At 37.8% G+C, this 426,391-nt stretch carries 427 protein-coding genes, 1 other RNA gene, 3 pseudogenes and 3 riboswitches (1 of these 434 running past the window's edge); of the genes and pseudogenes, 102 read left to right on the forward strand and 329 right to left on the reverse strand.

Features of this window, described 5'->3' with window-relative positions; translation table 11 throughout:
• The 4 genes from AC1D0Y_RS12435 to AC1D0Y_RS12450 form a co-directional block, all read right to left on the reverse strand.
• Positions 1-534, reverse strand: the 5' portion of a protein-coding gene (locus AC1D0Y_RS12435; protein WP_098525099.1) for a helix-turn-helix domain-containing protein. Its footprint begins 183 nt before the window's first position; 534 of the gene's 717 nt are visible here — the first part of the coding sequence; it begins with the start codon at positions 532-534; its stop codon lies beyond the left edge, outside the window.
• Positions 535-561: 27 nt separating this feature from the next.
• A complete protein-coding gene (locus AC1D0Y_RS12440; RefSeq protein WP_477707619.1) occupies positions 562-1,191 on the reverse strand; it encodes an alpha/beta family hydrolase in 630 nt (209 codons plus the stop codon).
• A 60-nt stretch (positions 1,192-1,251) separates the two neighbouring features.
• The gene (locus tag AC1D0Y_RS12445) at positions 1,252-2,262 is read right to left on the reverse strand and encodes an LLM class flavin-dependent oxidoreductase (protein ID WP_477707620.1); all 1,011 of its coding nucleotides are present in this window, start codon (positions 2,260-2,262) and stop codon (positions 1,252-1,254) included.
• 132 nt (positions 2,263-2,394) lie between these two features.
• Positions 2,395-3,612: an MFS transporter gene (locus tag AC1D0Y_RS12450; RefSeq protein ID WP_477707621.1), complete on the reverse strand. Its 1,218-nt coding sequence runs from the start codon at positions 3,610-3,612 to the stop codon at positions 2,395-2,397.
• A 141-nt stretch (positions 3,613-3,753) separates the two neighbouring features.
• Between AC1D0Y_RS12450 and AC1D0Y_RS12455 the strand changes: the two genes are divergently transcribed.
• Together AC1D0Y_RS12455 and AC1D0Y_RS12460 are read left to right on the forward strand one after the other, a co-directional pair.
• Positions 3,754-4,035: an acylphosphatase gene (locus tag AC1D0Y_RS12455; RefSeq protein WP_477707622.1), complete on the forward strand. Its 282-nt coding sequence runs from the start codon at positions 3,754-3,756 to the stop codon at positions 4,033-4,035.
• 83 nt (positions 4,036-4,118) lie between these two features.
• A complete protein-coding gene (locus AC1D0Y_RS12460) occupies positions 4,119-4,895 on the forward strand; it encodes a 3-hydroxybutyrate dehydrogenase (protein WP_025752250.1) in 777 nt (258 codons plus the stop codon).
• 37 nt (positions 4,896-4,932) lie between these two features.
• Here AC1D0Y_RS12460 and AC1D0Y_RS12465 read toward each other — a convergent pair whose 3' ends face one another.
• Complete coding sequence (locus AC1D0Y_RS12465; RefSeq protein ID WP_098432730.1) at positions 4,933-7,344, reverse strand: S8 family serine peptidase; 2,412 nt, start codon at positions 7,342-7,344, stop codon at positions 4,933-4,935.
• A gap of 741 nt (positions 7,345-8,085) precedes the next feature.
• Complete coding sequence (locus tag AC1D0Y_RS12470; RefSeq protein ID WP_013056909.1) at positions 8,086-8,523, reverse strand: S1 domain-containing RNA-binding protein; 438 nt, start codon at positions 8,521-8,523, stop codon at positions 8,086-8,088.
• A 568-nt stretch (positions 8,524-9,091) separates the two neighbouring features.
• On the opposite strand from AC1D0Y_RS12470, the gene AC1D0Y_RS12475 reads away from it, so the two are divergent.
• Positions 9,092-9,919: a helix-turn-helix domain-containing protein gene (locus tag AC1D0Y_RS12475; protein ID WP_477707623.1), complete on the forward strand. Its 828-nt coding sequence runs from the start codon at positions 9,092-9,094 to the stop codon at positions 9,917-9,919.
• Here the strand turns inward: AC1D0Y_RS12475 and AC1D0Y_RS12480 are convergent.
• The 3 genes from AC1D0Y_RS12480 to AC1D0Y_RS12490 are packed head-to-tail and all read right to left on the reverse strand — an operon-like array spanning position 9,905 to position 11,929.
• A complete protein-coding gene (locus tag AC1D0Y_RS12480; protein WP_477707624.1) occupies positions 9,905-10,522 on the reverse strand; it encodes a replication-relaxation family protein in 618 nt (205 codons plus the stop codon). The two genes, AC1D0Y_RS12475 and AC1D0Y_RS12480, sit on opposite strands and share 15 nt — an antisense overlap.
• Positions 10,515-11,723, reverse strand: coding sequence for an FtsK/SpoIIIE domain-containing protein (locus AC1D0Y_RS12485; protein ID WP_477707625.1), 1,209 nt, complete (start codon positions 11,721-11,723; stop codon positions 10,515-10,517). The genes AC1D0Y_RS12480 and AC1D0Y_RS12485 overlap by 8 nt, the downstream gene beginning before the upstream one ends.
• Positions 11,723-11,929, reverse strand: coding sequence for a hypothetical protein (locus AC1D0Y_RS12490; RefSeq protein ID WP_477707626.1), 207 nt, complete (start codon positions 11,927-11,929; stop codon positions 11,723-11,725). The genes AC1D0Y_RS12485 and AC1D0Y_RS12490 overlap by 1 nt, the downstream gene beginning before the upstream one ends.
• 354 nt (positions 11,930-12,283) lie before the next feature.
• Between AC1D0Y_RS12490 and AC1D0Y_RS12495 the strand changes: the two genes are divergently transcribed.
• From AC1D0Y_RS12495 to AC1D0Y_RS12505, 3 genes are all read left to right on the forward strand, one after another.
• Entirely contained in the window at positions 12,284-12,499 is a 216-nt protein-coding gene (locus tag AC1D0Y_RS12495) for a helix-turn-helix domain-containing protein (protein WP_477707627.1), read from the forward strand.
• Between the two features lie 17 nt (positions 12,500-12,516).
• Positions 12,517-12,786, forward strand: coding sequence for a group-specific protein (locus tag AC1D0Y_RS12500; protein WP_477707628.1), 270 nt, complete (start codon positions 12,517-12,519; stop codon positions 12,784-12,786).
• Positions 12,787-12,950: 164 nt separating this feature from the next.
• Positions 12,951-13,412 carry a hypothetical protein gene (locus AC1D0Y_RS12505; protein ID WP_477707629.1) on the forward strand — a complete coding sequence of 154 codons (462 nt, stop codon included), beginning with the start codon at positions 12,951-12,953 and terminating at the stop codon, positions 13,410-13,412.
• Positions 13,413-13,460: 48 nt separating this feature from the next.
• Here AC1D0Y_RS12505 and AC1D0Y_RS12510 read toward each other — a convergent pair whose 3' ends face one another.
• From AC1D0Y_RS12510 to AC1D0Y_RS12695, 38 genes are all read right to left on the reverse strand, one after another.
• A complete protein-coding gene (locus AC1D0Y_RS12510; protein WP_477707630.1) occupies positions 13,461-14,480 on the reverse strand; it encodes a peptidoglycan-binding protein in 1,020 nt (339 codons plus the stop codon).
• A 47-nt stretch (positions 14,481-14,527) separates the two neighbouring features.
• Complete coding sequence (locus tag AC1D0Y_RS12515; protein ID WP_477707631.1) at positions 14,528-15,043, reverse strand: phage holin family protein; 516 nt, start codon at positions 15,041-15,043, stop codon at positions 14,528-14,530.
• 34 nt (positions 15,044-15,077) lie between these two features.
• Positions 15,078-15,659, reverse strand: a complete 582-nt coding sequence (locus AC1D0Y_RS12520) for a hypothetical protein (protein WP_477707632.1) — start codon at positions 15,657-15,659, stop codon at positions 15,078-15,080.
• Positions 15,660-15,680: 21 nt separating this feature from the next.
• Positions 15,681-18,335, reverse strand: coding sequence for a hypothetical protein (locus tag AC1D0Y_RS12525; RefSeq protein WP_477707633.1), 2,655 nt, complete (start codon positions 18,333-18,335; stop codon positions 15,681-15,683).
• 74 nt (positions 18,336-18,409) lie between these two features.
• Positions 18,410-19,495: a hypothetical protein gene (locus AC1D0Y_RS12530; protein WP_477707634.1), complete on the reverse strand. Its 1,086-nt coding sequence runs from the start codon at positions 19,493-19,495 to the stop codon at positions 18,410-18,412.
• A gap of 25 nt (positions 19,496-19,520) precedes the next feature.
• A complete protein-coding gene (locus AC1D0Y_RS12535; RefSeq protein ID WP_477707635.1) occupies positions 19,521-21,014 on the reverse strand; it encodes a phage tail spike protein in 1,494 nt (497 codons plus the stop codon).
• Positions 21,015-21,020: 6 nt separating this feature from the next.
• On the reverse strand, positions 21,021-22,478 hold the full coding sequence (locus tag AC1D0Y_RS12540; RefSeq protein ID WP_477707636.1) for a distal tail protein Dit: 1,458 nt from the start codon (positions 22,476-22,478) through the stop codon (positions 21,021-21,023).
• Positions 22,471-27,327, reverse strand: coding sequence for a transglycosylase SLT domain-containing protein (locus tag AC1D0Y_RS12545; RefSeq protein ID WP_477707637.1), 4,857 nt, complete (start codon positions 27,325-27,327; stop codon positions 22,471-22,473). Before AC1D0Y_RS12545 ends, AC1D0Y_RS12540 begins: the two co-directional genes overlap by 8 nt.
• A 14-nt stretch (positions 27,328-27,341) precedes the next feature.
• Entirely contained in the window at positions 27,342-27,557 is a 216-nt protein-coding gene (locus AC1D0Y_RS12550) for a hypothetical protein (RefSeq protein ID WP_155404472.1), read from the reverse strand.
• Positions 27,511-27,873, reverse strand: coding sequence for a phage tail assembly chaperone G (gene gpG, locus AC1D0Y_RS12555; RefSeq protein WP_340141749.1), 363 nt, complete (start codon positions 27,871-27,873; stop codon positions 27,511-27,513). Before gpG ends, AC1D0Y_RS12550 begins: the two co-directional genes overlap by 47 nt.
• Before the next feature lie 66 nt (positions 27,874-27,939).
• Positions 27,940-28,527: a major tail protein gene (locus AC1D0Y_RS12560; protein ID WP_048020532.1), complete on the reverse strand. Its 588-nt coding sequence runs from the start codon at positions 28,525-28,527 to the stop codon at positions 27,940-27,942.
• Between the two features lie 15 nt (positions 28,528-28,542).
• Positions 28,543-28,887: a hypothetical protein gene (locus tag AC1D0Y_RS12565; RefSeq protein ID WP_477707638.1), complete on the reverse strand. Its 345-nt coding sequence runs from the start codon at positions 28,885-28,887 to the stop codon at positions 28,543-28,545.
• Positions 28,884-29,258, reverse strand: coding sequence for an HK97-gp10 family putative phage morphogenesis protein (locus tag AC1D0Y_RS12570; RefSeq protein WP_205663847.1), 375 nt, complete (start codon positions 29,256-29,258; stop codon positions 28,884-28,886). Before AC1D0Y_RS12570 ends, AC1D0Y_RS12565 begins: the two co-directional genes overlap by 4 nt.
• Positions 29,258-29,578 carry a phage head closure protein gene (locus AC1D0Y_RS12575; protein ID WP_205663846.1) on the reverse strand — a complete coding sequence of 107 codons (321 nt, stop codon included), beginning with the start codon at positions 29,576-29,578 and terminating at the stop codon, positions 29,258-29,260. Before AC1D0Y_RS12575 ends, AC1D0Y_RS12570 begins: the two co-directional genes overlap by 1 nt.
• Positions 29,565-29,858: a hypothetical protein gene (locus tag AC1D0Y_RS12580; protein ID WP_477707639.1), complete on the reverse strand. Its 294-nt coding sequence runs from the start codon at positions 29,856-29,858 to the stop codon at positions 29,565-29,567. The genes AC1D0Y_RS12575 and AC1D0Y_RS12580 overlap by 14 nt, the downstream gene beginning before the upstream one ends.
• Positions 29,851-30,027, reverse strand: a complete 177-nt coding sequence (locus AC1D0Y_RS12585; protein WP_477707640.1) for a hypothetical protein — start codon at positions 30,025-30,027, stop codon at positions 29,851-29,853. The genes AC1D0Y_RS12580 and AC1D0Y_RS12585 overlap by 8 nt, the downstream gene beginning before the upstream one ends.
• Before the next feature lie 23 nt (positions 30,028-30,050).
• Positions 30,051-31,220 carry a phage major capsid protein gene (locus AC1D0Y_RS12590; RefSeq protein WP_477707641.1) on the reverse strand — a complete coding sequence of 390 codons (1,170 nt, stop codon included), beginning with the start codon at positions 31,218-31,220 and terminating at the stop codon, positions 30,051-30,053.
• A complete protein-coding gene (locus AC1D0Y_RS12595; protein ID WP_477707642.1) occupies positions 31,213-31,785 on the reverse strand; it encodes an HK97 family phage prohead protease in 573 nt (190 codons plus the stop codon). The genes AC1D0Y_RS12590 and AC1D0Y_RS12595 overlap by 8 nt, the downstream gene beginning before the upstream one ends.
• Positions 31,786-32,886 carry a phage portal protein gene (locus tag AC1D0Y_RS12600; protein WP_477707643.1) on the reverse strand — a complete coding sequence of 367 codons (1,101 nt, stop codon included), beginning with the start codon at positions 32,884-32,886 and terminating at the stop codon, positions 31,786-31,788. It abuts the gene before it with no gap.
• A 78-nt stretch (positions 32,887-32,964) separates the two neighbouring features.
• A complete protein-coding gene (locus AC1D0Y_RS12605) occupies positions 32,965-34,683 on the reverse strand; it encodes a terminase large subunit (RefSeq protein WP_477707644.1) in 1,719 nt (572 codons plus the stop codon).
• On the reverse strand, positions 34,680-35,054 hold the full coding sequence (locus AC1D0Y_RS12610; protein WP_477707645.1) for a P27 family phage terminase small subunit: 375 nt from the start codon (positions 35,052-35,054) through the stop codon (positions 34,680-34,682). Before AC1D0Y_RS12610 ends, AC1D0Y_RS12605 begins: the two co-directional genes overlap by 4 nt.
• An 81-nt stretch (positions 35,055-35,135) precedes the next feature.
• On the reverse strand, positions 35,136-35,426 hold the full coding sequence (locus AC1D0Y_RS12615) for an HNH endonuclease (protein ID WP_477707646.1): 291 nt from the start codon (positions 35,424-35,426) through the stop codon (positions 35,136-35,138).
• Positions 35,427-36,600: 1,174 nt separating this feature from the next.
• Entirely contained in the window at positions 36,601-36,837 is a 237-nt protein-coding gene (locus AC1D0Y_RS12620; protein WP_477707647.1) for a hypothetical protein, read from the reverse strand.
• Between the two features lie 244 nt (positions 36,838-37,081).
• A complete protein-coding gene (locus AC1D0Y_RS12625; RefSeq protein WP_477707648.1) occupies positions 37,082-37,675 on the reverse strand; it encodes a hypothetical protein in 594 nt (197 codons plus the stop codon).
• Between the two features lie 34 nt (positions 37,676-37,709).
• The gene (locus tag AC1D0Y_RS12630; RefSeq protein ID WP_477707649.1) at positions 37,710-37,889 is read right to left on the reverse strand and encodes a hypothetical protein; all 180 of its coding nucleotides are present in this window, start codon (positions 37,887-37,889) and stop codon (positions 37,710-37,712) included.
• Positions 37,890-38,386: 497 nt separating this feature from the next.
• Positions 38,387-38,824: an ArpU family phage packaging/lysis transcriptional regulator gene (locus AC1D0Y_RS12635; protein WP_095379642.1), complete on the reverse strand. Its 438-nt coding sequence runs from the start codon at positions 38,822-38,824 to the stop codon at positions 38,387-38,389.
• A gap of 577 nt (positions 38,825-39,401) precedes the next feature.
• Positions 39,402-39,848 (reverse strand): hypothetical protein, encoded by a 447-nt coding sequence (locus tag AC1D0Y_RS12640; protein WP_477707650.1) that lies wholly within the window; start codon positions 39,846-39,848, stop codon positions 39,402-39,404.
• 19 nt (positions 39,849-39,867) lie between these two features.
• The gene (locus tag AC1D0Y_RS12645; protein ID WP_477707651.1) at positions 39,868-40,035 is read right to left on the reverse strand and encodes a Fur-regulated basic protein FbpA; all 168 of its coding nucleotides are present in this window, start codon (positions 40,033-40,035) and stop codon (positions 39,868-39,870) included.
• Positions 40,032-40,571, reverse strand: coding sequence for an ERCC4 domain-containing protein (locus AC1D0Y_RS12650; RefSeq protein WP_477707652.1), 540 nt, complete (start codon positions 40,569-40,571; stop codon positions 40,032-40,034). Before AC1D0Y_RS12650 ends, AC1D0Y_RS12645 begins: the two co-directional genes overlap by 4 nt.
• 3 nt (positions 40,572-40,574) lie before the next feature.
• Positions 40,575-41,009: a hypothetical protein gene (locus AC1D0Y_RS12655; RefSeq protein ID WP_477707653.1), complete on the reverse strand. Its 435-nt coding sequence runs from the start codon at positions 41,007-41,009 to the stop codon at positions 40,575-40,577.
• Between the two features lie 280 nt (positions 41,010-41,289).
• Positions 41,290-43,716 carry a phage/plasmid primase, P4 family gene (locus AC1D0Y_RS12660; protein ID WP_477707654.1) on the reverse strand — a complete coding sequence of 809 codons (2,427 nt, stop codon included), beginning with the start codon at positions 43,714-43,716 and terminating at the stop codon, positions 41,290-41,292.
• 70 nt (positions 43,717-43,786) lie between these two features.
• Positions 43,787-44,221: a DUF669 domain-containing protein gene (locus AC1D0Y_RS12665; RefSeq protein WP_477707655.1), complete on the reverse strand. Its 435-nt coding sequence runs from the start codon at positions 44,219-44,221 to the stop codon at positions 43,787-43,789.
• Positions 44,221-45,153: an AAA family ATPase gene (locus AC1D0Y_RS12670; RefSeq protein WP_477707656.1), complete on the reverse strand. Its 933-nt coding sequence runs from the start codon at positions 45,151-45,153 to the stop codon at positions 44,221-44,223. Before AC1D0Y_RS12670 ends, AC1D0Y_RS12665 begins: the two co-directional genes overlap by 1 nt.
• A gap of 3 nt (positions 45,154-45,156) precedes the next feature.
• A complete protein-coding gene (locus AC1D0Y_RS12675) occupies positions 45,157-45,708 on the reverse strand; it encodes a host-nuclease inhibitor Gam family protein (protein ID WP_477707657.1) in 552 nt (183 codons plus the stop codon).
• Between the two features lie 95 nt (positions 45,709-45,803).
• Positions 45,804-46,175, reverse strand: a complete 372-nt coding sequence (locus AC1D0Y_RS12680) for a hypothetical protein (RefSeq protein WP_477707658.1) — start codon at positions 46,173-46,175, stop codon at positions 45,804-45,806.
• 17 nt (positions 46,176-46,192) lie between these two features.
• Positions 46,193-46,465: a DUF771 domain-containing protein gene (locus AC1D0Y_RS12685; RefSeq protein WP_043982248.1), complete on the reverse strand. Its 273-nt coding sequence runs from the start codon at positions 46,463-46,465 to the stop codon at positions 46,193-46,195.
• Between the two features lie 15 nt (positions 46,466-46,480).
• Positions 46,481-47,260 (reverse strand): phage antirepressor KilAC domain-containing protein, encoded by a 780-nt coding sequence (locus AC1D0Y_RS12690; RefSeq protein ID WP_477707659.1) that lies wholly within the window; start codon positions 47,258-47,260, stop codon positions 46,481-46,483.
• Positions 47,261-47,374: 114 nt separating this feature from the next.
• A complete protein-coding gene (locus AC1D0Y_RS12695; RefSeq protein ID WP_477707660.1) occupies positions 47,375-47,608 on the reverse strand; it encodes a helix-turn-helix transcriptional regulator in 234 nt (77 codons plus the stop codon).
• Positions 47,609-47,729: 121 nt separating this feature from the next.
• Between AC1D0Y_RS12695 and AC1D0Y_RS12700 the strand changes: the two genes are divergently transcribed.
• From AC1D0Y_RS12700 to AC1D0Y_RS12710, 3 genes are read left to right on the forward strand one after another with little or no spacing between them, the layout of a single operon-like run.
• A complete protein-coding gene (locus tag AC1D0Y_RS12700; protein WP_477707661.1) occupies positions 47,730-48,101 on the forward strand; it encodes a helix-turn-helix domain-containing protein in 372 nt (123 codons plus the stop codon).
• Positions 48,091-49,191, forward strand: coding sequence for an ImmA/IrrE family metallo-endopeptidase (locus tag AC1D0Y_RS12705; RefSeq protein ID WP_477707662.1), 1,101 nt, complete (start codon positions 48,091-48,093; stop codon positions 49,189-49,191). Before AC1D0Y_RS12700 ends, AC1D0Y_RS12705 begins: the two co-directional genes overlap by 11 nt.
• A 36-nt stretch (positions 49,192-49,227) precedes the next feature.
• Positions 49,228-50,343, forward strand: coding sequence for a tyrosine-type recombinase/integrase (locus tag AC1D0Y_RS12710; protein ID WP_477707663.1), 1,116 nt, complete (start codon positions 49,228-49,230; stop codon positions 50,341-50,343).
• A 57-nt stretch (positions 50,344-50,400) separates the two neighbouring features.
• On the opposite strand, the gene nadE is transcribed toward AC1D0Y_RS12710, so the two are convergent.
• From nadE to AC1D0Y_RS12740, 6 genes are all read right to left on the reverse strand, one after another.
• Positions 50,401-51,237 (reverse strand): ammonia-dependent NAD(+) synthetase, encoded by an 837-nt coding sequence (gene nadE, locus AC1D0Y_RS12715; RefSeq protein ID WP_477707664.1) that lies wholly within the window; start codon positions 51,235-51,237, stop codon positions 50,401-50,403.
• A gap of 34 nt (positions 51,238-51,271) precedes the next feature.
• Complete coding sequence (gene nadD, locus AC1D0Y_RS12720; RefSeq protein WP_477707665.1) at positions 51,272-51,952, reverse strand: nicotinate (nicotinamide) nucleotide adenylyltransferase; 681 nt, start codon at positions 51,950-51,952, stop codon at positions 51,272-51,274.
• Between the two features lie 15 nt (positions 51,953-51,967).
• On the reverse strand, positions 51,968-53,437 hold the full coding sequence (locus tag AC1D0Y_RS12725) for a nicotinate phosphoribosyltransferase (protein ID WP_477707666.1): 1,470 nt from the start codon (positions 53,435-53,437) through the stop codon (positions 51,968-51,970).
• A gap of 23 nt (positions 53,438-53,460) precedes the next feature.
• The gene (locus AC1D0Y_RS12730) at positions 53,461-54,009 is read right to left on the reverse strand and encodes a cysteine hydrolase family protein (protein ID WP_477707667.1); all 549 of its coding nucleotides are present in this window, start codon (positions 54,007-54,009) and stop codon (positions 53,461-53,463) included.
• A 71-nt stretch (positions 54,010-54,080) separates the two neighbouring features.
• Positions 54,081-54,857 carry an NUDIX domain-containing protein gene (locus AC1D0Y_RS12735; protein WP_060745728.1) on the reverse strand — a complete coding sequence of 259 codons (777 nt, stop codon included), beginning with the start codon at positions 54,855-54,857 and terminating at the stop codon, positions 54,081-54,083.
• Positions 54,858-55,078: 221 nt separating this feature from the next.
• On the reverse strand, positions 55,079-55,474 hold the full coding sequence (locus tag AC1D0Y_RS12740; protein WP_253352789.1) for a CDI toxin immunity protein: 396 nt from the start codon (positions 55,472-55,474) through the stop codon (positions 55,079-55,081).
• 331 nt (positions 55,475-55,805) lie between these two features.
• On the opposite strand from AC1D0Y_RS12740, the gene AC1D0Y_RS12745 reads away from it, so the two are divergent.
• A complete protein-coding gene (locus AC1D0Y_RS12745; RefSeq protein ID WP_028408653.1) occupies positions 55,806-56,894 on the forward strand; it encodes an FAD-dependent monooxygenase in 1,089 nt (362 codons plus the stop codon).
• Between the two features lie 89 nt (positions 56,895-56,983).
• Here AC1D0Y_RS12745 and AC1D0Y_RS12750 read toward each other — a convergent pair whose 3' ends face one another.
• Entirely contained in the window at positions 56,984-57,319 is a 336-nt protein-coding gene (locus AC1D0Y_RS12750; protein ID WP_013056901.1) for a helix-turn-helix domain-containing protein, read from the reverse strand.
• A gap of 203 nt (positions 57,320-57,522) precedes the next feature.
• Positions 57,523-57,648 carry an anti-repressor SinI family protein gene (locus AC1D0Y_RS12755; RefSeq protein ID WP_013083022.1) on the reverse strand — a complete coding sequence of 42 codons (126 nt, stop codon included), beginning with the start codon at positions 57,646-57,648 and terminating at the stop codon, positions 57,523-57,525.
• 232 nt (positions 57,649-57,880) lie between these two features.
• Between AC1D0Y_RS12755 and AC1D0Y_RS12760 the strand changes: the two genes are divergently transcribed.
• Positions 57,881-59,434, forward strand: coding sequence for an alpha/beta fold hydrolase (locus AC1D0Y_RS12760; RefSeq protein ID WP_477707668.1), 1,554 nt, complete (start codon positions 57,881-57,883; stop codon positions 59,432-59,434).
• 248 nt (positions 59,435-59,682) lie between these two features.
• On the forward strand, positions 59,683-60,468 hold the full coding sequence (locus tag AC1D0Y_RS12765) for a nucleotidyltransferase domain-containing protein (protein WP_028408654.1): 786 nt from the start codon (positions 59,683-59,685) through the stop codon (positions 60,466-60,468).
• A gap of 67 nt (positions 60,469-60,535) precedes the next feature.
• Here AC1D0Y_RS12765 and AC1D0Y_RS12770 read toward each other — a convergent pair whose 3' ends face one another.
• Positions 60,536-60,733 (reverse strand): hypothetical protein, encoded by a 198-nt coding sequence (locus AC1D0Y_RS12770; RefSeq protein WP_028408655.1) that lies wholly within the window; start codon positions 60,731-60,733, stop codon positions 60,536-60,538.
• Between the two features lie 337 nt (positions 60,734-61,070).
• Between AC1D0Y_RS12770 and AC1D0Y_RS12775 the strand changes: the two are divergent.
• Positions 61,071-61,515: pseudogene (locus AC1D0Y_RS12775) on the forward strand (hypothetical protein); the annotation flags it as partial.
• 70 nt (positions 61,516-61,585) lie between these two features.
• Here AC1D0Y_RS12775 and AC1D0Y_RS12780 read toward each other — a convergent pair.
• The 4 genes from AC1D0Y_RS12780 to AC1D0Y_RS12795 form a co-directional block, all read right to left on the reverse strand.
• Complete coding sequence (locus AC1D0Y_RS12780) at positions 61,586-62,428, reverse strand: hypothetical protein (protein WP_098333248.1); 843 nt, start codon at positions 62,426-62,428, stop codon at positions 61,586-61,588.
• 468 nt (positions 62,429-62,896) lie between these two features.
• Positions 62,897-63,100, reverse strand: coding sequence for a hypothetical protein (locus tag AC1D0Y_RS12785; RefSeq protein WP_098249809.1), 204 nt, complete (start codon positions 63,098-63,100; stop codon positions 62,897-62,899).
• 115 nt (positions 63,101-63,215) lie between these two features.
• Positions 63,216-63,644, reverse strand: coding sequence for a metallothiol transferase FosB (fosB, locus tag AC1D0Y_RS12790; RefSeq protein WP_477707669.1), 429 nt, complete (start codon positions 63,642-63,644; stop codon positions 63,216-63,218).
• Between the two features lie 57 nt (positions 63,645-63,701).
• Positions 63,702-64,313 carry a LysE/ArgO family amino acid transporter gene (locus AC1D0Y_RS12795; protein WP_477707670.1) on the reverse strand — a complete coding sequence of 204 codons (612 nt, stop codon included), beginning with the start codon at positions 64,311-64,313 and terminating at the stop codon, positions 63,702-63,704.
• Between the two features lie 103 nt (positions 64,314-64,416).
• Between AC1D0Y_RS12795 and AC1D0Y_RS12800 the strand changes: the two genes are divergently transcribed.
• Positions 64,417-65,859, forward strand: coding sequence for an aminotransferase-like domain-containing protein (locus AC1D0Y_RS12800; RefSeq protein ID WP_477707671.1), 1,443 nt, complete (start codon positions 64,417-64,419; stop codon positions 65,857-65,859).
• Here the strand turns inward: AC1D0Y_RS12800 and AC1D0Y_RS12805 are convergent.
• From AC1D0Y_RS12805 to AC1D0Y_RS12825, 5 genes and pseudogenes are all read right to left on the reverse strand, one after another.
• Positions 65,850-66,926, reverse strand: a complete 1,077-nt coding sequence (locus AC1D0Y_RS12805; protein WP_328240655.1) for a HAMP domain-containing sensor histidine kinase — start codon at positions 66,924-66,926, stop codon at positions 65,850-65,852. The genes AC1D0Y_RS12800 and AC1D0Y_RS12805 overlap by 10 nt on opposite strands.
• Positions 66,923-67,603, reverse strand: coding sequence for a response regulator transcription factor (locus tag AC1D0Y_RS12810; RefSeq protein ID WP_060745737.1), 681 nt, complete (start codon positions 67,601-67,603; stop codon positions 66,923-66,925). The genes AC1D0Y_RS12805 and AC1D0Y_RS12810 overlap by 4 nt, the downstream gene beginning before the upstream one ends.
• A gap of 11 nt (positions 67,604-67,614) precedes the next feature.
• Positions 67,615-68,178 carry a class I SAM-dependent methyltransferase gene (locus tag AC1D0Y_RS12815; protein ID WP_060745738.1) on the reverse strand — a complete coding sequence of 188 codons (564 nt, stop codon included), beginning with the start codon at positions 68,176-68,178 and terminating at the stop codon, positions 67,615-67,617.
• Between the two features lie 127 nt (positions 68,179-68,305).
• Positions 68,306-68,485 carry a hypothetical protein gene (locus tag AC1D0Y_RS12820; RefSeq protein WP_081085237.1) on the reverse strand — a complete coding sequence of 60 codons (180 nt, stop codon included), beginning with the start codon at positions 68,483-68,485 and terminating at the stop codon, positions 68,306-68,308.
• A gap of 131 nt (positions 68,486-68,616) precedes the next feature.
• Positions 68,617-69,336: pseudogene (locus AC1D0Y_RS12825) on the reverse strand (SDR family NAD(P)-dependent oxidoreductase).
• 197 nt (positions 69,337-69,533) lie between these two features.
• On the opposite strand from AC1D0Y_RS12825, the gene AC1D0Y_RS12830 reads away from it, so the two are divergent.
• Both AC1D0Y_RS12830 and AC1D0Y_RS12835 read left to right on the forward strand, forming a co-directional pair.
• A complete protein-coding gene (locus AC1D0Y_RS12830; RefSeq protein ID WP_050688737.1) occupies positions 69,534-70,160 on the forward strand; it encodes an FMN-dependent NADH-azoreductase in 627 nt (208 codons plus the stop codon).
• Between the two features lie 59 nt (positions 70,161-70,219).
• On the forward strand, positions 70,220-70,432 hold the full coding sequence (locus tag AC1D0Y_RS12835) for a hypothetical protein (protein WP_477707729.1): 213 nt from the start codon (positions 70,220-70,222) through the stop codon (positions 70,430-70,432).
• An 80-nt stretch (positions 70,433-70,512) separates the two neighbouring features.
• Here AC1D0Y_RS12835 and AC1D0Y_RS12840 read toward each other — a convergent pair whose 3' ends face one another.
• The gene (locus AC1D0Y_RS12840; RefSeq protein ID WP_477707672.1) at positions 70,513-71,280 is read right to left on the reverse strand and encodes a TrmB family transcriptional regulator; all 768 of its coding nucleotides are present in this window, start codon (positions 71,278-71,280) and stop codon (positions 70,513-70,515) included.
• Between the two features lie 122 nt (positions 71,281-71,402).
• Between AC1D0Y_RS12840 and AC1D0Y_RS12845 the strand changes: the two genes are divergently transcribed.
• From AC1D0Y_RS12845 to AC1D0Y_RS12855, 3 genes are all read left to right on the forward strand, one after another.
• Positions 71,403-72,176, forward strand: coding sequence for a sulfite exporter TauE/SafE family protein (locus AC1D0Y_RS12845; RefSeq protein WP_013056888.1), 774 nt, complete (start codon positions 71,403-71,405; stop codon positions 72,174-72,176).
• Between the two features lie 164 nt (positions 72,177-72,340).
• Entirely contained in the window at positions 72,341-73,006 is a 666-nt protein-coding gene (locus tag AC1D0Y_RS12850; protein WP_477707673.1) for a hypothetical protein, read from the forward strand.
• Positions 73,007-73,146: 140 nt separating this feature from the next.
• Entirely contained in the window at positions 73,147-74,037 is an 891-nt protein-coding gene (locus AC1D0Y_RS12855) for a PhzF family phenazine biosynthesis isomerase (RefSeq protein WP_028408668.1), read from the forward strand.
• A 40-nt stretch (positions 74,038-74,077) separates the two neighbouring features.
• On the opposite strand, the gene AC1D0Y_RS12860 is transcribed toward AC1D0Y_RS12855, so the two are convergent.
• From AC1D0Y_RS12860 to AC1D0Y_RS12870, 3 genes are all read right to left on the reverse strand, one after another.
• Entirely contained in the window at positions 74,078-74,356 is a 279-nt protein-coding gene (locus AC1D0Y_RS12860; protein ID WP_223268911.1) for a hypothetical protein, read from the reverse strand.
• Between the two features lie 113 nt (positions 74,357-74,469).
• Positions 74,470-75,972 carry an NAD(P)H-hydrate dehydratase gene (locus AC1D0Y_RS12865; protein ID WP_477707674.1) on the reverse strand — a complete coding sequence of 501 codons (1,503 nt, stop codon included), beginning with the start codon at positions 75,970-75,972 and terminating at the stop codon, positions 74,470-74,472.
• Between the two features lie 11 nt (positions 75,973-75,983).
• On the reverse strand, positions 75,984-77,024 hold the full coding sequence (locus tag AC1D0Y_RS12870; RefSeq protein ID WP_477707675.1) for a C45 family autoproteolytic acyltransferase/hydolase: 1,041 nt from the start codon (positions 77,022-77,024) through the stop codon (positions 75,984-75,986).
• 142 nt (positions 77,025-77,166) lie between these two features.
• Between AC1D0Y_RS12870 and AC1D0Y_RS12875 the strand changes: the two genes are divergently transcribed.
• The 3 genes from AC1D0Y_RS12875 to AC1D0Y_RS12885 all read left to right on the forward strand — a co-directional run bounded on the left by AC1D0Y_RS12875 (position 77,167) and on the right by AC1D0Y_RS12885 (position 80,214).
• Positions 77,167-79,044 carry a terpene cyclase/mutase family protein gene (locus AC1D0Y_RS12875; protein ID WP_477707676.1) on the forward strand — a complete coding sequence of 626 codons (1,878 nt, stop codon included), beginning with the start codon at positions 77,167-77,169 and terminating at the stop codon, positions 79,042-79,044.
• Between the two features lie 331 nt (positions 79,045-79,375).
• Positions 79,376-79,918, forward strand: a complete 543-nt coding sequence (locus AC1D0Y_RS12880) for a GNAT family N-acetyltransferase (RefSeq protein WP_477707677.1) — start codon at positions 79,376-79,378, stop codon at positions 79,916-79,918.
• A 101-nt stretch (positions 79,919-80,019) separates the two neighbouring features.
• Positions 80,020-80,214, forward strand: coding sequence for a hypothetical protein (locus AC1D0Y_RS12885; RefSeq protein ID WP_176584742.1), 195 nt, complete (start codon positions 80,020-80,022; stop codon positions 80,212-80,214).
• 1 nt (position 80,215) lies between these two features.
• Here the strand turns inward: AC1D0Y_RS12885 and AC1D0Y_RS12890 are convergent, their stop codons facing one another.
• The 4 genes from AC1D0Y_RS12890 to AC1D0Y_RS12905 all read right to left on the reverse strand — a co-directional run bounded on the left by AC1D0Y_RS12890 (position 80,216) and on the right by AC1D0Y_RS12905 (position 83,108).
• A complete protein-coding gene (locus tag AC1D0Y_RS12890) occupies positions 80,216-81,007 on the reverse strand; it encodes an ABC transporter ATP-binding protein (protein ID WP_217598811.1) in 792 nt (263 codons plus the stop codon).
• Positions 81,008-81,025: 18 nt separating this feature from the next.
• Positions 81,026-81,508: a GNAT family N-acetyltransferase gene (locus AC1D0Y_RS12895; protein WP_098432718.1), complete on the reverse strand. Its 483-nt coding sequence runs from the start codon at positions 81,506-81,508 to the stop codon at positions 81,026-81,028.
• A gap of 158 nt (positions 81,509-81,666) precedes the next feature.
• On the reverse strand, positions 81,667-82,143 hold the full coding sequence (locus AC1D0Y_RS12900; protein WP_028408675.1) for a site-2 protease family protein: 477 nt from the start codon (positions 82,141-82,143) through the stop codon (positions 81,667-81,669).
• A gap of 146 nt (positions 82,144-82,289) precedes the next feature.
• A complete protein-coding gene (locus AC1D0Y_RS12905) occupies positions 82,290-83,108 on the reverse strand; it encodes an AraC family transcriptional regulator (RefSeq protein ID WP_251626299.1) in 819 nt (272 codons plus the stop codon).
• Positions 83,109-83,246: 138 nt separating this feature from the next.
• Here AC1D0Y_RS12905 and lacZ point away from each other — a divergent pair, with 138 nt between their 5' ends.
• A complete protein-coding gene (lacZ, locus tag AC1D0Y_RS12910; protein WP_477707678.1) occupies positions 83,247-86,351 on the forward strand; it encodes a beta-galactosidase, LacZ type in 3,105 nt (1,034 codons plus the stop codon).
• A 36-nt stretch (positions 86,352-86,387) separates the two neighbouring features.
• Here lacZ and AC1D0Y_RS12915 read toward each other — a convergent pair whose 3' ends face one another.
• From AC1D0Y_RS12915 to AC1D0Y_RS12930, 4 genes are all read right to left on the reverse strand, one after another.
• Positions 86,388-87,299 (reverse strand): EamA family transporter, encoded by a 912-nt coding sequence (locus AC1D0Y_RS12915; protein ID WP_060745747.1) that lies wholly within the window; start codon positions 87,297-87,299, stop codon positions 86,388-86,390.
• A gap of 98 nt (positions 87,300-87,397) precedes the next feature.
• On the reverse strand, positions 87,398-89,314 hold the full coding sequence (locus AC1D0Y_RS12920; protein WP_060745748.1) for a vWA domain-containing protein: 1,917 nt from the start codon (positions 89,312-89,314) through the stop codon (positions 87,398-87,400).
• 11 nt (positions 89,315-89,325) lie between these two features.
• A complete protein-coding gene (locus AC1D0Y_RS12925; RefSeq protein ID WP_043982189.1) occupies positions 89,326-90,240 on the reverse strand; it encodes an AAA family ATPase in 915 nt (304 codons plus the stop codon).
• 131 nt (positions 90,241-90,371) lie between these two features.
• A complete protein-coding gene (locus AC1D0Y_RS12930; RefSeq protein WP_013056869.1) occupies positions 90,372-90,602 on the reverse strand; it encodes a YkvS family protein in 231 nt (76 codons plus the stop codon).
• Positions 90,603-91,023: 421 nt separating this feature from the next.
• On the opposite strand from AC1D0Y_RS12930, the gene AC1D0Y_RS12935 reads away from it, so the two are divergent.
• Together AC1D0Y_RS12935 and AC1D0Y_RS12940 are read left to right on the forward strand one after the other, a co-directional pair.
• Entirely contained in the window at positions 91,024-91,518 is a 495-nt protein-coding gene (locus tag AC1D0Y_RS12935) for an RNA polymerase sigma factor (RefSeq protein WP_016763958.1), read from the forward strand.
• Positions 91,515-92,705 carry an anti-sigma factor gene (locus AC1D0Y_RS12940; protein WP_060745750.1) on the forward strand — a complete coding sequence of 397 codons (1,191 nt, stop codon included), beginning with the start codon at positions 91,515-91,517 and terminating at the stop codon, positions 92,703-92,705. Before AC1D0Y_RS12935 ends, AC1D0Y_RS12940 begins: the two co-directional genes overlap by 4 nt.
• A gap of 149 nt (positions 92,706-92,854) precedes the next feature.
• Here AC1D0Y_RS12940 and AC1D0Y_RS12945 read toward each other — a convergent pair whose 3' ends face one another.
• The gene (locus AC1D0Y_RS12945) at positions 92,855-93,307 is read right to left on the reverse strand and encodes a helix-turn-helix transcriptional regulator (protein ID WP_028408681.1); all 453 of its coding nucleotides are present in this window, start codon (positions 93,305-93,307) and stop codon (positions 92,855-92,857) included.
• Between the two features lie 153 nt (positions 93,308-93,460).
• Here AC1D0Y_RS12945 and AC1D0Y_RS12950 point away from each other — a divergent pair, with 153 nt between their 5' ends.
• From AC1D0Y_RS12950 to AC1D0Y_RS12960, 3 genes are all read left to right on the forward strand, one after another.
• Positions 93,461-94,081 carry a hypothetical protein gene (locus AC1D0Y_RS12950; RefSeq protein ID WP_028408682.1) on the forward strand — a complete coding sequence of 207 codons (621 nt, stop codon included), beginning with the start codon at positions 93,461-93,463 and terminating at the stop codon, positions 94,079-94,081.
• A 109-nt stretch (positions 94,082-94,190) separates the two neighbouring features.
• A non-coding RNA gene (ssrS, locus tag AC1D0Y_RS12955) (6S RNA) lies at positions 94,191-94,368 on the forward strand.
• Between the two features lie 147 nt (positions 94,369-94,515).
• Complete coding sequence (locus AC1D0Y_RS12960; RefSeq protein WP_013082985.1) at positions 94,516-94,944, forward strand: pyridoxamine 5'-phosphate oxidase family protein; 429 nt, start codon at positions 94,516-94,518, stop codon at positions 94,942-94,944.
• 28 nt (positions 94,945-94,972) lie between these two features.
• On the opposite strand, the gene thiE is transcribed toward AC1D0Y_RS12960, so the two are convergent.
• From thiE to AC1D0Y_RS12985, 5 genes are all read right to left on the reverse strand, one after another.
• The gene (thiE, locus tag AC1D0Y_RS12965) at positions 94,973-95,617 is read right to left on the reverse strand and encodes a thiamine phosphate synthase (RefSeq protein ID WP_060745751.1); all 645 of its coding nucleotides are present in this window, start codon (positions 95,615-95,617) and stop codon (positions 94,973-94,975) included.
• 13 nt (positions 95,618-95,630) lie between these two features.
• Entirely contained in the window at positions 95,631-96,437 is an 807-nt protein-coding gene (thiM, locus tag AC1D0Y_RS12970; RefSeq protein WP_060745752.1) for a hydroxyethylthiazole kinase, read from the reverse strand.
• Between the two features lie 73 nt (positions 96,438-96,510).
• Positions 96,511-96,619: riboswitch (TPP riboswitch) on the reverse strand.
• Positions 96,620-96,810: 191 nt separating this feature from the next.
• The gene (locus AC1D0Y_RS12975; protein WP_477707679.1) at positions 96,811-98,028 is read right to left on the reverse strand and encodes an MFS transporter; all 1,218 of its coding nucleotides are present in this window, start codon (positions 98,026-98,028) and stop codon (positions 96,811-96,813) included.
• A 96-nt stretch (positions 98,029-98,124) separates the two neighbouring features.
• Positions 98,125-98,724 (reverse strand): TetR/AcrR family transcriptional regulator, encoded by a 600-nt coding sequence (locus AC1D0Y_RS12980; protein WP_028408685.1) that lies wholly within the window; start codon positions 98,722-98,724, stop codon positions 98,125-98,127.
• 318 nt (positions 98,725-99,042) lie between these two features.
• On the reverse strand, positions 99,043-99,507 hold the full coding sequence (locus tag AC1D0Y_RS12985) for a GNAT family N-acetyltransferase (RefSeq protein WP_477707680.1): 465 nt from the start codon (positions 99,505-99,507) through the stop codon (positions 99,043-99,045).
• Between the two features lie 169 nt (positions 99,508-99,676).
• On the opposite strand from AC1D0Y_RS12985, the gene AC1D0Y_RS12990 reads away from it, so the two are divergent.
• Entirely contained in the window at positions 99,677-100,183 is a 507-nt protein-coding gene (locus tag AC1D0Y_RS12990) for a hypothetical protein (RefSeq protein ID WP_098249829.1), read from the forward strand.
• Positions 100,184-100,280: 97 nt separating this feature from the next.
• Here the strand turns inward: AC1D0Y_RS12990 and AC1D0Y_RS12995 are convergent, their stop codons facing one another.
• Both AC1D0Y_RS12995 and AC1D0Y_RS13000 read right to left on the reverse strand, forming a co-directional pair.
• Complete coding sequence (locus AC1D0Y_RS12995; protein WP_477707681.1) at positions 100,281-101,780, reverse strand: UDP-N-acetylmuramoyl-L-alanyl-D-glutamate--2,6-diaminopimelate ligase; 1,500 nt, start codon at positions 101,778-101,780, stop codon at positions 100,281-100,283.
• 215 nt (positions 101,781-101,995) lie between these two features.
• Entirely contained in the window at positions 101,996-102,265 is a 270-nt protein-coding gene (locus AC1D0Y_RS13000) for a hypothetical protein (RefSeq protein WP_098967283.1), read from the reverse strand.
• Between AC1D0Y_RS13000 and AC1D0Y_RS13005 the strand changes: the two genes are divergently transcribed.
• On the forward strand, positions 102,243-102,851 hold the full coding sequence (locus AC1D0Y_RS13005) for a DNA-3-methyladenine glycosylase (RefSeq protein WP_477707682.1): 609 nt from the start codon (positions 102,243-102,245) through the stop codon (positions 102,849-102,851). The genes AC1D0Y_RS13000 and AC1D0Y_RS13005 overlap by 23 nt on opposite strands.
• 68 nt (positions 102,852-102,919) lie before the next feature.
• On the opposite strand, the gene AC1D0Y_RS13010 is transcribed toward AC1D0Y_RS13005, so the two are convergent.
• The 5 genes from AC1D0Y_RS13010 to AC1D0Y_RS13030 form a co-directional block, all read right to left on the reverse strand.
• The gene (locus tag AC1D0Y_RS13010) at positions 102,920-103,888 is read right to left on the reverse strand and encodes a sugar phosphate isomerase/epimerase family protein (RefSeq protein WP_028408689.1); all 969 of its coding nucleotides are present in this window, start codon (positions 103,886-103,888) and stop codon (positions 102,920-102,922) included.
• A 1-nt stretch (position 103,889) separates the two neighbouring features.
• Positions 103,890-104,894, reverse strand: coding sequence for a Gfo/Idh/MocA family protein (locus tag AC1D0Y_RS13015; RefSeq protein WP_034275886.1), 1,005 nt, complete (start codon positions 104,892-104,894; stop codon positions 103,890-103,892).
• A 12-nt stretch (positions 104,895-104,906) separates the two neighbouring features.
• Positions 104,907-105,932, reverse strand: a complete 1,026-nt coding sequence (locus tag AC1D0Y_RS13020) for a Gfo/Idh/MocA family protein (RefSeq protein WP_098249833.1) — start codon at positions 105,930-105,932, stop codon at positions 104,907-104,909.
• Positions 105,933-105,964: 32 nt separating this feature from the next.
• Positions 105,965-106,690 (reverse strand): ThuA domain-containing protein, encoded by a 726-nt coding sequence (locus tag AC1D0Y_RS13025; RefSeq protein ID WP_060745759.1) that lies wholly within the window; start codon positions 106,688-106,690, stop codon positions 105,965-105,967.
• Between the two features lie 89 nt (positions 106,691-106,779).
• Complete coding sequence (locus tag AC1D0Y_RS13030; RefSeq protein ID WP_060745760.1) at positions 106,780-107,811, reverse strand: LacI family DNA-binding transcriptional regulator; 1,032 nt, start codon at positions 107,809-107,811, stop codon at positions 106,780-106,782.
• 250 nt (positions 107,812-108,061) lie between these two features.
• Here AC1D0Y_RS13030 and AC1D0Y_RS13035 point away from each other — a divergent pair, with 250 nt between their 5' ends.
• On the forward strand, positions 108,062-108,637 hold the full coding sequence (locus AC1D0Y_RS13035; RefSeq protein ID WP_477707683.1) for a cell wall hydrolase: 576 nt from the start codon (positions 108,062-108,064) through the stop codon (positions 108,635-108,637).
• 31 nt (positions 108,638-108,668) lie between these two features.
• On the opposite strand, the gene AC1D0Y_RS13040 is transcribed toward AC1D0Y_RS13035, so the two are convergent.
• The 3 genes from AC1D0Y_RS13040 to AC1D0Y_RS13050 all read right to left on the reverse strand — a co-directional run bounded on the left by AC1D0Y_RS13040 (position 108,669) and on the right by AC1D0Y_RS13050 (position 111,411).
• Positions 108,669-110,003, reverse strand: a complete 1,335-nt coding sequence (locus tag AC1D0Y_RS13040) for a sodium-dependent transporter (RefSeq protein WP_098249835.1) — start codon at positions 110,001-110,003, stop codon at positions 108,669-108,671.
• Positions 110,004-110,179: 176 nt separating this feature from the next.
• On the reverse strand, positions 110,180-110,362 hold the full coding sequence (locus AC1D0Y_RS13045) for a hypothetical protein (RefSeq protein ID WP_013056847.1): 183 nt from the start codon (positions 110,360-110,362) through the stop codon (positions 110,180-110,182).
• Between the two features lie 302 nt (positions 110,363-110,664).
• Positions 110,665-111,411, reverse strand: a complete 747-nt coding sequence (locus AC1D0Y_RS13050) for a TspO/MBR family protein (protein WP_060745764.1) — start codon at positions 111,409-111,411, stop codon at positions 110,665-110,667.
• Between the two features lie 226 nt (positions 111,412-111,637).
• A riboswitch (TPP riboswitch) is annotated at positions 111,638-111,735 on the forward strand.
• A 95-nt stretch (positions 111,736-111,830) separates the two neighbouring features.
• On the opposite strand from AC1D0Y_RS13050, the gene tenA reads away from it, so the two are divergent.
• Positions 111,831-112,520, forward strand: coding sequence for a thiaminase II (gene tenA / locus AC1D0Y_RS13055; RefSeq protein ID WP_013056845.1), 690 nt, complete (start codon positions 111,831-111,833; stop codon positions 112,518-112,520).
• A 28-nt stretch (positions 112,521-112,548) separates the two neighbouring features.
• On the opposite strand, the gene AC1D0Y_RS13060 is transcribed toward tenA, so the two are convergent.
• Genes AC1D0Y_RS13060 through AC1D0Y_RS13070 form a run of 3 tightly spaced genes read right to left on the reverse strand, consistent with a single transcriptional unit; the run spans position 112,549 to position 115,057 of the window.
• The gene (locus AC1D0Y_RS13060) at positions 112,549-113,949 is read right to left on the reverse strand and encodes an aldehyde dehydrogenase (protein WP_098249837.1); all 1,401 of its coding nucleotides are present in this window, start codon (positions 113,947-113,949) and stop codon (positions 112,549-112,551) included.
• A 13-nt stretch (positions 113,950-113,962) separates the two neighbouring features.
• Positions 113,963-114,265, reverse strand: a complete 303-nt coding sequence (locus tag AC1D0Y_RS13065) for an ArsR/SmtB family transcription factor (protein WP_477707684.1) — start codon at positions 114,263-114,265, stop codon at positions 113,963-113,965.
• A gap of 12 nt (positions 114,266-114,277) precedes the next feature.
• Positions 114,278-115,057, reverse strand: coding sequence for an SDR family NAD(P)-dependent oxidoreductase (locus tag AC1D0Y_RS13070; RefSeq protein ID WP_028408699.1), 780 nt, complete (start codon positions 115,055-115,057; stop codon positions 114,278-114,280).
• 308 nt (positions 115,058-115,365) lie between these two features.
• Between AC1D0Y_RS13070 and AC1D0Y_RS13075 the strand changes: the two genes are divergently transcribed.
• Complete coding sequence (locus AC1D0Y_RS13075; RefSeq protein WP_477707685.1) at positions 115,366-116,598, forward strand: helix-turn-helix domain-containing protein; 1,233 nt, start codon at positions 115,366-115,368, stop codon at positions 116,596-116,598.
• A gap of 74 nt (positions 116,599-116,672) precedes the next feature.
• Here AC1D0Y_RS13075 and AC1D0Y_RS13080 read toward each other — a convergent pair whose 3' ends face one another.
• The 9 genes from AC1D0Y_RS13080 to AC1D0Y_RS13120 all read right to left on the reverse strand — a co-directional run bounded on the left by AC1D0Y_RS13080 (position 116,673) and on the right by AC1D0Y_RS13120 (position 125,781).
• A complete protein-coding gene (locus AC1D0Y_RS13080) occupies positions 116,673-118,160 on the reverse strand; it encodes an FAD-dependent oxidoreductase (RefSeq protein ID WP_217598797.1) in 1,488 nt (495 codons plus the stop codon).
• Between the two features lie 116 nt (positions 118,161-118,276).
• Positions 118,277-118,867 (reverse strand): superoxide dismutase family protein, encoded by a 591-nt coding sequence (locus tag AC1D0Y_RS13085; RefSeq protein ID WP_477707686.1) that lies wholly within the window; start codon positions 118,865-118,867, stop codon positions 118,277-118,279.
• A gap of 188 nt (positions 118,868-119,055) precedes the next feature.
• Positions 119,056-119,541: a YusW family protein gene (locus AC1D0Y_RS13090; protein WP_016763933.1), complete on the reverse strand. Its 486-nt coding sequence runs from the start codon at positions 119,539-119,541 to the stop codon at positions 119,056-119,058.
• 116 nt (positions 119,542-119,657) lie between these two features.
• Positions 119,658-121,040 (reverse strand): aspartate kinase, encoded by a 1,383-nt coding sequence (locus AC1D0Y_RS13095; protein ID WP_477707687.1) that lies wholly within the window; start codon positions 121,038-121,040, stop codon positions 119,658-119,660.
• A gap of 195 nt (positions 121,041-121,235) precedes the next feature.
• Entirely contained in the window at positions 121,236-123,107 is a 1,872-nt protein-coding gene (locus tag AC1D0Y_RS13100; RefSeq protein WP_013056836.1) for a PTS fructose transporter subunit IIABC, read from the reverse strand.
• 12 nt (positions 123,108-123,119) lie between these two features.
• The gene (gene pfkB / locus AC1D0Y_RS13105) at positions 123,120-124,034 is read right to left on the reverse strand and encodes a 1-phosphofructokinase (protein ID WP_025752144.1); all 915 of its coding nucleotides are present in this window, start codon (positions 124,032-124,034) and stop codon (positions 123,120-123,122) included.
• The gene (locus AC1D0Y_RS13110; protein WP_013056834.1) at positions 124,031-124,783 is read right to left on the reverse strand and encodes a DeoR/GlpR family DNA-binding transcription regulator; all 753 of its coding nucleotides are present in this window, start codon (positions 124,781-124,783) and stop codon (positions 124,031-124,033) included. The genes pfkB and AC1D0Y_RS13110 overlap by 4 nt, the downstream gene beginning before the upstream one ends.
• Positions 124,784-125,164: 381 nt before the next feature.
• Positions 125,165-125,305 (reverse strand): hypothetical protein, encoded by a 141-nt coding sequence (locus AC1D0Y_RS13115; protein ID WP_013056833.1) that lies wholly within the window; start codon positions 125,303-125,305, stop codon positions 125,165-125,167.
• 122 nt (positions 125,306-125,427) lie between these two features.
• The gene (locus tag AC1D0Y_RS13120) at positions 125,428-125,781 is read right to left on the reverse strand and encodes a YolD-like family protein (protein ID WP_028408701.1); all 354 of its coding nucleotides are present in this window, start codon (positions 125,779-125,781) and stop codon (positions 125,428-125,430) included.
• A 248-nt stretch (positions 125,782-126,029) separates the two neighbouring features.
• Here AC1D0Y_RS13120 and AC1D0Y_RS13125 point away from each other — a divergent pair, with 248 nt between their 5' ends.
• Complete coding sequence (locus AC1D0Y_RS13125; protein WP_028408702.1) at positions 126,030-126,869, forward strand: YitT family protein; 840 nt, start codon at positions 126,030-126,032, stop codon at positions 126,867-126,869.
• Positions 126,870-127,018: 149 nt separating this feature from the next.
• On the opposite strand, the gene AC1D0Y_RS13130 is transcribed toward AC1D0Y_RS13125, so the two are convergent.
• The 13 genes from AC1D0Y_RS13130 to AC1D0Y_RS13190 all read right to left on the reverse strand — a co-directional run bounded on the left by AC1D0Y_RS13130 (position 127,019) and on the right by AC1D0Y_RS13190 (position 140,079).
• Positions 127,019-128,014 (reverse strand): beta-ketoacyl-ACP synthase 3, encoded by a 996-nt coding sequence (locus AC1D0Y_RS13130; RefSeq protein ID WP_477707688.1) that lies wholly within the window; start codon positions 128,012-128,014, stop codon positions 127,019-127,021.
• A 108-nt stretch (positions 128,015-128,122) separates the two neighbouring features.
• A complete protein-coding gene (locus tag AC1D0Y_RS13135; protein ID WP_028408704.1) occupies positions 128,123-129,196 on the reverse strand; it encodes a sulfate/molybdate ABC transporter ATP-binding protein in 1,074 nt (357 codons plus the stop codon).
• Between the two features lie 23 nt (positions 129,197-129,219).
• On the reverse strand, positions 129,220-130,086 hold the full coding sequence (gene cysW / locus AC1D0Y_RS13140) for a sulfate ABC transporter permease subunit CysW (protein ID WP_028408705.1): 867 nt from the start codon (positions 130,084-130,086) through the stop codon (positions 129,220-129,222).
• A 12-nt stretch (positions 130,087-130,098) separates the two neighbouring features.
• Positions 130,099-130,935, reverse strand: a complete 837-nt coding sequence (cysT, locus tag AC1D0Y_RS13145; RefSeq protein ID WP_013082952.1) for a sulfate ABC transporter permease subunit CysT — start codon at positions 130,933-130,935, stop codon at positions 130,099-130,101.
• 93 nt (positions 130,936-131,028) lie between these two features.
• The gene (locus AC1D0Y_RS13150; RefSeq protein WP_025752130.1) at positions 131,029-132,093 is read right to left on the reverse strand and encodes a sulfate ABC transporter substrate-binding protein; all 1,065 of its coding nucleotides are present in this window, start codon (positions 132,091-132,093) and stop codon (positions 131,029-131,031) included.
• Positions 132,094-132,344: 251 nt separating this feature from the next.
• A complete protein-coding gene (locus AC1D0Y_RS13155) occupies positions 132,345-132,497 on the reverse strand; it encodes a Fur-regulated basic protein FbpA (RefSeq protein WP_034275894.1) in 153 nt (50 codons plus the stop codon).
• Positions 132,498-132,841: 344 nt separating this feature from the next.
• Positions 132,842-133,006, reverse strand: a complete 165-nt coding sequence (locus AC1D0Y_RS13160; protein WP_013056824.1) for a YezD family protein — start codon at positions 133,004-133,006, stop codon at positions 132,842-132,844.
• A gap of 372 nt (positions 133,007-133,378) precedes the next feature.
• Positions 133,379-134,758, reverse strand: a complete 1,380-nt coding sequence (locus AC1D0Y_RS13165; RefSeq protein WP_217598796.1) for a sensor histidine kinase — start codon at positions 134,756-134,758, stop codon at positions 133,379-133,381.
• Between the two features lies 1 nt (position 134,759).
• On the reverse strand, positions 134,760-135,434 hold the full coding sequence (locus tag AC1D0Y_RS13170) for a response regulator transcription factor (protein ID WP_028408707.1): 675 nt from the start codon (positions 135,432-135,434) through the stop codon (positions 134,760-134,762).
• A 141-nt stretch (positions 135,435-135,575) separates the two neighbouring features.
• Complete coding sequence (galU, locus tag AC1D0Y_RS13175; RefSeq protein ID WP_217598795.1) at positions 135,576-136,466, reverse strand: UTP--glucose-1-phosphate uridylyltransferase GalU; 891 nt, start codon at positions 136,464-136,466, stop codon at positions 135,576-135,578.
• Positions 136,463-136,867: a GtrA family protein gene (locus AC1D0Y_RS13180; protein ID WP_043982148.1), complete on the reverse strand. Its 405-nt coding sequence runs from the start codon at positions 136,865-136,867 to the stop codon at positions 136,463-136,465. The genes galU and AC1D0Y_RS13180 overlap by 4 nt, the downstream gene beginning before the upstream one ends.
• Complete coding sequence (locus AC1D0Y_RS13185) at positions 136,860-137,825, reverse strand: glycosyltransferase family 2 protein (protein WP_028408710.1); 966 nt, start codon at positions 137,823-137,825, stop codon at positions 136,860-136,862. The genes AC1D0Y_RS13180 and AC1D0Y_RS13185 overlap by 8 nt, the downstream gene beginning before the upstream one ends.
• A 13-nt stretch (positions 137,826-137,838) precedes the next feature.
• Positions 137,839-140,079, reverse strand: a complete 2,241-nt coding sequence (locus AC1D0Y_RS13190) for a glycosyltransferase family 39 protein (protein ID WP_217598794.1) — start codon at positions 140,077-140,079, stop codon at positions 137,839-137,841.
• Positions 140,080-140,319: 240 nt separating this feature from the next.
• Here AC1D0Y_RS13190 and AC1D0Y_RS13195 point away from each other — a divergent pair, with 240 nt between their 5' ends.
• Both AC1D0Y_RS13195 and AC1D0Y_RS13200 read left to right on the forward strand, forming a co-directional pair.
• Positions 140,320-140,892: a GNAT family N-acetyltransferase gene (locus AC1D0Y_RS13195; protein ID WP_014460341.1), complete on the forward strand. Its 573-nt coding sequence runs from the start codon at positions 140,320-140,322 to the stop codon at positions 140,890-140,892.
• 68 nt (positions 140,893-140,960) lie between these two features.
• Positions 140,961-141,437: a hypothetical protein gene (locus tag AC1D0Y_RS13200; RefSeq protein WP_060746230.1), complete on the forward strand. Its 477-nt coding sequence runs from the start codon at positions 140,961-140,963 to the stop codon at positions 141,435-141,437.
• 135 nt (positions 141,438-141,572) lie between these two features.
• On the opposite strand, the gene AC1D0Y_RS13205 is transcribed toward AC1D0Y_RS13200, so the two are convergent.
• From AC1D0Y_RS13205 to AC1D0Y_RS13215, 3 genes are all read right to left on the reverse strand, one after another.
• Positions 141,573-142,445, reverse strand: coding sequence for an STAS domain-containing protein (locus AC1D0Y_RS13205; RefSeq protein WP_028408714.1), 873 nt, complete (start codon positions 142,443-142,445; stop codon positions 141,573-141,575).
• A 263-nt stretch (positions 142,446-142,708) separates the two neighbouring features.
• A complete protein-coding gene (locus AC1D0Y_RS13210) occupies positions 142,709-143,401 on the reverse strand; it encodes an LrgB family protein (protein WP_028408715.1) in 693 nt (230 codons plus the stop codon).
• Entirely contained in the window at positions 143,371-143,775 is a 405-nt protein-coding gene (locus AC1D0Y_RS13215; protein ID WP_060747352.1) for a CidA/LrgA family protein, read from the reverse strand. The genes AC1D0Y_RS13210 and AC1D0Y_RS13215 overlap by 31 nt, the downstream gene beginning before the upstream one ends.
• A 193-nt stretch (positions 143,776-143,968) precedes the next feature.
• Between AC1D0Y_RS13215 and AC1D0Y_RS13220 the strand changes: the two genes are divergently transcribed.
• Complete coding sequence (locus tag AC1D0Y_RS13220; protein WP_477707689.1) at positions 143,969-144,400, forward strand: MarR family winged helix-turn-helix transcriptional regulator; 432 nt, start codon at positions 143,969-143,971, stop codon at positions 144,398-144,400.
• Positions 144,401-144,505: 105 nt separating this feature from the next.
• A complete protein-coding gene (locus AC1D0Y_RS13225) occupies positions 144,506-144,787 on the forward strand; it encodes a hypothetical protein (protein WP_081085336.1) in 282 nt (93 codons plus the stop codon).
• A 36-nt stretch (positions 144,788-144,823) separates the two neighbouring features.
• Here the strand turns inward: AC1D0Y_RS13225 and AC1D0Y_RS13230 are convergent, their stop codons facing one another.
• Complete coding sequence (locus AC1D0Y_RS13230; protein WP_060747513.1) at positions 144,824-145,336, reverse strand: GNAT family N-acetyltransferase; 513 nt, start codon at positions 145,334-145,336, stop codon at positions 144,824-144,826.
• A gap of 190 nt (positions 145,337-145,526) precedes the next feature.
• The gene (locus AC1D0Y_RS13235) at positions 145,527-146,951 is read right to left on the reverse strand and encodes a phospholipase D-like domain-containing protein (protein WP_060747514.1); all 1,425 of its coding nucleotides are present in this window, start codon (positions 146,949-146,951) and stop codon (positions 145,527-145,529) included.
• Positions 146,952-147,123: 172 nt separating this feature from the next.
• Here AC1D0Y_RS13235 and AC1D0Y_RS13240 point away from each other — a divergent pair, with 172 nt between their 5' ends.
• Positions 147,124-147,390 carry a hypothetical protein gene (locus tag AC1D0Y_RS13240; protein ID WP_028408720.1) on the forward strand — a complete coding sequence of 89 codons (267 nt, stop codon included), beginning with the start codon at positions 147,124-147,126 and terminating at the stop codon, positions 147,388-147,390.
• Positions 147,391-147,392: 2 nt separating this feature from the next.
• On the opposite strand, the gene AC1D0Y_RS13245 is transcribed toward AC1D0Y_RS13240, so the two are convergent.
• The 3 genes from AC1D0Y_RS13245 to AC1D0Y_RS13255 form a co-directional block, all read right to left on the reverse strand.
• A complete protein-coding gene (locus AC1D0Y_RS13245) occupies positions 147,393-147,992 on the reverse strand; it encodes a DUF3298 and DUF4163 domain-containing protein (protein ID WP_050689955.1) in 600 nt (199 codons plus the stop codon).
• A gap of 344 nt (positions 147,993-148,336) precedes the next feature.
• The gene (gene folD, locus AC1D0Y_RS13250; protein ID WP_060747354.1) at positions 148,337-149,191 is read right to left on the reverse strand and encodes a bifunctional methylenetetrahydrofolate dehydrogenase/methenyltetrahydrofolate cyclohydrolase FolD; all 855 of its coding nucleotides are present in this window, start codon (positions 149,189-149,191) and stop codon (positions 148,337-148,339) included.
• Positions 149,192-149,439: 248 nt separating this feature from the next.
• The gene (locus tag AC1D0Y_RS13255) at positions 149,440-150,840 is read right to left on the reverse strand and encodes a tannase/feruloyl esterase family alpha/beta hydrolase (protein ID WP_098249851.1); all 1,401 of its coding nucleotides are present in this window, start codon (positions 150,838-150,840) and stop codon (positions 149,440-149,442) included.
• 201 nt (positions 150,841-151,041) lie between these two features.
• Here AC1D0Y_RS13255 and AC1D0Y_RS13260 point away from each other — a divergent pair, with 201 nt between their 5' ends.
• Positions 151,042-151,512, forward strand: coding sequence for a staygreen family protein (locus AC1D0Y_RS13260; RefSeq protein ID WP_028408724.1), 471 nt, complete (start codon positions 151,042-151,044; stop codon positions 151,510-151,512).
• Positions 151,513-151,564: 52 nt separating this feature from the next.
• Entirely contained in the window at positions 151,565-152,044 is a 480-nt protein-coding gene (locus AC1D0Y_RS13265) for a hypothetical protein (protein ID WP_430247786.1), read from the forward strand.
• Between the two features lie 33 nt (positions 152,045-152,077).
• Here the strand turns inward: AC1D0Y_RS13265 and gltD are convergent, their stop codons facing one another.
• The gene (gene gltD / locus AC1D0Y_RS13270) at positions 152,078-153,559 is read right to left on the reverse strand and encodes a glutamate synthase small subunit (protein WP_013082931.1); all 1,482 of its coding nucleotides are present in this window, start codon (positions 153,557-153,559) and stop codon (positions 152,078-152,080) included.
• A gap of 16 nt (positions 153,560-153,575) precedes the next feature.
• Entirely contained in the window at positions 153,576-158,129 is a 4,554-nt protein-coding gene (gltB, locus tag AC1D0Y_RS13275; RefSeq protein WP_028408725.1) for a glutamate synthase large subunit, read from the reverse strand.
• 134 nt (positions 158,130-158,263) lie between these two features.
• On the opposite strand from gltB, the gene gltC reads away from it, so the two are divergent.
• Together gltC and AC1D0Y_RS13285 are read left to right on the forward strand one after the other, a co-directional pair.
• Complete coding sequence (gltC, locus tag AC1D0Y_RS13280) at positions 158,264-159,166, forward strand: glutamate biosynthesis transcriptional regulator GltC (RefSeq protein ID WP_013056801.1); 903 nt, start codon at positions 158,264-158,266, stop codon at positions 159,164-159,166.
• A 160-nt stretch (positions 159,167-159,326) separates the two neighbouring features.
• Complete coding sequence (locus tag AC1D0Y_RS13285) at positions 159,327-160,397, forward strand: DUF3900 domain-containing protein (RefSeq protein WP_025752107.1); 1,071 nt, start codon at positions 159,327-159,329, stop codon at positions 160,395-160,397.
• 71 nt (positions 160,398-160,468) lie between these two features.
• Here AC1D0Y_RS13285 and AC1D0Y_RS13290 read toward each other — a convergent pair whose 3' ends face one another.
• Both AC1D0Y_RS13290 and AC1D0Y_RS13295 read right to left on the reverse strand, forming a co-directional pair.
• A complete protein-coding gene (locus AC1D0Y_RS13290; protein WP_013056799.1) occupies positions 160,469-160,648 on the reverse strand; it encodes an H-type small acid-soluble spore protein in 180 nt (59 codons plus the stop codon).
• Positions 160,649-160,725: 77 nt separating this feature from the next.
• Positions 160,726-161,085 carry a hypothetical protein gene (locus AC1D0Y_RS13295; RefSeq protein ID WP_028408726.1) on the reverse strand — a complete coding sequence of 120 codons (360 nt, stop codon included), beginning with the start codon at positions 161,083-161,085 and terminating at the stop codon, positions 160,726-160,728.
• Between the two features lie 220 nt (positions 161,086-161,305).
• Between AC1D0Y_RS13295 and AC1D0Y_RS13300 the strand changes: the two genes are divergently transcribed.
• The 3 genes from AC1D0Y_RS13300 (at position 161,306) to AC1D0Y_RS13310 (ending at position 162,244) form a co-directional block, all read left to right on the forward strand.
• On the forward strand, positions 161,306-161,614 hold the full coding sequence (locus AC1D0Y_RS13300; RefSeq protein ID WP_477707690.1) for a hypothetical protein: 309 nt from the start codon (positions 161,306-161,308) through the stop codon (positions 161,612-161,614).
• A 141-nt stretch (positions 161,615-161,755) separates the two neighbouring features.
• On the forward strand, positions 161,756-161,902 hold the full coding sequence (locus AC1D0Y_RS13305) for a hypothetical protein (RefSeq protein WP_013056796.1): 147 nt from the start codon (positions 161,756-161,758) through the stop codon (positions 161,900-161,902).
• Positions 161,903-162,031: 129 nt separating this feature from the next.
• Positions 162,032-162,244, forward strand: a complete 213-nt coding sequence (locus tag AC1D0Y_RS13310) for a hypothetical protein (protein WP_013056795.1) — start codon at positions 162,032-162,034, stop codon at positions 162,242-162,244.
• A 60-nt stretch (positions 162,245-162,304) separates the two neighbouring features.
• Here the strand turns inward: AC1D0Y_RS13310 and AC1D0Y_RS13315 are convergent, their stop codons facing one another.
• The 4 genes from AC1D0Y_RS13315 to AC1D0Y_RS13330 all read right to left on the reverse strand — a co-directional run bounded on the left by AC1D0Y_RS13315 (position 162,305) and on the right by AC1D0Y_RS13330 (position 164,818).
• Positions 162,305-162,739 carry a MerR family transcriptional regulator gene (locus tag AC1D0Y_RS13315; RefSeq protein ID WP_013056794.1) on the reverse strand — a complete coding sequence of 145 codons (435 nt, stop codon included), beginning with the start codon at positions 162,737-162,739 and terminating at the stop codon, positions 162,305-162,307.
• Positions 162,740-163,262: 523 nt separating this feature from the next.
• A complete protein-coding gene (locus AC1D0Y_RS13320) occupies positions 163,263-163,871 on the reverse strand; it encodes a class I SAM-dependent methyltransferase (protein WP_098333280.1) in 609 nt (202 codons plus the stop codon).
• Between the two features lie 60 nt (positions 163,872-163,931).
• Positions 163,932-164,108: a hypothetical protein gene (locus AC1D0Y_RS13325; protein WP_169305171.1), complete on the reverse strand. Its 177-nt coding sequence runs from the start codon at positions 164,106-164,108 to the stop codon at positions 163,932-163,934.
• Positions 164,109-164,203: 95 nt separating this feature from the next.
• Positions 164,204-164,818: a poly-gamma-glutamate hydrolase family protein gene (locus tag AC1D0Y_RS13330; RefSeq protein WP_028408728.1), complete on the reverse strand. Its 615-nt coding sequence runs from the start codon at positions 164,816-164,818 to the stop codon at positions 164,204-164,206.
• A 391-nt stretch (positions 164,819-165,209) separates the two neighbouring features.
• Here AC1D0Y_RS13330 and cyoE point away from each other — a divergent pair, with 391 nt between their 5' ends.
• Complete coding sequence (gene cyoE / locus AC1D0Y_RS13335) at positions 165,210-166,127, forward strand: heme o synthase (protein WP_013056789.1); 918 nt, start codon at positions 165,210-165,212, stop codon at positions 166,125-166,127.
• A 24-nt stretch (positions 166,128-166,151) separates the two neighbouring features.
• On the opposite strand, the gene AC1D0Y_RS13340 is transcribed toward cyoE, so the two are convergent.
• Together AC1D0Y_RS13340 and AC1D0Y_RS13345 are read right to left on the reverse strand one after the other, a co-directional pair.
• A complete protein-coding gene (locus AC1D0Y_RS13340) occupies positions 166,152-167,090 on the reverse strand; it encodes a carbohydrate kinase family protein (protein ID WP_098249856.1) in 939 nt (312 codons plus the stop codon).
• 1 nt (position 167,091) lies between these two features.
• Positions 167,092-167,301 carry a cysteine-rich CWC family protein gene (locus tag AC1D0Y_RS13345; RefSeq protein ID WP_028408730.1) on the reverse strand — a complete coding sequence of 70 codons (210 nt, stop codon included), beginning with the start codon at positions 167,299-167,301 and terminating at the stop codon, positions 167,092-167,094.
• 162 nt (positions 167,302-167,463) lie between these two features.
• On the opposite strand from AC1D0Y_RS13345, the gene AC1D0Y_RS13350 reads away from it, so the two are divergent.
• Positions 167,464-168,822, forward strand: coding sequence for a D-serine ammonia-lyase (locus AC1D0Y_RS13350; protein WP_136789394.1), 1,359 nt, complete (start codon positions 167,464-167,466; stop codon positions 168,820-168,822).
• A 31-nt stretch (positions 168,823-168,853) separates the two neighbouring features.
• Here AC1D0Y_RS13350 and AC1D0Y_RS13355 read toward each other — a convergent pair whose 3' ends face one another.
• The 3 genes from AC1D0Y_RS13355 to AC1D0Y_RS13365 all read right to left on the reverse strand — a co-directional run bounded on the left by AC1D0Y_RS13355 (position 168,854) and on the right by AC1D0Y_RS13365 (position 172,185).
• Positions 168,854-170,236, reverse strand: a complete 1,383-nt coding sequence (locus AC1D0Y_RS13355; RefSeq protein WP_328240196.1) for a PH domain-containing protein — start codon at positions 170,234-170,236, stop codon at positions 168,854-168,856.
• Positions 170,229-170,711 carry a PH domain-containing protein gene (locus tag AC1D0Y_RS13360; protein WP_477707691.1) on the reverse strand — a complete coding sequence of 161 codons (483 nt, stop codon included), beginning with the start codon at positions 170,709-170,711 and terminating at the stop codon, positions 170,229-170,231. The genes AC1D0Y_RS13355 and AC1D0Y_RS13360 overlap by 8 nt, the downstream gene beginning before the upstream one ends.
• A gap of 142 nt (positions 170,712-170,853) precedes the next feature.
• Positions 170,854-172,185, reverse strand: a complete 1,332-nt coding sequence (locus tag AC1D0Y_RS13365) for an NAD-dependent malic enzyme (RefSeq protein ID WP_014460373.1) — start codon at positions 172,183-172,185, stop codon at positions 170,854-170,856.
• Between the two features lie 309 nt (positions 172,186-172,494).
• On the opposite strand from AC1D0Y_RS13365, the gene AC1D0Y_RS13370 reads away from it, so the two are divergent.
• On the forward strand, positions 172,495-173,073 hold the full coding sequence (locus AC1D0Y_RS13370; RefSeq protein WP_098579570.1) for an LOG family protein: 579 nt from the start codon (positions 172,495-172,497) through the stop codon (positions 173,071-173,073).
• A 33-nt stretch (positions 173,074-173,106) separates the two neighbouring features.
• Here the strand turns inward: AC1D0Y_RS13370 and AC1D0Y_RS13375 are convergent, their stop codons facing one another.
• Positions 173,107-174,318: a cytochrome P450 gene (locus AC1D0Y_RS13375; RefSeq protein ID WP_477707692.1), complete on the reverse strand. Its 1,212-nt coding sequence runs from the start codon at positions 174,316-174,318 to the stop codon at positions 173,107-173,109.
• A gap of 285 nt (positions 174,319-174,603) precedes the next feature.
• On the opposite strand from AC1D0Y_RS13375, the gene AC1D0Y_RS13380 reads away from it, so the two are divergent.
• The gene (locus AC1D0Y_RS13380) at positions 174,604-175,335 is read left to right on the forward strand and encodes a ZIP family metal transporter (protein ID WP_028408736.1); all 732 of its coding nucleotides are present in this window, start codon (positions 174,604-174,606) and stop codon (positions 175,333-175,335) included.
• Positions 175,336-175,418: 83 nt separating this feature from the next.
• The gene (locus AC1D0Y_RS13385) at positions 175,419-175,967 is read left to right on the forward strand and encodes a DUF4825 domain-containing protein (protein ID WP_098249860.1); all 549 of its coding nucleotides are present in this window, start codon (positions 175,419-175,421) and stop codon (positions 175,965-175,967) included.
• A 20-nt stretch (positions 175,968-175,987) separates the two neighbouring features.
• Here the strand turns inward: AC1D0Y_RS13385 and AC1D0Y_RS13390 are convergent, their stop codons facing one another.
• From AC1D0Y_RS13390 to AC1D0Y_RS13440, 11 genes are all read right to left on the reverse strand, one after another.
• A complete protein-coding gene (locus tag AC1D0Y_RS13390) occupies positions 175,988-176,890 on the reverse strand; it encodes a GNAT family N-acetyltransferase (RefSeq protein ID WP_477707693.1) in 903 nt (300 codons plus the stop codon).
• 149 nt (positions 176,891-177,039) lie between these two features.
• The gene (fucP, locus tag AC1D0Y_RS13395) at positions 177,040-178,389 is read right to left on the reverse strand and encodes an L-fucose:H+ symporter permease (protein WP_102813157.1); all 1,350 of its coding nucleotides are present in this window, start codon (positions 178,387-178,389) and stop codon (positions 177,040-177,042) included.
• Between the two features lie 88 nt (positions 178,390-178,477).
• Positions 178,478-179,203 (reverse strand): glucosamine-6-phosphate deaminase, encoded by a 726-nt coding sequence (gene nagB / locus AC1D0Y_RS13400; protein WP_098525212.1) that lies wholly within the window; start codon positions 179,201-179,203, stop codon positions 178,478-178,480.
• 108 nt (positions 179,204-179,311) lie between these two features.
• Positions 179,312-180,271: a shikimate dehydrogenase family protein gene (locus tag AC1D0Y_RS13405; RefSeq protein ID WP_098525134.1), complete on the reverse strand. Its 960-nt coding sequence runs from the start codon at positions 180,269-180,271 to the stop codon at positions 179,312-179,314.
• A gap of 19 nt (positions 180,272-180,290) precedes the next feature.
• Positions 180,291-181,244 carry a phosphotriesterase family protein gene (locus AC1D0Y_RS13410; protein ID WP_477707694.1) on the reverse strand — a complete coding sequence of 318 codons (954 nt, stop codon included), beginning with the start codon at positions 181,242-181,244 and terminating at the stop codon, positions 180,291-180,293.
• Positions 181,244-181,906, reverse strand: coding sequence for a bifunctional 4-hydroxy-2-oxoglutarate aldolase/2-dehydro-3-deoxy-phosphogluconate aldolase (locus AC1D0Y_RS13415; protein WP_060747370.1), 663 nt, complete (start codon positions 181,904-181,906; stop codon positions 181,244-181,246). Before AC1D0Y_RS13415 ends, AC1D0Y_RS13410 begins: the two co-directional genes overlap by 1 nt.
• The gene (locus AC1D0Y_RS13420; protein WP_060747371.1) at positions 181,890-182,855 is read right to left on the reverse strand and encodes a phosphoglycerate dehydrogenase; all 966 of its coding nucleotides are present in this window, start codon (positions 182,853-182,855) and stop codon (positions 181,890-181,892) included. The genes AC1D0Y_RS13415 and AC1D0Y_RS13420 overlap by 17 nt, the downstream gene beginning before the upstream one ends.
• A 19-nt stretch (positions 182,856-182,874) precedes the next feature.
• A complete protein-coding gene (locus AC1D0Y_RS13425) occupies positions 182,875-183,459 on the reverse strand; it encodes a glucose-6-phosphate isomerase family protein (protein ID WP_060747372.1) in 585 nt (194 codons plus the stop codon).
• 22 nt (positions 183,460-183,481) lie between these two features.
• On the reverse strand, positions 183,482-184,990 hold the full coding sequence (gene xylB / locus AC1D0Y_RS13430) for a xylulokinase (protein WP_342839524.1): 1,509 nt from the start codon (positions 184,988-184,990) through the stop codon (positions 183,482-183,484).
• Positions 184,991-185,097: 107 nt separating this feature from the next.
• Complete coding sequence (locus AC1D0Y_RS13435; RefSeq protein ID WP_060747374.1) at positions 185,098-185,856, reverse strand: GntR family transcriptional regulator; 759 nt, start codon at positions 185,854-185,856, stop codon at positions 185,098-185,100.
• Between the two features lie 240 nt (positions 185,857-186,096).
• The gene (locus AC1D0Y_RS13440; RefSeq protein ID WP_477707695.1) at positions 186,097-187,956 is read right to left on the reverse strand and encodes an N-acetylmuramoyl-L-alanine amidase; all 1,860 of its coding nucleotides are present in this window, start codon (positions 187,954-187,956) and stop codon (positions 186,097-186,099) included.
• 472 nt (positions 187,957-188,428) lie between these two features.
• Here AC1D0Y_RS13440 and AC1D0Y_RS13445 point away from each other — a divergent pair, with 472 nt between their 5' ends.
• Positions 188,429-188,809 carry a plasmid mobilization protein gene (locus tag AC1D0Y_RS13445; RefSeq protein WP_028408740.1) on the forward strand — a complete coding sequence of 127 codons (381 nt, stop codon included), beginning with the start codon at positions 188,429-188,431 and terminating at the stop codon, positions 188,807-188,809.
• A 56-nt stretch (positions 188,810-188,865) separates the two neighbouring features.
• On the opposite strand, the gene AC1D0Y_RS13450 is transcribed toward AC1D0Y_RS13445, so the two are convergent.
• From AC1D0Y_RS13450 to AC1D0Y_RS13505, 12 genes are all read right to left on the reverse strand, one after another.
• On the reverse strand, positions 188,866-189,045 hold the full coding sequence (locus AC1D0Y_RS13450; RefSeq protein ID WP_025752091.1) for a DUF8096 family protein: 180 nt from the start codon (positions 189,043-189,045) through the stop codon (positions 188,866-188,868).
• Positions 189,046-189,144: 99 nt separating this feature from the next.
• A complete protein-coding gene (locus AC1D0Y_RS13455) occupies positions 189,145-190,143 on the reverse strand; it encodes an N-acetylmuramoyl-L-alanine amidase family protein (protein WP_217598787.1) in 999 nt (332 codons plus the stop codon).
• Positions 190,144-190,239: 96 nt separating this feature from the next.
• The gene (locus tag AC1D0Y_RS13460; RefSeq protein WP_217598786.1) at positions 190,240-190,776 is read right to left on the reverse strand and encodes a hypothetical protein; all 537 of its coding nucleotides are present in this window, start codon (positions 190,774-190,776) and stop codon (positions 190,240-190,242) included.
• Positions 190,777-190,910: 134 nt separating this feature from the next.
• A complete protein-coding gene (locus AC1D0Y_RS13465) occupies positions 190,911-192,233 on the reverse strand; it encodes an LLM class flavin-dependent oxidoreductase (RefSeq protein ID WP_098249864.1) in 1,323 nt (440 codons plus the stop codon).
• 1 nt (position 192,234) lies between these two features.
• Complete coding sequence (locus AC1D0Y_RS13470; protein WP_034275907.1) at positions 192,235-192,957, reverse strand: riboflavin kinase; 723 nt, start codon at positions 192,955-192,957, stop codon at positions 192,235-192,237.
• 165 nt (positions 192,958-193,122) lie between these two features.
• Positions 193,123-193,896, reverse strand: coding sequence for an amino acid ABC transporter ATP-binding protein (locus tag AC1D0Y_RS13475; RefSeq protein ID WP_025752086.1), 774 nt, complete (start codon positions 193,894-193,896; stop codon positions 193,123-193,125).
• Positions 193,893-194,603: an amino acid ABC transporter permease gene (locus AC1D0Y_RS13480; RefSeq protein ID WP_028408745.1), complete on the reverse strand. Its 711-nt coding sequence runs from the start codon at positions 194,601-194,603 to the stop codon at positions 193,893-193,895. Before AC1D0Y_RS13480 ends, AC1D0Y_RS13475 begins: the two co-directional genes overlap by 4 nt.
• 27 nt (positions 194,604-194,630) lie before the next feature.
• Positions 194,631-195,329, reverse strand: coding sequence for an amino acid ABC transporter permease (locus tag AC1D0Y_RS13485; protein ID WP_028408746.1), 699 nt, complete (start codon positions 195,327-195,329; stop codon positions 194,631-194,633).
• Positions 195,330-195,403: 74 nt separating this feature from the next.
• Positions 195,404-196,225: an amino acid ABC transporter substrate-binding protein gene (locus AC1D0Y_RS13490; RefSeq protein ID WP_028408747.1), complete on the reverse strand. Its 822-nt coding sequence runs from the start codon at positions 196,223-196,225 to the stop codon at positions 195,404-195,406.
• 69 nt (positions 196,226-196,294) lie between these two features.
• Positions 196,295-196,561, reverse strand: a complete 267-nt coding sequence (locus AC1D0Y_RS13495; RefSeq protein WP_217598785.1) for a glutaredoxin family protein — start codon at positions 196,559-196,561, stop codon at positions 196,295-196,297.
• A 26-nt stretch (positions 196,562-196,587) separates the two neighbouring features.
• Positions 196,588-197,112, reverse strand: a complete 525-nt coding sequence (locus AC1D0Y_RS13500; RefSeq protein WP_217598784.1) for a GNAT family N-acetyltransferase — start codon at positions 197,110-197,112, stop codon at positions 196,588-196,590.
• A gap of 10 nt (positions 197,113-197,122) precedes the next feature.
• On the reverse strand, positions 197,123-197,653 hold the full coding sequence (locus AC1D0Y_RS13505) for a hypothetical protein (RefSeq protein ID WP_028408749.1): 531 nt from the start codon (positions 197,651-197,653) through the stop codon (positions 197,123-197,125).
• 327 nt (positions 197,654-197,980) lie between these two features.
• Between AC1D0Y_RS13505 and AC1D0Y_RS13510 the strand changes: the two genes are divergently transcribed.
• Together AC1D0Y_RS13510 and AC1D0Y_RS13515 are read left to right on the forward strand one after the other, a co-directional pair.
• Positions 197,981-199,006: an LLM class flavin-dependent oxidoreductase gene (locus AC1D0Y_RS13510; RefSeq protein ID WP_477707696.1), complete on the forward strand. Its 1,026-nt coding sequence runs from the start codon at positions 197,981-197,983 to the stop codon at positions 199,004-199,006.
• Positions 199,007-199,404: 398 nt separating this feature from the next.
• Complete coding sequence (locus AC1D0Y_RS13515) at positions 199,405-200,226, forward strand: Cof-type HAD-IIB family hydrolase (RefSeq protein ID WP_217598782.1); 822 nt, start codon at positions 199,405-199,407, stop codon at positions 200,224-200,226.
• Between the two features lie 47 nt (positions 200,227-200,273).
• On the opposite strand, the gene AC1D0Y_RS13520 is transcribed toward AC1D0Y_RS13515, so the two are convergent.
• Positions 200,274-201,617, reverse strand: coding sequence for a 2-hydroxycarboxylate transporter family protein (locus tag AC1D0Y_RS13520; RefSeq protein WP_013082898.1), 1,344 nt, complete (start codon positions 201,615-201,617; stop codon positions 200,274-200,276).
• Positions 201,618-201,760: 143 nt separating this feature from the next.
• The gene (locus AC1D0Y_RS13525) at positions 201,761-203,470 is read right to left on the reverse strand and encodes an NAD-dependent malic enzyme (RefSeq protein ID WP_253352751.1); all 1,710 of its coding nucleotides are present in this window, start codon (positions 203,468-203,470) and stop codon (positions 201,761-201,763) included.
• A gap of 496 nt (positions 203,471-203,966) precedes the next feature.
• Between AC1D0Y_RS13525 and AC1D0Y_RS13530 the strand changes: the two genes are divergently transcribed.
• Positions 203,967-204,371 carry a hypothetical protein gene (locus AC1D0Y_RS13530; RefSeq protein ID WP_217598780.1) on the forward strand — a complete coding sequence of 135 codons (405 nt, stop codon included), beginning with the start codon at positions 203,967-203,969 and terminating at the stop codon, positions 204,369-204,371.
• A 27-nt stretch (positions 204,372-204,398) separates the two neighbouring features.
• Here the strand turns inward: AC1D0Y_RS13530 and AC1D0Y_RS13535 are convergent, their stop codons facing one another.
• The 7 genes from AC1D0Y_RS13535 to AC1D0Y_RS13565 form a co-directional block, all read right to left on the reverse strand.
• A complete protein-coding gene (locus AC1D0Y_RS13535) occupies positions 204,399-205,889 on the reverse strand; it encodes a peptide MFS transporter (RefSeq protein WP_028413598.1) in 1,491 nt (496 codons plus the stop codon).
• Positions 205,890-206,417: 528 nt separating this feature from the next.
• Positions 206,418-207,782 carry an allantoinase gene (locus tag AC1D0Y_RS13540; RefSeq protein WP_217598779.1) on the reverse strand — a complete coding sequence of 455 codons (1,365 nt, stop codon included), beginning with the start codon at positions 207,780-207,782 and terminating at the stop codon, positions 206,418-206,420.
• A gap of 523 nt (positions 207,783-208,305) precedes the next feature.
• Complete coding sequence (locus tag AC1D0Y_RS13545) at positions 208,306-209,733, reverse strand: sensor histidine kinase (RefSeq protein WP_060747387.1); 1,428 nt, start codon at positions 209,731-209,733, stop codon at positions 208,306-208,308.
• A complete protein-coding gene (locus AC1D0Y_RS13550) occupies positions 209,723-210,397 on the reverse strand; it encodes a response regulator transcription factor (protein ID WP_028413601.1) in 675 nt (224 codons plus the stop codon). The genes AC1D0Y_RS13545 and AC1D0Y_RS13550 overlap by 11 nt, the downstream gene beginning before the upstream one ends.
• A 318-nt stretch (positions 210,398-210,715) precedes the next feature.
• On the reverse strand, positions 210,716-211,591 hold the full coding sequence (locus AC1D0Y_RS13555; RefSeq protein ID WP_098249873.1) for a peptidylprolyl isomerase: 876 nt from the start codon (positions 211,589-211,591) through the stop codon (positions 210,716-210,718).
• A gap of 25 nt (positions 211,592-211,616) precedes the next feature.
• Complete coding sequence (locus tag AC1D0Y_RS13560) at positions 211,617-212,618, reverse strand: acyltransferase family protein (protein WP_477707697.1); 1,002 nt, start codon at positions 212,616-212,618, stop codon at positions 211,617-211,619.
• 296 nt (positions 212,619-212,914) lie between these two features.
• Positions 212,915-214,327 carry an amino acid permease gene (locus AC1D0Y_RS13565; RefSeq protein WP_025752074.1) on the reverse strand — a complete coding sequence of 471 codons (1,413 nt, stop codon included), beginning with the start codon at positions 214,325-214,327 and terminating at the stop codon, positions 212,915-212,917.
• 362 nt (positions 214,328-214,689) lie between these two features.
• On the opposite strand from AC1D0Y_RS13565, the gene AC1D0Y_RS13570 reads away from it, so the two are divergent.
• Positions 214,690-215,343 (forward strand): GntR family transcriptional regulator, encoded by a 654-nt coding sequence (locus AC1D0Y_RS13570; RefSeq protein WP_034275912.1) that lies wholly within the window; start codon positions 214,690-214,692, stop codon positions 215,341-215,343.
• Positions 215,344-215,522: 179 nt separating this feature from the next.
• Here AC1D0Y_RS13570 and nhaC read toward each other — a convergent pair whose 3' ends face one another.
• Positions 215,523-216,929 (reverse strand): Na+/H+ antiporter NhaC, encoded by a 1,407-nt coding sequence (gene nhaC / locus AC1D0Y_RS13575; RefSeq protein WP_098967245.1) that lies wholly within the window; start codon positions 216,927-216,929, stop codon positions 215,523-215,525.
• Positions 216,930-217,257: 328 nt separating this feature from the next.
• Here nhaC and msrA point away from each other — a divergent pair, with 328 nt between their 5' ends.
• Complete coding sequence (msrA, locus tag AC1D0Y_RS13580) at positions 217,258-218,163, forward strand: peptide-methionine (S)-S-oxide reductase MsrA (RefSeq protein WP_477707698.1); 906 nt, start codon at positions 217,258-217,260, stop codon at positions 218,161-218,163.
• A 3-nt stretch (positions 218,164-218,166) separates the two neighbouring features.
• On the opposite strand, the gene AC1D0Y_RS13585 is transcribed toward msrA, so the two are convergent.
• Together AC1D0Y_RS13585 and AC1D0Y_RS13590 are read right to left on the reverse strand one after the other, a co-directional pair.
• A complete protein-coding gene (locus AC1D0Y_RS13585; RefSeq protein WP_136789405.1) occupies positions 218,167-218,862 on the reverse strand; it encodes a YqjF family protein in 696 nt (231 codons plus the stop codon).
• Positions 218,863-218,881: 19 nt separating this feature from the next.
• Positions 218,882-219,835: an NAD(P)/FAD-dependent oxidoreductase gene (locus AC1D0Y_RS13590; RefSeq protein ID WP_217598776.1), complete on the reverse strand. Its 954-nt coding sequence runs from the start codon at positions 219,833-219,835 to the stop codon at positions 218,882-218,884.
• A 199-nt stretch (positions 219,836-220,034) separates the two neighbouring features.
• Here AC1D0Y_RS13590 and AC1D0Y_RS13595 point away from each other — a divergent pair, with 199 nt between their 5' ends.
• A complete protein-coding gene (locus AC1D0Y_RS13595) occupies positions 220,035-220,367 on the forward strand; it encodes a hypothetical protein (protein WP_013056747.1) in 333 nt (110 codons plus the stop codon).
• A gap of 35 nt (positions 220,368-220,402) precedes the next feature.
• Here the strand turns inward: AC1D0Y_RS13595 and AC1D0Y_RS13600 are convergent, their stop codons facing one another.
• The 3 genes from AC1D0Y_RS13600 to AC1D0Y_RS13610 form a co-directional block, all read right to left on the reverse strand.
• Complete coding sequence (locus AC1D0Y_RS13600) at positions 220,403-221,236, reverse strand: flagellar motor protein MotB (RefSeq protein ID WP_028408764.1); 834 nt, start codon at positions 221,234-221,236, stop codon at positions 220,403-220,405.
• Positions 221,229-222,023: a flagellar motor stator protein MotA gene (motA, locus tag AC1D0Y_RS13605; RefSeq protein ID WP_013056745.1), complete on the reverse strand. Its 795-nt coding sequence runs from the start codon at positions 222,021-222,023 to the stop codon at positions 221,229-221,231. The genes AC1D0Y_RS13600 and motA overlap by 8 nt, the downstream gene beginning before the upstream one ends.
• A gap of 129 nt (positions 222,024-222,152) precedes the next feature.
• The gene (locus tag AC1D0Y_RS13610; RefSeq protein WP_014460421.1) at positions 222,153-222,296 is read right to left on the reverse strand and encodes a hypothetical protein; all 144 of its coding nucleotides are present in this window, start codon (positions 222,294-222,296) and stop codon (positions 222,153-222,155) included.
• Positions 222,297-222,436: 140 nt separating this feature from the next.
• Here AC1D0Y_RS13610 and AC1D0Y_RS13615 point away from each other — a divergent pair, with 140 nt between their 5' ends.
• A complete protein-coding gene (locus tag AC1D0Y_RS13615) occupies positions 222,437-222,715 on the forward strand; it encodes a hypothetical protein (protein WP_014460422.1) in 279 nt (92 codons plus the stop codon).
• A gap of 13 nt (positions 222,716-222,728) precedes the next feature.
• Here AC1D0Y_RS13615 and AC1D0Y_RS13620 read toward each other — a convergent pair whose 3' ends face one another.
• The 7 genes from AC1D0Y_RS13620 to AC1D0Y_RS13650 form a co-directional block, all read right to left on the reverse strand.
• Entirely contained in the window at positions 222,729-223,388 is a 660-nt protein-coding gene (locus AC1D0Y_RS13620; protein ID WP_060747395.1) for a serine/threonine-protein kinase, read from the reverse strand.
• A 119-nt stretch (positions 223,389-223,507) separates the two neighbouring features.
• Positions 223,508-224,794 (reverse strand): cytochrome P450, encoded by a 1,287-nt coding sequence (locus AC1D0Y_RS13625; protein WP_081085344.1) that lies wholly within the window; start codon positions 224,792-224,794, stop codon positions 223,508-223,510.
• Positions 224,795-224,901: 107 nt separating this feature from the next.
• Entirely contained in the window at positions 224,902-226,395 is a 1,494-nt protein-coding gene (locus AC1D0Y_RS13630; RefSeq protein WP_013082880.1) for an aldehyde dehydrogenase family protein, read from the reverse strand.
• Between the two features lie 128 nt (positions 226,396-226,523).
• The gene (gene pulA, locus AC1D0Y_RS13635; protein WP_102813139.1) at positions 226,524-229,505 is read right to left on the reverse strand and encodes a type I pullulanase; all 2,982 of its coding nucleotides are present in this window, start codon (positions 229,503-229,505) and stop codon (positions 226,524-226,526) included.
• A 79-nt stretch (positions 229,506-229,584) separates the two neighbouring features.
• Positions 229,585-230,979, reverse strand: a complete 1,395-nt coding sequence (locus AC1D0Y_RS13640) for an L-cystine transporter (protein WP_025752064.1) — start codon at positions 230,977-230,979, stop codon at positions 229,585-229,587.
• Positions 230,980-231,234: 255 nt separating this feature from the next.
• A complete protein-coding gene (locus AC1D0Y_RS13645; RefSeq protein WP_013082877.1) occupies positions 231,235-231,603 on the reverse strand; it encodes a hypothetical protein in 369 nt (122 codons plus the stop codon).
• A 104-nt stretch (positions 231,604-231,707) separates the two neighbouring features.
• Entirely contained in the window at positions 231,708-232,991 is a 1,284-nt protein-coding gene (locus tag AC1D0Y_RS13650) for an ATP-binding protein (RefSeq protein ID WP_098331608.1), read from the reverse strand.
• A 325-nt stretch (positions 232,992-233,316) separates the two neighbouring features.
• On the opposite strand from AC1D0Y_RS13650, the gene AC1D0Y_RS13655 reads away from it, so the two are divergent.
• Both AC1D0Y_RS13655 and AC1D0Y_RS13660 read left to right on the forward strand, forming a co-directional pair.
• A complete protein-coding gene (locus AC1D0Y_RS13655; RefSeq protein WP_098525157.1) occupies positions 233,317-234,693 on the forward strand; it encodes a M28 family peptidase in 1,377 nt (458 codons plus the stop codon).
• Positions 234,694-234,858: 165 nt separating this feature from the next.
• Complete coding sequence (locus tag AC1D0Y_RS13660; protein WP_328249677.1) at positions 234,859-236,337, forward strand: potassium/proton antiporter; 1,479 nt, start codon at positions 234,859-234,861, stop codon at positions 236,335-236,337.
• A 39-nt stretch (positions 236,338-236,376) separates the two neighbouring features.
• Here AC1D0Y_RS13660 and AC1D0Y_RS13665 read toward each other — a convergent pair whose 3' ends face one another.
• Positions 236,377-237,144 carry a polysaccharide deacetylase family protein gene (locus AC1D0Y_RS13665; RefSeq protein ID WP_025752060.1) on the reverse strand — a complete coding sequence of 256 codons (768 nt, stop codon included), beginning with the start codon at positions 237,142-237,144 and terminating at the stop codon, positions 236,377-236,379.
• Entirely contained in the window at positions 237,145-237,288 is a 144-nt protein-coding gene (locus AC1D0Y_RS13670) for a hypothetical protein (RefSeq protein ID WP_013056734.1), read from the reverse strand.
• Positions 237,289-237,427: 139 nt separating this feature from the next.
• Here AC1D0Y_RS13670 and AC1D0Y_RS13675 point away from each other — a divergent pair, with 139 nt between their 5' ends.
• On the forward strand, positions 237,428-237,937 hold the full coding sequence (locus AC1D0Y_RS13675; RefSeq protein ID WP_098249885.1) for a hypothetical protein: 510 nt from the start codon (positions 237,428-237,430) through the stop codon (positions 237,935-237,937).
• Between the two features lie 21 nt (positions 237,938-237,958).
• Positions 237,959-238,534: a hypothetical protein gene (locus AC1D0Y_RS13680; RefSeq protein WP_328249676.1), complete on the forward strand. Its 576-nt coding sequence runs from the start codon at positions 237,959-237,961 to the stop codon at positions 238,532-238,534.
• A gap of 44 nt (positions 238,535-238,578) precedes the next feature.
• Here the strand turns inward: AC1D0Y_RS13680 and AC1D0Y_RS13685 are convergent, their stop codons facing one another.
• The 3 genes from AC1D0Y_RS13685 to ltaS form a co-directional block, all read right to left on the reverse strand.
• Positions 238,579-239,724: a toxic anion resistance protein gene (locus AC1D0Y_RS13685; protein WP_013056731.1), complete on the reverse strand. Its 1,146-nt coding sequence runs from the start codon at positions 239,722-239,724 to the stop codon at positions 238,579-238,581.
• 24 nt (positions 239,725-239,748) lie between these two features.
• Positions 239,749-240,393 (reverse strand): 5-bromo-4-chloroindolyl phosphate hydrolysis family protein, encoded by a 645-nt coding sequence (locus tag AC1D0Y_RS13690; protein WP_028408775.1) that lies wholly within the window; start codon positions 240,391-240,393, stop codon positions 239,749-239,751.
• A gap of 166 nt (positions 240,394-240,559) precedes the next feature.
• Positions 240,560-242,497 carry a lipoteichoic acid synthase gene (gene ltaS, locus AC1D0Y_RS13695; protein WP_221840413.1) on the reverse strand — a complete coding sequence of 646 codons (1,938 nt, stop codon included), beginning with the start codon at positions 242,495-242,497 and terminating at the stop codon, positions 240,560-240,562.
• A gap of 669 nt (positions 242,498-243,166) precedes the next feature.
• Here ltaS and AC1D0Y_RS13700 point away from each other — a divergent pair.
• Positions 243,167-243,619, forward strand: a complete 453-nt coding sequence (locus AC1D0Y_RS13700; protein WP_028408776.1) for a hypothetical protein — start codon at positions 243,167-243,169, stop codon at positions 243,617-243,619.
• Between the two features lie 2 nt (positions 243,620-243,621).
• On the opposite strand, the gene AC1D0Y_RS13705 is transcribed toward AC1D0Y_RS13700, so the two are convergent.
• Positions 243,622-244,134 carry a glycosyl-4,4'-diaponeurosporenoate acyltransferase CrtO family protein gene (locus tag AC1D0Y_RS13705; protein ID WP_225049700.1) on the reverse strand — a complete coding sequence of 171 codons (513 nt, stop codon included), beginning with the start codon at positions 244,132-244,134 and terminating at the stop codon, positions 243,622-243,624.
• Positions 244,077-245,180: a glycosyltransferase family 2 protein gene (locus tag AC1D0Y_RS13710; RefSeq protein ID WP_098333298.1), complete on the reverse strand. Its 1,104-nt coding sequence runs from the start codon at positions 245,178-245,180 to the stop codon at positions 244,077-244,079. Before AC1D0Y_RS13710 ends, AC1D0Y_RS13705 begins: the two co-directional genes overlap by 58 nt.
• Positions 245,181-245,316: 136 nt before the next feature.
• Here AC1D0Y_RS13710 and AC1D0Y_RS13715 point away from each other — a divergent pair, with 136 nt between their 5' ends.
• Complete coding sequence (locus tag AC1D0Y_RS13715; RefSeq protein ID WP_477707699.1) at positions 245,317-246,828, forward strand: phytoene desaturase family protein; 1,512 nt, start codon at positions 245,317-245,319, stop codon at positions 246,826-246,828.
• Between the two features lie 31 nt (positions 246,829-246,859).
• On the opposite strand, the gene AC1D0Y_RS13720 is transcribed toward AC1D0Y_RS13715, so the two are convergent.
• Positions 246,860-247,612: an SDR family NAD(P)-dependent oxidoreductase gene (locus tag AC1D0Y_RS13720; protein WP_028408780.1), complete on the reverse strand. Its 753-nt coding sequence runs from the start codon at positions 247,610-247,612 to the stop codon at positions 246,860-246,862.
• A gap of 220 nt (positions 247,613-247,832) precedes the next feature.
• Between AC1D0Y_RS13720 and AC1D0Y_RS13725 the strand changes: the two genes are divergently transcribed.
• On the forward strand, positions 247,833-249,206 hold the full coding sequence (locus AC1D0Y_RS13725) for an MATE family efflux transporter (protein WP_098432682.1): 1,374 nt from the start codon (positions 247,833-247,835) through the stop codon (positions 249,204-249,206).
• A gap of 86 nt (positions 249,207-249,292) precedes the next feature.
• Here AC1D0Y_RS13725 and AC1D0Y_RS13730 read toward each other — a convergent pair whose 3' ends face one another.
• Both AC1D0Y_RS13730 and AC1D0Y_RS13735 read right to left on the reverse strand, forming a co-directional pair.
• Positions 249,293-249,571, reverse strand: a complete 279-nt coding sequence (locus AC1D0Y_RS13730; RefSeq protein ID WP_025752053.1) for an AbrB/MazE/SpoVT family DNA-binding domain-containing protein — start codon at positions 249,569-249,571, stop codon at positions 249,293-249,295.
• Positions 249,572-249,945: 374 nt separating this feature from the next.
• Positions 249,946-250,326: a replication termination protein gene (locus tag AC1D0Y_RS13735; protein ID WP_013056721.1), complete on the reverse strand. Its 381-nt coding sequence runs from the start codon at positions 250,324-250,326 to the stop codon at positions 249,946-249,948.
• 229 nt (positions 250,327-250,555) lie between these two features.
• On the opposite strand from AC1D0Y_RS13735, the gene AC1D0Y_RS13740 reads away from it, so the two are divergent.
• Positions 250,556-250,990, forward strand: coding sequence for an Hsp20/alpha crystallin family protein (locus tag AC1D0Y_RS13740; protein WP_013082862.1), 435 nt, complete (start codon positions 250,556-250,558; stop codon positions 250,988-250,990).
• 42 nt (positions 250,991-251,032) lie between these two features.
• Here the strand turns inward: AC1D0Y_RS13740 and AC1D0Y_RS13745 are convergent, their stop codons facing one another.
• Entirely contained in the window at positions 251,033-251,794 is a 762-nt protein-coding gene (locus AC1D0Y_RS13745; RefSeq protein ID WP_028408782.1) for an anti-sigma factor, read from the reverse strand.
• Entirely contained in the window at positions 251,791-252,357 is a 567-nt protein-coding gene (locus AC1D0Y_RS13750) for an RNA polymerase sigma factor (protein ID WP_060747410.1), read from the reverse strand. Before AC1D0Y_RS13750 ends, AC1D0Y_RS13745 begins: the two co-directional genes overlap by 4 nt.
• 149 nt (positions 252,358-252,506) lie before the next feature.
• On the opposite strand from AC1D0Y_RS13750, the gene AC1D0Y_RS13755 reads away from it, so the two are divergent.
• Positions 252,507-252,905 carry a thiol-disulfide oxidoreductase DCC family protein gene (locus tag AC1D0Y_RS13755; protein WP_028408783.1) on the forward strand — a complete coding sequence of 133 codons (399 nt, stop codon included), beginning with the start codon at positions 252,507-252,509 and terminating at the stop codon, positions 252,903-252,905.
• A 154-nt stretch (positions 252,906-253,059) separates the two neighbouring features.
• Here the strand turns inward: AC1D0Y_RS13755 and proC are convergent, their stop codons facing one another.
• From proC to AC1D0Y_RS13775, 4 genes are read right to left on the reverse strand one after another with little or no spacing between them, the layout of a single operon-like run.
• Entirely contained in the window at positions 253,060-253,863 is an 804-nt protein-coding gene (proC, locus tag AC1D0Y_RS13760) for a pyrroline-5-carboxylate reductase (protein ID WP_477707700.1), read from the reverse strand.
• 3 nt (positions 253,864-253,866) lie between these two features.
• Positions 253,867-254,529, reverse strand: a complete 663-nt coding sequence (gene bshB2, locus AC1D0Y_RS13765) for a bacillithiol biosynthesis deacetylase BshB2 (RefSeq protein ID WP_028408785.1) — start codon at positions 254,527-254,529, stop codon at positions 253,867-253,869.
• A 23-nt stretch (positions 254,530-254,552) separates the two neighbouring features.
• A complete protein-coding gene (locus tag AC1D0Y_RS13770; RefSeq protein WP_013056714.1) occupies positions 254,553-254,900 on the reverse strand; it encodes a YojF family protein in 348 nt (115 codons plus the stop codon).
• Positions 254,901-254,946: 46 nt separating this feature from the next.
• Positions 254,947-255,834, reverse strand: a complete 888-nt coding sequence (locus AC1D0Y_RS13775; RefSeq protein WP_028408786.1) for a 5'-3' exonuclease — start codon at positions 255,832-255,834, stop codon at positions 254,947-254,949.
• A 243-nt stretch (positions 255,835-256,077) separates the two neighbouring features.
• Between AC1D0Y_RS13775 and AC1D0Y_RS13780 the strand changes: the two genes are divergently transcribed.
• Positions 256,078-256,389, forward strand: coding sequence for a hypothetical protein (locus AC1D0Y_RS13780; protein ID WP_016763842.1), 312 nt, complete (start codon positions 256,078-256,080; stop codon positions 256,387-256,389).
• 50 nt (positions 256,390-256,439) lie between these two features.
• On the opposite strand, the gene AC1D0Y_RS13785 is transcribed toward AC1D0Y_RS13780, so the two are convergent.
• A complete protein-coding gene (locus tag AC1D0Y_RS13785; protein WP_477707701.1) occupies positions 256,440-257,240 on the reverse strand; it encodes a GIY-YIG nuclease family protein in 801 nt (266 codons plus the stop codon).
• The gene (gene panE, locus AC1D0Y_RS13790) at positions 257,240-258,169 is read right to left on the reverse strand and encodes a 2-dehydropantoate 2-reductase (RefSeq protein WP_098432679.1); all 930 of its coding nucleotides are present in this window, start codon (positions 258,167-258,169) and stop codon (positions 257,240-257,242) included. The genes AC1D0Y_RS13785 and panE overlap by 1 nt, the downstream gene beginning before the upstream one ends.
• Positions 258,170-258,423: 254 nt before the next feature.
• Here panE and AC1D0Y_RS13795 point away from each other — a divergent pair, with 254 nt between their 5' ends.
• Entirely contained in the window at positions 258,424-259,344 is a 921-nt protein-coding gene (locus AC1D0Y_RS13795; RefSeq protein WP_098249895.1) for a CobW family GTP-binding protein, read from the forward strand.
• A gap of 32 nt (positions 259,345-259,376) precedes the next feature.
• Here the strand turns inward: AC1D0Y_RS13795 and AC1D0Y_RS13800 are convergent, their stop codons facing one another.
• A complete protein-coding gene (locus tag AC1D0Y_RS13800) occupies positions 259,377-259,535 on the reverse strand; it encodes a hypothetical protein (RefSeq protein WP_013056708.1) in 159 nt (52 codons plus the stop codon).
• 297 nt (positions 259,536-259,832) lie between these two features.
• Here AC1D0Y_RS13800 and AC1D0Y_RS13805 point away from each other — a divergent pair, with 297 nt between their 5' ends.
• Positions 259,833-260,159, forward strand: a complete 327-nt coding sequence (locus tag AC1D0Y_RS13805) for a MerR family transcriptional regulator (RefSeq protein ID WP_013082852.1) — start codon at positions 259,833-259,835, stop codon at positions 260,157-260,159.
• Positions 260,160-260,250: 91 nt separating this feature from the next.
• Here AC1D0Y_RS13805 and rarD read toward each other — a convergent pair whose 3' ends face one another.
• The 14 genes from rarD to AC1D0Y_RS13875 all read right to left on the reverse strand — a co-directional run bounded on the left by rarD (position 260,251) and on the right by AC1D0Y_RS13875 (position 271,177).
• Positions 260,251-261,177: an EamA family transporter RarD gene (gene rarD, locus AC1D0Y_RS13810; protein ID WP_013056706.1), complete on the reverse strand. Its 927-nt coding sequence runs from the start codon at positions 261,175-261,177 to the stop codon at positions 260,251-260,253.
• A gap of 137 nt (positions 261,178-261,314) precedes the next feature.
• On the reverse strand, positions 261,315-261,884 hold the full coding sequence (locus AC1D0Y_RS13815; protein ID WP_028408791.1) for a cob(I)yrinic acid a,c-diamide adenosyltransferase: 570 nt from the start codon (positions 261,882-261,884) through the stop codon (positions 261,315-261,317).
• The gene (locus AC1D0Y_RS13820) at positions 261,881-262,306 is read right to left on the reverse strand and encodes a bifunctional adenosylcobinamide kinase/adenosylcobinamide-phosphate guanylyltransferase (protein ID WP_286128195.1); all 426 of its coding nucleotides are present in this window, start codon (positions 262,304-262,306) and stop codon (positions 261,881-261,883) included. The genes AC1D0Y_RS13815 and AC1D0Y_RS13820 overlap by 4 nt, the downstream gene beginning before the upstream one ends.
• Entirely contained in the window at positions 262,258-262,872 is a 615-nt protein-coding gene (locus AC1D0Y_RS13825) for a histidine phosphatase family protein (RefSeq protein WP_013082848.1), read from the reverse strand. The genes AC1D0Y_RS13820 and AC1D0Y_RS13825 overlap by 49 nt, the downstream gene beginning before the upstream one ends.
• Positions 262,830-263,603, reverse strand: a complete 774-nt coding sequence (cobS, locus tag AC1D0Y_RS13830; protein ID WP_136789414.1) for an adenosylcobinamide-GDP ribazoletransferase — start codon at positions 263,601-263,603, stop codon at positions 262,830-262,832. Before cobS ends, AC1D0Y_RS13825 begins: the two co-directional genes overlap by 43 nt.
• Positions 263,600-264,160 (reverse strand): bifunctional adenosylcobinamide kinase/adenosylcobinamide-phosphate guanylyltransferase, encoded by a 561-nt coding sequence (locus tag AC1D0Y_RS13835; protein ID WP_272801465.1) that lies wholly within the window; start codon positions 264,158-264,160, stop codon positions 263,600-263,602. The genes cobS and AC1D0Y_RS13835 overlap by 4 nt, the downstream gene beginning before the upstream one ends.
• Positions 264,157-265,236, reverse strand: a complete 1,080-nt coding sequence (gene cobD, locus AC1D0Y_RS13840; RefSeq protein WP_272801466.1) for a threonine-phosphate decarboxylase CobD — start codon at positions 265,234-265,236, stop codon at positions 264,157-264,159. Before cobD ends, AC1D0Y_RS13835 begins: the two co-directional genes overlap by 4 nt.
• Positions 265,211-266,197: an adenosylcobinamide-phosphate synthase CbiB gene (gene cbiB, locus AC1D0Y_RS13845; RefSeq protein ID WP_028408797.1), complete on the reverse strand. Its 987-nt coding sequence runs from the start codon at positions 266,195-266,197 to the stop codon at positions 265,211-265,213. Before cbiB ends, cobD begins: the two co-directional genes overlap by 26 nt.
• 4 nt (positions 266,198-266,201) lie before the next feature.
• Positions 266,202-266,810, reverse strand: coding sequence for an adenosylcobinamide amidohydrolase (locus AC1D0Y_RS13850; protein WP_028408798.1), 609 nt, complete (start codon positions 266,808-266,810; stop codon positions 266,202-266,204).
• An 88-nt stretch (positions 266,811-266,898) separates the two neighbouring features.
• A complete protein-coding gene (locus AC1D0Y_RS13855; protein WP_028408799.1) occupies positions 266,899-267,858 on the reverse strand; it encodes an ABC transporter substrate-binding protein in 960 nt (319 codons plus the stop codon).
• A 258-nt stretch (positions 267,859-268,116) separates the two neighbouring features.
• Positions 268,117-268,249: riboswitch (cobalamin riboswitch) on the reverse strand.
• A 90-nt stretch (positions 268,250-268,339) separates the two neighbouring features.
• Positions 268,340-268,654 carry a thioredoxin family protein gene (locus tag AC1D0Y_RS13860; protein ID WP_013056696.1) on the reverse strand — a complete coding sequence of 105 codons (315 nt, stop codon included), beginning with the start codon at positions 268,652-268,654 and terminating at the stop codon, positions 268,340-268,342.
• 188 nt (positions 268,655-268,842) lie between these two features.
• Positions 268,843-269,445, reverse strand: coding sequence for a YpjP family protein (locus AC1D0Y_RS13865; RefSeq protein WP_028408800.1), 603 nt, complete (start codon positions 269,443-269,445; stop codon positions 268,843-268,845).
• A 383-nt stretch (positions 269,446-269,828) separates the two neighbouring features.
• Entirely contained in the window at positions 269,829-270,605 is a 777-nt protein-coding gene (locus tag AC1D0Y_RS13870) for a class I SAM-dependent methyltransferase (protein WP_028408801.1), read from the reverse strand.
• Between the two features lie 134 nt (positions 270,606-270,739).
• Positions 270,740-271,177: a BrxA/BrxB family bacilliredoxin gene (locus AC1D0Y_RS13875; RefSeq protein WP_013056693.1), complete on the reverse strand. Its 438-nt coding sequence runs from the start codon at positions 271,175-271,177 to the stop codon at positions 270,740-270,742.
• 241 nt (positions 271,178-271,418) lie between these two features.
• Here AC1D0Y_RS13875 and AC1D0Y_RS13880 point away from each other — a divergent pair, with 241 nt between their 5' ends.
• Complete coding sequence (locus tag AC1D0Y_RS13880) at positions 271,419-272,303, forward strand: polysaccharide deacetylase family protein (RefSeq protein ID WP_098333307.1); 885 nt, start codon at positions 271,419-271,421, stop codon at positions 272,301-272,303.
• Between the two features lie 33 nt (positions 272,304-272,336).
• Here the strand turns inward: AC1D0Y_RS13880 and AC1D0Y_RS13885 are convergent, their stop codons facing one another.
• The 6 genes from AC1D0Y_RS13885 to AC1D0Y_RS13910 all read right to left on the reverse strand — a co-directional run bounded on the left by AC1D0Y_RS13885 (position 272,337) and on the right by AC1D0Y_RS13910 (position 279,205).
• Positions 272,337-273,461 (reverse strand): conserved virulence factor C family protein, encoded by a 1,125-nt coding sequence (locus AC1D0Y_RS13885; protein ID WP_098658472.1) that lies wholly within the window; start codon positions 273,459-273,461, stop codon positions 272,337-272,339.
• 63 nt (positions 273,462-273,524) lie between these two features.
• A complete protein-coding gene (locus tag AC1D0Y_RS13890) occupies positions 273,525-275,423 on the reverse strand; it encodes an ABC-F family ATP-binding cassette domain-containing protein (protein ID WP_098249904.1) in 1,899 nt (632 codons plus the stop codon).
• On the reverse strand, positions 275,404-276,057 hold the full coding sequence (locus AC1D0Y_RS13895) for an HD domain-containing protein (protein ID WP_217598766.1): 654 nt from the start codon (positions 276,055-276,057) through the stop codon (positions 275,404-275,406). The genes AC1D0Y_RS13890 and AC1D0Y_RS13895 overlap by 20 nt, the downstream gene beginning before the upstream one ends.
• Before the next feature lie 124 nt (positions 276,058-276,181).
• Positions 276,182-276,658 (reverse strand): glutathione peroxidase, encoded by a 477-nt coding sequence (locus AC1D0Y_RS13900; protein ID WP_025752029.1) that lies wholly within the window; start codon positions 276,656-276,658, stop codon positions 276,182-276,184.
• 61 nt (positions 276,659-276,719) lie between these two features.
• A complete protein-coding gene (locus tag AC1D0Y_RS13905; RefSeq protein ID WP_028408806.1) occupies positions 276,720-277,238 on the reverse strand; it encodes a hypothetical protein in 519 nt (172 codons plus the stop codon).
• A 278-nt stretch (positions 277,239-277,516) separates the two neighbouring features.
• Positions 277,517-279,205 (reverse strand): formate--tetrahydrofolate ligase, encoded by a 1,689-nt coding sequence (locus tag AC1D0Y_RS13910; RefSeq protein WP_014460474.1) that lies wholly within the window; start codon positions 279,203-279,205, stop codon positions 277,517-277,519.
• 353 nt (positions 279,206-279,558) lie between these two features.
• On the opposite strand from AC1D0Y_RS13910, the gene metA reads away from it, so the two are divergent.
• Positions 279,559-280,470, forward strand: coding sequence for a homoserine O-acetyltransferase MetA (gene metA, locus AC1D0Y_RS13915; protein ID WP_028408808.1), 912 nt, complete (start codon positions 279,559-279,561; stop codon positions 280,468-280,470).
• 214 nt (positions 280,471-280,684) lie between these two features.
• On the opposite strand, the gene AC1D0Y_RS13920 is transcribed toward metA, so the two are convergent.
• A complete protein-coding gene (locus AC1D0Y_RS13920; RefSeq protein ID WP_098331593.1) occupies positions 280,685-281,413 on the reverse strand; it encodes a hypothetical protein in 729 nt (242 codons plus the stop codon).
• A 103-nt stretch (positions 281,414-281,516) separates the two neighbouring features.
• On the opposite strand from AC1D0Y_RS13920, the gene AC1D0Y_RS13925 reads away from it, so the two are divergent.
• Complete coding sequence (locus AC1D0Y_RS13925; RefSeq protein WP_028408810.1) at positions 281,517-281,762, forward strand: hypothetical protein; 246 nt, start codon at positions 281,517-281,519, stop codon at positions 281,760-281,762.
• A 10-nt stretch (positions 281,763-281,772) separates the two neighbouring features.
• On the opposite strand, the gene AC1D0Y_RS13930 is transcribed toward AC1D0Y_RS13925, so the two are convergent.
• From AC1D0Y_RS13930 to AC1D0Y_RS13950, 5 genes are all read right to left on the reverse strand, one after another.
• Complete coding sequence (locus AC1D0Y_RS13930) at positions 281,773-281,970, reverse strand: hypothetical protein (RefSeq protein WP_028408811.1); 198 nt, start codon at positions 281,968-281,970, stop codon at positions 281,773-281,775.
• A 345-nt stretch (positions 281,971-282,315) separates the two neighbouring features.
• On the reverse strand, positions 282,316-282,567 hold the full coding sequence (locus AC1D0Y_RS13935; protein WP_034275938.1) for a hypothetical protein: 252 nt from the start codon (positions 282,565-282,567) through the stop codon (positions 282,316-282,318).
• Positions 282,568-282,588: 21 nt separating this feature from the next.
• Positions 282,589-282,789, reverse strand: coding sequence for a hypothetical protein (locus AC1D0Y_RS13940; protein WP_225049698.1), 201 nt, complete (start codon positions 282,787-282,789; stop codon positions 282,589-282,591).
• 646 nt (positions 282,790-283,435) lie between these two features.
• Positions 283,436-283,624, reverse strand: a complete 189-nt coding sequence (locus AC1D0Y_RS13945; protein WP_014460480.1) for a hypothetical protein — start codon at positions 283,622-283,624, stop codon at positions 283,436-283,438.
• An 84-nt stretch (positions 283,625-283,708) separates the two neighbouring features.
• Positions 283,709-284,119: a hypothetical protein gene (locus tag AC1D0Y_RS13950; protein WP_028408813.1), complete on the reverse strand. Its 411-nt coding sequence runs from the start codon at positions 284,117-284,119 to the stop codon at positions 283,709-283,711.
• Positions 284,120-284,279: 160 nt separating this feature from the next.
• On the opposite strand from AC1D0Y_RS13950, the gene AC1D0Y_RS13955 reads away from it, so the two are divergent.
• A complete protein-coding gene (locus AC1D0Y_RS13955; protein WP_060747427.1) occupies positions 284,280-285,011 on the forward strand; it encodes a polysaccharide deacetylase family protein in 732 nt (243 codons plus the stop codon).
• Positions 285,012-285,474: 463 nt separating this feature from the next.
• A complete protein-coding gene (locus tag AC1D0Y_RS13960; RefSeq protein ID WP_013056680.1) occupies positions 285,475-285,639 on the forward strand; it encodes a hypothetical protein in 165 nt (54 codons plus the stop codon).
• A 122-nt stretch (positions 285,640-285,761) separates the two neighbouring features.
• Here AC1D0Y_RS13960 and AC1D0Y_RS13965 read toward each other — a convergent pair whose 3' ends face one another.
• Both AC1D0Y_RS13965 and AC1D0Y_RS13970 read right to left on the reverse strand, forming a co-directional pair.
• Positions 285,762-286,457 (reverse strand): peptidoglycan-binding protein, encoded by a 696-nt coding sequence (locus AC1D0Y_RS13965; protein WP_060747428.1) that lies wholly within the window; start codon positions 286,455-286,457, stop codon positions 285,762-285,764.
• A 121-nt stretch (positions 286,458-286,578) separates the two neighbouring features.
• Positions 286,579-287,328, reverse strand: coding sequence for a Cof-type HAD-IIB family hydrolase (locus tag AC1D0Y_RS13970; RefSeq protein ID WP_028408816.1), 750 nt, complete (start codon positions 287,326-287,328; stop codon positions 286,579-286,581).
• 245 nt (positions 287,329-287,573) lie between these two features.
• On the opposite strand from AC1D0Y_RS13970, the gene AC1D0Y_RS13975 reads away from it, so the two are divergent.
• Positions 287,574-288,416 carry a sulfurtransferase gene (locus tag AC1D0Y_RS13975; RefSeq protein WP_028408817.1) on the forward strand — a complete coding sequence of 281 codons (843 nt, stop codon included), beginning with the start codon at positions 287,574-287,576 and terminating at the stop codon, positions 288,414-288,416.
• Positions 288,417-288,491: 75 nt separating this feature from the next.
• On the opposite strand, the gene AC1D0Y_RS13980 is transcribed toward AC1D0Y_RS13975, so the two are convergent.
• The 4 genes from AC1D0Y_RS13980 to AC1D0Y_RS13995 form a co-directional block, all read right to left on the reverse strand.
• A complete protein-coding gene (locus tag AC1D0Y_RS13980) occupies positions 288,492-289,136 on the reverse strand; it encodes a FusB/FusC family EF-G-binding protein (protein ID WP_060747431.1) in 645 nt (214 codons plus the stop codon).
• Between the two features lie 135 nt (positions 289,137-289,271).
• The gene (locus tag AC1D0Y_RS13985; protein ID WP_028408819.1) at positions 289,272-289,541 is read right to left on the reverse strand and encodes a CD3324 family protein; all 270 of its coding nucleotides are present in this window, start codon (positions 289,539-289,541) and stop codon (positions 289,272-289,274) included.
• A 376-nt stretch (positions 289,542-289,917) separates the two neighbouring features.
• Positions 289,918-290,046 (reverse strand): YuzL family protein, encoded by a 129-nt coding sequence (locus tag AC1D0Y_RS13990; RefSeq protein ID WP_013056674.1) that lies wholly within the window; start codon positions 290,044-290,046, stop codon positions 289,918-289,920.
• Positions 290,047-290,111: 65 nt separating this feature from the next.
• On the reverse strand, positions 290,112-290,792 hold the full coding sequence (locus AC1D0Y_RS13995) for a class I SAM-dependent methyltransferase (RefSeq protein ID WP_028408820.1): 681 nt from the start codon (positions 290,790-290,792) through the stop codon (positions 290,112-290,114).
• Between the two features lie 104 nt (positions 290,793-290,896).
• Here AC1D0Y_RS13995 and AC1D0Y_RS14000 point away from each other — a divergent pair, with 104 nt between their 5' ends.
• Together AC1D0Y_RS14000 and AC1D0Y_RS14005 are read left to right on the forward strand one after the other, a co-directional pair.
• The gene (locus AC1D0Y_RS14000; RefSeq protein WP_013056672.1) at positions 290,897-291,121 is read left to right on the forward strand and encodes a DUF3892 domain-containing protein; all 225 of its coding nucleotides are present in this window, start codon (positions 290,897-290,899) and stop codon (positions 291,119-291,121) included.
• A 12-nt stretch (positions 291,122-291,133) separates the two neighbouring features.
• Positions 291,134-291,280: a hypothetical protein gene (locus tag AC1D0Y_RS14005; RefSeq protein ID WP_013056671.1), complete on the forward strand. Its 147-nt coding sequence runs from the start codon at positions 291,134-291,136 to the stop codon at positions 291,278-291,280.
• A gap of 305 nt (positions 291,281-291,585) precedes the next feature.
• Here the strand turns inward: AC1D0Y_RS14005 and AC1D0Y_RS14010 are convergent, their stop codons facing one another.
• From AC1D0Y_RS14010 to AC1D0Y_RS14020, 3 genes are all read right to left on the reverse strand, one after another.
• Positions 291,586-292,461 (reverse strand): helix-turn-helix domain-containing protein, encoded by an 876-nt coding sequence (locus AC1D0Y_RS14010; RefSeq protein WP_014460489.1) that lies wholly within the window; start codon positions 292,459-292,461, stop codon positions 291,586-291,588.
• Positions 292,462-292,898: 437 nt separating this feature from the next.
• Entirely contained in the window at positions 292,899-293,990 is a 1,092-nt protein-coding gene (ribD, locus tag AC1D0Y_RS14015) for a bifunctional diaminohydroxyphosphoribosylaminopyrimidine deaminase/5-amino-6-(5-phosphoribosylamino)uracil reductase RibD (RefSeq protein WP_253352717.1), read from the reverse strand.
• Positions 293,987-294,736, reverse strand: coding sequence for a GTP cyclohydrolase II (locus tag AC1D0Y_RS14020; RefSeq protein ID WP_028408822.1), 750 nt, complete (start codon positions 294,734-294,736; stop codon positions 293,987-293,989). Before AC1D0Y_RS14020 ends, ribD begins: the two co-directional genes overlap by 4 nt.
• A gap of 356 nt (positions 294,737-295,092) precedes the next feature.
• Here AC1D0Y_RS14020 and AC1D0Y_RS14025 point away from each other — a divergent pair, with 356 nt between their 5' ends.
• Positions 295,093-295,416, forward strand: a complete 324-nt coding sequence (locus tag AC1D0Y_RS14025; RefSeq protein WP_028408823.1) for a winged helix-turn-helix transcriptional regulator — start codon at positions 295,093-295,095, stop codon at positions 295,414-295,416.
• Positions 295,417-295,534: 118 nt separating this feature from the next.
• Here AC1D0Y_RS14025 and AC1D0Y_RS14030 read toward each other — a convergent pair whose 3' ends face one another.
• The 4 genes from AC1D0Y_RS14030 to AC1D0Y_RS14045 form a co-directional block, all read right to left on the reverse strand.
• The gene (locus AC1D0Y_RS14030; RefSeq protein ID WP_060747434.1) at positions 295,535-296,743 is read right to left on the reverse strand and encodes an MFS transporter; all 1,209 of its coding nucleotides are present in this window, start codon (positions 296,741-296,743) and stop codon (positions 295,535-295,537) included.
• A 336-nt stretch (positions 296,744-297,079) separates the two neighbouring features.
• A complete protein-coding gene (locus tag AC1D0Y_RS14035) occupies positions 297,080-298,135 on the reverse strand; it encodes a tartrate dehydrogenase (protein ID WP_060747435.1) in 1,056 nt (351 codons plus the stop codon).
• 148 nt (positions 298,136-298,283) lie between these two features.
• The gene (gene zwf / locus AC1D0Y_RS14040; protein WP_477707702.1) at positions 298,284-299,783 is read right to left on the reverse strand and encodes a glucose-6-phosphate dehydrogenase; all 1,500 of its coding nucleotides are present in this window, start codon (positions 299,781-299,783) and stop codon (positions 298,284-298,286) included.
• A 125-nt stretch (positions 299,784-299,908) separates the two neighbouring features.
• Positions 299,909-300,820: an AEC family transporter gene (locus AC1D0Y_RS14045; protein ID WP_286128190.1), complete on the reverse strand. Its 912-nt coding sequence runs from the start codon at positions 300,818-300,820 to the stop codon at positions 299,909-299,911.
• Between the two features lie 256 nt (positions 300,821-301,076).
• On the opposite strand from AC1D0Y_RS14045, the gene AC1D0Y_RS14050 reads away from it, so the two are divergent.
• Positions 301,077-302,594, forward strand: coding sequence for an alpha/beta hydrolase (locus AC1D0Y_RS14050; protein ID WP_477707703.1), 1,518 nt, complete (start codon positions 301,077-301,079; stop codon positions 302,592-302,594).
• A gap of 321 nt (positions 302,595-302,915) precedes the next feature.
• Here the strand turns inward: AC1D0Y_RS14050 and AC1D0Y_RS14055 are convergent, their stop codons facing one another.
• Positions 302,916-303,605, reverse strand: coding sequence for a DUF421 domain-containing protein (locus AC1D0Y_RS14055; RefSeq protein WP_225049775.1), 690 nt, complete (start codon positions 303,603-303,605; stop codon positions 302,916-302,918).
• A 135-nt stretch (positions 303,606-303,740) separates the two neighbouring features.
• On the opposite strand from AC1D0Y_RS14055, the gene AC1D0Y_RS14060 reads away from it, so the two are divergent.
• Positions 303,741-304,370 (forward strand): NUDIX hydrolase, encoded by a 630-nt coding sequence (locus AC1D0Y_RS14060; RefSeq protein ID WP_060747439.1) that lies wholly within the window; start codon positions 303,741-303,743, stop codon positions 304,368-304,370.
• Between the two features lie 4 nt (positions 304,371-304,374).
• Here AC1D0Y_RS14060 and AC1D0Y_RS14065 read toward each other — a convergent pair whose 3' ends face one another.
• The 4 genes from AC1D0Y_RS14065 to AC1D0Y_RS14080 form a co-directional block, all read right to left on the reverse strand.
• Positions 304,375-304,773 carry a PaaI family thioesterase gene (locus AC1D0Y_RS14065; RefSeq protein ID WP_477707704.1) on the reverse strand — a complete coding sequence of 133 codons (399 nt, stop codon included), beginning with the start codon at positions 304,771-304,773 and terminating at the stop codon, positions 304,375-304,377.
• Between the two features lie 113 nt (positions 304,774-304,886).
• Positions 304,887-307,040 (reverse strand): DNA topoisomerase III, encoded by a 2,154-nt coding sequence (locus AC1D0Y_RS14070; RefSeq protein WP_060747441.1) that lies wholly within the window; start codon positions 307,038-307,040, stop codon positions 304,887-304,889.
• Positions 307,041-307,304: 264 nt separating this feature from the next.
• Positions 307,305-308,603, reverse strand: a complete 1,299-nt coding sequence (locus tag AC1D0Y_RS14075) for an arsenical efflux pump membrane protein ArsB (protein WP_060747442.1) — start codon at positions 308,601-308,603, stop codon at positions 307,305-307,307.
• Positions 308,604-308,618: 15 nt separating this feature from the next.
• Positions 308,619-308,969, reverse strand: a complete 351-nt coding sequence (locus AC1D0Y_RS14080; protein WP_013056623.1) for an ArsR/SmtB family transcription factor — start codon at positions 308,967-308,969, stop codon at positions 308,619-308,621.
• A gap of 292 nt (positions 308,970-309,261) precedes the next feature.
• Between AC1D0Y_RS14080 and AC1D0Y_RS14085 the strand changes: the two genes are divergently transcribed.
• Both AC1D0Y_RS14085 and AC1D0Y_RS14090 read left to right on the forward strand, forming a co-directional pair.
• A complete protein-coding gene (locus AC1D0Y_RS14085; protein WP_235593644.1) occupies positions 309,262-309,948 on the forward strand; it encodes a hypothetical protein in 687 nt (228 codons plus the stop codon).
• Positions 309,949-310,020: 72 nt separating this feature from the next.
• Entirely contained in the window at positions 310,021-310,722 is a 702-nt protein-coding gene (locus tag AC1D0Y_RS14090) for a hypothetical protein (RefSeq protein ID WP_060747443.1), read from the forward strand.
• A gap of 144 nt (positions 310,723-310,866) precedes the next feature.
• On the opposite strand, the gene AC1D0Y_RS14095 is transcribed toward AC1D0Y_RS14090, so the two are convergent.
• Positions 310,867-311,643 (reverse strand): YibE/F family protein, encoded by a 777-nt coding sequence (locus AC1D0Y_RS14095; protein WP_060747444.1) that lies wholly within the window; start codon positions 311,641-311,643, stop codon positions 310,867-310,869.
• Positions 311,640-312,632 carry a YibE/F family protein gene (locus tag AC1D0Y_RS14100; protein WP_060747445.1) on the reverse strand — a complete coding sequence of 331 codons (993 nt, stop codon included), beginning with the start codon at positions 312,630-312,632 and terminating at the stop codon, positions 311,640-311,642. The genes AC1D0Y_RS14095 and AC1D0Y_RS14100 overlap by 4 nt, the downstream gene beginning before the upstream one ends.
• A 551-nt stretch (positions 312,633-313,183) precedes the next feature.
• Between AC1D0Y_RS14100 and AC1D0Y_RS14105 the strand changes: the two genes are divergently transcribed.
• Positions 313,184-313,750 (forward strand): peptidoglycan-binding domain-containing protein, encoded by a 567-nt coding sequence (locus AC1D0Y_RS14105; protein WP_477707705.1) that lies wholly within the window; start codon positions 313,184-313,186, stop codon positions 313,748-313,750.
• 236 nt (positions 313,751-313,986) lie between these two features.
• On the opposite strand, the gene AC1D0Y_RS14110 is transcribed toward AC1D0Y_RS14105, so the two are convergent.
• From AC1D0Y_RS14110 to AC1D0Y_RS14125, 4 genes are all read right to left on the reverse strand, one after another.
• Entirely contained in the window at positions 313,987-314,307 is a 321-nt protein-coding gene (locus AC1D0Y_RS14110; protein ID WP_028408845.1) for a 2Fe-2S iron-sulfur cluster-binding protein, read from the reverse strand.
• A 77-nt stretch (positions 314,308-314,384) separates the two neighbouring features.
• Positions 314,385-314,564 carry a hypothetical protein gene (locus tag AC1D0Y_RS14115; protein WP_013082801.1) on the reverse strand — a complete coding sequence of 60 codons (180 nt, stop codon included), beginning with the start codon at positions 314,562-314,564 and terminating at the stop codon, positions 314,385-314,387.
• A 273-nt stretch (positions 314,565-314,837) separates the two neighbouring features.
• On the reverse strand, positions 314,838-316,145 hold the full coding sequence (locus AC1D0Y_RS14120) for an MFS transporter (protein WP_477707706.1): 1,308 nt from the start codon (positions 316,143-316,145) through the stop codon (positions 314,838-314,840).
• Between the two features lie 324 nt (positions 316,146-316,469).
• Positions 316,470-317,027 (reverse strand): YdhK family protein, encoded by a 558-nt coding sequence (locus tag AC1D0Y_RS14125; RefSeq protein WP_060747447.1) that lies wholly within the window; start codon positions 317,025-317,027, stop codon positions 316,470-316,472.
• 228 nt (positions 317,028-317,255) lie between these two features.
• Here AC1D0Y_RS14125 and AC1D0Y_RS14130 point away from each other — a divergent pair, with 228 nt between their 5' ends.
• On the forward strand, positions 317,256-317,684 hold the full coding sequence (locus AC1D0Y_RS14130; protein WP_060747448.1) for a hypothetical protein: 429 nt from the start codon (positions 317,256-317,258) through the stop codon (positions 317,682-317,684).
• A gap of 138 nt (positions 317,685-317,822) precedes the next feature.
• On the opposite strand, the gene AC1D0Y_RS14135 is transcribed toward AC1D0Y_RS14130, so the two are convergent.
• The 18 genes from AC1D0Y_RS14135 to uxaC all read right to left on the reverse strand — a co-directional run bounded on the left by AC1D0Y_RS14135 (position 317,823) and on the right by uxaC (position 339,311).
• Entirely contained in the window at positions 317,823-320,240 is a 2,418-nt protein-coding gene (locus tag AC1D0Y_RS14135; protein WP_060747449.1) for a heavy metal translocating P-type ATPase, read from the reverse strand.
• An 85-nt stretch (positions 320,241-320,325) separates the two neighbouring features.
• Positions 320,326-320,532: a copper chaperone CopZ gene (gene copZ / locus AC1D0Y_RS14140; protein ID WP_013082796.1), complete on the reverse strand. Its 207-nt coding sequence runs from the start codon at positions 320,530-320,532 to the stop codon at positions 320,326-320,328.
• A 14-nt stretch (positions 320,533-320,546) separates the two neighbouring features.
• Positions 320,547-320,879: a metal-sensitive transcriptional regulator gene (locus AC1D0Y_RS14145; protein ID WP_013056612.1), complete on the reverse strand. Its 333-nt coding sequence runs from the start codon at positions 320,877-320,879 to the stop codon at positions 320,547-320,549.
• A 113-nt stretch (positions 320,880-320,992) separates the two neighbouring features.
• Entirely contained in the window at positions 320,993-321,673 is a 681-nt protein-coding gene (locus AC1D0Y_RS14150) for a response regulator transcription factor (RefSeq protein ID WP_477707707.1), read from the reverse strand.
• 1 nt (position 321,674) lies between these two features.
• Positions 321,675-323,051 carry a sensor histidine kinase gene (locus AC1D0Y_RS14155; protein ID WP_477707708.1) on the reverse strand — a complete coding sequence of 459 codons (1,377 nt, stop codon included), beginning with the start codon at positions 323,049-323,051 and terminating at the stop codon, positions 321,675-321,677.
• Positions 323,052-323,428: 377 nt separating this feature from the next.
• Positions 323,429-323,848: a universal stress protein gene (locus tag AC1D0Y_RS14160; protein ID WP_060747452.1), complete on the reverse strand. Its 420-nt coding sequence runs from the start codon at positions 323,846-323,848 to the stop codon at positions 323,429-323,431.
• 226 nt (positions 323,849-324,074) lie between these two features.
• Positions 324,075-324,272, reverse strand: coding sequence for an IDEAL domain-containing protein (locus tag AC1D0Y_RS14165; RefSeq protein ID WP_013056608.1), 198 nt, complete (start codon positions 324,270-324,272; stop codon positions 324,075-324,077).
• Positions 324,273-324,391: 119 nt separating this feature from the next.
• The gene (locus AC1D0Y_RS14170) at positions 324,392-324,550 is read right to left on the reverse strand and encodes a hypothetical protein (protein ID WP_176526438.1); all 159 of its coding nucleotides are present in this window, start codon (positions 324,548-324,550) and stop codon (positions 324,392-324,394) included.
• A 142-nt stretch (positions 324,551-324,692) separates the two neighbouring features.
• A complete protein-coding gene (locus AC1D0Y_RS14175) occupies positions 324,693-326,189 on the reverse strand; it encodes a CoA transferase (RefSeq protein WP_477707709.1) in 1,497 nt (498 codons plus the stop codon).
• A gap of 243 nt (positions 326,190-326,432) precedes the next feature.
• Positions 326,433-326,678 (reverse strand): DUF2164 domain-containing protein, encoded by a 246-nt coding sequence (locus AC1D0Y_RS14180; RefSeq protein ID WP_013082790.1) that lies wholly within the window; start codon positions 326,676-326,678, stop codon positions 326,433-326,435.
• A 117-nt stretch (positions 326,679-326,795) separates the two neighbouring features.
• Positions 326,796-328,160, reverse strand: coding sequence for a glycoside-pentoside-hexuronide (GPH):cation symporter (locus tag AC1D0Y_RS14185; RefSeq protein ID WP_477707710.1), 1,365 nt, complete (start codon positions 328,158-328,160; stop codon positions 326,796-326,798).
• 95 nt (positions 328,161-328,255) lie between these two features.
• Positions 328,256-330,205, reverse strand: a complete 1,950-nt coding sequence (locus tag AC1D0Y_RS14190; protein ID WP_477707711.1) for a beta-galactosidase — start codon at positions 330,203-330,205, stop codon at positions 328,256-328,258.
• A gap of 608 nt (positions 330,206-330,813) precedes the next feature.
• Positions 330,814-332,211, reverse strand: coding sequence for a glycoside hydrolase family 28 protein (locus tag AC1D0Y_RS14195; protein ID WP_477707712.1), 1,398 nt, complete (start codon positions 332,209-332,211; stop codon positions 330,814-330,816).
• Positions 332,212-332,253: 42 nt separating this feature from the next.
• Positions 332,254-333,744, reverse strand: a complete 1,491-nt coding sequence (locus tag AC1D0Y_RS14200; protein WP_477707713.1) for a UxaA family hydrolase — start codon at positions 333,742-333,744, stop codon at positions 332,254-332,256.
• A 12-nt stretch (positions 333,745-333,756) separates the two neighbouring features.
• Positions 333,757-335,220, reverse strand: a complete 1,464-nt coding sequence (locus AC1D0Y_RS14205) for a tagaturonate reductase (protein ID WP_253352691.1) — start codon at positions 335,218-335,220, stop codon at positions 333,757-333,759.
• Positions 335,221-335,337: 117 nt separating this feature from the next.
• Complete coding sequence (locus AC1D0Y_RS14210; protein WP_098579528.1) at positions 335,338-336,357, reverse strand: LacI family DNA-binding transcriptional regulator; 1,020 nt, start codon at positions 336,355-336,357, stop codon at positions 335,338-335,340.
• Between the two features lie 102 nt (positions 336,358-336,459).
• Complete coding sequence (locus tag AC1D0Y_RS14215; protein WP_477707714.1) at positions 336,460-337,842, reverse strand: glycoside-pentoside-hexuronide (GPH):cation symporter; 1,383 nt, start codon at positions 337,840-337,842, stop codon at positions 336,460-336,462.
• A gap of 47 nt (positions 337,843-337,889) precedes the next feature.
• Entirely contained in the window at positions 337,890-339,311 is a 1,422-nt protein-coding gene (gene uxaC, locus AC1D0Y_RS14220; protein WP_098967154.1) for a glucuronate isomerase, read from the reverse strand.
• 505 nt (positions 339,312-339,816) lie between these two features.
• Between uxaC and AC1D0Y_RS14225 the strand changes: the two genes are divergently transcribed.
• Both AC1D0Y_RS14225 and AC1D0Y_RS14230 read left to right on the forward strand, forming a co-directional pair.
• Positions 339,817-340,011, forward strand: coding sequence for a twin-arginine translocase TatA/TatE family subunit (locus tag AC1D0Y_RS14225; RefSeq protein WP_033578725.1), 195 nt, complete (start codon positions 339,817-339,819; stop codon positions 340,009-340,011).
• Between the two features lie 109 nt (positions 340,012-340,120).
• Positions 340,121-341,212: an AI-2E family transporter gene (locus tag AC1D0Y_RS14230; RefSeq protein WP_016763781.1), complete on the forward strand. Its 1,092-nt coding sequence runs from the start codon at positions 340,121-340,123 to the stop codon at positions 341,210-341,212.
• A 340-nt stretch (positions 341,213-341,552) separates the two neighbouring features.
• On the opposite strand, the gene AC1D0Y_RS14235 is transcribed toward AC1D0Y_RS14230, so the two are convergent.
• On the reverse strand, positions 341,553-341,903 hold the full coding sequence (locus AC1D0Y_RS14235; RefSeq protein WP_013056601.1) for a VOC family protein: 351 nt from the start codon (positions 341,901-341,903) through the stop codon (positions 341,553-341,555).
• A gap of 376 nt (positions 341,904-342,279) precedes the next feature.
• Here AC1D0Y_RS14235 and AC1D0Y_RS14240 point away from each other — a divergent pair, with 376 nt between their 5' ends.
• Together AC1D0Y_RS14240 and AC1D0Y_RS14245 are read left to right on the forward strand one after the other, a co-directional pair.
• The gene (locus AC1D0Y_RS14240; protein ID WP_014460532.1) at positions 342,280-343,710 is read left to right on the forward strand and encodes a hypothetical protein; all 1,431 of its coding nucleotides are present in this window, start codon (positions 342,280-342,282) and stop codon (positions 343,708-343,710) included.
• 899 nt (positions 343,711-344,609) lie between these two features.
• Positions 344,610-345,749 carry a hypothetical protein gene (locus AC1D0Y_RS14245; protein WP_060747457.1) on the forward strand — a complete coding sequence of 380 codons (1,140 nt, stop codon included), beginning with the start codon at positions 344,610-344,612 and terminating at the stop codon, positions 345,747-345,749.
• Positions 345,750-346,382: 633 nt separating this feature from the next.
• Here AC1D0Y_RS14245 and AC1D0Y_RS14250 read toward each other — a convergent pair.
• The 12 genes from AC1D0Y_RS14250 to AC1D0Y_RS14305 form a co-directional block, all read right to left on the reverse strand.
• Positions 346,383-347,417 (reverse strand): DUF3231 family protein, encoded by a 1,035-nt coding sequence (locus tag AC1D0Y_RS14250; protein WP_264388007.1) that lies wholly within the window; start codon positions 347,415-347,417, stop codon positions 346,383-346,385.
• 107 nt (positions 347,418-347,524) lie between these two features.
• On the reverse strand, positions 347,525-348,685 hold the full coding sequence (locus AC1D0Y_RS14255) for a Ger(x)C family spore germination protein (protein ID WP_477707715.1): 1,161 nt from the start codon (positions 348,683-348,685) through the stop codon (positions 347,525-347,527).
• Positions 348,685-350,208 carry a spore germination protein gene (locus AC1D0Y_RS14260; protein ID WP_098331574.1) on the reverse strand — a complete coding sequence of 508 codons (1,524 nt, stop codon included), beginning with the start codon at positions 350,206-350,208 and terminating at the stop codon, positions 348,685-348,687. Before AC1D0Y_RS14260 ends, AC1D0Y_RS14255 begins: the two co-directional genes overlap by 1 nt.
• Entirely contained in the window at positions 350,195-351,292 is a 1,098-nt protein-coding gene (locus tag AC1D0Y_RS14265) for an endospore germination permease (protein ID WP_028408867.1), read from the reverse strand. The genes AC1D0Y_RS14260 and AC1D0Y_RS14265 overlap by 14 nt, the downstream gene beginning before the upstream one ends.
• Positions 351,293-351,448: 156 nt before the next feature.
• Positions 351,449-352,027 carry an HTH-type transcriptional regulator Hpr gene (locus AC1D0Y_RS14270; RefSeq protein WP_060747461.1) on the reverse strand — a complete coding sequence of 193 codons (579 nt, stop codon included), beginning with the start codon at positions 352,025-352,027 and terminating at the stop codon, positions 351,449-351,451.
• Positions 352,028-352,259: 232 nt separating this feature from the next.
• Positions 352,260-353,474, reverse strand: a complete 1,215-nt coding sequence (locus AC1D0Y_RS14275; protein ID WP_477707716.1) for a cystathionine gamma-synthase family protein — start codon at positions 353,472-353,474, stop codon at positions 352,260-352,262.
• A gap of 379 nt (positions 353,475-353,853) precedes the next feature.
• Positions 353,854-354,903 (reverse strand): 2,3-butanediol dehydrogenase, encoded by a 1,050-nt coding sequence (locus AC1D0Y_RS14280; protein WP_060747463.1) that lies wholly within the window; start codon positions 354,901-354,903, stop codon positions 353,854-353,856.
• A 54-nt stretch (positions 354,904-354,957) separates the two neighbouring features.
• A complete protein-coding gene (locus AC1D0Y_RS14285; protein ID WP_477707717.1) occupies positions 354,958-356,835 on the reverse strand; it encodes a sigma-54-dependent Fis family transcriptional regulator in 1,878 nt (625 codons plus the stop codon).
• A 264-nt stretch (positions 356,836-357,099) separates the two neighbouring features.
• Positions 357,100-358,479: a dihydrolipoyl dehydrogenase gene (gene lpdA / locus AC1D0Y_RS14290; RefSeq protein WP_028408872.1), complete on the reverse strand. Its 1,380-nt coding sequence runs from the start codon at positions 358,477-358,479 to the stop codon at positions 357,100-357,102.
• Positions 358,480-358,494: 15 nt separating this feature from the next.
• Positions 358,495-359,724, reverse strand: coding sequence for a dihydrolipoamide acetyltransferase family protein (locus AC1D0Y_RS14295; RefSeq protein WP_060747466.1), 1,230 nt, complete (start codon positions 359,722-359,724; stop codon positions 358,495-358,497).
• A 24-nt stretch (positions 359,725-359,748) separates the two neighbouring features.
• Positions 359,749-360,783, reverse strand: a complete 1,035-nt coding sequence (locus AC1D0Y_RS14300; protein ID WP_477707718.1) for an alpha-ketoacid dehydrogenase subunit beta — start codon at positions 360,781-360,783, stop codon at positions 359,749-359,751.
• Between the two features lie 18 nt (positions 360,784-360,801).
• Complete coding sequence (locus tag AC1D0Y_RS14305; protein ID WP_416367083.1) at positions 360,802-361,794, reverse strand: thiamine pyrophosphate-dependent dehydrogenase E1 component subunit alpha; 993 nt, start codon at positions 361,792-361,794, stop codon at positions 360,802-360,804.
• A 474-nt stretch (positions 361,795-362,268) separates the two neighbouring features.
• Between AC1D0Y_RS14305 and AC1D0Y_RS14310 the strand changes: the two genes are divergently transcribed.
• Positions 362,269-363,603, forward strand: a complete 1,335-nt coding sequence (locus AC1D0Y_RS14310; RefSeq protein WP_014460545.1) for an ArsB/NhaD family transporter — start codon at positions 362,269-362,271, stop codon at positions 363,601-363,603.
• An 81-nt stretch (positions 363,604-363,684) separates the two neighbouring features.
• Here the strand turns inward: AC1D0Y_RS14310 and AC1D0Y_RS14315 are convergent, their stop codons facing one another.
• The 3 genes from AC1D0Y_RS14315 to AC1D0Y_RS14325 form a co-directional block, all read right to left on the reverse strand.
• Positions 363,685-365,061, reverse strand: coding sequence for an NCS2 family permease (locus AC1D0Y_RS14315; protein ID WP_098331571.1), 1,377 nt, complete (start codon positions 365,059-365,061; stop codon positions 363,685-363,687).
• 256 nt (positions 365,062-365,317) lie between these two features.
• Positions 365,318-365,644 (reverse strand): Na-translocating system protein MpsC family protein, encoded by a 327-nt coding sequence (locus tag AC1D0Y_RS14320; protein ID WP_028408878.1) that lies wholly within the window; start codon positions 365,642-365,644, stop codon positions 365,318-365,320.
• Between the two features lie 37 nt (positions 365,645-365,681).
• The gene (locus tag AC1D0Y_RS14325; protein WP_477707719.1) at positions 365,682-367,118 is read right to left on the reverse strand and encodes an NAD(P)-binding domain-containing protein; all 1,437 of its coding nucleotides are present in this window, start codon (positions 367,116-367,118) and stop codon (positions 365,682-365,684) included.
• A gap of 392 nt (positions 367,119-367,510) precedes the next feature.
• Between AC1D0Y_RS14325 and AC1D0Y_RS14330 the strand changes: the two genes are divergently transcribed.
• Positions 367,511-368,413 (forward strand): COX15/CtaA family protein, encoded by a 903-nt coding sequence (locus AC1D0Y_RS14330; RefSeq protein ID WP_477707720.1) that lies wholly within the window; start codon positions 367,511-367,513, stop codon positions 368,411-368,413.
• 61 nt (positions 368,414-368,474) lie between these two features.
• Here AC1D0Y_RS14330 and AC1D0Y_RS14335 read toward each other — a convergent pair whose 3' ends face one another.
• The 9 genes from AC1D0Y_RS14335 to xylA all read right to left on the reverse strand — a co-directional run bounded on the left by AC1D0Y_RS14335 (position 368,475) and on the right by xylA (position 379,532).
• The gene (locus AC1D0Y_RS14335) at positions 368,475-369,359 is read right to left on the reverse strand and encodes an SDR family oxidoreductase (protein ID WP_013056577.1); all 885 of its coding nucleotides are present in this window, start codon (positions 369,357-369,359) and stop codon (positions 368,475-368,477) included.
• 351 nt (positions 369,360-369,710) lie between these two features.
• Positions 369,711-370,205: a universal stress protein gene (locus AC1D0Y_RS14340; RefSeq protein WP_028408882.1), complete on the reverse strand. Its 495-nt coding sequence runs from the start codon at positions 370,203-370,205 to the stop codon at positions 369,711-369,713.
• A gap of 148 nt (positions 370,206-370,353) precedes the next feature.
• Positions 370,354-370,650: a cytochrome o ubiquinol oxidase subunit IV gene (gene cyoD / locus AC1D0Y_RS14345; protein WP_043981923.1), complete on the reverse strand. Its 297-nt coding sequence runs from the start codon at positions 370,648-370,650 to the stop codon at positions 370,354-370,356.
• Positions 370,651-371,250: a cytochrome o ubiquinol oxidase subunit III gene (cyoC, locus tag AC1D0Y_RS14350; protein WP_043981922.1), complete on the reverse strand. Its 600-nt coding sequence runs from the start codon at positions 371,248-371,250 to the stop codon at positions 370,651-370,653.
• Between the two features lies 1 nt (position 371,251).
• Complete coding sequence (gene qoxB / locus AC1D0Y_RS14355; RefSeq protein ID WP_336091852.1) at positions 371,252-373,219, reverse strand: cytochrome aa3 quinol oxidase subunit I; 1,968 nt, start codon at positions 373,217-373,219, stop codon at positions 371,252-371,254.
• A 1-nt stretch (position 373,220) separates the two neighbouring features.
• Positions 373,221-374,159, reverse strand: coding sequence for a ubiquinol oxidase subunit II (locus AC1D0Y_RS14360; RefSeq protein WP_217599467.1), 939 nt, complete (start codon positions 374,157-374,159; stop codon positions 373,221-373,223).
• A gap of 746 nt (positions 374,160-374,905) precedes the next feature.
• Entirely contained in the window at positions 374,906-376,327 is a 1,422-nt protein-coding gene (xylE, locus tag AC1D0Y_RS14365; protein ID WP_043981920.1) for a D-xylose transporter XylE, read from the reverse strand.
• A gap of 307 nt (positions 376,328-376,634) precedes the next feature.
• Positions 376,635-378,137, reverse strand: coding sequence for a xylulokinase (gene xylB, locus AC1D0Y_RS14370; protein WP_330533369.1), 1,503 nt, complete (start codon positions 378,135-378,137; stop codon positions 376,635-376,637).
• Between the two features lie 57 nt (positions 378,138-378,194).
• Entirely contained in the window at positions 378,195-379,532 is a 1,338-nt protein-coding gene (gene xylA, locus AC1D0Y_RS14375) for a xylose isomerase (protein WP_028408894.1), read from the reverse strand.
• Positions 379,533-379,766: 234 nt separating this feature from the next.
• On the opposite strand from xylA, the gene xylR reads away from it, so the two are divergent.
• The gene (xylR, locus tag AC1D0Y_RS14380; protein WP_477707728.1) at positions 379,767-380,924 is read left to right on the forward strand and encodes a transcriptional repressor XylR; all 1,158 of its coding nucleotides are present in this window, start codon (positions 379,767-379,769) and stop codon (positions 380,922-380,924) included.
• A gap of 264 nt (positions 380,925-381,188) precedes the next feature.
• Here the strand turns inward: xylR and AC1D0Y_RS14385 are convergent, their stop codons facing one another.
• Positions 381,189-382,085, reverse strand: a complete 897-nt coding sequence (locus AC1D0Y_RS14385; RefSeq protein ID WP_060747477.1) for a TetR/AcrR family transcriptional regulator — start codon at positions 382,083-382,085, stop codon at positions 381,189-381,191.
• A 269-nt stretch (positions 382,086-382,354) separates the two neighbouring features.
• Between AC1D0Y_RS14385 and AC1D0Y_RS14390 the strand changes: the two genes are divergently transcribed.
• Positions 382,355-383,587 (forward strand): cytochrome P450, encoded by a 1,233-nt coding sequence (locus AC1D0Y_RS14390; protein ID WP_477707721.1) that lies wholly within the window; start codon positions 382,355-382,357, stop codon positions 383,585-383,587.
• A gap of 168 nt (positions 383,588-383,755) precedes the next feature.
• Here AC1D0Y_RS14390 and AC1D0Y_RS14395 read toward each other — a convergent pair whose 3' ends face one another.
• Positions 383,756-384,220, reverse strand: a complete 465-nt coding sequence (locus tag AC1D0Y_RS14395; RefSeq protein ID WP_028408898.1) for a hypothetical protein — start codon at positions 384,218-384,220, stop codon at positions 383,756-383,758.
• A 216-nt stretch (positions 384,221-384,436) separates the two neighbouring features.
• On the opposite strand from AC1D0Y_RS14395, the gene AC1D0Y_RS14400 reads away from it, so the two are divergent.
• The gene (locus AC1D0Y_RS14400) at positions 384,437-384,859 is read left to right on the forward strand and encodes a CBS domain-containing protein (protein ID WP_013056563.1); all 423 of its coding nucleotides are present in this window, start codon (positions 384,437-384,439) and stop codon (positions 384,857-384,859) included.
• A 65-nt stretch (positions 384,860-384,924) separates the two neighbouring features.
• Positions 384,925-385,050, forward strand: coding sequence for a hypothetical protein (locus tag AC1D0Y_RS14405; protein ID WP_013056562.1), 126 nt, complete (start codon positions 384,925-384,927; stop codon positions 385,048-385,050).
• Between the two features lie 62 nt (positions 385,051-385,112).
• Here the strand turns inward: AC1D0Y_RS14405 and AC1D0Y_RS14410 are convergent, their stop codons facing one another.
• Both AC1D0Y_RS14410 and AC1D0Y_RS14415 read right to left on the reverse strand, forming a co-directional pair.
• The gene (locus tag AC1D0Y_RS14410) at positions 385,113-386,168 is read right to left on the reverse strand and encodes an aldose epimerase family protein (protein WP_253352680.1); all 1,056 of its coding nucleotides are present in this window, start codon (positions 386,166-386,168) and stop codon (positions 385,113-385,115) included.
• Between the two features lie 189 nt (positions 386,169-386,357).
• Positions 386,358-386,882, reverse strand: a complete 525-nt coding sequence (locus tag AC1D0Y_RS14415) for a DinB family protein (RefSeq protein ID WP_028408900.1) — start codon at positions 386,880-386,882, stop codon at positions 386,358-386,360.
• A 300-nt stretch (positions 386,883-387,182) separates the two neighbouring features.
• Here AC1D0Y_RS14415 and AC1D0Y_RS14420 point away from each other — a divergent pair, with 300 nt between their 5' ends.
• Positions 387,183-388,076: a hypothetical protein gene (locus AC1D0Y_RS14420; RefSeq protein WP_028408901.1), complete on the forward strand. Its 894-nt coding sequence runs from the start codon at positions 387,183-387,185 to the stop codon at positions 388,074-388,076.
• Between the two features lie 63 nt (positions 388,077-388,139).
• Here the strand turns inward: AC1D0Y_RS14420 and fsa are convergent, their stop codons facing one another.
• The 11 genes from fsa to AC1D0Y_RS14475 form a co-directional block, all read right to left on the reverse strand.
• Positions 388,140-388,808 (reverse strand): fructose-6-phosphate aldolase, encoded by a 669-nt coding sequence (gene fsa / locus AC1D0Y_RS14425; protein WP_477707722.1) that lies wholly within the window; start codon positions 388,806-388,808, stop codon positions 388,140-388,142.
• A gap of 60 nt (positions 388,809-388,868) precedes the next feature.
• Positions 388,869-389,378, reverse strand: a complete 510-nt coding sequence (locus AC1D0Y_RS14430) for a hypothetical protein (protein ID WP_025749002.1) — start codon at positions 389,376-389,378, stop codon at positions 388,869-388,871.
• 254 nt (positions 389,379-389,632) lie between these two features.
• Positions 389,633-390,535 (reverse strand): AEC family transporter, encoded by a 903-nt coding sequence (locus tag AC1D0Y_RS14435; RefSeq protein ID WP_253352679.1) that lies wholly within the window; start codon positions 390,533-390,535, stop codon positions 389,633-389,635.
• Between the two features lie 80 nt (positions 390,536-390,615).
• Positions 390,616-391,362, reverse strand: coding sequence for an SDR family NAD(P)-dependent oxidoreductase (locus AC1D0Y_RS14440; RefSeq protein WP_098249951.1), 747 nt, complete (start codon positions 391,360-391,362; stop codon positions 390,616-390,618).
• 29 nt (positions 391,363-391,391) lie between these two features.
• Positions 391,392-392,585, reverse strand: coding sequence for a sialidase family protein (locus AC1D0Y_RS14445; RefSeq protein ID WP_098249952.1), 1,194 nt, complete (start codon positions 392,583-392,585; stop codon positions 391,392-391,394).
• A 45-nt stretch (positions 392,586-392,630) separates the two neighbouring features.
• Positions 392,631-394,055: a sodium:solute symporter family protein gene (locus tag AC1D0Y_RS14450; RefSeq protein WP_102813350.1), complete on the reverse strand. Its 1,425-nt coding sequence runs from the start codon at positions 394,053-394,055 to the stop codon at positions 392,631-392,633.
• Positions 394,056-394,381: 326 nt separating this feature from the next.
• Positions 394,382-395,395 (reverse strand): 4-hydroxythreonine-4-phosphate dehydrogenase PdxA, encoded by a 1,014-nt coding sequence (pdxA, locus tag AC1D0Y_RS14455; RefSeq protein WP_098579509.1) that lies wholly within the window; start codon positions 395,393-395,395, stop codon positions 394,382-394,384.
• 44 nt (positions 395,396-395,439) lie between these two features.
• Positions 395,440-396,753 carry a four-carbon acid sugar kinase family protein gene (locus AC1D0Y_RS14460; RefSeq protein ID WP_098658497.1) on the reverse strand — a complete coding sequence of 438 codons (1,314 nt, stop codon included), beginning with the start codon at positions 396,751-396,753 and terminating at the stop codon, positions 395,440-395,442.
• Between the two features lie 17 nt (positions 396,754-396,770).
• A complete protein-coding gene (locus AC1D0Y_RS14465; RefSeq protein ID WP_253352946.1) occupies positions 396,771-397,937 on the reverse strand; it encodes an iron-containing alcohol dehydrogenase in 1,167 nt (388 codons plus the stop codon).
• A gap of 34 nt (positions 397,938-397,971) precedes the next feature.
• Positions 397,972-398,862 (reverse strand): 4-hydroxy-tetrahydrodipicolinate synthase, encoded by an 891-nt coding sequence (gene dapA / locus AC1D0Y_RS14470; RefSeq protein ID WP_477707723.1) that lies wholly within the window; start codon positions 398,860-398,862, stop codon positions 397,972-397,974.
• A 256-nt stretch (positions 398,863-399,118) separates the two neighbouring features.
• The gene (locus tag AC1D0Y_RS14475) at positions 399,119-400,813 is read right to left on the reverse strand and encodes a PrpR N-terminal domain-containing protein (RefSeq protein WP_477707724.1); all 1,695 of its coding nucleotides are present in this window, start codon (positions 400,811-400,813) and stop codon (positions 399,119-399,121) included.
• 434 nt (positions 400,814-401,247) lie between these two features.
• On the opposite strand from AC1D0Y_RS14475, the gene AC1D0Y_RS14480 reads away from it, so the two are divergent.
• Positions 401,248-401,544 (forward strand): hypothetical protein, encoded by a 297-nt coding sequence (locus AC1D0Y_RS14480; RefSeq protein WP_013082749.1) that lies wholly within the window; start codon positions 401,248-401,250, stop codon positions 401,542-401,544.
• Between the two features lie 106 nt (positions 401,545-401,650).
• Here AC1D0Y_RS14480 and AC1D0Y_RS14485 read toward each other — a convergent pair whose 3' ends face one another.
• A complete protein-coding gene (locus AC1D0Y_RS14485) occupies positions 401,651-403,102 on the reverse strand; it encodes an NADP-dependent glyceraldehyde-3-phosphate dehydrogenase (protein WP_336091651.1) in 1,452 nt (483 codons plus the stop codon).
• Positions 403,103-403,616: 514 nt separating this feature from the next.
• Here AC1D0Y_RS14485 and AC1D0Y_RS14490 point away from each other — a divergent pair.
• Entirely contained in the window at positions 403,617-403,757 is a 141-nt protein-coding gene (locus tag AC1D0Y_RS14490) for a hypothetical protein (protein WP_169305173.1), read from the forward strand.
• Between the two features lie 491 nt (positions 403,758-404,248).
• Complete coding sequence (locus tag AC1D0Y_RS14495; RefSeq protein WP_016763750.1) at positions 404,249-404,404, forward strand: aspartyl-phosphate phosphatase Spo0E family protein; 156 nt, start codon at positions 404,249-404,251, stop codon at positions 404,402-404,404.
• A gap of 136 nt (positions 404,405-404,540) precedes the next feature.
• Here AC1D0Y_RS14495 and AC1D0Y_RS14500 read toward each other — a convergent pair whose 3' ends face one another.
• The 9 genes from AC1D0Y_RS14500 to AC1D0Y_RS14540 all read right to left on the reverse strand — a co-directional run bounded on the left by AC1D0Y_RS14500 (position 404,541) and on the right by AC1D0Y_RS14540 (position 414,629).
• Positions 404,541-405,509: an extracellular catalytic domain type 1 short-chain-length polyhydroxyalkanoate depolymerase gene (locus AC1D0Y_RS14500; RefSeq protein WP_060747486.1), complete on the reverse strand. Its 969-nt coding sequence runs from the start codon at positions 405,507-405,509 to the stop codon at positions 404,541-404,543.
• Positions 405,510-405,978: 469 nt separating this feature from the next.
• Complete coding sequence (locus AC1D0Y_RS14505; RefSeq protein ID WP_060747487.1) at positions 405,979-407,325, reverse strand: MFS transporter; 1,347 nt, start codon at positions 407,323-407,325, stop codon at positions 405,979-405,981.
• A 655-nt stretch (positions 407,326-407,980) separates the two neighbouring features.
• Positions 407,981-408,265 (reverse strand): DUF5316 family protein, encoded by a 285-nt coding sequence (locus AC1D0Y_RS14510; RefSeq protein ID WP_060747488.1) that lies wholly within the window; start codon positions 408,263-408,265, stop codon positions 407,981-407,983.
• Between the two features lie 175 nt (positions 408,266-408,440).
• Complete coding sequence (gene ybaK, locus AC1D0Y_RS14515) at positions 408,441-408,923, reverse strand: Cys-tRNA(Pro) deacylase (RefSeq protein WP_060747489.1); 483 nt, start codon at positions 408,921-408,923, stop codon at positions 408,441-408,443.
• Between the two features lie 258 nt (positions 408,924-409,181).
• On the reverse strand, positions 409,182-410,171 hold the full coding sequence (locus AC1D0Y_RS14520; protein WP_060747490.1) for an ABC transporter ATP-binding protein: 990 nt from the start codon (positions 410,169-410,171) through the stop codon (positions 409,182-409,184).
• Positions 410,164-411,162, reverse strand: a complete 999-nt coding sequence (locus AC1D0Y_RS14525; RefSeq protein ID WP_060747491.1) for an ABC transporter ATP-binding protein — start codon at positions 411,160-411,162, stop codon at positions 410,164-410,166. The genes AC1D0Y_RS14520 and AC1D0Y_RS14525 overlap by 8 nt, the downstream gene beginning before the upstream one ends.
• On the reverse strand, positions 411,159-412,067 hold the full coding sequence (locus AC1D0Y_RS14530) for an ABC transporter permease (RefSeq protein ID WP_050691646.1): 909 nt from the start codon (positions 412,065-412,067) through the stop codon (positions 411,159-411,161). The genes AC1D0Y_RS14525 and AC1D0Y_RS14530 overlap by 4 nt, the downstream gene beginning before the upstream one ends.
• Before the next feature lie 9 nt (positions 412,068-412,076).
• Entirely contained in the window at positions 412,077-413,030 is a 954-nt protein-coding gene (locus AC1D0Y_RS14535; RefSeq protein ID WP_050691645.1) for an ABC transporter permease, read from the reverse strand.
• 60 nt (positions 413,031-413,090) lie between these two features.
• Positions 413,091-414,629 carry an ABC transporter substrate-binding protein gene (locus AC1D0Y_RS14540; RefSeq protein WP_060747492.1) on the reverse strand — a complete coding sequence of 513 codons (1,539 nt, stop codon included), beginning with the start codon at positions 414,627-414,629 and terminating at the stop codon, positions 413,091-413,093.
• Between the two features lie 291 nt (positions 414,630-414,920).
• Here AC1D0Y_RS14540 and AC1D0Y_RS14545 point away from each other — a divergent pair, with 291 nt between their 5' ends.
• Positions 414,921-415,667 (forward strand): gamma-glutamyl-gamma-aminobutyrate hydrolase family protein, encoded by a 747-nt coding sequence (locus tag AC1D0Y_RS14545; RefSeq protein ID WP_060747493.1) that lies wholly within the window; start codon positions 414,921-414,923, stop codon positions 415,665-415,667.
• Positions 415,668-415,815: 148 nt separating this feature from the next.
• Here the strand turns inward: AC1D0Y_RS14545 and ppsA are convergent, their stop codons facing one another.
• The 7 genes and pseudogenes from ppsA to AC1D0Y_RS14580 form a co-directional block, all read right to left on the reverse strand.
• Positions 415,816-418,422 carry a phosphoenolpyruvate synthase gene (ppsA, locus tag AC1D0Y_RS14550; protein WP_477707725.1) on the reverse strand — a complete coding sequence of 869 codons (2,607 nt, stop codon included), beginning with the start codon at positions 418,420-418,422 and terminating at the stop codon, positions 415,816-415,818.
• A gap of 346 nt (positions 418,423-418,768) precedes the next feature.
• On the reverse strand, positions 418,769-419,152 hold the full coding sequence (locus AC1D0Y_RS14555; protein WP_253352663.1) for a hypothetical protein: 384 nt from the start codon (positions 419,150-419,152) through the stop codon (positions 418,769-418,771).
• A gap of 247 nt (positions 419,153-419,399) precedes the next feature.
• Positions 419,400-420,621: pseudogene (gene hmpA, locus AC1D0Y_RS14560) on the reverse strand (NO-inducible flavohemoprotein).
• A 543-nt stretch (positions 420,622-421,164) separates the two neighbouring features.
• Entirely contained in the window at positions 421,165-421,542 is a 378-nt protein-coding gene (locus AC1D0Y_RS14565) for an SMI1/KNR4 family protein (protein WP_253352659.1), read from the reverse strand.
• Between the two features lie 13 nt (positions 421,543-421,555).
• Positions 421,556-422,071 (reverse strand): SMI1/KNR4 family protein, encoded by a 516-nt coding sequence (locus tag AC1D0Y_RS14570; RefSeq protein WP_060747497.1) that lies wholly within the window; start codon positions 422,069-422,071, stop codon positions 421,556-421,558.
• A 121-nt stretch (positions 422,072-422,192) separates the two neighbouring features.
• Positions 422,193-422,477: a YolD-like family protein gene (locus AC1D0Y_RS14575; RefSeq protein WP_081085343.1), complete on the reverse strand. Its 285-nt coding sequence runs from the start codon at positions 422,475-422,477 to the stop codon at positions 422,193-422,195.
• 14 nt (positions 422,478-422,491) lie between these two features.
• Positions 422,492-423,757, reverse strand: a complete 1,266-nt coding sequence (locus tag AC1D0Y_RS14580) for a Y-family DNA polymerase (RefSeq protein ID WP_477707726.1) — start codon at positions 423,755-423,757, stop codon at positions 422,492-422,494.
• A 1,088-nt stretch (positions 423,758-424,845) separates the two neighbouring features.
• On the opposite strand from AC1D0Y_RS14580, the gene brnQ reads away from it, so the two are divergent.
• The gene (gene brnQ / locus AC1D0Y_RS14585; RefSeq protein WP_060747500.1) at positions 424,846-426,198 is read left to right on the forward strand and encodes a branched-chain amino acid transport system II carrier protein; all 1,353 of its coding nucleotides are present in this window, start codon (positions 424,846-424,848) and stop codon (positions 426,196-426,198) included.
• The last annotated feature ends 193 nt before the right edge of the window (positions 426,199-426,391 follow it).

Raw genomic sequence — 426,391 nt, forward strand, 5'->3', positions numbered from 1 at the left:
TTGAGGCGAATAGCCCGTTTTTTGTTTAAACCAAGCGGAAAAATAGGCAGGATGGTAATTTTCCATCTTAGCAAGGCTTTCTATGTTTAGCTCTTGATTAAAGTTAGCATGAAGATAATCAATGGATTTAAACGTTTGGTTCTTTGGTAAATAATGCTGAACGTAACGGACTAAATCTTCAAGCGCCCCTCTGTCAGTGCTTTTTTGAAGCCCATCAAGTAAAAGGTAGCGAATTGCTTTCCACGTTGAATCCCATTGAATAAAAGCGGCTTGTTGAGAAAGATGCGCACTTTCTGTAAATTTCAACGGAATATCAACAACTAAACATTCATTTGCGTTTTTAGCTTGATACGTATGAAGCTGACGAGGCGGAATGTAAAAGCATCCTTCTTGCAGCGTTAAGTGCTGCTCACTTGCTTGAATATCAAGAGCACCTGCTAGCGGAAACAAAAGCTGACTGTAGTTATGATCATGAGTATGAGGTGAATAGCTGTAGGCTCTTTTTTCGCAAATAATTTCACGTAGCGTATCCATTTTTTCCTCCTTTCCTTACTTCCTATCTCAAAGAAGCTTTTCTATGCCATTCAAAACGTTTTCTAGCGCCTTTAACGATTCCGTGGGAGTATACAAAACGTCCAATGAATGATCGGCATTTTCAATCACTTCAATATTCATTGTGTTTGTTTTTAATTGATACACTTCTTCAGTATAATAGTGATCGCGAGCTCCTATTACAAGAAGACCTTTATGAGTGTTTTCTAGTAAACTTTCAAACAGTTCTGTTCTTGTTAAAAGCGGCGTCAGTAAAAGCATCACTGCATCTTTGTAGACTTCATCTTTCATAACTCGCTGAATCAGCGGAATGGTGCCAATTGATTTTCCTGCAAATATGATATTTTTATAGTCACTGTGAGATAAAACGTCCTGCAGCACGAGATCAATGTCTTGCATCATAACATCTGCAATCTCATCTGTAGACTTTGTCATCAGCTCTTTTGAATATGCATAGTGAATCTGAACAACATCAATCCCATGTTTTAGCATCAGCATCGTTACATAATACAACAGCGGCTTTTCGTACGTATAGCCTAGCCCTGAAAACATAAAGCAAATGCGAGGACCTCTTGTTTTAATATGTGTATAGGTAATCCTATGAGTTTGGCTGCTTACACTTTTTTGATCTACGTGCATGTCACTCCTCCTTTTTAAATATTCTAACATTTAATTCCGTAAAAAAACCCCATCTTTTTCTTAAAAAAATGAGGGTTGAGGAAATAGCTCTGCAAGCAGTTCATAAGACTTCTTTTTTGCTTCATAATCATGGATATTTGTAATAATTAAAAATTCGTCGTTATCGTATTTTTGCTGCAGCCCGATTAATCCTTGTTTTACTTCAGCTGGATTTCCTACGATCATACGAGGACGATTGGTGGTTATTTTTTTGAGCTCTTCTTCTGAATAAGAACGATTACGCACTTCTTCTATCGATGAAACCGTTGTATCTCCGCCTTTAGCTACTTTCAACAACCAATCATCTACCGTTTTAGCGTGTCCCTCAGCTTCTTCTGTTGTTTCTGCACATACTACAAATACGCATACGTTGGTTTTAGGCGTTGATTGATACGAAGAAGGGATAAATTCTTGTTTATAATGACGAATGGCTTCTTGTCCTCCAACTGAATAAATAAAGTGTCCAAACGTAAAAGAGATGCCCAGCTCAGCAGCCGACCTTGCTCCTCTTTTATTGATACCAAGATGCCACAGTTCTGGTTTTGTTTCACTTAACGGATAAGCTGTCACCCCGTAATACGGATGATCCGACGGCAAATTATGCTCAAGATGTCCTTTTAACGCTTGAATTTGCCGCGGGAATTCATTGAGGCTTTTACGGACTCCATCTGTCAGCGCAAGCCGAGTCAGCGCATCTCCTCCCGGTGACCGTCCAAGACCTAAGTCAATTCGATTCGGAAACAGATTTTCAAGCAGCTGAGCGTCTTCTGCTACTTTATACGGACTGTATTGAGGAAGAAGAACTCCTCCAGATCCAATTCGGATTCGGCTCGTTTGAGAAGCCAAGTGCGTCATTAAAAGAATTGGAGATGAGCCTGCAAGACCGTTCGTATTATGATGTTCCGCTACCCAAAAGCGGTGGTAGCCCCACTCTTCCGTTAATTTAGCCAGCTCTACCGTACGTTTTAACGCTTCCTTTGGTGTTGATCCGCTTGAAACAGGAGACTGGTCCAATACGCTTAGCTTAATCATAGGTGATTCTTCCTTTCAATTTTCAATTTCTATATTGTCTCTATTGTAGGAGAAAAATATGAATTCGTCTTGAAATTTGCTTCACGCTCATAGAAAAAGCAAACGCTGTCCTGCGTTTGCTTTTTCATTTTCTTATTTTGCTTCGTGCATTTCTTTCACACTCTTATCGCTCGGTAACAGCCATGTTAGCAGCCCTAGAATTGGAAGATAGCTGCAAAACAGCATGATAAATTGAAGGCTGAAGACATCGGCTAATTTACCGAATACAACAGCTCCTAAAGCTCCCATTCCAAAAGCAAGCCCTACAATTAAGCCGGATACCAAGCCGATTTTCCCCGGCATCAGCTCCTGAGCATAGACGACCGTGACGCTGAAACTTGACTGAAGAATAAAGCCAATTAGTACTAAAAGAGGTGCCGCCACTCCTAGAGAAACATGAGGAAGTAATAAAGTAAACGGTACTGATCCTAACATAGAAAACAACAAAATATTTCGTTTTCCGAAACGATCGGCAAGCGGACCTCCAAAGAATGTTCCAAGCACCCCTGCAATCATAAATAAAAAAACGTAAAGCTGAGCGCTTTTGATAGGCAAATTAAATTTTTCAATGATATAAAACTGAAAGAAATTAAGGATGCCTGCTCCGTACCATGAACGTGCAAAAACAAGAAAAATTAAAAGTCCAACTGCAAAAATAATTTGCTTGTTCATCGTAAATGAAGCATCTGACTGCTTTTTCTTTAAGCGTTGACGAGTAGCTAACTCCGATTTATACCATTTAGAGACGCTATACAAAACCACTACGCCAATACCTGCAATTAACGTAAACCAAATCGTTCCAAACTGACCAAGTCCGATAAAGATAAATGCTGTAAATAGCGGAGCCATCGATTGTCCTGTATTTCCGCCAACTTGATAAATAGACTGTGCCAGCCCCCGTTTTCCTCCTGCTGCCATATACGCTACGCGAGAACCTTCCGGATGAAAAATAGCTGAGCCGAATCCTACAAATAAGACAGATATAATCACAAAATAAAAATTTGGCGCTAAAGCGAGCCCAACCATACCAATCATGCTTAAACACATTGCAATTGGCAATAAAAATGGCGAAGGACGCTTATCGGCAAACACGCCGAATACGGGCTGCATAATCGATGACGTCATGTTTAAAGCAAAGGCAATCCAGCCGATTTGCGTGTAGTTTAAATTCATCGATTTTTCAAGGACAGGAAAAAGTGCCGGTATAACGGACTGCATACAATCATTTAGAAAATGTCCTAAACTAATAGCAAATAAAATACGATAAATCGTTGCCGGCTGCGCTTGCTGCGTTCGTGCTGCTGCTTGCATTCATAACCCTTCTTTCTTAATTTAATCTACATTATAATTGTTAAAGTCTTACAATGTCTTTTTCTATTATACAGTGAAAGTTAAGATTGTAGTTGTTTTCTTTTTTATAAAAAAGGGAAAATTACCTGCGAGGTGAGAACAGTGAAAAAACATGTGCATATAATTGTAGACGGACGCGTTCAAGGGGTTGGGTTCCGTCACTATACGCAGCTAAAGGCAATGGAATGCTCTATTAAAGGATGGGTACGAAATCGAGACGATCACAAAGTGGAAATTGATGCTGAAGGTGAAGAAAGCAACATCCAAAAATTTATTGAAGAAATAAAAAAAGGTCCCTCACCGTTCGCTTCTGTTAGCAATGTGGAAGTAAAGATAGTAAACACCCCTTCCCACACCCATTCTTTTCGTGTGAAGTATAGTTAAAAAACTCGCTAAATCAAGATAATTTTTGATAAAATGGAAAAGTAAGCGATTTTACATCATCTACATATAAGGGGGAAAAAACGATGGTTGAAAACAAAATTGTGTTAATTACAGGTGCAGCTCAAGGTATCGGTTATCAAATTGGTGAGCGCTTTGCTGAAGACGGAGCGACTGTTGTCTTAACTGACTTAAATGAAGATGGAGTTAAGAAAGCAGCAGACAAATTGAAGACAAAAGGCTACGAAGCATTAGGCATTAAAGCAGATGTGACAAAGGAAAGTGATATTGAACAAATGATTGCTCAAACGGTTGAAACATATGGCCGCCTTGATGTATTAATTAACAATGCCGGCATGCAATTTGTTTCCCCGCTCGAAGAATTTCCTACTGAAAAATTTGAACTTTTAACGAAAATTATGCTTGTTGCACCTTTTGTTGCGACTAAGCATGCGTTTCCTATTATGAAAAAGCAAAAATTCGGCCGCATTTTGAACATGTCTTCCATTAACGGATTGATTGGTTTCTCAGGAAAAGCGGCATACAACAGCGCTAAGCACGGCGTGATTGGCTTAACGAAAGTGGCCGCTCTTGAAGGTGCAGAGCACGGCATTACGGTAAATGCGATTTGCCCTGGTTATGTTGATACGCCGCTTGTTCAAAATCAATTAAAAGATTTAGCACGTACGCGAAATGTAGCGCTTGAAAAAGTACTAGAAGAAGTCATTTATCCTCTTGTTCCTCAAAAGCGCTTGCTTGCAGTTGATGAAATTGCAGATTATGCAATGTTTTTAGCAAGTGATTTAGCAAAAGGCGTAACCGGTCAAGCTGCTGTGATCGATGGTGGATATACGGCTCAATAAAAAAAGAGTGTCAGTTAGACTGGCACTCTTTTTTTATTTATTTAATTTCGAATTCTCCTAAAGAACCTGTCGTCTGACCTGCTTTTAGTGCTTCTGCGTATAAATAATACGTTCCCGCTGGAAGAGCTTCACCATTAATCTTTCCGTCCCACGTTGCGCTAGAAAATCCTTTTGCTACATTCGTATATGAACTTAACAATTCCCCTTTTTCTAACGTTGCATCGTAAATGTAATAGCTAAGCTTCTCCGCTCCTCCTGGTAAATAACTCCCGTATTCAAATGAGCCATTTCCAAGTACATCTACATACGCAGAAGTAACGCGAGGATAATCCGGCTCTTTTACAAATAAAATGGTTGGAACATCGTACGTTTCTTTATTGTTACTTACGGTAATTGTCCCTTCGTAATAGCCAGGAGATAATTTCCCTGCATCTACTTTTACATTCAGATTTACTTTTTGCGTTTTTCCTGCATTAACCACTAAATCGTTTGTTGATTTAACGTCAATTGCCTGATGGCTTTTCTTAAATTTTACTTTGACCGAGTATTTTTGACTGTGATTTGATAGATTTTTAATCTTAAAGCTTTGTTTTTCTACTTGTTTCCCTTTATCTTTATAAAAGACGCCGTACGAGTGACTTCCTGGTGTAATAAGCGTTTTTGCTTTAATTGCATCTACTACGCGCATGCTTCCTGCACCTTGCGTATTATGAGGGTAAACCAGCCCGTTGCGGTCACGAAGCAGTTCCGTTGTGTTCATTAAAGATGCTTTTACGTCTTCTACTTTATAATTTGGATGCGCCTGTAAAATTAACGCTGCTGCTCCTGCTACGTGGGGTGCTGCCATACTTGTTCCTTGTTTGGATCCATATCCATGAGGGTTGCTTGGATCATTGGTTGGCACTGTGCTGATGATATCGACTCCCGGTGCCGAAATGTCCGGCTTAATCATCCATGTATCAACAACCGGTCCGCGCGATGAAAAGTCAGCCATTGTTTCATCGACTGTCTGATTAAACGTTGCACTAAAAGATCCCGTAACCGATCCCTTTGCCAAAGAAGCAACCAAGGCTTGTCCATCAGCTTTTGATAAGCGAATACTTGGCAAAGATGTGCCTGGAATATCAGGGATTGTCCCTTCTACATTGTTGTAAATCACCGTGGCAACAGCGCCGGCTTTTTTCGCATTATCAACTTTATCTACAAACGCAATGTCACCGCGAGAAATAACCGCTACTTTTCCTTTTACATCCTTTCCTTCAAAGTCTTCTGGTTTTCCGAGTCCGACAGGTACAAATTCATACTTTTTACCGCTTGCATCCAGTAGCGCCTTGTCATTTGGAAAGCCCATTACTTCGGCTGAAGCATAGCTTGCGTTATCTACAGTTAATGTTGTTTTATACAAATTGTAGGGAAGCTGAGTTGCACCAACTGAAATAGCTTCACGAGACGTTCCTGGAGACCCTACTGTCCAGTTAGCTGGTCCACTGTTTCCATTTGACGTAACAGCAACTACTCCTTCTTCCATTGCCCAATCTAATGCAATACTCGTTGCCAAGTCTGGATTATTAATCGTATCTCCAAGCGACAGGTTCATTACATCCGCTCCGTCTTCTACCGCACGTTCAATACCGGCGATCACGTCTTCCGTTGTACCTGTTCCTCCTGGCCCTAGTACACGATAAGCAAGTAAATGAGCATCAGGAGCTACTCCTTTAATTTTCCCGTCCGCTGCAATTGTTCCCGCTACGTGCGTTCCGTGCGTTGTTGCTTCTCCTTTTGGATCTCCAGCCGGCGTTTCTTGAGGGTCTTTGTCATCATCTACAAAATCCCACCCTTTATATTTCTCAAACGCTGACTTTAAATCCGGGTGGTCGTAATCGACGCCTGTATCAATAACGGCTACAGTCATATTTTTACCTGTATATCCTGATTTCCACGCTTGATCTGCTCCTACATAGTAAATGCTTTTATCCATTTCAGAACTGTATTCTTCGGCGCTCACTTCTTTCGATTTCACTTCTGTTGTATGATATTCAACGCTTGGATAAATAGCTTTTACTCCCGGTAAACTTGCTACTTTTTCAAGGTCATTAGCCGGAAGTTCCGCTGAAAACCCAGAAAATACTTGGTCATATTCACGCTTTACTTTTGAAGTTTTAGAAGCTTTTGAAAGCTCTTTTTTCACTTCGTCACGCGCTTTTTTAATCTTTCCTTTACTTTGCGCTACTCCTTTTTTCTTTGCTTCCGCTACAGACTCTTCATTTAACTCCACAATAACTTTTACTTTTTTAGCCGACTTTAAGTTATAGTCTCCTTGAATTTTAACTAAAGACGGTTCAAGCGCTGGTTTTGAATTTCCGTTGGCGGATGCGCCCATTGCAAAAGAAGATAAAGCAACCGAAAATGCTACTGTACTTAATACAGACCGAATTGATACTTTTTTCATTGTGTTTTCCCTCTCCATTTCTCTCTATACTTCGTGCTACTATGTATGCCTTCATCCCCAGAACATACGCATCTTTTGCTTAGCTAGTGAGCTAAAAACTAGAATAGTATGGAAGTTCTATATATTACTATAAAACCCTTGAGTCTATGGAATCATTTTATATACTCGTGCAAATTAAGCACTAATGCTCAAAAAATGAAGAATTTTGTCTGTTTATCTTCTTTCCGTAACTTTTTTATTCCTAAAATTATGAAAAGATTAGATGAATATACAAGAATACTGACGAATTTCTGTTAATGTAGCTATTTTTATCAGGGACTCATTCCTACTTTTTCTTTGTTTACTTATAAGGTTTTTTTATTATTTTAAGAAAATTGTTCTTATAAGCGCTTTTTATTTTATTACTTATTATTTAGAACATAGTTTAATTTAATATAAAATATCGCACTTAATTAAATGAAATTTTAAAAAATTACGAATAATAAAATGAGATCTTGCAGATACTAACGTCAACGCTCGCACAAAGGGAGGCATGATTATGATAGATTTAAATTTCATCCTACTCATCCTTGATCTTCTCTCATCTCTTGTCACTATTGGCATCTACTTTACAACCAAGTAAGTACCTAACCTTCTCTTTACTCTTCTAGCGCATGTACTTAAGCTATTACAAAAAAGAAGCAAGCCAATTTTTACTGGCTTGCTTCAACTATATAATAAAGTAGTTAAAGTGGAAGGGATTTATCCGCGTCTTCCGCCTCTGCCACCTCGTTTTGATTCAGTGCTGCGTTTTAGTGTAGATAAATTATCTTCACTATCTTTTAAGAAACGCGCCATTTTTTGTTCGAAGTTTTCCTTTGGTTGGAAGTTGCTTTTAGAACGATTATCATTATTTCTTGCCTGACGTGGCGGGCGTTGTGAATAAGAAGATGAGGGTCTTTCAGGTTTATCTATTGCTTTTTTAATCGATAATCCAATTTTTCCGTCTTTCTCATTAACGACTTTCACTTCAATTTCTTGACCAACTTTAAGATGGTCATTAATGTCTTTTACATAGCTGTCAGCTACCTCACTAATATGTACAAGCCCAGTTTGACCTCCAGGTAATTCTACAAATGCTCCAAAATTAGTAATACCTGTTACTTTACCTTGTACCTTGCTACCTACTTCAACTGCCATAAAAAATGTTCCTCCTCAATAATATTAAAAGCACTTCATTATACCAAAGTGCGTAAGAATAACAAAGTGTGTATGAGAAAACAATTTGTTAAATTGCACTTTTTCCGCCTCTTTTTTGTTTTATGAAAGAAATCAGTCAAAATAATGCCCATATTAGATATACCTAATATGGGCATTTCTCTCATTTCCACCATTCATCAAATATTATAATGGCTTTAGAACTAAGAGGATAAATATAACAAAATCCTATAACATCAAGCTTTTAAATAAAAAGAGAAAAAACATAATCCGTTAACCTCAGATTATTTTTGAAGTTTAGGTGGGCAATTGGGTGGGCAATGAGGACAATCTTTCTCAAATATCTTCTTAATAAAAAAAGAAAAAACAAAAAAGCACAGCGTGTATAAGTAAGTGCTGGAACACCCTTATACCGTCCGCCTAGCTAAGATAGGCAAACACTTGCTGTACCCTCATTTGTATTTTAATACATTATGGGTTCTCTTTGCAACGGTTTGCTATCATTGGTGAATCGTTGCTTTTTCTGTTTATAGAAGGAGAAAAGGCCATAATGAAGAAACGCATTGAATTAATTGCATGTGTGGGTAACTACAAAAAGTTATCATTATTCAGCACTGTTGAAGAAATGAATCAAACTGTTAGAGAATATAAAGACGCTATCAAATTAGCTGTGAAGCGTTCAGATGTACAAGCTAGACTTATATCATTACTGGAACTTTTAAAGCGTCACAGCTGCAAATACATAGGTGTAAGCTTTATGTGTAAAAATACAATTGCGGATAAGTTAGAAGTGTCTTATAAAACGATTCAACGTTTAATGAAGAAACTAGAGGATCTTGGTATGATCAAGCAGCACGAAATGAAACGTCATACTGATATGAATCAAACAGCGAATGCTGTTGTTATTTTACCTTTAAAAGAAGAGATGACCGACAAGAATACTCCTTTAGAGGCTGAAAAGTGTCCTACAAAAACAACTACTCCTTCTTTAAAACAAAATATTATTAATAATAAACGTAACGATGTTCCTGTTTCACAAAATAAAGTTGTTAAATCTTTTTCAAAAGCAAACTTCATTGCTCATTGGGTACCAGAAAGATTTGCTGACTTAACAAGCTGTTACTATAATGAATCTCAAACTATTCAAGAATTGTGGAAAGTTGTGAAGCAATGTAACCGAGTAGTTAACTATGCTACTTCTGAAAGAGCATTTACTCCACAACAAGAACTGAATATTGGTATTAGAGCATTTAAAGAGTTTGTGATGAAGGTAAAAGATAATACGAAAATGCAAAACAAGTTTGGCTATTTTAACGGTATTGTAAATAACCTTATGGACAAGCTTTATTTTGACCAAGACTTTTTAGAGAGCTTTTGATATGTTTACAGGCTTTTGAGGTGTAAGGTATTTGAATATGCCGTCCACATCTTTTGTTTGAACAGCATAGAGTGGCTTAAAGTCAACATCATAATATTTGTCTGTGATAATCCATATAGCCGGAAATCGCTTGGAATGACGTTTCCATTCATCCGAGTCTTTATAGTCCATGTATAGCTTCTTTTTGTTCTCCATTTGTTTTTTGGAGTAAATAGATCTTTGTACTTCCACACAGAATGCAAAGCCCTTCCACTTCATGAAAACATCTGGTTCAATACCTCCTTTTGCTAAAGGCTTGAATTCTACTTCGAACAATGTAGGAGTTTCATAGGCACATAAAGTTATATAAAAGTCTGCTATGGCACGAAAATGAGGTATTTTAGTTGAGTCTTTTTTGATGGAGCGAGGACTTGGAAAGTAGTTGTAAGGACGGGTAGTTTTATCGACTTCGATTAGATTGCTATCTACCAGACGCTTTAATACTCTGTTCGCTACTACATGAGGTGTTTTATTTTGAAGAAAATGAAGCTTTATCAGCTGATCTCTGTTTAGGACCCGGAATTTCTTTAAGCTTTCTGTAATAGCTTTATCTCGGTTATTCATCATCTTCACTCCCTGGTAAAGTTAAATCTGTCACTTCAACATCAAATTCACTTTCAAAGGGTTCTGTCTGATCTACGTTTTCAGGTACTTCATCGGGAATAGGTATCTTTTTTAATGGTTTTAGCAGCTCCTTAGCTTCTTCTTTTTCAATCATTGGAGCTTTTAATAAAATCGTTTCATCGTGTCTCATGTAGAATTTACCCTTCTGACTTTTCTTAATTTTAGAAGCATCAGCGCCGGAATCACTACCTAGCGTTATATTGCTGTTTGTTTTATCTGCGTGTCTGAAGGCATAACGAACAGTTAAATTAGCTTTTATAGCTCCATCGAATATTTTCGCGTCCGGTCTTTGAACACTGAAAATAACAAACATTAAGCAAGCTCTACCAAGACAAACAAGCTTTTCAATAATTTGCATAGCTTTTGTGTTACCTTTTAACATTACTACTTCATCTATACAAAAAAGGATAGGTTTTTTCTTTTCAACGCCTTTCAACTCGTTGTATTCGGTTATATCCTCTACTTCATACTGATCAAAAATTTCACAACGAGTTGTTAATTCTTTTTCGAGAATTTTTAATGTCTTTAGAACAGCTTTAGGCTCAACATCCACTGACTTTACATCTTCGCACCTTCTATATAGATGAAACTGCGCCATTTTTAAATCAGCTAAATAATAATCTATTTCTCCACGCCTGAATAACATCAAGCTTATTAGGATAGCTTTCAGCATGACTGATTTACCCGAGCCTGTTTCTCCTGCTACTAAAAGGTTTGGATCCGGTGCCATATCGTACATAATTAAATTTCCTAAAACATCATAACCGGAAACAATAGGAACAATCATTTTTTTGTTACTCATACGTTTTTCAATTTCAGCTAAGTCAAAATTAATCTTTTCTGCAAGTTCCTTCTTAAATACCTTGAGCGTATACTTCAAACCATCACCTTGCAGTTCAAAGTTTTTCCCAAAAGTCTGTGCAAATACATATCTGTTTTTCTCTATCTCTTCAGGGTTTAGCCCTTGTGGTAAATAAAAAATATATTCGAGACAATCTTTTTTATTGTGGAAGGCCCCAACGGAAGGAAACCTCCTAACAGGTGTATCACCTTTTTTGAAATCTAAATAAATTCCAGCAACGATAAATGCATTCTTTAAACGAGCCTTGTAAACGTAATTGCTATATAATTTTTTAATCATCACATTATCCCCCATAAAAACTTTTGTACAAGCTGCCATAGCACCCAAAAGAACGAGCCTACTGTTACTAAGCTAAGAATTAGACGAGTTAAATCATGCACCATTTCTGACTCAATATGCTTACCCACATTCAATAACTTTTTCTCGGCTACTGTAGCTACAATGATTGTACTTCCAACAGCTCCAACAATTAATAAACCACTCATTTAATCACCTCTTTAATAGTCTGAAAAGTGTATAATCTGAAAATTCCGGTTGCTGCAAAGATGGGTTGAGAAGGATGAGAAGAAATCCCTTATTAAGAAAAAGAGAAATCGCTCAACAGATAAGGTTAAATAGACGATTAATATATTAGTCGAAATATATCCATTAATATATTTGCTAATATATCAGTTAACTCTTCACTGCTTATATCACTAATATATTAGTAAGGATTGTACATAAAAACTTGTCCACCAATTTTTATTTGGAAATATTCTCGGAAAAAATTAAAAATATCTTAATTATAGTTAGAGGACAACTTTGTGCTTTTATAGAAGTTATAAATTGGTGATGCCTGAATGGGATGGAAAAATAATATTGACCAATATATTGAAAACAGTGGTCGGTCAAAAAAATTTATAGCAAAAAAATTAAGTATTTCAGAAAATCAATTATTAGCTTGGAGAAAAGGTCTTGCATTCCCTCCAGTGAATAAAGCTATTCTCTTAGCTGAACTATTAGATTGTACTGTGTATGACTTATTTGAAAAAACAGATAAAAATAAAGAAAACTGATTTTAGGAGGTACTTGTATGTTAAATATAGAAATTGATCAGCAAGAGGTTCGACAATTGATGTTACGAAAGATTGAAGAAAATATAAAATTAATTAATGAAGAACTTGTCTTTTGGGATTCAAGAGAACTAGAAAGAAGAACATGTATGAGTACAAATACTATAAAAAATACATTTTTTTATGAGCCTGGATTTCCAAAATATAAAATAGGTGGAAAGTGGTATTTCCCAGCTCGTGAAACAGAAGATTTTCTTTTAAAATGGATAAAAGAAAAAAAAGACGAATAAAAATCCATTCGTGGGATTGATTAAAGCTTTAAGGGAAAATTGAAAAAGAGAAATCTCTCTGCTTAAATTAGCAGGGCTTTTTTTATTTTGTTATAGATATACATATATTGGTGAGGTAAAATTAACCTGTTACTATAGACTCAGTTGGAAGGATGGATGAGAGAGTGAATTTATTTATAGGTGTATTTGTACTAACTGTTTTATTATTAATATCTTCGATTTTTTTATTAATTAGAATCAAAAGGTATGGTAAAAAACCGTTAATAATCTCTTCAGTAGCGTTTTTGATTGCACTAATTGTTGTAATACCTCTAGGAAATAGACCGTTAACAGACGATTACAGAGGAGAAGCATCGGTATACCCTTATGATAGATATTTGAATGAAGATGTATCGGTCGGTACTGTAGTTAAAGTTAAGGGGCAAGTTTTATCCTTAGATAAATCAACTGTGGAAGACGGAGAAGTTTTTCTTTTAGATGGTGATGAAGGTTCTTTCTATATTAAAAACAATAATGTGGATGACACAGAAATAAAAGATGGTGAAATCATTACAGTTTACGGAGGATATGCAGGTAACGGAGATAATGATTCTCCATCAATAAATGCACAAGTAATAGAAAAATAAATTTAAAATGTAAAAAGCCCACTACCTTTAAAATAGTGGGCTTTATTTTTAATAACCTTTAGATTTTAAAACAGCTTGCAGTTTCTCTTTCGTATTTGGACCATAAACACCATCAACTTGATAAGGAACATACACCATTTGAAAACGTCTTAACGCATCTTCAGTATCAGCACCGAAGATGCCGTCCACACCTTGATTTTTAGCATTTTTGTTCGGATAAAAATGAACAGCAGCTAACGCTTTGTGTAATTGACTTACAGAATCGCCTTGTGCGCCTTTTTTAAGCACTCCCGAAGGTAACGGGTATTGATAAGTCGATTGTGGTTTCTTAGGCGTTTCTGGCGTTGGTGTGTAATTGTTCTTAGCTGTACCGAATTTAATTGTCTGTCCAACCTTCAATTCAGACGGTTTTACATCCGGATTAGCAGCGATTAAATCATTAACTGTAATACCTTCTTTTCCATCCTTTAAAGCAATGCTCCAGAATGTATCTCCTTCTTGTATTGTATATAACCCAGGTACCGGATCAGGCTGCTTAACTACTGGCAACATATCAGATAATACGTCCTTGAATGCCTTATTGTAATCAAACACGCAGCACGCTTTCCACGAGTAGCCTGGCATTTCATTGTGCGCTTTATCATACTTACCAATGCCATCAGCAATTAAGGCTTTGTGTAAGTCAATAATAGAGCGAATAGTTGCCTCACTAAGCTTGTCTGTACGGTAATCGCCAATAACACAGATGCCCAGACCAATTGTATTGCTGTTACCCACATGATAACTACGTTTAGAAATATCTACACAATAGTAAATAGTGGCCTTTCCATTCACAACATGTTTAGGATCAATAATTAAATGATAAGCAATTTCTGGCCAACCGTTTGTTCTTACATGAAAATCTGCAAATGATTCAATTTTAGATCCACCTGCGGATAACTTTGTTAGTGAATGATGCCATACGCGGGTTGTAATAGCTTTTGTACGCTTACTGTATGAACTTTTATGAACTAATTTACCTCGTTTATCAACTAACTGTGGTAGTTTTTCAAATATATACATTTTCATCTTCCTCTCAAATTTAGATATAAAAAAGCCGCTGCATAAACAGCGACTTACTTAATTTCTTCTTCTTCTTTTTTGACTTCAGCTGTAGCAATAGGCGGATTTGGTGTAACGACTGCTGGCACCTCTAAAGTAGAGGGTACAACAGGTTTCACTTCTTCTTTTTGCGGTTTACTTCTTAGAATAGCAATAGCTTTTGTTAATGGCTCTGGAACATACACACCCATTTTTCCAGCATTCTCAATGATAGATAGCACTTCATTGATACAATAGGCACTTATTACAACACTCATAGCCAGATAACCAACTTCAATTTTGTTTTCAATTAGCAATATATCTACCAAATGACTAACCGCTACCATTGCAAAAATAAATACTTTACGGGCTATTCCCACCAATCCGACACGGCTTTTTAATTCTCCATTTATAGATGCTGCTGCCATACCTGAAAGATAATCAATAACCATTAACGCAACTAAAATGTTCAACATGGTTGACCACGCTCCAAATAAAAAAGCGATTACTCCACCTGAAACGGTTAGTAACCATTTAAGAATTTGTTCCACCTTTATTACCTCCCTTAAGAATAAAAAAAAGACACTATTCAGCGTCTGGCGTAAGGATTGATACATCTTCAATGAAAGTTAAATTACGTAATTCCTGGACATCACTATATTCTGTTTCATTAATCTTTTGGATCAAATCATCAAGTCTTTGCATCAATTGATCTTTAAACTCATTTGCATATGTGACCAGGTTAATAAATTCCTGCCTAGTATATTTTTTAATGCCGTTATTCTTCGTTTGAACTTGGACAGTAGTTAAGGCTGGATTTAATAACAGTAGAATTTGTTTCTGGGAAAAATCATTTTGCTGATCTGTTCCATACAAAAACTTATCTCCATTTGTGTACTCAAAGCCTGTAGCAACGATTAAGTTACATTGTTCCTTCAGCTCTTCAATTTTGTATGGTTTTAAATAATTCGCTACGACTTGAGGTGTTACAGTGTCAGGATCTAAGTTATCTTCTCCCACACAATAACCTACTTGGAAACCAGATAAAACGCCATATTCACCCTCTGCCGTTGTATAAACAAACTGATCAAGTTTAGATGTTTGATTTACAATGTTTTCAATTACATTTCCTACTTTGTTTTCGGTATTTAAAGATACAAATTTCATGCCTGTTCACTCCTTCGGCCTTTATTTATAAGTGATTTCTAGCTTTGCTGTTGCATCGAATTTTGCATAATAGTTTTGATTAGTTGAGTTAATATAGATCCCAATACCTTTATAAGATCCACTAACAAAGCCAGCGTAAAATGAGCTAGGAATAGTAATCCATTTTCCTTCATTTGGCTTAAAGCTTGCTGTTGTCTGTGGTGACTGATAAGAAGGTGCACCGCTCGGCTTGCTTGTGTAGGTATGCGGTTTAAAGTACGTAGTAACAGGAGCGGCATTTCCCCCCGCTTTTTTACGGTGTACAAACATTCTAATTTGAGTAATTGTCTTTCCAGAAAGAGAAGGCAATGAAAAGAACCATAAGCCGCGATAAATGCCATAGCTGCCCCATTTACCTTGTACAACTTCATTTTGACCGTACCACTGGCCCCCAAAGTTATCACGCCAGCTATCACCGCTACTTGCATTAATAGTTACAGTAGTAGGTTGAGCATCCATTGTGCCTCCTGTAGTTGTTCCATAAGTGAAGGAACCCATAACCTTGCCCCCTGCAACTTCTCCTATATTGTTGTTTCCACCGCTTGGAGCTGTGCCCTGTCCAAAAATATCGCCACCATAGCAATGCAGGCCGTATGTTGTAGCACTTCCTTTACAGTTAGTAAGGAAAACACGCCCACCATAACGTGAACTAATACCTAAATCAGCACCGTATGTTTCGCATTGATCCATTTCTGTGAATCCTGCTGTTGTATCAAAGTTCATGCTAGACCCATTACCATAGACTTTCATTTTTTCTAAACGTACATATGCATTACGTAATAAGCTCACGACTGCATAATCAAGCTTTTTACCGTTAATTGTTCCACCAGTGGAAAAAATGTTTAATAAGTTATTTTTAATCACTGGATTTCCATAAAACTTAGAGCTGCCTAGTGATAAATTGATAGATCCAGAACCTAAAAAACCGCTAATTTCAAAGCTTTCATACATAAGGGAATTATAAGCTACGTTTATTGTGGCTTTCCCATCGTAATACTTTGGAATACGTCTTATTGCTTCTGTTACTGTTGAAAGCGGCTTTGTCCATCCTGTGCCCTCATTATCATCATTTGGCTCAATAGCCCCTGCGTACTCTAGAAGCCTGTCAGAGACAAAAAGGTTTATATCATCTGCGCTATATTCTACAACGGTAGGACTTTCAAAATTACCGACATATAAATCACTAAATCCGCCCTGTGAAGCGTCCAATGAAGCAATTAATTCATCATTTTCATTGTAAACTTCCACTTTTCCGTTACCGTTGCCTGATCCACCAAATTTAGCAATACCACCTGAGAGAACACCGAATTCTACTGATCCAGCTTTAATATGTCGGCCCTCAATAATTCCATCTACAATTAGTTCAGCATTGGCCATTCTCCGCATACGTAGGTTATCAATATAAAACTTATTTGTCGTTTCACCGTTATTTGAAAAAGTAGCATACACTTGTAAATAACCTGTTCCTGCTGGGACGGTGTATGTTGCAGACATATCAGTAAAAGTTGTGGTTTTAGTACCACTCCATGTGATAGGAGTTTGCCAGGAATTAAGAGATTGTTTTTTACCGTCATACCGTAAAAAACCTAGTCGGCCCGTTCCTGATCCAGCTGTATTTAAATAACGTCCTTCAGCTGCTAAAAAAAATACTTCTCCCTCTTTAACAGGTATTAGATTTGAAACATAGATACTATTATTAGATGTAGCGTAGGCATCAATCTCCAGAGCTTTATTAGATCCGTTTCCATTTGTAAAGCCTGAAATATCTGCTACTCTAACCCCTGTTGTACTATTAAACCCCGCTGGAATAGATCCTATTTTATCCTCTTCAAAATCAGGGTTTTCAATTAGATTTGTCCAGTCAGATAGAAGCAAAGCCGTTGCAAAAAGGGTACGTGTTGCGACTACGTTACCATTAAATTTATTTTCATCGCCCTTATACTTCCAAAGGCCAACTTTATTTGCTGCATCGCTCCATTTCTCACTGTTAAGGCCTAAATCATCCAGGGCACTTTGCCCTTTTTGATCTGCTGCATCTGAGTTACTTTTTTGTTTAGCAGCCGTTGCAGCAACTAGCGCATTAACTGCGTTGTCATACTGCAAAAACTTATCCCTAAATGTTGATTTTGTAACAGCAATTGTTTTTGATTTATTGGCCGTTGATAGATCCCAGACATCAACAGGTGTAAGACTTTCTAAATAGGTCTTTAAATTTGTATATTGAGTAGCAACAGCTGCATAAGTTGTATCTGGGGATGGAATACCCGCATTTAATGCCTGTTTTCGGACAGTATAGAACTCCCCTTTACCGCTACTATCCAGGGTAGATGCAGCTGGCAAGGTGGTAGCATTATCAGCAATTACATACCCGATGATTTTAGTAATACGATCTTTTAAAATTTTGCGTTCGGTATAATCAATTACACTGTCGCTCGTAATATCATCAATGCTTTTATTTATGTTCTCAATGGTATCTGAATAATCAGGATCAAGTTCACCTACATTTATCCAGGCTGATCCGCTCCACTTTTTTAACATATTAGGCGTAACGCTCGTATCTATCCAAAGAGTGTTAACAGCGGGGTTGCTCGGTGCCGTTCCTGCGATAATTGCATCATTTAAATCTGTTAGAGTCATTGTCCCACTTGCTATGATTGTCATGTTATCGGCTCCTTTTTGCACTAAAAAGAGAGCTTCACATGAAAGCTCTCTTAAGGTTTATCTAAATCACACACAATGTTGCCACGTCCATTTACATCAGATGCATTTACTGTAATGGTTTTCCCTGTTTTATTAAAGGTCGAATTTTTTACGTTATTAGAATCGTAAATAGACCATTTATAAGCGTAGGCTGTACCACCTGTATCAATTTCCGCACCAGCTTGGAACAACTTAGCCGTTAATGTTGTAGATCCTTGCCCATTCTTAAATGTTCCGGTTCCTACTATCGTTACAACAATAGGATCTGATACATCGACAATTGTACAAACATCGTTGTATTTTACATTGTTATACGTAACAACACATTTAAATGATTCCACGCTCGCAACAGCAGATGCAGGAATGGTAACAGTTTTAGTTGTATAGCCTGTAATGCCATAGTTGGTTGTAGAGTTAAGCAAACGCCAGCCTGCGCCCCCGTCTGCATCGCCTCCACTTGATGTTGTAGCTGTAGGATCTTGGATATACCATTTAAAAGCTGTCCCAGCGACTACACTAGATCCTTTATAAACATCGACTGTGGCCGTAACACTTCCATTTGCATTACGTGTAATGTTTCCATCTGGAGTCCAAACAACGGCCCTTACTGCATCCTGTCCGTTGGTCCCGTTGGTCCCGTTCGTTCCATTGGTCCCGTTTGTTACTTTAATAATTTCATATTCTGCTTTTGTTGTAACATCGTAGTCTGTACCTGTATCAGTATAGACAATCTCACACATATACGTAATAGAATTAGCAGAAGCAAGTACATTTCCTTTAATGGTTAACGTTTTGGGTGCTGTGCTGCCTAGTGTATAGTTTGTATCACTTGCCGTAATTTCAGTAAAGGCACCGCTGCTATTTGTTTGATAAAACCATTTAATTGATTTGGCTTGAGCTGCTATATCTGTATTGACTCCTGCAATAAATAATTGAGGGGTTAACACATTATTTGAGCTTGCATAGTTCGGAACATATGAACCACCATTAGGGTTATAAATAACCTGCCTTTGCTGACTTGATCCAATATATGCTACTAGTTGCTTGGCATCATTTAAATCTACAAGCGTCATTACACCAGATGCTACAATTGTCATTTTTCTTCATTCCTTTTCATTTAATCTATTCATCAGGCAAATCTATTTCACATTTGAAATTGGCTTTTTCAAAAAGATTATAGCTGCTAACAGAAATGGTTTTACCAACACCAACATGATCATAATTCCAAGCCACATCAAAAAAACCGTCTTTATCGGTTTTCGTCCAGATAAAAGCGGTTTTTGGTAGCGTATCGGTAATATTCTCTTTTCCTTTGTACACAATAGCAGTTATTTGGGTATCAATTACACCATTTTTAAATACAGTACCGTTACTTGATTCAAAATCTACTTTGTACGGAACCTGCTTTTTTACCTCTTCTACACCTTCCTGTGCTTCTTTTGAACGGTCAATAGTAGCATTCCACAACTTTTCCTTTAATTGAAGGGTACGCTGTGCTTTTTCCACCGCTTGGATAGGCTGAATTGTAAGAGGAACATATTCACCAAGTACAATAGATCCTTTATCCTTTTGAACGGTGCTTAATTCCTTATTTAAAATCCTAGCTTCTAAATACGTGGGCGGCTGTGATGTGACATCTTTTACAAAAATGGTATCACCAATAGAAACCTTTGTATGTTCGTATCCTTCCAGCTGCTCCATCATAAGTACATCTGCTTCATACGAAACAATAGGATGATTTACCTTTTTCAGGGCTTCTAATGTATTGTCAAAAAGCTCTACTGGATTTATGGCCGTTTGATCAATAAATTTGTCCACTACGTTTACGCCATTATTTCCGTATTCCTGTAGGGCATTAACATCTACAATCATATTTCCGATAACCTCAAAGCCTTCTGGAGGCTTCTTTTGAGCATTCATAAGCAAAATAGGATTTCCATTTGCATCCTCATTACTAGCAATACCGATCATTGCTGTAACAACTTTGTTTCCATCCTCAATTTTTCGTAAACCTTCTAAATTCCGTGAGTATTCAAAGCTTACACCTGTTTTTGTGCCGCGCTTCTCGTACAGGTTCACAATTCTACGTACAACCTCTTGTCCGTCGAACTCTACCTTAAATTCAATTTCTGCGCCAAATTGTTTAATCGTATTTCGGATAGCTTCTAAAGCTGTTGGGTAATCATCAAAATCAATTGAAATGATTTCATCGTAATAGCAAACGCCTAGCTCCCACCCTGTATTGCTCAAAAGAAAACGAACTATATCAGATAAACTGGCCCCGACAAAAGACTTTGGCTCAATAATCTGGCCAATTAGATCCTGGGTTGCTGCTGTTTCACAATAGATAGTTTTTATTTCATCTAATCCATGACTTTCCGTAGGCTTTGTAATCCTAAATAACTCATAGCCATCTGGATTATCTGTGTAAATAATAAAAGATCCCCTTGTTAGTAAGCTGGCTTTGGGATGACTAGCAAAGACATCAAATTCTAATGTCGTATACCCATCTTCTAGTTGACCCTGCCAGCTATCCCTAAGAATAGGGATGCCATTAGGGATTTTATTATCTAAAACGCCCACAGTATCATACGTTTTGTTTAAAATATACCACATTAGAAACTATAGCCACCTTTCAGTAAAGGTTACTTTCCCATCCTTAATAGCTGAGTAATCAGAGACTACTAGACCGTTTGCTGCCTTATCCAGAAGTAAAAACTCTGATCCAGGATATAACCGTTCAAGAAAGAGCTTGCCATTTTTATAAATCTCGCCTGTTTCACAATCTACTAGCAGCTTATCACCTTTTCTAAAAACGTAATCGACTTCATTCGATTGCTTAGAAAAGATTTCTCTAAAGTAAATATTACTGATCCACATTTGATCTACTGCTGGATCTTTATCATAGGCAGCAATATGCAGCTGAATTTTGGCCACTTTCTGCATATATTTGTTTTGCCAATCAGTAAAGGCTTTGTAATGTCTTGATGTAGCCTTTCCCTTTGAATCCACTTTTGCAATATAGCAATGCCATTTCTTTCCGATCCTACCCATTTCTATAATTCCATTAAAATCAGAAAAGACACCTTTTTTAGCTCCGTAGGTATTTGTGACAGAAACACCGCCACCATTTACTTTCCCTACCCAAAATTCAAATTGTGGATTATCTAAATTACTCCAGATGTCCCGAATTGCTATTTTCCCCAGTTGATTATTATTAATATCGAGCAGATAAATTTCAATTCTGCCCTTTTGGTTTTTGTTACTAGATGCAAAGCCTACTTGACATTCTAATTCAAAATCTTGAATTTGCTTTGTTAAGCTTCTTACCATGCTGCCGCCATGCCATAAGCCGCTTAGTGTGCCATAATCTTTCCCTGCCTGGCTAAATGAATAGCCATTAGAGCCAATGGTACCTAATACGCGCCCGCCATCTACGTTAAAATTTGTTGCTTGCAGCCAGTCCGTTGTAGAACTTCCTGGATCATTTAAAATAACCGGTTTTGTATCAGTTACTGTTTTTTCAGTAGGATCAAATGGCTCACCAAAATAAAGGCTTTGTTTGTCTGTTGCAATAAAAAAATCTGTCACGTTTTTAGTGAAAGTCATGCTAATTTGTGGGGCTGTTTGTCTATTACCATAGTTCACTAATAATGTAGTATTAGAGGTAATATCGTACGATCTTTCTTCCCCATATCCATGCGGATCATGACAAATTAAATTAATGCTGCCGCGTCCTAGCTGCTGGATCTTCTCCAGGCCTGTATTGCCTTCTAAAATTGCATAATATTTTCTATTTGGTAAATCACGAAAAACAATAGGCTGCGGTTCATCATGCTGCAAAAATTCAGCTAGTTGATCCCCCATTGACATCACTTTATTTGGGCTAGGTGCCTTAATGGTTAAGTCAATGGTAATTGTACGGTTTCCATGTTTCTTATTTACAAATTGTGAACCGCTTTTCATAGGTACATTAATAGATGTTAGTTCTGAAGGCGGCAAAGGCGGCAAACGAACTTTTTCTATAATTAAAAAATCAGGGGTGCTAACCCCTGCGAAACTTTTAATAAGACTAGCCATGTAAAATCCCTCTTATCCCTTTAGCTCTTAACTGCTGTTCTGCTTGTTCATTTGTTATCTCCTGGAGCCATTTTGCGAACTTAATTACATCTTCTCTATTTGGTAAACCCGAATACGCTACAGAAATGTGATTTTCAACATAAATAGGCTGCGTTTGCTGTTGGGTTTGCTCCTTACTTACAACATTATTAATAGGTTTACTAACTGTTTGAGCTGAAGAATTTGGCACTTTAGGAATAGGATTAAATAAGCCTAGCTTTGGTAATAGCTCTTGCAACAGGGCTAAACTACGATTTCGGTATCTTGGTTCAGTAGTAAGTACGTATTCCTCATATCCGTTTTCTCCTAGTTCAGCAATTTGTCTTTTATTAACCTTGCCGCCCCTTGCAAATCCACCTATACCCGTTTTTAGATAACCTTGATAGTTTGAATAAACTTTCCGTACGTAATCTTTAGTTTCTTTAAATGGTGGAATACCATGATATTTAGCAACGTTTCCTGGGCCTGCGTTATAGGCAGCTAAAGCTAATTTCACGTTACCACCCTGGCCCCTCAACATTTGGGCAATATATTTTGTACCACCCATGATGTTCTGATACGGATCACGCGGGTTCTTAACACCCATTGAACGGGCTGTAGCAGGCATCAGTTGCATTAAACCAGTGGCCCCAACATATGAACGAGCATTAGGGTTGAATTGTGATTCTTGTTTAATGATTCCAGCAATTAAGGCTGGGCTAACCCCAAATTTCTTACCTGCTGCATTGATAATAGATGCATATTTCCCTGCGAACTTCCCACCCATAGCCATGCCGCCACCGACAGAACTTTGTAAGTATTTTAATGGATCAATATACTTACCATTACGCTTTATCTTCAAATCAAGGTGATTTCCTGTACTGAACCCTGTAGATCCTACTTGCCCAATAATTTGACCAGCTTTTACTTTTTGTCCTTGTTTAACAAAAGGAGCACGTAACATATGAATATAAGAAAGTTCGTCTTGTCCTGATTGAATCCTTACACCGTTACCTGCTGTTTTTGATCCCAGGATAATTTGCTTAACAATCCCCTCGGTTAAGCTCTTAATTGCGGTTCCTGCGGGTGCGGCCAGGTCAATGCCGCGGTGTCCCTTCGCCCCGTGAACTCCGTCATTAATGCCATTTGGAGCAAAAGGGGTTGTAAGACGAAAAGGCTTACTCAAATAGTAACTGGCAATGTCTGAACCACCAAAATCAAAGGCAGCCATAAAATCATCAATCATACCTTTGATTTTATCTTCAGCAAAGCCTTTTACCGATCCTACTACACTTCCAGTAAGATTTGTGAACCATTTAGGCAGTAACCCGTCACTGACTCCAAATTTGGATGTGGCCGTTTCCCATAAAGCTTCTGGGCCTTTCATAATTTCATCAAAGTTCCCTATACCAATTCCATCTTTATAGGCAGGCATTTTCCCAGCAAATCCATATTTTTTTAAGACTGTTTTAGTATGATGGGCAGGCAATACAGATGATCCTTTTGATAAAAAAGAATACTGTGGGCCTTTTGTTCCTACTAAACCTAATTGTCCAGTACGCCCATCTTTTACAAGCTCTGGCCCTTCCTCACCTGTTAAAGCTACCTGATCATAAGGAATACCGCCATTAGGTGTACCTGTAGCACGGCCACCGCCATTATTCTTATGTTTTCCTGAATTATCACCTTTTTTGTGTACAAGTGAGGGTTTAGCTTTTGTTTTAGATTTGTTGCCAAAAATTCCTTTAATCCAATCCAAAGCTTTGCCGATCCCGTTCATCATCTTGTCCCAGCCGTCTAATACTTCGCCAGTTTCCCAATCAATTTGATCAATATGGCCTTTCGCTTGACTTTTAGCTTCTTTAACAACCTTGTTGTGCATACCTACTGCATGTTCAACCGTTTTATCACGCTGCTTTTTGGCATTGTTAATTGCTCGTTTTGCCTGTTCTGCTGTTAATTCTCCAGTTACATCACGCATGTACTCAAATTGCTTCTTTTGCTTTTTATATTGTTCATTTGCGTTCTTAACCGTTTTATCCCGTTGATTAGCAGAATTTCTAACTACGTTTGCTGCTTGCTGGGCCGATAAATTAGAAGCATCAGTTTTCAAACGTCCAAGAATGATTTTTTGCTCGGATTCACTTTTTGACAAGGTTTTAACAGCCATTACACGCATATTCTCTCGAATGCCGTTGATAGTGCGTTTTTCAGACTCTGTTAAATCCCGTTTTTCCTTCGATGCTCTTCTCTCAATTTCTTTGATTTGGTTAGTATAGTTTTGAAGCTTGGCCTTCTCATTAGAATGATTCATATCCATTCTTTTCAGTACAGCCGCTTCTTCAGCGGCGGATAAACCTGCATTTTGAGCAAATAAGGCTTTGGTCTTTTCAATGCGCTTTGCATGATCCCTATCCATCGATGATTGAATACGGGCAGCCATTTGATCATAAAGGGCAGCCTGTTTATCAACAAATTGCTGGGTAACAGCTCCACCATTTACAGACAAATTCACTAATGATTGATAAGCCTTGTTATCTAATTCCATATAGGAATTAACAGCCTTTTTCGTACTAGCTGAAACTTTATCACCCATTAAACCTGTTTCCATACCTGTTTTAGTCATTGCATCATGTACTTTTTTAGTAGCTTCTACAACACTAAGTAAAGAGCCTGTTACTGGATTCATCCGTACTACTAAATTCAAGAACGGGTTTTTATCTAATACCTGATTGACAGAATCCCAGTTTTTATAAAGTAAAACGCCTGCCGTTGTTAACCCTGCAATAGCTGCAATAGTTAATCCAACTGGCCCCGTTAAAGCAGCCAGGGCACCACCAAAAATACCAGCTGAAGCACCTGCGCCCCCTAACATTCCTAAAAGGGGTGCTCCTAATTGAACTAAACCACCTAACCCTATCAATACAGGGCCAGCAATAGCTGCAATAGCAGTTAAACCTATAACTGTATCTTGTACGCCATCAGGCATTGCATTAAATGCATTCGTTACCGCACTTACTCCTTTTTCTACTTTAGGCAAAATGCGCTCTGCAAAGCCTAATAAGCTGCTGCCTAATGGTGTAAGAGCGTCAAGAAATTCACGATAGGCTGCCTTGGCTCTTCTTGCTAGGCTTTCATTCGCTTTTGAAGCCTTATCCATTGAGCCATTTACGCCTTTAATGGCCCCGTCAATATTGCCCAGGGCATACATTGAATCTGTTTCAAGATCTTCAAATTTTGTACCGTATAGTGCTACCCCAATTTGGTTAGCCGTCACCTGATCATCCATGTTTTTAAGATCATTAATAACAGCGTTATGAACATCTTTTACTGTTGCTTTTCCTTGATTAAAGTCTGACCATACTTGTTGTGTATCACTAGATAATTGGCTAAATCCTGCAGCAACACCTTTAGATCCATCCTTAACACGGATTTGAAACTCTTTCATAGCGTCATTTATATAATCCAGGTTATAAACCCCTGATTCAGCCCCTTGTTTTAGAAGCTGAAAATATTCCTTCGCTGAAAAACCCATCTTTTTGTATAGAGGTGCATATTCAGAGAGGTTATCAAACATTTCATTAGAGAAATTTAGGCCGTTTTGTGCGCCCCATGCCATCAGGTCAAACGCTTCTTTAGAGCTGACCCCGAAACCTTTCATAACATTTGACCCAGCCCGTGCAACCTCATTTACATCAGCGTCAAAGACTTCAGCAAGGGTGAAAGCACTTCTCGTAACTTCCTCTAATTCCCCGTCATTTAATCCTTTAATATTTTGGCGAACTTGGATAAGGCCATTACGCACTTCATCTAGACTTTCGCCAAAGCCTTCTTTCCAAAGGTTACGGGTGATTTTACTTAGATTTTCAGCTTCAGCCCCTGTTACGCCTAGTTGGGCCTGAATTCGTTTCTGAGAGCTGTCTACATCACTAGCAAGCTTTAGCATTCCCGCACCTGCGGCCAATGCACCCGCTGCAAGACCTGCTTTCATAGTGCCTTTCATGCCTTCCATTTGCTCCCTAGCTGCATCTAGTTTTTTACTAGAAATTTCAACTGTACGCCCGAACAAAGTCCATTCTTTTTTAGATTCATCAATTTTATGATTTAAATCATTCAATGCCCTACCCGTCTTATTCATACGTGCAATAGCTTCATTTAATTGAACAAGACTTTCTTTTGTTTCCCGCGTATCGTCGCCCTTTTCACGTTGGGCAGCTGCATACTTTTTCTGTAGCTCTTCAACAGCTCTCTTCTCAAGCCCTAAAACCTTTTCTAAATGCTGCGACTGTTGGTAAAGGTGTTCAGATTCAGAACCCATTTTAACCATACTAGCAGTTGTTTTACCGTACTCACTATTTAATACTTTAAGATCATCCTGAATACTGGATAAGGCTTTATTTGCATCTTTAGAAACCTGATTAAAATCGCTGCTTTGCTCTTTGATCCTGGCATTCATCGTATTTAATGCCATTTCAGTTTTCTTCATTTGAGCAACAGACTTGTTATAACGTATAAGCAAATTATCCGCTTCTTTGGCTAACTTAGCTGTTTCTTTTGCGTCTTTCCCTTTTTGCTGTGATAAAAGATCATATTGTTTCTTTAGCTCTTCTGCTTTTGCTTTTTGGGCCTGTAACTTTTTTTCGGTATAAGAAGATATTTTAGTCATATCTTCTAAGCTCTGTTCAAAGCTCTTAGTACCTGCCGTAATCCCCTGAATAGCCGTGTCATATATTTTAGTTGCCCGGTTAATTTTGCTGATATTTTGCGTAAAAGTAGCCGTTCCTTGCAAATCTATATCGACAACCATTGAGGTTAGATCATGATCACTCACTTATATACACCCCCTTACCACCCAGGAATTTGATCAATATATACTTTCTTCGGTTCTTCTTCTTTTGGCTTTTCTTCCTTTTGCTCCTTAAGCATTTGACGCACTAACCTAAATAAATGGTGAATATCAGCCTGATCAATTTCATGCATCTTATAGCCATTGCTCATAAGATACTTATAGAAATTATCCAGCTGCTGCGTCAGTGTTAGAGGGTGTGGCATCACTTTCACTTTCTTGGCCCTCTTCCTCTTCTGGCTCAAAAGATCCATCTAAAGGAAAGCCTTCAGCAATTAAAACAAACTCTGTTATTTTTTCACGAAAAGCGTAGCTGCTTAATCCTGCGTAAAATTCATCAACGGTAAATTGCTTGTCAAAAGCTTCTACAATTAATTGAATTAATTGATCCAGCTGCTTAATTGTTGGATTTTCTTTTAAGTAATCCACCTTATCCTTTAGGGCCAAATATTTTTTGTAAGTCATACCTGAAATAAAAGGGCTGTTCATTGTCTTTTCTTCGCCGTTTATGCGTAATACTAATTCCATCATGTTACATAACCTCCTAGTGTTATTGGACAAAAGAAAAAGGATGAACAAAAGTCCATCCTTTAAAAATTAAGATGATGTTGTAGTGAAGTCTGGCTCGTAAACAGCTTTAAACCAGTTTAAAATTGCTTCTGGATCTGCATCAGTATCATTTGAATGCATAGTAGTTTTCTTTTCTTCATCGGATTTACGACTAATGAAGCTACCTTTTAATGAGCCAGTTTTAATTTCAACAGATTCACCTTTTGTTTGCAGTTCTTCACTTGGCGGCTCAATTTTACCCTTATACAGCCAGTAGTATTTGTAACCTCCATCTGTCGTTTCTGAACGGAAACCTAAAGCAATATAAGGCTGATTTGAGCTATTACCTTCCATCAAAGCCCCTCTGTTATCAATTCGATAACCAAAGATTTCAGCAGCCGTTGCTTTTTCTAGTGTATCAATTCCTAATTCAACCTCTAATAAACCTTGAGAGGTTACTGTTTCATCTGGCTTATCATCTACATAAATAGTGGTAGACGTTGCATTAGGATTTAAGTTTGCATTAATTGCACCCGCTAAACGCTTTGGCGGTGCATAGGTTGTTTTTCCATCTTGTTCATCTGTGAGTAATTTTGCATAATACAAATCTTTTAAACCAATAGGCAATGCTTTCATGCTATAGTACCTCCATTAACTGTTTTTAGTTTTTAAGACATAATAAAAACGCAAACCCTTATGATAGATCTGCGTATCTTGCTCATATAAATCTGCCGCCCCTTTTTTACTGAATCCAGCAGCTGTTAACGTATCTTTTACTTTTTCGGACAGATCCGTATATTTAAGTGCATCTTTTGTCCAAAAATCTACTTGAATAAAGTAGCCTGTTTGCTTTTCTTCATCATCTGCTGCTAAAGCAACAGCTTCATCATATTGAAAAAAAGTAATATAGGTTTCATGATCCCCTTTTTTTGTAATGGGAAAAGTGGGAATGTTTAAGGGTTTCAATGTACTCATAACTACACTATAAATACTCATAGCCTTCTCAATTCCTCACGGTATACTGCTGCCATTGCTCCGATAATCTTATCCTTTACAGCATTAAAAGCAGGCTCTACAAACGGCTGAGCAGGCATTTTAGAAGTCCCCCACTCAAGAAATTTTGCATAGAAAAAATCTTTATGAAAACCTACTTTGATTTTTCCATTTACAACGCTAGAAATAAGAACATGATCCGCTAGATGTTTGCCATTATAAGTGGATCTTGGTGCTCTACGTTCAATTTCAGCTCGTAGAATTTCGGCCCCTTTTCTCAATGCCTTTTCTGCAATGGCTTCATTCCTTTCAATGGCAGCAAGCTTTTTCATTTTGGCTTGCAGATCCGCTAAGCCTTTAGATGAAACTGGCATTAAGAATTCAACTCACTTCCATACGCGCGGCAAATTAGCTCTATAATTTCTTCTTGCTTTCTTTCAAATGTTCTTACCACGCGATAACGCTTAGATTCATAATCAATAAGGGTTTCTCCCTCATAATCCAGAGAATGAACTTCAAACATAGTTTCTAAGGTGTAACCGCTCTGAGCTGCTATATAAAACTCATTACCTCGTATGCTTTTTTCATTTGCGAATACATCCCTACTTGTCTCTTGTCCAGGTACAGGAAACCCCTCTTCATTCTGAGTTTCTTGTCCTAGCTTAATGAGAGAAAGAACTTCATTGAATAACATTAGAAGTACCTGCTTTCTGAATAGCTCGGTTATGAATACGAATCTGTATGTTTCTAGGTAAAGGCTGGTACTCCTGTCTGTTACGGTACAACCAAGCTGCATAGTCCACAACTAACATTTGATCATCGTCCTTATTCATATCAAGAGTAAGCCCCTTCCTAATGAGTTCTTTTTCTGTACTAGGAAGAAGTTTATTCAGATACGTATCGCGTGCCGTATGCTTAAAACCCAAATCTAATTTCAATAATTCAAGTAAGGTAGCTTTGATTTGCTCATCCATTGTCTTCAACTTCTTCGATCAAAGGAACTTTGCGTTTATTTTCGTACCCAGACAATTCCTTGATACGTTCATTTTTAGCTCGTCCACTTCTAGGATACTTGTCACCCACACGATAAATATAGTTATTATCTTGCAGGTCTTTAAAGTCTTCTATCACCTTGTATTTCATAAATACTCACCCTTTCACAAGGATTATGCGCCTGCTACTTCTGATGTGTATGTGATGTAGTAGCCAGCTTGATCATCTACTTTTTCTACGTCAAAACGAACAAATCCAGCCAGTAATTGACCGTAAATGTCATTGTCTGTCCATTTTACTGAAGCTTGTTTACGGTTAAATAGTGTACAGAATTCCTTCGCATCACCCACAAATCCTACTAAATCACCTTCTGCATTTCCAATCATGTCATCATCTAAAACAACAACTTCTCGACCTTTGATACGTTTACCAGATGCAACCGTAATGTCGTCTTGCAATAAGTAACGGCCATTGCCATCTTTCAATAGATCTAATTCATTGAACAATGATGAAGACACATAAAATTTCACAGTGTAAACTTGTTTGAATCCAGTGTTTAACAACGTCACAATTCCATCTAATCCTGTTACAGCTTTTGGTGCAGCTGATTTAAAAATGGCTGCAATCTGAGCATTCTTCGTATTTAAGTCTTGATCTCTGATATCTTCCGCAATTAGTCCAGCAACATCATAATCTGCATCATCAATTGCTTCTTGAGATACCGGAATGTAACCACGGTATGTTTCAATATCGTAATTGACTTCTACAAATGTTGGTTTAGCTAGTTCCGGGTTTTTGGCTAATTCTGCAACAGCAATCATTTTACCGTTTGATTTTTTAATAATTGGATATTTACCTGAACCACGATTAACCGGAACTGTACGAACATATTGTGTAAGGTCAACTGTATCTACTAGCTCTTTCTTTGGAGCTAATAATTCTTCTGGAATTAGTGCGCCGCCTTCCACAGATGTGAAGCCTGCGCGAGTTTGGTCTTTATCTCGTACATAGGCATTGATAGCTTCTCTTATTTCGATGTTTGTTGGCATAGTACGTTTCACTCCCTTTTTAGGTGACTTACGATTAGATGTTTCCAGCTCTTTTTCAAGCTCTTCAATTTCTTCTTCTAACGTTGTTTTTTCTTCTTCTTTTGTTTCAATATCTTTATCATTATCATCCATACTCTGTTCGATAACGGATAAATCTTCATCATTTTCAGCTGACTCAATAGCTGCTTCAAACTCACTACGCTTAGCTAATAAATCAGTTAGTTTTCCTTCTAAAGCTGACAAAGCATCTCGCTTCAATTTTAATTTGGCACCAATAAGAATAGGATTAGGCATTCTTCAATCTCTCCTTTAAGTTACGTTTTCTTTGCTCCAATTTTTCTTTTTTAATGGCTTCGACGTCGCGTTGACGGGCTGCCACTGCTGTTTGTGGGTAGGCAGGAAAAGCTGTGATGGAAACCTCCATCGTATCTGCTTCACGGACAATCCATTTCAATGTCCCGTCCTCTCGATGCTCAATGTCTTCTTTTAATGGGACAAAACCAAATGAGCAGCCTTTCACTTTTCCTGTTTGCACTTTACGATAAGCACTTTTGGCAAAAGGATCTTCTAAGTCCACTTTCACTCTGCCCCATAATCCGTGAGAATCAGTCTTTAACTCTAATGTTTGGCTGCCAGTGCTACCTAGCACGACTCTTGTATCGTGGTTATCCAGGCACATAATATTGTTATCTCGTAAACTATCGTCAAATGCTTCAGGTGCAATCTCTTCAAAAGCTCCTGGCCACAATTCGGTTTCTTGATTAAAAACAGCAAAGTATCCCTCAATAAAAGCTTCTCCGTTTTCTTCATCGCTTCTCGTTTTTAAGTCTGAGTTAAATACCATGAGACGCTTTTCCATTTATTCATCACCTCCTTTTAATTTATTTTGTTGACCAATACTAGAAGCCGGAATATAGTTTTCTAGTACAATCAATTCATTCATTTCACTATCAGGATCAAGTCCAATCCAGTTACGCAATTCATTACGTCTCATAGCGTTACGGTCCACAAGTTGAGAACCTGCTGTAACCATTTCCGTTAAGTCATATGAATATAAACTCCGCGGATTCAACCGAAAAAACCAATTAGGTGAGTAAATCAAATCCCTTGTTAATGTTTGTGAAATGATTTGGCCAATGGAAAATATTCGAGTGTTAATGAAATTGTTGTACTCCTCTTTATTAAAGCTTCCTACGCCTAAGAAAAAAGCCGGCACTCCCAAGAGTCCAGCTACCGTTTTCTTATCTATTTCCACGCCTTCATTTATGGCTATGTCTTTTAAAGATAGAGGCTTTACCTGTTCGACTTTGATTAAATCGGCAGGAATAATCCAAGGCTTACCACCTTCAGTTTCATCAAAATACTTGGCCATGATATTGTCGCGCCCTTCTTTATTGGACAGCTCCTCTGTCATTGCATCCACAGAAATGATAAGAGAAGGCATATACTTACCACTCATAAAGTTATTTTTTGTCTGAGTAGCTTGAGTTAGATTCTTTACAATCTCCTGTAATGCTACACGATAGCCCCGTCCCTTATAAGGAAAGTTAGGATTAGGGTTGATAACGAAATGAACGACCTCATCAGGCGTATATGTTAATCCGTTGTAGTTGATTAAGTATCCATCCTGTGTATCTTCATAGCCAACTGCTTGCATTTGAAGAGGTGTTAGATCATCAATCAAAGTTGTGGCAGGATCTACTCCAATGTGGACGACTGAATTGCCATCACCATGCAACAATAGATCGCTAACAATCTTATAAATCCAACCTTTACGCGTCATGTTTGCATGAGGCTCAATATCAATTTTTCGAGAGAGCTCATTAGTGAGCCGTCTATCCCCATCTCTTGTATTTTCCATTAGATGAATAGTCATGTTTGATACCAGGTCCGCAATCTTATCGACTGCAATTAATACATCCGGATTATCTGAAAGCCTTGTATAGCCTACAGTTTCCACATCACCCAGTGCTATAGGAATAGAAATAGAACGTGTTTTTTTCTTACGATTCCAAAATGCCATATGTACACCTCCTTCCTAGTTATTCAACCAACCTGCAGCATCTGACGCTTTGGTCATGTCCTCTAACATTTGAATAGACCCGAATACAGCAGCGTCAAATACGTCAATACGATGTTCTAGCATAACTTTTTCATATTGAATCATGTCATCTGTTTTCTCAACAGCAGCAACGTTCTGCACACAATATTCAAATGCTTGTGAATGGAGATAATAAAAATGACCATCCTTCGCTTTCTTTTCTATCCTTCTGAAGCCTTCAGACTTCTTATAAAAATACTGTGGTTGGTCAACCATTTTAAAGCCTTTCTTTTTCATGGATAAAAAGAACTCCCGGGAAAACTTGCGGTCAAACCCTACTTTTTTTATCTTGAAGCCGATCTTTTTCATATTGATGAACCAATTCACGATATCTGAATGATTGACGGTAGGTGTGTTGCACATATCTAGCCACCCATCATCTTTCCAACCGAATAAAGGAATGTTATCCTCTTCAGCTTTAGCTGTTGCTGCTACAACTGGAAACCAAGCGTGAGTAATCGCAATGTCTATACCTTTATAGCTGCCATAAAGAGCAGCTGCAGTTAAATCATGCATCTTAGATAAATCGGCTCCACCATACCAACTGATATTTAACTTGGCTAGATCAGCAAGGGACCAACTATAATTTCGATCTGAAGCCTTAAATTCATCCAAGTTAAAGTAAGCTTTTATGGCAGCAGTGTAGATGTTCATAGACTTTGCTAAAAAGTCTTTCCTTTGTTGTGGATCATTCTGTGCTTGCAACGCATCATTCATAATGTCATCTGGACGAATTGAAACACCATAAGCAGGATTGGCTTTTTGATGTTCAAGAGGATTTGTATAATCCACATTACCTTTTTCATCTTCATCTGCTTTCGCGATAAACACAAAATAAGCCTCATCCTTAACAGTGCCATCCAGTATTTTTTTACAGTACTGAAGACGCTGATAGCAAAAGCTTGTCATATCATCACCGGCTGTTGTAATACCAATCATAAGTTTGTTGGTATAAGCTTTCATAGCCTCTTTGATGATGTTATATTGTTTTGGCGTTTTATAAGCATGAAGCTCATCGGCAATAGCGATGTTACAGTTTAAGGAGTCCTGTTTATCCGGGTTAGCTGCAAGTGCTTGGATATATAAAGAACCGTCTCCTAAATCCCCAGAAATAGAATGCTCCTGGTTATTATCAATAACACGGAAGTTTTCTTTCTCCCCCATTTGTCCGAGGTTGAAGTTGATGAAGTTGAAGCTCTCCAAGGACTGTTTTAATGCAGCAGCTACAATGTATACTTTACTTCCACTTCGTCTATTTAAAATCCCAAGAGCCCAAGCTAAAGCAGCTGCAAAACTTGTTTTAATATTTTTCCGTGGAATATAAATAAACGCTTCTTTGAAGCGCCTCACAGATGTTCCTTTATGATAAAAACCTAATAGGTTATAAACTTGATATTTGTGAAAAGGCTCCAACAAAAACGGCGTACCCCTTAAAGGTGTACCATCCAACATTTCACCTTGGGCATGAACAAAAGTTTTTTCAATAATATCAATAACGAATTCTGCGTCCTTGGGATTGAAATTATAATCAGTATTTTTAAGATCTCTTAAAAAGCGTTCGCAACCTTGGATTTGTTCCCTGTTGGCTGGCTTGGTGCCGCCCACAATTGAAGTGACGTAGTCCATTACTAAATCATAATTCTTATATTCACTCATGATGTTTCACTCAATGCTTGTATTAATTTTGATTTTGGCTTTTCTTTTTCCTCTTTACGAACCGGAACTTCAGGACGCTTTATACGTTCATACGTTTTAGGGTTTAAGCATAACAAATTCGAATAAGTAGCAAGGTCTTTCCTCAAGGCTTCCATAGCTGTATAAATAGGGGTTTTTCTTTCATTTGTAGCCCCGGCTTTATTCGTATATGAGTCTGTAATTTTAAAACCTGATTCCTCAAATTGCTTTTCAAAAGCCTGATATTGCGCCAACATCCCCACGTAAATATCAATTGTATGCTCAAAATCACCACGGTAAACGCCCAAATGCTTCATGTTATCAACGACTTCTTTTTTTAATTGGCTTCTCATCCCGGTTGCCACACCCCCTTTATAAAAAACTAAGTTCGCTCTATTGGAAAAGGTTCCCCCTCCCGTTCCCCAGCCATCGTTTTAAAAAAATTTCAAGTGGGGGGGGATTGCTTTTTCTCTCCACTGTTCACCCAAAGGTGTTAATTCGTCAGTTTCTCGATTGTGCATTTTTCCGTGACACTTTGTACAGAAGCTAATTAGATTCCAGTTGGTTAATCGTAAGTCAGGTCTTTCTCTGAACGGATGCATGTGATGTACAGTGTTTGCAGATATTCGTTTACCATATCGCTTACACTCTTGGCATAGATATTGATCACGTTTTAATATCTTTTCACGTTTACTTTCCCATCTTGTTGTTTTATAGAAGTTCATGGCTCATTTTCCTCCACAAAAACAAGTTCAACCTAAATTAACCTTGACTGATTAACTTAAGTTGAACTTATTAATTATTCCCTGTAAAAATTGGCATTAAAAAAAGCACCCGAAGATGCTTAAAAACTTATCTACTGCAAATAATAAGTACGATCTAACTCGAAAGGAGAATTCAAATGAATCATATAGATATTATATTCATGGCAGTAGATGTTTTTGGTCTACTCATTAAGATGGGTATTTACTACTTACTTATGAAATAAAGGTGATTTTCTACAAGCGCTCCGGTACGAGTGCTTGTATCTTTATTATGACCCATTTAATTAATTTTATTTATAATTGTTTAACTTTAATTTTTGAAAACAAAATAGCACCTAACAGGGAAAGGTGCTATTTCGCAAAAGAAACATACAAAGAGTACCAGATAATAGTTTGAGCAGATGGGAATAAATCAGCTCATAAGTATTATTTATCTTTTCTTGCATTTTATACATGTTTTAATAGAAAAAAGCACCCTGCTAGATGTCAGGATGCTTTCTACTCGACTTTAACAAAGGTAGTTATTGTAACATGAATAGAAGTGGTCGACCTTTGGGGAAATCGACCATTACTAGCATGTCCCATTTTCCGAATCTTATACATAGCAAAAAGCACCCTGACGGATAAAAGGATGCTTTTTACATGACTTTACAGAAAGTATCTACATGTAACAATATAGGAGAGGCCAATTGTTGGACGAACTGACCCTTACCAGTATGTCCTGCATTTTAATTCTTATACAAGTCAAAAAGCACCCTGCCAATTTCAGGATGCTCTTTGCTCGTTTTACAAAAGGTAGTTACACGAAACAAAAGGAGAAAAATCTTTGGTCAACTTGGAGTGGTTGGCCATTAGTAGTATGTGTTACTTTTTAGAGCTTATACTCAAAATAAAAAGCACCCGTGGAGGAGGGCGCTTTTTATAAAACGTAAAGGGTGAGAATAGAATAAGTAAGCAAGCATATAGGAACTCGCTGTTTGGTCACAGTATGCCACTGTTTTTTAAAATTATACATAAAATAAAAAACACCTCGCCTTAGAGGTGCTTTTCATACACTTTACATGTTAAAGGAGAAAATAATTCGTCAGCTAGAGGAGTAGCCGACCATTCGTATTATGCTCCAGTGTCAGATTTCCTATACTTTACGTTTCTCATTTTTTAATATAAAACTCGCTAGTTGAATATCGAGAACTGTTCTATTCAAATGAGGCATAGCTGCCAACTGCTGTTGATAATCTGGAATATATACACTTCCGTCATAGTGAGCTTTAATAACCCGCCTAAATTTATGAGACGAACATTGCACAACGTAACATATAGAGTCTTTTTCCTGAATGATATTCAGTATTTTAAAATCAAATTTAATATCCACTTTCTAAATACACCAACTTTCTACCTATCAATTCGACAGAAAGTGTCATTTACCTTTTTGGAAAATAAATATTTTTAGTACTATATGATTATTCAAAAAGAAAAATAGCTCCTTTATCTTCACAAAAATAAAAAAGACACTGACGAATCAGTATCCTTTTGTTAATTATTAAATTACACCTGGTCTTAACAATGGCTGAACATGTCCTGGATCAGATAATCCCCATCGTCCTGCTGTACTCATATCATTGCCCCTTGTTCGAATTATTTAATTTATCATCAAGTTCCTCTAACTCTTTATCCCATAGTTCTTGTATCTTTTGTTCAATCACTTCATACAAGGGAGAAAAAGTTCGAATAGCTTGTTGAACGTTAAGACGTCCACCTACCAAATATGTGTCTCCTAGAACAACAGTAGATATAGCATCAGAAACTATTTTATCTTCAATACCTGAAATATCCGCATCTACTTCTTTAATAAAATGCGGTTGTTTGCGACCTTCGTTTTTAAAATATTCAATCTCATGTTCTTTCATATTTCTCACATCTCTGATGTGTGGAAGGTCACTATCAATTAAATCAATAATTTTTTGCAAACTCTTATTATATTCAGTAGCTTCTGTTAACCATTTTCGAGATTTACTTAGTGCAATTGTGAAATAATACTCTCGAATTTTTTTCAATTCAGAAATACTATCAGCTTGAGCTTTAAAACTGTGAGAGCAATCTAAATTAATCATCGACTCATGTAATTTTAATATCTCTTCTGCTTCTAATACAACTGCCCTTATCCATTGCTTTGAATTAACTAAAGCAAAATACGCTGTTTTACTTTCCATGATTCACTCGTCTCCCTTTAGAGATTTTACAGTTTTATTCGAAATCAACTTGAATAGATTTTATATCTTTAAAATCGACATTTAGATTCAAAGTTTCATTCTTGAAAATTAGTTTATCATTTTCACTTTCGATAACTGCCTGTAAAACTTCTTTAGGAGCACTTCTTACAATCAATGGTATTGATTGGTCTTTATATTCAACTAATAATTTCATTTAGTTCACCTCCCATACATGTCAATAGAAATGAATTTTCGACATATATAGGTAAAATCCTCCTTTTGTTAAATCTATAGACCTAGATTTTCAAACTTCAAAAATGATTTTCATTTCCTCTTCATAGCTCCACCACGGCCACGTTTCAATGTCTGCCTATTCGTTCCCATAATATCCTTCCAGTTAACCTTTTCTTTACGCTTACCCTTCTTTTCTAGGTGTCTTAATTGATCTATGTGTAGATGATTTTGGATTTTCATATTCCAATCACCTTCTTAATGAATTTTGAGCTTTCAGATTCGCTTATATGACACTTTAAATAAATTTGAATATAAATTACATTCAGACACAACAAGAGCGCTCCTACGACTAAGGAACGCTCTTTCTTTGATATTTTCTTGATAATATAAATTTACCATGTACTAAAGCAAATACCACGACTTATTTTCGAGTTTTTTTCGATTTATTTTAGGAATGTTTTTGGATTATTTTTCTCGTTATGAATTTTTTAGAACAACTAAGCTTAGATTGAGAGCTAGTTTATAAAAAGCTTTCCATCTGATTTTAGAATATGTCTTTTCAGAAATGGGTGGTTGGAACTTAAAACTGTACACGTTGTAATCTGTTAAATATTCCGTTTCTAAGGACATGTATCTTTCTTCGATTAAGAATCTTTCCATCTTAGGCAGCCTGTTCACTGCTCTTTCCACATGAAAGCAGAAGTCTTTTCTCATCTTTTCCTGGTCCACATTATATGCTGCAATGGAACCTGTCTGGTCACTTGTTTCATTTGTTGGACCATGATAACGAACTTCAGAACTAGCAGTAATGGAAGCTTCTCTTTCTTCAAAGGATAAGTATTTAAACAATCTGTATTTTTCTAAAGCATCTTCTACTGCTTGTTGCGTCTCTTTTCTGTCTATCTCAGGAAGCATAAATGATAATTGGTTTCCCACCTTTGGATCCCTCCTGTGCTAAAATGTAAATACGGTGATCAAGAGAAATCTTGGTCTTTTTTGTTTAATTGAGTTATAATTTTATTTGAACATGACATTGTTCAACTTTGCTAAGAGATGCTTCTTCGGGAGCATCTTTTTTATGGTCTAAATCTTTTATGCTCACCATATAATGATTATAAGAAGTCTCCACTTCATAGATGTAATTAAGCCTGATGCTCTTTCAAGAGCATCTTTTTATTTTTATTCAAAACGCCCAAGCATTTATTAACATATTACATATATTGTTTATGTGTATTAGTGCTACACAAAACTCCTAACAAATGAGTCTATTAATTACTCTTAGGTTAGCCAAAAGTAGTTTTGCTTTTGGTTTTTTTTATTTATCTGTACATGAGGCCAATCGAAAGCTAAATCGTTATAAGTCACGAGCGTGGCTGCGGTGTTGGAATTGAAGCGTTAGGAGAACCCATTAAGCTGTGTGCAATCAAACCGCCTTTTACATATTTACCTTACTTTCTTTTACCTGTTCAGCTATATCTAATTACCATTATATTTACTTTACTACTTTTAATTTATGGTCTGACCCCTCTTCATCAATTGAAAGTTGTCCTTCTGGTACTGATACACTTCCGTCACTTTCCACACTGTATTCAATGCCTTCATGACCATCTTCGTAAAACTCATCAATCGTCATTTGTGAAGGCTGTAATGCAAGAGATACATTTGAACCGGCATGAGGATATAACTTATTTACCTTGCCCTCTGCATCACGCTTAATATTGAATTTAAGAACTGTTTTCTTATTATCACGTTGAATAGAAACAAACTCTGCTCCAACCTCTCCAGCTTCACTTTCTTCCACATTTAGAAGAGCAATGGATCCCGGCATTTTCAACAATTCATCTGCATGTGGCAACTCATCGCTTAGTACATGGAACATAAGAACTTCTTTTTTATCATCCTTCTGCATTTTCTTGAAAAGAACGTTTAATTTAATCATGTGGTTTCCTCATTTCATATTATTTTTGTTTTTGAGTTTGATAGATTTCTTCTAATTCACTAAGCGTAAGCTCGTACAACTGACGTTTATCAGGTGTTTTAAAGTAGCCCATGCGTAGCAATTCATTTTTCAATTCATCCTTACGTTGTTCTACAGCTTCTCGAAGTAAGTTACGATTCATAATCATAGCCAACCTCCTTTTAATAACTCGCGTGCCATATACAAGAAGTGATGATATATGTAATTTCCTGTTGTATTGTTTGCAATGAACACGGTAGAAAAGTTGTAACGTACCTCAAAAGTTTTTAAGCTGCCTAGTAAAGCTTTAGGCTCGTACTTACTGCGGTACATTCCGTTTAATATTTTCTGATAACCTTCCAGGTCTTCCACGATTAAAGTAAAAGGATGTTTGGATCCTCGGATTAATTCATTTTCAAAACGTGTACGGTCTTTAATGGATTCAACTAATTCATCTACACCGTTTTTTCGTTCAATCACAGCGTTTAAATAAATATCCCGTGTAATGCCGAATTCATCATTACGTGGAATCATTGCCGAGTAGTCACCTGTTTTCATCGTTTTAAATTTAATTGGCACATCTTTTTTTCGTAAATAGTCCAACACATGCTGATTCTTTTGCTCCCTGGTATCCACAGTGATGACTAATGTTTTCAAGATTTTTTCTAATTCTGTTTTGGTATATGAGTAATGGATAATACTCATCAATTAGCCCCCTTTAAAGTACGACATCGCACGTTCGAAAATTTGACTGGAAAGGGTATCGGTTATGTGATTTTCATAGTTAGCAATTGGGTTAGAAAACTCAACCCATCCGTTATTCCACAGTTCGATGAATAATTGATTAACGATCATGTCCAATGCTTCCGCATCATGATTAAGCCAGTTTTCAATTTTTTTGTTCATGGCTTGTTCTATTCCTAGAAAGTAATGAATAATCTTTTCTATAGTTTGTTTTATTGAATGATCCTTTGGTGAATATTCACCTTTTAAATACTGAATGATTCGTTTTTTATAGGTTTTAACGAATTCTTCAAGTTCCGGGTAGATATTCTCAGGATTTTCAATATATAAGTTGCTGCCATCTAACACTAAAGGAGACCCAATGGAAGCAAAGTCATCACATATCTGTTTTGGATGCATATAATCACCACTTTTTCTAAAAAGGGTTATCGAAGGGTTACTGAGTTATTTTTTAAGTAACCCACCACAAAACTAGTCGTACCAAGGGCTCAAGGTCATTTTTGAACCAATGGGTTATCGAAGGTTACCTATTTTTCTATTAAAGCTCTTATATATATATATTATTTTTTTATTTATTTATTTTTCGTGGGAATGGAACTAGGAAATTCAGTAACCCTCAGTAACCCCAACAAAAAATAAATAAATTTATAAACCTCATAAACCCTTACATATCAAGGCTTCAAAGCTTCTTTCGATTAATTGAAGTTACGTTATTTTGGGTTACTTTTTGATTTATTTCAGTAACCCCTTCAGTAACCCCAGAGCCTTCATTTTGGAAGAAACCACCATTAGTAAACTGATTTAATGTAATTCCATGGAAAAAGGTCTTATTTTTTGCACCTTTTTCTTTTTTATATCCTCGTATTTCTAATTGACGATAAAAAGCACGATTTTTAAGTTCCATTTCATTGTTTTGAAAGCACCATTTTGTATAGTTTTCATAAATAGTTTTTGCTTCAATTTTTGCTGTAGAATTAACAACGCAATTCTCTTCAATGAATGGTCCTAAGATATCCATATCCTCACGATAGTTATCTGTTGCTTGTTTAACAGCTTTCGGGTCCTTCAATCCTTCACGCTGCCACTTCAAGCAACCTTCAACCACCCAATTAAGAATGCCAGGCATTTCTCTTTTTAATTTTTCAGGTAGATCCGCGTCCACTTTTTCTTCTGGAATTGTCACTGTAAAAGGTACTAGCTTAATCCTGCGCCAAATACCGTTGTCTCCACTTTTTACAATTGGTTTATGGTTAGTCGTAAAGAAAACTTTAAATTCCGGTGTAAACTCAAAATATTCTTGTCGTAAGAAACGAGCCGACATTTTTTCTCCACCAGTAATTTGTTTAACGAGAGCTTCAGATAACTGCTGTCCCTCTTCACTCTCTACAGCTGACACAAACCGGGCCCCATCCAAACGAGCAACATCATTGTTGATTCCACTGTCATTTTTCTTTTTCAAGAATGTTTCACTATTTGTTTGACGAGCATAATCTCCAAGAATGTCCTGGATTGCATTAATGAAAGTAGATTTACCGTTACGGCCATTTCCGAAAAGGAAAAACATGATTTGTTCTTTTGTCACACCGGTTAAAGAATAACCAATAGCCTTTTGAAGATATTCAATTAATTCTTCATCTGGATTACCTGAAGGAGTAAGAAAAATACTTTGCAAAAAGGCTATCCAATTCGGACAATCTGCATTCTTTTCATATGTGATAGGTGAAATTTTCGTTAGTAGTAAATCTCTATCATGTGGAAGGAGCTCACCTGTTTTCAAATTAATTACTCCGTTACTGCAGTTAAAAAGAAAACTATGAGAATCAAAATCTTTTTTTCTGACTGAAACCATTGGACGAGCATCAAGTATGCTGTTAATACGAATGGCACGCTTTTCACACTTCTTTGCCCAATCGTTTAATAGCTTTGCTCTATACTTATCTTCTTCTGCCCTTGCTTCTGCATATAAGCCACGCAACGTTTTTGCAGTTAACGCTTCAATCTTTCGTTTACTATCCTCTTGCCACTGTTTACCGTTCCAGATAAGCCATTCAAGCTCATTGCAATACTTGAGGTCCTGGCCATGATAATAGACAATTCGTTCGGCATTACCTAGCTCCGTAAGGTGAAAGCTTGGTACCTTATCAATTATTTCTTCTGTATCTTCAATCCCTTGATCATCAGAAATGTATATTTCATACGGTTTTTCTTGAGGAGGTTCATAATCTGCTACCGTAGAAGGTGTTGTAAGAATGGCTGTTTCAATTGTCATTTCTCCGTAAGTTCTACCGTCACTGGAATGAGGTTTGTCCCATTTCTCACGAAGTAAAGCTGATTCTCTAAACATCGAATCCATTTTTGTTGCATCTTTATCCGTCCAAAAAGCTAAATAGTTGCATAACGCCATGTCTGTAGATGAATGATCACCATTAATCAAAATTCCTTGAAAAAGGTCTTTTATGTTGCTGCCACTTTTACTGTTGAGCATTCTCTCCCATATCTCTGAATTGGAGAGGCTACTAATATCCTCTTTCACAAACTCTCTTGTACTGGCTTTTGCTTCCGGCTTAGGCTTTTCTTTCAGGTATTTATCAAATAAGGTTTTAAATTCTTCTGTCCGTTCTTCAACAGGTGTTTTTCCTAAACTGTTTCCGGTAAAGGTGAAATACCTGCCGTGCCTGTAAACCTCTAAACCTATAGAAGGATTTTTTCTCCCTGTACCAGGTCCTTTTAAGGGTAGCTTTCCTTTTGCAATAATGTGGATACCTTCCCCACTTGGAGAATATTCGGTATAGCTTTGAATCGTTTCAATTACATCTTCAGCTAAATCTGTAAGAGCTCCCTCACTTACACAGTGATCAATATCTATACCTACAAAGGGATCATCTTTGGAAAACATAAAGCCTATACCGTCATATTCACCTTGCTCATAAAACTTGATAATTGTAGGAAAGGTTGACCACGTACGCTTATTATTTGATTGAGCCATCTCCCCATTAATTTGATATGGAACTTTTGTCGGCTTACCATCACGCTTTTCTGAACGCCATAGAATCCAATGAGGAGTGGCTCTTAATTCCGGTGGTATGTTGTGAAATTGATGTGTCATTTAATTACTCCCTTTTCAAAAGGGAGCCTTCATAGCTCCCTCCTATTCATTGAATCTACTTTTATACTTTTTAAAATGGAACATCATCATCTGAGATTGTAATACTTGTATCTGGAGGATTTACTTCCGATACTTTAAAACCTTTTACCTCTGGATATTTTTTGCCGTTATACTCACGTTCACCAACAATTACACGAAGAGACTTATTAACGAATGCATCTGCCCATTCTTTATAAGAATTAAATTGCATACCATCTGGGAACTGTGCTGCTTTTGAAGCTGCTTGGAATCTCCACATTGATTTTTCCGTAACAGTGAAGTTATCATATAAAAGCTTTTGACCTTGGAAAGCTTGGTCTACATCAGAACGAATTTCATAATCTACAACTACGCGATTGTTACCTGATTCTGCTTTTTTCAATTCATAATTAATAACTGTTACCTCATATTCACCTGGTTCCACTACTACGAATTCATTTGCTTGACTGTGATCTACTTTAAACATTATTTTTCCTCCTTAGTTTTAAAAACTTTTAATCTATCAAATGCTGCTTTTGCATACTTCAAATTAAATTCATCAAGTCTTTGATTAGACTTGAATTCTATTTCTGAAAGCATTTTAGCTGCTTCCTTACTTACATCAACAATTTTCTTAATTTCGTTAATTAAATTTTCTCTTTCCTGAATCTCTTCTGCTTGTACATCTATTCCTAATTCAAGCCATTTATAAAGCTTGCGACCTACATCAGGATTTAATTTTGATGGGTTTCCTTCAAACATCCGAGTGTTATCTTTAGATGTATCAGCTACATGATCACTACCAATGCTGAAGTTAAGCATGAATTCATATTCCATTTCATCTTTTTGTACTGGCTTAGTACCAACTTTACGTGGAGCCATTTTCCCATTACTATCAGGTTCAACCACATATTCTTGCTTAGTTCGTAAAGTAGCAAAGATATGAACATTGTTACGAGTTAACGTTTTGATTAACTGAGTAGTCTCCGGTGCAAGTTTGCCCCAGTTTTGAAAAGAGTTACCGGACATCTGACCGTGTTTTTCCACGATCCCTCCCTCTCCTTGCCAATTGTGTGAGAGACTATCCACAATGATGACTTCGGCTCCAGCCTTTTTCATGGCTTGTACAGCTAGTTCATAACGTTCAGTTGTATAAGGCGGTTCAAAATTTATGTGAAGAAACTGTCCAATTCTTGTTCCATCAAAATCTGAATTTGCATATAGCTTTGAACGTTCATGTTCAGTGTCAATAACTCCAATTTTGTCCCAAAGCTCCTCTTCACTCGCATTAGGATAAGCTTCGCTTACTAACCCATAAGCTGTAAGAAGGGCCCCTGCTGTTTTACCAGCACCACTGGGACCAATAAACCCTACGACAGCTTTCATTTTTTCGCGCTGCGCCTTTTTAACTTCAAACATGATTTACACCTCCACTTTGAAGCTCAAGCTTGCAGGCTCAATTTCTACGCCTTCCACAATTGCTCCATTTTCATCGATAATCACCGGTTGCCCATCTACTTCATGAATGTGGAGAACCTTCTTCAGGTCGCCCCATTTCACTTCTTCTTTGATGAATTCAGTCATGCCCGTTTCTTTCACATGCTGCAAGAGCTTGTCCTTATCAACAGCTTTAGGTTGCTCTTTTGTAGCACGACTTTTTGATTTACCATAAGGTGTAGAAATGGTTTTAGCCTTTGGATTCTCTTCTAATTGCTTAGCGTGATAAGCTGAGACAAGACTTTCAAAGTAATTTTTATCACTGTGGAGGGCAATCAATTCACGATTCTCCCATTCATTGATTCTTGCACGTTCCACATCAGCTAATTGCTTAACCTCTTTTTCTTTCGCTGATAAAGCAGCTAATTTACGGAAAACCCAGTTTAAACTTTCTATATCAGTAACCTGAAAAGATTCTCTTTCAGACTGTTCAGTATTTTCAACCTCTAGAATTTCCATTTGTTGAAGTTGGTTCATGTATAGAACATCCCTTCTATATTGTTTTTTCTGCCTAAGTATGGTAAAAATAAGTTGTCATTGAAACGAGTCCACTCTCCAACAGTGGGCTTTTTTTATTGTTCACCTGCTATTTTTCTAATTGAATCTCTTCTTACATACTTTGCTATGCAAATCGAATCATCATGAAGATGAACAGTACCCCAGTCCAGCATTCCTTGACCTTCTACAATATTGTGATTACAACCATCACATACAGATACAACTTGAGGCTCTTTCTCTTGTGGATCTGCAATACCATATCCATTTTTTAAAACCATCGGATTTTCAATTTCAGTCACTTTACCACCTCCTTTAAGGTAAAGATTCCAATATCGCTCATGTTGTTTTCTTGCGAATTCAGCGATTTTAGAACGACCACCAAGCACCATATTCATTTCAACTTTTATAAAGAAATTAGAAAGCTCTAATGCGCCCATGTTATTCATATTGACTAGCTCCCTCCTCACAATTCATCAAAGTATTTATTCAAAAACTCTTTCATATCTTTAGCTTTAAATAACCATCTGCCGTTCTTTTGTTTAGAGAAATTCCTGACTCTTGGATCGTATATTACATACTCCATCAGCCAGTCATATGAACGACTTGTTTCATATTGAAGTCTTTTCATATCCCACCAGGTACCAATTCCCATATCAATTAAGCGTTCATTCACTTGGCGTTCAACTTCTTTTTCTAAATAGCTGTTGTCGATGATAACTTGAACAGTTGGCTGCACCTACACCTTCTCCTTTCATCCAACTTGTTGGTTTTCACGTTCCATAATTGGTAAGATACCTTTTCGGCTTTTTAGTAATTCATAAATGAACAATCGCCCTTTTTGAGTCCAATAAGTATGCATCTTACTTTTTTCTGAATCAATTGTATGAGTCTTACTTTGGGTATAACCTTTATCAGCGTACCGTTGATACAAAAGCCAGCAATCTCCTTGTCTAAATTGGACACCTAATTCATGGAGAAGCTTATTAAAAGTTCTTGCACTCATTCCGTAATCTTTTGCGATTTTACTTACAGATAATAGTGACTTATTTTGCAATACTAAATCGTAGTAAGTTGCTTTTGGCTGTAACTCATTGATAATTTGTTCTTTTTGAGCGTTTTGAAGTTTCAATTGTTGTTTTTCTTTTTGTTCAATAATCCACCTTTCGGCACGTTGGATTGGATCATCAATTGTGTAAGAAGGCTGATTAAGATTGAAGAGCTGTTTTTCCATTTCTTCGAACTTTGTTACATACATAGCCGTAAAAACAACGCCTTTTTTTCCAGTTAATTTGTTTGCTACCATATCACAACCTTTTTTTGTGAGGTGATAACACGGCAATGTTCTCCCTGTAGTATCCTCGTAAGAACTTTCTACAAAAAAATCAGCTGAGCGCAATTTTGCGTTTAGTAAAATATCTACATATCCATCAATGCTTCTTAATAAATCACTATGTCGTTTATCGACCATATCAGCTACATCTCTGCTATCTGTTAAAAGTTGACCGTTTATGTTTATAACTTTCAAATCCAAAATAACCACTCCTAATATGTTACATTTTTGAAAAAATGATATTTTTTTGCAGTAAAATACGCTATTTTGTATTGCGTTATTTAAAATGACGGTTTATAATAATGACATAAGTAATTAAGAACGATTCACTTTAACTTCTGCTAGATCTGGGAAGAGATCTTCAGCTGTTGTTTCAAAATACTTAGCTAGTTTGAAAAGAAGTGTGGCATCTGGATTGCCTCTTCCACTTTCAATATTACGAATATGGCTTTCACTAACATTTAAATCAATTGAAAGACGACGTTGAGAAACTTGGAACTGTTGACGGTATTTTCGAAATTGTTGTCTACGGATAGAAACATCAGACATAATTTCAACTCCTTTCCTTTTGTGCTTTTAATTGACACCTTCATAGTACCACGTCAATATAAAACACGTCAACCTTAAAAACGTCATTTTAATTGAAAAAAATTTTAAGGGGATTTACATAATGAATTTAGAAGAGAAAAAATTACTGGGAGAACGTATACGATCTTGTAGAATTAAAGCAGAATTATCACAAGATGGACTAGCAACAATATTAGGAATGAAACGTACAAATATAGCCAATTACGAAGCTGGAAGGGTTATACCTCCAGGTAATGTATTGGTTGAATTAGCTGAGACATTTGGGGTAACAACAGATTATCTGTTGGGTATAACTGATGATCCGGTTTCCAATGTTGAGATAGATGATGATATACGTGAAATTCAAAGAGCTGCAAGAAGAATGAACAACAAGGATCGTAAGAAAATGCTAGATATTATCAAACTTACTTTTGATGAAGCTTTTGACGACGAAGATGATGATGATGATATCTAAAACACCTAACTATAGAAAAGCTGAGCAAGCTGCTTTTCAATTGCTGAAAATAAATAATGTGCAAGAACTACCTGTAAAAGTAAAGAAGCTTTCTAAACGTTTCTCAAACCTTAGAATTAAGTCCTATTCCTGGTTCGCTAAAAAGCGAAATATGACATTAGAAGAAGTATGTGAATTTGCAAATAGCGATGAAGGTTGTTGTTGGTATGAGAAATCTACAAATAAGTACGTTATTCTCTATAACGACACTGTAGAGAATGTGGGCAGAATTCGATGGACGATTGCTCATGAATTAGGTCATTTCATGTTGAAACATAATGAGATAAGCAATAAGTCCGTATATGCAAGGAATTCCTTAACCGAGGAAGAATATGAAGTTTTTGAAAAAGAAGCTAATTGTTTTGCTAGAAATCTTCTAGCCCCTGCTCCAATTGTTTATCAGTTAAGACCTATCAACCCACACATTATTTCTGATGTATTTCATATCTCATACGAAGCAGCAAATAATGTATACGCATTTTTAAATAATGGGTTAAGAAGAGGAATTAGCTATTCTAAAAACCATGTGATTTTGAGAACTTTTGAAAGATTTATATTTAAGTATAAATACGCAAAAACATGTAATACTTGTTCCTATCACTTTGTAGAAAAAGATACCCAGTATTGCCCTATTTGTGGGGAGCAATCATTTATTAAAGGAGAAGCTGATAACATGATTTATTCAAAAATTAAACTTAACGAAGATAATAGAGCTGTTCAATGTCCGAATTGCACTAATGAACGTATTGTTGGTGATTACTGTCAAGTTTGTGGGAAATACCTAGTTAATAAATGTACTGGTTATTCATTTGATGATATATCTTCTCAGTTTCCTGAAACTTGGCATGAAGCGAATGGTGGTTGTGGTGAAAAATTAGATGGAGATGCTAGATTTTGTCCTAAGTGTGGATCAACTTCAACTTTTTTAGAAGCTAGACTACTCCAACAGTGGGCAGAAGAAAAATTCCCTGATAGAGAAGGAAAAAAGCATCTTCAAGCTGTAGGAAGCGATAATATTATTCATCTTTCAGATGATGACTTCCCATTTTAGAAATCATCTTACATTTAACTAGAAGGAGGTGGAAAAATGGCCAGTTTTAGAAAAAGAAGTGATAAGTGGGAATACCGTATTAAATACACAGATCCGGCAACCAAGAAGAAGAAGGAAAAAACAAAAGGTGGTTTCAAAACAAAGAAAGCAGCTCAACTTGCTGCTGCAGATGTTGAAAACAAATTGTTTTTTGGTGGACATACTCTTATAACCGGTCAAAAGCTCTTGATAAAAGAATGGCTTTCAGAATGGCTAAGTGTGTACGGTAATAAATGCAGCTCAAGAACATTAGAAAATAGAGAAACTCATATAAATAAACATATAGTTCCTAATCTAGGATTTTATAAATTAAGCGAACTTTCACGACTTGACTACCAGAAGTTTATCAATGAATTAGCTAAAAAATATTCAAAAGAGTCTGTGAGAAACATTCATACTACGTTCAATTCAGCAATTAATAAAGCTGTTGAGTTAGAAATGATCACCCACAATAAATATCGAAATATTTCTATTCAAAAAGCAAATGATATTGCTCATACAAAAACGAATTATTTAACAAAAGAACAAGTTACCGTTTTTATGGATGAGGCAAAAAAAGCTAAAATACATCATTACATTGTTGCGAGTCTTTTATTACGTACTGGAATGCGTAAAGGTGAAATGATTGCTTTAACGTGGAATGATATTAATTTTGAGCATAAAACAATTAGTATTACTAAAACGCGAGATGATTTTGGAGAAAGGCCACCTAAAACCAAAAAAAGCATTCGTACTATTAGTATTGATGATACGTTGATTGCTGACTTAAAGAGGTATCGTACTTGGCAGAGAGAATATAGACTAAAGCAAGGACCTGATTATAAAGAAAAAAAATACCTGTTAATAGGCTTATATGGCGAGGAACTTACGAGTAGTACAGTAAATAAAATTATAACTTCAATAGCTAAAAAAAGTAATCTACACCACATCTCCCCTCATGGTCTCCGCCATACACATGCAATCATGTTACTGGAAAGTGGTGCAGATATAAAATTTGTCAGTGACAGATTAGGACATACCACAGTGAAAATGACTGCTGATGTCTATATTCATATTACAAAAAAATATGAACAAGAAAACATTCTAAAATTAGAAAGTTACTTAAATAATTAAATTAGGTGGGCAAAAGGTGGGCAATTCACCCACCAATAGCTTACAAAATCTTTAATATCAAAGATTTTTCTCTTGCTTCCACCACTCATCAAACATACTAGCCGGTAACTGACGCTTATGTTCAGTAATACGATAGCGCTGTTCAATTTTTTCAGCGGCTTCTTGTGATACTTCTTTTCCTTCCAGATAATCGTCTAGTTCATCATAAGAAATTCCTAGTTCCGTTTCATCAGATTGACCAGGACTATTATCTAACAAGTCAGCTGTTGGTACTTTTTCATACAATCGTTTATCTGCACCTAATTCTTTTAGCAATGCTTTTCCTTGACGTTTTGTTAGTCCCGTTAGAGGGAGCACGTCTGCTCCGCCATCTCCGTATTTCGTAAAAAAGCCTGTTACTGCTTCTGCTGCATGATCGGTTCCGATAACTAAAAGGCCGTTTTCTCCTCCGATTGCATACTGTACAATCATACGCGTACGTGCTTTGACATTTCCTTTATGAAAATCAGACAGCGCTATATCTGTCGCACCTGTAAACGAACTTTCAAATGCTTCCACCGTGTTTTTAATATTAAACGTATATGTTTCATTAGGTTTAATAAATTCTAGTGACGCCTTCGCATCCGCTTCATCATGCTGCGTGCCATGAGGCAAGCGAACGGCTACAAATTTTGCTTCATATTCTTCTTTTCGCAATTCGTCTACAGCAATCTGCGCTAATCGTCCAGCTAAGCTAGAGTCCTGGCCTCCGCTTATACCTAATACAAAGCCTTTTGCATTTGCTGACTTTAAGTAGGTTTTGAGAAAATCAACGCGGGCACGAATTTCCTGTGCTGGATCAATTTCAGATTTCACATGTAGCTCTTTTCTTATTTTTTCTTGCATGTCTGACATGATACATGCTCTCCTTCCATTATATGTAGATTTCTTACTGATACAATCCATGTTTTTTACTATAAAAATAACAGAGATCAGGCATTAAATATCTTGGTTCTCCACCCCGGGCAAATTCTTGACGGATATAAGTAGAGCTGATTTCCATCGCCAGCCCTTTATCAAGAAGCTGAAACCGGCCGTCGTCATAATTTCGAAGCAAAGGAGAACGGCTAATAGCTTTCAACATGTCTATTCCCTCTCTTGCCATGACGATAAACTGGTTTTTACTAATAAGTTCATCTGCTTTCTTCCACTTGCCTTCGCCAATATCTTGCAGTAAGTCCGCTCCCATAATAAAAAATAACTCAGGGTGTGGAAGCAATTTTTTAAAGTGCTCCATAGTGTAGTATGTGTAATGATAGCCGGGCAATACGTCTAGCTCATACGTATCGAGCAAAAATTTGGGGTTATCTTTAATCGCTAAGCTAACCATATTTACACGGTGCTCATCCAACGTCTGGAGCTTTTTATCTGTTCGTTTGTGCGATGAAGGCAAAAAGATAATAGCATCTAGCTTTTTTCGATGCGCAACCGTTGATGCTGTCCAAAGATGAACATTGGTAACCGGATCAAAAGAAGAACCATAAATACCAATTTTCGCACCTTTTTCTAAAAGCTTATCTATTTTTTTATCAGGGTTTAGCTGTTGAAAATAAGCAAGCGTATCTGACATGTCTCCAGCTCCCTACTATTTTTTATTTAGGGCTTCTGCTACTTTTTGTTTTACGTACGCAATTTGACGCGTTTTATTTTCCCAACATTTTTCGCTTAAATCTACTGGATATTCTTCAGGATTGCGCGTGCGCTTATATTCATCCCAAAGCAGCTCTAAATTATCTTTTACGTACTGCTGAATTTCCTGAAGTTCTTCTGTTTCATACACAAGCTTTCCGTCTACAAAGATATCATGATGGAGTTCTTTCGCCTCAAAATTTGTGACGAATTTACTGATAAACGTATGAACAGGATGGAACATTTTTAAACGTTCTTCGCTTTGAGGATTTTCGTCTTCCATCGTGATATAATCCCCTTCAGATTTCCCATTCAAATTATTAATAATACGATATACGCGCTTTAATCCTGGTGTACTCACTTTTTCAGGATTTGCGCTAATTTTAATCGTATCCATCATCTCCCCATTTTCTCCTTCAATAGAAACGAGTTTATACACTGCGCCAAGCGCCGGCTGATCATATGCAGTAATGAGCTTAGTACCAATCCCCCACATGTCTATTTGTGCCCCTTGCGACTTTAAATGCATAATCGTATCTTCATCTAAATCGTTGGAAGCAACAATTTTTGTCTCTGTAAACCCTGCTTCATCTAACATTTGACGAGCTTTTTTAGACAAATATGTTAAATCGCCGCTGTCTAAGCGAATCGCTGTAAAATTAATTTTATCGCCTAATTCTTTTGCTACTCTAATGGCGTTGGGAACTCCTGATTTTAACGTATCGTACGTATCAACTAGAAACACGCAGTTTTTATGGCGACGAGCATATTTATGAAATGCAATATATTCGTCTTTATAAGCTTGCACCATCGCATGAGCATGCGTTCCTGCAACTGGAATTCCAAATTTCTTTCCTGCTCGCACGTTAGAAGTAGCACCAAATCCGCCAATATAGGCTGCTCTTGTTCCCCAAATAGCAGCGTCCATTTCTTGAGCGCGGCGTGTTCCAAATTCCATTGCCACTTGATCTCCTACTACATGTTTGATTCGAGCTGCTTTTGTCGCAATCAGCGTTTGGTAATTCACAATATTCAAAATAGCTGTTTCTACGAGCTGAGCTTCAATTAATGGTGCTTCTACACGTAAAATTGGTTCATTATGGAACACAAGCTCACCTTCACGCATACATCGAATCGTTCCAGTAAACGTAAGGTCTTTTAAGTAAGCTAAATAATCTTCTTTAAAACCTAATTCTTCATGCAAGTAGGTTAAATCTGATTCGCTAAATTTAAATGCTTTAATATATTCAATAATTCTTTCTAATCCAGCAAAAACAGCATAGCCATTCCCAAAAGGAAGTTTGCGGAAGAAAACTTCAAAAACAGCCTTCTTTTGATGAATATTATCTTCCCAGTACGTTTCTCCCATGTTAATTTGATATAAATCGGTGTGTAGCATTACGCTGTCATCTGTAAACATATTCATTGATTTCCTCCACTATTATGTCCTTAAATAATTTCTGCTCCGAGGCAAGATTTAAAATGTTCAAGCGCCCACTCATGACCTTTTTGATTAAAGCTTGCTACGGCTTTTTCATAAATATAAATAGCAAATCCTTTATTATAGGCATCTACTGCTGTATGAAGTACACAAATATCCGTACATACACCTGCTAAGTAGACATCGGTAATTTGTCTTTCTCGAAGTTTAATCTCCAGATCCGTTCCAGCAAATGCGCTGTATCTTGTTTTATTCATCCATTCTACATTTACCTGTGATTGATACACATTATATAAATCATTTAACTTTCCGTATAGCTCTCTTCCTGCAGAGCCTTCAACATTATGAGGCGGAAACAGCGCTGATTCTGGATGCAAGGAATCATTTTCTTTATGAAAATCAATGGCGAACACCACATACTCATTTTGCTCAATAAATTGACGCGTAATATCGCATATGAATGTTTCAATGTGTCGCCCTGGTTCTCCGCATGTCAAAGCTCCGTTTTCAGCTACAAAATCATTTGTATAATCGATGTTAATCAGTACTTTTTTCATTATGTTTCCCCCTCATAAGTGAAAATTAACAGTTAACATATTGTTAATTATTTGGATTGAAAGTTTTTCTTTTAATAGCGTGCTGTATAGATTGGCTTCATCACATTCATTTCAACAAACTGATAGAGCTTTGTTGGTTTTTTAGACGTTCTCGTCGTTGTTTTTCCGTCTACTTCTTCAATAAATGGCAGCATTCTTATTTTTCGTGCAAAGGCCTGATCACTTTTAATCGCTGCATCATCCGTTACGGTAAGCAGCACAGCCTGCAGCTCAGAATATGTAAACTGAGAAGGCAGAAATTTCTGGGCAATGGTCGTTTGCAATAAATCTTTCTTAATTTCCTTGATTGCATCTCGAATGATGATTTCATGATCAAAAGCTAAAGGCAATGAAAAGATTTCATCTATTTTAAATAATTCAACTCGAGCAGCATCATCATTCGCTTTTCGCTTTATTAGACTATCTTCTGGAACGATTGCATAATGTGCGTTTGTAATGACCCATCCTCTATCGTCCCTGCCAGGCTCATCATAGACACCATAGTGTTTTAAATGAATGTCCTTTACGCCCGTTTCTTCTTCGAGCTCTCTTTTAGCCGCTTCAAAAGCTGATTCATCAGGATGGACAAATCCGCCGGGAAGCGCCCACTTTCCTGCTTCGCTGTTCTTTTCTCCCTCTGCGTTCACCATTGCTCGTTGGATAAGCATTAATTTCAAACTCATTTTAGGTGGTTTGTATGGTTCTTTTTCTTCCGTCACAATCGTAAATACAGCAATATCTGACGTATAGCCATAGGGTTTAGGATATTCTTTTTTCGTTTGATTCGTCATTGCTTTTTTGTTCGACATTCATCATTTCTCCTGATCGCTCTTTTTACAATTAACAATATGATTAATGTTAATTATATTTGTTTTATGGAAAATGTCAATACTTTTCCCACTAATTATAAAGAGAAGGTAATTTATGTTGTAAATAACGTTATGTTTCGTATTTTTTAGATTTTATATGCATAAAAAGCTGAGTGAAGAAGTTCTAATTCACCTCCTCCCTCAGCTTTTTTTCCTTTTAATTAACGTGCTGCTAAACCAATCATCATTTTACCGTCTTTAAAATATTCAATGACATATTCAACAGACGGACAGTAAATAAATGCTTCTTCTGTAAGATCAGCTGTTTGTTGAAAAAATAGTAAAGCCTGAGCTAAATCGACGCTTACAGCTTTAGTTGCTCGTTTCCAAAATAAAACAACCTGATGTTCTTTTATATTCATCTCTTGAAGCCATTTTTTGATTTCTTCAATATGCCGGGTGGACTTTTTAATTAATACTTTTCGCCAATTAATTTGCATGATTGTTAAAAAAGGAAAGGTGTTTGAAAGTTTTTCGAAGTAAATGCTTGTCTGCTTTTTCGTTAGCAAATCTGCACTGTTACCCAATGTTTGAATATAATGTTCTACTTTTGTCATAATCATCCTCCAGTCGAAATTGGAGTTTGCTAGAATTTTCAGAGACGATCTCTACTCTTCTTGCTAAAAATCCTGCAGCTTTCCAACCGTGCTTTTTCTCAACAATTTTGATGTTTCACCTTTTTATACAAATTATTCAAAATAATTTGTGTATTTTAGTTTATCATAAAACTTAATCTTTGACTTTGATTATGCAAAACCTTATTTGTGTTTTGTCCAAAGAGCGAATTCCATAGAAGAAAAGCTATAAAAAAGTTGACATTCACATTTATAAAAGTTAATATACTTACTAAAAGTAACTTAATTGCATATAACAAACAAGGTGAAGAAAATGAACTATCAAACAGATGTGTGTATAATAGGAGCCGGACCAGGCGGTGCTCTACTGGCCTACCTACTGGCTAAACAAAATATATCAACTATACTGATAGAGAGATCTGATGAGCTTGGAAAAGAATTTCGGGGCGAACATTTAAATGAAGATGGAGAAATGATTCTTAAGAAACATCATATATTTGAAGAAATGGAAAGCTTAGGCCTCCTTCGAATGTCTAGGGTCGAATACTGGAAGGATGGACATGTATTCAAAACCATAGAATCTGAACTTGGACATGCAGGAATTCATGTTCCACAGCAGCATCTCCTTCAGTCTATAAATAACCAAGCAAGCATCCATCCCTCCTACAAACTTATGCTGGGCACAAAAGTAACGGAGCTAATGCAGAATGAAAAAGGACAATATACTGGAATAAAAGCTCAGCAAAAAGGCCGGGGTGAAATAATAGTTGAAAGTAAAATCATTATTGGAGCAGATGGCCGATATTCAACTGTTCGCAAACTTGCGCACATAAAAAACAATATTCATAATCATGGATACGATTTGCTTTGGGCAAAAATTCCTGCACCAGCCAATTGGGAGCCTTCTATTAAATTTGCACTTGTAGAACAGCAGCAGGTGGCGCTTTTTTCTCAAGCAAAAGGCTTTGTTCAAATCGGATGGAATATTGAAAAAGGCAGCTATCCTGCTCTTCGGAAACAATCATTTAGACCGTTTATTCAGCGTTTAATAGACGCTTTCCCTAGCTTAAACCTTTCAATAGAAAGGTTTATTACGTCGTGGTCAGACTTTACGCTTCTTTCTGTGCAAAGCAGCATAAGCGAAGTATGGTCAAAGCATCACCTGTTATTATTAGGGGATGCTGCTCATACGATGACTCCAACTGGCGCTTTTGGATTAAACGAGTCATTAAAAGATGCTGACTTACTGTCTGACTTACTGCATCAAGTTTTTTATCAAAACAAAGAGATTTCAGAAACATTGAGACAGTTTGAACAGAAAAGAAAGCCTAAATTAATAACTCTTGAACATATTCAGTTTCAGCGAGAAAAAGAATTCTCGTCCCATTTTATTTCTTCTTAAGCCTAAAAAAAGAGATTCCATAGATAAATGGAATCTCTTTTTTTAGCAGTTGTTCTATGTAAGTTCTCTTTTATGTATATTCCGCGAAGTTAATCTTGCTTTGCCCGCTGCCATTTTTGAAATTCAAGAAATTGTTTAAACTGCTCTTTGCTTATTCCTGACTCCGCTGCTTCTTTTGCTAACTCAAGCCACTCATCATCAATATCCAACGATTCAGATTTATCCATAGGCTCATGAATTAATCTATCAATACTCACGTTCAATGAGGTAGAAATTTTGTTTAGAAATTGAATAGATGGGTTGAGCTGAATTCCTCTTTCTACTGAAGATATGTACGATTTAGCAACACCCGCTCGGTTTGCAAGTTCTGTTAGCGATATTCCCTGTTTCGTTCTGAGATCTCGAATACGTTGGCCAATTGTCATTTTAATCACCCTTACTAATGCTTACTTATCGATAATAATACCATAATTTCACTTTACCGTGCATTATAAATAAACGTTCTTACCATAAAGGGGTGATTATACATCTAAAAAAGGGTGATTATGCATCTAGTGAAGATAGCTTGAGACTGGTTATAAAGGTTATCTATACTTAGGAACGCTTTATTCCCTTATCATTGTATCGGCTAAGCATTTGAACTAATGCTTTGTAGAAATTGTCTAACTTCCTCGATGCTTATACCTGTTTGTTTTGCTTCCATTATGAGCATAACCCATTCTAAGTCTAACGTATTTTCGTCTTTAAAATTCATAATTCTCCTCCTTTCTTCTTTTTTCGAAATTGATAACGTTTTCTTTTTAGTGTTTTTGGGCATTCTCCCTTATTTATCACTATGGTTTTACAGTATAATGGATATTACTAGAACATTAGACATTTTTTAATTACTAAAAAGCACCTATTTTTTTGAAATTTTTGTCTATTCTTATCATAATAATTTTACCGTTACACAAACGCTACAGTTAGACACTAGGAGGATTGTTTTTATGCCTTTTCTGCATACGGCGACAGAAAAAATTTACTATGAAGTTCATTCGCCCGCGTTCACTGACCAGACAGACACCATTGTGATGATTCATTCTGTTATCACTGATCATACGCTTTTTGATTCTATTACTGCAGAATTAACCCAACATTATTGTGTTATTCAATACGATTTGAGAGAGACAGGAAACAGCGCCTCCGCTACAGGGGAAATATCGTTTGAGACTCATATTGAAGATCTTTTCCACTTATTACATACGTTGCATATAAAGAAATGTTACTTAGTTGGCGTGGGATTTGGAGGACAAATCGCTGTTAAATTTGCTGCTCGCTATGAATTTCTTATTGAGGGACTGATACTATTGTCTCTTCCTTTTTATTCCGATAGCACCCTTCAAAAGATTAAGAGATGTTACAACGAAGAAAGTAAAAACCAAATACCGGTAGATAAAATTTTCGAATTAGGCAAACTAGAGAGTTTGGAACCTACAAACATACAACAGATAATTGAAAAACTAAAAAAAATGGATCCCAGGGTATATTTCCGCTTTCTTAAACTATCTATTACAGACAATCTATTTCAAGAGTTGACTAGTATTTCACTTCCTGTACTCACTTTATCTGGCCAAAATGATTTGCTGTTTTCATCACAGTATCTGATTTCAAAAACGATGTTTTTAAAAAATTACAGTCATATGACCATACCTAACGCTCATTCTTCATTTCTAGTAAAAGAAAAAACAGCTTTACTCAAAGAAATTGTTATAGATTTTATTAAAAGCAATACACAACAACTGCCTTCTTTAAAGAATGATCCTATCAAAATACTTAAGAACTGGGAAAGTGACACAGCTATAGATATACAAAAAGATTTTCATGCACATACACCCTCTCTTAAAGTAGATTTTTTGTACTCTTTTTCCGTCTATGTAAATGGCCAGCTTATTACAGAAGGCTGGAATAAGCGCTTTGCTCAAGAAATCTTACTATATCTTATTTTTCATCATTCTATCAGCAGAGAACAGCTATGTGAAGCGCTGTGGCCTGACGTACCTTTAAGCAACGCCAAAAAGAATTTGCGCGTCTATTTGTCTCATTTAAAAAAGCTATTGAACGCAGAAAGCGCAGAGCCGGTTTTACTTGTTAACAGGCAGCTCATTTCTTTAAACGCCGATGTGTCAAGCGATGGATTAGACTTACTAACTGACCTTCAGTGGATTACCGAACAGTCTGATCCGGCGTTGAAATTCAAGGAAGCTGAACAGAGACTGCACCAATTGGTTCCTCATTATTTAACAACGATTTATGACGACTGGTTCCTTGATATCCGAGTAAAAATAGAGATTATTCTTCTTGACTTATTAATCTGGATGAAAGAATGGCTTTGTGAGAATGGAAAAGTTTCAAAAGCCGTATTTTTACTCATTAAATTTATTGATTTAGTAGAAGAAAAGGAATTCATTTATGATGAAATTGTCGATTGCTATATCAAGCTCGATAACAATGAAAAATCAGAGTACTGGCTCGATCAAAAAATGCGGTATTTAGTTGAATAAATCAGTCTCATTTATACCATCACCGTGCAGAACTGTACACACTTCTAACCTGTTACCGCAGAAACGGATTGGATGTAGTGCTTTTTGAGTGATATAATTTTTCACTTTCTATATTTCCGTATCTTTTTAGAGGCCTAAAGGAAGCTTCTTTTATTTATTTACCATTTTCCATCCATTATGAAATATAATAGGAGAAATAGTAATAGCTTTTGTATATAGAAAGCATTAAAAGAAAATGAGGTTGGGTTATGAGAGAAACAATTGTTGCAGCTTTAAAGAAAATTGAAGAAGATTACGACGTAAAAGTATTATACGCTTGTGAATCTGGAAGTAGAGCGTGGGACTTTCCATCTAAAGATAGCGATTATGATGTTAGATTTATTTATATTCATAAGAGAAATAAATATTTAAGCATTGACCCAATCGGTGTAGGTAAAAAGCGAGATGTAATAGAGCTACCTATTAATGACCTATTAGATGTTAGCGGCTGGGACTTAACCAAGACATTAAAACTTTTTAGAAAATCAAACCCACCTTTACTAGAATGGATGCAGTCAAACATTGTATATTACAAGGCGTATTCAACATTTGATAAAATGAAAGAACTACATTCTAACATCTTTACTCCTACTTCTTGTATATACCATTATTTAAATATGGCTAGAAATAACTTTCGAGAGTATTTACAAGGTGACGAAGTAAAAATCAAAAAATATTTTTATGTTTTAAGACCCGTGTTAGCTGCTAAGTGGATTGAGCAATATAATGAATTTCCTCCACTAGAATTCCCTATTCTCTTAGAGAAACTGTTACCAGAAGGAGAATTAAAAGAAGAGGTTAGTAAGCTGTTAAAGCGTAAAATTAGTGGTGATGAGTTAGATTTAGAACCACGCATCAATGTTATTAATGAATTTTTAAACTTAGAAATTGACCGTTTAGACAAATACGTCAGAACTTTATCCGTAGAATTAGATGACCCTACATATGAATTAGATCAATTGTTTAGAGATACTTTAGACGAAGTTTGGAACTAAGTATAAACCAAAAAGGCTTATCCCTAATGCAAGTAGCAGCGGATAAGCCTTTTATCTATAATTTTTATTAAAGCGGTATATTATTATTCGTGTTTTTTGTGTCATTCAAATAGCTCTCCACATATATTTGTTCTGCATCTGTAGCATTTTTAATTCCATCCTCGGGACTAAATTCAATGTTTCTCCTTATGGCTACACGATCTGCAATGTAACCCATCGCTAACAAAAACACTATACATCCGCCTGCCCACAGCCACATTGTCATTTTAATACCCCCTCTTTCTTCTTTAGTTCACCTAGCGTCGCGTAATACAGCATATATCCTCCGCAGGATAAAAGCCCTCCAACAAATAAAATGGCAAGTTTTTTAATAACTATCCCCTCCACATTCTTTTAAACAAAACAGAACTAACAGATAATTCGACTTTATGTTAAACGTTTTTCCGTAAAAAGGAATTTAAATTAACATTCCCTATACTTACTATACGTTATAGCACTAAGAAAAGTTTCAGAAAATTACATCAATAATTCCCAAGTTGATTTTCAACAAATCTGATTATAATTTTTTAAGTTTCATCCTAAATAATTTCAAAAATACAAAGTTACTGCTACCAATCTATCTACAAAGCATTTGAGGCTTTACGCCGCTTCAATCAGATCTACTATTATTGCCAGATGCATTAATTATGATGCCGACTATCACTGCAGGTATGAACCAATTACCTCAACACTTAATTTCTCACGGTACAGCTTTAAGTAATACAATTCGTCAAGTTGCAGGTTCAATTGGTACGGCTATACTCGTTACAATTATGACGCAACAAACTACTGAACATCTTTCAAACTACACTAATACACTAACAATGATTTCTTTAGTAGGCAACTTAGTCAGTTAGGTACTAGCGATATTATGTCGCTATATGCTAAAGCAATAAAAACTTCGACTATGGCATTAACAATGCATTCTTATTTGCTACATTATTAGGTCTGGTTGCACTTTTACTCTCTTTCTTCTTGCGTACACCAAAGATTAACAGAGAGAAATAACAAAAAGCCGTTTCTTTGGTTAAGAAACGGCTTTTTATTTTAATAAACAATTGTATTTAAAGCATATATCTTACATTTGGATATCATATTTAGATTCAAATGTAGACACTTTTTCTTTAGCATCTAAAAATTGTGTTTCAGCAGCTTTTGTGTTTTCTTCTAAAGTTGATTTATCCTTACCACTTTCTTTTTGTAGAACTTCTAGCATTTCAACTTGCTTATTTAATGACGAAGTTACGCTAGTGACTGCGGAATTCAATTGATTATATTCTTCAGTACTAAAGCTATCTTTATATTTCTCCAACTCTTCCTGAATAAGCTTTATTCTTTTCATAGGCATTCCTTGTATAGACTTAATAGCCTCAGTTGCGTCTGCATCAATTTTTTCATAATCGTAGCTATCTGCATTAAAATCTTTGTCTAACTCAATCGTGTTCACTGCATTAAAGTGCTGAGTAATATCGGCTTTCGTTAATACAATATGCATATGAGTACCTATTGCAGCCTCGTACACATCTACTGCCGAACCGTAACGTTTTTGAGCTTTTATTGCTTGATCATTACTTAAATTGTCTATCTCAGTTTTTAAGTCTTTTAAGTGTTTGTCTATTTCACCATCATCGCCTTGAAGAATATTCTTGCTTTCAATTGACTTTGCAAGTATGTTAAAGTCTGCTTCAAAAACAAGATAATCATCAGATTCCATATATCCTTTTTCTTTTGTATAGTCTTCATACTCGCTCTCTAATTTAGAGATTTTTTGTTCAAGTTTTTTCTGCTCTTTCCCCATTTGTTTCTGCTCTTGCTTAGCAGATGCTTGTTTTTGTTCTTCTTTTGTTGATCCACAAGCTACTAGACTAATAGATAACAACGATGCTACAAGTCCTAGGCCAATTTTTCTTAAATTCTTCATTTCTTTCTCCTTTTTTTGGTATGTAGTTTTTTCACCCAACCATGATAGCATATATTACGTAATCCAAAAGAACGATTTTAGCAAAAATATCAAGTTTTTAACAAATAAACCATTAAGAGCAACACTTTTTTCTACTAGTTCCGGAGATTTAAACAGGTCTTTTTTTCTCAAAGTTATTGAAAATTGTTGAATCGTTACACCTTTCACCTTGCGCAGGCTAAAAACTAATTAGGAAAAGTAAAAACCGTTTCACTGTTTAGAAAACGGTTATTTACTTCAACATATAATTCTATACTTAGAGTTAATGTGATATTTCAACCCCTAGTTCTGATTCAAAATAATAAATTTACAATTTTTTTAGCGCGTTGACTTGTTTTTCTAAAATGGAAATTAACCATTTTCTTCATAAAAATAGTACTATTTTCAAGAGGAACCTTTTATTTCTCCTGAAGATAGTACTACACTATATTAGATAACCTTTATTTTTGTTTTAGTTTTAATTGTATAATATGTATCTGCTACTAGTCCTACTGCAAGTCCACTAATCATCCCGTATGGTAATACACCCGGTACATTTTGATAAAAAGTGCCGATTAACATTGCAGCTAGGATGCCGAAAAGTACGCCTATCACAATATGCGAACCAAACTTCACCTGTTTTGCGGTATACATTCTTCCTCCTCCTCACTTTTTTTCCATTATATCACAACAGTATCGTTTATTTAATGATAACTGAGCGAGGAATGCGAATGTAATAAAACTGTAACCTTATATAACTATTTTAATACTACTCTTTTGGTGAATAAAATGTCATATGAGGCTTTTCTTCTTGATAATACGCTAAGCGATCTTGGAGCGTACCGGTGTGAAATTCAAATTTATGACCGTCCGGATCCGTAAAATAAATAGATTGTTTGTCTCTTTCGTCGCGGTTTCTTCGCGGTAAGATGGTTACATTATGCTGTTTTATCAGTTCTCTTGCTTCGTCAAAGTTTTCAATAGAAATAGAAAACGCTAAATGAGTATACGAATACTGAATGTCTGATCTAGGAATATTTTTTTCTTCATTTAACGCCAGCCACAATCCATTCAGACTAAAGTAAGCGGTGGATTTTCCTTTCACTAAAAGTTCTGCTTCTAGCACTTTCTGATAAAATATGATAGATTGTTCTAAATTTGACACAGAAAAGCACATGTGATTAATTCCTTGAATCATCTTTACCCCTCGCTTTCTAGAAAAAAGTATTACATAACTTTCCTTTTAGCACCTATTTTACTGAAAAAACATACTTTTTGCCATGTAAAGAGCTACTCCCCAAATCATACATGCAGAAGCCTTATTGACCCAAATCATTATTTTTCCATTTGAATCCATTTTTCCAACTGCTTTTCCTGCAAATGCTAAGGATAAAAACCATATCCACGAAACGCATACCGTAACCAGCGTAAAAACCCACTTTTCTCTTCCGCTGTACAGTAGAGAATTTGTTCCGATTACGCCCATAATATCCATTAGCGCGTGAGGATTTAACAAAGATACAGAAGCAGCAAATAAAACTTGCGCTTTCACCGTCATTCCTTCCTTTAATGACGTTTTTGAAGGTTCGCTCTTCCACGTCACAAAGCCCATATACGCTAAGAAAAGAAGACCTACTCCAAAAATAAGCGTTTGAAAAAATGAAAAAGCAGCGGCTGCTGCTGAAACTCCCAGCACTGCTACTAGAATTAAAATCGTATCACAAACAGAAGCCGTTACCACTACGGGAAGCGCCTGTTTGATCGTTCGTTGATTGGCTCCTTGATTAAAAACAAACACATTTTGTACCCCTAAAGGTAAAATCAAACCGAATGCTAACAACAAAGCATGTATAACCACTGTAAACATGTTGCTCTCTCCTTTCTCTTTTATCCTACAATTGACATCCCCTGTTGTCTCCATCCAAATTTTGATTTATAATACCAACCAAATTATAAAAAGGTGGTCTCACATGAACTGGACTCCAGATCCGGCTGATAAAAAGCCAATGCACAAACAAATTCAAGAGTATATGAAAGAGAAAATCATAAATGGAGAGTGGCCTATTGGAACTAAAATTCCTTCGCAACGCCATTTAGCTGCTAGCTTTTCTGTAAATAGAAGCACGGTGGTGACAGCAACCGAAAACTTAATTGCTGAAGGACTGCTCAGCGGAAACAAAGGCGGTGGCACCAAGGTCATTAACAATACGTGGAGCTTACTAGCATCAGGTTCTCACATGAACTGGAATTCATATGTAGAAGCAGGAATATACCAACCAAATTCCCCGACTATCCGCCATATTAACGAAGCTGAATTTCAACCGGGCATTATTCGTTTAGGAACTGGAGAGTTAGCACCTGACCTGCTTCCTTCCTACCAGCTTTCGGAACTATTTAGCGGAATTAATCATAGAAGCGTACACTTGGGCTACGAGCACCCGAGAGGAAATGATGAACTCCGACAAGAGTTAGTGAAGCATGTAAAAAAACGAGGCATTGAAACTTCTCCTTCATCTATTTTAATTGTATCCGGTTCACTTCAAGCCCTTCAGTTAATTTCAATCGGCCTGCTGCCTCCAGGTGCCAATATATTAGCTGAAAAGCCTTCTTATCTTTATTCTCTACCGTTATTTCAGTCCGCACAAATGAAAATAACGGGCGTTTCGTTAGACGAAGAAGGAATGCATTTAGCTTCATTAAAAGAACAGCATGTAAAAGAAAAAGGCACAGCTTTATATACAATACCGAACTTTCATAACCCTACCAATGTAACGATGAGTGAACAAAGGCGCCAAGCACTGCTTCGCCAGTGTGAAAGAATGCATTTGCCCATTATTGAAGATGATGCTTACGGAGAGCTTTGGTTCCATTCACCGCCTCCACTTTCATTAAAAGCTCAAGATAAAAATGGAATGGTTCTTTATTTAGGAACGTTCTCTAAAACATTCAGTCCAGGATTTCGAATTGGATGGATTGTAGGGCCTGAACATGTAATTGAGCGATTAGCTGATCTTAAAATGCAAGTTGACTACGGAGCCAGTTCCTTATCTCAATGGGCCGCTGCGGAAGCTCTCAAAACCGGAATCTATGACAAGCATGTGGCCAGCGTACGCTATAAATTAAAAGAAAAATCTCAGCAAACACTGGCTATTCTAGAGAAGTATTTGAAGAATCTCGCTGTGTGGAATGCTCCGAGCGGTGGTTTTTATTTTTGGCTTACGCTGCATAAGCCTGTTTCGATGCGGAAGTTATTTAAGCACTGTCTTGACGAAGGAGTTCTTTTAAATCCAGGCGCATTGTATGACCATGAGACTTCACAGCATATCAGAATATCCTTTTCTTATGCGACGCTTGCAGAATTTGAATACGGCATCAAAATAGTCGCAAAAAGCCTTAAGAATCTTTACAAGTGATTCTTAAGGCTTTCTTGAGTTAACGGCAGCTTTATAAAAAAAGTGAGCTTATTATGCTGACGTTCCGCTCGTATCTCTCCTTGATGCAGCTGAATAATTTGTTTTGCAATAGCCAGTCCTAAACCTGAACCATTCGCGTCCGTTCTTGATTCATCACCTCGATAAAATCGATCAAACAACTTTTCTACCTCAATTTTTTCACTGATGCTAATGCTGTTCCTAAAAGAAATAACTATGTAACCCTCGTCAATCTCCTGATTCACCTCTAATACGGAAGGCTTTTTGCTGTATTTCTTGACATTTTCGAGCAAGTTTTGAAATACTCTTACCATTTTTTCTACATCAACAAATGCATTCCATTCACAGGCAAAGTGAGTCTGAACGTCAATGCCTTCTCTTGTTAAAATTGGCTCGTACTCTCCTATTACCTGCTGAAGCAAACGTTTCATATCGACCTCATTTCGTTGAAGCTGAAGATCAGGACTCGTTAATTTTGTATAGTCGAACAATTCTTCTATTAAATCCGTTAAGTATTTTGCTTTTGAATCAACAATATATAAGTAGCTATCTAATGTTTCATCATCCATACTTTCTCTTTTTTTGATTAAATCTAGGTACCCAACGATGGATGTTAACGGCGTACGCAAATCGTGAGATACACTGGATATTAGCTGATTTTTTGCTTGCTCCAGCTCTCGTTCACGATCAAATTTTGTACGAAGTTGCGCAGACATTTTGTTAATGTTTTGACTTAATTCAGCCAGTTCATCTTTTCCTCGTACCTGGATGGTTGCGCCTAAATCTCCATTTGAGATTTTTTGAACTTGTTTAGAGATTTCTTTCAAATAACGAATATGGGAACGAATAAGTGCTAAGAAAACAAAAACAAAGACCACAACGGCGATAAAGAAAAGTCCAAACGCTAATACATTATATGCAGGGACATTCATTTTCTCTTCTTGTATATACCTGCTCAAAACAAGCCTAGCAATTAAAATAAAAATTAAATTGGTAGCCAAAAAACTTATAATGATAGCAAAAAGAAGCTTTACACTTATTCTTCTCATATTCTGTATCCTACGCCCCATATGGTTTTAATATAAATTGGCTTTTTCGGATTATCCTCAATTTTTTCGCGAATCTTTGTAATATGAACCATTACGGTATTATCCGATTTAAACGCATCTTCTTGCCATACGGCTTCATATATTTTCCCCATACTCATCACCGTTCCTTTGTGTCGTACCAGCAGCTCTAAAATATCAAACTCTTTTGGTGTTAAACGAATCTCGTGGCCGCGCACAAAGACAAGCCGGGTGCTGCGGTTAATTTCCAAATCGCCAATTTGAATAATATCGCGCTCAGCACGTTCATTGTATTTTTTATAGCGTCTAATTTGTGATTTTACTCGTGCGATGAGCTCGAGAGGATTAAATGGTTTTGTTAAGTAATCATCTGCGCCTGCTGTTAACCCAGAAATCTTGTCCATATCTTCTGACTTAGCCGACAGCATAATAATGGGCATGTTTTTTTCTTCACGTATTTTAAAAGCAGCATCGATTCCATTCATCTGCGGCATCATAATATCTAATATAATTAAATCTACTTCTTGTTCCTCTAAAAGCGCTAATCCAGATACAGCATTAGAAACTTTCAGCGCTTCAAATCCTTCATTTTCTAAGTAAATAGCAATTAAATTACGAATTTGCTCATCGTCATCTATAATTAAAATTCTGTCTTTCATTTACAAACTCCTTATATCTGATTTTTTTCGCATGTAAAAATATATGCAGGAGGAACATTTCTCCACTCTTTTTCCACTTTAATCTGAGGGAAAAACGAGCGGATCAGCTGTTTTTTTAAATTCGTATACTGAAACGTAATAAATTTCCCTTCCTTCGCTAATACGCTGCGCGTGTTTTGCAAAATACAGTCCGACACTTCAGACGTTAAAGAAGCAAAAGGAAGACCTGATAGTACGTAATCCACTTTTGGAATATCATACTGTATCAAGTACTTTTGAACATGTTCAGCGGATCCGTGTATCACATACACATTTTTTTCATCTCTTACTTGTTCCTTTACTTTTTCGTAAAAATGCCGATTGTATTCGATAAGAAGCAAAGTTGTACAAGCACTTCGTCTTCTTATTAATTCACGGGTAAAAACTCCGGTTCCTGGCCCGTACTCTACTATACAGTCTGCATGTTCAAAATCAATCCCTTTTACCATTTTTTCCGCTAAGTGCGTAGAACTTGGCAAAAGTGCTCCTACCGTTCGCGGCTGGTGAAAATATTGATACATAAAAGCTAAATTCATTTGCTATTCCTTCTTTCTACTCTTTCTTTCTAGAATAGAAAAAAAATCTAAAGAAACGTTAAGTAAATTTCTTAAGAATTCTTAAGAAAACAAAAAGGAGGATGGGACATAACGGAATTAACCCAATCTAAAGACGAACAAATTGGATTAATAAACTCATATGGATTGCTCTTGACACCGCTGTTGATTTCCGTGCAAGACTTCGCTTTCCGCGGGCGGCCGGTAAGCCTTCTCGTCGCTTCCGCTTCTGCGGGGTCTCACCTGTTCCGCTTTTCCCGCAGGAGTCTTCGCCTTGCCCTCCAATCAACAGCTAGAAGCGGTGAAACCAACGTTCATAATAACAGTAAAAAACCCGAATGATCAGTCAATAATATCGATTGATCATTCGAATTTCCCTTTAACTAAAATATTTTTATCCAGCCTCGTTTAAAAGATAATTTATCGTAAATAACATCCGCTATTTAAGTCGAAGGTGGCTCCTGTATAATGTTTTGCTTGAGGGCTCAGTAAAAAAAGAACCGTATCTGACACATCTTGAGGCGTAACAAAGCTTGGAATCAGCTGATGAGCGATGTATTCATTTTTGCGCCACTCTGGAATATTTTTCATCATATCGGTATTTACCATTGTAGGTGCTACGGCATTCACCCGGATATAAGGAGAAAAATTCATCGCACAGCTCTTGGTTAATCCTAGTATTGCTGCTTTAGACATTCCATATATAGCATCGGAGCTTCCTTCCATTCCTGACACGGACGATAATTAATAATCGCTCCTTCCGTTTCTTTTTTCATTAATAATTCGCCAAAGTACTTGGAAAAATAAACATATCCTTTAATATTAATGTCCATCACAAAATCTATTTCGTTTTCTTCATAGTCCAATAAATTTTTTCCTAAATATACGCCCGCATTATTGACTAACCCATACAAGTTTTTATCTTTTATTTGGTAAAAAAGATCTTTTACATCCTTTCCTTTTTTTAACGTCTACTACGTGTGTTTCAATATGGCCCTTTGTATCTTCAGCCAGCTGTTTCAAAGCTCCATCGTTAATGTCACAAGCAATAACTGAATAGCCCTCCGACACACACTCTTTTACAATTTCTTTTCCAATTCCAGAACCTGCACCCGTAACGATCATCCATTTTTCTTTCATTTCGACACCTCTTATTTACTTCTGTTAGAAACACTTGTTATGTAAATATTCAAACATTTATTATACCATTATTTTCTATATAGACATCCCTTTCTTGCATTCTTTTTTAGCTTGCCTGACAAAGCGCGTATAGTTTTTTATGGGAGTGATAACGATAAGACAGTACATTATTTCAAACAAGAAAGAGATGATAAGACGTGGCAAAAGTACTTTATATTACAGCTCATCCTCACGATGAGTCTCAATCATTCAGTATGGCAACTGGAAAAGCATTTATCGATGCTTACAAAGAGCACAATTCAAGTGACGAAGTTGTACATATTGACCTTTATAAAGAAAATATCCCTCATATTGATGCGGATGTATTTAGCGGATGGGGCAAACTTCAGTCTGGCTCGGAACTTTCTTCTCATGAACAGGAAAAGGTCAATCGCCTTGCAGAATTGAGCGAACAGTTTGTAGCAGCAGACAAATATGTTTTTGTAACGCCTATGTGGAACTTTTCGTTTCCACCCGTTATGAAAGCCTATTTAGACTCTGTAGCCGTAGCGGGTAAGTCATTTAAATACACGGCAGAGGGTCCTGTGGGGCTATTAACGGATAAAAAAGCGCTTCATATTCAAGCACGCGGAGGCATTTATTCTGAAGGCCCTGCAGCTGATATGGAAATGGGACATCGTTATATTGGGATTATGATGAATTTCTTCGGAGTCCCTTCGTTAGACGGCATTTTTGTGGAAGGGCATAACGCAATGCCAGATAAAGCCCAAGAAATTAAAGAAAAAGGAATAGCAGAAGCAAAAAAACTTGCCCAAACTTTTTAATATAAAGAGGCTGTAACAAAAATATTTTAATTGAAGGAAGATCCGAACGAGGACTCTTAATGGAGCATCAACTTTGTTCGGATTTTTCTGTTGGTAAGGTGCACGTAGCTTTCATGCATGGTGGCTGCTTCCAGCAGTTAATTGGAGGGCAAGGCGAAAACTCCTGCGGTAAAAGCGGAATAGATAAGACCCCACAGGTGCGTAAGCGACGAGGAGGCTCATCGCCCGCCCGTGGAAAGCGAAGTCTTGCACGGAAATTAACTTCGATGTAACAAGCCATTCATACTAGACCATTTTCCCCCATTTGTTCATCTTTAGATGGAAATGATTTTGTTATGTCTAAGTCTCTTTTCTACGCGAAAAAACTGTCTCTTTCCCTTTCGATCCACCTGTCCATTTCTCTATCACTTTTTTCTACAAGTCTGTTAACGAGAATATCATGCCAAATATAATTTTCAAGTAAATTAATGTTGACTGCGTTATTTGTATAGTACGCCATTTCTTTATGACCATAAATCATTTCACTGCTGTCAACAGATATAATAAACCAGTTTTGATTCCCAATGTTTTCGGTATAGCTCGTATGACGGTGACTGTCAAATTCCTCCATCTCTTCATCTTGTTCAAACACAATTCCTTTTAGTGTGACTCTCTCCCTTAGCTGTAATAAAAGAGGCTTCAACTCATTATAAATATCGGGCCAAAGCGAGATGACAATTTTATTTTTTGCTTTTAACAATAGCGACTCACAAAAAGCAAGAATGGCTGTTTCTCCTTTCATCGTCATAACCCTGCTTTCTTCTATAGACTCTGCAGTTTCAAGACGTTTAAGCGTTGCGCTAACGTCTTCATACGTTTCGTTCCATTTTTTCTGCAGCGAATGTAAAAAAGCATCGACGGGCAATGACGTGTACTGAGTGCCATCATTGCTCTCTTCTTTTAACACCATGCCTTTTTCCTCTAGTGCTTGTAAAATATCGTATACACGTGCTCTTGGCACACCTGAATGTTTACTAATGCTATAAGCAGTGGAAGATCCTTTTTTGACAAGCGTCACGTATACTTTTGATTCATACTGATTAAATCCAAGCGACTGTAGCTGCTGAATAATATTTTCCATAAAGGAAACCTCCCTGTTTTTTAAGTTATTTGAAATTTTCATCATTTACATATTTACAACTGCTTTTTATATAGTTACTATTTAAGTAGTCACTATATATTATGACATGAGGAAGGTGCTTTATGGAAGAATTAAGTTTACAGATTGTTCTTTTGCTTTTACTATTTGGTTTTTTAGCTGCATTCATCGACTCTGTAGTTGGCGGAGGCGGTTTAATTTCAACGCCTGCCCTTTTATTTTTAGGCCTGCCTCCCGCTGCTGCCTTAGCTACAAACAAATTAGCCGGAACGATGGGCGTATTAACGAGTACCATTCGATTTGTCAAATCCGGAAAAGTCGATTTTCGCGTCGTAGGTAAATGGTTTCCTTTTGTATTTATTGGCTCTTTAGGAGGTTCAATCACCGTTCATTTTCTATCGTCTGCTTTTTTGAAACCAGTTATTTTGATTCTCCTTGTTTTAGTTGCTATTTATACAATCTTCAAAAAAAACTGGGGCACCACGTCCACGTATAAGCCGCTGTCTATTAAGAAACTTATTTTCTTTACTGCACTTATTTTTATTATTGGCTTTTATGATGGATTTTTAGGAGCAGGCACAGGTTCATTTATTTTATTTGCTTTTTTATTTATGGGATTTGATTTCCTGCAGTCAGCAGGCAGCGCAAAATTTTTAAATTTCGGCAGTAATTTAGGTGCTTTGCTTGTATTTTTATATTTTGATTCTGTTGTATTTTCTTACGGATTAATTATGGGGTTTGCGATGATTGTGGGTTCTTTCGTTGGATCAAATGTCGCTCTATCAAAAGGCGTGACGTACGTCCGAACGCTTTTTATTCTTGTCACTTTAAGCCTTATTAGCAAAAACATATTTGATTATGTAAATCAGTACAAATAGATCAATAGTTTCTTTAGAACTATAACAATGAACCTATATATCTATTAGATGAATAAAACCACCTCTTACTATTTTCTTATTTTTGGGTAAATGTGTAAAAAAACACTAAAATTGTTGTATACTGGTCCATGTTGTTTTACATAATTTAGAAATATTATACAGAGGTGAACATTTTGTTTAAGAAATTCAGGTTTTTATGGTTTATTTTGCTGATCTTTGCACTTATTTTTGTCAAAAATACGTTCTTTTCTTCTTCAGAGAACGCTGCTGAGACTCTAGCAACGTCAGATGTTCCACAAGCCGCGGCTACTTTCAAAGAGGGAAACAATCAGCAGGACGGAGTCATTATTCAAAAATACCGCAAACAGCTAGATGCAGCGCAGAAAAAAAGCGACGAAAAAGCGACGAAAGAAATACAAGAAAAAATTTATGAAGACGGAAGACAGGCGGCACTAAACTTTTTACCTCGCAATAAATTTCAAAGAACTTTTTCCCAGCCTTCTAAAAAATCGGCCGATGACATTTACAATTTTCTAATTGCCCAAGTGGGGTTTGGAGGATATGATTCTCTTTATCAAGAAGCAATAGCCGCAAAAAAAGAAGCAGCTTCTTCTACTGATGAATTAAATATGAGTGGCATTCAAGCTAAAACCGCTGCACTTACATACGGCACACTAGTACAAAGAGAGCAGCTGCTTGTTACAAGTCTTGCCTATGACTTAAGCAGCGTAGGCGTCATTTCTTCCGATACAGCTAAAGATATTGATAAAAAAGCTACTCATATGCTGGAAATTAGAAAAGAAGGAATAAATACTGCTATGCAAGAATAGTTTTGCAAAGTGAAAAGCAGCAGGTAAAAACTGCTGTTTTTTTATTCTAACGTTCAGGTATTTCACTATTTTAATAGCCGATCATTTAATAGCACTGGTTAAAGCTTTCATACAATGATATAAAAATGGAGGTAATTTCTATGAAAGAAGCGATTGTTTATCAATACGATGCGTTCAGTACGCGCCCTAATAAAGGAAATCCTGCGGGAATTGTGTTTAACGGAGATGATTTTTCAGCTGAAGAAATGCAGAAAATTGCTTATCAAGCGCAGTTTAACGAAACGGCTTTTATCATGAAGTCTTCCCGGGCTGATTTACGAATTCGATATTTTACACCCGGACAAGAAGCAGATTTGTGCGGTCATGCGACCGTCGCTTCTCTTTATGCTTTACATAGTAAAAACAAACTTCCAAAAACTACATTTACAGTGGAAACAAATGCTGGAATTTTGCCGATGACTGTACAGAATAGAAACGGACGACCTGTTATCACCATGAGTCAAGCTTCTCCGCAGTTTCATCCGTTTTCAGGTTCAAAAGAAAAACTGGCAAAAGCTCTTAATCTTCATATTGACGACCTTGATCAAAGACTTCCTATTGTATATGGAAGCACAGGGAACTGGACGCTTATTGTACCTTTAAAAAATTTAGATGCCTGTAAAAAGATGAAGCCTAATCAAGAAGATTTTCCTCATATTTTAACAGATATGCCAAAAGCATCTATTCATCCCTTTTGTTTTGAAACGATTCACTCAGAAGCTCATATGCACGGAAGACATTTCTCTTCACCATTTTCAGGTACGGTAGAAGACGCCGTAACTGGAACAGCATCAGGCGTAATGGGCGCCTATTATGCGAGATATGTGGACCAGCAAGATAACGAGCGCTGGCAATTTGTGATTGAGCAAGGACAGGAAATAGATAAAGATGGCTTCGTTCATGTAGAAATTACAAAAAAAGCGAATACGTATGGTGTGGTAATCGCAGGAGAAGCTGCCTATGTAACCAAGCAAATCGTTTCTCTTTCCTAATAAAAACGTGTCCGCCTATTTGGCGAACACGTTTTTTTGTTTAGTAAATAATAGCCTGTACGCTCATTATTGTAACGGTTAAAATAAGAATCACGTTCCCTATAATTAACCACGGCTTTGCGCTTCCCCTTCTACCTTTAATAGCCGTGATTAGTCCAGCAATGGGCAATAAAGCCATAACGATGACCCAAATTTTACGAAGAATGCTGGAATCCAAATAAAAACCAAACTGCATCATCGCAAATAACACGACTGTGATAAGGAAGAAAAGTGTAGGCACAGCTAAATGAATGCCTCTTGGTCTCATTGAGTAGTACACAACATCACTTTCTTTCTATGTAAAATCTTACGTAAAATAACGTTATCATTTACAAAGAGTTTTGACAACTTTTTGAAGGATTTTGTCAACAAATTTTAATAATCCAAAAGAAATTACTTCTCACTCAGCTGTTCGAATACTGCTGGAAGTGCAGAAATAACGTCGCTTGCTAACATATCTATCATTGTATGCCCCTGATCGAGCAGCACATCCGCTGCTTTTCCGTGAACATATACCGCATTGCTGATTGCTTCTTGAAGAGAATCATGCTGCATAATAAAAGCGAGGATGATCCCTGTTAACGTGTCACCCGTTCCGCCTTTTGCAAGTCCCGCGTTTCCAGTGGTATTTACGTATTGTTTTCCGTCCGGTGTTGTAACAATCGTGTTTGGACCTTTTAATACAAGATACACACCATTTTCCACTGCGTATTGTCTAGCTATTGAAAATCGATTTGCTTCTACTTCGGCGATTGTTGTGTCCACGAGCCTTGCCATTTCTCCCGGATGAGGCGTTAAAATCGTGGCGTGTTCTCTTTCTTTTACTTCTTTGTCTAAATGGGGAAGATGAAAAAGAGCATCGGCGTCCACCACAACAGAAACCGGCTGGTGAAGCACTTGTTCGACGACTTTCTTCGTTTCTTTCGTTCTGCCAAGCCCTGGTCCGACTGCAATTGCATCATACTTACCTTCTTCTAAAGGAATCTCGCCTGCAAAAAATCCATCTTTGCTTGGACATGGTTTATACATCACTTCCAGCATGTGAGCAGCTGCAATCGCATGAATATCGCTCGGAAGCGCAAGCGTTAAAAGTCCCGCTCCGCTTGTGAGCGCTGCTTTTGACGTTAGCATCGGCGCTCCGGGTGTTTGAAGCGAACCTCCTATTACGATTCCTTTTCCATGTGTACCTTTATTGGACGAAGCGTTTCGAATGGGAAAAGATTGTTTAATATGCTGAGTTGACCATACTTCCTTAAGAGATGAACTTTTTTCAATTGCTAGCGGCGGAATACCGATATCTACTACAATCAATTCACCGTAACTTTCTTTGCTCGGGTATGTAAATGCCGTGACTTTCGGCTGCTGAAGCGTAATCGTAGCATCTGCAGGTACCGTAAGCTCTTGCTTCTGTTCCATTACTCCACTTGGGACATCGATGCTGTATATGTAAGCATTAGAATCGTTTATTTTTTTTATAATGTTATCGTAAGGAGATTTGATGCTGCCTTTTACGCCTATACCTAATAAACAATCAATAAGAACCGTATACTTTTTCACAGAGAAGTTGTCTCCAGCCGATTGCCACGTGAACCCGGCATTTTCATAGATGATCATGGCTTTTTTAGCCGCGCCTTTTATTTTTTCCCGTGCAGGAACTACCCAGACGTCAACTTTATAGCCTTTTGACTTCAAAGCACGGGCAATAACAAAGCCGTCTCCTCCATTGTTTCCCGTTCCTATAAGCAGCCCTATGTTTTCATGTTTTTTGATTCGCTCACTCAGCGCGTTGGCAGCAGCCTGCCCGGCATTTTCCATAAGGGACTCTTCACTCATCCCAATTGTATTCATCACATAATCATCCACTTGATACATCTCTTGATTCGTTACAATTCTCATTATGCTGCTCCTTACTGAAACGGAAATGGTTCATCTGTATTTACCGTTCCTTTTATTTTCGTTATAGTTAATTGTTCTCCTTTCACCCAATCTTCAAACGAGAAAATGAGAGGCTTTGCTTTTCGTCCAATCCCCACAATGACTTGCAGCGTCTCCGGTACATATGCTACTGTATGAAGCGTTCCAGCAGAATTCCGGTAATCTTCTTTAAAAATACCGTATTCATCTTCATTAAATAAAGAAAAAGCTTCAAGAGGCGATAGCTTTTTTTCAATATGATCTCGAATATGATCGAGCCTTTCCTTTGACTCTACCAAATGATGACGATTTTCTTCGACCAGCTGATTAAAATGGTTCGTACACCCCATCATCGTCCCTCTTTGTACATGAACGCCTCGTCCAGATGCTTCGACTACTGCTCCCTGTCCGCTGCGGTCATAAATGGAATAATTAAACGCATGACGATGCGGTGCTCTTTCTAAAATAGCAACAGCCTCTTCTGTCGTTTCACATGTTTCTAAAATAAACCGAGCGAGCGTACAGCAAATAAATCCGTTTGTTTGACGGCGGCGATTAACAAAATGATAGCCAATTGCCAGTCCTTTTTCATTCATTCCATCCATTCGCCCAATCATTCTCGTTCCAAATCCGACGCTTGCATATCCTTCATTTGGCTGAAAAAGCAAAAATCGACCTTCGTACGTTTTAGGATGATAATCATAGTTTCGTACATACACGCCGTGTTGCATAAGAGCCGAACATCCCGTTTTTTTCCACTCTTGCTGATACCCGCTGTACTCATGAATAACGTCTTCAAGAGGCCGATCTAAGCCTTCTGCTAAGCCCACTAGCTCATCCCACAGTCCCCGAGCAAATAAGTCGTAATAATGACGAGCTTCTTTGGCTATCGTTTGATAGCTTCGTAATGAACATTTTCTTCTTTTTTGATGATTTTCAAACAGCTTTGTTCCTTTATGTAATTTCCCTTGCATTTCACCAAGCTCTCGGTAAGAGCCTCGCCCTTGAATAACTTCTACCTGTATTTCTTTCACTTCTATCACTCCAATTTTCCAGTACCTTTATTGTGCAGCAAGCGCTCTATTCTTTGCAACTTTCTCCTCTCATAGAACTCTCTTCCTTTGAATACAGTTATAAAGAAACAGGTCGAAAGATTGAAAAGCATTATCATAAGAGGTGATCATATTGCTAAAGGAAGTTCAGCTAGAGATTCAGCGAAGAATCGCCTATCTGCGCCCAACACAAAAAAATGACGGGTCATTTCGCTACTGTTTTGAAACAGGCGTTATGCCTGATGCGTTTTTAATTATGCTTCTTCGCACCTTTGATTTAGATAAAGAAGTGTTGATTAAACAATTAACCGAACGGATTGTTTCCCTTCAAAATGAAGATGGTCTTTGGACGTTGTTTGATGATGAAGAACATAACTTATCTGCCACTATTCAAGCTTATACAGCTCTTTTATATTCAGGATATTACCAAAAAAACGACCGGATTTTGCGAAAAGCAGAAAGATATATTATAGATTCAGGAGGCATTTCGCGCGCTCATTTTCTCACAAGATGGATGCTTTCTGTTAACGGTCTATACGAGTGGCCAAAGCTATTTTACCTCCCGCTTTCTCTTTTGCTCGTGCCTACCTATGTACCGCTTAACTTTTATGAATTAAGCACTTATGCCAGAATTCACTTCGTTCCGATGATGGTAGCAGGAAACAAAAAATTTTCGCTTACTTCTAGGCATACACCTTCTCTTTCTCATTTAGATGTAAGAAAACAGAAACAGGAATCGAAGGAAACTGCTCAAGAATCACGCGCTTCAATTTTTTTAGTCGACCATTTAAAACAGCTGGCTTCTTTACCTTCTTACATCCACAAACTTGGTTATCAAGCAGCCGAGCGTTACATGCTAGAAAGAATTGAAAAAGATGGCACACTCTACAGCTACGCCACCTCTACTTTTTTTATGATTTACGGTCTTTTGGCTCTTGGCTATAAAAAAGATTCATTTGTGATCCAAAAAGCAATTGACGGGGTTTGTTCACTACTTAGTACATGCAGCGGCCACGTGCACGTAGAAAACTCCACGTCAACCGTTTGGGATACCGCGCTGCTCTCTTACGCTCTACAGGAAGCAGGTGTACCGCAGCAAGATCCCATGATTAAAGGCACAACTCGCTACTTAAAGAAAAGACAGCATACAAAGCTTGGAGATTGGCAGTTTCATAACCCAAATACAGCACCTGGAGGCTGGGGGTTTTCCGATATTAATACAAATAACCCTGACTTAGACGATACGTCTGCTGCTATCAGAGCTCTTTCTAGAAGAGCGCAAACCGATACAGATTATTTGGCGTCTTGGCAAAGAGGGATTAACTGGCTGCTGTCCATGCAAAACAAAGATGGGGGTTTTGCTGCATTTGAAAAAAATACCGACTCTATTTTATTTACTTATCTGCCGCTTGAAAATGCAAAAGATGCAGCGACGGATCCGGCTACTGCCGATTTAACCGGTCGAGTGCTTGAGTGTCTCGGAAACTTTGCTGGTATGAATAAATCCCACCCTTCGATTAAAGCTGCAGTAAAATGGCTGTTTGATCATCAATTGGATAACGGGAGCTGGTACGGCCGGTGGGGAGTTTGCTATATTTACGGAACGTGGGCCGCTATTACAGGACTCCGTGCTGTAGGGGTTTCTGCTTCTGATCCGCGTATCATCAAAGCTATCAACTGGCTCAAAAGCATTCAACAAGAAGACGGTGGATTCGGAGAATCATGCTATAGCGCTTCTTTAAAAAAATATGTGCCACTATCGTTTAGCACCCCTTCTCAAACGGCTTGGGCTCTCGATGCTTTAATGACAATATGTCCGTTAAAAGATCAATCCGTTGAAAAAGGAATTAAATTTTTACTGAATCCAAATCTTACAGAGCAGCAAACTCATTACCCCACGGGAATTGGTCTTCCTGGACAATTTTATATTCAGTACCACAGCTACAATGATATTTTTCCTCTTCTTGCACTTGCCCACTACGCAAAAAAACATTCTTCGTAAAAAGGCTGGGACAAAAGGAGTTTAGCTGAAGGAAGATCCGAACGATGAATCGAGATTCTTGCTTGAGAATCCAACTCGTTCGGATTTTTTTATTTGTAGGATGAACGTAGACTTGCTCCATATATGTAGAGCAGTTAATGGGAAGCCAATTCTTGCACGGAAATCAACCGCGGTGTAACAAGCACTCCATACTAGCACATTGATCCCATTTGCTTGTCTTGAGATTCGATGGACGTAGTTGTGTCTCAATTTCTTTTTATACGTAAAAGCAGGTTTTTTAAGAAACAAGTGGAATACCTTTTTAAATGTTAGAAAAGAAAGGATGCATCAAATGAATAATGTTTCACCGCTTTTAAAAGGAAAAAACGTGATACTAAGAAAACCAAAGGACAGCGATGTAAATGACTATCTAGCATGCAAACAAACAAAAGAACTTATTCGCATGTACGGAGGCGATACCCGAAACTTAAAACCTCTTACATTACAAGATGCCAAGCGGCACGTCGAGTACATAAAGTCTCAAAAGCTGAATTGGTGCATTGAATATCAGCAGCGTTTTGTTGGAGAGGCCCGGCTGACCGTTAACGAGTACGACCGGCGCGCACGGTATGCAATTGGTTTATTTGATTCCTCCGTTTGGAATCAAGGGCTCGGCACTGAAGTTACAAAATTGGTACTTGCGTACGCATTTGAACACCTTCACTTGCACAGAGTCGATTTACGAGTGCTCGAATACAACCATAGAGCCATTGCTTGTTATGAAAAATGCGGTTTTGTAAAAGAAGGAATAGAGCGTGAAGGCGCTTTTATTGAAGAAGTATTTCAGACAGATCTTATCATGAGTATACTCGAACAAGAGTATTATCAGCTTTAGAGGAGAGAACCAGCTGTCATCATCGTACTTCTTTAAAAGTTCGTATAGCCCAAGCCTTTTGTGAATAAAGTAACATAACGATATAACCAAAGGAGCCAACGATGACAGCTTATGATTCCTCTTCTTTTGTATTTGTAACCATTGATAAACATGACATTGCCGCTTTTTTACTAATTGATATTATTTGCGGCACCACTATTTATGTAGCATGTAAACATTATCTTCACAATGAGCTTATTTCCATTGCAAGCAGCGCCCTTTTTCCCATGGTATGCAAGAAGGTTTCTCGACGTTAGATCAGCTTTTTACCGGTACCGGTTCTTTTAATGACAGCCAAGTGCGTTCCTTCTGCTGCTGAATCTCTACGGAGTGATTAAAAAATTTAGAAAGATGCGGCTCAGTGAGCTGGTCTTTCGTTTTCCCAGAAGAAAACACTTCTCCTTGGCGCATACAAAGCGTATGGGTAAAGCACGGCAAAATTTCTTCTACATGGTGAGTAACGTAAATAAGCGTAGGCGCTTTTGGCTGCTCTGCCATTTTTGCAATCAGCTGAAGAAGCTGTTCTCGGGCCATTATATCTAGACCTGTACATGGCTCATCAAGTATTAAAAGCTTTGGTGAGGCCATAAGAGCTCGGGCAATTAGCACTCGCTGGCGCTCTCCTTGAGAAAGTGTTCCGTACGCCTGGTTTTGTAAATCTGCGCAATTTAGCAGCTGCATTAATTCTATGGCTTGGTTCATATCTTTTTGCTCCACTTGTTCATATAAACCAATAGATGCAAATTTGCCGCTTAAAATCAATTCTAAAACCGTATCGTCATCTCGAAACCGCTGCTGAAGCGAAGAACTTACCCACCCGATTTCTTTTCTGAGCTCAGACAGATTTGTTTCTCCAAATTTCCTTGAAAGAACTTCTACTTGGCCTTTTGTAGGCCAGATATATCCGTTGATTATATTTAAAAGCGTCGTTTTTCCGGAACCATTTAACCCGAGCAAACACCAATGTTCCCCTTTTTCCACTAACCACGACACGTTTTTTAAAATTTCTTTTTCTGCTCGTTTTACCGAAACGTTCTTAATGTTGATCATGCTAACACTCCTATACTCTCATTTTTCATTATATATACTATAAAAGAATAATGATTTGTCCCATTTGTTAACTTGCTTTTCGTTTTTCATGCCAATTCTTTCAGCCACTTTAATCGAGGAGGAATTGTCAGGATCTATTAATGATATAATCTTCTGAAATTTCAGCGTATGAAGTCCATAATCTAAGCAAGCTTTTGCTGCTTCACTCGCATAGCCTTTCCCCCAGCAGCTGCGTAAAAATAAATAACCAAGTTCTGGATCTACCTTTCCGTCTACTTTTTGAAGAACCATGCCGCACTGCCCTAGAAACTCTCCTTTCTTTTTATCCTCAGCGATCCACATGCTAATGCCGTACGTTTGATAATGCTGCTTCATCCATTGAATCCAGCAGCGTGTGTCTTGTGCGCTTTTAGTAGAAGAATAATACTTCATTACTTCAGCATCCTCAAAGATTTTCAGTAAATTTCCTGCATCGCTTTCGGCCATGGCTCGCAGCGTCATTCGTTCTGTCTCAATAATCGTATGAATCCTCTCCTTTCCTACATTCCAACATCTACTATCTTTATTATCCGCTACTATTTTCTTTTCGTAAAGTTTTCCTTTTTTTATTTAAATGAACGAGAAAAAACGCACCAAAAAAGGCTGCTACACACAGCCCTTTAATCTGGATCACACGTTTTCCCGTACCGTAATACGTTATATATAGCACGTCCATCACTTGCAGATGTCTCTGTATATTGAATTGGCAGCAGTGAGAAAATAACATAATAGACTGAAAAATAAACAAATTGATAGCAAAATATATCTTCAGGCAGAATATTAGCCATAATTAATCCATTTATTATAAAAATAGTAAGCAAATTAAACAGTACACCACCCGCATACACCACTGCATGAGAAATGCGACTGTCATTCTTAAGATTTTCATATTTACAAAACGAGTCTAAAAAATAGACTGACTTAATTTTAAACTTCCCCATTTTAAGAATCGTTTTCCCTCGCCCAATAGTAAAATCGACCTTCCCTCCGAAAATAATTGCCATGACGGAATGCCCCAGCTGATGAACAAATGATACAAGTGGCAATACAAGACAGAATGACCACACAAACTTTGGAAGATCATTTAACCCAAACACGTTTATCCCTCCTTTTTGTTTCTTCTCTCTACTTTTCCTCCCCGTTTTCACTTAAAACTACATTTAATTTCTTTTTTAAAACTCGTACGAAATAACCAGCACACATACCATATCTTATGACCTAGAAAAACCCCGGTATATGTAGCTTATGAAAAATACATTTTCCGAAAAATAGTTGGCGTAACGTTTTCCTGTTCTTTGAAACGCTTGATAAAGTAGCTTGGATGTTCATACCCTACTTGTCTTGCTATATCTTGTACAGAGATTTGATTGTTTTTAAGCAGCAGTTTCTTTGCTTTTTGAATCCGCACGCGCGTTACGTATTCAAATGGCCGGATGCCAAGAGATTGTTGAAAAAGCAAACACGTATACTGCTCCGTTACGTTGAGCTGCTGCGCCAGTACTTCTAGCGTTAACGGCTGATGATAATATTCCTCGATATAACGAAGGACTGGGTTGAGCTGAGTAATTTGCTGCAGACGACTTTTGCTTTCTATATATACGCTGTCTTGACGAAGTTTTAAAATGACGCTGTATAGTAGTTCGGAGCACTGCATGGTGCTAGAGGTATGATTTTCTTCTAACCGATCCATTAGTTCTTGAAGCATCCTGTAAAGACTTTCAGCATTTGTAAGGACGATTTTTCCCGAATTAATAAATTGAAGAGAAAGCATGATATCATCAATCACACTTCCGTTAAAAGAAACCCAGCATACTTGCCATTCGCTCGTAACGGGATAGTATTCGTGCGGAACGTGCGGCGTCAGAAACATCCCTTCATTTTCTTTTATAATATAAACCTGGTCATTTACACGAAGCTCGCCTCTTCCTTTTGTGCATTGAATCCATTGATAATCAGGAAACTCTCCCTGACGCTTAATATGCGTTTGGTGTCTCCAGCTTCCAGCGCTTGTAACATAGAATGGCAGTTTCATATCTTCATCTGAAAGAGCCGGAAAGTACATACGGTCCACATTACTTCCCCCTTTTTATGTGAATATAGTTATATTATCATGAAAATAATTAGATTGATAAGGTTTTCAGAAAACGTTATCATTTTCATATAAACTAATAACCTAGTACTTTAGAAATGAGGGATCGACGTGTTAAAAACTGGCAAGAAATTTCATTATACAGCACCTGCAAACGGATACCCTGAATGGAATAACAACCCTGAAATTTTTCAATTGAACCGTTCAAAAGCACACGCTTTACTTATGCCTTATCAAACGGTCGAAGAGGCCTTAAAAAATGATAGAAAATCTTCTGTTTACTATCAAAGCTTAAATGGCAGCTGGTATTTTCATTTTGCTGAAAATGCAAATGGCCGCGTCAAAAACTTTTTCGCACCTGAGTTTTCATATGAGAAATGGGACTCTATTTTAGTTCCTTCACACTGGCAGCTGCAAGGATATGACTATCCTCAATATACAAACGTGACATACCCTTGGGTTGAAAGTGAAGAGCTCGAACCTCCTTTTGCACCGACTAAATATAACCCTGTCGGTCAGTACGTCCGTACTTTCACACCTAAATCAGAATGGAAAGATCAGCCGGTGTACGTCAGCTTCCAAGGCGTTGAATCTGCTTTTTACGTATGGGTTAACGGTGAGTTTGTTGGATACAGCGAAGACAGCTTTACTCCAGCTGAATTTGATATAACTTCTTACCTTCACGATGGTGAAAATACGATAGCAGTAGAAGTATATCGCTGGAGTGATGCAAGCTGGCTTGAAGACCAAGATTTTTGGCGAATGAGCGGCATCTTCCGAGATGTATATCTCTATTCTACTCCGCCGGTTCACATCTATGACTTTAGCGTTCGTTCGTCGCTTGATACCAACTACGAAGATGGTGAACTTATCGTTTCAGCTGATATTTTAAATTACTTTGAGCACGATGCTCAAGATCTAACATTTGAAATCATGCTGTATGATGCGAATGGCCAAGAGGTACTACAAGCTCCCCTGCAAACAAATTTAAGTGTGAGCGATCAACGTACAGTCTCATTGCGTACACACATTAAAAGCCCTGCAAAATGGAGCGCGGAAAGCCCTAATTTGTACACGCTTGTACTCAGCTTAAAGAATTCTGCTGGTTCTATTATTGAAACAGAAAGCTGTAAAGTCGGCTTCCGTACGTTTGAACTAAAGAACGGTCTTATGACAATCAACGGCCAGCGTATTGTACTTCGAGGAGTGAATCGCCACGAATTTGATTCAGTAAAAGGTCGGGCAGGCATCACGCGTGAAGACATGCTTCACGACATTTTGCTGATGAAACAGCATAATATTAACGCGGTGCGTACATCCCATTATCCTAACGATTCAGTATGGTATGAACTATGTAATGAATACGGTCTATACGTTATTGATGAAACCAATTTAGAAACGCACGGAACGTGGACTTATTTACAAGAAGGTGAGCAAAAAGCCATTCCAGGAAGCAAGCCAGAATGGAAAGAAAACGTATTGGATCGCTGTCGTTCTATGTACGAACGTGACAAAAACCACCCTTCTATCATTATTTGGTCGCTTGGAAACGAATCATTTGGCGGAGAAAACTTTCAGCATATGTATACCTTTTTTAAAGAAAAAGATTCCACGAGACTTGTTCATTACGAAGGAATCTTCCATCATCGCGACTATGATGCTTCAGATATAGAAAGCACGATGTACGTTAAGCCAGCAGATGTAGAGCGCTATGCATTAATGAATCCGAAAAAACCTTACATCTTATGTGAATACAGTCATGCAATGGGCAATTCATGCGGAAATCTGTACAAATACTGGGAGCTGTTCGATCAATATCCAATCTTGCAAGGCGGTTTTATATGGGACTGGAAAGATCAAGCTCTTCAAACAACAGCTGAAGACGGTACTTCTTACTTAGTTTACGGCGGAGATTTTGGTGATACGCCAAACGATGGCAACTTCTGCGGAAACGGCTTAATCTTTGCTGATGGAACAGCTAGCCCCAAAATTGCAGAAGTAAAAAAATGCTATCAGCCTGTAAAGTGGACAGCAATCGACGCTTCTAAAGGAAAATTTGCCGTTCAAAACAAACACTTGTTTACAAACTTGAACGCCTATGATTTTGTTTGGACTGTTGAAAAAAACGGTGAACTCGTTGAAAAACATGCGGCTCTTTTAAATGTAGCTCCTGATAATACAGACGAACTGACGCTTTCTTATCCTCTTTATGAGCAAGAAAATGAAACTGATGAATTTGTTTTAACTCTTTCTCTCAGATTGTCCAAAGATACAGCTTGGGCTTCAGCTGGATATGAAGTGGCGTACGAACAGTTTGTACTGCCTGCTAAAACCGCTGTACCTTCAGTAAAAGCTGCTCATCCTGCTTTAACCGTTGACCAAAATGAACAAACGCTTACGGTTACCGGATCTAACTTCACGGCTATTTTTGATAAGCGAAAAGGACAGTTTATTTCTTACAACTATGAGCGCACCGAGCTGCTTGCGTCGGGTTTCCGTCCGAATTTCTGGCGTGCAGTAACCGATAATGACCTCGGAAATAAACTGCATGAAAGATGTCAAACGTGGCGTCAAGCAAGCTTAGAGCAACAAGTGAAAAAAGTAACCGTTCAGCCGCAAATTGACTTTGTTATCATTTCGGTTGAACTAGCTTTAGACAACTCTCTTGCTTCTTGCTATGTAACTTATACGCTATATAACGATGGTGAAATGAAGATTGAACAATCTTTAGCACCTTCTGAGACAATGCCTGAAATTCCTGAAATCGGCATGCTGTTTACGATGGACGAGGCTTTTGATTCTTTAACATGGTACGGAAGAGGCCCTCATGAAAATTATTGGGACCGTAAAACTGGCGCTAAGCTTGGCCTTCATAAAGGCAGTGTAAAAGAGCAAGTCACACCGTATTTACGCCCTCAAGAATGCGGAAACAAAACGGACGTTCGATGGGCCACTATTACAAACGATCAAGGACGCGGCTTTTTGATAAAAGGTTTGCCAACAGTCGAGCTGAATGCTTTATCTTACTCACCTTTTGAACTGGAGGCTTACGATCATTTTTACAAATTGCCGTCAAGCGATTCAGTAACCGTACGGGTTAATTACAAGCAAATGGGCGTTGGCGGAGACGACAGCTGGGGAGCTAAAACACATCCTGATTACACCCTATATGCTAACCGCTCGTATACAAACACGTTTACGTTAAAACCTCTATAAAAATAAAAAGGACTTTCATTTGAAAGTCCTTTTTACTTATGATGTCACCTCTGGCTTTCGCTGAGAAAGTAAAAATACCGTAGCGATAATAAGAATCGTACCTAACCATTCCGTCCACCCAAACGTCACATGAAGCCATAGAACAGAGAGCGCCGCTGCTGATAAAGGCTCTGCTGAAGCAAGAACAATGGCTTCAGAAGCGCTAATATGCTTCAAACTTTCCAAATAGCAATAAAATGCAATGAGCGTTCCGAAGATGATTACAAATAACACCGCACACAGCGACAATAGCGACCACTCACCTGCTATATGCCACGGCGGGTGAATAAACGAAAAACTTGCACCGCCTATCACCATTCCCCAGCCTACTACTTCAATTGAGCTCCATTTCGCAAGAAGACGCTTAGGCTGAAGCGTATAAAAAGCAGACGTCACAGCTGCCCCAATTCCCCAAAACAACGCCCATCCTGTAATAGACAGCTCGTTAAAATTCCCGCTTGTTGCAAGAAAAAAGGTCCCCGTTATGACGAGCGCAACAGAAATCATTTCTACTTTCACCGGCCACTTTCTTGCTTGCACAGCTAAATAGCCAATAATAAATATTGGCGACGTATATTGAAGCACTGTAGCTGTAGCAGCGTTTCCTGCTTCAATAGCTGCAAAATATGTATACTGCACGCCGAGCATACCGATTACACCAAACAAAAGCAGCGAAGTCCTCTCTTCTTTTGTTTTCCAAATTGCAAAAATATTGCGCTGCTTAGAGGCTATTGCCAAAAGCAGCAATCCGGATACTAACATACGAACGACAACCAGCCACTCTGCGTTAAAACTTTTATGCTGAAATAAATATTGAGCCACCGTGCCAGATACTCCCCACATTGTGGCACCAATGATTACAAGCAGTAGCCCCCATGCTCTTCTAGATGACGTTTGAACTCCTTCCACTTGCCATTCCTTCTCTCTTTTTCATATATATTTAACTTACCTCGCTCCTCTTTAACGGTCAATAGCAAAAAAAGTCGAAGCAATATGCTTCGACTTTTTTAAATGCTTTTATGAAGTAATTTCTTGAGTAAAGGAAATAGCACATCGGGAAGTTCTTCGATGTTTGGTACTAGAATACTATATTTCCCGTACATATTTTGAATGGTTTTCTTTTGTCCTTCATCAATTTCCCCGTTGGATAAAAAGACGTTGATGACTTCAATTCCGTGCTTGCGTGCTTCTAATACCGCTTCGTGCGTATCTACAATACCATTTTGTTCATATCCCATAGCGGCTGGTTCACCGTCTGAAAACACAAGTAAAAACTTCTGCTGTTCAGAACGCTGAAGCAAGCGGCGTGTCATATGGCGAATGGCAAATCCATCACGGTTGTCTTCTTCAGGCTCAAGCTGCATAATTTCAGGACCGCTTTTGCGCTTTAACGATGCTTGAAAGTCCATAACTGTCTGCAAGTAGTTAGGCTGGCTCGTTTCGGTGGCATCATTTGTATCTTCCCAAAACCCTACAATTTGATGAGGCACCATAACGGATTTTAACGCTTCATGAAATAGCGTAATCCCAAGCTTCGTTTCATCCATTTTGTCGTACATTGATGCGGAACAGTCAACTAAAAGAGAAAAGACGGCATCAATTTGCGCAGAATCTTGATCTTTTTTATAAAACAAACGAGGATTGTCATCTGTCCATAGTTTTAGAAGCTTTTTATTTAATCGGCCAAAGTGCAGCTCGCTTCTAGGAAGCGTTTTTTTATGTTCAAGCGTTTTTTCAATCATTTGCTTTAATTTCTTTTGATACGATGCAATGATTTTTTTATTCTCATCATACTGAACAACGTGATCGTCGTTCGGAAGTTTAGAATCTACAAAAACAGCATAGGCATGCTTATTTTCTTTCCCATACTCATAATCCGCTTCCCCGTCTTTTTCCGGGTGCGTTTGCTCCATGGCTTCGATTTGAGAATAATCGTTGCGCGATGTTTTTTGAGAAGACCCTTGCACCATGCCCATTGCTTGATCTCCATCGTCGCCTTCACGAACACCATCGCCTAGCATGTCTGTTTTTGAGCCTTGATCCATATCAAACTGTAGAAAACTTTGCGTCGCTTCGCTTGTCTCTCGATGCCACATTTCCATTTTCTCTTCGTGAATGTCTTCATCTCCGTCTTTTTCATGCTCTAAAATATCATCGTTCACTAATGAATCTTTGCGCTTTAAATCTTCAAATGTTAACCCTTCTTCTAACTGATCATACTGAAGTTCAGCCAAGAAGAAATAAGTATTAAGCATATCTTTTTCAATAATATCATCAAAAACATCTACAAGTTCAAGACAGATGCGCGATACATCTTTTGTTGTTTTAGCTTCATATACGTTTGTTAGCTGTCTGCGAATAAAAGGCATCGCTAAATTAATCGATTCACTCATTGAAGGAATTTCTTCAAATGGATTTTCGGCCGTCAATAGCAAGTAGATGCCGTTAAAAAGTGCATCCGTATACACGCTTTTTGTTAAATTTGCGCTCATTTGTGTAGCAAAATATTTTCTGTAGAGCTGTCTTCTGACGGCGAAGGCTTTTTTCGTTCCAGGGCGTTCGCGTTTGCATACTTCTTCTAAACGAATATCTTCAAACAGCATAAACAGCTGCTTAGCTAAGCTAGGTACCGAGGTTTTATTTATTTTCTTTAAATATGCATTAATTTCTTTGAAGTTTGAATGCTTATAGCTTCCAATACTTCTTAAAAATACATCACTTTTTAAGCCGTACACTTTGTCTTCTTCTGGACGGTTATCCCAAAAGTGACTGAGATAAATAATGCCGTGTACAGGATCATAATAAGAAGAAACGCGATACTCTACTTCAATTTCATCATTTTTTGTTAATGTTTTCGTTAAATCCGCCAGCTCCATATAGAGAAAGGAATCTACATTTTTGTCGTTAAATTTAATAAATCGCATAGCGCCACTCCTTACTCAAATAATGTTTCAGCAATATTTTGAATGGCGGCTTTTTCCCTTTCATCTTCTAGCTTTTCAATAATACCGCGTCTAATCGCGCGAAGAGGCGGCATATAAAGAGCTAAATCACACGTATCAATAAGCGCACGAATAGACGCAGCTTCTTCTGATACATGGCCGCTTTGAACTTGAGTAATTAAATCTGCAGAGAGCGTGACAAATTTATCAATTAATTTTTCGTCTTTTAACTGAGACTGAGACATCAGAACTTGCTTTAAGCTGCCTCCTTGAATATACGGCACTTCAATAACAACAAAACGATTTTTTAACGCTTCGTTTAATGGAACGGTACCAACATATCCCTCATTAATAGCTGCTACTACGCCGAACGTTTGCTGACCGCGTACTACATCTCCAGTAAATGGGTTCGTAATCATTTTTCGATAATCAAGAACGCCGTTTAAAATAGGAAGTGTTTCAGGTTTAGCCATGTTAATTTCATCAATATATAGTAAATGGCCTTTTTTCATTGCCTGAATAACAGGTCCTTCCACAAACTCAATACCTGTTTTCCCTTCTTGTTCAGCAATTGTTTTAAAACCAAGCAGCGCTTCTGCATCTAAGTCAACCGAGCAGTTAACGCTATGCATCGGCTGAGAAAATAAATGCGACAGTGTTTCAGCAAGCTTTGTTTTACCTGAACCTGTGGGCCCTTTCAAAAGTACGTTTTTCCCTAGTGACAAAGCAATAATGGCATCTTCTAAAATATCTGCTTCTTCTGCTGTATAGCCGCCTTTTCCAATTAATAGCTGATCAGCATCGGACAAATTTTCATATTTACGATTCGCTAAAAGCGAAAGAACCTCTTGTGGTAATGATAATTGTGATAGTTGAATTGACATAACAAAAATCCTTTCTTTCTGCATACTTTCTATAGTTTACTAAAAAACATTCTTCTTCTCAAAGAATTGCTTTACCTACGCTTTTCTCTAAGGTTTCCGATAGAAAAATCGCGGTCTTTAAACATATATTCAGTAAAAAAAAGTAGGTTATTCACCTACTTTTTTACGATTTTATAGTTTTTATGATTAACAACTGTTTTCATGGATTCGCCCGTTTCAGCATCTTTCCCAAAATCTACGATAACCGAATTGTCTCGCACTACCATAACAATTCCTTTAAATCCTTTATAGTCACCTTTTTTTGGCTGAATCGTATCGCCAACTTTAGCTGCTTTGACTTTAGGTGCTTGTTCCTCTGTACCTTGTGTATTTTCTACGTCCATCATGACCCCACCTTTTCCAATTTACCGTGTTTTTTATAAGTGAAAACACAATTTAATTTACTTTTTGTTGAAAATACTTAGTTTATTTTCCCACAAACATCTATGGTTAAACACCATGTGTTTGTCCATTTTTACTTTGCAAACAAACGCTGTATTTTTTATTATGTATGTAGCTGTTTTTTGTAAGAGCACATCCTCGTTCTATCATAACATTTTCTGTTTCCTTCGAACACCAATTACCCTTTAGTTTTTTAAAAAAATGACAAATTACACGGAATTATGTCGAATTTCATATGATTTTCTTTTTAGTATGATAAGCTATATATCGTATTTTAAGCATCTTTTATCTATTACATACGATTTTTGATAAAAAAACCGAAACTTTTATCCACAAATTGCGTTGATTAAATGAAAGGGGGAGAAAATGGCACAACAGCATAACTTTGAACACATTTATAAACAGCACATGCATGATTTGCTGCGCTATCTTCTCTCTCTTACTCGCAGAAAAGAATCAGCGGAAGATTTAATGCAGGAGACCTTTTACCGGGCACTTTTACACTTAGAAACATATAAAGGCGAGGAAGTGAAGCCTTGGCTGTTCAAAATTGCTTATCACGCCTTTATTGACTGGTATCGAAAAGAAAAAAAACGCCCTACTGTCGAAATAGAAGAATGGCACTTTACTCCTCAGCCAAGTGCTGAAGAACAAGTGATGATTCAAAGTGAAATCGACGGCTGGCTTTCTGATGTATCTGCTTTGCCTCCGGCTAAGCAGAATATTGTACTGTTACGAGATTATCACGGCTTCACATATGAAGAGATTGCAGAAATGACTGGCTATACTCTGTCAAAAGTGAAAATGGACTTGTATCGTGGTCGTCAACAATTGAAAAAAAGAAAGGAAGAGGACGGATGAGCTGTCAAGATATGAAGCATCAATGGGAAAAATATAAAAACGGCACTTTGACAGACAAAGAAGCAGAAACACTTGAAGAACATACGGAAAATTGTGAAGCATGCTCAGCTCATTTGGAGCACTTGCTAACCGAAGATGAACCGTTACCGCCAACTTCACCAGCTACTTCACTAAGTGACGATACGATGTTGGATAATAAAAAAGTTAAAAAGTCCATTTATATCGCCAAATGGAAGCAGCGCCTTTCAAATGTGACAACTGTCATTGGCTCTGTCGTTCTGCTATGGATAATCGGCAGCTTTTTATCTATTGTATATTATCATCAATCAAAAACCGAATACATAAACAGCGTGAATCAAGCGGCTATCGAATCTGCTTTTCCGAACGTTCATATACGTGAAACCACTTCTGATACACAGTCCTTTTTCCGCATGCAGTCGCAAATGGAAGCTTATAAGCAAATTGGACGTGAAGAGCAGGCCATTGGGACGTTTACATTTCATCAGCTGTTTGATAAAACAAGCGGTGTAGAAAAAGAATTTTCCGGCGGCAAATACGATCTTAACCTTTCTTTTGTCTATCCGGATCCAAAAAAATTAAAGCTACATGCAAAAGAGTATAAGGAATGGACGAATGAAACATGGAAAGCATTAGAAAATCTACCAAAAGGAACGGTAAGCGAAGTGGCTATTTCTTTTGATGATACGTATTCGCTAAAAGAAGTTCAGCAAAAAATGAGCGCCATCGACAGCCGTGATTTTTCTACCTCTTGGTACGCGCTTAATACAGGGCACGAACAAAAAACAAGTACAAAAGACGAGCCATTAATTGACTTAACATCAACATTTGGCTTTCCAGAGTTTCTAGACTTACCTTACGATCACAAAGGAAATCAAACCCACTCTACTAGCAAGTCGAACGTTTTAAATATGATGAAACTATTAGCCGATAATGAAGAAACGGTCCAAAAAGTTCGCCAGCTAGACCATTCCGATCTGTTGCTAAAGCAGCGATATTCTTATGTAAAAAAACACGGCGTCGGTGTGTACGGCGTTGTGATTACAGGGCCTACAAAAAAACTGCTGAAATTAAAAAATGATCCGTCGATCACATATGCGTCACTTGGAGATGTAGAGCTATGGAATTGGTTCAGTCGTCCCTCGTCAGGTACGTTAATGAATCAGTAGAGGCCGAGACAAAAGTATAGCAGTGGAAGAAAAATCCGAACGATGAATCAAGACTCCTGATGGAGAATCAAATTCGTTCGGATTTTTTTATGAGTAGAGTGAATGTAGGTTTCATATATGCAGTGATTTTGTTATGTCCCGGCCTCTTTTTATTCATTCGTTAATTGTTCAAACCTTTTTACCGCTTCGCTTTTATCAAATGAACTAAACCATCGATAGTCTTGGTCATCTAAAATGCGATAGTGCTGACTAATCATATTTTGCTGCAGACGAAAAGAGCCTTCTTTTTGAATTTCTTTCCACCATACTCTTCCTCCGAGCGTTTTATCTTTTGGAGAAGATACGCCGTTATGAGCAATGATTTCTACTACTTCTAAAGGAACGTCTCCTAAAACCGATTGAAGGATTTCACTGTCACCAAACAAACCGCATACTGCAACAGTGGTCGTCCACCCTGCTTCCGTGCGCCCTTTTTCAATTTGAACCAATGTTTTTTTGGAAATACCAATGACTTCAGCCATTCTGTCTTGTGAATAGTTTCTTTCTAAACGAATTAATCGTATTTTATCCGATACTGATTTAATTACTTCTTGTTTATTCATTTTCACAGCCCTTTCTTTCTATACACGTACATTTCTTTAGTGTAATATTACACCTAATTAAAGAAGAGTTTCAAGCGTTTCCCTTCGTCACAAGACGGGGAAATATACTGAAATGGTTTTTGTACACCAAAACAATTAAAAGGAGTTGAGAATATGTATATCATTGTATGGGCTGTGCTTGTACTATACGCCTTTCTGCTAGCTCCGGGAGCAAGCGCCTCTGATGATTTACTGTTTAAAAAACTTATCACAGGAAATTTTCAACAGGTAGATCCGCTCGTGGTTATGGTATTCTCTTTTTTGGGACTTTTCCCAATATTGTTTATGGTAATGATCTGTAAAAAAGATACATACAAACTGCCTGGATGGCCATTTTCTCTTCTATCATTTGGGGTTGGAGCTTTTTCTCTTTTGTTCTATTATCATTGGAAAGGACAAAAAGTTCGAAAACATTCGCGTATTCCTTCACGTTTCATTACTATCATTTCTTCTCGTCTATGGATTGGACTATGCTTAGCGCTCACGATTGCAGGTTACGTATACGGACTATCCATAGGTTCAATAAAAGCTTATGGAGAAGCTTTTATGCAGTCACAGCTTGTTAGCGTGATGACCGCTGATTTTTTTGTTTTAACGTGGCTTTCTTACTCCGTTATGACAAAAGAAAGGATAGCATCCCGGCCTTACCTTCTTTTATGTTTCATTCCAGTTGCCGGCCCTTTTCTTATTTTGTTACTGCTTCCCCGCCAAGATGTTAGAGAAGAAAAACTTTAAATAAAAGTCTTGCGTTCCATTCATTATTCCGTTATAATAATTTCTTGTACGATGAAAGTTGATTAATTAGAAAACATTTATATATCGGCATCTTATTTACATTTGTTATACATACCTGCGCTGTGCGTATACTCATGTTGTCTTAAACCTTTGAGTGTTAAAAGGGAGCTCAAAATTTAGCTGCAGATAGCACGCCCTTCTTGGGACGCTAAACCCGGCTATGAGGGCACCCACCTAGTAGATCTGGGTATTTAAGACACTTAGGGTTACGGCAGTGCGGGCTTATTTTTTAGTTAGCTGTAGCTAGCTTTTTTTATTTTTTATTTTATTAGTTTACATAATTATTTTATTGTTAACTTATATTTTTTTTAGACATGTATGTTTTATTTATCTTCGATTGAGGAACATAAAAAGTAATAAAGGAGATGGATAAAATGAATGAACAAAAAATTGCTAAAAAAGTAAACGAAGTATTAGAAGGAAATCGTGTAGGAACATTAGCTACAGTTGTAAACAACAAACCCCACTCTCGCTATATGACATTCTTTAGCGATGAAGATGGTATCGCTCTTTACACACCAACAAATATCAATACACATAAGGCAGAAGAAATCGAAGCCAATCCGAACGTGCACGTACTATTGGGCTACAGCGGCGAAGGATATGGCGATCAATACTTAGAATTATCTGGTACAGCTGTTCTTCGTACTGGTGATCAATTAAAAGGACGTATATGGAACGATCACATGAAAGAATGGTTTGACGGTCCAAATGACCCTGAGTATGTTGTTCTTGAAATTACGCCGAACGAAATTCGCTTTATGAATGAAGGCGAAGAAACTCCTCAAACTGTTCAGCTATAATAAAAAAAGCGCACACTGTGCGCTTTTTTTATTTTCCTACCGCTTCTTTCAATTGAGCTGCTTTTTCTTTTGGAGACGCTGCTAAGCTAATCGCGGTAATAATAGAAACGCCATCTGCACCTGCTTCTACTACTTGTTTGGCATTTTCAGGCGTGATCCCGCCGATTCCTACAATTGGAAAGTCAATATTCTGGTTTCGTACTTCTTCAATTAACTTTGTACCTTGCACTGCTTTTGCGTCTTTTTTTGTAGACGTAGGAAAAACAGGCCCCATTCCTACATAATCCGCCCCGTCTTTTATCGCTTGCTGCAGCTCTTGTGCATTATGAACAGAGACGCCTACAATTCCTTTTCCTATTTTCTCTCGAACAATATGAGCTTTTTCATCTTCTTGTCCAATATGAACGCCATCTGCTTGTAAGCGGATCGCTAAGTCAAGATCATCATTCACAACAAAAGGAACGCTGTGCTGCTGACAAATTTGCTGAAGTTCCTTCGCCAGCTGATATTTCGCTTCTCCTGTTAGGGCACCCTCGCCTTTTTCACGGAATTGAAACACAGTAACGCCGCCTTCAATTGCTTCTTTCAACACTGCTCTCGGATCTTTTGTACAGTTATTGCTGCCCATTATAAAATAAACTTGCAGCAGCTTTTTGATTTCTTTGTTTGTCATTTTCCGGCTCCTTTTAACGTTGATGTACTCTTGCATATGATTCAATATCCTGCCCAGATAAAAGATGAAGCTGGTTTAACAGCTCAATTTGAAAGCTTCCCGGCCCTTCTTCACCTTTTTTCGCTGCGGCGATTTCACCTGCCACTCCGTAAAAACTTAAAGCAGCAACGCTTGCCTCGACATATTCTTTTTCTACAGCAGCGAAAGCTCCTATAATTGATGTCAGCAGACATCCAGTCCCCGTCACTTTCGTAAATAACGGGTGACCGTTGTCTACTGTATACGTTTTGTTTCCATCTGTGATTACATCTTGTTTACCCGTGATAACAATCACTGTATCTAATTTGTTCGCTGCTTTCTCAGCAAGTTCAATGACGTCTCCTTGCCCTTCTAATGAATCAACGCCTTTAATGAGCCATGACTCGCCTACTACATTCGCAACTTCAGCAGCGTTACCACGAATAACTGCCATATTTAATTCTTCTACAAGCTGACGTGCTACTTCTGTACGAAACGGGGTCGCTCCGGCTCCTACAGGATCGAAAATAACCGGCACGCCATTTTCATTTGCTGATTTTCCTGCTATTCTCATCGCTTCTACTTCTTGAGCCGTCAGTGTACCCATATTTAAGACAAGCGCTCCGGCGATTCGTGCCATGTCAGCCACTTCTTCTTTCGCATAAGCCATAACAGGTGAAGCTCCTAGTGCAAGCAGTCCATTTGCTGTAAAGTTGGTTACCACAACATTCGTAATATTATGAACAAGCGGACTTATGTCTCTTACTTTCTCTAATTGAGCTGAAATTTTACTAATATCCATGTTTTTTCACTCTTTTCATTTAGTTTTAACACTGCAAAAAAGACAAAAAAGCACCTTGCATGCGCAAAGTGCTTTGGTATGTACTCACATTCCCTGCGCTGGCATTATCCAACAGGTTCAAATGGTCAACAGGCGTCCCTGTACTCTCAGCCTGCCCCGCGCAAGCTCCCATACTATTCTTGTTACGTTTAAAGTTTACTATTAACCTTTTTTATTTGCAACCATTTCACTGTTTTGCCGATAAAATAAAGCTTCTCTATAGGCTGAGTGGCGCTTTAAAGCTTACACCATTCCTCAAAGAATAATCAAAAGACCTCCAGTAAGCTACTGGAGGTCTTCTATTCCCTAAGAATTCTATCATTTTTCCTTATGGTTATTTCTCTTGAACCGCTTGATTTCTCACAACTGTTTTTCTGTCCTTCCCTGCTCTTAAAGATAAAAGAAAACAAAGAAGCAGTACAAGTGCAGCTGATACGTACGGATAATTAATGTTTATATCAAAGAGAAAGCCTGCTACAACGGGGCCAATAATATTTCCAAGACTTGTATAAGCAGAATTTAGTCCGGCTACATATCCTTGGTCGTCTTGTGCCATCATCGACATTTGCGTGCTGATTGCCGGACGTAAAATATCTGTTGCTAAAAAAACGATAAATGTCACAACAATAATAAGCCAGTACGTGTGCACAAATAGCGTAAGTAAAATAAAAAGTCCCGTCATCATCAAGCAAAACGAAATCACTCTTTTTTCACCAAACTTATTTAAAATCCACCCAAAAATCGTAACCTGCACTACAGCCCCCGCAATAGAGCCGAACGTAATAACAAACGCAATATCTTTTGGCGTAAAGCTAAATTTATGATCAACAAATAGTGAAAAAATCGTTTCATAATTGGATAATCCAAACGATGTCACAAAAACAATAATTAAACTTAAAAAATAAGGTTCTTTATAAGAATTCATAAGCTGCAGTAGCAGCCGCTCTTCTTTTGGATTCTCATTGTTTGAAACAGCATGATTTTGTACAGGACGAGACTCTGGCAAAACAAGAAGCGTAATCACTGCAGCCAAGCCTCCTGCTACTGCGGCCATATAAAATGGTACACGCATGCCGTATTCAGCTAAAAAGCCGCCGATACCGGGTCCAATAATAAATCCTGTTGTAATCGCCGCCGTCACATAGCCCATTCCTTTAGCGCGTTCTTTAGCAGACGTCACGTCCGCTGTATAGGCCATAACAGCAGGCATAATGAGCGCGGCCCCAACCCCGCCTAACATTCTCGATAAAAATAATAAAAGAGGTGTACTCACTGAACCAAAGAACCATTCAGACAAGGCAAAAACAATCATTCCCGCTACAATAATTTTCTTTCTCCCTAACGAATCTGATAACCGACCCGCTAAAGGTGAAAACAAAAATTGAGTCAGTGAAAACACCGCTACTAAAAGCCCCATCACGCTGCCGTTGATATGAAGCTCCGTCATATATGTTGGCATAATTGGAATAACGAGACCGATTCCTGTAAAAACAATAAAAATATTTAGCATGAGCAGCAAAATCGCCGCTCGATTTCTTAACAATAATGACATATAAACCTCCTGATTACAAAAATACTGAACGTTCGGTCTATAAAAATACAAAATAATGAGGGATTACTCATTACCGCAATAAGCATCCCCGATTATTTAAGAAGACCTTGCTATGATTCCGTTTAAAAATACATCGATTGCTGAATGGTAAAGCTTCAGGGCATTTTCCGTGTTCGTTTTTCGAGACATGCGGCTCATTCCAACAAACAGCCCTTCTAAAATCACTGCAAGCTGTTCTGCATTTTTAGGAGAAAACTCTCCTTCATCAATGCCTTTTTGCAAAAGCTCCCGGTTAAACTCCACGTGTCGTTTCACCATCTCATCAATTCGCTCTTCGATGTCGCTGCCCTTTTCCTCGTTGTTAAAAAACTCATCGGCAGCTTTCGTAAGAGGATGATTTAAATCATCTAAAATGATTTGCTCCGCAATTCCAAAAAGCTTATCTCTTGTTGTTTTGTAAAGAGACTCTCTTTCTTTCCAGTTGCGTTCCCACTCGAGATCCCATTCGTCTATTAAATAGAGAAAAAGCCCTTCTTTACTTTTAAAGTGATAATAAATATTCCCTTTACTGCTTCCCGTAGCTTCTACAATTTCCTCAATAGATGTAGCTTTATAGCCTTTTTGAGAAAACAATGCTTTAGCGGCATCTGCCACTTTTCTTTTGGTTTGTTCACTTTGAAGCTTTTTTTTATTCAAGCTATTTCCACCGCCCGGCACATTTATTATTTATACTGAACATTCGTTTTGTATTATCTGACACCTATACTACATAGGAAAATCCTTTTTGTCTAGTGAAAAAATCTAGTTTATACCTTTTTATATGAATTATGACAAAACAAAAAAACAAAGAGGTTGAGACATAACTAAATCAACCGCTAGAAGCCACTGCATATATGAAACCTACGTTCACCATCACCATAAAAAAATCCGAACGAGTTGGATTCTTCATCAAAAATTTTGATTCATCGTTCGGATCTTCTTTGACTAAAATACTTTTGTTCCGGCCTCTTTTAATCAATCATTCAATTTCTTTGTCATAAATACACTGTATGGATCTTCTTTGTAGGTAGAAAACGGTTCGCACTCGTAAAATCCAAAACTGGCGTATAGCTTTCTAGCCGGTTCAAAAGCAGAAGCGGATCCTGTTTCTAAGGTTAAGCGTCGGTATCCTCGTTTTTTCGCTTCATTTATTATGTACTGCAGCAGCTCCCTAGCAATGCCTTTTCGCAAATGAGCCGCGGCTGTTCGCATCGATTTAATTTCTCCGTGATGCTCATCTAGCTCTTTTATAGCCCCGCACCCTGCTAGCTGTCTGTCTTCCCACACGCTCCAAAACGTAATATCACGGTGTTTTAAGCTTTCAATATTTAGAGCATGAATACTTTCAGGAGGTGAATGTAAGTTCATTCCTTGAAGGTGAGAACTTACTAGTTCAATAACTTCATTGTTCGTTAAGTGGTCTCTTTTTATTTTAATCATTTTCTCTTCCTTCCTGCTACTAACGGGCGGTCAACTACAAACCTACTTATGAATAAATTCACTGTCAACCTTTAAAAATCCTTTTATACACTCCCTTCTTTTTCACAGTTATTAAAATCGACTTTGCCAAGCAGATGTTTCATACATTGTTAAACGGAGGTGAAATTCGTTGAAGAAGGTTTTATTTTGTCTTGTCCCTCTTTTGTTTTTATTATCCGCCTGCTTTAGTGATCCTGTTCAAGATGATTTAATCGACTATAACAATCAAGATTTAAAAAAAGCCGCTCAGCTTGAAAAAGAAGCGATTGACGCATACGATTCTGTTACAGGCGCTAACTACACAAGTGACGCAGTGATGTATGATACGATGACGAGTGAAGTCATTCCTACCTATCGTAAATTTGTCGACGAACTGGAAAACATCGATGTAGAAACCGACGATCTTCGAAAGGTTCATGAAGGCTATATAAAGGCTGCCAATACCCAGTATAATGCTTTCATTAAAATTGTCAGCGCTTTAGAAAAGCAGGACCGCAACCTTATTGCTGAGGCAAACGCTATGCTTGATGAGGCACGAAAAGGGATACGCGATTACAATGCCGCTATTAAAAAGCTGGCTAAAGAACATGATGTAAAAATTGAAGAACTAAAAACACAGCGAGAAAACAGCCTATAGTTTTGATGCAAAAAGAAGGTCTCTAAAAATAGTAAGAGACCTTCTTTCGTATGCTGTTTCAATTTCTCCACGTTCGTTCGATAAACGAAGAAGAGTATTAGGAAATATTGCTTAACGATGCATAATAAGAGGCAATAATTTCTTCATCTGAATGCGGAATTTCGTTTCCTTTTACAAGCTGAGCGCCGTTAATACAGCCGCTTGTAAGTAAAATAATATCATTTGGCTTTCCTAAAGAAAGCGACTTTAATACTCCTTCTGTTCGAGTAGGGGCACGGTGAATATTACTTGCGCTTGGATTTAAAAAACCTGTCATTACTTGATCTACAATCACGTTCGGATCATGATGACCTGGATGATCAACAGTTACGACAATTCCATCAGCTTTTCCTTCAATGACACGCGCCATTTTAGGCATTTTATTAAAATCTCGAATGCCGATCCCTGCAATCATGACAATGAGCTGGTTATACTCCATCTTTTTTACTTCTTCTACTAAACGCGTAAGGGCAACAGGCGTATGGGCATAGTCTAAAATCACTTTTTGGTTATTAGGACCTTCTATCACTTGAAAGCGTCCTTCTGGACTTTCCAATTTAGGAAGCACGCTAATAATATCTTCAATGTGGTATTCAAAATGAAGAGCTGTACCAATGGCCGCTAGCACGTTAGCAATGTTGTAATCGCCATATACAGGCACTGCTACTTTGTATGACTGTCCTTTATAAAGTAAATCAAAGAAAGAGCCCCCTTCTTTGACAGTAATGTTTTTTGCTTGCAGAGTTGCCTCCGCATTATTTAATAAGCTATACGTGACTTTAGGTCCTTCAAATAGCCTGCTCAAGTCTTTACCCATGTCCTGATCATCTATATTAATAACGGCATGTTTTGCCTGCTGAAATAATTTCATCTTGCATTTTTTATAGTGCTCAAACGTTTTATGATACTCTAAGTGCTCTTCTGAAAGATTTGTGTGAATGGCGACATCAAAATAAATATCTTCTACTCGCTGCTGATCAATCGCAATTGAAGATACTTCCATCACTGCCGCTTCATCGCCTCGTGTATACAAATCATAAAAAATTTTATGCAAGTCTACCGATTCAGGTGTTGTAGGCGTACTTTTTTTATAAACTAACTTCTTCTTTGATGACCAAATGCCGGTCGTGCCAATCGATCCTGTCGGCAATTTTAAAAGAGTTAAAAGCGACCTTACGTAAGCTGCTACGGTTGTTTTACCATTTGTACCTGTAACGCCAATTGTCTCAATTTTTTCATCCGTATAATCAAAATACATTTTAGAAAAAGAGGCCATTACTTTGCGAACGTCATCAACAGCTAAAAACGTACAGTGAGAATACTGAGTGCTCAAAAGACGCAGCTCCTCAATGCTTGTCCCAAAGACTGCTACGGCTCCTCTAGCTATAGCTTCTTTAATATATTGATGTCCATCTTCATTTTCACCTTTTATACTAAAAAATACTGATCCGTCGTAAACCTGCTTTGAGTGATATGTCAAATGGTTGATCGTTTGAGATGCAGGCCCAAAAATATGTTTAATTGATAAGTTCATTAATGTATCAAAGTGGATGTTCATAGCTATTCCTCACAGTGTATAAATTTTATTTTTAATATGTTCTAAAATCCCTTAAATACTCTTTGAAGGATATTTTTTCTTTATTTCCATTTATAAAGAACTTTCTACAATTCAATCTTCTTATTTTGCTTTCATGTGTAGAACGAAAATAAAGAAAAGACGGATCACTATTTTTTAAAACTAAAAGTATGTAAAATATGGATGAACTGTGTATATCATACCAGCAGCAAAAGCGAAGCATTGTAGTAAAATATTCCCCCTATACGTGCAAAACGAAACCATTCTTTAAAATAAAATAATTTCATAGAGTAAGTTGAATCATGATCAATACTTGAACGTGGGGTAAGAAAGATTACTGTATGAATCAGTGCCTCTCTTTGCAAAATAACAAAGAAAACATCATAATAAAAGATGCGCATAACAGCGTGAATGACTCTGTTTTGAAAGGATGGACTACAGCAAATGACGCGTTCTCTTTTAGACATTGAACCACTTCCTCTTTTATTTTATCAACAGCCTACACTTGAATTAGCTCAGTCGCTGTTAGGATGTCTTCTTGTTCACGAAACGGCAGAAGGAACTGCATCTGGTTTCATTGTAGAAACAGAGGCTTACAAAGGGCCTTTCGACCGAGCAGCTCATAGTTTTAATAACCGGCGCACAAAAAGGACGGAGATCATGTTCGGTCCTCCTGCTCATGCCTATACGCATACAATGCATACACATTGTCTACTCAATGTTGTAAGCAGCGACATCGATTGTCCAGAAGGCGTCCTCATTCGAGCTATTGAGCCCTTTAGCGGAAAAGATTTGATGAAAACTAGACGTCGAGGGATGGAAAATGAAATAAATTGGACAAACGGTCCCGGGAAACTAACAAAAGCACTAGGGGTTTCAATGGATTTGTACGGTCATGATTTAACCAGCCCTCCTCTTTATATTGCTCGTGGCTTCACTCCTTCAGAGATTTCCGCCGGACCTCGCGTTGGCATTGATAATTCTGGTGAGGCGAAGGATTACCCTTGGCGCTTTTGGGTTACCAATCACCCGTTTGTATCGAAATTCAGGTGAACAAAAGGCGAATTGATTTATTCACGAAAATAAAAGAAGCACCTCTTTTTAGAGATGCTTCTTTTTGCTTACGCCCACCACATTTGTGAGGGAGTTTCTTCAATTAATACACTTTGTAAGTTTGTAACCGCGCGTTTAAATCCTTCTTCAATCGACATGATTGGATCTTCGTGCTCAATGCTGACTACATAATCGTATCCGTATGTGCGAAGTGCACTCATCATATCAGACCACTCTTTTACATCATGTCCGCATCCTACGGATCTAAACGTCCATGCACGCGTTTGGACCTCTCCGTATGGCTGCATATCCGTCAGGCCGTACATGTTAATATTATCCTGGTCCAAGTACGTATCCTTTGCATGGAAATGATGAATCGCATTTTCTTTTGCTAAAATTTTAATAGCTCCTACCGGATCAATTCCTTGCCACCATAAATGACTTGGATCAAGGTTAGCGCCAATCGCTGGACTTGTTTTTTCGCGAAGCTTTAGCAGCGTATACGGAGTATGAACTAAAAATCCGCCGTGAAGTTCTAAACCAATTTTTACATTATGCTCCTCCGCTAGTTCTCCAATTTCTTTCCAATAAGGAACAAGCTTATTTTCCCACTGCCAATTCAAGACGTCTCCATACTCGTTAGGCCAAGGAGTAACAGGCCAGTTTGGGTACTTCGCTTCTTCGTGATCTCCTGCTGTTCCAGAAAAGCAGTTAACCACTGGAACACCTACTAATGATGCTAGTTGGATGGTCTTGCGAAGCGTTTCGTCAGATTCTTTTGCAAAACTTGCCTCAGGTGAAATAGGATTGCCGTGGCAGCTAAATGCACTGATTGTAAGTCCGCGGTCTTTTATCTGCTTCATATAGGCTTCTCTTTTTTGTTCATCTTCAAGCAGCTCATCTAACGGACAATGACTGTTTCCCGGATAGCCCCCCGTTCCGATTTCAACAGCATGAAGACCTGCTGCTTTTACTTTATCTAACATCTCTTCAAAAGAAAGATCCGCAAATAAGACCGTGAATACTCCAAGTTTCATTTTAATTTCCCCCTGTGCGATATATTTCGTCAATAATAGCTGAGACTTGAAGCGCTTCTTGTGGCTTTACCACTAATTCAGCATTTCCTTTACACGCTTCAACGAAATTTTTAGCCTGACTTAGGCTGTAATCATCTTCTCCATCTATCCAAGGTGACGTACTGTTCATGAGCATACCGTTTTTAGACGTGTATAGTTCAAACGGAAACACGCTTAAACCGCCATCTACCCCTGATATGCTTACGTGCTCTTCATCATCTTCGATATTAGCAGCCCAAGAAGTTTCTAAAAGAAGCGACGCTCCATTTTCAAATTTAATATAGGCCGTTACATGATCATCCACGCTGAATGCTTCATGATCAAATGCTCCCCATTGATTTAATTGGTTAGGCGTTTTACTCAGGTCATTATATGTACTTCCCAGCACTTCAGTATGCTTTGGGTTTCCCATCAGCCAAAGCGTTAAATCAAGTAAATGGCAGCCGTAATCAATTAAGCTGCCTCCTCCTTGAAGATCTTTGTTCGTAAATACCCCCCAACCGGGAACCTTTCGGCGACGCATTGCTCTGACACGTGCAACTAATGGGCGCCCTACCTCTGTCATCATTTTTTTCGCTGCCTGCGCTTCTTTCATGAATCGGTAATGATACGCAATCGCTAACTGCTTACCTGATTCTCTAGCAGCAGCAAGCATTTCTTCACCTTGCTCTTTAGACATCGCCATTGGCTTTTCACATAGGACGTGAACGCCTGCTTTTAGCGCTTCTACTGCAAACTCGGCGTGAAATTTATTCGGTGTACAAATACATACAGCATCCACTTCTTTAAACATATCTTTGTAATCAACAAATACGTGAGGGATATTATGCTCATTGGCTACCTCTGTGGCTCTTTCACTATTAATATCGCTAAGCCCCCAAATCACACATTCATCACCCAGTTGTTTGAATGCCGGGATATGCCTGCTTACAGCAATCCCTCCTGCTCCGATTATGCCAATTCTCACGTTTTTCACCTCTTACACGCGCGTAATTTGTTTCGTTTGACTTGATTTTAAAGCTGCTAAAATAACAGCAAGTGATTTTAATCCTTCTTCACCAGGAACAGGAGATTCTTTATCTTCTGCAACTGCATCTACAAATTGTTCAATGACGTGAGAATTACCTTGGCCGCCTTCATCGTTCGATTGAATTTTTCCTAATTCATAGTTCACGACTTCACCCGTTGCATATTGTGCAACTAATGAATACGTCGGGTCGTCCTCCAAACGAAGAATCCCTTTCTCTCCGTAAACAATCGTGGAGTTATCTTCTTTTCCATTGTAAGCCCAGCTTGCCGCAAGCGTACCGATAATCCCACTTTCCGTTTTTAATACGCACACAGCATTGTCGTCTACATTTGCAAAGTCTTTTGCATTGCTTTCTACAAATGCACCGACTTCTACAATTTCTTCATTCAATATGTAGCGGAGCATATCGGTTTTATGAACGCCTAAATCACCCATAGCCCCAATAAACGCTTCGTCTTTTTTGAAGAACCAGCTGTCTTTTCCGTCCACGCTCCAACCTTCAGGGCCACCGTGGCCAAAAGCCGTACGGAAACTATAAATTTTACCGATTTCCCCTTTTTCAATAAGTTCACGAGCTTTTTGATGAGAAGCTACAAAGCGCTGATTATGTCCGATCATTAGTTTTTTACCGTTTGTTTTTGCTGCTTCAATCATTGCTTTCGCTTCTTCTTCTGATGTTGCCATCGGCTTTTCACACAGGACATGAACTCCGCTGTTTAACGCTGCAACCGAAATAGGCGCATGAAGATAGTTGGGCGTACATACGCTCACTGCTTCTACTGTACCGCTTGCTAAAAGTTCTTCATAGTTTGTGTAAGCTTTTACACCGTACTGCTGTGCTACGCTGTTTGCACGTTCTGTGTTTATATCGCAAACGGCTACTAATTCTACTTGTTCATTCATCTTATATTCTGGTAAGTGACGGTGTTGCGCAATGCTTCCGCACCCAATAACGCCAATTTTTACTTTTGCCATCTTTCCTATCCCCTTTGCTTAAGCATTATTAATTAGTTTTTAACAGCGATTGATTCAAGCGGTTGCGCATTGCCGTAAACCGGACGTTTTCTCTCTGCTGGCTTTGCCCATTTAATCGCATTCATAATGACACGCTGAATGTCTTTGTTATGGTATGTTGGATATGTTTCATGTCCAGGTCTGAAATAAAATACTTTTCCGTTTCCGCGTTTGTACGTGCAGCCGCTTCTGAAAATTTCTCCGCCTTCAAACCAGCTCGTGAAAATCAGTTCATCAGGTGCTGGAATATCAAAGTGCTCTCCATACATTTCTTCGCGCTCAAGCTCGATAAATTCACCAATACCTTCCACAATCGGATGACTCGGTTCTACTACCCACAAGCGCTCTTTTTCATCTGCTTCACGCCATTTTAAGTCGCAGCTTGTGCCCATTAACGTTTTGAAAATTTTAGAAAAGTGACCTGAGTGTAAGACAATAAGCCCCATACCGTCTAGCACGCGCTGCTTTACTTTCTCAACGATCTCATCTTTTACTTCGTCATGTGCTAAATGACCCCACCATACTAAAACATCCGTTTGATTTAATACTTCTTCAGTCAACCCGTGTTCTACTTCTTCTAATGTTGCGGTGTGCGTACGAAACCCTCCTTCTTCTAAAAAAGAAGCGATGGCACCGTGAATGCCTTCAGGGTAAATTTCTCTTACCACCGGATTTTTCTGTTCATGACGATTTTCATTCCATACTGTAACATTAATCATTTTCATATCCCCTTTTTTTGTGAATGCTAACTTATATCCCCTTTTTTTATAAATGCTAAACTTTGGTTAACCGGTTAACTTACTGCGGTTCACCCGCGCTTAGCAGTCGAATCTCGAATAATAAGTTCAACCGATAATTTCACATGCTGCAGCGTGCTGAAACGGTGTTCAATTGCTTGAATAACAGACGTCGCGGCGACGACTCCTTTGTTAAATACATCTTGACGAATGGTTGTTAGACTTGGAGATGCATAGCTGCTAAACGTTATGTCATCAAACCCTACGATTGAGTAGTCCTGCGGAATTTTTTTCCCCTTTTCTTGCAGTGCTTTCATAATTCCAAGCGCCAGCGTATCAGAGGATGCAAAAACCGCCCGAATATCCTTATGATCTTGCAGCAGCTTGTTCCCTAATTTGTAACCGTTATCAAAGGAACTTTCGTTCACTTCAAAAACAAACGTCTTTGATGGTGTAATGCCTGCTTCTTTTAATGCTTTCTCGTAGCCTATATACCTCTTTTTATCCACTGGACTATTGACGAGGTGATGAGCAACAAAGGCAATTTCTTTGTGCCCCAAATTCACTAAATGTGTTGTAGCTAGATATCCTCCATGCTCATCGTCTACAGAAATATGATGATAATCACGTTCGTACTTTTCATATGTATCTACTAGCACAATCGGATTCGATAACGCTTTCATTTTCTCATACAATCGATGAGGGAAGGCTCCTAAAAACAGAAGACCATCAATATTTCTCGTTCGAATCCATTTTAGGCAATCAGCTGGGCTACTCGCTCCAGATATGACTAGATCATAACCATGCTTGCGGATTACATATTCAATTCCACTAATCATTTCGCTGTAATAATGGTTATCTTTAAATATAGTAGAAAGTGAATCATCTGTAAGCGGGAACATAACGCCAATCATATTTGACTTTTGTTTCGAGAGACTAACGGCGGTTAAATTTGGTTCGTAGTTTAATTCTTTTACCGCTGTTAAGATTCGCTCTTTTGTTTCATCGGATACTTTGTTAATTCCGTTTAAGACGTAAGATACTGAAGCTGCAGACACCCCTGCATGCTTCGCTACATCACGAATCGTTATCTTTTCTCCCATAAAATCTCTCCAGTTAAACGGTTAACTATTTACTCGTTCATTATAATTCACTCCTTTATTATCAGTCAACTTATTTTTCAAATTATCTGTTAACTATTATAATATCTTCCTAGATTGGCATGTTTTAAGCAGTGACAAGATGTATTGACACCTGTTAATCTTTGAAACGTACATATAAAGTTCGGTGCACAGCACGCACCGATCCGTGATAAAAGGGGCGTTCAAAAGGATTTCAGGAGGTACTTACTTTATGTTTAAGAAACTAGCAATTATTGGAGCGCTGGCAGTTCCTATGTTCGGCATGAGTCACGGGGCAAATGCCGCTGAAACAACTCATCGCGTAAAAGCCGGAGAGACTCTTTACAAGATTGGCGCTGAATACGGCGTTACGGTTAAACAGTTAAAAGAAGCGAATCACAAATCTACGGACTCTATTAATGCAAATGAAACACTAACAATCCCTAACTCTATTAGCGAAAGTGATAAAGAATTGTTAGCTCGCCTTGTACAAGCTGAAGCAAAAGGCGAACCTTACGCTGGCAAAGTGGCTGTAGCAACAGTTGTCTTAAACCGCGTGGATAGCGATTCTTTCCCAAACTCTATTCATGATGTCATTTATCAAGGTACACAGTTTACACCTGTACAAAACGGTGAAATTAATAAAGCAGCGGATGCTGAAGCACAAAAAGCTGTAAATGAAGCACTAGCTTTTAGAGGTCAAGGAAAAGGTTCGTTATTCTTCTTTAATCCAGATAAAACAAGCGACCAATGGCTTCGTCAAAAACAGGTTACGATTACAATCGGAAATCACGTTTTTGCAAAATAAACAAAAAAAGCACTCAGATGAGTGCTTTTTTTTAATATGCAACAAGTAAGCTTAATAGAACAGCTATAATAATAATAGGCAATACGTATTTAACTAGAAAGAACCATGCGTTGAATAATTTAACACCTTTTGTACTTCCTGAAATAAACTCTTCATACACGGCTTCTTTTTTCATTTTAAATGTCACAAAAATCGCAATGGCTAAACTTCCAAGAGGCAGCATTAAGTTGCTCACAAAAAAGTCAGCTACGTCAAATATACTTCTGCCAAAAAGTGAAACATGTTTTAGTACACCAAACGAAAGCGCTGATGGGATACCTACCACAAACACAAGAATCCCTGATAAAGAAGCGTAGCGAGTTCGTTTTGTCTGATCGTCTTTGGTTAAAGCAGCTACGATAATTTCCAGAAGTGAAAAAGCAGACGTAAGCGTAGCAAATAGAAATAAAATTAAAAACAGTGCTAAAAAGACGGTACCAAACGGCATTTTCTCAAATACTGTTGGCAAGACCACAAACAAAAGTCCAGGTCCTTCAGTTGGCTTTAATCCAAACGAAAAAACGGCTGGAAAAATAGCCAAGCCCGCCAGCAGCGAAACAAACAAGTTCAAAATAGCAATAGTGCCAGCTGAACGCGTCAAGCTTACTTTTTTCCCTAAATAAGAGCTATATGTCACCATGCAGGATAATCCCACGCAAAGCGAGAAAAACGACTGACCGAGCGCATAGAGAACAGATGACCCTGTAATGGCTGAAAAATCCGGTTTTAAAAAGAACTTTACTCCGTCCATTGCTCCGTCTAATGTTAGAGAACGCACCACGATAATGATAAAACAAATAAATAACAGCGGCATCATGTATTTATTAGCACGCTCTATTCCTTTTTGTACGCCTTTTGAAATAACAAACACTGTAATTAATAAAAACAGCGCCTGTGCACCTAATACTACATAAGGTTGGCTAATGACGGCATTGAACAACGCGCCGTACTCTTTTCCGCTTAGCATACCGGTTACACTCATAATCGTATATAAAATCACCCAGCCGCCAACGACGCTGTAAAAGGAAAGCAAAACGACACAGCTTAGTACTCCCAGCCTGCCAATCCATACCCAAGCGGATTTTGGAGCAATTGCCTTATAAGCACTAATCGCTTCTTTTCCCGTATGTCTTCCAATGATAAATTCTGCCAACAGAAGCGGCAATCCAATAAAAATCGTAAATAAAATAAACAACGCAAAAAATGCTCCACCGCCACTGGTTCCCGTTACGTATGGAAACTTCCATATCGCTCCTAGACCAATTGCTGCCCCAGCAGATGCTAAAATAAAACCGAGGCGTGAAGACCACTGATTTCCTTTACTCATATAATGTTACTCTCTCCTCTTCTAAACTCAAAACTCACCTGATTAGTACTGTACCATAAATGCAGAAGAAAATCATTCCCGTTTTACTTTTTTCTATAAAACGATATCTATATAGAATAGAAAAAATGAAGAAGCAGCTGCTTCTTCATTTTAAGGTCGGTGTTTCTATTCAAAATTTATTCTCTGTACGATGATTCATCTCCACGGTAGGCTTCTTGATTTGAAATTTCTTCAATATGCATATGCCCTTCTCTCTCTAAACGAAGGACCGTACGCTCTGCATCTTCATAGCTCTCGCACGTCACTTGTTTATATTCCATATCATCTTTATCTGTGTAAGCGACTAAATATGTTTCCATTTTAACTCCTCCTATATAACCTGTATGTAACGTATGTTGCCTTTTTCGTTTATTTCTAAACATATAGGCTCCAAACATAAAGCCTAGCATACTATAGTAGCGGAACTTCAATTTAAAAAAGTTGAATTTTTCATTATGCACCGATGCAACATGGAGGTTACACTTATGACATTTATTTTATCATTCGTACCAATTGTTGTTCCTTTTGGTATTTTAATTAGCTTAATTGCTTTTACAGCTGCTTTTTTACAATCAAAAGAGCATCATAAAAAGCTCTAGCTTACAAAAGCTAGAGCTTCTTTTTAAAAACGTCTATAGCGTTTAATCAGTCCCACAATAATGGCAATTGCTAATAAAACAATCGAAATAATGACAGTCATGACAATTGGCTGATTTCCACTTTGCTTCACTGCAATGGCAATATAAGCCCAAATAAAAACAAGCGGATAAACAGCGTCTCGGTTTTTTAATGTAAACATGATGCCCAGCACAGCTCCTACCAGCAGCATAATAATCGTCCATGCTAACTCGTTTAAGCCAAGCAAGTGCTGTATTCCATTTGCTTGAAATACGACAAACACATTGACAATAGTCGCAACAGAAATCCATCCAAGATAAAGCGAAATTGGCAGACGCATAAACCATGTCGTCATTCGAGAATGCTGAATAATGGAATACACAATCATTAATGTGCCTAGAATAAAGAGCATAACTAAAAGAGATAACTTATAGTAATCGTTTTGGAAAATAAAGATCCACGCACTATTTAACAAACAGTTTAGAAAAAACCAAATGCCGATACGTGCATATATTTCCTTTTGATCTTCTCTTGCAAAAAATTGGCGTATAACCCAAATGGTTAATAATAAATAAATAACGCCCCAGATAGCAAAGGCATAACCAGCTGGTGTAAACAACGTAGGAACTTGCGCAGAAGCTTCTCCCGTTGTTTTGCCTCCTATTGGAATGGCATTTGCTAAATAATTCACAAGCAGTGTAATAGCCAAGCCTACTGTATTTAATACAGCATACAAACGAAATTTCGCCATTTTGTTCTCTCCTTTCTTCTATTTATATGGGAGTGTTTCGGAGACGAAAACGGCTCTTCCCTTCATTAATACCTCTTCTTCCCTAAAAATATGCATTTTTAAACAAAAATGATTAAAAATAGCTTTAAGAAATTTCCTCTTTAAGAAAGAAAAGCGGTTAGCACACAATTTCCCATAACGCTTTCTATTTTTCAGAATATATGGTAAGTTAAACTTAGATTAATAGGAAGTCCACTAGGGGTGCCACCGGCTGAGACAAGTTTTCTTGATCCCTTTGAACCTGATCTGGCTCATACCAGCGTAGGAAAGTGGCAATGTTCAGTTTTTTACTGTCCTTTGCCACTCCGTTTATAAACGGAGTGTTTTTTATTTCCTTTATGTGCTTGTTTGTGACTTCCTCATATTAAAGGAGGATTTTGATGTCATTTTCATCTCAATTAAGACAAGAAGCAAACTATATTTACGAAGCCATTTTTAACCATCCTTTTATTAAAGGAATTGCTGAAGGAAACGTGCCAAAAGAAGCGCTTATTCACTACGTTTCTCAAGATTACGAATACTTAACAGCATTTGTTCGCATTTACGGCGCTGCTTTAACAAAATGCCGCACGCGTACCGAAATGGAAGCCTTTAATGCCGGCATTTCTACGGTATTACATAGTGAAGTACATCCTCACAATAATTTTTGTGAAGTAGCAGGCGTACGTTATGAAGACCTTCACACTGAGACGCTTTCACCGACGGCCAGCCACTACATTAACCATATGACAAGTGTTGCGCATACAGGCAGCTTAGCAGAAATCATTGCAGTGCTTCTTCCATGTCCATGGACGTACGTTGAAATTGGCCAGCGCATTACAGAACAAGTAAATCCATCTCCTTCTCATCCTTTTTATGAATGGATTCAGTTTTATAATAATGAAGAAATGAATGGCACAACACAATGGTTTTGTAACAAGCTTGATGAACTCGCCGAACAAGCGACTGAAGAAGAACGTAACCGTATGAAAGATCACTTCATCAAAAGCTGTGAACTGGAGTATTTATTTTGGGAAATGGCATATACCCAAGAAAAATGGCCGCTTTCTCAGCTTTCCCTTTCAAAATAACGAAAAAGCCTCCTATCAGGAGGCTCTTTTATTTCAATAGTTTTTTGATCATTTTCAAGCTTTGTTTTTCCGAAGGATAGCGGAATGACAAATCAAACTTGGTTGTTTGAGACAGCATGCTTTTAAAATGAGTGAATGTCTGAAAGCTGTCTTTTCCATGATATTGACCCGTGCCGCTTTCTCCCACTCCGCCAAACGGCAAATATGGCGTAGCGATATGCATAAGCGTATCGTTTATACAGCCTCCTCCAAATGAAAGGCGCTCCGTTATGACGTTTTGCACATCTTCACTTTCTGTAAATAAGTAAAGAGCTAACGGCTTAGCTTTTTCTTGAACTTTATGAATGACTTCGTCTAGTGTTTCATATTCAATCATAGGAAGAATAGGCCCAAAGATTTCTTCTTGCATAACGTCTGATGTCCAGCTTACTTCACTTAACACCGTAGGTTCTATTGTTAGCGTGTCCTTATTGTACCCGCCTCCAACTATAGCATTTCCGTCTTTTAAAAACTCAACTAGCCGAGTAAAATGACGCTCACTGACAATACGGCCGTAGCGGTCGCTTTCAAGTGGATTACTACCGTAAAATTGAGAAATTGCTTCGCGAAGTTTCTCTACAAGCGGCGCTTTCACTTTTTTATGCACGAGCAAATAATCAGGAGCAACGCACGTCTGGCCTGCATTCATCCCTTTACCAAACATAATTCGCTTCGCTGCAAGATCTAGGTTTGCGTCTTCATGTACAATGCACGGACTTTTTCCGCCTAGCTCAAGCGTGACGGGGATAAGCTGCTTCCCTGCTTCTTGCATAATAATTTTCCCTACATTTACACTTCCCGTAAAGAAAATATAATCAAGGGGCTGTTTTAAAAGCAGACTTGTCGTGTCTACAGCCCCTTCAACCACCGTCACAAATGCTGGGTCAAAAGCTTCAGCCAGTAATTCTTGTATAACGCGAGATACGCTAGGCGTTAGTTCAGAAGGTTTTATAATCGCCGTGTTTCCAGCGGCAATCGCTCCCACTAAAGGAGACAGTGCTAATTGAAACGGATAGTTCCACGGAGCAATAATTAACGCAACTCCATACGGTTCAGGAACAATTTTCCCTTTAGAGCCCACATGTGTTAAAGCGGTTTTTACTTTTTTAGGCTTCATCCATTTTGCTAAATGTTTAAGCGTAAACCGAATCTCCTCTAGTAAAATCCCGATTTCCGACGTGTAAGCCTCTACTTCAGATTTATTTAAATCTTGTTTTAAAGCATCCATAATTCTCTGCTCATTTTGTTTGACTATTTCTCTTAGCTTATTCAGCGCTTGAATGCGGCTGCTGATACTCTTTGTCTTTTGCGCATAGAAATACTGCTTTTGTGTAGAGACAATATGCTCAATGACCGTTTCATCTGTGATATAAAATTGCTCGTGGTTCATCTTTTTCATCTCCCTATAAACATTCGCTTTCAACTGTAGCAAGCAAGTTTTTTAATAGCTCAACTGCCTCATTTAAAGCTAATGAATAATATCTCTGCGTTCCTTTTTGCTCAATTTGCACAAGCTTTTGATCGCGTAGAATTTTTAAATGATGAGAAATTGCCGGTCGTGATAGCGCAGACTCCTTTGCAATTTCATTTACGGTTAAAGGCTCTTTTTCCGCGAGCAGCAAAATAATATCTTGTCTTGCTGAATCACTTAGCGCCTGAAAAATAGGAATGCTGGCACGAAATAACTCGACTGCTTTTTGACTCATATAGATTCTCCTTTATTTAATTTCTTGTGTTCTGCGGACAACGGATGTAAGCCACTTTCTTGGCACGAAGCGCGGGATGAACGTAGCGAGACGAAACTGCACTCCTGGTACGATAACCGTCTGCCCTTTCATAAATTTTTTATAGCCAACTTTCGTTACTGTTTCTACATCCATTGCACCGCTTTGAAAAAGCTTGGAGTTGCTTAGCTGGGCTCGGTCGCTAAAACCAGTTTTAGTTGGCCCCGGGCATAGAGCGCTTACCGTTACATTGGTACCTTTTAATTCATTTTCAAGGGCCTCTGTGAAAGACAATACGTACGCTTTTGTTGCGTAATACACCGTCATAAGCGGACCCGGCATAAATGCAGCAACGGACGCAATGTTCAAAATCTTACCTTGATTTCTTCTGACCATATCCGGTAAAAATAATTTTGTTAAATGAGTTAATGCTCGAATATTTAAATCAATCATGTTTAACTCGTCGTCTAAAGCTGTTTCAATAAATTTGCCGTATAGTCCAAAACCAGCATTGTTCACTAAATAGTCAACGTGTATTTTTTTATTTTTAAGTTCTTCATATAGTGACTGTATCTCTTCTTCTCTTGATAAATCCTTTACAACCGTTATCACGTCAATATTGTAAGTAGATTTTAAATTCTCTCCAATCGCTGTTAGTTTATCAGCGCTTCTGGCAACTAAAATTACAGGATGCCCATCCTTTGCGAATTGATAAGCTAACTCTTTACCTATTCCTCCCGACGCACCGGTGATGAGCGCATAATGCTGTGACATAGTGTTCACTCCTTATGTTTATATGTTCAAGAACTTAAACATTTAAACTTATCTTATAGGATTCATTTTTTCCCGTCAACTGTTTTCTATACTCTTCTTTTCTTTTATGTTTTCCATTTTTGCCATTTGCGCATTTCTGTACATTTTTTTACAAAATATGCGTTTTCTTTACATAGAAGGCTAATGTCGTCTAGTTTTGACAACCTTTGTCACCTAGCAGGAAAACAAGTGAAGATATGGTGAATACAACATACAACAAATAATCCATTACATAGTTGGATGAAAATAGATAAGGGAGGAAATGAAAAATGATGGAGACATATACAATTAAAAAAGTAAGTGATCAATTAGAGGTAGAAAAGAAAACGCTAAAACAATGGGAAAAATTGTTGGGCAGCTATTTAACAATTGAACGAGTAGATGGGGCCCGTGTCTATACAGAGGAACAAATTGAATTATTTAATGATATTAAACAGCTGTTTGATGAACAATGTACGTTAGATGAAGTCAAAGAATACGTTCAGCTGCTGATAAAAGAACAAGAAGAACAGGAGCATTTAGTGATGGAATCAGAGGCAGCGATTTCAAAAGAAGAAGAACCGGCAAAGTTGAAAACTGCTAAAAAAGAAAACGTCATTGATTTTCAAGAACATTCCAATAAACAAATGAAGCAAGAAAAGAAAAAAGCTGCTGAAAAGCAGGAAAGCATTTCAGAAAATAAGCAAGAGAAGACCCCTCCTATACCTGAAGCACGATTAGCTACTGAAGAAGAAAAGCAGGCTATTTCTGCTTCTATTGAAGAGCCAAAACCAAACGACCTTGTCGTGAATGAAAAAGAACTGCTTCAAGGGGAATTAGTAGAAGCTGTTCGCCGCTATGAAGATGTGTTTGAGGTACTTGATACATTTAAAGCTGATTTGTTAAAAGAAATGCGGGAAGGTATGCGAAATGAAGTTCGCGAAGAAATTGTCGGAGAAGTAAAAAGAGAGCTTGAAAAAAGTGCTACTCAAACTGTAGAAATGGTGGAGTCGGTCGGGGCATACATCTCTGAGTCTTCAGAACGCAGCGCAAGAGATGTAGAGAATATGTCTAAAAAAATTATCCGTTCTAACGAAAAATCGTTTGATGAAGTCACTTCTTTGATTGAAGATTATTCAACAATCGCTGAAGAGAAAACCGAGGATATGCGCCTGTTCATGAAAGATGTCATGGAGAATGCGGATGAATCCTCTAAAGAAATGCAGTATTTATTAGACCGATTCTCAAGCAATTCCACCGTTGCGATGAATCAAGTAAAATTTATGGTTGAAAAATTAAACAATTCTTCAACTAATACGACAGAAGAGCTTCGTGATTTAATTGATTCAATGAATGAGGAACGAGTCTATTATTTAAAAGAAATGGAGAAAGAACGTAAGCTTCATCGTCAAAGCGTAGCTGAACGCGAAGAGATGTTTAGTGATTTTGTCCAAACCTTTAGACAAACCGCCGCTGCTGATATGAAGCGAAAAAGGAAGTGGTGGAAGCTGTTTCTCTCCTGAAAACACCGGCCCTATGGTAATAGGGCCGGTGTTTTTTAATAGTATGAACAATAGTAGTTTGTATGTAAGAAATGTTAAGGTAACGCGTGGCGATGAGACGTTATACTTTGAAAAACATGATAGCCGCTTACCGATACGCCTATAGTTCCTGCTCCTGGAAATACTGTATCTCCGCATAACCACATTCCTTCTAAGCCAGATCGATGCGAAATGCTGTTGAACAAGGCATGATCTAACGTTTGCGGAAAGCCTCCCACTCCGCCGCTTGGGCGAGAAGTGAACCTTTCCCATGCTTTAGGAGCTCCCGAAATTTGATGCTCTGCTTTTTCAATGCCAGGAATAATGGTTTTAATGCCTGCTACCATTTTTTTTTCAAGAACTTGTTTTTGAAGATCATAGGCTTCTTTGGTACTCCACTTGCTAAGATCAATGTGAGTAGACGCTGTAATTGTACGCTTGCCTTGAGGCGCTCGAAAACGATCGTCAGGATGAGAGACTGAGAGAAATAAATGATTTCCTTCCGTCATTTCCCCTTGTTCGGATTGAAGTACTTGCTGAAACAACTCTACCTTTTGCGGCAGATCTCTTTCATCAATCGCAAAATACATCGAAAACGTTCCCCACTGCGGAAGCTCGCTTTTTTCTTTTGCCCGCTTATGAATATGCTGGTAATCTTCATCATGCAGCAAAGACTTTAAGCTTTGAACCGGCGCGTTGCATACAACGTCTGATGCACGGTAATGGTTACCTCTATGATCATGCACGATCCACCCGTCATTATCACGCTCTATCTTTACTACTTTCCTTCCTAGAATCGTTTTTCCTCCGCTGGCTTTAATCGATTTTTGCAGCGCTTCTGCGACTTTGTATAAGCCGCCATTCACATAAAAAGCACCTTCGTGATAAATATCTAACGCTAAACATCCAATAAGCATTGAACAGTTCTCACTCGTTGTCTGCATGCTGTCTATTAATTGACCATCAACAAAATGAAGAAAGTCCGCTTCGTCTAGCAAGCTGTGTTTTTTTAGTAAATAACTAAACGATTGATGAAAATAAGGCAACAGCTTCACAGAACCAAAATTCAACGAACTTACCAGCCTGCTCCACTCACCGACTGTTAGAGGAGGAAGAACCGGCAGAGACTGCATAAGCTTGCGAATTTCTTTTGCAATTCTAAAAACATTTTCATAAAAGCTCCTAATATTTTTTGCTTTATGAGGAAATTGTTTTTGAAGATAGGAAATATGCTGATACCGGTCTTGATAATAAATCAGTGTACGATGAGGAAGATGAACTTTCATGATTTTCTCAAGAGAAACCTTTTCAATTTCTAGGCCAAGGTACGTGCCGATTCGCTCATGTATCCCTCCGTGCTCAAATCCCATTCCAAGCGTCGCCCCAACAGGAAACGTATACAAATGACGCTGAAATTTCCCTGCACAGCCTCCCCATTCTCGAGAAGCCTCTAAAACCGTCACTTCATAGTCATGTTTAGCTAAAAGCGCTCCCGCTGTTAAACCACCTATTCCTCCGCCTATTACGACAACTTGCTTATGCATGTTTTCACCTTCTTTAGCTCTTTCTTCTATTGTGCAAAAAAAAGAAGCTCACCGCAATTTAGAAGCGGCTCGTTACTGAAATAAAAAAGCCGTGAATGATCTCACAGCTTTTTGGCTTATTTTGTAATCACTCCACAAACAATCCGATCTCCTGAGTTTCCTGAAGGATCCGTTGTGTAATCGTCGACTTTATCATGTATCACTAATGCCGATCCATCCATATCCAAAAGAGAATTCGGCTTTCCTTCTTGCAGAGTGACAAGAGAAGCAAAAATTTCTGTATCTACTTCGCCATTTGGAGCAACTTCTAGATTGGGCAAATCACCTGCATGCGGGCCTTTTGTATTTTTAAAGCCGTGTTCACGTTTAAAAGGATTAAAATGGGCACCCGCTGTTTTAAAATCCGGCACCTCACATTTTCCTATTTCATGAATATGAAATCCATGTCTCCCCGGTGAAAGACCTTGAGCAGTTAATTTAATGTGCACGCCGTTCTTTGCTTCTGACAGGGTAGCCTCTCCTACTTTTTTACCCGATGTATTTGTTAAATCCACTTTAACAGGTTCTACCGATACTTCGCTTGTTTCTTTTGCTTCCTCTGTTTTCAGGTGGTTTTCATGAGCGTTATTTTGCTCTTTTACCATGCTGCATGCTCCTAACAATAACAGAACAAAGACTACGCATCCGTTCATTATCAACTTTTGCATCCGTGATTCCTCCTTTTTCTTATTTATCACCATCCTTTCACTATTTTCCTTTTTTTAGACATCAAAAATAAGATTGAGACATACGTTCACCTTACCAATGAAAAAATCCGAACGAGTTGGATTCTTAATGAAGAACCTCGATTCATCGTTCGGATTTTCCTTCAACTAAAATACTTTGCTTTAACGTCTTACTTCTGTTTAAAGTTGTATTCTTTTTCCGTTCCGTTTGAAAAACGAACTTCTAATTCAAACGACTGAAAATCTTTTTTTAGACCAAACGCATCGATTACTTCTTTTTTTACATCTTCATCGGGCGTGCGCTGATCAAAATTTAACTTTTTAAATTTTGAAGATAATTTATTAAAAGCTTTGTCTCCGTTCAAGTGCTCATCGTTAATATTATCATCCACTTTGGCTTCTATCTCATCATTTTCATTTTCGTAGTCGGCTTCATAATCATTGTTGAGCCCCTTATAGTCTACTTCTAAATCAAATTTTGAAAAGTTAAAAGATGTGTTTTCGCTTTGATTATCATAGCTCATCGGCGTTCCGCCATTCGTCACGCCTTGTTTATTTTGAGCTTCTTTTGCCGGCGCTGCATCATCATTGTGGCACGCTGAAAGCACGCTAATACTTATAAGGGAAAAGAATATGAAAAAGGGTCGTTTCTTCACTGTATTTCCTCCTTTGACTTCACTCTTCCTTCCCTTTATGTCCACAAATTTGATTTTTATACGCCTTCACTAGAAAACCCCGCTCTCTAAAAAGAAAGCGGGGTTTTTCGTCTTGTTTATTTTACATTCGAATAAGAAATACTGTACATGCTGTTAAAATACGTATTGTAAAGAGCTTGAACAGCACGGTCTAAAGCATCTGCTTTCACACCAAACATCATGCTCACCTCAGAAGAACCTTGGTTGATCATTTCAAGATTTACTTCAGCACGAGCAAAAGCTTCTGTAGCTTTTGCAGCAATTCCTACTGTGCTATTCATTCCTTCTCCTACTACCATAACCATAGCAAGATCACGTTCAATAAAGATTTCATCTACTTCAAGTTCTTTTTCAATTCGAGCAAATACGCGCTTTTCCACATCTGGCGTAAGCTGATGCTCGCGCATGATGACAGAGATATTATCAATTCCTGAAGGGGTATGTTCGTATGAAATACCTTCATCCTCTAAAATTTCAAGTAATCTTCTGCCAAAACCAATTTCACGGTTTAATAAGTATTTGCTCACGTGGATGTTGCAAAAACCTTTATCCCCAGCGATTCCAACTACCGGTGTATCGCCGTGAGGACGCTCAGCTACAATGAATGTGCCCTTTGCTTCCGGATTATTTGTATTCTTTACACATACAGGAATGCCTAGTTTATAAACCGGCTCCAGCGCTTCATCATGGAAGACAGAAAAACCTGCATAGGATAGTTCACGCATTTCTCTGTATGTTACTTCTTTCATTTCATGAGGCTTTTCCACAAGTCGTGGATCTACGCTGTAAATAGCATCTACGTCGGTAAAGTTTTCATACAAGTCAGCTTTTACTCCTGCTGCTACAATTGAGCCTGTGATATCTGACCCACCGCGCGAGAACGTAACCATGTTCCCTTCTTCAGAGTAGCCAAAGAATCCTGGAATCACCAAAATGCCCGAACGCTCTCTTAGCTGCGGTAATTTTTCATAAGACAGTGGAAGCACTCTTGCTCTTCCGGGTTCATCAGAAACAAAAATACCTGCTTCTTTTGGATTTACATAATGAGCTTCAAAACCTAAATGGTTTAAATAAGCAGCCATTACCTTTGCGTTATTATCTTCTCCACTTGCTTTTAGGCAGTCTAATAAGCGAAATGGACCGTTTTTATGTAAATCAATAAGTGATTGTAAACTCGTAATAATGTCAGTAATAATCGTTTCTGGCATAGACAAGTCCACAACGATTTCACGATAGCGATCAATTACTTGCCCAAACTCATCGACGTAATCTTCTCCAAGCTGTATTTTGGCAGAAAGTGCGATTAGCAAATCTGTCATTTTTGTATCTTCTCCGTATCGCTTACCCGGAGCTGATACAACCACCAGCTTTCTCTCTTTATCAGACGTTACAATATGCGCAACCTGTTTAAATTTCTCTGCGCTTGCAACTGAACTCCCGCCAAACTTCGCAACCTTCATGTGTGAGACACTTCCTTACTTTGTTTTTAATATTCGATTATTGTACCATATTTTATCAAGTAGAAAAGCTCATCTATCTAACTTTTCTAAAAATTAAAGGAATACTACCGTAATTGTACTCCCATAAAGAACAAATGTCTACCAGAAAAACACAAAAAGACTGATTTTACATCATGTAAAATCAGTCTTTATTTGTTATTCTGCTTTTGGCTTTTTTAATACGCCTACAAGGACCGCTGTTACAATTGCACCAATTAAAATTGCTAGTGCATATAAAAGAGGATTTCCTTGTACAATTCCGATAACGAATACGCCGCCGTGTGGTGCTGGTAAACCGATGTGGAACATCATTGTTAAAGCACCTGCTACTGCAGCACCGATAACCGATGCCGGAATCACGCGGCCTGGGTCAGCTGCTGCGAATGGAATCGCACCTTCTGTGATAAATGAAAGACCCATTACATAACACGTTTTACCTGTTTCACGCTCTTGGCGAGTAAATTTATTTTTGAACAAAGTTGTCGCAATGGCCATACCTAATGGTGGAACCATACCGCCTGCCATAATCGCTGCGTGTGGTGCATAGTTTCCAGCATCAATCATTGCAATACCAAATGTAAAGGCTGCTTTATTAATAGGACCACCCATATCAATCGCCATCATACCGCCTAAGATAATACCTAATAATACTAAGTTACCTGTACCAAATCCACTTAACCAGTGCGTTAATCCTTTGTTAATTGCACTAACTGGCTCATTTACAACATAAAGCATAATCAACCCTGAGATAAAAATCCCAAATAGCGGATAAAGAAGAACTGGCTTAATTCCATCAAGCGCTTGCGGCAGGCCGCTGAATAATTTCTTTAACCCCACTACTACATAACCTGCTAAGAAACCAGCGATTAAACCACCTAAGAAACCGCCTCCGCCAGAAGCTGCTAAAAGACCTGCAACCATACCGGGAGCTAAACCTGGACGATCAGCAATACTCATTGCAATAAATCCTGCTAGTACTGGTACTAGTAAGAAGAATGCATTATCTCCGCCAATTGTTTTTAGCGCCGCTGCAAATGCATTGTACGTCGGATCTTTCGGTTCTGCTGAGTGAATGCCAAACATAAATGAAATAGCAATTAAAATCCCGCCTCCTACAACAAACGGAAGCATTGCGGATACACCGCTCATTAGATGCTTGTAAAACCCTGTACGCTCTGATCCTTTACTTTCTCCGCCTTCTTTGCTGCCACCGCCGCCGCTGTATACAGGAGCGTCTCCTTTTAACGCGCGGTTAATTAATTCTTCAGGCTTGCGAATTCCTTCAGCTACGGGAACTTGAATGACTTTTTTACCTGCAAAACGTTCCATTTCTACTTGCTTGTCCGCTGCAACGATAATAGCGGTAGCGTTTTCAATTTCTTCCTTCGTCAACGCGTTTTTAACCCCGCTGGAACCGTTTGTTTCAACTTTTAGCGTGACATTCATGTCTTTCGCTTTTGCTTTTAAGCTGTCCGCTGCCATATATGTGTGGGCAATTCCCGTTGGACAAGCCGTTACAGCAAGCACTAATTGATCTGAAGCTGTATCTACTTCCTCTTCCGGCGCTTCATTTTCTGTTTCTTTATCATCAATTGCTTTAATGACTTCATCAATTGATGATGCTGTTAGCAACGTTTTTCGGAATGATTCGTCCATTAATAACGTAGACAAACGAGATAGTGTTTCTAAGTGAGCGTTATTTGCGCCTTCACTCGCTGCAATCATGAAGAATAAGTGTGCAGGCTGTCCGTCTAATGATTCATAATCGATACCTTCTGTTGAGCGTCCAAATGCAATGGCCGGTGTTTTTACCGAGCTTGTTTTCGCATGCGGAATGGCAATGCCTTCTCCAATTCCCGTTGTACTTTGAGATTCACGATTTAAAATTGCTTCTTTATAGCCAGCTCGGTCGCTTAAGCGACCAGCTTCGTCTAATTTTCCAACTAATTCATCAATAACATCAGCTTTTGACGTGCTTTTTAAATCAAGAATGATTGTATCTTTTTTTAATAATTCAGTAATTCTCATTCTCGTTTCCCCCTACTCTACCTTTGTGATTGACACTTGTTCACGAAGCGTCTTTACATCTTCTGCTGTACATAATTCAAGTGAGAATGCTGTGGCACTTCCTGAAGCTACTCCTGTTTGAAAAGCTTCTAATAAATCCCCTTGTTTTACATAAGAAGCAATAAATCCAGCTACAAGTGAATCGCCAGCTCCAACAGAATTTTTTACCGTTCCTTTAGGGACTGTGGCACTGTAGACACCGCTTTCGTTAATAAGCAGTGCTCCATCACCTGCCATAGACACAACAACGTTTTGCGCTCCTTGTTCCACGAGCTTCTTACCGTATACTAGCGCATCTTCTGCACTGTTTACTTCTACATCAAACAATTCTGCAAGTTCATGATGGTTCGGTTTGATAAAAAACGGCTTGTGGGACACGACGTCTAGCAAAGTTTTTCCACTTGCATCTACTACAACTTTTACTCCGTTCGCTGCTGCTAGTTCAGTTAACGTTTCATACACAGAACTTGGAAGCGTTTTCGGTATACTCCCCGCTAATACGAAGATATCGCCTTCAGTCATTTGTTTTACTTGAGTCAATAAAGACTGAAGCGCTTCGTCTGTAATAGCAGGTCCTTGACCGTTAATTTCTGTTTCTTTTTCTGTTTTTAACTTTACGTTAATACGGGTATCTCCCTCAACTCTTGTAAAAGCTGTTTCAATATTCTCCGCTTTTAAGTAGTCTTCGATATAGGTTCCTGTAAAGCCGGCTACAAAACCGAGGGCTTTGTTATCAACACCTAATCGCTTTAAAACGCGAGAGACGTTAATGCCTTTTCCTCCTGGAAACTTGGCTTCATTCGTTGTACGGTTAAGCCCGCCTTCTTCGAATGCTGAAACATGTACTACGTAATCAACGGATGGGTTCAACGTACATGTATAAATCATGATTTCACAACCTTTATGTCTGTTTTGTTTGCATACTGTATAAGTACATCGCTAGGTACGTCATTTGTTATAATTTTTGCTTCATGTAAATCGGCTATTTTCGCAAAGCTTGTTTCAAAAAACTTAGTGGAATCTGATAAAATATACGATTCTCTAGACAGCTTCATTGCCGTTTGCTTGATCAATGCTTCTTCTGGGTCAGGAGTTGTATATCCATATTGATGATGAATCCCATTCGCTCCCATAAAGCACTTATCAAAACGATATTGCTCAAGACTTAAAAGAGCTCCATTGCCAATTAAAGCGCCCGTTTTATGTTTAACAGATCCCCCAATTAAATAGAGGGTGATACCTTGTTCTAGCATCGGATTTAAATGCATTAAACCATTTGTCACGACTACTACATCTTTTTGCTTTAAAAAAGGAATCATTTCATACGTTGTAGTTCCTGCATCTAAAAAAATACAGTCACCTTCATTTATAATGGAAGCCGCATACTCTGCAATGTTTCGTTTATCTTGAACATTTTTAGCAGATTTTTCGATAACGCTCAGTTCGATTCGTTTACTGCGAATAAGCGAAGCGCCACCGTGAACACGTTTGAGCATTTGCTCTTCTTCTAGTTGACTTAAGTCTCTTCTAATGGTGGATTCCGAAGCGCCTGTAACTTCGATAAACTCTTGTACTTTTACAAGTTCTTTCTCTTTTAAAAGTTTTAAGATTAGTTGATGTCTCTCCGGCGTTAACATGTTCTAGCTCCTTTTTCAAAAAAGCGTTTTCATTTATTTCATGTACTTACTTTATCACGGTTTACATTCAAAATCAATCATAAAAAATCAAAAACATTCATTTTTTTAATTACAAAATAAAGTTTTTTGAACGAATAGTTAAATTTGCATTTGGTTTAATAATAGTTAATACAAAAGGAAATATGCTGGTAATTCAAGAATTTGTCTACTTTTCTCATTATATGTAAAGGTTTTCTTCTACTCAATTAGCTATGACTGTTTTTGACTATTTCTTGACCGATTGAATTTTTCTGACTGAATCAGCCATAGCTTGTCCTGATTTCGTAAAAGCCTACACACCAAAAAAGTTGTCCACCTTTTTGGACAACTCAAAGTGACCCATCATTTAAATAAAAATAGAAGCATATATAATATGGAAGCAAGGGCAGAAGAAATAGCTAAACTTGAGATAAAACGCACGAGTCTTTTCTTAATGAACTGCGTTAATTCGATTTCTCTTACTTGAGTTTTTTCATTTTGCATACAATGATCCCTTCTTTAATTAAAATTTCCTAGTAGCTAGAAGTTACTACTCGCAGAATATGCTTTTATGTATTGTATGCATGCGTTAAAAAAAAGATACAAAACGAACAAAAAAGCTACTCTTAGCTAGAGTAGCTTTCATCTTTCCATACATCTGCTTCAATTACTGCATCCGCTCGAATCGAATATGTATAACAAGGGCCTGTAACCATCAGCATATTCGACTGCAGCGAGACTTTATCAATCGTCACTCGTTCATACCTTTGAATATGTCCTGCTTCATAGACGTGAAGCGTTACTGGATGATGCTCCGAGTAACTGTTCATAATGACATTTTCAATATGCTCAATCTTTTCTTTTTTCAACCCTAAGGACTGCTTATGCGCCTCGGGACTGTACATTTTCTTCATTTTCTCTAAATGCTCGGGCATTACTAACTTCGCATACTGTTTTAATTCATCTTGATACACGTTCATTCTCCCCCTTGACTCTTGCTTCTATTTTACCGAACGAACATTCTCATTGCAAAACTTTTTAATCAAAATAAAAGCAAACAATTCATTTTTTCATACTCCATAAAAACTGTCAAAAGATTTTATGTTAATAGCAGAAACTGATTTTAAAAAAAATAATAATATCCCATCTTTAATTCGGTCTCTAGAGTTGGTATAATACATTGTCATGACTGTGTTTTCGGAGTTTTTGATGATTGGAGGTAACGTTCATGATTAATAAAATAAAAGAAATTATCCTCATTATTCTAGGGAGCCTCATTTTTGCACTGGCCATTAATTACTTTGCTATTCCAAATGAATTAGCAGAAGGCGGCGTAACCGGTGTAACAATGATTACCTATTATGTATTAGGCTGGTCTCCGGGTATCACAAACTTTATATTAAACGGTTTGCTGGTACTAATCGGATACAAATTGCTTCATAAACGTGTGATTGTTTACACAATTATATGTATTATTTTCACGTCTCTATTCCTACATATAACTGAAGGACTGGGAAATCCTCTTGACGATACGCTACTGGGGGCTATTTTTGCTGGTATTTTAGCTGGGGTAGGACTCGGACTTGTGTTTAGAGGCGGCGGAACTTCCGGAGGCTCTGCAGTTATTGCCCGCTTAGCTAATCAATATCTAGACTGGAATATTAGCAAAACGATGCTGGCAATTGATTTATTAGTGGTAGCAAGCGCTTATTTTGTCATCGGTGGAGAAAAGACGATGTATACGATTATTTCTCTTTACATCGGAACGAAAGTGCTTGATTATATCATTGAAGGACTCAACCCTCGCAAAGCAATCACTATTATTTCACACCGTTCAGCTGAAGTAGCCGAACAAGTCAATAAAAAGATGCAGCGCGGCGTCACTGTCTTTTCCGCTCATGGAAGCTATACAAAAGAAGCAAAAGACGTATTGTACGTAGTTGTGAACAAACAAGAACTGCTAGAATTAAAGCGTATTATTCATAAAGTCGACGAACAAGCTTTTGTGGTCGTACACGATGTGCGCGACGTCTTTGGAGTAGGTTTTACTATTCCAAAAGCCGGCTGAAAACCCGCTGTAAAAAAGCGGTTTTTTTCTATTATATATGTTTGCGCTGAAAATACAGTAAACCTGCCGTTATAAAAAGAATAAACTCTCTTGGAACGACAATAAAAAGCTCTGTAGTGAAAATCTAAAAAGCTAAAAGGCGATGCCTTTTAGCTTTTTTCTTTACACGTCCATTTAATTAACAGACCGCAGTGCGTTAATCCTCCTCCAAACCCATAGAGAATAAGGAGGTCATTATCCTGTACTTTTCCTGTCATTATTCCTTCGTTTAAAGCAAGCGGAATAGAAGCTGAAGACGTATTTCCGCAGTATTGCACACTCGTTAACGTTTTATCCATTGAAACACCTGTTTTAGCACAAATTGCTTCAATCATTCGAAGGTTTGCACTGTGCGGAATAAACCAGTTTACATCAGAAAGAGAAATGGGAGTATTCTTTAATAATGCTTCTACTCCTTTTGGAATCGTTCGTACAGCAAAGCGGTATACTTCACGCCCGTTTTGAACTAAATTCCCGCTCGAGTTAATTTCTTTTCCTGAAAGAGTATTAGATAAGTTAGAACGATATAAATTTCCCCCTCCGCTTCCGTCCGTTCCGTAGTGACATCCTAAGAAACTTGGATTATGCTCATCGTACTCTACAAGCATAGCCCCCGCTCCGTCACCAAACAGCACGCATGTGGCCCGGTCCGTATAATCTGTAATTCTCGACATGACTTCAGCACCAATAACTAAAATCTTTTTATGCAATCCCGACGTCACTAAGCCGTTCGCCACATGAAGTCCATATGTAAAACCGGCGCATGCGGCACTTAGATCAAATGCAGCAGCTTGATCAATATGAAAGTAATCTTGAACCTGACATGCTACGCTAGGAAAAAAGTGATCCGGCGTTGTTGTCGAAACAATAATTGCATCTACATCTTCTATTTTTACATCATATCGGTTAAGCAAATTTTCAACGGCTTGAATGGCAAGCGTGGACGTGTATTCGCCTTCCCCTGCAATTCGTCGTTCTTTCATTCCCGTACGCTGTACAATCCATTCGTCACTTGTATCAACCATTTCTTTTAAATGGTCGTTCGTTAATTTTTGCTTTGGTGTATATATCCCCATTCCCGTAATTCTAGCTTTTGACTGTATCATTTCTCCACCTCAAATCAGTTGATACTTAATTATAACACCTACTTTTAATATCTGGTACTAATTTATTAGCAGATAAAAAGCGCAAAGGCATACCCTTTACGCTTTTTATTAAATAGAATAATCTTCTGGAATAAATACTTTTAGCTGCTTAGGCTTTACATACACCTGCTCTCCCACTTGAAGGCTGAGGACTTTATAGTGCTCTTTGCTTAATTCAGCTTCTAAAAATTCTTCTGCATCTTCTCTTTTTAATTCAATTTGCACGATAGGACCTATCACATGAATATGGCTAACGGTTGCAGAAACAGCATCTGCGCTTGTTTTTACCTTTTCAAGGTGAATATCATGAGGTCGTACATATCCAACAGCTGCTTCTTCATTTCTTCCGCGGAATTCTGGAACATCCATTTCAAAGCTTCCTTGTTTTAGTCTGCCTTTATGAATGCGGCCCTTGAATAAATTGACGTTCCCTAGAAAATCGTACACAAATGGACTGTTAGGATGATCATATACTTCCTCAGGACTTCCAATCTGCTCAATTTTTCCGTTGTTCATCACAACAATACGATCGGCCACATCTAAAGCTTCTTCTTGATCATGCGTAACGAAAATACTCGTAATATGAAAATCATTATGCAATTTACGCAGCCATCTGCGCAAATCCTTGCGAACTTTTGCATCCAAAGCGCCAAAAGGTTCATCTAATAGCAGTACTTTCGGTTCTACTGCTAACGCTCGAGCAAGCGCTACTCGCTGGCGCTGTCCGCCCGATAATTGAGAGGGATAGCGATTTGCAAGCGGCTCTAGTTTAACAAGCTGCAGCAGCTCGGTTACTTTCTTAGTAATGTCTGTTTTAGAAGGCCTTGTTTTTTTAGGTCGTACTTTTAAACCATACGCAATGTTATCAAACACAGTCATATGCCTGAACAAAGCATAGTGTTGAAAAACAAACCCTACATTCCGCTCTTTTGGATTTATGTGCGTAATTTCCTTTCCATCAAATAAAATAGCTCCTTGATCAAGATGTTCAAGACCGGCAATGATACGAAGCAAAGATGTTTTTCCAGAACCGGACGGACCGAGTAAAGCTACTAATTCACCCGTTTGAATATCAATGTTAATAGAATCCAGCGCTTTAAAATCACCAAAGTTCTTTGATACGTGCTTAATATGGATACTCATCTCATAAGCTCCTTCCTTTTTATTCAAATATGTTTGGCTTTCCACTCAATAATATTTTTTACAATTAATGTAAAAATAGCCAAAACTGACATTAAAGATGCTACCGCAAACGCTGCTGCAAATTGATATTCATTGTAGAGAATTTCAATATGAAGAGGCATCGTATTTGTCATTCCTCGAATGTGCCCAGACACAACGGATACAGCTCCAAACTCTCCAATTGCGCGCGCATTACATAAGATAATGCCATATAATAAGCCCCATTTAATATTAGGTAACGTCACTAGAAAAAAAGTTTTGAAACCGCTGGCTCCTAACGTTAACGACGCTTCTTCTTCGGCTGACCCTTGAGCTTGCATAAGAGGAATCAATTCTTTAGCAACAAACGGCAGCGTTACAAAAAGCGTAGCTAAAATAATACCGGGAATAGCAAATACAATTTTGATGTCGTGATTAAACAACCATTCTCCGAATAACCCTTGTGCACCAAATAATAAAATAAAAATCAATCCAGCAATAACAGGCGAAACAGCAAACGGCAAATCAATAAGCGTAATTAAAATATTCTTTCCTTTAAAATCAAACTTTGTAATTAACCATGCAGCTACCACGCCGAAAATGGCATTTAAAGGAACGGTAATAAGCACCACAATTAGCGTTAGTTTAATAGCAGCCAAAGCATCCGGATTCGTAATCGCAGCAAGATACGTTTCCCACCCTTTTTGAAAAGCTGTCATAAAAATGGTGATGAGCGGGAGCACTAAGAATAGAGCTAAAAAAGCCAGTGCAATAAATGTAAGCAGCCACTGGACGACTTTGGGCTCTTTTAAACTAGAATGATTAAGTTTAACAGTCGTTTTTGCATGCTGCATTGGAACATGTCCTGCCAATGTCATCCCTCCTTAACTATGTACAAATTTACGATTTGTCCACCATTGAATAATATTAATAAGTAATAACAGAAAAAATGATACAACGAGCATGACTGATGCAATAGCAGTAGCGCCCGCATAATCGTACTGCTCGAGTTTTGTCATAATAATAAGCGGCGTAATTTCAGTTTTCATCGGCATATTTCCAGCAATAAAAACAACTGACCCGTATTCTCCAAGCGCTCTTGCGAATGAAAGAGAAAAACCTGTTAAAATAGCAGGCACCAGCTCTGGAAAAATAACTTTTCTGAACGTTTGCATTCGGCTGGCTCCTAAACTAGCCGATGCTTCTTCGATCTCCGCATTAAAGTTTTGCAATACTGGCTGCACCATTCGGACAACAAACGGCAGACCAATAAACGTCAGAGCGATAATAATTCCGATAGGCGTAAATGCGATTTTAAACGTAAATAATTGACCAATCCATCCTTTCGGAACGTAAAGAGTGGTCAAGGCAATGCCGGCAACAGCCGTTGGTAAAGCAAACGGCAAATCTACAAGTCCATCAATAAACCTCTTTCCAGGAAAATGATATCTCACTAATACCCATGCAATAATAGTTCCAAAAATAACATTAATAATCCCTGCTGCAAATGCTGCTCCAAAACTTAATTTATATGATGCTACTACTCTAGAGTCTGTAACAGTTTTAATAAAGTCGCTCCATCCCATAGATGCCGTATTTAAAAAAATCATAGCTAACGGAAAAAGCACAAGGATACTTGCATAAAACATCGTAAAACCTAAAGAAAGCCCAAATCCAGGTAAGATGCTTTTCTTTTTCTTCTGTCGTTGTAACACGCTCACGTCTTACACCTCTCTCTGCTTTCAAGATACATATACACAGAAGATACGAATTACCATTCGTATCTTCCTCATTTACTTTTTTAATGCATCATATTACTTTGGCTGATAAATCTGATCGAATGTTCCTCCATCGTTAAAATGAGTTTCTTGAGCTTTTTTCCAGCCGCCAAAATCTTTAATGGTGACTAGGTTAAGAGAAGGAAATTGATCTTTGTGTTTCTCTAATATTTTTTCATTTCGAGGACGATAGTAGTTTTCCGCTGCGATTTCCTGACCTTTTTCTGTATATAGATATTTCAAGTATGCTTTTGCTACCTTTGTTGTGCCTTTCTTTTCAGCTACTTTATCTACTACAGCAACAGGCGGTTCTGCTAAAATACTCAATGACGGTGTTACAATTTCAAATTTATCTTTTCCTAGCTCATTTAACGATAAGTAAGCTTCATTTTCCCATGCAATTAACACGTCTCCAATGCCCCGTTCTACAAATGTAGTTGTCGCTCCGCGTGCGCCTGAGTCTAACACTTCGACATTTCCATAAAGTTTACTCATGAAGTCTTCAATCTTTTTGTTATCTCCGTTATATTTATTCTTCGCGTATGCCCAAGCCGCTAAATAATTCCAGCGTGCGCCTCCAGACGTTTTTGGATTTGGTGTAATAACGGATGTACCTTTTTTCGTTAAATCATCCCAATCTTTAATTCCCTTCGGATTTCCTTTACGAACTAAAAAAACAATTGTTGATGTGTATGGTGTAGAATTATGAGCCAATTCTTTTTCCCAGTCTTTGTTTAATAATTGGCGAGTTTGAGCGATTTCATCAATATCGTATGCAAGCGCCAGCGTTACGACATCCGCTTCTAAACCGTCAATTACTGCTCTACCTTGCTTACCAGAGCCACCGTGTGATTGCTTGATAGTAACGTCTTGCCCTGTTTTATCTTTCCAATAAGATGCAAAACTCTTATTGAACTCCTGATAAAGTTCACGTGTAGGATCATATGAAACGTTTAAAAGCTCTACTGGTTTTTTTGAATCGTTTTTACTCGCAGAACTATCTTTCCCTGCTGTTTCAGTAGATTTCCCATTGCCGCAACCTGCTAGTACGACGAGCAGTGCTGTTAGCACCATTAAAAACTGAACTGCTTTTTTCTTCATGTTTTACTCCCCTTTTTATAAAAAATACAAAAAGGCCGCTATCTCTTTGAAAAGAGAAGCAGCCTTCAGTTAGTCTGATCAGCGTATATGCTCTTAAATTATTCTTATTAAATTTATTCGTAAGAATAAAAAGAAGATACTTTCTGAAAAGACAATTTATTCTTGTTTTTATAATAAACACACTTTACCTATTAGTCAACTAGGTTTTTAATCTTTTTTACACTTATTTTAGTTCTTTTTACGTGTTTTCCTTACTTACTGCGTGTCTGATACTCTTTTTCTAAGTCAGAGAGCGTGAGTTCAAAAAGATGATGGTTTTCTTTTTTGTAAACCCCTTTTTTTAATAACTCTTCAATGAGGTATTGTTTTCTTTGCCGCACCGCTGCTCGTAATAAATTTTCCATCTTTATTCCTCCTATTCTATTCATCTAAAAATAAAAAAGGCTTCTAACATAGGTTAGAAGCCTTCGGTAACCCGATCAGCACAAGGATGAAACTGTCAGATCTTTATCATTTTAAAAAGTATAAAGCTGCTGCTTCAGCAGCTTTACACTTCCTATCGTTATACTTAGACAACCTATAACACAATTTTAATTCTAAAAATTCTAAATCTTACATCAATAAAAAGTCAATTATTCTTTGGATATGCATATTTTCTATACTTGATACAGTACTCCCACTTTGCTGCCAAAGACTTCAATAGCTAGGCCGTCTCTTCCATGTTTGTGGAGAAAGTATTTAACTAGACTTATTTGTGGCTTGCTACTTTGCTTTTAGCTAAAAAGCGGTTTTTTTCCGTACTGTCCACTTGAGTAATTTGTCCGTCGTGAAGAGTAATTAGTACAGATCCATAGTTGATTTCAGTTAGTAATTTAACAATATAATCTAATTTTTCTTGTGTAATTGAAGCCATTTTATCATTCTCCTATTCATAGATAAATTTATATTTTAGTTGCAGTTGAATAAACAAAGCGAACAACATCTATAAGTACTTGTATAATGTGCAGAAGATAAATACATGGTAATCCTCCCCATATGTTCAGTTGAAGATTGAGATTTTAATGACCACAACCAATGTACAGAAAAGGCCCACACTAGTAGCGAACAAGTATGAGCCTTCGGTTGACCGATCAGCTTCTTTAGCATCCCAATTTTTTCAAAAGATTTATACTATCTATATTATTTACACTTTACCTATATGTCAAGTAGGGATTAAAAAAATAAATAGATATTATTAAATTTTTTTATATCTTTGACCCAATAAAAAAGACTCATCTGCATGAACTTACACAGACGAGTCTTTTTTAGTCCTATTTTTTTGGATAGGCAGGGTTACCGTAAAGATGCTTCCTTGTTCTTTTTTGCTTTCAACACGTATTGCGCCCTCATGCAGCCGAACAATTTTTTTTGTAATGGCTAGACCGAGGCCGCTTCCTTTTAACGTTCTCGATTTATCTACTTTATAAAAGCTTTCAAAAATATATTTTTGATCTTCTTCGGCAATACCAATTCCATTATCCTTTATTTTCACGTCTATTTCTTCGTTTTTTAGAGAAATGGATATTTTCACAAATCCATGTTCAGGCGTATATTTAATAGCATTTGTTACTAAGTTTAGCCACGCTTGCTCTAACAAATCTTTGTCTGCTTCCATTTGAACATTGGATAAATCAAGATCAATTTCTATGTTCTTTTTTGTCCACTGAGGTTCTAAAGCCATGACCACATGCCTGATTTGTTCATCCAGGCGGTATGGCTGCAGCATTAGCGTTTGATGTTCAGAGTCTAGAGAAGCAAGCTTTAACAAATTGGAACTAAGCTGAGAAAGTCTTGTACTTTCTTTTTCAATAATCGTTAAATATTGTATCTTTTTATCTTCACTGACGATATCATCTTTAAGTGCCGCTGAAAAACCGCGAATAGAGGTCAGCGGTGATTGAATTTCATGCGAAACGCTAGCAATGAACTCTTGCCTCATCGTTTCTATTTTGTTTAATTCTTTAGTCATTTGATTGAAATTTTTAGTTAACAGACCGATTTCATCATTCGCTGCGTGCTCGACTTGCACATTGTATTCGCCTTGTCCGACCACTTTCATCGCTGTACTGAGACGCTTAATCGGTTTAATAATAATCATTGAAACATATGCAAATAATACAATACCCACTAATAAAATCGTAATAAGCTGGATATTTTGAACATCTTGAATAACTGAAAATTGCCGCTGTGGATGAGACTGAATAAATAGAGCATACGACCGTCCATTTTCTTTAAAAGGAAGACCCACTACGTTTGGCTGTGGACGATCATCTTTTTCCTCGTTTAAATTAGAATAACGCTTCCCGTCTAATACTTGATCTACTTCTTTCGGTGTAATTGGAATAGGCGGTCCTGGCTGTCCTAATACTTTTTCTTCATGCTGATCATCAATAATAATAAACGAAAAATGAATGAATGATGAATTAGATAAAAACCTTGCAGCTTTGTCGGAGTCTTCTGCTCCGTACAAATCAATAAAATCTTCTCCCATCTTCACCATATCCTGACCTAATCGCATTTCGAGCTTCTGCTTGCTAAGAAATGTCGTAACGACAACGGTAATCACAACGCTCAATAAAATTGTAATGATGAACGACAGAACCAGCTTTACATAAATTGATTTCACGTTAACACCCTTCTGCTCTATAACCTAATCCGCGAATTGTTTTGATTTCCATACCGACGTTTTTCATATGATTAAGCCTCTCTCGCAGACGTTTTATGTGAACGTCTACCGTGCGCTCATCGCCTTCATAATCATATCCCCAAATTAATTGAATAAGCTGATCACGAGTAAAAATCTTTCCTGGAGAACTAACGAGCGTGAACAGTAATTCAAACTCTTTTAACGGCAGCTGTTCGCTTGTTTCTCCTGCACTCATCTCTAATTTGGTACGGTCTAGTTTTATATTCCCCATATAGATTACATTGTTAGCTTCTACTCGGTACCTGCGTAAAAGAGCCTTTACACGAGCAACCATTTCCTGAGGATCAAAAGGCTTCACGACATAGTCGTCTGTTCCGATATCAAATCCTTTTAGCTTATCATGCGATTCGCCTCTAGCTGTTACCATTAAAACCGGTATATCAAAATACTCCTTAATTTCCTTTGTTAGTTCCCATCCGTCTTTAAATGGCATCATGATATCAACGACTGCTAGATCAATTCGAAACTCTTCCATTTTCGTCCATGCTTCTTCACCATCTGCTGCTTTTATAATTTTAAATCCTTGATTTTCTAAATATAATGATATCAGCTCTCGAATATGTTGATCATCATCTGCAACTAATATTTGAATCATACATGTCTCTCCCTATTCCTAAGTTTGTCCAGCTTTTACGCACAGTAAGCTCTCTGTTTATACCAAACAGAGAGCCGCATAAGATCATACAATGATTTTACACTTCAAATATGAACTGAATATGAACAAACTGATTAACACTTAGTAACTGAAGTTGTTTGCTCGTTCTTTTTCTACAATCCCCTCCAAATACGATAAAAACGTGTGACGTAAATCTCTGCGCTTTAACGCAACTTCTACCATCGCTTTCATATAGCCTGCCTTATCTCCAATATCAAAGCGCTGCCCTTCCAGTTCAAAAGCAAACAATCGCTCTTTTTCACATACCACACGCAGTGCATCTGTTAATTGTAATTCATTTCCTACCCCTCTTTCAATCGTTTTTAGATAAGAAAAAATAGAAGGATTTAAAATGTAGCGGCCCATAACGGCAATAGTTGACGGAGCTTGTTCTATCGATGGTTTTTCAATCAAGTCATTCACTTCATGAAGGCTGCCAGATTTATTTTTCGGCTGAATGATTCCGTATTTTGATACCTCTTCAACATCCACTTTTTGAACTCCGATAACTGATTGATTAGTCGTTTCATATGCTTGGATCATCTGTTTGAGCGCAGGTTCTTCAGAAGTCATAATATCGTCTCCAAGAAGAACAGCAAACGGCTCATCTCCAATAAACTGTTCGGCACAAAGAATAGCATGACCGAGTCCTAACGGCTCTTTTTGACGAATATAGTGAATGCTGGCCATTGATGAGATCGTTTGTACTTCTTTTAACATGTCAAACTTGTGTTTTTCTTCAAGCATTTGCTCTAACTCAATTGATTTATCAAAATGGTCTTCAATTGATTTTTTGTTTCGCCCTGTAATAAAAATAATACTTTCAATGCCTGATTTCACAGCTTCTTCTACAATATATTGTACAGCAGGCTTATCGACAATTGGCAGCATTTCTTTCGGCTGCGCTTTTGTCGCTGGCAAAAATCGAGTTCCTAAACCGCCTACTGGAATAACTGCTTTTTTTATCGTCATATATGAATCCCTCTTTCTTTTTTAGTAGTAAATACAAATAATTTAGTACCAATAAAGTTGATACCGACACTTGCGATTGTAATTAAAAGTTTACTGATTAGCAGCGATATACCCCATTTATTATATAGAACAGTCAACAGAAATGATGTTAGGGATAAAGTGATCAAATTTACGATCACGAATGAAATCACCTCACGCTTACTGCTTTTTTCTTTTCTCTCAAACGTCCATTTGCGATTCATGACATAACTGTTTAAGATGCCCGCACTGTATGAAATCCACTGTGCTAGTATGTAGTTAACACCGATTGTTGTTAAAAGTGCGTATACTACAAAATCAATCAGTGTATTTACAACTCCTACTAACGCAAATTTAATAAAAGATATCCATTTGTTAGTCACGAAGTGATACTTCCTTGCGTGTTTCAAGCTGATACTTTTCACGGACGATATAGAGTGGACGATTTTTTGTTTCATCGTAGATGCGGCCAATATATTCTCCAATCATACCAAGAATAATTAAAATGATGCCGCTAAAGAATAGCTGAATGACAATTAATGACGACCACCCGGTGATGGTGCTGTCTGTAAATAACTTCAAATACAGCACTACTAAAAGATAAATAAAGCCGATACCAGATAGAGTTACACCAGCATAGCTAGCTAGCTTTAATGGCTTATATGAAAAAGATGTAATACCATCCATTGAAAGCTTCAGCATCTTTTTCAAAGGGTATTTCGACTCCCCGGCCAAACGCTCGTCTCGCTCATATTCTACTGCTGTTTGCTTAAAGCCAACCCAGCTTACTAATCCGCGAACAAAGCGATTTTTTTCTTGAATGCTATTCATTTGATTGCACACTTTGCGATCTAGCAAACGGAAATCCCCTGTATCAAGTGGAATATCAATATCGGTCATCGCACGTAAGAAGCGATAAAACATAGCAGCCGTTTGTTTTTTAAAGTATGTTTCTCCTTTTCGCTTTGTACGCTTAGCGTATACAACGTCAAACCCTTGCTTCCATTTTTCAATCATCTCTAAAATCAATTCGGGCGGATCTTGCAAATCAGCATCAATCACAACGACCGCCTCTCCTCTTGCATAATCCATACCCGCTGTAATAGCAATTTGATGACCAAAGTTACGGGCAAAATCTAATAAAACAACCGCTGGGTCTTGCTCACTGTACTCTTTAATGATTTCTGCTGTTCGATCTCTACTGCCGTCGTTCACGAAAAGAAGCTCGTAAGCTTCTTTCGTTGAACGCATCACTTCTGTGAGACGGCGGTAGGTTTCATGAATCACTTCTTGTTCGTTGTAGACAGGAATAACAATAGAATATTTAACAATGGAACTCATGTTCATGCCCTCCTTATTTAAGCGTTATTTCGTATAGTGTTCCGTTTCCAGATGGCCCTTGCTGAGCACTTGATGACGTAGACTGCCATTTGGAAGAAGGAATCTCCTTACTATTGTCTTTAATCCAAGTGATAACGTCAGATTGACCTCCCTTGCCCATTCCAGACAAGTAGAAATATTTCACTTCACCTTTTTTAATCATGGCTTTTAATTTACTTACCGTTAAAATTGGATCTGAACCGCTAAATCCACCCATTGCCATTACTGGCTTGCCCGTTTTGATAATGTAAGGTGCAGCTGAAGTTGAGTCCGTTGTGGCAAATAAATATTTTTCGCCTGTATTATTTTTTGTTAAATAGTTTAGTAGCTTTTGATTTACTTCTGCGTTCATCCCTCCACTTTTTCGTTTTGAAGAGGATGATTTGCTTGAAAAGCTATTTGGCATTTGACTATTATTGGACGAACCGCCTGGCATTTGCATTTGACCACTGTTTGAAGAACCGCTTGGCGGCTGCATTTGACCATTATTGGACGAACCGCCCGGCATTTGACCGCCGTTCGATGATGAATTGCCGCTAGAGCTTCCTGGAGGCTGCATGCCGTTAAAACCAGATTGTTTGCTATTTGTAGCTGTGCTTGGAGGTCCTCCCATACCGCTTGAAGAATCAGGACCTGCTGATGGAAGCATGCTATTTCCACCATAAATAATTGGTGTCATCGCCCAGTACGCCGGCATCGCAAGTAAGACAACCATCGCTGCGGCTCCTAGGTAGTTCGTCAACGAATTTTTACGCTGTTTACGAACAGCTAAAACAAGAGCTAAAATGACGCCCAGTGCTCCTACACCTGCAATTGGCGCTACGCCGATTGAGCTGACATAAGGAGACATAATATATACTTGAAGTGCTGCTGTTGTTAAAATACCACCTGGCAGCAGCCATGATTTCCAGCCATTATGCTGTTTGTACATGCTCCATAAAGCTACTGCTCCCGCTCCGGCAAATGCAGCGATTGGAGGTGCCAGCATAATTAAATAATACTGATGGAAAAATCCTGCGATACTAAAGAAAACAGCTACTGGTAGCAGCCACGCTAACCAAAATAAACTTTCTTTTTGTTTTGTCGTGTAAGGGCCTTTAAATTTTACTCCGGCAAATAGACCCACGATTGAAAAGATTACAAATGGTAATAACCAGCTGATTTGATCTGATAACCCTTTTTGAAATAGTCGGAATGGACCAGGATTCCCCGTGTTGAACATTCCGTTTTGATTCCCTCCACCTGGAGCCTGCATTTTTTGAGAAGAGCTGCTCTTTCTTTGATTTGAGCTTTGTGAAGAATCAGCACTTGAATTACTAGTTTGTTTTGTTTCACTGCTTGCTGTTTGCTGCTCAGTTTGAGCAGGCTGTTTATGACCGCTTCCCGTCACGCTTGTATTTCCAGTTAAACGATTAATACCGTTATATCCGAAAGCAAGCTCTAGAACTGAATTTGTTTGACTGCTTCCCATATAAGGGCGCTTATCAGCAGAAGTAGAATCTACCACAACTGCCCATGAGACAGAAACCGCGAGCATTAGTGCAGTCGCTGTTGTCAAAAAAGCAATTTTCTTTTTCCAAGTGATTTTGGTTGCCACTACATAGAAAACATAAAATGCTGGTAAAACCATGTATGCTTGAAGCATTTTCATATTAAATGCAACACCAATCATCGCAAAAGCTGCTAACACCCAGCCAAATTTAGCCGTACGCACAGCACGAAATAACATCCACGTTGCTACTAGTAATGTAAATACAAGCATACTATCGATATTATTTGTTCGGCTTACCGCAGGCACAATTGGCGTCAGAGCCATGGCAAGAGCAGCAAATCTCCCAGCCCATACGCCAAACGTACGTTTTACGAGCACGTATAGTAAAAGGACTGAACCGATGCCTGCCAATGCTTGCGGTAGAATGACGCTCCATCCGTGAAATCCAAATATTTTAGCGCTAATTGTCTGAATCCAAAATACAACCGGCGGCTTATCAATCGTTACATAGCCTCCTGGATCAAAAGATGCATAAAAGAAATTATGAAAACTTTGAAGCATACTTTTGACAGCTGCCGTGTAATAAGCATTGGCGTATTCATCTGTCCAAATTTTAAATAAGTTCAAAAACGCTGCAATTAAAACAATGGGAACTAAAAATAAGTCTATTCTGTTTTTATTTGAAGTTCGTTCTTCTTTCACTTCACTGTTCATGTGTTTCATTTCACTCCTTCGTAATTTCTGACTTTAGTCTAACAAGCATATGTGAACTGATTATGAACAGGAAAAATAATTTTTTATTTTTTTAAAACCCATTTGACCTCTTACACTCACCAATGAAATATTTTACAATTAAAGAATCAAGCAAATGAAATAGAAAGCGTATTCTTGGAATGCTGCAGCTTCTATGAAACATTATTATCAACACTTCATCCACTTCTTGCTGGGAAAGGAGACAACTTTATGATTCAAGTAAAAGATATATATGGAAATTTACCCACACTAGAAACCGAAAGACTCCGCTTGAGGAAAGTTACAAAAAAAGATGTGCGTGACATGTTTGAATATGCCTCAAATGAAAAGGTAAGCAGATATGTAAATTGGGAAAAGCACCGAAAGCTTCAAGATACAAAAGAGTTTGTTTCCTTCGTTCTAAAGCAGTACAGCAACCAATCCATTTCTCCTTGGGCTATGGAAATCAAAGCCTTAAAAAAATGTATTGGCACCATTGACTTTGTCACTTGGAACCCTACTCATCGCATTGCGGAAATTGGCTATGCGATTTCTGAAGCATATTGGAATAAGGGATTTGTTACGGAAGCAGCTGAAAAAGTAATTGCGTTTGGATTTGAAGAAATGGATTTAGTGCGCATTCAGGCGAGGTGCTTTGTTGAAAATGCCGCTTCTGAGAAAGTGATGAAAAAGATCGGCATGTCTTATGAAGGAACGATTCGAAAAGCCATGTTTATTAAGGGAGCTCACCAAGACTTAAAGTTATATTCAATCTTGCGAGAAGAATATACACGCAACGCGTAGAAAATGTATAAAATACTTTCCATAACATAGGCTAACTTCAACACTAACTCTTCCTTTTGAGGTGAACAATGTTGGAGCAAGCAATTCAGCATTTAGACTTATCTGCACATGGTTTGTGGTTTCCGATTACCGTTAGTTTATGTTTATTTATTCTTGCCCTTGTTTTATTTAAACGACAGCTAACTTGGCGAGATTTTTATATCACGTTTAGCGTAGTTGGATTTGTCGGATGGCTTTGTGATGTTATCATTACGCGTGTTTTTAACATGATTGATTTGGGAGATCCAAAAGTTACAGGACTTGGAGATATTCTAAGCTATACATTTATTCCACCTTCCCTTTCCATTTTATTTTTGACTTACTTAACAGCTAAAAATAAATGGGTTTTATCATTTCTCTTTTGCGCTGGTTCACTACTCATAGAATACGGAATGATTAAAAGTGGCTATATGCATTTAAACGGCTGGTTTTTTATCTATTCAATAGTGGTATACTTCCTCGTTTATGCTTTCGTGCTACCATGGCATATGGCATTTATTAAGTAAAAAAGCGGATGTTAATTAACATCCGCTTTTTTACTATGCGCTTACTTTCTATCTGCTGAAATCCATATTTCCTACCGACGTTTAGAAGAATGAATCTCTACATATGTACCACAGGTGCCGCGTGTTCATCTCCGGTCATTTTATTCGCCGTGATGACACATGCGCGCGGCTATGTTCTTCAGGACGTCTAAAACCAATTTTTAAAAGCGCTGCTTCTAAATTTGCTTCTGTTTTAATTTGATTAAAATCAATTCCTAGTTTCACTACCGTTTGGGCAATTTCCGGTCGTATCCCTGTTATAATAGCTTCCACTCCTACTAATTTGAGAGATCGATGAATTTTGAACAGATTATCTGCTACCATTGTATCAATAATCACGACACCTGAAATATCCAAAATAAGATAGGATAATTGAAGGCTTGTCCCTTTTTTCAAGCAGGTTTCCATCATAACTTGCGAGCGGTGGGTATCAATTTCTCCAATAATCGGCATAATAGCAATCCCTTTTGTGACAGGTACAAGCGGAACTGACAGTTCTTCTAGTGACGTATAAGCTAAATTCATCATGTATCGATTATGCTCGTCATAAATTTGACCAAAAACACATGTTACCGTATCTAAAAGCGGATCAATCCGTTCACTGACATGCAGCATAGTAATTGCAGCAAACTGATGCTCCTCTAGTTCTCTTGTAAATACATCCCAAATAACGCTGCGATAGATTGGTAAGGTACCCAGTGCTTTTTCTAACGGAATATTTTTTTCCACCGCATATTTTCCCGTTTCTAGTGCCCATTCTTTAACAAGTTTAAGTACATCCTCTTGTTCTTCAAATAGGGATCTTCCAAAGTATTCCATGATTAACACTCGCCACTTCAAAATTTTCTTTTCCTTCAATTCCTCTAGACTTAGCGTATGCGTAGAATCTAATCGTTCGGCTAATTTTTCTGACAAGCTATATTTATGTTCAATAATCTTTTTTCCTATATACACGAGTTCCTCTTTCATAAAATACGCTCAGCTCCTCTTTTCTGCTATTTTTACTGCGTATATAACCTTGACTAAGCCTACTTACCCAACCGACAATTGACTAGCCTTCCTAAAAATAACAAAAAAGCGGTTATTTTATGAATTTTCTTTCTTTTTATTATAGTACCAGAGCAAGAGCCGCACAACTGAAAGTTTGCTGCGAATAAAATTCGTAATTTGACAGAGAAAACAATCCTGTTTGAACTCAAACAGGATTGTTTTCTGTATTTACTTATCTCACTTTACACTTGGAATAGCCAGACAACAATCGGCCCAAAAACCGACCCCAGTACAGCACTTAACGTCATTGATACCGAGCTCATCGATACCGTTAGTTCACCGTATTCAAATGCTTTAGAAGTTCCTAGCGCATGAGAAGCGCTGCCTAGGGCAATTCCTTTTCCTAAAGAACTTTTAATACGAATCCACTTTAAAAGTAAAGGTCCAAGAATTACTCCCGAAAAGCCTGCAATCATAACAAATACCACAGTCATGGATGGAACCCCTCCTAGTCCCGTGGCAATTTGAATTGCAACGGGAGTGGTAATAGACTTAGGAACAATGGATAAAATCAGGCTTCGGTCAATGCCGAATACTTCAGCGAACACGAGTCCGCTAATCATGCCTGCAAATAATCCTACAAACACTCCTCCAATAATAGGAATGCTGTATTTTACTAGCATCTCACGCTGTTTATACAGTGGATACGCTAATGCAACAACTGCTGGCCCCAGAAGTGAATTAATCCATTTGCCTCCAATCATATACTCGTCATAGGAAATATGAAAGGCAAGCAAAAGAAGAATAACGAATACGGTTGTAGTTAAAACTGGAATAAGGATTGGGTAAGAGAACCGTACGTATATTTTTGCCATGACTAGATACAGAGCAACTGTAGCTATGATTATAAAGAGCGCGATAAAGAATTCTTGCACTGTTGTTTCTCCTTTCGTTTGTTCGCTTTCTTTTCTAAAAGTTGACTAGCAGCCCCCGCGGCAGCCATCGTAATGATTGTACTAAGCACAATAATTAAAAATAAAATCGCTCCGCTGCTTGAAAGAAGCGAAGGATAATTCATCACTCCTGCCATAGCTGGTATGAATAATAAAGGTAAAAAAGATAACAAGAAGCTTGCTCCGTCTTCAATCACTTTGATGGGAACAACTTTGCACGTTAAGCAAATGAGCATTAAAATTAAGCCTATAATACTGCCTGGAATAGGCAGGTGAAGCATGTGGTGAAAAGCTTCGCCAATCATAGAAAAAGCATAAAGAATCGCGATTTGTAAAATGATTCGTATCACTTTCATTATAGGTCGCTGTCCTATAGATAAAGAACAGCTGTCCTCCTCTCTTTATTTTGTCATGTTGTCTAACATTTAACTATATAAACATCCTTTACTTTACCTGCTTTTACTTGTACTATACAACTATATATATACATTTGTATTATACAAGTATATATTTCTTTGTCAATGAATGATTTTGTAAGGAGAGATTATAATGCAAGAAAAAAATTCAATTGAATTGATTGAATATGAGCTTACTACCTTTATTAGACGAGCCGTCTATCTTGATAATTCTGAAAATAAAATAGGAAATCTAGAAAGATCAGCTTATTTATTATTGCGGCAATTAGATGAATTTGGACCAGCTCGTGTAAAAGAGCTGGCAGAAGCATTTAAACTCGACATTTCAACTCTGTCTAGACAAGCATGTGCTTTAGAAAATAAAAAGTTTATTTCCCGTTCCTCTGATCCTTCGGATGGACGCGTCAGCCTATTTGACATCACACCACGTGGAAAAAAAATGCTGCAAACTGATAAGCAAATGCGCCTTGAACGCTATCATAGTATGTTAAAGGAATGGTCAAATGAAGAAAAGGAGCTGTTTGGCAAACTATTAATGCGGATGAATGACGCATTTATCGATTAAATAGAAATTCATGAAAATTAGGCTGCTGCTGCAAGGTGTTTGTCCCTGTCTCTTTTCTCTTTTTTGCATTTAATGTAAAGAGACTATTGAAAAGGATGTATGATTATGTCTGTTCCGAACAAACGGAAAGCCGCACCCTGCCTCTTCCCCGGCTATAAATGGTGTGGTCCCGGATGCAGTGGTCCCGGATGTCCGGTAAACGATGTAGACTGCTGCTGCAAATACCATGATTTATGCTATGAAGATTACGGATCATGCCGCTCATGTGATGAGCAATTTCTTGACTGTCTTTGCTCCAAAGCAAATCCGTACAGTTTAAAAGGAAGACAGGCATACGCCATGTATACCTATATGCGACTGAAGTTAGCTTTAAAACAATATGACTAAGCATAAAAGAGGAGAATTGAAAAATTCACCTCTTTCTTATGCCATTTTATCCGTATGAATCCAAAAACGTTGAACAACAGTTCCGTCCTCTTCTATATAATCCTCGTCTTGTATACCACCGTTTGCCAGAATAGTTCGACGAGAAGCCGTGTTCCAATCATCACACACAACTAATGCCCGTTGAACTCCCAGCTTTTTAATCTCTTGAAGAGATAACTTCAGTAGCAGCTTCGCATATCCTTTTTGTCTTTCGCTCGGCCGAATACCATAACCTATATGTCCTCCGCTGTTTCGCAGTATTTCACTTAGCTCATGGCGGATATTAACTACGCCTATTACTTTTTCGTGATGCATTAGCCAGTAGGTGGAATCGGGTACATATCCTTTTTTTAACCCGATCCCTTTTTCTGCATCTAACAACTCTTGAACCATTTTTTCAAAGTAAGCAGGTTCTTTAGCAATTACCCACGGAATCATTTTTTCTCCGCTTGCTTTCCATTCATGATAAAAGTTCATATAAGCCTTTTTATAAGCTGCATCTGGTTTCATTAAAACGGGGGTTTCCACGTGTCTTCCTCCTTTTTGTCTATTATGTTTATACTACCTAGTTTTTCCAATAAATAAAAGAGGATAATTTACATTATGTGATAAGTTTGTTTATTCATTTATTTATAAGATATGTAACAAAAAGCACTCAATGGTATATCCATTGAGTGCTTTTTGTTCTACTGCCGATTGTTTAAATAAATTCCTTAAAAAACCTCGTCACTTTTGCAAGGGCGTATAGGAAGGTCCGCTTCATAACAGGTTCTTCTGTCTTTTGGATGTCAGGAGATTTAATCCATCGCTTATGGTTAGCAATAAGGACACTTTTATCCATTTTGTTTTCCATCGCCATCGTCAGCTTTTTTGCAAATTCTTGACTATCGATAATGACCATGGATTCACTATTCAAAAATGTAGAACGGGAATCTAAATTAAAAGAGCCTACGGCACTGAGTCTTTGATCATAAATCACAGACTTTGCATGAATCGAATAAGGTCCTTGGTATTCGTAAAGCTTTACACCTGTTTTCACAATCGTATCACGCATACTTATATACCCGGAAAAAGCCAACACATTGGGCGTAGATGTAACTGAATTTGTGAGTAGCGTCCATTGAACAGCTGGATTCTTTTTCATTGCTATATACTTTCTCATCGCATTGGTTGGCACCACATAAGGACTTTGAATAAGAACAGAGCGGTTAGCTGCTTCTGCCAGATTAATAAACGTTTTCCACATAAAAGGTCGTTTATTAAAGCGTTCAATTGGATTATGAATAAAAGAAACACGCTTTGTAGGAACGGTGGAAGCATTCCAATTAATCTTAGGCGTCGCAAACGTTTCTCCTACTTGCTTAGCTTTATCATATTGCTGCAGCAGCAAAGCTTTCATCCTATTTCCCTGATCGACCTGGTACTGCGTGAGATGATAAAAAGCTTTTTTAGTGTAAGGATGAGCCCATAATTCATTTATATAATTTTGCATTTGAGTGATGACGCTATCTTGTTTATATTTGCTGTTTGTAATAAAGACATCACGATCATAGACGAAATCTGGAGGAGGCTTTTTAGCCAAATACTTGTCCCCTATATTCCGTCCTCCTATTATACCTAGTCTACCGTCTACAATCATTATTTTGTCATGCATACGATTTTGCCACGCCCAAGGTTTAAACAATTGAAGCGGTTCGTAATACTTCACTTCAATATTGGGATGTGAAGCTAATGCATAGAGCACGCCTCTTCGATTTCCTCGTAAGCCGTTAGCTATCCCATCTAAGAGAACGCGAGTATGGACGCCTCGATCAGCTGCTTTAAAAAGAGCGGCCATAATTAAATCAGTTGACTCTCCTTTTCCTATTGAGTAATAAGCAATATCAATCGATTTCTCAGCTTCTTGAATCATTTGAATACGAACTCTTCCTGCCTCATAACCATCTTCAAGAAGTCTCACTCGGTCCGTAGACTCCCTGTGACCAAAAAAGCTAGTCGGTTTAATTGAGGTCGTTCCCTCTCCTGTTTTTAAAGGTACATAAAAGAGAACCACCGCCGCTATAACCACGTACAGAATATATAAAGATAAAATAATAAGTAATCCTTTGAATGCTATTTTTATCATCGCAACTCCAGCTTCTTGTCTTTTTCTGTTATCGTTCACAAATAAGGACCATTACATGCAAGAAACTGCTTCCTTGATTGCTTTGCCTTTTGTCTTTTTGACACATTTATTTTTTCTGATTCACTATTTGTATAGTATGCTAGTACATATCATAGAAAAAAGGATGATGGTGATGGAGGAATATTCTTTTCGTTTTCATATCACAGATTCTTACCCTTTGCAAAATGAAAACGATAAAATAGAAGCTGTGGTACGCACCAAAATCAAGCATGCGGAGGGAGGATGCTTGTATGAGGGTTATCTTCGTGTTCATATCACTAATATTGGGGTCTTTCCTGTAGCAAAAGATATTGCTGAAGCGATTAGCGTTCGTTCGCTTCGTCAGCAGTTAGCGGCCGAATTAAAAAGATACGTACGGCCGCACCGCAATTTTTTATAACTTTATCCAAACATTTGTCCAAGTGGACTTTCATCTTCAATAATATCTTGAATAGCGTAGATAGAAATTGGAAAGTAAGGAATTCCATATGCGTAAGGGGCCAGGTCATACAGCTGATAAAAGAGCACAAGTGATTTATCGGCGATATAAAAATCTTGATCTGGTTTAATTCCTTTATACTCTCCAAGAACCATAATATCGCGCTCTTTTATTTGCTCTCCTACTATTTTAGAAAGAATGCTCACGTAATTACTGTCTTTTTTAAATAGATCTTTGAGTTGATACGTTTTTCCAGTCAGCACATTAAACGTTAACGGAACGACCACGGTCAAACCATGCGCTCCCCCGGAATAAGCAAAATTGACAAGTGTTAAGCTGAGTACATTTCGCTCGTTCGTTTTCAACTCATAATAACCCGTTTCTTCCGTATCCGGATTTTCTCCATATCCCTGCTGACGAATTAATTCATTCGTGCGCTGCAAAATTTTACTGTTCATGCTGTGCTGAACAGCTTGATTAGTCAAATGTACAACTGGATAATAAACGTTTAACTTTTTCTTCACCATTTGTTGAGAATATACGGTTGCAGGTAACGTAACCATCGCTTCCTCCTCTTTGTATACAGGTTGTTACATTCTATTCTTTTAGCCTCCATTCCATTACTGAAGCAAAGAAAGGTTCAGACATAGCGAAATCAATCCAACCTAAAGACAAACAAACTGGATAAATGCTCTAGTATGGATTGCTTGTAACACCGCTATTGATTTCCGCAGAAGTCTTCGCCTTTCTCTCCAATCACCAGCTAGAAGCACACTCATACATGAAACCTATGTTAACTTTATCAATGAAAAAATCCGAACAAGTTTGATTCTCAATCAAGAATCAAACTCGTTCGGATCTTCCTTCAACGAAAATACCTTTGTCTCAGCCTCTTTTTTACTTCTTGTTATTTTACGTTGTTAATTGTTTTAGCAGCATCTACCGTATTTTTTAATAACATTGTGATGGTCATCGGGCCAACTCCGCCTGGTACTGGTGTGATATAACCTGCAACTTCTAAAGCCGCTTCGTAATCAACATCACCAACGAGTTTACCATTTTCCATTGTGTTACCTACATCAATTACAATCGCACCCGGCTTAATATCATCTGCTTTAATAAGTCTAGGTTGTCCTACAGCTGACACAAGAATATCAGCTTGTTTTGTTAAAGCAGATAAATCTTGTGTGCGAGAGTGAGCAATTGTTACCGTTGCACTTTCTTGAAGTAAAAGCATGGATACTGGTTTACCAACAATATTGCTTCGTCCAATTACTACCGCATGTTTACCTGAAATTTCTTCACCTGAACGTTTAATTAACTCAACGATGCCGTGTGGTGTACATGGTAAATAGCACTCATCGCCAATAACCATATTCCCTACACTTACTGGGTGGAAGCCATCTACATCTTTTTTAGGAGATACAGCATTTAATACTGCTTTTTCATCAATATGTTTTGGTAATGGAAGTTGAATAAGAATACCATGAACAGATGGATTTCCATTCAAGTGATGGATTTCGTTTAAAAGCTCTTCTTCAGTAATCGTTACGTCACGTTTGATAATTTCAGATGCAACACCGATTTCTTCACAAGCCTTTGCTTTTGCTTTTACATATGATTGCGAAGCAGGATTTTCTCCTACTAAAATCACGGTTAAACCAGGAACGATACCTTTTGTTTTTAATTGAGCTACCTCTTCTTTTAATGCGGCGCGCAGTTCTTGCGCTACTTCTTTTCCTTTAATTACTTTCGCTGTCATGATGTTTTTTGCTCCTTTCAACTGTAGCCATTTAATAAATGTACGAATTATAGTTATTAATCTAACACAAAAGTTCGGTTTTGTTCAATGTTTTTATTATTTTTATTTTAAATAGATGAAAATAAATAACAAATAACGTATATTCCGTTCTTATCGTACTATAATATTTTGTATTCACCAAAGGTGTTTTTATTCAAACATTGCTTTTCCAAATTAAAAACCGCACCTTCGGCACGGTTTTGAACGATTTATTTTTCTGTTGATATGCTTTTCTTTGTAGTCAACGGCAGCACGTCTTCCTCTGTTTTTAGATCTTTTACATGCATTTCCTTGAGAGGCGCACTTATTTTCTTATTTTTCGGAGGTTCTTCAAAATTCTCCACCCAATCACATAGCAGTTCAAATCCTTGATACACATAAGGCAGGAGAGGCTGAAGCTTTCGATCTGGGTCAATTTGATGATTCCATACTAAGCTATCAATGTGGTTGCCATTTTCAATTACATAGTGACGATGAAGGTGCTGCTTACCAGAATCTTTTACCAGTTGTTCATAAGGATAAGCATGAATATCCGGAAAAATAAGAGCATCTAACGACCCTGTAATGCTTATCAACGGAACGGAAATATCACCTGTATTTTCAATTTCACGAACTCTTTGCTTTACATCTTGCGGTCTTTCTTGATAATCATACTTTTCAAAAATAGAATCTAACGAACGGTCTCTAACTCCGTTTTCAAAAAGAGTCAAGTATTTTTGCCATGGAATGCTTCCAGGTGCTTGACTGTCAAACTCATCTCTATATATATTAAGCGTTAAAAACCAATAATACTGGTCATGATATGGCCATAAAAACTCAGATCCTTTTGGCAACCCTGCTTGATACAAACGGTGCAAAGCTTCTTTTTGCGATTCACCTACGGTGTACAGTGCTTCTTCGGCATGATTTACAACAGGTGTTAAGGAAGTAATCAAGTTATCGTGATCAGCTCGCCACATAACCCCTTCCCATTCAACGCCTCCATTAAAAAGCTGAGGCTCTCCATGTTTCCCGTCGTTTTCTAAAGCATAGCGAACAACATAACCCCCGTTAGAAATACCTAACGCATACGTTTTTATATCAAAATATTCTGTCACTTCATTTTGAAGTTTGTGACGATAATTTTCAAATAAAAATCTCTGCGCGATTTTTGTCACTGCTCGGTATTGAATATGCCATTTTCTAATGGAGTCTTCTTCTTTGACTAGAGCGTTCTTTGCTTTAGCAAATGGATCATCTCTCACTTCTTCTCCCTGAGTTCCTTTATCAGAAGCAGCAAACGCAAACCCTTTTGCCAACACATAGTCGCTGAATAGTAAATCCGTTGATTTCTCATCTCGGGTAGCTGGGACTCCTGACATAACTAACTTTCCATTCCAATCATCGGGAATTCGAATGAGAAATTTACCACCATCAACTTCACCTTCTACTTGAACGCCCGTTATTTCTTCAGGCTGATACATGTAATACCATCCATTTTTTTCTTCTTTTGTTCCCCAATAGATAGGAGCCAGCCCAATGTTCCCATAGGCAGTCGCTGCTTGAAATTGAAGAGGGTTTTTAGTCGTTAGCCAGTTTCCATACTTACCGTCAAACGTTGTGATATTCAAGTGATAACCTCCATTCACATTTGCTTTTGAAGACTCTCTTGGGGACTATACATGCATAATTTCAGTTAAATATTACCATCCTTTTCTCAAAAAGTACATCAAAACGCCTTTCTTACAGAAAGAAAGTAGACATTTATCACAACTGAGCCCATAGCGCCGTATAATATTGAAATTTATTCAAAAAAAGGAGTGTAAATGACTATGAGTTCGTTTAATTCTTCAAAACTTTCTACGACTCTTATTCCCCCTGCTACTTCCTCCTATCCGGTTTCCGGAAGAAAATATACTCTCACTCATTCTGATACAACCGGTCAGCTTTTTTTAAGCATCGGATGCTCATATAACAACAAGGCGATAGATAAAAATATGCGTGATGAAGTACTAGCTGCGCTTCACGTAACAGACCGACAAGCAGTTATTCAAGGCGAAGTTTTTGTTAGTGGAGGCGAGTTCAGCCGCGAGCAAGCGCAGCTTCGTTATCAAATTTTCCGTCGTGAACTCCCCCTTGCTTTAGAAGCAATGTTTTACGGAGACCAAGCGTTTTTTCAACATTATCCCGACTTGCTAAATACACCCATTTACATTTATTTTATATCGACTTATCAAGAATTTAGAGGGTGGTCCTATTATCAAACTCCTAAATTTTATTTAAAACAAACATGCAGCAGCTAGCACGCTCGTGCATAAACTAATGGGAAATGAACGAGGAAGGTGTGAATGTTTCATGTACAGTCAATGGGTTTACCCCTATATGCCGCGCTATTACCATCCAGTGGTTCCTACTACGAATGAAAATTATTTAGAACCTTATAGATACAATGAAGACTTATTTTCTTATATCCTGCATGAAGAAGAGAAAGTTAGATCTACACGCGATGTAGACAGAGTGATGAAAATTTTAAAACGACAGTATCAGTCCATCTACAGAGATGCTCAACGAGGCGGGGTGGATAGCAAACTAACAGAATACTTATTTCGTTCCATTGTAAGATTTGTTGATGATAACTATAACAATTACAGCGGATCTATTAACGAACGCGTTGAAAAAGCCGCGCGACAGTTAAAAAAACGTGACCCCTGGATATTTGAACTTTTCAACTTATACAGCGTTTCCCCCGCTTCACAAGTTCGAATTACCAACACGATTTTAACCGTTTCATTTGAAAATTTACGTAGAGGAAATGAAGTGCCAAATCCTAGATAAACAAAAAACCGCCACAATTGTGACGGTTTTTTATTATGGTAATACAGTTGCTCCCATTAGATGGCTATCAACTTGTTTAGCTACTTCACGACCTTCATGAATAGCCCATACGATTAAACTTTGCCCACGACGAGCGTCACCAGCAGCAAAAACACCTTCAACATTTGTTTTGTAATTTCCATACGCTGCATCTACGCGACGATTTTTCGTTTCAACACCAAACGCTGATAGAACCGGATGCTCTGGACCTTCAAACCCAATCGCAATAAAGACAAGCTGAGCTGGCCATACTTTTTCTGTTCCTGGAATTTCGGTAAAGATGTACTGTCCATTTTCACCTTTTACTTTTTCCATTTGAACCGTATGAAGTTCCTTTAGATTGCCTTGCTCATCTGCCACGATTTTTTTCGTTTGAATTGAATATTCACGTGGATCGTCCCCAAATTTTGCCTGTGCTTCTTCATAAGCATATTCAAGATTAAATACATGTGGATATTCAGGCCACATATTATCTGCCGTACGCTCAGCAGGAAGCTGAGGATGTTTACCAAACTGAACAACGCTGCGGCATTTTTGACGAAGAGCAGTAGCTACACAGTCAGCTCCCGTGTCTCCGCCTCCAATAACAATAACGTCTTTTCCTTCAGCATCAATAAATTGACCATCTTTGAAGTTAGAGTCTAAAAGGCTTTTTGTTGAAGTTGTTAAGTAGTCCATTGCAAAGTGAACTCCTTTTGCTTCACGACCTTCTAATACTAGATCTCTTTGCTTCTGAGCTCCTGTACACAAAATTACAGCATCATATTGTTCTTTTAATTCTTCAGCAGTAATGTCTTTTCCAACTTCCGTATTTGTTACAAAATCAATACCTTCTTGCGTCAATAAGCGAACACGTCTTTCCACTACTTCTTTATCTAGCTTCATATTCGGGATTCCATATGTTAATAAACCGCCAGCACGATCTGCTCTTTCATATACCGTTACGGAATGACCCGCTTGGTTCAGCTGATCTGCGCTTGCTAAGCCTGCTGGCCCAGAGCCAATAACAGCAATTTTTTTGCCTGTTCTTTTCTCTGGAATTCGCGGAGTAATCCACCCATTCTCAAAGCCTTTATCAATAATAGCGCGTTCGATATTCTTAATCGAAACGGCTGGATCTGAAATAGCAAGCGTACAGGAACCTTCACACGGAGCAGGACAAACTCGTCCTGTAAACTCCGGGAAGTTGTTCGTTTTCATTAAACGCTCTAAAGCTTCTTTCCAGCGTCCTTTATAAACTAAATCATTCCACTCTGGAATTAAGTTATAGATTGGACATCCAGAAGTAAAAGCATTAATATCCATTCCCATGTGGCAAAAAGGTGTGCCACAATCCATACATCGTGCCCCTTGACGGCTTAGCGCTTCATCAGATAAAGGAGCAGCATACTCTTTCCAATCACCTAAACGTTTTAACGGGTCACGTTCCTTCCCTTTTTCACGTTTGATTTCCATAAATCCTGTTGGTTTTCCCATCGTACTCTCCCCTTTCTTACTGAGCTACCGCTTCTTGTTGTTTTGCCGATGCTTTCTTTTCTTGTTTTGCATTTTCCTCAAACGCACTCATAGCTGCTTCTTCTTCCGTTAGTCCAGCTGTTTTTTGCTCTTCAATGCGATTCATCATGCGTTTATAATCATTCGGAATCACTTTTACAAATTTTGAAAGTGATTGTTCCCAATTTTCCAAGACAAATGCTGCTTTATGACTATTCGTATATTTCAGATGATTTGAAACCATCTCTTTTACTTCTTCTGCTTCTTCGCCTTTTAAGCCCTCAAACCCAATCATGTCTTTATTGCAAAGGTTTTTGAATGCTTCTTGATCATCAGCAAATACGTAAGCAATACCGCCTGACATTCCTGCACCAAAGTTTTTACCTACATCGCCTAATACGACAACACGTCCGCCAGTCATATATTCACAGCCATGATCGCCAATTCCTTCAACCACTACGTTCACACCGCTGTTACGAACTGCAAAACGTTCTCCTGCTAGCCCGCTAACATAGGCTTCACCGCTTGTTGCACCGTAAAATGCAACGTTCCCAACGATAACATTCTCGCCTGACACAGCTGTTGTTTCCTTAGGTGGAGCAACAATGATTTTACCTCCTGATAAACCTTTTCCGATATAATCATTTGCATCTCCAGTTAGATACATAGACATTCCTTTTGGAACAAACGCACCAAAACTTTGTCCTGCTGAGCCAGTAAATCGAAGAGTAATCGTATCTTCTGGCAGACCTTTCTCACCGTAACGTTTTGTAACTTCACTTCCCACAATTGTTCCAGCTACACGGTTAATATTAGAAATTGGAAGTTCTAACTCGACTTGATACTTATGCTCGATTGCTTGCTGTACCGCAGGCAAAATCTTTTGCATATCAAGAGATTCGTCAATTTTATGATTTTGAGGTGTTTTAAAGGTACGTACACCTTCAGCTTGATATAAAAGAGTTGTTAAGTCTAAGTGCTGAGCCTTCCAGTGATTTTTTGCACGTTCGCTAACGCTTAATACGTCTGTGCGTCCAACCATTTCATCCACTGTTTTAAATCCAAGTTCAGCCATAATTTCGCGCACTTCTTGTGCAACAAATTTCATATAGTTAACGATGTGGTCCGCTTCTCCCAGGAACTTTTTACGAAGCTCTGGATTTTGCGTCGCCACTCCAACTGGGCATGTATCTAAGTGACACGCACGCATCATGATACAGCCTAAAACAATTAAAGGTGCCGTAGCAAAACCAAACTCTTCTGCTCCTAGGAGTGCTGCCATGACTACATCTTTACCCGTCATTAATTTCCCGTCTGTTTCAAGCACTACTTTTTCACGAAGACCGTTTAACATAAGTGTTTGATGAGCTTCTGCTAAGCCAAGTTCCCACGGTAGTCCAGTATGTTTAATACTGGTTTTTGGAGATGCTCCCGTACCTCCGTCGTAACCGCTAATGACAATAACATCCGCTACTCCTTTTGCTACTCCGGCAGCAATCGTTCCTACACCTGCTTTTGAAACGAGCTTGACGCTGATTCGTGCATCACGGTTTATATTTTTCAAGTCATGAATAAGCTGCGCTAAATCTTCAATCGAATAAATATCGTGGTGTGGAGGAGGTGAAATTAAGCCTACTCCTGGCGTTGATCCACGCACATCTGCCACCCATGGATATACTTTGTTTCCTGGAAGCTGACCGCCTTCTCCAGGTTTTGCACCTTGTGCCATTTTAATTTGAAGCTCATCGGCATTCACAAGGTAGTGACTTTTCACTCCAAAACGCCCAGAAGCGATTTGTTTAATCGCACTGCGGCGATTATCTCCATTCTCATCCAGAGTGTAGCGGCTAGGATGCTCGCCGCCTTCTCCACTGTTGCTGCGTGCCCCTAAACGGTTCATCGCAATCGCTAATGTTTCATGAGCTTCTTGACTTAAAGATCCAAACGACATAGCACCTGATTTAAAACGTTTTACAATCGAATCAACTGATTCCACTTCATCAATAGAGATAGATGAACGCGATCCATTAAATGAGAACAGGTTGCGCAAGAAACCGATGCGTTCTTCATTAGCCGATTCAGAGAATTTTTTAAATAAGCTGTAATCTCCCTTACGGCAAGCCCACTGCAGCGTGTGAATTGTTTTTGGATTAAACGCATGATGCTCGCCCGTGTGTCTCCACTGGAAGTCACTTCCTGATTCTAACGTTTGCTCAATTGTTTCAACATAAGCATTGTCATGACGCGTTTTTGCTTCTTTTGCAATAACATCTAAACCGATACCGCCAAGCTGCGAAGCAGTACCTGTAAAATAGTGATCGATAACCTCTGCACTGATTCCAACTGCTTCAAAAATTTGTGCGCCCCGATAACTTTGCACCGTCGAAATACCCATTTTAGACATTACTTTTACGACACCTTCAGTAACGGCTTTTACATATTTCTCAACAGCATAGTCATACGATACGTTCAACGTACCGGCGTTAATTTCATTTTGATATGTTGCAAAAGTAAGATATGGATTAATTGCGTCTGCGCCGTAACCAATCAGCGCTGCAAAATGGTGCACTTCACGCGCTTCTCCTGTTTCTACAACAATGCTCGCCTTTGTACGGTTTCCTTTTCGCACTAGGTGCTGGTGCAGTCCGCTAACCGCTAATAAAGCTGGAATAGCTACGGATTGAGCTCCCGCTTCACGGTCTGTCAGAACAAGAATGCTAGCACCTGCGTTAATCGCCGCTTCAGCTTCAGCAAATACGCGATCAAGATCTGCTTTTAAATCATTTGTAAATACAGCAGATATAACAGCACTTTTGAAATCTGGATGAATGGCAGACTTCAGCTGATCAGTTTGATCGTTTGTTAAAACCGGTGTCTCAAGCTGAATTCGATGAATATTTTCTTTGGTTGGATGCAGTAAATTCCCTTCTGCACCAAGCAATGTCATTGTTGATGTAACCAACTGTTCACGAATAGCATCAATCGGTGGATTGGTTACTTGAGCAAATAGCTGCTTAAAGTAATTGAACAGCGATTGAGGACGATCAGACAACACGGCTAATGGAGTATCATTACCCATTGAACCAAGCGGATCTTTTCCTTCTGTAATAACTGGAACTAAATATTTATGAATATCTTCATACGTGTAGCCAAATGACTTCTGGCGAATGACCAAATCATCGAAGTATTCAGATTTTTCTTCCTGCACTTCTGGCAACGTTACCAGCTGTTCATCTAACCACTCTTGATAAGGCTCAGCCTGTGCCATTTCAGATTTAATTTCTTCGTCTGAAATAATCCGGCCCTCCTCTAAATCGATTAGAAGCATTTTACCTGGGCTTAAACGATCTTTATATAATACATTTTCATCTTCAACATCAATGACGCCTACTTCTGATGAAAGGATGATGTAATCATCTTTTGTAACATAATAGCGAGCTGGACGTAAACCGTTACGGTCTAAAATAGCACCGATTTGCTTTCCATCCGTAAACGAAATAGCAGTCGGACCATCCCATGGCTCCATTAATGCGCTATGATACTCATAGAAAGCACGTTTTTCTTTTGACATGTGCGGATTCTCAGACCAAGGCTCCGGAATAAGCATCATCGCTGCATGCGCTGGCTTGCGGCCGGCCAATACAAAGAACTCTAGCGCATTATCTAACATGGATGAGTCGCTTCCTTCAGCATCTAAAATTGGAAGAACCTTCGGCAAATCCTTACCAAATGCGTCCGAAACAAACTGCTGTTCACGTGCTCTCATCCAGTTTTGATTACCGCGAAGCGTATTGATTTCACCGTTATGAATTAAATAACGGTTTGGATGTGCTCTTTCCCAGCTTGGGAACGTGTTTGTGCTAAAGCGAGAATGCACTAAAGCAAACGCTGAAGTGAAGTCTTCATCTTGTAGGTCAAGATAAAAAGCATCAACTTGCTCAGGCGTTAATAACCCTTTGTACACAATTGTTCTACTTGAAAGGCTCGTAAAATAAAAACGGTTTTGACGCGCCTGCGCCCAATTTTCCGCTTGCTTACGAATAACATATAGTTTGCGTTCAAACGCTAAGTCATCTTGAATACCGTCATTTGCCCCAATAAATACTTGTCGTACGTACGGACAGCTTTCTTTTGCAACTTTTCCGATTTTTCCGACATTTACAGGTACAGTTCTCCAACCTAGTAACGTTTGTCCCTCTTCTTCAATTAATTTATTAATATAAGCTTCGATTTCTCGACGCTCGTCTTCGTTATTTGAGAAAAAGATCATTCCAACTCCATAACGACCTTTTTCAGGCAAGTTCAATTCAACGCATGTCTTTTTAAAGAACGCGTGTGGAATTTGCACCATTAATCCAGCTCCATCTCCTGTTAGCGGATCGCTTCCCTGTCCGCCTCGATGGTCAAGCTGGCAAAGCATATTTAGTCCTTTTTTAACGATATCATGTGACGCTACGCCTTTCAATTGAGCGTATAGTCCGATTCCACATGCATCGTGCTCAAATTCAGGACGGTAGAGACCTTGAGCTTTTGGCATTTGATTGTATGTCATCTTCTTCTCCCCCGTTCGTTTTCTTTATCTTTTTAAGATCACCTGTTTACATTGTAAGTTTTCAAATCAATATAAACAATATATAATTTAGATAAAACTAATCTAATTTTGATATATATAGATGGAGGATGCCTATGGAACTGCGTCAATTACGCTATTTTATGGAAGTTGCAAAAAGAGAACACGTATCTGAGGCGGCAGAATATCTGCATGTAGCTCAATCAGCGATCAGCCGTCAAATCGCGAACCTGGAGTCTGAGCTAGGTGTTAGTTTATTCAAACGCGAAGGAAGAAATGTCAAGTTAACAGCAATAGGAAAAGTCTTTCTTGAGCATACGGAGACGGCTATGAAAGCTATTGACTATGCGAAAGAACAAATTGATGAATACCTGGATCCCGAAAGAGGAACGATTAAAATCGGATTTCCCACAAGCCTTGCCAGTCACCTTCTTCCTACTATTATATCAGCCTTTAAAGAAGAACACCCAAATGTTGCTTTTCATCTTAGACAAGGTTCGTATAAATTTTTAATTGAATCGGTTAAAAAAAGAGATATTAATATCGCTTTTTTAGGCCCTGTACCTGTAGAGGACCAGAGTATAGAAGGCCATATTCTATTCACTGAAAATCTTTTAGCCCTTGTTCCTTCTCATCATCCGCTCGCTGAACGGGATAACATTCGGCTGCGGGATTTAAGAAATGAAGATTTTGTACTATTTCCAAAAGGATTCATTTTACATAAAATGGCCTTTGACGCTTGCAAACAAGCAGGATTCATGCCCAATATTTCATCTGAAGGAGAAGATTTAGATGCGATTAAAGGTCTTGTATCCGCAGGAATCGGCGTCACGCTTCTTCCTGAAAGCACAGTGTCTGAAACGACTCCTCGTTTTACGACTAAACTCCCTATTCATACGCCGCAGCTTCAGCGTACAGTCGGGATGATTATTCCTCGAAATCGTGATTTAGCACCTTCTGATAAAATTTTTTATAAGTTTGTCAAAACCTTTTTTGAACGGTTGGAGCAGTATAAATAAGAGAGGCCCCCTGCCTCTCTTATTCTTTGCTTTATACACTATTCCTCAGCTGATCAATTGTATAAATAGATCTTCTTCCCCTAAAGCTAACAGGCATTGACGCTTACCGGACTCTTTCTTATACTGAAGTAACTGACTAAAAAGAAACAAGGTGACTGCTATGGATTTTAAAATTAATTTTTTATCATTTTACGTAATACAAGTAGAAGGAAAAGAAGAACAGGCTTCTAAACAATATAAGCATTTTCAAACGCTTGATACAGAAGAATATGACGAAAGTTCCATTAAAGATTTTTTAGACGGTGAATTTAAAAAAATTGTAAAACGCAAAGTAGAGCGACACCCCAAAGCAGAACAAGTGCCTACAAAGCTCGGGTATTTTATAGTTGAACCAGGCCACGCTCTCGACTCAAACCCTAATTATAATTTATTTCACCGCACTCGTTTTGCCACAACCAAAGAAGAATTTGAAGAAAATAGCGAACAGTTTATCAATGCATACCTTGATACTGCAGCCGTTCGAGGAGGAGCATTTTTAGTTGTATCTGCTGTTCCAAGAAAATATTTTGATCATGCTTTTGTGTTTATTTTAAAATGTGACTTCGAACCAAAAGTGGCTTCAATTTCAGATGAATCAACCCTTATTCGTCACGTAGAAATGGCGATTACTACTAAAAACATGAAATCTATTCAATACCCATACATGCCTGAAGAAGGCATGGTCGAAGAAAGTGAACTTGTCATCCACCAAGCGTCTCACGCTCGTTACTTTGAAGACTTCTTGAAATTTATTGACTACAACGAGCCGATGCCTGAGATTATGAAAACACAAGTAATGGATATGGTGCGTGAACACGTCAGCGAAACGTTTGAAGCAGAAAGCGTAGAACTCGAACAGTTTGAATCGGACATGGAACTGTGGGCAACAAGTGAAAAGCGTGAGCTTCAAGAACGTTTAGATACGCATCAAGTCATGGAAGCTGCTGCTCATATCGTCGAGCATACCCCTGATGCGGAGCTTAAAATGAAGCTTGGCGAAACAGAGATTAAAGGACTGTTAGCTGATTTCGGGGAAAATATTCACTTAGCAAAAGTGAACGGACGCTACGTGGCGTTAATTGAAGCAGAATCGATTCTGTTTGAAAAAGGCGCGTCTCCAATTGAGTTTCATAAGCCAGGTGATTTGCACGGAATTATTGAGAAAATCAGCAGTAAGAAGTGGGAAGAATAAATAAAAGCCAGAGAGTACAACATAGCTCTCTGGCTTTTATTTAACTGAAAAACCAGCTCTATTTATCCACCTTAATTCTCTACTAATTGGCTCACGGAAACATTTTGTTCATTTTCTGGCTGACCTAGCGGATAAATTCTTACCGTATCATTTTCTTCGCTTACATGTTGAATATAAACGGCCGTATCGTTATACGTAACGTTAGCCATAACGGGTGAATCAGCAATTTGTTTTGCTCGCTGCTTGTCCACGTTTCTTCCCCCCTCTATGCTGATATACATATAAGGTTTGTTTAAAGAATAGATGCTATTCGCCCCCTAGAGCAGTTCTACCGTTTTTTAGCGGTGCGGTAGCCAAGGTAAAAAACGAAAGAAGTATAGGTAATGAATGCAGCTCCAGCCAGCAAGAGCATTTTGTGATGATGCCAAAGGGCCGCATATGTTTTGATGAAGATCCCGTTTGTAAGTAAAATATATTGATACACAATAAAAGCAACCACTAAAGCAAGAAACAGCACTCGAAACAAACGAATGAAATCAATGTTAGATAAAATGGAAGCAGCTTTTACCCAGGGCGATGTAGGAGGCTGCGCTTTTTTAGTGCTTCGGCTCTTCGACTTTTGTTTCTTTGCAGGCGGAGCTTTTGATTCTTCTATTTTAGGTGCTGGTTTTTGTTTTCCTTGAGCCATTAGTCACTTTCCCTCTTTCTTAAATAAAGTGTCTAAAAAAGAAGCTTTTCTATTTTGCATATTCAAGACAAGATCGGCTATCTCCTTTTGACTTTTAAAAATACTTTCCTTTTTTAAATACAGAATGTCTTTAGGTATGTGCCTATAGCATTTTTCTTATCTTCGCATACGTTATATCGTGTTTGATTTGAAATTACTATGTAAAAGGAGCGGTGCCCTAATGAACCCTTATTATTTCAACCCTGGATACATTCCTCAACAAGTTGATTACTCAGTTCAACAATACTGTCCCCCTTACGTACCACAGCATGAAGAATACGATGAAAGACAGCAGCTTCAAAATCTTGGAGGATTTGAACGAAGAATTCGTGCCCTTGAGAGACAAAATGAGGAGCAAGTCAGAGAAATTACTCGTTTAAATCGCGTTGTGGAGCGACATACTGATCGTATAAACAGATTAAATCAGCGCTTACGCAATGTAGAAAGAAGACTTAACATTCCATTTACAGCAAGCCCGGACGGATTTTAAACTCAGCTTAAGCATTCCCGTTTCTTTTGAGCGAGAATGCTTTTTTACATGTCTTCCGTCGTTTTTGATAGCACAAAGGATATTTGATTAAACTTTACATAAAATAAAATTTGACTATGAAAAAGAAAAGGAGAAAATCACATGAAATCCCCTGTTGTTATTTGTCCTAACTGTCATTCTCAAAAAGAGCTTGCTACCGTTTTAACTGCTCAGTCCAATCAAAACGTTATCTATACATGCTCAGCTTGCGGCTATAAGCTGACAAACATTAAAACAAGCAAAGGGTAATCAGTATCTCTCACCTCACTTAGTACCTATACTCAATACGTTCTTCTGTCCATATACAAAAATTAACGTTTACGTAAATGTTATTAATTTTGTATACTGATAGTATTATGGGAAAGGGAGTTGAAGAAGTTGAAGTTTAAAATGAAGGAACGCGGGCAGCTGCATTTGAGTCCCGAAGGAAAACAATTAATTTTAGACTTGTACGAATCAAATATGATGGAATCTGTAAATGAAGCTTTGGATGCTGAGACAAGAAGCTTTCACAGTGGAAAAGCCGATGGGATACAGGCTATTTTACTTCTTTTAGGGGTACAGCTAGAAGAAAACACTTCACAATCGTAAATCAATGCCCTATAAAAACCGTAAAAGCAGACGCACTCTTCTGGTGAATGCGCCTGCTTTTTATGATTCTTCCTGCTCAAATTTTACAATTGCAGTCTTAGCACGATCTCTCAGTGACAGAAGGTCAGACTCTACTTTTAAGATGTTTTTCTTTTTCTGTTCAATCAGCTTGAGCTGCTCTTCTACCGTATGTAATACTTGCTCTAACTTTTCTTTTTGTTGACTTGTTCCTTTCACTTGCCTATAATCCATCTTTTGTATTTCAAGAGTATCACTTAAAGCAAGAAATTCCTGTAATTCTTGAAGTGAAAAACCCATGACTTCTTTGGCATTCGTAATTTTCTTTAAAAATTCTACATGTTCTTCGGTGTACAGACGAAATCCACCTTCACTTCTTGGAGGTGCTGGCATCAGTCCGATTTGTTCATAATAACGAATTGTACGTTTTGTTAAACCGCTTTGCTTCGCTACATCATCTATTTTTAGTTCACTCATTTTTAAATCCCCTTTAATCAATTCACAATGTCAACTTTTCATACTTGTTACTATTATACACTAACGTTAGATATCTCAAAACAAATCTGAACAGCTGGGCACTTATTTAAAAATAAATAAGCAATTTCTTTACCCTTTTTTAGAGTAAAAAAATTGCTTATACAGTATATGCTGGGTTCTTTTCTCTAAAACCTTATCATAAATGCCGTTCTTGTTAATTTACGATTTAGCATACAAATTAATAAATTTGTTTTTGAGAGTTCTTATTTCTATCCACTAAATGTTTATTAACTTGTATGTAGCCTTCTCTTTCTGTACTAGCCCCGCCTGCGCTGAGTACACCGATAGCCACGCATGCTATCCAACCTAATTTCATTATAACAGAAAGCGCTTACATAATAAAGTGTTATGCTTTAATTTCTAAAAAGTTATAAATAAAAGCAGCAGGTATTTTTCCACCTCCTGCTGATTTGTTCAATAGAACCGTCAAGATACAGCTTTATCAAACAGTAAATAGTTCGTCTTAATAAGCTACTTTATAAATCAAAAACCGTTCATATGGGTTTTTACGATCCAACTCTGGCAGCATTACCTCTTCTTTTAAAATGAAAGAAGGGTGTTTTTCGAGGTGATGAAGATAATCCTCCGAACTATAATATAAAATCAAATCAATCTCGCGTTTATTCTCTTCCCACGAAAGCAAAATATTGTTCACTACTTGGATAAAAATTTGAACTGAAAAAGGATTAAAAAAATAAAAGCAGTTGTCTAGCGGATGAATCTTATATTCCTGGGCTAAACAACACTGAAAATGAATAGGATGTTTGCGACCCTTGGCTTTTTTTAAATAGCCCCTCTGATTATCTATGGCCTGCTCATAAAAGTGCTCGTTCATTTCTACCCCTACAGCGGTGGCATTGCACAGGTAGTTCACATAAAAATTTAGCCTTCCTTTTCCACACCCGAAGTCGACAATTCTATCGCTGCTTGTTAGCTCATACTGAGTGAAAAGTGTTTCTAATGCACTATAAGGCGTAGGTTCATAACGATGGTAATGAAATGAATCATTGAATCCCTTTTGTTCTCCCGTTGTTTTTATATTTAATAAAGCGTCATAATATTGCTCATTCATGGCCAATCTCCTGTTTATAGTTGTTGAAAAAGAGAAGGACAGATGTCCTTCTCTTTTTTCTCACTCTACTTTCACACGCATTTCTGATATTTTAAGACCAATCTCTTCGATTAACTGCACAGCTTCCGCTCGTTTTTGATCATCTAATGTGCTGATTCCCCGTACGTCTACGCTTTTTAAATATTGATAAGAGGCTTTAAGACGTTCTAGGGTATCTTCTTGGTCAAATGTTTTCATGATTATCTCCTCCAGTATATGTAGTTACTATATGTATACCACAAACATGTCCGTAATAAATCTAACCTGTTTAATAAATACTAAACGTATCTGTTTTATCTAAGAGGAAATGCGCTTCTAATAGCTGATATATACTCAAAAAATTCCTGGGTTTTCGAATTTTTACGTTCATTTCTCGTGTTAGTTGCAAAAAAAGCTTCTCTTTGCGCTTTACTTATCTCAATTTGCACACCCATCCTCCTAGCTGTTTTATTGGTTATATTTCTAGGGCTTGTACCGGAAAAAGGGTCTTGATCTGATAAAATTTCTGTGCTAAAACCTTTGGAAACAAGCGCCTCATACACTTTGGATCTTAATGCTTTGTCAGCACCGCCGATTTTAGTGTGTTTTTCACTTTTATCATTGTATCCATGAAAAGATACGGCATAGTCTTCTTTCGATATAATAGTTAACGCATGAGGTTCATCAAAATGAGTGGATGTGATATGAAGATCGGCATTTCCTGATTTCTTTAACCCTTCAAATATATAGTACGAGTATTCGTTTCCTGCTAGCCCAACAGCAAGTTCGGATGTTCCAGTTTCGATACCTCCGCCGTGTATCGCAAGCATAATAATGTTAGAAGGTCTGATTTCGAATTGAATTTTGTAGTCTTGGTTGTATACTTCATGAGAGGCAAGTTCAGAGAAGCTAGCATATTTATCTGGCATCATATATCCTCCTTGTGAATAAGACATAGTAAATAAACTTATTAGTTCTTTCTTTAATGTACCACATCTTTTCTTTCATCACATACTATGTGATTGCAATTACCAATAAATATGGTACGATTAAGTTCGAGTTTCTTGCTCGTTAAAAGTTCACCAGATAGTCAAAATTTTCATTTTTAAGCATTCCATTTTTATCTTATAATAAAGGATGTACTTATTTTTAATTGGTAATTCGACATTATTCTTTGTTTTTTTAAAAAGTTCAAGGAATGTTAACAAATTTTACGAGCAACCTTGATGTAATTACGATATTTTTTTGTTAAAATAGTTTAGTTGATTAATAAAGATTAGGTTTATTCATGTAGGAATAAGCTCAAAAAGGAGAATTGCTGTGAAAAATACCGAAGTTATCACAAAGGAATCACTTCCTATCAATCAGTATTTTTCCCGGGAAGTAATCAGTGCTATTATAAAAACTGGGATTATTAAATCGAACTCACTAGGAATGGTTGCTGGGCTTTGTCTCGCAATTGCTGTTAATGACTTAAGCTTTGTGACACAAATTCCTATCATTATTTTGGCTTTAATTGGGACATCCTTTGTCGTAGGAGGAGCTGGGGCAGTTAATAACTTCTATGACCGTGATATTGATGCGATCATGAAACGTACGAAAGACAGACCGACGGTAACAGGAGCGGTCAACCCTAAATTTGCTCTATGGCTAGGACTGGCTTTATTTGTTATCGGTGTAGGCATTTTATTTTTAGTTTCTAACATGGCCGCCATTATGGGTATTTTAGGATTTTTCTTTTATGTAGTTCCTTATACTATGCTTACAAAACGTACAACTATTTATAATACCGAAGTCGGAAGTATTTCTGGAGCTATGCCTCCAATCATTGGCTGGGCCGCTATTTCACCAGACTTATTTCATCCGGTAGCCATTGGATTGTTTGTATTTATGTTTTTATGGCAGCCTCCTCACTTCTACGCTATTGCGATTAGAAGACTTGAGGAATATAAAGCCGCAGGTGTACCAATGCTTCCTGTAGTAAAAGGGATCCGTCGTTCCAAAGTCCAAACGCTTGTATACCTAGTTATTTTGCTAGCGGCATCTTTCTTATTTTTATCGTTTAGTAAAATTATCGCATTTACAATGTTTGGTTTAACACTAGTGTGGATGCTTCTTGGGATTGTTGGATTTAAAAAATTAGAAGATACAAAATGGGCTACTTTAATGTTTGTGTTCTCATTGAACCATCTTACGATTATTTTTGCCCTTATGATTATACTGTCATTTTTTAAATAATAAACGTTCAAAAGCAGGTAGCTATCAGCTACCTGCTTTTATACTAGATACATCTTTTGCTTTAAGCGAAATCATTCCTCCGTACCTTGCCGAAACTGCTCCACCTAACGCGTTAGCAAACATTGTGTACTGCTTCTGTGAATCCTCACTTTCAGGTAATCCTTTTTCGTGAACACACCATAAAATTCCTGCCATAAATGCATCACCCGCTCCCGTCGTGTCTATCACCTGCACTTCTTTTGCACTCACATGAAGCGTTTGATTTGCAGTAACGGCTACTGCGCCATTTTCTCCCTGAGTGACCCATACGTACGGAATATGATACGCTCTCAGTTTTTCTAGGCTTTCTGTCAGGTCTGCTGAATTCATCAAAAATAGGAGCTCATCTTGAGAGATTTTCAAAATGTCTGTTTCGGACAAAAATGGTGTCACGATATTTCTACATGCGGCTTCACTTTCCCACCTTTTCATTCGAATATTTGGATCAAACGCTACAAGCATACGATGTTTTTTTGCGAGCTTCACAGCTTCTTTTGTAGTTTCCTGAGAAATTGGATGAAACAACGTACCTGATCCAAAATAAAAAATCGCTGCCTGCTCAAATAAAGCTTCCTGCAGCTCATGTTTATACACTTGCTCATGAGGGGTAGAATCTATGTAGGAATGGAAGTAGCGATCTCCTTCTTTACTTTTATGTACATACACTTCACAAACTTTTTTAATCTCCGATATTACACAGCCGCTTTGATTCACTCCTTCAATTAAAAGATTCTTTCTTACAAAATCACTTGTTTCGTCACTGCCCAACTTGCAGATATAATATGCTTTTGTTCCTAACTTCTGAACTCCGACTGCTACATTAACCGTTGTACCTCCTAAAAAAGGGGTAAAGCTAGTGTTAAATTCGTTTTTAGCAATATAATCAATAAATGCCTCACCGTATGAAATAATTCCTTTTTTCAAGTTAATCCTCACCTTCTTTCTTCTGTCTCCCAACGCATTTGACACATACACACGCTTTTCCTCTGCTTTCTAAAGGAATTTGTTTAAACAGATCAGGAGTAAAAACTTCCTGCATACACCAACACTTTTCTATTTCTCTATCTTGTACAGAAGCACAGTTATTTTTTTCTCCGCAGATAGGACACCTGCTATCATCGCCTGAAAATGCCATGAATTCCTCTCCTTTTTTCTATGCAGTTGTATAGATTATCTTTATTAGTATACAAGAGGTGGTTAAAATGCGCTTTCTACTTTTTGATATTTTCGTTTTCAACTTCTTCTATTCCTGGTACTATACATATAAAGGAAATAACATATTGCGAAAGGAGCCTTTATGACGACAAATTTATTTCACCAAAAACCCCTTGCTACATGGATGCATGAATATCCTTTATTAACACCTTTAATCAATAAACGGGAAATACTTTGGATAAATCCTTATATAAAACCTGCTCAAGAAGCACTTTCTTCTCTTTCTTTACATACCAAAGACATAAAAGATGCAAAAGAACGACTTTCTCGCTTTTCTTCTTTTCTTCAAATCGCTTTTCCTGAGCTGAAAGCATCAAAAGGAATCATTGAATCACCTCTTCAAGAAGTTGCATACATGAAAGACTATTTAAATCAACAAATGAATAACATGCTGCAAGGAAAATTATTGATGAAATGCGATCACGATCTTCCCATATCAGGTTCTATTAAAGCAAGAGGCGGCATTTATGAAGTATTAAAATTTGCTGAAAGTCTTGCTATCAAAGAAGGACTGCTTACCGAGGAAGACAGTTACGCTCTTCTAGCTGAAGACCGATGTAAAAAGTTATTTTCTTCTTATTCTATTGCAGTAGGATCTACCGGTAATTTAGGTTTAAGCATTGGTATTATGAGCGCTACTCTCGGCTTTAACGTCACTGTCCATATGTCAGCGGACGCTAAAAAATGGAAAAAAGATCTGCTTCGTTCTAAAGGTGTAACCGTTATTGAATATCAGTCTGACTACGGAAAAGCCGTGGAAGAAGGACGAAAGCAAGCCGAAGCAGACCCCGCCTGTCATTTTATTGACGATGAGCAGTCTAGAGATTTATTTCTTGGTTATTCCGTTGCGGCTTTACGTTTGAAAAAGCAGCTAGCCGAGTTGCAGATTCAAGTAGACGCCGAACACCCTTTATTTGTCTATTTACCTTGCGGAGTAGGTGGAGGTCCTGGCGGTATTACGTTTGGATTAAAAGCGATATACGGTGATCACGTTCACTGCTTTTTTGCTGAACCTACTCACTCTCCTTGCATGCTGCTTGGATTAATGACCGAGCTGCATGATGGCATTTCCGTTACGGATATTGGACTTGATAACGTAACAGCTGCCGATGGACTAGCTGTAGGAAGGCCATCTAGCTTTGTAGGCGAAACGGTAAAATCGCTTATTAGCGGAATTTATACCGTAGAAGATGATCAGCTTTTCCGATTTATTTATGAGCTAGCCAATCGTGAAAATATGTATATAGAACCTTCAGCAGCGGCTGGTTTACAAGGGCCTCTTCACCTGATGAAAAGCGGGTCTTCCTATATACAAGCGCAAGGACTAGAAAACGATATGTCAAAAGCTACTCATCTTGTATGGTCAACTGGAGGCAGTATGGTGCCAGTTGAGGTGATGAACAGCTATTACGAGCAAGGGAAAAATTTAATGAATAGATAACGTCAAAAGGCATGGAGAACAATGATGTTCTTCATGCCTTTTTAGCCGAAGTAGCTTGCAGAAAGATAGGATGCCAAATCTCAAATGGAAAATATCCGGACTTATAGCTGCCGCTTGTACCCATAGTTGCAATTTTTATTTTCCTGTATCCTTTTTTCCATAAAAAGGTTCCTGCAAACACCTCAATTTCTTCTATTTTCTTCCTTCTAATAATCGTTGTTTTTCGTGTTAAAAACTGCGATCGAATACTGACAAATACATCGTTCATCATCAAGCCACCTTGGCGATAGCCCAACCAGTGAATAAGTACGTATACAAGGCATAGCACAGCAATAATCCACACAAACATTGATTTCCAAAAGCTAATGCCAATCCCTGCTGCCGCAAATAACAAGACCGGTAATAGTAATGGATACCACGCATATTGAATCGCTGTATTTCTTGGACACCTTACATATTCATAGTGCGGCACATATACGTTCATTAACGCTGCAATCTTTTTTTGCTGGATAAACGGGTGTAAATAGACCTTTTCTTTTAAATCAGAGGTTACGACGTTTAACGAAACGGAAGACCATCCAAATAAGCGTCGAACCAACCCTTCCTCTATCGTAACAGCCTGTATTTTATGAAAAGGAATCGTAAGGGATTTCTTATTTAACAATCCGTATTTAATATGTAGATAATGATCGTAGCGCTCTACTGTAAAACCGCCAAACCGTATTACATATAAAACAATAGACAGCAAATAAGCAAGCACCACAATTACAGCCACTAATACAAATAAACCAAACATCGATTGATGAATCACTTCTTCGTAAGCTGTCTTCACCCAGCGGTTGATATACGTATCAATATACTGATAGAGAAAACCAAGAGCAGCAAATATATACCCAAAATTCCCGGAAAACGCAGCAGCTAACGCCAGCTGTTTCACCGACACTTTCATCGTACGTTCAGGACTTTTTTCCCTTATTTTCGGCTGACTCCCCGAAAGCTTTAACGTATCTTTAAGATGGTGCGCTTCTTTTAGTGAAATACCAGATAAATCAATTTCAGCATCCGTACCGCTGCTGGCCGTGTCAATACGAAGCCGGGCTAAGCGAAGAATTCTAAAAACAAACGGCTGATCTAACTGAATCGATTGAATGCGATTTCGTTGAATAAATCGTTTTTCTTTTTTAAAAATCCCTTTATACAGACGCACTTCCGTTTCCGTTACTTCATAACGAAATTCCTTCCAAGTAAAAAAAGCAAATAAAGCGACTACGCCTCCCGCTAATAGCGTTGCCCACCAATATGTAAACAATAGGTGCCGATTGACGATAAATACAAACACAAAAGGCAGGATATTATTTTTTATATGTTCAATAAATGCTATTGCAATATATAGCGGATGCAGCCGCTTACTCATCTTCATCATCTACCTCTGCTAGTCTAGCAATATACTCTCGCAGTGCTTCAGCATCTCTTTGTACAAGTGCAGGAATTTCGACGCTTCCAGCTGCTGTAATGATTTTAACAGATGCCAAGTCAAATTTTCGAAAAATCGGCCCTGTCAATGTTTCAACGTGCTGCACTTTCACAAGCGGAATTTTCGTATGATACCAGATGAATAGCCCTCTTTGTACATCAATTTGAGTATCTGTGACTTCATATGAATATACATTTATATATACATTTGGAGCTATAATTGTATATATGATAAAGCTCACGACTAATAGTCCAGCTGATATCCATCCAATAATTGACCACCAATTAAAAAAATGAACGAGTAGAAAATAACCCGCTGTTGCAAGAAGCCATAGGCTATGCGTAAAAATGGATTGCCAGCGCATCGCTTTTTTAGCCTCGAGGGGCAATTTGCCCTTTAAATGTTCAAACTCCATAAAAACTCCTTTCTCTACCTTTTTTACTATTCCTATTACTATATTACGTTAAAAAAGGAAAAAAGTTTCATAGTTTGCTATTTTCTTATTATTTTTTGATAAAAAACAAACAAGGCTGCCTATTTCGAGGCAGCCTTGTTTGTTATCGATAAACACCGTCTTTCTCTCCGTGTACAACAGCAGCTCTTTCAACTGCTTCAGATACTGCTTCATGTACAGCTAGATTAAGAGGATGAGGAACTAAATCGCCTGGACGCGTTGAATTTGCAATGGCTTCAGCTGCAGCTACAAGCATCGTATGCGTAATATCACGCACCCCCGCATTTAACACTCCTCTGAAAATACCTGGGAAGCCAAGTACATTATTCACTGACCTTCCATCAGTAGCGTAAATAGCTCCTGCTTCAAGAGCATCTTCAGGTTCAATTTCTGGCTTTGGATTAGAAAGTGCTAGAATGATTTGCCCTTTTCGGATCCATTCTTTTTGTATTAAGCCAGGTACACCTGTTGTCGCAATAACAATGTCACAGTTCTCCATAAGCTCTTCTAATGAATCCGCTACTTTTCCACCGTAGCTGACTAAGCGCTCATTCGCTTCAGGAGACTTATCAGCTCCTATCACCTGTTTGACACCGTAAGCCATGAACATTCTGCAAGTAGCGATGCCGGCAGCTCCTAAGCCGATTTGTCCTACTTTTGCTTCTTTCAAATTCACACCTGTGCTGCGACAAGCTGAGATAGCTGCTGCTAGCGTCACAACTGCTGTTCCGTGCTGATCATCATGCATAACTGGAATATCGAGCTCTTCTTTTAAACGTTCTTCAATTTCAAAGCAGTGAGGCGACCCTATATCTTCTAGTAAAATGCCGCCAAATCCCGGTGAAATATTTTTAACCGTTTGAATGATTTCTTCCGGCTCATTTACATTCAACAAAATAGGGATAGCGTTTACATTGGCAAGTTGATCAAATAACGCAGCTTTTCCTTCCATAACAGGCATTCCTGCAACTGGACCAATATTTCCCAACCCTAGTATAGCGGTACCATCTGTTACAATCGCAACCGTGTTTCCAATGCTCGTATAAATTTTAGCTTTGTCGGGCTGTTCTTGAATAGCACGGCAAACGTTTGCTACACCTGGTGTATATACTCTTCTTAAGTCAGCGATCGACTCAATTTTCATTTTGCTTTTCATTTGAATTTTGCCGCCTTCATGCGCATGAAGAACTTCATCTGATACTGTATGTAAAGTAATGCCTTCTAAACTGCGAACCGCTTCAAGCAATTCCTCAAGCTGGTCTTCACTTTCTACTTGAACCGTAATGCTTCTCATGGTGTAGTTATGTCCTACTTTAACGGTTTCAACCTCGCCAATGTCTCCTCCAACATTTCCGATAGCTGTTGCTACTCTTCCTAAGTTTCCTGGTACGGTCGGTGTTTGTACCATTAATGTGCGTATTAAATTGTTCATCATATCCCCATATCCCCCTTGTCTTAATCCTGCAAGTGCGTATACTTACTAAATGAAGCGTTTAAAACGGTCAAATTTCCTATGAGTTCATGTTACCTACTTATCTTACAAGTAGATCCATACGTACTGTCTTTTCCATTAAAAGAAGAACAATAGATAACGCTTTCAAACAGACGTTTCGCTTTGATTATAAGCAAAGTTTTTAGAATAATCAAGCGATGACATTGTGAAAATTCATAAATTATTAAGAAGGAATTTGTTCTTCATAAACAGAAAAGACTTATATAGAAAAGAAACAAAGGAGTGAAGCAGTTGAAATCAATTTGTATATTTGCAGGATCAAGCGCTGGAATAAAAACCGAATATAAAGAGGCAGCCGTCTCGCTAGGACGCTACATGGCCCAAAAAAACTACCGGCTGATTTACGGAGGCTCACGAATGGGCCTGATGGGAGAAGTCGCAAATGAAATGCTTCAGCATGGAGGCGAAGTCATCGGCATTATGCCCCGCGGTTTGTTTAGCGGTGAAATTGTTCATACCGCGCTGACAGAACTCATCGAAGTAGAGAGCATGCATGAGCGAAAGGCAACTATGCACGAGTTAGCTGATGGTTATATTGCGCTTCCTGGAGGTTTCGGGACATTTGAAGAGTTGTTTGAGGCTCTCTGCTGGGCTCAAATTGGTATACATAAAAAACCAGTAGGGTTATTAAATGTGAACGGCTACTACAACCCGCTTATGCAAATGGTTCAGCATGCCGTAGATGAAGGATTTTCTACAGATTCTGCTATTCGTCTCATCAATATTTCTGATACTCCTGAACAGCTTATCTCTTCAATGGACACGTACACGTCCCCTTCAGAGGACCAAAAATGGAACACTGAACGCTAGCTAAAAAGCAAGCGCATAATTTGCGCTCGCTTTTTAAGCTTTATTAAAAGTAATCTCATATTTTTTTACGCCAAAAATAAAAGGGCTGCCTATTGGCTTTAAAGACTGATTCTCAACTTTTAAAAACTCGCCTTTCTCTAGTAACTTAGTAAAAGCAATTTTCCCTTCCATTCTTGCTAGCGGTGCTCCTAAGCAAAAATGGATGCCGAATCCAAAGCTCACGTGAGGATTTGTTTTACGATGCACGACAAAAGTGTCAGGCCGTTCAAACTTAGCTGAATCTCTATTTGCACTTGCTGCCCAGCTAATTACCTGCTGCCCTTTTTTAATCTTACACTCTCCAAGTTCTACATCTTCAGCAGCTATGCGTCCAATCGCTTGAATAGGAGGATAATAGCGAAGCGTTTCTTCTACCAGGTTCGGAACTAGCGATATGTCTCGGCGAACTTCATTCTGCACGTCTACGTCTTCTGTCATATACCGAACTCCGTTCGTAATTAAGTTTGTGGTTGTCTCATTGCCTGCTACTAGCAATAAAATACAAAACCCCAGCACTTCCTCTTCTGTTAAATGCTCGCCGTCGATTTCTGCTTCTAAAAGAAGCGAAATGAGATCTTCTTGTTTATTTTGCTGACGCTCCGCGACAATTTCTTTAAAATACCCTTGTAAAAAAATCACGCCTTCATTACGCTTTTGCATCATTTTTGCAAAAGCTTCGTCTGAATTATTTTCAGCACCGCTCACTAAGTCATCGGAGTATTTTTTAAACAGTTCTCGGTCTTGGATTGGTACTCCTAGCAGCTCTGCTATTACAATAATCGGGAGTGGTCCAGCAAAGTCTTCTACTATATCAAACTTTTTTTTGCTGCTCACTTGATCTAATAAATAATCGGCAATCTCTTCAATATGACCCTCCAAGTGCTGAATAGCTCTTGGTGTAAAAGCTTTGTTTACTAAGTTTCGTAACTTTGTATGTTTTGGAGGGTCCATCATTAAAATACTTTCTTGACGTTCTTCCATTGCTCGTTTGGATGAAAAAAGCGACGGGTTTTTTAAAATATACTTTACTGTTTCATAATCAAATACATCCCAGCAGTTTCGGCTTTCATCATAACGAATAGGTGCCTCTTGACGCAGACTGTTATAAATATCAAATGGGTAAAGCTGCTGTTCAACGGATTGGATTTCTTGCATAGGAATCAAGTTAGCATAGCGATTTTCTCTTTTTACTGCTTTTGAATTCATCTCGTATTCCTTCTTTCGTTTAAAAGTGACCTTGTTAAGTTTTTTAATCTTCTACAGATCAAAGAATTTTTTTCCATCTTTGTATCTTTTGATCAGACTATCACAAGGTTTTTTCACTTTCAACGGACATAATCAGAAAATTTTGTCAATTATACAGAAGACTTATTTTATTTAAGGTCCAAATCAGTGATTATTTTCCATTTTTTTAGTTCATTTATCGTGTTTCATAATAATCATAGAGATGGTTACACTACAAGTAAGTACGTAAGAAAGTAGGGATCTCATGTGATAGATGCCCTTATGTGGGGTGGTGTCTCAGGCTCAGCTGTATTAATTGGAGCTATTATAGCTATTTTTGTACCTTTAAAAAAACAGTTGACTGCTTATATTATGGCTTTTGGCACGGGCGTTTTGTTAGGAGCTGCTGCTTACGAGCTCATTCAAGATTCGGTAAAAGAAGCGGGAATCATTGCTTCTTCTTTAGGCTTTTTAACAGGCGCAGCACTTTTTACTCTTCTTGACATCTCCTTAGCTAAGAAAGGCGCTCACAAAAGAAAACGTTCGGACCACCTTGTCCCCGCTAGCTCGGGACTAGCCATTTTTATTGGTACCATTATGGATGCTATACCTGAGTCACTGATGATTGGCGCAAGTTTGATTGAACAGCACCACGTTAGCTGGCTGCTTGTTGTTTCTATTTTTATCAGCAATATACCCGAAGGAATCTCCGGGACAAGCGGACTGCTAAAAAGCCAATATAAGCAAAAGAAAATTTTTTCATTATGGCTTTCTGTCTTCTTTATATCGGCTCTTTGTTCTTGGATTGGATATCTATTTCTTCAAAATGCTACCCCAAACATGATGGGTTTTATTGCCTCATTCGCCGGTGGTGGAATTGTGGCAATGGTTGCTTCGACGATGTTGCCAGAAGCTTTTGAAGAAGGTGGTCCTGTTATTGGTTTTATTGCTTCATTAGGGTTATTAACTTCTATTATTTTGGATTATCTGTCTTTTTAGTGAATAAACTTATATTTTGTATGAAACAAAATATATAGGCCTTTCGTCTTTACAAGGAGATATAAACAAAAGGAGTTACCATTATGAAAAAAATATATGCTTCTCTTACACTTTGCACAGTACTCACTTGCCTATCAGGGTGTGCTTATGCACCTCATAATAATCTGTCTGCCGAAAGAGTCTCTGCTTCTTCTATTCAACATACTTCTTCTTCAAAACATGAGGCTTCAGTAGAGGAAATTACAAATAAGCTTCCGGGACACGTTTATTTAAAAGGTATAGCCTTTCAAGATACGCAAAAACCTTATTACTTAGCAATTAATTACGCTGCAATAAATAATAATCAGCATACGTTTGAAAAAAGCTGGACGTCTGTTAAAACCAAACGCATACTTTTACATAACGCAACCATCTTACTTTCTGCCGTACAAAATGTTGACAGCGTTCACTTTACTATTAATACGACTGTTCCTCAGACAATCACCATTACTCGAAAAGAGTTAACGGACTTCTACGGAAGAGATCTTTGGAATTATAATGACGTGAAACAAGTATGGAAAGAAAAATTCGAAGGACAGCAAGAAAAAATCGAGGAATTTTATGATGCACATCCAATTACAGAAATGCAGTAAAAGCGGCCTATGGCCGCTTTTTAAAGTTGTTTTTTCATAAACACCTGCTCAAGTTTGATTCCTTCATCTGTATATAAATCTTGAAAACCAAATGATTTTAACATTTTCACGAGTAAGCTATTTCTTTTTTCAGGTACATTATATGTATTGTAAGCAATTGGTCCATACATATTAAAAATGGTTGCTAATAAAAAGCTCAGAACGTCCTCTGAATTTGAGATATGTTCCTTAACGCTTCCTTGATAAAAAGTAACGGAATTCACGATGCCTATGGAAGAAAAATTCTTTTGAAATAACAGATAGCTAACTTCTTCGTTTTTTTCATTCAACGCAATAAACGATTCTCCATCACGAATACAGTCAAATTGATTTTTCCACGGAACGTCGTATGTATAAAAGGGTAGGTTTTGAATATCTTTTGCAAGTCTTCGCTTTAACGAATACGTAAGCTGATTCTTCTTTTTAAGTAGAGAAGCGTAAAAACTACCTCTATGCTTTAGAAATAAAAGCGTATCTACAATCTCATATCCGTATTTCTGATAAAGGTGAATGGCTTTTTCATTCACTTTAAATGCTTCCAGACTGGCTTCCACTACTCCTTGCTGCTGGTAGCTTTCAAGTGTAGCTTTTAGTAAGTCTTCTCCAATTCCCATTTTTCGGTAAGGTAGGGCTACGCTTGTACCTCCATTCCAAGCATGTTTTTTTCCCTTGACCTTTTTTATTCCATTTAACATAATTCCAGCTGGTGTATTATTATAAAAAGCCATAAAAGAATGGTCGACAGATAGCTGATCCAAACCAAATCTACAAGTGAATTGATCTAGTGACAGCTCAATCGGAAGATAATAATCTTCAAAACCCTTATTAAATGCTTGTAATGCATCAGAAAAAGAACACTGGCTTAGAGGCTTAATTATAATCACGGGACATTCCTTCCTTTTTTAAAAAGATAGTAATAAATAATTAAAGTAAAAAAAGAAAACTGCTTCCAAAGCAGTTTTCTTTTTAACTTAAGGCAATTTACATTGTATTCGATGAAAAACGTAAAATTCCTTGTTTATAAAATCGATTTCTATTTAGCTGAATTAATTTGATCTTCATTCATTAGTTTTTTTACTTTCTCACGTTTGTTTACACCACTATAAAAATAATATCCTACATAGATAAAACATGCCGTCGGAACTAAAAAAGCGAGTTGAAGCGACCCTGTTAAGTCTGATACAAGTCCTTGAACGGCAGGAATAACAGCTCCTCCTACAATAGCCATAACTAGAATAGCTCCTGCGACTTCCGTATGCTGTTTTTCTTCTACTATTTCTAACGTTTCACTATAGATTGTTGCCCAGCATGGACCAAAAAGCATGCTTACAGCAACAGCTGCATATACAGCCATCGTACTGGATGCAAACGACGTATACGCAAGTAAAAGCGTACCAATGATTGAATAGATAACCAACACTTTTTTGGCTGAAAAACGTGTCATCAATAGATTAGCTACGAATTTCCCAACAAAAAAAGCAATAAAACTATAGATCATGAAATTTGATGCGCTTCGCTCATTAATTTCAGAATTAAGGTCTAAGGCCAATCTGATGGTAAATGACCATACAGCTACCTGCATCCCTACGTATAGAAATTGGGCTATGATACCTTTACGAAAACGCGAATTCCCCCCTAAATACTTTAGCGTTTTTATCAATTCGCTTTTTTGCCCTACCTCGTTCTTCTCTATTTGAGCTTTACATGAAGGATATTTCGTTATAAGAAAAAGTACCAGTACGGCAATAAGAACTAAAATCATATATTTATAAGGCTGCAGCGTATGCTGTAACATTTTAAGGCCAAAGATATGTGCTTCTTCCGAGCTCATTTTAGCAAGCTGATTATCAAGGCTTTCCCCTTCTTGAAATATTAAATACTTGCCAAGTACAATTCCTAAAAGAGATCCGATAGGGGTAAACGTCTGACTGATATTAAGGCGTAGCACTGCGGATTCCCTAGGTCCCATCATGGAGCTATACGTATTAGCTGATGTTTCAAGAAAACCTAAACCAATGGCGATTGCAAAAATTGCGCATAAAAACATAGAATAGGTAGCCATATGAGAAGCAGGAAAAAACAGTGAACAACCTATAATATAGAAGATTAGTCCTGTAATAACAGCCAGCTTATAATTGGTTTTCTTAATAATTAACGAAGCTGGAATAGCAATTAAAAAATATCCCCCGTAGAAAGCACTTTGCACAAAAGCCGTTGCAAAGTCGCTAAGAGTAAACACACTTTTAAACTGAGCAATTAAAATATCATTTAAACTCGCGGCTGCTCCCCAAAGTGGGAAAAGAATAGAAAGTAAAATAAATTGAAAGATAGGCGTTCGATTAAGATACCCATTAGGCATTTGAACTAAATTTTTATGTTTCATTGTAAAGCCTCCCTATTATCACTCATCATTTCTTTACAAATCCACTTGCTTCTGTGTTCACCTATGCTGTTAAAATACTCCTTGACATCTAAAGTAACGCGGCTGCTTCTTTGTCTACAATAACTGTGACGTTAGGATGTAACTGAAGAAGAGAAGAGGGACATCTTGTTGTAATATGTCCATGTAACGTTTGATAAACAGCCTCTGCTTTTTCATGACCACTGGCGATAAAGATAATGTGTCTTGCTTTTAAAATATCTCCTACTCCCATTGCTATTGCTTTTTTAGGGACATCTTCTATATTCGAAAAAAACCTAGCGTTGTCTCGTATCGTTTCTTTGGTTAACTTAGCAATATGTGTAGCCCCATGCAAGTAATCTTGAGGCTCGTTGAAACCAATGTGCCCATTCCTTCCAACTCCCAATATCTGTACGTCAATCCCGTTGGCTTTTATTAATTTCTCATTGTATTCTTTCACTGCTTGATCTTCGTTCTCAAATATACCTAAAGGAATATGCACCTGCTCTGCTTTGATATTTACGTACTTTAAAAAATTTTCCCATGTATAGTACGTGTAACTTTGGAAATGCTCTGGCTCCAAACCGATGTATTCATCTAAATTGAATGTTGTTACATTTGAAAAATCTACTTTTCCTTCCTCGTATAACTGAATTAAATTTTTATACGTGCCTAGAGGTGTTCCTCCTGTGGAAAGGCCCAATACTAACTCTGGATTTCCTTTTATACATTTAGCCGCTTCAACAGCTGCCATGTAACTCATTTCCTCATAATTTTCCGTGCGTATAATCTTCATAAGAGGCACATCCTTCACCTTTTTGTAGTCTTTTTTTGTTAACGCTTTCATTTTTAGTTATCTCTGTTTTATGTAAGTGAAGAGGAGAAACATTTCCTCCTCACTCCCTTATTTCCCACTTAATTTTGATTGATTAAACTCACTTGAAATTCTTTCAATTTCAGTAAATTGCTCATTGTTTAGTTGAATTTGGAACACTTCTGATATTACCTGAGTCCATCCATGTATGAAATAAATCCATCCGTCTTCAACATATAATGACTGCGTATCTTTTTGCGACAAGGCTTGATGCATAAACAACAAATCCCCTCGATAATTCAGTTCCCACACAAGACTATTGTGAGGAAATAGCGCCTCGTTGCTTAGCGGAGAGCCTGGTCGATCTTTTCCAAGCCCTGTTGCATTAATGACTAGAGAATAGGGCTTCAGTTTAGATAACACTTTATCATTTTTAAATGGCTCGTCTACTGTAAGATACTGAATAGGTACATCCGTAGACATTTCCGAGATAATTTTCTGCATTGAATCTAACCTCGGTTGGCTTCGGTTTGTTACATAGATAGCAGATGGCATGCCATTACGTTTTGCATCCTGGATTAGGTTTGAAGCAATGGCGATGGCACTTCCGCCAGCTCCCATAATAAGGACATCCCCCTTATGTTTGTTCCAATAATCTTTTGGAAGAAAACCCTCCATGGCTAACCCGCTAGAGATATGATCCTTAGCATGTCCAATCAGCTTTCCGTCTCCTTTGGAAATACTTGATAACTCTCCAAATAAAAGCGCATAAGGATCAAGCTCATCGAACAAGTCTTTTGCCGCATGATATAGATCAATTTTGTGTGTTGTGACCAATGCTCCCAGCGACAGAGGATCATTCTTTAAAAAAGTTACCACTTCACGGTACACTTCACGGTTTGCATGAATATCAATATCAATTCCTTTAATCTCCGCATCGATACAAAGAGATTTAGCCCATAAAGGAAATAGCTTCATGATAGAGGATTGTCCTGTTGTAACGCCAATAAAATAAAAGGTTGGTTTGGTTGCATTTACTAGATTTAACATAGTGTCCTCCTTGATTTTTCTAAACGCTTAAAGCTGCGAGCGGATTATCCAGAACTAAGGTACTAATGGTTTTATCTGAAATCCCACTTACTTTCAACTTTGGAATAAAGGTTTTAGTTAAGTAATCAATTCCTATTTCTCCCCCATATGCTTGCAGCCTCGCTCTGGTTGTATCCAGGCTAATTAAAAGAGATTCTTGAAAGCCACTATTCAACATGTGGTGAATTAACTCAATTTCTTTATCGTCGCTGTGATATTTAAAGCGTCCAATCGTATCGTACTCAAGGTAGACACCCGTTGCCGCTACTTCTTTATGCAACCCGTAGTCATGATGAGTACGATCGAGATGACAAAGAATTATTTTTTTAGCTGCTACCTGTTTATCCGTCAAAAATTGAATAATTTCAAACGGATCGGATTCTTTTTCAATATGAACCATAATTGGGACGTTTGTTAAAAGCGACGCTTCGGCAGCTGCCTCAAACTTCATTTGATAATAGGGAGTTAACCCCTTTTTATCGACGGCAGTTTTAATTAGCCCTGCCTTTGCATCAACTTTTTTAGTAGGCCTCTCTATTCCATTACCTACATACATTCCTTTTTGGATTTCAGAAACAAAAAGCGCTGTAAGGATTTCTGCTGATTCATTATGGATCCAATGATCTCGCCAATAGAACATGGATTTATGAAATCCTGTCGAAGCAACAATATGAACACCTGTTCGTTTAGAGACTCGTATCAGGTCCATTGCTATGCGCCCCGCGCCGATCGGCTGTGCGTCCACTACAAGAGAGCGCGCAGGCAGTTTCTTTACTTCACTTACTGTAACATCGACATTATCAATGCATAAATCTGAATTAGTACTCGCTGCATAACCTTTTTCAAGCATAAGGTGCTCATGCGGTTGAACATGTACAATTTCGTTTGAATCCACAAAGCCTAAAACAGTTTGTATACCACGTGAATTTTTCATTATCTAATACCGCTAAGCATCAATTTAGCCTGCTGCGCTTTACGCATCAACAAAGAGGCATATTCACGAATTTTTTGGGAATCAAGCGAATCCCCACCTGCTTTTGTTAAATTAGATCCTACTCCTACAGCGATTGCTCCCGCTTGAATCCAGTGCTCAATATTTGTTTCGTTAACGCCTCCAGTAGGCATAATATTAGCTTGAGGCAAAGGCCCTTTTACATTTTTAATATGAGCCGTTCCTGCTAAGTCTGCTGGGAATAATTTAAGGATTTCGCACCCTGCTTTAAGCGCAGTAACCATTTCTGTCATTGTAAAAGTTCCGGGTATAACAAGAGTTTGATATTGATGGCTTACCGTAATAATGTCCATGTCCAAGTGAGGAGTCACAACAAAATCTGCTCCTGCTTGAAGGGCACTAACCGCTGAATGAACATCCATGACGGTCCCCATTCCTATGTAAACGGACTGAGAGGCACATTCACTTTTTAATTGACGTAATACATCAATTGCATTTGGAACCGTCATCGTTAGTTCGATTGCCTGTATTCCGCCATCAATTGCAGCTCTAGCTGTCGTTAACACTTCCGCTTCTGTACCTCGTAAAACTGCCACAACACTACTTTTACAAATACCATTCATAACTTCACGTTTGCGTGACATGCTGGTTCCCTCCTTGCCCTTTTGAAATTTCTCGCTGAAAGAATTTAATTACGCTATGCGTTGACTGCAATGTCATACGCTCGATTGCCTCTTTACTGGCCGCTGCATTATGAGGGGTTAAAACAGCATTATCTAACTCTAGCAAAGGAGAATCTGTAGGAGGCTCAACGGAAAATACATCAATGCCCGCTCCTAGTATTTTTTCTTCTTTTAAAATATGAAAAAGATCAGTTTCATTTATGATTCCGCCTCTTGCGGTATTAATGAGAATTGCCTCTTTCTTCATCTTCTTCATCATTTGATAGTTTAGAAGGTTGGTTGTTTCAGGCACAAGAGGCATATGAACAGATACAACATCGCTTTTTTTTAACAATTCATTTATGTGGACGTAGGTTGCACCATATTCAGCAGCTGCCTGCTCATCTTGAAAAACGTCATAAACGAGTATGTCCATTTGAAATCCTTTAGCACGGCGGGCAACAGCTTTTCCTATTGCACCGAACCCTAAAATACCTAGCGTTTTCCCATAAAGTTCAACCCCTACGTTTTTTGTCCACTGTCCTTTTCTGAGCCTTTGGGAAGATAGTGAAATTTGTCTGGCTACAGACAGCATTAAACCAAACGCGTAGTCTGCAACAGCTTCATGATTCACACCGGGAGTATTCACGACCACAATTCCTTTTTGCATTGCATATTCTTTAGGAATATTATCAGTACCTGCTCCGTATTTTGCTATAATTTTAAGCTCCGAAGCATGGTTTAAAACTTCTTTGCTAAGATGGTCAGTTCCTATGATTAATGCTTGTACATCTTGTATGAGCTCTATAAACCTAGATTCAGAAATAGGGCCGACCTCTCTTATCACCTCAAACTCCTCTTCGCGCCATTTATTCATAATGTCTTCTGTAAACATCCCATATGACCGAGGGGTAATTAATACTTTAAACATTTGGTTTTCTCCTTTTTTGTTATTTTACCGCTTGTATATAGCGAGGGTTTTCAATATATGTTGGCTTGTCGTTTTGTTCAACTAACGCTTTTACAAATCCTTCCGTTTCAATACCTCCGTAATCATGGCCTGCATCTCCGGGGTAAGCTGCAAAAAACACAAAAGGTTCTTCCCCCGTATTAACAGTGCGGTGAGCCCATTCTGGTGCCACATATGCTACTGTTCCCGGCACCATTTCTAGGCTAGAAAACTCTCCGTCTTTTGTTTGCATTAGCAGCTCACCTTTTCCTTTAAGGCAAAAATAAATTTCACCCCTATCTAATACTTCGTGATAATGTCCCTTGGTCATAAAATACTCTTTTCCTACTTTGCCTGGATGCAAAATAGTTACGCAATGCTGAATGTGAGGCATTGTCTCTGGAACTACTACATTATAAACCTCGTAAATAAGCGGATTTTTCTTAAGTTGATTTTCAAATTCTCCCTCGTCTAAGTACATGCCTTTCATATCCGATAAATGTCGAATAATGACTTTTCCTTCTGGATTTAATTTACCTGTTTCAAAATCTAATTGTGTAGCAAAAGGTTGAAATAATGTACTCATTTATCATGCATCTCCTCTATTTTCAATTAAAAACTTTTAGCTTTTGGTAAACTGGTTTTAGCTGTTCATACGTTTCATTAAATACCGAAAAAAACTCTTGATACTGTTCTTGAATATCTGGCTGCGGATGGTGAATACCTACTCTCTTCACCCATTTTTTAGCCTCTTTAAAATTATCCACTACCCCTACTCCAACGGCTCCAGCCATCGCTGCCCCCATAGATGTGGCTTCATCTAAATAGTTAGGCACATACACATCAAGCCCGTAAATATCTGCTAGAATTTGACGCCATAAAGTGCTTTTTGCTCCGCCGCCTAATACCCACATCCGGTCAATTGGTGCTCCTTCTTTTTGAAAAGTATCAAGTACAATTTTCAAGTTATATGCCACTCCTTCCATGACGGAACGGGCAATGTCTCCTCTTGTATGAGTAATGGACAAACCAGCAAAAGCTCCCCTAGCATCCGGATTCCATCTCGGTGAGCGTTCTCCCATTAAGTAAGGTAAATAAATTAGCCCTTTTGACGTAGGGGGCGATTGTTCGGCTTCACTATTCATAAGTTCATAGCTTTTGTTGGAATTTTGATAAAGTAACTCTGTAATCCATTGCATAGATCCCCCACCGCACTGCATTGTTCCATTAGGAGAATATTTAGTAGAATCAAGGTGAACCCATGTATACGTTTTCATTTCAGGATCGAAAATAGGCTTGTTTGATGCCGTTGCAATCCATGAAGAAGAGCCAATGTAATTAAAAGCTTCTCCTTCATCCATAACGCCCACGCCGGCAGCTGCACAAACTCCATCGCCTCCCCCTATTACAACAGGAGTTCCTTGAAGTAAGCTTGTTTCGGCTGCTGCCTTAGCTGTTACTGACCCTACTACATCAGTAGAAGCATACAAATCTGGAAAAAGCTCCGGCTCAATTTTCCATGTATTTAAAATGTCACGAGACCATACTTTATTTATTAAATCAAAACAGTTAGTTCCGCATGCATCTGAATAATCGGTTGCAAATATACCTGTTAGTTTATAAACAAGGTAATCTTTCGCTTGTAAGATTTTATATGCTTTTTTAAAGCGTTCCGGCTCATTTTCCTTGACCCATTTAATCTTTGCTCCAGAATATGATGAGCTAATGCGATGTCCTGTGATTTCATAAACATTTTTCATACCTATTTCATTCTCAAACCGCCGAGCCTGATCGGCCGCCCGCATATCTGCCCATATAATGGAATTACCAAGAGGGGTTCCCTCTCGATCTACAAGCAAGCAGCCGAGCATTTGCCCGCTGAAACTCACAGCAGAAATTTCTTCGCGTTTCACTCCACTTTGCTCAAGCAAAATTTTTGTTGTTTCACAAACGGCTTCCCACCAGTCTGATGGATTTTGTTCAGCCCATCCAGCTTTAGGATAGAAGGTTTTATATTTATGGAGCGTACTGTTAACCAACGTTCCGTCAGTCTTATATAAGGTTGCTTTATTTCCCGTTGTTCCGATATCATGAGCAATAATATATCCATTACTCATACCCATCCCTCCTTCAATCGCTCATAGACTAAATCTATCATCTTGTAATGATGTAATTACCAGTTAGCGCAGAGAAATGAACAAGTTAAAAAACTCGTTCAGCTTTCTTATATTCTTTCGTATTTTACCTCTACTGTAAACTTGTTTAAATCTCCACGGTAACGCCCTATAGAATACTCAAAAGGCTGAGAATCTTTTTGAAACGCCGTTGTTTTTGTAATTTGAACAGCAGACATCGAAGGAATATTTAAAGCGCCAGCGTCCTCACTCGTAGCATTAACAGCCTCTATTACACGCTTAGCATGACTGATATGAAATCCATATTTTGATTCAAGCGTCTTGTACAAAGACTGAACCTCTAAATCTTCATCAAGCAGACCCGATGCAAGAGATGCTGGAATATAGGTCGTTACAAGGACGTATGGATCTTCTTCAATATACCTTAGTCGATCAATTCGGTAAAAGAACTGATATTTATCTCCAAAAATCTCTTGAAGAGTGGACGTTTTTTCAACAATCTCTTTATTTAACACTTTTGTGTCAAAGGAAAGTCCTTTACGCTCCATTTCATCTCCAAAACTACTCAAACTTTCCAAAAACATTTGGTCAATCTTCTTTGGTGCAACGAAGGTTCCTCTACCGTGCTCTCTTCTCAAAAAACCTTCAGCCACCAGTTCATTTAAAGCCTGCCTTACAGGTGTTCTACTTATCCCATAAGTATCAATTAGTTCTCGTTCAGAAGGAATTAATTCATCCGGCTTATAAATTCCTTTTTCAATTTTTTCTTTAAGTACTTCTTTCAGCTGAAAGTATAGAGGCAAAGGTCTATTTTTTTCTACCACTATTTTATTCGTATTGTCTATCACAATGCACCTCTTCTAAAATTTATTTCTTTTCTCCATTGTAAGACAAATGAATTAAAAAATAAATTTTATTTACACTTACAACTCATAATGATGTAATTACCAGTTGAATAATCTTATTAAATCACTATAAGGAAATGCTGTCAATAAAATTCTGAATTTTTTATAACATTTTATTAAAAAAAGAAAGAGACCTACCGTTTGAACACCCCCTGTCTCTTCCTTTTTTTTTAACACTCTATTCTATTGTCTTTTAACCTCTACATCCGACGCTTTCACAAACGCATAGCGGTGATTAAAATAAATTTGATAATATTCGTCTTTTCCAACAATCATTTTGTGATCGTTTGGGTTTGTTGTAAAAGTTGGGGCATAGTAATAGTCACTCCTTACTTTTTCTACCCCCACGTACACCTGCTCCGGAGAGATTGTATACTGAAGCGGGACCATGCCTTTAACCGGTATATTAGAAGGATAGGCTGAAGCTTCCGGGAAAGCTCCTCCGTACACTTGAATGCTTTCTTTTCCTGGTTTTGGCGTTAATAATATGCCTGTACCTTTACTTGCATTTTTATGATGGGGATTATAAAACCACGCTTTTTGCCCTCCGTACCAAATCGCTGTCCATTCTTCTTTTGTCTCAGCTACTGCATACGTTTGGCCAGTTACAGCTTTGCTTCCCCAGTCTAACGTTTGTTTCGTTCCAGGCCCTGAAGCTGCAGGCTCATTCAGTAGCGGTGAATCATTGCTGGGAGCTTGATGCAAATACACAAAGTTGGCCGGCTGCTTTGGTGCATCTGATACTTCTGGCTGATTGTTTTGAAAGACTGGATTAATCGTAACGGCTAGTTTGTTTGTATGCTGGCGCTCGACTGGGCTTCCTACTAAATCCATGTAGTGCCCCCAATCCCAAAACGGCCCAGGATCTGAGTGCATACCTGATTGAGCTTTAGGAGACAAACCCGGCACCTCATCATGACCAATAATATGAGCTCGGTCTAACGGAATATTATATTCTTTGGCAAGGTGGCGTACGAGTCTTGCCGAAGAACGGTACATTTCTTCCGTAAACCACGTGGATCCTTCAAGCGCAAACCCTTCATGCTCGATTCCAATACTGTGTGTATTAAAATACCAGTTTCCTGCATGCCATGCTACGTCTTTGTTATTGATCATCTGTGCGATGTGACCATCACTTGAACGGATTACATAGTTTGCAGCGGCTCTATTAGGGTTAGCAAACAAATCAATCGTTCCATCATAACTTACTTCTGTATCATGAATAACAATATAGCGAACATCTGATTTTTGGCGATTTGCAATATCATAGTTTCCATAATCTGAAGGACTTTCGCTGAATTTCCCGTAAAAAGCAGGGATGTATTCACATTTTAAAGATGCCGGACAATCCGCTTTATTCGTATTGGTATTTTCAGCATGAGGAATTGACATATCTATATTTTGAGGGGAAATTTTAAGATGCTGTCCGTCTGACGTTGTATGCTCTGCTCCTTTTTCCAACGTTTCATATACATCATCGGCAAATACTTGAGCGTTTTCTTTATCTTGAGAAGAACTGTAAGCTGCGACTGCTTCATACCATTTTTGATCAGTGGACGGTACATTTCCGTTTTTGTCTTTTGCAATAAAAGCCAGCACAGCAGCGCCACCGCGAATATTTTGCACAGGATCTTTTTTTAATCTTTCTTTATCGGACTTAAGCAGCTTAGCAGCTAAGGTGAGCGTTTGCTGTTTATCATATGCTGGTTTTGAAGGCGAAGCTCCGTTTCCTTTTCCATCTTCTAAGGAAGGGATGTCTGTTAAATGCATAAGACCGTATCCCCCGGCTGCACTGGGTTCTCCGTTATGATTTTCCCAGCGCGACTTGTTGTAGGAAATTGCTTTTAAAAGCGAAGCTGGCACACCAAATTCTTTAGATGCTTGTGCAAATGCTCGCTCCAAAGAATCTGACTGATTCTCTGCAGCCAAAGCGACTACAGGCTTTTGCAGCGTATGAAGGGGCATATAAGCTGTACATATGACACCAGCCGTAAGCATAGCTACCCCTATCTTATTTAGTTTTAATCTTATTTTTAGTTTCAAACGTATTCCTCCCCCGTAAAGTATGTAAATGAGGTCAATAAAGACATAATATGACTTTACCTCGTTCTCAACCATTTCGTCTTCTTTCTTTCTATTCCCTTGAGACAATAGTCTAGAAGATTCGACAGAGTTACTAGGAGGAAAGATGTGGTACGAGGAAAAAATCATAAAAATCATCCCTCTTCTTTAAAGCTGCGCTCTCAAAAATGGTTGAGTACAACAGCGGTCCATTCATCCCTTTTGCTGCCTTTTTAATAAAGCAGCAATATTGTAGATAATGACATTCCTTCTATAATTCAACTATTACTAAACCAAATTTCTTAATTTACCAGTTTTTTAACAGACTGTACGCTCGACATTTTAGTAACTTTTCACCATAGTTAACCATGGAAAAGGTTGCTATTATTAAAGACAAGAGAATGTTTACATATGATTGAACGCAGCAAGAACTGCTCTTGAAAGGAGATACCTTATGAGAGGACACAGCATTCCAGCAATTAAGTTGAATGAAGAAGAAAAAGAAAAATTAGAGGAACTTATTGAACACTATAATTTAAAACGAACGTCTCTCATTCGAAAATTTATTATGGATGGAAAAGTTAAGCCTCCTTTAATCGGCAAAGAAGCAGGTGTGGAACTATTGGTTAACCTGCGAAAAATTGAGTCTGAACTAAGCCGGCTAAGCAATAATATGCATCAAATTGCAAAGTACTTACATAAACCAAAAGATAAGCAAAACCATTCACAAAACCTTGAAGACATCCTATTAGAAATGATGAAAAAACAAAAACATGTACAAGAAGATGTAGAGACTATTTCAGAGCAGCTTAGCGATCATTTATACGTTAAATAGAGAAAAAACGCTCTTTTCATTTCAGAAAAGAGCGTTTTTTATAAAGAAGTAGGGATTTAAATGCTTTTTTTCATGCCGCACTTTGCGCATGTACGGATAAAAATAAAGTCTTTTACTAAGCTTTTAAATTTCACATGTCCACAGTTATCGCATCTGCCTGCAACTTTATCCGGAAACTCCTCATATACATATACTTTTGTTAAATCAATCGCTTCTTGTTGCTCTTCCATTTCCATCACACCTTTATGCATCTTTACGATTCAGCTCTTTATATTCTATCAAAAATAAGTAAAATTACTAGGGTGAAAGCTTCAAAAAACAAGAAGGTTTTTTCACTATTTTGTTATCCGGTCAGCTTTGTACCACCAATTTTCTCTATCTAAAAATGCTTTTACATTCAGTATTTTTTTATCGCGAAGGGTAATGATGGCTACCGCAGCTCCTTCTTTGGAAAAGGTTACAGCTGTTTCTAATTTCTCTTTTGTCACAAACACTTTTAATGTTTCCATATTCTCTTTTGTTAATTCCGCAGTTGTGATGGTTTCTCCTTCAATGATTGTATCTTTTTTTCCAATAAAATGTTGTCCATCCATCATCCAGGCTGCACGCGTTTCACCATAAACTTGAAAGAAGGTATTCTTTTTTAAATAACCTGTTCTCTCCGACATATTTGCATCCTTATACGTCTCCGTATCCTCGGTTGTTTTTATCCATAAAGGTTTATATAAAAAAGTAGGCTTTGGAAAACCTTCCTCGTCAGAATCTCCCACAGGATTTGTAGATTTAGACTCCAGGTTTAAAAACTGCGCAACCCCTTTTGCATATGCCACCCCCATATCTTTTAGAAATTGAGGATTTTTTAAGAGCTTTGCATCATGTTCTGTATCAATAAACCCGATTTCAGTTAGTACAGACGGCATATAGGAACGTCTTAACAAACTATGATTAGCCAATTTCCTGCCTCGGTTAAAGTGATTGTATTTAGTAAGAACAAATTTCACATGATCGTGAATATCGTTTCGTAACACAATGGTTTGGTTATTTATATTTTTGCTATAAATAAAATCTTCATATCCCGTTTCGCCGCCTGAATTTATATGAATAGATAAGTATACATCAGCACCCCACGCATTGGCTTTGTTGACCCGTTCATTTAATGACAAAAACACATCGGTTGTACGCGTTGTACAAAGAGAAAATCCTTGATAGTGAGTAGAAAGAAAAGAGATGATGTACTGTTGAACAGCTAACACTAAGTCTTTTTCATATAACCCGCTGGCGACAGCCCCTAGATCTGCCCCTCCGTGACCTGCATCTAAATAAATTTTTTTCATATAACCTGTCTCCTCCTTATCCGTAGCATATGCATGAATAAGCGAAGACGTTTGTTATACAAAACTACTTTTATGTATAAAGCTTTTTGCTATAGCTCATTTAGAAGTCTTTACAACTGATTTACCATAGCTAGTAACATCAAAATATGTATTTGATCCATCGTCTTCATTGATCACAACATCTAAGTCATGAAAATAACGATGAAATTCTTTTAACAGTGCTTGATCTTTCGTCTGCTCTAGCTGTACAGCGAGCTTCTCCATATGCTGAAAGTCTTTCTTTAAAACAGAATCTTTTACTTCAATCGTGCCAATCGTATTGTTAATGGCTGTGGCTTCTTCTTGTACTGCAGGCCAGTCTGGATGCTCAATGGCACTCCACCCCGTCAAATCATTTAGTACGTCATGATGTTCAGCAATAAAGTCTTTTGCCTGCTGATCGCTGCTTTCCAGTTTATCAACTTTTTGTTGATCCACTTTAATGGCGCTTGCCTGTATACTTTGCTGTGATAAAAAAGGAATTTTTCCGTTTTGGTACAATATCCACCCTGTCGCTCCTCCCCCGACTAAAAAAACGGATAAAGATATCGAAATGATCATACGCTTCTTCTTACTTTTATGTCTTTTTTCCATTTGACTCCTTTCCGGGTATTCAAAACCCTTTAGGCCTTATGAACTGAAACGAATAACCTACAAAAGAATTTTACCATATTTTTAATATTAAAAATATTAAAAAAGAGACTCCTTCGAGTCTCTTTGAATCCACTTCAATTAACTTTCACCTGTGTGTAGCGATTTTTAGGAACATTCAACTGCAAGTTACTTCTTAACGTATTCCCTTCGTATTCTGTACGATACAAGCCTCTTTCTTGCAGTATCGGTACAACGTGTTCAACAAAGTCATCTAAGCCATGCGGAACGCTTGAATGAATAATAAAGCCGTCAGCTCCTTTTTCTTCAAACCACTGTTCCATCAAATTAGCGATATGCTCTGGCGTCCCAATAAATTGTGTTTTAGGTGTAGCAATTCGCAGCGCTGCTTCTCGCAGTGTCCACTTATATTTTTTGGCGTTTTCTTTAATTTTGTCAGTTGTACTGCGGAAACTATTACTTCCTATATCTCCTAAGTCAGGAAATGCATCATCTAATGGAAACTGTGAAAAATCAAAATGATCGAAAAAGCGTCCTAAGTAGTTTAGCGCATGTTCAATTGTCACCAATTGAGAAAGTTCTTCATATTTTCTTTCGGCTTCTTCGTTTGTACTACCAATTATAGGACCAATTCCCGGAAAAATTAGAAGTTCGTTTTCATTGCGTCCTTGCGCTGCGGCTCTCGATTTTACATCTTGGTAAAAAGCTTTTGCTTCTTCTAAATTGTCTTGTCCCGTAAACACTGCGTCAGCCGTTTTTGCTGCTAAATCTTTTCCGCTTTCAGAAGATCCTGCTTGAAACACTACGGGCTGCCCCTGAGCTGAGCGCCCAATGTTTAACGGACCTTCTACAGAGAAAAATTCGCCTTTATGATGTAATCGGTGTAGCTTTTTCTCCTCAAAAAATTGTCCGGTTTCTTTATTTCGAATAAATGCATCATCTTCCCAAGAATCCCATAATCCCTTTGTTACTTCTAGAAACTCTTCAGCTATTCTATAGCGTTTGTCATGAGTGGGGTGCTCTTTTCCATAGTTAAGCGCAGATCCTTCTAATGGAGACGTGACAACATTCCATCCCGCTCGGCCGCTGCTAATATGATCAAGTGAAGCGAATTGTCTAGCCACCGTAAACGGCTCGCTATACGAAGTCGATAGAGTGCCGACTAAACCAATATGAGAAGTGACAGAAGCAAGTGCTGATAGAATAGTAAGAGGTTCAAAACGATTCAAAAAATGCGGAAGCGATTTTTCATTGATATATAACCCATCGGCAATGAATAATAAATCAAATTTTCCTTCTTCCGCTTTTTGAGCCTGCTGCTTGTAAAAACCGAAATTAACGCTGGCATCTGACAAAATTTCAGGGTGTCTCCACGCCCCCATATTTCCTCCAACTCCATGAATAATAGCCCCTAGCTTTAATTGTCTTTGATGTGTCATATTACCATTCTCCTTTTTCATACCCATTCATAAATTCTCGTAATTGATTGGTTAAACCACCTGCTCCAAAGCGAAGGACTCCTTCTTTTTCTGTCTTTCTTCCATTTCCTTCTTGTGCAAATTGCAAAAAAGCGATAACGTGAACTCTTCTAGGGTGAATATTTTCAATTCCTTCGTCATAAAACCATTGATCAATTGTATTGTAAATCCCTTTATTGACTCTGAATTGACTGTGGCACCAATTAAAAAACTGGAGATCAGGCAGATTTAAATACCGCGCTTGCCCTAGCTTGGAAGCTGTATGTTCACTAGATACATAGCCCATATGTTGAAATCTTTGCTTTGCTTGTAGCGTATCAGCTTTAATTTGATGCTTTAAAAATTCAATAGAAGGAAATTTTTTCTCTCCTCGCACCCGAAAGATCACGTCGCATTGAACTGTCTCTCCATAAATAACGTCGTTAAAATCCAGAATATGAACCTCAAATGTTTTAGATAGTTCCGATCCAAATGTCGGCTTAACCCCTACATTCATAACTCCTATATGTTCAAGTCCCCGCAGATGAACGAGGACACCATACACGCCATTTTTTAATTCCTCATGCTGAGTATCTATATTAGCTGTTGGAAACCCTAAGTGTCTTCCTTGCTGCCTTCCAGGTACAACCTGCCCTTTTATAATAAGTTTTTTGCTTGTTTTAGCTTTTAATGCTCCTCTATTCACTACGTTCACCCTTCTTCCCTTAAGTCTAGTAAAAAATAAAAGGTTCTTTGCACAATGTCACACATTGTGCAAAGAACCTCTAGTGATCTAGTCGGTTTGTTTAATTTGATGATTTTATCATATACTTATTATTCCTATGAGTCAAGTTGGTTTTCAATTAAAATATTAGATTGTTTTTTCATAAATATAAGAGTAAGGAGAATGCGTTGGGTTAATACGCTTAAAAAATTGCTTTGTTCGATCTTCTTTTGGGTTTAAAAATATGTCTTCAGGATGACCTTGTTCGACAATCTTTCCTCCGTCCATAAATACCACGTGATTAGAAACTTCACGGGCAAAACTCATTTCGTGCGTAACAATGATCATTGTAATTCCTTCTTCAGCAATTTTACGGATAACAGACAGTACTTCACCCACCAGTTCAGGGTCCAAAGCAGACGTTGGCTCATCAAATAAAATGACTTCAGGGTTTAAAGCAAGCGCTCTAGCAATGCCCACTCGCTGCTGTTGACCTCCTGATAACTGACTTGGGTAAGCATTTGCTTTTTCAGCAAGCCCAACTTTTTCAAGGACGTCTAAACTGCGTTGTTTCGCTTCTTCCTTTGGCAGCTTTTGAACAATAACTAGCCCCTCCATAATATTTTCAATAACGGTTTTGTGTTTGAACAAATTGTACTGCTGAAAAACCATCGTTGTTTTTTGTCGAAGAGTTAAAATGTCTTTGCGGTTTGGCTTTTGGCACTGAACCGTAAATTGATCAATCGAAACTTCTCCTTCATCTGCTTTTTCTAAGAAATTAATGCAGCGCAAAAACGTAGTCTTTCCAGAACCACTCGGTCCTAAAATGGTCACAACGTCGCCTTTTTTAACAATTAAATCAATACCGTCCAATACTGTATTATCACCAAATGTTTTTTTGATATTTGTTAATGCAATCATACAACCCCTCCTCGATTATAAACCGTTAATTTTCGTTCAAGCAGCGCTGTTATCCCTTCTATTAACATCGTCAGCATCCAATAAATAAGAGCAGCAGCAATATAGGCTTCTAAAAACTTGAGATTGTTCGAAGCTACGATATTAGCAGCACCGTTTAGCTCTTTTTGCGATACGATGAATGCGATAGAAGACGTATGCAAAAAGCCGATGAAGATATTACATAAATTCGGTAAAGACAAAGCAAACGCCTGTGGAAAAACAATTCGTTTCATTGATTGAAAACGATTCATCCCAATGGCATACGCAGCCTCAATTTGTCCTTTTTCTACAGCTAACAAACCAGAGCGAATAATCTCTGACATATAAGCTCCCGCTGTAAAAGACAAAGCGATTAATACAAATACGACAATAGGAATGCTGTTTGCATTGAAGCTCCATCCATAGTAACTCGATAGTTTATTAATAAATAGCGGGAACCCTAGGTAAATAACCATAATATGAAGAATAGCAGGCGTTCCTCGGAAAAATGATACGTATACGTTGGCAATTGGCGTTATTATTTTTACTGAATTGATTCTCACAGCCGCAACAGCGATGCCAATAAGCAACCCGCCTAGTAACGGACCGATGGTAATAAGGAGCGTTAAAGGTAATGCCTTTAAAATTTCTACAAATGCTGTCCATATAAACGGTACATCAATAATCATGTTTACACCTCTTTTAGTAAGCTCGTTTTATACATGAACAGGCTGATCATGTTTTTGCAGCTTCTGTTCTGATTTCACAAAAAATTTCTCTAATATAATCGCTACCAAATAATAAATAATGGCAAGTGCGATATATACCTCCACTGCATGAGCCGTTGCAGCGATAATGGTATCTCCTCTTCCCATCATATCCATCACACCAATGGTAAAGGCTAAAGACGTATCTTTTAAGGACCCAATCACAAGATTTCCAAAGTTAGGAAAGGCTACAACGAGAGCTTGCGGCAGCACAATTCGAGTGAACGTTTGTTTTCCCGTCATTCCTATACTATAAGCTGCTTCGGTTTGCCCTTTATCTACACTATTAATGGCACCGCGCATCATTTCAGAAAAAGACGCCGCCGTGCTCAGTGAATACGTGATAATAACAAATACAAGCGGAGCCATTCTTGAAACGTCAATATGAATCAATTGTAAAAGGGCAGGTATTCCATAAAAAACTAAAAATAATTGAATTAAAATAGGGGTTCCCCTCATAAAAGAAATATAAACTGCTGCTATTTGGCTTAACACCGGCACTTTATAAATACGAGGCAGGGCAATAAACAATCCCAAGGTACTGCCAATCACAAGTGAAGCAATCAAAATCCAAATTGTAATATGCAAATAAGATAATAATTGAGGAATAGAGGTGAAAATCAGCTCTATATCAAATGCTTTTCCCATCTTTTTCTCTCCTTTGTTTCCCTCTGCAGGTAGCGAAAGGACCCAAGTTCAAGGCTTGGGTCACAGTAAGTGCTTTAGTTATTTCCAGCTGCTTTTGTATAATCTTCTCCCAGCCATTTTTTACTTAATTTTGTCAATGTTCCGTCTTCTTTTATTTCTTTTAACGCTTTATCAACGTCTTTTTGTAAACCTGTTTCATTTTTACGAAGCATAAAATATACTTTTGAATTTGAAATAGCAGGACCTACAACTTTTTGCTCTGCGTCCGCTTGTTTATTGACAAAGTCAACTGCAAACGGCGTACTAATCGTGGCATCCGCACGCCCTGTTTTCAGCTGCGTTTTTGTGTCATCAGATCCTTGGCCTGAATAGACGATATTAATTTTATTTCCATGTTCTTTGTTATACTTATCGATTAAGTTAGCAGAATTACTCGTTGCTCCTACAATTACCTTTTTACCGCTCAAATCTTTAATTGATTTAATAGACGTATTTTTTTCGTTTACAACTACATGCAGTGGAAAGATATTATAAGGCTCTTTATTAAAAAGGAACTTTTGTTTTCTCTCTTCATTCACTTCCATCTGATGGGCTACTAAATCAATTTTGTTCGATTCTAAGCTCAAAAGTAAATTAGAAAAATCCATTGTCTTAAATTCGAACTTATAGTTTGGAAGACGTTTGTCTATTTCTTTAACAAGCTCTACGTCATACCCTGTTAGATTTCCTTTATTGTCAAGAAAGCAAATGTTCGGAAATTGCGTACCCGTTCCTACAATAATTTTTTGTACTTTGTCTTTGCTTGCGTTAGCCGCTGTTTCTTTATTTGGTGTTCCGCAAGCGGCTAGTAATAAAAGAAGTGATAAAAAGATAGCTGTCAGCTGTAGTTTTTTCATGTGTTTTGTCCCTCACTATGTCTCAAAATAATTTGTTGTTTTAATGAATGAATAAAATAGATGTTCCAGCTATTTAACGATTGGTGAATAGTCTTCAATCAATTTTTCTATTTGTTCATAATCTTTTTCAATTACTCCTTTAAACTGCCCCTCGTCTCCAATTTCAACGACCGGTACATGGCGAATACCGTATTTAATTTCAAGTAAATCCCGCAAATAATCTCTTCCTTCTACATCGATACTTTCATATTGATATCCTTTCTCACGAAAATATGCTTTTAGTTCCTCGCAATGATGACAACCTTTTCGATTCCATAATAAAATTTTTACTGACATGGTTTTTCCTCTTTTCTTTTAAATGATTAATTAGCTTTTTGTAACTCCTTGTGTTTTTCTAACTCATATCTTTCGGGGTGTAAGATCTTCCTTAAGAATACGCCTTTTCCTTCTTCTCCTTGATCGACTTCAAAAAAGCGCTCATACCCTTTCCTTTCATACATAGGAATCAACCACGGATGTTGATCAGAAGTAGCCAATGTAACGGCAGGTTCCCCCAATTGATCCCGAATAATTGTTTCTTCAACCCATGTTAAGAGTTTAGAACCTACTCCTTTCTTTTTAACCAAAGGATCTACCGCAAACCACCATAAGAAAGGCCAGTTCGTTATTTCTTTATACGTTCTTGCTGTAATCGTAGCTACGATTTTTTTATCACTTTCCAGTACGTAGCAGCGGCTGTTTTGAATGTTGTCTTTGACAAGTTCAATCGTTGCCGTTGCGGCTGGAAACTTAATTCCTAGCTTTCGAATCGGCTCGTATGCTCGAAGCGTTAAATCCAACAGCTCTTCAGCATCTTCTACGGTTGCTAATCGAAATAATTCACTCATTTTCTTCACCTCATTTTATAAATGTTTGAAGAGATAGATCGGCTTTATAAATCAGCTCATCCACAGCTTCCTTTAAACGACTTTTGGCATTTGCATTGTTGATGCCTGTAAAAGAGACGTATTCATGCAGCAAAAAAAGACTGCTGACCCAATAAGGTCTACCTAAAAAAGACGCTAAAAGTTTTAAATCATACTTAGCTTTTAGTAACGAATTCACATTTTCACCAATAAGAATTGGCAGAAGTATTTTTTTATGCAATAAATCTTCTGGCAATATTTTTGTTAGCCGTTCAAAAGACTGTACGTATGTTTCATTTACTCCAGATAACAGAACGACAATACTTTTAGCTTGGTTCACTTTTGAAATAAATCCCTTTACTTCTTTCTGTGCTTCCTGCTTCAAAGCGTGTACATCATGATACAAAATAGTTTCTGCGTGCACTCCTCTTGAGGTTAAGCAAGCTTCTAGCTCATCTTTCACTGAGGCTATTTGTTGATAATTATGAGAGCTCCCGTTATATAAAATATATACATCGCTCACTTTCTTCCCCTCCTTTTTACAGCAAAAAGGCTCCTGGAGTTTCCTCAGGAGCCTTTGGTAGACCAATCAGCTTTAACTGTTTCTTTGATAAAACCGGAGAATGAAGTGAAGTGTCTTTGAAACATACTCACTTAATTCTCATTTATCCAAGTTGTTTTATCGGCTTTTCTGTTTGATGATTCAACTATATAGCCTCAAAATGGCAAAGTCAACTTATTTTTCAAAAAATATTTTTCTTTTAAAAAACTCTTTTCATCTGGAAAATCCTTTGCTAAAATTAATCCCAATTATTCTTACCTTTTTTATCAACTTTAAGGAGTGTTTTCAGTGAAATTAAGTATTTTAGATCAAAGCCCCCGTTATGAAGGTGAGCGTGCTGAAGATGCATTTCAGCATACTATACAATTAGCTCAGCTAGCAGAAGAACTTGGCTACCACCGCTTTTGGGTAGCGGAGCATCACGACTCTGAACATGTTGTAGGATCATCACCTGAAGTGTTAATTTCTCACCTGCTCGCTAAAACGCATCATATCCGTATCGGCTCAGGCGGTGTTATGCTTCAGCACTACAGCCCTTATAAAGTAGCAGAAAATTTTAATGTTTTAGCCTCATTATCTCCAAATCGCATCGATCTTGGAATCGGTAGAGCACCAGGAGGACTACCTCATTCTACTCAAGCCTTGCAACAAAACTCTCAGCCCACTAAGTCCTTAACAGACAAACTGATAGAACTTAAGCAATACCTAAACGATACGCTGCCGGAAGATCACCCTCTTTACGGTTTAAAAGCCTATCCAAGGCCGGAAAAATCAGCAGATATGTTTTTACTGGGAGCAAGTGCTTCAAGCGCAGAGCTTGCGGGTTCATTAAACCTTCCTTATGTATTTGCTCAATTTATTAATGGTGATCAAAAAGTGCTAGAAGAAGCAATTTCTGTCTATAATCAGCACGTTTCATCTCGCGCCCGCTCGCTTGTCATTGCCCTTTCCGTCATCGTAGCGGATACCGTAGAAGAAGCAAAAGCATTAGCATCCAGCACAAAAATATTTAAAGTATACTTACAAAATGGGAAGTCCGCTACATTAGGCTCCAAAGAAAAAGCTGAAGAATTTGGTCAGCAGTCCAAAGAAAGCTATCGAATTGAAGAAAAAGAAGCAAATGTTATACACGGTACAAAAGAAACCGTTCGTCAAAAGATTCAAGCTTTGAAACAGGAATTTTCTATTGATGAATTTATTATTCTTACTGCCATTCAAGATTTTGAACTAAAAAAGCGATCTTACACGCTCTTAAAAGAAGCATTCAATGAAGGAGATATGCAGAGAACTAATCACACTCTAGCTGCTTACTAATCCAGAAGCTGAGACAAAAGTATTTTAGTAGAAGTAAAAAACGCACTAATAATCAAAATTACCGATTATTAGTGCGTTTTTTTTATTGATAAGAAGAACGTACCTTTCATGTGTTTAGTTGCTTCTGGCTGGTGATTGGAGGGCAAAGCGAAGCCTTGCACGGAAATCAACAGCGGTGTAACAAGTCATCCATACTGGATCTTCTATCCCATGTGTTCGTCTATAGATTCGAGTGATTTAGTTATATCTCAATTTCTTTGTTTTATCTACTTACCAGCAGTTCAAACAAAGTATACGCATCCCTCTCATTTTTTCAAAAAATCATTAAATTGAATCAAACGTTTTTTTATAGTACCATATGAAGATATGAGTCTAGTAGAAGAAGGGAATTTAAAAATATGCCTTACAAAATGATTGTTTTAGATTTGGATGATACACTATTATGCGATGATCACACTATTTCTCCGCGCACAAAAGAAGCATTAATGAAGGCGCAAGAATCGGGAGTGAAAGTTGTACTTGCTTCTGGACGACCAACTTACGGAATGGTTCACATCGCCAAGGAACTGGAGTTAGAAAAGTACGGAAGCTTTATTTTATCGTTTAATGGGGCAAAAATCATTAATTGCCTAACAAATGAAGAGCTATTTAGCAGCACATTATCTCCGAGAACCGTTGCACGTCTCGACGATATTAGCCGCGAAGAAGGCGTTTTAATTCATACGTACGTTGGAGATGAAATTATAACTGAAGTAGAAAATAAATTTACGGATATCGAAAGTGACATTACAGGTCTGCCGATCCGTGTTGTTTCATCTTTTACTGATGCCGTTACAGAGCCTGTTGTAAAAGTACTCATGCTTGCAGAACCGGAAATGCTGGTTCATGTTGAAAAGAAACTTCAAAAGCAGCTTCAAGGAGAGCTAAGCGTAATGCGATCTAAACCATACTTCCTTGAATTTACAGAAGAAGGCGTCACAAAAGGGACAAGTCTTCACTTATTAATTCAACAGCTTGGCATTACACGCGATGAAGTGATTGCTATTGGCGACAGTTATAATGATCTTGCCATGATTGAATTTGCAGGACTTGGGGTAGCAATGGGAAATGCTCCTGAAGATATTAAAGAAAAAGCCAACCACGTAACAGATACAAACATGAACGACGGTGTGGCAAAAGTTGTGGAAGAATTTATCTTAAAACCTGTTATCATTTCATAAGACAAAAAAGCAGCTCGTACGAACCGAGCTGCTTTTTTGTTTTGATTTTATACTCCTAATAGTTTCATAAGAAGCGTCGCTAAAATAACAGTGGAAGCGCCTCCAAGTCTTGTTGCTACTTGAGCAAATGGCATAAGTGACATACGGTTGGAAGCTGATAAAATCGCTACGTCTCCCGTACCTCCTAAACCGCTGTGACAGCCTGTTACAATTGCAGCATCCACTGGATGCATTTTCATCATTTTACCTACAAAATAACCCGTTGCTACCATAGCAATAACAACTGCTGCACATACAACTACATAACCTGGTGTAACAATTTTCACTACATCTTCAAGAGGAATATACAAAATTCCTAGCCCCACCATTAACGGCCATGTTAAGCTCGTAGAAATGAATTTGTACATATGGTAAGCACCTTGCTCCATCTTAGCAGGCATTACTTGTAAACATTTGACTAGCGTTGCCGCTACGATCATTAAAACTGGACCTGGAATTCCTAAAAACTTATGTGCTAAGCCTCCGAAAATAAAGAAACTACATGCAATTAAAAGGCCTGCGCCCATTAACGAAAAATCTACTGGTTTCTTGATATTTGTATCTTCTGAGATGCCATCTCCGCCTTTTGTCTTCACAAGAACTCCATTACCTGTTAATTCTGGCTTTTTCTCTCCTAGACGTTTCATTAAACCAGCACATACGATAGCAACGATGTTTCCGATAACAGCAGCTGGAATCATTTGCGACACAAAAGATTCTGCTGAACTACCTAAAATTTGAGAATAAGCAAGTGAAAGTGGTAAAATACCTTCACCAATCCCTCCTCCAATAATTGGTACAACAATATAGAAAAATGTATGTTTTGCTCCGTAGCCAAATAACATCCCAACAGCTACGCCTGCAGCTACAGCGGCTAACGTACCTAATACAAGCGGTACGAACATACGTGTAAAGCCTTGAATTAAAACTTTACGGTTCATACCAAGGATACTTCCGGCTACTAAACAAGAAATATAAAGGTATAAAAAGTTTGATGTTTTCATCAAAGTTGTTACCGCTTCCATAGATGCGGGATTTAAAACATTATAAAAAACTAATACGGAAGGTACAAGCAGTGATAAAATAGCTGGTCCACCAATATCTTTTAAAATCGGAATTTTTAATCCTAAATCACCAAGCAGCATTCCCATTACCATAATAATTGCAAATCCGCCAATCATATCTGGAGGAAGCTCGTTGTAAACGGCTGCGCCATATACAATTAATGCAAGTAAAACGTATAGCGGCAGAGGAATAACTCCTACTTTAATATTGTTGATTCGGTTCCAAAAACCCTTATTTTCAGGCTGTGAATCTTGAGTAAACGTTTCCAATTTACGTGCTGTATTCATCTCATAACCCCCTGTGGTTCTAATATAGAGAATCATACACAAATTTCAAAAAACTATATACGTTATGTAACTTAAGAATTCTTTTTGTAACTAAAAAAAGCACAGCTTCTTTTTTCAGAAGCTGTGCTTTTTCTATCTAAAAATTAAGCATTTACTGTTTCTAAAGCTTTAATTTCTTTGTATGTTGGTTCCCACATTGCCGCTTTTACTGCCGCTTTAACATCTGTTGGAACTTCTTTTGCAACGCCATCTTTAATTGCTGCGTTAGCAACCGCTAAAGCAACGTTATAGGATACTTCACGTAATTCTTCTACGCGTGGTAGTAATGAAGCACCCGGCTTGCTGCTGTCTACCATTTGAGCTACAGCATGTGCACATGCTGCAAACATGCTGTCTGTAATAACTTCTGCTTTTACCACAATTGATCCAAGACCAAGACCAGGGAAAACAAAAGCATTATTAGATTGACCAATTTCATATTCCACACCATCGTAGTTAACTGGTTCAAACGGACTTCCAGTCGCTACAAGCGCTTTTCCTTCTGTCCAATTTAATAGGTTTTCAGGAGTAGCTTCCGCAAGCGGAGTTGGATTTGACATTGGTAAAATAGCTGGGCGTTCTACATGCTTCGCCATTTCTTTTACGATTTCTTCTGAGAATGCGCCTGCTACACCAGACGTACCAATTAAGATTGTTGGTTTAACTTGTCTGACAACTTCTAAAAGAGAAATTTTGTCTTCTTCACGGTTCCAGCCCTTCACTTCTTCTGCTTTTCGTGCATAAGGCGTTTGGAAACCTAATAAGTCATCCATGTCATCTGTTAAAAGGCCTCGGAAATCAACTGCCCAGAAGTTTTTATATGCTTCTTCTTCTGTAATACCGTCTAATACCATTGCGTCACGAACTTGATCGGCAATACCGATACCTGCTGTACCCGGTCCAAAGATTAAAACGCGGTGGTCACGAAGTGGCATTTTAGACACTTGAACTGCTGAGAAAATAGCGGCAAGCGTTACAGCACCTGTTCCTTGGATATCATCATTAAACGTTAAAATTTCTTTTCCGTACTTGTTAATAATGTTACGAGCATTTACATTACCGAAATCTTCCCAGTGTAACAGTGCATTAGGGAATATTTCAAGAGATTTTGAAATAAATTGATCTACGAAATGATCATAGCGTTCACCGCGGATACGTTCATGACGGTTTCCGATATATAAAGGATCATTTAATAATTTTTCGTTGTTTGTTCCTACATCAAGAACAACTGGAAGCACTCTGCTTGGATCGATTCCTGCTGCAGCTGTATATACCGCTAATTTACCGATAGCAATATTAATACCGCCAACGCCCCAGTCGCCAATTCCTAAAATACTTTCTGAATCTGTAATAACCATTAAATCAATGTCTTCACTATTTGCATCGATATTTTTAAGAGCTTCTTCAATGCCCTCTACATTATCGATTGATAAGTATACGCCACCCGGACGGCGATATTCGTGGCTGTACTCTTGGATTGCTTGTCCAACTGTTGGTGTATAAACAACAGGAAGCATTTCTTTTAAGTGATCTTGCAATAAACGATAAAATAATACAGCATTACGGTTTTGTAAATCGTTTAAATATACATTCTTACCAAGGTTATCTGGCTGAGCTAAAAATTGCTCATATGCACGTTTTGCTTGCTCATCTAAAGTTAAAGTCATCGGAGGAAGTAAACCTTCTAATCCTAACGTTTTGCGCTCTTCTTTTGTAAAAGCTACCCCTTTGTTTAACATTGGAGCTCCTAAAATTTCTTTCCCGCGTAAAGTCGTTTCGATTGTTTCATTATCTGCAAAAAATACGTTGCGCATACGACTATCTTCCTTTCTGTAGACTTGTATGACAAGCATACAAGTTGGTTAGATTTAAGTAATTAACATCTTATATGGATATTACATATTATTCAAATGTCCGTTAACTTTTTATGAATAGCATGCTAATTCATTTGACAATAGTATATTTTATGCCTATCTATTTCTGCTGTCAACTATTTTAGTAGAGCAATTTTTTAGTTATAAAGAGGTGGAAATTTCTGAATTTAATATCTTTTATTAATTTTCTTTTTATATAGGTATTAAGAACCTTATTTACAATGGTTCTTTCTTTTTGAGAGTTAAAATGGTTCTTTAATATGGAAAAAATGTTTAATTATAAAAAATTTATTTTAAAATAATTTCAGTTTACCTTTAAAAGAATAATTTTTTTTTTTTTGTCTATGCTGATTAGTAAATTACTATGAATATTTTTTCTCTTCTCTCTATACATATAAACTACATAGTTCTTTTTTATAATAATGGAGGTTATTGCATGCTAAAACCAGATACAGCTATTATTTTTGGATTTCTTATCGAAGAGGCGTCCAGTCGATTAGACGATCAAGAAATTAAAGAAATTGCGGCTAAAGAGCTAGAAAATGGAGAATTGGTTTTTGAAGAAGCAAGTTATTTTTATAAACGCTTTTTTATTCCGGCTTCCTCTCAATTAAGACAAGCTCTTCGCCGAGAGGTCTTATCACTTCATTTAACATTAAATCAAATCAAAAATGCGCATGGCAACGGATCCATGTCTAAGATTGCTCATATGCATCAAATTATTGCAGAAACTGAAAAATCAACAAACGAACTAAACAGACTTTTAAATCTTGCATTTTACGAAGGTGAAGACGATCAGACATACGCCTCCTTCATGAATATTTTTTCAAATAAATCATAAAAAAACCGCCCTTGAGGACGGTTTTTTTTATTGAACACCTTTCATTAAACGCTGAATTTTTGGCGAAATCATTAGTACAATTACACCTAAAATGACCGACACTCCACCCAATGCAGCAAAATAAACAACTTGCGAAATGTTTTCATAATATTGAACAAGCTGAGCATTGATTGCCTGCGCCGCTGCGCTTGTTAGGAACCATAAACTCATTGTCTGAGCAGAAAACGCTGCAGGTGCTAGTTTTGTTGTAGTTGATAGCCCTACTGGTGATAAACAAAGTTCTCCAACTACAACTAAGAAGAAGCTTAGCACTAGCCATAGCGGGCTCGCTAACGTTTCATTTCCATGAATGCTAGCCGGGATAACCATGACAAGGAAAGAAAGTCCTGCAAATAAAAGTCCTAATGAAAATTTCTTTGGTGTAGAAGGCTGTCTGTTTCCTAATTTTACCCAAATCGCTGCAAAAACTGGCGCAAATATAATAATGAATAGCGGATTTAACGATTGGAACCAGCCAACTGGAATTTTAAAACCACCATACGTTAGCTGCGTATGATCTTTTGCATACGTTGCTAAAATTGTTGACCCCTGCTCTTGAATCGCCCAGAACATTACTCCAGAGATAAAAAGAGGAATGTACGCTAATACGCGTGAACGCTCATCAGCTGTTGTCTTGGGGCTCTTATACATAACAACAAAGTAAATAATAGGAATAACTATCGCTAAAATACTTACAAATAAAATAACACCTTCAACAGTTAAAATACCCGCTAAAGAAGTCAGTACAATAAAGATTGCCAGTACAACTACAGCAAGTGCAATGGTACCAAAAACTTTTTTGCGTTCTTCTGGTTTTAAAGGGTTTGGAACTTGTCTGCCTGCACGACCTAGGTTTTTGCCTCGTGTAGCCATAAATACGATTAGACCTAAAAGCATTCCTACTGCCGCGATTCCAAAACCTAAATGGTAGTTATACTTTTCACCTACTGTTGAAACAACTAGCGGCGCGATAAATGCTCCAGCATTCACACCCATATAGAAGATACTAAATCCAGCATCTCGACGGTTATCAGTCGGGCTATACATATCGCCCACAACGCTCGAAACGTTTGGTTTTAATAAACCTGTTCCGATGATAATCAAGAACATTGAAATAAACAGCGCTGTTACACCTGCCGGCAACGCAAGCACTAAATGCCCCAGCATAATAAATATACCACCGTAAAACACCGTATTAGACGTACCTAAAATGCGGTCTGCAATCCAACCGCCAATAATTCCAGACATATAAACAAGGGAACCATAAATAGAAAAGATCGCTAAAGCGGTTCCTTGTTCCATTCCTAATCCACCGTTTGCAATTGTATCGTACATGTACAATACAAGTAGCGCACGCATTCCATAGTATGAAAAACGTTCCCAGAATTCTGTAAAGAACAAGGTAAATAACCCTTTAGGATGTCCGAAGAATCCTTTTTGAGGAACTGTTTCATACACTTTTTCTCTCTCTACCGACATATTCCTTAACCTCTCTTTCAACCGTAAACCACCATAGACAAAACTATCAAAAAATTATGATGATATAAAAAAATAGAAACAAGAAAATTTTATTCTTATAAAATGATTCTGTCAATATCAGAATTTTACAATGAGTGCATAAAATACGATTTTCCATTATAAAATTGCACCTATAAAAAGCTTTAAATCAAGATTTCTTTTCTTAAAATATCTTTTTGAAATTTTTTTTATACAAAACCCTTGATTACAAAGCATCTGATTATCTACTTTTCATACAACCAGATAATATTTTTCTTTTTGGAAATTTTTTCTTTGAATTTAAAAAGGAATTTTATTATTTTTTCATTATGCTTCCCTCAATCAAAAATATATTTTTTCAGAATAATAAAAACCTCTTTAAAAATATCTCTTTTGTTATAGTAGATACTCATTTTTCTCCTATGTATTACCTTTAATATAAGTCATCCTCATTTTTTTATGTAAAAAAAGAGATAAAAGGTTTATTTTTTACCTCTTTTTTCACTGTACCTACAATTTTACGTATTCACCGTTTACCATTTGTCCTTTGTGAAGATGAAACACACCTTCTTCTTTATTGTATACAATCGTTCCTCTATTAATGGTAGTTAAAATAACGCTATTAAATACTGTTCCTTCATATATACTGTGCTTATGTTTGAAAACCATTCCTTCTTTTGTCACTTTTTCAGTTTGATCCAGATCAACGATAACCAAATCCGCATCGGATCCCAGCAAGATGGTTCCTTTTTTAGGATATAAACCGAAACGTTTAGCTGGATTGGTTGATACAAGCTTTGAAATGCGAGAAAGAGAAATCCCTCTAGTGATGGCTCCCTCACTAATCATTGCTTGCAAAGAGTACTGGCCGCCTGATATTCCACCCCAAACTTTAAATAAATCATTCTGATGAGCGGTTTTTAACTCAATCGGGCAAGGAGAATGATCAGAAGAAATCATATCTATTTCCTCCGATTGGATACAAGCCCATAATTTTTCTTTTTGACTCCTGCTGCGAAGAGGAGGTGCACACTTAGCCGTTACGCCAATTTCTTCAAAGTCTTCCTCTGTAAAGAGTAAATAATGCGGACATGTTTCCAGCGTAACGTTCATTCCATTCTTCTTTGCTTCCGTAATAAGCTGCACTGCTTCATAGCTGCTAATGTGTACAAAGTGAAGCGGACATCCCGTTTCTTCACCGTACTCAAGCGCTTGCTTTACTGCGTTTACTTCTGCTACGACCGGTCGCGTTTCTAAATAATCTTTAATAGCAGTTTGCTTTTGCTTCTGTTTAGCCTGTTCAAGCTTTTGTATTAAGTCATTTCTTTCAGCATGCAGGGCAAGCACTTTATTTAGTTTTGCAATCTCTTTCATTCCTTCGTATAATGTGAGGTCATCTGAGAAATCAAATTCAGAACCGGCTTCTGACATAAATGCTTTAAAACCTATTACACCCGAATGAGCCATTTTGGCTAATTCTTCTTTATTACCAGGAACCAACCCTCCCCATAGACCATAATCTACTACTGACTTTTGATCAGCCAGCTTTTTCTTTTCCCACAGCGCTGCTTCTGTTACGGTAGGAGGAACGCCGTTTAAAGGCATATCAAAATATGTAGTGCAGCCTCCCGCAGCCATAGACGCTGAACCGTAGTCAAACCCTTCCCAATGGTCTCGGCTCGGTTCATCAAAATGCACGTGAATATCAATCATTCCAGGCAGAACATATTTGCCTTTAGCATCTACGTATTTTTTTGCTGGTGTGCTAACACCTTGCGCTATTTCTGCAATCTTTCCTTTTTTAATCCCTATATCCGCTGTTACTATTTCGTCTTCTAATACGACCGAACCATCCCTAATAATTAAATCGTACATGTTATCAAACTCCCCTTTATTTAACTACTCCGTCTTCTTATTAAACGAAGCAGTCTGCTATTGTTCTATCATGCATTGTTTCCTTCAAAAAGTCTTTATCCTTGTAAAGAAACCTGACACATAGACTGGTTATTACGCTAGTAAATATAACTGAATTATCTGATTTTCACACTCGCTATTTTGTCTAAACTTTTCTTTTTTATTTGGTCACTTTCACTAACTAAAAAGAGATTGAGATATAAATAAATGAATGGACGAACAAATTGAATAAAGGGACCAGTATAGATCGCTTGTGACACTGCTGTTGATTTCCGTCCAAGCCTTTCGTTTCTGCCGGCTCTCACCTCCTGTTTCGCTTTTCCCGCAGGAGTCTTCGCCTTGCCTACCAATCAACAGCTAGAAGCAACTACATACGTAAAACCTACGTTCACCCTAACCATAAAAAAATCCGAATGAGTTTGATTCCCCATCAAGAATCAAACTCGTTCGGATCTTCCTTCAACTAATTTTGTCACAGCTTCTTTTAACTCTTTTTCACTTTTTGTGACATTGGCAACCTTACTGTAAATGTACTTCCTTTTTCTTGTTCACTTTCTACGTCAATTTTTCCTTTATGTGTTTCTACAATCCATTTAGCTATGGCTAGGCCTAGCCCGTGACCTCCCATTTGACGGGATCGGGATTTATCAGCACGATAAAAGCGGTCAAAGATCCGATCCTTTTCGTCAGGATGAATTCCAACTCCTGTATCACGTACTTTTAATATACATTCACTCCCATGCTGAACTACTTGAATGTTTACACTTCCATGAGGAGTCGTATATTTAATAGCATTGTCTAACAAAATGTAAATCAGCTGAGTTAGACGCTCTTGATCTCCAGTTACGACTAATTTTCCGGGCGTATCTAGCTGTAAATCAATAGGTTTGGAAATGGCCAGAGTTTCAACAGATTCCATTACCTTTTGCACCGCGTCTGTAATATCAAAGGGCATCATTGCTTTTTCTACTTTATTAGAATCTGAGCGTGCAAGCGTAAGTAAATCACTGACGAGACTCGTCATTCGCTTCACTTCAGCTTTCATATTATTAATTAATTTTTTAGAGAAAGGATCTTCTGTTACTTCCTCCTGCATTTCTAAAGCGTTGATAGAAGAAAGCATAACGCTAAGCGGCGTTCTTAACTCATGGGACGCATCCGCCACAAACTCTTTTTGCTTTTGGAAAGCTGTTTCAATTGGGACCATCGCACGTTTTGACATTAAACGGCTGATATAAATGGCTACTCCTACAAACAGTACGGTAAGGCTCAGCATAATAATGAGGAGCCACTTTAACAGCTGATAAAGAAACGAAACGTCTTTTCCAATATAAAGCATCCCTAAAAATTGGCCTTTATAAAAAATAGGTTCACCCGCCATCATCAAATCAATATCTATTTTGCCTTCTCCGTTTTGCCCTTTTACTCCTTCAATGTGTTCAAAACTAGGACGTGGGGCTTTTATTCGTTCTTTTCGCACCTCATTTTCAATAGGGATCCATCCATCAATTAAATCTAACAAGTTAGAGCGAAGACGCTCACTCGCTTCGTTTCCCATAATAAGGTCCCCTTCAGGACTGATGACATAATAAAAAAACTGATCTTCACCGGCTACGACAATGTTTTTGTACTCTTCTTTCGACTGTTGATTCGAGCTGTTTACCGCTTGTTTAATTAAGATGCTTTGGACAATTCGAGACTCTTGTTTTAGCATGCTATTTAAGTTTTGCTGCTGACTGTTGGATACAACCACATATACCAATGCATAAACAATAAACACGAATAATAGCAGAAACAGCATTAGCAATGCGCTGTATCGGAATGTTAAACGATTTTGCGTCTGGCTGAATAAATCTTGCTTTACTTTTTGTTTTACTTTCTGTTTAGCCCTCGTAAGAAGTTTAGCTTTCAATTTTGTAGCCTACTCCGCGAATGCTTTGAATAAGATCTTGTTTGTTGAATTTCTCTAGTTTTTTCCGCAAAAGTTTAACCGTCGCATCAATCGTTTTAATCGAAACATCTGATTCATATCCCCATACCCGGTCTAAAATAATATCTCGAGAAAGAACTTGTCCTTTGTTTTTCACTAAAAAATCTAGCAGTTGAAATTCACGAGGACTTAATTGAATAAACTCCTCGTCAAACTGCACGGTTTGACTTGCTCTTTTTAATATCATGCTGGCAATCTCTACTTCTTCTTCTAAGATTGGTGCATAATTACGACGAGCCAAAGCGCGAAGCCTTGCAAGCAGCTCGTCAATTTCAAATGGCTTAATAACGTAATCATCCGCTCCCGCATCTAAGCCTTGTATACGATCTTGAACCGCATCTTTTGCTGTTAACATAAGAATAGCTCCGGCGTATCCTTCTTTTCTTAGACGTTTACATACATCGATTCCGTCTCCATTGGGCATCATCCAGTCAAGAATTAACACATCATAATGCGCTTCAGATGCATAATCATATGCATCATTCCCTTCCGTCACCCATTCGACGTTATAGCCTCCTTTTTTCTTCAGCATATAACTAACTAATTCACCTAGCTGCAAATCATCTTCTGCTAGCAGTACGTTCATTCTGCGTGACTCCTTCCTTCATTTGATACATTTTCCTGCATCCTTTTGTTTACTTTATTATACAAAAAGAATCAGCAGAAACAAGCTGCCTCTACTGATCACTTTTCATTTTAATTTTCCCTATCTGTATTAAGAATGCCTAACGATTTGATTTGAATATGAAGGATTTGATCCATTAACAGTTTCTGTGACCTTTACAACACGCCGGCATATCTCAGCTCGTACACCTCTGTGCTTCAATTGCTCGACGATTTTTTCTAACTTACTATAAGACGCTGTTTGTTTCATATCCATCCCCTCATTTCGTTAAGGTATCATTTATGAATCAAGTTTGTTTGTAATATCATACTTTTTCTTTAGCTTTTGTAACCACGTTGGATACTCTGTTTGGTATTTTTGATCAAGCAGCGTTTGCTTGATTTTTGCTTTACTATTTTCATATGTTGCTTTTTGCGCTTCTTTTTTGCCTGTTACTTTAATAATGTGATAACCGTATTCTGTTTTAACAGGATCACTTACTTCATTTACCTTCATTGAAAATGCTTTGTTGGCAAAAGCTTCGACCATATCGCCTTTTTTGAAGTATCCAAGGTTTCCGCCATCTGATTTAGAAGCTGTATCTGTTGAATATTCTTTTGCTAGCTTCGCAAAATCTTCTCCTTTGTCAAGCTTAGCCTTTACTTCTTTCGCTGTCTTTTCGTCTGCTACTAAGATGTGGCTAGCTTTCACCTGTGCTTCTGTAGCTAGTGAATCTTTATTTTGATTAAAGTACGATTTCATTTCACTATCTTTAATATTAATAGTCGACTCGACCATTTTTTTTGCCTCAATATTCGTCTTTAAATCTTTTTTCAGCTCTGACAATTTTACACCGCTAGATGCTAATGCTTGATTTAATGCATCTTCTCCCCCGTACTGACTTTTAAGGTTTTCTAATTCAGCATTAATTTCTTTATCGGTTACTTTAATATTTTGTTTAGCTGCTTCTTTTGAAATGACTTTTTGTTCAATCAATGAATCAAGGACACTTGATCCTCCTTGAGCAAGAAGAGCATCGTACAGCTGATCTTTTGTGATTTTTTCATCACCAACGGTAGCAACCACCTTTGATTTATTCATTGCTACGGCACCGATAGCTACTGCAGCAATAACCACAACGGCTGCAATAATCATAATTATTTTGTTTTTAGACATCGTTAAACTCCTTTTCCATTTCTCATTACTTACCTAAACTTAAACTTTTGCGCCTTGGTAACGGTTTAAGCTCAATTAAAGGTCTTGCAATAGTAGATACGTATTTACTCGACAACAACCACGCCACTCCACAAGCTCCAATTAGAAGGATACTGTATCCTTGTACACTTTCTATCCAGTCTCCAAAAGAAGATAGGCGGATATATTTAATCAGAAACCCATGTAGCAGATATACATAAAAGGTTTGAGCACCTCGAGATGTAAAGGACATCGTTTGTGTAGGGATCAAAGCTAAAAAGGAAATCGTCATTGCTAAGCTGATGCTATAAAATAGCGTACGAATGGCTATTCCCTCTAATTGATTTACACCTAAAGAGGCATAAGATTTTGAACCAAATAACCACTCTTTCTCAAAATCCGGTGCTATATACTGGATCCATAGAGCAATAATCAGCAAAGTGCCTCCAGCTACTTTTTTGCAAGAAACCGACGTCAACTTTTTAAAATGTTCTTTTTTCATATAAAACCCTGCTAAGAAGAAGGGAAAGAACACAAAGGTTCTAGAAAGGCTCAACGTTGTTTCCAGCGGTTCACATAAGCCAATCATAATTCCTAAAACTGCCGCAACGGCTAAAGGATATTTGATTTTTGTAAAAATGAACAACATGGCGTTCCAACAAAATAAACTCAACAAAAACCATAGCGACCAAGCTGGCTGAAACACTGAAACTTCGAATGTGGATTCATCATAAAGTTTATAGTCGTATACCGCATAGATAAGTTGAAAAATAATATAAGGAAGTAATACTTTCTTCGTCATCTTCCACATGTATCCCTTTTTTCGGTATCCCTTTGCAAAATAGCCGCTTATTAAAATAAACGCTGGCATATGAAAGGTGTAAATAAATATGTAGAGCGTTCGTAGCCACTGTTCATCATTGATGAAGGGAGTTAACAAATGGCCAAACACTACTAATACAATTAAGATAAACTTTACGTTATCAAAATACGCATCCCGCTTAGCCATTTGACCTCCTCCTTTCTTTCGCGTTCTACGGATCTGTACGACGTGCTGCTGCGAATATCTTTTCTTTACATTCCTTACTATACATAGTGAAAATGAAAAAACAGTGAAAACCTTGCTTAGTTCTATTTTTAAATAAGGCGCGGCTAAATAAGTTTGACAAACGGCGCCTCTTTCTCTACTATATAGATACGCACCCTATCCAATTCAATTTCGCTTATTGCGGGACACTTAACCAGTACGGATGGATAGGGTGTTTTTGTATGCAAAAAAAGCAGAAGACCTAGGTCTTCTGCTTTTTATTTTGCTATAGGCTGACTTTCGTTTTTTCTATTTCCTTTTTTATTTTTCAAATAATAAAACAGATAACAAAAAAGGACAAATGGGATACCGCAGTATAATGCGATACGCTGACTCTCATCAAAAGCCAGTCCTACACAAGCAGCAAAGCATAAAACAAACGCTAAAATAGGTACAATAGGATATAAAGGAGCTTTGTAAACAAGCTTCGATACATCATTCCCTTCTTTAATATAGCGTCTTCTGAACATAAAATGAGAAGCCGCAATAGCCATCCATACAGCTACAACCGCAAATCCAGAAATAGAAACTAATACTAAGTAAACAGTTGTTGGTGCAACTACGCTTGACAGCAAAGACAGACATGCCACTCCCATGCTGATAAGCAACGAATTAAATGGAACTCCTTTAGACGTTACTTTTCCTAACCAAGTGCTGACCATTTTTTGATCAGATAATGACCATAGCATTCTTGAACATGCGTATAATCCTGCATTAGCGTTCGATAATAAAGCTGTTAAAATAACCAAGTTCATGATATCTGCTGCGTAAGGAATACCTATTTGATCGAATACCGTCACAAAAGGACTTTCTAACACTCCTGCTTGTTTCCATGAAATCAACCCAGATAGTACAAACATGGCGCCAATAAAAAAGAAGAACGTACGCCAAATGATATTTTTAATTGCGCGAGGTATGTTCTTTTCCGGATCCTCTGTTTCCCCCGCCGTAATACCAATTAATTCTGTTCCCGAAAAAGCAAAGCTAACAGAAACCATCGTAATTAATACAGGCATAAGTCCATTTGGAAATAAACCGCCCTCTCCTGTAAAATGAGAAAGCATCGGCGCTTTTTCATGACCGCTAAGAGGAATGAATCCAAACATCGCTGCTGCGCCTAAAATAATAAATACAATAATCGTTAATACTTTAATACTTGAAAACCAAAATTCTGTTTCACCGAAAAAACGTACAGATGTTGCATTTAAACCAAATAATAAAAGAGCAAACAGCGCGCTCCATATCCAAACTGAAACGTCAGGAAACCATCTTTGCATAAGCAATCCAGACGCTGTAAACTCCGAACCGACAGATACCACCCACGTCAGCCAGTAGAGCCAGCCAACCGCAAAACCAGTTCCCGGCCCGATAAACTTCGTAGCGTATACTTGAAATGATCCCGACACAGGCATTGCTACGCTTAGTTCCCCTAGACATATCATGACTAAATACATAATTAATCCACCGATTAAATAAGCAAGGAGTGTTCCCCCAGGACCTGCTGCATTAATTGTGTAGCCTGAATTAAGAAACAGCCCCGTACCGATAACACCGCCAAGAGAAATCATAAATAAATGACGGCTTTTCATTTTTCTTTGTAACTGATTCATAGATGTTGTATTCTCTCCCATTATGTACCTCCTTTTTATAGTAAACCCATCTAAAAACTTGGTTTATTTACATATTCTTTATAGTCTCTTCTCTGAAGGAGTAGGCTCTATTTCTTCGATATGTACAAATTTTGTATATTGTATACAATATACACTTCTTAAATCTTTTTTCGATTATATCATTTTTCAGATTTTTTACAACAATCAATAGTAAAAAATATTTCAATAATTCTATTTTTTATATTCTAACTAAGATTAGACGAAGTGATATGATATGATTATTTTTACACCTGTACGTTCTTTCACGCTATTTTTATACTCTTTCATCACCATGACATGATGAGAAAGAACGGCTGATGCGATATTTATTTTAGGGGGAAACAATGAACAAGGGGCCTATGATTTATCATTCATTAAAAGATCATGTATATAACTACATAGCAAGTCAAATTCAAGACGGTACACTGCTGCCTAACGACAAAATAAATGAAGCCAGCATTTGTTCTCAGCTGAATGTCAGCCGAACGCCTGTGAGAGAAGCGCTTATTAAACTGGCATCAGACAACCTATTAGAATACAGACCGCGCAGAGGATTTACCGTAAAGGAAATTGATACACCAAAAAAACTAGAGGTATTTGAAATCGTCGGTGCTTTAGATGGTCTTGCAGCTTCCCTGTCGATTGATCACTTAACGGAAGACGATTTTACGAAGATGGATGAGCTTATTAAAAAAATTGATGTTTCGATTGAATTAGAAAATTATCAGGATTATCAAAAATACCAAACGTATTTTCATCGAGTATATTTGAATCGATGCGGTAATGTGACCTTAAAAGAACAGCTTATATCTTTACAAGACGGATTCATCAGACAAACGTACTTTAGCGATGACAATAAAGAGCTATACGCCATTTTACATGTGATGAATGAACATCACCGCCATATTCTAAAACTTCTGAAGCAGAAAAAAAAGGCGGATGTTCAGCTTTACCTTCAAAATGTCCACTGGAAAATCGAATATCCAGAAATGATTTGATCAAAAAGAGGTTAAGGCATAACTAAATCAATCCAGTCAACAGCTAGAAGCAACGAAATACATGAAACCTACGTTTATCATACCAATAAAAAAATCCGAACGAAGTTGATTCTCCATCAAGAATCTTAATTCATCGTTCGGATCTTCTTTCAACTAACATACTGTTGTCGCAGCCTCTTTTATTTTGCTATAGAAGAACGTTGTTTTTCTTCGGTTACATACCAAATGAATTTCCCTGTATATCCGTAAATAACCGCCAAAATAATAGAGACAAAGCTTAGCCACATAAACGGCAGATAAGCGAATGTAGAAATCCCAAGCGTTGTAGCTAAAAATACACCGTTGTCCGTCCACGGAACCATCCCTGAAGTTAAGGTTCCCCCTACTTCTGAGTTACGGGCAAGCACTAGACGCTGTATTCTTAACTTGTCATAACTTTTCTCCATAATTTTCGGCGTTAAAATTAATGAAACATACATTGCACAACCAAATATATTCCCTAATAATCCAACGAAAATAGTAGAAGCCGTAACGTTTCCAGAATTGACAAGAATTTTTTCGAATTTAGATAGCAGGACTTCTAAGACACCGAGCTCATCTAATAACCCGCCAAAGCCTAGTCCAAAAATAATGACAATAATGGAACCGACCATGCTTAAAATTCCGCCACGATTTAACAGCTCACTTAAAAATGTGTTGTCGGTATTAATTTTAAATCCTTCATAAGCCGTATTAAATGCGCTCGCCACATCCATATGTTGAAAGACAACTGCCCATATAATTCCTAATAATGAGCCAATGGCAATTGATGGAAGAGAAGGTTTCTTTAATGCTAAAAGGACAATAACAGCCAAAGCCGGAATCAGCATCCACCCGCTGATATGGAATGTATCCAACAGCGAAGATTTTAATCCGTCTACCCGTCCAGCATCAAAATCTTTTCCTCCATACATAAACCCTGTTACCGTAAATAATACTGCCGTAATGACGTAAGCAGGAATATCCAACACTAACATTGCTTTTACATGATCAATAACGTTCACTCGAGCCATTGACGCAGATAAAATGGTACTGTCAGAAAGAGGAGAAAGCTTGTCTCCAAAATAAGCTCCTGAAATCACAGCTCCAGCTACTAAAGGAAGCGGCATACCTAAGCCTTGTCCGATTCCCATCATCGCGATTCCGGCTGTACCAACCGTTCCCCAAGATGTTCCTGTTGAAATCGAGGTAATAGAGCAAATGATAAGTGTAGCAAGTAAAAAGAATGTTGGATTAATAAACTCTAGTCCAAAATAAATAAGAGAAGGAACAACTCCTCCGGCAATCCATGTTCCAATTAACGTACCGACGGCTAATAAAATTAAAATAGCTTCTAAGCCGTTTGATATTCCTCTTGTAATGGCTCCTTGCAGCTGATTATACGTATACCCAAGTCGTACTCCTAGCGCCATAACAATAAACCATGAAATAAATAAAGCGAGCTGAATAGGTAAATCCAAAACAGTTGCAAATGAAATAACAACTGCTAAAAATAAAGCAAGCACAATCATTATCTCCCACATAGATGGTAAACGGGTTGTGTTCAAACTAGCTCCTCCTAAACTGGTATGTAGATTCTGGAATGTGGTATCGTTTAAGAGTAAAACGTCCTTATTCTATTCTTTAATTGTCCCTCTTACTGCTTGAACGTATGTACTTCTTTGAATGCTTAAACAATAAACTGCATCTTTTTAAGAACATAAAATAAGGATACTCGTGTAAACAATAAGCCATTTTTCTTTTATCCAGAGGTCATAATACCACAAGAGCGCGCTTTCTTACAAGACTAGTTATAAAGCGCTTTCTGATTTTTTATACATTTTAATACATAAATATATTTTTATTTATTTCATTTAACGAAAAGAGGTAAGTAACGTGAAAGAATATGCAACATTTGCGGGAGGATGCTTTTGGTGCATGGTCGCTCCTTTTGATCAGCTTCCAGGAATCAGCAGTATTCGCTCGGGCTACGCTAAAGATGAACAAATCACTTCTGAAGCTAAACAGGAAAGCGAAGACGTAGAAGCAGTACAACTTGTATGGGACCCCTCTCATATTACGTTTGAAGAACTGCTTAACCTGTATTGGCAGCAAATTGACCCTACGGATTCCGGCGGACAGTTTTCAGACCGCGGACCGTCCTATCGAGCCATTATTTTTTATCACAACGAAAAACAAAAAGAAGCGGCTTTCGATTCTAAAAAAAAGCTAGCCCAAAGCGGGCGCTTTAAGCGTCCTATCGTCACACCTATTTTACCTTTTTCTTCTTTTTGCGAAGCAGAAGAACAGCAGCAGGATTATTATCGAAAAAACGCATTTCACTATAAATTATACAAAGAAGGATCGGGGCGGACTGATTTTCTGACACAGCATTGGCCAAAGGACCGCTCCTATCTAAAAGAGGTCCTAACGCCCATGCAATATTTTGTTACGCAGGAAAATGGAACCGAACCTCCTTTTACAAATTTATATTGGAATAACAAAAAACAAGGAATTTACGTTGATCTTCTAACGGGAGAAGCACTGTTTAAAACGTCAGATCAACTCCCTTCCCATACAGGGTGGCCTGTTTTTAAACGCCCTATTTTATACGGAAATATAAAAAAAGTTCCGATGCAGCATGAAACAGCACTAAAAAGCAAAGAAGGAAATAACTATTTGGGTTTACTATTAACCGAAGAAAACAGCGAATACTATCAAGTAAATTCCGCGGCTTTGCGCTTCATTCCAAAAGAGAAGCTTAAAGAAGAAGGGTATGAAGACTTTTTAATTTTGTTTTGATACTTATACTTTTTTAAAAGGATAAAAATAAGCCGTGACTTGATTGGCATAGTGCACAATTAAATCGCGATTGTCTGCCGGACGCAAAAAAGGCTGAGTAATAGAATCATCTCTTATTTCACACTCTCCTTTTTGCAGCTCCCAAGGATCATGATAAAGGTCTCCTCTATAGACATTTCCTTGATGAGTGGTAAATAAGCAGTAGCGCTCTGTAAGCCAATGAGCTACTTCTCCTTTTCTACTGCGATAGGACGGAGAAGTACCTCTATATGTAAGCTTTACTCGCTCTTTTTTTGAGTCTCTGTGCGTGCGAACTGACTGAAAAGAAATATGGTTCTGAGTCTTGTTGAATGTCATAGCAGCGTGGTAATAAGGCAAATGAAAAAACTGACGAGCAATCCATACCCCTAGCGGATTGCTTGCGTCTAAACTAAAAAAATAAACTCCTTTTTCCCCTTTATATGTAACATATGTACGCACATTCAGCTCATATAGACGTGAAAAGATGGGAACTGCGGGCGTTCCTTTAAATCGAATGTCTGTCATCGTAAAAGGCACCAGTGCAATCCATCCTTGACCATCATAGGTGTCAGGCTCTAACTGACTAGGCAATAAAGAAGCCAAAAATGCCGGATCTACAGGCCAATGAATAAACAGTAAATCTTTCCACGTTTGTTTCATTATCCAATTATTTTTCACTTCTTGGTCCCTCCTTGTTCTAGGTGTTCTTTCCCATTAATTCAGCGGCTGCCGATTTCCCTGACAAATATGCGCTCTCTAACCGTGAGTGATTCGTCTCGTCTTCCCTTCTTAAAAAAGCATCTCCTGCCACCAGTAGCGACGGCATAATTTTAGCAAAGGGCTGATGAAGAACTTGTTCAACCTCTGCATAGCGCCATTTCTTTATCTGGATGCTTTTAATATGATTTGCACTTGTCCATTCTTTTATTTCATTTTTTATCATCGGCAGCAACTCACGTTCATGTTCATCAAAATGTTTTTCTGACCAGTCTTTATTCATATATATGCTAAGAACGGGCGTCTTTGATATTCCTTTTTGCTCATGATTAATGATTCTTTGGATTGTGCTGGATGGATTCATGATTTGACCATGATCACCATACAGCATCTCTGTGTAAAGCTCCGCGATAGCAACCAAGCAGGGACTAAATTTCAGTGTTTTAAGAATAGATTGGTCCGCTTGCAGCTTACTATTATTAAGTACCTCAATAACCTGAGGAGACGGAGGTGTAAGAATGATATCAGTCGCTTCAAAAATCTCATTTTCTTCTGTATATAACTGATACCTTCCGTTTTGAAAATCAATGGCTTGAACTTTTCGATTTACATATACGCGTAGATCTTCAGCTAAATATTTAGCTAGCGCATTCATGCCATTCGGACTGTGATACCGAGGGTGATGGTCACCAAACCACTTCTTAACCTTTCTATCACCTATCCATTTATTTACGTCTTGTTGAAATTCATCGGATCTCACTGTAAAAAATTGAGCTCCGTGATCTGCTTTTCCATCCCCTACTCGTCGGGTAGCCATTCGTCCCCCTACACTTTTGCCCTTATCAAGAAGAAAGACCTCTATTCCCTCTTTTTGCAATTCAGCCGCTGCTGTAAGGCCCGTCATTCCAGCACCTACTATTCCTACTCGTCTCATTTTTTCCTCCTTATTTAACGCATTTACTTACAGTATAAAAAAAGCAGAATGATTGAGCTAATTTAAACTGTCTTTTTCATTTAACTGCGTTTCTGCTTGTCTCAAAAAAATAGTCTACGATTCCTTTCAGCTGAGTATACTTGTTATATACAAATATACATTTACCTGCTAGCACGTCTATAGATAGGAGGACTGTCATATGATGCTCTATGATATTAAGCACAAAGTATATTACGAAGTATTTAATACAGCTCGCCCTAAAATGAAGGACGCTCACCAAGGCCGAAGCTGGGGATATGTTTATAAAAATCTCAATGGACAACCTACAAAGTTTTGGATTGACTTTACGCATGGACGTTTTATGTACTTTCAAGTTGAAGACAAGTGGTATCGGGTGCAATATTTGCAGTCCAATGATAAGAAAAAAACAGCGGATGTCTTTAAAGGCGCTCTCATTGACTTGATTTTAGATGGAATGGATCTCAAGTTAGTACGAGGAAACTTTGAAAAGAGAAGACTCTTAGCTTTATAACACATAGAAAAACAGCCTTAAAAGCAGGACTGCTTTTAAGGCTGTTTAATTGTACGAGGAGTAATCAATATTTCAACCCTTCTATTTTTCGCTTGCCCCTCTGCTGTATTGTTAGATGTCACCGGTTTGAACTCTCCAAATCCTTTTGCACTGAACATGCTTGGATTAAGCTTATCATTTTTTAAGATAACTTTCATAAAGTTAACTGCTCTCATCACGCTTAACTCCCAGTTGGATTCAAAACCAGCGTTGCGAATGGGTACGTTATCAGTATGACCGCTAATAATGATATTACGAGGAGGATCAATCACCAAAAGCTCTGAAATATCATTGGCGATTTTTGTATCTTCACTTCGAACCTGCGCTCTTCCCGAATCAAACAATACATTATCTCGAATGGAAATTAAGAGACCTTCATCAGTTAGCGAAGTCTGTAATTGATTTGTTAGGTTTTTCTTTTGAATATACGCATTAATTTTAGATTGAATTTGCTGAAGCTCTTCTTGATCAGCTTCTCGAATGGTTTGCTCCTTTTGTTCGCTCGTTAACGATTGTGAAGAAGCAGGAGACTGATTAGGAGCTGTCTCCACTTCATTTGTTTTTTCCGTACTTTTAGCTGCAGGAGTATTTGAAGGCTGAACCGCTTCTTCAGATTCCTCCAGAGATTGAAATTCCATCACGCCCGTTCCTCCAACGAACGCCTCATTAAATGCGCGAGAAAGATTCTTAAATTTTTGCGCATCCACTGAGCTCATTGCAAACAATACAATGAATAAAGCAAGTAAAAGTGTAAGCAAATCTGAGTAAGGAAGCAGCCAGCTTTCGTCAACATGGTCCTCTTCATGCTTTCGTTTTCTGCGTCTACTCATTTATGCCCACTTCACTTTCTTGAAGAAGCTTTTTACGTTCCGCTGTTGGCAAATAAGAAGCCAGCTTTTGCTCAATTACTTTTGGTGTTTCTCCTTCTAGAAGTGAAAGCACTCCTTCGATCATCATATACTTTACCTTTACTTCATGTTTCGATTTACGCTTTAGTTTATTTGCAAACGGATGCCATAGTACATACCCAGTAAAAATACCAAGAAGCGTAGCAACAAACGCCGCGCTGATCGCATGTCCTAGCGTATCTGTATCTTCCATGTTCCCAAGCGCAGCAATTAACCCTATAACGGCTCCAAGTACACCGAGAGTTGGAGCATATGTACCTGCTAAAGCGAAAATACTTGCACCCGTTTGATGTCTTTCTTCCATCGCATCAATTTCTTCAGACAACACGTCTCGTATATAATCCGCACTTTGACCATCAATAGCTAAATTCAAACCATTTTTTAAGAAAGGGTCATCTACATCAATAATTTGGGCTTCAAGTGATAGTAACCCTTCTTTTCGAACAACTTGTCCCCATTCAGAAAACATGGATACTAAATCAACGGGCTGCAGCATTTTTTGTTCTTTAAACAGGACACCAAACAGTTTTGGGACTCTTTTGATTTCATTTGAAGGAAATGCAATCACTACTGCTCCGACGGTTCCGACAATAATAATTAAAATAGCAGCCGGATTTCCTAACACAGATGGATTAACCCCTTTGAAAAACATGCCTACAATAAGAGAGGCTATTCCTAAAATCAGTCCAATAAAAGATGTTTTATCCATATGTAATTCTCCTATCCTTAACTTCCTGTTCTTTCTTTTTGTATATTTTATCCTCATCTTTTATTTCGACTATTTCATAGAATTTTTAAGCTTTTTATGAATCATATTTACAATTACAGCTTTTCTCTATTATAAAAACACTTTTTTTAACTTTTCATACAGAATGTCTGAAGGTCCAGCTATAATCGCTACAATTTGATTTTCCACATAAATAGCAGCCGTCATCTTATTATCAATATCAGCTAAAATGGCAAATCCGACGTTAATGTTCAACTTTACTCACCTCTATCACGTTCTTGTTTATTCAACATATAAAAAGAACAGTCTTACCATTTATTTTTCCGTGTTTTATTGACATTTGTAAATTTTATATTAAGATTATGTAAATGAGTTGACAAAATGGAGGTGATATTATGCTACTAGAAAAATACTGTAAAGACACTGATTTAATGATTATCCAGTTTACAATTGAACTAACAAAAGACATTCACGCTAAAATCTCCGCACGTACTTTATTTTATGAAGAACAGGTGATACGTTATGCTGAAAAAAGAATACGTTCTTTCTTACACCCTCTTTCCCTTAAACATACGCTAAAATTTGTCTATCAATCTGAAATACTACAAACCATTCTATTCAAATTAAAACCAACTTTTGAGCAGCAGCATGTATTGCGCTGTATTTCATCTTAAAAAGGAGTTTCCTTTAGCGGAAACTCCTTTTTGATTTGATTCTACGATATAGACGATATGCTTTTCTGATCACGTTTAACAACGGGTATGGCAAGCGGATATGGTACTTATCAATAAACGGATAAAAGGTGTAATAAGCTTTTACAAGGTCTGTCCATTTTTTATCAATACCTTCCTTATAAAAGTCAGAAATATCCACCACATACCCTCTTCCATCTTTCATCATGACATTTTTACCATGCACATCATACGGGTTTAAACCCTGGCTTCTTGCATAGTCCAAAGCTTTGTTCACATCTTTTATGACTTGTTCTGGAATCTTTATTCCCCGCTGGACGGCATCATACAGTGTAACGCCTGTAAGTCTTTTTAAAATCAAGTACGTCTTTCCCTCATGAAAAAGTTGAGAATAAGCTGGGTGAACGCCCAGCTTTCTATACACTTGCGCTTCTTTTTTTACACCATAAATTTCTCTTCCGTATACTTTCACGACAAATTCAGGATAATTTTCGTGCGTAAACACACCGGCATAGTTTCCTTTACCAATAAGTACCCACTCTTTTGTTTTGTTCGTAACTTCAACTGGATCATAGTCACTTTCACTTTGAATCGTAACTTGCGTTAGTAATGATGTTTCAACTAGCGACACCAACTGTTTAATTGTTTTATCCATAGTCCCCTCTAAAAATCCTTCAGTAATCTCTATCAAATATTACCCTATGATAAATCTCAATGCAGGATGTGTCAATAAATTGACAGTCTGATATAAAGAGGGAAAGTATTCCCGTTCATTCAAGACTGGGTGTGAACTTTGTGAACATTCACCTTCAGTTCTTCTTTCATATTCAGCATTACGCCCGCCATCGGAGAAATAGATTCGGGCTTAGTCAGCTGAAATAAAAAGCGCTTTGTCATTTCTGACAGAAAAATGGTTACTATTTCAGTGATATAGTCCGTGCCCCTTTCCGCTTGATGCTCAATCCCAAGCGGCATATACATATAGCTTGGGACATCAATGGACCCTCCTTTTTCAAAACGGTCAGGTAAAAATTCACTTGGCTCTAAAAAATAATCTTCATGGCGATGCATCATATAAGGGCTAATTAACATAATCTCCCCTTTTTTAATACTGTAGCCATCTATTTGTATATCTTCACGTGCTTGACGCCCAAATAGCCAAAGAGGCGGATATAACCTCATGCTTTCAGCAATTATTTTGCGCATATAGGTCAGATTTTTGGTTGAAAGCGATTCGCCGCTAGCATAGGCTTGAATTTCTTTATGCAGCTGAAGGTGCTCCCTAGTATTTTGAGACAGTAAATGAATAGACCAGCTGCATACGTGCGTAATCATTTCATACATCGAAAGGAATATAGAATTTAGCTGTTCGTATATTTCTCTTTCATCGCTGTCTTCTCCGCAAGAATTCAATATATACTGCAGTAAATCATTTCCTTCGGTTTTGTTTTGAACACGCATTTGAACGCGTTCAAAAAGGAGTTGTTCGAGCTGCTCATCTGAGTCAGGCTGGTGCAAAGGCAGACGAATATAAATTTTGCCTAACTTTTCTTTTTTTCTCATAAGCGCTTGAACGTAGTGAATTTTATCTTTATCCTCAATCGAAATGCCAAATACAAGTTGAAGGAGTACAGCTACGACTATCTGTCTTATGTCTTTTACTATCGTTCGAAGCTGCCCTTCTTCCCACGTTTCCGTATGCTTTTCAATTATTTTTGCTATTGCTTCCTTATTATAGGTTAGATGTTGTTTAAGTTGTGAGGGTTGAATGGGGCTCATGTATAATGCTTCATCTGTCCATAACATTTCTTCGCCTAGCAGCGTTTTAAACATGTGCGTTAGTTTAATTTTTTGAAACGCCTTGCTGTTTGTAATGACTACATCTTTAATAAGTTGAGGGTCTCTCGTTACATAAAAGCGTTTGTGCGCAACTCTAAATGTTGCAATTTCTCCATACTGAGTCAAGTTTTCCAAAAAACCCAGGGGGTTCTCTCTAAACTTTTGCAGGTGACCGGTAAGCTTATACGACGAGGGGCCCTGTATAACCGGCAATGTTATCACTCCTTTTCTAAAAATGCGGGACTTAAACAAATAAAAGAGTAGTCCACTAAAGACTACTCTTTTTCACACAAAGATATGCTATTGATTTTCACAAAAATTCTTACTAATTATTCCATATTGATCCATACGCTTTTCACTTCAGTGTAGTTATCAAGCGCATAGCTTCCCATTTCACGACCAATTCCCGACTGTTTATAGCCTCCAAACGGGCTTGCTGCATCAAATACGTTGTAACAGTTCACCCAAACTGTACCTGCTTTAATACCATGAGCAATATAGTGTGCTTTCTTTAAATCCTGTGTCCAGACGCCCGCTGCTAGACCATATGCTGTATCATTTGCTTTGGCAATCAAATCATCAAGATCGTCAAACGGCATAGCAGCTACAACCGGACCGAAGATTTCTTCACGAGCAATCGTCATTGAATGATCGACATCTGCAAAGATAGTCGGTTCTACGAAATAGCCTTGATCAAATGGAATGTTTCCTCCTGCGAGTACTTCTGCTCCTTCTTCTATTCCTTTATCAATATAGGTTTTCACTCGTTTTTGCTGCTGCGCAGATACAAGCGGCCCCATTGTTGTCTCATCTGCTAATCCATTTCCTTGTTTAATAGATTTCGTTTGAGAAACTAAATCAGCTACGACATTATCATATAAGCTTTTTTGGACATACAGACGACTTCCAGCACAACATACTTGTCCTTGATTAAACATAATACCTGAAAGTGCACCAGGAACCGCTTTTGTTAAGTCTGCATCCGGCAGGATAATGTTTGGTGATTTACCTCCAAGCTCTAACGTCACACGCTTTAAGGAGTCACTAGCTTGCTTCATAATTGCTTTTCCGACAGCAGTAGATCCCGTAAAAGCAATTTTATCGACAAGATCATGATGAACGAGCGGTTCACCTGCTGTTTTCCCGTAGCCTGGCACGATGTTTAGCACGCCTTTTGGGAACCCTGCTTCATCGGCTAGTCGAGCCAAGTAAAGTGCAGAAAGCGGCGTTTGCTCGGCTGGTTTGAGCACAATTGTACATCCAGTTGCCAAAGCGGCTCCGAGCTTCCAAGCGGCCATTAAAAGCGGGAAGTTCCACGGAATAATTTGGCCAACAACTCCTACTGGCTCATATCTTGTATAGTTAAAATACGCTCCTTGCACAGGAATAGTTTGTCCAACCATTTTAGTTGACCACCCAGCAAAGTAGCGGAAATGTTCGATTGCTAATGGAATGTCTGCATTTGATGTTTCACGAATTGGTTTTCCGTTATCAAGCGTTTCAAGCTGCGCAAGTTCCAATTGATGTGTTTCCATTAAATCAGCTAATTTATAAATAAGTCGACTTCTTTCAGCTGCTGACATCTTTGTCCAAGGTCCATGATCAAAGGCTTCTCTAGCCGCTCTGACGGCACGATCAATATCCTCTGGATTTGCTTCAGCTACATCTGCCAACTTTTCACCCGTTGCTGGATTTACTGTTTCAAACGTTTTTCCTGAAACAGAGTCTACCCACTCGCCGTTAATGTATAGCTGTTTAACTCCTTTTAAAAACTCCACTACTTTCGGACTCATTTCAACTTTTTTCGCTCCAAGATTTTGCATCAAATACATACCTCCCCACGAATTTTGAAAACGCTAACAATGAATATTTTACCATGTTATCTAGTAAAATCAACAATTTTACATACAATATTCTGAATTTTTCTACATGTATTCCAGCTATCTAAAACTTATCTTACTAGTACAAATGTCGAAAGAGGCGAAACGTTTACTGTATTTCCTTTCACCGTACGGAGCGTTTTTGTTCCTGCCTGCTCGCCGTCAACAAGTAATCTCCACGTTCTGTTAGAAGGCAGATGAACCGTTTGAGCTTGTTTATTTGCATTATGAATCACCATTATTTCGTTTGCTTTATCTTTATTAGCTTTAGCATTTAACGTATAACCTACTACGTTTGATGGTGCGTCAACAAAGCGTAAATTTTGATGAATAGCCTGTGCACTCGTCATTCTAAATGAGGAATATTGCTTTCGAAGCGCAATAAGTCCCTTCATATAATCTACTTCTTGGCTGAAAGCTGCTCGGCGCTTCCAATCTAGCTGATTGACAGAATCGGGTGACTGATAGCTATTATGATCTCCGCCTTTTGTTCTCATAAACTCTTGACCTGCATGTATAAAGTTCATTCCTTGAGATGTTAAAATAATAGAAGAAGCAAGCTTATGCATTTGCTTTTTCGTTTGCTCGGTGTCAGCAGGGTTCGTCAGCTGAAGCTTATCCCATAACGTATGGTTATCGTGGGCTTCTACATACGTCACAACTTGATCCGGGTCTTCATACGTGGCAGTTGAATGATCATAATCTATTCCAGCTGCTATACTTTGCTGTATGAGCTTTTCTTGACCCTGTTTTCCATTAACAAATCCGTTTTCACGATCAAAAAACACGCTGCCTTTAAGACCATCTCGCATACCATCATTGAAGTGAGCGATGCGCTTCATATCGTGAGCGTTTTTCTGATTAGCTTTTAGCTTAGCATCAAGCTCGGTTCCTAGATCCCAGCCCTCTCCTAAGACGATAATGGAAGGGTCAATTTCATCTAACTTCTTTCTCACTTCATTCATTGTCTTTGTATCGTGAATCCCCATTAAATCAAATCGAAACCCATCAATGTGGTACTCTTTTGCCCAATACGCAACAGAATCTACAATAAACTTCCGAACCATCTTCCGTTCAGACGCCGTGTCGTTTCCAACACCTGTTCCGTTGGATAAAGTTCCATCTTCTTTATAACGGAAGTAGTAGCCTGGAACTAGTTTATCAAAGCTATGCTCACTCACTGCATACACATGATTATAAACCACGTCCATTACCATACGAAGCTGCTTGTCATGAAGCGTTTGAATCATTTGTTTAAGCTCAATAATTCTCGTCTTAGGATTATATGGATTTGTTGAATAGGAACCTTCTGGGACGTTGTAATTTTTTGGATCATATCCCCAGTTAAACTGCGGCTCGTTTAATTTCGTTTCATCCACCGTACGATAATCGTAAATAGGCAGGAACTGAACGTGCGTCACACCTAAATCTTTAATATGACTGAGTCCTGTTTTTACTCCATTTGGTCCTTTCGTATTCCACTCCGCTACGCCTAGATATTTTCCTTTATTTTTGATACCGCTCTCTTTTTGAGACGATAAATCTCGTACGTGCAGTTCATAGATAATCGCATCTTCTGGATTTTTAAATTTCGGCTTATTTGCACTCCACTTTCTCGGATTTGTCTTAGCCAAATCTACGACAACTCCGCGATCTCCATTCACCGTTGTTGCTCGTACATATGGATCAACCGCTTCGTTCCAGCTGTTCCCAATTTTTACTTTGTACGTATAAATTAGTTCATCTTGATTTCCTTTTAACTCCGCTTTCCACGTTCCTTTTTCACTTTTAGTCATAGAAATTTCTTTTACAGCTTTGGAGTTCCATGACGAATAAATCACTAGCTTGGCTTCGCTTGCAGTTGGAGCCCATACGCGAAAATTTGTTTGTTTCTTAGAATACGTGTTTCCTAAATCGTTTCCGCTATATGCATACTTTTCGTCAAATTCTTTCGTGCGAACGACATTTCCATTGACTACATCAGCTGAGCCGTAGCCTTTTTGCTTAACTTTATACGTTTTTGTAACGTCCAAAGGCTGTTTTGTTATGATTTTAACTTTAGTAGTAGCAGCGTCTTCTCCCTCTTTATAAGGTATCACTTTCTCAATTTGAGCTCCGTCAATTTCAATGTCTCCTACACTCTTAGAAGAGTCAAACGGCACGTTTGTTTCTAAGGTGATTTGATTAAATGTATCCATAGTCGCTTTCGTGATTTTCCGAGTGATATCTACTCCTGCTCTATCATAATAAATTCGATTTTGTCCTTGAACAATCCATACTTCTACATTCCCATCTTTACCAACCTTGGTAATAAAGCGGTCTCCTCCGTCTTTATTTTCCCAATCGCTGTCACTAGTAGAATGGCGTACAATAAAACCAATTTTGTCAAATAAATTGCCACTTCCACTGTTAATGGCGTAAGTCGCTCTCTTCCCAAAATTCGTGTCTTCCGTAAATTCGATTTGCTTGCCTTCTTTTTCATCACCGGGCCATGTCCAAATGTTCCACCCGCTGTAATCTCCGTCGTACCGATGATAATTTAAGGTAACGTTTACTTTATCAAACTTCGGTAAATCTCGGTATTCACCGTCAGGAGGAGACGTATATGTATGTTCATCTCCACTTTTCACCCACACTTCTCCTTCACCGTTCTCCACCGAAACGAAGCGGTCTCCTCCATCTTTTTCCCACGACTCTGTTCGAACAATAAAACCTACTTTGTCATAAGTACCGGGTAATTCAACTTCCGCTACTTTTCCAAATTGATCTTCCCCTGTAAATGCGTAAGGCTTCCCTTCTCCTCCTTCAGGAAAAACCCATAATCCCCATTCCTTTGTATCATTTGGAGCAGGCTGATAGTGAATCGTGATTTTTGTTGCGTCTGCTGCAGATGCAAACGATTGCATAAATGGGCTAAAAAAAGAGCTTACTAGTAAGAGTAAAGCCGTCAGTACCATTGCATATTTAGTCCAACTACGTTTCAATGAAAACCCTCCCGTAAAATAAAGTACGTACACATTTTTCACTATAACCTTTTTTGAAAGCGTTATCATAAGTATTTTTTCCTATTTTATGTGGATAAAGAAAAAAAATCCATAGTTAACAATGTTAACTACGGATGACGTATCTCTTTTACACTTCTGCTGTTTCAGGTGAGATGGTTTGATCGTTGTATACGTTTGTATCTAGCTCTTTTGTTAATTTACTAGTGACGACTCCGGCTGTCATGCTTCCACTTACATTAAGCGCCGTACGCCCCATATCAATCAATGGCTCTACTGAAATTAATAAGCCTGCTAGCGCTACGGGCAAATTCATAGAAGATAATACAAGTAAAGCCGCAAATGTCGCTCCTCCGCCAACGCCTGCTACGCCAAACGAACTAATTGCTACAATGGCAATCAACGTGAAAATAAATGAAGGCGTTAAGGGATCAATACCTACCGTTGGTGCAATCATAACGGCTAACATAGCTGGATATATTCCAGCGCATCCGTTTTGACCAATTGTAAGACCAAATGAACCTGCGAAATTCGCAATTCCTTCTGGAACCCCTAGCTGTCTTGTTTGTGTATTAACATTCAAAGGTAATGCTCCAGCACTTGTACGGGAAGTAAAGGCAAAAGCCAATACAGGAAATACTTTCTTAACATATGTGATCGGATTTACACCGATGATTGTTAGAATAACTAAGTGAACAATAAACATAGCTGCCAATGCGACATATGATGCTACAACAAATTTTCCAAGTTTAACAATTGCATCAATATCACTCGTTGCTACTGTTTTGGTCATAATTGCAAGTACCCCATAAGGAGTTAAACGAAGAATTAGCGTCACTACACGCATTACAATGGCATAAAGCGTATCAATAATTTTTGAAAATAACGCCGCTTCCTCAGCCTTTTTACGCTTCACGCCTAAATACGCAATTCCAACAAATGCCGCAAAGATGACAACGCCAATCGTGGAAGTTGAACGTGCGCCTGTTAAATCAAGAAACGGGTTAGCAGGCAATAATTCTACTACTTGCTGTGGGATTGTTTTTGCTTCTAAACTAGATAAATTGTTTTCTAAGTCCTCTCCACGCTGAAGTTCCGCTTCCCCTTTTGTGATTTGGACAGATTCTAAATTAAAGCTCGTTGTTGTAAAAATACCAATTGCAGCTGCTATCGCTGTTGTGACAAGCAAAATCCCAATAATTAAACTACTAATCTTTCCAATATTGCTCGTCAATTTTAAGCGAGTGAATGCCGCTACAATCGATACAAATACAAGCGGCATAACAATCATTTGCAGAAACTTAACATATCCGCTTCCTACAATGCTAAACCAATCGGCGGTCGTCATCGTTACTTCATGAGTCGGACCATACACCCACTGAAGAGCAAAGCCAAAAATAATCCCTAGTCCAAGCGCTGTAAACACACGCTTTGAAAATGATACATGCTTTTTCTGCATCATAAACAGCCCCGCAAGCAATGCGAGCATAATGAGGATGTTTAGGATGACTAATAAGTTATTCATAGATGTTCCCCCTGTAATTTTTTCCATAAATCATGTCTCTATTACTTATAATATAACAATACCAATAAGTCAACTAGGTTTTATATTTTTTCCTGAAGACAGTTTTTTTGAATAAGTTTGACAAAACAAAAAAAAGCTAAGAATTTTCCTTAGCTTTCTATTTTACGCTTGTATGTACTTCAGTGGTCTTTTGCTCCGTTACCAGAGATGGCCTTTCTTTCATCAGACCGGATGTACTACAATTCATATATAGGATTACATTTCATATAATTCATTTAGCCATTTTACAAACAAATGTCTGGGTAATTCTAGTTCGTGAAGCTCGACATATTGAATATCAGATAGCGTCGTCCCTCTAGCCATATAAAAGTACCACTGCCAGCCAATATCTTTAGCAATGGCATAGGATTTAGCTAGATCTTGTCTATTATCTGTCTGCTGCATATCATTCATCCACTGCGTTTCATCCGCTTCATACTCATAATAATGGAGAGTATATTTATCACACCAATACGTAAGGTCCTGATGGGAAAACGGATTTTCTCCGTCACATACTTGAAGCAATAGCATTCTTAAATTTTCCGGTGTATACGGTAATATAATTTTTTGATCTGCACGTCTCATTTTGCTACCTTCCTGACATGTTCGTTTCTTTTATTACATCATGTACAGCTGCGTTTAGCAATAAGAAATGGATGACGTTTTCATTACTTTTCGTTTACAACATTTCATTTGCTTGCAAAAACCGCCGTATCTTCGACATACAGAGGGAGTCGGATTTTAACAATCGTCCCTTTGTTCTGCTCACTCTCAATCTGCAGGGTACCGTGATGATCATGAATAATTTTGGAGCTAATTGTTAATCCAAGCCCCATTCCTTTTTCTTTTAAAGTAAAAAACGGTTCTCCTATATGTTCTAGACGGTCTTTAGAAATTCCTACTCCTTCATCTCTAACTTCTATAAAAATATAGTTATCCTGCACTGTTTTGATTGTAATGTAAATATTTCCAGGCCTATTCATGGCTTCAATTGCGTTTTTAAAAACATTAAGTAATACTTGAATAAGGTGATTTTTATTTCCATACACACTAGCGTTATTTGTTTGTTCATCGTATAAGAAGTTAATGTTTTTCAATAAAGCTTCATGGGAAGTTAAACTCATTACATACTTAACCGCTTCTGTAAGAGAAAACACGCGAAAATGTTCACTTTCAGGTTTTGACAAAAGGAGCATTTCACTGACAATACCATTAATTCGTTCCAGCTCATCAAGCATGATGTTAGCATACCCTATTGCGGATCGGTCTGTTTCTTTCATGAGCTGAACAAACCCTTTAATACTCGTAAGCGGATTTCTAATTTCATGAGCAATTCCAGCAGCTAATTCGCCTACTACAGAGAGCTTTTCCTTTTTTATGAGAAGCGCTTCTGCAAGCTTTTGCTGAGTGATATCTCGTCCAATCGTGATAAGAGCTTTTCTTGAGCCATCATCAAAAAACACAGGTACTTTAATAACATCAAATGTTTTGACCTCGCCGTTTGGTATTTCAAATGCTTCTTCCGTGCGTACCTTTTCCTTTTTTCTCCATGCTTCTTCATCCGATGAAATACAGTGTAAGAAAGCGGCTTGAAAGAAAGGCACAAGTTCCCCAAGTTCTGCATCGGTTTTACCCCTGTAATCAATACCCTTTAAATGATAAAGTTCTCTTCCAAAATCATTCACCGCCACCCATTTGCCAGCTCCATCTTTAAAACAAATAAAATCTGGCATTGAATTTATTAATGTAGCAAGCTGATATTGTTCATCAGACACCTGGGTATGAATCGAACGCTTATGAAGTAAATAAAACGTGCCAGCCGTTACGCCCACTAGTAAACTATCTTTTATCAAACTGCTAAGAGCATATGCTCCTTTAAAAAATGCCATTGTTTGAAAGACGATGTACACCCCTACAAGCAGAAGACCCGCTACCGCCGCTGCTTTTCGTACACCCTCCCTATTTTTTATCAATATTTCCCACCAGCCTTTGCTTTTTACGTGAATACTCTCTATGTTTCATCAATTAAGTTCTGAATATTCTTCTTACTTTTAAACTAGTTTACCTTATTTTTTTATTCTTATCTAATACCTTTTTTTATTACTTTTGACACAGTTTCTTTTATCCTCTTTAGTTGTTTCCGCATTTTCATTTTATTTGAGTTATTTTCTCTATCAAAATAGGAATTTAGATACGGAATATCCTGGAACATTTAGGTAATAATACTCTTTTTTGTATTTTCTTAATATTGTAAATTCGAGTAGTACCAACTACATCGATAAATTTAGGGGGATTTTAATGAAAAAAACCGTGATTTCTTTGGCTGTAGCAACAAGTTTGACTTTATCTTTTACAAGTGTACAAGCTTCTACTTCTGCAAATGCTTCTCACCATCAAAGTTCTGAACAAAAAGTATTAAAAAAAATCAACGCTGAGAAAATTTATCAAGACATTGCGTATCTCTCAAAAAAACCTCGTGTGGCAGGAACTGAAGCTGAACGCGAAGCTGCTACATTTGTTCAAAAGCGTTTGTCTAAACTAGGCTATGAGAGCGCAGTAGAGCCTTTTACCTTTACCGGTTACACACCAGCAGCTAGTTTTTCACTAAGCGTAAACGGTACCAGCTACTCTCCGACAACTTTTACTTATAGCACCAATGGAAATGTCACTGCTGAAATTGTAGATGGAGGGCTGGGTACAAAAGATAATTTAGCAAACAAAGATGTGACAGGTAAAATTGTATTAGTTCAGCGAGGCACTATTACTTTTGGTGAAAAAGTATTAAATGCTGCTGAAAAAGGAGCTGCAGCCGTCATTATTTTTAATAATACAGACGGTGAGCTAAACGGAACGCTTGGCGGCGCTAATGATAACTACATTCCGTCTCTTGCTGTTACCAAAGAAGAAGGTGACAAGGTTCTTACTTCTATTCAAAAAGGCGAAAAGCCTTCAGGTACAGTAAAAATTGAAGGAGCTGTCGTAAGTGAGCGAACATCTTATAATGTAACCGCTACTAAACCTTCTACTTTTAAGAAAAAAGGAACAAATGATATTATTGTAGTAGGTGCTCATCATGATTCTGTAGCCGGAGCGCCTGGGGCAAATGACGATGCTTCTGGAACAGCAATGGTGCTTGAATTAGCTCGCGTATTTAAAACTCTTCCTACTGATACAGAACTGCGATTTGTCACATTCGGAGCTGAAGAAGTAGGCTTACTAGGATCCGAGCATTATGTTAGTGAGCTATCTGAAGATGAGAAAAATCGTATTGTTGGAATGTTTAATTTAGACATGGTAGGAAGTCAAGATGCGGGAGATTTGGTGATGAATACAGCTGATGGAACACCAAATCTTGTCACAGAATTAGCTCAAGCTTCAAGTACAAGATTAAATGGAGCACCTACGCCATTCCAAGCTGGCGGCCGCAGTGATCACGTTCCGTTTGCAGAAGCAGGAATACCGGCTGCTCTATTTATTCACAGTCCGTCTGAACCTTGGTATCATACGCCTGAAGATAACCTTGATAAAATAAGCAAAGAAAAACTTCAAGATGTGGCTGAGATTGTTGGAACAGCTATTTACGATCGTTCCCGTCCCGACCAACAAGGTTCTTCAGTTAAAAAGAAAGCAACATTTAAAGCTCCTCATCTTTATCACGAGCAAGATGTTAAGTAAGAATCTGTCCCTGTTATTCATACATGATCAAAAAAAGAGATGTTTATGCATCTCTTTTTTTGATAAGCAGATTTCTCAAGGTTTTAAATCCATTATGCTACAATTATTATAGAGGAACCTCATTTATTACTTACATAAAAATTTTGAACAAACGAGGTGTATTTTTTGGATTTTACGGTAGACCATTCAATTCTTTTACTATCTATTCTCCTTTTCATAGGGGTACTTACTGCAAAGTTCTCTACTCGCCTTGGAGTCCCTTCGCTTGTACTCTTTATTATTGTAGGAATGGTTGTTAGCCAATACATCTACTTTGACAATGCTCTTTTAACACAAGGATTCGGAATATTAGCGCTTATCATTATTCTTTTTGATGGGGGCGTGCAGACCAAATGGAAAGATGTTAAACGCGTTGTTCGCCCTTCCGTTTCATTAGCTACTTTCGGAGTCCTCATTACGACAGTTTTAACAGGTGTACTTGCCAAATATATTTTAGGTGTTACTTGGCTTGAAGGCTTTTTATTTGGGGCAATCGTTGGCTCTACAGATGCTGCAGCCGTGTTTTCTGTACTAGGGACACAGAATATCCGCCAAAAATTAAACTCCACGCTAGAGGCAGAATCTGGTTCCAATGATCCGATGGCCATCTTCTTAACCGTTTCTATTATTGAATTAATTCAACATCCAGACTCTCCTATCCTCTCGTTAATCCTTAATTTCTTTTGGCAAATGGGAATCGGGCTGGTACTTGGTTTAGTACTCGGAAAAGCAGCAGTGTGGATTATTAATCGAATTAATTTAGATTCTTCAGGTCTTTACCCTGTGCTTACATTGTCATTAGCCGCCTTAACCTATGGAATTTCCACATTTGTAGAAGCAAGCGGTCTACTTGCTGTATATGTAATGGCAGTGGTAGTAGGGAATGCAGATCTAACTTATCGTCACACAATTGTCCGCTTTAACGAAGGTTTTGCATGGATGATGCAAATTTTAATGTTTATTTTACTCGGCCTTCTTGTCTTTCCTAATCAACTGCTAGATATCATTTGGCAGGGTATACTGTTATCTCTTTTACTTATGTTTGTCGCTCGTCCACTCGGCGTATTTCTTTCGATGATGTTTGCTAAATACTCATCCAAAGAAAAACTGTTTATTTCTTGGGCCGGTTTAAAAGGAGCTGTTCCAATTGTATTGGCTACTTATCCTATGATGGCAGGTTTGGAGAACAGCACGCTCATTTTTAACGTCGTTTTCTTTGTTGTTTTAACTTCCGCTCTTCTTCAAGGAGCAACAATCGCTCCTTTAGCCAAATTTCTAAACCTTTCTCAAGGTGAAAAAGAGACGGTTCCTCACAGTCTCGAGCTTGTTTCGATGGGCAAAACAAAAAATGAAATGATTGAGTTGAAGCTCGTGGAACATGCAGATATATCAGGAAAATCGCTTGAAGAACTTCACCTCCCTGAAGACATTTTAGTGACTGCTGTTATTCGAGATGATAAACTACTTACCCCTAGAGGAAATACACAAATTTTTGCAGGTGATACATTATATATTCTTATTTCGAAGAAAAAACGGGATAAAGTAAAAGCATTTTTCCAAAAAAATACGTCTGATGGGGACGAAAGAGAAGGAAAAACCAGTTAAAAAATTGGTTAAAGTCTTTACGAGAAAAACAGCACCCGATTATTGAACGGAGTGCTGTTTTTGCTGTTGCATCAAATAAAGAGATTTATAATTGGGGTGATGTTTTAAAAGTTCTGAGACCGTTACAAATTTATACCCCTCTTCCTTTAACTTCGGCAAAATTTGTTTTAATGCTTCAATGGTTTGGGTTCGATCTCCTCCCGTATCATGAAACAATACAATATCTCCTGACCTGGCATGGTTAAGCACTTGACTTACAATTTTACCTACGCCTGGATTTCTCCAATCAAATGTATCTTGATGCCAAGACCAAAGAATAATGGTATACTGCTGATTTTTAGCAGCTTTTACTACCCGATCGTCATAATAGCCAGTAGGTGGACGAAACAGGTAAGGTTTTATTCCTGTAATAGCTTGTATACGTTCATCCGCTTTTTCAATTTCTTGTTCAATTCTCTCTACTTCCTGGCCCCTTACTTTCAAATGGCTATATGTATGATTAGCAAGTTCATGCCCTTCACGAACTTCTCTTTGAGCAAGCTTGGGAAACGATGTTACTCGATCGCCGACTACAAAAAAAGTTGCTTTGGCACCGTACTCTTGCAATAAATTCAAAATGGTCGGCGTATATTTAGGATCTGGTCCATCATCAAATGTAAGCGCAATTAACTTCTCGTCTTTCATGGGAACTTCCCACACGATATCTCCTTTTTTTTCATAATAAAATCTGCTCTTCTTTGCAGCATCCGCCTGAATACCATAGAAATTAATGGAAACAATAATGATAATTGACAAGCACCATTTCACTCAATGACCTCCTTTTTTGTCTAGGTGTGATTCATGCGTATTGTCAATAAACGCTTTGATACCAACTGCAAATAATCGTTCATCACCCAAACACACGCGCTGTTGACGGCGATTAGCTGCAGAAGTTGATTTACGGTTTTTCATAGTCTTCTCTCCATTACTAATTGATTGTATTTTTAGCTTTACCAAAAAGTCAAAAATAAACCTACGGGTTCTAACATGGCGAAAACATTTTTTTATAGTAACTACACGCTGTCTAGCGTTTTGAATAGGAGATATATACATGCGAAAATTTTATTTAGCGCTTCTGTTAATGATAAGCATAACCATGGTTATACTGCCTTCTGTTAAAGCAGTCAGTGAAAGCAATAAGGAACATCAGCAGCTCACCGTAAGCGAACAAGGATATTCTCTTTCATTGCCCAATGAATATACGCTTCAAAAAGAAGAGGATGGAAAAGATATTCTTTTTTCAACCAAGACTCCCTATACGTGGATGCGAATTGAAGTCCTTTCCGGGAAAGAAAGTACAAGCAAATCATATCTAGATCGTTCAAAAAAATTGTTTGATGACCAGTTTGGAAAATCGTTAAAAATTTCTTCTGCATCCCCATTTCTTCAACCTGTTGTGTTTGCATCTACATCAGGGAGCAAAAAAGAAACGGCAAAGCTGTATGTACTGAGAGAAACAAAGGGGCACCCTGCTTTAAAAATCACGATGGTTACAGCTAAAAATTCTGATGATGAAAAAAAGTTAATTTCAATTGTAAACTCAGTAAAAACGCATGAATGAAAATAGATAAGGAAGCCAGCTATGAAAAAAAAGATATTTCTTGTTTGCTTTATATGTTTGATGAGTGGCTGCTCAACTGCTTTTCGTGAAGAGCTTATTAACACACAAGAAGAAATTCCAAAAGAACGCTTACCACAGCAAAAGTTCACCTATCCTTACAAAGGAAGCAGCAGAACAGATGCGGGTTATCTTAAAAGAAGCACCAATCAAAACTATACGCTTTACGTACTAGAAGGATACGAGTTTACAGAAGAAGAGCCACGAAAAGATGTCATTTACAACAAAAAAAATGATGCTTTGTGGATGCGGATTGAAGTGTTTCCCTCAAATAAAAGTGTAAAGGAGCTCAATAAAGAAACAAAAAAAATTTTAAGAGCTGGCTTTTCAGAAGTGGCTTCCCTTGATACGCACCTCATTCACCATAACTTAGAGATAGAAGCTGCGTACAAAGCATCAGATGATAAAAGTAACGCATACGGTTTTCTCGTTCGAAAGCAAAATCATCACCCTACTTTCCGGTTAACGATCTTTGCTCCTAAATCTGAAAGAGATTTAACTCCGTTTTTAGAAATGGCGAGAACGCTTCAAAATGCATAAAACAGAGAAAAAGTCGGTTTACAAAGTGTGTAAACCGACTTTTTTTATTTCATATCTAATAGTTTAGTTTTTAAATCTTTTTCCATTTGATACAGCTCTGATTCTGCCTCGGTACGCTTCGTACGTCCTTCTTCTTGTATCTTTAGCACTTCTTCTAACGTGGTAATCAAATCGGACTGCGTTTTTTTCAATGTTTCGATATCGACAATCCCCGCCTCGTTTTCACGAGCTACTTCAATCGTGTTCTGCTTGAGCAGCTCTGAATTTTTAGTAAGCAAGTCGTTTGTTGTCTTAGATACTTGCTTTTGGGCTTCCATTGCTTTCTTTTGGCGTAATAAAGTGGTTGCGATTACTACTTGATTTTTCCAAAGGGGAATAGCTGTTAAAATAGAGCTTTGAATTTTTTCAACAAGGGTCTGATTGACTTCTTGAATTAATCGAATCTGCGGTGCACTTTGAATGGCAATTTGACGGCTCAGTTTTAAATCATGCACTCGTTTTTCTAGCCTATTGATAAATTGATTTAAATCATTGACCTCCTGAGCCATCAAGTAGTCATTTTTTTGAGATGCTGTTTGCTGAAGCTGGGGCAGCGTTTCATTCTGCAGCGCCACTAACTTGTATTCTGCCGCTGCAATGTAGACGTTAAGCGCCTCGTAAAACTGTTTGTTTTTATCATATAAGCTATCTAGCATCGTAATGTCTCGATACAGCATTTGTTTTGAGCGCTCTAACTTATCTGCAATTTTATCAATTTCAACATTAATGCTTTGATATTTTGTTAATAAATTTTGAATAGGCCTAGAGACTCCTGAAAACAATCGACCGATAACTCCTTTTTTCTTTGCAGAAAAATCATCGGGATTCACTTGGCGAATCTTACTCATTAAATCTCCTATAACGTCTCCTACTGGTCCCGTATCTTTCGTTTGCACATGCTGTAGCACAGATTGAGAAAACTGAGATAGTTCTGACTGAGCTGCTACCCCGTACTGTAAGATAGCCTGCTGATTTTTATAATCAATTTGATTTGCGATTTTCTGTGCTTTTTCCTGATATTCCGGTGTCAAATCATCGTATGTGTTTCTTTTTGCAGCGCGAGAGTCCGATTGTACCTGCGGGGTAGGCGACGCAAAAGGATCATCAAGCAGCGCATCTAACGATTGATTTTGATTATATTCTTTCATTATAAAATCCCATCCTTTGCATTTACGTTACTTTGTGCGATTAGTAGCTGTCGGTATATACGGCTGCTCTTCTTCAAATGCTTGTTTTAGCACTTTAAGCTCTACATCTAATGTCAGCTTATCTTGTGAAAGAGCATTTGTTAATAAATGCTCATACTTCCCTGATAACCCGCGCAGCATGTCTTCCGCTTCATGAAGACTTTCTTTGACTTCTATGCTTTTCGTTGGTTTTGATAATAAAAACATATACCTTTCAATGACGGTAACCGTTGATTGTAAGTAGTTCGTAAAAAAGGGCTGAACATCTTTATAACGTGCGGGCTCTTTTTCTACCATTTCAATGATGCTTTTACCTACTTTGTATAGTTTAGAAAGTTCTGTCCACATATGAACAGACCGAATTTTAAAACGATAGCTTCCAATGGTTCTTAATTGCTTTCTTGCCTCTTTTACTTGATGACGAACGTATGCAATTTCTTCTCTATACGGATTTTGATAATGACGTCGAGCACTGCTTATAATAAAGAACAGGCTCATCACGACCATTACTCCTATACTAATGCCAAAGGATTGAATCATCGTGGTACTAAATCCAAAATAGCTGACCGGAACGGCTACTGCTCCTGTTACCCAAATGGCAAGAATCTTTTTTATGATTCGAACGACTTTCATCGCTTTCACTCCTATCTCAAATGTGACCGAACTTTTAAACGTATACATATTATACCATTGTCTTCCCGTCTCTTAAAACGATTACTGTTATAATTTATATACGGATAAAACCTTTAAAGGTTTCACAAAACAAAAAAACAGGCAGCTATTAAAAGCTGCCTGTTTTTTATTGATCTTCGCGCTTGTTGTAATCATACTTCGAGCGTTCAATTGGTTTGAACCCTTCTGGTGTATGAAAGCGGAGTAAATCTCCGTAAACAAGTTTATCTGATAGTTCTAGCTTTTTCTTAACTAGTTCATCATACTTATCGTACTGTTTCGCTTCCTTATCTGAAAGCTGCTTGCCCGTTGCATTGTCATACACTTTCTGGTCAACTTTTGTTATCTTAGGTGTAACAAAGTCACCGTTACGGAAAGGCACAACTTGCTGATGTTCTTTTGATAATAAGTCTGTACCAAAGTCAATATAGTCTTTTGTATCAAGACCTAATAAATGCATCACTGTTGGACGAACATCTACGTCTCCACCATACGTATGATTTACGCCGCCTTTAAGGCCTGGTGAAGTAATAAATAATGGTACGCGCTGCAGCTGAGCTTGTTCAAAATCATTGATGTTTTTACCCATTACTTTGCCCATTGCACGCTTATGGTTTTCAGAAATACCGTAGTGGTCACCGTACATCACGACCATCGTATTGTCTGCTAAGCCAGAGGCCTGTAAATCCTCAAAGAATTGCTTGATTGATTCATCTAAATAACGAGCCGTTTGGAAGTATTGGTCAACTGACTTATCTCCCGTATTGTGAGGTCCAATCGTTTGGTCTTCCTTATCTAGCGGATAAGGGAAGTGGTTTGATAACGTAATGAACTTCGCGCTAAATGGCTGCTTTAAGCCTTTTAGGTACGGCATTGATTCTTTAAAGAATGGTTTATCTTTTAAACCATAGTTCAGCGTATCTTCGTCTGACATATTGTAATAAGCTGAATCAAAGAATTTTTCTACACCCATTGATTTATACATTTCGTCACGGTTCCAGAACGATTTTCCATTTCCATGGAACACAGATGTTGTATAGCCTTGCTGATCTAGAATACCAGACAGCGACTGATAGGTGTTATTTGCTTTTGTTGTAAATACAGAACCTTGAGGTAAGCCGAATAATGAGTTCTCCATCATGAATTCAGCATCTGACGTTTTACCTTGCCCTGTTTGATGGAAGAAGTTATCGAAATACATTGTGTTCTGATCTTTTAATAGTGAATTTAAGAATGGCGTTACTTCTTCACCATTTAACTTATAACCAATCATAAATGACTGAAGTGACTCTAATGAAATATAGATGACGTTTTTGCCTTTTGCTTGACCGAAATATTCTTTGTTCGGCTCAGCATATGTTGCTTTTGCATAGTTCTCTACCTCAGCCACATCACTGCTATCTGCTAGCGCGCGCTGTGCTGAAGATTTCGAGCTCTGGATGATGTCATAGATCGTATAGTTATACGTTCCTAAATATTTCACTAAATAGTTGCGGTCAAATGTTCTTGTTAATAGTTGAGGACGATCCATTTCCGCTAGTGCGATGTTGGCACTTAAGAATAAAATCCCTGATAAAAATACACCTGTCACAGTACGTCGACTAATCGTTGCTGGTAAGTCAACTTTTTTCCATAGTACTAAAACTAAAAGAATAAAGAAATCTGTAAAGTATAAAATATCAGTTGGGCTAATTAAAGCCATGGCACTGCCGCCTAATTGACCAAAGTTGTTTGACTGAGTCAATACAGGAACAGTAATAAAATCATTAAAGAAGCGATAGTACACTACATTTGCGTACAGGATGAATGAAAGTAAAAAATTCATTCCAAGCAGTGCTCGTACTTTTCCGCGCCCTTTAAATAGTAGTGCAATGGCAAAAAAGAAAATTGCCGAACCAATTGGGTTTATGAAAAGTAAGAACTTTTGCATAAAATTATCTAACCCTAAGTTAAATTCGATACGATAAACGGTATACGTTTTAATCCAAAACAACAAAACTGCAATTAGAAATAACGGCAGCTGTTTCGAAAAAATATTTTTACCGTTTGTCATGAGCTGTTTCATATTCCCACCTCTGTCTCTATTGAAATTTAAGCTCACTTTTATTTTTATAGTAAATGTAAAAAGAAATCTCTCTTACAAAAAATGTAAGAGAGCTAATCTGTTCTTTCACATTTTAACTCTTTAAAAAAAATTGTCAACACCGCTACGTATAATTTTCACCAAACGTGAGAAAATAACTACTTTCTTATTCCCAGCTATATCGGCTTTCAAACACAAATGTTTCCTATGCTTTTTTCTTCTCACTATTTAATACGGACAGCTTCTCTTTAAGTTTCACTATTTTATATTTATTTTTTATTTTGTCCACTATACATATAAATTTAACACTTGCCTTAGTTTTCCTTCTCCTTTACAAGAGAATGCATAAAAGCACTTGTGAATATTTGTTATATCAATACCTCTTATTTTCTTTTCTTTCTACAGTAAACCACATATTTTGAGTTATTTCTTTCTTTAAATTTGAAAAAAATGTGTCAGTTTGCATCGAAAATTTTTATTTTTTTACCTTTTTGTTTATAATATAAATTATAAATATTATTTGAAATTTCAGATCTCTTTAACGTCTGATCTAGAAAGTGCATTTTTTATATAAAATTGGAATGAGTATGGGCTATGCATGCTTGTATACCTAGAAGTTTAAACGTCTTACATTTTTATAAAGGAGAAAAAATGAAAGAATGTATTGTTTTCATTACAAATATTATTAATGTATTGCACGACGGATTAATTTATATTTTTTATTTACTAGGATTTTCTCTTTCAGATAAAGAACTTCACTTCTGGATTATTGGTATTATTGGACTTCTCACGTTTTTAAGCGTTTATATGATCTTTAAATTATTGTCAAAGTGGAAATTTAGTATTACAGCTATTTCTTTTATCTATACCCTTACCGTTATGCTTGTCTTAGTTTTTGCCATTGAAATTCAGCAAGGAATTACCACTCGGGGCAATATGGAATTTGATGATGCCATAGCAGGTTTATGGGGGTTTTTAGTCTTTTTTAGTATTTATATCGCCTTTGCTTCTTTTTTTCTTTTATCCAAGAAGTTATTGTCTTCGAATAAGGAGAAAAAGATAAAAAACGAGGCCCCTACTCGGAGCCAAAGGCACGTGAATTAATTTCATTTGAGTTTCAAAACAACTTGATGAATTCGTATTCGATTATATCGTTGAACCAAGATAAACGGTACGTTTGCGACAATCGCATAAATAACCATCCAAACACCTATAGAAGGAGAGTTCCATATAAAAAAAAGAATAGAAGGAAGTATGCTGATCCAGTGAGTTAACTCTGCTCGATTTGTTTCTATTAAAAAAAGCTGTGCATATTCCTTCGTTCTACTCTCCCATTTCTTTTTATAAAATCCTCGTTTAAATAGCTTTCCTGCATCAGGAAGCCACGTTTTCCATCGGTGCACCCCGAATTTTTTATATATCCCAACTGTTTCCCACCTTTGAACCTTAAACAGTGCAAGGTCCTTCTTTAAATAAAAGGCAGAAATTTTTGTGCATCTGTAGGCGATGAACATGTGAATCACAAACCATGCCATGATATTAATTAAGAGCTGAGCACCTGTCATTTTATCACTTTCTTCTTTTTTTCTTCTTCTATAGATATGCTGCGTTCTTTCCATTTAACTTGCTTTCTCACCGCCGTTTGGACGAAAGACCATACGAATAGACCCAGAAAAAACAGTATATGAATAGGAAATAAGCACAAAGAAAAAAAGGTAAACGAACCTATTTTTCTTAAGCTATTAAATAAGAGGCTTACATAGCAAACATAGCTGCTGATTGCCAAGCCTGCATGTTGATTCCATAGAGTCGGTAAAAAAAGGATATAATTAATCATGCTAGTAAGCCACAAGCTTACTAGAAATAAATAAATGGCTTCCGTTTTCCCCGCACCTGAAGCAAAACTTTTACTCCACCCTCTTATAAGGCTTTTCATACCATTTGGATACATGCGCATGGAAAGAGCTCCCTGTCCACTCATACACGTAATAAATTCACCTTGTTTGTTCATTTTCTCAACCAGTGCCATATTTTCAACCACTTCTTTTTTTATCCCTTCGTGGCCTCCGCTTTGAAAGTAGGAGGCTGCGCTGCAAAGCAAGCACTGCCCGAAACCGACAGAAGGACTTTTCCAATTTTTAAAGGGGTGAAACGCGCCAATCGATGCAAACGTAACATAGTGAAATAAAGCAGAAAGCATTTCATAAGGCCTCTTAACAAGGTGATAAGGATGAACCGACAGCACACCCCCTTGCTGTTGATAATAGAAAAATACTTTTTCAATTCCGTCTTTCTCTACTGTAATATCAGCATCTAAAAACAAAAGCACCGAGCCTTTTGCTTCTCGTGCTCCATTCCAGCATGCCCATGACTTTCCTAGCCACCCAGCTGGAAGTGCGCCCGGTTGCACTACTTTTACGCCAAATGCTTTGGCTACCCTCTCAGTATTATCTGTTGAGCTGTCATCTACAACAATCACTTCAAAGTCAGCGTTCCGTAACTGGAGTGACTGCAATAAAAAGGTAAGGTTTCTTTCTTCATTTCTAGCTGGAATAATAATGGACAAACATGACATATTGTTTCTTACTATTTTTACACGTTTAAATGTAGGGATAGTGATGACAAGCGTAGCTGTCAAGACAAGAGCAACCAGTAAAAAAGACATCCTTTTCTCCTTTCCTTCACGTATGAAAATTAGCGAACTGGACAAAATAAAAAGTTGTAGACCTATTTTTATTTTGCGTGAAGTCATTTTATACACATTGTTGACAACTCGCTTTTGTTTTATAAGGAGGAAAAAGATGAAAAAGAAAGTAATTGTTGTAGGCGCAGGTTTAGGTGGTCTGTCAGCTGCTATTCGTCTGTCAGCTGATGGATATGATGTAACAGTCGTTGAAAAAAGCGAGCGAATTGGCGGTAAGTTAAATATTCGCAGCGGCAAAGGATTTTCTTTCGATACAGGACCTTCTATTTTAACGATGCCGTGGGTGCTAGAGCAGCTGTTTGATAGTGCAAGCCGCAATATCCACGACTACTTAACAATAGAACGAATTGAGCCTCAGTGGAGAACTTTTTTCCAAGATGGAACACAAATTGATTTAACCAGTGACCTTCCTCGCATGCTTCAGCAGCTTCAAGAACTTGCTCCAGAAGACATTGAAGGTTTTTTTGACTATTTATCTTATGCAAATAAAATGTATGAATCGAACTTAAAAAGTTTTTATAAAAAAAGTTTATCTGGACTGCATGATTTACGAACGATGCACACGGTAAAAGAACTGCTTCAAATGGATCCAATGAGATCTATGGATGCTACTACACGCAAATATTTTTCAAACAAACATTTGCGTCAATTGTTTAATTTTTTAATTATGTACATCGGTTCTTCTCCTTATCATGCACCGGCTGTATTAACACAGCTTGCTCACGTTCAACTAGGATTAGGTATTTATTACGTAAAAGGCGGAATGTACAAAATCGCTGAAGCGATGGATAAGCTTCTTCAAGAGCTTGGCGTCACTGTGCATCTAAATACGCCGGTAAAAGAAATCACAACAAGCGGAGCAAAGGCAACTGGGATTACACTAGAAAATGGCGAGAATCTATCAGCAGATATTGTGGTATCTAATCTAGAAGCAATTCCAACTTACCGCTATTTATTAAAAAATCATGCGCAGGCAGCTAAGCAAACTCAGCAGCTTGCTAAATTCGAGCCTACTGTTTCTGGCCTTGTTCTTTTATTAGGGGTTAACAAACAGTACAAGCAGCTTCAACATCATAATTTCTTCTTCTCAAAGGATCAGAAAGAAGAGTTTGATACAATCTTTAACAAAGGTCAAGTAGCCATGGATCCGACAATTTACATTGGCGTATCGTCTAAATCAGACCCTACGCAAGCTCCTGAAGGAAAAGAAAATCTGTTCGTTCTTACCCATGTACCTCCTTTAAAAGAAGGCGACGACTGGGCTGCATTAAAAGACCGCTACCGGGAAGTCATATTGAAAAAGCTTGAGGCAATGGGATTAGAAGACTTACGTTCAAGCATTGAGTTTGAATATACGTTTACTCCTAACGATATCCAAGAGCTTTACGGTGCTAACGGTGGGTCCATTTATGGCGTAGCAACTGACCGTAAGAAAAATGGAGGTTTTAAAATTCCGGCAAGAAGTCAGCTTCTTTCTAACCTTTATTTTGTGGGAGGCTCTACACACCCTGGAGGCGGCGTGCCAATGGTGATATTATCAGGTCAGCTTACAGCGGACGCAATTAATGAAGATTTTCAGATTCCTCGTATGCAAAAAGATATTGGATAATGAAAAAGTGCAGGAAATTCCTGCACTTTTTTTAAAAGTTCATTTTTGACTGTCCACCGTCTACGTTTAACGTAGCACCCACTATCCATGAAGCTTGAGAAGATGCTAAAAAAACAACGGCGTTTGCCACTTCTTCCGGCTCCCCAAAGCGCCCTGCTGGTATTTCGTTTTCAACAAACTGCTTAATCTTCTCCGGATTTTCATCCATTCTTTTTTTCCAATTACCCGTTTCATGCAAAATGCTTCCCGGCGCTACTCCATTTACACGAATTCCTTTAGAAATCATTTCATCTGCAAACGACTTTGTAAAGCTGATAAGCGCTGCTTTTGCGTTATTGTACGTGACTTTCCCTCCACTTTCTCTCCCGAAAATAGACGTCACATTAACGATTGCCGCATCTTTTGTCATACGAGCTGCTGCTAGCTTGCTCAAGTGAACAGCTGAAAAATAGTTAAGCTCCATCGCTTCTTTGAAAAGGGATAAATCTGTTTCCATTGCCTTGCTTCCATTACTTCCTCCAGCGTTATTAATTAAAATATCAATGCTTCCGAAGTCTTTAATGAATTTCTCGATTAATGCAACTCTGTCTGATTCGTTTGTTAGGTCTGCTGTATATGTACGTACGTTTTCTAATTTTGACTGTGCATCCTGTAGCGCTTCCTCTCCTCTTGCCGCAATTCCAACGTTTGCTCCTTCTTGAATAAACGAGGCAGCAATAGCTTTCCCAATTCCTTTTGACCCGCCGGTAATAAGTACATTTTTATTTTGCAACTGTAAATCCACACGTATCCCTCCACGTTAAATGATAATTACTATACTTTCTATCATAGCTCACTGCCTGTCAAAATTAAAATCATATACTGTTTTACCTTTTTACTCCTTTTAAACCGGTGCGTTTTATGGATACGTTCTTTGAATTTATTGTCAGAACTCTTAGCAAAAACAAGCCACGGCGTGATATAATGCTTTTTGGTGTAAATGTTTTCAAATTGGGGGTTTTTTAATGCAACAAATGTTTTCAACGTCTCAAAAAGTTAAGCAGTTCATTTTTATTTTATTTCCGATATTGGTCACCCAGTTTGGAATGTTTTCAATGACTTTTTTTGATACGATGATGTCAGGAAGGGTAAGTGCAGACGACTTGGCAGGGGTAGCGATTGGTTCAAGCTTATGGGTCCCTGTTTTTACAGGGCTAAGCGGAATTTTAATGTCTATTACGCCAATTGTTGCACAGCTTGTCGGAGCTAATCAAAAGAAAAAAGTTCCGTTCTCCGTCATTCAAGGGCTTTATGTCTCCATTTTAATGGCCGTTGTTATTATTTTAATCGGCTTTTTTGTTGTTGATCCTATTTTAAAAGGGATGAATTTAGAAGCAAACGTAATGCGCATTGCCAAACAGTATTTAATTGCTTTATCTTTTGGTATTATTCCGCTTTTTATTTATACGGTTTTACGAAACTTTATTGATGCTTTAGGGCAAACTCGTACGTCTATGCTTATCACCATTTTAGGGCTTCCGGTTAATGTAGCTTTAAACTATGTATTAATCTTCGGTAAGCTGGGCTTCCCACACTTGGGTGGAGTAGGCTCCGGTTATGCAACTGCCGTTACGTATTGGTGCATACTCATTGTATCCATTGTAATTATTCATAAAAAAGAACCTTTTTCTAACTTCAGTTTATTTAAGAGATTTCACCGTATCTCTTTTTCTACTTGGAAAGAAATATTAAAAATTGGTTTACCTATCGGTTTTTCGGTCTTTTTCGAAACAAGTATTTTTTCAGCCGTCACGCTGTTTATGAGCTCGTATAATACCATTACAATCGCTTCTCACCAAGCAGCTATTAATTTTGCCTCATTTCTCTATATGATTCCGCTGAGTATTTCTATGGCTTTAACGATTGTTGTTGGATTTGAAGCGGGCGCTAAGCGTCATCAAGATGCACGAAGCTATAGCAGGATCGGTGTAACTATCGCTGTGGGCATGGCTTTTGTTTGCGCAGGTCTTTTATTTACTCTTCGAGAATCAGTAGCATCTTTATATACAAAAGATGCAGAGGTACTCGCATTAACTTCTCATTTTTTGATTTATGCAATTTTCTTTCAGCTTTCTGATGCTCTTCAAGCTCCTATTCAAGGCGCTCTGCGAGGATATAAGGATGTAAATGTTACCTTTTTAATGTCCTTGGTATCTTATTGGGTAATTGGTCTACCTTTAGGCATTGTTTTAGCAAAATACACCGATTTGCAGGCGTTTGGCTATTGGATTGGACTAATTGCGGGGCTTGCTGCAGGAGCAACAGGACTTGCGTATCGTTTGATAAAAATACAAAAAAAGCAGCTGCTAGAGGAGAATAAATCTTCTCGAACGGCTTAAACAAAAAAAGAACGTTCTCAAAAGAACGTTCTTTTTTTGTTTAAAAATGGATTGATACTCTTCCTTATACTAAGGCCTAAAACTTCTTATTTATTTAAGGTACGCTCTAACTCTTGTAAAAGCTGTTCCGCACCTTTTTTACTTAACACAACGTTTCCATTCCCAAAGGTTAAGTTTTCGCGCGTAATTTCCCCAGTTACTAAGCAAGCACCATACGGGCTATACTTTTGTAAAATAATAATATCTTCATCAACATATATTTCTACTGGATCACCTGTGTTGATATTTAAAATGCGGCGCAATTCAATAGGAATTACTACGCGACCCAATTCATCTACTTTTCTTACAATTCCTGTAGACTTCATAAAATCCATTCCTTTCATAGTAAACAAATAATATCTTCTCGATACAAATCTAGTCAAATTCGTCAGAGTTGCTAAAACCAAAATGCTTCAATGATGGTCTGATAACGGTTTATAAGTTCTTAAAATATGGCAAATAACGCATTAAATAGATTTATATACACTTTGTATCATATCAATTCGTACACTATTTATGAATAGTACATAATCTTTAAAATCGAATTCATCCATATATGTTAAAAGTGTGTATTTTATCCATAATATAACTATATATCCATCTTTTACACTACTTTGTACCCATTTTATAACTTTTATTCCGACATAAGACGACAAAATCAGCTATAGAAAAAACGTGTCTTTTCTAACTAAAGACACGTTCATTTGGACCCGAAGTTGTCACGAATAGCTTTTTGAATCATAGCTTCACACCGCTCCAGCTCTACTTTTAATTGTTTTTTATATAGTTTAGCTTTCTCTTCTCCCTCATTTGTAAATGTATAATAAACCACTTCTTGAAGCTTCATTCCTTCTTTTTTACGCTTCACCTGTTTGAGGACACCGTCTTCAATCAAGTCATGAAGGGCTTTGTATACTTCAGAATGATTAGGTTTGAACCCAAAAGGGCGAAATTCATCTCTCAACACATCTAATAACCGAAGGCCATACAGACGCTCCTGTTCTGTCATCGTAATCATATATAATTTTAAGAAAGCACGTTGTTTTAATAGAAAACCACTGGATGTACGCTTTTCTCTCATCTCAACTTCCTCCTTCACATACTTGCTTTCATTCAGGAAAATAGAAAGCTCTATACGTAATTATACTTTTTTTATTCTACATAATCCTTCTTTTTCACTCAAAATCTCTTTTTTTTCTCACATTTTTTCACTTATTTACGCGTTTTTCTCATTCTTTGTAAGCAGGCATTGAATTTTCTTTTTTTCATATATATAGAAGGAATTTACGTGAATATAAGGAGGGGTTCCTTTGAGTAAAAAATATGAAGAGATTGATTGGGGTTCGATTCAGCATAAGGTAGAAGATATGCTTGGAAATCACTTTTGGAGCGATTTAAATCACATCTTACCAAAGCGATTTCCAAACGTCGACTTATATGAAACCGATAAAGAAGGCATTATCGTCGTTGAGGTTCCTGGACTGCATTCAACTAACGACATTCAAATCAAGTTGGACGCAAATATATTAACAGTTGAAGGGAACGTTCCTTATGCTTATGAAGCTTCTAAACAAAAGTTAAAGCTCAACGAGCGCCATACAGGCGTATTTTCTCGCACGGTCAAACTTCCTTTTCACTACACAGACGAACCAGTTCGCGCTAAGTACAAAAATGGATTATTGGAAATTCGACTGAATAAGATAGAAAATGACCAAACCATTGCCATACAATTTGAAGATGATTAACTGCACGTAACAAAAACCCTTCTGTTAGCAGAAGGGTTTTTGTTAGAGCGCTGAACTTAACACAATGTTTCCTTTTGGCGTCTTATTATTCGCGTTCGGTTCTAAAGTAATCGCCATAACATCCCACTTTTCAGTCTGTTCTTTTTGGCTCATCGTATAGACCACTGTCCCGTTTCCATTTTTATCTGTTACAAAAGCACCTGCCGGATGAGGCTTATCACCTTTTATGAGCCACACCTGATAGACTTCATTCCCCTTTACGTTTTTCAAGTTATTCGCTTGAATAACCACATTTAAATTTCCACCTTTTTTCGTAAGAGATGCTGTTGCTTCGCCAGAAACGTTCGGCTCTGCCTGCAGCTTCATTGTTTTTTCAGATGTAAGAGGTTCGTTTTGAGGAGCAACCGAAACATTTGGCTCTTGTTTGCCTTTGTCTCCATCTTTCAACAGAAAGTAGCTGTTTCCTGCAAGGGATAAAAGAAGTGCCGCAGCTAATCCAATAATGATGGACTTTTTATTTGATTTCTTAGACGCAGCATGTTGTTTTTCACTTTTTAAAGCGATTGGTTCTCTCTTTGTCTCATCTTGATCTTCTTCAAATACGTTCGCAAGTATTCGCTGTTTCATTTCTGGCGGAGGAGATTGTTCTGGTGTCAAATACGTTAGATCTCCAAGAACTTCCTCCAGCTCTCTTAGTTCTTCTTGACAGCTTTGACAGTTTTTTAAGTGCATTTCAAACTCTTTTTTCTCATGGGAAGTCAACTGATCATTATAGTAATCAATTAGTTTATTGCACATACTCATGAATCAGCTCTCCCTTCTGCATCAGTACCTAAATATGTTTTTAATTTCCGCAACGCTAATCGCACCCTACCCTTTACTGTTCCTAATGGGATTTGCTGCTCTTCTGCTACTTTTTGCTGCGTTAATCCCTTAAAATAAACGGATTGAATAATCTTTTTTTGGTCTTCAGACAATTTTGATACGGCGTGCCGTACTCTCTCCTGTTCTTCTTTCCACTGAAGCTGCTCGTCAATCTGAGGATGATCATCTTCAATAAAATCAAAAATTTCTTCTGAGAAAATAGGATCGTTTTTTCTTTTTCTTACAATATCAATCGCGGTGTTTCTTGTAATCGTAAACAGCCATGATGAAAACTTCCCTTTTTCATCGCTGTAAACTCCTTTTCCTCTCCACAGCTTAATAAATACTTCTTGAACAGCTTCTTCAGCAATATCAGAGCTATTTGTTAACCGGTATATAAACGAATAAAGAATTCGCTCATACTTGTCATACAGCAGTTCAAGGGCTTTTTTGTCTCGTTCTTTTATTCTATTGTATAAGACAACGTCGTTTTGCTCTTTCATACCCTTCTCCTTTAACTCTTATGAGTCCTTATTATATAATCGAATTACCTTTGAATTTGGATCACTTTCACATCTTTTAAACGTACCTTTATTTTTCAAAAATAACAAGTAATTATACTTTTTTTATGGAATAGGAGCGAAATCGTCCAATGAAACATTTAATTCTTTTTGATGGTATATGTAATTTATGTAATAGCAGTGTTCAATATATTATTAAACATGATGAACAAGCTTTGTTTTCTTTCGCTTCTCTTCAATCAGATTTCGGAAAGCAGCAGCTAGCCTCTCACGGCTTACTTCCTGAGCAATTAGACAGCATTGTATATATTCATGGAAAACAAAGATATGTAAAATCAACGGCTGCTTTAAAAATCGCTAAGCGCTTAGATGGACCCGTTAAATTTTTATATGCTTTCATTATCATTCCTGCACCTATTCGAGATATAGTATACAACTGGATCGCTCGCAACCGATATAAGTGGTTTGGCAAACAGCAGCACTGCATGCTCCCAACTTCTGATATGAAAAAGCGGTTTGTTGATGACTAAAAAAGTTTGGGACATAGAGAAAAAACAGTTCCAAAGAGGAATGTATGTTAAGGAAGTTTATTCATTAAAAAATCCGAACTGATTCAACATTCTAATGAAAGAATGCTGAACTATAGTTCGGATTTTTCAGCTAACATATGGTTGTACGAGTTTTTTAACTTCCACCCATTGCTTTTTTATTCGTTGCTTCAATTGCCTGTTTCATTATTAAAGAGAAGTCCTGTTCTTTCATCACTTTTAACCCTTCGGCAGTAGCGCCGCCTGGAGTTGTTACTTGCTCTCTTAAAGACGCAGGATCTTTGGTTTCATGCAGCATTTGTACAGAGCCATACATCATTTGAATAACTAAATCTTTGGCTGTTTTTTCGCCTACACCGTAAGCAGTAGTTGCATCAATTAACGATTCTGCAAAATAATATAAAAACGCAGGTGCACTGCCAGTTACAGCCGTTAGCTCATGTACTTCTTTCTCTGAACACTCATGCGCTTCACCAATTCCTTTTAAAATCATGTGAAGCACTTCTTTATGCTCTTTTGTGGCAAAAGTTCCAAGTGTATACAGTGACATCGATTGTCCAATCATAGCAGCTGTATTTGGCATAATCCAAGCGACAGGCGTATCCTGCGGAAGATGATTTTCTAAGTAACTCGGACCAATCCCTGCCGCTAACGTTACGACAAATTGTTGATTTAAATGAGTCGAAAGTTCCTTGAGCACGGAGGGATGGGCCTCAGGAGGCATCGCTAAAATAATAACATCCGAATTGTCAACTTCTTGGCGCCAATTTTGTGTCGTTTGTACGCCGTACGTTTTTTCAACACGCTGTAACCGCTCAATGTCTCCGTTGTTTGACATCACCACTGCCTCAATACTGTCAGCGCTGCTCGTAACCAAACCAGCCGCTACAGCTTCAGCCATTCGTCCTGCTCCAATAAATAAAATTCGCTGTTTTTTCATCTGTTACTCCCAGTTATATGTCCAGAATTCTTCTCTAGTTAATAAACGTTCCATTTGCGGATAGTCAGATAAGCGGTCGAAGTCAATTGCGTTCATCATTCCTTCTGTTTGAGAACGATGGGCTTTTAACGCTTCAATTTTTTTATCTTTCATCGCTGTTACATCAAAAATAACATCTGGTTCTCCAATATGTTCAATACGATCTTTCGAAAACGCATGACACCAAACAACCGGACGCTTTTCTTTTGGCATACGTTTTACCGCTTGAATCGTAGCTGCTCCTGTAGCATTATGATCAGGGTGTACCGCAAAGCCAGGGTAATGCGTTAAAATGTGAGTCGGCTTTACATCGTTAATGATTTCTTCAATTTTATCTGCAAAAACATCAATATCAAGAAATTCCAGCGTTTTATCACGAAGCCCTAGCATACGCAAGTCTTGAATATCTAAAACGTTCGCTAAATCTAAAAGTTCTTTTTTTCGGATTTGGGGTAAAGTTTCACGGTTAGCAAACAGCGGTCTACCCATATTTCGTCCCATTTCACCTAGCGTAATACAGGCATATGTAACGGGAGTTCCTTTTTGTCTCGCTTGCGTGATCATTCCTGCTGCTCCATATGCTTCATCGTCAGGATGCGGAAATACAATTAATAATCTTTCTTCCATGTTCTATTCTCCTCTCTTTTCTGTTATGAAAACGGATGTTCACTTAATTGAAGGGCAACTGCTAAACGACCTTCAAAGTCATGCCCAGCTAGAAGAAGTCGACCTTCTTCATCAATTTCCCAATCTGTTAATCCCTCTGCATAAATCCATCCTAAGTCAATTTGAAGACCTACACGATAAGGACCTTCTCCAGTTATCTTTCCGTTTGAAATAGTGACTTTACCATTGCGAATAAAAGCCCCAACTGTCATTACTTTTTCATTTACGTGTGAAGCATATGCACCGTTTGTCGTTTCAAGGTGTACATATACGTCTTTATTTAAAAATGTTTGTATTTTTTTTTGGACTGTTTCTTTATGAATTGGTTGCACGCTTGTTACTCCTTTCTCATGTTCATAAATTGTATTGTACTAAAAATCATGAGCGAATCCTAATGTTTAGTTCTAGACTTTGAATTTCTTTATTCCATCGTTCATAATCATACATAAATGTTAATTCTTTCCAATTCAACATGCTGATTTCTTGAATGTCTATAATAATCTCAGCAAGTTCACGACTAAGCATACCTAGTTCTTTTCCTTCGACCAGCTTTTTTTTGTACCGATTAAAAGCTGGATCTAATTGTTCAATTTGTGCATAAATTTCATGGATAGAGCCATATTGTTGAATAAGAGGCAGTGCGGCTTTTTCTCCTACACCAGGAACGCCCGGAATATTGTCAGATTTGTCACCAAGCAATGCTTTTACGTCCACCCATTGACGAGGATGAATATTGTATTCTTCTTGAAAGTGCTTAAAGCCATAAACAAGATCTCCCACCTGCTTTTTAGCAATAATTTGTGAAATATGTTGATCTAGGAGCTGAAGCAAGTCTCGGTCGTTGCTGTAAATATATCCTGGGCTTTGCTTTTCTTTGCTCCACTTATTTGCCAGTGCGCCGATTAAATCATCTGCTTCATAAGAAGACAATGACATTTGATAAATCCCGACGGTGTCAAAAAACTGCTTTAACGTTTCGTACTGCTGAATCAGCGGCTCAGGCAGCTCTGCTCTTGTTTGCTTATATAGGGCGTATGTATCTTTACGTTTTGTATCCTCGCGCTTAACATCCCAAGCGACGAAAATATGGGTTGGCTCATATTGGTGAATCAATGCATGCATTTTTTGAATCGTTACTCTCAGGGCATTCGTAAATTGGCCCTTACTGTTTCTTGTCAACGCTGCTTCATCTCTGCCATAAGAAGTAGCAAAATAACAGCGGCTTAATAAATTAAATCCATCAATTACTAATAGTGTTTCGTTCACATAGTCACGTCCTTTGAAAACTTTGCTCCTTTCGCTTTTAGAGCAAACATACTATAGCACTTGTTCTTTGCACGCGTCAATGAAGGGCACAAAGCTCAAAACACGCCCATTTTTTTCTCTCAATGTAAATGTAGTATAAAGATGTTAAATTGTTGTTATGATTTATTCGTTTGACTTTTAGAACTTTTGACTATCCTATAAAATGAGGATGAAAGATCAATCCTACAAATGAAGGTGAAAAAAGTGAATAAAAACACGATGATTAAAACATTAAAAGTTATATCTGTTGTGTCGCTTCTCGCTTTGTTATTTATCATTGCTTATGATCGTTCCATGTCTACATCCATGATTATTTTGTTCAGTTCGCTCATTTTCTTTGTATTTGTACTTAGCGACTTTTTTTTCGATCGCAAGCCATGGGGATTAAAAGGCCTTCAATTATATATATCACTGATGTTATTCATCATTGCCATTTTTGAAATGCATCAAGTTGTCAGTTCACTTTGCGTTATTTCCATTATGGCTCTACCAAAAGTTATTGACGAATTAGCTTAAGTGTGAATGATAAATGATAAAATCCATGATCACAATGATCATGGATTTTATTACGTTTTGAGTAATTTTTCAGAGATGCGAAGAGCTTCTTCTATGCCAAATTTACGCACTAAACTGATGGCTTCCTTTATTTCTCGTTTTTTCAAATCATGGGTCGGATTTAAATTTAACAACACTTGAATAACAACTAAATCCCGCATCGTAAACATCATATTCTTTTTCATATCTCGCTGAAATGTATACTGCTCTTTTAAGAGCCGGTCACTTATTGCTAACACTTTCGACTCCGGAAGATGTAGCTGCGCTCCTGCTTCTTGACAAGACCACAATTTTTTCACTCGATCTTCAGCATTCATATTTGCGACTCGTGCATATGTAATATCGCTGTTTTCTTGACGAATCTCTATCTCTTTTAACGTTGGCTTTAGCACCGTTTTTCGCTTGGAGGCTTTTTTCTTATCAACTCCTGTATCCCTGAGGCTTCTACCGTGAACGGTGTAAATGTCGTATTCATTTTCTCTTTTTACATCTTGTTTATTGTATTTTGGAAAATAACCATTTACAAGCATCGTTCTTAGCATATCCAATTCTTTTTTTAATCCATGAACTTCAATATATCCAACAGTATAAATCTCTTTGTGAAATTTTTTTGTGTTGCTAACGCCTTTTCCTGCAACGTGAGCTCTTACTCTTTCTAATAGAGAGCCCGTCGTTGTTCCGATATATAAAAGCCTGCCGGGTTTATCGAAGAAAAAATAAATGCCGGGAGCGGAAGGCAATTGTCCTATTTCTGCTGTACTTAGCAGCTTCCGCAGTACCTGCATGACTGCTAAATCGATTTTTGCTGTCATTATTTTTGATAACCTTTTAACATTTCTTCATACACTTTTAGATGCGTATACACAGTTTGAAGAAGGGGTACTTGTATAGACGATTTTTCAGCTAATGTCAGCAAATATCCTTGAAGGTGGTCTCCTTCAATTTGAGAACTTTTTTCCATATCACGCTGCATCGATGACTTCATGTCATACGTCATTTTGTCCATCGTATTCATATGCTGTTCAATAATCCCTTCAGCTAATGGTGCATCGTATGCCATCATAATATTTTCAACTTCTTTAAAAAGCTCTTGTACGAATTGACGCCCTCCTTTTGCCGCTAGCACTGGGCCAACAGGTGCGCGCATAAGAGTGGTCATGCCTGACATAACCGTAATAAATAAATACTTATGCCACATATCCTGTTCAATATATGAACTTTTTACAAACGAAGCTTTTGTACCACTGAACGCTTGCTCAATCAGTTGTAATCTTTCTGTTTCCTTCTGCTTAAATTCACCAAATACAAGTCTGTGAGCAGGACTCGTCTGGACGACATCTCCATCTTTGTTTAACGTCGTCTCAATAAAGCACAGTCCCCCAATGACTTTTTCTTCCCCAAAAGCTTCTTGTAAAGGACCCATGTGAGCCATACCGTTTAACAATGGTACGACAACTGTCTGATTCCCTATAAAAGGACGCACATCCTCAATTGCTTGTTTAAGATGATAAGCCTTAGTTGTAAACAAAATAACATCATAAGGCTCTTTCATCTCAGATTTTGTAATAGCTTGTACAGGTGAAGTGAAGTCACCGTGTATGCTCTTGATAACAAGTCCATTTTGTTCCAGCTCTTTTTTTCGGCGATCTCTGACAAGGAAAGTCACATCCTCTCCTTTTTCCACAAGCCTGCCTCCAAAGTAACCTCCAACGCCGCCTGCGCCTAAAACTAATATTCGCATAACTTTTGCTCCCCTTTTTCTTTTTCCTTTATTGTAGCACAGCTAGTTTGAAATTTTATAATATTCTTATTTCATTGTGTATTTTGAGTTTTTTACAAAAGATAGCCATAGCGCTTTTAAAGTTGTTATAATGAATACAAAAAAGCATAAAAATTTACTCTTAGATATTTATCCCCTCTTGGATATACTATTTACCAATCTGTAATCGGAAAAATTTCGATTTAAACAATGTTATTTACATAGGAGAGACTGAAATGAAAACAGAAATCTACATTTTATCTGGATTTTTAGGCAGTGGAAAAACAACGTTACTTAAACAGCTGCTTCAGCAAGAAAAAGATCGTAATCGCAACATTGCTGTTGTGATGAATGAGCTTGGCCAAGTTTCGATTGACTCAAATGAAGTAGAAAAAGACACGCCGTTAAAAGAATTGCTAAACGGCTGCGTGTGCTGTACTATTCAAGGTCAATTTGAAACTCAGCTTCATTCACTTCTACAGGAGAACACATTGGATGCTATCTATATAGAAACAACCGGAGTTGCACATCCCATTGAAGTGTTGGATGCCTGTATGTCTCCTCTTTTTGCGCATCAAGTCACGATTAAAAGTATTATCACCACACTCGATGCAACAAGGTGGAAAGAACGTGGGTCCTTAAGCATTCAACTTCAAAAACTTCTTCAAGAACAAGTAAAACATGGGGATGTAATTTTATTAAATAAAACGGACATGCTGTCTGAGGCGGAAAAGTCTTCCCTGCTTTTTGAGGTTCAATCAATTAACGCTCGTGCAATAACATTATTAACGACATTTTCCCGCGTGAAGCTTGACCTGATTCAAAAAGCTCAGCTGTCTCAAAAACAGCCGCACGAGAAGGCTCATGTTGAAGATCATCTTCATTTGAAAACATTTGTATATGAGTTTACAAAAAAAGTGGATCTTGAATTATTTGAAAATTGGCTGCGCCAAATGCCAGATACCATCTATCGTATTAAAGGCTATATGCGCTTTACTCATTCGGATGATACGTATTCGTTTCAATATTCATACGGCATGCCTCTATATATGAAAGAAATGATGAAGCTGCCCACCACTCTTGTCTTTATAGGGGAAAACCTCGACCACGCTCAGATGAAACAAGAATTATTTAATCTTGAACAGCAGTCCAATTAAAAATCCCGCCTAGAGCGGGATTTTTTTATTACTTATAAACAGGCATTTTGTACTCTGCGCAAAATTTCATATGCACGATTTCCGGCTAACTCTGTCAACTCTTCAAATTTTTCATCTCTTTTCAAATCAAGTTCAATAATTTCTTTTGCCAGCTCAATAATCTCTTCTTTTTTCAATTGTTGCACAGCCATTTAAAACGCCCTTCCCTTTTAGAATTTATGTATATTCTCACATTTATTTTCTATTCATCATTTTGAAAGCAAGTGATTAACCACAAGGCTTTATCCTGTATGGTTAACCACTTGGGATCGAGTTAATCATTAGTTTATAGGACTCTTTTCCCTATTTCATTATTTATGTCACTTTTTCTCACATAGTAATTCAAAAATATAACATATATATGTTAGAATGTATTACATGTTATAAATTTTTGTATTTTTTTCCTTTATAATAATAACATACTACTACGTACTCAGGGGTGAGGGAGATTGTCTACGAATGAAGCGTCATATCGAGATAAAAAAGTCATGTCTATTGGGATTGTAAAAGAATTAACCGGTTTATCAGAAAGGCAAATTCGCTACTACGAGAAAAGAAGCCTGCTCTTTCCGGACCGAACCAATACGGGTATCCGGAAATATTCGTTTTCAGACGTCGAACGATTAATGGATATTGCCGATCGCATAGAAGAAGGAGTTCAAACGAGTGAAATACGCACAGAACTGGCCAAAAAAGATGAAGCGAGAAAAATGAAAGAAGTAAAAAACCAAATGCTTCAAGGTCAGTTGAACGCTCATTTCAAGCGGAAGCTATAAAGTATACATACGGTGACTTTCCCGTCTCCGTTTTTATTTCTTTACGGCAGACAAAAAAGCGCATATCTAAAGATATCCGCTTTTTTGTCCGTTAAGCTGAGCGCCCTTTAAAGAATTTCGGCTGATGAGAACTCATGAACTTAGTTTTAGATAAAATGAACATAACCGATCCGCCCCAAATGAACAAAAAGGCAATCATCTCTACGCTAGAAAACGGTTCATGATAGACGAACACTCCTAATAAAAGCGTCATGGTAGGAGCGATGTACTGTAAAAAACCGACCATCGATAGCGGAATAAGCGGCGCTCCTTTAGCAAAATACAGTAGTGGCATAGCTGTAGCGACACCGCCGCCAATTAAAAGAGCGCTCAGATCAAGCGACTGAAGAGAAAAACTTGAAGATCCTTTCACTAAAAGAAAGATAAAATAAATAACAGCAATAGGTGCAACCATCATCGTTTCAATCGTTAATCCTACTTTTGCTTCTAATTGAATAGTCTTTTTTACAAGACCGTACAAACCAAAGCTAAACGCTAAGCTTAATGATACCCATGGGATATGCCCGTATGTAACCGTCATAACGATAACACCTATAGCAGCCAATCCAACAGAAGCACCCTGCCAAAAATTAAGCTTCTCTTTTAAAACGACTATACCAAGCAAAATACTAACGAGCGGGTTGATGTAGTAACCTAAACTTGTTTCAATAATATGATTATGGTTAACCGCCCAAATGTAAACGAACCAGTTGATGCTGATCAGCACTGAAGCCACAAATAAAATGACCGCTTGTTTCGTATTACGAAATAATAAACCAAGCGTCTTCTTTAAAGCACTCATTTGCTTTGTCACAAGCAAAAGTAAAAGCATAAAAACAAATGACCATATGACACGGTGAGCGAGTATTTCATTCGCATTCACTTCGCCAAGAAGCTTCCAGTAAAGCGGAAAAAGCCCCCACATAACGTAAGCGCTGGCTGTATAAACAATACCTGCTCGTTTAGAATCTTGATTCATTTCTCAACCTCTTTTCTTTATCTCTCTGTCTCTTATCATTATAGATGCATTTACCTCTTTTTTATAGCTTTATTTTGCCTATCGAAATAGCTCATAAAAAAAAAACGATCGCTTTTAGCTCGACCGTTTTTTATACCTTATTTTTTAGGCTGTTTAAATACTTTGGCACTGCGAATATACTCTACATCCTGTACATTTTCTCGCGCGTTAGCGATTCGAGCCGCAGCAAAGAAATAATCGGATAAACGATTTAAATACTGAAGCACCGCCGCATTAATTTTATACTCACGCTGTACGCCAACAACAAGCCGTTCTGCGCGGCGTGTAATCGTCCTGCAAATATGAAGCGTTGTCGCTGCAGGTGTGCCTCCAGGTAAAATAAAACGCTCAAGGGCCGGCGCTTCTGACATATAGACATCAATGCGCTTTTCAAGTACTGATATCATGTCGTTTGTTACTTTGTACGGATGATCATCTTTTGCAAATGCTAAATCACTTCCACAGTCGAAAAGCTCATGTTGAATCGTAATTAGCTCTTCTTTTACATCTTTTAATGTTGCTTCATCCAGCTGATAAATCGCTTGACCTACAAAGCCATTTAGCTCATCAATCGTACCGTATGCTTCCACTCGAATATCATCTTTATTTACTCGTCCTCCAATTAAGCTTGTCTGCCCTTTGTCCCCTGTTTTTGTGTAAATGTTCATTGTATTTCCTCCTTCAATCGATTAGCAATTCCGTACCAAATGTGATCTACTTTCTGGGCATGTGCCGCTAAATGCTGATACGCATACCCGCACTCATCTCTCCACTGCCGCTCTGTTGGATCTAAAGGAACAATCCCTTTGCCGACTTCAGTTCCAATCACTATTAACTGTTCCCATACACCGCTGTCTCTCCACTTCTGTATTAACTTTTTAACAACAAGATGCGGAGACTCCAGCTCGCTATGTATTAATTCCTTAACATAGTGCTCAAATCCTTCTAGTACTATGTAACTTTCTTCGAACTCAAACGCTGGTAAAACGGGGTCTTCATACAAACAATGCCATTTTATCGACTCACTGGCATAATGCTGCTTCACCCATTTTCTTTTGCCGGTAAATGCACCGCCGAATACGAAATGCATGCTCTTCTCTCCTTTGCCTGTTTGTATGTACACGCTACTGAAAAACCTTCTCCGTAAGAAAAAGAAACATCCCAAAGCGACGCTGTCTGTTTAAAATGAGATGCAAGTAAACGCAGTGGTCCGCCGTGTGAAACAATAGCAATGTGACGCAATTGCTGACTGGCCGCCAAATCGACCGCTTCTTCCCACGCTGCCCAAACTCGGTTTGAAAAGCTTGAGAAGCTTTCACCATTCGGAGGCGTATGTTCTGTCCAGTGATCAATCCAATTTCTATACGCCCGTATGTTTTTTAAATCTTCATACGTCTTCTCTTCCCAATCTCCAAAATGCAGTTCACGCCAATTTTTACTTTTAACCACCTGAGATTTTGGAAAAACAACTGCACTTGTTTCTAGCGCTCTTTTTAAGTCACTGGAAATAACGAGCTGAGGTTCTAGAAAAAGCTCTTTCAATTCATTTTTCCCTTCTATACTTAAAGGCGGATCACTCCACCCTATATATTTTTTCTGTTGATTTTCAAGCGTCATGCCGTGACGAATACATGTGATAACCAAAGAATTATCCATAAAAACGTTTCTCCTCCTTCAATGGTTGCCCCTATAACATCTCCTGTTACGCCACCAAACTGCGAACGATAAAACCGTATCCACAGCCATAAAAACCCGGCAAAGAAAAGAATAATGAATTTATTGTCCATAAAAACAGCGAAAATAGCAACTAAGAATAGGCTCATGATGATAAATCCATAAATAGACCGTTTGGTGACTCCTTTTTGAAAATAAGCAGCCAGACCCGTATCTTTAGCGGGCTTATCTCTCATCAACAAAAAGGCTGCTCCAATTCTTGGAAGTGTAAAGACTACTAAACATGCCCAAATTGATAAAGAAGAAAGAGACGCTAATTCATAGATCGCACTAAAACGCAGCAGAAGCAGAACCATAAGAGAAAGAATAGCAAAAGACCCAACGTGCGGATCACTTAAAATCTGCAGTTTTTTTTCCTTTGACTGATGAGAAAAATACGCATCGCTTACGTCCATCCAGCCGTCTAAATGAAGACCGCCCGTTAAGATAAGCGGTAAAAGCAAAACTAAAATACTACCAACAATCGTAGTGATAGGTGAAGACTGAAGCAGCTGTAAAAAGCTATAAAACATCAAGCCTAGTAACATACCAATCCACGGCAGCACAAAAAGTGAGCGTGCCGTTCTTTTTTCAGTCCATTGAACGGTTTTAGCCACTGGTAAGATCGTAAAAAACTGGAGAGAAATTCGTAGTATGGCTATCCATTCTTTCATATATCTACACATTCCTTTCCTTTTTTAAAACGATAGATTCCCGCTTCTACACAAATAGACACATCTGCTTTTTCTACAATATACTGATGTAATTTCCCTAACATCTTCATATAACTATATGTGGGCTCTTCTAATACGCCCGCTTCAAACAGTTCATTAGATACTAGCACAACCGTCTGAGACTGCGCAAACAGCTTATCGAGCGTTTCTGTCATATGACGAAAAACCACTTGTTTCCCTTCTTTTGTTTGCCACCTTTTTTCTGTTAAAAAAAGCTCATTGGCAAGCCAGTTCGTGACACAATCCAAAAGTATAGCATCATCACTTTGAAGATTCGGCAGAATTTTTTGTAAATCTATAGACTGTTCGATCGTTACCCAAGGCGTGTTCGCTGCTTGGCGTTCTGTTTGATGAAGCTGGATGCGTTTTTGCATTTCCTTATCTGTTTGCCTGCTTGTGGCAATATAAACAGCACGCTTTGTACAAAAAGTTTGAACCATATTCTCCGCTGCACGTGATTTTCCGCTTCGAACGCCTCCGCTAATAAAGATGATCATATTTCATCAAGTCCTTGTTTGATTACGTTAAGTAAATAGTCATTTTCTTCTTTCGTTTTCACAGCCAAACGGATATAGCGGCCATTTAAAAATGGGAAGTTTTCAGTATGACGAGCTACCACGCCATGGCTTGCTAAATAGACAAGCCATTCGCGCGTTTTAATAGAAGACGGAACACTGCAAAGATAATAGTTTGTCTGAGAAGGAGAAACCAAAAGCCCCCATTCTTTTAGTTGACTCAAGATCCGTTCCCGTTCTTGTTTAATATAATGTACGGTTTCTTTTACAAAATCTTTTTCATCCACACATATCATGCCTACTTGCTGCGACAATCCATTTACACTCCAAGGAGGCTGCTTTTTAGACATCTTGCTGATGATTTTTTCATTTGCCAAAATATAGCCAAGACGAAGCCCGGCAATATTAAACATCTTTGTCATGGAACGCACAACAATGATATGTTCATAATCCAGAATAAGAGAATCAAATGAAGGCTGATATTCGACAAAATCAATAAATGCCTCATCAATCATTAAGTATGTACCATGATGAGCAGCAGCTTTTACTACTTTCATCCATTCCTCATGACTATACATAACGCCCGTTGGATTATTTGGATGGCAAATCCACAGTACTTTTATGGCCGGAAGAATGCTCATAATCAACTCTATATCCCAGCTCCAGCCATTTTCTTCAGCTAAAGGAATGTATGTCACTTCACATCCATAAGCTTTACTTGCCTGTTCATATTCAACGAAAGTCGGCTGTACAATCCCTGCTTTCTCTCCTGAAAATAACGAAGCAATAAGGAAAAACGCTTCAGCGGCACCATTTGTAGGCAACACTTGAGCAGCTGAAACATGATGATGAGCTGCAAGTTTATTTTTCAGCTTCGTTACTTGAGGATCAGGATAACTAAACGCTGCATCCTTGAATTCGTTCCACTTTTCGTGAAGCACAAGGGGAGCCCCTAAAGGATTTGTGTTCACGCTAAAGTCTTTTATATGCGACAAATTCTCGGCCCCTATTGCTTTTAAAAAGACAGTAGGATTAGCTCCATGTGTAGGTAATAGCACTAATAACTCCTCCTAACAAAAAATATAATAACCACGTAGCATAGACCGTCCTTTTCATAATGAAAACAGCTTGTTCAATATGACCGGCTTGCAGGGGAATGAGTGGTTCACCCATTTTTGCACGATTAGATTCTATGCCTTTATATGTATTAAGTCCGCCGAGTTGAATACCTAACAGAGCCGCCACTGCGCTTTCCCCGTATCCGCTATTTGGACTTGGATGCTTCTTAGCATCACGCTTAATCAAACTCGTTACATGCCCAAGAGAATACTGGCTTTTTGCTACATTAACAGCCGTCATCACCACTGCAGTTAACCGACTTGGAATATAGTTTAATACGTCATCGGTTTTTGCACTAAAGTAGCCGAACAGAAAGTAGCGGTCATTTTTGTACCCAACCATCGAATCACATGTGTTAATAGCCCGGTAAAAAAATGCTAGGGCTCCTCCTCCTATAAATGCATAAAAAAGCGGAGCTGTAATACCATCACTTGTATTTTCAGCCACGGTCTCTACCGTCGCTCTGGCAATTTCTCCTTCTGACAAACGATCTGTATCTCGTCCCACAATCATGCTTACTTCATATCTAGCTTTCTCCATATCTCCTAGCTGAAGCGGCTTTTGTACCTTATAGGCAGCTTCGCTTAAAGAACGAGTGGATATAGTAGTCGCAATCATTACGCCTTCTACTAAAACACCTGCTATAAAATGAACTCCGTACAAAGCATGGAGGAACAAAAAGGGAACAACTCCTGCGAGCACAGCCATACTTATCACAAGAAGCAATCCTTTGAATCGTTTTCCTGCACCTGTATTTAATCTGGAATCCATCCAATAAATCCATTTGCCAAACCAGCGAACGGGATGCGGCCAATTTTCGGGGTCACCTATAATTCGGTCAATTAGTAAAGCAATCGTCATGGCCGTCATGTGTGCAATTATCGCTTGTGTAATACTCATTTCTTCACCTCTTTCCCTTAAGTCCCTGCTCTAAGCTTATTTTCACCAGCTTGGCTACCGCTTGCCCTAAAGCGGTCATAGAGCCTGCATATTCATATAATGCTCCTTGCTGAGACGCTGCAACTGAGATGCTGTCCGTAGATGTTCCCGTAGCAATCGTCTTTGTAGCCGGATCTATGACACCCAGCTGTGACAGCGTTTTTGTTTTAGCTTCTGTGGCCGCGATAAAAAGCTGTAAAAACGCTGCATCCGTAAGCGTACCTTCCACGAAAAAAAACATATTAATTGTACCGGGAGAGGAATAGAACGGGACAGCTTCATCAGCTGTAATATCTACTGCGTTTCCTACTCCAGCCGTTATCACGGAAGCTACTCTTACTCCGTAGCCTTCATAACAGTAAACCGCTCTTTCTTTTAACCAAACGGCTGTCATCAACCCTACGATTTGCTCATGGCGCACATTTTCTTTCATCAAATATTGCTCATACTCCAAAGAAGGAGTATCTGAATAATAGTCTTTGTGAACAAATCGATTGTAAAAGGTGTCCGTTTCCGTAATGCCTGTTCCTAAAACCCCTGAGCTGTATGTTTTATAAGAAGTCTCGGTTTTCATGATTAAAAGCTCAGGCCGTTCTTCAATTTTAAGATGTGAAAAGGGACCAATCCCCTTTTCAATTCGAACTGGAATATGGTCCCTCTTCTTATTTATTGTACACCTCAGGGTATACTGCTTTTGCTAAGTCCTCTAAGCCATCTACAATACGAGGTCCTAAGCGATTGATTTTGTTTTGATCAACCTTCTCGATGTTACCCTCTTTTACAGCAGTCATGCTGCTCCAAGCGGGACGCTTCATAATCTCATTTTTGTCTGCATCATACGTTGCGATAATAACGTCAGGGTTTAACTTAACAACTTGCTCTTCAGAAAACTTAACCCAACCCTTTTCACTAGCTGCTACGTTATCTGCACCGATCATAGTAAGCATTTCGTTCATGAACGTACCTTTTCCTGTTGTATAAATCTCAGGAGCTCCTGATACCTCTATCCATACTTTTTTACGATCTTCTTTTGAAATCGTTTTTGCTTTTTTCTCAATTGAAGCTACTTTTTCTTTCATGTCTTTAATTGTTTGATTAGCTTCTTTTGTTTTACCTGTTAATTTACCGATTTGCGTAATAGAATCATAAACCGTATCAAACGTTGTTGAATCTTTTACAACAAATACCGGAATACCCGCACTTTCAATTTGTTTAAATACTTCATCCGAAACGCCCATACTTGAAGCGTGTGCCAGCACTAAATCAGGATTTAAAGCAATAACTTTTTCCGCATTAACGTTCATATCTCCTACCTGCGCTTTTTTCTTTACGCTTTTAGGATAATCATCGTTGCTTGTAACACCGACTAATTCTTTTTCAAGGCCAAGGGCATATACAATCTCCGTATTACTTGGCATTAAGGAAACAATTTTCTTAGGCTGTTTTTTCAACGTGATTTCTTTATCACGCGCGTCTTTTACCTTCACTGGAAATGCAGCTTGTGACGTTTGTTCCGTATCTTGCTTCGTTTTTTTATCACTGTTGCTTTGGTTGCCTGCACCGCATGCAGCAAGTACGATGACTAACAGTGCAATAATGGAATACGAAAGCCATTTTTTCATCTAAATACTCCCCCTATATATTGTTCATTGTGAATACGAAACCTCCACGTTAAAGAAAAAGCAAATGATCATGCAAAAAGCAGCGCTATCCCGTTTTTCCGCTTTGACTATGTATACTGCTCGCAGGCAGCTTCAAAATAAAAAAGCTTTACTTTCAATTGAAAGCAAAGCAGGTAACGTCAAGATAAGCAGGAAAAGAATCCGTTCACTATACTTGATATGTATGTTCATTACCCTGCTTCACCCTTCCTCGAAGGTTTCACAGCTAACAATAAGGCAGGTCTCCTGACTTACGCACAGAGCGCTTACAGTGGCGGGACCGCGCTGGTTTTTCACCAGACTTCCCTTTTCACTCAATCTTTAAATTGAGACCTTATTGCTTTACGATTATTCACTTGTCCTAGTATACCCCACTCATGGAAAAATGGAAATAGCCATTCTCACAAAAAAAGCTGCGAGAATGCTCTCGCAGCTTAAGGAATTAAAGAGTTGCTAAAAATTCACGGACCGCTTCAGGCGTTTTAGCATTTGCACTGTGCAAGTGTGCAATTTTTTCACCGTTTTTATATACAAGAAGAGAAGGAATACCCATTACATTGTTTTCAGCAGAAAGTTCTTCAAACTCATCCTTATCAATTTTAAACCATGCTTTATCTGTATTTTCGTCAACGATTTCATCAATGAACATATCCAAACGTTTGCAATCAGGACACCACGTTGTCGTAAAAATCCCAACGCTTAGTGTTTCGTTCTTAATTTGTTCGCGAAATTGTTTTTCTTCCGTAAATTGTTTCATTATGTTACCTCCAACATCTATTCGTTCCTTCTCCCTATTCTATGGTAAGAAGTCTGACTTCATTATAAACGATTTTTTTATCATTGTGCTAATGTTTCAGCTTATTTAGACCATAACGGTTTTAGACGTAAAAAAATGCTAGCTTAAAAAAGCTAACATTTCGAAATCGCAGAATGTTGTGTCTATTATCAGCTAAACCATTTAGGCGGCATGTTTCGGTTCCAATAAATTTTCCCTAAATCATAATGCTTCTGAAAATTATCTGCAGCCGCATGATAGTGAAAATTAAACCAGTATCCATCTTTTGGAGGATTTTCACGCCGTACATGAAATCGTATTAAGTCCTGACCGGTTTCCCGGTCATATACATGGAAAATCTTTTCACCGTAGCCAGCAGCAGGGTGCTCGCTTATCTCGAGATTCTGAATCGACTGTTCACGTTCAGTGCCAATGTCGGTCAGCACTTCTTCAATTTTAGGTAACACTGCTAGACGAAATTCATCTTCAATGACAGGTCCAATTTTTGTTCCGAATTTTTCCACTGACTGTTTTTCAGCTGATTCCATTGCATACGTAACAAATGATGAAACGTCTTCATATTTTGGTTCTTCATATGGCAAATGAATATCTTCTATAACAGCTGTGACAGGAGTTGTTTCTCTTACATACCCTGCTTTATGTTGCTTGTCCGCTTTTGCATCATCAACGTATAAATATTCTGGTGGAGTGACAAGCCCAAATGTAAATACTGTAATAAATACAATTAGCATTCTTTTTATCCATCTAGGCATTCGTATCTTTCCTTTCTCATCTTTTCCCATATGGTCTTTTCATATCGTAAAATTCATTGTTATAACTCACTAGGTATTGTAACATACTTATTAATTTTTTACCTATATTTGCTTATTCATTTATGCTGCCTACGGGCATTCGAAGACTTTTTAGTTAGCACCTTCCTTCTTCTATTTGAGGTTGTCACACCGAGCGGAAACCTATACAAGATATTCCTTTTTTGCTGGATGCTTAAACACAAAAGTATTTTTATGTTCAAAAATATATCATACTTTTATGAACTTTAGATGAAATTCATAAAAAAAACTTCCAAAACTTTTTAATTCCTAAAAGGTTTTGGAAGTCTTTTCAATGATCGGGATTCATTTTACTTTTTTGTTTATTATTGTATATCAATTGTCCCGTAATGAAATTTTGATGTTTTTCGTTTTTGTACGGTAAATCCATGTTCTTCAAAACGACTGCTTTTCCAATGATCTTTTAGCACGATCTTTTGTTTGGCTACTCTTTTTGCTTCTTGTATAGCCATTGGCGTCAGCGTAGTATACAGTGCTATTGCTTTAATACCGTTAATTCCATTCGATTCATCAATTTGCTCTTGAAACATAGGATCAAAGTAGACAACATCAAAAGAATTATCTTCACAACACGCCAAAAACGATTCAAAATTTTGATGAACCACGTTTATACGCTTCATTGCATCGTTCAACTCTTGTACGTCACTTTCCCAATTTAAAAGTCCTTGTTTGACTAAATAAGCTACATAGCGGTTGCCTTCTAGTCCGACAACTTTCCCGCTTTTCCCTACCGCTGCGCTCGCCATCATACTATCCGATGCAAGACCAAGTGTACAGTCAAGCACGCTCATTCCTTTTTCTAAACCAGCAGCTTCAATAAACGGATCACGTTCTCCTCGCAGCCATCTCTTTACTCTAAACATAGCGGAATTTGGATGAAAAAAAATAGGTTCCTCTTCATTTTGGACATGCAATTCTACTCTATTCTTACCGACAACCAGCACGTCTGCAGCTTGAAGATTTTGAAGATCTGCAACGGATTTCTTCTCTCTTACTACAAAAGGTATACTTAAATCAGCGGCTACTTGTTTGGCTTTTACAGTCATCTGTTCATTTGTTCGACCAGCAGTCGTAACAATCACTTTCATAACTCCCCCTACACTGTTTGGCTATTTACATAAAGAAAAAGGATGCCGATAGACATCCTTTTTCTTATAAAGTATATGCGATTTTTCTCTAAAAATCTATATACTAGATGTGACAAAAGCAGGACATTTTATGAACAGTGCTGCTTAAAGCCATTTAAAATATTTTCAAAAATAACTTCTAACGGCTGACCTTCAATTTCATGTCGAGGAATAAAATGAACGACTTCTTTTCCTTTTAAAAGCGCCATAGACGGTGATGAAGGCTCAATGTCCCCAAAATATTCACGCATTTTAGCTGTTGCTTCCTTATCTTGGCCAGCAAAAACAGTTACCACTTGATCTGGTTTTTGCTCAGACTGTAAGTACGCTTGCGTTGCTGCAGGACGTGCTAAACCAGCAGCGCATCCACAAACTGAATTAACGACAACAAAAGTTGTTCCTTCTACGTTTTCCATAAAATCAACTACGGCTTCCTCTGTTGTTAATTCTTCATAACCAGCTTGAGTTAATTCTTGACGCATTGGTTTAACTAACTGACGCATATATTCTTCATATGCCATTGACATATTAACATTCCTCCTAACAATCATTCACGCTAAAAGCATACTATAAAAACCAGGAAAAATCTAGCTACTCACTCTTCAAATCCTTATCGTTGTCCCGTTCTCCTTTTCCATTTGACAAAAAAAGATTAAAACCGGGTCATATCATCTAATTTTTTTCCATAAAAATGTCGATTTTTACTATTAATATTCCATTTTTTGTACTATAGTAGTAAATAGTAGTTTAGTAGAAAGGATTTTCAAATTGAACCAGCGATTTAAACCGAACAAACGATTTAAGCCAAACAAACGATTTTATGCATTTTTGTCTTTAGTGTTAGTGATCGTCGCTTCTTTGTTTTTTATTACAGAAGCCAAAGGAAGTGAATCCGCTGCATCTCAGCAAGTATTAGCATCTACTGCGTTGCCGCTGAAAGAAGCTGCATCTTCAGCACAGCCTGAGAAGCTGCTTAATACACTTCATCATAATATGTATGTAGGAAATACGGTAAACGATCAAAATCAAGCTCTTACACAGCCTGTTTACCTTACGTTTGACGATGGTCCAACACCTGATACTCTTCATATTTTAGATGCTTTGCGTCAATATAACGTAAAAGCAACTTTCTTTATGTTAAAGCATCAAATTGACGTTCACCCTGAAATTGCTAAAAAAGTAGCACAGGAAGGACATGCCATCGGCTGTCACGGCGTCTCTCATGATATTCATGTCATGTATAGTGAAGACGGCGCCGCGTTAAAAGAAATGCAGGAGTGTCAAGCGACCGTTAAGAAAGTAACCGGTGTCGACAGTAAGTTAATCCGCGTTCCTTACGGCAGCGTTCCTTATTTAAAAGAGCCTCACCGTACAGAGTTGCTAAGCCACTTTAAATTATGGGACTGGAATGTAGACAGCGAAGACTGGGCACTTCGTTCTGCACCTAGAATTATTCAGGGGCTTGAACCTCATATTCAAGGGGTTAACTCCAATGGAAGAACACCAGTCATTTTATTTCATGATAAATCCTTTACGGCACAATCCCTTCCTGCTATTTTGACTTACTTAAAGCAGTCGGGCTATCAGCCTATTAAAATTGATAACACCATGCAGCCTATGCAGTTTCCAACTCCCGCTGCAAAACAGTCGTAAAAAAAAAGATCATTCAGATGAATGATCTTTTTTTTATGCTTTTCTGCTTTCCGTCATTTGTTTCCAAACAGAACCTTTTGCTTCTTCTCCGCCTTCGATACGTTCAATTGCTAGCTTGATTTGTAAATCTACCTCAAATTCTTTATCATTCTCTGCTGCTTTTAATGCAGGAAGAGCCGTCTCGTCCCCTACCTCGTATAAATACATAGCTGCACGCCAGCGAACAAGCTTGTTTTTATCACCAAGAGCTTCACACATTGCCGGAATACCTTCTTCAAAACCTAAATCTGACATGCAGTCTCCAGCAGTACGGCGCACAGTGACTGATTTATCTTTTAATGCTTTGTATAAGTAAGGCAGTACCGCTTTTGATTCAATCATTCCTAAGTAGACCGTAGCTAAGCGGCGAATAGATGCTTTTTCATCATCAAGCGCTTTATTTAAAACGTCTAAATCAGCTTCTGTTGGATCCATTTGTTCTAAATGGGCATAGCGCACTGACCAATCGTTGTCTTCTAGCATTTCTTCTGTGACTTTATAGGTTTTACGCGGCTGTACAGCTTTTCCGCCTTCTTTTTCTTCTTGTGCATTAGCCACAAGGCGAGTTAATCTTTCTTGCGGATATGCTGCTGCTAACTCTTCTACTACTTCGTCTCCGATAGCAGCTAACTCTCCGTAACGAACGCCTTGTTCTTTCCATTTCCGTTCTAATACCACATTATCTGAAAAACGTTGAAGTTCTGCTACCGCTTTTGCGAATCGCTCGGGCAGACCAAAGCGCTTTTCTTCATTTCCGTCCGTTAGCTTGACTTGCATCGGTACATTTTTGAACATTTGAACTGACACATTGACCTCACCAAAATGCTCATTCATTTTGTGCTGTTCACTGCTGCTTTGCAAATCTTCACCAAACGCTGCACGAACTTGCGGCAAAATTTGCTTCCAGTCATATTTGGCATTTCGCTCTACTGCCAAGAAGTCCGCTACGTGGTAGACTCCTTTTACCCCTTCTACTTTCAAGATGTCTTGAACAACTTCAGGAGCTGCTTCAGCATTTTTTTCCGTATAGTTATTGCTTTTTCCGCCTGATAGCACTTCGTCTAAATTAATTTTCATTGTATTCGGACTTGGCGTTGGCTCAATTGATTTAATGTTCATATCGTATCGTACTCCTCTCATTAAAATTGTAGCATGTGCTTTATACTCAGTCTAACGACTTGTTTACGCGTTTTCAATTTCTTCAATCAGCTCTGAAAGCTCTGCCCAGCGATCAAGAAGTGCACTTAATTCTTCATTTGCTTTTTCTTGTTCTAACGATAGGTTATGCGCTTTTGTATAATCGCTGCCCACCTGTTCAATTTCACTTGTTAAGCGGTCAATTTCTTCTTCTTTTGCTGCAATATTATCTTCGATTTCTTCCCATTCTTTTTGTTCTTTATACGTTAAGCGACGCTTTTTTGTTTTCTCCGGCTGTTTTGGCTTTTCTTCTTTCACTTTAGCCTGCTGAACCATTGCCTGCTTCTTCTTCATCGCTTCTTCCAATTGATCTGTATAAGCGCCAAAATAAATCGAAATGTTTCCTTCTCCTTCAAAAACTAGTAAGTAATCTGCTACTTTATCCAAGAAATAGCGATCATGCGATACAGTGATAACAACACCTGGAAATTCTTCGAGGTAGTCTTCAAGCACCGTTAGCGTTTGAGTATCCAAATCATTAGTCGGCTCATCTAGAAGCAAAACATTGGGCGATGTCATTAATAATTTCAATAAGTATAAACGACGGCGCTCTCCCCCGGACAATTTTTGAATCGGTGTTCCGTGCGTATGTGAAGGAAATAGAAATCTCTCAAGCATTTGCGACGCAGAGATCATCTTCCCATCCGTCGTATGCACAACTTCTGCCGATTCTTTAATATAATCAAGCATGCGTTGATTCAAGTCCATATCATCGCTTTCTTGGGTATAGTAAGCAACTTTAACCGTTTGTCCTCTGTCAATTTCACCGCTGTCCGGCTCAATGCGTCCTGCAATCATATTCAACAGGGTAGACTTTCCGCTTCCATTTTTCCCGACAATTCCAATTCGATCTTGTTTTTTTACGATGTGCGTAAAATCTGAAAGAATGATTTTATTTTCATACGTCTTAGACACATCTTTTAATTCAAACACTTTTTTCCCAAGGCGACTGCCTGCTAAACTTAAATCCAGTGATTCTTTTTCAGAGGAATCGATTTTCCCTTCTAATTCATCAAATCGCTGAATACGCGCTTTTTGCTTAGTCGTACGCGCTTTTGCTCCTCTGCGAATCCAAGCCAATTCATTGCGGTATAAGTTGCTTAATTTTGCTTGAGTTGCTTTTTCCTGCTCTTCTCGAATCGCTTTTCCTTCTAGAAAAGCAGCATAGTTTCCTTTATAGCTATATAAATTTCCACCGTCTAATTCAAAAATCCGGTTTGTAACAGCATCCAAGAAATAGCGATCATGAGTAACAAGCAGCACGGCTCCTTGATATTTGGATAAATATTCTTCGAGCCATTTAACGGTCTCATAATCTAAGTGGTTAGTCGGCTCATCTAAGATCAGTAAATCAGGTGTTTGAATTAGGCTTTGCGCAATGGAGACGCGCTTTTTCTGTCCACCTGAAAGCTCACCAATTTTTGCACTCATATTTGAAATTCCAAGCTTCGTCAAAATTGACTGTGCGTTAGAATTGGCTTCCCACGCGTTCATCGCATCCATTTTCTGCTGTAAATCATACAATGTTTGCTGATTTTTTTCGTTTGCAGAGTCTTGCTCTAACGCATACAGAGCTAGCTCATAGTTTTTTAATAAGTTAAGAAGAGGCGTATCTCCGCTGAAAACTTGCTCCAGAACCGTTAAGTCTTCATCAAAATCCGGATGCTGCGGTAAATATGTCACGCTGTAGTCTTTAGCATGAACAATATCTCCTTCGTCTCCGAGCTCTAAACCTGCGATAATTTTAAGAAGCGTTGATTTCCCTGTTCCGTTTACACCGATTAAGCCGATTCGCTCATTTTCCGTAATGGTAAATGTTAGTTGATGAAACAGCTCTTTTTCTCCATACGTTTTTGTTAAGTTTTCAACAGTCAGCATTTTCATAATGATAATTCCACTCTTTCTTAAATTGAACTAAAAATTCTTTCATATATGTATGTCGCTCTTGCGCTAGAGACCGTGCTGTTTGAGTATTCATTAACGCAGTGAGCTTTAATAACTTTTCATAAAAATGTGCAATAGCCGTTGATTTCCCGTGTCTGTATTCTTCTTCCGTCATCTCACTTCGTACTGCAATGTTTTCATCATACAAAGCCGTGCCTTTAGCACCTGCATACATAAACGTACGTGCGATACCAATTGCACCGATCGCATCTAAACGATCTGCATCTTGAACAATTTGACCTTCAAGCGTAGCCATAGTCGGACGGTTTCCGCCTTTAAATGACATCGTTTGTAAAATGTGAACGATATGCTTGCAGTTCTCTTCTTCTACCTGATGACTCTTCAGCCACTCCCACACTTCTTCGTACGCCTTTTCAACATCTTCGACTAGCTTATCATCTACAACATCGTGTAAAAGTGCGGCTAGTTCGATAACTTCCCGATTGCCGCCTTCTTTTTTATATAAAAGCACTGCATTCCGACGCACGCGATCGATATGCTGCCAGTCATGACCCGTTGTGTCATGCGCAAGCTTTGCTTGAACCCACTTTTCCGTTTCCACTATTTTATTCATTTGCTCACCTCAATTATATCCACCATTATTTTAGCACAAAGTGAGGCGCTCGTCTCACTGACAGCGGATCACCGTTTGAAAACCCTTGCTTAAAAATAAAAAACAGATGGAGATCCACCTGCTTTTACAGCAATTCTTTTATATCTTTTTGAATATCTTTTGGTGCAGTTTGAGGTGCGTATCTCTTCACGACTTCACCTTGACGATTCACTAAAAACTTTGTGAAATTCCACTTTATCCCTTTGGAACCTAGTAGGCCCGGTGCTTGTTCTGTTAAGTATGTAAATAACGGGTGTGCATGCTCCCCTTTTACATCTACTTTTGCAAACATCGGAAACGAAACGCCATAGTTTAACTCGCAAAATTGTTCAATATCATTTGAACTTCCTGGCTCTTGACCACCGAACTGATTGCAAGGAAAACCTAGAACCGTTAGACCGTTTTCTTTTTCTTCTTCATACAGCGCCTGCAAATCTTTATATTGAGGGGTGAAGCCGCACTTGCTAGCTGTATTCACAATCAACAGCACGTCACCTTGATAGTTAGATAGCGATACGTCTTCGTCTTTAATTGTTTTTGCCGAGTATTCATACACGCTCATCAAAACGCCTCCTTTTCCCTATTGTAATTCACTTTATTTCGGAAGTACAACTGAAACGCTCTTATGATTTGTCGTAAAGAACCTTTAGCTGGTCAGTCGTTTGCAGCATGTAATCAATCATCTCGATTAAATCTCCTACTTGGTCTTCATAAATAAATCGGTTAAAGGTTACCTCAATATTGTTTTCGTATTCGCTTCCTCCGATTTCATGAGTAATACGCTGCTTCACAACTCTTGTTGTTCCCCAGATCCGCTCACACATTTCCTGTATGTTTTGAAACTCAGCTTCTTCAAACGGTTTTTGTTTTTTTAGCTGAAAATGAATATAAACTGTACACCCTGGTTTTTCTACACGGGAAGGCGTTAATTCGGCATGAATGTTGTCTAAGTCGGTTGATAAAGTTAGCGACGCGGTACAGCAAAAATGCTGTTGAAAAGAAATACGGTACGTTCGAGTAAACTGAGCTAAGTCTACAAAATCTTCGCGATTCGTAACAGATACTTGCCCAGATAAGTCAAGATCATAGATCTCTCCTTCTACAACAACTTTTAAATTATCAAATACAATCGGATCAAACATTTCAACTACTTCCTTTTTTATAAAATACGAACAGTCAGCTCTTCTTCTTTCTTGCCAAATTAATTCATAACATACCTGTTATTTTGTTTTATATTGCAAGAAAGAGATTGAGACACAACTAAGTCCACCCAATTTACATCTAGAAGCCACTACACCCATGAAACTTCTTTTTACCCTAGCTATGAAAAAATCCGAACGAGTTTGATTCTTCATCAAGAATCTTGCTTCATCGTTCGGATTTTCCTTCAACTAAAATACTCTTACCCCAGCCTCTTCTCTTAAAAAATCCCTAGTGCATGTCCATTCTCGTCAATATCCATATTGAGCGCAGCAGGTTTTTTTGGAAGGCCAGGCATTGTCATAATTGAACCTGTTAGCGCCACGAGAAACCCAGCTCCGAGTGAAGGACGGAATTCCCTTACCGTAATCTTAAAATCAGTTGGTCGCCCAAGCTTCGTCTGATCATCACTTAACGAATACTGCGTTTTGGCCATACAGATCGGCAGATGATCCCAACCGTTTGCTTCAAATTGCTGTATTTGCTTTAACGCTTTTGGAGCAAAATCTACGCCTTGTGCTCCGTATACGGTTTTAGCAATAGCTTCTACTTTTTCTGGAATCGAAGCCGACACATCGTAAAGAGGAGAAAACTGACTTTCTGTCTCGTTCATGACTTCAAGAATTTTTTCAGCAAGCATGACGCCGCCTTCTCCGCCTTTTTCCCATACTTCTGTTAAAGCAACTGGAACATTCTTTGAAGCACACCAATTCATAAGCGCTTCTACTTCACCTTTTGAGTCCGTCACAAAACGGTTCACGGCTACAACGTAAGGAACGCCGAATGCCTGAATCGTTTCAATATGCTTTTCCAGATTTTCAATTCCCGCTTCTAAAGCCTCAATGTTTTCTTCATTTAAACGCTCTTTAGGAACGCCCCCATGCATTTTCAAAGCGCGAATTGTTGCAACGATTACCACCGTTTCTGGTTTAATATCTGCCATACGAGCTTTGATATTCAGGAATTTTTCCGCGCCCAAATCTGCCCCGAATCCCGCTTCTGTTACTACATAGTCGCCTAGTTTTGCAGCCATTTTTGTGGCAATGACGCTATTGCAGCCGTGGGCAATATTAGCAAAAGGACCTCCGTGAATGAGGGCTGGAGTATGTTCCAACGTCTGTACAAGGTTTGGTTTAATCGCATCTTTTAAAAGAAGAGTAAGCGCTCCTTGTGCACCTAAGTCTGCAACCGTTACAGGCTCATTGTCCATATTATAAGCTACCACAATAGACGCTAAGCGACGCTTCAAGTCTTGTAAATCTGACGCTAAGCAGAAAATAGCCATAATTTCTGATGCCACCGTAATATCAAATCCATCTTCTCGAGGAACACCCTGCATCGGACCACCTAATCCAATGACGACCTGACGCAGCGCGCGGTCGTTCAAATCAACCACTCGTTTCCACGTGATTTTACGTGTATCAATACGCAATTCATTGCCTTGATGTATATGGTTATCTAAAATAGCCGCCAGCGCGTTGTTAGCTGTTGTGATGGCATGCAGGTCTCCAGTAAAGTGTAAGTTAATATCCTCCATTGGAAGCACTTGAGCATAACCGCCGCCAGCGGCACCTCCTTTAATTCCCATTACCGGACCAAGAGATGGTTCACGCATGGCGACAATCGCTTTTTTACCTAATCTATGTAATGCCTGAGCTAAGCCGACTGTCACTGTCGACTTCCCTTCTCCTGCTGGAGTTGGATTAATAGCTGTAACTAAAATCACTTTTCCATCTTGTTTTGTGTGTAAACGTTCCATAACGGACAAAGAAAGCTTGGCTTTATAATGTCCGTACGGCTCTAGCTCGGCCTCTAAAATATCCAGCTGCTCGGCAATCTCTTTAATCGGTTTAATGGTTGCCTCTTGTGCAATTTGCAAATCACTTTTTATTTGCTTCTTAGTTGTCATATAAAAACCCCTTTTCTGCTGAGAATTCTTTTCAAACACTTCATCAAAAAAGGATAAAATCCATTTTCTGGGGGAGATATGAAGTTTAATGAATACAGGAACGACTGCGCTGTAAATTTTACTGAGTTTCAGTCAAGCAAAAAAAAAGCATAGCGACGCTCCATTTTAACCTTATTGTACCATTTCATTTTAGCCATTACGCATATTAATGCTCTTTTTTTTCAAAATTCAATTGCTTAATATTCTGTATATTCCTATAATAGTATATTGTACATAAATGTTGAACCTCATTTTCACGTGAGAAAGAACATTTATACGCGTCATTACTTCGAAATCGAATAGGAGGAATTTTATTGCCTATTAATATTCCACGTGATCTTCCGGCAAAAGAAATTTTAGAAAAAGAGAGAATTTTCATTATGGACGACGTACGCGCGGTTAACCAAGAAATTCGCCCGCTTAATATTGTTATCCTAAACTTAATGCCGGAAAAAGAAAAAGCTGAAACGCAATTATTACGTTTACTCGGGAACTCGCCGCTGCAAGTGCATATTACACTTCTTTACACAGCAAGTCATAAAGCCAAAACAACGAGTAAAAATCACCTAGATCAGTTTTATAAAACGTTTGAACAAATTAAAGAACGAAAATATGACGGAATGATTATTACAGGAGCACCTGTAGAACATATACCATTTGAAGAAGTAAACTACTGGAAAGAACTTCAAGAAATTATGGATTGGTGTAAAACAAATGTGACTTCTACTCTTCATATCTGTTGGGGAGCTCAAGCTGGACTTTATCATCACTTTGGCATTGACAAGCGACCTCTTTCTGATAAATGCACGGGTGTATTTACGCATGTTGTATCGAGTGAAGAACCAATTAAGCTGCTGCGAGGATTTGACGATGTCTTTTATTCTCCTCATTCTCGTCACACCGATGTCGACATGAATGAAGTAAAAAACCATCCTGACCTTGAGCTTCTTTCCTACTCTGAAGAAGCTGGTGTTTATATGGCGATGTCTAAAGATGAAAAGTTTGTTTTCATTACAGGACACCCGGAATACGACGTTCAAACACTGCAAGAAGAATTTCTTCGAGATACAGAAAAAGGGCTAGAACCAAAGCTTCCGGAACACTATTTCCCAAACAATGATCCTGACAAAAATCCTTTAAAAACATGGCGTTCTCATGCCAACCTGCTGTTTATGAATTGGTTGAACTATTATGTTTACCAAGAGACTCCTTATCTGTGGGAATGAAAGAACCGATCTGTCCCAGTATTCAATTAAATTACGCATGCTCTTTTTTGTGTTAAAACTGCAGCAAATGAGAAATAAAATAGAAAACCTGCTGCTCGTTTAGGACAGCAGGTTTTCTATTACTAATTCTTCTTCATTCCGCAATTAAAGCTTTCTTTCAGAAATTCAGCATCAACAACACGGCTTTTGAGATCCAACACTCACATACTATTGCTCATTCTCCCTTTTCATCTTCATTTAGTTTTGTTTCATCCATTTCCTTCGTTTGTTCTTCTACCATTGTGTCCAGCCACTGGGGTGGCTTACCGTCTTGGCTTTCATTGTATACTTCTGATATATCTTTTTCTTCCAAAGAGGATAAGATGTCATGAATGTCATTTTGATTGCCTAAAATATTGCCAAATCCTTGACTCACTTTTTTATGACTTCTGAAGTTTGTCGGAAAGTTATTACCAAAATTCACAGCTGAAGCATCTTCAATTGTGCCAATGTGGATGTCACCTATGCTAAAAGTTGATTCTAGAGCTTGATCAGGCTCCCTCATTTCTTCCATATGGGTTAGTGTATAAGGGACACTTCTTTCATTAATTTTAACTGATATTTCAGAAGGACCCTTTTCTTTATTTTTTGCTTTATTATTCTGACTACCCGATTTTCGATTGACATCAGAGTCATTTTTTATTTTTTTACCTTTCTTTCCTGGCGCTTGATATTGATTCGTTTGCGAAGGAAAAGTATTACCAATATTCAAAGTTCCACTAAGTTCTTTTACATCAATGTGCTCTAAATAATAAGACAGTTCGTCCAAGTTTAGTGTTTGAACGTTCTTTATATCTAAATGAAAAGAATGGACCGTTTTTTTTGAAAGTTCATTCATGTTTTTTTCTAAATCTGTAAGCCTTTTTTCAATGTTTTGGAGTATATTCAGCACCTTTTCATCCATAGAGTTTGACCCCTTATTTGATTTAACACTTTTAGCCCATCTACAACATATAATAGTGTATTAGATGACTTCTATTAATGTCTCATATGTATCGGGAGGAATTATGAAAATACATCTTCGTTCTCCTCAGATCGTTTTTGATGATCTCACCGTAAATGCGGTTAAAAACAACGCAGGAGTTTTTATAGGGAAGAATGTGCAACAAAATTGGGAAACTACGATCAGCAGCAGTAATTCAGGTTTTGGAACAATTTTGGGAGATGATAATCAGCTATCCTATAACACACATCTTGTTCTTGGTGAAGATGATATAAATGATTCTTTTGAACAGGTCAGAAAGGAGGATTGACTCTACGTTTTTATTCATCATTCTTTTTAGGGATTTTTGCAATGGTGGTATTATTTAAAATTTTATTAGAATCACCAACTACTTTTCCGAAACCATCAGAAATTCGACTTTTATGATTCCACTTATATTGAATATTAACGCCGTAAAATAGGCCTGAACTATTTTGAATTTTATTTACTTTAATCGAATGATAGTGAATATTAGCCATAGACAACACCTCACAGACAGAAGTTTGCTTCATCACATTCAATATAAAACTGAAAATACATTATCTTATGTCTAAACTCTTATCTGTTTACCTCAAATTGAACGTCTCTTTAATCATTTGAGCTTTTACGTCTTTTCTATGATACTTACTCCATTTACGATAAAAGTATTCCTGTCATTACCTTTTAGTCTATGTTAATAGCTGCGATTACATCCTAAAATAAGCTAGCAAAAAACCATCTGTATAAAAGATGGTTTAACTCTATTACTAATCTATTCTCGCCACTCTGACAGAATAATTAATAGAGGGCTTAAACGGGTATTTGCAGAACCCGTTTTTCCTCATTTAACTTTGTGTAACAGGGGCGTTGTTGACATCTATATTTTCAGAAAAATAGGAATCAACGACGTCATTATCGTTAATGATATTTACAATTTGAGAGGCAAAGTTATTATAGCCGATTATTTCACCAAAACCTGTATTACTTTTCCAATTTACTTGCCAATCTGATTGAGTATTTTCCCCTGTGAAAATACCAGAATTAGTAGAAATATACGTAACATTAAGATTAGTAAATTTTATAATCAACTTTTTCAACTTCTTTCATCTTCTTTTTCCCTAGAATTGAGAAACTGGCTGAGGATTAATATTTTCCGGCTGGGTAATTGGAATGTCACAAACATCTTGATCATTAATGATATTCGTACTGCCCAGTATAGCTGAATTTACAGAAAATCCGTTTCCTAAGTTAAATTTACCTTGGGAATTCCAATCTGGCTGGCTATTTTGACCCGAAGCAATTACTGAATTGGAAACCATACTTACCACATTTATTTGGTTGAAAATGACGGAAACAGGCATTAGTCAATTCCTCCGTTTTCTAAAATTTTAATGTAGTATATGCTTCCTTCTAAAGTATGGTTCAATCGATTTTCTGCAATCAAAAATGTTAGTTAGGTCTTACAATTATTCATTATACCTACTCTTCTTACAAATCGTTTTACACTGCCCTTAATCAGCAAGCCTGAAGGGAGGAATTTATTGATTATCCTTAAGAAAAAAAGTATTTAGTTATCTTTGTGCACAGCTATGTTTTTCTTTTTAATTTGCATTTAGAACATAGTTTTATCAAATAAATAAAGGGATTTAGACATAACAAAATCGATCTACAGACAAACAAACGAGATAAATGGTCTAGTATGGATCGCTTGTTTCACCACTGTTGATTTCCGTACAAGACGTTGCTTTCCGCGGGCGGCCGATGAGCCTCCTCGCCGCTGCTGCTCCTGCAGGGTCTCACCTCTTCCGCTTTTCCCCCAGAAGTCTTCACCCTACCCTCCAATCAACAGCTAGAAGCACCTACATACAGCCACAGCCTACGTTCACCCTACCAATGAAAAAATCCGAACGCGTTTGATTCTCCATCAAGAATCAAACGCGTTCGGATTTTTTTGTCCCAGCTTTTTTAAAGTTCTTTAATATATTCAATCACCGAATCTGGAAATTCGTTTCGAATTCCGCAATTCCCACAATAAAATCCGCTATATTCGTCTGTCGCAACGTACTGTCTTAGAAGAAACAATGTTAACCTGTTTGGGAGACCGCATTCTGTGCAAAACGCCAGGTATTTGCTGCGCTGTCTGTTTGCTGACATACGTTTCATCCTTTCGACTAACTATAGAAAGCGTTTTCTTATTTATATGGAGCTTTCTTATTAGTTTATGACAGCAATTACGGTCTACCTCCAATTATTGTCGCGACGAGAAGGGCGGAATAAACGCAGAATTAAATTAATTATAAGCACAATAGCTAAAATGTTAATTAACAACCCAAAAATCCCGCCCAGTGCACCCATATGACCAAGCAAACCGCCAAATAACATCCCTGCCAGACCGCCATAAAGCAGTCCACGAGCGAACCCTCCTCGTTTTGAACGGGTAACCCCTCGATTTACAGTTCCATTTCTGCGGTTTGAAAAATTAGACCTCGGCTCATTTTGTCTAACACTTGGCTGTCTATTAAACGACCGCTTCCCTGACCGGTACGACCTTGCACTCACGTTATAGTCATCGTGATAGGAAATATATTCAGCTAAGGGAGATAAACTTAGCGAAAAAATCAATGCTACGGCAATCATTATTTTTTTCATCTGCTTTTTCCTTTCTTCACCTAATAGTAACTGTTTATTATAGTGCGCTGTTTCATGCATATCATACGTTTTGACACAAAAGGGAAATTCAGCTTCATACAAAATTTTTAATCGGGTATCATAACGTTATACTTTGCCCTAGAGAGGAGCGTGCATGTACATGATACGAAGAATTAGCATACTGCTTTTCACCCTGTGCTTCTTATTTAATGGACCCCTTCCTGCAGTATGTAAAGCGGAACAAGTAAAAAATGTAGAAGTGCGTGACCGTTTGCTTTATCAAGGTAATAACCAACTAAAGCAAACCGCCCTAACATTTGATGATGGACCGGATCCTCGCTTTACTCCACATGTATTGGATCAGTTGAAAAAGCATGGTATTAAAGCAACCTTTTTTCTTATCGGGGCAAAAGCTCACGAACATCCTGAGCTGGTGAAAAGAATGGTAGCTGAAGGTCATGCCGTTGGGATTCATACCTATTGGCACCCCAATTTACTAAAAGAATCTACTGAAAAGTTTCACTGGGAAATTGCCAAAACTCAGGCTATTATTAAAAACATTACCGGTTTTGAAACGCAGCTGTTTCGTCCTCCGTATGGAAATTTAACACAAGAAATGATCAACGAGCTGCCAAATGAAAATGTCTATGCGATTAACTGGTCTTCTGACTCATTGGACTGGAAGCAAATCCCGGAAACGGAAATTACCAATAATGTATTTAAGAACATGCACGCCGGAACAATTGTTTTGATGCACGACGGCGGCCATTGGACCATGGACCTTTCCAACACCCCAAAGTCACTGGATACCATCATTCCTAGACTTAAGCAAGAAGGATATCATTTTGTGACCGTCCCAGAACTTTTGCACATCCCCTATCCAAAAAATTAAGCGCCAAAGAGTTTCTGATTTAGAAACTCTTTGGCGCTTTACGATTTCCCTTGATAGAAAGTAAATATGCCTCTCCTACAAAAAGAGCGTGTCAAAAGATCTAATTCAAATACATCTTAAAACTCAAAAATATGTCTTATTTCTTCAAAACGTTATCATACTAAAGATACAAAAAGAGGCATTCTTTTTTGTTCCATCGCTCTACAATAGAGGGAATTTACGGATAACCTCTAAAATAGGTTTTAAGTTGCATGATTAGGAGTAAATATTACTATAACTACTCTCATATTTTTAGACAAGCTGCATATAGATAAAATGAGAGAGTCGAACGTATTCCACATATCCCTAAATTTCTTCTTCACACAAAAAAATTGACGAACTTTTTTTGTCAACAGGTGCGTATAGATATGATAGAATTCCTATATAATGACCTGGATTCATTTCTAAACAAGGAGTTTTGACTATGATTAATGAACAAGAGACGTTGTTATTTATTAAAGAACTTGGCCGCTTGTTGAAAGACTATCAAAACTGTTCAAACGCCTCTGTAAAAAGTGAAATATATAAAGATATCGTGTTGTTGAGCAATGTTATCCAGTTAGATCACGTGAACGTTTCTTACGCTTAGAAAATCTTTTTTATTTCTTTATAAATTTCAGTTTTCTACTATAACTACAGAAAAGGAAGAAAGGAGACGATTTCCATCCATCTCTTTTCTTCCTTTTCTCGTTATCGGTTTTTTATGGTTATTTAGAACATAGTTTTATTAAAATTATTGTAGAGTTTTTCGAGTGTCTTCGGTCCAACTATTCCATCTACCTGCAGATAAAGTGCTTGTTGAAAAGCTTTTACCGCTTTGAAAGTGGAAGACCCGAATATACCGTCTGCGCCTCCAAAAAGAGAATAACCTAAGTGAATAAGCATACGCTGAATTAACTGTACGTGATTTCCTCGATCTCCGTATTTAATTAACATGCTTGAAGCCTTTGGCGTCTGTGTTTTAGGTACTTTTCCACTTCGAAGCTCCGACAAAGATAAACCGAATGTATATTGAAAATGAGGGTAATCTTTTAAGCTTGTCCAATCTCCTCCCCATTCCAACCCAACCCTTTTTCCTATCTCTCCCGCTTTGTTCCATCTTCGATCAATGGTCCAGTCAACTTTTCCGTCGTTATCAAGCAGCGCAATGTCAAAAGCTAGTCCATAGTTATGATAAGAATAGCCGCCTTTGGCATTAGTCACAATACTTCCTGGTGTTGTTCGGCCTTGTGAATATAGTCTGTGCTGATGCTCTATCGATCTAAATCCTTCAGTGATACTAACAAATATGCTTTCTTTATATGCTTGCCCAATGAGATCGTACGCTTTTTCTTGCACTATTTCATGTACATCTTGCAACTTATTTTCTGCTTTTTGTAACAGCTTGTCTAATGATAAATCACTCATACTCCCCACTCCTTAACTAGATGGCTCTCCTTATATATACGTATAAGACGAACTCTAAGGGAGGCATCCAGTATCAGTTTATGCGGGAAGCAGTTAAGTGGTGCAACATGTAGAGCTGCTGTTATTTCAGCACCCAGTGGCTGATAGCCTTCGCTACTCCGTTATTGACATTTGTATCTGTCACCCAGTCCGCTGCTTCTTTTACAGCTTCCTGAGCATTTCCCATGGCAATTCCACATCCTGCCGCTTCAATCATAGCCATATCGTTTAAGCTGTCTCCCATAGCAATGACTTCATCCATTGAAATGCCCAAACGTTCACATACGGTCATAATCCCTTTTGCTTTATTGATACCAAGTGCATTAATTTCTAGATTCGTTAAACTAGAGTTGCTAATTTCAAAATCTGAAATGCCTGCTATTTGTTTCAGCACTTCTTCTCGTAAAGCATCATCTGGAATATCGTAGCCAAACTTCAGCCATTCCTGTGAGGCAATATCTTCTGGAAATTCGTCTCTCCACACTTTATCCGTAGTCACAGCCCAAAAGTTAAGCTTATGCTCTTGCGTTAAATTCCACATCTTCTCGATGGAAGAAGCATCAATTAACTTTCGTTCTACAAGCTCTCCAGATTCATCCCAAATTTCACTTCCGTTCACTGTAATAAGGTAAGAAGATAGCTGTAGAGACTGGGCATATTCACGGCATGTTAAAAGAGATCGCCCCGTGCTGAGCACCACATGAACACCTTGTTCTTGGGCTTTAGCAATGGCCTGACGATTTTCTGTAGAAATTTCTTGCTGATTGTTCAGCAGCGTTCCATCCATATCTAGTGCGATCAGTTTAAATTCTTTTTTTTCATTTGTTTGCATCTTTCTCTCTCCTTCTCATCAATAGTAGGTATGACATTACGCTGAGCATTTGACTTACACTATGTAACTCTTATTATAACTGTAGCACAGGAGCATTTCGCTCTGCATCAGATAAGCGTTAAAATGGTCAATTATTCTATGGGGAATAATTGAAGGAAAACAAAATGGCTTTGCCGTAATTTATATATAACGCTTTTCATTTTTAGTTATTTCAACTAGAATTTTGGTAAAAGGATGTGAATGTTATGAATACTATTATTTCACCAGCTGACTTACATACTGCATTACAACAACCCCAACACTCCATTGTGTTGCTTGACTGCCGATTTACCCTTGGAAATTCTGAGGCAGGCGCAAGCGCTTATCAAAATGAGCACCTCCCGGATGCTCATTATTTGGATTTAGAAAAAGATCTGTCTTCTGTGGCTACTTTGCACGGAGGAAGACACCCGCTGCCTGACGTTCAAAAGCTAGCTCAGAAGCTGGGCAATTTAGGAATTAATGCTGATTCAAAAGTCGTCGTTTATGATGAACAAAACGGAATGATGGCTTCAAGAGCATGGTGGCTACTGCGATATATAGGAATTGAAGACGTACAAATTTTAAATGGAGGTTTTAATAACTGGAAGCAATCGGGATATGAAACAACGAAGAACGTACCAGAAGGTTCTCCTCAAACGTTTGTACCTTTCGTGCAACAAGATTGGGGACTTGCAGGAGTTGAATACGTAAAAGAGAATCTTCATAACCCTAATGTTGTTCTTATCGACTCTCGTGAAAAAAAGAGATATCTCGGCTTAGAAGAACCCATTGATCCTGTAGCAGGACATATCCCAGGCGCCATTCATTCTTTCTGGCAAGATGTGTTAACTTCAGAAGGTTTATGGAAAACAGATAAAGAGTGGAAGGAAATGTTTTCAGCTATTGATTCTCACGCTGAAATCATTGTATACTGCGGATCAGGTGTATCTGCTTGCCCTAACGTTTTAGCTTTAAAATCAGCAGGTTTTCCAAATGTAAAATTATATGCCGGCAGCTGGAGCGATTGGATTAGCTATCGTGACAATCCAATCGAGAAAAACAGATAGACAAAGAAGGCTCAGTCTCACCAAAAGTATAGAGGCTGAACCTTCTCTTTTTGTATTCTTCTTATTAGGCGCATGTTATTTACTAAGCCTTAACATAAAATCATGAAGCCGCTCTGAGGTAAGCAAATTTTGATTACATGCTTCGCTATCTTGACAAATATAATTTCCTCGTTGTGTAAATGTCCCTTGAACAGTTCCTTTGATTTCAGCAGTGAACATACCGACTTCCTCGTAGCTGTGGCAAAGCGTGCATATTCCCTTCTGATTGATAGGTTTAAACGTTCCTTGAATACCTTTTAACTTCTGGGTATCCGGATCCTGCGCTACGATAAACTTTCTGTTTGAGCCTTTATCGATCCAGCTGACATAGGAAATGCTCGTTAGATCAATGCTATCAGCAGACGGAACTTTTAACTTTTTCACTTTTGGAAATAGCTTTTTCACGCCAGCTTCCGTAAAAGATTTAAATGGAATCACGTAAGGCTTTATCGTTTCTAAAAACACCTCTGCTTGCTCTTTATTTCTAACTTCAGCAACTGACAGCAGCACTTCTTCTTGTTCCTCGCTAAGCACATCAAACACATTTAATACTTTTTCTTTTGCAAGAGCTTTTAAAGCCTGCAGCACATCGGAATTGTTTACTGTTCCATGCCCATTGATAAGGATTTGCGTTTGGCTTTTGATAAAATTATATTGATCATTTCTTATAAACGCTTCCACGTTCTTCACTCCTTCTTCATTTAATCAGCTACTTTTTACTTTACAGTACGGATTCCTTTTACGAAATGTAAAAAATAAATCAGAAATAAACTATACCTAAAAAAGCGCGGGCATTCAGTTGCCAGCGCTTGATTTCTACCGTTGCTTTTTATATACAATTTTTTTGATGGTTTCGGTTGATAAAAAGTATTCACGGGCTAGTTCCTCAATTGAAGTTCCTTTTTCAAACAAATTCCTAATCCGTTCGTTTCGCTCGTCAATCAACTTTCTTCCACCAGAGCAAGTTCCCCATTTTCTTTTTGCCTTCTGCGGCTTTGGAATATAAATGGTTTCTCCTTGAATGTATTTTTGAATTTCACTAATCAGCTCTTCAGGTAAAATATTTGTTGCTTTTACATACGTCATTTCTGCCAGCTCCTTATGTGGTTTTGCTTATACAATAAGGGGCAAAGCCGTATATATTAGAAATGAGATATGCGCGGTTAGGCGATGTTCTATTACTAAACCGTCCACCCCATGCAAAGTATCGCCTTTCTAATATCAGGCTTTGCATGAGACGCTGCAGTATCCGGTAAACATCTTTTATTTACCATTTATTACACCTCCACTTTACATCGACTGTAAACCAAGCTTGTAGAAAATTACAATTATTGGCTCAAATTTTATTATAAGCTATCTATATTCTTGCACACAACACCTTCTTATTTATAAAGCTGACACCAAAAATAAAACGAACTTGCAGAGAGCTCGTTGTTCTCCCTGCAAGTTCGTTTTATTTTTGTTATGAACGCTTCTGCTTTTTGTTAGCTGAACTGCTTTGAACACCTTGTTCAGAAGTGGTCGTCCCTTGTCCTTCTACATTTGGTGAACCCAGCTCTGATTTTGAGCGGTCTTTTTTAATTTTACTCATGTCACTCACCTCCAGTTTGTAGTGTACCCTTTGTACAGCTACATATAAGGAGAGGTGTGCTGATTTTATTGTTTCTTAAGCATAAATAGCCATAGAAACGTTAAGGCTTGCTTTAATTCATTTGGGAGCTGTCCAATCAGCTTATCTGGAACATTTCGCTTATATACACCTTCGCCATCGATTACTTCCCATCCATTTTCTTTTGCAAGCTGTTCAAACTCCCACGGCATCATCGTATTGCAAATAACGTCTTCACCATATAGTCTTTGAAAACTATTGGTACGAGGTTGAGCAGTTGGTCCAAGAATACCTACACATGCATATCCTCCTGTTTTTACAACTCGGTGCAATTCCTTCAAAGCTAATCGCGGGTGCTCCGTCCATTCTAGGGCGTTGATTACCATAACCCCTTCTACTGATTCAGAAGACAGCGGAAGCTGCATAATATCAGCTTGAGCGAACGACAAATTTTCACTTTTATGCAGCTGGGATGCTTTTTGAATCATTTCTTCCGATAAATCAAGACCGACTGCTTTATATCCAGAAGCAGCTAGAAGAGACGTTCCAAACCCATCACCGCAGCCCACGTCTGCCACTATACCACCTGATTTAAGATGTTTTTGAATAAATGGAATCACTGTTTTCCGACTTCCGTTTTTCCACATCTCTTCACTTCGGCTATTCCAAAATGAGACTTTTTGATTCCATTCGTCTTGAGCTTGATCATGCCAATTAAATGTTGTCATTTTTTATCCCCTTTGCACTCTTTTCTTTACCTTATCACTTTTTATAATGAATAAAAACGACTATTTCAGCAACCATATAGATGTAAAGGAAGGTGTTTATTTGTATGAAAGAACGTTTCGTTGCAGTACGTAAAAATGCAGACGGCGACCTCTTAGAATTCCAAACGGCTTCAGGAGACGTTTTAACCTATGAAGAAGCGTTAAAGAAAGTAGAAGCCGGGGACGTTGAGCATGTGAGTACCTTTGTAGGGAAAGACGGCGGTACGTATATTCGCAGCATTCCTGACCATGACAAAACAAATAATCTCGATGCATTGCCATCGTTTTAAAGGAGAATGAAGATGACTAAAAAGAATAACAAAGGAAGCGCTAATCAAAGTAACCCAAAAACGCAGCACCATCTTGTTGAAATGGGTGAAGAAATTTCAAGCGGGGATAATTCAAAAGGAAACAAACGCAACAAAGATCAGTCAAGTAAAACACAATAAGAAAAAGCCGTGCTAAGAAGCACGGCTTTTTCTTATTAATGTTGGCTAGGAAGACCTAATGTTGAAAAATCTCCTGTTGCTACGCTTGTTCCAACTGAAGCAACACCTGCTACTAATGTAAATGCTAATGCCATACCGACTAATACTTTTTTCATAATTATTTCCTCCTCTTTCTTTGATTTGACTCTAGTGTATCACAGGATAAAAGTAGATGAATTCCTTTCTATCAGCATTTATTGCCTTAAAACCATGGATTTCCTCCATTTTGATAGAAATTTCTCAAAAATTATAATGATAGGAATATTTTAAACAAATAGAGCTTCAAGTTCTTTTTCTACTAGCTTGACGAATCGCTCATTTCGTTGCAGGGTGAAAATGGTCATAGACTTTTCCATATATTCTTTACCTTGTTCAATTTTACCTAATTTAATTAAGCTCTCTCCTGCTTGGTAATGAAGTTCTCCAAATAAATACATTGATTCGTTACTAATGCACAAATCGATTCCTCGATTGCTATATATTAATGATTCATCATAGTTACTCATATCCCCAAGCGTTTTGGCAAGTGCATTTAAAATTCTAATTTTTATATTTTCGTCTTTTGTTTGGGGCAGCTCATTTAAGCTTTTGAGTGCTGTTTGATATGTATCTAGAGCCTGTTCATACTCTTTCTCTTCATAAAGAATAATCCCAATGCTATTTAAAATTTCAATTTCTCTTTCTTTATAAAACGTTGCCGATTGCTTAGTAAGCTCGATCGCTTGGTACATTTTAGACAGCGCATCTTCTTTGTTGTGATGAATGTAATACACGCAAATCCCTTCGTGCCACATTAAAAATTGCTTGTTCAGCGGGTTTTGAAACAGAGGACTTTCTTTTTCTTTTACAATGATATTATGAATAGCATCATAATCTCTCTGACGAATATATTGACGAATTAACGATTGAACCGCATCTACGTAATCAAGTCGAGGTGATTCTACACTATCAAAAAAGTAGTTAACATCTACGCCAAGGCGCTTAGAAATTTTATAGAGGGTAATGCTTGATGGATATTCTTCACCGTTTTCAATTTTGCTGATTTGCGCTTGTGTACAAATGTCTCTTGATAATTCTTGTTGTGTCAACCCTGCCATTTTGCGAAGGTCTCTCATAACACTCCCAATTCTATACTCTCTCATCTCTTTTCTCACCCTTACTTTCACATAATATATTCTCTCTATAAACATATAGTGCTTTTATTTAGATAGTCAACTGTAAACACGTTAAAAATTTATACGATGTTTCGAAATTGACCATTCCCTATAATAGCAAATTAATCTATAAGAGTAAAATAGTGTATGATTCCTCTTCTCTAAAAAATCCCATAAAAAAAAACGTGATTGAGACATAACTACATCAATCCAATCTAAAGACGAACAAATAGGATAAATAATCTGGACTACTTGTCACACCGCCGTTGATTTTCGTGCAAGACTTCGCTTCGCCCTCCAATCAACCGCTAAAAGCATCTGCATCGATGAAACCTCTGTTCACCATAACAGCAAAAAATCCGAACGATAAATCGTTCGGATCTTCCTTCAACTAACATATTTTTGTTCCATTCTCATTCACATTTTTATTTATAAACAGGATATCCAACAAATTTAAAGTCTTTGCCGATTGACGTCACAGAAAGACGCTCCACGTCCACTGCGTCCCACATTTTCTCTACGCCTTTTCCTTCTAGGAAAGTAGGAGCTTCTTTTCCTCCTGAAAGCTTTGGAGCCATATACAGCACCAATTTATCAATTAAACGATTTTCCACGAATGCGGCATTCACTTCGCCCCCTCCTTCAATTAAAAGAGACGACACAAATTTCTCACCTAGTATAGAAAGCATGTCTTCAAGATTTACTTTATCCTCACCGCTTGTAACAAATACTTCGACGCCTTGCTTTTCGAGCTGTTCTTTTTTTTCTTTTGAATAGCCCTGACTTGCAAATACCCACGTTGGAGCTAAAGAATCCGTTGCTAGCTTAGATTCAAGCGGCATGCGCAGCTTTGAATCCATCACAATACGAATTGGACTGCGGCCGCCTTCAATGCGAGTTGTCAGCTCGGGGTTGTCCTTAATGACCGTATTCACCCCTACTAAGATACCCGCTGTTTCATGACGCAGCTGATGTACATCCAAACGAGCTTCCTCAGACGTAATCCACTTGCTGTGAGAAGAAGCAGTTGCTATTTTACCGTCTAACGTAATCGCTGACTTTAATGAAACAAACGGCTTCTTCGTTACAATATACTTATTGAAGACCTCATTCATTTGACGTGACTCTTCTTCACATACACCTGTTATGACCTCAATGCCTGCGTTTTCTAAAATTTCAACTCCATTACCTGCTACTAAAGGATTGGGGTCTAAAGTTGCTATGATCACTTTTTTTACACCGGCTTCAACTAGCGCTTCAGCACAAGGACCTGTACGTCCGTGGTGTGAACAAGGCTCTAGCGTTACGTAAGCAGTTGCCCCTTTTGCTTGTTCGCCAGCCATTCGCAGCGCGTGAATTTCAGCGTGCGGTTCGCCAGCTTTTAAATGCGTCCCAATTCCAACGATTCGATTATCGTTTACAATGACCGATCCTACAAGCGGATTTGGCTCTGTTTGTCCTTTTGTTGCTTTTGCGTTTTGTAAAGCTATATTCATATAAAATTCGTGATTGATCAAAGAAGAACCTCCTCTTTTAAGTGTCCTGAACGTTTAACTTTAGTATCTAAATACTTTTCATTAAACTGAGATACATCTCCCCAAAGTGGAACGCGCCCTGATAAAAGTGCGCCGTTTTTCTCAAGCGCGATTAGCTTTTTCGGATTATTGGTAATCAGCGTAACCGGTTTTTGGCGCAGCACTTTTAACACGCTGATGGCATCACTATAGCTGCGAGTATCATCTTCAAATCCTAACCCTTCATTCGCTTCTACCGTATCAAATCCGTTTTCTTGAAGAACGTATGCCATTGCTTTGCTGAATAGGCCAATACCGCGTCCTTCATGATTTGCTAAATAAAATAGCGCTCCGCTTCCATTTTCGACGATCATTTTCATCGATTGTTTTAATTGAAAACCGCAGTCGCAGCGTTTGCTTCCGAATATATCTCCCGTATGGCAGATACTGTGCATACGAATGAGTGCCTCATGCGATTCTTGAAAATCTCCGTACACAAGAACACTCGATTGCTGCATGTCAGCTAAATTAGCTCCTTGCATTTTTTCAATAAGCTCTTCCGTACTTAAAGATCCTTCTTTTACATTATCAGAACGCAGCCATGAATACCAACTAAATACTTGTGTCTCACCATCTAGATTCACAGGAAGCGTGATAGGTCCTACTATATAAATAAAATGATCATCATTTTTTACTACGTTAATTTTATCTTTTAAAATTGAAACAACTTTTTCGTTAATCACAGTCATTTCCTCCTCTGATGTGTCTTTCACTTATCTACTATTTTCACATTTTGCTCAATCTCTCACATGAACAACTATTTTTTCTAGCACTTCACTACATTTATCTTTTTTAATTGATGTATCAGCTTACTAAAAGTAAGTAACTTTACTTGCTTAAAGTATTATATGACGATAAATTTATCTTGTAAAGCTTTTATGCTCTATTTGTTACTTTTAGTAATTAACTTCCTTAATTATATAAATTATATAATCAAAACGTAAAAACGTAAAGTAATTTATATTCTTTAAGTAATTAAATTACACAACACTAGATAAAATGCTGACTTTGTTTTATAATATAGGAAGAGAATGGAGGTAATAACATGGACGGTTTAGCACTCTGCCCGCGTTTTGAAAAGGCTGTTACTATACTAACGAAACGTTGGACGAGTTTGATCATTTTTCAGCTGCTTTCCGGATCACAGCGGTTTTCTCAAATGCAAGAAGCACTTCCAGTAAGCGGAAGGCTCTTATCCGAGCGCTTAAAAGAACTAGAGCATGAAGGAATCGTCATTCGTACGGTTATTCCGGAAACTCCAGTTCGAATCGAGTATTCATTATCCAACAAAGGATTAGCACTAGCGCCGGTAATTCAGGAAATTCAGACATGGTCCAGTGAGTGGATTACAAAAGAAGAAGTGGAATAAAAGAAATCTCTAAAGAAATCAGGAGGGCTTCTATATCGATATGCTCACAGCCGTTTTCTTTAGAGCTCTATAAATAAAAAAGGCATGCTCCCCTTGAGCACGCCTTTTTTTATTTATGTTATTTTCCTAATGATTCATTTTGAGAAATAATGCGCTGTTTCTGGCTTTTTCGGCCGTGCAATACAAGGTATACTGCTATAGCTAAAAGAGCAACAACAGAACAGAATACATACATTCCTTTATACCCGGCTGCTGTGGATAAAATGCCTAATAAAAAGGACCCTAAACCCATTCCAGAGTCAAAAAACACAAAAAACGTAGCTGTGGCGACACCTCGGCGATGAGGAGAAGCTTTTTTTACAGCAATGGATTGAAAACTTGATGTAATCGTTCCAAAGCCTAATCCAATCAATGCTCCAGCTAATAAAAACACCCAGCTTGTCGTCGCTTGGCTAAGTAAAAAGATACCGATGGCTAAAGATAAAATGGACGGATATACCACGCTGTTTTCTCCGTATTGATCAAACCATTTTCCAGTAAAAGGTCTAGAAGCTAATAAGCACACCGCGTATACAACAAAGAAAAAGCTTGAAGCTTGCGTAAAGCCCATTTCTTTTGCATAAATAGACACAAACGAAATAACACTTGCATATGAAAAAGCTACCACAAGGCCAGCAACAGAAATAGGCAGCGAACGGTATTCAAAAAACGCCGCAAGACCTTTAGCTGGCTGTATTGCATTTGTTGCAGAAGAAGCTTGCACCTCAGGTACACGAAGTACTAGACTGCATAATACTGCTAAAACAGAAGATACAACCGCAACGGTAAAAACCGCTGTATGACTCAAAGTATTTGTTAACGTTAAGCCTACAAACGGACCTACTACCATCGCTAAGTTCATGAACGTCGCATAGTACCCCATCCCTTCGCCTTTTCTCTGTTCTGGGATTACATTTGCAACGATTGCTCCTGTAGCAGTTGTGCTCATTCCAAAACCAATACCATGAAGCACACGCAGCAGCAGCAGCGCAGATAATGAGTGAATATTCATATATAAAATAGAACCAATTAAAAAGATAAAGACACCTATCAATAGCACTTTCTTTTGTCCTAATGTTGTCATCCACTTACCGGCTAGCGGTCTGAACACAATACCGGACACTAAAAAAATTGTCACAATTAACCCTAGGCTTTGTTTACTTGCATGAAGTTCATCTGTTGCAAACAGCGGCAATGTGACAGTTAACATATAAAAAATGACAAAAACAAAAAAGCTGGTCAATGAGACCGCTAAAAAATCTTTTGTCCATAATTTCGATTTCTGCATGATTTTCCTCCTTTTATTTGTTTATTCGTATCTATTTATTAAAACAAACTAAATCATAGTCTAGAAATAATATGTATACGAATCATCTCAACTCAAACTATTATAGGGTTCATATATGTAAGTGTCAACATGTATTTATCGATTTTGATTTCCGGGCAAGACTTCAATTTCCCCGCAGGAGTCTTCGCCTTGCCCTCCAATCAACCGCTAGAAAGATCTACACACATGAAACCTACGTTTACCACAAAAAAAACAAACCATGAATCAAACACTTTGATCAATGGTTCGTTTTTCACTTCGTCTAATATTCTTTTGTCCTAGCCTCTTTTAGAACCTTCACTTCTTTAAATGAGAAATAATTTGATCCGTTACTTCACTAGTAGTTGCGCTGCCTCCCACATCTGGTGTAATGATGCCCGATTCCGTCACTTGTTCAATAACCTCTAACAAATGACTGCCTAATTCTTGTTCACCGAAATGATCCAACATCATTTTAGCCGTCCAAATCTGTCCGATTGGGTTTGCAATGCCTTTTCCGACAATATCAGGAGCAGACCCGTGCACCGGTTCAAACATCGAAGGATATTTTCCGTTCACATTAATATTTGCAGCAGGAGCAACGCCAATACTTCCCATAATAGCAGCTCCGATATCTGTTAAAATATCTCCAAATAAATTACTTGCCACAATTACATCAAAACGACTTGGATTTGTAACGAAAAAAGCCGCCAGCGCATCGATGTGCTGTGAGTCTGTTTCAATATGAGGATAACTCTTGGCAACATCTTGAAACACTTCGTCCCAAAACGGCATGGAATGAACAATTCCATTTGACTTCGTTGCGCTTGTAACTTTTGCTTTTCTTTTAGAAGCTAATTCAAATGCGTAGCGCATCGCTCGTTCTGTTCCTTTTCGAGAGAAAACAGCATTTTGAATAGAAATTTGATCTTCTCCTTGATAAATCCGTCCTCCTACTTCACTGTATTCTCCTTCACTATTTTCACGAACAACAATTAAATCAAAATCTTTTGGGTTCATTAGTGGAGATGCAATGCCTTTTAATCTCTTGGCTGGACGAATATTAATTACCTGCTGAAATTCTCGACGAATCTTAATGAGCAGACCCCATAGCGAAACGTGATCTGGCACAAGATTTAAATTTCCTACGGCTCCTAAAAAAATTCCGTCAAAGTCTTGAAGCTGCTTTAGCCCATCTTCCGGCATCATATGTCCGTACTTCAAGTAATAATCACAGCTCCAAGGAAATTCTGTAAATTCAAATTTTAATCCCCCGTGAAGATCTGCAATCGTACGAAGGACTCTCACCGCCTCCGGCACAACTTCTTTTCCTACTCCATCTCCTGGTATGTTCGCTATTTTTAACGTTTTCATCAAAAATCCCCCTGCGTCTTTTTATATTAATCTCTACACAATACTTCATGCATCTACTCTTTTGATTATACGCAGGGAACATAAGAGCCTCAAGAAAATTCAGAATATACAAAGTATGAAAAAGACACCCCTGAAAGAGATGTCTTTATTAAATCGGTAAAAACACTCCGGGTGCTTCTCCATGTTCATCGTCATCGAGCCACCATCTAAAGCCTTCTTGTGCAACTAATTTTTGTGCTTCTTCAGGACCTTGTGAGCCGGATGGATATTCATAAAGAGGCAGCATGTCAGCTTCAAATGCATCTAATACAGGCTGCACCCATTGCCAAGACAGCTCTACTTCTTTCCAATGGGCAAAAAATGTGGAGTCCCCGATTAATGCGTCGTAAATAATTCGTTCATATGCTTCTGGCACACTTTCTTCTTCTCGTGAAAACGTAATACGAACCGGCTCAATAACACCATTTTTTAATGGATTTTTGCTGTTAAGCTGCAAAGCGACGTTTTCACTTGGACTAATTTCAATAATAAATAAGTTTGGTGCTACTTTGTCATAAGGAGTTTCATACAGACCTTTTAAAGAATCTTTAAACTCTACGACGATACGAGTTGATTTTTCTTTCATTCGTTTGCCCGTTCGAATATAAAAAGGAACGCCTTTCCAAAATGGATTATCGATCCATAAACGTGCTGCCACAAACGTATCATTTTTAGAGTCTGCTTCTACGCCAGGCTCTTCTTTGTATCCTCTAACAGATTTGTGATCGATTTCTCCGCTTCCGTATTGCCCTCGTACAACATCGCGAGCTACTTCTTCCGCTTGAATTTTCCTCAGTGACTGCATTACTTTTTGCTTTTCTTCTAAAATGTTTTCTGAGCAAATTCGTTTTGGAAGATGCATAGCTGTCATCATGAGAACCTGTAGCATGTGATTTTGAATCATGTCGCGTATGGCCCCCGTATGATCATAATACCCTGCACGATTTTCAACACCGACTGTTTCACTTGCCGTAATTTGTACGTTCGCAATGTGTTTGTTATTCCACAATGATTGCAGCACAGGGTTCGTAAATTCAAGCGCTTCTAAATTTTGCACCATCGGTTTACCTAAATAATGATCAATTCGATAAATTTCTTCTTCTTTAAACGTGCTGCTTAGCTTCTCATTAAGCTCTCTTGCTGAAACAAGATCATGTCCAAACGGCTTTTCAATCATTAGACGCTTCCAGCCTCCAGTTTGATCTAAGCCGCTTTTCTTTATATGCAAAGCAATTACGTCGAAATATTCGGGTGCTACGGACAAATAAAACAAACGATTTCCTTTACTTCCATGAGTTGTTTCTTGCTCATTCACAGCCTTTAATAGCTGTTTGTAATCTTCTGTTTTGCTTGCATCTACTGCTTGATAATGAAACAGAGACAAAAAATCTTCCTCATTACTTTCCATTTTCCGTCTCGAAAAATCGTTTACAGATTGTTTTACGCGCTCTTTAAAATCCTCATGAGACATCTGCTCGTACCCCGATCCAATAATAGAAATAGCATCAGGGAGCTTTTTGTCTGTAAATAAATTATAAAGAGCAGGAAAGATTTTTCTTTTTGCTAAATCACCCGTTGCGCCAAATAAAACAAAAGTTAAGGACTCCACTTTTTTTCCTCCCGTCAGGTTGTATGTATGATGGATTTTCTCTTCTCCTAGCTTACCTCTGTTTATTTGGGAATATCCTTTTTTCATCAAAAAGGACGCTCACAAGTGCGAGCGTCCTCAGTTATTTACATTAAAATGTTTGTCATTCCCCACAGCAGCAAAAAGCTTAGCAAAATGGTCATATTTGACACGGTGCCGACAAATTTTTGATCGTATTTGAATTCTACTGCGTAAGGTAAAACTGACCCCGCTACCGGTAGAATGAAGCAAACTAAGATTGTATACCGAAACATATCTTCAAACGGAAGCAAGAAAAACAGCGCAATCCCTACGCCGAGTCCAATCACGTAGCGGATGCTTAAAAACATGATAATTTTTTTCAAATAGCTTTTTTGGAACGAGAAATTTAAGTATACGCCTAAAAGCAAAAGAGAAAGCGGCATATTCGCTTTCGAGATAATGCCTGAAACGTCTAATACGTATGATGGTAAATGAATGCCTATAATCGCAAAAAGACAAATGATTACATAGGTAAGAAGCGGCATTGATTTTAATACTTTATATAAAATCTTTTTAAATTCAATGTCAATGTCATCCCCAGAGTAGTAGCTGCCAATTACATAGCATAAAACAAAAATAACAAAAGCATTTCCGACATCAAACATACCAAAGTATTTAAGCCCTTCTTTTCCCCAAATGCCTTCTACTAATGGATAGGCAAACATTCCAATATTAAAACCTGGAATCATCATCGTCAGCATGCCTTTCACTTTTCTTTCATCTTTTCGAAAAACGAAAACTCCAACAGCAGCTAACAGCAAGCCATAGACAACCCCAATAACTAATAGTAAAATAAGCGATCCATCAATTTTAATACTGCTGAATGTAACAATAATCAAACAAGGCATTGTGATATTAAAAATAATTCTCGCTAAAGCTTCCCCGTCTTTTTGCTGAAGGAGGTTTGTTCGTTTTAGTATGTATCCTAATAGAATAATGGTAATGGAATACAAAAACTGACTGTTAAAGCTGCTCATAGACCTACTCCCTTGCCCTCTTTTATACTTATTTAATCGATTGTTTTACCCTGTCTTTTTTAATCCTTGTTTCATTATAATATAAGCAGCCTAAAAAGAAACTAGAGAATTGGATGCAGTTTACCTATTTGTCAGACAAAAACAGCTTAGTAACAAACGAAAAAACTTTTTTCTAAATTAATTTTAAAACAGGACATTTTTCTTTTTTATGGAATTTATTTAAAAGGTATGAGTATTTTCATAAGGAGGAAGAAACGTGAAACGAAAAATGATAGCGCTTACTTTTTCTGCTACTCTTTGTTTTTCAGCTTCAGGATCTCTTGCTGAAGCTGCTAACAAAACAGATGTAATTCCAAATGCTGATCAGTCAGCAGAAACCTATTTTGACGGAGCGAACGGGAACTGGCTGACGACTAAAAACCCCGCTCAATATCAGCAGGCTACGCTCTATGGAAACATCGGGCTTACTCCTTATAACTGGGGAAAAGCTGAAAATGAATCAGGCTGGTATCGAATCAATCAGCCCGCTGCGGTTAAAGGAACTCAAGTAAATGGCATTTTTGAAGACGCTCAGTTCGTCATCCGGGTTCCTGATAACTGGAATGGAAAACTTGTGGTAGCCGGCATTCCCGCGACGCGCAACGAAACGTCCACCGATTTATTATTCAGCGATTACGTTCTTAAAAAAGGCTATGCATTTGCAGCCACCGATAAAGGAACGCAAGGAGAAAGTGACCCTACCGATCCTTTTGCTAAAGTAAAAAATGCACTCGTTAACGATGACGACAGCGTAGCAGAATGGAATATGCGCTATCGTCAATTGACAAAAGCTGCTCAGCAATACTTGACTACTCATTATTCAGACAAGCTAATCAACCCGGCTAACCGAAAAAATCCTGCAAGCGATTTGATTCGAAACAATCATAAGGTACCGACGTATGCAATTGGCATTTCAAACGGCGGATACGTTGTCAGATACGCACTTGAACACGATGATCCAAAACAAACAAAAGAGCCTCGTTTATTTGATGGAGGCGTCGATTGGGAAGGCGTATTATGGAGTTCAAAAGCACCAAATTTAATTAGCTCACTAACACCTGTTGTCAACAACGCAGAGGAAGCGCTGTACGGAACGGGAAAAGAACAGAAAAAAGCCATGAAACAAATGTACAAAGCAGGTCTTCCGAAAGGATCAGAAAAATTATGGAATTATCATGATCAAGTGTACTGGGCGGTCACATTAAACATTTACCGTGACCACTTTGATCCAACTTCTCCAGGAAGAACAAACTGGCACAACTATTTAAACTTTACTTCAGCAGGTCTACGTGATCGCTCATCGGATTATATCTTTGAAAATTATCGCTATCAAACTCGTCCAAAAAGTGTAAAAGAAAATGTAGCAAAAGTAGAAAATACAGGCGATATCGATGTACCTCTTATCAGTATGGCCGGCTCTCTCGATTCACTTATCTTCCCGTCTATTCACGCGGAAGGCTATGAAAAACTTGTTAAAAAAGCTGGCAAAGCAAATCTTCATCGTCTCTATACCGTTAAAAACGGAAATCACGTTGACAGCTTAGTATGGAATAAACAAACGGATCCAAATCAAGAGCTTCAGCCTCTGCTTCCATATGCCCATCAATCTTTTGATTTGTTAGTAGACTGGGTGGAAAATAAAAAAGCAGCGCCTGCAAGTAAAGATATTAAAGCACCTCAAAATAACCTTAAAGTAATGGACATAAATTCCGGACAAGAAGTAGATCCACGCTAAGGTTGAAACATAACGAAATGAATCCAACCTAAAGACGAACAAATGAGATACATGAGCTAGACTGCTTATTACACCGCAGTTGATTTCCGTGCAAGGCTTCGCTTTCCGCGGGCGGTCGCTGAGCCTCCTCGTCGCTTGCGCTCCTGCGGGTCTCATCTGTTCCGCTTTCCCCGCAGGAGTCTTCGCCTTGCCCTCCAATCAACTGCTAGAAGGAACGAAACAGATAATACTATGTTCACAATCACAAAAAACGAACCACTAATCAAACATGTTGATTAATGGTTCGTTTTTCACTTGGGCTAAAATACTTTTCTCTCAGCTTCAGTCTTCATAATAATCAAGATACAAATGACCTGCTGAATCTGCTTGGCCTAAAAATACCTTATCGGCTGCAGCACCTTTCTTTTGGAGCTGCTCTTTAACCCATGCTACGCTATACCCTAGCTCATGAACCGCTTCTTTCATTATATTTCCGTCCATGATAATCGTTTGAGGTAATCGTGTCGCCTCTCCTTTTATTAATAAATCTTCTCTCGTAACGTTTTGCTTTTCTTTTTTTAACAGCACGCTTAATTCACCGTTGGTTTCGAGCATAGCAAAAGCTACATCTTCCACGTAAAAGATGTCTTTTTTCCGAAGCTGCTCCATGAGCTCATCTACTGTATATTTTTCTTTTTTTACATTTCCCTCAAGAATTTTTCCTTCTTTAATGAGGATCGTTGTCGTCCCTTCCACCGCTTTTCGAAAACTTATGCTTTTTAACGATACGTTTGATACAAAAATAAGAAACGATGCCCACACTAAAATCGCGACTACCCCGTGACTCGCCTGTAGATCTACATCCATTGAAATTGTTCCTGCAATATCTCCAATTGTAATACCAACGATATATTCAAAAAAAGAAAGTTTGGATAACTGTTTTTTCCCCAACAGCTTTGTAATAAAAAACAAGCCAAGTAAAATCAGCACTGAACGAAGTACTACTTCCATCCAATGATTCAACGCATGCACCTTCTTTACTAAAATTGATGTATTTTTTATTTTGTGCATATTTATATGGATCAAAGCAGATTTTCACCTTCCATTATTTACATACCTTTCCTGGCAGGTTAGAGTAGAAAGAAGTAGGAAACAAATGGGGGGTTTATAATGAACGATGAAGTGCTAACCGTATTTAACGACCAACAGGAGCGCATAGGAACAGCGTCTCGCAAAGAAGTTCACGAAAAAGGCTATTGGCACGAAGCGTTTCACTGCTGGTTTGTCAGCCGTGAAAATGATACAGACTATATTTATTTTCAAATTCGAAGCGAACAAAAACAAGATTACCCCGGCGCACTTGACATCACAGCTGCCGGACATTTGCTTCATACAGAAACCGCTGTGGACGGTGTAAGAGAAATTCACGAAGAGCTCGGCATAAACATTTCATTTGATGAATTGCTTCCTTTAGATGTATTTAAATATGAAGTATCTCAGCCGCACTATATTGACAAAGAATTTGCACATGTATTTTTATACTACAGCTCTCACCCTCTTAGTGCGTTTACGTTGCAGCAAGAAGAAGTATCAGGACTTGTAAAAGCGCCTTTTTCTCACTTTTGCGAACTGTGGCTTGGAAATCAAACAGAACTGATCATTGAAGGGATAACAAATAAAAAAGAGCCGATTCACCGTACAGCCCATAAAAGTGAATTTGCTCCTCATCCCAAAGCTTACTATAAAACGATCATTGCATTCATTAGCCAGCAGCTGCATTCAGCAGAAAAAGCTTAGAATCCTAAGCTTTTTCTGCTGAAAAAATCATATATGTTGCACTGCCAAGCGCAACAAGTTTACCGTTGCTGTCTTCAATTTTCACTTCTCCAACTGCAAGCGTTTTGCCGCGATGAGACAGTGTGGATTTAGCAACTAAATATTCACCTATACCCGGCCTTGTGTAATTTACTTTTAATTCAACTGTACTGGCACTTTCAGCCTCAGAAAGAGAAGACCGCACAGCTGAACCAACCGCCGCGTCGATAAGCGTAGCAATAACGCCTCCATGAACCGTTCCTCTTCCTTGCAGAAGCTGCGGCTGAATCGTGATTTTTAACTCCCCATATCCTTTTTCAAGCAGCGTTTCTTCAATGCCAATATAATCCCAAAACGGAATCATCCCTTTACCCGTTCGTTTCATCAATCTCATCCTTTGCATAAATAAGCTATGTAAGAACTTCTAGAAAAGCTGGAGAAATCCTGTTTCTTTGCATGTAAAAAGCGCCTGCTCTTTAGCAAACGCTTTTTATCCTTCTATTTTTCAAATAAAAACTGCACTTTGTTTTCTTTCCATTCTAACTTAGCGTTAAAGGTCTTATCGCCTTTTTTAAAACCTTCAATCAAATCTGTCTGTCCTTCGCTCAACAGTTTTTTTAAATTAGCCTGCGTAACTGTTTTACCTAAAATCTTTTTCGATACGGTAAACGTGCATTTTGTTTTTGTATAGTTTGAGCATCCGTAAAAGGAGCCTTTATCGACTACTTTTCCATCGCAAAGCCTACACGAACCAAACGATTTAGAAGAAAAGCTTTTACCTTTGCCCTTGCCTTTTCGCTGAATGGATTCAGTGTCGTATCCGCTGAAGTTCCACTTACTTTCTGCTTCGACAGCGTCTTCGATAATTTTAGCTGACAGCTTTTTTGTTTGTTCCATAAAAGCAGCGGCCGATGCTGTTCCTTCTCCAATTTCAGCTAGACGCTGCTCCCACTTAGCCGTCATTTCTGGTGAAGCTAAAATTTTATCGCCAATCGCGTCAATCAATACCTTTCCTTTATCAGTCGCAAACACTTGGTTTTTTTTCACATCAATATATTTACGGTCTTTAAGCATTGTAATGATTCCCGCACGCGTAGCTTCAGTCCCTAACCCTTCTGATTTTGCTAAAATCTTCTCCAGCTCGTCATTATCCAAATGCTTGCCAGCTGTCTTCATCAGTGTAATCAACTGACCTTCTGTGTAGCGTTTTGGAGGCTGTGTTTTACCTTCTTTTACGTCTACTTTAATAACTTTTCCTTCTTCGCCTTCTTGAACATTTGGAAGAATAACGTCGTCGTCTTTCTCGTTTTGAAAAATTACTTTACGCCAGCCTTCTTGGATTTGCTGCTTTCCTTTTGAAATAAAAGCTGCCCGCTTTTCCACGAGTGTCGTAATCGTTGTATAGTCGAAAATCGCTTTTTCATAGTGTGCCGCAATTAGACGTCTTACGACTAAGTCGTAAATTTTCTGTTCGTCTCCTGACAGTTTGCTAGGGTCCTTCACTTGTTCCGTTGGAATAATCGCGTAGTGATCGCTTACTTTTTTTGCATTTACATAGCGTTTATTTCCCAGGACTGAAGAGTAAGGAAGCGGAAATAAATGTTCGTATTCAGAAAAAGCACTCAGCTTTTCTAAAATCTCAGGAAACGTTTCGGCTTCTCCTTCTGTTACGTAGTTTGAGTCTGATCTTGGATAAGAAACAATTCCTTTCTGATACAGCCCTTGCAGCACATCAAGCGTCTTTTTAGGAGAAAACTTAAACGCTTTATTCGCCGTTGCTTGAAGTGATGATAAGTTAAATAATAAAGGCGGCTGGAACTCTTTTCGCTCCGTGACGAGTTCATGAACTTCCGCGTCTTTTCCTTCGCAAAACTGAGCAATTTTATACGCCATTTCTTTTTCTTTAAGACGCGGCTCTCCGTCTTGATGCCATTTGCCTTCATACTTCTTTCCTTCAATATCAAACTTAGCAAGCACTTCCCAAAAAGGCTCTGATTTAAAGTTATCAATTTCCTTTTCACGCTTTACGATCAAAGCAAGCGTTGGCGTCTGCACGCGCCCCGCTGAAAAAACATCTGACATGCCGTGCTTTTTTAACAAAATGCTATACACCCGTGAAGCATTCATCCCAACGACCCAATCCGCACATGCTCTTGTATATGCTTCATAATAAAGGTTACGCGTATCGCTTTCGTCTTTTAACTGTTGAAACCCATCATAAATGGCCTTTGGCGTTAAAGAAGAAATCCACAATCGCTTCATCGGCTTATGCACACCTGAGAGCTGAATGATATTACGAACAATCAATTCTCCTTCACGCCCCGCATCTCCCGCGTGAATAATTTCTGTGACCGTCGGCTTTTTAAGCAGTTTTTTTACCACTTGAAACTGCTTAGCTTTTGAGCGCGTCACTTCATATTGAAAGCGGTCTGGAATCATCGGCAGCGTGTCAATTGACCACTTTTTCCACTCCGACTTATAATCTTCCGGACTTACAAGCTGACATAAATGCCCCACTGCCCACGTCACGTACGCTCCGTCTGTAAACACTTCATTCGGTGGAATCTCTAAATAGCCGTCGTGACGCTTCGGCTTAAACTGTGAAGCTAGAGTCGATCCTTGATCCGGCTTTTCTGCAATAATTAACTTCATGTATTTAATCACCTTACATTTCAAATTTCCATGTGAAACTTAGTCAGTTTTATTATTTTATCATAGAAAGAGCTGTTGGAGTATGAATGGGGAGAAAAGTAGTTTCAATGAGAAATACATATTCCATTTTAAAAGCGTGTCAGTGTCCGTTATAATTTTCCAACAAAAAAGCTGTAGATTAGTTTCTACAGCTTCGATACACATCTGAATTTTTCTGGCACAGTCATTATCATATCGACTAAAACAAATCTCCTTTAGCACGCGTTATGAAATAATCAATAACCAAATATACAAACCAACAAGCGTAATAAACAATGTCGGAATCGTTAAGATAATACCCGTTTTAAGATACGTTCCCCATGAAATTTTCACGCCTTTTGTTGAAAGAACATGAAGCCATAAAAGCGTCGCTAAAGAACCAATCGGGGTAATTTTCGGACCTAAATCCGATCCAATAACGTTTGCATAAATCAACGCTTCCTTGATTGTTCCAGCTGCGTGTGTTGCATCGATTGCCAGTGCATCAATCATAACGGTTGGCATATTGTTCATAATCGATGAAAGAATAGCGGCAGTGAATCCCATACCAATTGTTGCTGCAAACAGTCCATGACTAGCCGTTGCTTGGATCACATCAGCCAGAATTTCTGTTAAACCAGCATTACGCAAGCCGTATACAACAACATACATGCCGATAGAGAAAAAGACAATCGCCCACGGAGCTCCCTTTAGCACTTTTTTTGTATGAACCGCTCGGCTTTTTTTGGCCATCATCAAAAACAGAATAGCAATAATACCTGCAATAATCGAAACAGGGACGCTAAAGAATTCTCCAACTAAATAGCCTAGCACTAACAAAACTAAGACAATTCCGGATAACCTAAACATCTTTTCATCTTTGATGGCATCCACTGGCTTCTGCAAATCTGCTACATTGTATTTCTTAGGAATTCTTTTGCGGAAATACAGATATAAGACCATAATACTTGCAAACAGAGAAACCAAATCTGGAACAATCATGCGTGATGCAAATTCAGAAAAGCTAATACCAAAGAAGTCGGCTGATACGATATTTACTAAGTTACTAACAACAAGGGGCAGCGACGTTGTATCTGCAATAAATCCACTTGCGATAATAAACGGAAAAACCATTTTATCGTCGAACTTTAATGCCCGAACCATGGCTAATACAATGGGTGTTAAAATCAACGCTGCTCCGTCATTAGCAAATAGCGCTGCTACAACGGCTCCAAGAAGAGACACGTAAACAAACATACGCACGCCATTCCCTCCTGCGGCTCTAGCCATATGAAGCGCTGCCCATTCAAAGAAACCAATCTCATCTAAAATTAAAGAAATAATAATAATAGCAATAAACGTAAGAGTCGCATTCCACACAATGCTGGTTACCTCAAGAACGTCTTGAAAATCAACAACGCCTGCCAGTAAAGCAAGCGTAGCTCCCCCGCAAGCCGACCAGCCGATTGACAAATTCTTCGGCTGCCAAATAACAAAAATTAATGTTACTAAAAAAATCAATGATGCTAGTACAACTGATGCCACTTTTTAAACCTCCAATTATTCACAACAACTAATACGCAGTCCTTGTTTTTCCAGCTCTTTTAAACGTTCGTCCTGACTTGGTACAGATTCAAGTATGCCCAGAACAAACTCATAGTACTGGCTTTCTTTATTAAGAGAATAAAAAACCCATTGCCCTTTTCTTCTTTCCTTCACAAGCTCAGCATCTCTTAATTTTCGCAAATGCTGACTAATTGAAGGTTGGCTAGCTTGATAGATATCCACGAACTCACACACACAACATTCATTGTTCTCTATTAATTTCACCATCGAAAGCCTTGTTTTATCTCCCAATAATTTTAAGATTTGAGCTGCCTTTTCAATACTATCTATAGATTTTGTACTCATTAATGAACACCTCCTACTCCCTTTCAGCTGATGTATAAATGGGCTTATGTATTAATGCTTCATTACTATAATTGATTTCTAACTGATTTACAATTTTTTAGTGAACTAAAAGTGATTTAGTAGTTGTTTAAGGATTTGATTTAAAGAAGTTATTTTTTCCTACTAATTTAAGCCAAATCTAGCATACGATAATACAGGTATGTTTTCTCGTAAAAATGCTCCTAATGTCCTTGGACAAACATACATACTTATTTTGTCTATCTGAATAAAATATAGAGAAAAATAAGAAAGGATGATTACGATTAAAAAACATTATTCCTATTATAATCCGCAAGATGGTAAATATTATGTAGACAAGCCTTACTCTCTTAGAGACGATAAAGTATCCCCCTCTGCTGCCCCTAAAATCCCTTTAAAAAATACAGCCGATAGAGCTTATAAAATTCCTGTATTCCTCAGCCACCCTTCTATGCTTAATGCTACTCAAACAAGATTTCTTAATCGTTTAATCGATGAAATTGAACGTGCTCTTCTTTTCCCTCGTACACTGCCTGATACGGAGCAATATCCTAATAAAACGATTACAAGCGTTCGCCGAATGATCCTCTCTAGCTATGGATTGATTGCGGTGAATATGCAGCAAGTCTTTGCCAATTATACCATGACGAATATTCCCGGTGGTACACCTCCGCCACCATCATGGGAAGGTGCTCCGTTTTTACAAATAGAGCCAAGCATGGGTTACCAACGAGGCCTGCCTCTACTTCTTATCAAAGAATCAGGTGTCAACAGTATAGGCGTTTGGAATCCAGCAGTAGTTCCTTTCTTTATTATTGAATGGGATTCTACAAAACCGCTTGATGAGTTTTTTAACCGTGTTGAATGGAGAGAAATATTTCAAAACTGGATAGCTCAAGTACGAAATGGCTACTTTATTCAAACACAGCCTTCCTATCGATACGGCCCGGATGATCTATAGAAAGAATTTCAACCGAAGAGCACTTTCGAAAGCTGTTTCTATAAAACAAGTTAGAATGCGAGGTGAATATAATTGACTTTAATTAATAGTGGGACATGCGTAGGAGTTCTATATCGAGCTAATGCCGGTGCCTCTTGCAGAAACGGGTACTGTGTTCATAATGGAAGATTAGTAGGCGGCGTCATAAGCTCAAATGCTGGTACCTTAACGGTTACAAGAAGCATCGATAACACAAAGTTACAGACTTATAATGGTATTCTTCTTAGCCACCGAGCCGTAAACCGAACGACAGGGCAAGTCACGCAGCAATATTTGTATTTTAGAAAAAATCAATTGGAAAAGGTAGAAGTCACACCTTATACACAATATAGTGACCCTAGTTGTCAAAGAGAGAATCATTATAATATCCGTGATATTATCTATCCTGGTGAATGTGTAGGAATCAGATATCGGTCAGAAAATGAATGGCATATAGGAAATGGGCGATATCTATATTGGACAGGCCAAGTGAATCACTGTATATTTGATGAACGTCCGCAAAGTACAAATGGACAATTTTTACGGCAGATTTGGTACGCACATTGGATACTCGATCCAAAAAATGAGCGAAATATTATACACCAAAAAACCTCCAGAGGACCTGGATCTCCAAGAGGTGAACGTAGAATTTATGTGTTTAAAAATCTGCTTCCAGCAAACGGTGAGACCGTCCTTGTAAAAGCTGCTTCTCCTGTAAATTCTGCTTCCTGGCCTTTTCGTATTATCTATCAGTGAGAAAAATAGAGAATAATCCTTCGTTCAACTATAACTCACAGCCTCCATCAGTTGTTTTTCAACATTCCACAACTAATGTGAATGCCCATCCAAATATTAATGACTACCAGTTGGATAGGCATTTTCTTATGATTTTTCTGTTTTTTATTTGTACATATGGTTCGCTTTTTCTCTTTTTTGTAAAAAAATAGAGGCACTAATCCACGAAGTAATTGGAATAATAATGGCTACACCAATGCCTCCGCTTAAGATAGAAATGACTTCTGCACAAAAGGTTTTTGAATTGATAATATCCCCAAACGAATACGACAATCTCTTAAACCATATAATTAACGTCAAATATCCCCCTACAAATGCAAAATACAGTGTATTGGTTGTGGTGCCTAAAATATCTCTTCCGATTTTTAGTCCTGAATTGAAGAGATTTTTTTTAGTTACGGACGGATCATGAACAAATAATTCATTCATAGAAGATGAAATAGATAGCGAAATATCAATGATCGCTCCTATGGCTCCCATAATAATCGTACAAATGGCTATTTTAGCAAAGTCAATTCCAACGTAAAGTGAAAAAGCGTTAATTTCTTCTTCTTGTTCTTCTCCAAACCCTTGAATCATGGCATGATGTTCAATGATAAAAATAAAGAGTACTAAAACGGCTAAGGTAATAATCGTTGAAACAAACGCAGCAAGCGTTTTATGATTGAATTTATTAATATAAAATAAATTAATGCAGCTAATGATTGTACAAGCGATCACCGTAACAATAATCGTATTTTTTATAGACAGCATAAAGAGAATGGTTAGAAAAATAACGCCAAAATTCAAGAACAAAGCAAGGAAAGATCTAATTCCTTTTTTTCCGCCTACAATACTCATCAGAATAAATAAAATAAGAGCTAGCAACAGTAAAACGTTCACTTTCTGTTCCCCTTCCTAAAAATAAAAAGAATCGAAAGATAGAGTGTAATTGGAATCGTTAGCACAATGCCGATGCTGCCAGTAAGAGCACGGATTAACTCTAACGAGAAATTCATTGAAAACGTGTATCCTAAAGGAGAACCGTTTTTTAAATAAAGAAGGACCATTGGAATTGCTCCACTTATATATGAAAAAAATAAAATATTCGTCATGGCTCCCATGATGTCTCCGCCAATTTCCTTGCCCGATTTTAGCAAGTCTTTGTGCGCTATCTCTTTATTCTTTTCATATAGTTCATAAACAGAAGAAGTAATCGTAATAGCTACATCCATCACAGCTCCTAATGATCCTATTAGTACCTCACTCATAAATATTTTTTGAGGAGGAATCGTCACAAACTCCATTCCTTCATAATGAAGACCGTTCGAATCTGTTAGCTGCATGACGATGTACGCAATTAATAGAGAAACAAACGTACCTATTAAAGTTGAAATAATTGCTACATGCGTTTTTTCTTGATTACCGCTTACTAATAATAAAGAAATAACTGTAAAAAGAACGACCGCAACAATACATACAGCTAGCAAGCTCACATTCCCTAGTGCTAGATATACATTTAAGGCCCCGATTAAAAGTACAATATTAATAAATAAGCTAATGATTGAATAAAAACCTTGTTTTTTTCCAATCGCCAGCAAAATCAGTATAAATAAGCCCGCGACAGCGGTAACCTGCGTGTCCCGCTTCACTCCTTCAATCGTGCCGCTTAAAGCATGCTGTGAATTCTTTTCTAAGGAGACAAAAAGATCTGTTCCGACAGTGTACTTTTGATCATAAGCACCTGAGTATGAGTACGTATTCTCTAAATGGATAAGCTTCCCTTTATATTTTCCGTTCATGATTTTAGCAACAATTTTTTGAGAATATACGGTATCTTTGTTGTGATTTAAATCAGCAGATTTATTTTGTTCTACAACATTCGTCTTCACTACCTCCGCTATCGGTTTTTTATAAAGCGAATAATTGTGGTTTGTTACTATTAGCGCTATACACAAACAGCAAATTCCTAGTATATAGAGAAAGATTTGTTTACGCGATAATTTATTAAACTTTTGCTTCGAAAAAAGATTCCTTATATGCTGGGAATACAGAGGTGACATCACGTAATTCCTTTCTGGTTATTATTTGAATGCAGAGCTCTTGAACATGAAGAGACTACAAAGAGATCTAAGACCCTTTGCAGTCTTTTCATTCGTTTATTTATTATGGGCGCTATACAGCAAAACACACTATGATCATGCAAGACACTCCACCTACTATTTTTCATTCCGTACTGTATCAGAGAAAAGTGAAATTATAGTGAAAACATAGAACGATTTATCTACTTCACTAGTTTTTTATGACTATCTTATATAATCATAGGAATATAAAAGCAAATAGAAAACTGTTTGCGCTATAATAAATTGACTTTATAGCTACTGATTAGTTATAAAACTCATGAAAAGCGACAAATAGTTGCTAAAAACAAGGAGGTTATTTCATGTTAACGAAAAAAACACTTGTCATGCTTTCTACTCTCACCCTTGTAACAACATGCGTAGCATTCAGCACTCCAACTACTGAAGCAGCTGCTAAAGATACCTACTCACAAAAAATTGAAACTAAAGCAGAAAAAAGGCCTACGCTTCGTAAAGGTTCTCACTCTAGCTACGTAAAGGACTTACAGCAAAGCTTAAAAGATGTGAAGTATAACACATCAGTTGATGGAATTTTCGGTACGCAAACACAAAACGTAGTAAAAGAATTTCAAACCGATCACAGCTTGTCTCCAGATGGTATTGTTGGCCCCTTAACATGGTCAGCTTTAGATGAGAACAAGGTAGAAAGAAAGCAATTTCCTGTCAGCACAGCTATTACATTCGGTAAAAAAGAACTCGGTGACAACATTGTCTTCAGTACAGACGACCGCTTACGGAAAGATAACAACGATAAAGCTTACTACAGATTCGTAGCAAAAAACAAAGACTGGATGGATCAAGGCGGATCAGGTACCATAGGGTGGTATCATAGGGTGGTATCATATTTACAAAAATGGAGATGTGATTGAAGCATCCAATTAAACCTATTTACAAATAACGGTTCGAAAAAAGCCTTCATAATCACTCTTTTGAGTGATTTACTATTTCCCTTACAGAATGCTAAAATTTAAAGGAATCATTCCGTAGGTACTTTACTTTAACAAGAACAGCTTTTTCTCCCCGCAGCTGTTCTTGTTATTTTTTAATAAAAATGAAAAAAGCAGCATGCTGAACATTCAACACGCTGCTTTTTGCGATTCCAGGACTACTCTGCGGGTCGAGGTCCTGCTTCTCGTCCTGAGCTCTCTACCGTTAATATTGGGCGAACGGTGATATCTTCATTTACACGAATTTGACATGATAAGCGCAGGTGATCTTCAATTGAACTTTCTGAGTATGCATTTTTCTCTGCGTGTGTTAAATCACAATATTCACCTTCAAGCACTTCTACCCTGCAAGTCGTGCATTTAGCTTTCCCGCCGCATCGATGAAGAATATTTATACCGTTGTCTTCAAGTGCCAAGACAAGCTTTTTTCCTTTTGCCACTTCAAAACTTCCGTATCCTAAAACGGTTACTCTTGGCATGTATCTCCCTCTTTCCCTCTACTACTGTGTATAAGCGATTTGAATTACACTATATGCAGTTTCTTTTTATTGCATGCCTAAATCCAATTAAGAAGACCATCATTTTGTAATACGGCAACTAAAACGACAATCCCAAGTATAATAACAGGTATCAGTGCTTTTAAAATTTGATACTTAGATAACTCTATACGTTGAGGCTCCTTTAACAAATGACTTTGATTTAACTCAGTATTGTTTTCACTTTCTTTATGATTCATGTTCCTCTGCCTTTCTATTTTTTATAGTGCGGTTCATATCTACTTCTGCTGACATCACAAAAATAGACACAGAATTTCTTCATAAAAACCATCTTAACCTTTTTAAGAACATGCTATACTAACAATTCTGTTTTAAAATAAGTCTCTATCATATGTTTTAAACAAACAAATTTACCTTATTTCCCTTCTTAATAGCATTTCTCACATCGCTAAACGCACAAGCAAGGTCTTTATTTATAATCAAAAGTAAACCCCATAACGAGTCATGGGGTTTTACTTCGTACTTTGTTTTTTTGGAATTTTAATTTGTTTAATATCTTCCAGCACATAAATATAAAAAATTAAGCCTAGCAACAATACAATTCCTGCTACAATAAAGCTTAGATCAAAAGAACCGGTTTTATCCAATAGATATCCCGTTAAAGCTGTAGCTATAATTCCACCAAACAAATTATTAGCTAAATTAACAATAGAACTGAGAAGAGAAATAGAGCCTGCAGGCGCAATTTCAGCAGAAATTGACCAGCCGATTGGTGCCGTTGCCGATATACCTGCCAGTCCAATCGAGATACAAATCATCGCTACTACAACACTATTGGTGAAAATAGAGCCTAAAAAAACAAACCCTAAGCATAATCCTACAACAATGATCGTGCGATATACTTTTTGACTGTTATATCCTTTTTTTATGAGGTAATCAACAAGCCAACCGCCAACTAAAATGCCAGCAAATGTAGCAATTAGCCAAGGTACTGCCGTAAGCAGACCCGATGACATGATATCCATACCGTATTTTTCTTTTAAAAAAGTTGGCAGCCAAGTTAACAGTAAATTAAACGTATATCCATAGCCTGTAAACCCAATCATTAGCCCCCAAACTTTTCGATTCGTAAATAATACTTTTAAGGTATGTAAAAATTTTGATGTTTGTTCATCGTTCGCATTTAAATTATTTTCTTGAATATACTTCAACTCATCATCTGATATGCGTCTGTGCTTTTCTGGTTTTTCGTAATAAAACCAAAACAGCAGCGTAAACAGCACGTTTATAATTCCAATGGATAAAAATGCTGTGCGCCAATCAAATTTGGTGATGAGAAACGCTACAAGAGGCGCGCCAAGTACATTTGAAAATTTGGCCGCTGAATCAAACAAAGAATTTGGTAAGCTTCTTTCGTTTGGAGGAAACCATAGAGATGTAGCTTTTGATGCTGCTGGAAAAGCTGAAGCACTCATTATTCCTATTAAAAACCGGACGATATAGAGAAGAAGTTTTCCTTGCAAAAATGCCATCGACATCGTTAATAAACTCCAAATTACCATACCCACTCTTGTTACCCATGCTACTCCGAACCGATCAAGCAAGCTTCCCGCAGGTATTTGCATGATCGTATAAGAATACGTATAAATAGAAAAGACAATTCCGAGCTCTGTTCCCGTTAAGTGAAATGCATCTTGTATTGCAGGAGCGGCCACTGACACCGCTACACGATCAAAATAATTTAAAATAATCATACTGCTTAACAAAGATGAAATAAACCATCGTGTACGTCCTGTTCGCTTTACTGAATGTTCACTCATAGCTAGCTCCTTTCATCAGTAGTTTGTTCGTTTTATTACCGTAGCATTCTACTCAATACCACAACTTCTTTTGAAAGAAACATGCGTTTTCTTCATCCACCATGTAAGAAATTCCTCATGATAAAACATAAAACAAAAGAGATTGAGCCATAACTAAATCAATCCAAACTACAGCTAGAAGCCACCACCTACATGAAACCTACGTTCACCATAACAACGAAAAAATCCGAACGAGTTGGATTCTCAATCAAGAATCTCGATTCATCGTTCGGACCTTTTTTTACCTAAAATACTTTTGTACCAGCCTCTTTTTTCGCTAATAGTCTATTTGGCTGAAAGTTCACTTTCGGTTACCCACTTGTGATTTTTTACTTTCTCTCCGCCTGTAGTCGGTGCGTAGTCTACCATGTATACCGTTGTTTTTTCGGCTGAATCAATCGTTGCTTTTGCCCCTTTCATACCTTTCATATGATCTGCTTCAAGCGTTACTTCGCTGCCTGCCTTTAACTGCTCGTTACCCGCATCTTTTATTTCTTCTTGAATAACCCACTTATGGTTTTTCACTTTTTTTCCACCAGTCTTTGGGGTATACGAAACGGTATAGGCCGTAGTGTCGTAAGCACCAACAATCGTTGCTTCAGCCCCGTTCATGCCTTTCATATGATCTGCTTTTATAACGGTTTTATCTCCGACTTTATATGTTGGATTCTCTGCTTTTTTTAATCCTTTTGGAACCTCTCCTGAACTAGAGTGATTCATCTCTGAGTGATCGTGCATAGATTCGTTTTTGTCAGCTGAAGGCTTTTCATGACTAGAATCGTTTCCGCATCCGCTTAGTCCAATAATGACAGATGCACCAAGAATAAATAGCTGTTTTTTCATAACAGTCCCTCTTTTCCACATAATAAACTTTAAAATAAAAATCATTTAATCATTAGAAACAACTTACCTTTGCCTACTCTTCTTCTTTTCTTTATTGTAGCTAGAATTTGTGCAGATTTTGTGAAGATGAAGATAATTGGGCACGAATAATTCCTGTTCCTAAAAAAGGCCCTCGTATGAATCACTTACCACAAGGAAAAAGTATAAAAATAAAAGGAGGAAAGAAACATGCTAAAAATACGCTTTGCTCTGTCCTCACTCTTACTTGCGTTTAGCTTGGTGATGGGAGCCCCTTTTGCTTCCGCATACTCCACTCTCTCATCTAGCGTACAAAAAATAGAAGTAACGTCCATTAAAATGAAAACGCTCAAAACATTTATCGATGAACAAGATATGAATGCATTCACCAACAGTATAAAAAAGGCTCAGCATATGAAACTTCTCTTAGATGAAGAATCTGCTGGGAGCATCGATTGCAAAATGACCATTACCTATGAAGATGGTTCTAGCCGTCATTATTTCATTTGGATTATGGATGATGGACGTGATGTGTTAATTGCTCAGCAAAAGCATCCAGAAGACCTTCATCTTAAAGGGTATGAATTGAATAAAAAAAATTCCTTGCACCTAACAAAGCTGCTAAAGAATATTCTTTAGCAGCTTTGTTTTTAGATCACTTTTACCGAGAATGACTCGTTGACTCTAATATTTTTTAGTTTATATTGCCCACATAGCATATACTGCTATGACTGCGAGCACGTACAAAATTGCTGAGACGATCCACTTTTTCATATATTATAGCCTCACTCTCTGCAATCGCAGTGCATTTAATACAACCGACACAGAACTAAAGGCCATCGCGGCTCCAGCGACCCAAGGGGCTAACAGCCCAACTGCTGCAATTGGAATACCAAGCGTGTTATAGCCCATTGCCCAGAATAAGTTTTGCTTAATATTAGAAATTGTTTTTCTACTCATTTCAATCGCATCTGCAATGCTCATCAAGTCTCCTCGCATCAGCGTAATATCAGCGGCTTCCATCGCTACATCCGTTCCTGTTCCGATGGCCATTCCAATATCAGCTAACGCAAGTGCAGGAGCATCATTAATACCGTCTCCTACCATGGCGACTTTTTTACCTTGCTGCTGAAGCTTTTTCACTTCTTCTGCTTTGCCTTCTGGCAACACTTCTGCTATAACGTGCTCAATACCCGCTTGCATCGCAATAGCCTGAGCTGTTTGACGATTATCACCTGTAATCATCATCACTTCTAAGCCCATTTCTTTTAACCTGGAAACTGCTTCTTTAGAAGTCGCTTTGATGGTATCTGCAACAGCAAGCATACCGGCATATTTTCCGTCAAGAGCAACGAGCATAGCCGTTTTTCCTTCTCGTTCTAAATTTGTCATTTCTTCTAAGGCTGTATCAATATTTACTTTATGTTGGTTCATAAGCTTTCTTGTTCCCACTAACAGCTCTCGCTTTTGTACAGTTGCTTTTACTCCATACCCTGGAATAGCTTCAAAAGATAACGGATCTTGAACCTCTATACCTTTATTTTTTATACCTGCTACGAGTGCTTGAGCGAGAGGGTGCTCCGACAAACGCTCAGCCGATGCAACTAACTGTAATAGCTCATTTTCTTCATAGCCTTGTGCAATACGTACATCGGTTAACTCGGGGGTTCCATTTGTCACAGTTCCCGTTTTATCTAAAAGAATCGTATCGATTTTATGCGTTGCTTCTAAATGCTCTCCGCCTTTAAACAAAATACCATATTCTGCTGCGCGGCCTGACCCCGCCATAATGGAAGTTGGAGTAGCTAAGCCTAACGCGCATGGACATGCAATCACTAGTACGGCGATAAGCTTTTCTAAAGCCGGTGCAAATTCGCCAGGCGCAATCCAAATATACCAAACAAAGAAAGTAAGAAGTGCAATTCCGACTACAATTGGCACGAATATACCTGAGATATAATCAGCTAGTCGCTGAATAGGCGCTTTAGAACCCTGCGCTTCTTCTACTACTTTAATAATTTGCGCAAGCGCCGTCTCCCTGCCAACGTTTGTAGCTTTTATTTTCAAAAAACCGTTTTTATTGAGTGTGGCTCCAATTACTTTATCTCCAATGTTTTTATCTACCGGTACGCTTTCACCTGTCAGCATGGACTCATCTAAGGCCGATTGTCCTTCAATAATCTCTCCGTCTACAGGCACTTTTTCACCAGGCTTAATAAAAACAACTTCGCCTTTTTGGACTTCTTCCACTGGAATTTCAACTTCTGCTCCGTCTCTTATGACAACGGCCGTTTTAGCCTGTAAGCCCATCATCTTTTTAATTGCCTCTGAAGAACGGCCTTTGGCATTTGCTTCAAATAATTTCCCTAAAAGAATCAGCGTAATCAATATAGCACTCGTTTCATAGTAAAGCTGATTCGTATGAGCAGATGACCCAAGTGATTTAAGAGAAGAGTATAGACTATAGAAATAAGCTGCGCTTGTACCTAGTGCTACTAAAACATCCATGTTGGCGCTTTTGTTACGCAGAGCTTTAAATGCGCCTACATAAAATTGCTTCCCTACCACGAATTGAACAGGCGTAGCTAAAGCGAGCTGAACCCATGGATTCATTAGCATATGAGGTAAAGGAATAAACGACGTAAACGTAAAATGGCTAACCATTGCCCACAATAAAGGTACGCTTAAAATAAATGCAAACCAGAACTTTCCTTTTTGTTTACTCAGTTCTTTTTCTCTGTAGCTTTGCTCTTCTTCTTTTTCTTCCGACTTTAGCTTTGCTCCGTATCCAAGCTTTTCAACTCGCTGCGTTATATCTTGCGGAGCTATTTGAGAAGGGCTGTATTCAACAGAAGCCGTTTCTAAAGCAAGGTTAACACTTGCCTTTGTCACGCCTTCTAATTTGTTTAACCCTTTTTCAATACGAGTCGAACAAGCAGCGCACGTCATGCCCGTAATAGCAAATTCGGCTTTTTCACTTACAACTCCGTACCCAAGCTTTTCGATTTTTTCTTCAAAGGCCTGTGGACTTGTTTTAGACGGATCAAACATGATGGTAGATCTTTCTAAAGCCAAATTCACATTTGCTTCTTTTACACCTTCTATTTTTTTTAATCCTTTTTCAATTCGGTTAGAACACGCTGCACATGTCATACCTGTAATTTGCAAGGTGGCTTCTTTTTGTTTGTCACTCATCACGTTTCGCCTCCTGTTATATACCTATAAGGGGTATATATATTTCTTAAATCAAGCGTGCGAAGGTATTCGCACGCGATGATGTTTATGCTACGTCATAACCTTGGTCATCAATAGCCTCTTTAATATCTTCAACCGTTACTTGACTTGGATCAAATGCAACTGTTACTTTTGCATCTTCTAAGCTTACTTCTACGCTTTTAACGCCATTAAGTTCGCCTACGCCGCCTTCAACAGCTTTGACGCAATGACCGCAAGACATTCCTTGTACTGATAATGTTACGTTTTCCATTTCTAGCATCTCCTTTATTTCATTAATCGTTTAATGGTTGTTAATAATTCATCTACTACTTCTTCATCACCATCTTGCACACGTTCTACAATGCAATGCTTCAAGTGACCTTCAAGCAAAATTTTACTTACACTATTTAAAGCAGACTGCGCAGCTGCGATTTGAGTAATCACGTCGTCACAATACGTATCTTTTTCAATTAATCCTTTAATTCCTCGAATTTGTCCTTCAATTCGATTTAATCGGCTCGTTAGATTTTTTTTCACTTCTGGAGAATGGTGACTTTTTCTTTCACTATTTATCGTACAACATTTTTCTTCACTGTTCATGTGATTCGCTTCGACCATCTAACATCCTCCCTTCATGACTCCATCATACTATACCCCCCTACCCTATGTAAAGGGAAAAGGTCGCTTACTTTATCTTTCCACCAATTTCGATAGCTATGCTCATATCATTTTCAACTAACATCAACCCACTTATAGCCTATTCCCCATACGGTTTGCAAGTATTCGTCTACAGGAAAACCCGCTTTTCTAAGCTTATCCCGAACATTTCGTACATGGGAGTCAATAGTACGATCTCCAACCTCAGCCTCATATCCCCACACTAACACAAGCAAGTCGTCCCGGCTGAACACACGATTTAAATGCTGAAGAAGTAACCCCACCAATTCAAACTCTTTAGGCGTTACTTGAATCTGCTGATCTTTATATTGTAATACGTGATTTTCCTTGCTCCATACTAACCCTTTGTAGGTGATTTCATGTTTTTCCTTTAACGAACGTCTAAGAACCGCACCGATGCGTGCAACCAATTCTTCTTCGCTAAACGGTTTGGTAATATAGTCGTCTGCCCCTATATTTAATCCTTTTACTACATCTAACGTTTGGCTGCGAGCTGTGAGCATAATGACCGGTAGATCAGACATTTTTCTTACTTTTTGACAAATCTCCCACCCATCTTCGCTTGGCATCATAATATCTAATAACATCAAATCTGCTTTGTTACCTTCATAAAGATAGCGCAGCGCTTCTGTGCCTTTTTCAAATTTTATACATGTAAATCCGTTTGGCAGCAGATAAAGTTCTAGTAAATCCAGCATCCTTGCTTCATCATCTACTAATAAAATAGTTGCCATCCTATCCATCCTTTCTTAATACGATCTCTACAGTCGTTCCTTTTACCGTCTCGCTTGTGATTGTTATTTCTCCTCCATGAGCTTCTACAATCTCCTTTACAATTGATAAGCCTAATCCGTAGCCTCCGCTTTTTCTCGAGCGGGATTTTTCCACTCGATACAGCTTGTCAAATACGTAAGGCAGATCTTTTTCTGGAATGCCTATTCCTTGATCTTTAATAGTTATTGTCAATGATTCAGCTGATTTTTTTACACTTAAATCAATTTTAGTCTCTTCTTTTGAATAGTTCATTGCGTTATCAAGTAAATTGATAATCACTTGCTGAAATCTTTCAGGATCTAGTGAAACGTAAAGGTCTTGAGGGCAGCTTATGTCCAGCTCCATCTCTTTTTCTTTTAAAGCTAAATGAAAATGTGCGCATATGGTGTGCAAATACGTAGCCAGTTCTACTTTTTGTTTTTGAATAAAAAATGTGTGCTGATCCAGCTGCGCCAGCTGAAACAAATCTTTGACTAACTGTGAAATTCTTTCCGCTTCTTCTTCCACAATGGCAAGATATTTATCACGTTCTTGCGGTGTATTAGAAGGTCTTCTCGCTACGTCCGCATAGCCCTTTAAATACATCAAAGGAGTTTGAAGTTCATGTGAAATGCTGCTTAAAAATTCATTTCTCTCTTTTCGTAACCGCTGCAGCTCATTTGCTAGCGACTGAATGGACATTCCTAATTGTCCAAGTTCATCTCTTGAATGAGCACCAAGCTTTACAGACAAATCCCCTTGACTCAGCTTCTCTGTTGCTTTTTTCATCTTGATTAAAGGAGCGGTTATAAATTTAGACAGAGCAAAAATAGTCACAATCGAAAATAAAATGGAAACAGCTCCTGCTACGTAAAAATGATGCTGCAGTCTCGCAATCATTTCGTGAATATCATTTGTGTTTTTGAACATATAAACCGTCCCAAACTGCTGACGGCCTTTTTTAATAGGTGATGCTGTGGCGATATAAGGTTTGCTTTTCCAGTCGCCTTGCATAATTTCACCTTTGTATGTAAGAGACTTTCCTTTCCATTTCTCTACTGCTTTTCTTGCACCTTGAATTAAAGGCCTAGACGAACTGATAATTTTTCCTGTTTTATCTGTTATGACAACATCAGTTTCTGCTTCAGATTCCATCAGTGCAACATGGTTAAGCGTAGCCGAATCATGATGCTTCTCTAATACTTCCCGGTGGCTGTTTCCTCTTAAACGCAAACTTTCTAATTCCTCCGAAATTCGTGTGTTGGCAAGACCGCTATATAAGTAAAAAAAGAGAGCCGCTTCAATTAGTAAAATGAACATTAAAAATAAGAGTCCGAGCTTAATAGAAATTCGATTCATTTATTCACATCCTTTGCTTTCATTATAAAAGTAATAATTGAAGAAACTATGCAGAATAAAGCATACATGATTAAATAACCATTATTCTCTGACAGTTTACCACAGGTATCTGACAGCTTAGCGTATAAAATACGTTTATCATAATGTAAATTTCGAACTCACTAAGCACGCAGCACTACATAATCCAAAAACAAAAAAAGATGGAGACATAACAAAATCCCTCCAATCCACAGCTAGAAGCACCTATATACAGGAAACCTGCGTTCACTATATCAATAAAATCAACAAAAAATCCGAACGAGTTGGATTCTCCATCAAGAATCTCGATTCATCGTTCGGATTTTCCTTCAACTAAAATACTTTTTCCCAGCCTCTTTTTATTTAACAATGATAACAGGACATTCTGCAGATTGAGCAACTTCGTGACTTACACTTCCTAAAAATGTCTCTTTCACAAAGCCCTTTCCTCGACTTCCTATTACAATGACGTCTTGTTGATTGTCATGTGCGTATTCGATAATTTTCTTTGAAGCAGTGCCCTCTAAACCGTATGCCTCATATGGAATACCTGATTGAGTTAAATGATTGTGAGCTTCAGATAAAATATCGCGGTTTTCTTCTTCTATCAGTGCGTCTAAGTCAACGCTAAAAACAGGCTGCTGCAAGTGAATTCTTTCCTTAATATGTACAATTGTCAGCTTATTAGCATTTACGCTTTTAGCTAGTTTACTTGCATGTTGAAGAGCACGAATAGAAGGTGCCGAACCGTCAAAGGCGACTAAGATTTTGTTATACATATAAAGAACCCTCTCTCTTTTTGTTCTTTCATGATGCGCTGCCATCTAGATGCTGTAGATGATAAAGCAAAAAATAATAAAGTAAGAGACTTCTTGATTTTTGCTTTATCATCCATACTATACTTTTACCGCTTTCAGAAAAAATAAAACATTTATCCGTTTTTTTCCATATAAAAAGCCTTTGCTTCTAGTGAGCAAAGGCTGATTGTTTATGTTAGTAGGTTATTTAACAAACTTCTTTTAACTCTTCAGTTAAACGTAAAAAAGTTTCTTTATCTCTTTTTTCTAAAGACTGATCAATTTGCAGTAAAAGCTGTGCTTTTTTAAAGTCACGAAGAGATTTGTTTAGCACTAGTTGAGCTGCTGTCGCGTCTGATACTTTTACTTCTTCTTGTGTCATTTTGCGGGACGTATAGTTTTCCATTACAAGTCAACTCCTCATCCTTTTCGCTATTATATAAGAAATCATATAATTATTCAAATATTTTTTCTTATTTTTCATTTTAAATGTGCCTCTCAAAATGAGGTTTGGACATACCCAAATCATTTTAATCCAAAGGCGAGCGAATTGGATTGAATTGATTTTTGTTCAAGGCTTCGCTTTCCGCGGGCGGCCGGTGAGTCTCCTCGTCGCTTATACTCCTGAGGGGTCTCACCTGTTCCGCTTTTCCCGCAGGAGTCTTCGCCTTGCCCTCCAATCAACAGCTAGAAGCAACAGAATATACAAAATCCACGTTCACCATCGCCATGAAAAAATCCGAACGAGTTGGATTCTTTATCAAGAATCTCGATTCATCGTTCGGATTTTTTTAAACTAAAATACTTTTGTCTCAGCCCCTTGTTATCACAACCACTCTGGGCGTGAAGAACCTCGAGGAACCAGAACCGTTTTATATTCCCCTGGAGTTTCCGACATTTCGATTTGTTCCGTAAGCCCTTGGTACAATCCTAAAGGTGTTTGGGCTGTAAAGAGATCTGGTGCAATGTACTCGTGCTTCTCTGACGAACCAGCTGTTTGATAAGCGTACGCTTTGTCATAGATGCCCATTGATAAAATCCATAAAGATACGCGATCTAATGATACACGCACGCGGTAGCTGCCTCCTTCTTTTGCTCTTCTTTCCAGTGCCATTAAAGCACCGACTTCAAGCAGCCAAGAAACCGCATAATCATTGACCACTACAATAGGAGGCAGCTTAGGATTTTCTGGCGATCCTTCTAACGCCATGACTCCCGTTACGCTTCCCGCTGTTTGGTCAAATCCATTTCTTTTTGCCCACTCTCCTTCCGTTCCATGCAGGTTGACCGTGCAGTGGATGATTCCTGGTTTTAGTTCGGCACACTCTTCAGCTGTTAGACCGTATCTCTCTAGAAATCCGTATCGACGGTTCGCAAAAAAGATATCGGCTTCTTTTAGCAGTTCAACCATTTTTTCTTTTCCTTCTTTTTCACCAATATCTAGCGTTGAAGAGCGCATACCGACATTAGACGTAGCGTAAATCGTATCATGCTCCCAATCCGTTGGCTTCCAAATATTTAACACGTCCGCACCGTGTAAAGCGAGCGCTCTACCAAATCCTGCTCCTGCAATAACATGACCAAGGCCTAATGCTCGAACACCATCTAGCGGCGTTTTAGGATTCTTTGAAAAAGGAATCGGCTCACTTTCTCCAATCTTTTCAATTTCAATTAAAGGAAGTTGCGCTACTTCTTCATACACTAGTTCTTTCATAAACTCTTCAATTGTCCGCACAACAGGCATGATAACTCCTCGCTCCGCTGCAGCTTTTTCTAATTCTTCTGCATTCCAACCGCGAATTGCTTTTGCCACTGCATCAGGGTCTTCTATACAATTTAACAGCTTTAGCGTTTCATGCTTAGAGCGTGGATATGGATTCAGCGGCATCACCCATTTGTCATCTTTTGTTTGATAAAAGCGAAAGCCTAATGGGTTATATGGATCATTTGCTTTATTTGGTGCGTACCCATTAAGCTTTTCCCATTTTTTATCGTAAAAAGGTGATAATCTTCGGATAGCTTTTCGTAAATCCATATGAATATCTTGACCTTTTCCTCCGCGTATTTTCCAAATTTTTGAGACAGCTACTGACTTAGCAACTAGTGCAATAGCTGCTGCTGAGGCAAGGCGCAGCGTACTAGGAACAATCGGATCTTCTCCGTAAAATGTAATGCTTCCTCCGCTGTCTTTTGCTGATAAGCCAACTCCTTGAAGCACATTTTCCAGCTCTTGATAGATATCAAAATCACTATTATCTGTTAAACGATTTTCATTTGCTTTCACAATAGATTTTGTTAGCTGATCTTTCGTAATGTTGCTCACGTATAGTCCCTTCTTTCCTCATATAATTACCTCATTATGTCCCTGCTTGCTGAAGTTATGCCCTCATCGAGTTAAATCAAAACACTCCAAATGTAACCTTTACGTTAACGTTAATATTATCTTAAAACGAATGTATCATATATCACTTGGTGGAACAAATAATTTGTTTCATAGACAAAAAAAAGCGCTTTATGTTTTTGTACATAAAGCGCTTTTTTCCTACTTCATATTTTCTTTTTCGAACTATTTTTCAATCGGTTTTTTTAATGCATGTAAATTTTCTTCTGCAGAAAGCATGACTTGGTTCATAATATCTTCTGCATCTTTAATTGCTTGGTTATAAAAGTGAGGACCGATATGTTCTTTAATAAACTCTAATACATTTTCTGCTGCAAATTCACTGATTTCTTCATCTCGTTCGTTATAAAAAAACGTTTGAATTTCATTCAGCATTTTATCTTTATCTTCTTTTGAAAAATTAATAAACATAAACAAAACTCCTCTTTACATTGATATCTGTCTACCTGACATCATAGCAAGAGGAGCTGAGAAAATGCAGTCTTTTTTTCTTGTTGTTTTTGTGTACAATGTTTATGCTAAATTTAATTAGCTAGATACTTTCATAGCCGGTTTTTCTTTTATGCGGCCTGATCGCTTTTTCATATCCTGTAAAATTTCTAAATATCTCTTTTCCGTCAACTCATATTTTACGAGTGGGATAAGTGATAACAAGCAAAGGATGCCCGGAATGATCGTAAAGATTAAAGCTATCCAAATGAGCGTGCTGTGTGACTGAATTTGATTTGGCATGTACCCTACCGCTGAAAGGATGTACCCTCCTACTGCTCCACCCAGTGCTGAAGCAACCTTTGTTTTGAAAATATTCGTAGAAAACACCATTCCTTCCGCTCGGTTCCCCGTTTTCCACTCGCCGTATTCTACACAGTCAGCGAGCATAGATGTTTGAGCAATGTTGCTAACTCCACCGCCGAAAGAAGCTAAAAAGCTTAAAATCATTACCGGCATAACGTGAAAACCGGTTACAAACATTGTAAGAGTGGCTACAGCATTTAGGGCAATTCCTCCTATTGCTGCGCGTTTCTTTCCAAATTTATTTGAAATGAAAGGAGACGCGATCGCTCCTACAATTTGTGCTGTGAAAAATAAGGTTAAATAAAGAGACGCGATATTCTCTGCATTTAAATTGTATTTAAAATAGTAAATAGAAAACGTAGTTCGAATTGTTAAAATCGTTTCAACTAAAAGCATCGAGAAAATTAGATAACGCAACGGTTTATTTTGAATAAATAAGTTCCAAACTGCTTTTGGCGTCTGCTTTTCCTGTCTTTTTACGGTATAGTTTTCTTTTACTCCTGAAAATGTAATAATCATTGTAATCATTAAGATACACGCATAAATAAGACTCAGCATAAACCAGTTTCCAAAATAATGAGCTAGTGGAAGAGTTAATAAACTAGCAAATAAAGACCCTACTGCTGCAATGGTTCTAGGAAACGCCACTACTTTATTTCGTTCTTTTACATCTTGTGTAATCGTTGCTGAAAGCGACCAATAGGGAATATCCATAATAGCAAAGCTTGTTCCCCATGCGATATAGGTGATATAAGCGTAAATTAATTTTCCTGTATGAGAAAGATCAGGACTAATAAAACACGCGACTGTAGCAACAGCTGCAAAAAATCCGCCTATTAAAAGATAAGGCCTAAACTTACCAAATCTCGTTTCTGTATTATCAACAATCATTCCGATAATAACGTCTGCAATCCCATCCCATATCCTAGCAATAAGAAATAAAGTTCCTACAGCTGCGGCATTTAATCCTACGCTGTCCGTATAAAAAATCATTAAATATGTACTTGTTAATGCATAAATAATATTGTTTCCAAAGCTTCCCATTCCGTATGATAGTACGGTTTTCAGAGAAACTTTTGACTGTACCCCCATGCTCATATAACCTAACTCCCTTCTCCTATAAAACGCTTTCATATCATATTATGAGTGACTAGAATCTCATTGCTTTATGAGATTCTAGTCTCCTGTTGCTACTACATGTTTTCTACAACTCGACTTTCGTAAGGCTGCAGAACAATATCTTTAAATACTTTTAGTTCTGGCGTATGGTTCATAAGGAAGTAATAACTTTTCTCTCCAAGCTTGCGAGGATATACTTCAATCCCCTCTTCACTTTCCGTATGCTCAATCTGCTGCTGTTTTACAATATCAAGCGCAATTTTTTCAAACGTTTGCCCTTCAATTCCACAGCCTACATAATAAACCGTCCCGCGACCAAACTGATTTTTTGTTACAGCGGCTTGATTATAGAATGGATCATCATACTCATACAGCACTTCAGCTGTTACAGGTGTGACAATGTCTCTCCACACGGACGCACTTGACTGTTCTCCTTCATACGGTCCTACCCCTTTAATGGCTGCTTTTTGAGTAGAAGACATTGCTTCCACTTCATGAATTTCGATGCCTGTTATTTCTTTTACATATCCAGGCAGCGTCTGTTTAAAGTGAATATTATTTTGTTTGTCTTTAATGCCGGTTCTAAACGTAAAAACGATGACGCCTCCGTTTTCAGTAAATTCAGTAAATCTCTTACCTAGTTCTTCATCAATTATTTGCAAAGCTGGAACAACCAGTACTTTATAGCTTGAAAAGTCTCTCGCAGCAGGAATAACATCAATAGGTGTATTCAACTTATAAAACGGTGTATATCCTCGAAGCAGCTCTTGCGTAAAGTCAAATCCTTCACTTTGCTGCTGAAAGCGCCATGACCATATATTTTCATAGTCATACAAAACGGCAACGTCGGATTTAATATCAGACTCAAGTACATGTTCATAATGAACGATTTCACTAAATAACGACTGAACTTCTTTGTAGCGTCTTCCATAGTGATTATCGTGACCTACAACTCCATAGCAGTACTGCTCGGCTCCTCTTGTCATTCCGCGCCAACGGAAATACAGCATATTCGTACATCCATGAGCAAAAGCCTGATAAGACCACATCTTTGCCTGGTTAGGTCGCGGAAGATAACCGATGACATCATGACCTTGAGCGCCCATTAATTCCTCTACAATCCAGAAGTTTTTATGTAGCAAACCTCTATTAAAATCATGCCCTAGTGCAATATGAGCCGGGGTAATTGGCTCTGTTTGACCGCCCCATACCGGATAATTGTCATAAGATACAAAGTCCATTACTTCTAGATTTTCTTCATGATCAAACCATTTATCAAAGAAGCCTCCTGATACGTTCGTTGTCAACAGCTGGTGATCACCTTTATATTTCTTTACAATCGCTGTTTGTTCGTGAGCGTATCTGTTTAACGAAAAAGAGCGAAAGCGCGCCCAGTCAAGCTTTAACGAAGGGCTGTGGGTCGTAATTGTTTTTACAGGCATAGGCACTTCAGTAAACTCGTTATATGTTTGTCCCCAGAAAATAGTGCCATACTTCTCATTTAACTCATTGATGTCTTTGTATTTTCTTTCTAAAAACTGCTGAAACTCTTTATGACATTGTTCGCAGTAACACATGTCACTGCCTTCATGGCCAAATTCATTGTCAACTTGCCATGCTACGATTGCGTCTTCTGAGCTGTATTGTTTTACTAATTGTTCTGTAATCTGAGCGCTATACTTCCGATAAAGAGGCGAATTAAAACAATATTGACGTCTTCCTCCAAAGGCTCTGACCGCCCCGTTCTCATCTTTTGATAAAATAGAAGGATGCTGTTTCGCAAGCCAAGCCGGAAAAGTGGCAGTAGGCGTACCAAACATAACATCAATATTTTGTTTTTTAAGCTTATTGATAACGCTATCAAAAAAGGAAAAGTCATATTCACCTTCTTTAGGCTCCATTAGATGCCAAGCAAACTCTCCTATTCTCACCATGTTTGATCCTAGCTCTTTAATGCCTTGGATATCTTCTTCTATCATATTCTCTGGCCAATGTTCAGGGTAATAATCGACACCGATGTACATTTTTCTCTACTCCTATCTATTTCTTTATTTCATTAAATGAACGATTTGCTGCTACTTATTAAGGTCTACTCGGAAACGGTGATCAAAAGCAAAAAAATCACATTTATTTTCTTCATAAATAAATCTCTATTCAACTTTCAAGATACATACTCCCTAATCTTTTAAAACGCTTACAAGTTTATTTTATGAACTTTATTCAAAATATTCAATGGTAAAAATTTAGAGAAAAACATCCTTTTTTTGCTCTTTATTAAAAGAAAGAATAAAACGTTTACAAAGACAAATGTTTTTATAATTCTTTTATATATCTTCCCTCACACTTCCCATATCCACATTTAGGTAATAAATTGCTTAGAAAACAATCGTCAAAAATAATTTCTTTCATACATGTTATCTATCAATTAGTAAGAGTCATTTGACTTATCTATAAAATAGTAAAAATTACAGAGCAGGTTTTTACCATTATTAACACATTAAACCCACGTTCATCATCACAACAAAAAAAGACCGCACAATTAATCAATACTCTCGATTAATTGTGCGGATACTTCTTGGGCTAAGATACTTTTGTTCCGCCTTTTACTTGCAGCTGATTATAAACACACCTTTTACCGGTTTGTGTTCATGCAGCTTCCATTTATACAAAGCTCTTCAAACACAGGATCCTTTACATTTTCCATCAATAATGGTGTTGCAACATACTGGAAATTAGAATGACGAATCGTTAGGTTTGTGACGGGAGAACGTTCATAGGCTCGAATCCACAAGCCGTATTTGCCTCCGTTGCTTTGCAAGTTTTCTATGTTGATATTACGAACGACGGGGGTAAAATTCCCTGTGTCTCCTTCTTCATAGTACATGTCTATTTGAATCACTTCACTGCCTACGCTTTTGACCGTATTGTTGCTAAAGTCAATATCTTCAATCGTTCCGCCGCGAACTGAATTTGTTTTAATGCGCAGCGCCCGGTCTAGATTGGGACTGTCCATAACATTGTGCTGAGCAAATACGTTCCGGACACTTCCTGATATTTCACTGCCGATTACAACGCCCCCGTGGCCATCTTTCATTTCGTTTCCTTCAATAATAATGTTTTCACTTGGTACGTTGATTCTTCTTCCATCTGCATTACGCCCCGACTTAATCGCAATACAATCATCTCCATTGTCAAAATAAGAATCTTTAATAAGCACATTTTTACTTGATTCAGGGTCTACTCCATCATTATTAGGACCGTGACCTATAATTTTTACATCATCAATTAAAATGTTCTCGCTTAAGACGGGATTAATTTGCCACATTGGCGAATTTAAAATGGTTACACCTTTTATCATAATATTTTTACTGTGATAAGGCTGAATAAAACTAGGTCTCAAATAGTGCCCTTTACCAAATACGCGCTCTTTAACAGGAACGTTCTCTTCTGCCATTTTAAACAGCAAATCGCGATCTTGCTGTTGATTCGGCTCGCCTTCTTTCCATCCAAACTCCTTTTTTCCTTTCCAAGGCCACCAATGTTCGTTATCCCCCTGTCCATCTAACGTACCTTCTCCTGTAATCGCGATATTTTTTTCGTTATACGCATAGATAAGCGGTGAATAATTATATAGCTCCACGCCTTCCCATCTTGTTAAAACAGCAGGTAAGTATTTTTCAGGATTTTTACTAAACTTAATCGTAGCTTTTTTCATTATATGAAGATTTACATTGCTTTTTAAATAAATCGCACCGGTAACATAAGTTCCTGGTGGGACAACAACGCGCCCTCCTCCTGCTTTGTTAGCCGCTTCGATTGCTTTTTTAAAAGCAGCCGTTGAATCAGACTTTCCATTTCCTGCTGCTCCGTACCGCTTAACATTAAACGTACGGTTTGGAAATGAAGGAGGCTGAATTTGTTCTTTAACTGCTGTTATTTTTTCACTTGCTGAAAGAGCTTCCCCTTGGGCAGAAAACGGTAAAGCAAGCATAAGAGTTATCACAAACAAAGAAAGCACATATTTTTTCACTAGCTTTTCTCCTTTCGTTTAACAATCTAGTAACCGACTTATTTATAAAGTAACGCCTGTTTTGAAAATGGCCATTTCTCTAAAATCATTTTTTTCGTTATTTACAAGCTCTCCGCTAGAAACTCCAATCATGTACTCAATAAAGTTTTCTAACGCAGCTTCTTCCGTTTCGCCTTCAACCAGCACTCCTCCATTAAAATCAATCCAGTGAGGCTTTTTGTTATAAAGAGCGGTGTTTGTGGAAATTTTCATAGTAGGTACAAACGTTCCAAACGGCGTTCCTCGTCCCGTTGTAAACAGGACAATATGACACCCTGAAGCCGCTAAAGCAGTTGAGGCAACTAGATCATTTCCAGGAGCACTTAATAGATTTAAACCGTTAATTTGTAGGCTGCCTCCGTACTTTAACACATCTACGACTGGGGCCGTTCCTGCTTTTTGAGTGCAGCCAAGTGATTTATCCTCTAATGTTGTAATACCGCCTGCTTTATTACCGGGAGAAGGATTTTCATACACCGGCTGATTGTGATTGAGAAAGTACGTTTTAAAATCATTAACAAGATCAACAATTTTATTAAATGTTTCTTCATCAACGGCTCTTTCCATGAGCAAGGTTTCTGCTCCAAACATTTCAGGCACTTCCGTCAAAACCGTTGTGCCTCCTTGAGCAATGAGCCAGTCGGAGAATTTGCCGAGCAGCGGATTTGCCGTAATACCAGATAATCCATCTGACCCACCGCATTTAAGACCTACTTTCAGCCTGGAAATATCAACGTCTTCTCTTTTATCATCTTTAGCAGCAGCATAAATTTCTTTTAACAAAGTGACTCCTGCCTCAACTTCATCCTCAACGTCTTGAGATTGTAAAAACTTCACTCTGCTTTCATCAATTGTACCTAGTGCTTGTTTAAATTCTGTTAAGTTATTATTCTCACATCCAAGCCCTAATACTAATACGCCTCCAGCGTTTGGATGCTGTACCATTCTCGTAAGCATAGTTCTTGTATTACGGTGATCGTCACCGAGCTGAGAACATCCGTAATTGTGTTTTAGAACGGTTACATGCTCAAAAGGCGATATCTCCCCTATTTCTTTTTGAAACTGTTTAATCATTTGTTCGGCTATACCGTTGACGCACCCTACCGTTGGAACAATCCAAAGCTCATTTCTAATTCCGGCATCTCCGTTTTTGCGGGGATATCCTTTAAACGTTAGCGATTGTTTTTTTTCTTTAGGAGCTGCTAACTTTTGATGAAATTCATATTCATTAACATTATTTAAATTTGTTTTTGTGTTATGCGTATGCACCCATTCACCAGGTGAAATAGAGTGAGTCGCATGCCCGATTGGAAAACCGTATTTTACAATGTTGCCGCCCGCTGAAATTGGCGTAAGAGCTATTTTATGGCCCCGTTTCACTTCTTCTTTTAGAGAAATTTCTTTTCCATCAACCATAAGGTTCTCTTGTGCTAAAAAATCTCGTAAAGCTACTGCTACATTATCTTCCTCATGAATACGAATTACTTCTTTCATATGCTTCACCTCTTACTGTTTAGTTGCGGTTACATAGAGAATTTCTTTTATTGCCTGTTTCATTCCGAGAGTTTCAATGGCTAAGACTCCATTTGTTACGGCTTCTGTTAAGCTAGGAATCGTATTTAAATTCTCTCCCCAATGCTCTTTATATCCCAGCACTTCTTTTACAATGTAAGAAATGCTTTTTTCAGTACCGTCAAACGTATTCCAAAGGGATTCATACAATTCTAGAACTGCAGGGTCATCTGATAGTTCAATTTTTTCTCCTTCTCTTTTTCCTTTATAAAAAGAAATGAGGGCACTGAGGGAAAATGTAAGCAAGACAGGCAGCGTTCCTTGCTTTTCAACGTACTCTTTAAGAGTTGGGATGTTTCGCGTTTTAAACTTTGTCATGCTGTTCAAAGAGATGCTCATTAATTCGTGGTGGATAAACGGATTTTGAAACCGTTCTAATGCAGATTTAGCAAATGACAAAGACTCTTCTTCCGAAACAGGTAAGCAAGGAATAATTTCTTCATACAGACACTTTCGAATAAACGTTCCGATTACTTCATCTTCGACTGCTTCTCTGACCGTATTTAGTTCCGCTAAATACGCAACAGGCATCATAGCAGTATGAATACCGTTTAAAATTCTGACTTTCTGCAGCGCATACGGTGCAATGTCGTTCACAAATTTTACATGTAAACCAGCTTCTTCCGCAGGAAACTCCGCTTTCACCCACTCTGGTCCTTCAATAACCCATAAGTAAAATGGCTCTGCGATAACAAAAAAATCATCTTCATAACTCACTTCAGCCAGTGTATTTTTATCGTTTGGATACCCTGGCACAATTCGATCAACAAGCGTGCAGCAAAAAGCGTTTGCTTCGTGTATCCACTCGGTAAATTTCTTTTCTAAGTTCCATTTGTCGGCATAGCGCAATACCATTTTCTTTAACAAGTCCCCGTTTCGCTCCACTAATTCACAAGGAAGGATAATAAGTCCCTTTGTGGGGTCTCCTTGAAAAGCTTTAAACCGCTTATATAGAAATGCTGTGACTTTCCCTGGAAAACTCTTTTGCGGTGCATGTTCCAAGCGGTCTTCTTCTAAAAATGCGATGCCTGCTTCTGTTGTATTAGAAATAAGAAATCTTAGCTCTTCTTTCTCCGCTAATTGCATATACGCCTCATAATCTTCATATGGATTTAGACCTCGGCTAATAGATTCAATTACTTCATGTTCTTTGACTGCTTTACCGTCTTGAATTCCTTGAAGAGAAACCGTAAACAAACCGTCTTGCTCATTCAATTTACCTGCATTTCCCGTAATTCTCGGATTGACAGCTACTATACTGCCTTTGAATGCAGTGTGTTTGTTCATTTGATGAATTTGCCAATCAGCAAACCCTCTTAGAAATACGCCTTCTCCAAACTGCAGTACTTTTTCTGGGTATATACGTGTGTTAGCTTGCATCTGACGGTTTAACTTCATGTTAGCATCTCCTTCTTTGCACACATTAACATTGTTATTTTTATAGCTTTTTATATTGTTTTATTACTTAAAAATGTTAACGTTAACATTTTTGGGCCGGTTATACTAAATAACCGGCTACATAGATGAGCGTGACTTTACAGACTGGCGAACCATTAATTCGGTATTAATTAAAACTTTATTTTGCAGCATATTTTTGTCATCTTTGTTCATTTTCATTAATGATAAAACTGCTTCTGCTCCGGTCATGCTGATTTTCTCGATTGGTCTTTTAACGGTTGTTAGTGAAGGAGTGGTGTATTTGGCTAATTCAATATCATCAAATCCAATAATTGATATATCATTGGGTACATTTAGTCCAGACTCGAATGCGGCATTCATAGCACCGATTGCCATATCATCATTTGAACAAAAAACAGCAGTAGGCGGTTGCTTCAACCTTAACAGTGCTTTCATTCCTTCATATCCGCTTTGCATATCGTAATTTCCTTGAATCATATACTCTTGGCGAATAGAAACATTATGATCAATTAACGAGTTAAGAAATCCTTCCTTACGCTGCTGAGTTGATTTAAAGCCTTCTATTCCTTCTATGATTGCAATATGTCTGTGACCTAATTCAATCAAATACTCGCCGGCTTTGTAAGCTCCTTCTTTGTCATTAGACAAAATATTAATAATTGATGAATCGTCAACTTGGCGATTGAGCACAATCAACGGGATGCCTTTCTCTACTACGTTATATATAAAAGTGTTATCACGATCGCTTTGACTCATTAAAATAATCGCATCAAAGCGTTTATTATTGATGTACGTATAATCATCGTAATCGTCAATCCCTCTTACAAATAAATTATACTGAACATCAATTACTTTACTTACCCCTCTAATACTATCCACTAAAAAACTTGGCGACGTACCGTTTGCCATGCTCGTAAAAAACAATCCAATTGTATGAGATTTTTGAAGAACTAAATTTTTCGCATGATAGTCAGGAATATAGTTAAGCGTATTTGCAATATCTAAAATTTTCTTTTTTGTTTTTTCTTTAATAAGCGGACTATTGTTTAATGCACGTGAAACCGTTGTATGTGATACGTTTGCTAGTTTTGCAATATCCTTAATTGTAACACCCATTTCATTTACCTTCCTTTAATGAATCAGTATCGATTTTTATTATAAGGATATCACAAGTTAGTAGGAATAATAAGCAAATGGTGAATGTTATGACAGTTTTGACTAAGACCTAGCATGAATATCTTGAACAATCTCCGCGTGTTTCTTATCCGTTAGCTTATACATAAAACCAATAATCACTGCGGCAATGGATAAAGCAATAGCAGGATATAGTAACAGCAAACTTTTAATCCCCACTAATGTACCTGCCTTTTGTGCCACGTTTGGGGTATACCCAACTAACCCTAAACCAATACCTGATAAGAAGCCGGATAGCGACTGAGCGAGCTTTCGAGAAAAGTTGAACAGTGAATACGTTGTGCCTTCTTTTCTTTCGCCTGTTTCCCATTCACCATAATCAATGATATCTGATACAAATGCCCATGTAATCCCGTTAGGAATGCTGATACCTATAAAAGCAATACTTGCTAAAATCGTAAAAATTACGATGTTAGAAGGCATAAAGAAATTTACTGTGTCCGCTGCAATACTGATTCCTAAGCCAATCATTGCAGCTTGCTTTTTTCCAAATCGGCTAACAAGCTTTGGCAGCATAATGACTCCTAGAAAGGATGAACCAATAATAATAAAGTTCATGTAAGCCATCAATTTAACATTTCCTAAATTATACTGTGCGAAGTAAATAAGCATAGCCGATTTAATATTGTAAGCTGAAATGGTAAATACCGTCATAAACACTAAAATTAAAAGAGGTTTGTTACTTACAAACGTTTTAAAAATAGACTTGACTGATAATTTTTCTTTTGGACTCTCTTTTACGACAATGCGTTCTTTGCAATTGCGATAGCATACATAAAAAGCAATGATGCCAATGACCGACATAATTCCCATGACAACGGGATAACCGATTTTTTCATTTGGAAATAACAGAATGAGCGGTACAACAGCAATGCTGGTTACAAACAGTGCACCTAATGATCCTGTTTGACGAAAAGCAGCAAGAGACGTACGATCGGAAGTATTTTGAGTCATGGATGCGCCTAGCGATCCGTACGGAATATTGACAAATGAATAGCCAATTCCCCAAATCATATAAGAAGCGTACGCATAAATTAATTTACCCGCCGGTGAAAGGTTTGGAGAAATAAACGTGAGTACGGTTAAAATGGCCAACACCATACTTCCGAATAGTAAATACGGTCGGAATTTCCCTTTAGCTCCTATGTTTTGTCGGTAATCAATGGACGAACCAACAATGGGGTCGCAAACTGCTGCAAATAATTTACTTACTAGAAAAATTCCTCCCGCAGCCGCGGCAGGGATGCCTGCCACATCTGTAAAGAACTTCAACAAATACAACTGCCCCAAATCAAACATGAAACCGTTACCAAAATCACCCATACCATAAGATATTTTTTCTTTTACACTAAGATTTTTCTCTTCTACTTTTATTTCAACCTTTCTTTCAGTTGCCACAACACTCATGGTAATCCCCCTTCTCCCCTTGCAATTCTTTAAACTATTTTGCGTGTTTATTTTTGCAGAATATAGGCTGGAAAGCTAAAGTAGTCTTTAGCATTTTCATAACATATTCCTTTTACAATTTGCTCAAGCAGCTGCTGGTCATTAGGCACTTCCCCTTCTTCTACCCACGTACCGATTAAGCTGCATACTAATCTTCTGAAATATTCATGTCTTGTATATGAAAGAAAACTTCGGGAATCTGTCAACATACCGATAAACCGACTAAACAACCCAACGTTTGATAACGCTTTCATTTGTTCTAACATACCTTCTCTTTGATCATTAAACCACCAAGCCGTGCCAAGCTGCAGTTTGCCAGGGATGCCGTCTCCTTGAAAGCTTCCAATTATACTTGCTAATACATAATTATCTTTTGGATTTAACGAATATAAAATCGTCTTTGGCAAACTATTTTGTACGTCCATTTGATCTAAAAGCTGTACGAGAGGCTCTGCCACTTGTCCATCATACATCGAGTCATACCCTGTATCCGGCCCTAACTGGTGAAACATTTTTGTGTTATTGTTTCTAAGAGCATGAAGGTGAAATTGCATTGCCCAACCTAGCTCATTATAAAGATTCCCTAAAAAGATTAACGTATATGATTTGTATTTACTTTCTTCTTCAGTACTTACGCCTTCACCTTTTAAGGCTTTTAAGAAAATCTCCGAAACTTCTTCTTTCGAAGTCTTCGTATATACCATTTTGTTTAGTGCGTGATCAGATAAACGCCCTCCCATAGAATGGAAAAAACGAGCTCGACTTTCAAGAGCTTTTAACAAATCATCATAGGTGTGAATGAAATGATGTGAACAATCTTGCAGCTTTGCAATCCAGTTCTTAAACCCTTCTTGATTGATTTCAAGCCCTTTATCCGGACGAAAGCTTGGAAGTACTTGGGTCTCAAACTCTTGCAAATCTCTTAGTTTCATATGATACTCTAATGAATCTGTTGGGTCATCCGTTGTACAAATAACTTTTACGTTAGAACGTGTAATAAGATCTCTTGCACCAAACTTACCGCTGCGTAATTTCTCGTTTGCTTTTTCCCAAATAAACGGTGCCGTATGTTCATTTAATATTTCATCAATATCAAAGAAACGCTTTAACTCTAGATGCGTCCAATGATATAGCGGATTCCCAATTGTCATCGGAACTGTTTTAGCCCACGCGAGAAATTTCTCATAGTCACTTGCTGATCCTGTTATCTGTTCTTCTTCAATTCCGTTGGCTCTCATCAGTCTCCATTTATAGTGATCTCCATCTAGCCAAACGTTAGTTAACGTTTTAAACTGTTTATTCTCATAAATTTCCTGTGGGTTTAAGTGGCAGTGATAATCAATAATCGGCATATCTTTTGCGTAAGTATTATACAAGTGTGCTGCTGTTTCATTTGTTAATAAAAAATTGTCATCCATAAACTTTTTCATTCCTATTCACTCCTTCATTTTTTGTTAACGTTAACAAAATTATATAAATTGATGAATACTCTTATTTATAGATAGCTATATTAATAAGATATAATCTTCAATACCAAAAATGTTAACGTTAACATTTTATTTAATTCTATTACTTATTTCTAAATTTTACAACAATTTATATTTATATTTTTTCGTTTTTTTTCTTTCCTTGTTTTCATATACTGATTCTTTAATTTTAAAAACACGATTTCTGACATGATTCCATAAGAATTAAAGCAAATTTTTTTACATAGAGCTTATAAGGTTACTAAGACGAATAGCTGTCTTTAATGCTATAATTAACTTCGTATGCATCACTACTAGCATTTAAATCATACATAGCCGCTCCACCTTGTTTTCGTATCATTTAAAATAAAGGAATTTTAAAGAGAAAAGTGAATAGTATAAACATGCACTTTATTTACTATCTCTTTTTAATTTTCATATATTCATTGCTTTTAAAGGAGAGGATATCATGCCAGGAGCCACAAGCATGGTCGTAATCGGGATTACTGCCTTAATTGTATTTGGACCAAGTAAATTGCCGGACATAGGACGAGCATTTGGACATTCCCTGCGAGAATTTAAAAATGCAGCAGAAGGAATTATACAGGATGACGACAAAAAAACTCCAGAGGATACTACTGAAGATAAAGAGGAAAAAGCCTAATTTCTATGTAAATAAAAGTTATACAGACTAAAAAGCCCACTTTTCACGTGCAGTGGGTTTCTTTTTTGATGTATGATAGTAAAAAATAGTAAAGAAAGAGGGTACCTTTTTGTTTAAATCGAAACTGCATTTTTGGACATTAGAACTATTAATGATTGCTTTACTGATTTACATTTGTAAACATATTTCGTTTGTTTTTCTACCAATCGGTGTGTTTATCTCCACTTTGTTTTTCCCTATTCTCGTAGCTGGTTTTCTTTTCTTTTTATTCGAACCAATTGTGTCATTTCTCACAAGGAAAAAAGTGCCAAAAACACTGGCCATTTTACTATTATATGTTGTTTTTATCGGCGTAATTGCTTCTATTGTAGGCGGTGTGGGACCTACTTTATCTAAACAATTAACTGATTTGGCTAAAAATATTCCGTCTTATATTGTAGAAACGAGAGAGTACATAAATGATTTATCTAACTCAAGATGGTTTAACTGGCTCGTTGAACAAAAATATGTGTCGCTCGATCATATTGAAGAGTCACTTTTAAACTACGCGTCTACTTTACCTACGAATCTCACAAACAGTATTTCATCTGTTTTAAGCGTCGTAACCAATATTACACTTACGGTTGTAACCGTTCCTTTCATTCTTTTTTATATGCTTAAAGACAGCCATAAACTTCGTAAAAATACGCTGCGTATGGTTCCTGCTTCTTACCGAAAAGAAACGTTACGTACAATGAAAGAAACAACAAATACGCTAGCTACTTATATTCAAGGCCAAATGCTCGTTTGTTTGTTTGTCGGTATTAGTACATTCATTGGTTACCTCATCATCGGGTTGCCTTATGCATTGATACTAGCACTAATAGGAGCCCTTACTAATATTATCCCGTACGTCGGCCCTTTTATTGGCGTAGCACCCGCTTTAATCGTAGGTTTATTATACTCTCCTACAAAAGCGATATTAGTAATTATCGTCGTCGTAATCGTTCAACAGCTAGATGGGAACATTATTTCTCCGCTGGTAATTGGAAAGAAATTAAACACTCATCCTTTAACGATTATTATTTTATTGCTTGTTGCTGGTAATATTGCAGGAATACTCGGAATGATCTTAGCGATTCCGGCTTATGCTGTAACAAAAACAATTGTGATAAATATTGTAAGAATGATTCAATTCAGAAACAAATCTGTCAAGCTATAAAACGCAAAAGCAAGCCAATAAAGAGGCTGGTATAAAGTTATTTTAGTTGAAGTTAAATCCGAACTATTAATCAGATTAGATTAATAGTTCGGATTTTTTGTTGTCATATTGGACGTAAGTTTCGTGCAGCTACTTCTGGCTGTTGATTGGAGAGCAAGGCGAAGACTTCTTCGTGAAAAGCGGAAGGATTGAGGAGGATCATCGCCTGCCAGCGAAAAGCGAACTCTTGCACGGAACTCAACAGTGGTGTCACAAGCGGTTCAACTCCTTTATCCCATTTGTTTGTCTTTAGATTGAGGTAATTTCGTTATGTCTTAATGTCTTTTATCTTCCCATGAGTTCAGCACTGACACACCATCAGATGATTTCCATCCGGATCTTTAAATGTAAACCAATGATTGTGTTGAATTCCTGTCGTTAGCTCTACTTTTTTCTGTTTCATATATTCATAAGCTTCTTTGATATCGTTTGTATTCAAATGAAATGCTGGCGTTTTAAAAAGCGTATTTTTTGAATAAGTTTTGCTATCTAATACAATTCCGGTTCCATTCATAGGTATCACATATAAATGATCATATAAAATGTCTCCATCTGCTATTAAACCTAGTATGTCACAATACCAATCTCGTGCTTTTTTTATGTCCTTTACAGGAATAAAAACCGTGCCTACTTCATTTAATATAGGGTTCATTTATGACCTCCGGTATGGATTTAGTAGTTTTACAAAGTATTCTCTTTTAGTCGCTGATAACCTTTTATTTTGAGATACTTTCTATCAGTCCATTAAACTCGGTAGCAGAATTAGCAGTCTTGCGGACACGGCTATTCTCCGTACATAAGCTACACGACAAATATAGATACTTCATGACAAAATGCAGATGACTAAAAAAGAAAATGAGAAAATCTCCCCCTTCTCCTGCTTTGCACGTGTATAATGAAAAATAGACTATAGATAGTAGCCGTCTTTTGTTTGTAGCATCGAACTTTCGTGCATTACAATAGATTTAAAACCACTATCCAACTAAGAATTAAAATGACTAACTTAAGGTTAAGGAGGTTAGATGTGTATGGATTATTCATCTTTACTCATACGCGAAGTCATTGATAGAGTATCTAAATTACGCCTCTTATCTGTTTATAATGAAAGTATAAAAAGTGATTTAGAAAGCACCATCCTCCCTCTTTATCAGCAGCACTTTGAAAATAAAGATGTAAACGAGGCGTTGAGGATTTTAAAAAAAGACTTTCTCAATCGTACGAAACGCAGATGGTTAGATGCTGCTATACGCGATTATGAGCAAAAAAAGCCCAAGAAGAATAAAGAGCTGATTGGAGAATACAAAGCGCTAACAGCTTATTATAAAACGAACGGAAAAGAACTCTTTTGCAAACAGTTTGAAAACGTATCATCTCCGGAAGAAGTCATTGATAAACGAATTGGTATTCTACGTGAATGGAGTCAAGAAGATAGCTTCTTCTTAACGGATTATCCTTATATTCATCAAAAAACCAAGACCCAGCGAGAAAAAGCAATCCATACGGATATATCTATTATTATTGGGCTGACCATACTGGACCCAAGCTTTCAAAACGGAAATCATAGTATTATTGAAAGCCCTTTTTCAACTGTAGAGAACCCTTTTTTCTCTAACTCAAGAGCAAAGCTTCTCGTCGAGCAACCCCTATTAGAGAAAGAAGGAAAAGAATATTTCTTAAGTACTTATAACTCTGAAGACGGGACAGATTACGAATTGTTAATAGAAAAAGAATACGCTGAAGAAAATGGAAACAAGATTAGTGATTTAGATCGGTTTGATTATAAAGTGTTTTTAGAAATCATGAGCCAGCGCGACGAGTTGTTCGCTACACAGAAAATCATTAACGTAAAAATTGGTGACCTTGTGAAAGCACTTTATAAAACAGACAGTAAGCGCAACTATCAAATGATAGAAGAAAGAATTACAAAAATGAAGCACTACAGCATGACAAAAGTACAGCATAATAAGAAAATTGCCTACGGTATTTTTGACTTTGTGGATATTACTACGATGCCGAACGGAACGCGAATTGCTGAAATTCACGTCAACGAAGTGATATATAGAGACTATATTCAACGCCAAACGGTGCGTATTTATAAAAATAAAGTAGAAAAATTAAGTTTAGACGCCGCTTATCATTTGCTATTCGTTATGCAAAAAGAGCGTCTCATTTGCTATGAAACAAAATCTTCATACAATGTCACAAGAGATTATTTATATTTTTCGACAAGAGTCCGCTTTCGAAAAAGACGAAAAAAAGAAAACCTTGTCGAAATTGAAACAGCCTTAGATGAGCTAGTCGAACAAAAACTAGCTGTTCAATCTTATAAAAGAGTAGGCCAAGTGTTTCAGATTACCTTTATTCCTGTGGGAGAAAGTGAAGTAAAAGACTTATTAGCCGGTGATTACGAATATGCTCCCCTTTCTATTTATCAAAACGTAACAAGTTCTATAGGCTAAAAAAGAATGCCCTTATAATCTTTATAAGGGCATTCTTTTTATCTATCTACTATTAGTTACCGCACTTTTTGCTCCACATTTCCGTGCAAAAGTGTTTTTTTGCTCCAATTCTCCATGTAAACATATTATTTCCCCTGCTAATATGGCAGTTAAACTTCACCTTACCCGTCATTTTGTGAACTTTTCGTGTCTGAAAAAATCGTTATAATTGCTTTTTGCTCCAGATTCCCGTGCAAATGTGTCGTTTTTCTTTCTATACTGCATTTACTATAAGTTTGGCTCCAATCTTCCGTGCAAATATGCCACTTTTACATAAATTTTCTTGTGACAGCGACTTTCCCTCTTCATTTTCTCCAATTTTTGCTCCACATCTCCGTGCAAAAGTGTTTTTTGCTCCAGATTTCCGTGCAAACATGTCATTTTCTTAAAAAAACGCTATTTTCTCTGCAAATGTTTGTTTATCCCCTTTGAAAATGTGAACTTTTTGTGTCTCAAAAAAGGGTATTTTTCTTTTTTTTGTCCCTATTTTCCGTGCAAATGTGTCACTTTCTTACCTGAATCTTTACTTTTATTATTTTTGCTCCTATTCTCCGTGCAAATATGTCATTTTTACATCAAAATTTTTTTGAATTTGTCGCATTTTGTGTATTTCATCCGTCACAATACGACATTTAGCTTAAGAATGCTGTTTTATCAACGTTTATAAAATATAAAACTATTTTTGCTCCACATCTCCGTGCAAATATGTCACCTTGTAAATAGATGTTTCATCCCTTGGTATCACTAGTATTCTAAAAAAATGCACCATTTTCCCGTGCAAATATGTCATTTTACAGCCTATATGACTGTGTCTATACTGTAAAAGACGACGTATATAGTTTTGGAAAGGAGGTAACTACATGAGTGTACAAAAGCTGTCACTAAAACGGCACACCCTTATAGCAAATAAGCTGCTGATTGTCATGAGCGGCTTAAATAGAAACACGAAACGAGACAATAGCTATTACTATGAAAAACATTCATTTGGTCTTGCAAAAAACTTTGTAGATATAAAGTGGACAGGTTCTCTGATGAAGCAAATTTTAGCTTACGTAGCCAAATGTAACAGCCAGGGTCATATTTCAATTATTTCTGAGCAAGAACTGGCTAATACAATCCAATGTTCCGTTCGGACCGTTCAAAATAATAATAAGCTTTTAGAAGACTATGACATCATTCGCTGGGATCGTTTATGGGGAGACTATATTCAAGTTTCTTTAAACAACTATTTAGAGGATTTTTTAGATTTACATATAAAAGAAGCTGCTGATGTTCAAAACATATCATATAATCCTGAAATGCTTGATGAAGATCACAATACATATACTTCAAAAGGTGGTTATACTTCTGTTTCGATGGAAGTGATTTATCAACTGCTGGCTATTAAAAATATCAACATGCTGCGTCTGGCTTTACGTGCGTTGTACGTATACGAATCTGATGTAAACGTAAAGAAAGATTCAGAAGCACTTTTATCTTACACTGAGGTAAAACACATTCTTCCAAAATACATTGGCTATAAAGCTGCTATTAAAGAAATGGCTAGTAAATTGAGTACAATTTTCCGCATCGATATACTAGAAAAAGATGATTGTGTCAAAACATTATTAGAAGAAAAGCAGCCAAGAAAATCAATTATTGAAAAAATCAAGGATGGTTTTATTTTAAGCTTTAATTTAACTGGTGCTCATGATAGTAAAAAGCAAAAAGAAATCGAAAAAATCCGTGGAGAGCATGCATTTGCTCAGTTTAAGAATTTCTTTAAATCTTTTGGTCATTATTCCATTAAAAAAGAAGATATTCATTCCATTGTACATGAGTTTGGGTTAGATATAATCGAAAAATCATTAACGTCCGTTCAGCGTTACCTACAACAAACTTACATAGAAGAAAGTATGGATGCATTTCGCCCTCTTGTGCATGAAATGGAGTCAAATTTCTTTACGTATATCCGCAAAATTGCCAACGGGTATTATCAGGCAAAAATTAACGCTCTATAATACTCTTTTTTGTTATGCCTTTTTTTACTCATTTCTACTCTATTTTCCTTCCATTCTTTCTTTCTCTTTCACTTACTAAAACATAAATGTCTCTCAGCTATAATAAATACCTTTAAATGATAATGATTTTCGTTTTCATGAAAAAAATCAACTAAATGAACAAAAAATACAATAAATAAACGTTATTTTCCGAACTACTGCGTAGAAAATATAGCTGTTATAAAAAAATCCTATATGTTTTCGTGGAAATTCTTGTAGTAAGCGGCAGTTTTTTTGATGGCTTCATTCCTTATAACCTTAGTCAGCAGAAGGCTTTTATCCATATAAGTTTTAGCAATGTTTATAATTTCTTTAATTTCTTTTTAATCTCTTATAAATGTATAGTAATTTCTATAAAATAATGAGCAGCAAATAAATAACATTTTTTTATACATGGAGACATTAAGCTCCTATACAAATTGTAATCATAAATTGGTTTAGTTTAATGAACAGCAAATATAAAAACAGAATTAACTTCTTTTCCTCTCTTCAAATAAAAAACACACAAAACAGATGTCCAGATTTTGTGTGTTTTTTATTCATTAGAGCTATATAGGTTAAGAACTTTTACATATTTTAAAGCAAGTTATTTAATTAGTTGGAGTTTAAATGATTTCTATCTACCGCTGCCGGTGGTGTTTCCATCCAGCCGTTTTCCATCATAATATCCGCTGCATCTTTTACAAACCTCGAGATATTTGTCATTGATTTTCCATATAACAGCGCCAAATCATGTCTTCCATTGACGGCTACTGAATTTCCAAAAGCCCTCATTTTCATTGAGAACATATCCATTTTATGAAACAGCATCAATTTATCCGAAAACGGTGAAAAAGTCGAAGTAGTAATTAAATGATCAAGAAAGGATGGCGCTGGTAAATTATCTCGATGAAGTTTTTCAATATAGCGTTCTACCGCTTTATTGGTCAGATCTTCACCTTTTACAAATAGCGCACGGATTTTTTCACTTTTAACAACTTGACTAAATGCCAAAATTAAGGCTTTGCTTGTCACATTATTCTCGATGTTATCATATAGATGAGCAATTTCTAATGCATGCAAAGGTCGAACATCTCCTATAAACCCGCTTAGATAATGAGTAGTAGCGATGTTCACTTTTTCTGGTGCGGGAATAATTGGCGGCTTAATAATAAATCCTTTATCCATTAAGATTGCCTTTATTTGCTCCATCAGTTCCATTGTTGCTTTCATACAATATGTTAAAAATGTCTTTACATCTTCTCTATACATTAGGGGCAGTGCGATACTGTAAATGCTTAATCCCGCTTTAGCAGCATATTTTAAATAATGCACGTAAAATTCATCTTCAAACAGCTTTGGAGCACCTAGGTTCACATCTTCTTGCGTAAATCCATATGGAATTGGCACATTCTCTTTTGTGAAAATGTCTTTTACGTTACTTTGAAATTCTTCCGTTAAACCTTTTGCATGCTGTAACAGCTTTTTTATATCAGGATCTTCAACGTGTTCAAGAAAATAACTTAAAATATACGAAGACATGCTGTTGCCCATATAGGTTGCCCAAAGTTTACCCATTTCAGGGGCTGTTAATTTCTCTTTCACGCTTGTTTTTTTTGAACCTATTTTAATTGGTTTGATTGTTTCCATCTATAATCTCCTAATTCGATTTGTTCTTAGGTTGGTCTTTTCTATTTTATCTATTCTTCCACTTTTGATTTAACATTATCAGGTGAGGTATGCAGGTTTTCAGTATTTTAATTTACAGTCGGACCTATTCGCTGTTTGTTTCCGTGCTTAACCTGTACGCTGACCTTCACGTTTATTGAGTCTTTTGTTAAAGGAATTGCCCCGTTGTTTTGAACAGCTTTCCATTTACGCAGTTCTTTTTTATAAATAACATGAGAAAGCCTGTAAACATCACTGTTTATACTTAAACCTTGCGCATACGTTTCAATGATTTGTTTCTTAATTTTCTGTTCAGCTTCTTTTTTTATAATCGATAGTTTTTCGTGCTGCGGCATAACTAAAATCGTTGCTTTTGCACGAACTTTTATATTAAATGTTAAATTACTGCCTTTTATAACAGGTTCAATTTTTACTTTTTTCTTGTCTACCACAAGATCAATATCGGAATGATCAGGCAGCCTTACCCGTAAACCAGCTCGTACAAATTCATCCGTTATCCATCTAAGCCCTTTGATTTTATTCTCAGAAAAAACTCCTTTTAATTCAGATGATGTAATAGCCACTGCTCCGTTTACTTGAATAGCTGTTTCTCTTTTTTGATCCGTTGTTAAATGTTCTTTAGTCTGAACGAGAGGAATATTTACTTCATGACTTGGTTCATTAAGATGGATAATGAGCTCTCTTAAATCGATGGGTGGAATAAACGAGTTTTGCTTAAAAATCACTTTAGGATCGCTCAAGCGAGAAAGAGCGTTCGATACTTCGAACATAGGCGTAGCTAACAACGTTTTTTTCAAAGGACTTTTCGTAGCATACATCCAGATGTTGTATCTCGTTTCCCGATAACGATCTAAAAAATCTACTGCCGATTTGACAGCGCCATGCTTTAACGCATCGTCCGTTAAAACAAGGAAAGCTAAGTGCCCAAAAAAGATTCTGCGCTGAGAAATTTGATAATATCTAAAAATAGCTTCATCGATTGTTTTCCCTGTTGCATAGCCAACTTCTACTTTGACTTGACCCGCGCCAGCACCGCTTGCCTCGGATTTTGCTAATAAACTTAAGTTGATGGTCTGCAGGTAAAGAACGTAACGGTTATCTTTAAAATCTACCCCCATTCCTTGTGCATATACCATTTGTTCCGGTTCATTCGTATCCCAGCATCCCGAAAGAAACAATAAAAAAGAGCTCATAACAAGTATAAGTAAATTCCTTATATTCCTTTTCACTAACTTTCTCCTTTTTCGCGGGTGGAATCGCTTGGGTTAAGCATACTAGCTCTTGTTGCTTTTTTACTTTCGGGAAGGCGGAAGAGAGATTTTAAAATATTTTTTGCGTCTAACCGGGTTGCTAACTCGAAATATGGCACACCAAACGTTCGAATGTTTGTAATATAGATCATAACTAAAAAGATGGATATAAAAAATCCAAAAAAACCTAGGATGCTGACACAGATAATACAAAAAAAACGGATTAGTGAAATTGTTCCTATAAGAGACTGATTCGCTAGCGTAAACGTAGCAATTGTAGAACCTGCAATAACAACAAGCATGGCGGGACTGGTTAAACCGGCTCTAATGGCTGCATCACCGATAATAAGCCCTCCGATTACACTGAGCGTCTGCCCGACAGAAGTCGGCAGTCTAAACCCTGCCTCTCGAAACAATTCAAATAAAAGAAGCATCAATATTGCCTCAAGAGAGGTAGGAAACGGGACACCTCTTCTTGCTTCCACAATCGTAGCTAACAGGCTGAGCGGAAGCTGATTTTGATGAAAAGCCGTCATTGCCACCCAAAAACCCGGTAAAAAAGCAGCGATAGAAAGCCCGAAGATTCGAAGAATACGCTCAAAGGAGCTGTATAAATATGTATTTTCTTTATCCTCAGATCCCTTTAACAAGTAAAAAAGGTTAATAGGTGTAACATACGCATATGAGGTTCCATCAATTAATATAATAAACCGGCCATTTAACAGAGATTGAACCGCAAAATCAGGTCTCCCTGTATAAGCGTGGCGAGGAAAAAAGCTATACGGATTTTTATTAATGAGCTCTTCTAGCTGTGTTCCGCTGAAAATACCGTCGATATCGATATCCCCTAACTTTTCCATAATTTCGTCAAGTATCTTCTTGTCAGCTACATCTTCCATGTATAAAATGCTTACTTTTGTTTTTGTTCGTTTTCCAATCTCTAAAGAGTTTGTTAACAAGGAAACTGATTTAAGACGCTTGCGAATTAAAGCAATATTGACAGGTAAGTCTTCAATAAAATTATCTCTAGGACCCAATATGGTTACTTCATTTTTCGTTTCTTCTGGGCTTCTTTGAGGACGGTCCGAAATATCGATAGACACAACAGATTGTGGTGATCCAAAATCAATGAATAATTTCCCGGAAAAAATTTCTGAAACTGCCTGTTCTTCATCTTGAACGATAGAAACTGAGGGAAGATTTAATAATTTTATGATCTTGTCTCCTTCTACTTCACCCTCTAACTTAGCGCAGCATTCCTCTAATTTTTTAGGAATCATTTCATAAAGCATTTCCGTACTAACTAGACCGGTACAATAAATCATAAGCACTCGTTTGTTATAAAAATAAACGGTCTCAAAGTTAATATCGCTGCATTTTCCAAATAAATCTCTTAATGTACATTCATTGATTATCTGAGCACGAGAAGAACTTCCTTTTAAAAGATTTTCCGTCTCTTGTTTTTTAGAGCTGTCGCCTTCTTTCTTCTTAAAAAATTCCACTCTTACCCCTCCTTGTTTTATGAGAAAATAGAAAGACTATGACTACTAAGAAAAGAGAGAAAGCAACAAATAACCAGAAAGTAGCCGGTATGATTGTAAAAAATAAAAGATTTGAAAAAGCAAAGTCCGTTATAGGAGCCAGCGTACATACAGTGATAACCACTAAAACGAGTAAAAGAAACCTTTTTTGGCCTTTTTGAAACGGAACTAATTCTTTCATAATAAAAAGAAAGGTCGAAATGCGGATAAAGGTACCCGACAACCACTGATAAATAGATAGAAAGTCGATATGCTCTATAAACTTTCCAAGCGATGCAATTCCCCATTCTTCATAGGGAGGGAAACGTTGCTTAGAGGCTTCTACAGGGCCAAATTCAGTAATTGCTCCAATGAGAGGCCCAATCGTAAGGCCTGTTAAGAGAATTGCAGCCACTGCTAAATGCTTATAGCGTATAGGCTGCGGTACTTTATGCTGTAAAAAGAGCAGCAGCAGCAGCTCTACCATCCCCGATCCTTGAAATACAATACTTTTAATAACAGGAAAATAGCCATTTTCTAAAACTGGCTGCAATAAAGAATAATCTTTAAATTGAAAGTTTGTAAAAGAAACAAAGAAACCTAATATTACAATAAAAAATAAAAGAAATACGTTTACAATGCTAATCGTTCTAATACTCGTAGCGGCAAGTAAGCAACAGGTAAAACCAAATAGTAAAACGAGGATAATTAAAGGTGTTCGCTGAAGAAAAATAATATTAATCCACGTAATTGTCTCTCGTAAAGTGACGACCTCCATAATGGTCAAATAAGCGATTGTAAGAAAAATAACGACATTGGTGAATGACTTATTCATATGTTTTTTCATCCATTGAAAAAGATGTTCGCCTTTTGTTTTTTTATTTACATATACGAGTAAAGGAACCCATATGAGCGTTAAAAGACAAGTAAGAAGAACGGTAATCCAAGCATCTCGTCCTGCCGTTTTAATTAATGGAGATATGAGCATCACATGAGTTTTTAAGCCAATAAACGTCATTGAAAGAAGGATCAATTGAAAAACAGAAATTGAGTCTGACTTATTCATGGTAATCACTCCTTCTCTTCAGAAAATTTACTACTGGTAGCTTATCCTAAATTTCTCATAATATAATGGAGAATCATTATTCCAAAAATAAAAAAGAGCTGTTTTATACGTCGTATTTCTCACGTATAAAACAGCTCCGCCTGTTATTCACTGCGTTCAATTACTAGTTAGCTGGACTTCTTTCTTATCTTCATTTTCTTCTATTCCCGCTTCTTTTATATTCACAAAAGGTTGGTCAGCAACGGTCACTAGCTCGCCGCCGCAAACGTGGCGAACAACGGTTACGAGCTCTGGAAAATCGGGAAATTTTCCGTATAACGTTTTTAAAGGAAGTGCGCCTTTGCACACCTTACTGTTATGTGGTTCATACCCTTTGAGCGTATCAAGTAATAATTGTTCTCCGCTTTCAGTCAATTTGATGTAGGTGTTTCTTTTATCATTTTCTCTTTTGGACAAATGCAGATATCCTTGATTTTCTAATTTTTTCGAAAAATTAAACGCTGTAGAGATATGCATAGCTCCTAAATTAGCTAACTCTGACATAGAGATTTCTCCTGTGTTACTAGCTAAACATAAAATATGATGCTCATTTACATTCAGACCATAAGGTTTCACCCATTGCTCCCAGTCATCTTCTGCAGCTCTCCAGATGGCTTTACTTACCTGCATTAATTTGAATCCAAACAATGATGCATCTTTTATTGTGTATTCACTTTCTTGTTCTTGTTTCGACATACTATCATTCCTTATTTGTAGGCTGTTGTAAGTTAGTTTATTTTTAAAACGCGTAAAAACATTTTTATTTCATCTAATTTATCAGTATACCTACAAAATCAGACGAAAAAATACACGTACAGTTTAATTTACCAGCTTTATTCCACAAAATTTCTACAATTCTGAAGAAGTGTCTACCAACTAAAAAGAAGTACTTACTTTATTTTTATTAAAAAAAGTAATAAGCGTCTTTTTAATTACTAATAGATGATGCGGATTCTAAGTGAGCAAATGCTTGTTCTAAGTCTGCAATTAAATCTTCCGTATCTTCAATTCCTACAGATATGCGAACCAGTCCTTCGGATATTCCAAGAGCTTTACGTTCTTCAAGCGTACATTCTACGTGACTAGTCGTTCTTGCTGGTCCGTAAATTGTTTCAACCGCTCCTAAATTGCCGGCTTTATTTGCATACGTTAACTTTGGCAGCAAAATTTTAATAGCTTCCATTTCTCCTTTTAAAACAAAGCTTAATATTCCGCCAAAGCCTTTCATTTGTTTTTTGGCAATATGATGATGAGGATGTGTTTCCAATCCAGGATAATAGACGGCTTCAACCGCTTCTTTCTTTTGAAGAAATTTAGCAATTTCCAAAGCGCTTCGCTCTTGTTGACGTATACGTAATTTTAACGTTTTCATTCCTCTTAAAATAAGATACGCTGACATGGGATCCATGGTCGCGCCATTGATCTCACGGTAGTGATACACCTGCTGCATTAATTCTTTAGAGCCGCATACTGCCCCTCCTAAGGCATCCGCATGTCCGCTTAAAAATTTTGTTGCGCTGTGAATGACAAGATCTACCCCTAACTGAAGAGGGTTTTGATTAATAGGTGTCGCAAACGTATTATCAATAATGACGACTGCCCCTACTGCTTTTCCTGCTTTTGCTATTCTTTCAATATCAATAATTTTCATCGTAGGATTTGTAGGTGACTCTAAATATAGCACTTTACATCCTTTATTTACTTCCGCTTCAATTTCTTCATGATTTCCTGTATTGCATAAGGTTACATCAATTCCGATGTTAGGAAGGAACTCGGTGAAGATTTTATTTGTTCCTCCATATGTATCTTTTACCGATACGACGCGGTCTCCCGGTTTTAAAAACGTGTATAATGTGCTGCTAATAGCCGCCATGCCAGAGGAAAATGCGACCGCTTCTTCTGCTTCTTCAAGTATCCTAACTTTTTCTTCAAAAGCTTTAACCGTAGGATTACTCATGCGATTATACGTATAGCCTGGTTTGTTTCCTAACGCAACTTCTTGCCATTCGTCTACATCATCATAATTGTAAGCTACGCTGAAGACGACAGGAACTTGAGTGGCATTGTAAGCAAGCGATTCTTTTTCTCCTGCCCAGACCGCTTTTGTTCCGTCTTGTACATTTCTAAACTGTTTGTCTGTCATTCACTCATCACCTCTGATTTTATTAATTAGATAATGATTAGATTATATATTGTATACAATATACTGTATATAGTACAGAATAATCTGATAATAAAATAACCATACTTACCTTATTCAATTTAAAGAGGTTGAGACATAACAAAATGAATCGAATCTAAAGACGAACAAATAGGATAGAGCTGAACCGCTTGTGACACGGCAGTTAATTTCCGTGCAAGAGTTCGCTTTCCGCAGGCGGCCGCTGTTCCCGCAGGAGTCTTCGTCTTGCCCTCCAATAAACGGCTAGAAGAACTTAAACAAAACGAACCACTAATCAAAAATCTTGATCAATGGTTTATTTTTTACTTCGTCTAGAATACTTTTGTCCCAGCCTCTTTTTTTATTCGGCTTTCACTAAAATTTTCACCTGTTCTTTTTCTTTTAACAATGTCTCAAAACCTTCTTCAATCACATGTTCTAGTTTAATACGTTTTGTCACCAGTTTATCAGCCGAAAAATAACCTTTTGCCATTAAACTAATAACCGCTGGAAATACATCGCGGTAGCCAATAATACCTGTTACTGTACGCTCTTGTAAAACGATTGTTTGGGGATGAATGGAGGCTTCTTTTTCAAATATACTAACAATCATTGTCTCTCCGCCACTTTTAGTAGAGTTAATGGCTTGAGTTAAAACTAAGGGAACACTTGTCACTTCATAGGAAACATCTACACCTCCGCCTGTGCGCTTATGTACTTCTGCTACGGGGTCGTATTCTTGCGGGTTAATGGCAATCGCCCCAAGTTCTTCAGCTTTCTGTCTGCGCTGTTCCGATAGTTCAATCGCATAAATTTCAGATGCACCCGATGCTTTCAACGCTTCAATAACTAACAAACCGATTGGCCCCGTCCCAAATACAGCGGCTTTATCTCCTACCTTTAGTTTGCTTTGGCGCACAGCATGAAGAGCCACAGCTGAAGGCTCTACGAGAGCTCCTTGCTCGTAAGACACCACTTCTGGTATTTTATGAATCATTTCTACTGGTATGGAGGCATACTCAGAAAAACCTCCGCCCCCTCCTGCAAGACCATAAAACCCCATTTTATTACAAAGATTATACTTTCCTTGTTTACAGCCTTCACACTTTCCGCATGCATAGATAGGTTCTACCACTACTCTGTCTCCGACTTCTATATTCGTAATACCTTCTCCGATTTCTACAACTTGTCCAGAAAATTCATGCCCCAGCACAACCGGCGCTTTATCTTTGCTTAATGGATGAGGTTCTTCTGTAGGAATAAAAATGGGTCCTGCCGTGTACTCATGCAAATCACTTCCGCAAATTCCACACCATTCTACTTTAATTTTTACTTTCCCTTGAGAGACGGTAGGTTCTGCAATATGTTCTAACCTTACATCTTTAACGCCATGCCATCTTAATGCTTTCATTCTACTCAGCTCCTATTCTTATTTAAAAATTTAAAACAGCTAAAAACTCTAAGCTTACAAATTGAATTTTTTTAATCTATTGTAAAATGTACTTCTTGGTATATCTAACAGCTTAGCGGCAAGTGACACATTTCCCTGCGTTTTACGTAAAGCATCCATCATTAAGTCTTTTTGAACTTTTTCACGAAATGTTAGTGCGGGTAAGGACGTAAAATCATTTTTTTCTATTTCTTGTGAAGTATCAAAGTGGGAGATGCTCTTCTGACTGCCAAGATTTAAAGAACTTAAATAATTCAATACCTTCTTTTTTTCTACTTCCGTGTTTAGTGAGATTTTCAAGCGTTCAAGTACATTAAATAATTCTCGAATATTGCCGGGCCACTGGTAATCTATTAATTTATCCACTAATTCTTTAGGGAAATTCATATTCCAATCATTTTTTTGACAAAAGTAGCGCATCAGATGCGGAATATCTTCTTTTCTTTCCCGTAAAGGCGGAACATGCACGGGATACACGTGAAGCCGGTAATATAAATCTTCTCGAAACTTCCCTTCACTGACAAGCTGACGAAGATCTCGATGAGTAGCGGTAATAATCCGGATGTCTACCGGAATTTCCTGATTGCTTCCAACAGGCGTTATCTTGCGCTCTTGCAATACTCTTAGTAAAGAAACCTGCATAGAATGAGGAAGCTCACCTATTTCATCAAGAAAAATCGTACCGTGATTAGCCTGCTCAAACTTTCCTTGATATCCTTGACGCCGTGCTCCTGTAAATGCTCCTTCTGCATAGCCAAATAATTCACTTTCCATAAGTTCCTTGGGAATGGCGCCACAATTAAGAGCAATAAAAGGTCCGTTTTTACGCGAGCTGTTTTCATGAATTGTTTGAGCTATTACTTCTTTTCCAGTACCTGTTTCACCTAAAACATAGACCGTTGTATCCGTAGGAGCCGCATGCTTTATTTCTTCTAGTGTTTGCTGAAAGGAACGGCTTATGCCCGCTTCTCCTTTAAAAAAAAATGATTGAGCAGGGATCTGTGTAGCTGTTTGGTTATGGTGCGCTTCTTCTGATAGATAAATAATCTTTCCAATAGAATGACCGTGTCTTTTTGAAATTACAGGCACTTCCATCACTATACGAAATCCCTGTTGTACAATCGTATTTAACTGCAGGCCTGACCATTTTGGTATACATTCTCGTACGGTTTTGCTTGCTCCCACAATCACTTCTTTGTAATTGCAAAGCAACAAGAGCTGCTTGCTATCGACGAAATTCATAGAAGCATGAACCAACTCAATTTCGTCTTTGTGCATTCGAATGCTTAACTCCCGTTCAATTGTATATGCAATGGACGTAACCATTCCAAGTGTATAAGGGTGAGCTCTGTTTACAGGACAAGAAATATTAATAATCCCAATTAAATTTCCATCGTCATTTCGAACAGGCGCTGCCGAACAGCTCCATTGATGCGAAGCAATTGAATAATGTTCTGTACCCGTTATCATAATGGGCTCTTCCGTTTGCAGAGCCGTACCGATTGCATTCGTGCCTACTTCTTTTTCTGTCCAACAGGCACCTTCCACAAAATTAATTTTCCTTGCTTCATTCAGTGTAAGTCTATTTCCTGTAATAGATAAAATATAGCCTTCTGGGTCAATTAATAAAGCAACCATTCCTAAGTCCGCCGCTGATTGTCTGATTCTTTCTAAATGCGGCAAAGCCGTCTCAAGAAATAAAGAGTTCATTTGTTTTCGAGAATGAAAAGCTTCGTTTTTTAAAATCGATCTGCCTTTATCTAGGTAAGGATTAACATCTGCGCTTTTACAGCGATGCCACGATTTCACAATGATGTCGTTTAACCTTGAAGATTCAAGTGCTCCTTCGTTTACAAAACGTTTCCATGTGTTTAAAGAAAGTGTGGATTCCATTTCTTACCTCTCCCCTATAAACTTAATTGAATATAGTAAATCAAGGCTTGTTACTATTATTATAAATCACAAAGAAAACGTTATCATTACTAAAGAGAGATTCTTAAACTTACGTTATGTAAAAAGTATAGAAAAACTAGACGAGGATGCAGGAAAACTCCTATCGCTCTTGCATGATTCCTTCATCCTCTAGTTTATCTTTTTAAGCCCTTCATTTTTACTTTTCATTCTTAAAGGGCTTAATCACTTAGGGCATTTGTATAGTTAAGAGTGAATGGCCTGACCCGCTGACTGCAAAAGAGCTTCGTGAATGGCTTCAGATAATGTAGGATGGGCAGCGATAAAGTCTTCCATTATATCTGTAGTCAACTCTCCGTGCATCATAATGGTTCCTTGTCCAATTAATTCTGTAGCATGTGAACCTACAATGGAAAGCCCAATAATTTCGTTAAACTGCGGTTCTACGATTACTTTTACTTTTCCAACGGACTCATTGGCAATCATCGCTTTGCCGTTTGCCGTAAACGAGAATTCTCCGACGCGAATATCGCCGTATTCGCTTCGAGCCTGCTTTTCTGTCATACCGACACTTGCAATTTCAGGGTGAGTATAAATGCAGCGGGGCACAGCTCGATAATTTACGCTCTTATCTTTTCCGCATGCGTGCAAAGCGGCAACTGTGCCTTCATGAAAGGCGACATGGGCAAGCTGAATTCCGCCAACTACATCTCCACAAGCATAGATGTTAGGTATATTCGTTTGCATATGCTCATTAACATCAATTCCTTGTTTTGAAAAATGTACGCCAACCTGTTCTAAACCTAAACCTAGCACTCTAGGTTTTCTTCCAATTGAAATTAATGCATACTCAGCCTGCAGTTCATGCAGCTCTTCTTTATGTTTAAATAGAGCTGTTTTATCTTTTGGCTGCATTTCTGTTAGCGAAGCGGATGTATAAATCCTTACGCCTTTTTTCTCTAATTCTTCCTGTAACGTAAATGCGATGTCGGCATCTTCACCAGGAAGCAGCTGGTCTGCCGCTTCCACAATTGTTACTTTTGTTCCCATTTGGCTGTAAATGCTTGCAAATTCACATCCAATTACACCCCCTCCTACTATCAAAAGAGATGAAGGGACAGCAGGCAGCGACATTGCTTGTTTACTGTGAATGATCCACTTTCCATCAAAAGAAGCAAATGGCAGGCTAGCAGGTTCTGAACCCGCAGCAATAATAAACTGTTCAGCCTCTACCTCTTCTACGTGATTTTCGTTTCGCACGGATAGACGATGATTTGTCAAAAAAGAAGCTTCTCCTTTTATGACTTTAATACTGTTCTTTTTCATCAAATAGCCAATTCCCCTGACCAAGTTTTTTACAATGGCTGTTTTATGATGCTGAACGCCATCCCAGTTAATTTTCACTTGTTCTAAAGGAAGAGTAATGCCGAATTGCTCAGCTTTCTTAATTTTCTCATAGGCTTCCGCGCTTGCTAATAGCGACTTTGTTGGCATACAGCCCTCATTTAAACAGGTTCCACCTAAATCTTTTTGTTCGATTAACGTAACTTGTTTTCCTTGCCGGGCGGCAGTGATTGCCGCCACATATCCTGCTGGACCGCCGCCAATGACAACTAAAGGTTTCACGGAATGCACCCCTTTCTATAAGAGTAGTAAAATAGGCTGTTCTAAGTATTGTTTAATGGTTCCAAGGAAATTAGCTGCAGGTGCTCCGTCCAGTACGCGATGATCAAACGTCAGGCTTAAAGGCAGCAAGTTTCTTTTTTGTAATTCGTCTCCTTTATACATCGGTACATCTTCAGTAGCTCCAACACCAAGAATTCCTGTTTCAGGCGGGTTTAATACAGGTGTAAAATACTCTACTCCGTAAGCACCGAGATTAGTAATAGTGAATGTAGAACCTTGCATTCTATCAGTGCTCAGCTGACCTTGCCGAGCATCTGCTGCTCGGGTTTTGATCTCTGCAGCTAATTCCACTAACGACATCTTTTCAGCATGCTGCATAACTGGAACAACTAACCCATTTTCTAAAGCTACGGCCATTCCAAGATGAACATGGTTATAGAGTTGAATTTCGTTATCAATATAGGCACTGTTCATTTGTTTGTGTTCTTGAAGTGAAAGAACAACAGCGCGAGCAATAAAATCAGTTAGAGAGATTTTCACCTTATGGCGTTGTTGGATTACATCTTTGATTTCTCTCTGAAAAGACAGCAAATCCGTCACGTCAGCTTTCATATTAATCGTTAATTGGGCACTGTTTAATAAACTATTATGCATTCGACTTGCAATGACTTTCCTTATGCCCGCTACGGGAAGCGTTTCTTTGTTTATAGCGGGGTTATCCCTTTCTACCGTTTGGGGACTCGCTTCTGAAGCTCTTTCCGCCAGCACTTTCTCTACATCTGCTTTGGTGATTCTTCCTTTTGGTCCTGTGCCTTGAATCGTTTCAACATTAAGGTTTTCAGATTCTGCTATTTTCCGTGCAATTGGCGAAATGCGCACAGTTTCTTTATTCTTTTTTGATGGAGCTGCGTTTGCTGGTGGCTCTTCTAAAGAGATAGCAGCCGCTACCTCGTTTTTAGGCGCTTGCAGCTCATTTGCTGAACGGTTCTGCTCAGTGAGCTGCTCGTTTGGCTTTCCAACATAACAGATAATCGTTCCAGGAGGCACTCCTACATCTTCTTGTACAAGAATATCAAGAATCACACCGTCCTGCGGCGCTTCAATATCCATTTCGATTTTTTCAGAATTAATGCTTGCAATCATATCTCCTTTTGAAACGGAGTCTCCAACTTTTTTGTTCCACGTCGAAACGGTTCCTTCTTTCATTGCCATCCCTAGTTTTGGCATTACAACCTCTGCAGCCATTTGCTTCCTCCTCCTTTTCTTTAATTACACACTTAGAAGCGATTTATCTCCTAGTAACTCCGATACAACTTCAATTACTTTTTGTGGTGTTGGCAGATAAATATCTTCTAATGGAGGTGAAAATGGCACAGGTGTATGTGGTGCTGTAATTCGTTTAATAGGTGCATCAAGCATGTCAAATCCTTTATCAGCAACTAGCGCAGCAATATCTGTTGCGATGCTGCATCTTGGATTGGCTTCGTCCATGACAATTAATCGATTCGTTTTTTCTACAGAAGAAAGAATGGTCTCTTCATCAAAAGGTGATAGACTCCGCGGATCGACTACTTCTACATCAATTCCCTTGTGAGACAATTGATCTGCTGCTGTAAGTGCAGTATTTACTTGTTTTCCAATGGCTACAATGGTTAAATCTGGTCCTTCGCGTTTCACGTCAGCTTTCCCTAGCGGAATTGTATAGTAGCCTTCAGGAACCTCTCCTTTCATGTTGTACAATGTTTTGTCTTCAAAAAAGATAACGGGATCATTGTCTTCAATAGCTGCTAACAATAACCCTTTTGCATCGTAAGGGTTAGAAGGTACGACTACTTTAAGGCCAGGAATGCTAGTAAACAAGGCGTACAAGCTCTGAGAATGCTGAGCTGCAGCCCTAAATCCAGCTCCATGAGTCGTCCGAATCGTGACGGGCACTTCAGCTTTTCCTCCAAACATGTATCTAAATTTCGCCCCTTGATTCAGCACTTGATCTAAACAGCAGCCAATAAAGTCATTAAACATTAATTCTGCAACCGGTCTTAACCCTGTAGCTGCCGCTCCCATTGCCGCTCCTATATAAGCTGCTTCTGAAATAGGCGTATCCAGAATTCGTTCACGTCCAAATTCTTGTACAAGCCCCTTTGTCACTCCAAGGACCCCGCCCCAAGCCTCATCATCTTGCAGGTGGTCAATCTCCGCTCCGCCAGCTACATCTTCTCCCAAAAGAATCACATTCTCATCTTTTCGCATCGCTAGTTTCATAGCTTCATTAATAGCTTCAGACATGCTTAATTTTCTAGTCATTTTCTTTTCCCCCTTTAATTAATAAGATACATAAACATCCGTTAATAGTTCCGAAGCATCAGGATAATCGCTTGTTTCTGCTAACTCAACTGCGCGTTTTACTGCTTTTTCTACATCACCATCAATATCTCTAAGCTCTTTTTCTGTTACTACTTGTTCTGAAAGCAAGTAATTTTCAAAAAGAGCGATCGCATCTTTTTCCTGGAGATGTTCTTTCTTTTCATTTCCTGATTTATACGTTTGTGCGTCGCCTTCAAAATGTCCGTAATTTCGATACGTTACACATTCAATTAATGTTGGCCCTTCCCCTCTGCGGGCTCGTTGAACAGCTTCTGCAGCTGCTTCATAAACCGCCATCACGTCTTTTCCATCCACTCGTACCCCTGGAATGTTATAAGCTGCGGCACGATCTGCAATCGCGCTGCAGCTCGAAGCATAAGAAAATGGAGTTGCCTCTCCGTAGCCATTATTTTCAGCAACAAAAACAACCGGCAGTTTCCAAATCGCTGCTAAGTTGATTCCTTCATGAAACGTCCCTTCATTACCCGCTCCGTCTCCAAAAAAGCAAACGCTTACATCTTTTGTCTTTTTATACTTAGCAGTTAAAGCAGAACCGCATGCAAGCGGAAATCCTCCTCCTACAATTCCATTTGCCCCTAAAATTCCTTTATCTAAATCCGCGATATGCATGGATCCGCCTTTTCCTTTGCCTAACCCGGTTACCTTTCCAAAAAGCTCAGCCATCATTCCATCTAAATCGCCGCCTTTAGCAATACAATGACCGTGTCCGCGATGAGTGCTCGTAATACTGTCACTGTCATTAAGATGAGCGCACATTCCAACCGCTACCGCTTCTTCACCTGCATACAGATGAACAAAACCAGGCAGTACACCTTTTGCGAAAATTTGATGTACTTCATCTTCAAACTTTCGAATTTCTACCATTTTCTGATACATCCAGCTGGCTTTTTCTTTCGTAAGCTTTTCTGTTTTATTTTGAGCAGTTTTCATTATGGTAAGCCTCCTCATTTGATTATCAAACTTCACTTAACTACTATTGCAAGTACCGTGCCAATAGTAAAATCGCTTTATACTAGCAATCTATTGTTGGATTTGGCCTCATAAAGTTAGACAAAGTTGGACACTGTTCCAACTTTGTCTAACTTTGTCCAATCTTAGGGAAACCAATTATGTAAACTGAATTTAAGGTGCATAATAAGTATGCAGGAGGAAAATTACATTGAATAATCAACAAGAAAGCTTTTATATAAATATGATATAATGCTGAAGGAATCGTCTTCATTTTGAAGAATACTAAAGCTCCTAAAGGAGGTTGGTTAAAGCAAAACGGGCTTTATAGAAGTTTTACCGTAAAGTTGGATGTAAATTAAACGATGAAAGATGAGGTGAAAACCTGGAAAACATCCAAAGTTTTTGTCATCTACACTTCGTGATGTCTAGATGACATATCGCCAGGTTACTGTTATGCACAATGCAATTCAACACATTACAAGTTTTCATGTATACGCAGCCATTATTATATTTATCATTACATATTTTTTGATTATGACCGAAAAGATCAATCGCGCTTCGGCAGCTCTTTTAGGCGCTATATTGATGATTTTGTTAGGTATTGTTGACTTTAATAAGGCCATTATGGAACACATTCAGTGGGAAACTATTGTCCTTCTTATGGGTATGATGATTTTAGTCGGCATTACAAACAAAACGGGCGTGTTTCAATACGCAGCCATCAAGTCTGCTAAAATCGCTAAAGGTGACCCTGTTCGAATTCTAGTTATTTTATCAATCTTAACAGGCGTCGGATCAGCATTTTTAGACAACGTAACAACCGTGTTATTAATTGTTCCCGTTACATTTTCCATCACTACTATTTTGAATATTAATCCTTTTCCATTTCTTATATCAGAAGTGCTGTTTTCAAATATTGGAGGAACGGCAACTTTAATAGGCGACCCGCCTAATATTATGATTGGGGCAGCGAACCCTCACCTTGATTTTAATGCTTTTTTATTAAACTTAGCTCCTGCAGTACTGATTATCGGTGTTGTTACGCTGGGGATTCTTGTTCTTATCTATCGTAAAAAGTTAAAAGTAGAAGATAGTAAAAAGCAAGAGCTAATGAGTTTAAATGAAAAAGATTATATTCAAGATTCCGCTTTAATGAAAAAATCGTTAACTGTATTAGTCTTAACGATTCTAGGTTTTACCCTGCATTCCGTTTTACATATCGATGCCGCTATGGTAGCTATTACAGGTGCAGCTGTATTATTGGTAATTGGATTACGAACTCATGATGAAGTAGAAAGCGCGTTTGATTCTGTTGAATGGACAACCATTATTTTCTTTGCTGGTTTGTTTATTCTTGTCGGGGGATTAATCGATGTAGGCATCATTAAAAAGCTCGCTGCAGGCGCGTTAAACGTTACAGACGGCAATATCGCACTGTCAGCTTATCTCATTTTGTGGATTAGCGGAATTGCTTCAGCTGTTATTGATAACATTCCTTTCGTTGCTACAATGATTCCACTTATTCAAGATATGGCTCATGGAATGGGAATGAGCCCTGATTCTGCTCAAATCAGTGTACTATGGTGGTCACTGGCTCTAGGAGCATGTTTGGGAGGGAACGGTACGCTAATTGGAGCGTCTGCCAATGTAATTGTAGCTGGCATGGCTGTAAAAAAAGGACATAAATTTTCGTTTATGGATTTTTTAAAAATTGGAGCTCCAATCACGCTCGTATCTCTTTTAATTTCAACGTTATATATCTTCCTTCGCTATCTTTTATTTCTGTAAGAGAAGAAAAATTAAAATCTACGCGAACAGTAAAAAAGACTTCTCAGCTGAGAAGTCTTTTTTTACTGTAAATACATGCACTCAAGCAGCCCAGACGAAGTTGATAATAAAAGCGGCGCTAATGATATACATAATCCAGTGAATTTCCTTTGCCCTGCCGGCTAACAATTTAACGAATGTATAAGATAAAAACCCTAGCGCTAAGCCTTCGCCGATACTAAACGTTAACGGCATCAAAATAATGGTACAAAAAGCAGGCACAGCATCTGTTATCTCGTCTAAAGGAATGTTTTTAATTTCCGTTAACATGAGAGCTCCAACCATAATTAAAATAGGCGCTGTAGCAAAAGCAGGAATAATGCTAATTAATGGCGTAAATAAAATGCTCACTAAAAACAACATGGCAACGACCAGTGCTTTAAGGCCCGTTTTGCCTCCTTCTGCAATTCCCGCAGCATTTTCTACATACGCGTTCATTGCGGTAGATCCCATAGCAGCACTGGCTACAGTCGCAAGAGAATCTGCCATAAGCGCTTTATCTAACCCTTTAATTTCCCCTTTTTCATCCATTAATCCAGCTTTTTTAGATAATCCAATCATCGATCCTAAATTATCAAATAGCTCCACAAGTGTAAATGAAAAAATAATAGAGAAAAGACCGTAATGAAGAGCAGATTTAATATCCATTTGTAAAAAAGTTTCCGACATGCTCGGCATTGAAAACGACACCACGCTGCTGATGCTTTTAGGTGCTTCTACTATGCCCAGCACCATCCCGGCAATTGATACTAGCAAAATGCTAATCAGGGCCGCTCCTTTAATTTTTCGAGCAGTTAATACAGTTACCGCGATAAAACCTAATAAAGCAAGTAATGGGCCCGGTTTTGTAAGCTGACCAAGGGCTACTAAATTTTCTTTGTTGCTTACAATAATGCCTGCTTGCTTAAAACCGATAAAAGCAATAAATAGACCGATTCCAACAGAAATAGCACTTTTTAAAATAGCGGGTATCCCTTCAATAATCTTCTTGCGTAAGCCCGTTATGGTTAAAATAAAAAATACAACGCCTGAAATAAATACGGCTCCTAAACCTGTTTGCCACGTTAGCCCTTCACCCAATACCACTGTATACGTAAAAAAAGCGTTCAGCCCCATTCCTGGTGCTACTGCAATAGGCATGTTCGCCCATAATGCAAACAAAAGAGTAGCAAAGACAGTGGCAAAAATCGTCGCCGCAATTGCCGCTTCTTTTGGAATGCCTGCATCTGCTAAAATCGTCGGATTAACAAAGATAATATAGCTCATCGTCACAAAAGTAGTAATTCCAGCAAGAATTTCTGTTTTTACATCTGTTTTACGTTCGGTTAAATGAAACAGCTTATCCAACCATGAAGGCTTAGGTGCTGATTTTTTTGTTAGTTCCATATGCTGAGCTTCAACTTTTTCATTCATCGCCACTTGCTTTTCACTCCTTTAATTTTCGATTCATCTTCTTTTAACTCGCTTTTACAGTTCCTCTATAAAACAGTGTGTGTTTAGCCATTTCCCCTCTCTTTTTTGATGAAAATATCTATAAAAAAAGCCGTGAAAACAGAAGGGAATCCTTCTATCTTCACGGCTCTTTGCTTCTGTAAACAGAAGATAAGCATCCGTCTTTTGCGCGTTTTGCGAAACAAACGATTTCATCGATCGTTTTGCAATTTATATAGAGAAGTTATTTAAAGCAAATAACCGTACAAGAATTCTCTGTAACAGGATCATAGTCTCTAAATAAAGAAGTGACCTGAATATCAAATAAAAGCTCCACTTTTTGCTTTAGCATTTTTTTATATTTAGTCGATAAAGCGGCATCAAGAGACATCACTAATTCTCTATATTCTTCACTAAGTGCTTCTAATGCCGGCATTCTTTTTGATTGAGCTAGTATAAGAATTTTATTATCAATAATATCTATTTTTTGAGTATTCACGCCTACATTAAAAATTTCTTGGCTAATTTGAGTATACAAAGTAGCTATCTTCTTTTTAGAGATCTGCTCCATATGCTTCACCTTTTTCATTGTTAAAAATGTAGTTTTATTATATTGTTTTCACTTGATTATTGTCCTTTGACCAGCTGCCGACAAATTCAGGCTCATCATAGTCAAAGAAATTGGTTAAATTCTCATGGCGGTTATCAATAAAAAGCTGATTGGCGACTTCTGAGACGAGCTTTGGTATCGCATATTTTAGCCCTGAAAGAGCGGATGCAGAAATTCCACAGCTAATTAAAGCGGAATAATTAAAAGCAAAAAGGCCATATACCATTTTTTGACCTTCCCTATTACGACTTAAAAAAGCAAAGCCGTTACTAATGTAAGGATGGGCATCCAATACTGGGTTGGCGATTTCATGCGGTGCTTTGTAATGATCGTTCCAGCGGGCGATGTGTTTTTCAACAAGTTGCAATTCTGGACGCAGAGCCGGATCTGTTAGAAGTCCGGTGCTAATAATTAAATAGTCAAACGTAAACGTTCCCTGAGGAGTGGTTACAACTGCTTTGTCGTGTTTTTCCTCGACGTCGAGCCATGGGGCATGCACGTGCAAATGAAAACCTGGCCATGAGGAAGCGCGTCCAAATGTATCATTCGTAGGCGGCTGATTGTATTCGAAAAAATGAGCCATCACTTCATATTTTTCAGCATCTGACAGAGCATGGAAACGTTCAATCATTCCTGAAGCTTCCATTTGTCTGATTGGATTAATACGGGGAAGTTCTTTTCGTCGAACAAATACATGAGCTTCAGTAACCCCTTCGGAAAGCGCATAGTTGGCGTTATCAAACGCGGATGCTCCTCCTCCTAAAACAGCTACTTTTTTGTTCTTCAACGTAGTGAAATCAATGGTTTGTGAAGTGTGAGAATAAAGATGAGGCGGCAATTTTTCAGAAATCATAGGTGGAACATGCCATTCTCCTCCTCCTTGAATTCCTGTAGCTAGTATAACTTTACGTGCCATCAGTGTAGGGCACACGGCTCCATTCCCTTCAATATGCAAGCGATGGATACCTGTTTCTGCCGGCTCAATTAACGTTAATTTTATTTCATTTGCCACAGGAAGGTTAAGAATATTCCGGTACCAGCGCAAATAATTCATCCAGTCGCCTCTTGGGATTTTGTCAAGAGCTTCCCAGCCTTCTGAGCCGAATTGTGCTTCCCACCACGCTTGAAACGTAAGTGAAGGCATGCCTAAATCGACAGACGTTAAGTTTTTGGGCGTTCTTAGCGTAATCATTCGCGCGTACGTTTCCCACGGGCCTTCTAAACCCGAACGATTTTCATCAATAACAAGAATATTCGACACGCGTTCTCGCAGCAAGCCAAAGGCCGTTCCTAAACCGCTTTGACCTCCTCCAATAATGATTACATCGTATACGTGTCCGCTCTTAGGGGTAATTGGCTGTGCTTCTGTTGGTTTCCTGAAGGAAAGGTAAGACAGATCGGTTTCTACTCTTTTATTTAAAGCTTCTAAGCTCATCGTTATCTCTCCTTTCAACAAAGTTTCTTTCCAATAAAACCTATCATTTTATATCTTACATAAAATGATAGGTTTTATAACATCATTTGATTTATATCTATATTATCACTTTTGGAATATGATTGTATCTCCATTCTCTCTAAAGTTTTTTTGGCAAATTGTATAAAATCACTAATATAATTTTTTTATATCTTATGTAGGGAACCCTATTTACATCGTTTAAAAGGAAAAAACCATTACAAAGTTTAAGGAAGAAAGCTTTTCTGACATCAATTTTAAGGGAAACATGTGCGAGTTTGTGACAGTTATTTGTTAATTACGCTCTACTACTTGACTATCGTATTCATCAAATCTATAGTCATAATTAGTAACTCAGCAAAGGGAGTCAACGTATGAGAAATTTATTTAAAATAACAGCTATATTTACAACGATTGTTATGTTTATTTTAATGATTGCCGGCAGTCTGGTCACAACCACAGGATCTGGATTAGGATGCGGAAACGAGTGGCCATTGTGTAACGGGCAGTTAATACCCGAATACGCGGTAGCAACAATGATTGAATATACGCATCGTTTGATTACCGCATTTGCAGGTCTTCTTGTTTTAGCATTTTCTATTTGGGCTTGGATTCGTTATCGCAGAAACCGTGAAGTGAAAATTTTAGCGATTATGAGTATTGCATTTATCGTTATCGAGTCATTGCTCGGGGCTTCTGCCGTTATCTGGCCTCAGTCAGCTGAGGCGCTAGCCCTGCATTTCGGTCTTTCGCTTATTGCGTTTACCGGTGTATTTTTACTTTCAATATTTGTTATTCAAAAGGACCGTTCGGATCATTTTATTAAAGGAGCCGTTACAGGCAAATTTAAATGGCTCGCATGGTTTACGCTTATATTTACCTATTGCGATATTTATTTAGGTGCATATGTGCGTCACAAAGGTGCAAGCTTAGCATGTACAAGCTTTCCTGCTTGTTATGGCAATACGCTTATTCCAAAGCTATCAGGAACAACAGGCATTCACTTTGCTCACCGATTTGCTGCTCTTGTGCTGTTTGTTCTTATCATTTGGATTATGGTATCTGCTATCAAACAGTATAAAGAAACTCGCCGTGATATTTACTATGCGTCCATCATTGCAGTTGCTTTAACCGTTGCTCAAATATTCAGCGGTATCTTTGTTGTCGTATCTCGTTTAAATGTCTTTGCTACACTGTCTCACTCGGCGTTTATTACAGCGTTATTCGCTACGCTTAGCTACATTTGTGTACAGACGTTAAAAGATAAAAGACGATAAAACAGAAATAACTCTACAAAAAAGCCACTTGCAGTTTGTAACTGCAAGTGGCTTTTTTAAGTTAAGCTAGTTCTATTCCGCCTGTAATCCCGTAAACTTGAGCCGTCACGTAGCTTGCATCCGTTGAAGCTAAAAATACGTATACATTTGCTAATTCTACCGGCTGGCCAGCACGCTGCAAAGGCGTATCTTGTCCAAAGCCTGGAATAGCGTCGCTTGGCTGCCCTCCAGAAATTTGCAGCGGCGTCCAGATAGGTCCTGGAGCAACGGAGTTGACGCGAATACCTTTTGGAGCTAATTGCTTGGCTAGTCCGCGAGTGAATCCGTTAATGGCAAACTTTGTAGCTGCATAGTCTAATAAATTAGGACTTGGGCTATAGCCTTGTACAGAACTTGTTGTAATAATAGAAGCACCTGCCGGTAAATAAGGCAGCGCTGCTTTTACGGTCCAATATAAAGAGAATACATTTACTTCAAAGGTTTTGCGCAGTTGGTCCGTTTCTAAATCAGCAATATCTTCTACTGCCTGCTGTTTGCCAGCTACGAGCGCTAGAACATCTAGACCATCTAATTCTTTATAAGCTTTTTCTACTAGCTCTTTGCAAAAAGATTCTTCGCCTACATCACCAGGTATGAGAACGGCTTTTCTTCCTTCTGCTTCAATAAGCTTTTGTACTTCTTCTGCATCTGCTTGCTCTTGTGGCAAGTAATTAAGCGCAACGTCTGCACCTTCTCTTGCGTAAGCGATCGCTGCTGCCCGGCCAATACCTGAATCTCCGCCCGTCACAAGAGCTTTTCTGCCTTTTAATTTACCTGCACCTATGTAACTGTTTTCCCCGCAGTCCGGGATGACGTTCATTTCTTTTTGGACACCAGGTGGTTCTTGATACTGTTTTGGATAGTCTTCATGAAAATATTGAGTTAATGGATTATTTAGCTTTGACATATTCGTCACTCCTTTATAAATGAACCTTTAACCAGCTAAGGAAAAGTTTTCTATGTACTTGTTCTTCCCGTCTTCTTCTTTAATAAACATGTTTGATGTGCTCCATTAGCGCCTCGCTTTTCTTTCATTGCCTTTCTCCTTCAATCAACAGCTAGAAACAGCTGCATACATGAAATCTACGTTCACCATCACAATAAAAAAATCCGAACGAGTCGAATTCTTTATTAAGAATCTCGATTCCTCGTTCGGATCTTCTTTCAACTAAAATACATTTATCCCCCCTCTTTAAGTAAATGGTGAAAGCTTTGTATTTTGCTATGCACAATAAGCTTTATTTCTCGTCTGTGCCCGCTACTCTGTTAGTTCCACTTGTAAAGGCTTTGTTTCTTCTTCAGCCTCTTTAGGAGTGCGAACGATTAACACATCACATTTGGCATAGCGTAAAATATGCTGAGATACACTTCCGATTAAGATGCGCTCTACGGCGTTTAACCCGGTTGCCCCGCATACAATTAAATCAACGTGCTTGTCTGGTGCGATTTTTTTAGATATTTTTGTTTTAGGAGAGCCGTGTTCAATTAGTGTCTCAACTCTTGTTACTCCCGCTTTGATGGCTAGGTTACGATAATTGCTCAAAAGTTCTTCAGCAAATTTCTCTGCATCTTGAAAGCGTGTATCCGTATAGAATGCATAAGGTGATGGACTTAACGCCTGTATGTCGATAACGTGACAAACTATTAAATGAGCGTTATTTTTTTTCGCACTGTTAACTGCTTTTTTGAATGCCCACTCTGCTTCTACAGAACCGTCTACTGCTACGAGGATGTTACGATAAGCCATATTCATCATAATCTCTCCTTTGTCTTTCGTTTATAAAGAACTTTCCTTGCTACACTTTTATTTTACTTCTTGCGCAAACGAAAGTATGTGATTTTTATCACAAGTTATAGAAATTAATAAAAAATAGAGCCGTGTGGAGTGCACGGCTCCATTTTTATTGAACTTGAGAGTTAAAAGTCATGATCCAAATCGATCCTGCTACAATCGTAATAACAAAAACGATTCCAAGTATTAAAGCCATCACATTATAACGAGGCTTCTCTCCGTCTTTAATATGCATGAAGAAAAATAGTTGAATGAAAAATTGAAGCACGGCCATTCCTAGAATGCTAGCTAGTAATATATTTTTAGAAAATACATGGTTTAATACCAGCATCAAAGGAATAACGGTTAAAATAATCGAGAAAATAAATCCTATTGTATAAGCTTTTAACGATCCATGGTTCTCCATCTACATCACCCCCATTAAATACACAACCGTGTAAAGGAAGATCCAGACAGCATCAAGAAAATGCCAGTATAAGCTGATAATCGTCACTTTTCGCTTTGTTACAGAGGTAATTCCATATCGTTTTAATTGAATTGTAATTGAAATCATCCAAATGATGCCGACAGAAACGTGCAGCCCGTGCGTACTAACTAGCGTATAGAAAGCTGTAAAAAATGCGCTGGTGGAAATGGTTGCTCCTTCATGAACCATTGTTTGAAATTCATGAATTTCAAGGCCCACAAAGCACATACCTAAAAGCAGAGTTACGATTAGCCAGCCAATTAAAGGTTTTATTTTTCCCTTGTGCATGCTCAGCACAGCTAATCCGCTCGTAAAGCTGCTCGTTAATAAGATAAACGTTTCAGAAACAAATCCTGGAACTTCAAAAAATTCCTTTCCTGTAAGGCCTCCCGCAGTATGATTAACAAGAACGGCATACGTAGCAAATAATGCTCCAAATAGGATGCAGTCCGTTACGAGGAAAAGCCAAAAACCCATAACTTTGATTCCTTCATCATGTTCATCATGATGTTCTTCGTGGTGCGCTGTCGCATAAGCCATGTCAGCCAACCCTCCCTACTGAATCTTCTGTATGCTGAATTTCATCCACCGGAATATAATAGTCCGAGTTGTATTGAAAAGAACGAACTAGTAAACAAGCTCCGACTCCTGCCAAACCGAATATCGCCATCCACACCCAGTGGAACGTTAAGCCAAAACCAGCAATGAACCAGAAAACCGACATGATAAATGGAATACCTGAATTCTTAGGCATATGAATCGGAGAGAAAGCAGCTGTTTCCTTCGCTTTTTTCTTTTTTCTTTCTTCTTTTGTTGTCCACCACGCATCTTGCCCCGCTACTGTTGGAATCACTGCAAAATTGTAGTGCGGCGGCGGTGAAGGGATGGACCATTCTAATGTACGTCCATTCCAAGGATCCCCCGTTACATCTCGTTCTCCGTACTTAATGCCATGAAGAATCTGCCATGCTTGAAAGATAAACCCTATGCCCATAAAGAAAGCTCCGACTGTAGAGATAACGTTCAGCGGTCCCCATCCCATGTCAAAGTTGTACGTATAAATACGGCGCGTCATTCCCATAAACCCTAATGCGTATTGAGGCATGAAGCATACGTAAAAACCAATATTCCATGTCCAAAACGCCCATTTACCAAGACGGTCATTTAATTTAAAGCCAAACATTTTTGGCCACCAATAGTACAAACCTGCAAAAAAGCCGAATACAACGCCTCCAATTAACACTTGGTGAAAGTGTGCAACTAAAAAGTAGCTATTATGATACTGATAGTCTGCGGGAGCTGCTGAAAGCATAACACCCGTTGCTCCTCCCACAATAAAGCACGGGATAAAAGCAATTGTCCATAGCATTGGCTGCGTCATTTGAATGCGGCCCCGGAACATCGTAAATAACCAGTTGAACACTTTAACACCCGTTGGAATTCCGATAGCCATCGTCGTAATAGCAAAAAACACATTCACATTAGCACCTGCACCCATCGTAAAGAAATGATGTACCCATGTGAAATACGATAGAACGCTAATAATCATCATTGAAAAAACCATAGACTTATAGCCAAATATCTTCTTTTGAGAAAACGTTGCAACGATTTCAGAAAAAATGCCGAATGCAGGAAGTACAACGATATACACTTCAGGATGTCCCCACATCCAAATTAAGTTAATGTACATCATCGGATTTCCTCCGCCGGTCATAGTAAATAAGTGTCCGTCAAAGAAGCGGTCAATAAACAATAAAGCAAGCGTTACGGTTAATACAGGAAACGCGAAAATGATAATAATACAGCTTGCTAGAACGGACCACGTGAATAGGGGCATATGCATAAGTTTCATGCCCGGTGCACGCATTTTTAAAATAGTCATAATAAAATTAATTCCAGAAGCCAAGCTGCCAATACCTGATATTTGAATACCCCAAATATAAAAATCTTGACCTGGTCCAGGACTGAACTGCATGCCAGAAAGCGGCGGATAACTCAACCATCCTGCATCTGGCGAGCCGCCGATTACAAACGACAAATTAAAAAGCATGGCGCCAAAGAAAAATAGCCAAAAGCTTACCGCGTTTAAAAAAGGATAGGCGACATCTCTTGCTCCAATTTGAAGCGGCACAACAATGTTAAAGAACGCAAACATAAGCGGCATTGCCATAAATAGAATCATAATAGTTCCGTGCGTAGTAAAAATTTCGTTGTAATGATTAGAATCTAGAAAATGCCACTGAGGGAATGCTAGTTGAATACGCATTAATAGTGCATCTACTCCGCCTCGAAACAGCATTAATAATGAAGAAAGCATATACATAATTCCAATTTTTTTATGATCGACCGTTGTAAGCCACTCACGCCATAGCCACTTCCACTTTTTAAGATACGTAAGAACAAAAATAATACCGGCTAGTGTTAACAAAATGGCAACATCTGCTCCATAAATCATCGGTTCTCCTGTCACAAAAAAATGAGATGAAAAATCTTTTAATTTGTCTAACAACTTATTTTCCTCCTTCCTGGTGCTCGTGCTGTGCATGTACTTGTTCTTCAGAAGCCACATTCATAGTCTTCATGTCTTCATTTTTCATATGGTGATGCTGACTATAATATTGACCACCGTTTTTAATGACAATTTCTTGAAATAAGCCTTTAGGAATGGTAGAATACGATTTTTCTAGAGAAAGACCTTGTTTGGCAAGACTGTTATAATCAGCTTTTGTTAAAGCTGGTGATGTTTCTTTCACTTGCTTTACCCACTGATTAAATTCTTTTGTCGATGTAGATTTAACTTTAAAATTCATATGAGCGAATCCTTCACCCGTAAAATTCGCACCCGAACCAAAATATTCTCCCTTGTGATCAGCTTGCAGCCAAAGCCCCATTGCCATTCCCGGCATGGTATATAATTGTCCTCCCAACTCCGGTACCCAAAAAGAATTCATAGGTGCATCTGACGTTAGCACGAATTGAACGGGCACATCTTTTGGAATGTTGACATAGTTCACTGTCGCAATATCTTGATCCGGATATTGAAATAACCATTTCCAGTCAAGAGACGTTACTTCAATCGTTAGCGGCTTTACATCTTTTTGCGGCGGATCTACTAAGTCATACGTTGTTCTGGCCGTAGCGAAACCTAAAATACCAATAATAATAATGGGGACGCCCCACCAAATAAATTCAAGACGCTTGCTATCGTCCCAGTCTGGCCGATACGGAGCCTTGTTTCCAGGCTTATCACGGTAGCGTAAAACGATATACACAAGCAGACCTAAAACAGGAATAACAACAATTGTGCATAAAATTATTGAAAAAATAATTAACTGGTATTCTTTTTGAGCCACCGCCCCCTGCGGGTTTAAAATCAAATAACGACTATCACAGCCTGCTAAAAAAATTGTGATGAATACGGAGAGAATGATTAACTTGCTAATATGCATTGATTTTTGCTTTCTCACCTAAGTTCAGGCTCCCTTCCTCTAAATCTCTGTACATAATAATGGTATATAAACGTTCATATTAGAGAAGCATCTCAACAGATCAAAAGGCTAAAAACCTCCTAACATATTGAAGTTTGTCATGACATATTGCTTACTCCTAAAAAATTATCATGTTGCGTTGTTAAAGGGTGTGATATTTATCACACTTGAAGCGATTTTTATCTAGTTTAAATGGCTTTACCATAATTTTGTCACATATTTGGTTAAATGTGGTGTGTAATAGGAGGGTCAGCATTGCCTTGTGACTAGCCTAATAAAAGTAAAAAACTCTTCCAGTTTTTATTAACTGGAAGAGTTTTTTCATAAGTATTAGATGAAGTATTGAGCTTTAACACTTACTGATTTGCTTGTTTGACCTGCTGAAACGTCCAATCAATCATTTTCTGATTTTGATAAGTGGGAACCCATGAAGCATGATCTACTTTAATTCTTTAGGATATTCCGTATATAGTGGATGCCCCCAGATTTTTTGTAAATTCATTGCACCGTTATTTATATTTACGATGAAACACTCCTCATAAAGAAAACTATATTTCTATTTTCAAAGAGACTTATCACTATAGCAATATTTTTTAAAAAAGCTATTCACTTTCTTCATAAAGATTACATATTAAAAACACCTAAAGATAGTTTAGGTGTTTTTGAAATTTTTATATTCATCTATTCTCTAAGTAAAAGCTCAATGGTTATATGGCCTTCTTACTCTTTGAAGCCCCTAGTTTTTTTCTCCACATATTTTCCATTTGTTCGAGAGTTTTACCTTTTGTTTCAGGAACAAATTTCCAGACAAACAAAGCAGAAAGTATACTCATTAAACCGTAAAAACCATATGTTAATCCTCCGCTATATTCCATCATCACGGGATATGTAGAGGAAATAAAATAGTTAGCCGCCCACTGAGCAGCTACGGCAATAGCTACAGCACGACCTCTAATTTTATTAGGAAAAATCTCTGAAATGAGCACCCAACAAATTGGTCCCCATGACATCATAAAGGAAGCTGTATAAATAATGATAAATACAAGCGTCCCTATACCAATGATGTTTGAAAAAGCCATGCTTGCTACACCGAACATTCCAATGGCCATTCCGATAGACCCTGTTATTAATAAAGGTTTTCTTCCCAAACGATCAACCGTCAAAATTGCAATTACTGTAAAAATAACGTTTACTAATCCCATAATAATGGTTTGCAGCATAGAAGACCCTTTAGCTGCTCCCATGCTTTCAAAAATACGCGGAGCATAATATAGAGCTACATTGATTCCTACAAACTGTTGAAATACAGAAAGCAGTATACCGACAACGATAACTAATTTTCCATATGCCAATAATTTTTCAGACGAAACATTGGTAGAAATTGTTTGTTTAATATCTTCTAAAATTGATTTCGCTTCTGAAGATCCATTAATTTTAGTTAGTATGGCTAAAGCTTTTTGATCTTGATTCTGTATAGCTAAGTAGCGAGGCGTTTCAGGAACTAAAAACAAGAGTGCTGCAAAGAGTAAAGCTGGAATGGCTCCTGAAGCAAACATGTATCTCCAACCTACATCATTAATCCATTCTAAGGTTTCCCCATTTGCAATACCCCAATTCACGAAGTAAACGACTAACATTCCAAAAATAATCATAAATTGATTGAACGATACCAATCTGCCGCGAATATCTGCCGGTGCAATTTCTCCTATATAGATGGGACAAATGGCTGATGCTAAGCCAACACCAATCCCACCTATAATACGGTAGAAGTTAAAAGCAAGTAACAAAGAGAGTGTCGGTTCCCCTTTTGTGAAAAATAAAAACTCAGGATAAGAAGCGCCTAACGCTGAGACTATAAAAAGAATAGCTGCTAGTATAAGTGATTGTTTGCGTCCTAGTTTCGTCGCAAAATAACCAGATACCAATCCTCCAATAATACATCCTATTAAAGCACTTGATACAGTAACACCATGTGCTAAAGATCCTAACCCTAAGCTGTCAATAAGATACACCTTTAATGATTCTTCAGCTCCAGATATTACAGCTGTATCATATCCAAACAGTAACCCTCCGATAGCGGCAACTAAGGTAATAGAAAAAATATATAATGAGTTTCGATTTTGTTTCATGCGTTGTTAAAAGCAGTTAGTTAAAAGTAACAGTAACAGTAGAAGTTCTATTTCTAACTGAGTTCGCACTTATTTGAATGCGTTTTCAAATTCTTGGAACACAAAAGAAATTTTCGTCGTCTATTCGACTAACTGCTCTTATCCTCCCCTCCAATGTACGTATTTTTCTAGTGAATCAAATCTTACTACAGCATTTTCTATACTTCCTTTTGTGTCAGGTATATCGATATACAACCATAATCAATTGATACAAGCTACTTTCATATGAAGCTCTTTTTTAAAGGAAGGTTGCATATTTTGCAACCTATTATTTCCTTTTAAATTCGCCTAGCTTTTTACTTAAGTCGTTTGTTTGAAGGTAGACTTCTTTATATAATTCATAAAGCTGTTTATAGACTTGTACATGTTCTGCATTAGGATAATATGTTTTCGACGAGGTAATAAATACGTTTGCACACTCTTCCAATGAGTTATACCAGCCACAGCCATAAGCTGCTAGCATGGCTGCTCCTAACGCTGGGCCTTGTTCAGTAGACAACTTTACGATTTTTGCATTAAAAACGTCTGCTTGAATTTGAAGCCAATGATCATTTTTTGCTCCTCCGCCAATTGATACAATAGACGTAATTTCCTTTCCGCTTTCTCGAAAGATTTCAATTGATTCACTTAATGAAAACGTAATACCTTCAATAACTGCTCGCGTAAAGTCTCTCTTTTTATGAGAGGCGTCCATTCCTATAAAACTTCCCCGAATCGTAGCATCTGCATGGGGTGTACGTTCCCCAACTAAGTAAGGGGTAAATAAAAGGCCGTTTGATCCGATTGGTACATTTTTTAGGTCAGCCAACAATTCTTCAAACGTGTCGTTTTCTGCGAAATTTTCCTTAAACCAGCTTAAACTGTGACCCGCAGATAGCGTAACGCCCATCGTATAAAAGGCATTTTCTTTTCCATGATTAAAATAATGGACTTTTCCATTAAAGTCTCTATCGCTTCGTTCCTCATAAGAAAGAACAACACCCGATGTCCCAATGCTACATAGTGTTTCCCCTGGCGATAAAATGCCGGCGCCAATTGCTCCGCAAGCATTATCAGCTCCACCTGCAAATACTTTTGTTGAAGTAGCTAACCCCGTTTTTTGAGAGAATGATTCACTAATATTGCCTATGCATTCACTAGATTCGACTAGGGGCGGACAAAGGTTAATATTGACTCCTACTAATTGGCAAAGCTCACCATCCCATTTTTTCTTGCTGATGTTTAATAATAATGTACCGGCAGCATCTGAATACTCACTATGAATAAAGCCAGTCATCTTAAAACGCAAATAGTCTTTGGGTAGCATAAATACAGCTGTTTTTTCAAATATCTCCGGTTCATACTCTTTTACCCACAATAACTTAGGAAGAGTAAATCCTTCTAAAGCCTGGTTTTTTGTTATTTCTAAAAGACGTTTTTCTCCAATCACTTTATAGAGGTGATGACATTGTTCTGTTGTTCTTGTGTCATTCCACAAAATAGCGTTACGTAATAGGTTATAGTTTTCATCCAGCAGCACAAGGCCATGCATTTGTCCAGAATAACTAATTCCTTCTATATCTTCGGGTTTTATATTAGCGTTAGCAATTAATTCATTTAAAGCACTAGCCGTCTGCTGCACCCATTCTTCAGGATTCTGTTCGCTATACCCTGTTTTTTCATGAAGGAGAGGATAATTTTTAGAAACCACAGCGCAAATCTCGCCTTTTGTATCAACTAAAACCGTTTTTACCGCACTTGTTCCTAGATCAATTCCAATTACATATTTCATCTTGATACCTCCGCGTTTATAAACGAGAGTAGAATTGTTTCTACTCTCGTTTGTCCTTTAAACTTCCAAAATATATTGATTTAAAATGGCCTTTAATCGTTCTTGTCTTCCTGATTTATTCACAATATTCGGATTTTTAAACGCGTACTGCTCCAGTGTATGGAAGTTAGCTTTTCCTTCCACAATCTCAAGCCCAATTCCCTCTTTAAAGCTGCTGTAGCGCTCGTTGATAACGTTTTCGAAAACACGATCTTCTACTAATTTATGTGCTACTTTCAATCCTCGAGCAAACGCATCCATTCCTGCTACATGAGCATAGAGTAAATCGTCTTGTTCAAAAGAACCTCTGCGTACTTTGGCATCAAAGTTTAATCCTCCGCTTCCCAGCCCTCCATTTTGCAGGATTTCATACATTGCTAGCGTTGTAGAATATAAATCCGTTGGGAATTCATCTGTATCCCAGCCTAAAAGAGGGTCACCTTGGTTTGCATCCACCGATCCTAAGAAGCCTTGTACTCTAGCTACTCGTAATTCGTGTTCAAATGTATGCCCAGCTAACGTTGCGTGGTTAGCTTCTAGATTAAGTTTGAAGTATTTATCTAATCCGTATTGTCTTAAAAATGAAATAGTTGTTGCTGCATCGGTATCATACTGATGTGTCGTAGGCTCTTTAGGTTTAGGTTCAATTAAAAACTGCCCCGTATATCCAATTTCGGTTGCGTAATCTACAGCCATATGCATAAATCTAGCTAAGTTATCTAACTCTAACTGTAAATTCGTGTTAAGCAGTGTTTCATATCCCTCACGGCCGCCCCAGAATACATAATTTTCTGCGCCTAGTTCTTTTGCTGTTTCAAGCCCCTTTTTTACTTGAGCCGCCGCATAAGCAAATACATCTGCATTACAAGAAGTAGCTGCACCATGAACGAACCGGGGATTTGTAAACATATTCGCTGTGTTCCATAATAGCTTTACGTTACTTGTTTGCATATATTCTTTGATCATAGTGACGATAACATCAAGATTTTTATTTGTTTCTTGCAACGTACTGCCCTCAGGAGCAATGTCTCGATCATGAAATGCAAAGAATGGAACATTTAATGTTTCAAAAAGTTGAAAAGCTGCCTCAACTCTAGCTTTTGCTAAATCCATTCCATCATATCTATCCCAAGATCTTTGCATAGTAGCCGCGCCAAAAGGATCCGTACCATCTGCCGTAAACGTGTGCCAGTAAGCAATAGAAAAACGCAGCTGATCTTTCATCGTTTTACCGCCTACTACTTCTTCAGGATTATAGTATTTAAAAGCTAAAGGATTTTTAGAATCTTTACCTTCGTATAAAACTTTGTTTGCGCTTTCAAAATAATTAATTTTATTAGTACTAGTTTGGACCATTTGTCATTTCCCCCTTTGATTTAAGTGAACAAGCTTATCCATCCACTATCTTAATTCGGTTAGTTTGTTTATCCAATAAACTAACTTTATTTCATCATATACAAAATAAATATTTATTTCAATGTTTTTTTTAGAAAATTTAGTTATAATATTAGATATGATACTTTTAAATATCTAATTCAAGCTTCAAAAAACACCAACTTAGTTTGATAGATAAACAAAGGAGTGGTTATTATTCAAATTGCAGATCAAGCTTTAGTAAAAAAAATGAATCAAAAATTAATATTAGATGAAATTTTAAAGAACTCTCCTATCTCCAGGGCAACTCTCTCTGAGATTACAGGATTAAACAAGTCTACTGTCTCCTCTCAAGTAAATACACTGCTTGAAAAAGATTTTATTTTTGAAATTGGGGCAGGGCAATCCAGAGGCGGCAGAAGACCTGTAATGCTTGTTTTTAATAAGAATGCAGGCTACTCGATCGGTATCGATATAGGAGTCGACTATCTTAACGGAATTCTAACCGACTTAGAAGGAAATATTATTCTTGAGAAGACTTCTGACTTGTCTAGTTCTTCTGCTAGTGAAGTAAAAGAGATTTTATGTGCACTTATCCATGGTTTTGTAACCCATATGCCTGAGTCCCCTTATGGTCTAGTGGGAATAGGGATTTGTGTTCCAGGTCTTGTAGATCGTCATCAGCAAATTATTTTTATGCCTAACTTAAATTGGAATATCAAAGATTTGCAGCTTTTAATTGAGAGTGAGTTTAATGTTCCGGTTTTTGTTGAAAATGAAGCTAATGCAGGAGCATACGGTGAAAAAGTATTTGGTATGACAAAAAACTATGAAAACATCGTTTACATCAGTATTAATGTAGGAATTGGAACTGGACTTGTTATTAATAACGAATTGTATAAAGGTGTTCAGGGTTTTTCTGGGGAAATGGGTCATATGACGATAGATTTTAATGGCCCCAAATGTAGCTGTGGAAATCGGGGCTGTTGGGAATTATATGCTTCTGAAAAAGCGTTACTGGCTTCGCTCTCTAAAGAAGAAAAGAATATTTCTCGAAAAGAGATTGTGGAACGTGCAAATAAAAATGATGTAGAAATCTTAAATGCACTTCAAAACTTTGGCTTTTATATCGGAATTGGATTAACCAATATTCTTAATACATTTGATGTAGAAGCTGTTATCTTGAGAAATCATATAATTGAATCTCATCCCATTGTTTTAAATACGATTAAAAACGAAGTTTCTTCTAGAGTTCATTCTCATTTAGACAATAAATGTGAACTATTGCCTTCTTCGTTAGGAAAAAATGCACCTGCTTTAGGAGCGGTTTCTATCGTTATTGATTCTTTTTTAAGTGTTACCCCTATAAGTTAGTTAAGTGAACGCAAAGGTTAGCAAACTATATCACGTTTGATCTTAATAATGAAGCAGCTATTTTCGATTAATTGATTTTCTATAAAAGGGAAAGAATTACCCTCTTCTAATAAGAGTGTTATGTCTGTCTCCGCCACCTTTTCCATCCCATGCAGCCAGTCACCTATCATAACGGCAACTGGCTGTTTATATGTTATTGGCAACCTGCTCTTTTCTAAACTACGGAGAGTCTTGCCTTTTGGGTTAATTTACCTGCTTTTCAAATTATGAAGCATGTCTTGTCAGAGTAGTTATGACTTCTTTATATTCCTGTAACTCTTTGGTCTGTGCGAGAGTATTGATTTTCTCTAGCGATAAAAGAGAACTCTGAATAATAAATGTGCGAGGCTCCGTATCATTTTGCAGTAATTCATCAGATATAAACGTCACAAATTCCAGACTCTTCTTTTGTTCCTCTTCATTTGTTAGTTTATTTTCAATCACCCGTTTTAACTTCGCGGTTACGCGCGTAAGCTCAGTCGAAAAATGACTTTCTGTTTTCTCATTAAATACCGCAGAGTAAACGGAAGGATTAAATAACTGTTCTTTTTGTTCTGCTACTTTGATTACGATTTCCTCTGTACGCTTCATACAATAAGTGACGATTTGTTCGATAGGCAATGGATAGTTTAGTGCTTTATTCATTTTAAATATATTGTTAAGCATTCCTTCTAGCAGCACGGCTCCATCAAATAAATAAGGAGAAGTCTTAGACGGGAAAATCTCCTGAAAGCGTTCATATATCCAGTTGAATGTTGCTGCTTTTAACTCCTCTATATATTGAAATGTCTTGACTTCATTTAAAACGAGTGTACTTTCAATCATTTCAGGAATTTTGTTTTGTTCTGCAAAGTTCAGCATAAAAATTATCTGTTCTTCAAATACCTTCTGATTATCTCCTTTATATTCAATAGCTACTTTTTCTCTTTGTAGAATAAGTGATTCTTGCAAAGACGAAAGTAATGAGAGAAGCAGTTCGCTTTTAGATGAAAAATATTTATAAAATGTTCCTTTTGAAATACCGCTTCTTTCTAATATATCTTGTACCGAAGTGTCTACGTATCCTTTTTCCATAAAAAGCTGGTGCGTATGCCCTAAAATATCGAGCTGTTTTTGATTCATTGCTGCTACTCCTCTGTTTACAATTTACTTTTTATTTAGTATAACTTATCTGCCTTTTCCTACGTGAATTTTATCCTTTTTCCTTGATAAACAACTAAAAATAATTATATACTATTAGTACATTTTTATACATGTAGTATAAAAATGTACTATGTGTATACATTAATTCAACAAAGTAATTATTTATATCTAGCAAGTAACAACTACTAAGCGCTATGTAGCTAGTAGATTCCAAATTTATACCTATTCTGAAGGAGGAATAAGATCATATGAACAAAGAAGTCATTCCCGTTACAGAAATCCCAAAATTCCAATCACGTGCAGAAGAGTTTTTCCCTATCCACTGGTATAAAGAAATGCTGAACAACTACCCTGTTTATTTTCATGAAGAAACAAACACATGGAATGTATTCCAATACGACCATGTTAAACAAGTCTTGAGCAACTACGAATTTTTTTCAAGTGATGGGCAAAGAACCACTATTTTTGTTGGAGATAATAGTAAGAAAAAAAGCACATCTCCAATTACCAATCTTACAAACTTAGATCCTCCTGACCACCGGAAAGCGAGATCTTTGCTTGCTGCAGCCTTTACTCCTCGCAGTTTAAAGAACTGGGAACCGCGAATCAAACAAATTGCAGCAGACCTTGTAGAAGCGATACAAAAGAATTCAACTATTAATATTGTTGACGATTTATCTTCTCCTTTTCCTAGTTTAGTTATAGCAGATCTATTCGGCGTACCGGTAAAAGACCGATATCAGTTCAAAAAATGGGTAGATATTCTGTTTCAGCCTTATGACCAAGAAAGATTAGAAGAGATTGAACAAGAAAAGCAACGTGCAGGAGCTGAATATTTTCAATACCTCTACCCGATTGTCATTGAAAAGCGCTCCAACCTTTCTGATGATATTATCTCAGACTTAATTCAAGCCGAAGTTGATGGTGAAACATTCACAGATGAAGAAATTGTACACGCTACCATGCTGCTTTTAGGTGCAGGAGTTGAAACCACAAGTCACGCCATTGCAAATATGTTTTATTCTTTTTTATATGACGACAAGTCGTTATACAGCGAGCTGAGAAACAATAGAGAATTAGCTCCAAAAGCAGTAGAAGAAATGCTTCGATATCGGTTTCACATCTCCAGACGAGATCGGACGGTTAAACAAGATAACGAGCTATTAGGTGTTAAGCTAAAAAAAGGAGATGTCGTTATTGCGTGGATGAGCGCATGTAATATGGATGAAAATATGTTTAAAAACCCTTTTTCTGTAGACATTCACCGCCAAACTAATAAAAAACACTTAACGTTTGGGAACGGACCTCATTTTTGCTTGGGCGCCCCTCTTGCCCGACTTGAAATGACAATCATATTAGAAGCCTTTTTAGAGGCCTTTTCTCATATCGAACCATTTGAAGATTTTGAATTAGAATCGAATTTAACAGCTTCAGCTACCGGTCAATCTTTAACGTATTTGCCGATGGCGGTTTACAAATAAAGTCTATGTGCATGACAAAGTAGAGAAACATGAAAGAAGTCTATCTTCTCTCATGTTTCTCTTTTCCTTTATTATCTCGTTTAATTATTTATGTACCAAGTTTAGGAGGCTGTTAATATGATTTAAAGCAGACAGTGCCGAAATTTAAGTGACGATGAGCTGGTTCAACTATTGCCTTCTCTGCCTTAATACATCTTCTATAAAATGCTGATAAAAATAATTAATAAGAGCAGTCGCAATCGAGATGACAAAAAGTTGAAAACGCGTCATGTTGACCATTTTGTATACCTTTAGTTTTTCTGCCAGACTCGTCAAAGGATAAGCAAATAGATAATCAAATAGAACGTTAATCAGCAAATATTTTTTGAAATTTCCATAAGTGAGCTTGAATACCCAAAAATTAGCTATAAAAAAAGGTCCAAAGATAAAAGAAATGTCGCTTGAAAGTTTAGGAAAAAGAGGTTTTCTCACTTTCCACCAAGTAAAGCTTTTAGATAACTCACTTATAAAAGCAATAACTAATGAACTAAATGTTAAAACAGGTAGGTATCTTTTGAAGACAAATTTATCAACTTTTACTATAGACAGCCAAGGCAATAAAAGTACTGCCAAAAGCGTTAACTTTCCTTTCATTATGTACCCAACTCCTGCCGTTACGAAAATGTAAGCTAGATCATATCCTCTTTAGTTTGTGTAATAGGCTCTTTTTTATGTGCTTATTACACTGCGTTAGTTTTTTTATTCCCCTTTTATTACAAGATTTTTTGCTTTCAGGAAATTATTGATTCTCATATTCTGCATGTGCATGGAGAAAATACGGAGGTGAATGTTTAAAAGGAGGAATTAAAAATGACTACAGTACGTGAAGTTATGACTAAAGATGTGAAAGCTTGTGCACCGCACGACCCAGTAACAGCTGCTGCAAAATTAATGCGTGATATTAATTGTGGCTCTGTGCCGGTGTGTCAAGAAAATCGAGTAATGGGAATGATCACAGACCGTGATATCGTGTTAAACTGCGTGGCGGATGGAAAAGATTGCAACACTGTACATTGCCATGATTGTATGACTAAAGATGTAATTACGTGTTCTCCGGATACGGATATTCACGAGTGTGCACGTATGATGGCTGACCATCAAATCCGCCGCATTATTGTAGTGGAGAATAATAATATGGTTGGAATCTGCGCAATCGGCGACCTTGCAACAGTGAACGTATATGTTGATGAAGCTGGTGCAGCATTAAGCGAAATTTCTAACCAAGTTCATTAAAACCTTTCAGCATATAAACCCTTAATGCTTGTACAAAATAACCCTGTCTGCAAGGAGGTGCTAACATGCCAAATTTAAACGATAACAAATTTAAAAAGATTCAGTCTGAGAGTCAAAAGCAAGGAAAGTCTCAAGAAGAATATGCGGCTGAGCTTGACGCTAATCGTGCAAAAAGCCAAAAGAAAAAGTAACAATAAAAAAGGATTACAATCGGCAGAGGCTCGTTTGTAATCCTTTTTATCATCCCGTTTTGTTACAGGCTGCGATCAGTTATAAATGTATAGTGAGTGTATGCTTCATACTTCTCACCGGGCTTTAATACACAAGAAGGAAAATCCTGATGATGAATAGCGTCCGGTAAACCTTGTGTTTCTAGGCAAACACCGAGGTATTTCTCTGAGTGAACTCCTCTAATTTTGAATTCTTCGTCTAGGTGATTTCCCGTATAGAGAACAACTGAAGGCTGATCTGTTTTGACTTCTATTTTGCGGCCGCTTGCAGGATCAAATAATGACATCTGATTTCCAGCTTCTGCTTCTAAAAGAAATGGATGATCGAATCCTTTACCCACTAATATATTTTGCGGATGTGTAGAGTCCACACCTTCCTTGAGACTATGTCCTTCTCTAAAATCAAATGGAGTATCTGTGACGTTTATCGTTTCTCCAGTAGGTAAAAGATCATCATTCAACTCTAAGAATTCGTTACTTTTCATCTTCAAAACATGATCCAAGACCGTTTCTTTTAGATTTCCGCTTAAATTGAAATACGTATGATTTGTTAAATTGATAAGAGTGTCTTGATCTGTTGTTCCTTCATAAGAAATATGGAACTCATTTTTATTCGTTAATGTATACATAACTTTCACTTCAAGGTTGCCGGGATACCCTTCTTCTCCGTCTTTACTTACATATGTAAATTCAACACCTACATGATCACTTGCTTCAATTATTTTGGCATTCCATATTTTGTGACTAAATCCTTCTGATCCGCCATGCAAGTGGTTGTTTCCTTCATTTTTCTCTAGACGATAGGTTTCATTATTAAGCTCAAAAGCTGCTCCACCTATACGCCCTGCTACGCGTCCGACCACAGCTCCGAAATAAGGAGAATACTTTTGGTATTCTTCTATTGAATCAAATCCCAATACAACACTTTCAATCTTCCCTTCAGAATCCGGCATTTCAATATTTGATATTACACATCCATAGTCAAGGCAGGTGATTTTAAGCCCTTCATCATTTAATAAGGTATAAGCATGTACAGCTTGATTGTTTAGTTCGCCAAATTTCTCTGAGTTCACTTTCACTTTTAATCAGTCCAATCCTCTTTTTATTCGTAAATTGCTTAACGGACCCTACATGTTATAAACATCGGATATGTTGTTATAGTTCCCTCTGCAATCCTTCCTGAATCTTCATTATTCTCATTTTATTGTAATCGTGTACATTTCTTAATTCAAGCTTGAATGATAAAGGCTGGCCACTGTATGTCACTGCTATTTCTTCAGTATTCCTAAGTATTCTCCCCAAGGTCCTACATCTTCTCTATATCGTTCTGCCATTACTCGAACAATTTGCGCAATATGCGTTAAATCATGAGCAACCCAAGTCGAGAGCAGTTCTCTCACTTTTACCTCCCCAAACTCCGGGTGTTTTCCTCTCACTTCCAGATGTTTTTCGTGCTTAACTAGCAGCTTTAGTTGATGTAAATTCTGTATTCTTACCTTTTTGAATTCAAGAAGCTTCTCTTCAATAGAACTAGCAGATTCCTTGTTTAAATGGGCATAGCGGTCAAACGGAGGAAAAGCTCCCTCTTTACCTTTTTGAAGGATAAATTCTAGCCTTGGTATCCAATTGTTTTTTTCTGCTTCTATTAAATGTTCTATGACTTCGGAGGTATTCCACGTTCCTTCTCCTTCATTGCATTGCAGCCACCCTGCAGATAGACCAGACAAAAGTTTTTCGAGCGTTTGTGGTGTATGCCCAAGTATTTCAATCGCTTCTTTTAAATTAAAATTCATATCAATTCCCCTTTCTCGACCTAATGAAGCTGAGCTGTCAGTTATGTAAATCCTTTAGAGATTATAGTCAATTTTACCATAATTCGCTTCTATTAAAGGAGCCAACTATTTTTCTAATTCCTTTTATGATGACTAAAATAAAAAGAGAACGTACGTTTGGTTTTTCTCTAGAAATATGATAAAATATATATAGGCTAAAACGCAGTGAGTATCAGTCTGAATAGGCACTGCTCATTCGTAAAATAGATTGCTAGCAACTTTTCATCTTGAGCTTTCCGTGTGAATTGGAGTGAGACAACAGTGAGTAAAAATCAAAAGCGATGGACAAAAGAAGAAGATAGGTTTCTCATCGAACATTACGGCGTGATGACGCTTCAAGAGATGGGTAAGTATTTATATAGAAGCAAGGAATCGGTTAATAAACGACTTACTCGATTAAATCTTCGTGCTTCGGATACAGCTTTACGTAAAAAATGGACGCTTGAACAAGATGCTTTTTTGCAGGAGAACATCGATATCATGAATAACCGTGAAATGGCACACTCCTTAGGCAGAAGTCCTTCTTCTATTGCTACGCGCATAAAAGTTTTGGGACTAACAAGAAAAACGGCGATGCGAAGATGGACAGTACAAGAAGACGAATATTTGCTAAGGTATTACGGGATAAAACCTCTTTCACACATATCAGCTAAATTACAGCGAAGTGTGCAAGCGTTAGAATCGAGGTTGAACCGTTTAGAAGTGTATGGAGCGAAAGCACACGTAGGACACATTACAGCGTGTGAACTAGCAGCCTGCCTTGAAGTAGATGTTCATACAATTTATAAGTGGATTCATAAAGAGAAACTACCGTATAAAATGATCATCGCCAAGACCAGAAAATTTATGGGAATTGACATTCAATCTTTTTGGAAGTGGGCTGAACAAAATAAATCGTGCCTTAACTTTTTTAAAATACCTAAAAATACGCTTATTCCAGAACCGGCGTGGGTGAATGAACAAAGAAAACTAGACTATGTAAAACGCCCTAAATACGAGCATAAAAAGTGGACAGCAGAAGAAGATGCGAGATTGTGGCGTATGTTTTATCAGGAAAAGCGCAATCAGCGAGAAATTGGGCAGCTGCTCGGGCGTTCGAGAAATAGCGTGCAGCGACGCTTAGAGCGTTTACGTAAAAAGAAATTAGCTAGTTAAACGATAAAAAGCTTGGAATAAGCTATGCTTACCCCAAGCTTTTTTTATTGATATAACTTTTTTTTAAGCTTTAACTGCTTTTTCCCAATCTGCTGCAAATTTTTCCATTCCTTGGTCAGTTAACGGATGTTTTGCTAATTGCTCAATAACAGCGTATGGAATTGTGGCAATATGGGCTCCTGCAAGTGCTACACGCGTTACATGATCCGGATGTCTTACAGATGCCGCAATAATTTGAGAGTCGATGTTTTGAACACGGAATAACTCAGCAATTTTAGATACCAGCTGTACCCCGTCTTCTGAAATATCATCAAGACGCCCTAAAAACGGAGAAACATACGTCGCTCCAGCACGAGCTGCTAAAAGCGCTTGGTTTACTGTAAAGATTAGGGTTACATTTGTTTTTACGCCTTTTTTTGCAAGATAGCGCGTCGCTTCCAAGCCAGCCAATGTCATAGGGAGCTTAATCGTAATATTTTTATCTCCGTCGTTAATTTTAATCAGTTCTTCAGCTTGAGCAATCATGTCTTCAGCAGAAAGTGCGTCAGGCTTTACCTCAGCGGAAACGGATTCAACTTCAGGTACCATTTGAAGGATTTCTTCGATGCGGTCTTCAAATCTTACGCCTTCTTTTGCTACTAAAGATGGATTGGTTGTCACACCAGCTAGAACACCTACTTTGTATGCTTTCTTAATATCCTCAAGGTTTGCTGTATCAATAAAAAATTTCATCTCACTATTCCTCCTTATTGTTATACATCAATCTGCATTTCAACTTGCGCGAACTATAGCCTAGCCAATTTGCTGCAGGGCATATAGATTTTCTATAGAAGCGTTTTCAATCTCTTTTGCAGTTAATACCTTTAATTTTTCTAAAAATTGTATAGCGTCTACTCGGTCTTCGATGTCTTCCTCTGTACGAATATTCTCCGTTTTAATCTGATGGATACATTCGTTGATGACTTCTTTGTACGCATTCGTTTGGATAAACCATTCTGCTAACAGCGTTTTTGTTGCTTCTCTTTCTTCTTCACTTTTAACTGCAAACAAACTCTCTGTTTCCGTTTCACTCAGCATAAGGCTGCTAAAATCGTGATTCATACAAAGCCAAAAATAACCTTTTTGGCTATCGTAATACTTTCCTTCTCTTAAAAGAAAATACTTGATTCCAAATTTAATTTTATGAGATTGGTTCTCTGAACTCGGCATATGAATTTCTTTTATTTCTACGCTTTCTGATACATCCAGATATGTTTCTAAACCGTACTTTGTATTCACTACTTTTGCATCCAATATGTCCATCCTCATTCTCCTTTTCTCAAATTCTATTTATTTTTATAAAAACAGAGGTCTGATTTTATGTAATAACGAATCCCATTTTTGTGGATGTTTTTCTTAACCAACCGACATGTTTTACTGTTTACGCTTTCATTATATATCAGATTATTCGAAAAAACATCAAAAACAATCAAATTCATTCAAAAAAAGTCATAAAAACATAAAAAATAGTCAAAAAAGGTCATATGACATAAAAATTACGTAGTCATAAAAGATTTTCACAATAAAATTGTAAAAATTAGGGGTAAAGTAGCTAAACTCAACGATGTACTAATAAGCGTTGCACTTGAAACAAATTCTGGCTCAGTATCAAATTGCAGCGCATACATGGTCGTGTTTGCTGCTGTTGGCATAGCGGCCGTAATAATCATAATCTGTTTAACCATGTCATCAACTGGAAGAAACAAAGTAAGTAAATAAGCAACGGCAGGAGAAATGATCAGTTTAATTATAAGTGATAAAGAAACTTTGCTTTTGGCTAAATTTTTAACTGATATTTTTGCCAGCTGCATGCCGAGTACAATCATAACCGTAGGAATTGCTGCATTTGCTACTAAATCTACCGCTTCGAGAACTGATTTTCCTAAATGAATATTGAAAAATTGTAAAAAAGCTCCCAAAAAGGCGCTATATATAGCAGGCATGCGCTGAACAGCACGAACAGCTGAACGTATACCACTTTCTTCTGCACTTCCTTTGGCGGCGTAGTAAACTCCGATTGTACACATCGCCAGCTGTTGAATAACCATTAAAATGATTGCACAGTCAAGTCCTGAAACTCCAAAGATGAGTAAAATCACAGGGGTACCGTAATTCCCATTGTTCATAAAAGAAGAAGCTAATATCATTCCGCATGTCTCTCGAGTGGAATACTTCTGAATAAACGCCACAATATATACAACTATAATTAAAGTAAAACAAAGGGCAAATGTATAAAAAGCAAGATATAAATAATCGAACTGAAATTTTGTCGTATAAAATGTTCTAAAGACTAATATCGGGGACATCAGATAAAGCGCCATGGTGGATATTGTTTTCGTATCGAACCCTATTTTCTTTTGTCCAATAAAACCTAATGCAAATATGCCGAAAATAGGTAATAAAATTGTTAAAAATTCCATTTTAATCACCTGTTTCTATTCTATTCCTTAGAGGAACAATTGAAAAGCCTAGATAGTCAACTCTCTAGGCTTTTCATTCCCTAATTCATGTATGTTCCGCCATTTACATTAATGGATTCACCCGTTATAAAATCAGACATACTTGAAGCTAAAAACAAAACGCTTTCCCCAACATTTTGAGGAGTTCCTAACTTATTTAACGGAATTCGCTTTGTTACTTCTTTCCTGTATTCATCTGTCCATTGATTGCTCATGTCCGTTTCTACAGGACCTGGACATACAGCATTTACAAAAATATTGTGATGCGCCATTTCTAAAGCTAAATGCATCGTAAGGTAGTTAACTGCAGCTTTTGAAGCTCCGTAAGATGGCGCTGCATTTTTATGCGCTGTTTTGGCTGTTGTAGAACTTACATTGACAATTTTCCCATAATTTCTGTCAATCATATAAGGTAAGACGGCTTTACAGAAATATAAAGTTCCATTCAAATTAACATCTAATACCTTTTTCCAATCATCCAAAGTCATTTCTAATGTTGAGCTGCGCATATTGATACCCGCATTATTTATTAAAATATCAACTTTTCCAAAACGCTCTACAGCAGCTCTTACAACCTCGGTTGCAACATTTGGATCTGCTACGTCCCCAGCTTTTACAATACATTCTCTACCTAAGTCCTCAACCTGTAAAGCTAATTCATTTAATAAAGTCTGATTCGTACCGTGTATAACTAATGAGGCACCATTTTTAGCTAAAGTTAAAGCGATAGCCTTTCCAATACCTCTACTAGCTCCTGTAATAATTGCAATCTTGTTTTCCAACAGCATACTTTATCCCTCCGAAGTATATGAAGCTATTAAGACTTTATGAATTCTTCTGAGACACATACATATTTAATAGCTTGTCTAAAATACGTAAAAGCGATATGAATTTTTCCATCAGCGCTTTGTTTAATAGAAGGATATGAGTATTCTCTATTTAATTTTTCTTTTGAGTTATTAGTCATTGCATAGCCATCCCCTATTTCAATATCCTTTTTATATGGCCATGTTTTCCCGCCATCTTCTGAAATCGCAACTGTCATCGGTGCTCTAGGCGCTCCCCAAAATGCTTGTCTGCCTTCATCATCTTTTTCAGGCGTATCTTGATTAGCAGACAGAATATCTGTATCCTCTTCATCTTCAATTTCATCATAAAGCGACAGCCTGCGCTCCGTACAATTATCGGCGTTCATATTGTTAAAAACTAGCGCTAAATGCCCGTTATTTAATTTTGTGAATTGAATAGAAGAATTGTTATTAGGTAACTGCGTTGGAATGGGCTCGCTCCACGTTTTCCCGTAATCAGTTGAACGGCTGCTATAAATATGATCAGCCCAGCGGCTGCGGAATAATGCTAAAAGCGTACCATCATCTAATTTTTCAATATTCATATGAACACACCCTAAGCTATTAGGCACTTCGTACTCTTCCCAAGATTCACCTTGATCTTTTGAGATTTTCACCGCGCTTATATCTTTATTTCCTGTCCACTTTTGTCCCGGAGGCGTAATACAATAGAAAACAGGTAAAAGCCAATCACCGTTATCTAATACAACAATAGGCTGTCGAATAAAAGTACCTGGCTGATCAAATAAAGTCTCAATAGGTCCCCACGAATAGCCTTCATCTTCCGAAATACGATATCTTACAATCGCTGTATCTTGATTACCGGATTTTTGTGCCGTGTACAATAACCATAATTTATTGTCTGGCGCACGAAATAAAATTGGGTTTTGCTCAGAACGAGCGGAATCGTCTGAAAGTTTTACAGCTTTACTCCATTCTTTTTGGCCTTTTTTAAGTCTTGATAGATAAATGTGAATGTCGGCTATTCCCTCTTGTGTGCCGCCAAACCAAGTGCATAACAGGTCACCATTGTCTAACACAAGTAAATTAGAAGCGTGATTTTGTATACAATCAGAAGGAATATATGCCTCTACATGTTCCAATCCGTCTGGACACATTTTTAATTTTCCATCTGCTACAATAGTCGTTGATTGATTACTCATTACATATCTCTCCTTTTAACGTATTAACGTAAACTAAGCTATTTTCTACTTTGCATCTATATATTCTACAGTATTAGATTCTGTATTTTCAGACTTTTTAGCTTTTCCACCGATAAATCGATCAATTATCATCACGACAAAGGGTGTAATAACAGCAACATACATATTGTCAATACCAAAAGGGTTTCCTAGCAAATACCATGCAGTTGTGAAAATACCAGACATTGCTAAGCCGATAGTTGCACCTCGGTTTGAACTAAAGAATGGAAGATAAAATCCCATTGCAGCTACCACAGCAATAGATGTTCTCAATGCACGAGTGAAAAAAGATAAAGTTAATAGTTCCGGAGCTAAAACTACACCAAGTAAAGGGATGATACCAACAACCACAGAAATAATTCGAGTCATCTTCATCTGTTTTTCAGCAGATGGTTTAGCTTTTGGAACATAAAAATCGTCAACAATTAATGTTGTTGTAGCTAAAGCCACGGTTGAAACCCCAACGAAAATGGATGCTACTAAGGACGTTGCTACAATTGCTGTTAATACTGGATTCATATGTTCTAAGAATACTGGAAACGCATAGATAGGATCGATATTTGGATACAAATATCGTGCACATACCCCAATCACTCCGATTGCCAATGCAAGCGGCAAGCATAATAGTGCTGCATATAAACTTGATTTTTTAGCTGCTTTTGCACTTTTTGACGACGTAATGGCTTGAATAATAAATTGTGTAGAGAAAATAGCCCCCATATTCCCGATAAGCCATGCAAAAATGGTCCCTCCACCAATCGTTCCATCCCATGTAAAGTAGCTTTTTGGCAGTTCGTGCACGATAGGCTTGAACCCACCGCAAAGGTACAATGCCACTCCTACTGTGATCAAGACACCCGCATATTTCACAAATGAGTGAAGAATGGTTACCCAAGCTACCCCTTTCATTCCCCCAAATGTAAAATAAAATGTACTGACAACGGCTGTAATAATAGCACATGTCATCAATGGTAAACCTAACAAAGAAGCAATGGCCGCAGAACCACTCAGGTAGTTTCCTAGATTCACAAGTAAAAGAGCAGCTATCATAATAATTGATACAACCGTTTTTGTAGATCTTCCAAATTTCTGCTCAATTATACCGGAAATAGTATATTTCCCAGTCCCATAAAATTTATTAACCAAAAAGAATGAAAAGAGAAAAAAAGCAATCGTTACCGTAATAAGTGACCAAGAAGCCGCAATACCACCAGTAAATGATGATTCAGCAGTCCCTACTGTTGATTTAGTGCCAATAAACTCTGACATTAATAAGATTCCAACTACAAGCGCAGGCAATGTTTTGGCTGCGTTATTAAATTCCGCGCTGGATTTACTTCTTAATCTCATTGTTAACCATGTTGTAAATAGAATATATACAACAATTACTGCTAAAACAAAAACCAGGCTTGAAGGATTTAATGCTTTCATTATAGATTTCCTCCTATAATAACAACAGAATTTTGATATATGTCGATAAAACTTTCAATATTTTAGGATTTATTTTTCTCAATGCCTCTACCATTTTTTCTGTTCTAAAAAGATTCATTGGTCAGTAGTCAAACGTTTTATGCAGATATTTATTAAGCGCTTTCATTTGTGTTCTGTGAAGAAGTAATAAAACATTACAAAATATAACTCACTGTCTTCAGAGTTCTTTGATTAAAATTCATATTATTACCACTACTATACTCATAGTAAAAGATATTCAAATTCCTCCGAAGACATTTTATAAAAAATTGATAACAACGCCACTTTTAAAACTTATTTAAAACCTTTTTAGGCGACAATTCTGCAGCGGACTGGAGAGCAGCTAACATACTTCTTTCATCAGCAATTCCTTTTCCTGCGATATCAAATGCTGTACCGTGATCGACAGAAGTGCGAATAACGCCGCCGTTTAAACCAACTGTAATGTTGACACCCTCTTCTAACCCTAGGACTTTAATAGGCACATGTCCCTGATCGTGGTAACAAGCGATGACAATATCGAAATCTCCGCGAACTGCACGGAAAAATAGCGTATCTGCAGGGTATGGACCTGTAACATTTATCCCTTCAGAAGCTGCAATTTGGATACCAGGAATTAGTTTTTCTTCCTCTTCCCCTTCTCCAAATAAACCGTTCTCTCCAGCGTGAGGGTTAATTCCGCAAACGGCAATTCGCGGGTTTTTATAACCTGCGCGACTCAATGTTTCATGAGCAAGTTTGATAACGGTGTATGTTCGTTCCGGTGTAATAGCATCTATTGCTTTTTTTAATCCTACATGAGTAGTAAGGTGGATGACTTTTAGCTTTGGTGAAGATAACATCATAGAATAATCCTTTGTATTCGTAAGCTCTGCTAAAATTTCAGTATGGCCAGGGTAAGTGTAGCCTCCTTTATGTAACGCTTCTTTATTTAAAGGTGCCGTACAAATGGCCTGTATCTCTTGCTTTTTTGCTAATTCAATCGCTTTTTTAATAAATTTAAACGCTGCGCTCCCAGCTAATGATGAGATTTCTCCAACTGGAAGATCTTCCGGCACTAAGTCCAAATGAAGACAATCAATTACGCCATGAGTAAATTCTCCTTGATTTACCTCGTTAACGCGATGGACAGTTAACGAGGTTTGTGTCATTTTGATCGCTCTTTCTACTATCTTAGCGTCTCCTACAACAATAGGACAACATGCTTCATAAACCGATGGATCTGCTAGTGCTTTTACAATAACTTCTGGACCTACTCCAGCTGCATCGCCCATTGTAATTCCGATAACAGGTTTCATCATATTCCTCCTTTAAAATTCACTTCCATTTTTATTGTACTGTTTAATTATTTGCTTAATCTTACAGAGGGTTCCCAAACATCTTTTTTCCCCTGCAGCTTCGATTTAGCTTTAAGCATAGCTACATCTGTACCAAAACTTCCTGCTTTCGTTACAGCAAAAATCTCTCTTTTATAATCTAACTTGCCAAGTGGTATACCAGGCTCCACTTCGTCAACCAAATGAAGTCTATGAACCTGTAATTGACTTAACACTTGTTGAGCCGTGTCTCCTCCTGTAAGAAAAAGATTAGTAATATTACATTGATTAATTAGATCTACAGCTACTTCTCCCATGGCCATTGAAATATAGTCACTTATTTCAATAGCGCTATAGCCTTGTTTTTTACCAATCTCTTGTGTTTCTTTTACTTCTTCTGAAGAGAATAAAGCAATACTTTTTCCTGTTTTCAGAAATGTTAAAGCCCTCTCTATTACCTGATCTATTTCTTTTTGTCTGGAAACACCGTCTAAAATGATTTTTGATGGGTTCATTTCTACACTAATGGTGTCAGAGTATAGTAATAGTTGGTTCAGCTGATTTCTTCCAACTTTACTTACGCTTCCAATAACAAATAGCACAGGTTGATCATTTCTTAGAAAACTGACTTTCTTTGTGGATGGCTGTAGTCCATAAGCTTGAGGTAAATAATTAATTAACCCGCTTGAACCAGACCATACAACAGAAAATTCCGTCTTTTTTATCGTTTCAACGAGACATTTAAGATCTGATTCATGAATTGAATCTACTGTGATGTATGAAATGTTTTGATTTTTGTATGCTTTAAGCTTTTTGAAGATAAATTCATATCCTGCATGAAGATCTTTGTACGAAAGATGGCCCACTTCCTTTTGCGCTTGGTTTTTAACCAGTCGGGCAATTAAAGAATCCTTTACGGGAGTTTTAGGATCGTTCGCTACTTCAGTTTCATCTAAACGTTTTTGATTCAGAAAATGTACGCCGTTAATTACTTGTCTTCCGGCGTTTGGAAAGGCTGGAGCGATAAAAACAAAATCAGGTTGAAATACGTCGTAAACAGCATTAATTTCTTGTCCGATATTGCCTCTCATTGTGGAGTCAATTTTTTTGTAAATAACATCAAATGTTTCACCTTGAATTCTTTCACAAACGTTTTTAACTCTTTCGTAAGCCTCTTTCCCTGAAACAGCGCGGCTATCCGTATTAAATATAAAAGCTTCTTTTTTACTTAAATTACTATTGTCGTCGGTTAAAACGACAGAAACATCTAACCCATAGCGAACTAATTGTCCTCCGCAATCACTTGCGCCTGTTAAATCATCAGAAATAACGGATATTTTCATAGAATGTCATCACCTTTTTAAACAAGTAATTTACGGTAAATTCCTTCCATATCTTTCAAACTTACTTCTTTAGGATTATTATTTAATAATCGCGTTACTTTTGAAGCGGAAAGAGCTAGCTCTGGAACATCTTCTTCCTTTACTCCATATTCTTTTAGATTTTGTGGGATTTCTAAAACGTTTGTCCACTCTACAATACGATTTACTACTTTTTGAGCTACTTCCGTCTTTGAAAAACCCTCTATTTTAATTCCCATAGGCTCGGCTACAAGGAACAACCGATCTTCAATGGCATCCATGTTAAACTCCATCACATGAGGTAAAAGCATCGAATTAGCTACACCGTGAGGAATTTTGAATTTTCCGCCCAGCGGATATGCTAATGCATGAACCGCAGCAGTACCTGCACTTGTTAAAGCCATTCCGCCATACATAGAACCTACAAGCATTTTTTCTCTCGCCTCGACCGAATTCCCATTTTGATAAGCTTCTATAATACTAGACGAGATGAGACGAATTGATTCTAATGCAACCATATCGCTTATTAAATTTGATTTATTTGAAATGAATGATTCTAATGAGTGAGTAAATGCATCCATCCCGGTTGCAGCTGTGATAGGTCTTGGCAGACTTAATGTTAGAACTGGATCGAGTACCACTAATTTAGGCAGTAAATACTTACTTACGATTCCAATCTTCAATTCTTCATCGGGCAGTGTAACAATCGCATTAGGCGTTACTTCCGAACCTGTTCCTGAAGTAGTTGGAATTAAGATAGTTGGTGTACCTGGGTTTTTAACTAAATCTGTACCTAATAGTTCACGGATAGATTGGTTATTTGTTTGTAAGACTGAAAGAATTTTTGTTGCATCAAGCACGCTTCCTCCACCAAATCCAATTAATACATCATACTGTTCTTTGCTAATGGCTTGAAAAACTTCTTCAATGTTTTCAACCGTTGGCTCTGGAAGAACATCAATATTCACATAGGCTGATACACCTTTGTCAGATAACTGATGAATAAGCTTCTCGACAAAACCTAACCTTTTCATCGATGGTTGAGTAATAATTAAGGCTGACTTGACTTCTGTACCTAATAGAGAAAGGTGTTCTCCTACTTTTTCAATTGAATTTTGTCCTGCGATAAGATGATTTGCTGTTTGAAATTGATAAAGCGTTTGCATCATTTTAACCTCTTTCCCTTATAGTTAGTTTATTTTAAAGTGCATTCTGTTTTTTATAGCCCGCAACCATTTCTTTTACCTTTTCAAGTCCCTCTCCTGATAGTTCAGAGACTGGCAGTTTAGGAGGGCCTACCGGAATTCCATATAGTTCTACAGCTTTTTTCAAAGCCGATGGAAGCGTACCGTATTGGAATGTGTCTCGAAGAGGCTGTAATTTTTTTTGAGCTTCTTCCGCTTCGTTATTAAATCCCTTTAACCAGCTGGTGTAAATAGATACGACAATATCAGGGACCATATTTGCAGTTGCTGCAACTGCTCCTACTCCTCCTGCTTCTAAGGTCTTTAGTATTAAAGAATCCGTTCCTGCAAACACGGAAAAGTTTTTGTCTTTTGTTACATGAATATAGTTTTTGATATTCTCGAAGCTACCGCTGCTATCTTTAATTCCTACTATATTAGGAACATCTGCTAGCTTGGCGACAGTATGGGGTTCTAAGCTCATTCCCGTTTTTGAAGGGATATTATATAAAAGAACTGGTAAAGATGTTTCTTCTGCTATTCGCTGAAAATGAACGATTACTTCTTCTTGAGTTGGTGTAACAAAGTAAGGAGTAATAACAGAAAGAGCATTTGCTCCAAGGTCTTCCATCTGCTTTGACAATTCAATAACTTCTTCTGTACTGTTCCCTCCCGTACCAATAATTACGGGGATTCTTCCTTTGACCTCATCAATGATCACTTGAGCAATTTTTAATTTCTCTTCTTTTGTGAAGAGATGAAATTCACCATTTGTTCCTAAAGCAAAAATGCCGTGGACACCTGATTCAATAAGATGACTAGTTAATTGACGCAGTACCGGTTCGTTTATTTTCTGCTCTTTTGTTAAAGGCGTTAATAACGCTGGAATAATTCCTTTTAACTCCATATTCCTTCCTCCCTACACTATCTATTTGCATTTAGTTAATTGTTTATTTTTGCAACATTTATATACAATTTACTTTTTTAAAACGTTTACAATTTGAATTATATACATAAATGTTTAATTAATCAACAGTTAAAGGTGATAAAATTTAATCTTTTCTAAATTGTTTAAAAATTCAACAGGAAAAACCACTTTATCTTTACTAACTTATAGATAAAGTGGTTTTAAATTCGACTCAATCGAATATATATAGGAAATTTCATTTTAGTTTCCGCCACAGAGTGGTTCGATTTATACCTAGCCTTTCAGCTGTCTTTGTTTGATTCATACCTTCTTCTAACCATATTCTTTTTATGATTTTTCGTTCGATTTCTTCTAACGTTCCGTTTAAATCAATTTCCTGATTGTCACTTGTAACGCGAATAGTACTTATTACTTTCTTTAGATCATGAAGCTCTAAAAAAGCCCCTTCAGCTAATAGTACACTCTCTTTAATAATCTGTTTTAGCTGCTTTATATTACCAGTCCATTCAAAATTCTTTAAGTTTTCGTTTGCATCGCTACGTATCCCTACGATTTGCTTGCCGAATTTTATATTGTATTCTCCGATAAAGAAAAGAGCTAAGCTTTCGATATCTTCTTTTCTTTCTGTTAATGAAGGAAGGTCCAAGGTTAAACTAGCTAATAAATAATACAACTCTTGATCAAAACGCTGTGTTTCAGTTAAGTATTTGATACTTTTACGCGATAAAGTTATAAAACGGCACGTAGTTGAATTCTTTTTCAAGTAACTTGTTAATTGTTTTTGAGTATCCAATTCTAAAAAATCTATATTGTTTAAAATAACGCTTCCATGTGGATTATGGGCTAATAAATTATCATAAGAACTCTTGTCTAGAAGGCGCGCCCACTGTGCTTTTGAGAGGACTTCACAATCTATAATAAGCAGTGGATATTCACGTCTTTCACTATTAACATGAATAAGCTTTGCTAGTCGTTCTTTTCCAGTTCCTTCTTCACCGCTAATCCATACAGGTTCTTCCGTATTAGCATAAATAGTTGCAGCTTTTAAAACACCTTGCATTCTCTCGTTTTTTGTGACGATAGTCGTAAGGTTACTTGCAGAGCTTGCTTCGTTTTGTAAAGACACAATTGAGATTCCATCTATACCTTGATTTTCATTGGACTTATATTGATTAATGCGAAACACAATCAATTTTGAATGTGAGGTTTCCAGAGGATATCCTTTTACTGTCCAAAAGTCATCATCCCTACTAAAGACTGTTTCAAAAGAACCTGTGTTACATACAGTCTTTACAGCCTCTTCTACATTGAGGTTTTGTTTAAAGCTGTCAGTAAAATTCTTATTAAAATAAGGATTAGAAAAAATAGCTTGAGACGTTGAATTGTATACAACAATTCCTTCCATTTCATTTTGAATAATATCATAAGACATCAAGTAGTTTTTTTTGAAAGACGAGAGAAATCCATATATTTTCTTTGCATTTTGAAAAGATTTTAAAACACTTTCTTTTCCAGAAGTCAGCAATATACCATTGAGTCCAAGCTTTTCAGCTATTTTTACCGTAATGGCATCTCCAATAATATTTGTATATCCATCTTGCTGTAATTGAACTAAAATAGGCTCGATTTCTTTCTCGCTTTTGACTTTGTATGCAGACATATTGATATCTAGTATTTCACAAATTGTAGAAGCTCCTTCTGAAATAGGAGAGAACCCAACAATTGCTTTTTTTCCTGGGTAACCTTTAGCAAGCGTCAGCACGCGAAGCATATCGTAACCAGAAACTTCAATTTCAACAACCGGGATAGTCAACTCTCTTTGGATGAGTTCCGCCGTTCCTCCTCGACTGATGATGATATCTATGCCATTATGTATTGCATCTTTGGCAAGAGTCAGGCCTTCTTCTAAATCACCTATCTCTACTTGCAACTCGAATTCTTCTTTTTCTCCTAGGGTAATCATTAGCTCTTTTAAACCGTTATAAGGAGCGATAGCCAGTACTTTCATTCAATCACCTTCTGTTGCATTTTTAAACACATCTATAATATACCAAAAAATTCTTTTGATGCAAAATGAATCAACTTACAAATGTTTTAAAAAAGCTTTATATCGATTAGATATAGGCAAGGCTTGAAAACACAGGTAAAGGTTACCTGCTAAAAGACCTCTTCTTTTATTAGTACAAACTTCTCTATATTGAAAATATACCCACTCATTTCACCGTTTTTTCACTTTAACATGATATCCTGTAGTATACTTTTGTTTCACGTGCTAATTCCCATAATTTTTTGCTATTTAAGGTTATTCATTTTTATTAGTGGGAAAGTTACATAAATACAACACGTTATAGGGGGGACTTTAACATGGATAAAAGAATTGAAACATTAAAAGAAAAACTGCCTGATAATCATAAGGAGGTTGCTGTTCTGACCTCTCATATTTTTGATGCGCTTGATAAATTAACAACTGAACATCGCAGATATGTTGATATTTCGGCAGCAGCCAAAATAAAGCCGAATCCGGATGAAGAGAAAGCTTTTTTTGATACCATTTATCAAGTGAAAACACTCATTATGTCAGAGCTTGAAAAAACCGTTGAGGATATCGAACATAAAGGTGATAAAAACTGGCATAAGAACTACAAAGATGGAATCGAGTGATAGGTAAATAAAATGTTTAAAAGCCTGTGTTTTTTGGAGCACAGGCTTTTTCCCATGAGATTCTCTACACTCTACTGGCTTGATTTGAAGAGCTCTTGGAATTCAATCATTGAAGATTTAATACCGTTACTTTTTCACGAGTCATGGATTCAATACTTTTACGAATGCCTTGAGCACCCATACCGGATCCCTTTATGCCGATAAAAGGAAAATGATCAGGACCGCGTTCCGTGCGTCCGTTGATTTGAACGGATCCTACTTCAATTTTATTTGCAATTGAGAAGGCTTTATTAATATCTTTTGTAAAAACGCTTGCTTGTAAGCCAAATTCTGATTCGTTTGCTATATCAACGGCTTCTTGATCAGAAGCGACGCGGATAATTGGTAACACAGGACCGAATGGTTCTTCCCATGCCACGCGCATAGTATCATTCACGTCATCTAAAAGCGTAGGATAGATAAGGTTTCCTTCACGCTTGTTTCCAGTCACAACTGTTGCACCTTTTCCTAGTGCATCTGCAATTAAAATCTGAATAAAGTCCGCTGCCTTGCTATCAATTAATGGAACGATCGTACATCCATCTTCAGGAGAACCCACTGATAGTTTATGTACTTCTTCTTTTAAAATATTTACGAGCTCGTTTGCCACTTTTTCATGCACAAGTACACGTTTAATAGCTGTACAGCGCTGACCGGAATAAGAAAATGCTCCGCTTATAATATGTTTTGCTGCTTCTTGTAAATCTGCGTCTTCACATACAATACCCGGGTCTTTTCCTCCAAGTTCTAATACAAGAGGAATCATGCCTGCCTTTTTAGCTAATTGAGTACCTGTATTTGTTCCCCCGGTAAATGAAATCATGTTAATGCCTTTATGTTCAACCAAATAATCCCCAATAACAGATCCGCGGCCCGTTACGACGTTTACAAGTCCTTGTGGAATACCTGCTTGATCAAGAGCTTCAATCATCTTAATACCGCTGATCGCTCCTTGCGTTGCGGGTTTGAAGATAACTGCATTTCCTGAAATAAGAGCAGGCGCAAGCTTAGCAGCAGACAAATTTACCGGATAGTTAAAAGGAGGAATCGCGAGTACCACGCCTAAAGGCACGCGTTCAACAATGGCAACTTTAGACTTAGAACCGCCAGGAAAACTATCTCCCTTCATGCTTTCTCCGTTCATATGAAGGGCTTCTTCAACTGTATAGCGAATGAAATCTGCTGTGCGCACTACTTCATTCCTTGCATCTTTTAAGCTTTTTCCAACTTCCTTCATAATAATTTCGGCAATTTCACTCTGCATTCTTACCAGCTCATCCGCCCAGTTGTATAAATACTTGGCACGTTCTTGGAGAGAAATTTCTGCCCACCCTTTCTGAGCTTTTTGCGCGGCATGTACTGCTTCATCGACCTCTTCTTTTGTGATAGCCTGCACTTTTCCAATCACGTCATGACGGTATGGAGAAACAATGTCAATTGTCTGCCCCGATTTGCTTTCTTTCCACTCACCGTTAAGATAAAAAGAATAAGTTGATACATTTAATACCGTTGTTGTCATAAAAAGTCCCCCTTAATAAAAGTGAAATTATTATCAAAATTTTCAGTCTTTTTTACCAATGAAAACTCTGTGAATATCTGAGCAAAAAGAATTCTAGGTGCATCCATTTCTATACCTTTTTATATCGCTTGTAACTTCCTTAAACTTGTTGTCTTTAAAACAGCAGCTTTTCTCTTTTCGACTCAAAATCAAAGCATCATATAATTAAATGAATATTTTGTATTTTTAATATATATAAATTTCTTTCATTCGTACAATACAAAAAAGTTATCTCAACGATTAATAATGTTAATGATTTATGTCCTCCATACGAAAAAAATTTATGGCTTCCTACTTTTTTAGGGAAAATGGGAGTTTTAAGCTCCCTTGATTATATTTATTTTGAGGGAGATATTGAGGAGATGTGCCCTACTCTTTTTGTTCTATGTGTTGAGAAAATAAAATAAGGGTATATAATAAATATAGGAAAATGAAGATAAAAGTAGAATATATATTCTAAAGGGAGGGATTTATTGTGATTGTTACTTTAGGTTTTGCGGCATCAATTATTGCTTTGTTTATGCTTTTTACTAATCGGACGTCCAATATCCCGGAAGAAATAATCCATGACACAACAAATGTTAATAAAGAAGAGCAGTATATGTATTATATATAAAGCGTCTTAACAGACGCTTTTTTGTTGTGCTTTTTACAAAGTCTATAGCGGTTAGAAACGGCCCTCACCTATCATTTATGTTTATTTGTCAGTGCCTGATAGCCATAAATAGTTAAGCAGAAACTAATAAACGAAAAAAAGATATGTTTTGGCTTAAAGTTGACTAACTTAAATAAGTCCAATCTTATGTTAACATGCCTAAATGTAATTGAATTATGCCTATATCCCAAAAACCGGATAAGCTCTATTGCTCTGTGAGTTATTTACAACCGGTGGAACAATCACAATTAAGACAGAGCATAGCTTCCAGCAAAACGTTTAAGAGCTAATTCTTTTTAAATGAAAATATCTGAATTCAAAATACGACAGACTTCGACACTATCTATTTGTTACTATATTTTTTAGGTTCTATTTTTAGATTGGAACCATTTTTACATAAATCATTCAACAATTTAAGCCTTTAAAATGACGTGGCAAGTGGAGGAAACTTAATGTGTTTCAAATGTAGACTACTGCTGATAAAGATAGAATTTATACGAAAAATGATGATGATGATTGCCCTAGAAGAAGGGTTTACAAGTAGTAATACGATTAAAATCAGTCAGGATCTCGATGTATTGTTAAATCGGTTTGAAGCTACTTGCTAAAAAATGCTGGTGGATAACAGAAAAAGGATCTTTCGATAAGATCCTTTTTTGCTGTTGGTAGACGATTATTTGTTTCAAAAAAATGAAAGGCTAACGTTATTTAGTAGCATATTGTGATCTCTCTTTCGTCCTCTATTTAATCATTGTGGGCTTCAAAAAAATCCCACATCATTTTTGAAGCATTAGGACCTTTTGAATCAGTATCCGATCCATTGTCATTTCCTCCTGACCATGCATGCCCCATATCCTCTACCATAATTTTTTTCATCCAGATTTTATTTTCTGTATCTACGTAGTCATACGTTATGTAACTATAATGATTTTCGTTTTCCCTTGAAGTATAAGAAGCTGCATTTTCATGTAGGTCGATACCGAAATTCTTATATGTATAAATCCACTGCTGAATGAATGTAGACGCATTAATTGGATTGACTGTTGTATCTGATTGACCATGAAACGTAATGATGGGAACAGGCCGTGCATAAGGCCCCATTTTTTTATAAGCTTCCTCACCGTCAAGCTCAGGATTTAAAGAGCCGTATAGCATGACTTCTCCAGCTGTGATGAGGTCTACGGCATACGCATTACTTCCTGCTGAATGAATGCCTACTGCTTTGAATACATCAGGATAAGCAATAGCCATCACATTTGCCATAAAGCCTCCAGCTGACATACCAGCAAGGTATATATTAGCAGGATCAACAGCATATTTAGCGGTTATGTGATCAATCATATCTTTTATTATGTCTGGCTCTCCATTACCGCGAAACTGGTTATACTCATAAAACCAATTCCAGCACCCGTTGGAATTAGCAAAGTAATTCATTTGAGGATAGAGAACAATAAAGCCTTTTTCTTCCGCTAGCTTATTCATCTCCGTACCTGTCGCAAAATCATCTGCATCTTGTTGGCATCCATGAAGCATAACGATTAATGGTACTTTACTTAACCCAGTATATGTACTTGGAACATACACCTTGTAGGTAAAATAATCATCATAATTATACTCTTTCCAAATAGGTTGAAAGAACACGCTCTGTAATTCTATTAAAAACGTAGAAGCAGTTAAAACTGGGTTCGTAAAAAAGGAATATAAAGTATTCATGAAGTTTACCCTCTCTCTATTTCTGATGTATATACTCTTTATTTCGTTATATCACAAAATAATCCTTTTATTGTGACGCTGATCTTTTATATGCCTCTACTTTTTTTCTTCATTCTTTAGTCGTACAAATTTATAAGGTAAGTTACGCTCTACGTCGGATAACAACTTTAATTAGTTTTATTAAACTTAATATCACGACTATCCAATCAGGAAAATTTTAAAGGGAGTTTTCACAATGCCTAAAGTAAAGCCTGGTTTTAAACCTTACTGGAATGAGATTATACGAGGACTTATTATCACCAAATAATGTACAAAATTCATAATGCAAAACTATAGAAAAAAGAATTCTATAGTAAGAACAGTCACTTAGTACGTTTAATACAAGTATACGCGCGGAATACTAGAAAAGGACTGGCTATAAAAGCCCGTCCTTTTTTATGTTATCAAACGATTATTTATTTAACCAAAATTAAAAACTGATATTATTTGGCGGTACATTGTCTCCTTTGTCCTCTTTCTTGAGCTCAGATTCTATGTATGAATCTTTAGAGGACTCTCCCATACGCCAATAAACAAGAAAGCTGATGGCAATACACCCTGCTACATAGAAAAAGAAAAGTGATTCATGGCCGATACTTTTCAGCCATAGGGCAATAAATTCTGCAGTACCTCCAAATATGGCAACTGTAAGTCCGTACGGTAACCCAACACCAAGAGCTCGAATTTCTGTTGGGAAAAGCTCAGCTTTTACAATAGCGTTAATCGATGTATAACCTGTTACAATGATAAGTCCAACTGTCATTAATAAAAAGGCCATGACTGGGTTATGTGCTTGTTTCATAAAAAGAAACAGCGGTACAGTCAGCAATGTTCCCAAAATACCAAAGCTCATTAACAGAGGTCTGCGTCCAATTTTATCCGATAGCATACCTGCTATTGGCTGGATGACAACAAATACAAGCAGCGCACAGAAGTTAATCCAGCTTACGACTCCTTTATCCAGCCCTACACTGTTTACCATAAATTTTTGCAAATATGTTGTATACGTATAAAAAGCGACCGTTCCTCCTAATGTTAAGCCAATAACGGTCAACACTGCTTTAGGATGCTTCATAAGTGCTTTAATAGTTCCGGCATTTTCACGGCTTTCAGAGTCCATTTTAGAAAATTGCTCTGACTCATCCATTGTACGGCGCAGCCATAAAACGCTTAGCGCTCCGATGGCTCCAATGACAAAGGGAATACGCCAGCCCCATGAAATCATATCTGCTTCACTAAGAACGTTTTGCAGAATAATTTGAACACCTAATGCCACCAGCTGGCCAGCAACAAGCGTCACATACTGAAAGCTAGAATAAAATCCTCTTCGCCCGCTGCTTGCCATTTCAGAAAGGTAAGTTGCAGACGTTCCGTATTCTCCTCCTAAGGAGATTCCTTGCAGCAAACGCGCTAATACTAGAATAATAGGAGATAATAATCCTATGGTGCCATAGTTAGGAGTACAGGCGATAATAAAGGAACCGCTCGCCATAATAGTAATAGATAAGGTAAGCGCAGCCCGACGACCATATCGATCCGCATAGCGTCCCATTAATAAACTACCGATTGGACGCATTAAGAAACCCACAGCAAAGATTGCCGCTGTGTTAAGCAGCTGACTTGTTGAATCACCTTCCGGGAAGAATTGCGATGAAAAATAGACGGCAAAAGCAGAGTAAACGTACCAATCGTACCATTCAATTAAATTCCCAACAGATCCTTTGAAAATATTACTTGTAACACGCCTGTTGTTTGCAGCTTCACTGGTATGAGCCATGATTGATCCCTCTTTTCTTTGAGTGTTTAATGTTGGTTCTCCTGTAACATGAAGTAGCAAGTAATTTACCAGCAAATTTTTTTAACAGCTAGACTGTATTGCTTTCTATAAAACCTGTTCAACCCATTACTTATATAATGAGAGCGCTTAAAAAAGGTTGGATCATTCATTTCAATATCATCTATAGATAATAAAATAAGCGGTTTTAAAAGCGGCTGCTGTCTATTACATATGTAGTGTTAATCCTCCCTTCTATTTATATATTGTACTATTGATTTATTAGAAAATATAATATTTTCTAATTATTTATACAAAAATTTTACAAAGTTTAGCTTTCTAATTTATATGACAAACAGAAAAAAAGCCATGTTCTTTAAGTGAGAACATGGTTAAGAAAATACTCTTTTCAACTCGTGAGTGTAAGCTGCTTACATTTACATAATATGTAGAATAAACATAACTTGTACTAAGCTCTAACCTAAATTTAAGGTAATTATCGAATTTTAATCTTATCCTCTATTATATATACAGTCATAGATGCTCTATAATTTTGTTGCATCGGCGACCTTAATTTGGCTCATTTAATTTTAAATTCACACAAAAAGCCTTCTATCCCGAGATATTTTTCACCTAAGCTTGTTGTTTGGAAACCAAACTATATAAAATAATGAATAAGAAGAAACACGGCTAGAACTGGAGTGGCAGCTAACATAAGGTTTATCGAATTTGTAATTCTCCACTTCTTGTCCGTTTTTGATTCCGTAGCCAGATTGGCTCTCATCCGATCGCCGCTTACAGCTGCTCCAGATATAATAATGGCTAGCCCTACTAGTATAATGAACACTGCCAAAAATACTGTTTCTGAATTTACGTTAGCTATTGTACATGCTACTAAAAGAATAAAAGATAAGACGAATCCACCAATAATGGATTTAATCATTTTGTTTTCCTCCTAATCCTTTTATAAAGTTCCTAAACATTAACTATATAATATCATTTTTTCTATATTTTTACTTTTATTTTCGTTATTTTAACAGGTGAAAAGACAGTAATTAAGGTAATTAAAAAAGCGAAACGCTCATGTCTGAGTACGTTTCGCTCAATGTAACTGCATTTCAACTATCTTTTGTGATGTCTGCTAAACCTATGCGAATTACTTTTGATAAGTCACTTAACGTTAACTGTATTTGGTGACCTACACGTCCACCTGAAAAGTAAATCGTTTCACAGTTTTCTGCTGTAGAGTCAATGAAGGTTTCGAACTGCTTTTTCATTCCGATAGGAGAACACCCTCCGTGAACATATCCTGTAAGAGGCAACAGTTCTTTTTGAGGAATCATTTCCAAAGACTTTTCACCAGCCGCTTTTGCCGCTTTCTTTAAATCAAGCTCCTTTTCAACCGGTATCATGAAGACATAATGTTCTTTTGATTTCCCTACGGTCACCAGTGTCTTAAAGACTTTAGCAAGGTCCTCTCCAAGCGAAGTAGCTACCTGTACCCCACTCAGCTTTTTAGTGTCATAAGAATAGTAGTTGTACTCAATTTTTTTCTGATCTAAAATTCGCATGACATTCGTTTTATCTGCTTTTTTACCCATAATTATCACCGATACTATCATAACACGTTTTGTTTTTATATCTCCATATATTAGGATAGGTAGGTTAGTAAGGATTATTCATATCTTTTATATAAAAATGAATCTAATACGCTGAATAATGACTTTTCACCACCCTTTAAATCTGCTATTTTCACACAAAAAAGCCACTAGAGGCACTAGTGACTTTTTCATTTCTATTTATTCAATTATGCTGCTGCATCAATACGTTTGTTTTCTCTATCGCCACAGCTTTTCACCTTAACTATAAAGATGACATTTTACTTTATGCTTGCTGTCAATCACTGTGTCTTCAGGTGTTTCTTTCATGCAGCGGTCAAATGCGAACGGGCATCTTTTATGAAACGCACAGCCTGAAGGTGGATTAAGAGGAGAAGGAATTTCACCTTTAACCTCAATTTTTTCGCGTTTTTCATGTTCGTGAATTGCCGGGACAGATGATAAAAGAAGTTTTGTGTAAGGATGACGAGGATTTGAAAAAATCTCTTCTGTTGGCCCTTCTTCTACTAATCTGCCTAAATACATCACGCCAACGCGGTCTGCAATATGTCTTACGACGCTTAAATCGTGGGAGATAAAGAGATACGAAAGCTTCATTTCTCTTTGCAAACTGCGCAGTAAGTTTAAGATTTGTGCTTGAATGGATACGTCCAGTGCTGAAACCGGCTCATCACAAATGATAAGCTTTGGGTTTAAAATCAATGAACGCGCAATGCCTATGCGCTGGCGCTGACCGCCTGAAAATTCGTGCGGATAGCGGTTGTAATCTTCTTCGTTAAATCCAAGCTTTTTTAATAACTCAATGACAAGCTGCTTTCGTTCGCTTTTTACGCCTACATTATGAATTGTTAATGTTTCTTGAATGGAAGCACCAATTTTTTTTCTTGGATTAAGAGAAGTATGCGGATCTTGGAAAATCATTTGTAAATCTTTACGAATCGTTCGTAAGCGTGATGCTTTAGATTCGAAAATACTTTCTCCATTGAACTGTGCTTCTCCGCCCGTTGGTTCTACTAATTTTAAAAGCGTGCGCCCCGCTGTACTTTTCCCGCAGCCAGATTCGCCTACTAATCCGTACGTTTCGCCTTCATAAATATCAAAAGATACATCTTGAACTGCTTTGATTTGGCCTTTCGCTTTCCCTAAGGCAGAACGAACCGGATAATATTTTTGCAGGTTGCGAACTTCAAGCAAGGGCTTCACACTTTGCTGCTTTGCTTCACTAGACATACGCAACCTCTCCCTCTTGAATTTTTTCATAGTGCCAGCATCGAACGCGATGTGTATCATCGGCATGCTCTAAAACAGGTACTTCTTTATGGCATTTTTCCGTTGCAAACGGGCATCTTGGTGCAAAACGACAGCCGTCTGGCACGTTTGAAAGCGGCGGCACCGTTCCGGGAATGGACGAAAGCTCTTGTGTTCTGTCGCCATCTAAGTGAGGAACCGACTTAATTAAGCCCATTGTATAAGGATGAAGCGGCTTTGAAAACAGCGTTTTAACGTCCGTTTCTTCCATCACTTGTCCTAAATACATTACGACTACTTTTGTACAAATATTAGCGACAACGCCTAAATCATGAGTGATGAAAAGCACTCCCATGTTGAGCTTTTCTTTTAAATCCATCATGAGGTCAAGAATTTGCGCTTGAATGGTTACGTCTAAAGCTGTTGTTGGCTCATCGGCAATAAGAAGCTTCGGCTCACAGGCTAAAGCCATCGCAATCATAATGCGCTGCCTCATTCCACCTGAAATTTCATGCGGATACTCTTTTGCTCGCTGTTCTGGAGACGGAATGCCTGTTAGTCTCAAAAGCTCTACGACTTTCTTTTGCGCTTCTTTTTTGGAGACTTTCTGATGCAGACGAATCACTTCAACAATTTGTTTTCCAATGGGCATAACGGGATTTAATGACGACATTGGATCTTGGAAAATCATTGAGATTTCGTTTCCTCTTAGCTTTTGAATTTGCTTTGAAGACATCTCTAATAAGTTTTTTCCTTCAAACAAAATCTTGCCATCGTAGCTTGTTAGGTCTTCATCTAATAGCTGAAGAATAGATTCGGACGTTACGCTTTTTCCAGATCCTGATTCACCGACAATCCCTAATACTTCTCCTTTATTTAATTGAAGAGATACATTGTCAACAGCCGTTACTTCTCCGCTATACGTTGTAAAAGTTACTTGTAAGTCTTCTAATTTTAAAAGGGCGTTACTCAACGTTTTTTCCTCCTTTTCTTCAGCATTACGTTTTTCGGATTTAACCAATCGCGCAGACCGTCACCAAATAAATTAAGGCCAAGTACAATTAAAATGATGAATACACCCGGAAACACGGTCATCCACCATGCGTTGTAAATCGCAAGCTTTCCGTCATACAGCATATTTCCTAAGCTCGGTGTCGGCGCAGGAATCCCTGCTCCTAAAAAGCTTAGCGAAGCCTCAGTTAAAATCGTTACGGCAAACACGTATGTTACTTGAACGATTAAAGGCGATAAGACGTTTGGCGCCATATGAAAACAAATGATTCGAAGTGAGCTTGCTCCTTGAGCTTTTAGCGCTTCAATAAACGTTTTTTCTTTTACAACAAGCGCAGCTGAACGAACAATTCTCGCAATCGAAGGGATAAATACAAGGCTCAGTGCGATAATAACGTTGCTTGTTTTAGGTCCTAAAGCAGACATAATGGCAATTGCTAGCAAAATAGATGGAAAAGCAAACAAGCCGTCACAAATTCTCATTAAAATATAATCAAGAATTTTATAATAAGAAGATAAAAGTCCAACGATTAAACCAAGTACAGTAGCAACAATCGTTACTGCGGCTCCAATCATTAATGATATTCTGACGCCGTACATTGTCCGGCTAAATACATCTCGTCCAAAGTTATCCGTTCCAAACCAGTGCGTGCTTGACGGCGGTGCTAATCGATTTGCAGGGTCGATTTGTAAGCTGCCAAAAGGAGAAATGAGCGGAGCAAAAACAGCAATCAAAATAGATAATAAAATAAGTATCGCTCCTCTTACTAGCAAACGATTTGAGAAAAAGCGCGCTACCGCTGGGTTTCTTTTTTTCTTTGCAGTTACTGAAATGGTCTCTGTATTTTGTTGTGCGTTCACATTCATCACCCTCCTTTAATCATGATAAGAATTGCGTACACGCGGATCGATCACGGCATACAGCAAATCAACAACTAAATTGATGACCACATAAGCAACCGTAATTAAAAGTACGGCTCCTTGAATAAGCGCGTAATCCCGGCGTTCAATTGATGAAACAATCAGCTGACCTAGCCCTGGAATGTTAAATAATGATTCTGTTACCGCCGCTCCGGTCACAAGTCCCGCAAACGATTCTCCAATAACTGTTAAAATTGGTAAAAAACTCACGCGCAGCGTATGCTTGAGCATAATTGTACGTTCATTTAATCCTTTTGCTTTTGCCGTTTTAACAAAGTTCTCAGAAATGGTATCGAGTAAAGATGAACGCGTCATACGCGTAATTAATGCAGCTTGAATCGCTCCAAGCGTAATCGTTGGTAAAACTAAGTACTTTAAATACTCAAATAATCCAGCATTTAACGGAACGTATCCTGAAACAGGAAAAATTCGAAGCTGTACCGCAAAAAGCAAAATAAGGAATGAACCGAGAAGAAAGCTAGGAATGGAAATACCTAAAAGGCTGGCTCCCATAATGCTTTCATCACGAATCGTTCCTTTATGTTTAGCTGCATATATACCAAATAGTAAAGCAAATGCCACACCAAAAATTTGCGCGAGTATAGCTAGAGAAACCGTAGGACCTACATTATCCCAAATTGCCCCGAGCACAGGTTTATTTAAAAAGTAAGAATAGCCAAAATCTCCGTGAAAAATGTTAGATAGCCAGATAAAGTATTGATTAATAACAGGCTCATCCAATCCCATTTCTTTGCTCAGCGCTGCAATTTGTTCCGGACTTGCGCCTTGTCCTAAAATGATTGCTGCGGGACTCCCAGGCGTTAAGCGCGTAATTAAGAAGACAACAATAGATACAATGAATAAAACAGGAATTAGTGCAAAAAGTCTCTTAAGTGTATAAGCTCCCATCGTAAACTCCTTTCTAAAACAGAGAGCCATAAGCTCTCTGTTTATTAGGTTAATAAGATATTATTTTGTTAAACTCATATTGTAGAAAATTGGACCTAAATTATACTCATAGCCGTTTGCGTTGTTAGAAACGGCATTGATGTTCACTTTATGACCAATAAGCGTAAACGGCAGCTCGTCCCATACGTATTGTTGAATCGCATCAATGTCACCGCGAGCTTCTTTAACAGAAGGAGCAGCTTTAATTTTGTTTAAGTAGTCCATTGATTTTTCAACTGATGTACCTTTTGTAGTCCAGAATCCTTGGAAGATGGTAGAACGAGCGTTCCAGTCAACAGGATAGATGTCCCATTGGCTTGTATCACTCATTTTATCGCTGAACGTCGCCCAGTCGTATACTTCGAGTTTTACATTCATACCGATGTCTTTTAATTCTTGTTGAACCACAACAGCTGTATTGTATTGATCTTGGTAATCACGAGACGCCATTAAGCGAATTTCTTCTCCGTTATAACCAGATTTCTTTAAATATTCTTTTGCCTTTTTCTTATCATGCTGGTTGTATTCTTCTTTTCCAGCTGTACTGTAGTAATTTGGATACTCTTTGTTCACAATGGATGAAGAAAGCTTGTAATAATCTGAGCTTCCGTAAGAACTGTCTAAGATATCCTTTGAGTTAAGAGCTGCGTTAACTGCTTTTCGTGCATTGATGTCTTTAAAGACGCCTTTATCTGCGTTGTAGAAAAGTCCCATAAATCCGCCTGGTGATGTTTCTACTTTTGCATTTTGGCTGCCTTCAACTTGTTTGGCATTATCACTTGATACAGATAGCACAACGTCAAATTGTCCGGTTGTAATACCAGAAATCCTAGTTGACTCATCGCTTACGAAACTAATCTTAATTTCATCGACGTGAGGAGTTTTCTTAACTTCGCGGCCTTTCGAAGAATAATCTTTAAATTTCTCTAATAAAAGATATTGATTTTTCTTCCATTCTTTTACTTTATATGGACCTGTTCCTATGTAGTCTTTGATCCCTTCATCAGATGCATTGTCAACGACTTCTTTTGGTAAAATAGCTGCTGCAGGGATTGGATCAGCTAATAAAGAAAGCGTGTTAACATTTGGTGATGGTAAATGAAGTTCTACCGTATAATCACCGGTTTTGGTCATTTCAGCACCAGAGAAGTTTGTTTTTCCAAGGGATGATAGCTTAATCCAGCGGTTAATAGAAGCGACAACGTCATCTGCAGTCATTTCTTTACCATTATGGAATTTAACCCCTTTTCTTAATTGGAACGTGTATGTTTTTTTATCATCGCTAATATCTACTTTAGACGCTAAGTCAGGCTTAGGATTTCCTTTATCGTCTAAAATCATTAGTCCTTCGTAGATACTGCGCGTTGCGTCTTTCACATCTGAGTCCCCAGTAATTTGAGCATCTAGCGTTGCTGGCTCACTTTGAGACGCGACGTTTAGCGTTCCGCCTTCTTTTCCTTCTTTTTCACTTGAAGAATTTTTGCTTGCGTTACCACTGCACCCTGCTACCATGAGGACAATGGTTAAAAGAGAGATGAAAAGTAAATAAGTCCTTTTCACTAAAATCACTCCTATTTCCTTGTATAAAATTTTAATCCGACTATAATAAGAAGAATAGTAGGAATGTGAACAATTGTAGCACTACCTTCTACCTTTGGCAATTAGTATTTTTGACACACAGAGGCTATTATACCATTTTCTATTAAATAAATATGGTATATATGTATAATAGTTGAATAAAAGAACCATTTATTTCTTATAGAGCAAGCGGTTGAGAACACTTTATCAGCGCATTACAAAAGAAAAAACATTTCAAGAAATGGTAATTTAACAAAAAAGGAGAAAACAACAGTGGGATTTTTAATTGGTATATCAGGAAGCATTATTGTGGATCAAGGAGGACGCTTTCCAGGCTATAAGCGAGCGTATGTGAATAACGACTATATCGAATCAACAGCGCTCAGCGGCGGAGTTCCTTTCATCTTGCCAGTGCTAAAAGACGAAGAAATGATTAAAGCGCAGGCAGAAAGTATAGACGGGTTGATTTTATCAGGTGGACAAGACGTTAATCCCCTTTTATACGGAGAAGAACCGACAACCAAAACAGGTTCCCCTTTTTTAGCACGAGATCAGTCTGAACAGCTATTGTTAAAGCATGTGATCGATCAAGGAAAGCCCGTGTTAGCGATTTGCCGCGGCTTACAAATTTTAAACGTTGCTTACGGCGGCACTCTTTATCAAGATATGTCAGACATTAAAGAGTCATTTATCAAACATGATCAATACAACAATACAAGCGACCCTTCTCATTCCATCATGATTAAAGACGGAACACGCCTGCATGACCTTTACGGTAATCAAGCTCTTATTAATTCATTCCACCACCAAGCTATTAAAGACGTAGCGCCAGGTTTTGAAGTTTCCGCATGGGCAAAAGATGGAGTCATTGAAGCCATTGAAAAACAAGGAGAGCAATTTGTAGTCGGCGTCCAGTGGCATCCAGAAATGATGGCAAAAGAACATACTTCAATGCTAAACTTGTTCAAACTGTTTATGGAGCATGTGCAGCAGTCGGCTGTAAAGAAAGTCAGCATTTGATGTTCTACTGGTTCACCAATATGAAAAAGGCAGGCCGTTATAACGGCCTGCCTTTTTGTATTGACTGAAGATACGTATAGGAATCTAGACAAATTTTCATCTATTAATTAGGTAAAAAGAAGAAAAACAGCGCAAGCATCTTTAGCTTTTACAATAGTTCAATATACCCTTCTGTTCCATGTACGCGAATTCGCTGTCCGTCTTTTATCAGCCGAGTAGCATTCTCTACTCCAACAACCGCTGGCAATCCGTATTCACGTGCAATGACTGCCCCATGAGTCATCAGTCCGCCAACTTCCGTAACAAGCCCCTTTATCCCTACAAATAACGGGGTCCAGCTAGGGTCAGTAAAGGAAGTGACTAATATATCTCCCTCTGATAGATTAGCATTTTCCATATTTAAAATGACGCGTGCTCGCCCTTCTATCACCCCTGCCGAAACCGGTAAACCTACAATTGCCTGGGACGGGAGGTTTTCTCGTTTGTACGCACCGGTAATAATTTCACCTTGAGACGTGATCACACGCGGAGGTATTAGCTTTTCATATAATTTGTACTCTTCTTTTCGCTTGCTGATGATTTGATGATCAAGCTTATATGTGCGCACGACTTCTTGAAGTTCTTCAAACGTCAAATAGTATATATCTTCTGATTCATAAATAACGCCGGCTTTTACGAGCTGAGCGGCTTCTTTCAAAAGAGCCTGTTTATAAACAAAATAACGGTTAATCATGCCGTATTTGGGATATTCACGATAACCGATAAAATTTCGGAGGAGATCAATTCTTTCTTTTGTTTCTTTTGCTTTTTGTTCACCATCCGGCAATTGCTTTAATCGATTTAATAACTCTTGCTCTTTTTTCAAGGCTTCCTGCAGACCTTTTTTAAATTTTTGTTTGCTAGCGTTAGCCTCAAAGTTTTTAATATTACCAAGAATCACAGGAATAAGTGCAGCCGGTTTTTCGCTCCAGCGAGTTTTCGTAATATCGATTTCGCCGGGACATCGCATTCCGTATTTGCTGAGATAATTATAGATAGCGTCTTGAGTTTTCTCTCCGCCTTCGAACTTAACTAGTTTCTCCAAAAAATTATCATCTTTTCCATGTTTTAAATAATGAATCACTTCTGGATAAGGACGAATCACATCTGCGACATCCAATAGTGCCAGACCCATTTCTGAAGTAATATTGTTTGGTACGGATTGAGAAAGCACGTCTGCTGCGTTTTTTTCACCTAGCCACATCTCCATTTTTTCATTGATCCATGATGAAGCATCCATAGCGGTCATAAACACAGCTGTACTTTGTGGATCAAATAAAATCTTCTTTAATGTCCCGATATCTTCTGAAATAAAATCGACTAATTCCGAACCAGATTTCGTTTGGATGGTTTGCTTTAGCTCTTCTATTGATGCTTGATTTTTCTTGATCAAGTCAGAAACGATTGTCGAGTCGTTTTCGATTTGTGCCTTAGGCTTCGTAGGCGGCACGCTTTTTTTGCTTTTACCAGAACTTTGATCATTTGGTAAAGGTTTTATAAAGTCTCCTCGCTCCATTATGCTTGTAAGTGCGTCTTTCATGAGCGGATCATGTTGTCCCATGGCACCTAACATCATTTTTCTGCTGTCAGGTGAAGCCAGCATAGGGGTGACATCAACAAACAGCCTTCCACCGGCTGTACGCATCGGTGCATTAGTCGTTAACAGAAAAAAAGACAATCCCAGTGGTTTCATGGCATCGGTCATCATTTGCTGATGTCCAACAGATACATAAACGCGATTTTCCTGATCATGTGCTTCAGGAATTGGATATAAAGTAGTGATTGGACGACTTTGGACAATATAAAATGTATCATCAGCCAAGCACCATTCAATATCTTGAGGACAACCAAAGTAAGCTTCAAGCTGTCTTCCAACGCGTGCTAGATGTAAAATTTGAGGTTCAGTGAGCGCTTGCGTTTTTTGCAGATCAGAAGGAACTTCCTTGGTTTCTGTTCCGCCTTCTTTTAATCCGTAGATAGCTAACTTTTTAGCTGCTATTTTTCTATCGACGATTTTTCCTTCTTGTACTTTATAGCAATCGGCAGAGACTAAACCAGACACCAGCGCTTCTCCAAGTCCGAATCCTGCATCAATGGATAGCAGCTTTCGGTTAGAGGTAACGGGGTCAGCGGTAAATAAAATACCTGAAGCCTGCGGGAAAACCATTCGTTGAACAATAACAGATACGTGCACTTGACTATGGTCAAATCCATTTTTAATCCGGTAGGTTACCGCGCGATTTGTAAACAGGGACGCCCAGCATTTGCGTATATGCTCAAGGATTGCTTCTTTGTCTCTGATGTTTAAATAGGTGTCATGCTGACCAGCAAAAGAAGCATGTGGCAAATCTTCAGCAGTCGCACTTGAACGAACGGCATAAGCATGCTCTTCCTCGAACTGAGAGAGAGAATGAATAACTGCTTTTACAACGTCAGAAGGAATTTTTATTTCCAGAATGATTTGGCGAATTTTTTTGCTGATTTCACTAATTTGATCTCGATCATCTGCTTTTAGCATCGTCAGCTGATTCAGTAACGCTTGAAACGTTTCATTTTGTTCAAGAGCTTTTTGATACCCGGCCGCTGTCACACAAAACCCTTCCGGTACTTGTATTCCTTGAATTTTTGATAACGCCCCTAAATTTAAGCCTTTTCCTCCAACAAGTGAAAGCTGTGTATCTTTTATTTCTTGAAAGCTAAGAACTAAAGAGTTCATTCAACATCTCTCCTAACCGGTAATGTTTTATTGATTTTACCAGCAGTAAATGAGAATAAACAGTCTATATCGACGTTTTTTTATATGGTATAATTAAAGTAGGAAGAGAAATACATACCTTTTTGTTTGCGGTTACATATTTAAAAGTTGTATAACTAACTTATCTAATTGATTCGTATCCTTTTTAAAGCAGGTAAGTACACGTTTGAAGGATTTGTTGATCTTCCTCATTTAACACTTTCTTTTTAGAGGATAAAATTTCAGCAGCTCTCCTCATTTTAACCCTTCTTTCATTTGGTCACCTGAAGAGTCTAGCTCATTAGATGATTAACTCTCTTTTTTTGAACTATTCCGAAACCACAGTATTACGAATGTATCTCTTCGCTCGCTTTCGAGCAAGTGTATAAATAATCACCTGCAGCACAAGCGCTGCAAGGCTTATGAGTACTACTTGTTCGACAGAATTAAAGGGCGAAAAATATTTCTCCCATTTAGAATCAGGAAGCCTTAATGCGTTATAAAAATATGAAGTACTAAAAGAAATTATATTTCCTAAAATAAGTGATAAATCCGCTCTAATAAGCCCACTTAGATAAGACAGTGCTAGTGTAACTATGGCCATGATTATATAGTTTACCTTTGAATCATCTTCAAAATCCTTTCGCATAGATAAATAAACATATGGAATGCAGTAAATGGTAAAAATCATAAAAGGAAGTAGTCTTCTCATATAGTAATCTCTCCAATATTTAGGATTCGACATAGTTCTCTATTATTATAAATTATCAAAGATGATTTTTTCCAGTTTTTTGTACATAGAGAGTATAGAAGTATCTATATATAATGATCGTTTTTAGAATTGCTCCTTAAGGCAAAGTAAAAAAGCACTCACAGGAGTGCTTTTTTACAGCATATTTATTTAAACAGTACGTGTGTTTCAATCGAATACTTTTCATTTACTGGTAAATATTACTTCTTTATTTTTCTCCTAAAATGGTTACAGGGCTAAATACCTCGTAATGAATACGTTCGTTTGGTATATCCCATCTATGTAGTGCTTTAAGAATAGCTTCCATAAACGGAATCGATCCGCAGAAATAAAAGACAGCTTCTTTTGAAGGAACAACGGATTGTAACAATTCTAAATCAATATAACCCTCTTTATCAAAATCAGTACCAAGGTGATCCCCTTCATTAGGCGAACTATAACAGATGAAGGAGGTAACATTTTCGCTATTTCTATTTAGTTGAGCCACATGTTCTTTAAAAGCATGCGTTTTCCCATTAATACTTGCATGAAGAAAGGTAACCTTACGTGTAGGTTGTTTTTCTACAATGGTATTCAGCATACTAAGCAAAGGTGTAATACCTATACCTCCACTAATTAGCACAACGGGAAGTTCACTGTGATCAAGTACAAAATCTCCAGCGGGAGCTGAGAACTTAAGAATATCTCCTGTCTGAACTTGTTTATGTAAATAGTTTGACACGATTCCTGCTGGCGCACCGTCATGTGCATCTTCTCGTTTTACACTAATTCGGTAATAATCCTTTCCAGGGGCTTCAGAAAGACTATAGTGGCGAATATGCGTGTATTTCTCTCCCGGAACATTTGCTGCTAATGTAAGGTATTGTCCTGCTTTATAAGAGGCAATTTCTTTCTCATTTTTAGCTTTTAAATAAAAAGATGTTACATTATCACTTTCTTCTACTTTCTTATCTATATAAAAGCTTTGATATCCTTCCCAACCTCCAGGTTGACTCTCTGTCTCTTCGTAAAGAGCTTCTTCTAGCTCAATAAAAGCATTGGCAATATATCCGTACGCTTTTCCCCATGCTTCAATAATCTCATCTGAAGCTGTATCTCCTAAAACATCCTTTACTGCTTGAAGTAAAGTTTCACCAACGACTGGATATTGTTCTGCCTTTACCCCCTATCGCACGATGTTTTTGTGAAATTCGTTCAATTACAGGTTTAATGGCTTCTAAGTTTGTAATATGTTCCCCAGCAGCATACACGGCATAGCCTAATGCTTCCTGTTGAATTCCTCTTTTTTGATTTGTTTGATTGAACATATTATACAAATCCGGCGCTTTTTCAAATAACAATTCATAAAATCTCTTTCCTATTTGTTTACTATGTTCTTTTAAAACTGGCACTGTTGATTGGACAATTTCAATCGTTTTAGAATCAAGCATATAACATCCACCTTTTAAGAATTTTTCATATGTATTAATCTTTTTTAATACTACAATTTAATATGGATAAATTTGGATTATCCTATACGGGAATGAAAATACTAACTCTAGTTAACGTAATGAATAGGTTCTTTAAGAAACAAAAGAACAATCTCCCCTTTTTGTACATCATATTTTCTGTGGTTAAACAAACTAATAAAAATTTGTTGAATTAGAATTAAATTAGAAAGGTGAATGTCTCTATGACCAACACTTTAAGATATACCTCATTTATACATTATTGGCATGCTTTTGATCATTGTAGCCATATACTATTCAATTGTTAGCAGTATTCAACGATAAAAGAACGCAAAGGATATGAATGCCTTTGCGCCTTCGTATATCGGCAATACAGAAATCGATTCCTACCATCAGTCCCTTCCTTCCTCTACATTCTTTCTAAGTTTAATAGGTACTAAAAAAGAGGACAGTTAGGTATATACTAAACTACTATCTGTCCTCTTCTAGCCGTACTTTTATCAAAATCTTTTAACGAAGCAATAATTAAGTAACATCTTCTACAAACTCTTCTAGAGAAGCATACATTTCTAAAGCGTCCCATTCCCCGATGCCGTGTTCAGCTGTAAAAACTGGATAATCGTCATTCGCTATATCAATAAAAAGCGGGTCACCACCAATTTCTTCATCATACCCTATAACAAACCAGTTTTCTTGCCAATCTCCTTCTTGATTTCCTATAAGAGAATTGGCTTCTAAATCTTCTCTGTAGCCTAATTGTCCATCAAGAAACTCGCTTTTTAGGTAGATATAATAAGGAGTAGAAAGAGTTTCTCCCACTCCATCTTCAAATTCTACTTTCACCGACGTACCTGGAAGTGCTTTGAGAATTTTATAGATTTTCTCTATATCAGGTTTTATCATTTACTTCTCCCCTTTAATGATCTGTATGATTTATCGTGGCTATTACCCATTCTTCTAAGCTGTACGCTATTACTTCACGCTGTTCCCAATCGTGCCAAAAGGTGATAATTTGGCCACTTCTCCCTTCTTTATCAGGATCCAAGTCTATACAAATATCATCTCCTCCCCCATTTGTGGCAATCGAAATCCAACGTGGGTTCCACCAAAATTCTCTTTTTACTGGTCCAATAGGTTCAATTTCTGGAAAATCTTCAAATTCTCCTCCGTCTAAAAGTTCTTTTAATGTTTGCCACGTATACAGAATCTCCTCTAAAGGTAGTAGTGTATAATTATCGATAGCTGCTATATATTCATCACGCTGTCCATTATGTATCATTAACCAGTCTTTAAGGTTTTTGGGGAATGTTAGTCCCATCTTTTGTTCAACCTCTGCAATTTCTAATTCAGAAGCTGCTTCATTAAGCGTTCCTGCTGCTTCTGGTCGATTTATTTTTAACCACTGCTCAAACTCAGTCCAAACCTGCTTCATATTAGGAGCCTCCTTATATAACATCTTTAAATGAATCTATGAAAAATGATTAAATACTTTTTAAGCTTATACTAATTATGTATGGAAATCCTATGTAAATAAACTGTTTTATTATTTTCTACTACACGAAACGAACATCAATTAGCTCGCTTAACCTCATTTTTTCCGTTTGCTTACATCCTTCATCTATAAATACAAATAAACCTCCAAGGGAATCTACAAATTGAATAACTCCTGTTTCCGTTATACATTGCCCGTGCTTGTAATACGTAAGGTATACTTTTTTATGTGTATGGAGCGCTTCGATCAAGGTAAAATTAATTTGTTCCATTTGATCTTCTGTTAAAAAAGGTTGAGGTATTTCTGACTGCTTTTTTATAACTTCTTGTAATCCTCTGTTTTGCATATCATCTTCCTCCTTTATGCTTCATGACCTCCTAAAAGGGCGTTTCGATAACGAGCTGTTGAATGCTTGAGATGGCTTGAAGCTCGCAAAACGCTATTCTTCCCATAACGCATCTGTATTTCATCAATTGTTTTAGCAAGTGCATAGGCTCTTTCCCGCTGGTCAATATCTTCAAATAAACTCATTTGCTCTTCTTCTTGAATACTGGTGTTCGATAAAGAAATTCCAATCGATCGAATGGGCATTCCGCTATCAAACGTGTGTAGTATGGTTAAACAATAAGGAAAGATATCTTGACTTAGGTTCGAAGCCCGCCCCATTTTCTTTTGTCTTGAGAAGCCGCCACCTGTTTGTTTGCTGTAGCCAATGGATAAATGAATAGTTTGTGCCATGACTTGATGCATACGTAAACGAAAGCACACATCGTCTAAAAGCTCTAATAGCAGCAATTCCACTTCTTTTCGATTTATATAGTCTCGAAACAGAATTTGACTCTTCCCGAATGATCGAGAGCTCGGAATATACACGTCAGAAATGCGGCTAAAATCAATCCCATTTGCATGTTGGTGGATTTCTTTTCCCAAGACACCAAATTCTTTACGTAACATCTCTACAGAAGAAAGAGCGAGTTCTTTGATGGAGTGAATGCCCAAACGATTTAAGCGTCTTTCCGTAGCGTATGAGATTCCCCAGAAATCTTTCATTGGGTGAATCGACCATAATTTAAAAGGAATATCTTCGTATCGCCAATAAGCTACCCCTGTTAGGCTATTCTTGGCCTCATGATCTAAGCTCACCTTAGCCAGCAAGAGATTCGGACCGATTCCTGCGGTGGCTGTAAGCCGTGTTTTACGATAAATCTCGTTGATGATTTTACGGGCTAATTCTTCTGGTGTACGAGCGAATAAATGTAAAGAAGCTGTCGCATCAATAAACAACTCATCAACGCTATATGCATGGAAATCTTCAGGAGCGACATACTGTAACACTAAACTAGAAATATAGTTCGAGGCCTTGACATACCTTTCCATGGATGGGTTTACGACATGGATATCTTTCCTTCTAGGAATGTCGAAAAGACGGCTGCCTGTTTTGATCCCTTCTTTCTTTAATAAGGGTGTGGCAGCTAACACAACTGATCCCGACCGCTTTGTATCTCCTACAACTGCCAACTTTGTTTTTAATGGATCTAGCCTACGTATCACGCATGAAACAGAAGCAAAGAATGCTTTCATATCAATACAAATAATGACTCTGTTGGGTAGATATTCATAATCCATTGAAATAACTCCTCAAATAAAGAACGTTTGTTCTCTATTATATACGAACAAACGTTCTTTATTCAATAAAAACTCTAAATTTTTCCCGATTATTGTTACTATAATAAGAGAAAAGAGCATCACATATAAACGGGAAGAACGGAGGGGTGACCTATGAATAGAAAAATGCCTAATTATATTATCTTTTTATCATGGTTTTGTTTTTAGTTCTTTTATGGATTATCTTCTCATTTTTTAAAGGTGAAAATGGACAGTGGTGGTCTATGTATCGTTTAAATATAAAAAATATGGTCCTTGGGCTTTAGAGGTTTCTTACATAAAAATTAGTTTTGCTGCTTTTATCTCTTTATTAATAGCTTATATGATAAGTTTTGGCTTCAAAAAGAAAAGATAAAAAGACCTTAATTAATTTGTTAATAAGGTCTTTTCAGTATATATAAAATTTATGACATATTTTAAAAAAGAAAAAATGATCATTATTACTTATCCTCTGACTGCTTGAATGGAGTACTATAAGATAATCATTCAAAGGAAACAGAAACGTTTGTGATTCTAGACAGTGATTTTACATTAGAAAAGTACTTTGTCTAGAGATAAGCTGTTGATTGTCAAATTACTAGTTCAGGAGATAAGAGTAAGCGTTCTTTATAAGACTTAGAATGCTCCATTTCTTGAAGCAATAAATCAACTACTTTTTCCTTTCAGGTGTTTAGCTAATATTAAAAAGTTTTATAAGTTTCGTAGTACTATATTTCCAAACTTCCTTGCATATCATTCAATCAAATTAATTAAAAGGATAATATACGCGATTTGAATATGATTTATAATTTTTTTAAAAAAATACCGTTATTAACTCACTTAACGTACGCATTTTGAATAAAAATCTGGGTTTTTAATATTATTTTTATTTTAATAATGGATAATGAACGGAAAATTGATAATTTTTTAAATTTTATTAAAAAAGTTTATTTTTTATATTGAAATATGTAATTTGACTGTTTATAATACAAAAAAGATAAGTTATTTGTAATGTAAATTGTCTGAAAATTTAATTTTTTATAAAGAATATTTTTAATGGGGGTTTCACCGTGTCAAACAAAGTACCGTTTTCTTTTATAGTAATCATTGGTTTAATGTTATTTGCATTATTTTTTGGAGCTGGAAATTTAATATTCCCTGCCATGCTTGGTCAGTCAGCGGGAGCAAATATCTGGTCAGCAAATGCGGGTTTTTTAGTTACTGGAGTAGGCTTGCCTTTACTTGGTGTACTAGCTTTTGGGTTCTCCGGAAAAGAAGATTTACAATCATTAGCAAGTCGCGTACATCCTATCTTTGGTTTAGTATTTACAACTGTTCTTTATCTAGCTATTGGACCTTTATTTGCTATCCCACGAACAGGTAACGTCTCTTTTGAAATCGGACTTAAACCTTTCATTTCTGAAGGCTCTAGTTCTATAGCTTTACTCGTGTTTACTATTATATTTTTCAGTATTACATGCTTTTTTTCTCTCAATCCGGCGAAAATTGTCGATATTGTCGGAAAATTCTTAACGCCGATTAAATTAACATTCATCGGAATTCTAGTTCTAGTAGCTTTTATTCATCCTATTGGAAAATTTCAAGCACCCACAGAAAAATATGTAACAAACTCTTTTTTTAATGGGTTCCAAGAAGGATATCTAACAATGGATACTCTTGCATCTTTCGTTTTCGGAATCATTATTATCAATGCAATTAAAGAAAAAGGCGCTAAAACAAAGAAGCAAATTATAACTGTTTGCCTAAAAGCTACAGGAATTGCTGCTATTATTCTTGCAACTATCTATTCAGCCCTTTCATACATGGGCGCCTCAAGTGTAGAAAAGCTTGGGCATTTAGATAATGGTGGTGCGGTGCTAGCGAAAGTTTCTGATTATTATTTTGGAGAATATGGAGGGTTACTATTAGGCTTAATGATCACAGTAGCTTGTCTGACAACTAGCGTAGGGCTTATTACTTCATGCTCTTCTTATTTCCATAAATTATTACCTTCTATTTCTTACAAGAAAATTGCGATTAGCTTATCCGTGTTTAGCGCAATCATCGCAAATGTTGGATTAAATCATTTAATTTCTTTTTCAGTACCTGTTTTAACAGTTCTCTATCCATTAGCAATCGTTCTAATCTTTTTGACTTTCCTTCATTCTTTATTTAAAGGATGTGCTGAGGTATACCAAGGCAGCCTATTCTTAACATTTGTTGTAAGCCTGGTAGACGGATTAAATGATTTTGGCTTACACATTCCTGGTATTGACCAAGTATTTACTTACTATCTTCCTCTTTACCATATTGGATTAGGTTGGATATTCCCTGCAATTATTGGAGGTCTTGCAGGTTATGGAGTCAACTTATTTAAAAATAAAGAGCAATTTACTTCTAAATCAACAAGGTTAAATAAATAATAATTTTACTTTAATTATCTTAAATAAAGCAAATACAAAAAGAGTGAGAGCGTAAAATATCTTGTGTAAATGAATAAATGCAAAAAGGAAGACCTTTTCTTGTAGAATTAAGTCACCACAACCAATTCAAAGAAAGAAGGTCTTCCTATGAATCAGTTTACAACAGATCTTGTTCAAGCTCTAGTCCAAAAAG

This window comes from Priestia sp. P1_B12_1 (genome assembly GCF_056406695.1).

What these genes read in the sequence shown, in the direction of transcription:
- AC1D0Y_RS12440 (WP_477707619.1), bottom strand. Translation starts at nt 1,191, where the DNA reads ATGCACGTAGATCAAAAAAGTGTAAGCAGCCAAACTCATAGGATTACC.
- AC1D0Y_RS12445 (WP_477707620.1), bottom strand. Translation starts at nt 2,262, where the DNA reads ATGATTAAGCTAAGCGTATTGGACCAGTCTCCTGTTTCAAGCGGATCA.
- AC1D0Y_RS12450 (WP_477707621.1), bottom strand. Translation starts at nt 3,612, where the DNA reads ATGCAAGCAGCAGCACGAACGCAGCAAGCGCAGCCGGCAACGATTTAT.
- AC1D0Y_RS12460 (WP_025752250.1), top strand. Translation starts at nt 4,119, where the DNA reads ATGGTTGAAAACAAAATTGTGTTAATTACAGGTGCAGCTCAAGGTATC.
- AC1D0Y_RS12465 (WP_098432730.1), bottom strand. Translation starts at nt 7,344, where the DNA reads ATGAAAAAAGTATCAATTCGGTCTGTATTAAGTACAGTAGCATTTTCG.
- AC1D0Y_RS12470 (WP_013056909.1), bottom strand. Translation starts at nt 8,523, where the DNA reads ATGGCAGTTGAAGTAGGTAGCAAGGTACAAGGTAAAGTAACAGGTATT.
- AC1D0Y_RS12475 (WP_477707623.1), top strand. Translation starts at nt 9,092, where the DNA reads ATGAAGAAACGCATTGAATTAATTGCATGTGTGGGTAACTACAAAAAG.
- AC1D0Y_RS12480 (WP_477707624.1), bottom strand. Translation starts at nt 10,522, where the DNA reads ATGAATAACCGAGATAAAGCTATTACAGAAAGCTTAAAGAAATTCCGG.
- AC1D0Y_RS12485 (WP_477707625.1), bottom strand. Translation starts at nt 11,723, where the DNA reads ATGATTAAAAAATTATATAGCAATTACGTTTACAAGGCTCGTTTAAAG.
- AC1D0Y_RS12490 (WP_477707626.1), bottom strand. Translation starts at nt 11,929, where the DNA reads ATGAGTGGTTTATTAATTGTTGGAGCTGTTGGAAGTACAATCATTGTA.
- AC1D0Y_RS12495 (WP_477707627.1), top strand. Translation starts at nt 12,284, where the DNA reads ATGGGATGGAAAAATAATATTGACCAATATATTGAAAACAGTGGTCGG.
- AC1D0Y_RS12500 (WP_477707628.1), top strand. Translation starts at nt 12,517, where the DNA reads ATGTTAAATATAGAAATTGATCAGCAAGAGGTTCGACAATTGATGTTA.
- AC1D0Y_RS12510 (WP_477707630.1), bottom strand. Translation starts at nt 14,480, where the DNA reads ATGAAAATGTATATATTTGAAAAACTACCACAGTTAGTTGATAAACGA.
- AC1D0Y_RS12520 (WP_477707632.1), bottom strand. Translation starts at nt 15,659, where the DNA reads ATGAAATTTGTATCTTTAAATACCGAAAACAAAGTAGGAAATGTAATT.
- AC1D0Y_RS12525 (WP_477707633.1), bottom strand. Translation starts at nt 18,335, where the DNA reads ATGACTCTAACAGATTTAAATGATGCAATTATCGCAGGAACGGCACCG.
- AC1D0Y_RS12530 (WP_477707634.1), bottom strand. Translation starts at nt 19,495, where the DNA reads ATGACAATTGTAGCATCTGGTGTAATGACGCTTGTAGATTTAAATGAT.
- AC1D0Y_RS12535 (WP_477707635.1), bottom strand. Translation starts at nt 21,014, where the DNA reads ATGTGGTATATTTTAAACAAAACGTATGATACTGTGGGCGTTTTAGAT.
- AC1D0Y_RS12540 (WP_477707636.1), bottom strand. Translation starts at nt 22,478, where the DNA reads ATGGCTAGTCTTATTAAAAGTTTCGCAGGGGTTAGCACCCCTGATTTT.
- gpG (WP_340141749.1), bottom strand. Translation starts at nt 27,873, where the DNA reads ATGATGGAATTAGTATTACGCATAAACGGCGAAGAAAAGACAATGAAC.
- AC1D0Y_RS12560 (WP_048020532.1), bottom strand. Translation starts at nt 28,527, where the DNA reads ATGAAAGCATTGCCTATTGGTTTAAAAGATTTGTATTATGCAAAATTA.
- AC1D0Y_RS12565 (WP_477707638.1), bottom strand. Translation starts at nt 28,887, where the DNA reads ATGAGTATTTATAGTGTAGTTATGAGTACATTGAAACCCTTAAACATT.
- AC1D0Y_RS12570 (WP_205663847.1), bottom strand. Translation starts at nt 29,258, where the DNA reads ATGCCAGTTTCATCTAAAGGCTTAGCGGATCTGCAAGCCAAAATGAAA.
- AC1D0Y_RS12575 (WP_205663846.1), bottom strand. Translation starts at nt 29,578, where the DNA reads ATGTTATTCAATGAAGTTCTTTCTCTCATTAAGCTAGGACAAGAAACT.
- AC1D0Y_RS12580 (WP_477707639.1), bottom strand. Translation starts at nt 29,858, where the DNA reads ATGGATGAGCAAATCAAAGCTACCTTACTTGAATTATTGAAATTAGAT.
- AC1D0Y_RS12585 (WP_477707640.1), bottom strand. Translation starts at nt 30,027, where the DNA reads ATGAAATACAAGGTGATAGAAGACTTTAAAGACCTGCAAGATAATAAC.
- AC1D0Y_RS12590 (WP_477707641.1), bottom strand. Translation starts at nt 31,220, where the DNA reads ATGCCTAATCCTATTCTTATTGGTGCCAAATTAAAATTGAAGCGAGAT.
- AC1D0Y_RS12595 (WP_477707642.1), bottom strand. Translation starts at nt 31,785, where the DNA reads ATGGAAAAGCGTCTCATGGTATTTAACTCAGACTTAAAAACGAGAAGC.
- AC1D0Y_RS12605 (WP_477707644.1), bottom strand. Translation starts at nt 34,683, where the DNA reads ATGAGTGAATATAAGAATTATGATTTAGTAATGGACTACGTCACTTCA.
- AC1D0Y_RS12610 (WP_477707645.1), bottom strand. Translation starts at nt 35,054, where the DNA reads ATGAGAAGCCAATTAAAAAAAGAAGTCGTTGATAACATGAAGCATTTG.
- AC1D0Y_RS12615 (WP_477707646.1), bottom strand. Translation starts at nt 35,426, where the DNA reads ATGAACTTCTATAAAACAACAAGATGGGAAAGTAAACGTGAAAAGATA.
- AC1D0Y_RS12625 (WP_477707648.1), bottom strand. Translation starts at nt 37,675, where the DNA reads ATGGAAAGTAAAACAGCGTATTTTGCTTTAGTTAATTCAAAGCAATGG.
- AC1D0Y_RS12630 (WP_477707649.1), bottom strand. Translation starts at nt 37,889, where the DNA reads ATGAAATTATTAGTTGAATATAAAGACCAATCAATACCATTGATTGTA.
- AC1D0Y_RS12635 (WP_095379642.1), bottom strand. Translation starts at nt 38,824, where the DNA reads ATGCTTCCTGAGATAGACAGAAAAGAGACGCAACAAGCAGTAGAAGAT.
- AC1D0Y_RS12640 (WP_477707650.1), bottom strand. Translation starts at nt 39,848, where the DNA reads ATGATTAAATTAAACGTTCTTTTCAAGAAAATGCAGAAGGATGATAAA.
- AC1D0Y_RS12645 (WP_477707651.1), bottom strand. Translation starts at nt 40,035, where the DNA reads ATGATTATGAATCGTAACTTACTTCGAGAAGCTGTAGAACAACGTAAG.
- AC1D0Y_RS12650 (WP_477707652.1), bottom strand. Translation starts at nt 40,571, where the DNA reads ATGAGTATTATCCATTACTCATATACCAAAACAGAATTAGAAAAAATC.
- AC1D0Y_RS12655 (WP_477707653.1), bottom strand. Translation starts at nt 41,009, where the DNA reads ATGCATCCAAAACAGATATGTGATGACTTTGCTTCCATTGGGTCTCCT.
- AC1D0Y_RS12660 (WP_477707654.1), bottom strand. Translation starts at nt 43,716, where the DNA reads ATGACACATCAATTTCACAACATACCACCGGAATTAAGAGCCACTCCT.
- AC1D0Y_RS12665 (WP_477707655.1), bottom strand. Translation starts at nt 44,221, where the DNA reads ATGTTTAAAGTAGATCACAGTCAAGCAAATGAATTCGTAGTAGTGGAA.
- AC1D0Y_RS12670 (WP_477707656.1), bottom strand. Translation starts at nt 45,153, where the DNA reads ATGTTTGAAGTTAAAAAGGCGCAGCGCGAAAAAATGAAAGCTGTCGTA.
- AC1D0Y_RS12675 (WP_477707657.1), bottom strand. Translation starts at nt 45,708, where the DNA reads ATGAACCAACTTCAACAAATGGAAATTCTAGAGGTTGAAAATACTGAA.
- AC1D0Y_RS12680 (WP_477707658.1), bottom strand. Translation starts at nt 46,175, where the DNA reads ATGAATAACATGGGCGCATTAGAGCTTTCTAATTTCTTTATAAAAGTT.
- AC1D0Y_RS12695 (WP_477707660.1), bottom strand. Translation starts at nt 47,608, where the DNA reads ATGTCTGATGTTTCTATCCGTAGACAACAATTTCGAAAATACCGTCAA.
- AC1D0Y_RS12700 (WP_477707661.1), top strand. Translation starts at nt 47,730, where the DNA reads ATGAATTTAGAAGAGAAAAAATTACTGGGAGAACGTATACGATCTTGT.
- AC1D0Y_RS12705 (WP_477707662.1), top strand. Translation starts at nt 48,091, where the DNA reads ATGATATCTAAAACACCTAACTATAGAAAAGCTGAGCAAGCTGCTTTT.
- AC1D0Y_RS12710 (WP_477707663.1), top strand. Translation starts at nt 49,228, where the DNA reads ATGGCCAGTTTTAGAAAAAGAAGTGATAAGTGGGAATACCGTATTAAA.
- nadE (WP_477707664.1), bottom strand. Translation starts at nt 51,237, where the DNA reads ATGTCAGACATGCAAGAAAAAATAAGAAAAGAGCTACATGTGAAATCT.
- nadD (WP_477707665.1), bottom strand. Translation starts at nt 51,952, where the DNA reads ATGTCAGATACGCTTGCTTATTTTCAACAGCTAAACCCTGATAAAAAA.
- AC1D0Y_RS12725 (WP_477707666.1), bottom strand. Translation starts at nt 53,437, where the DNA reads ATGAATATGTTTACAGATGACAGCGTAATGCTACACACCGATTTATAT.
- AC1D0Y_RS12730 (WP_477707667.1), bottom strand. Translation starts at nt 54,009, where the DNA reads ATGAAAAAAGTACTGATTAACATCGATTATACAAATGATTTTGTAGCT.
- AC1D0Y_RS12735 (WP_060745728.1), bottom strand. Translation starts at nt 54,857, where the DNA reads ATGTCGAACAAAAAAGCAATGACGAATCAAACGAAAAAAGAATATCCT.
- AC1D0Y_RS12740 (WP_253352789.1), bottom strand. Translation starts at nt 55,474, where the DNA reads ATGACAAAAGTAGAACATTATATTCAAACATTGGGTAACAGTGCAGAT.
- AC1D0Y_RS12745 (WP_028408653.1), top strand. Translation starts at nt 55,806, where the DNA reads ATGAACTATCAAACAGATGTGTGTATAATAGGAGCCGGACCAGGCGGT.
- AC1D0Y_RS12750 (WP_013056901.1), bottom strand. Translation starts at nt 57,319, where the DNA reads ATGACAATTGGCCAACGTATTCGAGATCTCAGAACGAAACAGGGAATA.
- AC1D0Y_RS12755 (WP_013083022.1), bottom strand. Translation starts at nt 57,648, where the DNA reads ATGAATTTTAAAGACGAAAATACGTTAGACTTAGAATGGGTTATGCTC.
- AC1D0Y_RS12760 (WP_477707668.1), top strand. Translation starts at nt 57,881, where the DNA reads ATGCCTTTTCTGCATACGGCGACAGAAAAAATTTACTATGAAGTTCAT.
- AC1D0Y_RS12765 (WP_028408654.1), top strand. Translation starts at nt 59,683, where the DNA reads ATGAGAGAAACAATTGTTGCAGCTTTAAAGAAAATTGAAGAAGATTAC.
- AC1D0Y_RS12770 (WP_028408655.1), bottom strand. Translation starts at nt 60,733, where the DNA reads ATGACAATGTGGCTGTGGGCAGGCGGATGTATAGTGTTTTTGTTAGCG.
- AC1D0Y_RS12780 (WP_098333248.1), bottom strand. Translation starts at nt 62,428, where the DNA reads ATGAAGAATTTAAGAAAAATTGGCCTAGGACTTGTAGCATCGTTGTTA.
- AC1D0Y_RS12785 (WP_098249809.1), bottom strand. Translation starts at nt 63,100, where the DNA reads ATGTATACCGCAAAACAGGTGAAGTTTGGTTCGCATATTGTGATAGGC.
- fosB (WP_477707669.1), bottom strand. Translation starts at nt 63,644, where the DNA reads ATGATTCAAGGAATTAATCACATGTGCTTTTCTGTGTCAAATTTAGAA.
- AC1D0Y_RS12795 (WP_477707670.1), bottom strand. Translation starts at nt 64,313, where the DNA reads ATGTTTACAGTGGTTATACATGCTTTGTTGTTAGCATTCGGTTTGATT.
- AC1D0Y_RS12800 (WP_477707671.1), top strand. Translation starts at nt 64,417, where the DNA reads ATGAACTGGACTCCAGATCCGGCTGATAAAAAGCCAATGCACAAACAA.
- AC1D0Y_RS12805 (WP_328240655.1), bottom strand. Translation starts at nt 66,926, where the DNA reads ATGAGAAGAATAAGTGTAAAGCTTCTTTTTGCTATCATTATAAGTTTT.
- AC1D0Y_RS12810 (WP_060745737.1), bottom strand. Translation starts at nt 67,603, where the DNA reads ATGAAAGACAGAATTTTAATTATAGATGACGATGAGCAAATTCGTAAT.
- AC1D0Y_RS12815 (WP_060745738.1), bottom strand. Translation starts at nt 68,178, where the DNA reads ATGAATTTAGCTTTTATGTATCAATATTTTCACCAGCCGCGAACGGTA.
- AC1D0Y_RS12835 (WP_477707729.1), top strand. Translation starts at nt 70,220, where the DNA reads ATGGAGCATCAACTTTGTTCGGATTTTTCTGTTGGTAAGGTGCACGTA.
- AC1D0Y_RS12840 (WP_477707672.1), bottom strand. Translation starts at nt 71,280, where the DNA reads ATGGAAAATATTATTCAGCAGCTACAGTCGCTTGGATTTAATCAGTAT.
- AC1D0Y_RS12845 (WP_013056888.1), top strand. Translation starts at nt 71,403, where the DNA reads ATGGAAGAATTAAGTTTACAGATTGTTCTTTTGCTTTTACTATTTGGT.
- AC1D0Y_RS12855 (WP_028408668.1), top strand. Translation starts at nt 73,147, where the DNA reads ATGAAAGAAGCGATTGTTTATCAATACGATGCGTTCAGTACGCGCCCT.
- AC1D0Y_RS12865 (WP_477707674.1), bottom strand. Translation starts at nt 75,972, where the DNA reads ATGAGAATTGTAACGAATCAAGAGATGTATCAAGTGGATGATTATGTG.
- AC1D0Y_RS12880 (WP_477707677.1), top strand. Translation starts at nt 79,376, where the DNA reads ATGAATAATGTTTCACCGCTTTTAAAAGGAAAAAACGTGATACTAAGA.
- AC1D0Y_RS12885 (WP_176584742.1), top strand. Translation starts at nt 80,020, where the DNA reads ATGACAGCTTATGATTCCTCTTCTTTTGTATTTGTAACCATTGATAAA.
- AC1D0Y_RS12890 (WP_217598811.1), bottom strand. Translation starts at nt 81,007, where the DNA reads ATGATCAACATTAAGAACGTTTCGGTAAAACGAGCAGAAAAAGAAATT.
- AC1D0Y_RS12895 (WP_098432718.1), bottom strand. Translation starts at nt 81,508, where the DNA reads ATGACGCTGCGAGCCATGGCCGAAAGCGATGCAGGAAATTTACTGAAA.
- AC1D0Y_RS12905 (WP_251626299.1), bottom strand. Translation starts at nt 83,108, where the DNA reads ATGTACTTTCCGGCTCTTTCAGATGAAGATATGAAACTGCCATTCTAT.
- AC1D0Y_RS12920 (WP_060745748.1), bottom strand. Translation starts at nt 89,314, where the DNA reads ATGCGATTTATTAAATTTAACGACAAAAATGTAGATTCCTTTCTCTAT.
- AC1D0Y_RS12925 (WP_043982189.1), bottom strand. Translation starts at nt 90,240, where the DNA reads ATGCAGAAAGAAAGGATTTTTGTTATGTCAATTCAACTATCACAATTA.
- AC1D0Y_RS12930 (WP_013056869.1), bottom strand. Translation starts at nt 90,602, where the DNA reads ATGATGGACGTAGAAAATACACAAGGTACAGAGGAACAAGCACCTAAA.
- AC1D0Y_RS12935 (WP_016763958.1), top strand. Translation starts at nt 91,024, where the DNA reads ATGGCACAACAGCATAACTTTGAACACATTTATAAACAGCACATGCAT.
- AC1D0Y_RS12940 (WP_060745750.1), top strand. Translation starts at nt 91,515, where the DNA reads ATGAGCTGTCAAGATATGAAGCATCAATGGGAAAAATATAAAAACGGC.
- AC1D0Y_RS12945 (WP_028408681.1), bottom strand. Translation starts at nt 93,307, where the DNA reads ATGAATAAACAAGAAGTAATTAAATCAGTATCGGATAAAATACGATTA.
- AC1D0Y_RS12950 (WP_028408682.1), top strand. Translation starts at nt 93,461, where the DNA reads ATGTATATCATTGTATGGGCTGTGCTTGTACTATACGCCTTTCTGCTA.
- AC1D0Y_RS12960 (WP_013082985.1), top strand. Translation starts at nt 94,516, where the DNA reads ATGAATGAACAAAAAATTGCTAAAAAAGTAAACGAAGTATTAGAAGGA.
- thiE (WP_060745751.1), bottom strand. Translation starts at nt 95,617, where the DNA reads ATGACAAACAAAGAAATCAAAAAGCTGCTGCAAGTTTATTTTATAATG.
- thiM (WP_060745752.1), bottom strand. Translation starts at nt 96,437, where the DNA reads ATGGATATTAGTAAAATTTCAGCTCAATTAGAGAAAGTAAGAGACATA.
- AC1D0Y_RS12975 (WP_477707679.1), bottom strand. Translation starts at nt 98,028, where the DNA reads ATGTCATTATTGTTAAGAAATCGAGCGGCGATTTTGCTGCTCATGCTA.
- AC1D0Y_RS12985 (WP_477707680.1), bottom strand. Translation starts at nt 99,507, where the DNA reads ATGATTAAAATAAAAAGAGACCACTTAACGAACAATGAAGTTATTGAA.
- AC1D0Y_RS12995 (WP_477707681.1), bottom strand. Translation starts at nt 101,780, where the DNA reads ATGAACATCCACTTTGATACATTAATGAACTTATCAATTAAACATATT.
- AC1D0Y_RS13005 (WP_477707682.1), top strand. Translation starts at nt 102,243, where the DNA reads ATGACGCGTTCTCTTTTAGACATTGAACCACTTCCTCTTTTATTTTAT.
- AC1D0Y_RS13000 (WP_098967283.1), bottom strand. Translation starts at nt 102,265, where the DNA reads ATGTCTAAAAGAGAACGCGTCATTTGCTGTAGTCCATCCTTTCAAAAC.
- AC1D0Y_RS13010 (WP_028408689.1), bottom strand. Translation starts at nt 103,888, where the DNA reads ATGAAACTTGGAGTATTCACGGTCTTATTTGCGGATCTTTCTTTTGAA.
- AC1D0Y_RS13020 (WP_098249833.1), bottom strand. Translation starts at nt 105,932, where the DNA reads ATGGCAAAAGTAAAAATTGGCGTTATTGGGTGCGGAAGCATTGCGCAA.
- AC1D0Y_RS13025 (WP_060745759.1), bottom strand. Translation starts at nt 106,690, where the DNA reads ATGATTAATGTTACAGTATGGAATGAAAATCGTCATGAACAGAAAAAT.
- AC1D0Y_RS13030 (WP_060745760.1), bottom strand. Translation starts at nt 107,811, where the DNA reads ATGGGAGAAAAGATAACGATTCGTGATGTAGCGAAGCATGCAGGGGTG.
- AC1D0Y_RS13035 (WP_477707683.1), top strand. Translation starts at nt 108,062, where the DNA reads ATGTTTAAGAAACTAGCAATTATTGGAGCGCTGGCAGTTCCTATGTTC.
- AC1D0Y_RS13040 (WP_098249835.1), bottom strand. Translation starts at nt 110,003, where the DNA reads ATGAGTAAAGGAAATCAGTGGTCTTCACGCCTCGGTTTTATTTTAGCA.
- AC1D0Y_RS13045 (WP_013056847.1), bottom strand. Translation starts at nt 110,362, where the DNA reads ATGGAAACATATTTAGTCGCTTACACAGATAAAGATGATATGGAATAT.
- AC1D0Y_RS13050 (WP_060745764.1), bottom strand. Translation starts at nt 111,411, where the DNA reads ATGGCGAAATTTCGTTTGTATGCTGTATTAAATACAGTAGGCTTGGCT.
- tenA (WP_013056845.1), top strand. Translation starts at nt 111,831, where the DNA reads ATGTCATTTTCATCTCAATTAAGACAAGAAGCAAACTATATTTACGAA.
- AC1D0Y_RS13060 (WP_098249837.1), bottom strand. Translation starts at nt 113,949, where the DNA reads ATGAACCACGAGCAATTTTATATCACAGATGAAACGGTCATTGAGCAT.
- AC1D0Y_RS13065 (WP_477707684.1), bottom strand. Translation starts at nt 114,265, where the DNA reads ATGAGTCAAAAAGCAGTCGAGTTATTTCGTGCCAGCATTCCTATTTTT.
- AC1D0Y_RS13070 (WP_028408699.1), bottom strand. Translation starts at nt 115,057, where the DNA reads ATGTCACAGCATTATGCGCTCATCACCGGTGCGTCGGGAGGAATAGGT.
- AC1D0Y_RS13075 (WP_477707685.1), top strand. Translation starts at nt 115,366, where the DNA reads ATGATGGAGACATATACAATTAAAAAAGTAAGTGATCAATTAGAGGTA.
- AC1D0Y_RS13080 (WP_217598797.1), bottom strand. Translation starts at nt 118,160, where the DNA reads ATGCATAAGCAAGTTGTCGTAATAGGCGGAGGAATAGGTGGTTTAACA.
- AC1D0Y_RS13085 (WP_477707686.1), bottom strand. Translation starts at nt 118,867, where the DNA reads ATGCAAAAGTTGATAATGAACGGATGCGTAGTCTTTGTTCTGTTATTG.
- AC1D0Y_RS13095 (WP_477707687.1), bottom strand. Translation starts at nt 121,040, where the DNA reads ATGAAGGTTGCGAAGTTTGGCGGGAGTTCAGTTGCAAGCGCAGAGAAA.
- AC1D0Y_RS13100 (WP_013056836.1), bottom strand. Translation starts at nt 123,107, where the DNA reads ATGAGAATTACTGAATTATTAAAAAAAGATACAATCATTCTTGATTTA.
- pfkB (WP_025752144.1), bottom strand. Translation starts at nt 124,034, where the DNA reads ATGATTTATACATGTACGTTGAACCCATCCGTTGATTACGTAGTACAT.
- AC1D0Y_RS13110 (WP_013056834.1), bottom strand. Translation starts at nt 124,783, where the DNA reads ATGTTAACGCCGGAGAGACATCAACTAATCTTAAAACTTTTAAAAGAG.
- AC1D0Y_RS13115 (WP_013056833.1), bottom strand. Translation starts at nt 125,305, where the DNA reads ATGCAAAATGAAAAAACTCAAGTAAGAGAAATCGAATTAACGCAGTTC.
- AC1D0Y_RS13120 (WP_028408701.1), bottom strand. Translation starts at nt 125,781, where the DNA reads ATGAACGTGTATCAAGATGAATTAAAACAGTATGCGAAGTTAGTAATG.
- AC1D0Y_RS13125 (WP_028408702.1), top strand. Translation starts at nt 126,030, where the DNA reads ATGATTAATAAAATAAAAGAAATTATCCTCATTATTCTAGGGAGCCTC.
- AC1D0Y_RS13130 (WP_477707688.1), bottom strand. Translation starts at nt 128,014, where the DNA reads ATGATACAGTCAAAAGCTAGAATTACGGGAATGGGGATATATACACCA.
- AC1D0Y_RS13135 (WP_028408704.1), bottom strand. Translation starts at nt 129,196, where the DNA reads ATGAGTATCCATATTAAGCACGTATCAAAGAACTTTGGTGATTTTAAA.
- AC1D0Y_RS13150 (WP_025752130.1), bottom strand. Translation starts at nt 132,093, where the DNA reads ATGAAGAAAAAAGCAGTTCAGTTTTTAATGGTGCTAACAGCACTGCTC.
- AC1D0Y_RS13155 (WP_034275894.1), bottom strand. Translation starts at nt 132,497, where the DNA reads ATGGAAAATTTATTACGAGCAGCGGTGCGGCAAAGAAAACAATACCTC.
- AC1D0Y_RS13160 (WP_013056824.1), bottom strand. Translation starts at nt 133,006, where the DNA reads ATGGCTTCAATTACACAAGAAAAATTAGATTATATTGTTAAATTACTA.
- AC1D0Y_RS13170 (WP_028408707.1), bottom strand. Translation starts at nt 135,434, where the DNA reads ATGATTCAAATATTAGTTGCAGATGATGATCAACATATTCGAGAGCTG.
- galU (WP_217598795.1), bottom strand. Translation starts at nt 136,466, where the DNA reads ATGACGATAAAAAAAGCAGTTATTCCAGTAGGCGGTTTAGGAACTCGA.
- AC1D0Y_RS13185 (WP_028408710.1), bottom strand. Translation starts at nt 137,825, where the DNA reads ATGAGTTCCATTGTTAAATATTCTATTGTTATTCCTGTCTACAACGAA.
- AC1D0Y_RS13190 (WP_217598794.1), bottom strand. Translation starts at nt 140,079, where the DNA reads ATGAAACACATGAACAGTGAAGTGAAAGAAGAACGAACTTCAAATAAA.
- AC1D0Y_RS13195 (WP_014460341.1), top strand. Translation starts at nt 140,320, where the DNA reads ATGATTCAAGTAAAAGATATATATGGAAATTTACCCACACTAGAAACC.
- AC1D0Y_RS13200 (WP_060746230.1), top strand. Translation starts at nt 140,961, where the DNA reads ATGTTGGAGCAAGCAATTCAGCATTTAGACTTATCTGCACATGGTTTG.
- AC1D0Y_RS13205 (WP_028408714.1), bottom strand. Translation starts at nt 142,445, where the DNA reads ATGAAAGAGGAACTCGTGTATATAGGAAAAAAGATTATTGAACATAAA.
- AC1D0Y_RS13215 (WP_060747352.1), bottom strand. Translation starts at nt 143,775, where the DNA reads ATGAAAGTGATACGAATCATTTTACAAATCGCGATTCTTTATGCTTTT.
- AC1D0Y_RS13220 (WP_477707689.1), top strand. Translation starts at nt 143,969, where the DNA reads ATGCAAGAAAAAAATTCAATTGAATTGATTGAATATGAGCTTACTACC.
- AC1D0Y_RS13225 (WP_081085336.1), top strand. Translation starts at nt 144,506, where the DNA reads ATGTCTGTTCCGAACAAACGGAAAGCCGCACCCTGCCTCTTCCCCGGC.
- AC1D0Y_RS13230 (WP_060747513.1), bottom strand. Translation starts at nt 145,336, where the DNA reads ATGAAACCAGATGCAGCTTATAAAAAGGCTTATATGAACTTTTATCAT.
- AC1D0Y_RS13235 (WP_060747514.1), bottom strand. Translation starts at nt 146,951, where the DNA reads ATGATAAAAATAGCATTCAAAGGATTACTTATTATTTTATCTTTATAT.
- AC1D0Y_RS13240 (WP_028408720.1), top strand. Translation starts at nt 147,124, where the DNA reads ATGGAGGAATATTCTTTTCGTTTTCATATCACAGATTCTTACCCTTTG.
- AC1D0Y_RS13245 (WP_050689955.1), bottom strand. Translation starts at nt 147,992, where the DNA reads ATGGTTACGTTACCTGCAACCGTATATTCTCAACAAATGGTGAAGAAA.
- folD (WP_060747354.1), bottom strand. Translation starts at nt 149,191, where the DNA reads ATGACAGCGAAAGTAATTAAAGGAAAAGAAGTAGCGCAAGAACTGCGC.
- AC1D0Y_RS13260 (WP_028408724.1), top strand. Translation starts at nt 151,042, where the DNA reads ATGAGTTCGTTTAATTCTTCAAAACTTTCTACGACTCTTATTCCCCCT.
- AC1D0Y_RS13265 (WP_430247786.1), top strand. Translation starts at nt 151,565, where the DNA reads ATGTACAGTCAATGGGTTTACCCCTATATGCCGCGCTATTACCATCCA.
- gltD (WP_013082931.1), bottom strand. Translation starts at nt 153,559, where the DNA reads ATGGGAAAACCAACAGGATTTATGGAAATCAAACGTGAAAAAGGGAAG.
- gltB (WP_028408725.1), bottom strand. Translation starts at nt 158,129, where the DNA reads ATGACATACAATCAAATGCCAAAAGCTCAAGGTCTCTACCGTCCTGAA.
- gltC (WP_013056801.1), top strand. Translation starts at nt 158,264, where the DNA reads ATGGAACTGCGTCAATTACGCTATTTTATGGAAGTTGCAAAAAGAGAA.
- AC1D0Y_RS13285 (WP_025752107.1), top strand. Translation starts at nt 159,327, where the DNA reads ATGGATTTTAAAATTAATTTTTTATCATTTTACGTAATACAAGTAGAA.
- AC1D0Y_RS13295 (WP_028408726.1), bottom strand. Translation starts at nt 161,085, where the DNA reads ATGGCTCAAGGAAAACAAAAACCAGCACCTAAAATAGAAGAATCAAAA.
- AC1D0Y_RS13300 (WP_477707690.1), top strand. Translation starts at nt 161,306, where the DNA reads ATGAACCCTTATTATTTCAACCCTGGATACATTCCTCAACAAGTTGAT.
- AC1D0Y_RS13305 (WP_013056796.1), top strand. Translation starts at nt 161,756, where the DNA reads ATGAAATCCCCTGTTGTTATTTGTCCTAACTGTCATTCTCAAAAAGAG.
- AC1D0Y_RS13315 (WP_013056794.1), bottom strand. Translation starts at nt 162,739, where the DNA reads ATGAGTGAACTAAAAATAGATGATGTAGCGAAGCAAAGCGGTTTAACA.
- AC1D0Y_RS13320 (WP_098333280.1), bottom strand. Translation starts at nt 163,871, where the DNA reads ATGAATGAGCAATATTATGACGCTTTATTAAATATAAAAACAACGGGA.
- AC1D0Y_RS13325 (WP_169305171.1), bottom strand. Translation starts at nt 164,108, where the DNA reads ATGAAAACATTTGACCAAGAAGATACCCTAGAACGTCTTAAAGCCTCT.
- AC1D0Y_RS13330 (WP_028408728.1), bottom strand. Translation starts at nt 164,818, where the DNA reads ATGCCAGATAAATATGCTAGCTTCTCTGAACTTGCCTCTCATGAAGTA.
- AC1D0Y_RS13345 (WP_028408730.1), bottom strand. Translation starts at nt 167,301, where the DNA reads ATGGCATTTTCAGGCGATGATAGCAGGTGTCCTATCTGCGGAGAAAAA.
- AC1D0Y_RS13350 (WP_136789394.1), top strand. Translation starts at nt 167,464, where the DNA reads ATGACGACAAATTTATTTCACCAAAAACCCCTTGCTACATGGATGCAT.
- AC1D0Y_RS13355 (WP_328240196.1), bottom strand. Translation starts at nt 170,236, where the DNA reads ATGAGTAAGCGGCTGCATCCGCTATATATTGCAATAGCATTTATTGAA.
- AC1D0Y_RS13360 (WP_477707691.1), bottom strand. Translation starts at nt 170,711, where the DNA reads ATGGAGTTTGAACATTTAAAGGGCAAATTGCCCCTCGAGGCTAAAAAA.
- AC1D0Y_RS13365 (WP_014460373.1), bottom strand. Translation starts at nt 172,185, where the DNA reads ATGATGAACAATTTAATACGCACATTAATGGTACAAACACCGACCGTA.
- AC1D0Y_RS13375 (WP_477707692.1), bottom strand. Translation starts at nt 174,318, where the DNA reads ATGAATTCAAAAGCAGTAAAAAGAGAAAATCGCTATGCTAACTTGATT.
- AC1D0Y_RS13385 (WP_098249860.1), top strand. Translation starts at nt 175,419, where the DNA reads ATGAAAAAAATATATGCTTCTCTTACACTTTGCACAGTACTCACTTGC.
- fucP (WP_102813157.1), bottom strand. Translation starts at nt 178,389, where the DNA reads ATGAAACATAAAAATTTAGTTCAAATGCCTAATGGGTATCTTAATCGA.
- nagB (WP_098525212.1), bottom strand. Translation starts at nt 179,203, where the DNA reads ATGAAGATTATACGCACGGAAAATTATGAGGAAATGAGTTACATGGCA.
- AC1D0Y_RS13405 (WP_098525134.1), bottom strand. Translation starts at nt 180,271, where the DNA reads ATGTTAAATCTAGTAAATGCAACCAAACCAACCTTTTATTTTATTGGC.
- AC1D0Y_RS13410 (WP_477707694.1), bottom strand. Translation starts at nt 181,244, where the DNA reads ATGAAAAATTCACGTGGTATACAAACTGTTTTAGGCTTTGTGGATTCA.
- AC1D0Y_RS13415 (WP_060747370.1), bottom strand. Translation starts at nt 181,906, where the DNA reads ATGTCACGCAAACGTGAAGTTATGAATGGTATTTGTAAAAGTAGTGTT.
- AC1D0Y_RS13420 (WP_060747371.1), bottom strand. Translation starts at nt 182,855, where the DNA reads ATGTTTAAAGTATTAATTACCCCTCGGTCATATGGGATGTTTACAGAA.
- AC1D0Y_RS13425 (WP_060747372.1), bottom strand. Translation starts at nt 183,459, where the DNA reads ATGAGTACATTATTTCAACCTTTTGCTACACAATTAGATTTTGAAACA.
- xylB (WP_342839524.1), bottom strand. Translation starts at nt 184,990, where the DNA reads ATGAGTAATGGATATATTATTGCTCATGATATCGGAACAACGGGAAAT.
- AC1D0Y_RS13445 (WP_028408740.1), top strand. Translation starts at nt 188,429, where the DNA reads ATGAGAGGACACAGCATTCCAGCAATTAAGTTGAATGAAGAAGAAAAA.
- AC1D0Y_RS13450 (WP_025752091.1), bottom strand. Translation starts at nt 189,045, where the DNA reads ATGGAAATGGAAGAGCAACAAGAAGCGATTGATTTAACAAAAGTATAT.
- AC1D0Y_RS13455 (WP_217598787.1), bottom strand. Translation starts at nt 190,143, where the DNA reads ATGAAAAAAATTTATTTAGATGCAGGTCACGGAGGGGCAGATCTAGGG.
- AC1D0Y_RS13460 (WP_217598786.1), bottom strand. Translation starts at nt 190,776, where the DNA reads ATGGAAAAAAGACATAAAAGTAAGAAGAAGCGTATGATCATTTCGATA.
- AC1D0Y_RS13465 (WP_098249864.1), bottom strand. Translation starts at nt 192,233, where the DNA reads ATGACACATCAAAGACAATTAAAGCTAGGGGCTATTATTCATGGAGTT.
- AC1D0Y_RS13475 (WP_025752086.1), bottom strand. Translation starts at nt 193,896, where the DNA reads ATGATTGCATTAACAAATATCAAAAAAACATTTGGTGATAATACAGTA.
- AC1D0Y_RS13480 (WP_028408745.1), bottom strand. Translation starts at nt 194,603, where the DNA reads ATGATTATTGATGTACCGTTTATATGGACAGCATTTGTAGAAATTTTA.
- AC1D0Y_RS13485 (WP_028408746.1), bottom strand. Translation starts at nt 195,329, where the DNA reads ATGGGAAAAGCATTTGATATAGAGCTGATTTTCACCTCTATTCCTCAA.
- AC1D0Y_RS13490 (WP_028408747.1), bottom strand. Translation starts at nt 196,225, where the DNA reads ATGAAAAAACTACAGCTGACAGCTATCTTTTTATCACTTCTTTTATTA.
- AC1D0Y_RS13495 (WP_217598785.1), bottom strand. Translation starts at nt 196,561, where the DNA reads ATGTCAGTAAAAATTTTATTATGGAATCGAAAAGGTTGTCATCATTGC.
- AC1D0Y_RS13500 (WP_217598784.1), bottom strand. Translation starts at nt 197,112, where the DNA reads ATGAGTGAATTATTTCGATTAGCAACCGTAGAAGATGCTGAAGAGCTG.
- AC1D0Y_RS13515 (WP_217598782.1), top strand. Translation starts at nt 199,405, where the DNA reads ATGCCTTACAAAATGATTGTTTTAGATTTGGATGATACACTATTATGC.
- AC1D0Y_RS13520 (WP_013082898.1), bottom strand. Translation starts at nt 201,617, where the DNA reads ATGAATACAGCACGTAAATTGGAAACGTTTACTCAAGATTCACAGCCT.
- AC1D0Y_RS13525 (WP_253352751.1), bottom strand. Translation starts at nt 203,470, where the DNA reads ATGCGCAACGTATTTTTTGCAGATAATGAAACAATCGAAACGACTTTA.
- AC1D0Y_RS13530 (WP_217598780.1), top strand. Translation starts at nt 203,967, where the DNA reads ATGCTAAAACCAGATACAGCTATTATTTTTGGATTTCTTATCGAAGAG.
- AC1D0Y_RS13535 (WP_028413598.1), bottom strand. Translation starts at nt 205,889, where the DNA reads ATGTCGGTAGAGAGAGAAAAAGTGTATGAAACAGTTCCTCAAAAAGGA.
- AC1D0Y_RS13540 (WP_217598779.1), bottom strand. Translation starts at nt 207,782, where the DNA reads ATGTACGATTTAATTATTAGGGATGGTTCGGTCGTATTAGAAGACGAA.
- AC1D0Y_RS13550 (WP_028413601.1), bottom strand. Translation starts at nt 210,397, where the DNA reads ATGAACGTACTGCTAGCAGAAGATGATTTGCAGCTAGGTGAATTAGTT.
- AC1D0Y_RS13555 (WP_098249873.1), bottom strand. Translation starts at nt 211,591, where the DNA reads ATGTCTAAAAACAAAATAATTATGATTATTGCAGCCGTTGTGGTTATT.
- AC1D0Y_RS13560 (WP_477707697.1), bottom strand. Translation starts at nt 212,618, where the DNA reads ATGGCTAAGCGGGATGCGTATTTTGATAACGTAAAGTTTATCTTAATT.
- AC1D0Y_RS13565 (WP_025752074.1), bottom strand. Translation starts at nt 214,327, where the DNA reads ATGGGAGAGAATACAACATCTATGAATCAGTTACAAAGAAAAATGAAA.
- AC1D0Y_RS13570 (WP_034275912.1), top strand. Translation starts at nt 214,690, where the DNA reads ATGAACAAGGGGCCTATGATTTATCATTCATTAAAAGATCATGTATAT.
- AC1D0Y_RS13590 (WP_217598776.1), bottom strand. Translation starts at nt 219,835, where the DNA reads ATGAGACGAGTAGGAATAGTAGGTGCTGGAATGACGGGCCTTACAGCA.
- AC1D0Y_RS13595 (WP_013056747.1), top strand. Translation starts at nt 220,035, where the DNA reads ATGATGCTCTATGATATTAAGCACAAAGTATATTACGAAGTATTTAAT.
- AC1D0Y_RS13600 (WP_028408764.1), bottom strand. Translation starts at nt 221,236, where the DNA reads ATGAGTAGACGCAGAAAACGAAAGCATGAAGAGGACCATGTTGACGAA.
- motA (WP_013056745.1), bottom strand. Translation starts at nt 222,023, where the DNA reads ATGGATAAAACATCTTTTATTGGACTGATTTTAGGAATAGCCTCTCTT.
- AC1D0Y_RS13615 (WP_014460422.1), top strand. Translation starts at nt 222,437, where the DNA reads ATGCTACTAGAAAAATACTGTAAAGACACTGATTTAATGATTATCCAG.
- AC1D0Y_RS13620 (WP_060747395.1), bottom strand. Translation starts at nt 223,388, where the DNA reads ATGGATAAAACAATTAAACAGTTGGTGTCGCTAGTTGAAACATCATTA.
- AC1D0Y_RS13630 (WP_013082880.1), bottom strand. Translation starts at nt 226,395, where the DNA reads ATGCAAAATCTTGGAGCGAAAAAAGTTGAAATGAGTCCGAAAGTAGTG.
- pulA (WP_102813139.1), bottom strand. Translation starts at nt 229,505, where the DNA reads ATGATAACGCTTTCAAAAAAGGTTATAGTGAAAAATGTGTACGTACTT.
- AC1D0Y_RS13640 (WP_025752064.1), bottom strand. Translation starts at nt 230,979, where the DNA reads ATGAATAACTTATTAGTCATCCTAAACATCCTCATTATGCTCGCATTG.
- AC1D0Y_RS13645 (WP_013082877.1), bottom strand. Translation starts at nt 231,603, where the DNA reads ATGAGACGTGCAGATCAAAAAATTATATTACCGTATACACCGGAAAAT.
- AC1D0Y_RS13655 (WP_098525157.1), top strand. Translation starts at nt 233,317, where the DNA reads ATGAAAAAAACCGTGATTTCTTTGGCTGTAGCAACAAGTTTGACTTTA.
- AC1D0Y_RS13670 (WP_013056734.1), bottom strand. Translation starts at nt 237,288, where the DNA reads ATGAAAAACCGTAAATCAACTTCTGCAGCTAATCGCCGTCAACAGCGC.
- AC1D0Y_RS13675 (WP_098249885.1), top strand. Translation starts at nt 237,428, where the DNA reads ATGCGAAAATTTTATTTAGCGCTTCTGTTAATGATAAGCATAACCATG.
- AC1D0Y_RS13680 (WP_328249676.1), top strand. Translation starts at nt 237,959, where the DNA reads ATGAAAAAAAAGATATTTCTTGTTTGCTTTATATGTTTGATGAGTGGC.
- AC1D0Y_RS13690 (WP_028408775.1), bottom strand. Translation starts at nt 240,393, where the DNA reads ATGAAAGTCGTTCGAATCATAAAAAAGATTCTTGCCATTTGGGTAACA.
- ltaS (WP_221840413.1), bottom strand. Translation starts at nt 242,497, where the DNA reads ATGAAACAGCTCATGACAAACGGTAAAAATATTTTTTCGAAACAGCTG.
- AC1D0Y_RS13700 (WP_028408776.1), top strand. Translation starts at nt 243,167, where the DNA reads ATGAAAGAATGTATTGTTTTCATTACAAATATTATTAATGTATTGCAC.
- AC1D0Y_RS13705 (WP_225049700.1), bottom strand. Translation starts at nt 244,134, where the DNA reads ATGGAAAGAACGCAGCATATCTATAGAAGAAGAAAAAAAGAAGAAAGT.
- AC1D0Y_RS13710 (WP_098333298.1), bottom strand. Translation starts at nt 245,180, where the DNA reads ATGTCTTTTTTACTGGTTGCTCTTGTCTTGACAGCTACGCTTGTCATC.
- AC1D0Y_RS13715 (WP_477707699.1), top strand. Translation starts at nt 245,317, where the DNA reads ATGAAAAAGAAAGTAATTGTTGTAGGCGCAGGTTTAGGTGGTCTGTCA.
- AC1D0Y_RS13725 (WP_098432682.1), top strand. Translation starts at nt 247,833, where the DNA reads ATGCAACAAATGTTTTCAACGTCTCAAAAAGTTAAGCAGTTCATTTTT.
- AC1D0Y_RS13730 (WP_025752053.1), bottom strand. Translation starts at nt 249,571, where the DNA reads ATGAAGTCTACAGGAATTGTAAGAAAAGTAGATGAATTGGGTCGCGTA.
- AC1D0Y_RS13735 (WP_013056721.1), bottom strand. Translation starts at nt 250,326, where the DNA reads ATGAGAGAAAAGCGTACATCCAGTGGTTTTCTATTAAAACAACGTGCT.
- AC1D0Y_RS13745 (WP_028408782.1), bottom strand. Translation starts at nt 251,794, where the DNA reads ATGAGTATGTGCAATAAACTAATTGATTACTATAATGATCAGTTGACT.
- AC1D0Y_RS13750 (WP_060747410.1), bottom strand. Translation starts at nt 252,357, where the DNA reads ATGAAAGAGCAAAACGACGTTGTCTTATACAATAGAATAAAAGAACGA.
- AC1D0Y_RS13755 (WP_028408783.1), top strand. Translation starts at nt 252,507, where the DNA reads ATGAAACATTTAATTCTTTTTGATGGTATATGTAATTTATGTAATAGC.
- proC (WP_477707700.1), bottom strand. Translation starts at nt 253,863, where the DNA reads ATGAAAAAACAGCGAATTTTATTTATTGGAGCAGGACGAATGGCTGAA.
- bshB2 (WP_028408785.1), bottom strand. Translation starts at nt 254,529, where the DNA reads ATGGAAGAAAGATTATTAATTGTATTTCCGCATCCTGACGATGAAGCA.
- AC1D0Y_RS13785 (WP_477707701.1), bottom strand. Translation starts at nt 257,240, where the DNA reads ATGACAGCAAAAATCGATTTAGCAGTCATGCAGGTACTGCGGAAGCTG.
- panE (WP_098432679.1), bottom strand. Translation starts at nt 258,169, where the DNA reads ATGCGAATATTAGTTTTAGGCGCAGGCGGCGTTGGAGGTTACTTTGGA.
- AC1D0Y_RS13795 (WP_098249895.1), top strand. Translation starts at nt 258,424, where the DNA reads ATGAAAACAGAAATCTACATTTTATCTGGATTTTTAGGCAGTGGAAAA.
- AC1D0Y_RS13800 (WP_013056708.1), bottom strand. Translation starts at nt 259,535, where the DNA reads ATGGCTGTGCAACAATTGAAAAAAGAAGAGATTATTGAGCTGGCAAAA.
- rarD (WP_013056706.1), bottom strand. Translation starts at nt 261,177, where the DNA reads ATGAATCAAGATTCTAAACGAGCAGGTATTGTTTATACAGCCAGCGCT.
- AC1D0Y_RS13815 (WP_028408791.1), bottom strand. Translation starts at nt 261,884, where the DNA reads ATGAACATTTACACAAAAACAGGGGACAAAGGGCAGACAAGCTTAATT.
- AC1D0Y_RS13820 (WP_286128195.1), bottom strand. Translation starts at nt 262,306, where the DNA reads ATGCATTTCGTATTCGGCGGTGCATTTACCGGCAAAAGAAAATGGGTG.
- AC1D0Y_RS13825 (WP_013082848.1), bottom strand. Translation starts at nt 262,872, where the DNA reads ATGGATAATTCTTTGGTTATCACATGTATTCGTCACGGCATGACGCTT.
- cobS (WP_136789414.1), bottom strand. Translation starts at nt 263,603, where the DNA reads ATGAAAGAATGGATAGCCATACTACGAATTTCTCTCCAGTTTTTTACG.
- AC1D0Y_RS13835 (WP_272801465.1), bottom strand. Translation starts at nt 264,160, where the DNA reads ATGATCATCTTTATTAGCGGAGGCGTTCGAAGCGGAAAATCACGTGCA.
- cbiB (WP_028408797.1), bottom strand. Translation starts at nt 266,197, where the DNA reads ATGAGTATTACACAAGCGATAATTGCACACATGACGGCCATGACGATT.
- AC1D0Y_RS13850 (WP_028408798.1), bottom strand. Translation starts at nt 266,810, where the DNA reads ATGAAAACCGAGACTTCTTATAAAACATACAGCTCAGGGGTTTTAGGA.
- AC1D0Y_RS13855 (WP_028408799.1), bottom strand. Translation starts at nt 267,858, where the DNA reads ATGAAAAAATGGCTTTCGTATTCCATTATTGCACTGTTAGTCATCGTA.
- AC1D0Y_RS13860 (WP_013056696.1), bottom strand. Translation starts at nt 268,654, where the DNA reads ATGAAACAATTTACGGAAGAAAAACAATTTCGCGAACAAATTAAGAAC.
- AC1D0Y_RS13865 (WP_028408800.1), bottom strand. Translation starts at nt 269,445, where the DNA reads ATGCCTAGATGGATAAAAAGAATGCTAATTGTATTTATTACAGTATTT.
- AC1D0Y_RS13875 (WP_013056693.1), bottom strand. Translation starts at nt 271,177, where the DNA reads ATGTCAATGGCATATGAAGAATATATGCGTCAGTTAGTTAAACCAATG.
- AC1D0Y_RS13885 (WP_098658472.1), bottom strand. Translation starts at nt 273,461, where the DNA reads ATGAACATTAAATCAATTGAGCCAACGCCAAGTCCGAATACAATGAAA.
- AC1D0Y_RS13890 (WP_098249904.1), bottom strand. Translation starts at nt 275,423, where the DNA reads ATGAAAATGCTGACTGTTGAAAACTTAACAAAAACGTATGGAGAAAAA.
- AC1D0Y_RS13895 (WP_217598766.1), bottom strand. Translation starts at nt 276,057, where the DNA reads ATGAATAAAATAGTGGAAACGGAAAAGTGGGTTCAAGCAAAGCTTGCG.
- AC1D0Y_RS13900 (WP_025752029.1), bottom strand. Translation starts at nt 276,658, where the DNA reads ATGAGCGTGTATGAATACTCGGCAAAAACAATTAAAGACGAAGACGTA.
- AC1D0Y_RS13905 (WP_028408806.1), bottom strand. Translation starts at nt 277,238, where the DNA reads ATGTTTGATCCGATTGTATTTGATAATTTAAAAGTTGTTGTAGAAGGA.
- AC1D0Y_RS13910 (WP_014460474.1), bottom strand. Translation starts at nt 279,205, where the DNA reads ATGACAACTAAGAAGCAAATAAAAAGTGATTTGCAAATTGCACAAGAG.
- AC1D0Y_RS13920 (WP_098331593.1), bottom strand. Translation starts at nt 281,413, where the DNA reads ATGGATGAAAAGGTGCTGAATATACTCCAAAACATTGAAAAAAGGCTT.
- AC1D0Y_RS13925 (WP_028408810.1), top strand. Translation starts at nt 281,517, where the DNA reads ATGAAAATACATCTTCGTTCTCCTCAGATCGTTTTTGATGATCTCACC.
- AC1D0Y_RS13930 (WP_028408811.1), bottom strand. Translation starts at nt 281,970, where the DNA reads ATGGCTAATATTCACTATCATTCGATTAAAGTAAATAAAATTCAAAAT.
- AC1D0Y_RS13940 (WP_225049698.1), bottom strand. Translation starts at nt 282,789, where the DNA reads ATGGTTTCCAATTCAGTAATTGCTTCGGGTCAAAATAGCCAGCCAGAT.
- AC1D0Y_RS13945 (WP_014460480.1), bottom strand. Translation starts at nt 283,624, where the DNA reads ATGTCAGCAAACAGACAGCGCAGCAAATACCTGGCGTTTTGCACAGAA.
- AC1D0Y_RS13950 (WP_028408813.1), bottom strand. Translation starts at nt 284,119, where the DNA reads ATGAAAAAAATAATGATTGCCGTAGCATTGATTTTTTCGCTAAGTTTA.
- AC1D0Y_RS13955 (WP_060747427.1), top strand. Translation starts at nt 284,280, where the DNA reads ATGATACGAAGAATTAGCATACTGCTTTTCACCCTGTGCTTCTTATTT.
- AC1D0Y_RS13960 (WP_013056680.1), top strand. Translation starts at nt 285,475, where the DNA reads ATGATTAATGAACAAGAGACGTTGTTATTTATTAAAGAACTTGGCCGC.
- AC1D0Y_RS13965 (WP_060747428.1), bottom strand. Translation starts at nt 286,457, where the DNA reads ATGAGTGATTTATCATTAGACAAGCTGTTACAAAAAGCAGAAAATAAG.
- AC1D0Y_RS13970 (WP_028408816.1), bottom strand. Translation starts at nt 287,328, where the DNA reads ATGCAAACAAATGAAAAAAAAGAATTTAAACTGATCGCACTAGATATG.
- AC1D0Y_RS13975 (WP_028408817.1), top strand. Translation starts at nt 287,574, where the DNA reads ATGAATACTATTATTTCACCAGCTGACTTACATACTGCATTACAACAA.
- AC1D0Y_RS13985 (WP_028408819.1), bottom strand. Translation starts at nt 289,541, where the DNA reads ATGACGTATGTAAAAGCAACAAATATTTTACCTGAAGAGCTGATTAGT.
- AC1D0Y_RS13990 (WP_013056674.1), bottom strand. Translation starts at nt 290,046, where the DNA reads ATGAGTAAAATTAAAAAAGACCGCTCAAAATCAGAGCTGGGTTCACCA.
- AC1D0Y_RS13995 (WP_028408820.1), bottom strand. Translation starts at nt 290,792, where the DNA reads ATGACAACATTTAATTGGCATGATCAAGCTCAAGACGAATGGAATCAA.
- AC1D0Y_RS14000 (WP_013056672.1), top strand. Translation starts at nt 290,897, where the DNA reads ATGAAAGAACGTTTCGTTGCAGTACGTAAAAATGCAGACGGCGACCTC.
- AC1D0Y_RS14005 (WP_013056671.1), top strand. Translation starts at nt 291,134, where the DNA reads ATGACTAAAAAGAATAACAAAGGAAGCGCTAATCAAAGTAACCCAAAA.
- AC1D0Y_RS14010 (WP_014460489.1), bottom strand. Translation starts at nt 292,461, where the DNA reads ATGAGAGAGTATAGAATTGGGAGTGTTATGAGAGACCTTCGCAAAATG.
- AC1D0Y_RS14020 (WP_028408822.1), bottom strand. Translation starts at nt 294,736, where the DNA reads ATGACTGTGATTAACGAAAAAGTTGTTTCAATTTTAAAAGATAAAATT.
- AC1D0Y_RS14025 (WP_028408823.1), top strand. Translation starts at nt 295,093, where the DNA reads ATGGACGGTTTAGCACTCTGCCCGCGTTTTGAAAAGGCTGTTACTATA.
- AC1D0Y_RS14030 (WP_060747434.1), bottom strand. Translation starts at nt 296,743, where the DNA reads ATGCAGAAATCGAAATTATGGACAAAAGATTTTTTAGCGGTCTCATTG.
- AC1D0Y_RS14035 (WP_060747435.1), bottom strand. Translation starts at nt 298,135, where the DNA reads ATGAAAACGTTAAAAATAGCGAACATACCAGGAGATGGAGTAGGAAAA.
- AC1D0Y_RS14045 (WP_286128190.1), bottom strand. Translation starts at nt 300,820, where the DNA reads ATGAGCAGCTTTAACAGTCAGTTTTTGTATTCCATTACCATTATTCTA.
- AC1D0Y_RS14065 (WP_477707704.1), bottom strand. Translation starts at nt 304,773, where the DNA reads ATGAAACGAACGGGTAAAGGGATGATTCCGTTTTGGGATTATATTGGC.
- AC1D0Y_RS14070 (WP_060747441.1), bottom strand. Translation starts at nt 307,040, where the DNA reads ATGAAGTTAATTATTGCAGAAAAGCCGGATCAAGGATCGACTCTAGCT.
- AC1D0Y_RS14080 (WP_013056623.1), bottom strand. Translation starts at nt 308,969, where the DNA reads ATGAGTACAAAATCTATAGATAGTATTGAAAAGGCAGCTCAAATCTTA.
- AC1D0Y_RS14085 (WP_235593644.1), top strand. Translation starts at nt 309,262, where the DNA reads ATGATTACGATTAAAAAACATTATTCCTATTATAATCCGCAAGATGGT.
- AC1D0Y_RS14105 (WP_477707705.1), top strand. Translation starts at nt 313,184, where the DNA reads ATGTTAACGAAAAAAACACTTGTCATGCTTTCTACTCTCACCCTTGTA.
- AC1D0Y_RS14110 (WP_028408845.1), bottom strand. Translation starts at nt 314,307, where the DNA reads ATGCCAAGAGTAACCGTTTTAGGATACGGAAGTTTTGAAGTGGCAAAA.
- AC1D0Y_RS14115 (WP_013082801.1), bottom strand. Translation starts at nt 314,564, where the DNA reads ATGAATCATAAAGAAAGTGAAAACAATACTGAGTTAAATCAAAGTCAT.
- AC1D0Y_RS14120 (WP_477707706.1), bottom strand. Translation starts at nt 316,145, where the DNA reads ATGAGTGAACATTCAGTAAAGCGAACAGGACGTACACGATGGTTTATT.
- AC1D0Y_RS14125 (WP_060747447.1), bottom strand. Translation starts at nt 317,027, where the DNA reads ATGAAAAAACAGCTATTTATTCTTGGTGCATCTGTCATTATTGGACTA.
- AC1D0Y_RS14130 (WP_060747448.1), top strand. Translation starts at nt 317,256, where the DNA reads ATGCTAAAAATACGCTTTGCTCTGTCCTCACTCTTACTTGCGTTTAGC.
- AC1D0Y_RS14135 (WP_060747449.1), bottom strand. Translation starts at nt 320,240, where the DNA reads ATGAGTGACAAACAAAAAGAAGCCACCTTGCAAATTACAGGTATGACA.
- copZ (WP_013082796.1), bottom strand. Translation starts at nt 320,532, where the DNA reads ATGGAAAACGTAACATTATCAGTACAAGGAATGTCTTGCGGTCATTGC.
- AC1D0Y_RS14145 (WP_013056612.1), bottom strand. Translation starts at nt 320,879, where the DNA reads ATGGTCGAAGCGAATCACATGAACAGTGAAGAAAAATGTTGTACGATA.
- AC1D0Y_RS14150 (WP_477707707.1), bottom strand. Translation starts at nt 321,673, where the DNA reads ATGGCAACTATTTTATTAGTAGATGATGAAGCAAGGATGCTGGATTTA.
- AC1D0Y_RS14155 (WP_477707708.1), bottom strand. Translation starts at nt 323,051, where the DNA reads ATGAATCGAATTTCTATTAAGCTCGGACTCTTATTTTTAATGTTCATT.
- AC1D0Y_RS14160 (WP_060747452.1), bottom strand. Translation starts at nt 323,848, where the DNA reads ATGTATAACAAAATCTTAGTCGCCTTTGACGGTTCGGCACCTTCTATT.
- AC1D0Y_RS14165 (WP_013056608.1), bottom strand. Translation starts at nt 324,272, where the DNA reads ATGGAAAACTATACGTCCCGCAAAATGACACAAGAAGAAGTAAAAGTA.
- AC1D0Y_RS14180 (WP_013082790.1), bottom strand. Translation starts at nt 326,678, where the DNA reads ATGTTTATTAATTTTTCAAAAGAAGATAAAGATAAAATGCTGAATGAA.
- AC1D0Y_RS14185 (WP_477707710.1), bottom strand. Translation starts at nt 328,160, where the DNA reads ATGAGCATGGGGGTACAGTCAAAAGTTTCTCTGAAAACCGTACTATCA.
- AC1D0Y_RS14190 (WP_477707711.1), bottom strand. Translation starts at nt 330,205, where the DNA reads ATGTACATCGGTGTCGATTATTACCCTGAACATTGGCCAGAGAATATG.
- AC1D0Y_RS14200 (WP_477707713.1), bottom strand. Translation starts at nt 333,744, where the DNA reads ATGAAAGAAGTAATTCGTATTCATGAGGAAGATAATGTAGCAGTAGCT.
- AC1D0Y_RS14205 (WP_253352691.1), bottom strand. Translation starts at nt 335,220, where the DNA reads ATGAAGTTAAACCGTCAGATGCAAGCTAACACACGTATATACCCAGAA.
- AC1D0Y_RS14210 (WP_098579528.1), bottom strand. Translation starts at nt 336,357, where the DNA reads ATGGGTGTTACAATTAAGGATATTGCAAAACTAGCAAACGTATCACAT.
- AC1D0Y_RS14215 (WP_477707714.1), bottom strand. Translation starts at nt 337,842, where the DNA reads ATGAGTGTTGTGGCAACTGAAAGAAAGGTTGAAATAAAAGTAGAAGAG.
- uxaC (WP_098967154.1), bottom strand. Translation starts at nt 339,311, where the DNA reads ATGAAAAAGTTTATGGATGACAATTTTTTATTAACAAATGAAACAGCA.
- AC1D0Y_RS14225 (WP_033578725.1), top strand. Translation starts at nt 339,817, where the DNA reads ATGCCAGGAGCCACAAGCATGGTCGTAATCGGGATTACTGCCTTAATT.
- AC1D0Y_RS14235 (WP_013056601.1), bottom strand. Translation starts at nt 341,903, where the DNA reads ATGAACCCTATATTAAATGAAGTAGGCACGGTTTTTATTCCTGTAAAG.
- AC1D0Y_RS14240 (WP_014460532.1), top strand. Translation starts at nt 342,280, where the DNA reads ATGGATTATTCATCTTTACTCATACGCGAAGTCATTGATAGAGTATCT.
- AC1D0Y_RS14245 (WP_060747457.1), top strand. Translation starts at nt 344,610, where the DNA reads ATGAGTGTACAAAAGCTGTCACTAAAACGGCACACCCTTATAGCAAAT.
- AC1D0Y_RS14250 (WP_264388007.1), bottom strand. Translation starts at nt 347,417, where the DNA reads ATGGAAACAATCAAACCAATTAAAATAGGTTCAAAAAAAACAAGCGTG.
- AC1D0Y_RS14265 (WP_028408867.1), bottom strand. Translation starts at nt 351,292, where the DNA reads ATGAATAAGTCAGACTCAATTTCTGTTTTTCAATTGATCCTTCTTTCA.
- AC1D0Y_RS14270 (WP_060747461.1), bottom strand. Translation starts at nt 352,027, where the DNA reads ATGTCGAAACAAGAACAAGAAAGTGAATACACAATAAAAGATGCATCA.
- AC1D0Y_RS14275 (WP_477707716.1), bottom strand. Translation starts at nt 353,474, where the DNA reads ATGACAGACAAACAGTTTAGAAATGTACAAGACGGAACAAAAGCGGTC.
- AC1D0Y_RS14280 (WP_060747463.1), bottom strand. Translation starts at nt 354,903, where the DNA reads ATGAAAGCATTAAGATGGCATGGCGTTAAAGATGTAAGGTTAGAACAT.
- AC1D0Y_RS14285 (WP_477707717.1), bottom strand. Translation starts at nt 356,835, where the DNA reads ATGGAATCCACACTTTCTTTAAACACATGGAAACGTTTTGTAAACGAA.
- AC1D0Y_RS14295 (WP_060747466.1), bottom strand. Translation starts at nt 359,724, where the DNA reads ATGGCTGCAGAGGTTGTAATGCCAAAACTAGGGATGGCAATGAAAGAA.
- AC1D0Y_RS14300 (WP_477707718.1), bottom strand. Translation starts at nt 360,783, where the DNA reads ATGACTAGAAAATTAAGCATGTCTGAAGCTATTAATGAAGCTATGAAA.
- AC1D0Y_RS14305 (WP_416367083.1), bottom strand. Translation starts at nt 361,794, where the DNA reads ATGAAAACTGCTCAAAATAAAACAGAAAAGCTTACGAAAGAAAAAGCC.
- AC1D0Y_RS14310 (WP_014460545.1), top strand. Translation starts at nt 362,269, where the DNA reads ATGCACAATGCAATTCAACACATTACAAGTTTTCATGTATACGCAGCC.
- AC1D0Y_RS14320 (WP_028408878.1), bottom strand. Translation starts at nt 365,644, where the DNA reads ATGGAGCAGATCTCTAAAAAGAAGATAGCTACTTTGTATACTCAAATT.
- AC1D0Y_RS14325 (WP_477707719.1), bottom strand. Translation starts at nt 367,118, where the DNA reads ATGAGCTTAGAAGCTTTAAATAAAAGAGTAGAAACCGATCTGTCTTAC.
- AC1D0Y_RS14330 (WP_477707720.1), top strand. Translation starts at nt 367,511, where the DNA reads ATGAGAAATTTATTTAAAATAACAGCTATATTTACAACGATTGTTATG.
- AC1D0Y_RS14335 (WP_013056577.1), bottom strand. Translation starts at nt 369,359, where the DNA reads ATGTCAAAGCTAAATAATCCATTAACTCAATATTTTCATGAAGACTAT.
- AC1D0Y_RS14340 (WP_028408882.1), bottom strand. Translation starts at nt 370,205, where the DNA reads ATGAATATGGCTTATCGTAACATCCTCGTAGCAGTAGACGGTTCTGTA.
- cyoD (WP_043981923.1), bottom strand. Translation starts at nt 370,650, where the DNA reads ATGGAGAACCATGGATCGTTAAAAGCTTATACAATAGGATTTATTTTC.
- cyoC (WP_043981922.1), bottom strand. Translation starts at nt 371,250, where the DNA reads ATGGCTTATGCGACAGCGCACCACGAAGAACATCATGATGAACATGAT.
- AC1D0Y_RS14360 (WP_217599467.1), bottom strand. Translation starts at nt 374,159, where the DNA reads ATGCATATTAGCAAGTTAATCATTCTCTCCGTATTCATCACAATTTTT.
- xylE (WP_043981920.1), bottom strand. Translation starts at nt 376,327, where the DNA reads ATGAAACAAAATCGAAACTCATTATATATTTTTTCTATTACCTTAGTT.
- xylB (WP_330533369.1), bottom strand. Translation starts at nt 378,137, where the DNA reads ATGAAATATGTAATTGGAATTGATCTAGGAACAAGTGCGGTAAAAACG.
- xylA (WP_028408894.1), bottom strand. Translation starts at nt 379,532, where the DNA reads ATGGTCCAAACTAGTACTAATAAAATTAATTATTTTGAAAGCGCAAAC.
- AC1D0Y_RS14385 (WP_060747477.1), bottom strand. Translation starts at nt 382,085, where the DNA reads ATGAATCAAAAACAGCTCGATATTTTAGGGCATACGCACCAGCTTTTT.
- AC1D0Y_RS14390 (WP_477707721.1), top strand. Translation starts at nt 382,355, where the DNA reads ATGAACAAAGAAGTCATTCCCGTTACAGAAATCCCAAAATTCCAATCA.
- AC1D0Y_RS14395 (WP_028408898.1), bottom strand. Translation starts at nt 384,220, where the DNA reads ATGAAAGGAAAGTTAACGCTTTTGGCAGTACTTTTATTGCCTTGGCTG.
- AC1D0Y_RS14400 (WP_013056563.1), top strand. Translation starts at nt 384,437, where the DNA reads ATGACTACAGTACGTGAAGTTATGACTAAAGATGTGAAAGCTTGTGCA.
- AC1D0Y_RS14405 (WP_013056562.1), top strand. Translation starts at nt 384,925, where the DNA reads ATGCCAAATTTAAACGATAACAAATTTAAAAAGATTCAGTCTGAGAGT.
- AC1D0Y_RS14415 (WP_028408900.1), bottom strand. Translation starts at nt 386,882, where the DNA reads ATGAATTTTAATTTAAAAGAAGCGATTGAAATACTTGGGCATACACCA.
- fsa (WP_477707722.1), bottom strand. Translation starts at nt 388,808, where the DNA reads ATGAAATTTTTTATTGATACAGCAAACCTTGAGGATATTAAGAAAGCA.
- AC1D0Y_RS14430 (WP_025749002.1), bottom strand. Translation starts at nt 389,378, where the DNA reads ATGGACATATTGGATGCAAAAGTAGTGAATACAAAGTACGGTTTAGAA.
- AC1D0Y_RS14435 (WP_253352679.1), bottom strand. Translation starts at nt 390,535, where the DNA reads ATGGAATTTTTAACAATTTTATTACCTATTTTCGGCATATTTGCATTA.
- AC1D0Y_RS14440 (WP_098249951.1), bottom strand. Translation starts at nt 391,362, where the DNA reads ATGCTGTTGGAAAACAAGATTGCAATTATTACAGGAGCTAGTAGAGGT.
- AC1D0Y_RS14445 (WP_098249952.1), bottom strand. Translation starts at nt 392,585, where the DNA reads ATGAGTAATCAATCAACGACTATTGTAGCAGATGGAAAATTAAAAATG.
- AC1D0Y_RS14450 (WP_102813350.1), bottom strand. Translation starts at nt 394,055, where the DNA reads ATGAAAGCATTAAATCCTTCAAGCCTGGTTTTTGTTTTAGCAGTAATT.
- pdxA (WP_098579509.1), bottom strand. Translation starts at nt 395,395, where the DNA reads ATGATGAAACCTGTTATCGGAATTACAATGGGCGATGCAGCTGGAGTA.
- AC1D0Y_RS14460 (WP_098658497.1), bottom strand. Translation starts at nt 396,753, where the DNA reads ATGAAAATATCCGTTATTTCTGATGATTTAACAGGCGCAAGTGATTGC.
- AC1D0Y_RS14465 (WP_253352946.1), bottom strand. Translation starts at nt 397,937, where the DNA reads ATGCAAACGCTTTATCAATTTCAAACAGCAAATCATCTTATCGCAGGA.
- dapA (WP_477707723.1), bottom strand. Translation starts at nt 398,862, where the DNA reads ATGGAGTTAAAAGGAATTATTCCAGCGTTATTAACGCCTTTAACAAAA.
- AC1D0Y_RS14480 (WP_013082749.1), top strand. Translation starts at nt 401,248, where the DNA reads ATGGATAAAAGAATTGAAACATTAAAAGAAAAACTGCCTGATAATCAT.
- AC1D0Y_RS14485 (WP_336091651.1), bottom strand. Translation starts at nt 403,102, where the DNA reads ATGACAACAACGGTATTAAATGTATCAACTTATTCTTTTTATCTTAAC.
- AC1D0Y_RS14495 (WP_016763750.1), top strand. Translation starts at nt 404,249, where the DNA reads ATGTGTTTCAAATGTAGACTACTGCTGATAAAGATAGAATTTATACGA.
- AC1D0Y_RS14500 (WP_060747486.1), bottom strand. Translation starts at nt 405,509, where the DNA reads ATGAATACTTTATATTCCTTTTTTACGAACCCAGTTTTAACTGCTTCT.
- AC1D0Y_RS14505 (WP_060747487.1), bottom strand. Translation starts at nt 407,325, where the DNA reads ATGGCTCATACCAGTGAAGCTGCAAACAACAGGCGTGTTACAAGTAAT.
- AC1D0Y_RS14510 (WP_060747488.1), bottom strand. Translation starts at nt 408,265, where the DNA reads ATGATTAAATCCATTATTGGTGGATTCGTCTTATCTTTTATTCTTTTA.
- ybaK (WP_060747489.1), bottom strand. Translation starts at nt 408,923, where the DNA reads ATGGGTAAAAAAGCAGATAAAACGAATGTCATGCGAATTTTAGATCAG.
- AC1D0Y_RS14520 (WP_060747490.1), bottom strand. Translation starts at nt 410,171, where the DNA reads ATGTCTAGTGAAGCAAAGCAGCAAAGTGTGAAGCCCTTGCTTGAAGTT.
- AC1D0Y_RS14530 (WP_050691646.1), bottom strand. Translation starts at nt 412,067, where the DNA reads ATGAATGTGAACGCACAACAAAATACAGAGACCATTTCAGTAACTGCA.
- AC1D0Y_RS14535 (WP_050691645.1), bottom strand. Translation starts at nt 413,030, where the DNA reads ATGGGAGCTTATACACTTAAGAGACTTTTTGCACTAATTCCTGTTTTA.
- ppsA (WP_477707725.1), bottom strand. Translation starts at nt 418,422, where the DNA reads ATGAACTCTTTAGTTCTTAGCTTTCAAGAAATAAAAGATACACAGCTT.
- AC1D0Y_RS14555 (WP_253352663.1), bottom strand. Translation starts at nt 419,152, where the DNA reads ATGAGAAGACTACTTCCTTTTATGATTTTTACCATTTACTGCATTCCA.
- AC1D0Y_RS14565 (WP_253352659.1), bottom strand. Translation starts at nt 421,542, where the DNA reads ATGATAAAACCTGATATAGAGAAAATCTATAAAATTCTCAAAGCACTT.
- AC1D0Y_RS14570 (WP_060747497.1), bottom strand. Translation starts at nt 422,071, where the DNA reads ATGAAGCAGGTTTGGACTGAGTTTGAGCAGTGGTTAAAAATAAATCGA.
- AC1D0Y_RS14575 (WP_081085343.1), bottom strand. Translation starts at nt 422,477, where the DNA reads ATGCAAAACAGAGGATTACAAGAAGTTATAAAAAAGCAGTCAGAAATA.
- AC1D0Y_RS14580 (WP_477707726.1), bottom strand. Translation starts at nt 423,757, where the DNA reads ATGGATTATGAATATCTACCCAACAGAGTCATTATTTGTATTGATATG.